This is a genomic window from Streptomyces sp. NBC_01454 (assembly GCF_036227565.1).
In the GTDB taxonomy this organism is placed as follows: Bacteria; Actinomycetota; Actinomycetes; order Streptomycetales; family Streptomycetaceae; genus Streptomyces.
The window spans coordinates 7,819,683-8,281,055 of record NZ_CP109460.1 but is presented as its reverse complement, the minus strand read 5'-3'; the positions used below and the strand labels follow the sequence as shown (position 1 = coordinate 8,281,055).

Genomic DNA, 461,373 nt, shown 5'->3' with positions numbered 1-461,373 from the left:
GGCCGAACCGCACGGTGGGGCTGCACCTGTTCCCCCAGGGGCCGATGGACCGGGCGAGGGCCGTGGAGGTCGTGGGTACGCCCCTGACGGACGGGTCCGTACTCACGGACGTCCAAGCGCTGATCCGCGACCTCGGGCAGGTCCCGGTGCCGGTGCCCGATCGCACGGGCTTCGTCGGCGGGGCCCTGACGATGGCCTATCTCAACGACGCCGCGACGATGTACGCACAGCGCTACGCCTCACGCGACGGCATCGACACCGCCATGAGGCTGGGCTGCGGGCTTCCGCGGGGGCCGCTGGCCCACCTGGACGCGATCGGCCTGGATGTCGCGCGTGACACGCTGGACGCCCTGTACGAGCGCACCGGTGACCGCCGGTTCCTGCCCGCCCCCGTCCTGACGCACATGGTCGCCGCCGGCCTGCTCGGGCTGAAGTCCGGGCGTGGCTTCTACGACTACGGCGCCCCGGACGACGACGGCGGCGCGGACACGGGCGACGGGCTGCCGACGGCCCTCCCCGTACGGCGTATCGGTGTAGTGGGTTCGGGGACGATGGCCACCGGCATCGCGGAGGCCTGCGCACGGGCGGGGTACCCGACGACTCTCGTGGCGCGCAGCGAGGTCCGCGCCAAAGAGGCACTCGCCGCCGTGGAGAACTCGCTGAACCGGGCGCTGCAGCGGGGCAGGCTGACACCGGAGCGGCTCACCTCGTCGATGGAGTCGCTGACCGGTGTGTCCGGCCTGGAGGCGGTCGCCGACTGCGATCTCGTGGTCGAGGCGGTCGTGGAGGACATCGACGTCAAGCGGACGGTGTTCCGGGAACTCGACGCCGGGTGCGGGGCGCAGACCGTGCTGGCGACGTCCACATCGAGTCTGCCGGTCATCGAATGTGCCATGGCGACCGGTCGGCCCGAGGCCGTGGTCGGGATGCACTTCTTCAATCCGGCACCGGTGATGAAACTCGTGGAAGTGGTGCGGACCGCGCTGACCTCGCGCGAGACACTCGGCGTGGCGCACGCGACCGCCACCACGCTCGGCAAGCGTCCCGTGGAGTGTCTGGACCGGAGCGGGTTCATCGTGAACGCGCTGCTGTTCCCCTATCTGAACAGTGCGGTGGCGCTGCTCGACGAGGGGATCGTCACCGCCGAGGACATCGACACGGTGATGACCCTGGGGCAGGGCTATCCCATGGGCCCGCTCCAGCTGCTGGACGTGATCGGTCTGGATGTGTCCGTGGCCATCCTGCGCACGCTGCACACCACGTTCCGGGAGCAACGCCTCCTGCCCTCGCGCCCTCTTGAGCAGCTCGTGGAGGCCGGCCACCTGGGCCGCAAGCGGGGCAAGGGACTGCGGAAGCACGAGCTCTGAGCCGGTTCGCACTTCGCGTCCGTGAGCGACACCAGTGAAACACCGTACTTTTGGAGGAACCTCATGCGGGAGATCGTCAGCGCTGCCTTGTCGGAAGATGCGGTGGGTGCGGATTTCGCCGCATTGCCGGTTCCGCAGTCCTACCGCGGTGCCGTCGTCCTGCGGGACGAGTCGGAGATGTTCCAGGGTATGGCGACCGCCGACAAGGAACCCACGAAGTCGCTCCGCGTGCGCGAGGTGCCGACTCCCGAGCCCGCTCCGGGCGAGGCTCTCATCGCGGTGATGGCCAGCTCCATCAACTACAACACCGTGTGGACCTCCATCTTCGAGCCGATGCCGACCTTCGGCTTCCTGCAGCGGTACGCGCGGTCCCACGAGCCCGGCGCGGACCGACACGATCAGCCGTACCACGTGGTGGGTTCCGACCTGGCGGGCATCGTGCTGCGTACCGGACCCGGCGTGCACCGCTGGAAGCCGGGCGACCGGGTCGTGGCGCACTGCCTGTCCGTCGACCTGCAGTCCCCGGACGGGCACGACGACACCATGCTCGACCCGGAGCAGCGCATCTGGGGGTTCGAGACCAACTTCGGCGGGCTCGCCGAGCTGTCCCTTGTCAAGTCCAACCAGCTCATGCCGATGCCGAAGCACCTCACGTGGGAGGAGGCCGCTGCCTCCGGACTGGTCAACTCCACCGCCTACCGGCAACTCGTCTCGCGCAACGGTGCGCAAATGAAGCAGGGCGACGTGGTTCTCGTCTGGGGCGCGGCGGGCGGCCTCGGCTCGTACGCCACGCAGCTCGCTCTCAACGGCGGCGCGACTCCGGTGTGCGTCGTGTCCGGAGAGCAGAAGGCCGAACGCGTCCGGTCCCTGGGCGCCGAGCTCGTGATCGACCGGGCGAAGGAGGGGTACCGGTTCTGGAAGGACGAATCCACGCCCGACCCCAAGGAGTGGAAGCGCCTGGGCTCCCACATCCGGGAGCTGACAGGGGGTGAGGACTCGGACATCGTCTTCGAGCACCCGGGCCGGGAGACCTTCGGCGCCAGCGTGTACGTGGCGCGGCGCGGCGGCACCGTGGTCACCTGCGCCTCGACGTCCGGGTTTCGGCACGAGTACGACAACCGCTATCTGTGGATGTCGCTCAAGCGCATCGTCGGCAGCCACTTCGCCAACTACCGGGAGGCATGGGCGGCCAACCGTCTCATCGGCAGGGGGATGATCCATCCGACCCTGTCCACGGTGTACCCGTTGTCCGACGTCGGCATCGCCACGCAGGCGGTGCACCGCAATCAGCACGCCGGCAAGGTCGGGGTGCTGTGCCTGGCGCCCGCGGAGGGGCTCGGCGTCCAGGACGAGGCGCTGCGAATGCGCCACCTGGCGGGTATCAACCGCTTCCGCCGGCACAGCCACAGCAGTTGAGGCTCGGCGCCGGTCGGCCGCCACGCATGACGAGAAGGAGACAGAGATGGCGTTTGCGCGTGTGCACCTCGACGAGTCGAAGTGCGTCACCTCGGGGCAGTGTGTCCTGACCGCCCCCGAGGTGTTCGATCAGCGGGAGAAGGACGGTGTCGCCATTGTGCTGACCGACTCCCCCGCCCCGGAACTGCGCGGCAAGGTGCGGGAGGCCGCGGCCGGCTGTCCCGCGGCGGCGATCCGGCTGGTGCACCGGCAGACGCCCCCCGGCGCGGGTGATCGGTCACCGATTGAGGGGGCATAGGGGGGTTGTCCGACAGTGCGGCGGACCGGCACGTTTGTCAACGTGACCGCACCGTACCGCTGCCGGGGCGGCGGAGGACGGCAGCGAGCGGATTCCTGACCCCCCGCGTCGTAGCCCAAGGTCCCGTTTCCGAAAAGCCGCCGCTTCACCTTGCCGACAGCGGCCCAGCGGCAGCCACGTTTCCCTTGGGACCGGCCGGCTGCCCGACGCCGACAGACATACTCACTCACCGAGTACGGAGCATAAAGAAATTGGCAGCCAACAGTTCTCTCCCAGCCGAGCCGCTCACCGACGACATCCCGCTCTCCCTGTGGGGACGGAACGATCTACGGGTGCTGCCATGGGAACGCGATCCGATCGACCTGGGCTTCCACTCCTATACGTATCTGGTCGGATCCGACTCGGACATGTATGTCGCCAAATGCGTGCCCGCCGCCCACGGGCCGAAATTCACGAGCGGCCTCAAGGTGGCCTTGGTGGTCGAGGACCACGGCATACCTGCCGGCGGGCCACTGCCGACCGTCAAGGGCGAGGTCACCGCCTACCACGGTGAATGGTGCTGGGCATTGCTGCGTCACCTCGACGGCGGGCGGGCCGACGAGAATGATCCTGTGCATATGCGCCGGGCCGGCGAGACGCTGGGAGCCGTCCATACCGCACTGGTCAACACCCCTCCTCCGCCGGACATCCTGAGGTGGGACGAGCTGGACGGAATGATGTTCGCTCAGGCTCCGTTCCTCGAGGACAAGCCATGGATCCAGCAGGCCATGCGCGAGGCGCACGAGGCGGTGTTCGGCAAGCTCACGGCGGGTCTCCTCCATGCCGACGCCAGCATGAACACGTTCCGCGTGAAGCCCGATTCGATGGGGCTCTTCGACTGGGGCGAAGTCATGTACGGCCCCTTCCTCTTCGATGTCGCCACTGCCCTCAGCTATCTGGACAAGTCCGTGGACGTCGGCCCGCTGCTGCGGGGATACATGGCGAAGTCTCCGGTGCCCCCATCGGAACTCCCTCTCATGGGAGCGCTCCTGAAGTTCCGGGCGGCCGCGGAGGCCTGGATCTACGCCAGACGCGAGTGGGTGGGCAACAACATCGGGAACCTCGGAGATCTCAGCAATGCGAACCTCCTCGACCGGGCACGGAAGAACCTCGCGTCGGCCGAGCAGGACGGCGAGCGCTTCCTGAGCCAGTACGCATGAGCACCCCTGTATCCGGACCGACAACGCCTCATTTCCTACGCTAGGAGACTGAACACACATGTCGCAGCTCTCGTCCGAACTCCCCTCTTTCCCCATGCCCAAGGCGAAGGGCTGCCCCTTGGACCCGCCCCCCGAATACGCCCGTTTGCGGTCGGACCGGCCGGTCGCGAAAGCGCGGCTGTGGGACGGCAAGGAAGTGTGGCTGATCACCGGGTATGACGAGATCCGCTCGATCTTCACCGACCCCCGCATCAGTGTCGACAACACGCAGCCCGGTTATCCCTGGCTGAGTGAGCAAGCGCGGACCGTCGTGCTGACCGGCGGCGTGAAGCCGGTGGGCCGGATGGACCCGCCCGAGCACACCGCCATGCGGCGCATGCTGGGCCAGGGATTCCTCGTCAAGAAGATTCAGAACATGCGTGGCGACGTGGAGGCCCTCGTCAACGAGCTCATCGACGACATCCTCGCGGGTCCCCGGCCGGCGGACCTGGTGCCGGCATTGGCGATGCCGGTTCCATCCACCGCGTTGGGATGGGTGCTGGGTGTTCCCCCGGCCGACCAGCGCCTCATCAGCCTGGTTCCCCGGCTTTTCGACGAGGACTCCGGGCTGGAAGGCGCCATGGAGGCGCGCAACGAACTGTTCGCGTACATAGATGAGTTGATCACGCACCGGGAGAGCGAACCGGGCGACGACATCATCAGCCACCTGGTCGGTTACTACCAGAAGAGCGAGCTGTCGCGAGTCTCCGTGCTCACCCAGTCGGTCACGCTGATCGCGGCGGCACTCGACACCACCAGGAGCATGATCACCAACGGGATTCTGGCGCTGCTGCAGCATCCCGAGCAGGCGAAGGCACTGATCGACGAGCCGGACCTCGTACCGGCGGCGGTGGAGGAACTCCTGCGGTACACGGTCGTCACGGAGTTCTCGTCCAAGCGCGTGGCGGCCGAGGACATCGAGATTGCGGGCGAGACCATCAAGGCCGGTGACGGCATCATCTGCCTGATCAGTGCGGGGAACCGGGACGAGAAGATCTTCACCGATCCCGACACCCTGGACATCCGGCGAGACGCCAAACAGCACTTGGGCTTCGGGGCCGGCATCCACACGTGCATCGGGAAGCAACTGGCGCGCATGGAGCTGGAAGTGGTGTACGGAACCTTGTTCCGCCGTATACCCGATCTGCGGCTGGCGGTCCCCTTCGACGAGTTGGTCTTCCGCAACACGTTCGACGTCCAGGGCGTCCGAGCGCTTCCGGTCACCTGGTGAGGTAGTTGCAGGCAGCACGGGGTGCGGGGGTATGCCCCGGAGAGACCACCGGACATCCCGCAAGAAGGCGTCCCGGCACGGCTCTTCACGGGTGGTGAACCACGTCCCCGACGAGCAGTGGGACGGATTCGTGGACACGCCGGCCGATCTCAAGCGGGAACCGGGTGGGTTCTGAGGCCATGTCCCCGGTAGCCGTGGTCACCGGCTGTTCCAGCGGTATCGGCCTGCGCACCGTGCCCGCCCCGGTGCGCAAGGGTTTCCACGTCGTCGCCACCCCCATGGGCGACGCCGCGAACCGGCCGCCGCCGGAACTGGCCGCGCCCGAGGTCACCGTGCTGCCGCTGGACATCCGCTGCGACGACTCGGTGCGCGCGTGCGTGAGTGCGTGAGTGCGTGAGTGCGTGAGTGCGTCGAGAAGGCCGGCCGGTCGACGTCCTGGTCAACAACGGCGGCCTCGCGCAGTTCGGCGCCGAGGGCTGCGCCGAGACGCTGCGGCGGGAGCTGCGCGGGTCGTGGCGCGGGTGGCGGCCCGCCGGCCGGGCCGGTTGCGCCACCCGGTGGGCGTCGACGCGTGGACGCGGATCGCGTGGCGCGCGGCCCTGCCCTGGCGGCTCCGCGAGCGCGTGGCCAGGGCGCTGGTCGGGCTGCGGCCCTGATGAATCGACCGAGGAAAGCCGTCATGATTGAAGAGATCACCCCTGTCAGATCCATGCCCCGGGCCTGGATCGGCCGCTACTCCCTGGCCTGGCTCGGGCTGTGGATGGCCTATCTGGTGCCGCAGCAGTTCGCGCTGCCCGACCAGCTGGCCCGGATCGACCCGGCCGGCCGGATAGCCGACTTCGGCGTCATCAACGCCGTGTGCGGCGTCGTCGCCCTGGTCACGCTGCCGCTGTTCGGCACGCTGTGCGACCGGACGCGATCCCGGTTCGGCCGCCGGCGGCTCTGGGTCGCCGGCGGCGCGACGCTGTTCGCCTGTGGCCTGGTCGCCACCGGCCTGCAATCCGACTGGACCGGGATCGGCCTGTCCTGGCTGGCGTGTTCGATCGGCTTCTGCATGGCGACCGTCGGTTTCACCGCGCTGGTCGCCGACCAGGTCCCCGAGGCCCAGCGCGGCACCGTCTCCAGCGCGATGTTCGGACCGCAGACGATCGGCGTGGTGCTCGGCCTGTTCTGCCTGACCGCGATCCCCAGCGACCTGCCGCGCTACCTGCTGCTCGCGGCGGGCGTGCTCGTGCTGGCCGCGCCGTTCGTCCTCAAGCACCGCGACACCGCCACGACCCGGTCCGACGGTGGTGGCGGCCTCCGCGAGTTGGTGGCCAGCGTGCGGAACAACCCCGCGTTCGCCTGGACCTTCGGCACCCGGGTGCTGATGAATCTGGCCAACGCGCTGGCCACCAGCTACCAGCTGTACTTCATCACCGACGAGCTGCGGGTGGCCGACCCCGAGCAGGAGCTTCTGCTGCTGACCCTGGTCTACCTGGGGTGGACGCTGGTCTCGGTCTACGCCTGCGGGATGCTGTCCGACCGGCTCGGCCGGCGCCGGGCGTTCGTGGCCTGGGGCGCGACCGGCCAGGCGCTGGGCTGCGCGGTCATCGCGATCGCGCCGGGTGTGGGCACCGCGCTGGCGGCGACGTCGCTGTTCGGCCTAGGCGTCGGCGCCTACCTGGCCGTCGACCAGGCGATCATCACCGCGGTGCTGCCGGCGGCCGAGAACCGCGCCCGGGACCTGGGCATCATGAACATCGGCTTGTTCGGACCGCAGACGCTGGGGCCGCTGCTGGCCAGTCTGGTCATCGGCGCGACGGGCGGGTACCAGGTCCTGTTCGCACTGGCCGGGGTCATCAGCCTCGCCAGCGGCCTGCTGATCTACCGCGTGTCCTCGGTGCGCTGAGCGCGCCGGCCCCGACCGTCCTGACTGGAGTCCACCGATGTTCCGTCCGCTGCGGGTGTTCGCCGACGTGCCGTCGCTGCGCGCCCTGCTCCCGCTGTGCCTGATCGCCCGCGTCCATCTGAGCGCGCTGCTGGTGGCCCTGTCCTTCCTCGTCGCCGACTGGACCGGCTCGTACACGATCGTCGGCGCGGTCAGCGGGGACATGGCCATCGCCCAGGCGGTGGCCGGCACGCTCCGCCGGCCCGAGCCGGCCGAGGCGTACCAGGTGTCCCCGGTGTCCGAGGTGGACACCGGGGCGCAGGGGTGATCGCGATGCGGGTTGTCGTTCTCGGGGTGACCACCGGTCTCGGCGGACGGCTCGCGTCCTACCTGCTGGCCGGCGGGGACACGCCGGTCGGACTGGTCCTGCGGGACAGCGACGTCGAGCGCATGCGGGCCGCCCACATCGAACCGTTCCTGCTCGACACCGACGGATCCGACCTCGACGTGCAACTGAAACGGGCCTTCCGCGGCGCGGACGCCGTCGTGCTGGCGGCGGGCACCGGCACCGGTCCGGGCTCGCTCGGTGCGGCGGTGTCCTCGCCGGCGGCTCAGTTGTGCGCCGCGGCCCAGAACTGCGGCGTCCGCCGGTTCGTCATGGTGAGCGCGCACCTGCCCGGCGCCAGGGACCGCGCCGCCCTCGGCGACCAGCTGGACGCCTACCTGGCCGAGAAGCGGGCCGCCGAACAGGTGGTGCGCGAGCAGGACTTGGACTGGTGCGTGCTGCGCCCGGGCATGCTGACCGACGATCCCCCGCTGGGGACCGTGCGGGCCCGCCCCGACGGCGTGCCGGCGGTCGGCGACGAGCTCTCCCGTGGCGACTGCGCCGATGTGGTCCGTACCGTGTTGACGCAGGAAATCAAGGGTGTGTGGCACGCCACGACCGGATCGACGCCCATCGAGCACGCATTTCGCGTGTGATTTCCCTTTCAGTCTCCCCGGGGCTTGCGAGATGGTGTCATCTTGCCGCCCCGGGGAGTTGCTTTCCCTGGCCGAGCGCGTGTTCCGGGACAACGGACATTGCGACCGATCTGCTGCGCTCGACCGTGGACTACTGCCAGGACCGTGTCGCGGCGGACTCGATCTACGCGATCCTGCACCGGGAATGCTTCGCCCTGTTCCTGGACGAGATGTTCGCCGGCCTGTTCACCGGCCTGTTCACCGATATCGGCCGCCGCTCGGGGTGCCGCCACTGATCGTGGCGTGGTGCTGGTGCTACAACGCCTGGAGGGCCTGTACGACCGGGAAGCGGTCGACCGGTTTCTTGTCCACGATTCCTCCTGACGCACACACCTGACTCACACAGGGAACGGCTGCTGATCATGCTCCAGCCGGATTCTCGCTGCCGTTGCCAGAAAGAGATCATTGGATTCCCGAGCGCCAACGGTGACCCGTACTCCTTCCTCGGCAAGTACCCGCACCGCGATGCCGGCACGTGCACAGACGCCGGCGAAGTCGGCACTGCGCTCGCGGAGCGGGAGCCAGATGAAGTTTGCCTGGGAGCGTGAGATCGGCCAGCCCTGCTCGATCAGGGCGTCCTCCATCCGGTGCCGCTCGGCAACGACCACGTCAACCCGCTTCATGACGTCATCTATTGCGGCCAAGGAAGCGATGGCCGCCTCCTGCCCGATCTGGCTGACCCCGTAGGGCGCCATCATGCGCAGCGCCGCCGCGACGGGTTCCGGGGCGATGGCGAACCCGATTCTCAATCCGGCCAGGCCGAATGCCTTGGAGAAGGTCCGCAGCACGGCGACATTGGGGTACTCGCGGCATACGGTGGTACCGTCCGCCGCGTCCTTGTCACTCACGAACTCGGCGTAGGCCTCATCCAATACAACGAGCACGTCCTCGGGGACGCGGTCGAGGAACTCCGCCAATTCATCCCGGCTCACTGCCGTGCCGGTGGGGTTGTTGGGGGTGCAGATGAAAATCAGCCGTGTCCGTTCAGTGACACGCTCTGCCATGGCGTTGAGGTCGTGATACCCCTCGTTGGTCAACGGAACCCCGACCCCGGTCGCGCCGCAGATGGCCTTGGTGATGACGGGGTAGGCTTCGAACGACCGCCAGCCGTACATCACCTCGTCCCCTGGGGCGGCCATCGCTTGGATGAGCGACTGGATAACGCTCACCGACCCCGCGCCGGCTGCGAATCGAGTGGGCGGCAGGTCAAACCTGCTCGCCAGCGCGTCAATCAGCCGTTCGCAGCCGAGATCAGGGTAACGGTTGAACCGCCCGGCGGCGGCGATCGCCGCATCCAGGACACCGGGCAGCGGATCGTACGGGTTCTCGTTCGCTGCCAGCGGGTGCATGACCTCCGGAGTGGGCACACCGCCCGATCGGCTCGCCGCGTGAACGGCAATGGAGTGCAGTTCTGGACGCGGCCGTGGTCCTCGCATATCAGAACACACCTTCCCTAAGATCGACATAACGTGGAAGATACAAAATGGAACTCTTGGGCAAGGGGGATGGACGCTTGCGCAGGTCGCAAGTCCTTACTATTCCAGTCGAGTTACCGCCACAGTGCTCCACGCTTACGGCCCCGACCCGGCCGAGATTGCCGGATGGCGGGAACTCCCTGCTAGACGGCAGCGATCTGTCCCACGGAAACCGGACGTTGGCATACCGGAGACGCGGACGGTTCAGGATTCCGCTCGCTTCCGCACGGTGGAATGGGCACGCGGCCGACGACGTCCGGTCCTGACGGGCCGGTCGCTTTCACCCCCCGCCGTCTGAGCAGCGATACCGTCAGATCTTGTCAACAGCCTGCCGGTCGGCCTCATTGCCGGGCAACCCCTATGAACCCCTCAACCGGTTGGCCGACCGTCGGCATGGGGGGCTAATCATCCAGCGGCCGGATCGCCGAGCGGTGCTGGCGTACTGCCACGAGGTAATACGGGACTTCGCACTTGACGGGGTGCGGTGGTGACGGTCGTGCACTGTGGTGGGCGCCCGGTGAGTATCCGGTAGCACACAGCACGCCGGCACTGCACCGAACCGGTATGCCCGCACGGCTCGTTCACCGAGGCTGGGCTCCGGCGTTCCGGGCCAGGTCCCCGCCGGGCTCGAAGCGCGCAACGCCTTCGACTTCCGGAACCGAGCGAACCCACGCCTGCGCTCACGCCGTGCTACCACCCGGCGGAGCCGGCGGCAGGCGGTGGCAGGCGCACCCCCCCCACTACATTCGAAGACCCGTCATACCGGGAGCCTCCGGTCGGCCTCGCCGGCGGGCAACCCCTATGCCCCCCTCAAGCCACGTACTGCCGACTGCGCTTTCCCGTCTCTGTGGGAATTCGCTCCGCGGTCACGACCGATTTCCTTGCAGCGCATTACCGACCCAGGAGTCGCCGAACTGTAGCCCTGGGCACCGCATTCGGGGGTGATAGGGGTGTCGCGGCCAGGACCCTCTTGCTTGAGTTGTGCGGTATGACAGCAGGAATTCAGCGCGTCGTCGTCGTGGGTGTGGCCCGCCAGGAGGAATTCGGTGTCGCTCCGGCGTCGTCGGCGCTCTGGGCCGCGATCGAGGACGCCCAAGTGGTCCCGTCCACCCGCAGCCGCGTGGTGGTTCTGCTCGCACGGACGGACGAGGAGGACCTGTCGGACCGGGACGAAATCCCTGGTGTGAGCGTGCGTTCTCCGCAGGACTCCGGCCAGCTCTTCGCGGCGGCCGAGACGTGTCTGCGCGCAGATCGCCCCGCACTGGTCGTCGTCCGCGACGAGACCAGCAACGTAGCGGTGGCGCTGGCTCTGGAGACGGCCGGTGCCGAGCACTACGGCCCGCTCTCCGACGATGCCGAGGAGCGCGTGGCGCAGCTGCGCGCGCTCAGGCCCCGGGACCGCACGAGCACCCCGGATGCCACGAGTGCCGGCACCGTCCCGCTCCTGCTGTCCGGGCGTACCGACGCCGGTCTGCGCGCCCATGCCGGCCGTCTGGCGGGTCACCTCCAGGAGCGTGCGGACATCTCCCTGGCCGACGCCGCCTTCACCCAGGCCACGGCCCGCACGCTCTGGCCGCACCGGGCGATGGTCACCGCGGCCGACCGGGATGGTGTCATCGCGGCCCTTCGCGCGGTGGCCGAGGGCCGCGCGAGCGACGCGGCGGTACGGGCCGGGAGCGGTGGACCCCAGTCCGCGGTGTTCGTCTTCCCGGGCCAGGGCGCCCAGTGGGTGGGGATGGCTCGCGAACTCGCCGCTACGGCCCCGGTCTTTAGGGACAAACTGGCCGAGTGCGCGCGGGAGTTGCGTCCGTTCGTGGACTTCGAGCTCGACGACGTGCTCTCCGGGGCCCTCCCGCTGGAGCGGGTCGAGGTGATCCAGCCGGCCCTGTTCGCCGTCATGGTGTCGCTCGCGGAGCTGTGGCGGTCGAACGGCGTCACGCCCGCCGCGGTCGTGGGCCACAGTTTCGGCGAGATCGCGGCGGTGACCGCCGCCGGAGCGCTCACCCTGGCGGACGGCGCGAGGCTGGTCGCCGCCGTCAGCAAGGCACTGGCGCGGCTCCAGGGCAACGGAGAGATGGTCGCCGTGGCGCTCCCCGCCGAACAGGTCACCGAACTGGTCGCCGAGTGGGATCTGGACCTGGACATCGCGGTCGTCAACGGCCCTCGCTCGACGGTCGTCGCGGGTACCACCGAGTCCGCGGCAGCCTTGATGGAGCGGCTGCGCGCCCGGGACGTGCGGGCCACACTGCTGCCCATCGGGATCGCCGGGCACTCGCCGCGCATGGAGCCCGCCCACGAGTACCTGGTCCAGGAGGCCGCGGCGGTACGGCCGCGCGCCACCGAGATACCCGTGTACACGTCCACTACGACCGATCCGCTCGACACCGGCGACCTGGACGCCGAGCACTGGTTCCTCAGCCTTCGCGAGCCCGCCCGGTTCCAGCAGGTCATCGAGGCACTGCTCGGCCAGGGCCACCGGGTGTTCGTGGAGCTCAGCCCGCACCCGGTGCTCGCCCTGTCGATCGAGGAAACCGCCGCGCACATCGGCCGGGACGTCGTCGTCCTCGAAACGATGCGTCGTGACGACGCGGGCCACGACCGCTACCTACGCGCCCTGGCCGAGGCACACCTGCACGGCGTCGCCCCCGACTGGAGCACCGTCCTCCCCGACGCACGCCGCGTCACGCTGCCTCCGTACCGGCTCGACCTGGACACTGAGGACGCCGCCGGCAGCGGCGGCACCGACCCCGGCACCGGACTGCGCGAGCGGCTGCTGGAGTGCGCCCCGGCACAACGCATCGACGAGACCATCCGCCTCGTGGCGGACGCCGTGGCCGCGCACATCGAGCCGTCGGCGACGGCCATCGGCGCGGACGAGGCGTTCCGGTCGCTGGGGGTGGACTCCGCGGGCGCCCTCCGGGTCCGCAACCGGCTGGTCGAGATGACAGGGCTGCGGCTGCCCGTGTCGGTCTTGTTCGACCACCCCACTCCGCGCGCGCTGGCGGAGGAGCTGGTGCGCGCGGTGCTCGGCGGCGACGAACCGGCCCCGGCCGCGACAGCGCCGGCCGACCCCGACGAGCCGATCGCCATCGTCGGCATGGCCTGCCGGTTCCCCGGCGGGGTCGGCTCCCCGGACGAGTTGTGGCAGCTGGTGCACGAAGGGCGCGACGCGGTCGCGGCCTTCCCCGCCGACCGCGGCTGGGACCTCACCGCGCTGTACGATTCCGACGCCTCGCAGCCGGGCACCTCGTACCAACGCGAAGCCGCCCTGCTCGACGGCGTGGCAGAGTTCGACGCCGCCTTCTTCGGCATCTCCTCGCGTGAGGCGCTGGCGATGGACCCGCAGCAGCGGCTGCTCCTGGAGACGTCGTGGGAAGCGCTGGAACGCGGCGGAATCGACAGCACGACCCTGCGGGGCAGCCGGACCGGCGTGTTCACCGGCGTCATGAGCCTGCCGTACGGCAGGCCGCTGCACCAGGCACGGCCCGACCTCGAGGGCTATGTGATGACCGGCACCACCTCCAGCGTGGTCTCCGGCCGGCTGTCCTACGTCCTGGGCCTGGAAGGTCCCGCCCTCACCCTCGACACGGCCTGCTCCTCCTCATTGGTGGCGCTGCATCTGGCGGGTCAGTCGCTGCGCCGCGGCGAGACCGACCTGGCCCTGGTCGGCGGGGCGACGGTGATGGCCGAACCCGGCCTGTTCATCGAGTTCAGCAGGCTCCGCGCGCTCGCGCCCGACGGCCGTTCCAAACCGTTCTCCGCCGATGCCGACGGCTTCGGCATGGCCGAGGGCGTGGCTGTCCTGGTGGTGGAGCGGCTGTCCGACGCGCGGCGACTGGGCCATGACGTGCTGGCGGTGGTCAGGGGGAGCGCCGTCAACCAGGACGGCGCCTCCAACGGCCTCACCGCGCCCAACGGCCCCGCCCAGCAGCGGGTGATCCGGGCCGCGCTGGACAGCGCCGGCCTCCGCGCGGCGGACATCGACGTGGTGGAGGCGCACGGCACCGGGACGCGGCTGGGCGACCCCATCGAGGCAGAGGCGCTGATCGCGACGTACGGGAGCGACCGCCCCGCCGAACGGCCGTTGTACGTCGGGTCCTTGAAGTCGAACATCGGGCACGCGCAGGCGGCGGCCGGGGTGGCCGGGGTGGTGAAGATGGTGCAGGCGCTGCGGCACGGTGTGATGCCGCGCAGCCTGTACGCGGACAATCCGACCAAGGAAGTGGAGTGGTCGTCGGACACGGTCGAGCTGCTGGCCGAGGCGCGCGAGTGGGAACGCGCCGACGGCCGCCCGCGCCGGGCCGGTGTCTCCGCCTTCGGGATCAGCGGGACGAACGCGCACATCATCCTGGAGGAGTTCGCGCCGGAGACTCCCGAGACCTCCGAGGGCACGGAGTCCGCCGTCCCCTGGGCGGACGTGGCGGTGCCGCTGGTGCTCTCCGGCAAGACCCCGGACGCCGTACGCGGGCAGGCGCTGGCGCTGCGGAAGCACCTCGCCTCGCACCCGGAGCTGCCGCTGCCGCACGTCGCCCGGGAGCTGACTACCTGCCGTACGACGTTCGAGCACCGTGCCGTGGTCACGGGCGACCGGGAGGGGGTACGGGCCGGTCTCGGCGACGTCTCTCCGGTGCTCGCCGGGTCCGGACAGGTGGCGGCCGTGTTCTCCGGCCAGGGTGCGCAGCGCGCGGGGATGGGCCGGCAACTGGCCGAGCACTTCCCGGTGTTCGACGCGGCCTTGGAGGAGGTGTGCGGCCACCTCGACGCGGAGCTCGGACGTGGACTGCGGGAGGTGATGTGGTCCGGAGATCCGGAACAACTGGGCCGGACGGAATTCGCACAGCCCGCGCTGTTCGCGTTCGAGGTGGCGCTGGCCCGGCTGTGGCAGTCCTGGGGCGTGTCGTTCACGGCCGTCGTCGGCCACTCGGTGGGCGAGATCGCCGCCGCCGCCGTCGCCGGGGTGCTGACGGTGCCGGGCGCGGCGCGGCTGGTGGTGGCCCGGGGGCGGCTGATGCAGTCCCTGCCCGGCGGGGGCGCCATGCTCGCCATCGCGGCGGGCGAGGAGGAGGTGACGGCCACGCTGGGTAATTCCGCGCTCGTCGGCATCGCCGCGGTCAACGGGCCCGGGGCGGTCGTCGTCTCCGGTGCCCGCAAGGAAGTGGCACGCGTGGGCGAGATCTGGCGTGAACGCGGCCGGCGTGTCGCCGAGCTCCGGGTGAGCCACGCCTTCCACTCACCGCTCATGGAGCCGATCCTCGACGAGTTCCGCTCGGTGGTGGAGGAACTGAGCTTCCAGCCGCCGACCGTCCCGATCAGTGCCACCGCCGACTCCGCCCACCCCATCGACACCCCTGCCTACTGGGTCGACCACGCGCGCAACGCCGTACGGTTCGGCGACGCGATAGAGCGGCTTCCTGAAGCCGACATCCTGATCGAGGTCGGCCCGGACGCCGCCCTGGCCCCGCTGATCGAGACCGGTCACACCGTCCTGCCCAGCACCCGGCGCGGCCGGTCCGAGACGCACTCCGTCCTCACCGCGCTGGGCCAGGCCCACGCCCATGGCACCGACGTCGACTGGGCCGCCCTCCTGCCGCCCGCTCCCCGCACCGACCTGCCCACGTACGCCTTCCAGCGGCAGCGCTACTGGGACTCCGCGTCGGACACCCTCGCCCGGGTCTCCGCGGGAGCGGATCCGCAGCCGCACCCGATGCTCACCTCGCGCACGGATCTGCCGGGTGCGGGCGGCCTGCTGCTGTCCGGCAGGCTGGCACCCGGCAGCGATCCGTGGCTGTCGCACCACGTCGTCATGGGCACGATGCTGCTGCCCGGCACGGGCTTCGTCGAGCTCGCGCTCGAAGCGGCCCGCGCGGCCGGCGCCGGGTCGGTCGACGAACTCGTCCTGCGCGCGCCGATGGTGTTCGCCGAGGGCAAGCCCCGCGACCTCCAGGTGTGGGTGGGGCCGGGCCAGGACGGCGAGCGTGAACTGCAGATCCGAACCAGGGAGACCGGCGGCGACTGGACGCTGCACGCCACCGGTCTCCTCGCGGCGCGGACCGCCGACACCGCAGGTTTCAGCGACGGTGACTGGACCGGCGGGGTCTGGCCCCCGGCCGGTGCGCGGCAGCTCGTCGGCCGCTCCTTCTACGAGGAGCTCGCGGCCCGTGGCTACGAGTACGGCCCGGCTTTCCGGGGCACCAAGGCCCTCTGGGAGCGTGCCGGCGACCTCTTCGCGGAGGTCATGCTCCCCGAGAGGCAGCCGCGCGGGTTCGGTATCCACCCCGCACTGCTGGACGCCGCCCTGCATGCCCTGCCGATCACCGGCAGCCTCTACGAGGCCGGCGAGGTCCGGCTGCCGTTCTCCTTCAACAGCGTGTCCCTGTTCTCCTCGGATGCCCGGCGGCTGCGGGTGCGGATCCGGGCGGACGCCGACTCCGCCGCCGTGTGGATCGCGGACGACGCCGGGTCCCCCGTCCTCGCCATGGAGGGCCTCATCTTGCGCTCCATCGAGCGCGCACAGCTGGAGACGGCGGGGGCGACCGGCCGCACCGGGTGGTTTTCCGTGATGTGGCGGCAGTTGGGGCGGGTCGCCACCACCGACCGGGTGCCCGGGAACTGGCTCCTGCTCGGCGAGGTGCCCTCGGCGCTCGGCTCCCTCTTCGAAGACCCGCTCACCGCCGCTTCCTGGGACCGCTCGACCGCGCCGGACGGGGTGCTGGTCGGCGCCGGACGCGCGGAGGATCTGCGCGCCGCCCTGCACGAGGTCGCCGGGCGGCAGACCGGCCCGGTCTGGTGCGTCACGAGCGGTGCCGTCGCAGTGGGGACGGCCGACCCCGCCGCCGACGTGCGGGCGGCGGGTGTCTGGGGGCTCGGCCGGGTCGCCGCACTGGAACTGCCCGACCGCTGGGGCGGACTGGTGGATCTGCCCGAGCGCATCGACGACGCGACCCGACGGGCCCTCGCCGGGATCCTCACCGGCGACGGCGACGGTGATGGCGATGGCGCCGACGACGCCGCCGAGGACCAACTCGCCCTGCGCGACGGACGTCTGTGGGCTCGCAGGCTCGTGACCGCGCCCGCGCCACAGACCGGTACCTGGACGCCCAAGGGCACTGTGCTGATCACCGGCGGGACCGGCGGTCTCGGGGGGCATGTCGCCCGCCGGATCGCCGAACAGGGCAGCGCCGATCGCATCCTCCTCCTCTCCCGTCAGGGTTCGGCGGCCCCCGGCGCCACCGAACTGCTGGAGGAAATCTCCGCGTTCGGCGCCAGGGCGGATGCCGTCGCCGTCGATGTGACGGACCGTGCCGCGATGGGCGGTTTGATTGCCACCCTGGCAGCAGAGGGGACCCCCGTGCGCACCGTGGTGCATGCCGCGGGCGTGGTCCGGGACGTACGGATCGTGAAGACCGGGGCCGAGGAACTGGCGGCCCAGATGGCGGCCAAGGTCGAAGGTGCCCTGCTGCTGGACGAACTGCTGCCGGACCTCGACGACTTCGTCCTGTTCTCCTCCATCTCCGGGGTCTGGGGCGCCGCGGGCCAGGCCGGGTACGCCGCGGGCAACGCCTGCCTCGACGCGCTCGCCCGGCGCCGGCGCGAGCAGGGCAAGCCCGCGGTCTCCGTCGCCTGGGGGCCGTGGGCGGGCGGCGGCATGCTGACGGAGCACGATGAACGGGAACTGCGCAAGCGTGGTCTGACACCTCTCCTGGTGCCTGCCGCTCTCCAGGCCATGGAGCAGAGCATCATGGCCGACAGCACGTGGGACCCGGTGGTGGCCGACCTCACCTGGTCGCGCTTCCTGCCTGCGTTCACCGCGTCCCGGCCCAGTCCTCTGCTCAGCTCGTTCGAGGAAAAGGCCGCCCCTGAGTCCCTGGCACCATCGGACGGCCGGCGTACCGAGGGCGCGACGCAGAACCTCACGCAGCGGCTCGCCGCACTGCCGGACGCCGAACGGCTCCCCGCCCTGACCGAGGTCGTGCGGACCCATGTGGCGGCACTCATCGGAGAGTCCGGACCCGAGCGGGTCAGTCCCGACCGTGCGCTCAAGGAGATCGGGTTCGACTCCCTGATGTCCGTTGAACTGCGCAACAGGTTCGCCGGTCTCATCGGCGTCAAGCTGCCCGCCACGCTGGTCTTCGACCATCCGACGCCGAACGCGCTGGCCCTGCATCTTCTGGGGCACCTCGACCTTGGCGATGCCGGCGCCGCGCCGGCCGAAAAGCCGCTGCTGGAGGTGGTCGAGCACATCGAGAGCAGGGTCCTTTCCCCGCTCACCGACACCTCCACCCGCAAGGCCCTGGCCGGCCGGCTCACCGAGCTGCTGGACCGGCTGGCCGCACTCGACGCCAGGCCGGTCGCCGAGACGGACGGGCTCGCCTCGGCCAGCGCCACCGAGCTGATGCAGTTCATCGACACCGAGTTGGGGGACATCTGACCCCGGGCGGCTCCGTCGGCCTCGCCGGCCCCGGGCGGAGCCGCCACCGATCCCTGTGCCACCACTCCTGTTCCCGTCGCGCCCTGTTCCGGGCAGACAGCCGCGAAGCCGATAGGTGCAAGCCATGACAACAGACGAAAGCCAGCTCGTCGCATACCTGCGCAAGGTCACCACCGATCTGCAGAAGACCCGATCGCGGCTGCGGGACGCCGAGACGAAGAACCACGAGCCGATCGCGATCGTGGGCATCGGCTGCCGGTACCCGGACGGGGTGCACGGCGCCGATGACCTGTGGCGGCTCGTCGTGGAGGGGCGCGACGCCATCAGCGGCTTCCCGCAGGACCGCGGCTGGGATGTGGCCGGCCTCTACGACCCCGACCCGGACGCCGTCGGGAAGTCGTACACCCGCGAAGGCGGCTTCCTCACCGACATCGACCTCTTCGACGCCGACTTCTTCGGACTCAGCCCGCGAGAAGCGCTGGCCATGGACCCGCAGCAGCGGCTGCTGCTGGAGACGTCCTGGGAGGCGCTGGAGAGCGCAGGCATCCGCCCCGCCACCCTGCGCGGCAGCCGCACGGGCGTGTTCACAGGTGTCATGCACCACGACTACGGCAGCCGTTTCACCCAAGCCCCCGACGGGTTCGAGGGCTACGTCCACATGGGCAGCGCGGGCAGCATGGCCGTCGGCAGGGTCGCCTACCACTTCGGCCTGGAGGGTCCCGCCGTCACCGTCGACACCGCGTGCTCCTCCTCGCTCGTCTCCCTGCACCTGGCATGTCAGTCGCTCCGCACGGGCGAGTGCGATCTGGCGCTGGCCGGCGGCGTTGCGATCATGGCCGGCCCCACCTTCTTCGTCGAGTACAGCCGTCAGCGGGTGCTGTCCACCGACGGCCGTTGTCACTCCTTCGCCGACGACGGAGACGGAACCGGCTGGTCCGAGGGGGTGGGCGTGCTGGCCGTGGAGCGGTTGTCGGACGCGCGGCGGCTGGGGCACGAGGTCCTGGCGGTGGTGCGGGGCAGCGCGGTCAACCAGGACGGTGCCTCGAACGGGATGACGGCGCCGAGTGGTGCCGCTCAGCAGCGCGTCATCGACTCGGCTCTGCGCAATGCGCGTCTGAGCGCGGACGAGATCGACGTGGTGGAGGCGCACGGGACGGGAACGCGGCTGGGCGACCCCATCGAGGCACAGGCCCTGATGGCGACGTACGGCCGGGGGCGTTCGGCACAACGGCCGCTGTGGCTCGGTTCGTTGAAGTCGAACCTCGGGCACACCCAGGCGGCCGCGGGCGTCGGTGGCGTGATCAAGATGGTGCAGGCGTTGCGGCACGGCGTACTGCCACGGAGCCTTTATGCGGACCGTCCGTCGACGGAGGTCGACTGGTCCGCGGGGACGGTCGCGCTGCTGGCGCGGGAGCAGGCGTGGGAGCGCGTCGAGGACCGCCCGCGTCGGGCCGGTGTGTCCTCCTTCGGAATGAGCGGCACGAACGCGCATGTGATCGTGGAGGAGTTCGTCCCCGAGCCCGCGGGAGAGAACGAGGCGGAGCCCTCGGCCCCGTGGGCGGAGACCTCGGTACCGCTGGTGCTGTCGGGCAGGACGCCGGGGGCCGTGCGTGCACAGGCGGCGGCACTGCGGGAGCACCTGGCGGCCCGGCCGGAGCTGTCCCTCGCGCGGGCGGCGCGGGAGTCGGCTGTGCACCGGACGGCGTTCGAGCATCGTGCGACGGTCACGGGTGACCGCGACGCCGTGCTGGCCGGGCTCGGGAACGTCACTCCCGTGGCTGCCGGCGGCGGCCGAGTGGCGGCTGTGTTCTCCGGCCAAGGCGCTCAGCACGTGGGGATGGGCCGTCGACTGGCCGAGGACTTCCCGGTGTTCGCCGCCGTGCTGGACGAGGTGTGCGCGGTGGTGGATCCGTTGTTGGGGCGGCCGTTGCGGGAGGTGATGTGGTCAGGGCCCGCGGAGCAGTTGGAGCGGACGGAGTTCGCGCAGCCGGCGCTGTTCGCGTTCGAGGTGGCGTTGGCGCGGTTGTGGCAGTCGTGGGGCGTGGAATTCTCCGTGCTCGCGGGGCACTCCGTGGGGGAGATCGCCGCCGCGGTGGTGGCCGGGGCGTTGTCCCTGGGCGACGGGGCCCGGTTGGCCGTGGCGCGCGGCCGGCTGATGCAGCAGTTGCCGGCGGGCGGAGCGATGCTGGCGGTCGCCGCCGGCGAGGAGGATGTCGCCGCGACCCTGGGGGATCCGGCGCTCGTGGGCATCGCCGCGGTCAACGGCCCTGAGGCGGTGGTGGTCTCCGGTGCCCGTGAGGAGGTCGAGCGGGTCGCCGAGATATGGCGCGAGCGTGGTCGGCGCACGAGCCGGCTACGGGTCAGCCACGCGTTCCACTCGCCGTTGATGGAACCGGTTCTGGACGAGCTCCGTGCGGTGGCGGACCAGCTGGACCGGAGGGAGCCGACGCTGCCGGTGAGGGCGTCGGCCGAGACCACGCATCCGTTCGCCACCGCTGCCTACTGGGTCGACCACGCCCGCCGGGCGGTGCGGTTCCATGACGCCGCCGCGCGGCTTGCGGAGGCGGACGTCGTCGTCGAGATCGGCCCCGACACGGCCCTGGCACCGCTGATCGACACCGGTCATACGGTTTTGCCGAGTTGCCGCCGTGAGCAGAACGAGACCCTGACTCTGCTGACCGCGCTCGGCGAGGCCCATGCGCACGGCGTCGAGGTCGACTGGACGGCGCTCTTCCCGGCCGCTCCCCGTGCCGACCTGCCCGCCTACCCCTTCCAGCACCGGCGTTACTGGCTCGCGCCCCCCGCCCTCACGAGTGCCGGTGCCGACGCGCTGGACCACCCCCTGCTGTCCGGCATCGTGGAACTGCCGGGCCAGGGCGGCGTGGTGCTCACCGGCAGGATCTCGCCCGACCGGGATCCCTGGCTCGCCGACCACGCGGTCTCCGGTGCCGTGATCTTCCCCGGTACCGGCTTCCTGGAACTCGCCCTGCGGGCCGCCCGGCAGGTCGGGTGGCGGCAGGTCGCCGACCTCGTCGTGCAGACCCCGCTCGTCCTGCCCGCCGCCGGCACCGACATCCAGGTCTGGGTCGAACCGCCGGGCGAGCCGGAGCGCGCGCTGGTGATCCGAGGCCGGAGCGGCGACGCCGACGGCGACTGGGTGGAGTACGCCACGGGAAGGCTCGTGGCAGAGCCCCCCGAGCCCTCCCCTCAGGGGAACCCTCCCACCGACGCCGAGTGGGCCATGGGACAGTGGCCGCCGCAGGGCGCCGAGGAGATGCCGGTCGAGGAGCTCTACGACAGCCTCGCCGCCCGTGGCTACGGCTACGGCCCGGTCTTCCGCGGTCTGCGGGCGCTATGGCGGTCCGGCGACGAGCTGTACGCCGAGGTCGTCCTCCCCGAGCGGGCCCACGACGGCCGGTACGGCTGCCACCCCGCGCTGCTGGACGCCGCCCTGCACCCGCTGGCAGCCGCCGCCGACTCCGGTGAGCAGGTCCGGCTGCCCTTCGCCTTCGGCCGGGCCACCGTGCACTCCCCGGGCGCCTCCGAACTGCGTGTACGTCTGAGCACCGGCGCCGAGACCATGCGCCTGGACGCGGTCACCAGCACCGGGGACCCCGTCCTCACCATCGGGGAACTGGTGCTGCGGGCGGCTGACACCGCCCGGCTGACGGCACGGGCGGACGGGCACCTCCATCGCCTCGGCTACGAGGTCACCTGGCAGCTCCTGCCCGACCCGCCGCGTGCCGACCGGCTCCCCGGCACGTGGATCGTCCTTGCGCCACCGGCGACGGACGTCTCCTGGACCCGGGACCTGGCCGAGCACACGCTCGCCGTCGATCTCGACACCACCCCGGACCGCCCCGGTCTCGTGGCACGGCTGGCCGACGTCACACACGTCCCCACCGCCACGGCCCCGGACGGTGTGCTGCTGTTCGCCGCCCACCCGGACATCCTCGTCACCGCGCTGCAGGCGCTCACCGACGCCGGTGTGGACGCCCCGGTGTGGTGCCTGACCCATGAGTCCGACGACGAGCTCGACACGGCCGCGGTGTGGGGCGCAGGCCGGGCGGCGGCCCTGGAACTCCCGGACCGCTGGGGCGGCCTGGTCGATCTGCCCCCGGCCGGCGCACGGCCCGACCTCGACTGCCTGGCCGGCCTGCTCTCCGCGGGCACGGGCGAGGACCACATTCGCCTCAGGTCCGACGGGGTGTCCGTACGCCGCCTGATCAAGCCGGACCGGCCGACGCAACCGCCCGCCGACTGGACGCCGTCCGGCACAGTGCTGATCACCGGGGGCACCGGGGCGCTGGGCGGTCATGTCGCCCGCTGGGTCGCGGGGCTCGGCGGCTGCTCCCTGCTGCTCGTCTCCCGCCGGGGTCCGGAGGCGCCCGGCGCGCAGGAACTGCTGGCCGAGCTGACCGCCACCGGCACCCCGGTGCGGATCGTCGCCGCTGATGTCGCCGACCGGTCCGCCATGGCCGAGCTGGTGCTCGATGCGGCGGACGCGGGCACCCCCGTCCGCGCGGTGTTCCACGCGGCGGGAGTCGCCGACGAGACACCGTTGCTGGAGACCACCCTCGACCGGTTCCACGCCGTGCTGGAGGGCAAGGCGGGCGGTGCCCGGGTCCTCGACGAGGTGCTCGGCGAAGCCGACTTGGACGCCTTCGTCGTCTTCTCCTCCGTCTCCGGTGTCTGGGGAGGCGCAGGGCAGAGCGCGTACGGGGCGGGCAACGCCGTGCTCGAGGCGCTGGCCGACCGGCGCCGGGCACGCGGTCTGGCCGGCACGGCGCTCGCATGGGGTCCATGGTCGGGCGGCGGTATGGTCGACGCCGACCTGGAGCGACGGCTGCGACGCCAGGGCCTCATCCCGCTGCCGGTCAACGACGCCATGGCGGCGCTGTCGACGGCGGTGTCCCTCGGTGGGAACCGGGTTCTGGCCGACGTGGCGTGGCCGCGTTTCCTGCCGGTGTTCGCCGCCACCCGTCCGGCCCCGCTCTTCACGGCTCTCCCTCCCACGCCGCGCCACCCGACGGCGTCCGCCGCGACGGCCGCGCCCGGATCGACGGCCGAGAGGCTGGCCACCCTCCCGGCCGCGGACCGCGGCAAGGCATTGGCCGACCTCGTACGGGCCGAGATCGCCTCGGCCGTGGGGCACCACAACCTGAGCGCGGTCGACGCGGAGCGCCCGCTGGGCGAGTTCGGTTTCGACTCCCTCATGTCCGTGCAACTGCGCAACCGGCTTTCGGCCGCGACCGGTGTCCGGCTGCCTGCGACGCTGGTCTTCGACCATCCGACCGCCGGCGCGCTCGCCCGGCACCTGGAGAGCGAGCTTGCCACCGAGCCGTCGCCACGCCCCCGGCAGCCCGCCACGCCCAAAACGGCCGTCGCCGACGAACCCCTCGCCATCGTCGGGATGTCCTGCCGCTACCCGGGCGGCGTCGCGTCTCCCGAGGATTTGTGGCGACTCGTCGCGCAGGGCCGGGACGCCGTCACCGCGTTCCCCACCGACCGGGGATGGGACCTGGCGGGCCTCTACCACCCGGACCGCTCCCGGGCCGGTACCACGTACACCACTGAGGGCGGATTCCTCGACGATCCCGCCGGATTCGACGCGGACTTCTTCGGTATCTCGCCCCGTGAGGCGCTGGCCATGGACCCGCAGCAGCGGCTGCTGCTGGAGGCGTCCTGGGCAGCCGTGGAGCATGCGGGGATCGCTCCCCACACACTGCGCGACAGCCGGACCGGTGTGTTCGTCGGCACCATGTACAACGACTACTTGTCGCGTCTGAGCAGCACGCCGGAGAGCCTTGAGGGGATCATCGGCATAGCCAACAGCAACAGCGTCATGTCGGGGCGTATCTCCTACCTTCTCGGGCTTCAGGGCCCGGCGGTCACGCTCGACACCGCCTGCTCGTCCTCGCTGGTCGCCCTGCACCTCGCCGGCCAGGCGCTGCGCCGGGGCGAGTGTGATCTCGCGCTGGCGGGCGGAGCCACCGTGATGGCGTCACCGCACATCTTCGTCGAGTTCAGCCGCCAGGGCGGCCTGGCCGTGGACGGCCGGTGCAAGTCGTTCTCCGCCGACGCGGACGGCACCGGCTGGTCGGAGGGCGTCGGCCTGCTCGTCGTGGAACGGCTGTCCGACGCGCGTCGGCTGGGACACGAGGTCCTCGCCGTGGTCCAGGGCTCCGCCGTCAACCAGGACGGTGCGTCCAACGGCCTGACCGCCCCGAGCGGTCCCGCGCAGCAACGCGTCGTAGAAGCCGCGCTCGCGCAGGCGGGCATCGCCGCCACCGAGGTCGACGCGGTCGAGGCGCACGGCACCGGCACCCGGCTGGGCGACCCGATCGAGGCCCAGGCCCTGATCGCGACCTACGGCCGGGAGCGCGAGGCGGAGCGGCCGCTGTACCTCGGGTCACTCAAGTCGAACATCGGCCACGCACAGGCGGCGGCCGGAGTCGGCGGTGTGATCAAGATGGTGCAGGCGCTGCGGCACGAACTGCTGCCCCGCACGCTGCACGCCGACACGCCGTCACCCGAGGTGGACTGGTCGTCGGAGGCCGTGCGACTCCTCACCGAGGAACGCCCCTGGCCCCGAGGCGACCGGCCGCGCTTGGCCGGGGTGTCCTCGTTCGGAATCAGCGGCACGAACGCCCACATCGTGCTGGAGGAGGGCGATCCCCTCGACGGCGAGTCCACCGGGGGAACTCCTGTGCACGGCAAGTCCGCCGAGAGCGGCACTCCCCTGGACACGTCGGACGCCGCCGCGGCCCGGACTCCGCTGCCGTATGTGCTCACCGCCCGCAGCGCGGCCGGACTCCCGGCACAGGCCCGTGCCCTGCACTCCCACCTGCTCGGCCGCCCGGGGCTCGAACCGGCCGATGTGGCCCGGTCGTTGGTCACGACCCGGTCCCTTCACGACCATCGGGCGGTCCTGGTGGCCGAGGACCGGCAGGAGCTGCTCGACGCCCTCGCCGCACTCGCGGACCCGGCCGCGACGACGCCGCGCCGGGCGGTGTCCACCGGAACGGCCGGACGCGGGCGGGTGGCGGGCCTGTTCTCCGGTCAGGGTGCGCAGCGGTCGGGTATGGGGCGTGAGCTGGCGGGGCGTTTCCCGGTGTTCGCCGCCGTGCTGGACGAGGTGTGCGCGGTGGTGGATCCGTTGTTGGGGCGGTCGTTGCGGGAGGTGATGTGGTCGGGACCCGCGGAGGCGTTGGAGCGGACGGAGTTCGCGCAGCCGGCGCTGTTCGCGTTCGAGGTGGCGATGGCGCGGTTGTGGCAGTCGTGGGGCGTGGAGTTCTCCGTGCTGCTGGGGCATTCGGTGGGAGAGATCACCGCCGCGTGTGTGTCGGGTGTCCTGTCGTTGCCGGACGCGGCGCGGATGGTGGTGGCGCGGGGCCGGTTGATGCAGGCACTGCCGGAGGGCGGGGCCATGGTCGCGATCGCCGCAGGCGAGGAGGAGGTGGCCGCGAGCCTCGCGGACGTACCCGACGTGGCGATCGCCGCCGTCAACGGCCCCGAGGCCGTCGTCGTCTCCGGGACGGAGGCCGACGTGCTGCGGATCGCCGACCACTGGCGCGGGCTCGGCCGCAGGACGACCCGGCTGAGGGTGAGCCACGCCTTCCACTCACCGCTCATGGAGCCGATGCTCGGCGACTTCGCCGAGGTGGTCGAGAGCCTCACCTTCCGTGCTCCGACCATCCCGGTCGTCCCCGCCGCCGCCACCGACCTCTCCTTCGCCACGCCCGCGTACTGGGTGGCAAGCGCCCGACACGCCGTACGCTTCGCCGACGCCCTCAGCGGCCTGGACGGCGCCGACGTGCTCGTCGAACTCGGCCCGGACGCCGCGCTGGCGCCGCTGGCAGGGACGGAGAAGCCGGTCCTCGCCTCCACGCGACGCGATCACCCCGAGGTACGCACCCTGGTCACGGCGCTCGGCGCCGGGCACGCCCACGGCGTGTCCGTCGACTGGACGGCGGCGCTCGGGGAGGGCAGGCAGGTCCGGCTCCCCACGTACTCCTTCCAGCACGAGCGCTACTGGCTGGACGAGGACGCGGCGGCGGGCCGGGGCACCGGCTCCGTGGACGACGCGACGACGGCACGGTTCTGGCAGGCTGTCGAAAACCAGGACCTCGACGGCCTGACCCGCACCCTCGGTCTCGACGCGGAGACGTCCCTGCGGGCCGCGCTGCCGGTTCTGCAGGACTGGCACCGCACCAGCACCACGCTCGCTCAGGCCGCAGGCTGGCGCTACCGCGTCGCCTGGGACCGGCTGCCCACGGACGACACGGCCGTGGCGCTCGACGGCACATGGTGGATCGTCGTACCCAGGGAGGCCGCCGACACCACGACGGCCGACGCCGTGCGGCGGGCGCTCGCCGCCGCAGGTGCGAACCCCCGGGTCATCACCATCGATCCGCACCGCACGGACCGCGCGACGTTGGCGAAGGAACTTGCCGCGGCCGCCGACGGCACGGTGGCGGGGACGGTGTCCCTGCTGGCGGAGTCCGGCGGCGAGGACACCAGGCACCGCGGCGTCGCGGCCGGGGCCCTGGCCACCGTGGTGCTCCTGCAGGCCCTGCACGACGCGGACGTATCGACCCGTCTGTGGACGCTGACGCGGGGCGCCGTACGCACCGGGCCGGCGGACACCGCACCAAACCCCTGGCACGCCCAGGTCTGGGGCCTCGGTCGCGTCGCCGCCCTCGAACACCCGGCACTGTGGGGCGGTTTGATCGATCTCCCCGCCGAAGGGGAGCCGGCCGGCTTGGCCGCCGTCCTTTCCGGGACCGCCGGGGAGGACCAGGTGGCACTACGCGGGGACGGCGTGCGTGCACGTCGCCTCACCCCTGCCGACACGCACAACGCCCCGGGCGCCGACGCCCGCGCACCTGGTGCGGACCGGTGGACGGACGGGGCGGTGCTGATCACCGGCGGTACCGGAGCGCTCGGTGCGCACACCGCCCGCATGCTTGCCTCGCGGGGTGCCTCCCGGCTGGTCCTCGTCAGCCGTCGCGGTCCCGCCGCTCCCGGCGCCGAGGAACTACGCGCCGAACTGGAGACGCTCGGCGCGACGGTCGACCTGACGGCCTGCGACGTGACCGACCGCGACGCCGTCGGCCGGCTGGCCGAGGGCCTCGCCGCTGAGGGCACCCCCGTCCGCGCGGTGGTGCACGCGGCGGGTGTCGCCGCCGAACAGCCGTTGACGGAACTCGTCGGGGACGGCTTCTCGGCGGTGACCGACGCGAAGGTCACCGCCGCGGAAATCCTCGACGACGTGCTGGGGGACGACCTGGCGGCGTTCGTCGTCTACTCCTCCATCGCCGGCACCTGGGGCAGCGCGGGCAACGGCCCGTACGCCGCCGCCAACGCTCACCTGGACGCACTGGTCGAGCGGCGTCGGGCACGCGGCGCCGTCGGCACGGCTGTCGCCTGGGGACCCTGGAGCGGGGGCGGCATGGCGGACGACCGCTTCCAGGAGGAGATGCGGCGCCGCGGTGTCAGCGCCCTGTCACCCCAAGGTGCCACCGCCGCCCTCACTCAGGCCCTGGAGCACGACGACACGACGGTCACGGTCGTCGACGTCGACTGGGACCGCTTCGCCCGCGTCTTCGCCAGCAACCGCCCCAGCCCTCTGCTCCGGCACCTGACGGAGCCCGCCGCTGCGGCCGGCGAGGCCCCCGCCCGGACGGAACAGGCCGAGCGCCTCGCGGCCCTGGATGCCGTGACGCGGCGCGGCGCGGCGCTGGATCTGGTGCGCGCGGAGGTCGCGGGGGTGCTGGGCCATGCCACGTCGCAGGCCGTCGCCGTGGACCGCGCCTTCACCGACATGGGGTTCGACTCCCTCATGGCCGTCGAACTGCGCGCCCGGCTCGGCGTGGTCAGCGGCCTCGCGCTGCCGACCACCCTCGTCTTCGACCATCCGAGTCCCGCGGAGGTGGCCGACTTCCTCTGCGACCAGTTCGAACCCGACCGGGACGCCCTCACCAACGAGATCCTGGAGAAGCTCGACTGGCTGGAGAACACCCTGCTGGACGGCGCGCACAGCCAGGGCGCCCGCGCGCGGTTCGGCTCCCGGCTCGACGCCCTGCTCGCCCGGCTCGACCGTACGACGGCCCCACCCGAGAGCCGGCTGTCGGACCCGGCCACGGACGCCATCGAATCGGCGACCGCCGAAGAACTGCTCGCATTCGTCGAGAAGCATTTCGACTAGTTCCCGGTCCCGCATATGAGCGGTCCGCCCCGCAGCATTAGGGGCCCCTAGGGGATAGCGAATCGGTCCGATACCGGAGAGCATTCATCAAGAGGATTTGCGAAATATCTAGGAGTGAACATATCCCATGCATCTTCTCGTCAAGGGAGTTCAGCACCGGATTTCCAGCGAAATCCTCGTACCGAACTCTAAATATCATGCACACCGTGCGCTGATCCTCGCCTCGCTCGCGGACGGAGAGAGCCGGATCCACGGCCTGTCCGATGCCCGGCACGTCGAGTACACCGTTCGGCTGCTGCGCGACCTCGGCGTACAGATCGTCCGCGAGGGCGACACCTTTGTGGTGCGGGGGCTCGGCGGCCACTACCGGCCGGTCCAGGGCACCGTCTCGGCCGGAAGCTCCGGCACCACCCTCTATTTCATGATCGGGCTCGCTTCCCTGTCGCACCGCGCGGTCACGATCACCGGGCAGAAATACTTTCGGAACCGCCCCGTGGGCCCGCTGCTGCGCGCACTGGAACAGATGGGCGTACGCCTGGAATCGGCAAATGACTGCCCGCCCATTCATGTCCGGAGCAATCGGCCCACGGGCGGCGAGGTGACCATTCCGGGCACCTTGTCCCAGTGGATATCCGGACTGCTGCTGCTCGCGCCGTTCGCCACCGGCCCCACCACCATCACCGTGACGGGCGCGCTCAATGAACGCACCTATCTGGAGCTGACCGTCGCGATGATGCGGCAGTTCGGCCTGGAAGTGACCGTGGCCCCCGACTGGCGGCGCTTCGACGTGGCGCCGCACCAGAGCGTGCGGCCCACCGAGCTGACGTTGCCCCCCGACATCGGTTCCGCGGCCTTCGGTATCGCCACCGCCGCGCTGCACCCCTGCGACGTACTCCTGCGCGGTATACCGAGCCTGACCGGTGGCCCCGCCGACCACCCCGAGTTCCACTTCATCGACATAGCACGCTCGATGGGCGTCCCCATGGAACTGGACCCGGCGGCCGGCGGTGTCCGGATCCAGCAGGACGCCCCCCTGCTGAAGGCCGTCGACGTCGACTGCCGTGACGTACCGGACATGCTTCCGATCCTTTCCGCCCTCGCCACCTTCGCCCACGGCGAGTCGGTGTTCCACAACGTCGCGCACACCCGGCTGAAGGAGTCCGACCGGGCCGGCGTGATGCTCCAGCTCAACTCCATGGGCGGCGAACTGGAGTTGGCCGACGACACCCTGAGGGTGACCGGGGTGGAGGGTCTGGTCGGCGCGGAGCTGTCGTCGTACAACGACCACCGGGTGCTGATGTCGCTGGCCGTCGCCTCCTCGCGCGCCCGGGGCCACTCCACGCTGTCGTACCCTCACGCCTACCGCATCTCGTATCCGGGCTTCCTCGACATGATGAACGCCGTCGGCGTACCGACGTCGGTGGAGAAGGGCCCCGGACGCTCCGTCAGGAGCCGTGCCCGCAAACCCGTCCAGCCCGTCGCGGACCCGGACTACGCCTGCACGGTCACCCTGCCGGAGTGGCTGGCCCGGCACGCCGCGTCCCGCCCCGGTGACACCGCCCTCGTGGACGTACGCCCGGACGGCGACTCTGTCGTCACCTGGAGCGAGCTGGCCGGCCAGGTGGACAAGGCCGCCGCGCTGCTGCTCGAACTCGGCGTGCGGCCGGGCGAGAACGTGGCGTACCAGCTGCCCAACCGCCTGGAGTTCGTGGTGCTGTCGCTGGCGGCCCTGCGGGTCGGCGCCGTCTGCTGCCCGATCATCCCGTTCTTCCGGGAACGCGAACTCGGCTTCGTCCTGAGCCGCTCCGGGGCCCGCGTCCTCGTCGTCATGGACGAGTACCGGTCCCGGCGCCCCGCGGAGGAGGCCCTCGCCCTCGCCGGCGCCGGTGGCGAGGGCACGGCAGACCTGGAGCATGTCGTGGTGCTGGCCCGGTCGGGCGGCAGCAGCCGACTGCCACAGCCGCCCCCCGACGGCGTCCGCCTGCACGACTGGGGGACCGCCCTGAAGACGACGACGGTCGACCGGGCGGCCCTCGACGCGATCCACCCGATGGCCGCGGCGACGGCACAGCTGCTGTTCACCTCGGGCACCACCGGCGAGCCCAAGGGGGTGATGCAGTCGTCCTCGAACCTGGTCCGGGCTGTCTCGATGGAGATCCGGCATCTCGGCCTCGGTCCCGAGGACGCCGTCTGGGTGCCTTCTCCGCTCGCCCACCAGACCGGGTTCCTGTACGGGATGACGCTGGCGACCGTGCTGGGCGTGCCCCAGATCCTGCAGTCCGAGTGGGACGCGCGGCGCGCCGTCATCTCGCTGAACACGCACCGGGCGACGTTCGTCCAGGCCGCCACGCCGTTCCTGGCCGACCTGGTGAAAGCGGTCGAGGAGATCGGCGAGGCGCCCCGGCATCTGCGGATCTTCGTGGCCACCGGCGCCACCGTGCCCCGCTCGCTGGCCGAGCACGCGAGCGGGGTGTTGGGCACGAAGGTGTGCGGCGCCTTCGGCACCACCGAAACCTGCCTCGGCGCGCTGTCCACGCCGACCGACGCACCGGAGCTGCGCTGGGGCACCGACGGGCGCGTCCTCGACGGCGTACGGCTGCGGGTCACCGACGACCAGGGCGAGGTGCTGACACCGGGCGCCGAGGGCAACTTCGAGATTCTCTCGCAGACGACGTTCGAGGGCTATCTCGACCGTCCCGACCTGACCGCGGCGGCCTTCACCCCGGATGGCTGGTTCCGCACCGGCGACCTCGCGGTGATCGACGAGTCGGGCTACGTCCGTATCACCGGCCGGGTCAAGGACGTGATCAACCGCGGCGGCGAGAAGATCCCCGTCGCCGAGATGGAGCAGCTGCTGTTCGGTCACCCCGCCGTCGACGACGTGGCCATCGTGGCCATGCCCGACGAGCGTCTCGGTGAGCGTGCCTGTGCGTTCGTCGTTCTCAAGGACGGCGCGCTGCTCGGCTTCGAGGAGATGTGCCGCTACCTGGACGGGCACCAGGCAGCCAAGCAGTACTGGCCGGAACGGCTCCAGCTCGTCCCGGATCTCCCACGTAACCCGATCGGCAAGGTCCAGAAGTTCGAACTGCGGGACAGGGCGCGCCACCTGCGCCCCCATACCGCGCAATGACAGGAGAAGACGGAGTGCGACAGATGATGGACGAGCAGCAGTTCAAAGAAGTCCGTGCCGCGGTCGAGCAGTGGGTGGCAGGCCCGGGCGAGCGCTGGGCCGAACACCTCGAGGAGACCGGGGAGGTACCCGAGGCGGTGTGGACCGAGCTCAACGAGCTCGGGTTCCTGCGGCTCGCCGCCCCGGTGGAGTACGGCGGCCAGGGCCTCGGGTTCACCCAGTGGATGGAGCTGATGGAGATCTTCTCCCGCTCCCACGGTTCCCTGCGCATGATCGTGCACGTCGTCAACGGCATCTGGCGGTCGATGGACGGGCACGCCTCCGATGAACAGCGCAAGCGGTTCGTCGTGCCGGCTGTCCTGGGCGAGATCAAGATCGCCTTCGCCCTGACCGAGCCGGGCAACGGCACCGGAGCGGACATCACGACCTCGGTGGTCCGCGAGGGCGGCACCTACTACCTGTCGGGCCGCAAGCACTTGATCACGTTCGGGATGCGCTGCGACCACTACCTCCTGGCGGCCCGTGTCGCGGGCACCACGGGCCACGAGGGCACAGTCGCCCTGCTGGTGCCACGGAACGCGCCCGGAGTACGGGCCGAAGACTCCTCCCACACGATGGGCGTCACCGGTACCGACCACGCCTCGATCGTCTTCGACCGCACCCCCGTGCCCGTGGACCACCGGCTCGGCGAGGAGGGCCAGGGGCTGGAGGTGTTTCTCGGCGGATTCCTCACCCCGTCGCGGATATCCGTCGCGATGAGCTGCGTCGGCCTCGCCCAACGCGCCCAGCAGCTCGCCGTCGACTACGCCCGCTCCCGGGTGACCTTCGGCAAAGCGCTGACACAGCGTCAGGCCATTCAGTTCATGCTCGCCGAGAACGCGGCGGACATCGAGGCGGCCCGACAGCTCGTGCTGCACGCCGCGCGCCGCTTCGAGGAGGGCGCCGACGACGCGTCCATGCAGTCCTCGATGGCCAAGATGCACGCGGTGACGATGCTGACCACCGTCACCGACAAGGCGCTGCAGATCCACGGCGGGCTCGGCTACTGGAAGTCCCAGAAGATCGAGCGTGTCTACCGTGACGCCCGCGCGCAGCGCTTCGAGGAGGGCTCCAACGAGGTGCAAAAAGCCGTCGTCTTCCGCGAACTGCTGCGGCAGGCCGCGACCGTCACCACAGGAGCCGCGCGATGAACGACATCCGACAGGACAACGCGACCGGCGGCGCCAAGATCTCCCTCATCACGGGCGCTTCGCGCGGCATCGGACGCGCCCTCGCGCTCACCCTGGCCCGCCAGGGCGGCACCGTGGTCGTCAACTACAAGAAGAACGCCGAACTGGCCGAGAAGACCGTCGCCGACGTTGAGGAGGCCGGCGGCCGGGGCTGTGCCGTCCAGGCCGACGTCGAGACGGCGGAAGGCGTCACGGCACTGTTCGACGAGGTCGCTCGTCGCTACGGACGCCTGGACCACTTCGTCTCCAACGCCGCCGCCAGCGTCTTCAAGAACATCCTCGACCTCGGCCAGCACCACCTGGACCGCTCCTACGCCATGAACCTGCGCCCCTTCGTGCTCGGCGCCCAGCAGGCGGTCAGGCTCATGGACGACGGCGGCCGGATCGTCGCGCTGTCGTCCTACGGATCGGTCCGCGCCTACCCGACATACGCCGCACTCGGCGGGATGAAGGCGGCGATCGAGGCCTGGGTGCGTTACATGGCGGTCGAGTTCGCGCCGTACGGCATCAACGTCAATGCGGTGAACGGCGGCCTGATCGATTCCGACTCGCTCGCCTACTTCTACGGCATCGAGGGCATGCCCGACATGCGCGGCGTCCTGGATCGCATCCCTGCCGGGCGACCCGGCACCGTCCAGGAGATGGCCGACACCGTCGCCTTCCTGCTGGGTGAGGGCGCCGGATATGTCACCGGCCAGACGCTGGTCGTCGACGGGGGCCTGAGCGTGGTCGCACCGCCGTTCTTCGCGGACGCCGGCGAAGCGCTGCGGCTGCCGCCCCGCCCGACACGGGAATCCTGAGAGGGAAGAGGGGCGTGCGAGATGTACGACCATGTCTTCCGGGCCGGCGCCATCGGCACCATGATGCTGCCGCATCGCATCGTCATGGGCGCCATGCACCTCAACCTGGAGACCAGAGACGATGACGGCGCGGCCCTGGCCGCGTTCTACGCCGAGCGCGCGGCCGCGGGCGCGGCGCTCATCGTCACCGGAGGCGTGGCAGTGAACGCCGTGGGCGCGGGCGGCCCGGGGTACGGGGTGATCGGCGACTCCCGGGACAGGGCGGCCCTCTCGGCGGCGGTGCGTGCGGTGCACGACCGCGGTGGACGGATCGCTCTCCAGCTCTTTCACGCCGGGCGGTACGCCCAGCCCGGCGCCCGCGAGGGGGTCGGCCGCCCCGTCGCCCCGTCGCCGGTGTACAGCGGCTTCTCCCGCTGCACCCCCCGGGAGATGACCTCCAGGGACATCACCACCACGATCGACGACTTCGCCGAGGGTGCGTGCACCGCACGCGCCCTCGGGTTCGACGCCGTGGAGGTGATGGGGTCCGAGGGCTATCTGATCAACCAGTTCACGGCCCCGCTGACCAACCTGCGCGACGACGCGTGGGGCGGTGACGCCGAACGACGGCGCAGGTTTCCGCTGGAGGTGCTGCGCGGGGTCCGCGCCGCCGTAGGCCGGGACTTCCCGGTGCTCTTCCGCATCTCCGGGAACGATCTGGTGACAGGTGGCACTCCGCCCGGCGAGGTCACCGCGCTCGCGGTGGCGCTTGCCGAGGCCGGGGCCGATGCGCTCTCCGTCGGCGTGGGGTGGCACGAGTCATCGGTGCCCACCGTGCAGTCCCAGGTCCCCGCCGGTACCTGGGCGGCCGGCGGCAAGGCACTGAAACGCGCACTGCTGGCCGTCGGCCACAAGGATGTCGCGGTGATCGCCTCCAACCGCTTCCACCACCTCGCGCAGGCCGACGAAGCCCTGTCCGGGGGCGAGTTGGACTTCGTGGCCATGGCGCGGCCGTTCCTGGCCGACCCGGAGATCGTCGCCAAGTCGGCCGCCGGCCGCCCCGACCAGGTCAATCCGTGCATCGCCTGCAACGAGGCGTGCATCGACCGCTCCTTCGGCACCGAAAGGGTGTCCTGCCTTGTCAACCCCAGAGCCGGACACGAAGAGGAGTTTCCCCCACCACGGTCGACCCGCCACCACAGTGGGCCGTTCGGCCGCTATGCCGTGATCGGTGCGGGCATCGCCGGACTGGAGGCCGCCCGCACGCTGGTCGGCCTCGGCCACCAGGTCGAGGTGTACGAAGCGGCGGCCCACGTCGGCGGTCAATTCCGGCTGGCCTCCCAGGTGCCGGGAAAGGCGGAATTCGCCGAGACCATCCGCCACCACGTGCGGGAACTACGCGAAGCCGGCGTGCCGTTGCACCTGGGCCGTCGCATCGGCCGCAGGGATGTCCCGGAGCTGCGGTCGTTCGACGGTGTGGTGCTGGCCACCGGTGTGCTCCCCGCCAGGTTGTCCCTGTCCGGCGCGGAGCTGCCCCATGTACGGGACTACGCACAGGCGTTCGCCGATCCCGAAGCGCTCCACGGACGGACCGTCATCATCGGCGGGGGCGGTATCGCAGTCGATCTGGCGCACACCCTGACCACCGAACCGGATGCCAAGGTGACGCCGGAGGAGTTCCTGGCCCGGCATGGCGTGGCCGAGAACACTCCGCGGCCCGAGACGGAACCCGCCGTCCGCAGCGCGCTGCGCGAGGTGACGCTGGTGCGGCGTGGCCGGCGGATCGGAGCGGGCATCGGCCCCAGCACCCGCTGGGTCGTCATGCGGAACCTGAGGTCCGCCGGTGTGCGGATGCTCACCGGCGTGACCTACCGGGAGATCACACCCGCCGGCGTCATCGTCGCCGACGCGGACGGCAAAGACCGCTCCCTCGACGCCGACCACGTCGTGCTTGCCGTCGGTCAGGTCCCGGTACGGGACCTGGTCCCGCCGTTGCGCGAGGCCGGTGTCCCGGTCGTCACCGCGGGCGGCGCCGCGGGAACGGACGGGCTCAACGCCGTACGCGCCACAGCGGAAGGCCTGCGAGCGGCGCACCGGATCACCCGCGTCACCGTGGGGTGAGGACGTGCGGGAGTGGGGGGAGACAAGAAGGGAGCGGACTCGACTCCCCCACACTCCGGGACGGGTCGGTCTCAGCCGCTCTGTTCGAGGGCCATGAACACGGTGGAGAACTTGTCCAGCAGGTCCTCGCGATGCTGTACCTGGAGTTTTCGGTAGATGCGCGTCAGGTGCTGCTCCACCGTGCTGGCGGTGATGAACAGCTTCCCGGAAATCTCCCGGTTCGTGTGTCCCAAGATCGCCAGGACCGCCACGCGCCGTTCGGCGGAGCTGAGTTCGGCGAGTTCCGGGTGGTGGCGGACCTGGTGTTTTTCCCGACCGGCCCCGTGGGCGTCCGCGGTGACGAGATCGAGCAGCCGGCCTGCCTCGCACTGCTCGGCCATGCGCCGGGCCCGCTTCGACGTGGTCCGGGCGAGGTTCAGTCGCGCGGTCTCCCGGTAGGCGGCGGCGAGCTCGGTCAGCGTGTACGCGAGCTGCAACCTGCTTCCATGGCGTTCCAGTGTGTCCGCGGAGCTCTTCAGCAGGGAGAGCCGCTGGGCGTCGTCCTTGGTGGTCCTGGCCAGGAGGCGCAGCGTGGTCCCGTGGACGGACGACTCCTCCTTGGGTGGCTGTTTCAGCTGTTGCTGGAGAGCTTCCCGGGCGCCCGCCACGTCCCCGAGGGCCAGATATGCCTCCGCCATCCCGCAGCGCCAGGGCACCATCAAGTGGGTCTTGTCGGCGAGCACAGGCATCTCGATCCACAGGGAGGCACTCATGTCCCTGCATGACTCGAAGTCGGCCAACGCCGCGTGCAGCCGACCGGTCGCCAGGTGGTACCTGCCACGTGCGTGTACGTACTTCAGACCGCCACATCCCTGGTACGCCGCCGGGGGAATGGGACGGTCGAGCACCTCTGCGGCCTCCTGCGGCCTGCCCATCTCAGTCAGAGTCTGGACCAGCAGCGCCGCGATACCGGCGATCGGCGCACCCCATTCATGCCAGGGCTTGCGCGCGAGCGCCTTCTGGATCAGCCGGTACGCGGAGCCGAGGTCACCGAGCTCCAACGAGATCTTCGCCTGGAAAACAGACACAAGCGCCTCCCACAGCGGCGACGGATGCGCTTCGAGCGCCTCCGACAGGTGGGTGAACCACGGCCGCGCGGCGGGCAGTGAGCCCATACTTTCCAGCACGGTGGAGGCGAACAGCAGGCTTTCCACCGCGGAGGACTGGACTCGGATGCCCTGGAGCACCTGCTCGGCCCAGAAAATCGCCTGGTCCCGGCCGCGCTCATTCATCGGGTCATGGATTTTGCGCAGACCGGTGAGCAGCGAATGCACGTCGGCACCCGGCCCATAACGCTCGTCGGCCTCACTCGAAGAGGACAGTTCCAACGTCGCCCAGTTCATCGGCGCGCCGCTCCACAGGCTGTAGAGCGCTTCCGCGAGACCGACCTCGGCCGGATAGGGGGGCTGCGGAGCTTTCTCACGCATCAGGGGCATCAACTCTGCGGCGAGCTCTGTCAAGCCGTGCCACAGCGCCGCGCGCACCAGGAACGCCAGGTCCGTCGCGTTCAGGACACCGCGGAAGGCAGCGCGGCCCAGCGTCGGCAACAGGGAGGCCACCAGCCCGGGGTCGGTCAGCCAGGTGGTGCGCAGCAGCATCATCTCCACGGCGGAGCGCTCTTCGGGGCCGACGGCGGAGATCTTGGCCAGCTTGAGCAGCCCACTGGCCACGTCCGTACTGCCGCTCTTCAGGGCCTGGTTGACGAGGCTCAGGACAAGTGGCAGATCCCACGGCGCGCCGATCCTCCCCACCGCGGTGAGGTGCTCCACGACCTGTGCCAGGGGCGCGCTGTCCTCGAAAAGGACATGTGCTGCCCGCAGATGCAGCTCTCCACGCGCGGTGAAACTCTCGTCCTGGAGTAACGCTCGGCGCATTTCGGGCCGCAGGCAGTCGCCGGCCAGCATGCCGAGGTCGTTGAGCGCGCCGAAGACCCTGCTGGCCCTGGTGATGTCGATCCCGAGCAGTCGGGCCAGCCGTGGCAGGGAGGCGAAGTCGCCGAGGACGGCCACCGCGTGGGCGCCGCTGAGCATGCCGGGCATGTCCGTGTCGCTGATCATGCCCCGTACACAGTCGTGGAAGGCAGTGTCGACGGTCAGCTCCTTCCGCTTCGGATCGGCCGTCGTGAGCCACGTCCGCATCAGAACGTCGACGAGGAGCAGGTTGCCGCCGGTCAGGTCATGGATGTCATCGGCCATGCGGTTCGCTGCCGAGCACGGGAAGGAAGCGCGGAATTGCGGGACGTGCTCGGTGAGAGACCGGGCGATCTGCTTGCGTCCCAGGAGCCGCAGCCGGACCAGGCTGGTGTACGGCAGTCGCAGGATGTCCGTGCGCAGGTCGTCGCAGAACGAAAGGGCGCATCCTGTTCGCTCGGCCATGGCCAGCCGGATGCGCGTCCCCTTCAGTCGCCGCGCCACGAAGCGCAGGAACAATTGTGACGGGCCGTCCACATAGTTGATGTCGTCGACGACTATGAGCAGGGGACGTTTCGCCGCGACCTTCAACAGCCGGGCGTACACCCACTCATAGGTCACGCCGGACGGGTGCCCTCGACGATCCGCGAGGGACGACGAGGGGCCGGATCTGTTCGGTTGGTCTCCGCACTCGTCCGCCGCGTCCAACTGGTCCAGGATCTGCTGCAGGACTCCGAAGGGGGAACCGTACTCGTTCAGCCAGCCCGTCGCCCACAGGCTCAGCACTCCGGACTCTGCTTCCGATGCGCAGATCCGGTTGAGCGTGGTGGTCTTCCCTGCGCATTTCGGTCCACGAAGGAAGAGGAGTCCCCCATTTTTCTGCCAGTTCTTGAACTCCGGGGTTGCATGTTTCGACAGGACTACTTCAAGGATGTCGCTCACGGGGGTCCTCTCGCAAGACACAACTGCAAGTCAGCAGCGCACTATTGGCTTGGATGCGCGATGTGATGCGCATCGAGGAATGAACATCCGACATTGACGACGGACCGTATCAACCGGCCTGTCGCCCCTGGAATGCCTCAATGGCTGGATACTGAGGGTGAGTTCGGAAATATCGACCCCTCCCCGAGCCGTCGACCGGTGGTCCGTACGCTGCCGATCGCCGCCCTCCACGCGGTCGGACACCACACGGTGATCGCTCCTGTGGTCCCTGCCCACCCGCGGCAGCACACGGCTCACGGACGGAGCGTCACGGGCATCGGGCGCGTCCGGCCGACATGGCGCCTACTGTGCGACGAGGGTCGGCACCCTGGCCCGCTCGGGCGCCCTTCGGCGCTCCCGCACGGACCCAGCCGCCGGCACCTCCAGGTCGGGGGCGTGTTCGAGGATGGCGCGTTCCAGACGACGCAGCTCCCGGCACGGCTCCGGTCCGAACCGCTCCACGAGTTCGCTCCTGATGTGCCGGAACACCGACAGCGCGCCGGTCTGCCGACCGCACCGGTAGAGCGCCGGCATCAGCTGGCCGCTCAGCCGCTCACGAAGCGGGTCCTCGGCAACGCCGGCTGCGGCGCGCCCAGAAGCTCATGGTGGTGGCCGAGCGCCGGTCCGGCGTCGAAGTGCTCCCCCAGGGCGCCCAGCCGCTCGCTCTCCAGAGCGACCGGTCCGGGCCGGTGCGGATCGCCGTCCGCCAGTCGGCGAGTGCCGCACCCCGCCACAGGTCGAGCAGCCGGCGTTCGATCAGACCGGCGAGCGGCAACATCGCGCCGTCCACGCCTGCCTGAAGAGAGCCCAGTATCCGGAAGTGCACTTCAACCTCATTTCCCTCTGCCCCCGCCTTTTATCGTTCCTGACGGCCGGTCGACCGCGGAGACATCACCACGCAGGCCGTGGCGAGAAATCACCGCGGGTGAGGCGGCGACGGAAACGGAACCACGGTAAGTCCGAGGTCGGCACGCCCACTCTCCCTCACCCTCTGGTCATCGCTGCGGATTCTGCTGGCGTTCTGGAGATCTGCGCCGCCGCGAAGGGACTCGGAAAGAAAGGGTGTGCGGATACGTGGCAGCATCCGAACTCCTGTGGATGACGCTGACTTCCTCGGATTCGGAAGGGACCGGACGGACAGGTATGGCGGATCTCGCTCTGTCACATTGCATGGACGCCCGGTCCGGAGTCCAGCTTCCCAGAAGATCTTTGCCCTTTTGGACATGCCGGCGCTTCCTCCCAGGAGGCACAGCAGGCGGCAGTGGGCGACCGTGGTGAACGACCCGGGGCACCGTGGATGATTGCACAGAGGCCACGCTCGAGCGCCTCGTACCGGCCACGGGCGTCTGCGGTTCAGCGATAGTCCGTCGCGCCTCGGGCTTGAGCAGCGAGCGACCACCCAGGGCCCGGGTGCGTCCGGGAAAATCCTACGTCGCAACAAGAAAGACCTCACCGAAGACCAACCCACCCTCCTCAATACCGAGTTGGACAACATAGGGGCCTACGGACGGCAGATCCAGGCGGGCCTCCAGGCCAAAGAACACCTGCGCGACATGCTCCACCGCGCCGCCACCCACCCCCACGCCTCTCCGGATCGCTCCGGGATCGCCCACACTGCCGCCGAAGGCAACAACCGCCTCATCAAGCACGAAGCGCGTAACGCCTCCGACTTCCGGAGCCAAGAGAACCAACGCCTGCACTCACACCATGAAACCACTCGGCGGAGCCAGCGGCGGGCACACCCCCACTGAATTCGAAGGCCCGGTTTGCTCACCCCTAACATTTACGATTCCCCCCTAGTCTCCGCACCACCCCCCCTGTTTTCGCTTGCGCGCGATGTGCGCCTTTCGTGGGCTGTTTATAGTCAAGTCATCCTGCGACGGTGTCCCCCATCAGGCATTCCGGGAGCAGGGCCGATTCATGGCACTTCGGGATGTGTCCTGAAGGTGAGTGTTGGCTGGTTAATCGTCCAGGCCGCTTCGCCTGTTTCTCTGCATTCCGTACGTTCCCTTCCCGACACTCTGGAGGCTGTGGTGGGTAGCTCCGTCACACAGACACGCAATCCCGCCAGGCAGCAGCCCGTGTGGGCGGACCCCTTCCAGGCTGAGCGGGTACGGACGATCCTGGCCGACCGGCCCTCTCTGGTGAGGGCGGAGGACGTCCGCAGGCTCGGTGACCAGTTGGCGGGGGTGGCTCGAGGAGAGGCCCACGTCCTCCAGGCCGGTGACTGCGCGGAGAACCCCGACGAATGCACGGCGGAACATGTCTCACGCAAGTCCGCCCTGCTTCACCTGCTCGGCGATACCCTGCAGGCCGAAACCGGTAAACCGGTTGTCCGCGTGGGTCGCATCGCCGGCCAGTTCGCCAAGCCCCGCTCCCACCAGGTCGAATCGGTCGATGGTGTGGACCTGCCCGTCTATCGCGGTCACATGGTCAACACCCCCACGCGCGACCTCGCCGGCCGCCGCCACGATCCCCTGCGGATGCTCATCGCCTATCGGGCGGCCAACGACGTCATGGAGCACCTCGGCTGGCGCGGCACCGCCGGCGACACGCACCGGCCCAGGACCGGCACCTCGATCTGGACCAGCCACGAAGCGCTTGTCCTGGACTACGAATTGCCCATGGTCCGTGACCTGGGCGACGGACAACGTCTCCTCGGCTCCACCCACTGGCCCTGGGTCGGCAAGCGCACCCATCAGCTCGACGGTGCCCATATCGATCTGATCTCCGACGTGATCAACCCCGTTGCGGTGAAGGTCGGTCCCGCGACCACCCGGGCCGAGATCACGGCTTTGTGTGCTCGCCTCGACCCACAGCGTCGACCTGGCCGCCTCACGCTCATCGCCCGTATGGGCGCCGATGCGGCAGGCTCATGCCTCGCCCCCCTCGTCCAGGCCGTTCGCCGTGCCGGTCACCCGGTGATCTGGCTGTGCGACCCCATGCACGGCAACACCGTCACCACCCCCGACGGTCACAAGACCCGCCTGCTGCCCACCATGGCGGATGAAGTCCAGTCCTTCTGCCGGGCCGTCACCCTCTCCGGTGGCATCGCCGGCGGACTCCACCTGGAGGTCACCCCCGACAACGTCAGCGAATGCGCCCCCGACTTGCGCGTCCTCGACGGCCCCGCCATCCGGCGTACCACACTGTGCGATCCCCGCCTCAACCCTGAACAGGCCGTCTCACTCGTCTCCCTGTGGCGCCAAGGCTCATGAACGCGTGCGGCGGGCAGGCTGTCACCCGCCGAGCCCCAGACGCCGGGTTCGCCGGGACCCCGTGCAACTCGACTTCACCGCTGACGGGCCCAACCGACTCCTGTGGGCATGGGGCGGGGTGCTCTGAGTGATGCCGAGTGGGAACGGCTTCGGCCGTTCCTGCCGGTCAGCAACGGGCGTTGTGGCAGGTGGCGGGCTCACCGGCAGGTGATCGATGGGATTCTGCGCAGGGTGCGGACCGGGGTGCAGTGGCGTGATCTGCCCGAACGGTTCGGGCCGTGGAAGACCGTCTATGAACGCCCTCGCCTGTGGTCGGCCGACGGCACCCGGGAACGTCTGCTCCAACAGGTCCAGGCCGCGGCCGACGCCGCAGGCGAGACCGACTGGGACATCTCGGTGGACTCCACCAACCATTGTCCGCGCGCATCAGCATGCGGCCGGCGCCCGCACCGATCCGCCTCCGGCCGTGGGATCAAAGGGGGCCGCAGGGGTGGAACACCAGGACGAGATGCCGCGGCAGAGCCTCGTCGCCCGCTTGGTGGAAATAGTGCTGGAAGTGAGGGCCTGGGCCGCTCGCGGGGCGGGTTCACCAGCAAGCTCCACCTGAGCGCGGACGGGCACTGCCGCCCGCTGTCCCTGGTCGTCACTCCAGGTCAGCGGGCGGACTGCACCCAGTTCAAGTGGGTGCTGGAGAAGATCCGGGTGCCCAGACCTGGCCTGGGACGGCCACGCAAGAAGCCGGACGCGACTACGTCTCCTCGGCACCGCCACCGCGGCGTCCGTCGCCATCTGGCTCCGAACATGACCTCCTACGCAATCCGGCAGTAGACGCTCTGGTTCTGGCGCCGGGTGCTGCTGATGAGAACCGTCAGATCACTCACGATCGCGTCGGCGATCTCCGTGACGTGTTCGGCTGATCCCCGCAGGACCGGTGTCACAGGCGCACGGGCATGGCTCAGGCCGAGACAGGCGTACGGGACAGGGCGGTGCGCAGCGCGAAGACGCCGAGCAAGCCGCCTGACGCGAACCGCTGAGCGGTCATCACGCGGGGCCGGGCGGCCAGAAACCCCGACACCCGTGCTGCGCCCAGCATGATCAGAGCGTTCACGGAGATCCCCACGATGATCTGCACACCACCGAGCTGGAGCAGTTGCGCCCAGTCCGGGCCCGCCTGCGGATCCATGAACTGGGGCAGAAGAGCGGCGTAGAGGAGAGCGATCTTGGGGTTGAGCAGGTTGGTCAGGAGCCCCATCAAGAACAGGCGGGCGTCAGAGACCGGAGGCAGGTCCTGGGCCGGGGCGAAGGGCGAGCGGCCACCGGGCTTGAGCATGGCCCAGGCCAGGTAGGCCAGGTAGGCGGCCCCGGCGAGCTTGACCACCGTGAACGCCAGCGGCACGGCGGCGAACAACGCGGACAGGCCCGCGGCCGCGGCCAGCAGGTAGCACAGGAATCCCACCGCGGTCCCGCTCAGGCTGACCAGGCCCGCCCTGCGGCCTTGGGTGATCGCGCGAGAGGCGAGGTGGATCATGTTCGGTCCCGGCGTCAGGGCCATGCCCAGTTCGACCAGGGCCACTCCCCCCACTACGGCCAGGCTGATCACCGGTCAACTCCTGATCGTTTGCCGGGTGCCAGGTACCCGGAGTGGGGCGGCGCCCGGCTGCGACGGGCGGCTGCGACGCATCGGCGGTGCCTGCATCGCCTGCCTCAGGATACGGCCCTGCCGTTCGGTGTCTCCGTGCACCCTGACTCCAGCCGGCCGACGGCATCAACGACTGCAGCCGGATCGCCCACGATCGCGTCGGCGATCTCCGCGTGATCGGCCGGACAGCCCCTAGCGGTGTGCACGGAACCGGACCCGCCCGCCTTGGGCGGGAACGATGGTCACCGAGACGAGCCGGTTCCAGAGGGCCGGCCGGCTCGGGGACAGCCGCCGCGAGGATCTCCCTCAGGACGGTCTCGGTTTCCAACTGGGCCAGCGACACCCCGATACAGCGCCGCAGGCCGCCGCCGAACGGCGTCAGCGAGTAGGGCACCGGGTCCGTGCCGAGGTGGCGCTCGGGCCGGAACGCGTCCGGCTCGGGCCACAGCTCGGGGTCGAGGTGAGTGAGCGAGAACAGTGCCGCGACGAACGCGTGCCGCGGCACCGGCCGGCCGCCGAGTTCGGTGTCGTGCGCTGCGGTGCGCATGGCGTTGTAGACCGCGGGGCGCAGTCGGCCGGACTCCTTGACGGTCGCCTTGAGCACGCGGTCCGAGCCCTCGTCGAGGTCGGCGATCAGGGCATCGCGGGCGGCGGGATGGTGGGCGAGCAGATGGAGCGTCCAGGCGATCGTGGTCGCCGTGGTCTCGTAACCGGCCAGCACGAGGCCGGCAAGCTCGTCCAAGAGCTGCGCGTCGTCCAGCCCGGCCCCGTGCTCGTCGCGTGCGTCGAGCAGCATGGAGAGCACGTCGTCGCGGTGGACGTGGTCGGGCGCGGCCCGGCGTGCGGCGATCTCCTCGCGGGCCAGGTTCCGTACGGTCTCGCGGAGCCGGTGGAAGCGGCCGCCCGGGGAGAGCGGTCCGAGATCGCGCTGCAGCGGCTTGGGCAGGAACAGGACGGCCAGGTTGCCCATGGCGACGAACGAACTCAGCGCGTGCCGGAAGGTCGCGATGCGGGCAGGGTCCGTCAGGCCGAAGACCACCCTCAGAATGACGTCGAGCGTCAGCCGCTGCGCCCAGGGCCGCAGGGGCACGCCCTCGCCGGACAGGAGAGCGGGAAGCTCGGTGTGCACAAGCTCCCGCACCCGCTCCGTCCAATGGATGATGCGGGCCCCGTGGAACGGGGGCAGCAGGAGTTTGCGGTGGCCCAGATGCACGGGCGGTGGCGTGCAGATCAGCGAACCGCCGCCGACGGCGGGCGCCAGCAGGGCAGCGGCGTCACCGCCGGTGAACCGGGCGTGGTCGGTCAGCACGGCCCGGTTGGACGCGGCATCGGCCGCGCACACCAGGGCACCGCGGTAGGGGAAGGTGCGGAGCGAGAAGACCGGGCCGAACCGCCGGCGCAGGGAGCGCGCGTAGCCCTGGGGTTCCAGGAGCATCCGTGCCGTCTGCACGGCCCGCGGCGCACGGGCGGCCGGTGGGAAGAGCCGCGGCTCCCACGACGGCTCCCGGGTGAAGGCATCGTTCATGGCCGGTGGTACTCCTCGGAACGGTGGACGGGAACGGCGAGCCCGTACGACCGGCTCAGCCGAGCGGAGCCGGCTGCCACGGCCCCTCCGGGTCGTCGTAGGCGGCTTCGTAGCCGTCCGTGGCGAGGGGAGCCTGGAGGATTGCGTCCGGAATGGCGAAGGCTGCTACGAGGGCGAGTGCCTCGGGGGCCAGTGCGGCACTGACGCGGTCGACGGCGGGGGCCAGGTCCCGGACCGCTTCGGCGGTCAGATGCCCGTCCGCCAGCAGCAACCCCGCGTGGGGCGCGAGGCGTTGCAGTGCGAACAACTGGAAGAGCTGCTCGAGCGGGCGCCGCGTGGCGACATCGCTGACGCGATCGGTGGCGGCCAGGAATGCCTGGGCGGCCCGCCGGGCGGCGTACGCGTCGACGAGGTCCAACGCCGGGTTCACCGCATGATTCCAGCGTTCCATCGGGCCGGCGCTGGGGCAGCTGAGCCGGCTGCGGGCGTACTGGTGGCAGTACAGCTCATGGCGCACCAGCAGGTCGAGCAGGAGAGCACAGTCGGTCAGCGGCCCTGTGCGCGGGGCAGGCGTCGGGGGTGGGCTGTAGCCGCGCCCGATCAACATGTCGGCGCCGGCCTTCGTCCAGATGACCAGGTTGTCGCCTTCGGCGGTGATGGTGCTCTCGATCGGCGTGAGCAGGTCGACGATGCGGTTGGCCGACAGCAGCCCCTGGGCACCGCAGCGTTCCCGGCTCTCGACCACGATGTCCCTGGCCTGCCACGTGATCCAGCCCTTCGCCGCCGCGACGAGAACCTCCGCCTCGGCTGTCTCGGTGTGGTCCGGATCCGTACAGCGGCGGGTGGTCTCGCGCAGCAGGAACGTCGCCGCGTAGGCGCGGGCCGTGACCCCGAGCAGTCTGGTCTGGTGGCAGCGGTAGTCGAAGACCGGTACGCCGGTCCTGCTTGCCGGGGCGAAGGTGTGCCGGCGATGGGCATATCGCACGGAGATGGTGAGGCAGGCGCGGGCTCCGGCCAACGCCGCCGCGCTCAGGCAGAGCTTGCCTGTGGTGACGCGCTGGATGGACCGCAGGAACCGGCGGCGACGGCTGCCGAGCGTGCTGTGGAAGGCGCCGTCGGTGGTCAGGTCCGCGTGGTCGCCGGCCAGCAGCGCCGTACGCGGCAGTCCCACCTGGTCGAACGAGGTGATGGCGTGGTCGACGGCCGACCCGGGAATCTCCGAGAGGGGGCGCACCCGGATACCGGGCAGCGGCCCCTGTCCGTCGCGCAGCGGAACGAGGAACAGGAACACTCCGCAGTCCTGGTCGCGGACGATCAGCCGGGCCGCGACCAGACCGCTCTTGGGCCCGCCGGCGGGGCCGGTGTTGGGCATGAACTTCTGGGCGCCGAGCGAGGGGGTGTGCAGGACGAAGGTGTCGGTTTCCGTCCGGTAGGTCGCCGTGGTCTCCAATGCGGCGGCGTTGTTTCCGTAGCCGAGTTCGGTGATCAGGGCCGTGCCGTATTGCCGCAGCCGGGTGAACGGCAGGAGGTCAATCGTGCGTCGGGGGTCGAGGCGGAGGAGGCTGCCCAGGAACAGGTTGTAGTGGATGGTCGCCAGGGTGGTCAGCGAGCCGTCGACCACGCCCAACCACTCGTGGAGTGATACCAGCTGGTCAGTCGCTGTCACCATGCCCGCGACAGACTCGATTTCTTCGTTGACGACCCGTAAACGCTCATAGGCGAGTTCGGAACGCTCTGCGGGTGACAATCCATCGCGGTAGCGGAAAACGTCCCGACGGAAGACTTCCGTCCAGGGTCTGTGTAGGTCGTCGAAACGCCCGTCATAGAGCACTTCGGTCAGTAGCGGTACCTGCAATCGGTCCGCCGGGGCGGCGGTGCTGTGGGCCGTAGCGCAAGAGGCCCTTCCCACCGCCGCGATCGCGTCCAATGTGGGCTTACCTCAGAGTGCGCCGAAGAGCAGATGGCTTGGGGTGCCAGCCGGTTCCTCATTGCGGTAGAACTGCGCGGCGGAGGTCATGAGTTGGTCCTTCGTCAGCTGCCCGTCCTGCTCCGTCAGGCCATCGAAGGTCGCCCCGGCCTCGGTCGCGGGGACACCGATGGCGGCGAGGACAGTGACGAAGTCCTCCTTGCCGACCAGGCCGTCGTCATCCCGGTCTGCGAGGTGGAAGCCGGCCTGGTAGAGCGGGCCGACCAGGGTGTCGAAATTGACGCTCACCTGGCGCAGGGCCTGACGGAATTCGTCCCTGTCGATCCGGCCATCGCCGTCGGCATCGGCGGTCTCCCGCAGAGCCCGCCAGTAGTTCATCATCGCGTCGGCATACTTCTCGCCCTTCGCCGTGCGCTCCTCACTGGAGGCGGTCAGCACTCGGGCGGCCATCAGCTCGAAGTCCTCTTCGGCGATCACACCGTCGCCATTGACATCCAGCAAGGAGAAAAGCTTTTCGTACTTTTGATCCAGCAGTGCGCCCACGTGGCCCTCCAGTGCCGACAGTTCCCCCGAAGCGGTTCGAGAGTACGGCGTGCGATCGGGTGAATCGACCCATCACGGGAGCCTCGTTCGCGTGAAAAACGCTCGTCACGATTGACGCTTTCCTCGGTTCCGACGCACTTGCACAGAGTCCTGCCCCGGAACCGACAGGCGCCTGTCAGCCTCCCCGAGAAATGCGTCCCCAGCAATCCGTTGTCAGCAACCCGTTGTCAGCAACCCGTTGTCAGCAACCCGTTCTCAGCAACCTGTTGTGAGTGCCGTAGTCATCAAGTCTGTCCAGTGGCCGGGTCTGCTGCGCGCGAAGGGGTCTCAGCGCAGCCGGCGCACACGCAGCACCAGGTCGTCGGTATGGTGCGCGCCGGCGCCACCGTCGGGTGTCACGCGCGGTCGCTGCTCGTCCACCTCTACCTCCCAGTCGTCGTCGAGCAGATCGGCGACCATCGAGGGCCAGACGTAGTCAGCCGGGTCGAAGCCGCTTTCTTCCGCCTGCCGTTTGTCCATCCCCGCGTGGTGGACGAACAGCAGAACGCCGCCGGGCGCGACGGCCGCGAGGAGCGCTCGTTCGGCCACGGCGTCCGGCGTGCGCAGCAAGGCCGGGTACTGCGCGGAGACCAGGTCGAAGGAGGCCGGCGGAAGTGCGGCCTCGGTGAGTGCGGCGTGGACCCAGCGCACGGCGACAGCAGTGTCCCGCGCGTGCCCGGCCGCCCGTTCCAGCGCCACGCCCGAGACGTCGAGCGCGGTCACCTCCCAGCCGCCGCGCGCGAGCCAGACGGCGTCCGCGCCCTCACCACAGCCGACGTCGAGCACCCGCCCGGGTGTGAGCCCGGCGGCCTCGGCCACGAGCGCACCATTGGGCTGGCCGCTCCACACCTGTTGTCGGTCGGCGTACAGGTGGTCCCACTCCGCCCGTACCGCGGGGTCTCCCACGTATCCGTCGAGAGGCAAGGGGGCGTCGGACGCGGGCGATCCCGCTGCGATGTTGTCGGTCACGGGCACACCGTCGCCCACCGCATCCCCGTCACGCCACTCCTGTTGCCGGTCCGGCAAAACGGCGTCCAAAGGGCGCCGCACTGGCCGCGGACAACAGTTCCTTCACCGTCTTGCGCATCGTCTTCCGCGGTTGGACGATCCCACGGCGCTCCAGAGCCGCCAGCACCGTCAGGTCCTCGAGGACATCGTGTTCAAGTTCCGCACCGGCCTGCCCTGGAGAGACCTGCCCGCACGGTCCGGCCCCTGGCAGACCGTCCACGGACGCTTCGCCCGCTGGGCCGCCGACCTCACCTTCGACCGCCTCCTTGCCGCCGCGGGCGGCAGTCCCGGACGATCGTGGACTGGCTGGTCACCGGCGACTCCACGATCGTGCGGGCCCACCAGCACACCGCCGCCAAAGAGGGCTCGAAAGACAGGGTCTCGGACGCACCGACCAACTCGCGGGAAGCGCACGCCGCCATGAACGTCCCTGCAGGTTCGACAAAGCCGCTATCGGCGCCGCACCGTCGTCGAAGCTGCTTCCACCGCCTCACACAATGGCGCGGCACAGCCACCCGTTACGAACAACACCCCGACCGCTACTTCGCCGCGATCACCCTCGCCAGCACCTCATCTCGCTCGACCAGTGATCGACAAGACGCTCCCTACGGCCTGTCCGGCGGATCTTGTGACTACTAGGCTGCGACGATGGAACGCTTAACCGATGTACCCGAGCGCCTCGCCCGGTCTGCAGATCTGGCCCGGGTGAATGACTACGACAGTTTCGCCGAGGCGTACTCGGCGGAGAACGAGTGCAACCTCGTGAATGCGTACTACGCGCGGCCCGCGATGCTGAACCTCGCCGGAGACGTGGCCGGCCACCGGATCCTGGACGCCGGCTGCGGCTCCGGCCCCCTGTCCGCAGCACTGCGCGACCGCGGCGCCGTCGTCACCGGCATCGACACCAGCGCCGGGATGCTGGAACTGGCCAGGCGACGCCTCGGTGACGACGCGGACGTGCACCAGGTCGACCTTCGCGACCGCTTGCCGTTCGACGATGGCGCGTTCGACGACGTGGTCTCTTCGCTGGTCCTGCACTACCTGGAGGACTGGGGGCCGACGCTGGCCGAGTTACGGCGCGTGCTCAGGCCCGGCGGCCGGCTGATCGCGTCGGTGGACCACCCGTTCGTGGCCTACACGATCCAGGAACCTCGGCCCGACTACTTCGCGACCACCAGCTATACCTTCGACTGGACGTTCAACGGGCGGACCGTCCCAATGAAGTTCTGGCGCAAGCCGTTGCACGCGATGACCGATGCCTTCACCAGCGCCGGCTTCTGCCTTTCCACCATCAGCGAGCCGCAGCCCGACCCGGCCGCCGGTGAACTCTTCCCCGACGGCTTCCACGACCTTTCGGCCAAACCCTGCTTCCTGTTCTTCGTCGCCGAGGTGCCGCCTTCGGCCACCGGCTCGGATGACTAGCGAGTCGCGGATCACGAGCGGAGCCAGAGTCGGATCGAGGCGACGATGACGGTGCCGTGGAAGACGTAGGCGCTTTTATCGAAAGTTCTTCAGGGCATTGATGGTCCGCTCCACTTCGTTCCTGCGCTTGTAGAGCGTCTTGTCGAAGCCAGTGGGTCGGCCGCCCTTGCTGCTGCGGGCTTGCCGGCTGGCCCGCTGGTTCTTCGGCTCGGGGAGGGTGTGCTTGATCTGACGTCTGCGCAGGTAGCAGCGATTGTGACGGGAGCTGCATGCCTTGTCGCCGCCGAGGCGGTCCGGTCGCATCCGGGAACGCCCGCTGCCAGGCGCTTAACCTGGATGCGTTCCAGCACCGGGATGAGCTGGGGGCTGTCGCCCCACTGACCGGGAGTGATCAGCAGGGCCAGTGGCCGGCAGCCGCCCTCCCCAGCGAGGTGGATCTTGCAGGTGAGGCCGCCGCGGGAACGGCCGAGTCCCTCATCGGGCCGGTGCTGACGAGGAATCGACCGCCTCTTCGGGATCCGTGGCGCCTCGCGCGGTGCCTGCCCCGGACGCATGCTGGTGAACCGGGCACGAGGTGGAATCCACGCTCACCATGCTCCCGTCGATCCGTCCTTCGGCGTCAGCATCGGCCAGGACGGCCTGGAGAATCCGATCCCAGGTCCCGTCCGCGGACCAGCGGCAATGGCGCTCATATCTAGGGCGTGTATCAAAAGTGGATCTTGAGTGATGAATGATCTCTATTCATGGGGCGGGGAGACCTCACAGACGCACAATGGGGGGTGGTGCTGGAGCCGTTGTTGCCGAAGGGCACCAGGGTTGGGCGGCCGCATGTCTGGCCTCGGCGGCAGTTGATCGACGGCATACGGTTCCGGGTCCGGACGGGTATTCCGTGGCGCGACATACCGGCCAAGTACGGGCCGTGGGGTCGGGTCTACGACCTGTTCCGCCGATGGCAGCGAGACGGCACCTGGCACCGAGTCCGCACCCGGCCCCAGTCCCTGGCCGACGCGAAGGGGGCGATCGTGTGGGACCTGAGCGTCGACTCCACGGTGTGCCGCGCCCACCAGCATGCGGCCGGGGCCCGGAGGCAGGGTGATCTGCAGAAGGAAGCGCCGGGTGGCGTCTTCACCGAGCCCGGCGATCACGCGCTAGGACGGTCGCGCGGCGGCTTCACCACCAAGCTTCACCTGGCCGTCGAACAGGGTCAAAAGCCCATGTCGATCGTGGTCACGGCCGGGCAACGCGGCGACTCGCCCCCGTTCGAACCCGTGCTGGAGAAGGTCCGTGTTCCCCGCACCGGGCCAGGCCGGCCACGCGTCCGCCCCAACCGCGTACGGGCCGACAAGGCTTACGCCTCCCGCAAGAACCGTGCCTACCTGCGTCGTCGCGGGATCCGTTGCACCATCCCAAATAGGGCCGACCAGACACGGAACCGCAAGGAGCGTGGCTCCTACGGAGGCCGACCACCGAAGTTCGACTCCTCCGACTACCGCGAGCGGAACGCGGTCGAGTGCGGCATCAACCGCCTCAAAAGGCACCGTGCGTGGCCACGCGGTACGACAAGCTCGCGGTCCGCTACGAGGCGACCATCCTCGTAGCGGCCATCAACGAGTGGCTGCAATGAAGCTCAATCGCATCCCGCTACCGTTCTTCCGCAGTCGAATTACGAAAAGTGATCATTTGGCCAGGCTCGATCCGAGCCCACGGCAGATCCCGCATCCAGCCCGCCCACGCCTCGCGCCCGTACACCGAGATCAAGAACGCCTCCATCCCCGGCTCCTCCGCCGGAATCACTTCCTGCGCCGTGCCGTGCACTGTGATCTGGAGCCGCTCGCCATCGATGACCGAAGCCGAAACAGCGGGACGGGCACGCAAGTGCCGAAAGCGCAGGGAATCAGCGCCCGAGCCGAAGTGAAGACGGCCCCGGTAGAACAGCCCGTCAACAGGCCCAACCCGCGGCTCTCCTCTGGCAGTCGTGGTGGCAAGGGCCATCACACGCATTGAGCCCATCTCGGCGACCACACCTGCGGCGTCGAGCCGCCGTTCAGCGGTGACGATCGAGCGAAGGTGCGCGCCAGCCGAAGCATAAGAATGATCGATCAGGTGCTGAAGCCGTTCCAAGTCCTCAGGAGTCTCGTCCATCTCATTGAGCCTGTCAGATGGCTGCACTCCGAGCGAATGACTATCGAGGGTACTTCCGACACGCGCCCTAAGGCCTGTCCGGTAGTCCGCTACAGGCGCGGGGCGCGCGCCTCGATCCGGTGGTCGAAAGCGGCACCGCCGACGCCGACCGTGGTCACCCCGCCGTCGACGGTGAGGACGGCCCCGTTGACGTAGGACGCGGCGGGCGACAGCAGCCAGTCGATCGCCTCGGCGACCTCCTCCGGATCACCCGGCCGCCCGGCGGGAGTCAGCCGGTTCGCCTCCTCGTACGCCGCCTCGGCACCGCCCGCCAGCCCCGCCTCCGCCGCGAACCGCGCCATCCGCTGGTCGGCCATCTCCGTACGCACCCAGCCCGGGCACACCGCGTTGGCCCGCAGCCCCTGCGGCCCGTAGTCGACGGCGAGGGAGCGGCAGAGGTGGAGCAAACCCGCCTTGGACGTCGCGTAGGCGGCGTTGCCGACGCTGTTGCGGAGCGCGGCGACCGAGGCGACCGCGACCACCGCGCCGCGGGCCGCCAGCAGATGCGGCAGCGCGGCACGCAGCAGCAGGAACGGGCCGGTGAGGTTGGTCCGTATCACCTCTTCCCAGTCCTCGACCGCGGTGTCGCCGACCGCGCCGCCCCGCCCGATTCCGGCGTTGAGCACCACACCGTCGAGTCTCCCGTAGGCCGTCACCGTCGTCTCGACGAGCTCCTGCACGGCCTCGGGGTCGGCGGCGTCGGAAGGGTGGGCCAGCGCTCCGGTCTCCTCGGCCACCCGGCGCAGTGGCTCGGGCCGCCGCCCGGAGATCACGACCTGGTGCCCGGCGGTGCGCAGCAGCCGGGCGGTAGCGGCCCCGATTCCCGTTCCCCCGCCCGTCACCAGGACAACGCGCTGTTCCGACATGGTCGTTCGCCTCCGAAGTTGGTCGACTTCCGGTTCCCCGCACCTCGAGCATACGAAGCGCCGGCACCGCCGGGCCGACCAGGTGCCGCTGCCGTCGGCACCACGGCTGGGTGCTGGGCGAGGAACGACCGCGGCAATGGCAGCGACGAGCCAACGACGGTTAGTACTCCAGCTGTAGATCGTGATCAGGCTCATGAGAGGCCTGTGCGCGGTGCTGCTCTACGCTGCCCTTCATGATCGCCAAGCTGCAGTGTGTGGTTTTGGACTGTGCCGATGTCGTTGAGCTGTCCCGGTTCTACCAGTCGCTCCTCGGCGGCGTAGTGAACCAGCCGGATCCGCGGTGGTCGCTAGCCGACGACTGGGCAACGCTCCACGCCGACAGTGGGTTCGTGCTGGCCTTCCAACGCGTGGAAGACCATCAGCCGCCACGGTGGCCGGACCCCGCTCACCCCCAGCAGTTCCACCTCGACCTGGGGGTCAAGGACCTGGACCAAGCCCAGGAAGACGTCCTCAATCTGGGCGCCACACTGCTCGATGAGGGTGGCGGAAAGCGGAGTTGGCGCATCTTGGCTGATCCCGCAGGACACCCGTTCTGTCTCGTCCGGGACTGACAGGAGACACCGAAGGGCGCGGCCACCGTTGATCATCGTGAGTTGTGTGGACAAACAATGAGACGGTGGCCGCAGGTCACAGCATAGATCCCGCGCGCTGGCGGGAGGCGTTCGAGGGCCTGATGGAGCGGCTGGCGGGCCGGTTCGCCCGGGTTGAACCCCGGCGCCGGGCTGGGAGGTTGGTCCTCGGGTTGCTGGCAGACCTGCCGCGCAAGAACTGCTGGACGATCGCCGAGTGGGCCGGGGAGGCCACCCCGTACGGGATGCAGCACCTGCTGTGCCGGGCCGCTGGGACGCCGATACCGTCCGTGACGATGTCCGCGACTACGTGGTCGAGCACCTCCGCGACGATCAGGCGGTGTTGGTGGTCGATGAGACCGGCGACGTGAAGCAGGGCACCCACACGATCGGGGCCCAGCGCCAATACACCGGCACCGCCGGCAGAATCGAAAACTCCCAGGTCGCTGTCTACCTCGTCTATGCGGGGATGCGCGGGCACGCCGCTGTGGACCGGGAGCTTTATATCCCGCGCTCGTGGACGGCTGACCTGGATCGCTGCCGACGGGCGGGGCTGGGCGGGCAAACCGCCTTCGCCACCAAACCGGAGCTGGCCGCCATGATGATCGAACGGTTCCTCGACGCCGGGCACCGTGCCGACTGGGTGGCCGGCGACGAGGTCTACGGCGGCAATCCCCGTCTGCGCTCCGCCCTGCAACAGCGCGGTATGGGCTATGTCCTCGCGGTGGCCTGCTCAGCCGAAGTACCCACCCACGCAGCCAAGTTCCGTGCCGACGCCCTGGCCGCGAGACTGCCGAAGCGGGCCTGGCAGAAGCTGTCCGCCGGAGCGGGCGCCAAGGGCCACCGCCTCTACGACTGGGCCGTCATCGATCTCACCGCCCCGGCCCCGGGCAGCTGTCAGCTGCTCATCCGGCGCAACCGCACCACCGGCGAACTCGCCTACTACCGCTGCTTCTCGTCCCAGCCGGTGCCGTTGACCACGCTGGTCAAGGTCGCCGGGAGCCGGTGGCGGGTGGAGGAGACCTTCCAGTCCGAAAAGGGACTGGCCGGACTCGATGAACACCAGGTCCGCCGTTACCCCTCCTGGGCCCGCTGGGTCACCCTCGCGATGCTCGCCCACGCTTTCCTCGCCGTCGTCCGCGCCGACGAACACACCCGCCACCCCGCTCCGGACGACCTGATCCCACTGTCCTGCAACGAGATCCAGCGCCTGTTCATCACACTCATCGTCCAGCCCGTCCACGACACGGCCCACCAACTAGCCTGGTCTGACTGGCGGCGCCGCCACCAGGCACGATCACGTACCAGCCACTACCGGCGGCAAGCCGCAATCCAGACATGAAGATCACGATCTACAGCTGGAGTATTAGTCGGGGGAACGGTGAGGATTCCGCCATGCACCGAAGCCGTTCAACGCCCCGGCAGGACATATGTCATCCCCAGGATGCGATGCATGGTCCGGCAAGGCCGGCTGCCGACCCTCGTAGGCTCCACATCATGTTCACATCCCGCAAAGTCGGACGAGACGGATCCTGAGAAGTCATCGTCCTCAATAAGTCCCGGGGCATGCTCGATGGCTCGCACATGTATCACTTCGTCGAGGTCCGCCTTGCCGACCGACGGCGAATCCGTGATGGTCCGGATCAGCCGCCGGCTCTGGAAGTCGATCGTGCTCAATGAGCCTCTGGGTGGCCGGCCATGGCTTACCCGCACCGGCACCCTGCCGGGTCGGATACCGGCCGAGCGGAGAGGTGAGCTGGAAATCGGCGACAAAGAGCCGCGTGACCGCCAACGCGCTTGATTTATGCTGTAGTTGAGGCTTGATTTGGCAGCGATGCGCGGTGCGCACGGGACCGTCGCGGCGGACAGGCCATCTGGGCTGTGGAGGGCAGTGACAGCCTTCACGACGAGGGCGAAACTAGCGAGGGGGCCGCGGTAGCGGGTGGCGAATATCTTCCAGTCCTTCAGGTGGGCGATGGCTTGCATTCGACTACGGCCCGGAGCGTGTTGACGGAGCTCCCGCAGCCGGATTTCCGCCGCTGAATGGGACTTCTTCGTCCCGGTCGGCGACGACGTCATCGACCGGGACGTGGAATTCTCGACAACATCGGTACCGGCCTCGCCGCGAACCACACTCCAGGAGCAGGGAACGCTGCCGCATCACCTCCCCCACGCTGGGCGGATCCGATGCATGGCCAGATACTGCACTACGTGACAGATTGGCCGGTTTTAAAGCCATGAGGTTGTCGGGGAGTTACCACGGAGACATGATCACTGCTCGTATCCACCTGATCACTCATCCAGGAGCCGAGACGTGATACGCCGAACCGCTTTACGCGCCCTCACTACCGTCGCCGTGACCGTGGCCCTCGCCCTGCCGCTCACCCAGGGAGCCCAGGCGGCCGCCCCGGACACGGCCACCCAGGTGACCGCCGCCACCGCCGCGCCCGCCACCGCCGCCAAGATCAACGCGGCCGACGACAACCCCTTCCGCTGGATGCAACTGGACGGCCTGCGGGCCGACTTCCAGTTCATGTGTCCCGCAGGCCACTGTGCGGGCTTCTGGTCACTGGTCCTGACGGACACCGTCGCGCAGCAGAAGTTCGAGGGCCGCAAGTTCTTCGTCTACGCCCCGGCCACGGGTGAGTTCAGCTTCTTCCTCGACACGGACATCGCCGTGCGCACGGTCGACCACCCCGGCCAGGTCCGCCTGGTCGACACCGACTTCATGCGCTCCCACCCGCGCGTCGAGGTCCGCTACGGCGACCCCGGCCACCCGGACCGGGCCCGCGTCGTCGCCTCGGCGGCGACCCTGATGTAGCGAGCCACTGGCCACGCCCGACGCGGGCGGCCGGCCCCGCTAGCGGGCGACCTGGTCGCGCCCAGCCGGCCTGGCGGCTTCCACGGTGATGACCGGCGACGACCGGACCGCCACCGCCGTCTCTCGCATGTACTACATCTTCTTCCGCCTCGCGGCAGCGGCCTTCCTGCCGCCGGCGCAGCGACGCAGGGCAACGCGACCAAGGCCCTGCGCGGCAGCTGGCCGCAAAGCCCTCCATTGCATCGTTCTCTCGCAGGCCCTCGTGCCGTGAGATTTCACCATAAGGGAGTTATTGATTTTCATGTATGAACGCCGGAGATTCCTCGCGTTGGCCACTGTGGGTGCGGTCATATGCGCCGCTGGGCTCACGCCGTCGGTCAGCCAGGCTGCCAGCATCGGCGGCGGGGAAAAGGAGGGGTCCTACGCCGAAACGCACGGCCTGACGGCGGATGACGTCAAGAACATCAACGCACTGAACGAAAGAGCTCTGACTCTGGGTCAACCCGGCAAGTCTCCGACGGAATTACCGCCGAGCGCCGGCGCTTTCTTCAGGGCCGCCGACGACAGGGAGACCCCTCCCGCCGAGCCGCTCAACAGGATACCTGACGCGTACCAGGCCTACGGAGGTAGGGCCACTACGGTCGTCAACAACTACATACGTAAGTGGCAGCAGGTCTACAGTCACCGCGACGGCAAGCAACAGCAAATGACCGAAGCGCAGCGAGCAGAGCTGTCCTACGGTTGCGTTGGCGTCACCTGGGTCAATTCGGGCCCCTACCCGACGAACAACTTGGCGTTCACGTTCTTCGACGAGAACAAGTACAAGAACGACCTGAAAAACACCAGACCCCGACCCAATGAAACGCAGGCGGAGTTTGAGGGGCGCATCGCCAAGGACAGTTTCGACGAGGGGAAGGGTTTCAAGCGGGCCCGCGATGTAGCGTCCATCATGAACAACGCCCTGGAGAATGCCCACGATGAGGGGACTTACATCGACAACCTCAAGACAGAGCTCACGAACAAGAATGATGCCCTGCTCCACGAGGACAGCCGCTCGAATTTTTACTCGGCGCTGAGGAATACACCGTCCTTCAAGGAAAGGGATGGAGGCAACTACGACCCATCCAAGATGAAGGCGGTGATCTACTCGAAGCACTTCTGGAGTGGGCAGGACCAGCGGGGCTCCTCAGACAAGAGGAAGTACGGCGACCCGGATGCCTTCCGCCCCGACCAGGGTACAGGCCTGGTCGACATGTCGAAGGACAGAAACATTCCGCGCAGTCCCGCCAATCCTGGCGAAGGTTGGGTCAATTTCGACTACGGTTGGTTTGGGGCTCAAACAGAGGTGGATGCCGAGAAGACCATATGGACCCACGCCAACCACTATCACGCGCCCAATAGCGACCTGGGCCCCATGCACGTATACGAGAGCAAGTTCCGGAACTGGTCTGCCGGGTACGCAGACTTCGACCGCGGAACCTACGTAGTCACGTTCATACCCAAGAGCTGGAACACCGCACCCGCCAAGGTGGAGCAAGGCTGGCCGTAACAGAATCGGGTAGCTGAACAGGGCCGCCCGGCCCTGTTCAGTCCTCCCGGCCCGCCACACATCGGCGGCCATCCCGGATGTACTACGGCCTCTGCTGACTTGTGCCCGGTCAGCCCAAGTCTCTCGACGCGGGCCATCGGCGCGTAGACAACCCCAGCACAACCGACACCCGTACCCACGGCGAACATGCCCAGGGTCAGGACGAACAGGCTCATGCTGCAGCGATATGCATACCTTCGTCCGAGCTGTTGTCGGATTCCTCCATGGGCGTCGGGGGCGGCTGCGACGTCAGGATCAGCAGCCCGGCCACGTACCGACAGACGAGATCAGATGTCCCTTTATTCAGCACTTTTGTCGGACCGTGGCAGACTCGCTGCAATGGACATTTCGGCAGCACGCCTGCGGGCACTGCGCGCGGCGCTCTTCACGGCGCTGTGCGTGACGCTGTCCGCCACGGGTCATGTGCTGCTGTCCCGGATGCCGTTGCCGCCGCCCCTGGTCGCCGCGCTCTCGGTCGGTGTGTTCGCGGTGGCGTACGTGCTTGCCGGCCGGGAGCGCGGCTTCTGGTGCATCGCCGCGTTGCTCGTCCCGCTGGAGCTGGCCGCTGACGCGGCCTTCGATGCGGGCCAGCGGGCTTGTTACGGGTCGGCCGGCGGGCCGGTCACCGGACCGCTGCGGTCCCTGGGCATGGATGTGCTGTGCCACACCGGCAACCTGGGCACTCCCCTGGAGCCCGTGTCCGGGGAGGGCCCGTCGCCCGCCGGGACCTGGCTGCTGCTCCTCGTGCACGTCGTCGTGGGGCTGCTCGCGGCGCTGTGGCTGCGGCGGGGCGAGGCGGCGGTGGCCCAGTTGCTGGGCGCCGTGGGGGCGTTCGCGTTTCGGCCGTTGCTGAAGGCGGTGGCCGTCGTCCGGGCGCTGCGCCTGCCGCATCGCCCGGCGGCCCGGCCCGCGCGGACCGAGCCGGTCGCCCTGGCCGCTCCCCTGCTCGTGCACTGTGTCGTGCGGCGTGGACCGCCCTGTTCCGTCGCTGCGTAGGCCCCGGCCCGCGGCTTTCGGACAGGCAGCATCCACACTTGCCCTGAGAGCAGGACAGTCATGAGCACTCGCAACAGCCGGCCCAACAAGCAGACAGCCCGTGAGCGGCTGCGCGCCGAGCGCGAGCAGCAGACGAAGACGGAGAAGGTGCCCTACAGTGCCGAAGGCATGACAGCACTTGCATCCTTCACTTTCGTACGCCACATCGACGGGCTCCGCTACACCTTCGCACGCGACGGCGAACGCAACGGCCGCCCCGCCTACCGCCGAACGGACGGGAACGTGTGGTGTGTCCGGTCGCCGACCGACGGCTGGCACTGCGAGATCGCTGACGGCCTCGTCACTGCCCATCCCCTCAACAGCCACGCTGACGAACCCGAACCTCCGACCACCGTCTGGCGCAGCTTCAAGAACGACCGTTCCTACCTCTACGACCTACAGCCGCTCGCCCCCGAAGCATGATCCGCCGGACAGTGCCTACCTGCTCAAGGTCGCCGACACGGTGCCCGCCCTGAAGGGCAACGCCACGTTCCGGGACGCCGTGAAGGCCGGTACGTATCACCGCTGGGCGCTGGAGATGTCGGAGAGCTTCAACACCTGCAAAGTGGTCACGCCTACGGTCAAGCTGGACGACACGGTGCTGGGCACCGACACCCCAAACGGCAAGGCCGCCCCGGCCTCCCCGGGCGCCTTCAACGCCGAGGTCGACAAGGCCATGAAGTCAAAGTCCTGACCGAAGCGGCGCACACCGCCCCTACGAAAAGACCCCCTCGGACGAGTATCTCGCAGCACGCTCTACGGGGCGGTGAAAGACCGAGCCCCTGCTGGCTGGCGCGAAGGGGGGCGCCTTCGACCATCTGACCTGACATCCGCATTTCGTGACGTAAGACGGCAGTGGACGAACGGCGGCGGCCGACCCCAGCGTGAGTGGGGTCGGCCGTCTTCGCAGACGGACCCTCGCAAGAATGCTGGTGAAACCTGCTCCCCTCCCCACCCCTCCTGCCCTCCTGGTCCGGACGCGAACAGACCGGCCCAGGTGCTGCCGGCGGTCCGGACCGGCAGCACGAGTGAGCGCTGATTACCGATGAGGCCCTTGCGTTCGGCAGGATGAGCACCATGACCGAGATCCGCACCCCCCGCCTCCTCCTCCGCCGCTGGCATGACGACGACCTCGCGCCTATGGCGGACATCAACGCCGACCCGCGGGTCATGCACTGGATCGACGACGGCTCGGTGCACGACCTGGACCACACGGCGGAGGCCATCGAGAGGTGGGAGGAAGAGTGGGACGAAGAGGGATTCGGCCTCTTCGCCGTCGAGCTGCTGGCCTCGGGTGAACTGGCCGGCTTCACGGGTCTGTCCGTGCCCGAGTTCCTGCCGGAGGTGCTGCCCGCCGTGGCGATCAGCTGGCGGCTCGGCTCACAGTTCTGGGGCCAGGGATACGCGTCCGAAGCCGCCCAAGCCACCCTGGAGTTCGCGCTCCAGGACCGTGGCCTCGACCAGGTCATCAGCATCAACCGGGTGGGTGACGACGCCTCCGAGAACGTCATCCGCAAGCTCGGCATGGTGCCGGAACGCGAGACGGCACACCCGGTGTACGGCTATCCGCTGCGCGTTCACACCATCGATCTCACCGAGTTCCAGGCCTGAACCGAGGCCGAGCCATCGGAATACCAGGAGACCGCCGACCGCTATCATACTTCCCCGTCCGCGTTGACCGCCACGAGGGTTTTGTCGAGTGGCGCGACGTTGTCGAGCTCGAGGTGCCCCGTGATGGCGACGAACATCTGGTCTCCGTCGGGGTGTGGTTCGTGCTGCTGGCCAGGGCTACCGCTCGTTACGGGCCGGCCGACGGCCGGCTTGGCCCCGTATGCGAAGCCAGGTCGACGAAACCCACCCTCCGCTGTGCCCCCTCAAGGATGACTGCCTCGCCTGAACCGCTCACGCCCGCCGGCTTCCCGATGGTCCGGCGGCGATCGAGGTCAGGCAGGCCGGCACTCCAACACCGTTGCTGTACGGGAGCGTCGTGGCTTCAGCCGATCTCACTGCGAGGTCCACGTGCCGGCGGCTCTGCCGCCTCGCAGAACAGCGGTGCCTGGCGAGCATGGACTGCTGCCTGCCGACCCTGGCCGAGGAGTTCTCGGAGCACTGGAATCTGCAACGGGACGGCCCTTCCGCGCATGGGGCTGTGGCACTCGTACTGATACCGGAGCGACGTCGCTTCTCGTGAACATCTGCGGGCCCGCGGCCTTTCCACCGCCGGGCGAACCGGATCGACAGACACTGCCGCGTGCAGTAAAGAGCAAGCCAGGCGTGGCTTGATCTCGCCCCTGGCGCATCGACGGTATGGGCGTCATGATCAAGTTTGCGCCAGGAATCGTGGGCGCCCGTCAACCGCTCGCACACCAGAGGATGATCCACAGTGTCGGCACGCGAACTGCAAGAGCAGCTGAACACCCTTCGGGAACAGCTGGAGCAGAACCCGCCTCTTTCTCTGGAGGAGCGCAACCACCTCAAGGATCTGATCCAGCAGATCGACGCAGAGATCGAACTCGAAACGGCGACGAGGGACACCAACCTTGCGCACGGCGTGCACCTGACCGTCGAACGGTTCGAGATCGACCATCCCGGTCTCGCCGCAACCTTGCGGAACATCGCGCTGGCCCTCGCGAACATGGGCATCTGAGCCGGAAGCCAGACGCTCAGAGCCGGGTCCCGACCATGCGGGTGGCGGGGCCCGGTCCTGCTTGTATGGACACTCAGACTTCGCGGCCACATCGCGGCGCGCGCTGACGACCGCGGCGCCGCCGCCCAGGACCGGTCAGGTTCCCGGCGGTGACCACGAGGGCGTGTCGAGCATCGTCACTCCAGTTCGTCCAGTTCGTCCAGCATGAAGGATCCGTACTCGGGCTTCCCTGCCCGTTCGTAGACGCAGTACTGCACGCCCACGCCGGTGGCGCGGGATTCCGTGAGCGTCCAGGCGGAAGGCGTGGCGCCCTCGGCGAAGAGCCGCTTGCCGGTGCCGAGGATCACAGGGTTGACGAGCAGCCGGTACTCGTCGACGAGGTCGTGCTGCTGCAGGGTGCGGATGAGGTCGCTGCTGCCCTGCGTCATGATCACGCCGTCGAGCCGCTCCTTGAGCTGTGCGACGGCCTCTGCGGCCTCGCCCTTCAGCAGATGGGAGTTGTGCCACTCCAGGCTGTTGCGGGTGCGCGAGGCGACGTATTTGGGCATGGCGTTGAGCTTCACGGCGATCGGGTCGTTCTCGTCGGTGATGCGGGGCCAGTGCGCGGCGAAGATGTCGTAGGTCTTCCGGCCGAGCAGGAGATGATCAGCGGTCCGCTCGAAGACACCCCGCATGAGACGCATGAAGTCGTCGTCGACGTATGGGACCTGCCAGCCACCGTGCTCGAAGCCCTCGTCGACATCCTCGCCCCGGCCGCCGGGGGCCTGCATGACGCCGTCCAGGGTGACGAACGCGGTGACGATCAGTTTGCTCATGGTGCTGCCTTTCGGGTGCGGAGTGTGCCTGTACGTGGAATGACTCCTGGACCGGCGAGAACTCATCGGCCGGCCGCGCGACCGGCCGGGTCCTGTGCTCTTTCCGTGATCGGCGGACCGCCACACGCTACCTTGGGTCGGGAGGGGCGCCGGCTCCTTCGAACCGCTCACGGGCTGCCCCGGCCCGGTCCGAGGAGCGGGCAGAGACCTCGCCGCCGCTCGACCGCGCGGGCCCGGCGGCCGGTCCGCGCGAGCGTCCACCCACCGGGCACCGGCCACGCTCGGTGTCCGCGCAGCAGACAAACAGGGGGCACAGACGCGGCACACACCGGCGACAACCCAGGACCGCCGCGACGCCCCCGGACCGGAGCAACACGCAGACCGCAGCGGCCGGAGAATTCCACCCCCACTTCGCATCAGTTAGCGCCACCACCGGACCGACGACGCGATCGTGGGAGCGGACGGATGAAGCCTGCACCGGCGACCTGGTGGTGCTGGAGGCCGAAGCGGCAGGAGAAGCCCCCCGCCATGCGGTCCCTCACCCACAGCTGACCGATCTTGAAACGGCCCGTGGTGAATTCACTTGGTGGTGGTGTCGGGGAAGGACCTGTCGCCGAAGAGGACTCGGCTTGCCGCCGCCTGGCCGAACGGTGTGCGCAGCAGGGCGAACGCCGCTGCTGCCACGGTCGGCGTCCGTACCTGGGCCAACCCCCGGCGCAGCATGAGTCGTCCGCGGAAGTGGGTGCGGAGTGCGGCTCCGTCGTAGTGGGTCATGGAGTCTGGCTTACCGGTGCGCAGCGCGTCGCTGAGGACCTCGGCTGCCAGTTCCGACTGCCGTAGGCACGGGTCCAGGCCCCCGGCGGTGAGTGGGGAGACCGCGCCTGCCGCGTCCCCCACGAGAAGACCCTCGGCACAGCTGATCCGGCGCAGCAGGCCACCGACGGGGATGGGGCCTGCGCGCCGCTCCACCGTTTTGGGACGTTCGATGCCGGCCAGTCCGGGCGCTGAGGCGCTGAACCGCTCAACCGCCCGCCGAAGACCGTCCGGATAGCGGTCGGCATAGCCCGCGACGCCGACATGGGCGTGCTGCCCGTCGTTGACCACCCAGGCCAGGTAGCCGGGGGCGAGTGAGGGGTCGAGCACACAGTGGAATGTCGGTGGCTCGTCGCTTCCGGATACTTCGAAGACCTCTTCGGCGCCGACGATCAGGTGGTGGTTGCGGTCGAGAGCGAGGTCGCGGGCAACTCTTGAGCGGGCTCCGTCGGCGCCGACGACGAACCGGGCCCGGACCACGGTCGGCCCGTCGCGACCGGCCAGGTGGAAGGCATTGCCCTGTCGGCCGGCGTAGCGCGTGCCCAGTGCTATGCGTACGCCTGCGTCAGCCGCGGCGGCGGCCGACGCTTCGTAGAGGGGTGCCATGTCGCCCACGCGGTACTCATCGCGGGGGCTGGTGAGGTTGACCGGGCGGCGCAGGTTGGGGGGATAGAGGACCACGTGTCGGATCGGTGGCCCGAGGCAGTCGGAGGGCAGGGGGAAGTCATCGAGTGTCTTCCGTACGAAGATTCCTGTGGTGCGGATCGCGCGGGAGAGACTGGTTCGGCGTTCGACGAGGAGCACGTCATGGCCTTGCCGGGCGAGGAGGGTGGCGGTGTTCAGGCCGGCCAGTCCCGCCCCGACCACCATCACGTCAGTGCTGTCCGTGCCCCCGAGGCCGTGGGAGAGGTTTGCTGTCGTCATGCTTCGCTCTGTTCCTTGGGGGTCCGTCATCGGTGCTCGGCAGGCGCCGACAGTGCGCGGCGTTTCGACGCTGCGAGTGCAGAACTCGGGCCGTCGCTTCGTTCGGGGGCCGGTCAGCGACGGGCAGCGGCGGGCAGGACGGCGGGGTTCCGGGCCACCGCAGTGAAGGGTGGGGAGGACGCCGGCGGCCTCGTACCCGGTGATCACGTGCAGAAGCCGGCTACCGGAACCGTGGTCACCATGGCGAAGGTCCAGCTGGGACGGATGCTCCGGATTCGTGCGCGGCGCTGCCCCCGTCCCCGGGGGTCTCCGGCTCCCAGCGCAGCAGGTCTCCGGGCTGGCACTCGAGCACCTCGCACAGCGCGGCGAGTGTCGTGAAACGCACCGCCTTGGCACGACCATTCTTGAGCACCGCCAGGTTGGCGGGTGTGATCCCCACCCGGTTCGCCAGTTCGCCCACGGACATCTTCCGCTTGGCCAGCATCACGTCGATGTCGACGGAGATCGGCATCAGATCACCTGGGCCAGCTCGGCCCCCAGCCGCGACGCCTCCACCTCGCGTGCCACGGCCTGTGCGAGCAACATCCGCAGTACGAGCACGATGAGCGCGACCCCGAAGACCGCCAGGGAAACCGCGCCCAGCAGGGCCACAACGCCCGGGGCCACGGTCTTGTCCGGCGCCAGGACCACCCCGAGCGCGAACACCAGGAGCGCGGCCGCCACGAACGCGCCGATCACCAGGTGGACATAGCGAAATGCGGCGTGGGAGAACACCGTTCCGCGTCGCACCATCGTCACCAGCCGCCACACGCAGACCAGGGTGACCTGGACCGTCACGAGAACCAGGAGCGTGATCACGAGGGCCGGAGTGCGCCACTCCGCCGCCAGGACGCTCTCCTCCACGGCGCCCGCCAGAATCGCCACCATCACCACTTGCGTGAACACCGATCCGGCGAGCAGCACCACCATCACGGCACGCAGCGCAAGCACTGTCAGCTTTCCCAACGTCACTCCTCTGATCGAAACGCGATGGAAATCTATCGAATATCGATGGGTCTGGCAAGATGGGCCTGAATCATCGCCACGGCGCGGCCGGCGGGAAACCGCCCACCGAGTTCGAACGGATCAGCCAGGAAGCGCGAGCTCGAACCGATCAGGAAGGCTGGCCGGGCCGGGCCGCATAACCAACGGCTCCACAAAACCAGGGGATTGACATTTGCCCCCTCTCCCCTCCCTTCAGGTGCGATGGTGGTGCGGATGGGAAGAGGAGGGGTCCGGTGAGCTTGGCTGCGGCGGGCGTCGGCGGCGGCCTCGTTCCGGCGCGGCCGGCGACGTCGCGCGCGATCTCGAGGGGGGTGGTGTTGGCGCCGGCATCAACCGCGATGCGCAGGCAGCCACAAACCAAGGCCGGACAGCGCGAAGCCGCGGCCACCCGCAAACCGTCACGCGTTCCCTCTTGCGCCGAGTTGTGTGGAAAGTGTGCAGTACGGCCAACCTGGACAAGGTGCCGTGGTAACCCCTGCGAGCTGCGATTGTGAGGGAATCGGAGCTAATAGTTTGACCAATGTTTACCTGGTGCACACCATAGTTGGGCCTACTGAGGCCAACTTGTTCGGACCCGTTGTCGGACAGGTGCTCACCCCCCACGTGCATCCCCTGTGTGGCCCCGCATGAATCCCCTCAACCCTCTGTGCGTACCCCTGGAGAGTCCGTGACCGTGTCCCTGCCGAGGACTGCCGTCCTCACCGGCGCCCTCGTCGTCGCCGCCGCACTCGCCCTCAGCGCCTGTGGCGCCCCCGACGCGTCAACCGGCGGGAAGAACGCGGCCACCGCGACCACGGCCGAGGCCTTCGGCGGCATCAACGCCCTGGCCAAGGCGGCCAAGCAGGAGGGCACGCTGCATGCGATCGCGCTCCCCCGCGACTGGGCCAATTACGGCGCCCTGATCGACGGCTTCAAGAAGAAGTACGGCATCAAGGTCGAGGTCGAGAACCCGAGTGGCTCCAGCCAGGACGAAATCAACGCGGTCACCTCGCGCAAGGGCCAGGACAGCGCGCCCGACGTCCTCGACCTCGGCAGCTCCTTCGCGCAGAGCGCCGCTCAGGACGGGCTGCTCGCGCCGTACATGGTCGCCGGTTTCGCTGACGTACCCGATGCCCAGAGGGACTCGATCGGCCGCTGGTCGAACGACTACGGCGGCTACATCTCCTTCGGCTGCGACGCCAAGCGTGTGCACACCTGCCCGACCAGCTTCAAGGAACTGCTCGAGCCGCAGTACAAGGGGCAGGTCGCGCTCAACGGCAGTCCCACCAAGTCGGGTTCGGCCTTCGGCGCCGTGTACGCGGCCGCTCTCGCCAACGGCGGCTCCTTCGACGACATCCAGCCCGGCATAGACTTCTTCGCCAAGCTGAAGAGAAGCGGCAATTTCACGTCCCTCGACTCCACCCCGGCCACCGTCGCGAAGGGCAAGACGCCGATCAGCATCGACTGGGACTACCTCAACGCCGGGTACACCGACGAGTTCAAGTCCAAGGGCCGCGACTGGACGGTCGTGGTCCCCTCGGACGGCAAGTTCTCCCAGTACTACTCGCAGGCCATCAACAAGGATGCGCCGCACCCCGCTACCGCGCGCCTGTGGTTGGAGTACCTCTACAGCGCCGAGGGCCAGAACACCAGACTCAAGGGGTACGCCCGCCCGGCTCTGATGGCCGCCATGAAGAAGGCCGGCACGCTCGACAAGGCCGCGGCCGCCAAGCTGCCGAAGGTCTCCGGCACGCCGACCTTCCCGACCGAGACCCAGCAGAGCAATGCCAAGGGCGTCATCGCCCAGAGCTGGGGCCAGCCCTCTTCGGGATGACCGAGACGCACACCAGGGCCGACGGGGTGCCCGCCACATACTCTCGGCGGCGGCACCCGAGCCCCTCTCCGGCTGAGGGGCGCGGCCGGCCGTGTACCTCCTGCGACCGTGCCCGGTAGGAGGCCCGGCGATTATGGCCCGACGTGTACCTCTGGACATCCGCATGCCCGAGCTGTCGGATGCGCGGTCTGGGCTCGGCACACCACACGACCGCTCCCGCGCCGCTGCCTTCTCGCAGTGGCACGATGAACGCCCATGAAGGATCAAGAAGCCGCACTTTCGCAGGCCGGTCGTCTCGTGGGCGAACTGTTCCCGCAGGCGCTCGGGGCCGTTCTCGGAGGGTCAGCCGCCCTCGGCAATTCGACTCCGACGAGTGACCTCGACATCGGAGTCCTTCTTCCGGACTCCGCAGGAAGCGGGCGAGAGGTGATCCGTTACGAAGGTCGCCTCGTCGAGTTGTTCCTCAACTCAGTAGGCGACGTGCCCGAGTTCTTCGAGTGGGATCGGGCGCGCCGCAGAGCGACCGTGGTGTTCGTCTACGCCCAAGGGATGACGTTGACGGATCCTCATGGGCAGGTGACCCGGACTCGCCAACTGGCAGAAGAGGTCGTCGCCATGGGGCCACCGCCGCTGACAGCTGAACAGTGGCGCCATGGACGCTATGTACTGACTTGCTATCTGGACGACCTGGCCGACACCGTCACCTCATCGGTGCACCGCTATGAGCAGCTCGTCGTCGCTGACCACGTGCTGCGGGAAGCGGCCGAGCTCGTCACTGCTCACCACGGTGCCTGGACAGGGATAGGAAAGTGGATGCCCCGTCGGCTCATTGCCGCAGATCCAGTGCTGGGGAACGCCCTTCTGGCCGGGCACCGAGCCGTGGCAGAACGAGCCGACCCCACCCCACTGGCAGCTGCGGCGGAAAACCTGCTGGACTTGATTGGCGGGCCGCTGCGCGAGGGGTATTCCCACCGCTGGCAGGCACGGCCGACCGGTGTTCAGCAGTAGGGGCTCCAGCCGCCGAAGCGGGCCATCAGCTTCCGAGCCGCCTCCTCGGTCAGCCCAAGGGCGGCGGCGGCCTGCTCGGCTGTCGTGTCCTGCCGGGCCTCGTGGGCCGGCCCATACCCGACCTGCCCCGCAGCGACTTCCAGCCGTCGGGCTGCCCGTACGGCCGCCAGCGGCGAGGTCTTCGCCAGCTTCTCGATCTCCTCCTGCAACTGTGCCAGCAAAGCGGTGACCGTCTCCGGCAAGGGAATGGCCGACTGTTCCACTTCCACGGTGTGCGCGTCCCAGTCCTGCGCGCAGGTGTCCGCCGTGCCGCCCGCCGCCTCGATCAGCTTCCGCTCGCCGATCATGTCCCAGTCCAGCTCGTGCTCCGGGCCATTCCAGCCGCAGGAGCACACCGCGCGCAACGCGGCCGCCCGCGGTCCGTACGCGAAGCGGCCGTCATAGACGCTCCACTCCGACACCGACCGCCCACCCCCACCAGAGTTCATCCCGAAGAAGACGGACGCCGGGACGCTACCGTCGGCCAGGAGCACACCGACCGCGCCCGCGTGCGAAGAGCCGAACTCCTCCGTCGTCCACGTCTCGCGCTCACCCATGGCACTCCTCCAGCCACTCCACCCGCACCCGACGCGTCCTCGACCGGGGCGCCGGAAACGACAATGCCGCAGCACCGGCGAGCCCCACTACCGGAATCACCAAATGGGCTATTTGCTGCCGGCCCCGGCATGTCCATGAGCGAGCGACGGACCCGCCGTTTCTGTTCAGTCCAGTGGCCGGGCGTACGTCACGAACTCCCGTTCCGTCGCGAAGCCCATCCGTTCGTAGAGCCCCAGGGCCCCTGTCGGGTTGGCGGCGTCGACGACCAGTTCCGCCTTGTCGTACTCCTGCTTCCTGGCCTCGGCCAAGGTGTGCGCCAGCAGGGCGCGCGCCGCACCGCGTCCCCGGTGGGATTGCACGGTGCCCAGGTGGCCGATCGTGCACCCGCGGTCGCCCGTGGCCGCGTGGTCGGCGACGTACTCGTCGGCGAGCAGGTACGCCGCGACGCTGCCCTCGGCGTCAAGCAGCAGGGAGGAGAGACCGGCGCGGAACGAACGGGCCCCGGTGAACCAGGTGTCCCAGTCGGTTCGGTCCGTCTCGGTGTGATTCCAGTGATCGCGGAACGCGTCGTTGTGCGCGATCCGGGTCGCTTCGTCGAGGACTGGATCGAAGGGCGTCAGGCGCAGGCCGTCCGGCATCCCCAGGGCGGGCAGCCGGTCCGCGCGCAGGCCGTGCGTCATGCTGAACCAGTACCGACGGGGCGCGAAACCGGCGTGCCGGGCCAGAGCCGCCAGCCCCGCGCTGCCGGCCGTCCCGTCCATCAGCAGTTCCGCCGGTTCGCCGGGGTGACGCTCCGCCCGGATCGCCTCCGCGCGGCTGCGCATCCAGTCGACCAGCCGCGTACCGATCCCCTGCCGACGCCAGTCCGGATGGACGGCTGCGGCGGTTTCGAAGCGGGCGATGTCCCGTACCCGCTCCGGCTCGTACACCATGGCGTACGCCACCAGCCGAGATCCCTGCCAGAAGCCGACGGTGTGACGCGCCAAGTCCACCTTGGGGTCGGTGAGTTCATGGCGGACGTCCACCTCGTCCTCGTGCAGGCCCGTCCTGTCGACGTGTTCGACCTCTTCGCGCAGGGTCGCGAGGTCCCGGGCTTCGGCCGTAGCGAGCGGCTTGAGGCTGATAGTCATCTAACAAACAGTACAAAGGGATTAAAGGGCGCGTCGAAGGGTTTTTCGGCAGGTTCTGCCAGATGGCATGCTCACGATTCGCTCGGATCAGTGGCTGCTGCCCGTTCGCGACGCACTTCGTCGGCCGTCCTGGATGCCGTACACCTCCAGCCGGCACACGGTCAGGGTGCGTCCGGACTGCAAGACCGTTCCGACGGCCTCGATGTGGTCGCCGGGTTCGTCAGCCGGCCAGGCGTTCCACCAGAAGGAACCCGCCGATGACGATCATCATGGCACCGGAGGCGCGGGTGACCGCCCGGGCGGCGGCGGGCCGGGTCTTCAGGACGGTGCGTGCCAGGACGCCGACGGAGAGGTAGACGACGGCGCAGGCGGCCATGTGGAGCGTGCCCAGCAGGCCGGTCTGCGCGGCGACCGGCCAGCCCGTCGCCGGGTTGATGAACTGCGGGAACAGCGAGAAGTACAGCAACAGCGCCTTGGGGTTCAGGCCGCTGATCCCGATCCCCTTGAGCATGATCTGCGCGCGGGAGGACTCCATCGGCGACTCGGAGGCCGTCAAGGTGGCCGGCTGCCGAAGCACGCCGAAGCCGAGCCACACCAGGTAGACGGCGCCGGCGACGGTCAGCGCGGTGAGCAGGGTCGGGGAGCTCGCCACGATCACCACCAGGCCCGCGACGGCGAGCAGGGTGTATCCCGCGTATCCGGCTATCAGCCCGGCGACCGCGGGGACGACCGAGCGGCCCCGCAGGCCCGCGGAGATCGCATAGGCCCAGTCCGCGCCCGGGGTGAACACCAGCAGGAGGTCCACTGCCAGAAATGCCGCCAGCGTGGTCGTGTTCATGGATCGTTCCCTCTCGCATTCCGCTTTTCGAGAGGAAGGCTAGGCCGGATCTGCCCGAAGGTGTTCCTTCATTTACTCCATGATCGCGCCATCTGAGGGAGAATCTTTCCCATGGACGCCATGGACCGGAAAATTCTTGCCGAGCTACAGCTGGACGGCCGTCTCACCGTCACCGAGCTGGCCGCCCGCGTGCAGCTCAGCGTCTCGCCCTGCCACCGCCGCCTGCGCGACCTCGAGCGCGAGGGAGCGATCCGCGGCTACCGCGCCGTCGTGGACCCGGTCGCCTTGGGCCTCACCTTCGAAGCGCTCGTCTTCGCCACCCTGCGCTGGGAAGACCCCGACACCGTCACCTCCTTCGAAGAGGCCGTGGCCGCCGTCCCCCACGTGCTCCAGGCCCAGCGCCTCTTCGGCGAACCCGACTACCTTCTGCGCGTCGCCACCACCGACCTCGGCGCCTTCCAGCAGCTCTACGACCAGCAGCTGGCCAGGCTGCCGGGCGTTCAACGCCTGACCTCCACCCTCGTCATGAAGCACGTCGTCGACGACCGGCCCCTGCCCGAGTAGTCCGCGCGGGTGGTCTGCGCGGGTGGTCCGCGGCGGTGGTTGTTCGTCAGTGCTCCGGTCACAGGCGCGGGGCCGCGCCCTGAGTGGCACGGCCCCGTGCGGGTGGTCTCAGACTCGGTCCGCGACGATCAGCAGGTACTGGAAGCTGCCGTTGCGGTAGGCGGTCAGGAAGGTGTCCTCGATGCCGGTGACCAGGTGGTCGGCCTGCTTACGCAGTTCCCAGTACGGGAGGGCTGCCTGGGTCAGGTCCTGGACATGCGTCGGGACGAGCCGGTTGCGGGCCATGGCGCGGAAGTACGCCGAGCGGGGGTGGATGTCGCAGATGTAATGAGCGTTGATGAGGGACACCTCGCGGGAGGCGCGCCCGTAGGTGTCGTTGTAGCAGCCGGTGATGGTCACATACCGGCCGCCGCGGCGCAGCAGCCGGGCGTGTTCGGCGAAGAGCAAATCAAGCTCGACGTACATGGTCGACTCGTTGTTCCACGAGGCCGCGTACGCGCCGGAGGCGAAGCCGGTGTCGAGCATGTTGCGGTGGTGGTAGCGCACCTTGTCGTCGATGCCGCGTTTGTGGGCCTGCTGGTTGGCGAAATCGGCCTGCTTGGCGGAGATCGTGACCCCGTCGGCGTGGCAGCCGTAGCGCAGGTTCGCCACGACGCTGCCGCCGCCGCGTCCGCATCCGGCGTCGAAGACCCGGTCGCTGGGCGAGAGCTGGCCGAGGTGCGAGGCGAGGAGTTGGGCCTGGGCCTCTTCCAGCCGGTGCAGTTCGCCGGTGAGGCGTTCACGGCGCCGGCCGGGATCCGACTCGTCCAGCACCGACCGGTCGGCGTCCCCGATGCCGTAGTGGTGATGGTAGAGGTCGTCGATCTTTCCGAGTTCGAGGTTGACCGGGTTTTCCTCGGCGTTCCAGTAGTCCGCGACGCGGTTCTGGTACGTGGACTGGGTCGGCACCGGGATGCGTGCGGTGTCGGCGTGAACGGTGGTCAACGTGGCTCCTTGCTGGTGTGGTGCGTGGGCTCGATTTACCAGTAGTCGGGCAGCTGGTAGCGCTCGGTGTTGGTGGCGTGCCACTCGTGGTTGCCGGACACCCAGTCGGTCAGACCCCGCACATACCTCTCGACGAGGGGCGAGGCGGCGGACAGCGGGGCGGACTCCGTCTCGAACGCTTCCATGATCTGGTTGTGGATCTCGACGCTCTTGAGGTAAGCGGCCTTCAGACCGTTCTTGTCGTTGGCGGCGACCACTTGGGGCAGGTTGAGGTGGGTCGGGTCGCTGGCCAGTTCCCTGGTGAAGGAGTACAGGTCATTGACGATGGTCGTGGCGTTGCAGGCCAGGCTGGTGATCCGCTGGATTTCGGGGCGGGCGTAGAGCGCTTCGGGCAGTTCATAGCCGTCCACCGTGTCCACGATGGACAGGCAGGGGCGGAAGTTGTTGAACTGCCGCATCACCAAGTACTCCCAGACTTCCGGCACATGCCGGGTCTCCGCCCAGGAGGCCTCCGCGAGGTAGCCGAGGTGCAGCCGTGCGATGTCGTGCACGAACCGGTCGGCCTGGCTGGGGGTGGCAACGGCCGCGTAGTCCTTGAGGGCCCAGTGGTACGAGCGCAGGGGTCCGTCGCTCTGCACGCCGCGACGCCACTGCTCTTCCGTTTCAGCGGTGCCGTGGAAGGGGTCGAGGGCTGACTGGGCCATGATCAGCCGACCGCCCAGACCGCGGTGCGCACCGCCTTTGCCTTCGTCTTCCTCGCAGTAGCAGTTGTCGACGATGTTCTCGGCCAGCAGCAACTTGCCCGCGACGGTGAGGCGTTCGAGGTCGGCAGCGCCGGGGTGCTGCAGGGCGACGGCCCGGCCGAACTTGAACTGGGTGAAGTCCCCGCTCCACTGTGCGGGGAAGAGGTCCAGTTGTCGGGCCCAGCTCTCCAGCCGGCGGTCGATCTCCTCGACCTTGGCGGGGTCGACGGGGGCGGCGGGCCGGAACCTCAGACCAGGCACGGTGGTACTGCGCCGGTTCCGCAGGCTACGGACGAGGTTCGGCGGGCCGGGCAGCGCATACGCGGCGGTGTCGTTCGGGGAGGTGCTCATGTACGTACTCCACTGTCAGTCGGCGCTGCGGCCGATCTGGACGTTCTCCAGGACTCCGACCGCGTCGGGCACGAGGATGGCCGCCGAGTAGTAGGCGGTGACGAGGTACTTGATGACGGCGGCCTGGTCGATGCCCATGAACCGGACGTTGAGGCCGGGCTGGTACTCCTCGGGAATGCCGGTCTGGTGCAGGCCGACGACTCCCTGGTCCGCTTCCCCGGTACGCAGCGCAAGGATGCTGGTGGTGTGGGCCTGGCTGATCGGGATCTTGCCGCACGGGAAGATCGGGACACCGCGCCACGCGGGAACGTCGTGCCCGTCGACGCTCGCCGTGCCCGGCACCAGACCGCGCTTGTTGCACTGGCGGAAGAAGGCGGCGATCGCCTTCGGGTGCGCCAGGAACAGCCGCGTCTTGCGGCGCATGGACAGCAGTTCGTCCATGTCGTCGGGGGTGGGCGCGCCGGTGTAGGTGCTGATGCGCTGGCCGTAGTCGGCGTTGTGCAGCAGCCCGAACTCCCGGTTGTTGACCAGTTCCCACTCCTGGCGTTCGCGGATCTCCTCCACGGTCAGCCGGAGTTGCTGCTGGGTCTGGTCCATGGGCTCGTTGTAGAGGTCGGCGACCCGGCTGTGGACCCGCAACACGGTCTGGGTCAGGGAGAGTTCGTACTCGCGGGGCGCCAGGTCGTAGTCGACGAAGCCGCCGGACAGCGTCGGCTCGCCGACGTGCCCCGCCGCTACCGGCACCTCCGCCTCTCCCTTGCGGTTCATGGGGCGCTGCTGCCGTTCCGCGTACGCGGCGAGGTGCGCGGCCAGGGACGGCGCCCGGTCGGTGACCTCCTGGACCACGTCCCACGGCAGCACCATCACCACGCCGGCGGATTCGGCGCGGACCGAGCTCAGCCACAGGGGGCCGGGCCGGCCGATCGCCTCGTCCCCCATCTGGTCGCCGTCCGTGACGACGCCGATGGCCTCTTCGTCGCCGTACTTGCCGACGGCGTAGCGGGCGAAGCGACCGTGGACGACGAGATAGGCCTCGGTGACCGGCTGCCCTTCCTCGAAGAGCGTCTGGCCGGCCCGGACCTCCCGGACACGGAAGCGGCCGGCGAGCTCCTTGAGGACCTCGGTGTCGTCATAGCCGCGCAGGGCGGGCAGTTCGGTGAGCGTCTGCGGGATCACCTTGATGTCGTCGGCGCCGTTGTGCTCGAACTGGACACGGCCTCGGCCGACGCGGAGTTGCAGACGCCGGTTGACCCGGTAGGTCCCGCCCTTGACGTCCACCCAGGGCAGCATCTTCAGCAGCCACCGCGAGGTGATGGCCTGCATCTGGGGCTCGGACTTGGTGGTGGTCGCCAGGTGGCGCGCGGCCTGTGTGCTGAGGCTGGTGGGCGCGCTGTGCGGGGGTGGTGCGAGACCGGGCTCTTCGGTGGCGGAACCGGTGACACTGTCCGGTACGGACACATTCCCTCCCGGGAGGTGAACAGAGGTGAAGGAAACGGCCGGTGGTGAGCAAGGTGGCCGTGCGCAAGGACAGCCAAACAGCCAGGAAGGGCACGCCGGTACGGCGTGAAAGGGGGCGGCCTCGCGACCAGAAGGCACAAACCCCGGATCGAAGCAGACGGCGCATAGTGGTGCCTCCGTGCGCCCCGGCTGTGGCACATCCCGCCGCGGCGTGCGGGAGTATGCGGAGGTCAGTGGGGTCCGGGGGCGCGGCACAACAAGCCGAACCAATCCGGCCATTGTCATGCACCTCACCGGCGGCCGGTGACCGCCAAGCCGCCCTGGGGCCATCGCCGGATGGATCCTCCGGCACCTCGAACGAGTCCTTCGGCGGCTGGACGCAGACATTCACAGATCCCCGGCATTGCGGGGCTACCGTCGACGCCTCCCTTTCGTGGAACGGTCACGGTGACCGTTCCACGAACGGCTGTCACTGAGCGGTTGAGGCACCTGAGCAGGAGTGACCGTCACCGTGGTGGTCTCAGTGGGCGGCTCATGAGGTCTACTCGTCCCGGGCGAAGAAGTTGATGACGTCCTCGAGTGTGGGATTGTCAGGGTCTTCCGCTGTCGCGAGCTGCTCGGCACTGCGAGGGAACATTGCCTGCTCGTACGCGGAGAGCGCGGTCTCGATGTCACCAGCGTGCGTCACGAGGGCCTCACCGAGTCACCGGTGCGATGTCGCTGTCGGTGAACAGGGCAGTGAGTTCCGGCGCCCAGCCGTCACACGCCTGCGTGATGCGTGCGGCGGCCGCGGCGGGATCGGCGGGATCGGCGGGATCGGCGAAGTCGATACCGCCGAACCACTCCAGCGGCGGACAGCATCGCGTAGACGTGAAGGGTCCCGCCCTTCTCACGTTGAGCCCCGATCTGCCTCTTGCCCTGATCGCCGGCCAACATCGACCCGCCACCGACCGCCTTCACGGCAGCAGGGTGCCGCGTGTCGGACGCCCGCACTCAGCGGTGGCCGCTCAGCCCCCCGCAGCTACGACGTTGGTGGCCGCCACAACGGGGCGCAGGGCGCGGGCGAGTTCGACGGCGTCGCCGACGGCCCAGAAGTGGGTGAAGAACAGGCGGGGCTCGTCCTTCAGGCCGTGGTTGTGCAGCTCGACGAGTTCGGCCCCGGCGCGGCGCAGGCCCACCAGGACGTGCTGCACCTCATTGGCGATCATGGCGCAGTCCCCGCTGATCGCGGCCCGGCCGCCGCCCAGCGGCTGGAAGTTGAACGCACTGGTCGATCCCAGCCCCGGGGGCAGTACGAGGCCACCGTCAGTGATGGTCTCGCGCCGGACGAAGATGCACTTGTAGATGCCGTCGTCGGTGGAACCCTTGACGCCCAGGGCGGCGTCGATGCCGGCGGTGTCCAGGTCGACGGCCCGCATCGGACCGGCCGGCCGCGGGAGCGGGGTGCCGGTGCAATCGAATGCGGCGCGCAGGCCGCGGGCGATGACCACCGGGTCGTGGCCGTGCGCATGGACGTGGATCCACCAGATGTCGGGAGTCTGGGCGAGCAGGTGCTTGTGGATCGCGGTCTGCTCGATCCCGTGCCGGTGCAGGGTATCGGTGAACTTCTGCAGTTCGCCCTCGGTGACCACCACGTCGCCCATCAGCAGCGTGCTGCCGTCGGCGTAGCGGACGAAGGACACGTGCGAGCCCAGGGCCAGGGACGGTTGGACGGTGATCCTTCGGGAGACCACCCGGAGGTCCCGGCGTGGAAGACCGGTGTGGTACATCAGATTTCGCTTCATGTCGCCCGGGCCACCCAGCGTGCGAGCCACACCCGCCCAGTCCGACAGGGTCGTGGGCACCGGCTTGACCAGCTCCCGGCGGCTCACCTCGGCCACCCCTGTGGGCACGGCGCGAGCGGGGCTCGGCGCACTGGCCAGTACCGGCGCCAGGGCGGCCGCGGCCAGCACGCGCCGCCTCGACGCACCCGCTCGCGGGTCGGTGTCCTGCTGTGGTGTGCGGTCTCCAGCGATCACGTGAGCACCTCCATCACGCGATGGAAACATGGCGAACCTGATACACCGTCATCGCCGCCCTCACCGGGGGCCAGGTGGGCTAAGTAGTCGTCGCGACGGGTGAAGCGGCCCGGGGTGGGGGCGGGGCGGTCCGTGGTTGTCGCTCACGCCCTGCGGTGCTGCGTGACGTGAGCGGAACGCGCTCCCCCGCCGGCACTCATGTGACGTCCGGCAGCGGCGCCGCGGTGACGTGGTGACGTGGTGACGTGGTGACGTGGTGACGTGGTGACGTGGTGAAGGAGGATCAGGAGTTCCGGTACCGCACCCGGTCCAGAGTGTGCTCGATACTGCTGGGCCCACCGGCCCCGCTGGGCCGAGCGTCCGCCCGTGGAGAGCGCCGTCGGAACCAGGGGGCGTTGAAGGGGCACCGGGCGGGGCCGGAGTCCGATAGGCGGCGTGAGCGTCGGTGTGCCGCCAGCAGCAGCTTGGTTCCCGTGTGCCGCTGTCACCTGACCACGTTGTCCCCCATCGCCCGTCGCGGTAGGGCAGACTCGCGGCGAGCAGCGCAGGGACGTCGAAGTCGAAGGCGTACTGCCGGGCGGTGCGGTTGATGGCTTTCGCGTTCTGCACGGCCCAGTCGAACGCTGCCCGGTCGGCCTTCAGGGACTGCCGTGACGGCAGCTGAAGCGCTCGGTGGGGCCGGGCCGCCCTCTTCTGCCACTTGGCGTACGGCGTCTTCAGGTAGTGCTCGAGGTACGTTCGCGTGGCCACGGTGGGCGCAGCCCTCGGTGGAGCTCGTCGAAGCGGTCCTTCAGCTTCGGATGGGTACGGGAGGGATGGATGGATGGAGCCGGTGCATGGGCAGCCAGTTGAGCCCGGGATTCCCCAGGCCCACCGGCTGAACTGTCGCACAGTGTCGGTCGTGACTCCCCCTGTTAGGGGAGGTTCGTTGCCGTGCGGTGGTCGATCACCGAGTCGGGTCCCGGCGTCATGATCGTCTCGTGACCGTTCTCGGCGCGAACGCGGTAGGGCGGCGTACCGTCCGGGCCCAGCACCTCGACGATCTCCACGACACGGTCCTGCTTCCCGACCACCCGGCCGTGGACCACGAGACGGTCCCCTTTGCTGGCATGCACTGTCGCGACTCCTCTCAGCACCACATGGGACCGGCTGTCGGGCCCACGGAGCCGACTCAAGCACACAGCGATGCGGAGATCACGCAGAATCACCACGCTTGCGCAGAGGCGCTGTTTCCGCGACGGGGAGAGGGAGCCGCAGGCGGGTGCGGTGACCCATCAGGCGCGCGCTGCAGTGAGCCGCGGGCAGGGGTCGCCGGCCATCGCGAGGATCTAGCCCACGCTCGTCAGGCGCGCGACGTTGGCTCGGTAGGCGGTGATTTCGTCTTCGGTGAGTGCCAGGCGGCCGGGGCCCGCCTGATGCGCGGGCAGCTCGGTTGCCTGCACCATGGCGCGGTACAGCCGGCCGGGAAGGTTCAGCAGCAGCTGGCCCTGTTCGGCAGTTTCGATCACCATCCATGAGTCCATGCCGTTCCGGTCTTCGGCATCGGTGGGCTCGATGGTGCTGGCAGCTGTCACGGTCAATATCGGAGGGACTTCACTCATGTCCCCTCCCTATCAACCAACTCGCGCTGTGCCCAATCGACCACCCTCCCCGGGGTTCCGGTGCAGGTGAACATCCCGTGCTGTTCAGGAGCTTGAGTGGTAGGTGGACGAGGGAGGGCACGGCGACCACGGCTGTGAGGCGGTCGGTGTGGCGCCGTGCACATGCCGTTTGCCGGTCGGCGGGCGGGGCATATTCGTTCGATATCGGCCCTTGACGGGCCGAGTGGATCAGGCGCCTCAACGGGCGTCCACAGAGGGGGATCGATGAAGTCGGAGCTTGCGCGCGTGGTCTATTTAGTGGGCCGGCTGCTGCGCGGGAGGTGGCCGTCTCGGCTCGATCCTGCCGAGTCGCATCACCGGCACGCCAACCGCGATGCCGAACTGATTCATCACTACGTGCCGACACGACGCATCTAGCTGTATTGGCGTGTGCACGGGGGCCCCGCCTCTCACGAGGCAGGGCCCCTTTGCCTTACCCGGTCGGCTGCTCCAGGACGCCGTGGTCCCGCCCCGGGCGTAGATCTCACATAGGGTCATCGCCGAACCTCTTGGGGATCCGGCTCCCAGGTCTGCTGCTTGAGCGCCATCCGGGCCGCTGGGGCCCGACCAGGGATCGTCGCCCAGTACGGGTGTGTGGCGATCCGCACGGAGAGTCGCTGCAGTGTGCAGCGCAGCACGGTGGTGCGGGCAGGGTTTTCCTCTTGGGAGAGCTGTCGGTAGGCGGTGTACCAGGCACGCTGTGCCTGGACGAGGTCATCCGGGAAAGCGTAGGGAGTCACGACTCCGATTGCATCATATGTTCGAATTGCGGGGCAGCACACGGACGAGTGAATGTCGTGCTGGTTGTGACTGAGTTCTTCAGATGGCCCGTGAGCGGTTGAGTTGGCCCGGCTGAGCGTCGTAGTCGGCCTGTGCGTGTTCAATCGTGGGTAAGTGCGTGTTTCTGAACCATCGCACCAGTTATGCGACATCCCGCGGGTTCGTCCTGGCTTTCATCTCCCGTTGCCGCAGGTCAGCCCGGCAGGCGGGAGCGATGGGTCCGCATAGATCATGATGGACCTTCGGGATTCCTGAAGAACCATCATGATCCCTCCATAGACGCACAGGCCGAGGGCGACGGGGTGCCTGGTAAGGCCCCATGCCGAGGAACCGAGGGGCACGGCGAACTCGCGGGATGTTGCACACGCCGTGCGCATGGCCGGGCATCAGGCGAAGCGGACTTCGCGCGAGGCGGCGGAGGCCGTGGCGAACGCGAGCAGCCGGCCGCCCTCCTCGGTGAGCGCGGCGCGGTCCCCGGCACGCAGGGTACCGAAGGGCTCCAGGACGAGGACGGCGGCACCGCGCGTCTGCTCGACGCGCCACACGCCCGCCACGAACCCGTCCACCAGGAACGTCGACCTGATCAGCCCGTTCCGCGTGAAGACGAGCTTGCGCTGCTCCTCGGTGAGGATGCGGGCTCGGTCGGCGTGGGAGAGCAGGATGTTGTCGAACTCCGGCAGGAAGCGCACCGGGGCGGGGGTGTCCGCGTCGGGGCGGGGGGCCTCCGGCAGGTCGAGCAGTTCGCGGCCGTTCTCGTCGCGGAAGACCGCCAGCCGCGGCCGGAGCCGGTTCACCGCGTCGGCGAGCCGGGTCATGCCGGACCAGACCTGGATGTCCTTGACCGTGGCCGGCCCGAAGGCCGCCAGGTAGCGCTCGACCATCAGGTCCGGTGCCGCCAGCCCGGCGACGGGCCGGCCGAGCCACGCCTCGGCGCTGGTGTGCACGGCCTGCCCGCTCTCGCCCCACAGCCCGCGCGGCGGCACCTGCACGAGCGGTACCAGGTTGCGCACGGCGTTGGCGAGGGCGAAGGGGTCCCGGTCCGGCCACCGCTCGGCGAGCAGGGTGCCCAGGCCGCCCAGCGTGAGCGGCTCCCGCTCGACCAGCTCGCGGCCCAGCTCGGCCACCTTCTCGACGTCGAGCCCTTCGAGCTTGCGCCCGAAGGCGCCCTTCAGCCCCTGCCGCAGGGCGCCCTGCAGGACGGGGCGCAGTGCGACGCAGTCGTCCGCCGTGACCAGGTGGATCGTGCCGCGCATCAGACCCACCCGGACCACCTCGCGGTTCCTGACGAGGGAGGCCAGGTCCTCGATGCGGAAGCCGGCGAGCCGCGTCCACAGGCCAATGTAGGGCGGGTTCGGCGCCTGTGCCTGCATGCCCACCAGGTGCGCGACCGCCCGCCCCGCTGGCATCGCGGACCGCTCCAGCAGCAACTGCCGGGCCAGTAGGCTCCGGTTGAGCGCCCGATGGTCCAGCACCTTCACGTCTCCTGTCACCACGACGGGATTCCCTTCCTCGTGTCCACTCACGAAAACACGGTGGCTGCCTCGGACCGCGCCCGGGACGCCACCGCCGTACTGCGATGCCGCTCAGCTCATGCGCACCAGCATCGTGCTGCTGTACGTGCGGTCGAGCAGGGCGGCGCACGCCGCCGGGAGCTGACCGGTGCCGCCCTCGACGACCGTGTGCAGGAACACGTTGCGTCCCTCCCGCAGCCACGGGCCGAACCGCGCGTTCCACTCCTCGATCTGGTCCGGGGTGTGCAGCGTGGCGAAGCCGCGCAGCATCAGGTCCTTGGTGATAGCCGACATCAGCGGCATCCGCGGGCTGCCGTCATCGCCCCCGCCGTGTGCAACATCCCGCGAGTTCGCCGTGCCCCTCGGTTCCTCGGCATGGGGCCTTACCAGGCACCTCGTCGCCCTCGGCCTGTGCGTCTATGGAGGGATCATGATGGTTCTTCAGGAATCCCGAAGGTCCATCATGATCTATGCGGATCCATCGCTCCCGCCTGCCGGGCTGACCTGCGGCAACGGGAGATGAAAGCCAGGACGAACCCGCGGGATGTCGCATAACTGGTGCGATGGATCAGAAACACGCACTTACCCACGATTGAACACGCACAGGCCGACTACGACGCTCAGCCGGGCCAACTCAACCGCTCACGGGCCATCTGAAGAACTCAGTCACACTGGTGCGAGGCAGCCGCCGGGCCACGAGCTGTCGCCCCTTCATGCCGTGCGGCTCGCTGCGTCCGTGTGGCCTGACCGAGCACCCTCGTCGTGAACGCGCTGTGGGGATCGGGGTGGTAGTCGGCGAACGGCACGCAGTGGAATCCGAACTCCTTGCGCGAGGAAGGCTGCGCTCTCCGGACCGGAGAGGTCGGCTGCCCTGATCTTCAACTTGCTTGCTCTTCCCCGGGGTTCGCGGTGCTGCGCTGCGCGCCACTCGCGTCGGCCGTCCCACCTGCCGGCGGTGCTTCATACCGAGGACTCCGGGGCCATGTCGAGCTCGACGAGCAAGGCCAGAAGGTTTGGATCGCCCGGCGGTTGCCGGCGGTCGACGCCGGAACATGGCGATGCGCCGCAGGGCAAGAACCCTGCGGCGCACCGTGGCGGGGGTGGCCGGTGAGCGGCATCAGCTCACCGGCCGGTCAAGGACCCTCAGTGGCCGTGACCGTGGCCACCGTGGCCGTGGCCGTGGCCACCATGGCCGTGGCCACCATGGCCGTGGCCACCGTGGCGGGACCAGCTTTCGACGTCGACGACCCGGCGGTGGTCGTTGCGCAGGGTGGCGGTGTCGGTGTTGTCCCAGATGTAGTTCCGGCGGTCCTGGTACAGGTCCCCGCGGGTGTCACGGCCGATGCCGGTGTGGACGCGGACCTGGCTGTGCCCGTTCAGCCAGACGTTGCCGAAGCGGTAGGTGTTGCCGGAGCGGTCCGACAGGGTCCAGCCGCGGAGGTTGACCGCCATGCGGCCGGTGTTCTTCACCGTCACGTACTCGGCATTCAGGCTCCGGTTGGAACGGTCGTCCCGCCCGGGGCTGTCGTACTGGATCGCGCCGAGAGCCACCGCGGAGTGGAAGCGGTGCGGGGCCGGAACGTGGTGACCATGGCCGGCCGCGGCGGCCGGGAGAGCAGCGGCGGCGGCAAGAGCGACCGAGCCGAGAACCGCTGCGGCGATGCGTGAAGCGTTACGGAGCACAGAAACCCCCTGGATACGGCGCCCATGACGGGCTGCCGGAAACCGGATACCCGGCCGGTTTGACCGGGCCCCCACACAGTGACCCCTCGTCACCCCTTGGCAGAAGAAATCCGGTTTGGTGTTACAAAACATGGACATATGCACAACCACACCGCGCCAGGCGCGCACTCCCCCGCGCCTACCAGCACCAACGCAACGCCCCTTACACCCATCCAGATGCCCCAAGGGGTTACCGCCGGTCTCGCCAAGGGGGCGAAGTCGTGATGCGGTGCCATCGCTTCGAACAGCGCGCAGAACAGGCAGGCGTACGGTGCGGCTCGTTGCTTCGCGGCCACGCCGCGGCGCACGGCATGGGAGAGGCTTCGGCGGCTGATGACCGGAGTCCTGGGTGCCGATGAGCTGAGCGCCGGTGACCTGAGCGCTGGTGACCTGAGTGCTGAGTGAGGGTGGTGCTGCGCGCCTCGGCGGGCGTGCCGTCCTGCGAGGGTGCGGCGCGGACCTGTTACGGGTCAGCCGTCTCACCTCAGTGACAGAGCTTCGCCTCGTGCTCCGCATGGCCGGCGGGCTCCAGCTGGAAGGTGCAGTGCTTGACATCGAAGCGCCGGCCCAGGCAGCCCTGCAGTTCGTGCAACACCTTCTCGTGCCCCGCCTCGTCCAGGGTGTCCTGGGTCACGACCACATGGGCGGAGAGCACCGGCATCCCCGAGGTGATCGTCCAGGCATGCAGATCGTGCACGTCCGCCACGCCGGGGAGCGCCATCATCCGGGCCCGGACCTCGGCCATGTCGACGCCCTTAGGGGCCGCCTCCAGCAGCACATTCAGCGTCTCGCGCAGCAGCTTCCAGGTACGCGGGACGACCATCAGGCCGATGACCAGGGACGCGATCGGGTCCGCGAGCTGCCAGCCGGTCGTGAGGATGACCGTGGCGGACACCAGCACCGCCACCGAACCGAGCGCGTCCGCGAGTACCTCCAGATAGGCCCCGCGCAGGTTGAGGCTCTCCTTCTGTCCGCGCATCAACAGTGACAGCGACACCAAGTTGGCGGCCAGACCGACCACGGCGAAGACGATCGTGAGACCGCCCTGGGTCTCGGCCGGGTCGAGGAACCGGCCGATGGCCTCGACGAGCAGATAGCCGCCCACGACGAGGAGGAGCAGACAGTTGGCGAGTGCCGCGAGGATCTCGGTACGGGCGTACCCGAACGTGCGGTTCGCCGTCGCCGGCCGGCCCGCGACAAGGATGGCCAGCAGCGCCATGGCGAGTCCGACCGCGTCCGTGGCCATGTGCGCCGCGTCCGCGATGAGCGCGAGCGAGTCGGTCACCACACCGCCGACGATCTCCAATGCCATCACACCGAGCGTGATGGCGAGCGCGATACGGAGCCGACCCTTGTGAGCCGCGGCCGCGGTACCGGTCGAGGGCTGCCCGTCGTGCGTGCGCCCGTGGTCGTGTCCAGCCCCCATGAAACTGCCTCCCAGTGGTCGGCGTGGCCTTGCGACACCTGCAGTGAACTACGGGTGGGGGGTATAGGGCAACACGGGACTGAACACCGTTGTCATGCGCGCTGACCTGCGGCTCTTCATCCGCCAGAGCGCATGGATCCCAGCGGGACGGAGTGAGGTGATGCGGGGCCGACACGATGGACAGCCGGCACGATCGACGGCTGATGCTGACGGCGGCTGCCCGGAAGAACTGCCTCGGTACCTGGCACCCGGTACCCGCTACGCCACACCGGCCTCGTCGACCGTCCTCCTCACCGGTCTCACTTTTCACTGCGGTCGTGCAGGGTAAGCGAGCTTGCGGAAGTCGGCGGATGAGGCGCCTCACGACGGGACCGAGCACATGTGGCAGACGATCACGAGCGACGAGCACCAGCCTTACCTGACCCAGCACGTCTGTCGGCCACAGCAGGCGGCGGACGCCCGCGATGTCACGACCGGCTTTCTCGCCGGCCTGCATCCTGCTCCGCCGCCGCCCACGGTGCAGGACCTGCTCCTGCTGGTCTCCGAGCTCGTCACCAATGCCCTGCGGCATGCGGGCGATGTCTCCGCTCTGCTGTTGACGGCGGACCGGCACAGCATTCAGGTCACCGTGGACGATCCCAGTCGCGCTCATCCGCAGGACCGCAGCCCCGATCTGACGGGGTGTTCAGGAGGTTTCGGCTGGCCCATGGTGCGTCGCCTGGCCCGCTCGGTCAGCATCGAGCCGCGTCCCGGCGGCGGGAAGGCCATCCGGGTGACCCTCCCGCGTTGAACGCAGCACCGAGGCCCCAGGGCCGGCGAGCTGTTCCGCACCGCTCCTCCTTGTCCCGGGGCCCACGATGACTCCCCGGCACCACCGCGCCGCGGGCGCACGGCAGGCATGGGTGTACCGCGCGTATTGCCGGGAAGAAGCCTCTTCGATCGGGGGCTCAGCGGTACGAAAAGGAGTCAGACATGGGCGTCGGCAGCACGATGGCGGACACCGCGCAGGACGCCGAAATCGCCGCCGAGAAGTGCGCAGTACCTGCTCAGCAGGAAGAACTCCCCTTTATCGAGTCTCCTGAGAACCTCGCTCCCGGCGATGCCCGCGAGATGTCCCGCTTGTTCTTCGAGCGGCTGGCAACGTTGGAAGAGGGCACTCACGAGTACCAGTACGCCCGTAACACCCTCATCGAGATGAACATTTCGCTGGTGCGCTACGCCGCCCGGCGATTCCGCAATCGCGGCGATGACTTCGAGGACATCATGCAGGTCGGCATGATCGGCCTGATCAAGGCCATCGACCGCTACGACCTGTCCCGTGAGGTGGAGTTCACCACCCTGGCGGTGCCGTACATCACGGGCGAGATGAAGCGCTTCTTCCGTGACACCACGTGGGATGTGCGCGTCCCGCGGCGGCTGCAGGAACTGCGCGTCGACCTCGCCCGCGCCAACGAGCACCTCAGCAGCGAACTCGGGCGGGACCCGAAGGTCTCCGAGCTCGCGGCGCACTTGAACATCACCGAGCAAGAGGTCGTCGAGGGCCAGGTGGCCGCCAATGGCTACAGCGCCTCCTCCATCGACGTCGCCATCAGTGAGGACGGCAACGATGCCCCGCTCGCGGACCTGATCGGCGCATGCGACGAGGACATGGATCTCTTCGAGGATCTCCACACCCTCAAGCCACTCCTCGACGGGCTTGCGGATCGTGACCGGCAGATCCTGGAAATGCGTTTCGGGCAGGAGATGACGCAGGCCCAGATCGGCGAAGCGCTCGGCATCTCCCAGATGCATGTCTCCCGGCTGCTCAGCCGCTGCTTGACTCATCTGCGTACCGAGATGCTCGGTACGGACTGATCTCTTCATGAACTGCACTCGCACGTGAAGCACGTGACAGCACGTGAACGACGGCGTGTCGGCCCCGATGTCCCCGCATCGGGGCCGACGCATTGGCGGAGATCTGCGCCAGTGATCTGGCGATGCGAGCCCTCCTGTCGTACGCGAGGCGCGTTTGGTCGTCCGCGTTCAGTCGTCCGCGGATCGACGGTCCCGGGGCTCGGTGTCGGGCAGGGTGAAGCAGGCCGTGACGGTTTTGCCGTGCCGGGTGGAGTGTGCCGTCCAGTCGTCGGAGACCGCGTCGATCAGGGCGAGTCCCCGCCCGCCGGTGCTGGTGGTATCGGGCGTACGCGGCACGGGCGACCCCGATCCGGAATCGTGCACGCTGACATGGAGGCATCGGCTGTCCCAGGTCAGGACCAGTTGGGCGGAGCTGTGGGCATGGCGGTGCGCGTTCGTGATCAGCTCCGAGACGGTCAGCAGGACGGCATCGACCGTCTCGGGCGCCTCGCGCGTCCAGCCGAGTGAGTCCAGATGCCGGCGTGCCCACTGCCGGCCCTCCCGCACCCCACCCGATATCGGGAAGGTCTGCGCCCATCCCACCGCTCGCAAGGAAGCATCCGACACACCGCACACCCCTTCCGCTTCGTGACGCCGTAGTCCACCGTCTACCCCGAAAGGGACAGATGACCGGGGCCCTGCTGCCTTTCGGTACGTGGTGGTCATCATCGCGGCTCGCCTTTGGTGATCCCTGACATGCATGTGGTGTGCGGGGCCGAGGAAGTCCGGCCCCGCACACCACAGATGTCACGGACGTCAGTCCTTGAAAGCGTCCTTGGCCTTTTCCTTGGCGCTGCGCAGGTCACCCTTGGATTCCTTGGCCGAGCCTTCGGCCTCCATGCGTTCATTTCCCACGGCCCGCCCCACGTTCTTCTCTGCCTTTCCGGTGGCCTGCTCGGTCTTGGCCTTGGCCTTTTCTTCGGCGCTCATGGTGAATCCCTTCATCAGCAGTTCTGTACGGTTCGGTCGGGAAGCCCGACGTTCATTCGAGTGCAGCGGTGCGTCCATTGCCACCAGCTGTCACCAGCGATACCAGCGGCCTCGCTTGCCGCCGGCGCCTGCCGAGCGCATCACGAAGCCCAGCAACCACACGGCGAGCACGATCACGGCCACGATCCACAGGGCCTTGAGTGCGAATCCGGCACCGAAAAGAAGCAGTGCCAGAAGAAGAACGAGAAGCAGCGGAACCATAGTTATCAACCTCCGGACAAGCGTGTGCCCCGGCTCTCCCCCGCCACACATTTCTCTTTATGGGTTTCTTATCGGAGGGGCGGGGCATCCGAAGCAGATTCTTCCTCGGCGGCGTGCGCGCACCGCTCTGCGGCGGACGCCCCAGCCGGATGTCGAGCGCCGGGCTCTGGGCTCCGGGCTCCGCACACCGCCCCCTCCGAGCACCACCCACCAGGCCTGACCGACCACCCCCATGTTGTGGCGCTTCGGCCGGTGATCCAGGGGGCAGGGTGTGGTGGACGCTGCGTGATGCCGTGCTGTGCCATCCGGTCGGGAGGCTTGCGAACATGCAGATATGGCAGGACACCACGGAATCGGGGCGGTGGCCCGGAAGTGCCTCTCCGCTGGGGGCCACCTATGACGGGAGCGGAACGAACTTCGCGGTGTTCTCCGAAGTCGCCGACAAGGTCGAGTTGTGTCTGTTCGACGAACGGGACCGTGAGGAACGCATCGAGCTGAGGGAAGTCGACGCATTCGTCCATCACGTCCACCTCCCCGACATCGGACCGGGGCAGCGCTACGGCTTCCGGGTGCACGGCCCCTTCCAGCCGGCCCGCGGTATGCGCTGCAATTCCCATAAGCTGTTGCTCGATCCGTATGCCAAGGCGATAGCGGGCCGGATCGAGTGGGATGAGTCCCTCTTCCCTTACCGCTTCGACGCCCCGCACCGCCGGAACAATGCGGACTCCGCATCCGCCACCATGAAATCGGTCGTGACCAACCCCTACTTCGACTGGGGCAACGACCACCCTCCGCAGGTGCCGTACCACGAGACAGTGATCTACGAGGCGCATGTGAAGGGCATGACCCGCACGCACCCGGCCATTCCCGAGGACATCCGCGGCACCTACGCCGCGCTGGCGCATCCGGTGATGCTGGACTACTTCACCGCCCTGGGTGTCACCGCCGTCGAATTGATGCCCGTGCACCAGTTCATTCACGATCACAGCCTCACGCAACGCGGACTGGCGAACTACTGGGGCTACAACACCATCGGATTCTTCGCGCCCCACAACGCCTACTGCTCCTCGGGGCAGCGGGGTGAGCAGGTGCAGGAATTCCGTTACCTGGTCAAGTGCCTTCATCAGGCGGGCATCGAGGTCATTCTCGACGTGGTGTACAACCACACCGCGGAAGGAAATCACCTCGGCCCCACCCTGGCGTTCCGGGGTCTGGACAATGCCGCCTATTACCGGCTGTCCGACGACGATCCCCGGTACTACTGGGACACCACCGGCACCGGCAACAGCTTGCGCATGAACCATCCGCACACCCTGCAGCTCATCATGGACTCGCTGCGGTACTGGGTGACGGAGATGCATGTGGACGGCTTCCGTTTCGACCTGGCCGCCACGCTGGCCCGTCAGTTCCACGGTGTCGACCGGCTGTCGTCGTTCTTCGACCTGGTCCAGCAGGACCCGGTCATCTCGCAGGTCAAGCTGATCGCCGAGCCCTGGGACGTCGGTGACGGCGGCTACCAGGTGGGCAACTTCCCGCCGTTGTGGACGGAGTGGAACGGAAAGTACCGCGACTGTGTGCGCGACTTCTGGCGCGGCGAGGGCGGCACGCTGGGGGAATTCGCCTCCCGGCTGACCGGCTCGTCGGACCTGTATCAGAGCGACGGGCGCCGGCCGCACGCCTCGGTCAACTTCGTCACCGCGCACGACGGATTCACCCTGCGCGATCTGGTCTCCTACCACGACAAACACAACACGGCCAACGGTGAGGACAACCGCGACGGGGAGAACCACAACCGGTCGTGGAACTGTGGCGCGGAGGGGCCGTCCGAGGACCGGGACGTACTGGCGCTGCGCGCCCGGCAGCAGCGCAATTTCCTGGCGACGCTGCTGCTCTCCCAAGGCGTTCCGATGCTCTCGCACGGGGACGAACTGGGCCGGACGCAGCGCGGCAACAACAATGCGTACTGCCAGGACAACGAGGTCTCCTGGGTGGACTGGCCCGCGGTCGCCGAAGGCAGCGACATGCTGGAATTCACCCGGGAGTTGATCGCGCTGCGCAGGGAGCATCCGGTGTTCCGGCGGCGGCGTTTCTTCCAGGGGGTGGCGGTGCGCGGCAGCCGGGACGGGCTGTCGGACATCGCCTGGTTCACGCCGGCGGGCCGGGAGATGACCGACGAGGACTGGGAGGCCGGGTTCGCCAAGTCGCTGGCGGTCTTCCTCAACGGTCAGGCGATATCCGAGCCGGATCCACGCGGCCGGCGCATGCACGACGACTCGTTCCTGCTGCTGTTCAACGCCCATCACGAGCCACTCGAATTCACCGTGCCGGGCGGTGTGGGCGAGTGGTGGAGCGTGGTCGTGGACACGGCCATCCCGTATGTGGAGTACCGGTCGCTCATCAAGGCCGGCACGGCGGTGGAGGTGGAGGCCCGGGCTCTTCTGGTGCTGCGCGAGTCCCGCCAGGAGTGACGGCCCCCTCCGGCCGGAGCCGACGACGGCGGCGGGCCGTGCGGAGCGGCGGGAGGAGAGGCCCGCACCGCCGGCGCCGACGGTGCGGGTCCGCCGCCGCAGGCCGTTTGCGTGTCCCCGCGCGGAGCAGGAGACCGGTCGGCGTGCAGGGGCTAAGGAAGGCAGTCAGGCGATGGCGGGCGAGCGCGGTGCGGCAGAGCGGGTGGGCGAGGGGCGAGCGGGGCCGGACGGGGCGTCGTACGCGCGCTATCTGCCCATCGCCGAGCACGGGCTGATCGGAGACCTGCGGACGGCCGCGCTGGTGGGGACGGACGGCCGGATCAACTGGTTCTGTGCGCCGCGCTTCGACTCACCGAGTGTCTTCGGGGCGCTGCTGGACGCGGACAACGGCGGTTGCTGGCAGCTGAGTCCCGTGGGCGACGTGGCCAAGCACCAGCAGTACTACTTCCCCGACACCAACATCCTGATCACGCGGATGCTGACGGACAGCGGCATCGTCGAGATCCAGGACTTCATGCCGGTGCTGGCGGAGGGCGACCGGCAGCACCGGCAGCGCCTGGTGCGACGGGTGGTCAGCGTACGGGGCAGTGCCCGCATCCGGACCGTCATCGCTCCGCGGATGAACTACGGCCGCGACGCACACCGTGCCCACCGGCAGCCGCACGGGGTGCGTTTCACCGGTGCCGCGCTGACCCTCTCCCTGCAGGCCAGCGCGACGCTGCGGGTCGAGGGCCGGGACGCGGTTGGTGAGTTCGACCTGGCGGAAGGGCAGTCGGTGCTCTTCGTGCTGGAATCCGCGGAGACGGCCGGGGGCGATCCCTCGGTCGACCTGGTGGATGCGCAGGCGACGGAGGAACTGTTCCGGTCCACCGTCCGGTTCTGGCGTCAGTGGCTGTCCCAGTGCACCTACACGGGGCGCTGGCGCGAGCGGGTCCACCGGTCGGCGCTGACCCTGAAGCTGCTCACCCACGAGCCCACGGGCGCGATCGTGGCGGCGCCCACGCTCGGCCTGCCCGAACAGCTCGGCGGCGAACGCAACTGGGACTACCGCTACGTATGGATCCGCGACGCGGCCTTCTCGCTGCACGCGCTGCTGCGCCTCGGCTTCACCCGCGAGGCACAGGCCTTCATCGGGTGGCTGACGGACTGTCCGCGCGGCGCCCAGGACGGTGACCGCGGCCCCTTGCGAGTCCTGTACTCGATAGACGGCCACGCCGACCTGCCCGAGCACGTCCTCGACCACTGGGGGGGCTACCGGGGGTCCGCCCCGGTGCGGGTGGGAAACGGCGCGGCCGGCCAGCTCCAGCTGGACATCTACGGTGAACTCTTCGACTCGGTCTATCTGTTCGACAAGCACGGTGCGGGCATTTCCCATGAGAGCTGGACGGACCTGTGCGCGATCCTGGACTGGCTCCTGGAGCACTGGGACACCCCGGACGCGGGAATATGGGAGACCCGTGCCGGGCAGCAGCGCCACACCTACTCGCGGCTGATGTGCTGGGTGGCCGTCGAGCGCATGATCAGAATCGCTCAGCGGCGTGGTCTGCCCGGTGATCTCGGGCGCTGGATGTCCGCACGCGATGCGATGTACCACCAGATCATGGACCGGGGCTGGAGCGAGCAGGAGCAGACGTTCGTGCAGCGCCTCAGTGACGAGGCGGGGCAGCCACCGGAGAGCATCCTGGACGCCTCGCTCCTCGTGATGCCGATGGTCAAGTTCCTGTCTCCGGACGATCCGCGGTTCCGGTCCACGGTGCGTGCGATCGGCGCGAATCTCGTCACGGACAGTCTGGTGTTCCGCTATGACCCGAAGCAGTCGCCCGACGGACTGGACGGCACGGAGGGGACCTTCTCCATCTGCTCGTTCTGGTGGGTGGAGGCGCTGGCCCGCACCGGTCAGATCGAGGAGGCGCGGCTGGCGCTGGAGAAGATGTTCACCTACGCCAACCACCTCGGCCTGTACGCGGAGCAGATCGGGACGACGGGTGAGCACCTGGGCAATTTCCCGCAGGCGCTCACCCATCTCGCACTGATCAGCGCGGCCACGAGCCTGGACGGCTTCATGGGCTGAGGCGCCCCGCGCCCGCGGGGGTGGGTGGACGGTGGGCGGCCGGGAGACCGCTACCTAGACGCCGTCCGCCTGCCGGCGCCGTTCCACCACGTCGTCCAGCCGGCGGCGGGCCCGTACGGCGCGTGCCCGGTCGGCGGTGGACGCGTCCGTGACATCGAGGAACAGCTGGTCGAGCTGCGGCCAGCGCGCGCGGAGTTCCGTCTTCGTCCGCACCAACGCCGCTTCGACCAGTTCGCTGTCGAGACCGGCCACCAGGTCGATGCGCGCCGCCAGCATCACCGATTCCGGCCCGAGTTGCATCGTCATGGCCGCGGTGACGGTGTCGATTTCCGGCTGGTCGTGCAGGAACGTGAGCACCTGCTGCTGGAGTTCGGGGGCGGCCGCCTCGCCGATCAATTGGGTCCGGGCGCTCTTGCCGAGCATGAAGGCGACGTAGACCAGCAGGGCGCCGATCAGCAGGGAGGCCCAGGCCTCGTAGGCGCCGTTGCCGGTGGTCATGTGGAGTGCCATGCCGAGGAGGGCGAGCAGGACTCCGAGGCATGCGGTGCTGTCCTCCGCCAGGACGGTGCGCAGGGCGGGGTCCTCGGTGTTTTTGATCTCGCCCAGCATGCTGCGGCGGTGGGTCCTGGCCTGCGTCCGCACCTGGGACAGGGCCCGGATCAGCGACGTTCCCTCGGCGAGCATCGCGACGGCCAGCACGACGAGGCCGATGAGGTATCCCGTGCGGGATTCCGTCTCTTGGGTGTGGAAGGCCACGATGCCCTGGAAGAAGGAGAAACAGCCGCCCGTCACGAAGATGCCGACGGCCGCGAGCAGGGACCAGAAGAACCGTTCCTTGCCGTATCCGAAGGGGTGCCGGTGATCCGCGGGGCGTTCGCTGCGCTTCACCGCGGCCAGCAGGAAGATCTCATTGAGGCTGTCCGCCACCGAGTGCGCCGCTTCGGAGAGCAGAGCGGGCGAGCCGGCCACCACTCCCCCGACGGTCTTGGCAACGGCGATCCCGAGGTTGGCCGCGAGGGCGACCCACACGGTCTTCCTGGTCTCCCCGTCGCGCCCGCCGTGCGTCGGTTCTGACGGGTCCCGTGCCGCGTCCTCGCTCATCTCCGGCCGTTCTCCTCCCCGGCCGGAACTCCGGCCCCCAGCACGGATGCCCCTCGTTGCCTGCCCCATTCCTCACGAAGGGCGCAGGTACCCGCTGTCCGTGAGCCTGGGTGACGCCCGTCGGCCGTCACCCGGCGTCCGGTGCCGCCCCTGCGTCCGGCGGGGTGGTGCGCCGGGGCACGACAGCGCGCCTGTTCCGGCCACCGGACGGCGGCCGGGGACAGTGCTTCGTGCAACCCGGTCGAATCGAAACGGAAGAGAGCCATGGCTGAATTCCTCACCGACGTCGAAACCCTCAGGGAACGGGCCCGCCGCGAGATCGAGAAGGGGCCGGTCACCGACGCCTACGGGGCCGACCTGGAGCGTGTCCTGCAGGTGCTGAACGAGGCACTGGCCACCGAGATCGTGTGCACGCTGCGATACCGGCGGCACTACTACACGGCGTCCGGGCTCTATTCGGAGCCGGTCGCGGCCGAGTTCCTGGAGCACGCCGCGGAGGAGCAGCAGCACGCCGACAAGGTGGCGCAGCGCATCGTCCAGCTCGGCGGGGAGCCCGACTTCAACCCGGACACCCTGACGCGGCGGGCGCACGCGGGATACGACGCCAGCGCCGACCTGATCGAGATGATCAAGGAGGATCTGATCGCCGAACGGGTGGCGATCGCTTCCTACACGGAGATCGCCAAGTGGCTCGGTGACGGCGATCCGACGACCCGGCGGGTGTTCGAGGACCTCCTCGCCAAGGAGGAGGAGCACGCCGATGACCTGCGGGGGCTGCTGGAGCGGATGCCCCGGCACAAGAAGGGCTGAGGGGGCGGCGCGGGGTACGCCGTCGCGCGGCTGCGGGGCGACGGCGCACCCCGCGCCGGAGCGGCTCGTACGGCCGTGGCGTCGCGCTGCCCGCGCGGGTGGGGTCGCTGCCGGTCAGCGGTTCCAGCTGAGCACGAGGACGGCCAGGTCGTCGGTGTGCCGGCCGGCGTCGAGGGAGCGGGCGGTACCGGTGAGATGGTCGATCAGGTCCGGCGGCGGCAGATGCCGGCCGGCCTCGATGATCCGGAGCAGGCCGTCCGTGCCCAGGCGATGGCGGCCGCTGCCGACGGTGTGGCCCTCGACCAGCCCGTCGGTGTGCATGAGGAGAGTGGCGCGCGGCGGCAGGGTGCAGTGGGTGGGGTGCCAGGAGCCGTGCCCCGGGAGCATGCCCAGGGCGATGCCGTGCCGGGCCTCGACGGGATGGGCGGCTCCGGAGGGCGGGATCAGAAGGGGTTCGTCGTGGCCGGCGAGGGTCACCGTGGCCCGGTGGTGCGTGGGGTCGAGGGTGAGGATCGCGCAGGTCGCGAACATTTCCGGGGTGCTGCGCTCGGCGACCAGCACCTGCTCCATGAGCCCCAGCAGCCCGGTGTCACGGTGCCCGCCGAGGATGAGGGAGCGCCAGGTGATGCGCAGACAGACACCGAGCGCGGCGGCGTCCGGGCCGTGCCCGCTGACGTCGCCTATGACGGCGTGCAGCAGGCCGTCCGGGGTCTGGACGATGTCCAGGAAGTCGCCGCCGAGCAGGGCGTTCTTGCGGCCGGGCAGATAGCAGGTGCTGGTGAGCACGTCCGTGGAGCGCAGCAGCGGGGCGGGCAGCAGGCCCCGTTCCAGGCGGGCGTTCTCCTGGGCGCGCAGTTCGTTCTCCCGCAGCCGGGCGGTGGTGCGTTCGGTGTTCTTGCGGTGCAGGGCGTAGCGGATGGCGCGTTCGAGGAGTTCGGGGGTGACGCGGCCCTTGGGCAGGTAGTCCTGGGCGCCCGCGGCGACGGCCTCGATGCCCGCGCGGGTCTCGTCGAGGCCGGTGAGGACGATGACGGCCGCCTCGGGGCACAGGCTCTGCATGCTCTGGACCGCGCCGGTACCCGAGGCGTCCGGGAGGTGGAGGTCGAGCAGCACGCAGTCGGGGGTCCGGCCGGCCAGGTAGCCGCGTGCCTCGCCGAAGGTCTGCACCCAGGTGAGGCTGACGGTCAGTGCGGTGTCCTGGAGGTACTCCTCGACGAGCAGGGCGTCACCGGCGTCGTCCTCGACCAGCAGGACGACGCCGGCGCCGTCCGCGGTCTGCGTCGGGATGGCGGGGAGCGGCGCGGCGGCAGGGGTGGTCATGACGCGGTCACTTCTCCGTGGAGGGTGGGCTCGGTGGTCTCTGGCGCCGGGATCACGGGGGCGTGCTCGGCCAGGGTGAAGGTCATGCGGGTACCGGGAGCGTGGTCGTGGTCGACGGCGATGGTGCCGCCGTGGTACTCGACGACCTTCTTGCACAGGGCCAGGCCGATGCCGGTGCCCGGGTAGCTCTCCCGGGTGTGGAGCCGCTGGAAGATGACGAAGATCTTGTCGCTGTAGGCGGGTTCGATGCCGATGCCGTTGTCGTCGACCGAGAAGTGCCAGTAGCCGTCCGCCCGGCGGGCCGAGAGATGGACGGCCGGGGGCCGGTCGGGTGAGCGGAACTTGAGGGCGTTGCTCAGGAGGTTCTGCAGCAGCATCCCCAGCTGCGTGGTGTCACCGGGGACCGTGGGCAGCGGATCGTGGGTGACGGTGGCGGCCGACTCCTCGATGGCGATGCTGAGGGAGTCCCGCACCTGGCCGAAGAGCTGCTCCAGGTCGACGTCCGTGTGCTCGGCGTGTACCCGTCCGACCCGGGAGAAGGCGAGCAGGGCGTTGATGAGTGCCTGCATGCGGTTGGCGCCGTCCACCGCGAAGCCGATGTACTGCTGTGCCCGGTCGTCGAGTTGTGCGGCGTTGCGGCGCTGGAGCAGCTGGCAGAAGCTGGCCACCTTGCGCAGGGGTTCCTGCAGGTCGTGCGAGGCGACGTAGGCGAACTGCTCGAGTTCGCTGTTGGAACGCTGCAGCTCGGTGGCCTGCGCGTCCAGCTGCGCCCGGGCCTCGTCGCTGAACGCCAGCTCGTCGACGAGGCGTTGCCGCATACCGTCGATGTCGGAGGCGAGGGCGCGCAGGTCGGCCGGTCCGGTCCCCTTCACCGGCCGGCGGAAGTCGCCGCGGGCCGCGGCGCGGACATCGGCGGACAGTTTGCCGAGCGGCTCGGTCACGCCGCGCCTCAGGCCGATCACGGCGAGCACGATCACCACGAACACCACGGCGGCGAGCCCCGTGAAGATCCAGTTCTGGAGCACCGCCACATCGTGGAGTTCGGCCCGCGCCTGGGCGCGTTCGTGCTCCAGATGACGCTGCTGGGCGCCGAGTGCGGCACGGACGGCGTCGAAGCTGCGCAGCCCGGCCCCCGCGTCCCGGGCGGCGAGGCGGACGGGGGCGCCGCTCGGTGCGGCGGCGACGGGCCGGGCGAACTCCCGCTGCCACACCTCGGTCCGGTCCAGGACGCGTGCCAGGTCCCGCGCGGCCGGCCCGTCGTGCCCGAGGAGTGTGCGCAGGCGAGCGGCGGCGGTCTGCTGCTGGGTGAGCCCGTCGTGGTAGGGGTCCAGGAACTGCCGCCGGCCGGTGAGCCCGTAGCCGCGGATGCCGGTCTCCTGGTTGACCACCGCGTTCTCCAGGCCGGCCGCGGCGATCAGCGCCGGGCTGGAGCGGTCGACGAGTCTGGCGGTGGCGTCCGCGGCGCGCGCGTGCACCCACGCGCCACCGCCGCCGAGGAGCACCAGCGCCACCATCACCACCGCGACACTGACGCTCAGCGCCCGGCGGGTGGTCCACCGCGACCCCGCTCCGGCCGGCCCCCGCGGCGGGTCGTCAGCGGCCGCACCGCCGGACTCATCGGCCTGTCCGGAGCCTTCACCGTGCGGGAGTTGCTGACTCATCACACCTGCTCTCTGCGCTCCCGCCCCGAATGAGGCGAAGATGTGTGGGCACAAGCAGCCATAGAGTACAGAGCGGCGACAACAATGGTTGTCGAGACGGCAAGAGCCACCGTAGGGTCGCGGCATGGACCGCGAGCCGCTCCCCGTCCCCCTTGAACACGAATGGATGACAGAGCTCGCCGAACGTGCGGTGCATCAGCTCGCGGACGAACTCGCCCGGCACGGCCTTCACCCCGCTCCCGCGGCGGAGCACGACGACGGGACGGCGGAGCCAGGACCGCCCGCGGACGGCAATCCCGCCCTGGCCCGGCTGCACGCCCTCGCCTGCCTGGACCGTGCCGTCGGCCGCTGCGCCCGGCAACTCGCGCAGGAAGCCGCCGAGAACGGCGCCAACTACCCGCAGCTCGGGCAGGCGTGGGGCATCAGCCGCCAGGGCGCCCGGCGTCGTTGGCCCGGTCTGGTCTTCACCTCCCGCCCCGCATCACGTCCTCTTCCCACCCCCGATCACGGGAGCTCCACCATGAACGCGTTGACGTCCGACCGCCCCTACAGCGTCCTGCTCGTGGAGGATGACCCCGCCGACGCCATGCTCATCGAGGACGCGCTGGTCGAACGTGGCATGGCCCGTACCCTCAACCAGGCCGTGGACGGGGTGGCCGCGCTGGAGTACCTGCGTGATCCGGCCAATGAACGTCCCGACCTGATCGTCCTCGACCTCAACATGCCGCGCATGAACGGCCGGGAACTCCTCGCCGTGCTCAAGGACGACGCCGACCTGTGCAGCATCCCCGTCGTCGTGCTGACCACCTCGGCGGCCCCCGATGACATCAACGATGCCTACCGTCAGCACGCCAACGCCTATGTGACCAAGCCCGTCAATCTCGACGACTTCGTCCGCACCGTGCACAGCATCGACGCCTTCTTCCTCGACACCGCCGCGAAGATCACCCGGCCCTGACGTCCGGGAGGGCCCGTGGCACCCCGCCGGCGGGCCCGCGCCGCGCCGGCGCTTCGTGCGGGCCGTTCCTCCGCGGGGCCGAGGTGAACCGCTTGCCCGCCGGGGATCAGGCCCGGCGGACCCGAGCGGCGAGAAAGTGCCCGATGAGGACGTAGACCACGGCCGGCAGACCGAAGTTCAGTACGGTCCGCAGCCAGGCCGTGTCCATGGTGAACAGGTCGTGGGACCATCCGGCCAGCCAGAGGGACGCGTCGTGCACCACACTGACCAGGTCGTTGGCGCGGTTGGCGCCGAGCAGGGCGAAGAGGATCCACAGCCCCAGAATCACCGCGGTGCAGTCCGCGATGACAACGATCGCCTTGGCGGCTCCGTTGCTTCCGTCATGTATGCGTCTGGACATGCCCCACAGGTTGCCGCTTTCGGCCGGTCGAAACCCTTCCCCTCCCCCGGAGCCGCCCGTACGGGGTCCACCCAGGGGCTCGTCCGGATACCTCTCAGGTCGCATACCGGGTCGGCCTGCGGGCGCGCGGCCCGGGCCGTACTCCGGCCCTGAGAGTGACTCGGCACCGCGAGGGGGCGCCCTAGCGTGAGGTATCCGCACGATTCCGAACCGAGGAACCCATGATCGAAGTAACCGGGCTGTCCAAGCGCTACGGCGACAAAAAGGCCGTCGACAACCTCACGTTCACCGTCCACCCCGGTATGGTCACCGGCTTTCTCGGTCCCAACGGCGCCGGCAAGTCCACCACCCTGCGCATGATCGTCGGTCTCGACCGGCCGACCTCGGGCTCCGCGACCGTGTGCGGCCGGCCGTACCACGAACTGCCCACGCCGCTGCACACCGTCGGTGCCCTGCTGGAGGCCAAGGCCGTCCACACCGGCCGCACCGCCCGTGACCACCTCCGCGGGCTCGCCGCCTCGCACCACATCCCGCGGCAGCGCGTCGACGAGGTGCTCGCGATGGTCGGTCTGACGGAGGCCGCCCGCCGGCGCGTCGGCGGATTCTCGCTCGGTATGGGCCAGCGTCTCGGCATCGCGGCCGCGCTGCTGGGCGACCCCGACATCCTCATCCTCGACGAGCCGGTCAACGGCCTGGACCCCGAAGGCATCCAGTGGGTGCGGGAGTTCATGCGCTCCATGGCCGACGACGGGCGCACCGTCCTGGTCTCCTCGCACCTCATGAGCGAGATGCAGGACACCGCGGACCACCTCATCGTGATCGGCCGCGGGCAGCTGGCGGCCGACAGTTCCATGGCGGACTTCCTGGCCCGCAGTTCACACAACGGCACGGTGGTCCGCACCCCGCACGCGCCGCAGCTCGTTCCGCTGCTGCGGCGCGAGGGAGGCACCGTCGACGACCTGCCCGGCGGCGAGCCCGCGGACGGCGCGCTGCTCGTACGGGGAATGGAGGCACGGCGGATCGGTGAGCTGGCCGGGCAGAACGGGCTGTGGCTCCACGAGCTGGCACCGCAGCGGGTCTCGCTGCAGGACGCCTTCATGGAACTGACCGCGGACGCCGTCGAATACCGCGTCACGCACGGCGGAAAGGCCGCATGATCATGGCGACAACAACGACTCCTCCGGCCTCCGCCGCTCCCCGGAGCCACGCCACGACCGACCGGCGCCACCGCTTCGTCCATGCGGTCGCGTTCGAGTGGATCAAGGTCCGGACGATCCGCTCCACCTGGTGGACGCTGTTCGCCGCCGCCTTCATCACCGTCGGGGTGGCGGTGCTCGCGGGCGGGCACGCCCACAGGGGCGAGAGTGCGGCGGGGGTGCTGGGCGAGATCTACGTGGGGCTCCCGCTGGGCCAGTTGGCCATCTGCCTCTTCGGTGTGCTGGCGGCCACCTCCGAGTACGGCACCGGCTCGATCCGCAGCACCTTCACCGCCGTCCCGCACCGCCCCCGGCTGCTGGCGGCCAAGGCCCTGGTGGTCTTCGCCGTGTCGCTGGTGACCGGGCTGCTGATCTCCTTCGCCACCTACGGCGCCGGCTCGCTGTCCTTGGGGACGGGTGTCGCGCACCCCGCCCTGTCCGACGGGGCGGTACTGCGCGCGGTGATCGGTGCCGGCTGCTACCTGGGCGTGCTCGGGGTCCTCGCGCTCGCCCTGGGACTGGTGCTGCGGGCCTCCGCGGGCGGGATCACGGCTGCCGTGAGCGTCACGTTCATCCTGCCCATCGTGTTCCGCATGATCGGCGACATCGGCCGGCCGCTGCTCAAGTGGTGGCCCACCGAGGCCGGGCAGCAGATCCTCCGTGTGCTCCCCTCCCCGGACCGTCTCGGCCCGCTGCCGGGCCTCGGCTACTTCGCGGCCCTCACCCTGGTCGCGCTCGTCGGCGCCACGGTCATGGTCAACCGGCGTGACGCCTGAGTGACCCGGGCCGGTCGCGCGCCGCGCAGGCGGCCCGCGCCGGACCATGCACAGGGGCCGGTGGCCGTCACGGACGTAACGGCCACCGGCCCTCCGGCAGGCCGGCCGCAACCGGGCCGGCACCGCACATAACTGAAGAGGTGAAGGAAACGACGTGAAGGAAACAAGGGCACAATCAGCGGCCCGGTCGGCGCCCCCGCGGCCGGGCGAGCGGGGTCAGGGCGTCGTCGATGCGGCATCACCTCCCGGTGCGGTCCGTGGCGTCACGACAGTGCCTGTCGCAGGGCGGTCCAGCAGAGCAGTGCGCATTTGATCCGCGCCGGGTGCTGGGACACGTCGCGGAACGCCGCGGCGTCCCCCAGACGGGACGGCCAGGCTCCGGACTCCGGTGTCCGTGCGCGCAACAGCGCGGCGATCTCCGTGTGCAGCTCCTCGGCTTCCTCGGCAGTACGGCCGAGGACCAGGTCGGTCATCACCGAAACGGACGCTTGACTGATCGAGCAGCCCTGGACCTGGTACGAGACGTCCGCGAGGGTCGCCCGCTCCCCTTCTCCTTCCCGGCGGACGCGCAGGGTCAGTTCGTCGCCGCACGTGGGGTTGAACCGGTGGATCTCGGCGTCGTACGGGTCCCGGAGGCCGCTGTGGTGCGGGGAGCGGTAGTGGGCAAGGATGATCTCCTGGTGTTCTGCCGTCAGGCGCACGCCGCACTCCCCCCGTCCCGCTCCGGCCCGGGCGCCGTGGCACCGAACATCGCCTGTGCCTCCACGATCCCCGCGGCCAGCGGCTCGATGTCCGCGAGCGTGTTGTAGAGGTAGAAGCTGGCGCGCACGCTGGCCGGCACGCCCAGCCGGCGGTGGAGGGGCCAGGCGCAGTGGTGCCCGACCCGGACCGCCACGCCCTGGGCGTCCAGGACCTGGCTGACATCGTGCGGATGCACTCCGTCGACGACGAAGGACACCGCACTGCCGCGGTCGGCACTCGTGGTGGGGCCGAGGATCCGTACCCCGTCGATCGCGGACAGGGTGCCGAGCGCCGCCTCGGTCAGCAGACGTTCGTGAGCGGTGATGCGCCGCATGCCGACGGCAGTCAGATAGCGCACGGCCGCGGCCAGTCCGACCGCCTGGGACACCATGGGCACTCCGGCCTCGAACCGCTGGGGCGGCGGGGCGAAGGTCGACTCCGTCATCCTGACGACCTCGATCATCGAACCGCCGGTGAGAAACGGCGGCATGACCTCCAGGAGTTCGCGCCGTCCGTAGAGGACGCCCACTCCGGAGGGGCCGAGCATCTTGTGGCCGCTGAAGACCGCGAAGTCCACTCCGCAGGCGTGGAAGTCGACCGCGGCGTGCGGCACCGACTGGCAGGCGTCCAGCAGCGTGAGTGCGCCGACCTCGGCCGCTCTGTCCACGATCTGCCGGACCGGGTTGACGGTGCCGAGCACATTGGACTGATGGGCGAAGGCCACCAGCCGGGTACGCGACGTGATCACCTCGTCCAGCCGCGAGAGGTCGAGCCGCCCTTCGTCGGTCACCCCGAGCCAGCGCAGGGTGGCGCCGGTGCGCCGGCACAACTCCTGCCAGGGCACGAGGTTGGCGTGGTGTTCCATCTCGGTGACCACGATCTCGTCGCCGGGGCCGAGTCGGAAGCGCGCGGCCGCTTCGCCGGAGGTGGCGGCGTTGCTCAGGGCGTAGGCGACGAGGTTGATGCCTTCGGTGGCGTTCTTGGTGAAGACCACTTCTCCCGGGTGTACGCCGATGAAGGCCGCGATCTGCTCACGGGCCTGTTCGTAGGCCTCGGTCGCCTCTTCGGCGAGCTGGTGCGCGCCCCGGTGCACCGCGGCGTTCGACGTCTCGGCGAAGGCTCGTTCGGCGTCGAGGACCTGCACGGGTTTCTGGGACGTCGCACCGGAGTCCAGATAGACGAGCCGCTGGCCGCCGCCGACGGTGCGACGCAGGATCGGGAAGTCGGCGCGGATCTGCAGGGGGTCGAGGGCGTGGGCCATGGCGGTCACCGGGAGGCGCCGGGGGTGGGGTCGGAGGCGGGACCGGTGGTGGAGCCGGGCGCGAGGTCGCTGAGCACCTTGTGGGTGGTCTGCAGACACAGGCCGCGGGCGCAGACGGTCACGGAGTCGCTGTCCGCCTCGTCCGCGCGGTCGAGGAACTTGGGGTTGAAGCTCTCTATCCGCTTGGTGCGGACGCCCTCGGCATAGTCCTCGGGTGAGGTCCAGCAGAGGTCCTTGTACGACGCGGTGTGTTCCGGGATGACCGTGGGATCGTCGAGTTCGAGTATCGCTCCGAACATCAACAGCGGTTCGAAGAGCGGCTCGGGGCTCTCGGGGTCGTCGGTGGGCCGGTCGGCGACATAGCTGAAGCCGGCCCCCACCATGGAGAACCGGCATGTGCCCAGGGGCTTCTCGCGGGAGGCCGCCTCCATGGCGCCCTCGCAGCCGAGCTTGCGGGCGAGCAGGTCTCCCACCAGGAACGGGAGTGCCGAGGACGGGTCGGGGATCACGCCGCGCGCGGCGGTCTCGGGTAACCGGACCACGGTCCGCAGGTCATCGGCCCGCAGCTCCGTCAGATGGACGGGCACCATGTCGCCGGCCGACGCGGCGATGCCCTCGACGTAACATCGCGCGAATTCCAGGGGCAGCATGCTGGTGGGCGTGCTGATGACATTGGGATGGGTCGGGTTACTGTCGGAACGACGTGTACCTGTCAATACGCTTCGGCCATTCTTCGTGTTCGCCATAACCGTCATCTGAAACACCGGCTGCCACAGGGTTCCCGGCGCCAGACATTCCGTCAGGGTCGCGGGGCCACGGGAACGAAAACCGGTCAACTTTCCGTCGAGTTCGGACTCCGCATAGAACTTCGCCATGGGCTTTCCTCTTGTTGACGGGATGTTGCGTGCAGAAGGAATCTAGGACCGGGCCGGAGCACCGGTCAACGATCGCTTTAAGACAGCCACGGCAGGTCAGAAGCGCATCGCACGCACACGGCCGACCGCCCCACTGGCCTGATCCAATAGGCCCCGATATCACCGGTGTTAAGGTCCGCAGAAGTCCCCGGGCACAACGGCGGCAATGATGAGAGAACGGACATACGGCATGGAAAACAACCTTCGCGAAGTATTCGACTTCATTTCTTTCACCGCCCGGCTACGCGAAGTTGAGCGGCATAACAACGCCACGCCCGGCCGAAAGGAGAGCGTGGCCGAACACTCCTGGCATCTGGCCCTCATCAGCTGGATCCTGCACCGCGAGTTCGAGCGGGAGAGCGGCCGCTCGCTCGACCTCGAGAAGATGCTCAAGATGTGTCTGATGCACGACCTCGTGGAAATCGAGGCGGGCGACCCCTCGGCCTGGAGCGCGCGGAACGGCGACGAGAAGGCCCGGATCGAGGAGGAGGTCGCTCAGCGCCGCTTCGCCTCCCTGCCGGACGGGCTCGGCGCCGAGTTCCTGAGCCTCTGGCACGAGCACGAGGAAGGGGCCACGCCCGAAGCCCGCCTCGTCCGTGGCGTGGACCGGCTCAACCCGGCGCTCATGCGCCTGCTGACCGGCCAGGGGTGGCAGGACGTGGGTGCGGACGCGGCGGCCCTGGACCGGCTCCAACTGCCGCGTGTCCAGGTGAGCGACACCCTCACCGCCCTCTACGAGGAGGTCAGGGACGCGGCGGTGGCCCGAGAGCTGCTTGCCCCCGCGCCCTGATACCGGCGCCCCGCCCGGCAGCGGGCGGGGCAACTCCAGGGGAATTGCGCAGTCGATGACGCTCGTTATCCACGGTCCAGTGCCGGCGAACCGGACCGGCGAGGGTTTCCGGTGTTGCCTGGTCGGCGGTCGGGCGACAGGCCGGAATCACGGTTCGACCATGGCGGAACGACGGTTCGGCGCAGTGCACGAGTGGACGGATCGACATCACCGTGCGCACAACCGGTCCCCTGCCGACCGGCTCTCCTCGTCCACGGCGCGGTAGATCACCAACCGCTGGTCCGGGTCTTGCAGTGGCAGCAGCACTTCGAAATCCACTGTGATCACACCGACGTCGGGAGGCCGCATCACCGTGCGCCCGCGGCCGTTGACCTCGATGTCTCGCTCGGCCCACCCTCGCGCGAATTCCTCGTCACGTGTGGTGAATTCGGCGATGAGGTCGGTCAGCGCCTGATCCTCCGGATGCGCGGCCCGCGCGGCGCGCAGGTGGGCGATCCCCTCCCGCACGACGCGTTCGCGGTCGACAGAGAACTCACGAATCTCCGGATGCATCAGGCACAGCCACATCGAATTGCGCTGCGACGGCGGCAGGGTGTCGAAATCCCGTAGCCGCCTCGCCATTTCGCCGTTCCGGGCCAGGATGTCGTAGCGGTGGTTCTTCAGCATGGCCGGCAGCGGCGACAGGTCGGCGACCAGTCCGGCCAGCGGCGGCGCAACCCCGGGGTCCGGCGGGCCTGCCGACGCGACGGCAGGCCGAAATCGCGCGGGTCCAGGCGTTCGCGCCGGGTCCGCAGGAACGCGGACAACTCCTGTGTCGCGTCCACGGTGCGGGTCGTCATGCTCGATCCAACAGGCAGGCAGGACTGCTGTTCCCAGGAACTCCTTCCCCTCATCCCCGGCTCGCGGCGGTCACCGACTCGATTTCGGCAACGGACCACAAGCACGGGAGGACACGATGTCTCTCACCCTCGACACCTACCGGCTGTTGGGCCGCTCCGGGCTGCGGGTCTCACCGCCGGCATGGGGCGCGGCGACCTTCGGCACCGATGGGGGCTGGGGCGCCGAACGGGACGAGGCGCGCAAACTGTTCACCCTCTACGTCGAGCGCGGCCGCAACTTCATCGACACCACCAGCACCTATACCCATGGCAGCTCCGAGCGCCGACCTGCTCGCCGGCGACTTCGGCCGCACGCTGACCCGCGGCGCCCTCAAGGTCGACACCCGCCGCTGATACCCGATCGAGCGCGTGGGCAGCGCACCGCCGCCCTCGCGCTCGCGCGATGTCGCAAATCTTCCGGGTGGGGGTCGATGGGTGGCCGCACCCGCCAGATCACAGCGCACTTCGGGGGTGAGTCACGCGAACCGGCTCTCGATAACACGATGATGGGAGAATCGGATATATGACGCAAAGGTTAAAAGTCTTCGCGAGGAGGGTACTTCGCACTGTGTAGATCGCCGGTCCGGTCTCGGCCGGTCGCCTGCCCGCTGCCGGCCCATGCGGTGGAGCAGACACCTCCGCACGCGGGACAAGAGCGTCCCGCCTACCTCAGGGAGTGTCATGTTCACCCTCGCACCGCGTTCGCCTCTGTCGGCTCAGACACGCCGCTCCGGTTTGAGAGCCGCGTTCGTGCCAGGAGCTGTCATTCCGGTGGGCGACACGCCCGAGGGAATCACCCTCACGCCCGACGGTGCCCGTGCTTATGTGGCCAACCGTGGCTCGAACACGGTGAGTGTGATCGACACCGCCACCAACACCGTCACCGACACCATCCCTACGAACGCCGGGCCGACTTTCGTGGCGTTCACTCCGGACGGAACGCGCGCTTACGTGACCTTCGGCGGTGCCGCTCTCGTCAGCGTCATCGACACCACGACCAACTCCGTCAGCACAGACATCGTGGTGAGCGATCCCACGACTGTCGTGGCGATCACCCCTGACGGCACCCGCGCCTATGTGACCGTTGGCGCCTCCACCGTGAATGTGATCGACACCGCCACCAACACCGTCACCGACACCATCACCGTGGGTGGTGCACCGACCGGCGTGGTCATCACCCCGGACGGAGCCCGCGCCTACGTGGCCAACCAGATCCCGGGTACCGTCAGTGTGATCGACACCGCCACCAACACCGTCACCGACACCATCAGCGTCGGCAACTTCCCCATCCTGCTGGACGTCACCCCGGACGGAACCCGTGTCTACGTCACGGTCGTAGGCGACTCCGCTCTCCGTGTGATCGACACCGCCACCGATACCGTCACGGCCACGATCGGTGTCAGCGCCCAGCCGCGTGTGCCGGCGGTCAGCCCGGACGGCTCCCACGTGTACGTGGCGAACGCCGACCCGGACACAGTGAGCGTGATCGACACGGTGACCAACTCCGTCGTGGAGAACATCGCCGTGGGAGACGGCCCCACCGACCTCGTGTTCTTTCCCGACGGGACGCACGCGTATGTGACCAACACGCTCGCCGGAACCGTCGAGGTGCTGGCAACGACCGTGATCCCCGACCACGGATCCACCGGGGGCGGAGCCCCCGTGACACTCACCGGCCACCACCTGGCCAACGCCACCGCCGTGCACTTCGGCACCGCCCAGGCCGTCATCACCGCCAACACCGCGACCTCGATGACTGTCACCGCCCCCGCCGGATCCGGCGCCGTTCCCGTGACGGTCACCACCGCCGGTGGCACCGGAACCCTGGGCACCTTCTATTACACGCCACCGCCCGCCCTCACCGGCATCAGCCCCGCCACGGGGCCTGTTGCCGGCAGTGACCAGGCGATCGTCATCACTGGCCGCAACCTCGCCGGAGCCCTTGATGTGTTCTTCGGCTCCAGCCGTGCCGTCATCCAGTCCGGCACCGACACCCAGATCACCGTCAGAGCCACCGCTGCTCCGGCACCGGGCGGCGCCGCCGTCACCGTGATCACCCCCGGCGGGACCACCGACGGACTCTCCTACACCTACCTCGACGCGTCCACCGTCACCGGCGTCAGCCCCAACACCGGGCCCACTACCGGTGGCACCCAAGTGACCATCACCGGCACCGGCCTGGCCGGCACCGACCAGGTCACCTTCAACGGAACCCTCGCCGCCTTCGCGGTCATCTCCGACACCACCGTGACCGCCACCACCCCGCCCAGCGGCACCGACGGCACCGTCGACGTCACCGTCACAGGCCCCGGCGGCACCCCTGCCGGATCGTTCACCTACGTCACCGGGCCTGGAGTATGAGGGTGTTCACGTAGACCAGGGCCGATCGCAGAATCCGCAGGCACAGCACGAACATCTCCTGCTCGTCGCGCCGGTTGGATGCGATCTCCGCTCCTTGCCGGAGGCGATCACGGAGTTCGCGCCGTTGGAGGACGACCTCACGTTCATGGGTGTGCTGCTCGCGGCGCTGCTGCTCCTGATGGTTCCCTTGGGCCAGTTGGTCTGCACATCGAAGCTCAAGCGATCAGGAGTCCGTACACGATGCGAGAGCAGTCATGATGCCAAGTCCCGTTTCCGGGTTCGAGCCCGAGGCCGGTCCGGAGATACCCGGTCAGTCCGCCGGCGGCCTCATCATCTTCCTGAACGGCACGTCGAGTTCCGGCAAGTCCAGCATCGCGAAGGAACTACTCGCCCTCCTCGGTGAGCCGTACTTTCACATGCCCGTCGATGCCTTTCACGCCATGCGCTCCGGCCCCGAGCTGCCCCCGGACGAACTGGCCGCCATGCTCAGACGCACGTGGCGGGGGTATCACCGTGCGGTGGCCGGCATGGCCGCGGCAGGCAACAACGTCATCGTGGACCACCTCTTCAGTGAGCCGTGGCGCCTTCACGACTGCCTCGGCCTGTTCCGCCCCCAGGACGTCGTCCTGGTAGGAGTGCGCTGCCCGTTGCCGGAGCTGGAACGACGGGAGCAGGACCGCGGCGATCGTCCGCCCGGGCTCGCCGCCCGTCAGATCGACCGTGTCCACGCGCACGGCGTCTACGACATCGAGTGCGACACCGGCAGTGCCAGTGCGCTCGACTGCGCTCGGCAGATCAAGGAGTTTCTCGGCCGACGGCACTCCCCCACCGCGTTTGAACAGATGAGAGCGAGGCCCCCTCAGCTGCCTGCGGAAGGGTGAGGGGAGGGGTGGCGTGTGCAGCGCCCGCCGACGTCTCCCAGCAGGTACTGCCCACACCGTTCCCCACCGCTACAGCCGTGCTCCGATGACCACAGCCGTCGCCCCGACAGCTACAGCAGACCCGCGATGCTGGGCGGGGCGAAGACGTGCCGGGCGCGGTGTTCCAGCACAAGGACGACGGGCATCTCCCGCGTCATGTCGGTCTTGCACCTGTCGCAACCCTGGTCCATCGCGGGGACTTCCGCGGTGTGCTGGGTGGCGATGTGGCGGGCGAGGTGAATCTGCGAGGAAACAATGGTGTCGAAGGGGTCACAGTCCACCCCCGGTTCGCTCTCCGCCCGGGCGGCGTCCACCACTTCGGGAGCCTGTTTCATCGCCTTGTAGAGATCGGTGCACTCCTGGCAACTCCACATCCAAGGCGGAGGTAGTGGCCACTTCTCAGCGTGGTCCGCGGGGTCCGAGTCCCTGGCATCCATGCGAAGCAGCGTAGCGACACCCGGGCAGCGCCGACAGCGGACCGGTCGAATCCCTCGCGGCATCGGCGTTCTTGTGACTGTCATTCCCGGCGCGGGTTCGTGGGAGGGCGTGCGGGCCGCTTGAATGTGTGCGCGGCAAGGCCAGTTGGCCCGGCGGTATCTTCCGCCGGGCCACCACCCGTGTGCGTCCGCGGAGCGGGGCCCGGGCGTCGCCCTACAATCCCTGTGAGGCGAGTTTGCCGCGTCTCCGGGACACAGCCCGGTTCCGCACCGGTTCGCCCCCACCCCACCCTCGAAGGAACACACCCCACTGTGAAGAAGAGTGCGATAGCCGGCGGTTCCCTCCTCGGCGTCCTCGTGATCGTCGGCGCCTATCAAGGATTCGCCGTCGCCAGTGACCCCCTGACGCTCGCCGAATACCGGAAGCTCAGGGCCGGCAGCAGCGAGAAACTCCTCCGCACCTACGCCAGTACCTGCCAGCAGGACGGCGAAACCGAACCCGGCGGCCGCTACCCCGTGACCTGGACGTGCTACGGCGCCGACGGGAGCAGCAACGCGGTGTTCTTCTACTCCGAGGGAGTTCTGTTCAGCAAGGCGGAGACCGGGCTCACCTAAGGCCCGTCTTCCAACGGATCTTGTCCGGAGCAGGAATGACGCGAGGCTGACCGCTGCTTCGGTTGGTCCGTCTTCTCCGGGGTGGTGTGTGCGAGGCCGCGTTTACGCAGGTAGGAGCGGAAGCCGCGGGAGCTGTATGGGCACGAGGCCGTGTCCGGGGCGGCGTGAACACTCACCCCCGAGCTGACAGTTGCCGACCTTGCTCAGCGTGCCGGACTCCGCCATCCGGCCCCGACAGGCAGCAATTTCCCCAGCGCTCATACAACCAGCGAACTATCAGACACCCACCGTGACCCGTGTAGCAAAGCCCTACTAGCAACCTGGCACGTGGTGTGCGAGATTTGGGACGAGAGGGCATCCGTTTGACGGGATGTGTGTGATGGCACACAGTAGCCACAGCCGATCGCCGGTCTTTGAAAGCAGTTATGGCACACCGCACCGCGGGGGGCCAGGTTCGATTCGGGAAACTCCAGTGATGGCGACCCTGCGCCGACTGGTTGATGAACTGCGCGCCAGCACTGCGATCCTCTATGTGCCGTCGCCCGACGGCAGTGCGCTGATTGCCGCACTGGTCGTAGGTGGTCCCGTTTCCGTATTCACGGTGGCGGAGCACGTAGCCGTCCAAAGTACGAATTACACGGCGGCGAAGGCTTATCGAGCCGGGCGACAGTTTTCCGAAAGCTCACCGATCAAGCGGTCACCTCAAGTGACCATGCCGTTCCCGTACACAGTTATATCGACACCGCTTTGCGACGACGAGGAAGAGAATACCCTCTGGGTCATGACCGGGATATGGCAGCCTCCTCTCGAGAATGCTGCCGACCTTTCCGTCGCTCAACGACGCTGCAGGAAGCTGGGTGATGCCCTGAGCAGACTCCTCAAAGCGTCTCATGGTGGCGATTTCGCGGAACTCTCATTGAATCCGCTCTTTCTTATGCCTGCACTTGAAGAGTCGCTTTCTGTTGATATCACATTCATCTACCATATTCACAAGCTTGCGTCCGCGCTGGTGGAAGCGAAGCGCATTAAAGACGTCGTCGAGGTAGCTACCGCGCGTATCATGAAACCGCTTCAAGCGCAGGCGATGGCTGTCTGCGTGGAGGAGCAGGGCTGGTTGCGCCTCGTGGGCTGCTCTGGATATTCGGGAGACGTCATCGATGGGCTGGGCCGGACACTGGCTGCAGACGGCTCGGCGGAGGCTCGGATTTTCCGCTACGACCGGCCGGTCTTCCTGGAGTCCGATGAGCAACTCGCCAAGAACCCCCTCGGAAGCTTTTCCGACGGTCGGGAGGCGTGCATACTGCTGCCGCTCACGGGGATGGCGCACCAACAGGGAGTTCTCCTGCTGACCTTCGTCCGTCCGCGCCACTTCCGAGCTGAGGAACGGGCGGCCCTGGTGACCATGGCCGGACTGTTCAGCCAAGCTCTGGAACGTGCCCGCCTGTCCGACGGAGAGCATGCGATGGCTCGGGAACTGCAGCAGGTGCTACTGCCGCATGCGCTGCCCCACCTCGATCAGCTGGAGTGCGCGGCGCGCTACCTCTCCGCGTCCGAGAACGGTGATGTCGGCGGGGACTGGTATGACGTGCTCACGCTGTCCGACGGCAACGTCGGACTGGTTATCGGAGACGTGGAGGGCCACAGCTCCTCCGCGGCGGCAGTCATGGGCCAGATCTGCAGCGGCTTGCGGGCGTACTCCGCGGAGGGGCACCGTCCCGCGGATCTGCTGCGCCGGATGAACCAGCTCCTGACCGATCTGAAGCCCGGGCGGTTGGCCACGTGCTGCTGCGTCTGGATTGACCTCGCGACCGGAACCGCTGAGATATCCAGTGCCGGTCATCCCATGCCGGTTCTGAGACAGTCAGACGGCGCTATCGCGGTCCCGACGCTCGATGTCGGCCTCCCTCTGGGGGTGGATCCGGAGACGAATTACAACTCCGTTGAAGTCACCCTTGCTCCTGAGACGGTTCTGGCGCTCTACACGGATGGGCTGGTGTGCTCGCACACCCTCGACGTCGGCACCGGAACACGGAAACTGCTGGGCACCATGGCCGAAGCGAGCGGTCATTGTCTGGAAGACCTGGCGGATCGCCTCCTCCGGATCACCACCGGCACGGCCATCCGGGATGACGACACTGCCCTGCTTTTGGCGCGGTACGAGGGACACCTGCAGGGAGTGCCTTCTCGCGTCAGTCGTCTGGACATCCAGCGTCATGATTTGCAAGGTGTCCGGGAGGTTCGCCAGTTCATTCAAAATATCCTGTTGCAATGGGGACTCGACGCCATTTCCTACGAGACCGAGCTGCTCGCAACGGAACTGGTCACCAACGGACTTGTCCACGCCGATAGCGATGTGGATGTACGGCTCCGCAAATACCCTGACCGCATCCGGGTGGAGGTCCGCGATTCCTCCACCCGGCCGCCGGTGCCTGCTCCCATCACGGTCGATCTGGAAATCGACAGCTTCTCGGAAAACGGTCGTGGCTTGGTGATCGTGGAAGAGCTGGCTGCCGCATGGGGCACTGCCCCGTACGGGCGCGGGAAGTCGGTCTGGTTCGAGGTGGCCGGCTTGGTGGAGGCGCCGCCACGTTACTGACTTCGGCTCGTCAGGGTGGCGTTGGGCTGTCGAGGGCGAGGCCGGTGCCGGCTATGAAGCCGTCGAGGATGTGAGGGCGGTACTGGAGGCGTTTGAGTCGGTTGCGGACGAGGGTTTCGAGCCGGTCGAGGGCCATGACGGCGAGGTTGGCGAGGCTGCGTTTGACGTGTGCCCACACCCATTCGACGGGGTTGAGGTCCGGCGAGTAGGCGGGGAGCAGGAACACCGTCAGCCATGCTCGCTCGGCGACGAGGTCGCGCATCCTGTGGGAGACATGGGTGTTCAACCGGTCCCACACCAGTACGATCGGCGCTCTGACCAGCTGATGAACTCCGTCGACGAGCGCGATGAAGTCCCGCTCGCCCATGCTGCGGCGCGTGCCACCGCCGGCGGGGTGGGTCCGCAGGCGGTGGCACAGTCGGGTCCGGGAGCCGGGCCGCATCGCGATCAGCCCGGCCACGGAGAGCCGTCCGGAGCGGCGTCCGCTGACCGTCACGACCGGGGTGTGGCCGCGGCGGCCCCAAGTCCGTCCGCGGGGCGGCCGTCGGGTGAAGCCGGCTTCGTCCTCGAAGCAGATGTAACCCCCGCAGGCCGCCCGTGCCCTTTTACCTCCCGCCAGGTCGCCTCCTTCCAGGTCGTCACGGCCTGCTCGTCGCGCTCGGCGACCCGTCGTGCGGGGACCTGCGGGGAAAAGCCGAGGCGGTGCATCAGCCTCGTGGCCCCGGACACGCTGTAGGAGACGTGGAACTTCCTGCCGATCAGTGTGGCCACCCTCGCCGCGGTCCACACCTGGTCTTCCACCCAGCCGTGCGCGGCAGGTCCCTCATCGAGGCACGCGGCCAGCTTTTCCAGGCAGCGTGGCGACAACCGACACCGTGATCCACTCGGTCCACGTGAGGCCAGAGCCTTGGCCCCGCCGTCCCGCCACAGCCGGTGCCATTCATAAGCCGACTTCCGACTCACCCGCAGCCGCCGGGCGACATCCGGCGGCTTGATCTTCTGCTCGAACAGCTCGACCGCCCGCATCCGAACCGACTCCCGGCGCCGACGCCCCCCAGGACTCAGCCCACCCCCATCTGCATACCTCATACACCACGGGATACAGACGACAGTCCAGCCCCATCAGAGACTTCACGAAAAATCACCCTGACGAGCTGAAGTCAGTAAGGGGTGTGTGAGCATCCAAGTGTCGGGGTTGGTCACCGTAGCTCCGATCCGAGGTCCCCGATCAAGCGCCTGGCCGTCGAACTCGGTGTGCGTCCCGAGGCCCTGGGTGGCTGGATCCACCAGGCCGAGGCCGGGTCCCGCGGACGGCCTCGGCTCTTTTCCCGGCCCGGCGCGACCCGACCCGGCCCGGACCGCGCACGTCCCCCTCACGCAGCATCGAGTCGATCAGGGCCGGGACCGTCTTGGCCGGGCGCTCGAGAACTAGCCGGTGCCGGGCTCCCCCAGGGCCGGCAGTGCCGTCATTGCGCCATCGCCGGGCGGGGCGCTTGTGCGCACGTTTCGGCGGACCTGAGCCATCCGGCGAGGTCCGCTCGGGCGCGGGACACCCGGGAGCGCACGGTGCCGATCGGGCAGCCGACGACGGCCGCGGCGTCCGCGTAGGGCAGGCCGACCAGCTGGGTGAGGACGAAGGCCTCCCGGCGTTCGCGGTCGAGGGTGTCGAGGAGTTCGCCGAGGGCCAGGCCGTCGTCGAATCCGGGGAGTCCGCTCGGCTGGCGGTGTTCCGCCACCGCCTGCCAGTCGTTGATGTCGGCGATGCGCGGCCGGGCCGCGGCGGAGCGGTAGCGGTCGATCACCACCCGGCGGGCGATGGACAACAGCCAGGTACGCGCACAGGAGCGGCCGGCGAACTTCGGCAGACCGGTGAGGGCACGCAGAAAGGTCTCCTGCGCCAGATCGTCGGCCGCGTGCGTGTCCCCGCTCAAGTGGGCCACGAACCGCCATATGTCCCGGTGGGTGGCGTGGACGAAGCGTTCGACGGCGTCGGGGTTGCCGTCCCTGGCGGCCAGGGCCAGGCCGGTCACCTGCTCGTCGTCCACGGCGGTCCGCTTGTAGGGGGACGGCCCGGTCAGGGCAGCGATCATGCGAGACATCCTTCGGAGGCAGCGGGACCGCACCAGGGCATGGCGGAGCAGAGCCCTGGGGTCCCTGTCGGTGTGCGGCGCACTCCGGTGGCCCGCGCCGAGGTCGAGGGCGACGGCTGACGTGCGGGGGTCGACGCGGTGGGGTCGCGTCGTCCGGGGCACGCCGTGGGCGGGTCGGAGGGCCGGCGGGCAGGGGCCGGCATGTCGCGGGCGGGGCAGGCCGGGGAGGGCGGCCGTGCGGGGATGCCGGCGCTTCGCGCGTCACCAGGTCAACGCAGCTGTGGAATCAGGGGTGTTGGGGGTTGCGGACAGCGGCGCAGGGGGTGGGTGGCGTGCGGTCAGCAGCAGACCGGGAGCGGGGGTGGGCCTCTGCGGGAGACGACGTGGTGCAGGAGGGTGCCGCTCGGGCCCAGGGCGGGCTCGTCGGCGGTGACCCGGCGAGCGGGCGGCTTCAGGCCGGTCCGGTCCGGTGTCCACAGGACCAGCAGCAAGGGGGCGAACAGCGCCGCGGCGAAGCTGCGGGCGAGCTGGAACGCGGCTGCTTCGCCGCGCCAGAGCCACAGGCCGCAGAGCACCGCGGCCAGCGTATGGGCCAGCAGCATGCCGAGGGAGCCGTGGACGGACGGCGTCATGTCCAGGTGGCCCGGGTGGGTCAGGGCCCCGGCTGTGGCGTCGAGGTGTCCCGCGCCCGACGTGGTGACCGTGCCGGGCAGGGTGACCGTGCCGGACATCGTGGCCGTCCCGGCCATCTCCGCCATCGCGGTCATCCCGCGCATGGCGTCGACGCCGTTGGTGCCCACGCCGGTGTGCGAGAGGCCGGTTTGCGAGAGGTCGAAGAGTGCGTGCAGGCCGAGTTGGGCGAGGACCGTGGTTCCGGTGATGACGGAGCCGCCCCGCTCCCGTCCGGTCAGCCACCATCCCACCGGGCCCGTCGCGCCGAACGCGGCGAGCACGGCCCACCACGGCAGCGGTTCCGCGGCCATCAGGGCGTGCCCGAGGGCCGTTGTCGTCACGCAGACGGCCGCGAAAGCCGCGGCGCGTACGGCACGTGAGAACGGCCCGGTTGTCATGGCGGCCATGCTGCCATTCCGGCCTGATATCCGGGCAGGGTTGCTCATGTGCGTACAACATCTGTCGCAGACGGTCGACAGACTGGTTCTCCGTCCTGACCTGCGCCGGGACGTCCTGGGCGGACTGAACGTCTGATATCGGCCGGATCTGTTCGCTTCCGGCCGGAGCATCTTGATTGGGGCTGGTGTGGTGCGTGGGAGCCCCGGGGTGAGTCAGGGAGTCGGCGAGCCGGTGAGAGCCGGTGAGAGACCAGGAGGATGCCGGGGCCGGGGCCCGGTGGCAGCCGCGTCGTCGGGGAACTGACCACCCGGCCCGTACGACTGACTGGGCCGGGTCCCGTAGCGGGGCCGGAGGGTCAGGAGGCGTGCGGTGCAGGTGCAGCGGGACAGGGAATCGGAGGGCGTCGGGCCAGGAGGCGGCACAGCCGAGCCGCGGGGCGCGGGCCCGGGGGTGACGGTGTTGCTGACGTCCGCGATGGCCTTCTCGATGATGCAGCTCTTCCTGATCGGCGCGCTCGGCCCGCGGCTGGTCGGCGAGTTGGGCATCTCCCGTACGGTGCTGGGCCTGACCACGACGGCGGGGTTCGGTACGGCGGCGCTGCTGTCGCCCGTGGCGGGCCGCCTGGTGGACCGGGTCGGGCCGCGGCGGTGTCTGGTCGCGCTGTTGCTGCTCGCCGGGGTGTCGCTGGCGCTGATCGGGGCCGCTCGAGGGGCAGTGGTGCTGCTGGCGGCGGTCGCGCTGGGCGGTCTGGCGCAGGCGCTGGCCAATCCGGCGACCAACAAGGTGATTCTTGCGGGCTTTCCGGCCGAACGGCGCGGGGCGGTCACCGGGCTCAAGCAGTCGGGTGTCCAGGCCGGTGCCTTCGTGGCGGGGCTGCCGCTGTCGTTGCTGGCCGCGGGGGTGGGCTGGCGCGCTGCGGTGTGGACGGCGGCCGGTGCGGCGGCGCTGGCCGCGGGGTGGGCGGCGCTCGTCCTTCCGCCGGATCCGGCGCGGGCCGGCACCGGTACGCGCTCCGCGTCGCTCGCCCGCGGTGCGATCGGGCGGCTGGCGGGGTTCTCGATGCTGCTCGGGTGCGGCATCGCCTCCGTCAACACCTATCTGGCGCTGTTCGGTTCGCAGCGGCTGGACCTGGCGCCGACCGCGGCCGCCGCGCTGGTGGCCGTCCTGGGGGTGGCGGGCATCGTGGGCCGGGTGGGGTGGTCGAGGACCGCGGGGCGGCCGGGGCGGGCGGGGGCGCTGCCCGGTCTGCTGGCCGCCGGGGCGGTGGGCGCGGCGCTGCTGCTGGCGCTCGCGCTCGTGCTGCCGTCGCTGGTGTGGCCGGGTGCGGTCGCGGTCGGGGCGTTCGCGGTGTCGGCCAACGCGGTCTCGATGGTGCTGGTGTTGCAGAGCGCCGCGCCGGGGCGTGCGGGGCAGGATTCGGCGCTGGTGTCGGCGGGTTTCTTCGCCGGGTTCGCGGCCGGTCCGCCGCTGTTCGGTGCGCTGGTGTCGGCGTGCGGGTACGGGCCGGGCTGGCTGCTGGTGGCGGTGGAGTTCGCGGCGGCCGCGGTGGTGGCCGTACCGCTGAGGCCCCGGGACCACGGGGAGGCGTGATGAGGAAGGCTGAGGGCGTGGTGGGGGCGGCGGGCGGCGCGAGTGGCGAGGCCGACTGGGCCGGGCGGGCGTGGGCGGCCGTTCTGGAGCGGGTGGCCGGGACGGCGGACGAGGTCGGTGCGCGCTTCCCGCTGTACGCGGATCCGCGGACCGGTGCGTGGAAGACCACCGCGCGGGGTTCGTGGACGGGCGGCTGCTGGGCCGGGCTGCTGTGGTTGCGCGCGCTGTCCGCGGGCGCTCCGGAGGACCGGGCGGCGGCGGCGCGCTGCACCGAGCGGCTCGGGTACTGGGCCGAACAAGACACGTCCACCCGCGGGTTGGTGCTCTGGTACGGCACGGCACTGGCCGCCGGGCCGGGCGGCGACGAGGCGGCGGCCGCGCTGCGGGACCGGGCGGCACGGGCCTGTCTGGCCGCGTACGAACCGGAATGGGGCGTGGTGCCGTGGGGTGGCGCGTTCGGTGGTCCGCGGCTGCTGGCGCGCGCGGACGGCGTGCCGGGGCTGGTACCGCTGCTGGCCGGTGCGCCGGGTGGCGGACGGGCCGCCGCCCACGGGCATCTGACCCGGCATCTGGCACTGTGCCTGGCCGAGGATCCGCCCCGGCCGGCCTGGCAGGCCCGGCCGGACGGCACCTGGGCGGCGTGCGCCGAGCCGGCACCGGGCTGGAGCCGTACGGCGGGATGGCTGCTGCTGGGGATCGCGGACGGCCTCTCGCACCTTCCGGAGAGCGGGCTGTGGGAGGCGGCCGGGCGGCTGGTGGCGCTGCGGACGGCGCCCGGTGCGGCCCTCGTCCCGCCGGCCCAGGACGGCCCGGCGGGCGCGGGGCACGCACCGGGCCCGCCGGACACCTCCGCCGCCGCGATCGAGGCGGTGGCGGCGCTGAAGCTGGCCGCCCTCGCGCGGGCGGCCGGCCGCGGGGCCGAGGGCGACCGGCTGTCGCACTGGGGACGGCGGATTCTGCACCGGCTGAGCGTGGCGCATCTGTCCCCCTCGGGCGCGCTGCGCGACGGCTGCTACGACGCCGCCCGCGGCCTGGCCACCCGCCATGAGCTGGTCTGGGGAGACTTCTTCTTCGCGTGGGGGCTGGCGCTGCTCACCGGGCTGGTGGAGCCGGACACGATGTGACGCCGGGGGCCGCCGGGTGGTCGCGCAGCACCCGGCGGGCCACCGAGGCGATGTGCAGCTCATCGGGGCCGTCGAGCAGCCGGGCCGCGCGGCCGGTGCGGAAGAGTGCGGGCAGTGCGGTGTCCGGCCCGAGGCCGGCCGCGCCGTGCACCTGGATCGCGGCATCGGTGACCTGTTGCAGCATCCGGGCCGCGGCGACCTTGGCGAGTCCCGTCTCCAGCCGGGCCGAGCCGCCCGCCGCGAGCTCGGCCACCGCCTCGTGGACCAGTGGCCGGGTGGTGCGGAGGGCCAGCAGGGAGTCGAACACCAGCTGCTGTACGAGCTGACGGTCGGCCAGCGGGCCGGACCGCTGGGTGCGGGTGCGGGCCCGGGCGCACATCAGGCCGAAGGCCCGCTCGGCCTGTCCGAGCCAGCGCAGACAGCGCAGGGTGCGGCCCAGGCCCAGTCGTTCCCCGGCGATCCGCAGGGCCTGGCCGCGCGCGCCGATCAGATGGTCCCGGGGCACGGTGACGCCGTCGAGGGCGATCTCCCACTGGCCGCCCGCGCCGAGGACCGGCAGTTCGCGCAGCACCCGGAAGCCGGGCGTGGTGGTGGGCACCAGCAGCAGGGACAGCTCCTCGTCGCCGTCCGTCCCGCCGGTGCGGGCCAGCACGGTGACCAGGTCGGCCTCGCCGGCGCCGGAGATGAACCACTTCCGGCCGTGCAGGGTCCAGCTTCCGTCGGGGCCGGCCTCGGCGCGGGTCGCGGTCTGCGCGGGGTCGGTGCCGGGGGTTTCGGGCTCGGTCATCGCGTAACAAGTACGCAGCTCGCCGGCCACGATGCGCCGCACAAGTCGCTCCCGGAGCGGGGCACTTGCGTGCCGGCCGAGCATCAGCACGTCGAGCAGCGGCGCCGAGCCGAGGGCGGCGGGGCCGTGGTCGCTGGCTCCCTCGGCCTCGGCGAGATGCGCGTACTGGGCCAACGGCAGTCCCTGGCCACCGAATTCGGCGGGCTGTGGCAGCGCCCACAGTCCGGCTGCCTTCGCCTCCTGCTGGAGGGTGCGCAGCGCGGTCCGGGCGTCCGGGCCGCCGCCGTCGAGGAACGGCTCGCAGGGCATCACCCGCTCCCCTACGAACCGTTCGACCCGGTCGCGCAGCGGGATCAGCTCGGGCGGGCAGTGCGGCCGCCCGGACGCGGGGCGCGCTGGCCGGTCCGCCTGCGCGGGGGCCTCGGTGCGTGTCGTGCCCTGCTCGGGATTCATGGGGTTCACGGCTTTCCTCCGCATTCACCGGGAACTCGGTGAACCGACAGTCCGACTTACTGGCCGTGGAGTTGGTCGGCCCGAGGAGTCGTCCGGTTCCCGCCCGTCCACATCCGTCCGTCCCGTCCGTTCAGGTCCGTGCGAGACGTGCGGCGCGCTGCCGCCGCCGGAGAGGAATGCCGTGGGACACCCCACTGTCATCGGTGCGATGCGACCGCTGGAGGAGGTGGACCTCCGCGTCTCGGGACCGGCCGCACTGACCGCACCGTCGCTGCGCACGCTGCGGGCGCTCGGTGCCGGCGTCGAGGCGCTGCCGGCCGCCGGGGCCGCGGACGCGCCGTCCGGCCCCGCGCGCTTCGCGGCCACCGGCCGCCGGCTGGGCCGGGTCACCGCGCACGCCGTCTGGGCCGATGTGCTGCCGGCGGCGGACGCCGCCGACGAGGCGACCGTGCAGGCCGCCACCGGAATGATGCATGTGCACGGCAGACGCGACGGGGCTCCGCGAGGGCTCGCCGTGGACTACGCCGCCACCTGTGCGTCGGTGCTCTCGGTGCAGGGCCTGCTGGCCGGGCTGCTGGGCCGGGCCCGCGGTGTCAGCGGCGCCGTGGAGCTGTGCACCGGGGCCGACCGGGCCGCGCTGCTGACGCTGTCCCAGTACCTCGCCGCGGCGAACGCCCCGGAGGCGGAGGCCGTGCCGTCGGCCCCCGGCGGCCCGCCGTTCACCGCCTCCTGTGGCACGCCGTTCGAACTGGAGGCGCTGGAGCCCGGCCCCTGGGCACGGTTCTGGCGGGCGCTGGGCGCACCCGAGGACGCGATACGCGCCGGCTGGCGCCCCTTCCAGTTCCGTTACGCCACCGCCTGCGCGCCCCTGCCGGAAGCACTGCAGGAGACCGCGCGTGCCGCATCCTGGGCGCGGGTGCGGCAGGCCGCCGATGCCTCGGGCGCCGAGGTATGCGCCCTGCATTCGCCGGCGGGACACCCGGATTCGCATTCCGGCGGGCCGTGGACCGTCACGCCGCGGGACGTGCCGGGCGGCGCGCCGGCCGGCCGCACCCCTCCCCCGGCGGCGCTCCCCCTCGCCGGTCTGACGGTGCTGGAGGCGGGCCGCCGGGTCCAGGCGCCGCTCGCCGCCCATCTGCTCGGCTTGCTCGGCGCGGACGTCCTGCGCATCGAACCGCCGGGCGGGGACCCGCTGCGCGGTATGCCGCCCTGCTGTACGGAGGTCTCGGCTCGCTGGCTCGCCCTCAACCGGGGCAAGCGGGCCGTCGAGATCGACATCAAGTCCCGTGCCGGACAGGAGGAGTTGCGGGAGCTGGCCGCCGGTGCGTCGGTGTTCCTGCACAACTGGGCGCCGGGCAAGGCGGAGCAGTTCGGGCTGGACGCCGAGCGGCTCGCGTCGGTCAACCCGGGCCTGGTGTACGCGTACACCAGTGGCTGGGCGGACCGTCCGCCGCCCGGTGCCCCGATGGGCACCGACTTCATGGTGCAGGCCCGTACCGGCGTCGGAGAGGTGGCCCGCCCCGACGGTGAGCCGCCCGCGCCCTCGCTGATGACCCTGCTCGATGTGCTCGGCGGGCTGCTCGGCGCGGGAGCGGTGCTGGCCGGTCTGCTGCTGCGCGAGCGCGCCGGGTGCGGGGTGCGGGTGGAGTCGTCGCTGCTGGGCGCCGCGGAGCTACTCACCGCGCCGGCTCTGGACCGCGCCGCGGCCGGCGGGGCGTTGCGCCGCCCGGCCGGTTTCCGCCGTCCGCTGCGGGCCGCCGACGGCTGGCTCGCTCCGTCCGATGACGCCGCCCACGCGGCTGCCGCCGCCTTCCCCGATCTGCGGAACGTCCCCGCGGCGCAGGCGGTTGCCGCCCTGCGCACGCGGGGTCTGTCCACCACCACCGTCACCACTGATCTGGCCGCGCTGCCGTCCGACCCGCGGGTGTCCGCAGCCCTGACCCGCGACACCCACGGCTCCCTGGCCGTCCCTTCGCCCTGGAGGTTCCTGTGACACCCCGGTTCCACGACCTCGTCCCCGCTCCGCTGCGCCGCACCTGGGCCGCCGAAGGACACTGCCCCGACCTGGATCTGTACAGCCTGTTCCGGGCCCGGCGGATCGCCCGCCCCCATGACACCGCCGTGATCGACGCCAAGGGCGAGATCAGTTACGCGGACCTGGACCGCCGGGCACGAGGTCTGGCCGCGGGACTCGCCCGCACCTGCATCGGGCCGGGCGACACGGTGGGTGTCCAACTCCCCAACAGCAGAGAGGCGGTGGCGGCCGACCTGGCCCTTGCCGCGCTGGGCGCCGTCGTCCTGCCGTTCCCCGTCGGGCGCGGCGGGCGGGAGGCGGCGTCCCTGCTCGGCCGTTCCGGTGCGCGGGCCGTGATCGCGGCCACCGCGCACCGTGGCATCACGCACGCACGGGAGCCGGCCGCACTCGGCCGCCGGGCCGGGGCCGGCGGCGAACTCCCCGCGCTGCACACGGTGATCGCGGCCGGCCCCGGTCCGGCCCCTGAGGGCTGTCTGTCGCTGGAGGAACTGCTCGACACCGAGGCGGACGGCTTCCGGCCCGCGCGTCCCGACCCGGATGCGGCCGCCCGCATCCTGGTGTCCTCCGGCTCCGAGGCCGAGCCCAAGATGGTGGCGTACTCCCACAACGCGCTCGCGGGCGGCCGCGGCAACTCGCTGGCGTCACTGCTGCGGGCGGGCACTCCACCGCGCTGTCTGTTCCTGGTGCCGCTGGCCTCGGCCTTCGGCAGCAGCGGCACGGCGGTGACCCTCGCCCGGCACGGCGGCTGCCTGGTCCTGCTCGACCGGTTCACCCCGGACGCGGCGCTGGAGGCGATCCGCGCCCACCGGCCCACCCATGTGATGGCCGTGCCCACCATGGTGCGCATGATGCTCGACCGGCCGGCGGCGGAGCACGAACGGCCCGCCGCCCCCACCGCGTTGGTGCTCGGCGGTTCCGCACTCGACGCGGCCACCCGCGAAGAGGCCCGCCGGGCCTTCGGCTGCGCCGTCGTCAATCTCTACGGTTCCGCCGACGGCGTCCACTGCCACGGCGGTCTGGCCGGGCCGGCCGGGCCGGAGACCGGTCCGGGGATCGTGGTGGGCCGGCCCGACCCCGGTGTCTGCGAGATCCGGATCGCTCCCCTCCAGGGCGGCGACGCGGGTGACGCGGGTGAGATCCTCGCCCGCGGCCCGATGACCCCGTTGTGCTACGTCGGCGCGCCCGAGCTGAACATGCGCTACCGCACGGCCGACGGCTGGGTCCGCACCGGGGATCTCGGCCGGTTCACCGACGACGGCAGCCTGCGCGTGGTCGGCCGCCTCAAGGACATCGTGATCCGCGGCGGCGCGAACGTCAGCCCCGCCGAGGTCGAGGGCGCGCTCTCCTCCCATCCGGACGTACGGGACGTGCTGTGCGTCGGCGTCCCGGATCCGCTGATGGGGGAACGCCTCGCGGCCTGCGTCGTTCCCCGTCCCGGCCGGACGCCGGCGCTGGAGAGCCTGTGCGCGCATCTGGACGGGCGCGGGCTGGAACGCCGGAAGCACCCGGAGCATCTGCTGCTGCTCACCGGAGACCTGCCGCTCACCCCGGCCGGCAAGCCCGACCGTGCGGCACTGCGGGCCCGGGCCGCCGACGCGTTCCCCGCCGACCGGACCCGGGCCGGCTGACACCGCACGGGGATGACTGAGGGGGGAAGGCCCGCATCGGACGGTCCGGGTGGGCCCTGATCGACCGTTCTTGCCGTCCCCGACCTGCGAGACCTCCGTAGGCGGCCGGTCGGCTAAGCATCCCCGGCGCGCGATCGTGGACGCCCTCCGCCAGGGCGTGGACACCGGCTGCAAGTGGCGTGCTTTACCAGTGGACTTCCCTCCCTGGCGGACGGTCTGAGGCCGCCGAGACCGTCGGCAAGGACTCCCGCGGCTGCGACGCAAGCAAGAAAGACAACGGGCGCAAGCGGCACCTGATGGTCGACCCCCGCGGCCTTCCCCTACTGATCATGGTCGTCACTCCCGCCTCGCTCAGCGCTCGCGGCGCGGCCAACGAAGCAAAGCCCCGTGGGGGACGTGACCCTCTTCGAGGCGTCACTGCTGGCCCGCCTGGACCGCGACGGCCCCGACCACCCAGGGACGCTCTCCGCCTCGGAGGGAGTGCGCCCGCAAGCCATGGCGACCACCCTTGCCGCGCTCGAAGAGCGCGGCCTGGTGAGTCGCCGGCGGGACGCCGCCGACGGCGCCGCTCGGTGGTGACACTCACCGACGCGGGCCGCCGGTGGTGACCGACCGGAACTCCGCATCCATGCGGCCACTGGTCGCCGCCCTCGAAGCCGAGTTCACTCCCGCCGAGCGGCGCGAGCTGCTCGCGGTGCTTCCGCTGCTCGACCGGCTCACGGAACGGCTGTAAGGCCGAAATGCCGGACCGGACCGAACAAACCGACCCACTCATCGAGAAGCTCTTCCCGCTGCGGGCGGATGTCGTCACTGTCGACGAGTGGATCAGGTCCATCGGGAAGTAACAGCGGCTGTGGTACCGCGCCGCTTCCCCGGTCGCCCCCGGCACCTTCGAACACCCCCGAACAGCAAGGAGAACACCGAGATGAAGATGCAGGGCATCGCCTGGAACGCGATCGTCACCGAGGAGTTCGACAAAACAGTGGCGTTCTTCAAGGACGTCTTCGGCCTCCCCGCAACGGTCGAGCACCCCGGTTTCGTGCAGTTCCCCCAGGCCGGCGGCGGCGTCCTGGAGGTGTTCGCGGACGGCAACACCCCGCCGTTCGGCTTCAATGGCGGCGTCGCATTCGGCTTCCGCGTCGAGGACATCGAGGCCGCCTCCGCTGAACTGGCCTCTGCCGGCGCCGAACTCCTCGGGGGGATCACCCGGCTCGACAACGGCAAGGCCTGCCGCTTCTTCCGCGGCCCGGACGGTCACGTCTACGGCCTCGACGAAGCACCCTGACGTCCACGCGATGAGGTGAGCCACCAGCAGCCCCGGAAGCCTCCGACCGGAACCGGCCGGGGACTTCTGCCGCAGGGCCCTCACGCGGGGGGCAGAAACAGGTAATCAGCCGCGCGAGAACGCCTTCTCCATCTGTGCGGCGGCCTTGCGGTACACGCCCAGCAAGTCGAGGTCCCGGCCCGGGTAGTTGGCGATGTTCAGCTGCTCGGCTCCTGAGCCGGGCAGGACGGTGCCGGTCGACATGTTCTCGTTCTCCAGCACGAATGCGGGCTTCTTGGCCGTCAGGGAGGACAGCTGGTCGGGGGTGACCGCCTCGGGTCCGTACGTGCCGACCACCCGCGCGCCGGCCAGATCGGCCGCCCAGGTGGTGAACTTCTGCGCCGCCACCACGGGCGGCTTGCCGGCGGGCCGGCTCGCCTTCACCTGCCGGCTCAGGGAGTTCCACCGTGCGGTGAAGGTGGCGTTCCATGTGGCGGCGGCCTTTTCGGTGCCGAACGTCTTGCCCAGCTTGGTGACCTCGCCCTTCGTCGTCCTGGGCGCGTTGTCCAGCGTGAGCTCGATCAGCTTCGCCTTGGAGCCCGCGGCCTCCTTGATGCGTCCCGCGAACGGTTCGAAGGAGGCGTACAGGACGTAGTCGGCGTCGGCGACCGCCGCCAGATCGGACGGCTTGAGGTCGTAGTCGGGCGCGTGCCGGACCGACGGGGGGACGAGGGACCTGACGTTCTTGGCCCCGGCCGCCTTGGCCAGTGCCGCCTCCCAACTGGAGGTGGCGACGACGACGGGCCCGGACGCCCCCTTCGCGGACGACCCGTCCTTGTCGGAGCCGGTTCCGCAGCCGGTCAGGCCGGTGAGCAGGAGCAGCCCCGCACTCAGTGCGGTGACGGGGCGGACGACGTGGCGGACAGGCGCCATGAGCGAGTTCTCCGTTCGGGGAGGAGGTGGGCGACGAGGGCGACGGCCCCCGCGGCGAGGACGAGTACCGGGCCGGGCGGCAGGTCCCAGGCCAGTGACAGCAGAAATCCGAGGACGTTCACGACGACGCCGATCCCGACCGCCCACACCGTGATCGACACCAGTGAGCGGCCGAGGCGGCGGGCGGCGAGCGCCGGGAGCAGGGTCAGGGCGTCCACCAGCAGCGCGCCGGTCAGGCGGATGGCACCGGCCACCGCGACCGCCACCAGGACCAGCAGCAGCACGGTCAGCCGCTGCACCGCCACCCCGGAGCACTGCGCCAGCTCCCGGTCGTGCAGCAGCAGGGCCAGGTCGCGGCGGCGCCAGACGAAGAGCGCCGGGACCGCCACCGCCAGCGCCCCCAGCACGGCCAGATCGGCCGGACGGACCGCCAGGATCGAGCCCCACAGCAGCGCGAAGGCACCGTTGGCGTTGACCCCGGAGAGCGCCAGCAGCAACAGCGCGGCGGCGATGGCCAGGCTCATCAGCAGCCCCATCGCCCCCGACAGACCCTCCGCGGTCCGCGCCAGCGGTGCCACCCCCGCGCCCGCCAGCGCGCACGCCACCAGCGCGCACAGCACCGGGTCGAGACCCAGCAGTTGCCCCACGGCGATGCCCAGCAGCGCGACATGCATCATGGCGAAGCGCACCGGCATGATGTCGAGACCGACGATCACCACCCCGACGATCGGCAGCCCGAAGGCCGCGAGCAGCAGTCCGCCGCCGGCCCGCTGCACCGGCACCAGTTGCCACAGCTCACCGATCTGCGCGAGCCCGCTCATGACACCTCCCGCAGACGCCCGGCGGCCATCTCCCACGTACGGTCGCAGCACGCGGCCATCGCCCGGTCGTGGGTGACCACCAGCAGCGTCACCGGCAGCGTGGTGAGAACCTCGGCGGCCTCCTCCTGCCCCGCGAAGTCCAGCGCCGCGGTCGGCTCGTCGGCGAGCAGCACGCCGGCCCCGGCGGCGACACAGCCCACCGCGCGCGCCAGGTGCATCCGCTGCAACTGGCCGCCGGACAGACTGCTCAGCGGCCGGTCCGCCATCATTCCGACGCCCAGCCGCCCGGCCGCCTCCGCGGCCTCGGCCGGGGCACCGCTGCTCGCCAGCAGCTCACCGGCGAGCAGCGGGAACCGCCCGGCCGCCGGGCGCTGCGGAATCCATGCGCAGGCCCGCCGGCGCCATGCCCACTCGGCGGCGGTGCGGCTGCCCCGCCCGCCGACCAGGATCTCCCCGTCGACCCGCCGGTGCAGACCGAGCACCGCGCGCAACAAGGTGGTCTTCCCCGAGCCGTTGGTGCCGGTCAGTGCGATCCGTTCACCGGCCGCCACATCGAGATCGACGCCATGGACCGCTTCCAGGCGGCCGTGCCGGCACACCACTCCGCGCAGCCGCACCTCCAGACCGGTCTGCTCACTTGCGTGCCGCGCCACAGCGGGCCCGGGCCTCTTCTCGCTCCATTCCACAGCCCACTAGTCGGACCGCGGGGCCGCCGGGTTCCCGCCGTCGGGGAACGTCCCGGGGGTGAGCCACCTCTGACCCGGATGGCCACACCGTGTTCACCTACGGGTTCCGCCCGGATTTGCTCCGGGCCGGGGGCACTGTGCAACAGTGGGCCGTCCCGGTCGGCCGGGCGCGCGCGTGCGCAGCCGCTGCCGGGATCCCCACACTTCAGAACAGATGGTTCCGGCCGCGTCCTGCGCGCGTCCGGGCCGAGCCCCTTCCCTACGGCCTTCCCCAGAGAGCGATGCAGGCAACGACTCTTGATCCCCGGACCGCGGACCTGTTCAACCAGGGCCTGGAGCTCAGGACCGGTGCTGCCCTGCTGCGTTTCGGCGCCGCGCGGCAGCACCCGGCCGACCGGATCAGCTGGACCGGCCATGGTGCCGTCGCCTGGCTCGACGGTGGCCGTGGACACATGTGGAGCGTCGGCGAACCGGATGCCGCCGCCGGACTCGTCCTGCGCGCCGCGCTGGGCCGCCCCGACCAGGTGCGGGAGTTCACCGGCCCGCGCGGCACCGAGGCCCTGGCCGGCCGGCTGCTGCCGGTGACCGATGTCGTCGAGTGGGTCTTCCGCTGGACGCTGGAGGAACCACCGGTCCAGCGGGCGGAGGAGCGGGTGATCGTCCTCGACGAGTCGCACCACGACGAGCTGCTGGCCTTCCTCAACGTCCACAGCCCGGCCCACTCCACCGGCCCCGGTTCATCCGACGTCAGCGTGTGGGCGGGGATCCGTGACCCCGACGGACGGCTGGTGGCCTGCGGGGCCATGAGCAGTCTGCGGGACAGCGGTGCTCCGCTGATGGCGTCCGTCGCGACCGACGCCTCCCAGCGCGGCCAGGGCCTCGGCGCCGCGCTGACCTCCTGGCTGACCCGCTACGCGGTGCGCCGGTACGGGTACTGCACGCTGTGGCAGCTCGCCGACAACGTCCCCGCCGAGCGGCTCTACACCCGCCTCGGCTACCGCAACGAGGACCCCTGCGTGTCCGCACGGCTGGCCGCGCCCCGACCGTCCGGTCCCGTCCGCTGACCACCGACTCCCGCCTGCGCCATATCCCCTGTGCGCGGCGGGAGTTGACGGTCCTTCCTTGATCGCCAACTGCGCAGCGACGGTACGATGCCGTGGACGAGGGCGCCGTCGCCCCACGGTCACCGCCCCCACCCGGCACAGCCGATCGCGACCGGCCCCGCAGGCGACGAAGGGGAGGACACAGTGGTGGTTCCGGAGGAGTTCGACTACATCGTGGTCGGTGCGGGATCGGCGGGCTGCGTGCTGGCCGCGCGGCTGTCCGAGGACGCGGACAGCACGGTCCTGCTGCTGGAGACCGGGCCGGCGGAGACCCGGGCGGACCTGGCCACACCGCCGGCGTGGCCCGCGTTGCTCGGCAGCGAGGTCGACCACGCCTACACCACGGTGCCCCAGGACGGCACCGGCGGGCTGGCACACGCCTACCCGCGGGGCCGAACGCTGGGCGGGTGCAGTGCGACCAACGCGATGGTGTTCCTGCGCGGGCACCGCAACGACTTCGACCGCTGGGCCGCCGCCGGGTGCGCGGGATGGGAATTCGACGCGCTCCTGCCCTACTTCCGTCGGATGGAGACAGTCGCCGGAAAAGACCCCGAGTTCCGTGGCGACAGCGGCCCGATGCGCCCCGCCCCGGCACGGCCGGCGGAGGCGAACCCGCTCTCCCAGGTCTTCGTCGACGCCGCCGTCGCGGCGGGCCACCCGGCAACCGACGACTTCAACGGCCGCCACCAGGAGGGCGCGGGCCGGCACGATCTGAGCATCGCCGACGGCAGGCGGCAGAGCACCGCGGACGCCTATCTGCACCCGGTCCGCGCCCAACGGCCGAACCTGACCGTCTCGACCGGCTCCCGCGCACACCGTCTGCTGCTCGACGGCGACCGGTGCACGGGAGTGGAGTTCCGCCGGGGAGCCGAGACGGTCACCGCGTATGCGCGTGCCGAGGTGATCGTCAGCGCCGGCGCCATCGACACCCCACGGCTGCTCCTGCTGTCGGGCATCGGCCCCGCCGACGAACTGCGACGCACCGGTGTCGAGGTCCGCCACGACCTGCCCGGCGTGGGACGCAATCTGCACGACCACCCGCTGTGCCCGCTCGTCCACGAGGCGAGCCGTCCGATTCCCGCGGGGCGCACCAACCTCTCGGAGACGTCGCTGCTGTGGCGCAGCGATGCCTCGCTGTCCGGGCCCGACATGCAGCTGATGTTCATTCACATCCCCTACCACCCGCCGACGATGCAGGCCCCGGCGAACAGCTTCACCCTCGGTCTGGCGACCGTGCCGCAGAGCCGGGGCTCGGTGCGCCTGGCCACCGCCGACCCGGACACCCCGCCGCTGATCGACCCGAACTACCTCGGTACGGAGTCGGACGTCCGGCGCATGCTGCACGGCATCGAGGTGGCACGGGACATCGCGGCGGCGCATCCCTTCCGGGAATGGCGCTCGCGTGAGGTCCTTCCCGGCGACGGCGTCACCGAGGAAGCGGAGTTGCGTGCGTACCTGGCGCATGCCACCGGCACGTACTTCCACCCCGTGGGCAGCTGCGCGATGGGCACCGGCGCGGACGCGGTGGTCGCTCCGGATCTGACCGTGCACGGGCTGACGGGCCTGCGGGTGGCGGACGCGTCGGTGATGCCCACGATCGTCTCGGTCAACACGAGCCCCGCGACGATCATGGTCGCGGAGAAGGCCGCCGACCTCATCCGCCGCGCGGCATAGCCCGGCTGTAGGCACAGACCAGCAAGAGGGCGGACCAGCTGTACGGCCGTCCGCCCTCCTCGCGCCATGTCGCCGGACACGTGCCGCGGGGAGGGCGAACGGCCTGGCACGGCAGGCCCGTGCGGTCCTCGCGCGCCGGTCAGCCGTCCGCGATCTCGGACAGCCGGAAGGGCCCCGCGGCGCCGGGGCCGAACATCACGGGCAAGTTGCGCCCCAACGGCACCACGACGACGGGCTCCTCACGGTACTCCCGGAGAAAGTTCTCCAGGGGCTCCCAGATCAGGCTGCGGTATCCGGACTCGGACCTTTGGCGTTCGAAGGAGAGGGTCAGCGCGGACTCCATGACGGAGACGCTCACGGCATCCACTTCCAGCCACTCTCCGCCGATCCAGGCTTCGAGTCTCACATGCGACATGATGCAAGGGTGCCTTGTCCGACAGGCCGGTGGCAATCAGCGACGGCCGGCCCCGTTGTCCCGTGCCTCAGATGCCGGGCGACGACAGCCGGGTGTAGGTCTGCGGGACGCTGGTGCCGCCGGGGCCCACCACGGTGACGTCCACCGGTCCGGCAGCTCCCGCCGGGACATCGGCCACGAGGTGGGTGTCGGAGACGAGGGTGAAGCCCACGGGCTGGGTGCCGAGGAACACCGCGGTCGCCTGGGAGAAGTTGCTACCGGTGAGGGTGACGGTGCTGCCACCGGAGATGGTCCCCTGGGTCGGGGCCAGCGTGGTGATGACCGGAGGCGTGAGGTAGGTGTAGGTCACCGGGTTGCTGGTGCCGCCGACGGTGCTGACGGTCACCTGAACGGGCCCGGCGACTCCCGCGGGAACCACGGCGGTGATCTGGGAATCCGAGACCACCGTGAACGACGTGGCGGCAGTGCCCCCGAAGCGGACCGCCGTGGCCTCCACGAGTGAGCTGCCGAAGAGGGTGACGGTGTTGCCGCCCGCCAGGGGGCCCGAGAGCGGTGTCACAGCGGTGAGAACCGGGGCATTGACGAAGAAGTAGGCATGGGGGAGGGTGCTGGCCCCTCCCGGCGCCGTCACGGTGATGCCCACCACCCCCGCCACCGCCGCCGGGGCCACGGCCGTGATCTGGGTCGGGGAGACGACGGTGAAGGACGCCGCCGGGGTGGTACCGAAGGCGACCGCGGTGGTTCCGGTGAGGTTGATGCCGGTGAGGGTGACGGTGTTCCCGCCCGAGGTGGGCCCCTGGTTGGGGCTGACGGCGGTCAGAGTGGGGGTCACCGCGTAGGTGTAGGAGACGCCGTTGCTGGTGCCGCCCGGAGTGGTCACGGTCACCTGCACCGTCCCGGTCCCGGCAGGGGCCACCGCAGTGATGAGCGTGTCGGAGACGACACTCAAAGAACTCGCCGCCGTGCCACCAAAACGCACCGCGCTGGCATTGGCCAAGCCCGTGCCGGTGAGGGTGACCGTGGTGCCACCCGCCGTTGAACCCGAGGTCGGGCTCACCGATGACAACACCGGAACGGACACCGAGGTGTAGGTGAACGCCACGCCGTTGCTGGTGCCGCCGGGGGTCGTCACCGTCACCTGGGCGGTGCCCGAGCCCGCCGGCGCGATGGCGGTGATCTGCGTCGACGACACCGCCGTGAACGACGCCGACACCGCACCGAACCGCACCGCCGTCGCACCCGCGAGCCCCGTCCCAGACAGCGTCACCACCGTTCCACCGGCCGCCGGACCCGTATTCGGACTCACCGACGACAGCACCGGAGTGGACGCCGGGGTGTAGGTGTACGGCACGGCGTTGCTGGTGCCCCCAGGAGCCGTCACCGTCACCTGCGCGGTGCCCGAACCCGCCGGCGCCGTCGCGGCGATCTGCGTCGACGACACCACCGTGAACGACGCCGACACCGCACCGAACCGCACCGCCGTCGCACCGGTGAACCCCGCCCCCGACAGCGTCACCACGGTCCCGCCGGCCGCCGGACCCGCGTTCGGACTCAGCGCGGTGAGCACGGGCCCGGAGGTGGTGGTGTAGCCGAAGGTGACGAACTGGTTGCTGGTGCCGGCCGGGGTCGTGACGGTGACCTGCACCGTCCCGGTGCCCGGCGGGGAGACGACGGAGATCTGGGTGTCGGAGACGACGGTGACCGCGGCCCCCTGCGTGGCGCCGAAGCGCACGGCGGTGGCGCCGGTGAAGCCGGTGCCGCTCACCGTCACGCCGGTACCGCCCCCGGCGGAACCCGAGGTGGGTGACACGGAGAGGACCGCGGGCGGGGCGGCGGCCGGCGACCGCGGGGCGGAGTCGGACGGCAGGCTTTCTGAGGGTTTCACAGCCATGATCCTTCGAGGGCGGGCGCCCGGGCCGGGCACCGGAGGAGCAGTACCGCGACAGGGCGCGTCAAGGGAGATGAGCTGGGCCCGGACAGGGCGCAACGCACCCTGTCCGGGCAACTGTCCGCACGCCTGCGAACGAAATCCAGGCGGTCGGCGGACCGGACGGAGGATCAGATACCGGGTCCGGCGAGGTAGGTGAAGCCGGCGGCGAGGGTCGCGGCACCCCCGGTGGTGGTCACGGTGACGTCGGCGGGGCCGGGCGCACCGTCCGGAGTGGGCGGGGTGACGACCGAAAGACTGGTGTCACTGATCACCGAGAACGCCGCGGGCACGGCGCCGAAGGTGACGGACTGGGTGGTGCTGAAGTTGGCACCGGTAATGGTCACCACCGTTCCGCCGCTCGCCGGACCGGAGTTGGGGTCGAGGGTGGTGATGGTGGGCGCGCCGACGTAGGTGTAGGTCAGACCGTTGTTGGTGCCGCCGGCGGTGGTGACGCTGACGCTCACCGGCCCGGGGCCGGTGCCCGCCGGTACGGCGACGGTCAGCTGCCCGTCGTTGACCACGGTCGGCGTCGCGGTGGCGCTCCCGAAGTGCACCGCACTGGCGGTGCTCAGCCCGGTGCCGTTGATGGTGACGATGTTGCCACCCGCCGTGACGCCCGTACTGGGGCTGAGGTTCGACTTGAACGGCGCTCCGATGTAGAAGAACGACAGCGGGTTGCTGGTACCGGCAGAGGTGGTCACGGTGACCGGAACCGTGCCGGTGCCGGACGGGGAGGTGACGGTGACCGAGGTCGCGGTGTTGGCTGTGATGGTGGCTGTCTTGGAGCCGAAGTGCACCGACAGGGCGTTGGCGAGGTTGGTACCGGTGATGGTGACCGTGGTCCCACCCGCGGTCGAACCCTGGTTGGGGCTGATGGGCATGGCATTGCCTCCTTGATTGCGGTGTGTGGAGCGGTGTGTGGAGCGGTGTGTGGAGGGGGTGACGAACCGCGGCCGGAAGGCCGCGTGTGCGGCAGGCGGTGATGTCGAACGCCGGGTGGAGCTCGGGCCGAGGACTCGGCCGGCCCTCAGACGCAGCCGCCGACGCTTCCCGGCGGAGCGCAGTTGTCCGGGGTGTTGTCCCGCACGTTGGTGAGGTAGTCCGTCAACAGCACGCTGCCGGAATTGAGGTAGATCCCGCCGCCGGTGGTCGGGGCCGAGTTGTGGTGCACGTGGGTGTTGGAAAGGACCATGACACCGTTGTCGTTGTAGAGGCCGCCCCCGGCGACGGCGGTGTTGCCACTGACGTCACTGAAGCTCAAGGAGACCGTGCCGCCCAGGTTCGAGATGCCGCCTCCCGGATAGGGGGACACGGCACTGCCGCCACGGACGGTGATCCCTTGCGCGGTCAACTGCCCATTCGTACCCGGCACGTTGGCGGATCCCTCGACCTGAAGGACACGGAACTGCGCAGCGCCCGGGTCGCGCTCGATGATGTTGCCGATGCCGATCAGCTTGAGGGGAGTGGTGATGGCCGGCAGCCCCACCGGCCCCCTGGCACTGAGGTGGTGAGCGCTCGTGATCCGGTAGGTGCAGAACGGAAACAGCGCCAAGGTGTCCCCGCCGATGGCGTTCGCCGTCGTGATCGCGTTCACCAATGCGGACTCGCTGCACAGCACGGAGGTCGAGGTCTGTGCGTGTGCCGGGGCCGGTGCCACGGCCAGTCCCACGGCAAGGACACCGACGCCGAGGAGGGATCGCAGAGTACGGACAGTTGGCATGACGCCCCCGGAATGAGATGGCGTGAACCGCCGGGCCCCTGATGCCACGAACCGCACGGGTCGAGGAATGCACCTCCTCCAGCGGAAGCGCGCACGTGACGGTGTCAGGGCCGCACCGTTGCCTGCACTCTCAAGTGATGATTGAGGGCAGGCCAGTTGCCGCTCCCCGGAGAGGAACGGGCGGGCCCACCGGATTGGATGAGGCCAGTAATCCATCGGGGTGAGCGCGCCAGCAAGAGACTTGACGCCACGTCACCCGATCGGCAGAGCGTGCATCGGCCCCCTTCCCGCACACCGCGGCGCTCCCGGGACCCTTCTGACATCTCGTGCGCGGCACCATCCGACATCGGACCCGGCGCTCGCACCGTCCCCCGTCACTGCGGGAGGTGTTCCGGCAGGAGCGTCCACTTCACCACCGGCGGGTCGCACCAGGGCACCTCATCACGGCGGCCCCCGGAGCAGCTGGGCCGTACGGGTGAAATCGGCTCGGCCCCCTATTGCCCGGGTGTCCGGCAATGGGTCAATCGTGCCAGCCGCGCGACGGGCCGCCCCTTCCTTTGCACGGGCAAGGATCAGTCATGCCGTCCGATCCCCGACGGGCCCCGCCCCCATGCGCCTCCCTCCCTTTACGTGGTGGTCATGGGCTAGGGCATGCTCTCGCAGGAGGCTCCCATGCGCCATCTCTCCAGGCTGTCATCCCGGTCCGCCACCAGGGCCGGCAGCGTCCCGGCCGGCCGTACGGAAGCGGGGACGCCGGCGGGAGACGGCAGGAGATCCGGCGGTGCGCGGCTGCCCTCGCTGACCGGCCTGCGTTTCACCGCCGCGGCCGGAGTCGTCTTCACGCACAGTGCCCTGCTGGTCAGCCCCCACCTCGCCAGGACGCTGGGGCCCGAGGTCTGGGTGGGCGCGAGTGCGGTCTCGCTGTTCTTCATCCTCAGCGGGTACGTCCTGACCCACTCCGCCCGTCCGACGGACACCGCACGGTCCTTCTGGCGCCGGCGGGCCGCCAAGATCCTGCCCAATCACGTACTGACCTGGTGTGTGGTCGTGGGCGCCCTCGCGTTCGCCGGGACGGCGGCCGCCACCAGCGGTTCGGGCATGGTGGCCCATCTCGCCAGTCTCCTCCTGGTGAACACCTGGGTACCCAGTCAGCGTTTCCTCTCCGCGGGTAATCCCGTTTCCTGGTCGCTGGCCGCCGAGATGTTCTTCTACCTTCTCTTCCCGGTGCTGCTGCCCTGGATCAGGCGGCTGTCACGGCGGGGGCTGCTGATCGGTGCCGTGTCGGCCATCGCCCTCGTCTGGGCCTGGCCGGTGTTCTGTGCCCTGGTCCTCAACCCCGAGGGGCGGTTCTTTCCCGGCTACTGGTTCTTGTACATGCTCCCGGTCACGCGACTGCCGGAGTTCGTGCTCGGGATGATCGCGGCCCGAATCTCCGCAGAGGGAATCCGGCTTCCGCGCATCGGTGTGCTGCCGGCCGCGCTGGGGGTCATCAGCGCCATCATCGTGAACAGTTCGTTCCTGCCGCACGACTTCATGTACGCGGCCTCGACCGTGGCCCCGCTCGCCGTGCTGGTCCATGCCACCGCGGAGCTGGATCTGCGCGGCGGAGCGTCACTGCTGCGCACCGCTCCCCTGGTGTTCCTCGGTGAGATTTCCTACGCCATGTATCTGGTGCACCTCTTGGTGCTGGGACTGATGTACGTGGGTCTGACACATCTGGGCTGGAGCGCTCTCGCGGCGATCCTGACCGCCCTTCCCATGATCTTCCTGCTCTCCTGGCTGGTGTACGCGGGGGTGGAACGCCCGTGTATGCGGCGCTTCTCCACGCCTCGCGCCCGCCGCCGTGACCGTCTCCGGCCGGCGGCAGCCCCGTAACGGATGCCGGTCCCGTCGTCCGGCTCGGACAGGCCCGATCCGGACGGAGGGCAAGACCGCCCACGAACAGCCGCCCTCGCGTGTCGCCCGCGCCTCCCCACCCGCAGCACTCTTCCCCCGCAGGACGACAGCCGAAAGAGGCTCCCGATGAAGACGCGAAGCGAGCAAGTCGCCGCCCACCGGCCGCATTACCAGGACGAGCTGGCGCACGGGCTGGCACGGTTCTTCGAGCCGGCGCGCCGTACGTGCCCGTGGTGTGCCTCCCCCCGTCTGCGCGAGCGCCTGCGCACCACCAATCACCCCCAGCGCAAGCCGGGCAGCTTCGTGCTCGACACGTGCCACAACTGCGGCCACGTCTTCCAGAACCCCCGCCTGAGTTCGGAGGGCCTGGACTTCTACTACCGCGATTGTTACGACGGCCTGGGGGAGGCCACGATGGCGCGGATGGCGTCCTCACCCCTGGCGGTCAAGCTCTACCGGACCCGCGCCCGCGCGATGCTCCCCTTCGGCCGCCCCGGGCGCTGGCTGGATGTCGGCACCGGCCACGGCCACTTCTGCGCCGAGGCCCAACGCCTGCACCCGGGCACCGAATTCCACGGCCTGGACTGGGGCGAAGGCGTGGAGATCGCCGCCCGCAAAGGCCGGATCGCGCGGGCCTACCGCGGTTCGTTCCCGGGCCTGGCCGGCCAGCTCGCCGGCCAGTACGACGTGGTGAGCATGTACCACTACCTGGAACACACCCTGGCGCCACGGCACGAACTGACCGCCGCCCGGACGGTACTGCGGACCGGCGGCCACCTCCTGGTCGAGGTGCCCGACCCGCAGTCCGCCGCCGCCCGGTTGCTCGGCCGGTGGTGGGGCCCGTGGCTGCAGCCCCAGCACCTGCACCTCATTCCGCTGGACAACCTCCGCGACGAACTGACCGAGCAGGGCTTCACCATCGTGGCCGTCGACCGGAAGGAGCCGCACATCCCCACCGATCTGACGTCCGCGGCGGTGAATGTGCTCAACTCCGTTCTGCCGGGCGAAGATCTGCCGTGGCTGCCGAGGAAGCCCGGCCCCCTGGGCCGGGGCATCCGTGCGCTGGCCCTGCTGGCCGCCACGCCCGCACTCCTCGTCCTGCTCGGGGTGGACCTGCTGCTGGCGCCCCTCACCCGGCGCACCCGGCTGTCCAACGCCTACCGGGTGATCGCCCGACGGGACTGACCACACCCATGCGCGGAAGGCACGTAAGGCAGTTGAAGGCGCGGAAGGCACAGAGTGCGGAGTGCGAGTGCGGAGTGCGGAGTGCGGAGTGCGGAGTGCGGAGGGCGGAGGAAACGCACATTAGTCCGGCCGGGTGACGCAGTGCGCACTCGCCCTCCCCGCCTCCCGGGAAACGGGACACTTCCGACCATGCACATCCTGATCGCCACCGCAGGTTCACACGGGGACGTGGCTCCCTACACCGGCCTCGGGAGCCGGCTGCAGGAAGCCGGCCACACGGTGGTGATGGCCACGCACAGCCGCTCGGCCGTCCATGTCCGCCGCAGCGGGCTGGGTTTCCATCCCCTTCCGCTGGACCGGTACGCCACCGTGGGCGCCGGACCCGAGAAGGGCGACGGGCAGGACGGCAACGGTCACGGGTCGATGCCCTCCAAGGTCGAACAGATCAGACTGGCACGGGAGTTGGCCCCCAAGATGGCCGACGCACTGGTCGAGGCCTGTACGTCCGGCGCCGACGTCGTGCTGTTCTCCAGCAGCCTGGCCCCCTTGGGAGTGGTGGCGGCGGAGGGTCTGCGCCTGCCCAGCGCCGGGGTCTTCCTGCAGCCCCTGGCCCCCACCCGGGAGTTCCCGCCGGTCATCTTCGACCTGCCGTCGCTGGGACCGTTCGGCAACCGGGCCGCGGGACGCTGCGCCCTGTCCCTGCTGGACCGGGCGTTCGCTCCCGGCATCAAGCACCTCCAGCGGCAGTTGAGTGTGACGCCCGGCGCGCTCGCCCGGCGACGGGCGACCTGGCCGGTGCACCACGGTTTCAGCCCGGTGGTGGTCCCCCGGCCCGTGGACTGGCGGCCGGGGATGGAGGTGGCGGGCTACTGGTGGCCGTGGGAGGCGCCGGACTGGACCCCGGATTCCCGGCTGGCGGACTTCCTCGAGGCCGGTCCGCCGCCGGTCTATGTGGGCTTCGGCAGCATGGCTCTCGGCGACCCGGAGCGCTACGGACGCCTCGTGGGCCGGGCCCTGCGGCTCGCCGGTGTGCGCGGAGTGGTCCAGACGGCGTGGGCGGGGCTGTCGGTCGACGGCGATGACGTACTGACCGTGGGCGAGGTCCCGCACGCGCGGCTGTTTCCGCGGATGGCGGCCGTGGTCCACCACGCGGGCGCGGGCACCACGGCGGCCGGCATGCGCGCGGGGGTGCCGACGGTCCCGGTGCCGATGATGCTGGACCAGTCGTTCTGGGCATCGCGCCTGACCGCGCTCGGGGTGAGCCCGGGACGGATCCCGTTCCGGCAGCTGTCCGCGGAGAAGCTTGCCGCGGCCCTCCGCAAGGCCGTGGAGGAGCCCCGCTACCGTCATCGCGCACGGCAGCTCGCGGCACTGCTCGACGCCGAGGACGGTGCCGGCCGGGTCCTGACCGCGGTGGAACGGCTGGCGGGGCGGGGCAGCGGGGAAAGCTGAGGCGCCGCTCGGCTACCTCTGCGCCACGGGCGGCCCGAGCCGGCCGGATTCCCGCAGCTCGCGCCATTGCGGGGCCAGAACCGACCAGACCTCCGTGTCGTGGCGTACGCCCCGGTAGAGATAGCTTTCCCGCAGCACGCCGTCCCGGACCATGCCGAGCCGCCTGGCGACGTTGATGCTCGCGGTGTTGGCGGAGGCCGCGATCCACTCCACGCGGTGGATCCCGCGCTCGTCCACCGCCCAGTCGATGAGCAGCCGCATCGCGCGGGTGACCAGCCCGCGTCCGGCGGCCGCCTCCTCCAGCCAGCAGCCGGCCTCGCAGGTGCCCGACGCGGCGTCGAAGGTCCGGAACAGCACGCCGCCGACGAGCTCCCGGTCCTGCCAGATGCCGTACAGACGGCCGCTGTCGGCTGCCGTCTTGTCCGCGTAGGACTGCAGGAACGCCGTGGCGGACGTGAGATCGGTGGCGAAGTCGGGCATCGCGATGTACCGGCCGATGTAGGCACGGCTCCGGTCGAGGTGCGCGAGGTACGCCTCGGCGTGCCGGGGCTCCAGCGGCCGCAGCTCGGCACCGTCGTCACCCAGCGATATCGCCCACACCTGATGTCTCCCGCGTCGTGCCCGTAGGCCGTTGTACCTGTGGTCCTGTCGCACGGATCGTTCCTGCTCTCCGCCGTGCGTACCGGCCGGAATCGTCCCACAGGCCCGGACAGGTACGTCCCGCAGCCTCCGCCCCGAGGCGCCGGGCCGGGAATGCAAGTGGGGCGGTGGTCGTGCCGATGGTGTCGACGCTGACCGCGGTGGGCATCTGACCGGCTGCGAGCAGGGGCCGGTCAGCTGCCCACCGCGGTCAGCCGCCTTCGGGCAGGACGGGCCGGTGGGCGCGCAGCACGCCGTAGACCGACCAGACCACCGAGACCAGGGGGACGGCGACCACCGCTCCGGCCACCCCCGCCGCGACGCTGCCGCAGATGACGGAGAGCGCGACCACCATCGGATGCAGCCGCACGGCCCGGCTCATCACCAGCGGGTGCAGCACATGGCCTTCGAGCTGCCCGATGACCACGATCAGCAGCACCACGACGGTGGCCACCAGCGGACCCCGCGTGGCCAGCGCCACCACGGCGGCCACGGCCAGCGCGACGGGCGAGCCCACCAGCGGGACGAAGGCCGCGAAGAACTCCAGGACGGCGAGCGGCACGGCGAGGGGAACCCGCAGCGCGAACAGCGCCACTCCCACGAGCACCGCGTTGGTCGCGGCCACCACCACGATGCCGCGGGTGTACCCGGTGAAGGTGACCCATGCGGCGCGCCCCGCCAGACGCACGGGGCGGCGGCTGCGCACCGGCAGCTGGCCGCCGAACCACGTCCACATCCGGTCGCCCGAGTACAGGAAGAAGATCGAGCAGAACAGCGACAGCACCCCGACCGTCAGCACCGCCACCAGCCGGCCGACCCCGCTGAGTGCCGTGTTGATCAGCGTGGCCCGGTGGCTCGACACGAACCGCGACACCTGCGCCTGCACATCCGCGAGCGTCCCCGGGCGCAGGTGGAAGGGCGGGCCTTCGAGCCACCGGCCGATCCGGTCCACGCCGCCGTCGAACTCCCGGCGCAGCCCCTCCCACTCACCGGCGACGTTCGCCCCGATCAGGCTCAGGACGGCGAAGAGGAGCAGGGTGGCCAGCAGCAGGCCGACCACGACGGCCACCGACCGCGGCATCCCACGGTGCAGCACGCTGACCAGCGGCTCCAGCAGAGCCGTCACCACCAGGGCCAGGAACACCGCCAGTGTCACCAGGTGGAACCGGCCCAGCGCGGCGAAAATCAGGTAGACCGCGACTCCGACGACGATCAGGCGCCAGCCGTAGGCGGCCGCCAGTCGCAGCGTCGGCGAGATCTCTGCCGCTTCCCGCGAGCCGCCGTCCGATGCGACGGCGGGCGGCCGGCGGCCGCCTGCCGCCCCCGCGCCGCGGGCCGTACGGGGTGCGCCGGTCCCGCGCCGCCCCGCCCTGGCTCGGCGGGCGGCGGAGGAGCGCGCAGGCTCGCTGCCGGATCGGTTCCGCACCTGGTCGCCACCACCTCCCACCCCGCTGCCCGGGGACCGGACGGGGGACGACTGCCCGCGGGAGGCAGGCGCCCGCTCTCCGCGCGTACCCAGACGGGTATCACCTCGCGGCCGTTTTCGAACGTGTGCGGGCGCGCATTCCCCCGAAGGCAGGCGGCAGGGGACGGCCGGGCGGGGCGGGTGCGCGGGGCGACGCAGGGACGGCGGAATTTCTTTCCGGCCGGTCGCGTCCTCGTGTCGATCCGGGGCGGAGCCGTTCGTATAGAGGGTGAGAGGCCGGCGAGGCGCCGGCGGAGCGATCGGCCAAGGAGGCAACACCATGACCCATTACCTGCTCAGCATCTACCAGCCCGACGGACCGCCGCCGTCCCCGGAGTTCCTGGAGCCGATCATGCGGGAGGTGGAGGCCGTGAACGCCGAGCTCAGGGCGGCCGGCGCCTGGGTGTTCGCCGGGGGGCTGCACCCGCCGAGCACGGCCACCGTGGTGCGGCAGAAGGACGAGGAGGTGCTGATGACGGACGGCCCGTTCGTCGAGGGCAAGGAGCACATCGGCGGGTTCACCGTCATCGAGGCGCCCGACCTCGACGCCGCGCTCGAATGGGGGCGCAAGCTCGCCCGTGCCACCACCCTCCCCATCGAGGTCAGGCCGTTGCAGCACGGGTCCTGCGGGTGACATCCGGCGGGGCGGAGGTGACCGCGGCGGACGTGGGGCGGGTGTTCCGTGAGGAGTACGGCCGTGCGGTCGCCGTCCTGGTCCGCGTCTTCGGCGATATCGACGTCGCCGAGGAGGCGGTCCAGGACGCCTTCGCCACGGCGCTCGAACGGTGGCCGTCCGCCGGGCTCCCGCCGAGCCCGGCGGGGTGGCTCCTCACCACGGCCCGCAATCGGGCCATCGACCGGCTGCGCCGGGAGCGGTCCCGCGAGGACCGGCAGGTGCAGGCCGCTGTGCTGCACGCCACCGGGGATGCGGCCGAGGAGGGACCCGTGCGCGACGACCGGCTCCGCCTGATCTTCACCTGCTGCCATCCGTCGCTCGCTCCCGCCGCCCAGGTCGCCCTGACGCTGCGGCTTCTGGGCGGGCTGACCACGGCGGAGATCGCCCGTGCCTTCCTGGTGGCCGAGCCCACCATGGCGCAGCGGCTGGTCCGGGCCAAGGGCAAGATCCGCGATGCGCGGATCCCCTATCGGATTCCGACCGACGCCGATCTGCCGGACCGTCTGCGGGCCGTCCTGGCCGTGGTCTACCTCATCTTCAACGAGGGGTACGCGGCCAGCTCGGGTGCGGCGCTGGTGCGCGCGGACCTCTGCCGGGAGGCGATCCGCCTCGGACGGCTCCTGGCCGGGCTGATGCCCGACGAGCCCGAGGTGCTGGGCCTGCTCGCGCTCATGCTGCTGACCGAGTCGCGGCGGGCCACCCGCACCGGGCCGCAGGGCGAGCTCGTGCTGCTGGCCGACCAGGACCGCGGCCGCTGGGACCGGGCTCTCCTCGAGGAGGGCCAGGCACTGGTCCGCCGGTGCCTGCGGCGCAACCGGCCGGGGCCCTATCAGCTCCAGGCGGCGATCCACGCCGTCCACAGTGACGCGCCGACCGCGGCGGCCACCGACTGGGGACAGATCCTCCGGCTCTACGACCAGTTGCTGGCACTCGCCCCCGGCCCGGTCGTCGCCCTGCATCGCGCGGTCGCGGTCGCGGAGGTCGACGGGCCGGCGGCGGCGCTCGCGTGCGTCGACGGCCTCGACCTCGACCGCTATCACCTCTTCCATGCCGTCCGCGCCGATCTGCTGCGGCGTCTGGGCCGCACCGCCGAGGCGGCCGAGGCCTACGAGCGGGCGCTCGACCGCACCGAGAACGCGGCCGAGCGCCAGTTCCTGCAGCGCCGTCGTGACAATCTCCCTCCGGTACGCGGGGATTGACCCGCGTTGCGTGGGGCTCTCCGCTCAGCTCAGTTCGCGTCCGCGGGTCTCCGGCAGTGCCAGCACGCACAGCAGCGAGAGCACCGCCATCGCGCTGACGTACCAGCCGACCGACGCGGAACCGAACGCCGACTGGAGCCGGGTGGCGACCAGCGGAGCGAGGGCGCCGCCCAGGACTCCGCCCAGGTTGTAGGCGAGCGAGGCACCCGAGTAGCGCACGCTCGTCCGGAACAGCTCCGGCAGAAACGCCCCCATCGGGCCGTAGACGACGCCCATGCAGAACAGCGCGCCCCCGAGGCCGAGGGCGATCAGCACCGGCTGTGCGGTATCCAGCAGAGGGAAGAGCACCAGCCCCCACACCGCCGCGAGGGCGCTGCCGACGAGGATCAGTCTGCGGCGGCCGGCCCCGTCGGAACGGGTGGCGGCGAGCCAGGTCCCGGCCGCCAGGAAGAGGCAGGCCACGAGGGAGAGGCCCAGCATGGTGTTGCGGGCGATGCCCAGGGTGCCGGTGGCGTAGGCGAGGCAGTAGGTCGTCGCGGTGTAGAAGAGCCCGTAGGCAATGATCATGCCGCCCGCGCCCAGCAACAGTGCGCGCGGGTGGCTGCGCAGCACCTCCACGGCGGGCACCCGGGCGGCTTCCTGCGCGTCGCGCACCGCGGTGAACACCGGTGTCTCACTGATCTTCAGACGGACGAACAGTCCGACGCCGACCAGCAGGAACGACAACAGGAACGGCACCCGCCAGCCCCACGAGCGGAACGCCTGGTCGTCGAGTTGCGACGACAGCAGCCAGAACACCCCGGTGGCCGCGAAGAACCCCACGGACGGGCCGAGTTGCGGGAAGGCGGCGTACAGCCCGCGGCGGGAGGGCGGGGCATGCTCGACCGCCAGCAGCGCGGCGCCGCCCCATTCGCCGCCCAGCCCGATGCCCTGCAGAAAGCGCAGCACGATCAGCAGCAGCGGCGCCCAGATCCCCCAGCTGTCGTAGCCCGGGAGCAGTCCGACGCAGGCGGTCGACAGTCCCATCAGCAGGAGGGACACCACCAGGACGGATTTGCGGCCCACCCGGTCGCCGAAGTGGCCGAAGAGCACCGAGCCGAGCGGCCGGGCGGCGAAGGCCACGGCGTAGGTCGAGAACGCGGCGAGCGTGGCGTTGACCGGGTCCAGCGTCGGGAAGAACGCCTGCTGGAGAACGAGGGCGGCGGCCGTGCCGTAACAGTAGAAGTCGTAGAACTCGATGGCCGTTCCGATGAACGAGGCCACGGCCACGCGCCGCAGACTCTCCCCGCCCGCCGGGGCCGATGTCTCCGCCGATGCCTGTGCTGATGCTTGTGCTGATGTCTCTGCTGATGCTTGGGCTGATGTTGCGTCACTCGTCATCAGCGCACTGTCACGCTGGGTGCAGGGGTGGGTCAAGAGCGGGTGGGGCTCGTCCCGGCTGCTGAGATCACGTCAGGTTCGGCCGGGTTCAGCGGACGGGCCGCCAGCCGGGGGCGCACGACCGGGCCGTGGCGCTCTTGCAGGGCGGGGAGGTTATGGCCAGTGTGGACGGGCGTGGCCGTCGGCCGTCGGCACGTATCGCCACACGTCTGGAGTGAGCGTGACTTCTTTCGTCCTGCCTCATGCCCTGCACGGCACGGGGGCGCACAAGGTCATCGCCGTGCACGGCTGGCTCAGCGACCGGTCGGCCTTCGACCCGGTCCTGCCGGATCTCGACCGGGACGCGTTCCGGTACGCCCTGGTCGATCTGCGGGGCTATGGCGAGGCGAAGGGCGCGGACGGCGCGTACACCACCGGCGAGGGGGCGGGCGATGTGCTGGCGCTCGCCGACCGGCTGGGCTGGCGGCGGTTCTCGGTGATCGGGCACTCCATGGGCGCCAGCGTCGCCCAACGGGTGCTGGCCGCGGCCCCGCACCGGTTGCGGCGGCTGGTCGGTATCTCGCCCGTCCCCGCCTCCGGGCTGCCCCTGCCGCCGGAGCAATGGGACCTGTTCTCCGCCGCCGTCCATGTCCCGCAGAACCGCCGAGCCATCATCGACCTCACCTCCGGCGGGCGTCGCCCGGACGCCTGGCTGGACCGGATGGTGCGGCATTCGGTGGCGTGCAGCGCTCCCGCGGCGTTCCGCGCCTGGCTGGATTCGTGGTCCGGGGAGGAGTTCGCCGCCGAGGTCGACGGTTCGGCGGTACCGGCGCTGGCGGTGACCGGGTCCCTGGACCCCGCGCTGACCGCCGAACTGACGCGCCGGACCTGGATGCGGTGGTACACCAACAGTGAGCTGATCGAACTGGCCTCGGCCGGGCACTATGCGATGGATGAGACACCCCTGGAGCTGATCCGGGCCGTGGAGGACTTCCTGCGAGCCGACGGCGACGGGCCGGAGGCGGGATGACCACGCCCGTCGCCGATGCCGCGGAGCCTCGGGTGCCGGACGTGTTCGACCCGCGGGGTTACGCGGACGGTCTGCCGCACGCGGCGTACCGGTTCCTGCGCGACCGGCATCCGGTGGCCTGGCAGGAGGAGCACGAGGTGCTCGGCTGGCCCGCCGGGCCCGGCTTCTGGGCGGTCACCCGCCACGAGGACGTCGTACGGGTGCTGAAGGATGCCCGCATCTTCTCCTCCTGCCTGGGCGCCACCCAGATCCGGGATCCGGACCCGGCGGATCTGCCCTTCATCCGCCGCATGATGCTCAATCAGGATCCCCCGGACCACGGCCGGCTGCGGCGCGCGGTCAGCCGTGCGTTCACCCGCGGCCGGGTCGAGCGGTTCGGGGCGGTGGTGCGCGGTCGGGCCCGTGCGCTGCTGACCGCGGCGGTCGACACGGCGCGCGACGGCAACGGGGTGTGCGACCTCGTCGGTGCCGTCACCGACGACTTCGCGCTGCTCAACCTCACCGATCTGCTGGGGGTGCCGGCCACTGAGCGCGGGCTGCTGCTGGACTGGACCCGGCGCGTCATCGGCTACCAGGACCCGGACGAGGCGGCCCCGGCCCAGGCCGGTCCGGACGGGCGGCCCGCCGACCCCCGCTCCCCCGCGATGCTGCAGGACATGTTCACTTTCGCGCGGGAGCTGGCCGCCCACAAGCGGCGGCATCCGGGCGACGACGTGATGACCACGCTCGCCTCGGACGAGGAACTGGCCGTGCCCGAGCTGGAGATGTTCTTCTTCCTGCTGACCATCGCGGGCAACGACACCGTCCGCAGCGCGGCTCCCGGCGGACTGCTGGCCCTGGCCCGGCGCCCGGATGCCTACCGCGGGCTGCGCAGCGGGGCACTGGGCATGCCGGCGGCGGTGGAGGAGCTGCTGCGCTGGCATCCACCGGTGCTCAGCTTCCGCCGGACCGCGGCGTACGACACCGAGCTGGCCGGGTGTGCCGTCCGCGCCGGGGACAAGGTGGTGGTCTTTCACGGTGCGGCGAACTTCGACGAGCGGGTCTTCGCCGCCCCGCACCGGCTGGACCTGACCCGCTCCCCCAATCCTCATGTCTCCTTCGGCGACGGCCCGCACGTCTGCCTGGGCGCCCACCTCGCCCGGCTGCAGTTGCGGGTGCTGTACGAGGAGACCTGCCGCCTGGTCCCCGCCCTGGCGGTGGCCGGGCCGCCGCGGCGGCTGGTGTCGAACTTCATTCACGGGCTGAAGTCGCTGCCGTTGCGGCTGGTGGACGTGGCGCCTGCGTAGCGGGAAGTGCCGGGGGTCGGTGCGCTACCGGTGCGGGTCGGTGTTTTCCAAGGGTGGCTGCGGGACGGGCGTCGCGGTCTGCAACAGCCCGGCGGTGAGGGCGTGTCGGGGCGCGGTGCGCAGCCGGGCGGCCGGGCCCTGCTCGACGAGCCGGCCGGCGTCGAGGACGGCGAGGGCGGTGGCGAGGGCCGCGGTGTCGCGGTCATGGGTGATGAGGACCAGGCACAGGTCCGGGTCGGCCCGCAGCAGGCCCTCCAGGAGGGTGAGCAGGCTCCGCCGGGTGAGGGAGTCCAGGCCGGAGGTGATTTCGTCGCAGATCAGCACCCGGGGGCGGGCCAGCAGGGCGCGGGCCAGGGCGGCGCGCTGCAGTTCGCCGCCGGACAGCTCCGCCGGGGTGCGGCGTACGAGGTCGCTGGTGAGGCCGAGGGAGCGCAGGGTGCGGACGGCGTCGGCCGTGGCTTCGGCCCGGGGACAGTGGCGCAGCCGGACGGCACTGCGGGCCACCTGGTCGAGGACGGTGCGGTGTGCGTCGAACGAGGCCCGGGCGTCCTGGAAAACGTACTGGACCGCGGCGAGTTGGGCGCGGGTACGGTCGCGGAGGCTGCGGGGCAGGGCGGCACCGTCGAGCAGGACCTGTCCGTCGTGGGTCCGGTGGAGTCCGGCCAGGCAGCGGCCGAGGGTGGTCTTGCCGCTGCCCGAGCGGCCCACGACGGCCAGGCAGCCGGGTGCGAGCCGGAGTTCGGGGACCTGCAGGACGCGGGAGGTGCCGTGGTGGGCGGTCAGGCCGCGCACGTGGAGGACGGTGTCCGGGGCGGGGAGCGCGGTGTCCGGGGCGGGGAGGGCGGCGGTCGCGGCGGCTCCGGTGGGGTCGGCCGGGGTGAGGAGGGCAAGGGTCCAGGGGTGCTGCGGGGCGTGCCAGAGCCGCTCCGGCGGGCCGGATTCCACGAGGCGTCCGGCGTGCAGGACATGGACCTCGTCGGCGAGGGAGCGTACGACGTCCAGGTCGTGGCTGAGCAGCAGGACCGCGATGCCCTGCCGGGCCACGGCGGCCAGTTGGCCGGCGATCTCCCGCTTCGTCAGGGCGTCCTGGCCGGTGGTCGGTTCGTCCGCGACGATCGTCGTGGCGCCGGTCAGCAGGGCCTGGGCGAGGACCACCCGCTGCTGTTGGCCGCCGGAGAGCTGGTGGGGGTAGCGGTGCAGCAGGGCCTCGCCGTCGGGTAGTTGGGCCCGGTCGAGCGCGCCCAGCACCCGGTGGCGGAGGGCGGGGCGGCGGGCGCGGCGCGGCAGATGGCGTACCTGGGTGCGGGCGATGTCCTGGAGGAGCGCGGCCACCGGCCGGGCGGGGTTGAGGGCGGTGGCGGGGTGCTGGGGGACGTAGCCGACGGGGGTGTCGGGGACGTCCACCTCGCCGGTGACCGTGGCGCCGGGCGGGTACTCGCGGAGGAGGGCGCGTCCCGTGGTGGTCTTGCCGCTGCCGGAGGCACCGATCAGTGCGGTGATCCGGCCGGGTACCAGCCGCAGGCTCACCCCGTCGACGAGGACGCGGCCGCCGACCTCGACCCGCAGATCCTGGATCCGGGCGGTCTCGTGCGCGGTGTTCACTGTCACGGCTTGTCCTTCTCGATTCGCTTCGGACCGGGGGACGTTCGGTCGGCGGGCGGGTGGGCGGGGGCGGGCGGTTGCTCCCGGCCCGGTCCGGCGCCGGGGGCGCGTGCGGTGAGGGCGGCGTCGAAGAGCAGGTTGGTGCCCATGGTCAGTGCCACGATCAGCAGGGCGGGCAGGGCGACGGCCCAGGGCTGGACGAACATGCCCGTGCGGTTGCGGTCGACCATCACCGCCCAGTCGGCGGCGTCCGGTGCGGCGCCGACGCCTAGGAAGGCGGCCGTGGCGACCAGGTAGAGCACACCGGTCAGCCGCACCCCGGCGTCGGCCGCCAGGGTGCGCAGCGCCGCACGGCCCACACAGCCCAGGGCCGTGCGTGCCCAGGACTCGCCCTGCATACGCAGCGCCTCGACCACGGGACGCGAGGCCGCCTCGGCGGCGGCGGCCCGGACGGCCCGGGCGGCATCGGGGATGTTGACCAGGGCCACCAGCAGCGCGAGGCCCGTGGCGCCGGGCCGGATGACCGCCGCCACCAGCAGGATGAGCAGCAGTGACGGCACCGCGAGCAGCACGTCCAGCGGCCGTGTCAGCAGCTCGTCCAGCCACCGGCGGTGGGTCAGCGCGGCGCACAGGCCCAGCGGCAGCGCCACCGCGTAGGCCAGCGCCGTCGCCGCGAGTGCGGCCAGGACCACCGGGCGTCCGCCGAGCAGCACCTGACGCCAGACGTCCCGGCCGACGAAGTCGGTGCCGACGCCGTGTCCGCCGCCGGCGGTGAAGGAGGCGGCGCGCGGTCCGGGCTCCCCCGCGAACAGCGGGCCGAGCAGGGCCAGCAGCAGGGGTACGGCGAGGATGAGGAGGGCACAGGCCCAGCGCCGCCGCCTCATGCCGCCACCCCGGCCCGTGGCGTACAGCGGTACATGACGGTGTCCGCGGCGAGGTTGAGGAGGACGGCGGTGACGGCGAACACGACCGCGAGACCTTGCAGGACGGGGACATCGCGTTCCGCCACGGCGTTCATCAGGACCGTGCCCAGTCCGGGGATCACGAAGAGGGCCTCCACGACGATGACTCCGCACAGCAGCCAGTCGACGGTGCGGGCGAGCTGCTGGGCGGCGGGTGCCAGGGCGTTGGGCAGGGCATGGGCGTAGCGGATGCGGGCGCCGGGGATGCCGTAGCAGCGGGCGTGTGCGATGTGGGGTGCGGCCAGTGCGTCGATCATGCCGGCCCGCACCAGCCGGGCCAGCGAGCACACCGGCCGGGACAGCAGCACCAGCACGGGCAGCACCAGCACCGCGGGGTGGGCCGTCAGGTCGTCGCCGTGGCCGACGGCGGTCGGCGGCAGCCACCCCAGGCGGAGGGCGACGACCGTGACCAGCAGCACCCCGAGGGCGAACTCCGGTACCGCGTAGACGCCCAGGGTCACGGCGCTGATGAGACGGTCCACGAGCCGGCCTTCGTACCGGGCGGCCAGGACGCCGAGGCCGCCGGCGAGGGGGACGAGCAGCAGCAGGGTGAGGGTGGCGAGCAGCAGGGTCGGGCCGAACCCGTCGGCGAGGTAGGAGCTGACCGGCCGGCCGGAGACCGGTGAGGTGCCGAGATCGCCGTGCAGCAGCCCGGCCGCCCAGTCCCCGAGGCGTTCGGCGGCGGGCCGGTCCAGGTGCATCGTCTCGCGCAGGGCCGCGATCCGTGCGGGGTCGGGCTGGTCGCCGGCGAGCGCCACCGCGGCGTCGCCGGGCAGCGCCTCGGTGAGGGCGAAGACGAGCAGCACGACGGCGACGGTCTGCCCGGCGCCGAGCAGCAGCCGCCGGGCCATCCAGGGCCGCAGGCCGGTCATGTGAGCCACACCCGGTCGAAGCGGGCCCAGTCGAGCGTGTTGGCGGGGGCCTTGCGGTCCACGCCGCGCACGGTGCGGGCGGTGCCCAGGATCCAGTCGGCGAAGCCCCAGACCAAAAAGCCGCCCTCGGCGTACAGCCGGCGCTGCATCCGCGCGTAGACGGCGGCCCGGTCCGTGGTGTTCCGGGTGGACTGGGCCTGCTGGTAGAGCGCGTCGAAGTCCTTGTGCCGCCATTGGGTGGCGTTGGTGGTGGAGGCGCTCAGCAGCCGCTGGGAGAAGTGCGAGGAGAGGGGCATCGCGCCGGAGCGGTAGGAGCACAGGGTCCCGGAGTCGAGGGTGTCCTGCCAGTAGCTGTCCTTGCTGCCCATCGCCACCTTCACCCGCACTCCGGCCTGTGCGGCCTGGTCGCGGAAGATGGCGGCGGCCTCGGTGAATCCGGCGGCGACGGGCGAGGTGTCCAGGGTGACGTGGAGGCCGTCGGCGCCGGCCTGTTTGAGCAGGTGCCGGGCCCGGTCGAGGTCGGGTCGGCGCTGCGGCAGGCCGTCCGCGTAGAACTCGTAGCCCTTCCCGAACAGGTCGTTGCCGATCTCGCCGGCGCCGGAGAGCGCGCCCGCGACCAACTCCTCGCGGTCGGCGAGGAGGAAGAAGGCCTCGCGTACCCGGCGGTCGTCGAACGGCGGCCGGTCGGTCTTCATGGCGAACGACTGCATCGCGCTGTTGCGCAGCCGTACGATCTCGATCTGTCCCTTGCCCTCGTGGGCGCGGGCGGTCGTCGGGGTGAGCTCATGGGCGTATTCGACCTGGCCGCCGAGGAGGGCGTTGAGCCGCGCGGACTCCTCGTTGGCGACCAGGAACTCCAGTTGCTCCAGGTGGGGCGGGCCGTCCCAGTAGTCCTCGTGGCGCCGGAAGACGGCGGACCGTCCGGGGGTGAAGGACACGAAGCGGAACGGGCCGCTGCCGACCGGTGCGGTGAAGTCCTTGGTGCCGTCGGGGACGACATAGGCGCCGAACGCGGCCAGCAGGTGGGGGAATTCGGCGGTGGGGCGCTTCAGGACGAATTCGACGGTCCGCTCGTCGACGGCCCGGCTGGCGGTGAGGTCGAGGGGCTCCAGCGAGGCCTTGGCGCGGAAGCCCTGCCGGGGGTCGGCGATGCGCCGGTAGCTGTAGAGCACGTCCCGGGCGGTGACCGGCTTGCCGTGGTGGAAGGACGCCTTGCGCAGGCGCACCGTCCAGCGGTCGAGGCCGGCGTTCGGCTCCCAGGACGCGGCGAGCCGGGGCCGGGCGGAGAGGTCGGCGCCGAAGTCGGCGAGCTTGTCGAACAGCGCCTTGGCACGGGCGACATCGGCGAACAGGTTGGCCCGGTGCGGGTCGAGGGTCTCGTCGGCGCCGCCGCCGGCGAAGGCGGCGCGCAGCGTGCCGCCGCGCCGGGGCCGGCCGCCGCCCGCGGCGTCACCGGAGGCAGCGGAGCCGGTGCATCCGGCGAGGGCGAGTGCGCCGAGGCCGGCGGCGCCCCCGGCGGCGAGGAAGCCGCGGCGGCGCAGGCCGGGGAAGCGGGGGTCGGGAACGGGGCCGTCGTACATGGCGGATTCCTTGGTGTGGGCGGAGGGAGGGGAGGGCGCGATGGCGGGGTGTCAGTCGCTCCGGGTCAGCCGGGCGACGAGGTGGAGCCGGTCACCGTCGGCGGAGGTTCCCGGAGCGGTGCCGTCCTGCCAGGCGGGTTCCGTGCGCGGTCCCGGTCCGTCGTGCAGTTCGAGGACCTGGAAGCCGTTTGCGGCGAGGACTTGGCGCAGTTCCTGCGGGAAGAGCAACCGCCAGGCGGAGTCCTGCGCGTGGGGCGGGGAGCCGTCGTCGGCGGTCCAGCGTCGGGTGCGGCGCAGGAGCTGGGCCGTGCGGTCGACGGACAGGGTGGTGGTGGAGGTGTAGGCGGTGCCCTGCCAGGTGAAGCCGTGGACGGCCGGGGCGTCGAGCAGTTCCGTCCGGCCGAGGAAGAAGGCGCCGTTGCGCATTTCGGCGACGAGCAGCCCGCCGGGCACCAGGCCGCGTCGGCAGGAGGCGAGGAAGCCGTCGAGTTCGGCGTTGGTGTGGCAGTAGAGCAGGGCGCTGTCCAGGCAGACGACGGCGTCGAAGGGTGCCGCGGGCAGGTCGAAGGTGCGCAGGTCGGCCCGTAGGTACTCCGGGCCCGGGTGGTGGGTGCGGGCGTATGTCAGCATCGCGGTGGAGAGGTCGGCGCCGACCACCCGGCGGCCGGCCCGGTGCAGGTGCGCGGCGTCGCGGCCGGTGCCGCAGCCGAGGTCCAGGACGCGCCGGCCCGCACGGTGGCGGCGCAGGCAGTCCTCGGCCCAGCGGCCGGCGAGTCGTTCGGCGTCGGGGAAGCGTGCCTCGTACAGCTCCGGGTTGTCGGTGAGCAGGTTGGCGCCGTTGGTGGGGGCTGTGGTGCGGTCCGTCGCCGTCGCCTCGTCCGGCGCGGGCGGCTCCGCCTCCCCGGTGGTCCGCCCCGGCAGGGCCCGCAGCCGGTGGAGCCAGGCGACGCCGGCCGCGGAGAGCAGTCCGAAGGCCAGACAGCACGCCCATGGCAGCCATGGCGTCCGCATCCGTGACCCGGCGTCCATGGCCCAGCCGACGACGGCGTTTCCCACTGCCGCGGCGACACCGGAGACGACGTAGAACAACCCGAAGTAGGTGCCGGTGAGTCCGGCGCGGCCGAAGGCGGGGATCAGCTCCATCACGAACGGCTGGGCGATCATGACGCCCAGGTAGAGCAGCAGCGCGCCGGCCAGTACCGGAAGGACTCGCAGCACGGCGGCACCCGGACCGCCGGGCGGCGCCTCCAGTCCGGCGACGGCCATCGGCGGGACGAAGGCCAGGCCCATCAGCCCCAGCCCTGCGGCGATCCACCGTGTCCGCTCGCCGCGTTCCTTGAGCGCCCGGGTGAGGCGCATCTGGAGCGCGAGGTTGGCGAGGGTGCCGACGAGGAAGACCAGGCCGGCCGCGCCGTCCCAGCCGGTGGCCCGCCGCGCGCCGTCGGGCAGCAGCAGGTACAGCTGGTTCTGCAGCGTGAACATGCCGACCATGGCCATCGCGAAGGCGACGAACACGCGGTTACCGAGGACCTCGCGCCAGTCGGCGAGGACACTGCCCGCCGCCGGGGGCACCTCGCAGGCCGGCAGCACCAGCGCCTGGGCGACGGTGAGCAGGGCGAAGAGCGCGGCGGCGGTGAGTGCGGCGACGCGGAAGTCGACGAGCAGCAGGGCGCTGCCGAGCAGCGGCCCGACCAGGGCGCCGGTGGTGGCGAAGACGTTGAAGAGGGCGAAGGCCTCGGCCTGCCGGCTGCCCGCCCGCTGCGCGAGGTAGGCGCGCACGGCGGGGTTGAACAGGGCGCCGGCCAGCCCGCTGAGGACGGACGCGGCGAGCAGGACGGCCAGGCCGTCGCCGAGCGCGAACAGCCCGAAGCCGACGGTCCGCAGCGCGCAGCCGGCGATGATGACGCCGCGGGCGCCCAGCCGGTCGGACGCCGAGCCGCCGATGAGGAAGAGTCCCTGCTGGCTGAGGTTGCGGACGCCGAGCACGATGCCGACGACCGCGGCGGACATTCCCAGGTCCTCCCCCAGGTGCACCGCGAGGTAGGGAATGAGCAGATAGAAGCCGGTGTTGACGCCGAACTGGTTGATCAGCAGCAGGCGGATGGCGAGCGGGAAGCGGCGCAGCTCGTGCCAGGTCTTCACCGCGGTGCCTCCGCTTCGTGGTGTACGGGTGCCCGGTGCGGCCGGGGGCGGCGGACGGGGCGGATGCCGAGGCCCGGCAGCCGGCCGGCGCGTACGGTGCCGTCCGTGCCGCCGATGCCGGTCCAGGGGTCGTGGGCGAGCAGCAGATGGCCGTCGAGGTCGGTCCAGCGGGCCCGGTCGGCGAGGTGGACGGCGGGCGCGAGGCCGAGGGTGCTGGCGGTCAGGCAGCCGAGCATCAGCGCGGTGCCGCTCCCGGCGAGCAACTCGGCGATACGCAGCGCCGCGGTGACGCCGCCGCACTTGGCGAGCTTGACGTTGATGCCGTGCACCCGTCCGGCCAGCCGCCGGGCGTCCTCCTCGCCGACCGCGTCCTCGTCGGCGATGACGGGCAGCGGTGAGCGTGCGGCGAGCAAGGCCAGCGCCTCGGGGTCGCCCGGGGCGAGCGGCTGCTCGACAGCCTCGACCCCGAGGCCCGCGTAGCGGGGCAGCAGCGCATCGGCCAGGGCGGGGGTCCAGGCGCCGTTGGGGTCGAGCAGCAGCCGGGCGTGCGGGGCGGCGTTGCGGATCGCGAGGACCCGGTCCAGGTCGTCCTCGGGGTCGGGGAGGCCGACCTTGACCTTGAGGACGGTAAAGCCCTGCCGGGCCAGCCGGGCGGCCTGTTCGGCCCCCGCGCGGGGCGTGGTGATGCCGAGGGTGCGGGCGGTGGTGGCGCTCGGCGCGGCGAGGGTGCCGAGCAGCTGGTGCATGGGGCGGCCGGCGCGCTTGCCGACGAGGTCGAGCAGGGCGGATTCCACCGCCGCGGTCACCGCCGGCGGCGTGCCGGGCGCGGGCAGTGCACCGGCCCGCAGGGCGTCGAGTGCGCTCTCGGGGGTGCGGCAGCGGGTGAGGGCGTCGGCGGTGTCGCTCAGCAGGCGGCGGATGCTGCCGGCGTCCAGTCCGTAGTAGGTACTGCTGACGGCCTCTCCGTAGCCGCGGTGTCCTTGGTGCTCGACGGCGAGCCAGACGGCGTCGCGGGCGGCCATCGTGGCGCGGGAGATCCGCAGGGGCTCGGCCAGTTGGAGTCGTACGGTGCGGTGGCGGACCTTCACGGTGTGTCTTTCCGGGGGGTTCGGCGGGCGGGGTGGGGCGGGGCGGTGGCGGTGGGCTCGGACGCCGGGCGCCGGCCGGTGGGGGCGGGCGGGTCGCCGCGCGGGGCGAGCGGGTCGGTGACGGTCCGGCAGCGGGTCCAGCCGGTCGCCTCGGCGGCCCGCGGGTGCGGGATCTCGACGGGGCGGGTGGCGGCACGGGCCAGGTCCAGGCCGTGCGCGGCGGTGAAGTCGTCGTCGTAGACGCTGTGGAGGTAGCGCTGCGGCCCGTCGGGGAAGACCGTGGCGACCACGGCTCCGGGGTGGACGCGGGCGGCCCAGGCGGCGACGAGGGCGGCCGCGCCGGTGCTCCAGCCGCCGCTGACGAAGTTGCCGGCGGCCAGCCGGCGGCAGGCGTCGGCGGATTCGGCGGGGCCGACCCAGTGCACCTCGTCGAACGCGTCATAGGCGACGTTGCGCGGGTGGATGCTGCTGCCGAGGCCGCGCATGAGCCGGGTCCTGGCGGGCTGGCCGAAGATGGTCGAGCCGGTGGCGTCCACGCCGATCAGCCGCAGGCGCGGCCAGTGCCGGCGCAGCGGGCCGATGACGCCCGCGCTGTGGCCGCCGGTGCCGACGCTGCACACCAGGATGTCGAGGTGGTCCAGAGCGCCGGCCAGTTCGGCGGCGAGGGAGGCGTAACCGGCCACGTTGTCGGGGTTGTTGTACTGGTCGGGCCAGTAGGCACCGGGCAGCTCGGTCAGCAGCCGGCGCAGCCGCGCCAGCCGCGCCGCCTGCCAGCCGCCCTCGGCCGCCGGCCGGTCGACCAGTTCGAGGCGGACGCCGTAGGTCCGCAGCAGGCGCCGCATCGACGGCTCCAGTTCGGTGTCGCCGACCAGCACGACCGGGTGTCCCAGCGCCTGGCCCGCGAAGGCCAGTCCGATGCCGAGGGTGCCGGAGGTGGACTCCACCACGGGGGCGCCGGGCGGCAGTTCACCGCGTTCCCTGGCGCCGAGGAGCATGGCCACCGCGGCGCGTGCCTTCATGCCGCCCGCGCCGAGCCCTTCGAGCTTGGCCCAGAAGCCGGGGTGGGGGCAGGGCAGGTCGGTGGTGACGTGGGCGAGCGGGGTGCGGCCGAGCAGGCCGAGCAGCGCCCGGTTGCCGGTGGGGAGGACGGCCGTGGTCACCGGGCGGCTCCGGGTGCCCGGTCGCGGTAGCGGTGGATGCTGCCGGGCCCTCCGTCGAGCCAGAAGAACGGGTAGGGCTCGGCACACACGGCGCTCACGCCGGAGCCGAGGAAGCGCGGCAGCACCGCGCTCCCGGTCTGCGCGAACATCACCAGCGGCGTTCCGTGCCGCAGTGCCGCTTCCCGCAGCGGCTCGAAGCTGCCGTTGCCCAGGGTCATTCCGGAGGCGAGCACCGCGTCGCAGCGCGTCAGCTCAGCGAGCGCATCGGTGCGGATGGCCTCGCCCCACTCCGTCGTGCCGCCCTTGAGGTCGCAGGGCACGTACGACAGGCCGCGGGTGCGCAGGGCTTCCAGCAGCGAGTTGACCACGCCGACCACCAGCACCCGTGCGCCGGGCGGGGCGTCGAGCAGTCCGGTGACGGCCCGTGCCCGGGCCCGCGACTTCCGCAGGGACGACCCGGCCGGCAGGGACCAGGGCCGCGCACCGTTCGCGGGCGTGTGCGGCAGCACCTGCGTCAGATAGGCGTCCAGCGCGGCCACCCGTACGGGGTGCAGCGGGTGTGCCAGGAGGCGGGCGATGTCGGCGCCCACGCAGTCCTCGACCGCGGCGTCCGGCAACGCGCCGGGCTCCACGGCGCAGGAGCCGACCGCCGCGCCCAGCCGCAGGCTCAGCACTTCGTTGCGGTAGCCGCCGCCGCGGCCCTCGTGGCGTACGGCCTGCCGGGTGCTGAAGGCCACGGCGATCCGCCGGGTGCGCGGGTCGGGGCCGAACTCCCCGTCGAGGACGCGGGCCACCAGGTCGTCGTACGAGGCGGCCGGTGCCGGGGTGGGGAGGGCGGGGGTGCGGGTGAGGGCCGGGGTCATCGGGTCACCACCCGCGGGCGCAGCCCGGACAGCAGGGCCTCGACCCGCCGTCGGGCGCCCGGGCCGTCGGCGTCGCCGGCCATCACGTGGCCCAGGTACGCGTTGTTGCTGCCGGCCTCCTTGACGGTATGGCCGGGCTCGGCGAGGTGGAGTTCGAGCACATCCGGCGCCCGTCGTACGAGGTCGTCGCCGTCGATTGCTTCCAGCACACCCGCGGTCCGCGGCACGAGGAAGCCGATCGCGGCACTGCGCAGCCCGGTGTCCCGGGTCCGCAGATCGGGCCGCCGCCCCAGGGCCAGGTCCACCGCGGCGGCGGCGAGGTCGATGCCGCCGACGTGACGGACGAGTTCGGTGATGCGGTTGCCGGCGGGCCGTGGGTTGACCTCGACCAGGCGCGGCCCGTCGGGCGTCAGCTTGATCTCGGTGTGGGCCACGACGCCGTCGAGCCCGAGCGCCGCGAGTGCCCGGCAGGCGGTCTCCCCGGCCGCTGCCGCGTCGTCCTCGGGGAGCGCGGCAGGGAACATATGGCCGGTCTCGATGAAGGCGGGCGCCCCGCCGACGCTCTTGTCGGTCACCCCGACGACCTGGGTGCGGCCGCCGAACGTCACGGTCTCGACGCTCACTTCGGGTCCGTGCAGCAGCTCTTCGAGGAGGAACACGGGTGTCCGGCGCTGGCCGCGCGCGTTGACGGGGAAGTCGTCCAGCGCGCGGCAGGCACGGACCAGCTCCGCCTTGTCGTCGATGCGCCGGACGAACATTCCGGCGCACAGGTCGACGGGCTTGAACACCAGCGGGTATCCGATCGCGGCCGCCGCGGTGGCGGCCTCGGAGCGGTCCGCGCAGAGGGCGAAGCGCGGGCCGGGCAGCCCGGCGGCGGCGAGCAGTTGCCGGGTGACGTCCTTGCGGCAGGCGTTCTCGACCGCGGTGGGCGCGGGTCCCGGCAGGTGGAGGCGGCTCGCTATCCGCGCGGCCGTCGCGAGGTAGTAGTCGCAGGACGTGAGCACCCCGTCGAAGCCGAGGGCCGGGTGCAGCCGCTCCAGGTACGGCAGCAGGGTGTCGGGGTCGTTGGTGTCGGCGGTCAGCACATGGCGGGCGCCGAGCAGCGGGTGGGCGGTGCCTTCGGGCGCGGTGCGCAGGTAGTGGTGCAGGTCGCGGGTGAGGAAGGTGAACTCGTGTCCGGCTTCCCGGATCGCGCGCGGGAGCAGTCTGCTCATCGCTCCGACCCAGCTTTCGACCATCAGCAGATGAGCCACGGTGTCCCTTCGTCGCGGGCGGTGTGCGGGCGTGTGGTGGTGGTTGCCCAGGGGCGGCGGAGCCCGGGTGGGGACCGGCGGGCTTGACCGAGCCACACTGTAAACGATAATCATTTTCAACAGCAACTCTCATGGCAGTCGCCCTCCCCTCCGCCCTTCGCCCTCCGCCCTCCGCCCTCCGCCCTCCGCCCTCCGATTGCGAGATCCGTGATGTCCTCCCCGCGCCGCACCGGCCTGCTCTGCGCCCTCGCGGTCACCGCCGCCGTCCTCCCGGCCGCCCCGGTCCAGGCCGCTCCCCCGGCCCCTGCCCTCCACTTCGGCGCCTGCCCGGACTCCGTCCCGGCCCCGCCCGCCCCCGACCGCGTCGAATGCGCCCACCTGTACGTCCCGTTGGACCGCGACCATCCGGACGGCAAGCAGCTCCGGCTCGCGATATCCCGCGTCCGCGCCTCCGGACCGGCGTCCGAACGGCGCGGCGTCCTGCTGGTCAACCCGGGCGGGCCCGGCGGCCCGGGCCTGGCCTACGCCGTGACCAAGCGCGCCAAACTGCCCGAGCGGGTGCGCCGTTCGTACGACGTGATCGGCTTCGATCCCCGCGGTACGGGCCGCAGCGCACCCGCGGACTGCGGGCCGATGGGCGGCCTCTTCGACGGTCCGGGGCCGGATCCCGTGCCGGTGGGGCGCACGGCCGAGCGGGCCGCGCTCGACGGGCTGCGGCGGACCGCGGACGACTGCGCCCGGGGCGTCAAGGACGCCCTGCCGTTCCTGTCGACCACGGAGACCGCCCGCGACATGGACGCGATACGGGCGGCGCTCGGCGAGCGCCGCATCGGCTTCCTCGGTGTCTCGTACGGCAGTTACCTCGGGGCCGCCTACGCCGCCCGGTTCCCCCACCGGGTCGGCCGGATGGTGCTGGACAGCGTCGTCGGCCCCTGGGAGTGGTACGACTTCGATCTCCGCCAGGCCCGGGCGCTGGTGCGCCAGCGGGCGGTGTTCTTCGCGTGGGCGGCCCGCGCCGCGGACCGCTTCGGGCTCGGCACCGACGGGGCGGCGGTCCGGGCCGCGTATCTGCGGGTGCGTGCCGGTCTCGCGCGCCGGCCCGTGCACGGCTTCGGCCCGGCGGAGTTCGACCGCGCCGTGTACCGGGCGCTGGGCCGTACCGAGCGCTGGGCGGGTCTCGCCGAGGGCCTGCGCGCCTGGCTGCGCGACGGCAGCGTGGGGCCGCTGCGCCCGGCGGAACCCTTCGACGGCGCCGCCTCACGTACGTACGAAGCCGCCAACCGCACCGTCAAGTGCGCTGACGGACCACCGCCCACGCCGTCCCGCGTGCCGGCCGATCTACGTCGGATGCGGCGGCTCGCCCCGCAGCCGGTGCTCACCGGGGTGGAGGCCGCGGTGTGCGCGTACTGGCACCACCGGCCCGCCCACCGCACACCGCTCGGCAGTCCCCAGGCCCCGCCGGTCCTGCTGATCGCCTCCGCGCACGACCCCGTCACGCCCCTCGACGGCGCCCGGGCACTCCAGCGGCGGCTCCCCGGCTCCCGCCTGGTCACCCTGCACGACGACTACTCCCACGGGGTGTTCGCCAGCCGGGGCAACCGCTGTGTGGACGAGGCGGCGGCGGCCTACCTCGTCGACGGCAGCGTGCCGCGCGCCGATGTGCACTGCGCGGGTCCCGGACTCCCCACCCCCTGACCCCGCCGCACGCCCCCGGCACGCCCCCGGCTCACCGGCCGGGGGCCGCCGCCGCCACGTCGTCGACGCTGCCGGACATGACCGCCGGGAGGCGCGCGGTCAGGTGCTCAAGTGGCCGGTCCCACCAGGCCAGTGCCGGCAGCCGGGCGATATCCGCCCCGTCGAAGCGGGCCCTGAGGACCGGTCACTTTCGCCAGAACAGGTGGTGCGTCACGCCGCTCGGGCTGGGCACGACCTCGAGGTGGAACCGGTCGAGCAGCTCATCGGGTGACTCCCAGAGCCGTAGTCCGGACCCGAGCTTCATCGGCGAGACCGCCACATGCAGGGTGTCGACGAGGTCGGCGTCCAGGAACTCCCTGATGGTGGTGACGCCGCCGCCGAGCCGGACGTCCTTGCCCTGCGCCGCTTCCCGCGCCTGCTCGAGGACCGTGGCCGGGTCGCCGTCGACGAAGTGGAACGTGGTGTCGGAGAGCGCGACCGAAGGACGCTTGTGGTGGGTCATGACGAACACCGGGGTGTGGAACGGGGGCTCGTCACCCCACCAGCCCTGCCACTCATGGTCCTTCCAGGGCCCGCGCTGGGGCCCGAACTTGTTGCGGCCCATGATCTCGGCGCCGATGTTGCGCGCATAGTCCCGCGTGAAGTAGTCGTCCAGGCCCCGACTCCCCCCGGGGTCAGTGCGCATGGGCCAACTTGCCGTGGCGCCGGCCCAGGCGAACAGCCTCTCGGGCTCGACATGCCCGAACGGTCTCTCGAGGGTCTGGTCCTCACCGGCACCGATTCCGTCACTCGAGACGCTGAAGTTCTGGACTCTCAGTAGCTGAGCCACGTGTTCCTCCTGTCATGGCGATAACGGTGGCAAGACTCCCCGGGCCGGACAAACTCATCGCTGCGTCCGTGGGCGACTTGAAGAACTTGAAGAAACTGTCACAGATGTCGGGCGGCCCGTGCAGTGACGTCGTTTCCTGTGAGCATGCAGACCACTGCCCCGGCATCGGATGCAGCACCGTCGGATCAGTCACACCCCGCCGCGCCCGATGAGCAGATGCCGCGGGCCACGCAGCACCGGGCTGCGCCGGTACTCGGGCGGGTCCTCGATCAGGCGGGGTGTGTCGAGATGCCGGAGGAGTTCGTGCAGCGCGATCTGCGTCTCCAGACGGGCCAGCGGCGCACCGAAGCAGCTGTGCACCCCACTGCCGAATCCGAGGTGCTGATTGTCCTCGCGCGCGGGGTCGAAGCGGTCGGGGTCCACGAACCGCTGGGGGTCACGGTTGCCGGCGGCCAGCATCAAGATGAGGGGAGAACCCTTGGGAATCGTGCGGCCCGCGACCTCGATATCGGCCAGCGGGGTGCGCTGCGGAAGCATCTGGACGGGTGGCTCGTAGCGCAGCAGCTCCTCCACCGCCAGGGGCATCAACTCGGGTTCCCTGCACAGGCGCTCCAGCGCGTCGGGGTGGCGCAGCAGGGTGAGCATGCCGTTGGTGATCAGGTTGACGGTCGTCTCATGGCCGGCGATGAGCAGCAGGACGGCGGTGGCCATGGTCTCCAGCGGGGTGAGCTGTCCCTCGGGGCCCGCGTCGTTGACGAAGGCGGAGAGCATGTCGCCGGAGGGGTGGCCACGGCGCCCCTCGGCGAGCTCGCCCAGGTACAGCGCCATCTGCTTCCGGGCGTCGGTGCCCGCGCGCTGCCGCTCCTCGGGGTCGTCCCCGGGGGTGGGGTCGAACCCGGCGACGATCGCGTCCGACCACAGGCGGAAGCGCGGCTCGTCCTCGGTCGGTACGCCCAGCAGCCGGCAGATCACGGTGACGGGCAGCGGATAGGCGAAGTCGTCGACGACATCGATCCGTTCCTTGCCCTCGAAGCCGGCGATGAGGTCCCGCACGATGCGGGTGATGTCCTCGTGCATGCCGTCGATCCGGTCGGGGGTGTGGGGCGGGCCGAAGGAGCGCATCGCCAGGCCGCGCAGCCGGTGGTGTTCGGGGTCGTCGAGTCCGATGAAGGACGGCGGCACCCCCTCGTCCGTACCCGCGGCCCCGTCCGGCACGGTGCGGTGGCGCCGGTCCGAGGAGATCCGTGGATCGTGGAGCAGCGCCGCGATGTCGTGGTAGGTCCCGACCAGATAGCTGCCGTCGTCCTGGCGCGCCACCCCGTTCTCGCGGAGTTCGGCGTAGAGCGGATAGGGGTCGGCGCGGTGCGCGTAGTCGGTGATCCGGTGGAACAGGGTGTCCGCAGCCATGCTCCAGACCTCCTCGTCGCTAGGGAGTGGCGGTGGTCTCAGCGGGCCGGCTGCACCACGGTCAGGCGCCGGTCCGGCAGATGACCGGTCAGGGCGACCGTCGGACCGTGCGAGAGCAGCTTCGGGTCCGGTACGTCGGAAGGGACGGGTACCGGGGACTCCCTCTGGTCGGCGGCTCCCGGCGCGGGCGGGAACGGCGCCGCCGTCTCGATCAGGTGCCGGTAGTACTCCAGCGACCTGGCCTGGTTCACGCTCACCGCCGCGGTGACCCGCCCCCGGTAGCCGTAGACGGCGACGAGCCGGGCGTCCTTGAGCGACCCCTGGGCGATGACCACCTGATCGGAGAACGTGGGCACCCCGACGGACTTGATGTTGAGGCCGAACTGGCTGGACCAGAATGCCGGCACGGTCAGGTGCGGGCGTCTGCGCGGCCCGGTGCTGATCATGTTGTGGGCCGCCACCTCCGCTTGCGCCACGGCGTTGCCCCAGTGCTCCAGGGACAGCAGCTGATACTCGAAGAGCGGGTGCGGGAACCGGGCCACATCGCCGGCGGCGAAGATGTCGTCGGTGACGATGCCGTACATGTCGAAGGCGCGGCACCCCGCGTCGCAGGTCACGCCCCGGGGGCCCGCGGCGAGCCCCGACTCGGCGAGCCACTCGGTGTTGCGGACCGCACCGAGGGCGATGACGGCGATGTCGGCGTCGATCCTCGTCCCGTCGGAGAACTGTGCGCCGGTGAGCCGGCCGTCGCCCTCCAGAGCGGTGACCGTCACTCCGCAGCGCAGGTCGACCCCGTGCGCCCGCTGCAACTTCGCCGCCAGCTCGCCCAACGTCCCGCCGAGCGCGCCGACCAGGGGCGCCGGCCCCCGCTCCGCGACCGTCACGTCGAGTCCGCGCTCCCGGCAGGCGGATGCGATCTCCGAGCCGGTGAACCCGGCACCGACGACCAGCACCCGGCGCGGTCCGGCGGCCAGGCGTGCCGCGAGTGCGGCCGCGTCGCCGCTGGTGCGCAGGGTGAACACCCCGTCCATGGCGGCCTCGTCCGGGTGGGGCCAGGGCCGGGCACGGGTTCCGGTGGCGATCAGCAGCCGGTCGAAGGGCACGTCCGCACCGTCGTCGAGAAGCACCCGCTTCCCGACCGGGTCCAACCCGCCGGCACGCACCCCGAGTTTCCAGTCCGCGTCGAGCCGACGGCGCTGCGGCAGCCCGGTCCGGTCCGCGGGCACCTTCCCGAGCAAGACCTGTTTGGACAACGGCGGCCTGTCGTACGGGGGATGTGTTTCCTCCCCGATCAGGGTCAGCGAGCCGGTGAACCCCTCGGCGCGCAGCGTCTCGGCCGCCCGCAGCCCGGCGAGCGAGGCGCCGACGACGACGATCCGGCCGTCGCGTGGTTCACCGAGCACCGGCGCCCGCCTCCTCGCCCACGAGGATCGCCTGGACCGGACAGGCGGCCACCGCACGCCGCACGCGTGCGCGCTGGTCCTCCGGAGCGACCGGGGTGTACAGCAGGCTCTCCTCGCCGTGCATCGTGAACACGCCGGGGGCGAGGAACGCGCACTGCGCATAGCCCTGACACCGATTGAGATCGACGACGATATGCATCCCGAGCCGCTCCTCCCGCTGCCGGTGCCTCGTCATACCCGTCGCCCCTGTCTACCGCCGCTCCCGGTGCGACGCAGTCGGCGCTGGGCCATTCGGGGGGTTGCGCAGGGTGGTGACCTGCGGAAGCGGCCCGGGGGCCGGAACCCGCGGCAGCCTCTCCCCGCACCGACACCCACGCCGACACCGGACCCACGCCAACGCAGGCACGGGCGCAGGCACGGGTCCGGAACATGGCCGCCGACGCACACACGAATATCGACGCCCTCACCGACGCGGCCCTCGCCGACGCCAAGGGCCACCACCAACACTGAACAACACCATGGCCAGCCGCTGAGCAAAAGCCTCAAAGGAGTGAAAAACGGATGGAGTTCGGATCCGCGCCGCAACGGTCACGAGGCCCCGGCCACCTCTCGGATGGCTCATTACTGACTCTTTTCTTACCTGCTCAGACAGGCCGAAGAAGAGCCCAACTCCCCGTGGATGAAGGCATGTTCTGCGGCCACAATACCCTCATGCGGCACACTTCCCAGGACAAGGACAAGAGACGTTGGGTTAATTGTGGAGAGAGATGAGTAACATCCAGCCAACCGCAGATCGATCAGGCGAGAGAGAGCAGGCTGTTGTCATGTCAGACTCGGAGTTCACTGCGCAGGTGGCTGCCAAGCTGGAACGCGTCACACAACAGATCGGCGAGCTGCAGAAGCTCAAGTCGAAGCTGGAGGACATCCAGCTGCACCTCGACACGCAGGCACCGGAGGAACCCGCCGCACCGCAGCTCGCGGAGGCCGACAAGGCCGTGGCACCTCCGGTGACCGTCCCCGCGGCGCGACGGCCGGCCCCCGCAGCACCGAAGGCCAAGCCCGCGAAAAAGGCGGGGGAAAAGGCGGTGAAGAAGCCTGCGAAGAAGGCCCCGGCCAAGGCGGCGCGGAGCGCGAAGAAGCCCCCGGCCAAGGTGGCGGGAGGATCGAAGAAGACGCGTAAGGCCACGACGGCCCGGGTCAAGGCACGGCAGAAGAACTCCACTCGCGCCGACCGCGTGCTCGCCCTGCTCGACGAGCAGCCGCGCACGGTGGCGGAGATGACCAAGCTGCTGACGCAGGAGCACCCGGAGCACACGGCACCGGAGACCGCCGTGCGCAACACCCTGGAGACCTCGCTCGTCTCCAAGGGGCTGGCCCACCGCAGCAAGCAGGGCCGGAGCGTGTTCTACTCACGTCCCGTCCCCGGGGCCGGTACCGCGGCCAAGGCGAACGACACCGTGAAGGCCACCGAGGAAGCCGCGCCCGCCTCGGTCTGACCGCCCTCGCTCCCGTCTGCGGCACAGCCGCCCGCGGCAGGCGGACGGGAAGCGGCAGCCGACCGTCCGAGTCACCGGCGCAGGGCTCGGACCGGCCGACCGATGTCCGGGGCGTGCGGGCCCCGGCAGTCGCGTGGACGAGCGGGGTGTGCCGGGGTGGCACACTGCGGGGTGCGGCTCGACGACGCCGGGGCCGGTCCCGGAAGGCCGCGTGCCGACCGCGTCGAGCTCGCGTCCCCCCACGGGGTGCGGCGTGGTCCGGGACGTGGTCCGGGGCGTGGTGTGACGACGGCGATCAGACCGCCGCGGCCGGGCTGCCGACCCCGTCGGCAGGGGTACTTCCCGAGGGCTCTCCGGCAGTATCTTGACGAACCGGCCTCGACCGATCTTGACTGCCAGGGTCCTCCTCCCTACCGGGCCCCACCACGGGTATTGCCCCCCTCACCGAAGGTCACGAACATGACGGTTGACGCCATCGCCACTCCGGCTGCCACCGCCGCCACCGCCGAAGTCGCGCAGTTCCTGCTCGGCGATTCCTTTGCCTGTCTCGCCGGCCGTTCGGCCTGGCGGCAGGGGGGCATCACGCACCGCCATTACACCTGGTTCGGGGATGACACGGCGGCCGAGCAGATGGCGGCCGATCTGGAAGCGTATGTCGCGGCGGTGGACTGGGCCGCCAAGCCCTTCACCAGCTTCGTGGCCACCTTCTCGGGCCCGTTGCAGCTGACGGAGACCGAGTTCGAGCAGGTGCTGTGGCAGCACCTCCAGGCGGTGCACGACCATGACAGCCGTCTGCACACCTGGGCCGAGGGCTACGACCCCGACCCGTCGTCGGGCGCCTTCGCCTACAGCGTCGCCGGGCACCCGTTCTTCGTGATCGGGCTGCACGAGACCCACCGCCGCATCGGCCGCCGCCCGCCCTTCCCGATGCTGGCCTTCAACTCGCACGCCCAGTTCAACCGCATCAAGGCCGCCGGCCTCTGGGACCGGCTGCAGGAGAAGATACGCAAGCAGGACATCGAGCTGCAGGGCGACATCAACCCCAATCTGCTGGAGTACGAGAAGCTCTCCGAGGCCCGTCGCTACTCGGGCCGTCCCAAGCCGGCCGACTGGGCGTGCCCGTTCTCCGCCCGGGTCTGAACGCGACGGTTCCTCCTGATGTGCGGCCGGGCCGAGCGGCCCGGCCCACCAGGTCCCGACTCGCCCGGCCCCGGCGGCCGGTGACCGCGTCGTCCGTCAGGCGGTCGCCGCCCGCACCACGCCGTGCTGCCGGGCGAGCTGACGGTCGTGGAGACGGCTGAGCAGCAGGAGCGAGACGATCGCCCCGAGGAGGGCGCAGGCCATGTCCCACTGGGTGTCCCAGCGGTCCCCCTGCGTGGCGAGGAAGGCATCGGCCGCGGCCCCGCGCACCAGCGCCGCCCACCACTCGATCAGCTCGAAGAACGCGCTGAACGCCAGGCAGGCGCAGACGGTCAGTGGCGCCAGCCAGGCGCTGTCGCGCAAGGGAGAGGTGCGGACCAGGATCTCGCGGACCAGGATCGCCGGTACGAAGCCCTGGGCCAGGTGCCCGATGCGGTCGTACGGGTTGCGGGAGAGGCCGAGCGCCTCCTGCAGCCAGTGGCCCAGCGGGACCTCGGAGTAGGTGTAGTAGCCGCCGACGATCAGGATCAGCGCGTGCCCGGCCAGCAGACAGCACAGCAGCGGGCTGAGCGGAAAGCGCCGCCGGAACACGACCAGCAGCGGCAGGCCGACGATCACCCAGCAGGTCTCCATCAGCCAGGTGGGACGGTCGTGCGGGCTGAGGCCCGACAGCGCCAGGGCGAGGAGCACGGCCGCGGCCAGCACCGGCGGCAGCATGCGGGGAACAGCCATGGCCTTCATGGCCTTCTTGGCCTTCTTGGCCTTCTTGGCCTTCATGGGTCAGCCTCGAAACGTGGGGGGGGGACGGTTCGGCGCGACTCCGCCCAGGGGGGTGAGCGGGCAGGCCGGTCCCCCCGTACGGCACACACGAAGGCAGGCAGCCGTCGCAGCGCCCCGTACGGGACCGCACCCTCTCCGCCGCGCACTCATCCGTTTCAGCGTCCGGCGCGCCGCGGACAGTGTCATGAGTACCGCTACTCAGATCGGTGCTGGGGCGCGTGAAGGTACGGTGCGGGGCGGGACGGTGACCGTGACCGTGACCGCGGCCCACGCGCCGGCCGGTGTCCGTGGCTCAGGTGAGGGAGCGTCGGTCACCCGCGCACAGCGCCCAGATGATGACGATGTCGATGGCCAGGAGGGTCAGGGCCCAGAGCGGATAGTGCGGAATCCAGAGGAAATTCGCGACCGCGCCGAGGCCCGCCAGGATCACACCGACGATGCGGGCCCAGGTCGCCCCCTTGAAGAGCGAGAGGCCGGCCAGCAGGATGACGATTCCCAGGATCAGATGGGCCCATCCCCAGCCGATGACATCAAAGGTGAACACATAGTCCCGGGTGGTGAAGAAGATCCGGTCGTTGGCGATGGCGGAAATGCCCGCGAGAATCGTCATGGCGCCACCGAATACCAGAAGCACCGCGGCAAACATCGTCCACCCGGTGACGGCTTTCCTTTTGGTCATGGCCCGCCTCGTCGAGGATGAGTAGCTGTGGACCGGCCACCTGCCGGATGCGCTGAGAGCCCTTCCAAGGTTCCACGGGTATGTGCGCCGCGCATTTCATCGAGCGGGTCCGGCCAGGTGCCCGCCCCACGGCGGGCACGGGGCGGGCAAGGGCTCCCCTGCGCAGAGGGGCCGACCGGCCCCGGGGGAAAAGCGATATGCGCCATCCGGCCGTCCGGGGGACCCGCCACCGCGACGGGAGACCGCATTCTCCCCACGCCGGAGCTGCCCCCGGAAGGCATTTCCCACCTTCACCCTCCACCAAAGTGCGGCCGACTGCGCGGGGCGGTGCAATGGAGACCGTGGGCCGCGCCTGCCGGCCCGATGCGCCCGCGCCGCACGCCAGGACACATAGTGCGCGCCGACGAGCGAGCAAGGCCGGAGAGTGAGCGAGGTATTCCCGTGAGTGACCAGGACTACGAGCAGGAGAGGCAGGACGGCGGATCCGATGCCGGGCCGTCCGCCACGGACCCCGCCGACGATATGAGCGCCAAGATCGCGCAGCTCAAGAAGCTGACCGAGCTCAAGACTCAGGGAGTGCTCACCGACGCCGAATTCGAGGCGGAGAAGCGCAAGCTCCTGGAGTCCTGACCGCCTGAGCCCGGCGCCCTGCGGATCCTCCGCCGGCGCCCCCCGGCCCGCCGTCTCCGCGCTCCCCTCGCCCCGTCAGCCCGACCCGTCACATCGGCCGGAAACACTGGCTTGACTGCGCCAGTCCGCTCAGTGACGTGCACATGGCGCATATACGATCGGATGTCCCCCTACGGGAAGGCCATCCCCCATGAAGAAGACCACCGGTCGCAGAACCAGCTGGCTCCTGCTGCTCGCCCTGGGCAGCCTGGCGGCGTTAAGCGTGCCGACCGCGAGTGCGGCCACGCGCATACCGCGCACCACCGTGGACACCGGACGCGCACGAGGATGCGTCATGGTGTACTTCGACCTCGGCGAGACGCTGGTGCACACGGCACAGGACAACAGCGTGCGCTACATGCCGGGAGCCGCGGAGCATCTGCGTGCGCTGCGTGCCCGTCACATTCCGGTCGGCCTGATCACCAACGTTCCGCCCTCCTGGGGCGCGACGGACGCGGCGCGTGCGGCGAAGCTGAAGGAAGTGATCGACAAGGACTGGGCCGACAAGCGCCCGTTCGCCTGGTCCGACTTCGGGGACCGGATCTTCACCCCGCGGACCGAGGCCGAACGCAAGCCCGCACCCGCACTGTGGGAACGCGCCAAAAAGGCCGCGGGCCACTGCCGGGTGGTCTACCAGGCCGAGACCACGGACGAGGTGCAGGCCGCCAGAGCACTCGGGTACGTCACCTACCTGGCGACCCGGCCCCACTGGCCCGCGTACCTGCCGGTGCCGCTGATCGCCGCGCTGGCCCGGCTCCCCTACCCGAACGCGACTGCCGCCCAGGCGAGTTGAGCACCGCGGCCCACCGCACGTACGGGTGCGGTGGGCCGCGAGCCGGCAAGCGGGCGCCCGGCGGTCACGTCGTAGCGGTGCGGCCGTAACGTTCCAGCCGGTCGGCGAGATCGGCCGGCCGGGACAGCATCGGGAAGTGCCCACCCGGCATCTCGTCGGGCACCACCCCCAGCCGCTCCGCCACCATCGCGCGCACGAACGGCGCCGGGAGGAGACGGTCCTGACGGCACAACAGGAAGTGCGTCGGCACCGGCGGCCAGGCCGTCATCGGCCACGGCCGCGTGGCGGGCGTGTCCGACTGCGGGCGCCAGCGGACCGCGGCCTCCGCCGCCAGCGCCGGCGGCAGATCCTGGAAGAAGGGATCCGCCGCGGAACCCGGCACCGCCGACTCCGGTACCTCGCCCCGCACCGGCCCGGCCCCCGCCCGCTGCGCGGCCCGCCCGGCCCGTCGGACCCCGGCGTCCGGGTGCCGCGTCGCCGTCCACCACTCGGCCGGTGTCTCCCCGGGCAGCGGCACCATCGCGGCCAGCAACACCAGCGCGTCCACCGGCACCCGGGCACAGACCAGGGGCGCGGTGAAGCCGGCGAACGAGTGCGCCACGAGCGTCAGCCGGCGCCGCCCCGCGACGGCGTCGACCACCGCATCCGCGTACTCCGCCGGCCCGGCCGTGTCGTCCTCGCACGGCAGATCCACGCTCACCACCTCGTGGCCGCGGGCCCGCAGTTCCGCGGCCGGCAGACGCCAGTGCCATGAGCTGCAGGCAGCGCCCGGGATCAGCACAAAGGTCGTCACCACGCGCATCCTGCCACCCCGCGGACCGCCGCCGGTCTCATTCCTGCTGGGTCGCTCCCCGGCAGATCAGACACACGATGCGGCGGGCCATCTCCGGCATGGTGGTCTTACCGACACCGTGCACCTGCACCACGGTCTGCGGTGCGGAGAAGGCATGCTCCTGGCACAGGGCGGCGCCGCAGTTGCGGCAGATCGCCACCGCGGCGGTGCCTCTGTCCGGCACACAGTCGTAGCAGTTCATGGCACATTCCGATCTCGTGGGGAGGGCCGGCGCGGGCCTCAGCGGCAATGTACGTCGCGGTGCATGACGGGAACGGGAAGCACGGTGCCGGGTCGGGGCGGACTCACCTGGCCGCGCCACGACGACGATCCGCGGAGGGGCACACCACAGCGCGGCTGCCCCCGAGCGGGAACGCTCAGGGGCAGCCGGAGACGGAAGCGGAAGCAGGCCGGGCAGACGGTGCGCCGTCAGTCGACCGGCTCATGCGGGATGGGCTGGTCGGGGTGGACACCCGCGGCCTTGGCTCCGCCGACCCGCCCGGTGCCGGCCTGATCGGTGTCGGGGATCGTCTCGTCGGGGCCGTCGGTCTCGTGCTCCGACAGTTCGGGGTCCCACGGGTCGGGGACCGAGCTGTCGGCGTCGGCCTGCTGACTCGGCAGGTCGTGGGGCAGCGGGGCGTTGTCGTCGCCGGTCGTGTCGTTACGGGCCATCAGTGGGCGTGCCTCCTCGCGGGGTGGATCGGGTGTCCTGGCCCGGTACCCGGCTTCCGCCACGTCATGCCCGGCTGCCGGCACGGTTCGGGAGGCGGCCCGTCACCGGCCTGAACGCCGTGCGCACCGCAGGGATCCCGCAGCTGCTGACGCGGCCACAGGAGTTGTAGCGGAGATCGTCTTCTGCGCGGGCGAGAACGCCGGGAGCCGATACCTTCTGGTGGCAACCGGAGCCGGGCGGCTGGTCAGCGCCCGGCTCTCCGCATCACCTGAGAAGGAAAGCTCTTGGCTCCTCACCGCCTCCGCCGCCTGATACCGGCGTCCGTCGCCCTGACGACCGTGTGCGCGGCCTTACCGACCTCGTCGGCATACGCGGCGGACACTCCGCCCACCCCTCATCTGGACTCCATCGAGCGCTCGCTGCGCGAGACCTCGCCCGGTCTCGAGGGTTCGGTGTGGCAGCGCACCAACGGCAACCGGCTGGACGCCCCGGGGGACGACCCTGCCGGCTGGCTTCTGCAGACCCCCGGCTGCTGGGGCGACCCCGCCTGCAAGGACCGCACGGGGACCCGGCGGCTGCTCGACAAGATGACCCGCAACATCGCCGACGCGAAGCGCACGGTGGACATTTCCTCGCTGGCGCCCTTTCCCAACGGCGGGTTCGAGGACGCGATCGTCGCCGGCCTCAAGGCGTCCGTCGCGGCGGGACACTCGCCCCGGGTGCGCATCCTCGTCGGTGCCGCACCGCTCTATCACCTCAATGTGATCCCCTCCCGCTACCGTGACGAACTGCTCGGCAAGCTCGGCACGGCGGCCGGGAAGGTCACGCTGAACGTCGCGTCGATGACCACGTCCAAGACGGCCTTCTCCTGGAACCACTCCAAGCTCCTGGTGGTCGACGGGACGACGGCCGTCACGGGCGGGATCAACGGCTGGAAGGACGACTACCTCGACACCACCCACCCCGTGTCGGATGTGGACATGGCGCTGACCGGGCCGGCCGCCCGCTCCGCGGGGAAGTACCTCGACACCCTGTGGGGCTGGACCTGCCAGAACTCGTCCAACCCGGCCAAGGTCTGGCTCGCCACCTCGAACGGCGCCTCCTGCATGCCGTCGATGGAGAAGAACGAAGAAGTCGCTTCCGCCACTCCCGCCGCACCGGCCGGCGAGGTACCGGTCCTCGCGGTGGGTGGGCTCGGCGTGGGCATCAAGGAATCCGACCCCTCCTCGGGGTACCACCCGGACCTGCCCACGGCCCCGGACACCAAGTGCACCGTGGGACTGCACGACAACACCAACGCCGACCGCGACTACGACACGGTCAACCCGGAGGAGACCGCGCTGCGTTCGCTCATCGCGAGTGCGCGCAGCCATGTCGAGATCTCGCAGCAGGACATGAACGCGACCTGCCCGCCGTTGCCGCGCTACGACATCCGGACGTACGACACGCTCGCGGCCAAGCTGGCCGCGGGGGTGAAGGTCCGCATCGTCGTCAGCGACCCCGCCAACCGCGGAGCCGTCGGCAGCGGCGGCTACTCGCAGATCAAGTCCCTGGACGAGATCAGCGACACCCTCCGCAAGCGTCTCGTGGTCCGTACCGGCGACAACGAGAAGGCATCGCGGGCGATGTGCGGCAATCTGCAGCTCGCCTCGTTCCGCAGCTCCGACAGTCCCACCTGGGCCGACGGCAAGCCCTACGCGCTGCACCACAAGCTGGTGTCGGTGGACGACTCGGCGTTCTACATCGGTTCCAAGAACCTCTACCCGGCGTGGCTGCAGGACTTCGGCTACATCGTGGAGAGCCCGGCCGCGGCGAAGCAGCTCAAGACCGAGCTGCTCGACCCGGAGTGGAAGTTCTCCCAGGGCGCGGCGAAGACCCCGGCCGGGTGCTCCGGCAATGGGGCGGGCTGACCTCACAGGTCCGGGGCAGGAGCGGCCGCACCCGCTCCTGCCCGTGCCAGACGCGCGATGGCCGGCGGTCGGTGACCGGTGGCCGGTGAGATCGCGAGGCGTATGCGAGCAGCATGGCATCCACCGAGAGAAACACACACAGAAGCAACAGCGGCGGCGAATTACGGGCAGTTCCGACATCGCGCCACCCCCACAAGCACCGCCGATACCGACCTGATTTCACACTCCCGTGACATCCGTCATAGCGCGTGCACACTCTTACTAAGCCGAGTAGTAGGGCATGCCCCGGCGACATAAGAGATTTGTCCGTCTTGGCCCATGCATATCCCGCACCCGGTAGAGCGGCATTCGACCCGTCCGCCATTTTCGCCCGTGTATCGCACGCATAACGAATTCTGACGGGACAACAGGAACAGCCGGTGGCACCGGCGGCCGGATCAGCACGCTCACCCACCTATGGCAAGAGCCGCGCGACGCTACGAAGCGCGATAGTAGTCAGCCTTTGTTGCCTTGCGTACACGGCTTCCCAAGAATGCGAACCGCACGGCGTCCTTGCAGTTCAGACGCGGGATTGCAGGGAGCTCGCCCGCGTCACGGAGGGCGCTCCGCAATTACCGAGTGAGGTCACGCATGACGAAACATCGCAGAACGCGGCGCTACCGGAAGGCAGCCGTCGCCGCATTCGCCATCGGCGCCGTGGCTGTGCCCTCCGCGGCCATGGCCTGTATGAACGAGCCCGGGCAGGCGAGCGGCGGGCACCAAGGTCATTGGCAGAATGCGGCTTACCGCCACCACCACTGGTCGGGCAAGAGCGACTGGAGCGAAAAGCCGACCGCGGGAGCCTCGAAGGCGGCCGCCGCCTCCCCGAGCACCGCGAAAGCCGCCGCCCCGGCCTCCGGAGACACCGCCCAGGTCGTGAAACTCGTCAATGACGAGCGCAGCAAGGCCGGATGCGCGCCGCTGACCGTGAACGCCAAGCTGACCAAGGCCGCTCAGGACCACAGCAAGGACATGGCCGACCACAAGAACATGTCCCACACGGGCTCCGACGGTTCGTCCCCGGGCGACCGGATCACCCGCGCCGGCTACAGCTGGAGCGCCTACGGCGAGAACGTCGCCTATGGCTACAGCTCCCCCGAGAGCGTGATGAAGGGCTGGATGACCAGCCCCGGCCACAAGCGCAACATCCTCGACTGCTCCTTCAAGGAGATCGGCGTCGGCCACGCACAGCCCGGCGACTACTGGACGCAGGACTTCGGCACGGCCCGATAACGGGCACCGGGATCCGGCCGGCACTCCCCCGGCCGGGTTCCCCGCCGAGCGGCCGAACCGGGCGACGGTGAGAGTGTTCCGGCGAAGCAACTGACTGCCCGGCCGGGGAGGGAGTCGATGGCGGGCGGAAAACCTCGTCAGTGCCAGGGCAGGCAGTAGTACAGGCCGTGTTGGTTGTCGACCAGACACGAGCGGTCGTAGTAGCCGGGGCCGTCGTAGATGGGGAGCGACCATGCCGTGTCGTTCACGACGTATCTGAGCTCCGGCGTCCAGGTTGCGCCGCCGTTGCGAGACTGGTCCATGTAGACGGCCCAATTGTTGGAGTTTTTGCCCATGCCTTCGGCTTCGGCGTTCTCGTGGGCGTTGCGGTCGAGGATGGTGCCCATCTTCACCCAGCCAATAGTGGTGTTGACGAGATCGCAGTAGTAGAAGCCGCTGTCGCCACAGTTATTGGCCAGGTCCGGTTGCACGACGGTGGGAGCGTTGAGGCCGCTCGGCTGCACGCCGGCCGTGGACTTCGCCCTGCCCTTGTCACGCGCCAACTGGCTCTTGGCCTGGTCCAGGGCCTTCCGCTGTGCTTCGGTCAGCAGCGGCGAACCGCCCTTGAGGATGATCGGGTTGTCGAAGCTCCCCCGGGGCGCGTTCGGGTTGTAGGCATGCCGTCCTGCCGCCGCAGGCGTCATAGCGGCGGTAGCAGCAGGAGCGGTCGCCAGACCGACCGCCGCTATCGCACAGGCCGTCAGTGTTCCGGCTAGGACTGTCTTCACGTGCGTGGTACCCATACCGTCTCGCACTCCTTGCCCGCGATGCCTCAACAGGCACCACAGCGTCGATGTTCCGGCATCACCGAGCGAAAGAACGTGCCCCACGGCGTTCACCGCGTCTCCACGGTGCGATTCTTTAGCGGACAGCAGACGAGCACAACGACGCTCCCGGCCATAGTGGCGTGATCCCGCCAACGAAAAGCGCCTCAGACAAGAGCGAAATGGCGTATTGCCAGGGGGGTGAATCAGAGAGCCTTTTCCCACCTCAGCTCGAGCAGGTCAGCCGGAGGGTGCGGACCGCCTGAATGAGGCTGGTGATGCGGATGGTGCTGCACCGGAGCTTGGGAATCACGGGGTGACTCGTGGCGGGTCGGCGGCATTGCCGGTGGCAGTAGCCCCCCCGGCTGCCCGCCCCGGCCCTCCACCACGCCGGAACCGGCAGCGCGTCACGGACCACCGCCCACTCCGCGTCCGTCGTGTCCGACGGATACCGCCGCAACCTGTCCGGGTGGTCGGCCGCGTTCCCGAACCGGTGCGCGAGGCAATCGCACGGCGGCACGCGGGAGTTGGACGGAGCGAGACAGGTAGGTAGGCAGGCAGGCAGAGCACCAACCGGCTCGGAGAAGGCTTGGCGCACGATCTGACACGGATGTCCCTCGGTCCGCGGCTTGCCTCCACACGGCGCTCGAGGCCTCCGACCGGATTCCGGCCGGAGGTCTTCGCCGTGCGTACTCGGGTCCGGCCGGGCCTAGAGCAGATCCGTGGCCGAGTCCGCGAGGCGGCGGCGGGCGGCTCGGGCGGCGGGCAGGACCGAGGCCGTCGCGGCGATGAGCACGGCGACGGCGATGACCAGCAGCAGTACGGCGACGGCCGGGCGCTGGGCGATGCCGGTCCCCCAGCCGCTGGCGCTTCCCTGGAGGTTGATGAGCCACTGGGAGACGAGGACGCCCAGTCCCGTACCGGCCAGCGCGGCGGCCAGGGTGACGAAGGCCGTGGCCGAAACGATGACGGCGGTGATCTGGCGGGGCGTCAGGCCGACGGCCCGGAGGGCGAGCAGATCACGGCTGCGGTCACGGACGCCGGCGCCGACCGTGGTCGCCAGTTCCGCCAGGCCGATCAGGGTCAGTACGGCGATCAGGCCGACGGCGACGGCGCGGACCACCGACAGCTGATCGGCGGGGTTGGGGGTCTGCCGTACCTCGAGCCGGCCGGCGGAGGCCTTGGTCAGGGCGTTCTGCACGGTGGCGGGGTCGGCGCCGTGGTGCAGGACCAGGTTGTAGAAGTCCGGGCGGGACGGGAGCGCCCTGGGGGTGCCGTCGCCGGTCGCGCCGTCGCGCAGGGTGTCCAGGGAGGTGGAGACGACGCGGCCGCCGTCCGCCGTTTCGATGTTGCGGCCGACGATGTGCAGCACGTACGGGCGGCCGGCGACGGTCATCCGGACCCAGTCGCCGACATGGGCGTCCAGGAGTTCCAGCAGTCCCTGCCCGGCGACCGCTTCGTCGGGGCCGCGGGCCGCGCGCCCTTCAACGACATCGAAGGGGTAGGGCCGGGTGTCCGTCCCCACTCCCCGCAGGGTGATGGTCCCGGTCTGTCCCGGTACGAGGGCCTGCACCTCGGCACCGGGGTAAGGGGTCAACTCCGGCCGCGAGACGAGGAGTTGGTGCAGCTCCCGGTCGCCGAGGGCGTCGGAGCGCGCGGTGAGGGCCGCGGGCAGACCGACGTTCTCGGGGTGCGAGGAGAAGCGGTCCAGGGTGGTCCAGGCGCCCAGCGCCACGGTGATGAGCAGCAGCGGGACGGCCAGCCGTGCCACCGCTGCCGAGGAGCGCAGCGGATGGTGGAAGGCGCTCCGCCAGCCGAGCACCAGGGCCGGCGGGACGCGCAGGCCGAGCGCGCGCCGGGTGAGGCCGGGGCTGCGGCCGCCGGTGGCCGCGGCGGCACGGGCGACGGGCACCGGCGGCACCCGTCCGGCCCGCCAGGCGGCCAGGCAGGTCGCCGAGCCGATGAAGACGATCACACCGCCGGAGATCACAAAGGACAGCCAGGCGTGCCCGGGCAGCTGCTGCCACACGGCCATGGCCTCCCCGATCCGGCCGGGCGCCAGGCCGCCGAGGAGCTGGGTGACCAGCGCCCCGAGGGCGACGCCCAGCAGGGCGAAGAGGAGGTGCAGGGCGAGGAACATCCGGACCACCTGGCCGGGGGTGAACCCGATGGCCTTCAGGATCGAGATGTCCCGGAGGTGCCCGCGGATCCGGGTGCTGATGGCGCCGCCCACCGCCAGCGCGGCGGCGAGCAGCGCGCCCAGTCCGAATCCGCCGAGCAGCCGGCCGAGGAGCTGGTTGTCGCCCTCGGCTTCGGCCCTGGCCTGCCGCCAGGTGGAGACATCGGTGATCTGGTCGGCGCCGAGCCGGGTGACGGCCCGCTGGACCACGTAATCGGTGTCCGCGGGGTCGGCCAGCCGGAGGCCGATGGTGCGCCCGCGCTGGTCCTGGCCCGCCGTCGAGGCCGCGAGGGTCCCGGGGAGCACCCAGGCCACGCCCGGGGACTCGCCGGCCCGGAAGCTGACCTCGGCGGTGTCGGCGACGCCCACCACACGCAGATGTGCCGGGAACCCGCTCAGCACGAGGGAGTCCCCGGGCTTGGCCCACATCGCGCGGGCCACCGAGCTGTCCAGGACGATGCCCTTGGCGGTGCCCGCGTCGGCCGCCGGATCGAGCCAGCGGCCGGCCACGATCCGGGGCGCCGCGGTGGCGGGCCGCCGGTCGGTGCCGCGCAGCTCCAGCGTCGCCTTGGCGCCGCCGGGCTGAAGGCTCGCGGTGGTGCGGACCGTGCGGAAGGGGCCGGAGGTGGCGCGTACCTCGTCCAGGTCGGCGAGCGAGCCGGCCGGGGCGCCGGCCTGGGTGTGGATCCAGACGTGGGCGCCGGAGGACTGGGTGAAGACCCGCTGCCAGGGGTCGGTGGCGTACGCGAACAGGGCGGTGGCCAGCAGCAGCGAAATGGTGATCCCGGCGGTGGCCAGCACGATGAGCACCGCCGCGGGGCGGTGTGCGCGCAGATGCGCCTGGGTCCAGCGGGCCGCTGCTCGCACGCCGGTCAGCCCTTGAGCTTGAGGACGTCGGCGACCCCGGCCTCGGGGCGGTGCCGGCCGCCGCCGAGGTGCGCATCGTCGACCACCTGGCCGTCGAAGAAGCTGATCACGCGGTCCGCGGCGCTGGCCATCCGGGCGTCATGGGTGACCAGCACGATGGTCTGTCCGCGCTGGTGGAAGCGGGCGAGCAGCCGCAGCACCTCCCTGGTGCCCTTGCTGTCGAGGCTGCCGGCGGGTTCGTCGGCGAGCAGCAGGCTGGGGGTGTTGACCAGGGCGCGGGCCAGGGCGACGCGCTGCTGTTCGCCGCCGGACAGCTCGCCCGGTGTGCTGTTCTCCTTACCGGTCAGGCCCAGCTCGTCGAGCAGCTCGCCGCGGGCGGCACGGGCCTGCCGGGGGGACCGGCCGGCCAGCAGGGCGGGGAGTTCGACGTTGTCGGCGACGGAGAGGTTGGAGACCAGGTTGAAGAACTGGAAGACGATCCCGATGTGGTTGCGGCGCAGTTCGGCCCAGCGCGCCTCGCGGTAGCCGTCGACCTGCCGTCCGTCGAGCCGGAGGGAGCCGCTGTCGGGGCGGTCCAGGCCGCCGAGGAGGTGGAGGAGAGTGGATTTGCCGGCTCCCGAGGGGCCGGTGACGGCGACGAATTCGCCGCGTTCGACGGTCAGGTCGACGCCCCGTACGGCGTGGACGGGCGCGGCGCCCTCCGGCCGGTAGGTCTTGACCAGGCCGGCTGCCCGGACTATCGGGCCGGACGGCTCGTCCGGGTTCATTCCAACTCCTCTTGACAGCGCTCCAGCCAGTCGAGATCCGCCTGGAGATGCAGCATCGCGCCCTCTATCAGCAGCTGCGCGACCCGGTTGTCCCGGTCCTCGCCCGCGGCGAGCTTCGAGAGGTCACGCATGGTGTTGAGGTAGTGACGGCGCTGCTTGTTGATCAGGGCGATCTGGTTGGCGGTCCCGGTGTGGGGGGCCAGGGCGAGCTTCATGAAGAACTCGTCCCGTACCCGTGGTTCGGCGGTGGACTCCTCGAACCAGGCGTCGACCGTCTCGTGTCCCGCCGCGGTGATCCGGTAGATGCGCTTGTTCGGACGGTCCGACTGCTCGACGTCCTCTCCCTCGATCAGGCCCGCCTTCTCCAGCCTGCCCAGAGTGACGTAAATCTGGCCGACATTTGGCTGAGGGTATGCCGCGCCCAGGAGGTTCTCAAGGGCTTGCTTGAGTTCATAGCCGTGTGCGGGTCCGCCGACCAGCAGAGCCAGGAGTGGCAGCCGCACGCTCTCCCTCTCCCTCCCCGCCCTACTTGCCTGTCATCTGAAGCTCTTCCGACTGTGAGCCGGGTCGCTTTCGCATCTTCCTGCAGCATCTAGTATCCCGCATGGCTAACAGGTATACATGGGGCGGGCTGTCGGCCCGTGTCCCGTCGACGCCTGGTGGAGGAGGAGCCCATGCGGTGGAAACATGCCGCGGGACGGGCCCTGCTGGTCTGCTGCCTGTTGTTCGCGGGCAGTGCCGGCGCCCGGGCCGGGGAGCCGGCCGACGGCTCGGACGGTCGCGGCCCCCTCACCCTGGTGACGGGCGGCGACCTCACGGGCTATCTGCGGGGCGTCCTCGACGGCTGGAACGACCGGCACCCCCGCGAGAAGGTGACCCTGGTCGAACTGCCCGACGCGGCCGACGAGGTGCGGGCCCAGATGGTCACCGAGCTGCGCTCCCACAGCGACCGCTTCGACGTGCTCAACATCGATGTGGCCTGGACGTCGGAGTTCGCGGCCGCGGGCTGGATCAAGCCGGTGGACGGCACGCAGTTCCCGCTGAAGCATTTCCTTCCTCCGGTGGTGGACACCGCCACCTTCCGCGGCCGGCTCTACGCGGTCCCGTACGTGACCAATGCGGGGCTGCTCTACTACCGCAAGGACGTGCTCGACCGTGAGGGGGCACGGCCACCGCGCACCTGGGCCGAGTTGGAGCAGCTGGCGAAGACGGTCGCGCCCAAGTACGGGCTGGACGGCTATGCGGGCCAGTTCCTGCCGTACGAGGGGCTGACCGCCAATGTCGTCGAGGCCGTGCAGTCGGCGGGCGGCACGGTGCTCGCGGGCGAGGGCGCGCGGGTGACGGTGGACTCCCCCGCGGCCCGCCGGGGTCTGTCGTTCCTGCTGGACGGGGTGCGTGAGGGCTGGATTCCGCAGCGGGCGCTGTCCTTCAAGGAAGAGGAGTCCCGCAAGGCCTTCCAGGACGGCGGGCTGTTGTTCCTGCGGAACTGGCCGTACGCCTACGCGCTGGGCAACGCCCCGTCCTCCAAGGTGGCGGGGAAGTTCGGCGCGGTGCCGCTGCCGGGTCCCGACGGGCCGGGCTCCAGCGCGCTGGGCGGCTCCAATCTGGCGGTCAACGCGCACTCCCGGCATCAGAAGACGGCCGCCGATCTGATCTCCTATCTGACGTCCGAGCCCGTCCAGCGCCGGGTGCTCACCAAGGGCGCGCTGCCGCCGGTGTGGGCCGATCTGTATACGGACCCGGAGCTGGTGCGGCGCTTCCCGTATCTGCCGACGCTCCAGCGCGCGGTGCTGGCGGCCAAGCCGCGCCTGAAGAGCCCGCAGTACGACCAGGTGAGTCTGGCCGTGCAGGCGGTCATGCACGATGCGCTGCTGCACCGGCGGAGCACCTCGGCCACCGTCGCGCGGCTGACGCGCGAGCTGGGCGCCATCGTCCACCGCGGCTGACCTCTCCGCGTCATCTCCGGTCACGGCCACCTCGCTCGTACTTACCTGTTAGGTACAGCCTGCCGTCTCATTCTTACATAAATCCGGGCATCTCGCAGCGAGTTTCGACCATTTCGTTGACATCGAAAAGTCATCCCTACTTAACATGCATGCATAACAGCGATCGCAGCCGCACGGCATGCCCAGGTAAGAACGGGATCACGGCACATGCTCATAGCCACGGCAGGGAACGGCTCCTCGGCCGACTCCGCGCCCTCCCCCTCGCTCCCCGGTCCGGCTTCCGCCGCACCCTCGGCCGTCCCCGCGACCGGGTCCGGGGACGCCGCCCAGCACTGGTGGCGCGATGCGGTGATCTACCAGGTCTACGTCCGCAGCTTCCTCGACACCACCGGCGACGGAATCGGCGATCTGGCCGGTGTCCGCACCGGGCTGCCGTACCTCAAGAAGCTGGGGGTGGACGGCATCTGGCTCAGCCCCTTCTACCCCTCGCCGCAGCACGACCACGGCTATGACGTCGCCGACTACCGCGATGTCGACCCCGTCTACGGCGACCTCGCCGAGTTCGACCGCCTGGTGGCCGACGCCCACCGGCTGGGTCTGAAGGTGCTCCTGGACATCGTCCCCAACCACTGCTCCAGCGAGCACCCGTGGTTCCGCGCCGCCCTCGAGGACGGTCCGGGAAGCGCGGCACGGTCGCTGTTCCACTTCGCCGACGGGCGCGGACCGGACGGGGAGCTGCCGCCCAACAACTGGCGGGCGATGTTCGGCGGCCCCGCCTGGTCCCGCGTCGAGGACACCGGGTCCGCGGCCGGGGCGGCGGGCCAGTGGTACCTCCACATGTTCACGCCCGAGCAGCCCGATCTGAACTGGCGCAACCCGGCCGTGGCCGCCGACTTCGAGGACGTGCTGCGCTTCTGGCTGGACCGTGGGGTCGACGGCTTCCGGATCGATGTGGCCGCGGGGCTGTTCAAGCACCCCGAGCTCCCCGACTCCCCCGACCCGGCGGCCGATGAGCGCACCCGCGACTCGGTCAACCCGCTGGCCTGGAACCAGCCCGAGGTGCACCAGGTGTGGCGCGAGTGGCGCGCGCTGTGCGAGGAATACACGGCCCGCGACGGCCGCGACCGGCTGCTGGTCGGCGAGGTCTCCGTACGGACCCCGAGCGAACAGGCCGCGTACGTCCGGCCCGACGAACTCCACCAGGCGTTCTTCTTCCATCTGCTGACCGCGCGCTGGGACGTCACCACCTTCCGCCGGGTGATCAGCGAGGCGCTGACCGATATCGCGGGCACCGGCTCCACGGTCACCTGGGTGCTCAACAACCACGACCAGGTCCGGACCGTCACCCGCTATGCGGCCGATCCCGGCAACACCGGGGAGACCACCGAGGGCGCGGGGAGCGGGCTGGGTCCGGCCCGCGCCCGGGCCGCCGCGCTGCTGATGCTGGCGCTGCCCGGCGCGGCGTATGTCTACCAGGGCGAGGAGCTGGGCCTGCCGGAGGTCGTCGACCTGCCGGACGAGGCCCTCACCGACCCGATCTACCACCGTACGGGCAGCCGGGAGCACATCCGCGACGGCTGCCGGGTGCCGCTGCCGTGGTCGGGCCTCGCCTCGCCGTTCGGCTTCACCAGCGGTACGGACGCGGCCCGGCCCTGGCTGCCGCAGCCCGCCTGGTTCGCCGAACACGCCACCGACCGGGCGCTGGCCGACACCCGCTCGTTCTGGCATCTCTACCGCGAGGGGCTGCAGCTGCGCCGCAGCCTCCCCCAGCTCGGCGAGGGCACCCTGCGCTGGCTGGATTCCCCGCCCCAGGTGCTGGCGTTCGTCCGCGGCGACGGCCTGGTCTGCGCCGTCAACTTCGGTACCGAGCCGGTAGCCGCCCCCGCACCGGGGTTCCCCCTGCTCGCGAGCGGCGACTGCCCGTCGGGCACGCTCCCCGGTTCCACCGCCGCCTGGTGGATGCGCGCCCCCGACGCCCCATAGCCCCACTCCGCCCCCCGACCTCCGCAGTCCTCCCGAAGGGAACACCCACCATGAGACGACCCGCAGTACGACACACCCGTGCCGCCCTCTCCGGCGCGGCCGTGCTCGGCCTGGCCCTCTCCGCGACCGCATGCGGCGGCGGAGCGTCCGCCGGGGGCGGCAAGCAGGAACTCAGCGGCCAGAACGTGACCGTGGCCGGCGTCTGGACCGGCGTGGAACAGCAGAACTTCAAGAAGGTCTTGGACGCGTTCTCCCAGAAGACCGGCGCGAAGGTGAGCTTCTCCTCCACCGGCGACAACGTCTCCACGGTCATCGGCAGCCAGGTCGAGGGCGGCAACGCCCCGGACGTGGTGATGGTCCCGCAGGTCGGCGTGCTCCAGCAGTTCGCCAAGAAGGGCTGGCTGACTCCCCTGTCGCCGGCGGTCGCCGCCACGGCCGAGAAGAACTACGCGCAGGTGTGGAAGGACTACGGCACGGTCGGCAAGACCTACTACGGCCTGTACTTCAAGGCCTCGCACAAGTCGACGGTCTGGTACAGCCCGGAGGCCTACTCCCAGGCCGGGGTCAAGCCCGCGAAGACCTACGACGAGATGCTGAAGTCGGGCCGTACCCTGTCCGACTCGGGGGTGCCGGCGTTCGCCGTCGCGGGCGAGGCCGGCTGGCCGCTGACCGACTGGTTCGAGAACATCTATCTGTCCCAGGCCGGTCAGGACAAGTACGACAAGCTCGCCGCCCACAAGATCCCGTGGACGGACCCCAGCGTGGTCAAGGCGCTCACCGCGCTCGGCAAGCTGTTCGGCGACAAGAACCTGGTGGCCGGCGGCGGAGCGGGCGCGCTGCGCACCGACTTCCCCGAGTCCGTCCAGCAGGTTTTCGGCCCGGACCCGAAGGCGGCCTCGGTCTACGAGGGTGACTTCGTCAGCGCCCTGGTCACCGACGAGCTCCACAAGCAGGTCGGCAAGGACGCCAAGTTCTACCCCTTCCCCGCGGTCGACGGCGGCAAGGCGCCGGTGGTCAGCGGTGGCGACGCCGCCGTGGTGCTCAAGGCCGGCAAGAACAAGAAGGCCGCAATGGAACTGGTGAAGTACCTGGCCGGCCCCGAGGCGGCCGGCGTCTGGGCCAAGGCCGGCGGCTACATCTCGCCCAACAAGAAGGTCCCGGCAAGCGCCTACCACGACGAGGTCACCCGCAAGGCCGCCCAGTCACTGACCGACGCCGGGAACTCCGTGCGCTTCGACATGTCGGACCAGGCCCCCGCGGCCTTCGGCGGCACCCAGGGAGCCGGCGAGTGGAAGCTGCTGCAGGACTTCCTGCGCGACCCCTCCGACCCCGCGGCCACCGCCCGCAAGCTTGAGGCCGCCGCGGCCAAGGCATACGGAAAGTAAGGACCGAGGGCCCGATCGATGCCTGTCACCACTCCCGCGGTGCCGCCCGCCCCGGCGCGCGGCACCGCGTCCCTCCCCCCGCGCGGCACCCCCGGCAGCCCCGGTGCCGCCGTGCGGCACGCCGCCCGGCGCCGCCGGCGGATCGCCGCGCTCTTCCTGCTCCCAGCGCTCGTGCTGCTGGGTGCCCTCGTCGCGTACCCCATCGTGTTCTCGGTCGTCCGCAGCATGTACGACGCCTCCGGTGACACGTTCGTCGGGGCCGACAACTACACCGCGATGTTCCAGGACCCGGCCACGCTCCGGGCCATCCGCAACAGCGCGATCTGGGTCGTGTTCGCCCCCGCGCTGCTGACCGGGCTCGGCCTGGTGCTCGCCGTGCTGACCGAGAAGATCCGCTGGAAGACGGCGTTCAAGCTGCTGATGTTCATGCCGATGGCGATCTCCTTCCTCGCCGCGGGCATCATCTTCCGGCTCACCTACGAGCAGGATCCGCAGCGCGGCGTGCTCAACGCCGTCACCGTCGGCATCCACGACCAGTTCCAGGGGGAGTCCGCCTCCTTCCCGAGCGCCAAGGCACGCCTCGGCGACAAGCAGCTCACCAAGGGGCACGACGGCTCCTACCGCACGACGCACCGCACCAGCCCGGGACACACCGTCGACCTCGGCCTGGTCGGCGTCGCGCCCAAGGACATGCCGCCGCAGGCCCGCCCCGCCGCACCGGCCGCCAAGTCCCCCGCCGGAAGCAGCGAATTGCGCGGGGTGGTCTACCTCGACTTCACCCCCGGCGGGCGCGGCACCCCCGGCGCCGTGGACCGCGGTGAACGCGGGCTGCCGAAGCTCTCCGTCGAGGCGGTCGACGCCCACGGCAAAGTGGCGGCCACAGCCACCACCGGCCCGGACGGCTCCTACCGTCTGCCGCATCTGGCTTCCGGGTCCTACGCCGTGCAGCTCCCCGCCAAGGACTTCGCCGCACCCTACGGGGGCATCTCCTGGCTCGGCCCGGCCCTCATCACACCCGCCATCATCGGCGCCTACATGTGGATCTGGACCGGCTTCGCGCTCGTCCTGATCGGCGCGGGGCTCGCCGCGATGCCCCGCGACGTGCTCGAGGCCGCCCGGATGGACGGCGCGGGCGAGTGGCAGGTCTTCCGCAGGATCACCGTTCCGCTGCTCGGACCCGTCCTGGGCGTGGTGTTCGTGACGATGGTGATCAACGTGATGAAGGTCTTCGACCTCGTCTACATCATCGCCCCCGGACCCGTACAGCAGGACGCCAACGTCCTGGCCCTGCAGATGTGGCTGGTCTCCTTCGGCGGCGGCAACAACCAGGGCCTCGGCAGCGCCCTCGGTGTGCTGCTGCTCCTGCTGGTGCTCCCGGCCATGGCCCTCAACATCCGACGTTTCCGCAGGAGCCAGTCATGACCACCGCTCAGGGAACCGCCGCGCCCCGCAAGCGGGCGGCCGCACGGCCGGCGAAGTGGCTCAGCCGCGGCGTGATCCAGCTGTTCCTGCTGGTCATCGGCCTGGTCTGGCTCACCCCCGCCGCCGGGCTCTTCCTCTCGTCCCTCCGGACGGAGGAGGCCAACGCCGACAGCGGCTGGTGGACCGCGCTCACCTCACCCGGGCAGCTCTCGCTGGACAACTACACGGCGCTGCTGAAGGACTCGGGCATCGTCCAGGCGTTCTGGAACACCGTGCTGATCTCGGTGCCCACCACCGTCGCCGTCGTGGTGATCGCCGCGCTGGCCGGCTACGCCTTCGCCTGGATGGACTTCCCCGGCCGCGACTGGATCTTCCTGGTGGTGGTCGCCATGCTGGTGGTGCCGGTGCAGATCGGTCTGCTGCCGGTGGCCAAGCTGTTCGGCGCGCTCGGACTGTTCGGCTCCATCCCCGGCGTCGTGCTGTTCCACACCGCCTACGGGCTGCCGTTCGCCATCTTCCTGCTGCGCAACTACTTCGCGGAGATCCCCAAGGAGATGCTGGAGGCGGCCCGGATGGACGGCGGCGGGGAGTGGCGGATCTTCTCCCAGCTGGTCCTGCCGCTGGGCCGCCCGGCCATCGCCAGCCTGGCCATCTTCCAGTTCCTGTGGGTGTGGAACGACATGCTGGTCGCCCTGCTCTTCGCCGACAACGGATCACAGCCGCTGACGGTGGCCCTGCAGTCGCAGATGCGGCAGTTCGGCAGCAACATCGGTGTGCTGGCGCCCGGCGCCTTCCTGTCCCTGATCGTGCCGCTGATCGTGTTCTTCGTCTTCCAGCGGCACTTCGTGCAGGGCATCATGGCCGGTTCGGTCAAGTAGCGGGCACGGCCGCCGTTCCGTACGGGGCAGCCTCGACGCCCTGCCCGGACGGCGTCGAGGAACGCCCGTCCGGGGCCATATATCCGCTCGCCCCGCGGCCGCGAGCCGGTTACGTTGGCGCGATGTCTGAACTGCGAACCGAACGGCTGATACTCCGGGAATGGCGGGCGTCCGACCTCGGGCCCTGGGCGGCGATGAACGCCGATCCCGAGGTCCGGGCACACTTCCCCGAAGTGCTCACCCGCGAGCGGAGCGAGGCGTCCGTGGCCGCCTTCCAGGCCGATCTGGAACGGCGCGGCTGGGGATGGTGGGCGGTCGAGGTGCGCGCGACCGGGGAGTTCATCGGCTTCACCGGACTGGATCCGGTGGACGAGGGCATGCCGTTCACGGGGGTGGAAGCCGGCTGGCGGCTGACCCGTTCGGCCTGGGGACAGGGTTATGCCACCGAGGCCGGCCGCGCCGCGCTGGCCTTCGGCTTCGACACCCTCCGGCTGCCGCAGATCCTCGCCGTGACCACGGCCACCAACCTCCGCTCCCAGGCGGTGATGCGCCGCCTCGGGATGACCCGCGATCCGGCCGATGACTTCGACGATCCCGAGGTGGCCGAGGGCCCGTTGCGCCCGTGCGTGGTGTACCGGATCTCCGCCGCGGACCACCGGAGCAACACACGCAAGCGGGACGGGAATTGAGGAGGAGCTGAGGGGAGCTGAGGGGCGCCGCATGCCGTGGTACGGCGCCCCTCGGCCGGCGGTCACCGGCCGGTCGCCCCGGCCTCCGGCGCCGTCAGCGCGGACACCTCTGAAAGATCCGCCGGATCCGCCGGCGCCGACAGCCCCGTCGGCTCCGCCAGCTCCGACAGTGCCGCGGGCAACGGCTCCGTGTGGAGCACGCCCAGCCGTTGGGTCGCCCGGGTGAGCGCGACATACAGGTCGCTGGCCCCGAACTCCGCCGGTTCCACCACGAGCACGGTGTCGAACTCCAGGCCCTTGGCCTGTCGCGGGTCGATCACCACCACCGGGCTGGTCAGATCCGGGGAGGACCCGGCGGAGGCGTCCGGGAGGGCCGCGGACAGCGTCGCGCAGCGGGAGTGGGGGGCGATCACCGCGAGCCGCCCCTCCCCGGACGCCTCCCGCGCGACGGCCTCGGCCACCGCACCGGCCAGGTCGTCCGTGCGCCGCGCCCACGGACGTTCGCCGGTGGACCGGATCGAGCGGGGCGGCGCGAAGGAGGGGTCGGTGGACCGGGGCACCCGCGCCGCGATCTCCATGATCTCGCTCGGCGTGCGGTAGTTGACGCCGAGTCTGACATGGTGCCAGCGATCGTCGGCGTAGGGCGCGAGGATCGACTCCCAGGCGCCGCAGCCGCCCGGTTCGGCGGTCTGCGCCGGGTCGCCGACCAGGGTCATCGAGCGCATCGGGCAGCGGCGCATCAACAGCCGCCAGGCCATCTCGGACAGTTCCTGTGCCTCGTCGACGATGATGTGGCCGAAGGCCCAGGTGCGGTCGGCCGCGGCGCGTTCGGCGGCGGTGCGGTGGTCGGTCTCCTCGTGCCGGTCGGCGAGCCGTTCGGCGTCCACCAGGTCGTGCGCGGCCAGCACCTCCGATTCCTCGTCGTCGCGGTCCTCGAACTCCTGGGTGCGGGAGCCGTAGGAGAGGTCGAGCACGCCCTGGGCGTAGGCGATCTGCTGCTGGCGTCGCGCCTCGGCGGCGGCGCGGGCGGCCGCGTCGTCCTCGCCGAGGAGCTCGGCGGCCTCGTCCAGCAGGGGAATGTCCGCGGGGGTCCAGCCGCCGCAGGTGCGCCGGATCGTGTCCGCCTCGGCGTCGGGGAGGTGGACGGGCTCGGCGAGGAAGTCGGCGACCAGTTGCTGCGGGGTGAGGGCGGGCCACAACTCCTCGATGGCGCCGTGCACTTCGGAGCTGAGGGCGATGGCCTTGCCGAGCTGGGCGATGTCGTCGGGGCCGAGGAGGTTCGGCCCGCCGTAGGGGTCCGCGCCGATCCGTTCGGTGAGCTGCGCGGTGAGCGCGTCGATGACGTGGAAGGCGAAGTGCGGGCGGGCGAGGTTGTGCGGCAGTCCGGAGGCGCGGGCATGACGGCGTGCCTCGCGCGCGAGGTCCGCGTCCAGCCGGAGTTCGCCGTCCTCGTGGTCGATCACGATCACCGGGTCGGGCAGGGTCTGGCGGTCCCGTACGAAGTGCGCCAGGGCGTCCGCCATCGCCGCACGGCCCTTGATCTCGGCGGCCTCGGCGGTCTCGGTGCCGGTCGCGGTCACGCCCGGGAAGAGCTCAGCGGGTGTGGCGAGCAGCACCCCCGTCTCGCCCAGCGAGGGCAGCACCTCCCCGATGTAGCTGAGGAAGGCCGGATTCGGCCCGACGATCAGCACGGCCCGGCGGGCCAGTTGCTCCCGGTGCGCGTAGAGCAGATACGCCGCGCGGTGCAGCGCGACGACGGTCTTGCCGGTGCCGGGCCCGCCCTCCACGACGAGGATGCCGTCGTGCGGGGCGCGGATGATGGCGTCCTGTTCCGCCTGGATGGTCTGCACGATGTCGTGCATCCGTCCGGTGCGCGCCGCGTCGAGCGCGGCCAGCAGCACGGCGTCCGCGTCGCTGCCTTCGTGTCCGGTGCGCACGGCGTCGGCGAGGTCGAGGATCTCGTCGTGCAGGGCGGTGACCTTCCTGCCCTCAGTGGTGAGGTGACGCCTGCGGCGCAGCCCCATGGGGGTGTGCCCGGTGGCGAGGTAGAACGGCCGGGCGACCTCGGCCCGCCAGTCGATGACCAGCGGAGTGTGCTCCGCGTCGTCGCGCCGGATTCCGAGGCGGCCGATGTGGTGGTCCCGGCCGTCGCGGAAGAGCAGCCGGCCGAAGCAGAGGCCGTGTTCACCGGCGTCGAACGCGGCCAGCAGTCCGGACTGTTCGGCCACCAGCACATCGCGCTCCAGACGCGCCTGGGCGTTGTTCCCTTCCCGCGGCAGGGCTTCGGTCACCGACGCCGCCGCCCCGGTCCGCATTTCCGCGAGGCGTGCATAGAGCAGATCGATGAATTCCTGCTCGTGCCGCAATTCCTCGTTTGACAATTCAGCTCCGCTCGGATACAGTTCGGAAAGAAGTTGGGCTCAGGTCTTGAATTCAGGCAGACACAGAAGCCCTCAATATACGCAGAGAAATACCCCGGCTGTCAATTCAGTCCGGGGTATTTCTCTTTGTGCGCCCGAGCGGCGCGCCACGGTGACCGGGCAGGTCACCAGGTGTGTGCGACGTCCACGATCAGCTCATGGCCGGACTGGAGCACCCGGAAGGGAAGCTTGGCGCGGACGCCCAGGCCGACCTGGGTCTGCCCTTCGAAGCTCGCCCCGAACTTGGTGTCCGTGAACGTCTTGTATCCACTGATGTCCACTCCCGGCAGCGGCTTGCCGGCGGACCCGCCGTAGGTCTGCCTACCGGTCGCCGGGTCATAGCTGGGTGCGGACACATAGATCTGCAAAATGGCGCCCCCCTTGACCGGTATCCGTGCGCCCGAGCCGTCCTGGTGGAACGCGTCGACATAGCCGACGTGGTAGCCGAGCGTGCCGGAGGCGGTGCCGACGTCGAACACCATGCGGTCGTAGCACGCGTGCCGGCCGGTTCTGATGTTGGTGAGCGGTGCGGCGTCCGCGCCCGTGACGGACTTGTCGCCGCTGCCCCAGACGGCCGAACAGGCCGCGGCCGGCGCCGCGTTGCCCACCGGACCGGTCGCGGCGTCGGCCACGCCGGCCGTGCCCGCCACCCCGGCGCCCGCCAGCACGAGTGCCGCCGCCACTGTCCCTAACCGTCGCATGTCGTACCTCCAGAGAAGATCTGAGCAGAGCATCGTGCGGTAGGACGGGCCCGGCGGTGACGGCGTTGTACGCCGGCCGGCATTTGGCCGAAGAAGGGCCAAGGTGTCGCGAAAGGGGAGGTGTGGGCGGGAGGCGCCCGGATCTTATGGGCCGGCCGGGGACGAGGGTCAGACGTCGACCACGTCGACCACGTCGACGGGCGCGCCCCTGCGCCGCAGTTCGGCCAGCTCCCCGGCCGGAGTGCCGCGGTCCGTGACGACGCGGTCGTAGTGGCCGATGTCGCCGTAGGCATGCGTGGCGGCCTTGCCGAACTTGGTGTGGTCCACCAGCAGCAGCGACCGCTGCGCACACTCCAGCATGGCTTCCTTGATCTCGGCGTAGTCGCGGATCGGGTGGAAGAGCCGGCCGCCGAGCACCGACACCGCCGACATCACGGTGAGATCGGCATGGATGCGGCCGAGGGCGCGCAGCACCTCGGGGCCGACGCAGGAGCCGAATTCCCCGCGGTAGCGGCCGCCGAGGAGAGTGACATCGGCGCCGGGCGTGTCGTCGAACAGTCGTGCCACGCCGAGGGAGTTGGTGATCACCGTGACCGCCTCGGTCCGGGCGATGTGGGCCGCGAGCGGGAAAACCGTGGTCGAGTCGTCCAGCACCAGGGTGCTGCCGGGCCGCACCTCGTCGGCGACGGCGGCGCACAGCGCCTCCTTCACCGGGAGGTTCACCCCGAGACGGAAGCGGGTGGCGGTCTCCATGGTGAGGGTCGGGAAGGGCGCGGCCCGCCCGCGTTCCTTGCGCAGCAGCCGGCGTTCGGCGAGCTGGTCCAGATCGCGGTGCATCGTCGCGAGGCTGACCCCGAAGCGTCTGGCGAGTTCGTCGATGCGCACTTCTCCGTGCTCGACGACATGGGCCAGTACGTCCTGCCGTCGCCGGTCGACCTCGGCCAGCGACGACCGTGTGGAAGCCATCGGGGCTGCCCCTTCCCGGTCGGACAGCGGCAGCGCGCCTACCGCTGGGGGTGAATCACGGCCTTCACGGCTGTCGCGTCGCGGGTGGCGACGGTCAGTGCGCTCTCGGCCTCGGCAAGACCGTAACCGTGGGAGACCAGGGAGTCGAGCCGGACCGCTCCCGACTGCACCAGGGCCATCGCGGTGGGCCAGGTGTGGGCGTAGCGGAAGGTGCCGGTCACTTCCAGTTCGTGCTGCTGCACGCGGCTGACCGGCAGCGGCACCTCGTCACCGCCCATGCCGATGAGCACCACCCGGCCGGCCCGGCCGACGGTGCGGATCGCCTCACCGCTGACGGCGGGGACGCCGGAGCACTCCAGCAGGACGGTGGGGGTGAACTCCGCCTGACGCAGCGGGGTGCGGGAGACGTCGAGGGCGGTGGCGCCGGTGGCCCGGGCGAGGTCGAGTCGGTGCGGGAGGACGTCAGTGACCAGCACCTCCCGTGCGCCGAAGGCCCGTGCCGTCTGGGCGGCGACCAGGCCGATCGGTCCCGCGCCGCTGATCAGTACGCGGTCGCCGGGAGCCACGCGGGCCTTGCGGCAGGCCCAGACGGCCACGGACAGCGGTTCCAGCAGGGCGGCCTCCTCGAGGGTGAGGGAGTCGGGGACCTCATGGGCGAAGTCCTGGTGCACTGCCAGGTATTCGCAGAAGGCACCGTCGATCGGCGGTGTGGCGAGGAAGCGCATGCCGGGGCACAGGTTGTAGCGGCCCGGACGGCATTGGGCGCAGCTGCCGCAGGGCGTACCGGGCTCGATGGAGACACGTCGGCCGATCCGTCCCGCCTCGGCTCCCGGACCGGCGGCGACCACCGTGCCGGCCGCTTCGTGCCCGAGGACGAGCGGCGCGCGGACGACGAAGTCGCCGATGCGTCCGTGCCGGTAGTAGTGCACGTCCGAGCCGCAGGTCCCGACCGCCTCGACGCGTACCAGGACCTCCCCGGGGCCGGGGGTGGGGACGGGGCGTTCCTCGATGCTCAGCCGCTCGGGCCCGTGCAGGACGGCGGCTCGCATGGTGGCGGGAATCGCGGAGGTGACGGTCATGACGGGCTCACGGCTCCCTGGGGGTGTGGAGAGGAAAGGGGGTGTCGCGGGGTCCGGTGCCGGGCCGGCAGGCTGGCGCGGCACTCCCGGTTTCCGCACGCTACCTCTTCTTTTTCTATCAGTGAAGCCTTGACTTCGCACAAAATACGAGAAGACTTGCGCGGGCTTCCCGAACGCCGACACCGAGGGCGCGCGCCGTCCCCCCACCCGCGCCCGCCCCGCCCTTTTGGAGGGCCCATGAGCAGCTCCGCCCACCTCCCGCCCGTGCGGACACCGGCCGCCGGCTCCCCACCGCCGGGCCGTATCCGCTCGCTGCCCGCACGCCTGGGCATACCGCCGGCCCTGACCTGGGGTTTCGTGGGGGTGCTGCTGTTCATGACCGGCGACGGCGTGGAGACAGGCTTCTTCTCGAAGTACCTGGCCGACCAGGGCATGGGCAAGACCGACGCGGCGGTGGTCATCGCCGTCTACGGCATCACCGTCGCCATCGGCGCCTGGCTCTCGGGGGCCCTGTCGGACCTGTGGGGGCCACGGCGGGTGATGACCGCCGGCTTCGCCATCTGGCTCGTCTTCCAGGTGCTCCTGCTGACGGTGGCACTGCCGGCCATGAACTATCCGCTGCTGCTGCTCATCTACGGGCTGCGCGGTTTCGGCTACCCCTTGTTCGCCTACGGGTTCCTGGTGTGGGTCACCGCGGCGACCGAGCCCCGGCGGATGGGAACCGCGGTCGGCTGGTACTGGTTCGCCTTCACCGGCGGTCTGCCGACCCTGGGCTCCCTCGTGGCCAGCGCCACGATCCCGGCGATCGGCTCGTACCACACCCTGTGGTGCGCCCTCGGACTGGTGACGCTCGGCGGGCTGCTCGCCCTGCTGCTGGTGCGCGAGCCCACCGGGCGCTCCCCGCTCGCTCCGCACGGCGAGCGCCCGCTGGCGACCCTGGCGGGCAGCGTCTCGATCATGCGGCGCCGGCCGCGGGTGGCCGTCGGCGCCGCCGTGCGCGTCGTCAGCACCGGCTCCCAGTTCGGCTTCCTGGTCTGTATGCCGTTCTTCTTCACCGAGACCGTCGGGTTCAGCACCTCGGGCTGGCTGCGGCTGCTCAGCGTGATGTTCGCCGCGAACATCTTCGCCAACCTGTTCTTCGGAGCCGTCGGCGACCGGCTCGGATGGCAGCGCACCATGACCTGGTTCGGCGCCGTGGCCTGTGCGGTGACCTGTCTCGGGCTGTACTACGTCCCCGTCGTGGCCGGTCCGCACTTCCTTCCCGCCGCGGTGGCCGCCGCCCTGTACGGCATCGCCCTCGCCGGCTACGTCCCGATCTCGGCGCTGGTGCCCGCGCTGGCCCCGCGCCACAAGGGGCAGGCCATGTCGGCCCTCAACCTGGGCGCCGGGGCCAGCACCTTCGCCGGACCGGCCGTCGTCGCCCTGGCCCTGGGGCCGGTCGGTGTCGCGGGCATCGTGTGGATCTTCGCCCTCCTCCATCTCGCCACCGCGGTCGCCATCCGGCTCCTCGTTCCCGACCCGGAGTTCACCGCACCGTCCGCTGAACTGCCCGACGTGCCGTCCGACTCGCTGTCCGACTCGCTGTCCGCCGCACCGCAGACCGGCGTCGCGAGCCTTCCGGCGGGCCGGCGCTGACCTCCCGCGGCCGCCCGGGAGCGGGCCCCGGCGGCCGCGGGAGACCGAACGTCCCCGAACGTCCCCGAGCGTCCCCGGGCGTCCGCTCAGGCGCGGCCCGACGCCTGCGCCGCGGCACGCTCCCGGGCGGCCGCGGCCCGCGCCGGGTCGCCGAGCTGCTCCTCCAGACGGGCCTTGGCGGACCAGTTGTACGGGCAGACCGGGCGCAGCCGGCTCCGTTCACTGAGCAGGGTCCGGGCCAGCTCGGTGCGGCCCGCGCGCAGGGCGGCCTCGACGAGGGTCCGCTGGATCGCGTCCCGCTGGGCGTGGCTGCCGCCGAATTCGTGCAGCCGGTGGCGGACGGGCAGCAGCAGATCGACGGCCCGGGCGTGGTCCTGCTGTCCGTAGGCGATGAGGGCGCGGCACACGGGCAGGCCGATCGCGGCCGTCATGGCACGGTTGTCGACGGCTGGCTCCCCCGCCAGCCAGTCCTCCCGCTCCTGAACCAGACGCTGCGCCCGGGCGATCCGGCCCGCCCCCACATAGGCCATGACCGCATGGGCGTCGTTGAAGGCGTAGTGGGGACCGTCGTCACGGCTCTCCCAGGCGTCCGCGAGGCGGGCCCACCGTGCGCTCTGCTCCTCCTCGGCCAGATACAGGCGCCACAACAGGGCCGCGGCGTCGAGCAGTTCCATCGCCACCCCTGCCGAACGCTCGTGGTGGAGGGCCGCGTCGTAGATCTCCAGCACCCGGGCGGTGTCGCCGGACTCCAGGGCGTAGAGGGCGTAGTGCCACCAGTTGTGGACGGTGAGCAGGCTGCCGCTCGCCCAGTCCTGCCTGCGGGCGTCGAGAAAGCGGATGCCGTCCGTGAAACGTCCCCGCATCTCGTAGGTGTGCACCACGCCGTGGATCCCCCACACATCGTCCGGATGCCGGTCGAGGGCCGCCAGGCCGACCTCCTCGGCGTGTGCGTAGTGGCCGGACTCCTCCAGGCCGAACGCGTACATGCCCAGCAGCGGCCCGAGGTGCGGATCGTCCTGCGGCCAGGCGTCCAGTGCGCCGCCGATGCGGTCGCGCAGGCGCTGGGCGTCCCCGGTGAGGAAGTCGTGCTGATGTCCGGCGAAGAGCGCCAGCGCATCGCGCGGGAAGGCGATGCCGATCTCGCCGAGGATGCGGCCGGCGCCGTGCAGATCGCCGTCCAGCCATGCCGTCGCGGCGGCCAGATGCATCCGCTCCCGGGGCATGAGCCCCTCGGTGTCCAGACCGGAGCGGAAGCGGCGGAAGCCGTCCCGGGCCACGGCCGCGTCCTTCTCCTCGGTCCCCAACACGCCCAGATACGCGGCCAGTACCTGCCCCATCACCGACCGCGGCGAGGCGTCCAGCACCGACCGTGCCGTCTCCGCGACCCGCGGCCGGAAGAACAACAGGTCGTCCAGGGCCTGTTCGTAAGGGGCCACGGCCTCGGCGCCGGTGTGGCTCATCGGGTGTCCGTGTCGGTCCGCTGTCATCCTGACTCCTGCGGGGTTGAGTACGGGTGTTCCATCCGGGGTGCCGGCCGGTGCACCCCGTTGCCATGTGCCGCTGGATCCCTATCGTTCCCCACTCCGAGGCGGGAGAGTCGGAGCCACCACACCGCTGTCGCCTCCGGGGGCGCCTCGCTCCGCGCACCGGCGGAAACTTCCGCTTCATCTGCGATGACCTCACGGGAAACACGCCCTGCCTACTGTCCCGGCCATGAACTCAGGACCGGATGCGGTGACAGTCCCCGACAGCAGCCGACGGCCCCCGCAGGCCGCGGCACCCGCCGACAGAGCCGTCAACGAAACCCTGGAGGATTACACCCTCCGGTTCGCGCCGCGCAGTTACCGCCGCTGGACCCCGATGGTGGTGGCGACCACCGCGCTGGGCGGCATCGCGTACATGGCCGACTTCTCGATCGGGGCCGGCATCGGGCTGACCCATGGCACCGCGAACGCACTGACCGCGATCCTGGTCGCCGCCGTGGTCATCTTCGTCACCGGCTTCCCGCTCGCCTACTACGCGGCGCGGTACAACATCGATCTGGACCTGATCACCCGCGGCTCGGGCTTCGGCTATTACGGATCGGTCCTGACCAGCGTCATTTTCGCCAGCTTCACCTTCATCTTCTTCGCCCTCGAAGGCTCGATCATGGCGCAGGGCCTGAAGCTGGGCCTCGGCCTGCCGTTGTGGCTGGGGTATCTGGTCTCGACCTGCATGGTGATACCGCTGGTCATCCACGGCATGAAGGCCCTGAGCAAGCTTCAGGTCTGGACGACGCCCCTCTGGCTGCTGCTGATGGTCGGGCCGCTGCTGTATCTGGTCACCACCGACCCCGGCACGGTGCACACCTTCCTGTCGTATACGGGCTCCCACGGCGGCAGCGGCATCGATGCCGCCTCGGTGCTGCTGGGTGCGGGCGTGTGTCTCTCCCTGATCGCGCAGATCGGCGAACAGGTCGACTATCTGCGCTTCATGCCGCCCAGGACGGAGCAGAACCGGCGTGCCTGGTGGACGGCGGTGGTGCTGGCGGGCCCGGGATGGGTGGTGCTCGGCGCACTCAAGCAAGCCATCGGTGTCTTCCTCGCCGTCTACCTCCTCGCCGCCGCGGGCCCGGCCGCGGCCACCGAGCCGATCCACCAGTTCACCGGCGCCTTCGCGGCCATGATGCCCTCCTGGCTGGTCATCCCGCTGGCAGTGGTCCTGGTGGTGATCAGCCAGATCAAAATCAACGTGACCAACGCCTATTCGGGTTCTCTGGCCTGGACGAACTCGTTCACCCGGGTCACCAAGCGCTATCCGGGCCGGATGGTGTTCGTCCTCGCCAACCTGGCCTGTGCGCTGGTGCTGATGGAGGCGGACATGTTCCGCTTCCTCAACACCGTCCTCGGGTTCTACTCCAACTGCGCCATCGCCTGGATCGTGACCGTCGCCACCGACATCATGGTCAACAAGCATCTGCTGAAACTCTCCCCGCAGGTCCCCGAGTTCCGCCGCGGCATGCTCCATGCGATCAACCCCGTCGGCGTGGTGTCCTTCACCGCCGCTTCGGGCCTGTCGATCGCCCTGTACTTCCATGCGCTGGGGGACGCGCTCCAGCCGTACTCACCGGTCGCGGCCGCACTGATCGCCTTCGTGCTGACCCCGCTCATGGCCGTCCTGACCAAGGGCCGGTTCTACCTGCGGCGCACCACGGACGGGATCGACTCCCCGCTGCTGGATGAGGACGGCAATCCCAGCGCGGTCACATACGCGTGCCATGTGTGCCGGCACGAGTTCGAGCGACCGGACCTCGCCGCCTGCCACAGCCATGACGGGGTGGTCTGCTCCCTGTGCCTGAGCACCGACCGGACCGGCGCCCATGTGCTGCCGGCGGCACCGGCCTGACGCCGGGACGGCACCCGGCCACACCGGGACACCGGCGGCGGGACGGGACAACCCCACTCCATCCGCCGCCCCGCCGTTGCCCGCCCGTTGCATGCCCGACCGTCAACACGGTCGGCCATATCACCTAAAAGTCTGCTCTTCGGGCGTGGCGTCCGTGGAGCAGGGGCCGGCGGGGAACGACAGCCTTGTCAGGGCGGCTCACAGCCGTGGCGCCGGCGCCTTCAGGGGCCCGGCGCCAGGGGCCGCCTCTCCTCCACCAGTTGGGAGACGGATCGATGGCTCACCGGATCAAGAGCGTCCTCGTCACTGCGGGCACCTGCGCCCTCGTCCTCGGCGGTGCCGGTCTGGCCACCGCCGACAGCGGCGCCTCGGGAGCGGCGTTCGACTCACCGGGCATCGTGTCCGGCAACTCCCTCCAGATCCCCGTCCATATCCCGGTCAACCTCTGCAACAACACCATCAGCGTCATCGGGGCCCTCAACCCCGCTTTCGGTACGCCCTGCTTCGGCGGCTGACGCCCGGCGGACAGGTGTCGGCCGAGGCATCCCGGCCTCGGCACCGTGCCGTCCGAAGGTGCCGTGGCCCCCGGTGATCTCACCGGGGGCCACGTCATGGTCGGCGGCGGCCGGGCCGGTCCGGATCTATGCTGAGGGCGATGTTCGCACCCCAGGGCCCCACACTCCGTGAACTCGCCGTGCAGGCGCTGTCCTCCGTCGAGCGGGGATACGACCTGCTCGCCCCGAAGTTCGACCGCACTCCGTTCCGGACCCCGGACGCGGTGCTGACCCCCGTTTCCCGGGCGCTGCGCGCGCTCGGACCGTTCGACAGCGGTCTCGACCTGTGCTGCGGTACCGGCGCCGGGATGGACGTACTGCGCCAGGTCTGCCGCGAGAGGGTCACCGGCGTCGACCTCAGTGCCGGCATGCTCGCTGCCGGCCGGGCCCGTGCGGGGACAGCCGCCACCGCGCCGCGGGTCGAGTGGGTGCGCGCCGATGCCCGGGCCCTCCCCTTCGGGCCGGCCTTCGACCTCGCGGTGAGCTTCGGCGCGTTCGGGCACTTCCTGCCCCGCGAGCGGCCGGAGCTGTTCGCACAGGTCCACTCCGTACTGCGCCCCGGCGGCCGGTTCGTCTTTCCTATTGCGGCGCCGGCCCGCCCGGGGTCACGGGGCTACTGGACGCTGCTGGCCTTCGACGCCGCGATGCGGGTCCGCAACGCCCTGTGGCACCCGAGCTTCGTCATGTACTACCGGACGTTCCGGCTCACCGAGGTACGTGCGGAGCTGGCCCGGGCCGGATTCGCTGTGGAGCTGCACGCGCTGCCGGAGCTCGGCCGGCGCCCCGACGGCAGCCCGCGGTGCCGGCTGGTGGTGGCCACCCGCGCCCGGTGACCGCCTCCTGCCCGCCGGCCCCGGCCGGGCCGTACCTCACCAGCGCACCGCGGTGAAGTCGACGGGCTGCGGCCGCAGCTCCGCGGTGCGGGCCGCCAGCCGGGCGAGACGGCGGGCCATGTCCGCCGCGGGGAGCCGCTTGCGGTCGCCGTGGCCGGGCAGCACCCACTCGAAGCGCAGCCGAGGGGCGGTCCGGGCCAGGGAGGCGGCCAGTTCCACGATCGAGTACCAGGTGACGGAGGCGGCCACCTCGAGGTCGCCGGTGCTGCGCGACCAGTAGAAGCTGTCCCCGCTGAAGCAGTACCGCTCATCGGCGACGTAGAGCACGCTGCCGCGCGTATGGCCGGGAAGCGGGTACGCCATGACGCCCGGGCCGATCTCGACCGGGTCGGTGCCCCGGATGACACGGTCCGCGTCCGGTGCGGCGTCGAGATCGCCCTCGTGGATCCACAGCCGGGCGCCGAACCGGTCGGCGTAGCGGCGGCCGTGTGCGGCATGGTCCTGGTGGGTGAGCAGGACGTCGGTGACCGGGCCCAACGCCTCGTACCGGGAGGCCAGTTGCTCGCTCCAGCGGGGAGTGTCGATCATCATCGTGGTGCCGGCGCCGCGGCGCAGCAGGAAGGCGTTGGCGCCTGCCGTCTGGCGTGAATTGTGGCCGCACAGGTGGACGGTGTCGTCCAGGGCGAGGGGAAAGGGGTCGAGGTCGGGGGTGAGGGGCCGCGCCGCATGCCGGATCGACCGGGTGTGGCAGGCGAAGGCGGCCGCCTGCAGCTGCCGGGCCTCCGCGTCGTTCTGCGGCTGCCGGGTCACCTCCGCGCGCCCGTTCTTCTCGATGATCACGTCGGGGGCGAGTTGCCGGGCGACATCGCAGTTGGTGCAGCGCGCGTCGACGTACCAGCCCTCGCCGGCGTCCTCGTCCGGTGCGCTGTCGGGTAACAAGCCGTTCGTCATGACGGGTCCTCCTGGTCGGGTGGCAGGTGGGGGCGCGGCCGAGGCGCGCCGTCTTCAGAAGTACCCCGCCGTGGACCGAAAGCGGAAGAGACGGCGGATCTTGTGCTTTGGGTACGGAACGTCTCTCTTGGCCGGGCGATCGGGCCGGGGGTGTGCGGTGCTTTGTGGGGCCTGGCAGGTCCGGACGCCCCGCCGTCCTCGCACGGCGGGGCGGGGCCCCGGACGGTTCAGGCCGTCGCCCGGAGCGCGGCGGAGAGCCGGTGGAGGGTCCTGCGCATGGCGGCGCGATTGCGGGTGGCGCGCCGGGCGGCCGGCGTTCCGGTGAAGACCAGCCCGAGCAGCTCGGCGGCCCGGCCGCGCCATCCGCGGCGGCGGTGATCGACCCAGTACTCGGTGACCAGGGTCCCCTCTTCCGCCGGGGTCAGACGGTAGCCCCAGCGTGCCACGGGCAGGCCGAAGGTGGTGACATCGAAGGCGAACTCCCGGCCGGGGTCCGCGATGACGATCCGGCACGTGGTGAACCAGATCCAGCAGGCCTTGCGGTTGAAGCCGACGAAGCACTCCCCGCGCGGCCACACCCCGATCACCTCCGGGCTCCACTCCGTCATCCGCCGGACGTCCGCCAGGGCCGCGTAGACGGTCCGCGGCGGGAGGGGGATCTCCAGGGACTGCTGCACGTGCCACTCCCGGGCGGTCACCGTCGGCCTCCCGGGACCGGCGCACCGGGTGTCCGGGCCGTCACGACCGCCGCGGCATCGCGGACCAGCCCGGCGAGGGCTGTCGTATCGGCGAGGCCGGTGAGGTGTCCGCACCGGGGCAGCAGGAGCAGCCGGCCGTCGCGGCAGGCCGTGAGGAAGTCCCGTTCGTCGCGGCGGAAATGGTCGCGCTCACCGTTGACCAGCCAGACCGGGCCCGGGTACGCGGAGAGCGAGGCGAGGGTGTCCGTCTCGCACACGGCCGTGAGGACGCCCGACGCGTTCCCGGAGCTGAGGCCCCCGGCGACCATGGCGTCTCCCGCCGTGCCGTGGCGACAATCCCGCCCAGGGACAGCCCCACCAGCAGCGCCCGGCCGCCCAGTTCGTCGATCGTGTCGGTGACCGCCGCCACGGCGCCGGCGATGCTGAAGGGTTCACCGCGCCGGCTGCCGTGACCCGGCAGGTCCGGTGCGGCGGTGGGGTGGTCTTTCCCGATGGCTTGGATCACGGGTCGCCACATCGTGCCGCTCACACGCAGACCGTGCACGAAGACGATGGGCAGCCCGGCTTCAGAGGACTCCATGTCCGGCAGGCTACATGAAATGCAACGCAACGTTGCGTTGTTTTCGATGCTAGCCTCTGCCCCATGAGCGAGGAGCGACACGGAAGTACGCGGCGGAGCAGCGTCCCACGCAAGGCACAGGAGATCTTCGACGCCACCCTGGATCTGCTCGCGGAGAAGGGCTACGAGGGCCTGACCATCGAGGGCGTCGCCCAGCGTTCCGGCGTCAACAAGACGACGATCTACCGCTGGTGGCCGTCCAAGGGGGCACTGCTGGGCGCCGCACTCATCGGCGCCCGCCGGCTCGACCTCGCACCGCCCGACACCGGAAGCCTCCAACGGGACCTGGAGTCCCTGCTGCACACGATCACCACGCTCCTCACCACACCGCCGGCCTCGGGCATCGCCGTCTCCGTACTGGGCGCCGCCACCCACAGCGCCGAACTCGCCGCCCACGTGAAGGACTTCTTCGCCGATCGGATGGCTCGCGAACAGCCCGTCTTCACCCGGGCCGTGGCCCGCGGCGAACTCGCTGCGGACTCCGACCCGATGCTCCTGGTGGATCTGCTGGCCGGGGCCGCCTGGGTCCGGGTCGTACTCCGCCAACTCCCGCTGGAGAAGGACTTCGTGACACGCACCGTGCGCATCGTCCTGGAGGGCGCGCGCGGCGCCGGCTGAGCAGGCGTTTCGCCACCTGCGCCGCGCGCGGAAGGAGCACCGCCAGGTCTCGGCGCCGAAGCCCTCAGACCGCGCGATGCCGGCCGCGCCTGCCCCTTTCCGCACCGGCTCACGGTGCGGCATGGGCGAAGTCGTACACGGCCCAGTCGGCGATCGGGCGGTATCCGATGCGCTGGTAGAGGGCGTTGCTGGTGGGGTTGGCCGGGTCCGCGTACAGCACGACGTCCGTGGCGCCCGCGGCCAGCGCGGCCCGGCTCACCTCGACCGTCACGGCACCCGCGTAGCCGCGGCCCCGGAGGTGAGCCGGGGTGTGGACGGGGTCCACCCGGACCATGCCGCCGACCATCGAAGTCGAGCCCGCCATGGAGACGGGCGTGCCGTCCGGGGTCTCCCAGAAGGTGAAGTGCTTGTCGGCGAAGCGCGTGCCGGCCCAGGAGTCGGCGTCTATCGTGACGGCTTCCCCGACGTCCGCGGTGAACTCGCGCAGCCGGCGCATGAGGTGCTCACGGTCCCGTTCGTCCACGAGTCGACCCCGGCCCTCCGGGAAGGGCATGGGTGGGGTGAGCGTGCCGAGGCGGTACAGGCGGAGCCGGTTGCGCAGTGTGGAGGTGGCGCCGGTGCGCCGCTGCCAGGCCTCGGCGAAAGCGGTGGCGGTGCCGCGGTCCGCGCTGACATGGGGAAGGGAGTACCCGAGGGCGGCCAGCTGGGCGGCGAGGGCGTCGGCGCGCTCGGGGGTGAGCTGGGTGAGGCCCAGACCGCGGATGAGGCAGAAGGTGGCGTGCACCGTGCCCGCCCGCTCCAGCCGGCCGAAGACGGGGGCTCGGCCGCCGTATGCGTCCGCTCCGTGGGTGCACAGCCTCTCGATCACTGTCAGCGGTGTGGTGTGCAGGGCGGGGCGCGAGCGCAGGAAGTCGCCGGCTCGGGCGCGGAAGTCGTCGACGTCTTCGGTGAGGTGCCAGTCATCCGGGCGCATGCTGCATGATCCCTGACGGACTCGCCTCCGGGGAAGTCACCTCCCGGACCGGAAGGGCGCAAAAAGACCTGCTGAAGGCGCGAGCCGGCCGCCCGCCCATCCCGTCCACCTCACCTGAGGTTACCTCCGGTACGCCCTTATAGGGTATCTGTTCGATCATCAACTACAACTTTACCAATTATTGGTGTAGTTGACGCAGATTTCACTTCAGTCTCAAAGACAACAGCGGCGAACTCCCCCTACATACGGACTCGTCGCTTCCACAAGGCTGGGTGAGAGGCAACAGCAAGATGACGTACAACAGAGTGACCCGTCGCGGGAGCCGGCTGATGGCGTTGACCGCGGCGTCACTGGGGCTGGTTGCGGCGATGGCCGGGCCGGCCGTCGCGGACGACGGGCCCGCCCGGGAGCAGCTCATAGCGGACTGTGCTTCCGGTGACGGCAAGTGCAGCTTCAACGAGCCACTGCTCGGCAAGGCGTTTCTCGGAGACTTCCGTCAGGTCTCCAACTCGCTCTACAACTGCAGCACGTCGGATGCCACGCAGTCGATGGGCTGGTCGGACACCGTGGGCTCCACGGACTCCGCCGGTGTGTCCGTCACGGCCGGCGGAAAGATCGCCGGTCTGATCGATCTGAGCGTCACCGCGACCTACAGCCACACCTGGTCGAGCTCGCACACCGAGAACAGCTCCCTGAACATGACGGTCAAGCCGGGTGAGGTGGGCTGGATCTCCCGCGCACAGGTGATGCAGACCGTCTCCGGCACCTGGCAGACGCACTACGACAGCCCGAAGTGGGGTCACTACTTCTGGTTCGTGCCGGACAAGGTCACCGGCCCCGCGGCCAACGGGACGGACGGCCGCAGCAACGCCGTGACCGTCAAGACCCGCAAGATGACCACCGCGGAGAAGAAGTCCTGCTCCTCGGGTGTGAGGAAGGGGCATGCGTTCGTGGTGAAGCACTGACCACGAGGGAGGGAAGCGGCTGAACGGACGCGCGGCGTCGCGCGTCCGGCAGGGGCGGCGTGTTCGCTCCACCGGCCGCACTGCCTCCCGGCTCCCCGTGGGCCGGGAGGCACCCTCCGACCGGACGAGCCACCGCCGGCCACTCCCACCACCTCTGGTCAGTGGCGCCCGCTCGGGTCCTCGTGGTCCGGTGCGGTGCGCAGGTCGGCGTCGGAGAGCGGCTCCAGTTCGCCGTGGATGTCCAGCCAGTACAGCAGGGCCACGGCCGGGCAGATGAGCAGCACGGCCACGAGGGTGACCAGGCCGACCCAGCGCAGACTGCTGGCGGCCGCGGCGGCGTCGGCCACGGTCAGGGAGGTGGGGATGAGGTAGGGGCGCTGGGCGGCGCCCCAGGCGAGGACGGCCGCCGCGACGACGCCGACGGCGGTGATCCGGGGCCAGGCACCGGACCGTCGCAGCAGGAGCAGTCCGGTGGCGAGCGAGCAGACCCCGGCCAGGATGACGAGGCCGAGGCCGACGCCGTGGGTGAGTCCGTGCCAGACGTGCGGGGCGTCGGTCCGGGTGACGGTCAGCATGATGGCCGCCAGGACGGCGAGCGCGACCAGACTGCCCAGGGCCCGCCGCCGGAAGTAGCCGACCAGGTCGGGGGCCTCGAAGCGGACGGCGTCGCGCGCCAGGAAGACCGCACCGAGGAAGGCGGTCGACACGATGGCGATCAGCCCGAAGAGGACGGACGTCGGGTTGGACCAGGCGTGGGCCGAGGCCTCCGTTCCGGGGACCGCCCGGCCCGAGGCGATCCCGCCGACCGCCGCGCCGAAGAAGAACGGGGTGAGCAGCGAGGAGAGGGCGAAGACGGCGCCGTAGAGGCGCCGCCCGGCGAGCCGGCGGAGAGGCTTGCGCAGGGCGAAGCCGGCACCGCGGAGCACCAGACCGATGGCGGCCAGGGCCAGCGGCAGCCACATCGCGGAGAACACCGTCTGGAAGAAGACCGGGAAGCCGGTCCACATGAGGACGAAGACGAAGACGAGCCAGACGTTGTTGACCTCCCATACGGGGGCCATGGCGTGGTCGATCAGCCAGCGGGGGCGCCGGCCGCGCTCGGCGCCGCCGGCGGTCAGGTCCCAGAAGCCGGCGCCGTAATCGGTGCCGCCGGCGCACGCGTAGGCGGCCACGGCGAGCAGCAGCACCACGGCGATGACCGCGGGCATCACCGTCGCCCGTCCCCGGCCGGTCCTGACCCGGTGTCACCGGGCTGCGCGGGACCGTCGGGAGGCGGAGCGTCATCGGTGGGTGGAGGGCCGGCCGGTACGCGGGAGCGGGGTCCGTAGGGGGTGTCGGTCTCCGGTTCCCGGCCCCGCTCCGCCGCCACCCGGTGCGCGTCGTCGAGCCGCCAGCCCGCGCGCATCTTGAGCAGCACGGCGAGCAGCGATCCGAAGATGAACAGATACACCACGACCACCAGGCCCAGCATGATCCACAGGCTGGTGGACCGGGTCGCCGTCACCGCCTCACCGATCCGCATGTGCTGGTAGACGATCCACGGCTGGCGCCCCACTTCGGTGGTGATCCATCCGCATTCGACGGCGACGACGGAGGCGGCGCCCGCGCAGGCCGCGCCGCGGAAGAACCACGGGGAGGCGGGCAGCCGGTGCCGCCGAAGCCAACACCAGCCGTACCAGAGTGCGAGCAGGATCAGCAGGGAGCCGATGAGGACCATGAGGTCGAAGGCCCAGTGGACGAGGGTCGCCTGGGTGGCCGTCGGCCGGTCGCTCGCCGGCACGGAGGTCAGTCCGGTCACCTTGGTGTCGGTGGTGAACCCCGCCAGGATGGAGTCGAATTGGGGGATCTTGAGGCCGCCGGAGATGCTGCCGTCCGGGTGCAGCCGGCCGAAGATGTACTCCGGTACGCGGGTGTCGGTCCGCCAGACGATCTCCGTCGCGGCGAACTTCACCGGCTGCTTGTGGAAGACCGACCGGGCGAGGGAGTCCCCCAGCAGGAACTGCACCGGCGTGAACACCGCGGCGAGGGTGAAGGGGACGGTGAAGCCGAGCCGGTGGTAGCGGTCGCGGCGGCCGCGCAGCCAGCCGACCGCATAGACCCCGGCGACGGTGTATCCGGCGGTGATCAGCATCGCCACGACGAAGTGCCAGAACTGCGGCCCGAACATCGGGGTGAAGATCGCCGCCCAGACCTGGACGTTCACGGGCTTGCCGTGGGCGTCAAGGGTGAAGCCCTGGGGGGTGTTCATCCACGAGTTGGCCGCCAGGATGCCGAACGCGCCGAGCAGGGCGGCGGCCGGCAGGGGCAGCCCGAGCAGGAAGTGGGTGCGGGGTTTCAGCCGCCGCCAGCCGTAGAGATAGATGGCGATCAGTACCGCTTCGAGGAAGAAGGCCCATGCCTCGACCCCGAATCCGATGCCGAAGACGCCGCCCCACTTGCCCATCAGGCCCGGCCAGAGCAGCCCGAACTCGAAGGACAGCACGGTGCCGGTGACCACACCGACGGCGAACTGCACGGCCATGACCGCCGACCAGCGCCGGGCGAGGAGCAGCGCGACGGGGTCGCTCCGGCGCAGACCGCGGCGGTGCATCACCAGGGTGATCAGCGGCAGCGCCACTCCGAACGGCACCAGAATGATGTGGCAGGCCAGGGTGAAGGCCATGAGCTCCCTGGCCGGGAGCAGTTGAGCCGGGGCGTCCGCCAGCAGTGGGACCATGGTGTGTGCATGCCTCCATGCCGTTGCTGCCCGGGACGCCGGGGAAGCGGGCCCCGTCGTGGCCGGCGGGCCGCCCGTGCCGCCCGGCCGATCGTCCCGGAGGAGGCCGGCACCACGGGCCACGCACCTCGGGGCCATTGCCTTGCGACGGCGACTTTGGCGACTCGGCCGGTCGCGCCCGGCTCGTCACAGCATCACCGGCGGGCACGGGAGCGCACGTACCGATGGCTCACGTTGCGCCGTTGGGCCGAGCATCTTCCCCCGGCCGGCGGAGCCGCGCTGCCGGAGGGCAGGCGGCCCGGCAGATGTTCAGTGATCGGCCCGGTGGGTGGTCAGCGGTCGGCCGGGGCTCACCTCAGAGGGTGACGGCCGCATAGTTCTCGGTGTAACTGTCGCCCTCGGCTCCGTAGTAGGTGCAGGTGCGGGCGTCGAGATCGACGTCGTACCAGAGCACACCGGCCTGCCGGCGCCCCTGGACGAACTCGGGGAAATCGGTCTCGCCGGCCTGGTCGGCGCGCAGCGCGGTGATCAGCGCGGCACGGTCGAACGGCGCGGCCTCGACCGGTCCGGTGCACAGCGGCTCCTCCTGGACCACGACGGGTCCGGCGGCGGTGAGGTAGAGCATGGCGTTCGACGGGACGGCCATCCGGCAGCGGCCGCGCGGGAAACGGCGGGGGCGGCAATCCCTGACTGCCGCCCCCGGACCGGTGGAGCGGTTGCCCCTGGCGTGTCTCAGCCCTTCGCGGCGCTACGCCGTCTCGTGCCCGGTGGTTCCGTTGATCTTCTCGATCGCCTGCCGGGCCTGTTCCTGGGGGGAGCGGGTGGGCAGGGGGGACACCGTCGTGGCCGCCATGGCGGGCTGGGCCCGCTCCTGGGTGACCGTCTTGGCATGGGTGGGCTGGGCGGCCGGCGGACGTATCCGCAGCCGCTGGCTGGCGGCCTCGTCCAGGGTCACCGGGCGCTTCCACCGGGCCGCGAGCCGGGCGGCGTCCTGGCCGAGCGCGGCGACGTCCTCCCACTGCACGCGAACCACCAAGGAGAGCTCGGCGTCTCCGTCCGGCAGGGCCTGGATCGGCGGGATACCGGGGTGAGTCATGGTGTCCTCCTCGCATCGTGGATCAGCGCCTCTGGGGCACGGACACCGAAAGATACGGAGGCACACCCGAGACCGTTCAATACCTGTCACGAGTAGGCAAAAAGCGGGAGGGGACTCCTCTGCGTCAAGTACGCGCACTCCGGTGCCCGTTCAGTGGCGTGACCGGCCCTCGTCAGCCGGCGGCCGGACCCCCTTGAGCCGACCGCCGGGCCCCTTGAGCCGGCTACCGGGCCCTGATGAGCCGGCCGCTCACTGCCCCCTCGGCATCGACGCCCCCGACGACCCCGACGGCACATAGTGGTTGATCAGATTCGCGTCGCGCCGGGGCTGCGCGCGGTGCGACTCGGGGTGATCGAGCCGCGACCGTCCACCCCACAACGACCTTTTCAACAGGTACGCCATCCGCGCCACTTGCTGCTTCACAGGAGCCTCCTTCTGGATCATCTCGGTCCACCGGCATGCAACAGCCCGCGGACCGCAGCCGAGTCTCTTCGGGTTCCCGCAGATGACCTTGGACAAACGGGAGTGCACGGGACTCGTCACCGCGGTGGATCGGGGGCCGGCAAAGCCCCGCGCGGCCGCCGCCACAGAGCCCTGCGCGGACCCCGGCCGCGCCCCCGCACGTCTCCCCCGCAGAGGCCGCGTGCCCCGGTGCGGAATCCGTGGTGCACGATGGGGGCGGAACGGTGAGCGGGTGATGCCCAGTGATGAGTCTGCAGCGGCTTCTCAGCTCCGTCGGGCCGGCCGTGCTGTCGGGAGTGTGCGCTCCCGGAGGCACCGCGGTACCGGTGGGCGATGTGGTGATCGCGGAACCGGACGGCGGATTCGATCTGCACCCCGGCGATGTCGTCCTCGGGGTGAACCTCACCGATCGGGCCCAGGCCCGGCGGCTGGTGGCGTGGTGCGCCGCACGGTCGGCCGGCGCGCTGCTGCTGAAGGCCCCGGCCGCGGACGACGAAACGGTGCTCACCGCCGCGAACGCCGCGGGGCTGCCGTTGGTGCAGGTGGAGCCGCAGGCGGGCTGGGCACAGGTGGTGTCGCTGCTGCGCGCGGTGCTGGACAGCGAGGGGTACGCGGACTCCGGCGCGGGCGCGGCGTGCGGTGAGGCGGGGGATCTCTTCGGGCTGGCCGACGCCATCGCCGCCGTGATCGATGCCCCGGTCACCATCGAGGACCGCAGTTCACGGGTGCTCGCCTACTCCGCCCGGCAGGAGCGGGGCGACGAGGCACGGGTCGCCACCATCATGGGCCGCGGCGTGCCCGACGAGGTGAATGCGCACTTCCGGCGGCACGGCGTCTTCCGCAAGATCGCCCAGGACACCGCTCCCCTGTACGTCCCCGCGGTGGCCGAGGGAACCAAGCCGCGGCTGGTGGTGCCGGTACACGCCGGCGGGGATGTGCTCGGCTCGATCTGGGCGATCGTGCCGGGGCCGGTCCCCGCCGAGCGGGCCGAGGCGTTCGCGGAGACCGCCGCCATGGCGGCGCTGCACCTGCTGCGCCGACGGGCCGGGGCGGATGTGGAGCGCCTGGTGCTGACCGACATGGTCGCCACGGTGCTGCACGGCCAGGACGGAGCGGCGGACGCGGCGCGGCGCCTGGAACTGACGGCCGGCCCCTGGCGGGTGATCGCCGTAGGGGTGCGCGGCACGGACGAGGCCGAGGCGGAGCGGCAGCGACTGACCGTCTGGGAGCGGATGTCCCGATTCCGCAGCTCGCGACTACGTTCACCTGCGGCGATCGTCGGTGGTGTGGTCTACGGGATCGTTCCGGCGGAGCGGATCGACCCGGCAGCGGACGGGGAATCGGGGTGGCTGGAGACCCTCTGCGGTCCCGCCGGCCGGCCCGCTCCCCTCGTCGCCGCCGGTGGACTCGCGACGTCGGTCGCCGGGCTGGCCCGCTCCCGTGAGCAGGCCGATGACACCCTCGATCTGCTCCGTACGGGCCTGATCGCCCGCGAGCAGGCGCTCCACGACGAGGTGTGGGCCACGGTCGTTCTCCGCCATCTCGCCCGCTCCGCCGGAGCGGCCCGGGTCGCGGGCGTCGGACCGTTGCCGCAGTTGGTGGAGCACGACCGGGCATACGGCACCAGTGGTGTGGCGACGCTGCACGCCTGGCTGCAGGAGCGGGGCGATCCGCGAGCCGCCGCGGCCCGGCTGCACATCCACCCCAACACCCTGCGCCACCGGATGCGCCGGCTCCAGGACGTGGTGGCTCTGCCGCTGGACGACCCGGAAGTCCGTACCGCACTGCTGCTCCAGCTCACGGCCCGCCAATACGGCGCGGAGGGCGCGGAGGGCACGGAGGCAGGCCCGGACAACGCTGCGGAGATGTCCGGGTGACGGGCCCCGGGCTTCCTCGGTTGCCCCTTCCCGGGCGTCGCTGAGCGGGGCTCCCCCGGCATCGCCGACCGCCGACCGCCGCTCGCCGCCCGTTGCCCGTCGCCCATTGCCCATTGCCCATTGCCCGTCGCCCATTGCCCATTGCCCGTTGCCCGTTGCCCGCCATTTGCCGTCCGGGCCCCGCTCCGTCCCCGGCCCCGCCCGTTGTTCCGCGCCCACTCCCCGGTGCTCCGAAACAGTGCCGAGCGAACGATGACGGGCCGTGCCCCCGCCGAAACCATGGCTCCACCTGCGGCGCGTCACGCCGTAACGGATTCCATGGAAGGACGGTGGCATGACTTTCGGCATTCCCCGCGGGGCCGAGATCGTCGGAGCTGGACATCGACCGGTGGTGACCGCCGTCGCGGAACGGCGGCTTCCCGGGGCCTCCAACGAGGAGGCCGGAGGGACCGACCCGTCCGCCGGGCCGCCGGCCCGGGCGCACATCGATCTGGCGGCGATCCGCGCCAACGTCGGCCGGCTGCGTGCGGCGGCGGGCTCCGCCGAGGTGATGGCCGTGGTCAAGGCCGACGGCTACGGGCACGGCATGGTCGCCACCGCCCGCGCGGCACTGGCGGGCGGCGCCACCTGGATCGGCGTCGCCGGCCTACGGGAGGCGCTGACGCTGCGCGCGGCCGGGGTCCCCGGGCGGCTGCTGGCCTGGCTGCTGACGCCGGGGGACGACTGGAGTGCCGCGGTGGCCGCCGGAGTCGAGGTGTCGGCCGGTGCCGACTGGGCGGTGCGGGCAGCGGTCCGGGCGGCCCGTGCCGTGGACCGTCCGGCTCTGCTGCACCTCGAAGCGGAGACCGGGCTCGGCCGCGGCGGCGCCGGCGAGGCCGACTGGCGGGCGCTGCTGGACACCGCCGCGCGCGCCGAAGCCGCAGGGTACGTCCGGGTCGTCGGGGTGTGGTCGCACCTGGCCCGCGCCGACGAGCCCGGACACCCCGGCGGTGAGCAGCAGTTGGCCCGCTTCCGCGGTGCGGTGGAGCTCGCCCGGAAGGCGGGGCTCACCCCCGAGGTCCTGCATCTGTCCAACTCGGCCGCCACCCTGACCCTTCCGGAGGCACACTTCGACCTGGTGCGTCCCGGGCTCGCCGTCTACGGGCTGAGCCCGGTGCCGTACCGGGCCGGCCCTGCGGAGCTGGGGCTGCGGCCGGCGATGACTCTCACCGCACGGCTCGCCTCCGTCAAACGGGTGCCCGCCGGGCAGGGTGTCTCCTACGGCCACCGCTACCGCACCGCTCGCGAGACGACCCTCGGCCTGGTCCCCCTCGGCTACGCCGACGGTGTCCCCCGGCACGCCTCGCAGACCGGCCCGGTCCTCGCCGCCGGCCGGCGCCGCACGGTGGCGGGCACCGTGTGCATGGACCAGTTCGTCCTCGACCTCGGTGACGCGCCGGCGGCTCCCGGGGACGAGGTCGTGCTCTTCGGGCCCGGTGACCACGGGGAGCCCGGCGCGGAGGACTGGGCCCGTGCCGCCCACACCATCTCCCACGAAATCGTCGCCCGTATCGGCTCCCGCGTTCCGCGCACCTACACGGGCGCGTCCTGCGGCGGGTACTGAGAGCGCCCACTCACCCTTGGATCACTCCGCCCCCGACGAGAGAGCCTCCCCGTGACGCACCTGCCTCCCGCCTCCTCACCGCACCCCACGGGGCACCACCCCCCTGGCCCCGGCTCCCCCGCCCCTGACACCTCCGACCCCGAACACCTCCACCGGGGGCTGCAGCCCCGCCACATCCAGATGATCGCCATCGGCGGAACGATCGGCGTCGGGCTGTTCCTCGGCTCCGCCAAGGCGCTCCACGAGGCCGGACCGGGTCTGCTGATCACCTACGCGGTCGCCGGTGTGGTCGTCTTCTTCGTGATGCGTGCCCTGGGTGAGCTGCTGGTGTACCGGCCGGTGTCCGGTTCGTTCGCCACCTACGCCGAGGAGTTCATCGGCGACTGGGCCGGGTTCGCCACCGGCTGGAGCTACTGGCTGATGTGGGTGGTCACCGGTACCGCGGAGCTGACCGCGGCCGGGATCTACGTCCGCTTCTGGTGGCCCGAAGTACCCCAGTGGCTGCCCGGACTGCTGGCCCTTGCGGTGCTCGGCCTGGCCAATCTGCTGGCGGTCCGGCTGTTCGGGGAGTTCGAGTTCTGGTTCGCGCTCATCAAGGTGCTGACCATCGTCGTGCTGCTGCTCATGGCGGCGGCCGTCCTCCTCCTCGGTTTCGGCCCGCTGGGGAAGACCGCCGCGCTGAGCAACATCTGGACGCACGGTGGCTTCTTCCCGCACGGCATGGCCGGCCCGCTGCTCGCGATGCAGGTGGTCGTGTTCGCCTTCGTCGGGGTCGAGCTGCTCGGGGTGACCGCCGGGGAGAGCAAGGACCCGGAGAAGACCCTGCCCAGCGCCGTGCGCCGGGTGATCTGGCGGATCGCCCTGTTCTATCTCGGTGCCCTCACCGCGGTCATGGCGCTGGTCCCGTGGAACCAACTCGATCCGGACGTCAGCCCGTTCGTGCTGGTCTTCGCGAAGGTCGGGATTCCCGCGGCGGCCGGAGTGGTGAACATGGTGGTGCTCACCGCGGCACTGTCCTCCTGCAACAGCGGGGTGTTCTCCACCGGCCGGATGCTGCTCACCCTGTCCCGGGACCGGCACGCGCCGGCCGTCTTCGGGAAGGTCAGCCGCCAGGGCGTACCCGCCGCGGGCATCCTCGCGTCCATGACCGTCATGCTGCTGGGGGTGGCCGCGAACTACTTCGTGCCCGAAGAAGCCTTCGCGTACGTCACCAGTGTCGCGACCATCGCCGCGGTCTTCACCTGGGGCATCATCGCCTGGGCACATCTGCGCTACCGGGCGGCGGTTCGCGCCGGACGGCTGCGGCAGGTCGCCTTCCGGATGCCGCTGGCCCCCGTGTCGAACTACTTCGTCCTCGCCTTCCTCGGCCTCGTTCTGGTGCTGCTCGGCTTCGACGCCGACAGCAGAATCGCGCTGTACGTGGCTCCGGTCTGGGCGGCGGTCCTGCTGGTCGGCTTCCACTTCTCCCGCCGCACCCGCGCCGCCGTCCCGCAGACCGCACCGCCCGGCGAGGAGATCTCGCCCCCCTCGCGACTCCCCTGACCACAAGGCGGGGCACAACGGGCCTCGTCGTACCTCGCGGTGCCGGTCGCGGATGCCGTCGGTCAACCGAGGTACTGACGGAGACCGCCACGCCGGACGCGACGGCACGAGGCCGCCAGGGCGCACCCGACAGCGAACTACCCACCTCCACCCGGCCACTTGGGCACCATCCGTTGCTCCACGCCCCCGGAGCGCCTACGTTGAGCGCGCCTGAATTCGGCTTCGACCCGCCGCTCGTGCGGCGGGATCCGGGAGGAACCCCCCATGCGCACTCACACCTCCAGACGCAATCCCATACGCAGCGCGGTGTCCGTCGGCATCCTCGCGGTGGCGGTGGCCACCGCGACGGCCACCGGGGCCGCCGGGGCCACCGCCCAGGGCGCCACCCCGACAGCGCCCCCGCACGCGCAACAGACCCAGCAAGTCGAGTTCTTCACAGGGGCCTCCGGACACCCTCGGCATACCGGTGTCCCCGTCTCCAAGCCCCTCTCCCCGTCCGAGCGGGCCACGATCGCCGGCGACGGCGACGTGACCCCGATCGTGCAGAACGGGCCGGTCGGCAGCAAGCTCGACGTCGTCTTCATCGGTGACGGCTACACCGCCGCCCAGCAGGAGGACTTCCACGCGGACGTCCGCACCAAGTGGGCCAAGATGAGCGCCGTCGAGCCGTACGCCTCCTACACCGGCCTGTTCAACGTCTGGGCCGTCGACGCCGTTTCCCACGACTCGGGTGTCTCCGGGGACCCGACGCAGGACGTGGTGCGGGACACCGCCCTGAACTCCGCCTTCTTCTGCGACGGCACCGAGCGGCTGCTGTGCGTGGACACCAACAAGGTCGAGTCGTACGCGGCCAAGGCCCCGGCCGCCGACCTCGTCGTGGTGCTCTCGAACTCCACCAAGTACGGCGGCGCGGGCTACAACGACATCTCCTCGCAGGTCGGTTACGACGGGATCGCCACCGCCTCCTCCGACAACGACCGGTCCGACCAGATCGCGGTGCACGAGACCGGTCACTCGCTCGGCAAGCTCGCCGACGAGTACGAATACGGCGAGTCCGGGACCTACTCGGGCCCCGAGCCCACCCAGGCCAATCTCAGCACCCTCTCCGCCGACCAGATGACCGCCCAGCAGCAGAAGTGGTACCGCTGGATCGGCCAGGAGTCACCGGACGGCGGCACGGTCGGCGCGTTCGAGGGCGGCGGCTACTACCCGCACGGGCTCAACCGCCCCACCGAAAACTCGATCATGCGGTCGCTCGGCCGGCAGTTCAACCTGCCCGGCCGTGAGGCGATGATCGCGGGCTTCTACCGCTGTGCGAGCGTGCTGAGCAGTCCGGTGACCACCGACCGGGCGGTCCCCCGCGGGGCACGTATCCGCGTGGCCGTGCCCGCCTCCGCGCGGGTGCGGTGGTACGTCGACGGCCGCGAGCGCCGGGCCGCGCGTGGCCGGCACACGGTCGTCCCGCGGGCCCTCGGGGTACCGGCCGACGGCCGCACCCATCGGGTCACCGTCCGGGCCACCGACCGTACCGACGCGGTCCGCGACCCCGCGGTGCGCAAGCTGATGTCCCGCTCGCTGACCTGGCGGGTCGCCGCTTACTAGGAGCTGACGGGCGATCATGCGACTGGCTTGCCCGTGACTCGTTGGTCCGGGCACGGGGCGGGATCAGCGTGGTGATCCGTCGGATGCCGCGCGGGAACGGCTGTGGCCGTTCCTGCCGGTGAGCAACGGCAGGTACACGCTGGTGGGAGGTCGCGGTCGACCCCACCAGCGTGCATCCGGGCCAGCGTTCCCGCATCGCCTCTCCTCCCGCTACGGTCTCCGGATGACCGAACCCGACACCGTGCAGGCCACCCGCGAGGCCTACGACGCCCTCGCCCCCACCTACGCGCAGCTGTTCCACGACACCCTGCGCGACCGTCCTTTGGAGCGCGCCTTCCTGAGTGCCTTCGCGGAGCTGGTGCGGACGAACGGCGACGGCAAGGTGGCGGACCTCGGCTGCGGACCGGGCCACCTCACAGCTCACCTCCACGGGCTGGGCCTGCATGCCTTCGGCATCGACGCCTCCCCTGTGATGGTCGAGCTCGCTCGCGAAGCCCACCCCGGGCTGCGGTTCGAGGTCGGCTCGATGGCCGCGCTGGACATCGAGGAGGGCGCGCTCGGCGGGGTGCTCTCGCGGTGGTCCGTCATCCACACCCCGCCGCAGGACCTGCCCGCCCTCTTGGCCGAGTTCGCCCGGGTCCTGGCTCCCGGCGGGCATCTTGTGATCGACTTCCCTGCCACTGACGGCCCCCACCACGAGACGCAGGCCTACAACCACACGGTGGTGACGGCCTACCGCTGGTCCCCCGATCGCCTTGCCGAGCTCCTGCGCGATCACGGATTGGCGGAGTCCGCCCGCCTGGTGATCGAGCCGAGGCCCACTGACCGGCGGCAGTTCCAGGAAGTCCAGCTCCTCGCATACAAGGCGTAGACCGAGGAGCCACTCAACCGGTCACCTGACGGCATCGGCTCGGATCCTCGGTCCGGGCATCGGGCGGGATCAGCCAAACGGGACGAAGCCGCCCTGACGAGACACATGATCGCCCGGACCGCGCCCAGGACAGGCGCGGGGCGGTGCGGTCGGGTCCGGATCCACTACGGGGCTGGCCCCGACCGGTCCCTGACGGCGGGTGGTCGGTGTCTCGTCCTGGCGGGCGAGGCCTCGGCGGCGGGCGGGACGGATCCTGGTTGAGAGCCCGCGGTTCGCGCGGGGCCTATCGCAGACTGCGGATCATCTCGGGCGTCATGGTGGGAGCCGTCGCGGTCATCCTCGCGGTCCCCGGCGCCTACCCGCTGTGGCTGAAGTGGGAGCAGGGCGTCTGCGGGCTCCGTCGGGCAACTCTTCCGCCCGGGCAGCGCGGCCGGGCCCCGGTTCATGCCCCCGGCCGTTGTCAGTGGTGCCTGGCAGACTCGGCTCCCTCACGACCAGGAGGGCAGATCATGACCGGCCAGGACGCTCCCCGCCACTTCGCACCAGGCTGGAAGGGCGACAGCCGCGGCCCCGTGCCCGCCGTGGGCGGCGAGCGCGAGACGCTGGGCGCGGTCCTGGACTGGCACCGGGACACCTTCGCGCTCAAGTGCGCCGGTCTGCCGCCGGCCCTCCTCTCCCGGCGGGCGATACCACCTTCCGCCCTGTCCCTGCACGGGCTGGTGCGGCATCTCGCGGGCGTGGAGCGATGGTGGTTCCGCATCCAGTTCGCCGGCGAGGACCTTCCCTTGCTCCACTACTCCGACGAGGATCCCGACCAGGACTTCGGTGTCCTCGACGGAGATGCGGACGCGGCCTTCGCCGTCTGGCGGGCGGAGTGCGCGCATTCCCGGCGGATCACGGCGCAGGCCCGGTCACTGGAGGAGACAGGAATCCGCAAACGGACCGGTGAGCCCCTCTCGTTGCGCCGCATCCTGATCGACATGATCGCTGAGTACGCCCGGCACAACGGCCACGCGGATCTGCTGCGTGAGCGGCTCGACGGGGCAACGGGGGTGTGATCCGGGCCGGTTCGGAGGCGGTCCGGGCGCGGGCCGGCGGTCAGAGCGGTGCGGCGAGGTCCTGTGTCCACCACGGCCCGCCCGTGCCCTCGACGACGCCGACACCCACGGCCGTGAATTTGCAGTCGAGCAGGTTGTCGCGGTGCATACGGTCGCCCATCCAGTCGTTCACCACCGCGGCGGCGGTGCGCGGGCCGCGGTCGAGGTTCTCGCCCCAGCTGCTCCAGCGGAATCCGGCGGCGGTGATCCGGTCGTCCGGGCCGGTTCCGTCCGGGGTGTCGTGCTCGTAGTACTGGCGTGCCGCCATGTCGGCGGAGTGCCGCTGCGCCGCGGTGTGGAGTCTGCGGTCGATGCGCAGCGGCCGGCAGCCGGCCTGGGCCCGCCGGGCGTTGACCAGCGCGGTCACCTGCTCCTCCAGGTCGGGCGGGGTGGCCGACGGGGTGGGCGTGCGCGGGGCGGACGGGGTGGGGGACGGAGTCGCCGAGTGTGACGGTGTGGGGGTGGGGGTGGGCGTGGGCGTGGGGCTCGGGGACGGGCGGTGGGTGGCCACGGTCCGTACCGCCTTCGGCTTGTCCTTCCGTGCGTCCTGGGGCGTGCCGCCCGACCACCACACGGCGGCGAGGACGGCCGCGGCGAGGGTGGCGGTGCCCGTGACGGCCGTCCCCTTGGTCACCCGGCGCGGGCTCGTCGGCCGGGTGGGCAGCGGGTGCGCGCCGGCTCCGCCGGACCCGTGGGGCGGGGCGGCCGCAGCCTGCGCCGTCGCGGCAGTGGGGGCCGACAGGACCGAGGGTGGGGTGAGATGGGCGGGCAGCGGCAGCATGGCGAGGCCGGCCAGCAGGCCCTCGGCGGGCAGCAGGTCGTTCCAGTGACCGGAACAGGCGCCGCACTGGCGGGCGTGGCGGGCTATTCGCTTGCGCCACAGGGCACAGGGCTCGCGGTCCCACGTGGCCGTCAGCTCGGTCAGGTCGGGGCAGGGGGGATCCGCCGAGAGGGCGCGGACCACGACGCGTCCGGCCTCCAGCTGCTGTTTCATGCGCTGGACACGGACGGCCGCATGGCGTGAGTCGATCCCGACGGCGGCGACCAGCTCCGGCCTGCTGATCTCGCCGGCGGCCTCCAGCCACCACAGGGAGAGCAGCGAACGGTCGCCCTCGTCCAGCCACCGGGTGGCCGCGGCCACCTCACGACGCTGGCCGGAGAGCCCCAGGCGCAAAATCGTCAGGTCCACGAAGTCGGCGGAGCGGTCGGCCCGTTCCTGCGCCTGGTCGAGGCCGACGGCGGGTGCCTTCTGGGCGGTGTGCCACCGCCGGCGGACCTGGTTCATGGCGATCGCCACCAGCCAGGAGCGGAACGACGCCGGCTCCCGCAGATCCGTCAGCGACTCCAGGACGCGCAGCATGGTCTCCTGCACCACGTCGTCCACGTCCGCGTGGCCGTCCAGCGCCCGGCCCACGACGTTGTAGATCAGCGGCAGGTATGCGGCGACCAGCTGCTCGCGGGCCTGTTCGTCGCCGGCCTGGGCGGCCTCGACGGCCGCCGTCCCGTTTTCCTGCTTCACGCCTTTTCGTTCCTGTTCATCCGTGCGTACCCATGGCCCCCGCACTCAGGTGACCCGGTGGGCGCACCCCGACAACAGAAAAACCTACGTGGATCCGGAAATCCGTGCGCACCCGCCCACCCCCGCGGTGCGGTCCCCGCGAATGGGGCCCGGCCGCGCCCCTCCCGCCCGGCCACGGGGGCACCCCGCGCAGGCTCCCGCAAAAAACTTTTCGCGGTTTCCGTTATCGGGGCCGGCGCCCCCGCTCTCCCCTGTGTCGGACCACAGGGACGACGGATCCCATCGGCCCTCCGGCCCATGGATCCGGCCCGACCGGAGGCCCGGCCGAACCCGACCCCCACAGGAAACGGAACCATGAACAAAGACCACCGTCAGACGGAGTTGCACGACCTCACCCCGACCGGGGACGGCCGCCGGGTGAAGGAGCCCACCGCGCACCGGCGTTCCGGCGCCTCGGGTGCCGGCCGTCCGGGCGGGCGGCACGGGCGCCGCAGCGGTCTGCACCGCGGCGGCGCTCACCCCCGGCGGAACACCACCCTGGTGGCCGTGGCGGCCGTGCTCGTCGTGGGCGGATCCTGTGTGCTGCTGATACGGCCCGGTTCCGGAGCCGACCAGGCGCTCGCCGCGAACCAGTCCGTGCCGCAGGCACCCACGCCGACCGCCTCCCCGTCCACGGCGCCGAGCGCCTCGCACTCCCCCAAGGACCGCAAGCCCTCCGCCACCCCGTCCAAGGCCGTACGGCACACCAAGCGGCCCGCCGCGCCCCGGCCGCACCCCACCCGCACCAGCCACGGCGGGAGCACGTCGTCGCACACGCCCCGTGTCGAGTCCGGACCGGGGACCGGCACGCCCGGCGGCGCGCAGACCGCGACCGGGACCGCCGCACGCTTCGCGCAGAAGATCGTGGAGCTGGTCAACACCCAGCGGGCGCAGCACGGTTGCGGTCCGCTGAAGGTCGACTCCCATCTGACGACCGCCGCGCAGAAGCACTCCGACGACATGGCCGCCCGCAACTACTACGAGCACAACACGCCCGAGGGCGTCGACCCCGGCACCCGGATGACCAACGCCGGCTTCCCATGGAGCAGTTGGGCGGAGAACATCTTCAAGAGCCCCAAGGACCCGGCCACCGCGATGGACGGCTGGATGAAGAGCCCGGGCCACCGCGACAACATCCTCAACTGCTCCTACAAGTCCACCGGCGTGGGCGTCAACCTCAGCGCCAACGGCCCCTGGTGGACGCAGGACTTCGCCACCCACTCCTGACCCGCCACCGCGGTCCCACCGGCGGTCCGGATCGGATCCGGGCCGCCGGGGTCCGCGGCGTCGTACGGGTCAGCCGCCCGCCGGGGCGAAGGTGCGGCCGAGGAAGCCGTCCAGGCTGCGGCGGGCGGTGTCGCCGTGCGGGCCGGCGAAGATCTCGGCGGCGTGCAGGGTGCCGGGCAGGACCGTGACCTCGGCCGCGGGGAAGCCGTGGGCGACCTCGCGCAGCCGCCCTTCGTCGGAGAGCGGATCGTCGGCGGTCCCCAGCAGCAGCATTTCACCGTCGTAGGACGAGCCGTTCCCCGCGGTGTAGCCGCCCAGTGAGGCGAGCGGGCTGATGCCCGCGACGCCGGAGGGGCGCTCGGTGCGGTCCCTCAGCATGCCGAGCATCACGGTGCCTCCCATGCAACCACCCACCCAGGCCACGTCGGTGGCGCCGCGCGAGCGCAGCAGGCGGGTCGCATCGAAGATGGTCCGGCGGCGGTCCGGTCCCCAGTCGAAGGTGACGACGTGGTAGCCGTCGGCGGCGAGCCGCTTGGCCTCGCCCGCCCATTCGCAGGCGTCGCCCCAGGAGATGGGGGCGAAGACCACGCCGCGCGGGCCGGCGCCCAAGGTGACCAGCCGGCCCTTGCCCGGGGAGCCGGGCAGTCGGTAGGCGCCGGCCTGCCGGCTGCCGTCGAAGCACGACGGCAGCCGGTCGGGTGCGGCGGTGAACTCTGGCATTCCGGCGGTTCCTTCCTCGGTGGAGCGGCGGTTTTCCGCCATCGCGCTCCCCTGTGCGGCCGTGTCCGGGGCGCGGCCGGTACAGGCAGAGGCACAGGTCAGGGCCAGGGTCAGGATTGCCGCCATGGCCAGGGCACGCCTCGACTCACGTAGGGACATGAGAGAAGCATAGAGAGAAAGCATTGTGAAAAGCTATATTAAAAGGTAGCTGGAAAGCTTTTCACGGTGTCCACATCGGGTACTCACACAGTCCCCCCAGGTCAGAACCTGCCTGTGCGGACAGTGAGATATCTTTGTACTGAGCTATCGGGCAGAGGGAAGGCGGCTCACCATGGAGCCTGACCACGTAGACGAGATCATCTCCGCCTGGGGACACGAGCTGCCCGAAATCGCCGGTCTCCCGCTGGAACTGGCCAAACGGACCGCCCTCCTGGTCTCGGCTTTCGACATCGCCGCCGGCGCCGAGCTGGAGAAGCTGGGCCTCACCCAGGCCGAGTACGGCGTGCTCGCCACCCTCCGGCGCATCGGCGCCCCGTACCGCCTCAAGCCGACCGACCTGACGCATGCCCTGCTGCTGTCCTCCGGTGGCACCAGCAATGTCATCAAGCGCCTGGTGGCGGCCGGCTATGTCACCCGCGCGGCGGCCGAGGACGATGCGCGCAGCAGCTGGGTGCAGCTGACGCCGAGCGGGGTGGAGACCGCCGAGGCGGCGGTGCGCGCCACCACCGCCGTGCACGCCCGGCTCGTCGACCGGATTCCGGAGCACACCGCGAAGGCGCTCAGCGAACAACTGCGCATCGCGCTCGCCGCCATCGAGGAGGGCGTGCTGATCCGCCGCTGACGCGGGCCGTCAGCGGCGGATACGTCAGCGGACGGCCAGCCGGTCGCGCAGGTCGTCCGCCTGTGCCAGCAGCCGGGGCAGCCCGGGGTGGCTCAGCACTCCCGCGCGCTTGACGGTCCGCCCGGCGACCAGCACCGTGTCGACATCGGCACGGTCCATCGACGACACGACGGCCGCGATCGCGTCGTGCACCGGCGCCACACCGGGGCGGTCGGTCCGCAGCACCAGCAGATCGGCCTGCTTGCCCGGGGTGAGGGAGCCGATCCGGTCGGCCATGCCGAGCGCCTCGGCGCCGCCGAGGGTGGCGAACTCCAGGACGTCGCGCGCCGTGAGCAACGGCGCCTCGGGGCCCGCATGGCCGTGCAGCGCGGCGAAGCGGCCGATCTGGAAGGCCGCCCGCATCTGCGTGAACATATCGCTCGGCGCGGCGACTTCGACATCCACGCTGAGGCTGGGCCGCAGACCGGCGGCCGCCGCCGCGGCGAACGGCGGCAGCCCGTGCCCCATCGTCATCTCGATGGCGGGCGCGACCGACAGCGCGCCACCGCTGTCGTGGATGAGGCGCAGTTCGCCCGGCTCCATGCCGGTGCCGTGGATGAACACCGTGCCGGGGCGCAGCACCCCGAGGCGGCGCAGCCGGGAGACCGGGCGGCCGCCGCGGATGTGCAGGGCGGTGGGCAGGTCGAGTTCCCTGGCCAGCGCCCCGCCGCGCCGGGTGCTCTCGTCGCTGCCGGCCTCGGCGTTGAGCGCCATGGTCACCAGGCCGTCCTTGCGGTGCAGCCGCTCACGCACCCGTCGGGCGTCGTGCGCCGTGCCGTGTCCGTAGGCGAAGACGCCGCGCAGTCCGGACGAGGTCAGCGCGTCGAGCAGGGCGTCGGTGTGCTCCTCGGTGGGCTTGTCGACGTTGGAGATGTCCTGGACGGTGGTCACCCCCGCGTCCAGGGCGCCCAAGGCGCTCAGCAGATTGCCGAGGTGGAGCTCGTCGGCGGTGAGCTGCGGCCCCAGGGTGTGCAGCACGGTCGCGAAATACTGGTCGAGGGTCTGGTCGGCGCCGCTGCCGCGCAACGCCGCCTGCCACATGTGCCGGTGGGTGTCGACGAAGCCGGGGAGCACCAGGCAGCCGCGCGCGTCGATCCGTTCGCTCACCTCCGCCACGTCGAGGCCCGGGCGGACGGCGGTGATCCGGCCGTCCTCGACCAGGATGTCGGCGCAGGGCAGTTCACCGGTGGCCGGGTCCATGGTGAGGACCCGGCCACCGGTGATCAGCGTACGAGCTGTGGTCACGCGGCTCCCCACCCCTGAGGCGGGTCGAGGCGGCCCATCTGCAGGTTCCAGTACTCGGTGTTGCGCCGGCACCGGCCGTCCGGGGCGAAGAGCAGGACGTTGCTCTCCAGGAACGTCACCCAGTGATCACCGTCGGGGTTGATGGCGGGGGCCCGCAGGGTGACCCAGAGTTCGACGGCCGCCCGGTTCCCGGTGACGACCGGGGTGCCGTGACGTCCCGTCATGTCGCTCTGGCCGGCGGTGATGTCGCGCCAGTAGCGCGCGATGGCATCGCGGCCGCGGAAGGTCTGCGCGGCCACGCCCGGCACCGCCTCGTACACGGCGTCGGGGGTGAACAGCCGGACCGCGGCGGCGTCGTTCTTGGTCCGCCAGGCCTCCAGGTAGGCGTCGGTCCAGCAGGACACATCGGCGGTGGTCAGCCGGCCGGACGGCTCGGCGGCCTGTGCGGCCGAGGTCACCGCCGCCAGGGGCAGTGCGGCCATGCCGGCCCGGAGCAGGGTGCGGCGGTGGGTGCGGGGGTTCACAGGTGTTCGGTGCCCTTTCCGTGTGGACGACGGTGGAGCTGAGGCCGGCGGGTGCGCGCGCACCGGCCCGGGAGCAGTGTCCCGTTTACTACAGGCGGAGGGAGAGTTCGACACCGTCTCCGAGCGGAAGCTGCTGGGAGAGATAGCCGTTGCCCGCGGTGCGGACGTGGTCGGTGAACTCGGCCGGCAGCATCGGCAGATTGTCGGAGACGATCAGGGTGCCGGCCCGCAGGGCGGGTTCGAGCACCTTGAGGACGGGGAGGTAGAGCTCCTTCCATCCGTCGAGCAGCAGCAGATCGATGCTTCCGGGGAGGTCGGCGAGCTGTTCGCGGGCGTCGCCGATCCTGATCTCGGTCCAGGCGTCGAGCCCCGCGCGCTTCAGATGGTCGTGTGCGCGGCCCGCCTTGCCGGGGTGCAGCTCGGAGCCGATGATGCGGCCGTCCCCGTTGTCGCGGAGTGCCGCCGCCGCATAGATCGTCGAGGCGCCGAAGGAGGTACCGAACTCCACCACGAGGGACGGGCGCATGCCCCGTACGAGCTGGTAGAGGAAGGTGCCGACCTGCGGGTGCACCGGCAGCGCGGCCTGGGCGCACAGCTCGGCGGCCTCCTGCGCGGTCGGCGGCTGCGGCCAGTCGGCCGTGGTGGCGTAGGCGCGTTCCATCACGGCCCGGTCGCTCTTCTCGGCCGTCCGGGCGATCTCGTTCAGGACGGCTGTCACGCGGGGGTCGTCGAGCCCGGCGGGTGCGGCGGTCATGCCTGTGCCCTTCCGTCCCGGGCGGCGGTCAGCAGCGCCGGTTCGAGGTAGCTCTGGGCGTTGTAGATGGTCCGGTCGGTGTCGAGGATCTCGCGCCGGCCGTGCATCACCCGGGTGTTGTCGATCAGCGCCACATCGCCGTCCTGCCAGTCGAGTTCCTCGGTCAGCTTGGCGGTCAGGCGGCGGAATTCGGCGAGCAGTTCCTCGGGGATCTCCGTGCCGTCGGCGAAGGTGATCCGCGGGGCTTCGTAGTTGTATGAGGGGCCGAAGACGCTGTTGGCCCAGGCGAGCCGGCTGCCGAAGAGGGTGCGGTGGGCGGCGCCGGTGCGGTAGGCGTAGTGGATCGAGCCGTCGTCGTTGAGCTGGAGGGTGGTGGACACATTGCCGCCCACCAGCGCCTTCATGTCGTCGAAGGTGACGCGGTCGGGGTCCTTACGGCCTTCGGACTGGTGGCAGACGAACGCCTTCCACTTGGGCTCCTCCACCCGGCGGCTGTACATGATGTCCTTGACGCCGAAGACCGCGTGGGCGTTGTCGCTGGCCGCGTCCCAGACGCGGTAGCCGTCGCAGACGGTGGTCTGCGAGCCGCCGGCCGCGGCCTTCTCGCACAGGAACCAGGTGAGGTCGGGGCCGAAGGGGCTGTTGCCGTTCTCCAGATGGAGGCCGATGGCTCCGGTGCCCGCGTCCACCTTCTGGGCGACCTCGCCGCCATGGAAGGTGCGCGCCGGATCGAGGGTGATCCGGCTGGAGTGCGCCTTCACGAACGAGGTGAACGCCTCCAGGTCGGTGTCGAAGCCCCGGAAGAGCAGAAAACCGGCGTCGGCGAGCAGCCCGGTGACCCAGGAGGGGTCCAGTGCACCGAGCGACCGGTCCCCGGTGGGCAGGACGAGCCGCCCGGTGGCACCGCCGTAGGGCCGGACGTCAGCGTTCGTGGTCATGCGTCTGCTCCTTGGTGGTCGAACAGCGTGCCGTTGGACAGGGCGGTGCGGAGGGCGGCCCGCATGGGCCGCCCGGTGACGGTGAAGAACCTGCGGTAGAGACGCTCGTCGGCGACGGTGAGGTGCGGTACGGCGACCTGCTCCACCTCCGACAGCTGCGCCGCGCCGAACTCCCGGACGGCCGCCTCGGCCGTGGCGAGGTCGGTGGACTCCTCCACGAGGAAGAGCCCGTGGAGCGCGTCGAGTCCGTCACCGAACACCGCGACCGCGCGGACGAAGGGCAGTTGGGCGTATTGCGCCTCGACCCACTCGGGTGCCACATTGCGGCCGGCCGCGGTGATGATGACGTTCTTCTTGCGTCCGGTGATGCTGATGAATCCGTCCTCGTCGATCCGGGCCAGGTCGCCCGTCCGTAGCCAGCCGTCGGCGTCGAAGAGCAGGCTGGAGGGATCGTCGCGGGTGTAGCCGGCGAACAACGAGGTGCTCCGGATGAGGAGTTCACCGTCGTCGGCGATCCGCACCCGGACGTGGGGCAGCGGCCGGCCGACGGTTCCGGGGCGGCGCGCCGCCGGGGTGTTCCAGCTGACCACGGAGCTGTTCTCGGACAGTCCGTACCCCTCGTGGACGGGGAGGCCGTGGTCCTCGAGACGGCGCAGCAGCTCGGGGTGGACGGGCGCCCCGCCGCAACAGAGCAGCGGCGCTTCGTCGCGGCCGAACAGGGCCTCGGCCACCGCCTGTCCGCTCTTCGCGGCCTCGTCCGCGGCGGTGGCGACGGCGTCGACCAGGGCGGGCGTGGCGACCAGCGCGGTCGGTCGGGCCGCGGCCACATACGGCAGCATGTCGGCGGCGGCCGCCGCTGCGGTGCCGACCAGGGCCCTGCCGGGCGGGGTCAGGACGAGCGTCCCGCCGTCGAGCAGGACCATGTACAGGCCGGTGACCTGCTCGATGAGCAGGCTGAACGGAACGACGGAGAGATAGCGGGCGAAGGCCCCGCGGGGCATCACCGACCGCAGTGAGCCCAGCAGTTCGTTCAGGGCCCCCGCCCGGATCCGTACCCCCTTGGGGCGGGAGGTCGTCCCGGAGGTGTGAATGACCTTGCATTCCCAGTCCGCGCCGCCGGCCCCGGCCCCGGCCGCGCGCAGCACCAGCGGCGCGGACGGCACGGGCCCGTCGGTGGACAGCGGCAGCACCGTGCAGTGCGGGGGCAGGACCCGGTCCCTCCCCCACTGGGTGAGGCGCTCCTGCCCGGCGGCGTCCACCACGCACAGATCGGTCTCCGCCAGCAGACCGGCGGCCTGCTCGGCGGAGAAGGCGAGCGGGACCGGGACCTCGATGGCGTGCGCGGCGAGCAGGGCGAGGTCGGCGACCACGAAGGCGGGGGTGTTGCCGCAGACCACGCCGACTCGTGGCGGCCGGCCGTTCCCGGGGCCGATCCGTTCGGCGAGGTCCGCGGCCCGGCGCGTCACTTCCCGGTAGGTGAGCGTGCGCGCCGGCGCACCGTCGTCCCCCAGCACCTCGATCAGCGGCCGCTCCGATTCGCCGAAGCCGACCAGGCTCTGTTCAATGCCCAGCATGGCCGGCCACCTCCATGGCGCTGATGCTCAGTTGGAGATCGGTGACGGAGTAGCGCCCGGTGGCGTCGGAGAAGAGCCGGTCCAGGGCGTTCAGGGCGATGACGCCGACCTGGGGTTCGTGGTCGTAGTACGAGCCCCAGCACGCCGCCTCCTCGGGAGACAGCCGGCGGGGGTCGGCGGGGCCGAACGGCTCGAAGCAGATGCCGGTCCGGCCCAGCGTCGTGATCAGGCTCCGGGTCACGGTGCACAGGATGTACTCCATGCCCAGGCACCAGGCGATGATCGGGGTGGCTCTGATCAGTTCGCGGCCGACCGAGGAGCGGCGGGTGGCCAGCGCCCCCACTTCCACCACCCGCCTGCGGTCCACCGTGACCCCGAGACGGGCCAGTGCGGCTTCCTCGACACCGGTGTCGAGGTAGCGCTCGGAGAACAGTTCCTGGTCGCTGCCGAAGGTGAGCCCCGCGCAGGCCAGTGGCGCCGCGGGTTCCTCCGTCCCGCCGCAGGCCGGGCGGGCGACGATGAATGAGTCGGGCCGGGGCGCCACATCGGCGCCGTATGCCTGGGCGTACACCTCACGAGCGAGGTCCGCGGCGTCCAGCCATGAGCTGGTGGACCGGTGTGCCAGATCGATCTGCACGGTGCTCCCCCTTCCCCGGCTGCCGGCTCTACTTGGTACCGACGACCAGGGAGACGGAAGAGGGCAGCGCGATCCGCTCGACGCCCGACAGACCTGCGTCGTTCAGCCAGCCGGAGATCTCCGGCAGGCTGTAGGTGCGGTCACCGGAGCAGGCGTACATCGCCAGGGAGAAGGCGGCGTTGTGCTCGTCGAGCTGCTCCCCGCGGACGTCTTCGAGGACCACGATCCGGCCGCCGGGCCGCAGCGCCTTGGCGGCCCGTGCGATCAGGTCCCGGTTCTCCTCGTCGGTGTGGTTGTGCACGATCTCGAAGAGGAAGACGACGTCGTAGCCGGTGCCGAGGTCGCCGCTCAGGAAGCTGCCGCTCTGCAGGGTGATCCGGTCGGCCAGGCCCGCCTTCTCGATCGCGGTTCCGGTGTCGGCGAGCGCCTCGGGCAGGTCGAGGATGGTCGCGGACAGCTCGGGGTGCCGCTCGCACATGGCCATGGAGTGCAGCCCGTGCGAACCTCCCAGGTCCAGCAGGCGCCGGGCCCCTTCGGGCACCGGTACGGCGTCGACGATGGACTGTACGGTCAGCCGGGACTTGATCCGCATGTAGGCGGAGAAGTCCCGCCCGGCCTCTGGCTTGTCGGCCCAGCGCTCCCAGAGGGACTGGGCGGGCTTGCCGTCGCGTACGGCCTGCGGCAGATCCCACATGACGTTGGTGAGTTCGTACGCCCACAGCAGCGCCGGGGTGAAGTCGTACTCGGCGTCCTTGCCCAGCCAGCGTTCGGCGAGCGGGCCGTTGCGGTACCGCCCGTCCTCCAGGGCGAGCCAGCCCAGGACGGCGGCGACATCGGCCACCGCGCGGGTGCCGTCCGTGCTCGCGCCGATCGACGTGGCGAGTTCGTCGAGGGTCTTGGGGCTCTTCTCCAGGGCCGTGAAGATGCCGAGCTTGGCGGCGGAGGTGAGCGCCGCGTAGCGGATGGTGGACCCGATCACCTCGTCGATCGGATTGCCGGCCAGCTCGGCGTCGGTGGTGGTCTTGAACATGGCTGATCTCCTCGGGATGGCAGGGGAGAGCCGCGCAGACGGTACGCGGCAGGGCATGTGGTGCTCGCGGTGGGCCCGCGGGCACGGGAAGTGGTGGGACCGCCGTTCGGGGACGCGCATCAGCCGGCCGGGGCCGGAGGAACGACTGCGCCCCGGGGCGGGCCGGCTCCGGCCGCGCCGGGAAGACGCAGCGGAGGGTGTTCCGCGCCGTGGTGCCTGGTGCCGTGGTGCCGTGATGCTTCACCCGGCGGGGCGGGCCCGTCGGGTGGTGTTCAGCTGCTGGTGTGTGCGCCGGTTCCGGGCGCCGGTGCCGCGTTCCGTGAGGCCACGGAGAAACCGGCCACCCGGGCGTCGCGGCACATGAGCCTCACGCCTCCGGTGCGGCCGGCAAGGCGGCAGGCAAGGAAGGGCCGGGGGAGGCCGGGTGGCAAGGACATGAGGGGGCCGCTGCGGCGGCAGTGTGGTGGCGGTGACGGTGCCCCGCACGCGGGGAGCGGCGGGCGCGGACCGGGGGCACCCGGGTCCGGCCGGACGGGCGTACGCGAGCCCGCGCCCGCTCCCGCGGCGCGTGGCCGATCGGCCGCCGCACGGACGTGCCGTCAGCAGCCTTGTCCCGCACGGCGGTTGCCGTGCCGTGCACCCCGTTGACCGGCCCGCCACCGCGGACCTCCATGGTGGAGATGTCCGCAGGGCGCACCGGCCTCTGACGGCTGTTCATCGGGCCCCCCTCCCGTCGCAGCTGCCTCCACAAGAACCGCGGATCGTCAGCCGGACACCTCGTCGAACTCGACGGCCGCGCGGCCGGCCCGGTGGATGTGGGCCGTCTCGGCGATCCGGCGGCCGAGCGCCTCGGCGGTGCGCAGGTCGCTGGCGCAGGGGATGACATCGGCCCCCTCGTCGTTGTTCGACTGGGACATGGCACCCAGCCAGCTGCCGAGCCGGTTGAGGTCCTCGGGGCTTCCGGTGGAGGTGTTCCAGCCGCCGTACTCCGCGAGGCCGACCCAGACCATGCCGTGCTGGGCGGCGAACAGCGCAATGTCGATCAGCGCGTTGAGCTTGTCACCGGCCATGTTGCCGCTGTTGGTGAAACCGCCGGCGATCTTGTTCTTCCAGCGCATGTTGTCGCCCCAGACCGCACTGGTGGCTTCGACGAAGGCACGGAAGACGGCGCTGCTGCCGCCCATGTAGGTCGGCGTGCCGAAGATCAGCGCATCGGACTCCTGCAGCACCTCCCACAGTTCGTCGTTCAGCTCGGCAAGGGAGACCAGGCGTACCTGGGTGTCGGGAACCTTCTCGGCGCCGGCCGCGACGGCCGCCGCCTGCTTTGCGGTGTGGCCGTATCCGCTGTGGTACGCCACCGCAACCTTGATCTGCATACTTCTCCCCCACCCGGGACGATCCAGTGTTTTAGCTTTCACTAAAGCTGTCCAGAAAGCTTTAGGTGCTGGTTACGCTATCCACCCACACACTTCCAAGGCAAGCGTCTCCGGCGAACACCCCGAAAAGAACCGGCAAACCGGCAAGTCGGGGCAGTTCGCACAGCCATCCCCGACTCCCAGGCGCCCGCCCGTCCGCCCACCAGGCCTCACGACCGCCGCGGCCGGCACCACGACACCTCGACGCGGGGAACGCGCCGGGCACCGCGGCGCCACTTCCCGGCAACCACCCTCCCCAGGACACCGGCCGACCGGAACCGCAAAAGCGACGTGGTGACGCTTCGTCAAATGCCTTTTCAGTCAATGGACTTTGCGAAGGAGCGGGAGGGTCGAGCCACCGGACGCGCCGCATCGGCGGCCCCGACGGGGCCGGACGAGCCGCCGTTCGAGGTCCAACCCCCCGTGTGACCCACCTCACATCACGAGGTGTCATACACCGAAGGGTCCGTATCCGTGTGCAGGGTGACGGGCCCGCAAGGGGCCCGGAACGACGGGGAAGGAAATCACATGCGAAACAGGCGCATTCTCACCACCGCACTCGCTGCCGCCACACTCACTGTCCTCGGACTGGGGGGCGCCGCTCAGGCCCATGCGGCCCCCGCCACCGCGGCCGCCGCGCCGGTGGCTCGGGCTCAGCACCACGTCACGCCGATGGACGGCCCGCCTGGAACCGTGTGGACCGGCAAGAAGTTCTGGACCCTCAGCGGATGCCAGGCCGCCGGCACCGACCTGGTCAGCAGCGGCAAGTGGGCCGATCCGTTCTGCGACGGCGGGGGTCTCCAGTGGGACCTCTGGGCCCGGCCGCTGTAAACCGCCGGCACCTCCCGGCAGCGCACACCTCCCGCCAGCACACCGGTGGTCACCGGGTGCGGCGCCCGGGAGGCGGGCCGCCCCCGTACGTCCCCGAACGTACGGGGGCGGCCGCTCTCGGCCCGGACGTCAGCCGTCCGGGCCCCGGAGGGCTCCCGCCGTCCGGCCGGTGAGCCGGCGCAGCAGGACGCGGAGGGTGTTGGCGTGCTCGTATCCGACCGTGCGGGCGACGGCCTCCAGCGTCAGATCGGTGGTCCGCAGCAGATGCGCCGCCTGCTCCACCCGGACGTCCTGCACGAAGCGCACCGGGGAGATGCCCAGGGTGCGCCGCACCGTGCGTTGCAGGGTCCGTTCGCTGACGCCCAGCTCGCGGGCGGCCGTACTGATGCTGATCGGCCCGGACAGCCGCCCGCGGACCCAGCCCTCGAAGGCCGACACCAGCGGGTCGCTCCGGGCGAGGGCGCCGGGGATGGTGTACGCCGACTGCGAGGGCCGTTCGTCGACCACCAGATAGCGGGCCACCAGGTCCGCCAGCGCGGGGCTGGTCATCCGGACGACGGCGAGTGCGAGGTCGACATGGCCGAAGGCGGCGCCGGCCGTCGTCACACCGTCCGAGGTGATCACCATGCGGGTCTGCTCGACCTCGACCGCGGGATAGCGGGTGCGGAAGACCGGGGCCAGCCACCAGCTCGTGGTGGCCCGCCGTCCGTCCAGGACCCCGGACTCCGCCAGCAGGAAGGTGCCGGTGCACGCCGAGGCGACGGGGGTGCCGCGCTCGCGTGCGGTCGCCACCAGACGCCGCAGCGGGGCGGACGCCGCACCCGAGACATGGGCGAGGAGGGACTCGGGGCGCCGCTCGGCGAGGGCGGGAACGACCAGCAGGTCCGCCGCTGCGGCCGCACTCACCGGGGCGGTCTGCACGAGGTGTCCGGCCGCGGTGCGCACCCGGCGGCGGAAGCCGTGCGTGGTGACCCGCCAGGCGGGCGGCGGCTGGGCCAGTTCCCCGCGCATCGCGTTGGCGCCGTCGAGTACGTCGAGGATCGCCGCGAGCCCGGAGTCGAAGACTCCGTCGTAGGCCAGCACCGCCACATCCATGTCGGAAACGCTATCAGAGGAGTCGTTTACGACACTGTCATGCGGCTGGTGCGCAGCCGTACGTTCGGTGGGTGTCCCGCTTGGGGCACCCACCGGTCCCAGGAGTCGGGGACACCGGGCGGCGCCCGGCCCACGGCCTGTGCCGCGGCCCGCCGGCGGTCCCGCTCCGCCGCACCCGCCGGGTGTGCGGCGGCACGAACGGAAGAGAACGAGAGATGACACGGTCCACGGACACCGGCGGGACGCGCTCGCGCACCCACCACTGGGCTTCCCCCACCTCCTTCGCGGACGTGGGCGGCCGTTCCGGTCTGGAACTGCTCCGGCTCAGCCTCGACGGCACGCTGCCCCCGGCCCCGATCTGCGGGACGCTCGGGTTCCGGCTGGTGGCCGCCGAGGAGGGCCGGGCCGTGTTCGAGGGGGAGCCCGGCGAGCATCTCCTCAATCCGATGGGCAGTGTGCACGGCGGCTTTCTCGCCACCCTGCTCGACTCCGCCCTCGGCAGTGCGGTCCTGACGACACTGCCGCCGGGACGCGCGTACACCACGGTCCAGCTCGGGGTGCATCTGGTGCGCCCCGTCTTCGCCCACGGCCCCCTGCTGCGCTGCGAGGGCAACGTCGTGCACGCGGGCCGTACGACCGCGACCGCCGAGGCCCGGGTGGTCGGGGCGGCCGACGGCAAGGTCTACGCCCATGCGACCACGACGTGCGCAGTGTTCGCACTGCCGGACGCGGCGAACGGCGCGAGGATGACGGTATGAAGCGCACGACGGTCGTCAACCTCAAGGGCCACCGCGACGATCCGGAGTACGCCGACGTGGTCTACGTCGGGCGGGCGATGCACCGGGGCGGCTGGCACCTCAACGCCTCACCGCTGGCCAGTCCCTTTCGTCCGGGCCCGGACGGAACGCGCGCGGAGGTCCTGGCGAAGTACCGCGACCATCTGCTGGCGCGCCCCGATCTGCTCGCTCTCCTGCCCGAGCTGCGCGGCCGCCGGCTGGGCTGCTGGTGCCTTCCTGAGCCCTGCCATGCCCAGGTGATCGCGGAGATCGCCGACTCGTTGGAGTGAGCCCGGCGGACGGCCGGCGGGCCGTGCCGTGGTGCTCCCCACGGCGCGGCTCCGGCTGTCTGTCTGTCTGTCTGTAGTAGCGGGCCATCAGTTCGCTCGCCCATTGCGGCTGCCGAAGCTCGCCGCGGGGGCCGAACTCGTGGAGGTAGGGCTTGATGTCGAGGACCGGGGTTGCGTCCACCGCGTCCAGGCCGAGGACGTGGAGGTCCACGCCGTCGGCCTTCACCAGCGTGCAGCGCGAGACGCCCAGCCGGTTGGGACGGTCCTTGCCGCGCTGCGCGAAGATGCCGACCAGCGGCCAGTCGGGGTTGCCACGCGGGTGCTCACCACCCGGCCGATGGGCCGCAGGGTGATCTCATCGAGCTGAGGGTGTGCGGTCCGGTCCATTCAGGCCTCCAAAGGGTCTGTGCGACAGATGCCCGGTCTGCCCCGGCGACGCCGGACGGATCAGGTGAATCCCACCGCTGGTGTGGCCTGTTGGGGGCCAGCGGCAACGGCGGGGATGTGCGCGAGGGCGGCGCTCGACACGCGGTACCGGCCGTTCGGGACCTCGGCGGTGGTGACGTGGACCGTCAGCGGGCCCGCCCATTCGTAGTCGCGCTCGATGGCGTGCCGGGCCAGCACATCGGTCAGCTGCTGCCCCACCTCTCCGCCGCCTGCGACGAGTTCGTCATGTACTTCCTGCGCGAGTTCAACGGTGTAGTCGTTGGGTACCAGAACTCGATGCCGGCTGCACACGACGGCGTGCTCATCGCACTCCTGCCGCAGGTCATCGAGCAACTGGACCGGGTCGGTGTGGAAGATCTTGGCCAGCAGCGCGCTCTCGCAGTCCTCCACCGCACGTTCCAAACGCCTCAGCATTCCCATGACGGTCGCCTGCCCGACGGACGCCATGGACATGCAAGGATGCCGGTCCGCGATCACGTCGGGCCCGGGGGCGGGGGCGGGGGCGGGAACGGTCGGCGGTCACAGCCGGCGGGACCGGAAACGCCTTGGTCTCCGTGAGGCGGGCAGCCACAATGGACGTGTGCCGATCATGACATTCCCGGAAGCCGCTGTCCCGCCCGCCCTGCACCAACAGGTGTCGGCGCTCAGGGACGAGGCCTGGCCCCCGGATTCCGCGTCGGCGCCCGGCACGTTCGCCCACGACCCGGCACTGCGGCCGGTGTCGATGCTGCTCGTCGAGGGATCCTCGGTGCTCGCCGCGCTCGACATCCTCCGCAAGGAACTCGTCCACGACGGACAGCGGTTCCGGGCCGCGGGGCTGAGCACGGTGGTGACCCGACGGGCCGCCCGCGGCCAGGGTCATGGCCACCGCCTGGTGACGGCCGCCCGCACGGAGATGGCCGCCATGGATCTGGACGTCGGCCTGTTCACCTGCGACCGACCGCTGCTGTCCTTCTACGAGCGCGCGGGCTGGCAGCGGCTCCCCGGTGCGGTGCTGATCGGCGGTACGCCGCCGGACCCGTTCCCCAGCGACCGGCCCGGCTTCGACAAGGTCACCCTGGGCGGCTTCTTCTCGCCCCTCGCCCGGCGGCACCGCTCCTCTTTCCCGCACTCCCGTATCGAGGTGTATCCGGGCGAGATCGACAGACTCTGGTGAGGACGGTCCGCCCGGCGGCGGAACATAGCGTTCAAACGGCCGGAAATCTGGCTGAGTAACGCATGAGCGGACTCTCATGGGGCACGGCCGCCCCCACGACGTTGCTGCGGAGGATTCATGGTCTGTCCCGGGGAGTTCCGCGAGGCGGCCGGCGACCTGCCCGGCACCCGCCCGCAGCATCCGCGGACTCCCCGGCCCGCCCGGCGGCCCGGCTGCCCCTTCTGTCTGATCGTGGGCGGCCAGGCACCGGCCACGCTGTTGCGCGAGTGGCCGGAGACCATCGCCATCCGACCGCACCACGGAGGGGTCACCGCCGGACATGCGCTGGTCATCCCCCGGGTGCATGTCGCCGATGTCGCGGAGGACCCGGTGGTCTCCGCGACCACCATGCTGCGCGCCGCCGAACTCGCGGCGGAGGCCGGCGACTGCAACGTGATCACCTCGCGCGGCACCTCGGCCACCCAGACCGTCCGCCATCTCCATCTCCACCTCGTCCCGCGCACCGACGGCGACGGCCTGCTGCTGCCGTGGACCGCCGCTCCTGCCCGGAGATGACCGCGGCACGAGCCCGTACCGGACAGGCCCGCCCGGTACGGGCCTGAGCGCGGCGGTCAGGCGAGGAAGACGACCGTCATGGTGTCGATGGCGACCAGGACTCCGTAGGAGAGCAGCATCGTCCTGGACAGTGCGACCTCGCGCCAGGACACGGGGCCGCCGTACTGCTCGGCGTCCATGGTGAAGGGCGGCACCTGCGCACTCCGGTCGGCGACCTTCTCGTAGAGGGTGCGGAACCGCCGTTCCTGGCGGAGGTAGTAGCTGTCGAGCAGCCAGAAGCCCGCCGCCAGCCCCACGGCGACCGCGGCCGTCCGCCAGCTCGGTCCGCGGGTCGCGACCGCGACGAAGGCACCGCTGACGGTCATCGCCCAGCTCTTGACCAGGAAGGAGGTGTTGGCGTGCCGGGCGATCACCGCCTGCAGGAATTCCAGGTGCTTCACTTCATCGGGCCGGAAGGCCGGCTGCGCGGTCATGGCGCCGTGACCTCTTCCTCGGGCGGCCGGCCGTCCACCGCGTCGCTGCCGCGCGGTGCGTCGCCACGTGTCTGCGTCTCACCGTGCCCCTGCTCCCCGCCGGCCCGCCCCGTCGCGTCCCGGAACTGGGTGCCGATGTCGTCGGCAATGGCGGTGAGGCGGTCTTCGAGCGCCTCGGGGGCGTAGCGGATGAGCAACGCGACGGCCTGGTCGAGGAGTTCGAGGCGGGCCCGGGGCGGGGTGGGGTGCGCAGGCCCACGCTCCCCGCCGGACGGGCGGTCGCCGGATCCGTTGCGCACGGACCGCGGGTAGGGCCAGGCGGGTGTGGTCAGCGGCAGGTCGAAGCTGCCGGCCACGCCGGTGCGGGCACGTTCCTCGACGATGCGGATGCATGCCTCGTCGAGCGTACGGCGGGCATCGGTGGCCGCGGCCTCGACGGCGGACCGCAGCCGCCACCAGGTCTCGGTGTGCCCCACCAGGCTGCGCCGCGCCTCCGCCACCAGCGCCCGGCCGCGCTTCTCCGCGGAGGCGACGGACCGCTGGGCCTCCCGGTCGCTGTCGGCACAGGGGTTGTGGGCGAGGACCTTGACCACGATCGCGGCGGTGCTGAGCACCAGGGTGAGGATGAGGACGGCGTTCTGGTCCGGCGCCAGGTCCACGTGCTCGCGTACCGCGTCGGCCGCGCGCATCCGCGCCCAGATCCCGACCATCGACAGGATCGCCGCGGTGAAGAGCACCGGCCCGGCCGCGTTCGGCCAGGGCAGTTCGCCGGGCGTGCGCCGCTCCGTACGCGGGCTCGTGGGCCATATCGTCTCGCGCAGCGCCGCGACCGGCCCCCGGCGCGTCCGCTCCGGCGTCCGGGCGGTCCGGGTCCGCCGTCGGAAGAGGGACTCGGCGAGCAGGCTGCCGGCGGCCAGCAGACACACGGCGATCCCGAATCCCGGCAAGTACGCCAGGTAGTAGGAGACCTGTCCGGATGCCAGCCCGAAGAACCGCTGCATCAGGGTCCCGATGAACATCGTGTCGAACGCCACCCCGGCGATCAGCGTGGGCCACAGCAGCCGCCGCCAGAGCACCGGTGGACAGCGGAGGCTTTCGGGCCCGTCGTCGGCGTGGCGGGCGTGCAGTTCCCCGATGCGTTCCTGGGCCCGCCGGGACGAGCCGGCGGTGGCGAACCGCCCGGCCGCTTCGATGGTGGTCCGGGTCTCCTGGAAGGTGCGGGCGAGGGCCGTTGCCGCGTGGCCGAGGCCCGGTTGTGCGGCGGTCAGTGCGCTGTTGGCGTCGGTGAAGGCGCGCATCAGGGCGGCCTGTTCCCGGTTGTCGGTCTGGTCCGCCGCTCTGGAGGCCGGCCGCTGCGTGATGTCCGGTCCGACGAAGGCGGGTTCACTGCCGGGGCAGTCCACAGCCGACTGGTAGCGGGCGGCAGGCCCGGTGCGGTGCTTTCCATTGGTGGTGTTCATCGCGGGGCGCCGCCCTCACTTTCTGATGATGTCGATGTCGACGCGCCGGTCGCACTGGAGCCGTTCCTCGGCGGACATCCCGCTCCCCGCAGCACGCTGCGGTGTGGCGCACCCCTTCGGCAGGCCCCGGCCGTGGGCCGTCACCCGCGTCAGCCCGAGTCCGGTCAGCACCCTCTTCACCGCGTCAGCCCGGTCCTGTGACAGCTGATGGTTGTTGCCCGGGCGGCCGCGCGGGTCGACGTAGCCGTAGACGGCGACCCGGCTGCCGGCGGTGGTGCGGGCGCTCACCGCGACGTCGCCGAGCAGCGGCAGGGCCGATCGCCGTACGGTCGAGGAGTTGGTGTCGAAGAGCGCCGCGCCCGGCAGTTGGTAGGTCTCGGGGCGGTCGTCGGCGTAGCGGATCACCGGGTCCTGGGGCGGCTTCTTCCGCGGCCGCGGATGGTCCGCGGTGCCGATGACCGTCGGTGTGACGGTGCAGGACGTGCCGGAGGCCGCCTTGCCGGCGCCGCAGAGCTTGCGCCACAGGCTGCTCAGCCAGGTGCGCTGGGCCGGCGTCGGAGCGGGCTGGTCGGTGGCCGGCTGGCCCACGCCGGCCAGGGTGAGGTGCACGCCCTTGAGGGCCGGTATCTCGTCCCGGGCGGCGCAGACGCGGGCGATGGCGTCGATCTCCCTCTTGTCCCGGAAGGCGGCCGCCCGCAGATCGGCGCAGCCCGCGGTGGAGAGACCGTCGGTCAGTACCAGCAGACTGTGCCGGCCGGCCGCGGAGTCCAGTGCGGCGGCTCCCGCCGTGAGGGCCGCGAGCACATTGCTGCCGCTGCCGTGCGGCGCGGCGCCCTGGGCCTTCGCGACGAAGCCACTGAGGCATTCGGCCGCCTGCTGCTTCCGCGTCTTCTGGTTGATGGCGTTGTCGTTGTCGGTGACCCAGTCGGCGGAGCGGTCCTTGACGGTCCAGGCGATCTGCGCGGAGTCGCCGCTGAAGGTGCCCACCGAGACGGTGTCCTTGCGCTGGACCACCGCCGCCAGCAGCCGACCGACGCTGCCGGCGTAGTCGCGCCCGGCGGCGGTGCCGCGTACGGAGGCGGAGCCGTCGACGAGGATCACCGTATGGCCGGCGTCGGCGCCCAGGGGTTCCGTCATCCAGCCGCAGGCGTCCGCAGGTGCCGCGGCGCCGCCGCAGGCGCTGGTCAGACCGGCCGTCAGCACGACCGCCAGGGCGCCGGCCAGCAGGGGCGCTCCCCCGCGGCGCCCGAGTGGCCGGCGGTGCCCGGAGGTGCGGACCGCCGCGGTGCCGGTGGTGTTCACGGTGCCGGCTCCTCGACCTCGGTCACGGTGTCCACCCAGGAGAAGGGGCTGAGTCCCATCTGTCGGCAGAACTCGCTGAGCGCCTTGTCGTACGCATTGGCGTACTCGAAGAGGCCCACCTGCTCGTGGTGCTTGGCCGCGGCGGTGAGGACCTCGGCGAGCGCCTCGGCCCCGTTGCGGCGGGTGTTCTTGAGCGCCTGCATGACCTGGCGGAAGTCGTCGTCGGCGAGCGCCGCCGCGAAGGGCACCAGCAGCCGCCGCTCGGCCGGTCCCAGAGGGCCGAGGAGTTCGAGCTCGCTCATCACCAGCAGCCAGCGTTCGGTGAGCGTCTGCACCTGGTCCGCCTTGAGTTCGCCGAGGCGGTGCTCCTCCTTCAGCCGTATCTCGGCGAGGTGGAAGGGCAGGACGTGTTCGCGCAGGGCCGGGTCGATCCGCATCCGCACCGACGGCCGGCAACGGATCAGGCCCTTCTCGTCCCGGTAGCACCAGCCGCTGCGCAGCTCCTTGTTGACGGCCTTCTCCGCGGCCACCGGGTCGGCGGGGTCGCAGGTCCGGGCGAGGGACCAGGCACGTCGCAGCAGTTTGCCGCGGGCCGCCTCCTCGTGGACCGCCGCGCGCTCGCGCAGCACGTCCAGCGTCATCTCCCGGCTGCTCCAGCGGAAGTGCGGGACGACCTCGAAGGTGAACACATCGCCGCGGGCGGCCACCCACAGTGCCTCTTCGGCCGGCGACAGCTCCACCCCCACCTCGGCCTGGGCCGCCTGGCCGCCCGTCGTGGTGGTGCCGGTGTCCTCCGGGTCGGCGGCGGCCTGCGGACCGTGGTCGATGCGGGCACCGTCCCTTCCGGTGACCCGGCGCCACCAGTCGCGCAGTCTGGTGCGCAGTCGCTTGCGTTCCGTCATGGTCCATCTCCTCTTCGTACGGGCGTCGTCAGGACGCGGTTGAGGTGGCGAGGGCGCCCTTGGCCAGCCGGTGCCGGAGGCGGCGGACGGTGCGGGAGTCGGGGTGCCGGCCGGCCCACATACCGAGGTAGAAACCGGCGCGCAAGGACAGCGGCCGGGCGCAGATACGGGGTACGAGGGCTTCCAGGAAGGCGGCCAGTTCCTTGTCCGCGTCCCCTGTCAGCAGCCAGCGCCGCAGCAGGTCCCAGGCGCGGGTCGAGCTGTGCTGCCCCATCAGGGCATGGCGCCAGAGGCGGACCAGGGCGTCCGCCCGGTCCGGGTCGGTCATGGCGGCGTCGGCCAGCACGGGCCGGTCGCGGTGGTCCGGGCCGGCGCTGTAGCGGCTGAGGATCAGCAGGGTGCGGATGGCGTGCCGGGTCGGATGGTCGTTGTCCGAGGCGATCCAGTGGTCCAGGGCGTCGGACGTCGGGCCCGGGGCGACGGTGAGGAAGAGCCAGGCCATCGAGAAGGCCACCGAGCTGCTGAACGCCAGCTCCGGCCGGGTACCCAGTTCGCGCAGCGCCCAGAGGGTGTCGGGGACGTCCTGCGCGCCGACCAGGGTCCCGTACGCCCGCGCCGCGCTGTCCTGGAACTGCCACCGGGAGCTGCTCAGCCAGCTTCTGATCTGCCCGCGCACCCGCGGTACCAGCCGGGGGTCGTGGGCCGCCATCTCCAGGGCCAGGGCGGCGCACTGGCGGTAGGGCGCGGACTTCACCCCGGCCCAGGTGCGGATCAGGTCCCGGTAGACGCTGTCGAAGTCATGGCTGAGCAGGATCCCGGCGATCTGGGCGGCCCGTACCCGGATGCGTTCCAGGGGCCCGGCGACCAGCGCCGTCAGCCACTCCAGCAGGGGGTGGCGCAGGCTGTCGTAGTCGTGCCAGACGACCTCGATGACGGCGTGCATCAGCTCTTCGTCCACGAGCCGGGCGCACCGGGGGTTGTCGTCGGCGCGACTCCCGGACACGGGGTCCACCGCCTCCGCGGCGGCGAGCATCTCCGGCGGGATCAGCTGGTCCAGCTCGCGCTCGAAGACGTGGTTGGCGGGCGCCAGTTCACGGGTCTCGTAGCGCGGCAGCACGGACGCGCTGAGCAGCTGGCCCGCCTCGAAGACATCGGCGAGCGGCAGGCCGTGGAAGAAGGCGTAGGCGATGCGGAACGCCTGGCGGTGCGGGTCCAGGACCGAGCCCGGCGCGGTCTCGGTGGGGACGCGCAGCAGGTGCTTGGCCAGCCGGCGCAGCCGGTCGCGCCACTGCCCGATGACCTCGGCGAGGCTGGTGTCCTCGCAGTGCACGCTCTGGGCCAGCACCTCCGCGAACTCCACGACGCTGCGGACGGACACCGCCCCGTCGAGGGTGCGCTGCACCTGCGGTGACTCCAGCATCCGGGCGGTGAACGCGGTGGTGTGCCCGGTGCTGCACTCCGGGTCGGTGCAGGCGCCGGGATGCCCGGCGAGCAGCCGGCGCAGATGTACCGCGAGGACCTCGCCGAGAGGCGGGCGCCGGTGCGCGAAGGCATGGGGCCGCAGCCGGTCCGGGTCCACCCGCGCCAGGTCGCCGAGGACGACGACGAAGGCACGCCGGGTGCGGGCGAGATGGCCGAGCGTCTCCAGCGTCGACAGCTTCACCTCCCGGTCGTCGAGGTCGATCACGAAGCCGTCAGGGGTGAGCAGTTCGTCGGCCCGCCGGCAGACCTCCTGCAGGAAGCCCGGGGCCTCGCTGTGCAGAATGTTGAGGCGGTCGTCGGGGCAGCAGCCGGCGAGCAGCGTCAGTGCCGTGGACAGCCGGCCGCTGCCCGGCTTCCCGGCGAGCAGCAGCACATGCTGTGCCGCGAGCCGGGTGGCCATCTGTGTCTGCTGGTCGACGTCCAGATGGCAGTCCAGCTGCTGCGCGACCGTCAGCGAGGGGACGCCCAGCGTCTGGACGTCGACCCGGGTCTCCCCGCCGAGGGTCAACTGCTCGGCGTAGAAGGCGGGGCCGCCGCCCTGGGCGACCGCGCTGCGGCTGAGCCGGCTCAGGGAGATCTGCTGCCGGGCCTCCTGGTAGCGGGAGAAGGAGCCGCCCTCATCGGTCTCCCGGCGTGGGGCCGCCCGTTCCGTCTCCGGGGGCGGGACCCGGCCGGCACCGCTCGTGACCGGCGCGTCCTCGGCCCGGGCGGCAGCGGGAGCCTCCGGGCTGTCGGCGGCCGCGGCCGGTCCCGGCTCCGCCGGTGCGGCCGCGCCCGGTGCCGGTTCGTCCGCGATCTCGGACGAGGGTTCCCCACCCGGCACGTCCTCCGGCGCGGCAGCCTCCGCGCCGAGCTGTTCGGTGCCGCTCATGACGTTCCTCCGTTCTTTTCGCCGCCGTTTTCGCCGCCGTTTTCGTTGTAGGTGGCGTTGCCGCCGTGGCTGATGGCGTTTCCCGTGTAGGTGGTGGCTCCGCCGCTCCCGAGGTTGACGGCGGCCCCGTCGCCGAAGGTGAACCCGCTCAACTGGGGGCCGGCGCCGGGGGGTACCGGCGGCGCAGGAGTCGGTTCCGGAGTCGGTTCCGAAGTCGCTTCCGGGCTCACCGGTACGTGCCTGCGCAGTACGTCGGTGATGACGGGGAGGTCGAGGTGGGCGTACGGCACCCGCAGAGGCATGAACTGCCGCTCCGTCAGTTCGGCGAGGTCATCGGGGAGTTCCTCCTTGGTGGGGAGGGTGGCACCGTCGATCAGCACGGGCAGGACGGTCCGGCGCCACTTGAGCGCGGCTGCGATCTCGTCGTGGACGTAGTCGCCCGGTACATCGATCCGGCGGCGGCCGGTGTCGTCGCACTGCGACAGCCAGTTCCGGCCGATGAGCACCAGCAGGACCGAGCAGCTCTCCAGGGCGCACCACAGGTGGGGCGGGAAGTGCTCGCCCGGTGCGGTGCGACGGCGGTCCCGGAACACATTCTCCGGTCCGAATACGCCTTTCAATTGCTCGTCGAGCAGGACGGCCGCGGTGGCGCCGTCGCCGGTCCGGTAGTTGATGAAAACGCCGGCCATGATGTGCTGCCTTTCCTCACGGGTACGGAGTGGATTGCGGCAGCCGCACAGGGCAAGGCCCGGCAATGCTGTCGCGCCACAGGGGGATGAAGCCGAGATTCACAGGCGTTTCACGCGCGGTCAACGCGTTGCCCTCGGCCTTTTGGGCGGGCAACGGAACACCACGGGTACGCGGGAGTACGGCTCTTCGGCGGCCTTGCGTGGAGCCGGGCTCGCCGGTGAAAAGGTCAGCCCGGAGTTCCGGGCCCGATCCGGTGGGTGCGCAGACCGATCGCGAGCTGTGGAAGGGTCTGCCGAACGGTCGAATTCTTTGGCCAACGATTGAGGACGCGACTCAGCCGCAGAAGATCGGCGCGGATGGTCGCCGAGTCGATGAGGGCCACATGAGCGGCGACCAATTCGGCGATCGCGCAGGCCTGTTCGATTTCCCCGACGTTCGCCAGGGCAAGCGCCAGCCGGGCACCATAGCGGGCTCTGGCCCGACGGGATTCTGCGGGAATGGCGTCCAGTCCGTCCCCGAGCAGGGTGACGGCCTCCGCCGGAGAGCCGAGGTCGTGCAGGCACCAGCCGGCGACGAAGGCGGTCAGGTCCGGCAGATGGATGCTGCCGAGGACCGGGTCCGTATCGTCCGGCGGGGCCGCGCCGGACGTGAGCTCCGCGCCGCGGTCGAGAGCCCGGCGGCAGGCCTCGCGGTCCCCGACAAGGGCTTGCCCCTGTGCCTCGCGCTGGGCGGCCAGGCCGCGGATACGTGCGCTGCGGGCCTGCTGACCGGCCAGCCGTGCCAGCTGGACGGTGGCCGTCGAATCGCCGGTGTACAAGGCGAGTTCGGCCCGGCGGACCAGTGCGTAGGCGGCGAGCTCGTCGTCACCGCCGTCCGCGGCCAGCTGCACCGCCTGCTCGGTCCACCACAGCGAGGCCGCGTCGCTGCCCGCCTCCTGCGCCATCCACCCGGTGTACTCGGCGAACCGGGAGGCGAGCCGGAGCACCACGCCACGGTGCGCGGGCCGCGCCTGGTGCGCCATGCCCCGCAGCGCGCTGGTGGCCGCGATGCAGAGCTGCGCGACCACCGCCGGCCCGAAGAGCTGGCCCAACCGGCGGAACTCGTCGAAGACATTGCGGAAGTAGGGCAATGCCGCATTCGTCTCCGCGCTTTCGAGAAGCGGAGGTGCGAGGGACCAGCTCACAATGGTGGCGGGACCGGCCCCGCCGAGCGCCGTGGGATCGAATGCCACGAAGTCGCTCTCGCCGCCGGCCTGCATACGCAAGCTCCAGGGCGTACCGACATCAGCTTCAGGGAAGGGCGCCTTGTCGGCACTGCGCTCGGGTGCGGAAATCAGGCCGCTGAGTTGCCCACCGGCATTGAGGGCACTGTCGCATAACTGGGCAAGATCGTGACTGGGCGTCTTGACGCCGCGCTCGATCTTGCTCAAGTGCCCTTTGGAAAAGCAAATCAGAGTCGCCAGTTTCCCCAGAGACAGCCCCGCTTCGGTCCTTCGCCGGCGTAACTCCGCCCCGAAACCCACCGGAATACTCTGCACCCCGCTCGCCCCCCTCGTCGCTCGCGACCGGTGAAGGGAGTGTGCCACGCGTCAGTCCAACTTTCACATACCCTTCACGAATTGTGTTGCTATCGGTTTCATCACGCTCCGCTTCCTGCCGGGGAAACAATCTTCCCCTCCGGACCCGCAGGAAGGCCCCCGTGCGCGACGGGCCGCTTCGACGCCGCAGGCGGTTCCGCAACGGTGCCCGGCCGCCGGCCCCCGGCGGGCGGCCGGCATCCGAGACACCCCCTCCAACTGCCGCTCACCGCCTACGTGTTCACGGTTTTCCTGCGCCTGAAGGGCTCCGGCGCCGACGACGGCTGGATACCGCCGCCCACCGGCGCCACGTTTATCGCTCGTTGATCAGCGGAGCGTTTGCTGAGTGGAGCGGTACTCGGCCGAGGGTGCGGTGTTCCCGTCCCTCGGCCGACGACGACCGGCGCGACCACGCAGTGCTCGGGCAGACGTGCACGGGCCGCAGGGAGCTCGTGCGCCACCGCTGCCCACTGACCGGACACAGAGGAATCCGCAAGGGGGAGAACGCAGATGAGGCATCGCAACAGAAAACTGAGGTCGCTGATCGCAGGGGCGAGTGCCGGACTCACCCTCGGCCTGTTGGGGACCGTCCCCGCACAGGCCGCATCGGAGCAGCACGTCCCCGGCCACTCGCACTCCTGCAAGGACGCCCCGGTGTCCTGGCACGCAGACAACGGCAACGACGGCACCCCGGTGTCCGAAGGACAGTAAGCCCGACCGGCTGCGGTGCGGAGCCCTGTGGGAAGAGCAGGGTGACCGGTGACCCGGATCCGGCGCACATCCGGGAGGGGTGGGCTGCCGGGGGCAAGGCGCCGAACGACCAAGCACCGAACGACAAGGTGCGGAACGGCAACGCGCCGAACGACAAGGTGCGGATCGGCAACGCGCCGAACGACCAGGTGTTGAACGGTCAGCTGATGAGGTCCTGCGGGCGGAGGTAGCCCGCGGGACGCTCGTGTTCGCCGAACCACCGCCCGGCGGGACAGAGCTCCGGACTCATCAGCCGGTGGCCCGAGTTGTCCGCCCCCTGGCGGCACCGGAACAGACCGGCGGCGTCGAGCATGTCCCACGGGAGGACCATCAGGGGCAGGGGACCGTCCAGTGATCATGTACGGAGTGTTCAGAGCCGCGTCATCCGTTTCGGCGACGGGCTGGAGTCCCGCAGGCCGGCCCGCACGGAGTCCCGCCGTCCGGCGGAGGGGGCGGAGACCCTCGACCACGCGGGTGGCCCGAACGGCCCGTCCACGCGGTGAGCGGCCGACTCCCACCCCGAACTGAGGGAAACCCTCCAAAACCACCCCCGCATTACTGTGCCCGCCGAGCCGATCATGAGCCGACGCGGGGTCGCAGACTTGCCGGGTGCGGTACACCTGCTCCTGGCGGCCGCCGCTTCCCCACGACGACCCGAAGGACGTGCGTCATGAGCGAACGCGTCATCACCCCACGCAGCCGCGGCTTCCTCTTCCTCGACTCCCACCCGGCCGGCTGCGCACGCCTGGTGGAGGAGATGTGGCAGGCCGTCCCCTCCCCCGAGCACGTCCCGGACACCGCTCCGGTGGCTCTCGTCGTGGGCTCCTCGGCGGGCTACGGGCTGGCCGCGACGATCGCCGGCCTCGCCCGGGCGGGGATCCGCGGCATCGCCGTCTGCCTCGAGAAGGCCCCCACCGAGCGGCGCACCGCCACCGCCGGCTGGTACCGCACCGCCGCCACCGCGGAACTCGCCCTTCGGCACGGTCACGAGATGGTGTTCCTCAACGGCGACGCCTTCTCCGACGAGATCAAGGACCAGGTCGCGGACCTGCTCCGGGAGCGCTTCGGCCGCCTGGACCATCTGGTCTATTCGGTGGCCGCTCCGCGGCGCACCGACCCGGACACCGGTGCCGCCCACACCTCCGTCCTCAAGCCCATCGGCGAGGCGTACCGCACCAAGACCCTCGTCTTCGACGGGGCGGGGACGCCGGAGGTCAAGATGGTGGAGACCCCGCCGGCCGAGGGCGACGACATCGAGCAGACGGTCGCGGTGATGGGCGGCGCGGACTGGGAGCGGTGGGTCGGCCACCTCGCCGACCGCGGTCTGCTCGCCGACGGTTTCACCACCGCTGCCCTCTCCTACATCGGATCCCCGCTGACGGACGGTATCTACCGGCAGGGCACCATCGGCGCCGCCAAGTCCCACCTGGAGGCGACCGCCCGTAGGCTCAACGAGCGCCTGGACAAGCTGGTCCGTGGTCGCGCGGTGACCTCCGTCAACGGGGCCGCGGTCACCCAGTCCTCCACCGCCATCCCGGGCATCGCGCTCTATGTGGGCCTGCTGCGCGGCGCCCTCGGCGAGGGCATGGTCCCGCCGATCGCCCAGCTGGCCGATCTGTGGGACCAGCTCACGGGCGTCCGGCCGCTCGATGTCGACGAGGACGGCCGGGTACGGCTCGACGCCTGGGAGCTCAACAGTGCGGTCCAGGCCGCCGTCACCGAGCGGTGGGAGACGGCCACCACCGAGACCATCACCCGTCTCGCCGACCTCGACTGGTTCCACGCCGAGGTCCAGCGGCTCTACGGCTTCGCGGTGCCCGGCGTCGACTACAGCGCCCCCACGGCCACGCAGATCCCCTGGCCGGACACCACTTCCTGAACTCCTGAGAGCTCAGTTCCCGGTGATGGCACGCTCAGGGAATGCGCGGGAAAGGCATTCGCCGGCTTGTCGGGTGAGGAATTACCTGCTCTGGGTAACTGGGCGACCCTGCCGGGTGGTTGACCGTCCCCGGTTTCGCTCGGCTACGACACCGTTCGGTCCGCGGCAGATTTCACCGTCAGGGAATTCGGACGACCGGACGCCGCCGCCCCTCAAGCGGGTTTCGCGCACTCGTGACACCTCGGTCGACGGTGATCTCCCGAACGACGGGAGAGAGGAGAGAGGAGAGAGGAGAGAGGAGAGGGGAGAGGGGAGAGAAGAGACGGGAGACGGGGGACCGGGACGGGAGAATATCCCGACTGCCCATCAGGTGGCCGGCTTCCGCATGCGGGGCTGACGACAAGCCGGGCGCTGTCGAATGGGCCGCCTCATCGCCCGTCCGGCCGGCTGATCAGCCGGCGAATGGGGCGGTCAGCCCCGGCGACCGCCGCGCCGGACGGCGGTGCTGGCGGGCCGCGGCGCGGCGTCCGCCGACTGGCCGGAACCCGTCCGCCCCACCTCACGGGGGATGGTCGCGGTCACGGTCTTCCCGCTCGGCCCCCTGCTGACCTCGACGGTTGTCGCGATACGACAGACCATCGACCAGCCGAACCCGCCGCCTTCTCCCGTGACGTCGGGAGTGCGGGGGCGGGGCAGCACAGGGCTGGTATCGCCCACGGACACCATGATTGTTTCCGGGTCCGCCAGCAGCCGCAGCGTGCAGCTCTTGCCGCCCGCGTGCCGCACGGCATTGGTGACCAGTTCGGAGACGACCAGAATCACCGCCTCCCGCGTTTCCCTCTCCACGGAGGGCTCCAGGCGCGCCATGTACGCGCCCACGAGGTGCCGCGCGGGACCGACGGCTTCGGAATGGCAGTCCAGTTGAAGCTCCAGCACCGGCGACGCGGTGACCGTACGCGGAGCCTCAGCGGTGCTCATGATAAAGCTCACCTCGTATCGCGTCGTGTTTCCTTCAGACCGGAAAGCGTGCCCTCTTCCCGGGGTATCAACCACATATCTTTGATGTCGGACGAAATGGTGCGCTCGTCGCGAGGGTTCGGAAAGATCAGCTCGAACCCGCTCTCGTCCGGGCGGACAACGACGGCCACGGCGCCACGGAACACCCCGAGGGGGCGGAAGCCATACGGCACATCAGCTCACCGAAGGGAGCCACTGTCATCATCCTCCGGACATTCGCGTGCCCGATTCCACCCTCAGCAATCGGGAAATCCCCTGGTTTGCTTCACGGGGCGTCGGGTAAGGGCGGTGAAATTCCGGCCGTTCCACGACCGCGGGAAAGTCTTCCGCACAGGGCTCCACCCCTCCCGGAGGCGCACCGTACCCGCACGGACGGCATCCGCAGAGACGGGATACGCACGGCGACGGCAACAACCTCGGGCCGCGCCCACGCGAGACCACCGTCCCGCCGGACACCGAATATGGACAAATCCTGCATAGCGGCTACAACTCACCATTCTGGATAGCCCGCGTTCCAGCAGGCCCCATTACCCCCGCCCCCTCCCCCGGGCCGACACCACCCGCACCCCCACGAAGATCATCGCGGTGGCCGCCAGGTATCCGAGGACCAGGACCGCGGAGTGGTCCGCTCCGACCTCCGCCGACCAGCCCGTGCCACGCGCCGCGCCCTCGAACACGACGCGATTGACGCTCAGGAAGACCACGTGGGTGCCGATCGCCGCCCACAGCGGTGCGGGGCCCGGTGCCGTCCGTGCGGCCACCAGGGTCAGCCCGAAGACGAAGAGCAGGACCGCGTAGGCAACGGGGTCCTGGCCCGCGGGAGCCAGGCCCACCGGCGGAGCGGCCACGCCCACGGCACGGGACACCCCGGCCTGCACCACCGTGGAGGCCGCCGGCACCAGCAGGAACACCGCCGTCGTCCCCAGAGCCGAAAGCACCCCGCCGAACCGGTCGCGCAACGAGACCCAGGCAAGGCCCCGCAGCGTCACCTCCTCCGGCAGCGCCTCCAGCAGCACGGCCACCACGGCGTTGCCGGCCAGGAACGACGTAAGGGCCGCCGGGTCCGGCTCGGACCAGCGCACCCACCCGAGCGCGGTACCGGCACCGAGGACGGCGACGGCACAGGACACGGTGACGGCCAGGCCGCGGAGGAACCCACGGGGCGCCGAGGACGGGGGGCCGAGCCCCAGTGGACGCCGCCCTGCCGGCCGGCCGGCCCGCAACAGCAGCACGACGGGGACGGCCAGCGCGCTCACCAGTACGGCGGGCAGCAGCTGCCGCAGATACCCCTCCGCACCGACCGTGCGGACGAGCGCCCCGCCCAGGGCGTTCCCCGCTCCCAGCGCCCCCGCCATCACCGCACCACCGAGCAGCGCCCTCCCCCAGGCCCGCACGGCGGATCCCCGGGCCGCTTCCGTCACCGAATCCGAGCTTGCCGCCATCCCCGCTCCCCCCAGGCCGCCGAGGCCTTCGTGTGCCTCCGGCTTCGGCCATGAAAGCCGCACTCCGGCACGCGGGGAACGGACGGCACGTCAAACCGTCCCGCAGCACGATCTACCGCGACCACGGACTACATCCTTCGATCCACCGGCCGTCCGTCGCTGGTCAGAGCGGGCCCGGCCGTACGCGCAGACAGCACAAGCCGCAGCGGCAGATAGACCGCGACGGAGACCAGGAAGGCAACGTAGTAGGCGATATCGGCACCGTGCAGCGCGGCCGCGACCGGACCGACGAACAGGGTGGTGTCCATGAACGGCACCGCCGCGGCGAAGGCGACCACGAAGGCGACACAGGCGGGCCACCACGGCTGAGGGCGGGCGAACTCGGCCTCGACGTCGATCGGCGCACCCTGCCGGGCCCTGGCCCGCAGTCGCGCGTCGACCAGCACGATGCCCACGAATCCGGGGATCCAGTAGCCCACGAACAGCAGCAGGTTCTGGAAGCGCACCGTGGTGTCCGCGTCGTGCAGCCACAGCACCAGCAGAAAGCCGAGTGCGGCCGCGGCGGCCGCGGCGAGTGGCCGCGGCACCCGGATGCCGGCCGTCTGGAGCGCCAGCGAGCCGCTGTAGTCGTTCATGGCGTTGCTGCACACCGCGGCGGCCGCGATGGCCAGCAGACCGAAGGCGCCGAGCGCGCCGCCGCCCAGCAGTTTGTGCACCCCGGCGGCGGTCTGGTCGGTGAACAGCGCCGCGCCCCACAGGCCGAGCGCCTGCACCCAGGCGAAGGACAGCACCATGCCGAGCAGGGAGTACCAGAACATCCGGGGCCCGGACGTCGTACGGGGCAGATAGCGGCTGAAGTCCGAGGCGTAGGGGGCCCACGAGACGGCCAGACTCAGCGCGATGGTGCTGGTCAGGACGAAGGCGCCGAGGCGGTCGGCGCCGTGCGCGGACCCGTGCAGGGGAAGCGGCACACCGGACAGCAGCTTGGCGCCGAGGACCAGGAAGGCGGCGCCCAGCACGAAGGTCATCACCGTTTGGAGCCGGTGGAGCGCTTCGTAGCCGAAGACGCCGACCGCACCCTGGAGCAGCAGGATCACCAGCGCACCGAGCCAGAACGGCCAGCCGAGCAGCTGGGCCAGCGCCTCACCGCCGAAGAGGCCGATGAGCGCGTCCCAGGCGACGGAGGAGAGCCACTGCATGATGCCGGGCAGCGCCACGCCACGCCCGAAGGCCAGCCGCGACAGCGGCAGCTGTCCCGTCCCGGTCCGGCTGCCCCAGGTGCCGAGGTAGGCGGCCGGCACCGCACCGACGAGCGTGCCGAGCACCATGGCGGTGAACGCCGTCCAGAAGTCCAGCCCCAGGGTCACGCCGACCGTGCCGGAGAACACACCGGTCATGGTCAGGTTGGGCGCGAACCATACGGTGAAAAGGCGGGCAGGCTTTCCGTAGCGGTTGTTTTCGGGCACCGGCTCGATTCCGTGCCGCTCGACCGCCAGGTCGCCGGCCCGGGCGGGCATCCGCCCCGCGAAGGCGGATTCTTCGAAGGTCATGGCTCTCCAGGCATCAACAGATGCGCCCTACGGTAGGCGGGCCGCCCGGTGCGCCCGGCAGGGCCCCCTGCCACGGCACCGCCCGCCCCCGGACTCCTCAGGGGGAGGAGACCACCGTCGACGGCACCGTCGAGGTGCCCGAGGTGGCGGCGCCGATGCCGTTGATCACGTGCTCGTACTGGCCCTTGCCCCCGAGGGACACCACCAGCAGGCCGTGGAACCTCACCCCCGGCCTGGCCGGTGCCTCGAAGCCGTGGTCCTGGCGGATCGTGGGATCCACGACGTAATAGCAGTAGCTGCCCAGCCCCCAGCCTTCGTGCGTGGTCACCTCGTCGGCGATCTTGTACGCGGCGTACCCCTTGGTGCTGCCGTTCTGCACCGCGGCCTGGTCGGGCGCGTCATACGCCTTCTCGTTCTGGAAGAAGACCGTCCGCCCCCGTTCGCCGCGCCACTCGACGTCGTACTTGTTGAAGTGCTCGACGAAGAGACCGGTGGCCAGTACGTCGTCGCCGTTGACGCGGACCCCGTAGTCGGCCCGGTTGGTCTCCCAGCCCACGCCGTCCCCGTGGTCGGCCCGCCAGACCCAGGTGTGATCGACGATGGTGTGGTTGCTGTTGATCACCATGCCGGTCGTCGCCTTGCCGGGGCCCGCCCCGCCGATCCGGAGGAACACGTCCTGAACCGTCGTCGGATTCGCGGCGTGATCAGCCGATGCCCCTTCGGGGCCGACCTCCAGCAGCGTGGCCGAGTTGGCCGGGCCGGCGTCGAGGAGGAATCCGGCGAGCCGCACTCCGTCGACGTCGGCGACCTTCAGGGCCGTCACCCCGTTGTCCGGCACCAGGGTCGCGTAACCCAGGCCCAGGACCACGGTGTTCGCGCGCGTCACGGCGAGGGGTTGGTCGACGTGGTAAATCCCGGGTGTGAGCAGCAGGTTGAGGCCCTGGGCCAGTGCGGCGTTGAGGGTCGCGGCGTCGACCCCCGGCTTGGCCACGTAGAACCGGTCGAGGGGAATCGACTCGCCTCTCGGTGTGCCGTTGCCCCAGGTGGTGCCGCGGGCCTGGACACGCTTCTCGGGCAGGAAGACCTTGAGGTCGGCCCCGTCGAGATGCAGGAAGGGCTTTTCGCGGGAGACCGGTGTGGTGTCGAGGGTGGTGTACGGCGGGTCGGGGAAGCTCTGTGCGGGTGCTCCCTCGACTCCCGAGAACACCATGTTCCAGACGGCACCGGACCAGCCGCCCACCGAGCTGTCGCGGGTGTACCACTGCTGCTGCGAGTAGGGGCTCACGGTGCCGTCGATCCGGCTGTCGGCGATATAGCCGCCGCTGGCCCAGCCGTAGCCGTCGGGCGCCAGATTCAGTCCGCCCTTGACGTGCATCCGCCGGAAGGGCGCCGCCTGCGCCACGGCCCACCGGTTGGTGCCGTTGGCCGGACGGAGCGCGAGGTTCTCCGCCGAACGCCAGAAGTTCTGCGTGGCATTGCCGTCGAACCACCCGGCGTCGACGGTCACATCGCCGAGGAACGTCGTGTCGTCGGGCGAGAGTCCGAGCCCCGCGATCGACGTGTAGAAGCCGAGCTGGGCGTTCAGGCCGCTGTACGTGCCCGGCTTGAAGAGCAGTGCGTACCGCCCGTCGCCGAACTGGGCCGACTCCTGCCGCTTGAAGATCTCGTCGAGCTTGCCCTGGATGCCGGGCGTACCGGGATCGAAGACCAGCACCTGGGGGCCGAGGTCGCCCCCGCCCGGCAGCGCGCCGGCGGCAGGCGCCGCCGAGGCACGCGCGGACGGGGCGGGCAGGCCCGCGGCGGGGAGCGCGGCTGCCATCGCGGCCAGCACACGACGGCGTGAAGGACTCGGCGTGCCGGAAGCGGTGGCGTCCGCGGGGGGTGTGGGCATGGCGGCTCTCCTGATTCAGGAAGTGAACGATCGACGTTCATGGGAGCGCTCTCTTGCCCGATGCATGTTCATCCTGTGTGACGGGTGCGTCAAGAGTTCCGGCAGCGAATCAGCGAGGAAACCTGACTTCACATCAATTGGCGGCAGATAAAGCACAGTTGGGATGAAGCACAGTTGGGGCGACGCCGCCGGGCCGGGGAGGGCGGAACGCCTCCGTCAGCCCAGGGCGCGATCGAGGTTGAACGCGGCGCTGATGAGAGCCAAGTGGGTGAAAGCCTGGGGGAAGTTGCCGATCTGCTCTCCGGTGTGGCCGATTTCCTCGGCGTACAGCCCGAGGTGGTTGCCGTAGGTGAGCATCTTCTCGAAGGCGAGGCGGGCCTCGTCGACCCGGCCGGCGCGGGAGAGCGCTTCGACGTACCAGAACGAGCAGATGGAGAAGGTGCCTTCCTCACCCCGCAGGCCGTCCGGACTGTTGCTCGGGTCGTAGCGGTAGACCAGGGAGTCGGAGACCAGTTCCTCGCCCAAGGCGTCCAGCGTGGAGAGCCATTTGGGGTCCGTGGGCGAGATGAACTTGGCCAGCGGCATCATCAGCACCGAGGCGTCGAGGACATCGTCGCCCTCGTGCTGCACAAACGCCTTCCGCTCGGGCGACCAGCCACGCTCCATGATGCGCCGGTAGATCGCGTCACGGGCCTGTGACCAGCGGAGCATATCTGCGGGCAGACCCCGGTGCGTGGCCAGGCGCATCGCCCGTTCGATGGCGACCCAGCACATCAGCTGCGAGTAGAGGAAGTTCTGGATCTTCCCGCGGGTCTCCCAGATGCCTTCGTCCGGCTGATCCCAGTTGTCACAGACCCAGTTGACGAGCGTGCCGACGGTGCCCCAGTGGTCGCTGGACAGCGGCTCCCCCCATTTGTCGTAGAGGTAGAGGGAGTCGATGAGGGCACCGTAGATGTCCAGTTGGAGCTGGTTGACGGCGCTGTTGCCGATCCGCACGGGGGACGAGCCCAAATGGCCCTCCAGATGGCGGAGTTCGACCTCGGGAAGATCGCTGCGGCCGTCGATGCCGTACATGATCTGCAAGGGGGCCTCGGGTCCGTCCCGGGGACAGATGTTCTCGGACAGGAAGTGCACAAAGGACTTGGCCTCGTCCGTGAAGCCCAGTCTGAGGAGTGCGTAGATGCAGAACGCGGAGTCCCGCACCCACGCATAGCGGTAGTCCCAGTTGCGCTCGCCGCCGACCTGTTCGGGCAGGCTGGTCGTGGGGGCGGCCACGATGGCGCCGGTCGGCGCGTAGGTGAGGAGCTTGAGGATGAGCGCGGAGCGGTGCACCATCTCCCGCCAGCGCCCCCGGTAGCGGGACTTCGACAGCCAGCCACGCCAGTAGTGCACCGTCGCGTTGAACAGTTCCTCCGCCTCCATGACCGGGCAGGCCCGCGGCTCCACGCCGTCACCGATCCGGTCGAGCGCGAACACCGCGGCGTCCCCCTCGCTCAGTGTGAACGAGGAACAGGCGTCGGGGCCGTCGATCTCGACCGGAACGCTGGACGTCAGCGCGAGGGAGAGCCCCGGGGAGTCGAACACGGTATGGCCCTGCCGGCCATGCACCGTGTGCGTACTGCGCCCGTAGTCGAAGCGGGGCGCGACCCGGGCGCTGAACGGCAGCGAGCCGCGGACACACAGCACCCGCCGGATCAGCCGGTGCCGGTCCGCCTCACGGGAGTCGTCGACGATCGGCATGAAATCCTGGACCTCGCCCACACCGTTGTCCGCGAAGAAGCGCGTGATCAGGATGTTGGTGTCCGGGAAGTAGAACTGCTTCGTCCGGGCGGGCACATCCGGGGCCAGTTCGAAGGCCCCACCGCGGTCGGCATCCAGGATCGCGGCGAAGACGCTGGGGGCGTCGAAGCGAGTGCAGCAGTACCAGTCGATGGTGCCGTTGGTGCCGACGAGCGCAGCGGTCCGCATATCGCCGATCAGGCCGTGTTCGGCGATGGGCGTGTAGCGCAGCGCATCGGCCTTGCTGGGGCGAAGACTCACACCGGCGGTCATCTGACCTCCCCGGCACTGAGGAGCGGAAACAGTGGATTCAGGTTACCTCCCGGTGGTTGCGGACGGCGAGCGAGCGGCTGCCGGGCGGATGCGGACGCCACCGGTGGCGCCGCAGCCACGGCAGCCGGGTCTGACCACGGATGGGGCTGGCCACGGATGGGGCTGGCCACGGATGGGTCGGGGCACGGATGGGGCGGGGACGGATACGACGAGCCGCAGATACGGTGAGTTACGAGTTGTCGCGCAGGGCACTCGAGTCACGCCGCCCGGCCGCTCTCAGCCGTGCTGCCGCACCAGCAGGGCCCCCAGGGCGGTGCGCCGGTGCAGTGCGGCTCGCCCCGCGCGAGCCGTGGTGATCAGGCCCGCCCCGCCCCGCGAGGCGCGGCGGCGTGGGCGCGGCGAGCGCCTGGTCCGCGCCGGTCGCCCCGTCCGCCGGGAGCGGCAGCCCCGGGCCGGCCGGACAGGTCACCGTCAGGGGACGGTCGGGCAGGTCGGAGAGGAGGGGATGGCCGGTCCAGTGGAAGGTGGGCATCAGCAGGACGCCGCGCCCGCCCAGCTTGATGTCTTGTGCGACGGGCACCGCCAACTCTCATACAAAGTCGCGTAGTTGAGTGCCGGGAACGAGTGCGGTGAGTGTGCGGCACCGCCACCGTGCTCGGCCACGGCCACGGCCACGGCCAGCGCATGGCGGGTGAACTCCGCCTGGTGCAGGTCCTGCACCAGGGCCACACCCCATCGGCGTCACCTCGCTGCATCTGGTCGACCGCTCCCGCCGCGATCCATGGGAGCCCCTCGCCGTGCACCGTGCCCGACCCCCGGATCGCGGACACCCGCTTCGTGCTGGACCAGCTCGCGGTGCCGGCAGCGGGCCGGAACCCGGACGCGCCGGGGCGCCCGTTGCCCAAAGCCCTTGGCCAAGCCCTCGATCTGCGGCAGGTCGGCATCTACGGCCACTCGGTCGGCGGCACCACCGCGGCGCAGGCGATGTACGAGGACCGGCGCATCGGCGTGGCTGATGGTGGCCGGGCGGAACTCCCTGGTCGGCGCGATCGATCCAGCGGTATCGGTACCCCTGGTGCGTAGCGAGGTGTACTCGTTCTTCGCCCGGTATCTGCCGACGCACTGACGGCGGGCCCTCGCCGGCCGTGCCGGATGACGGGCCGTCACCGCCTGCGCCCGGCCGCTCAGCACCTGGCACCGCACGGCCTCGCACCGCACCGCACCGCACCGCACCGCATCGCATCGCATCGGTATGAATTCCGGCCCCGCCTCTCGCCAGGCGCCTCCTCACCGTAGGACCATGGCACGCCGCCTCGCGCGCACGCCTCCCGTTCCGTATGCCGTGCCCTCTGGAGGACCCGGACCATGAACAGACCGCTTGCTGTACGTGGCCGCTTCGCCCCGCTGCTCACCACTGTGCTGCTCGGATTGTGGCTCGCCCTCCCGCCCGGAACGCCGGCGCACGCGGCGAGTCCGTCGAGCGACCCCACGCCCACGGCTGCCGCCGCCGACACCTACTGGACGCCCCAGCGGATGCGGGCGGCGCAGCCGGCGGTCGTCACCCGGACCGCAGGGGCCGCGCGCCCGGCGGCGGACCCGCCCCCACCGAGCCACCCGTTCGACGGCCTCCCGCAGGTGGGGACCTTCTTCTGGACGGACGGGAGCAACACCGGCCGGTTCTGCGGCGGAACGGTCGTCCGCAGCCCGCACGGTGACCTCGTGGTCAGTGCCGCACACTGTCTGCGCTCGCCCGACCCCAAGCGCCAGCTGTCGTTCGTGCCGCAGTATCACGACGGGCAAAAGCCCCACGGGATCTACCCCGTCGACCGCATCTACCTCGACCAGCGGTACTACGACCTCGGCACGAGCGGCGGGGCGCGCTGGGACTATGCCGTCGTGCGGCTCGCCGCACGCGAGGACGGGGCCGATGTGGAGGACGTCACCGGCGGCTTCACCCTCCTCCCGTATCCGGGGTACGACCACCGGAACGTGCGCCTCATCGGCTATCCCGGTAACAGCGACACCACGCACCCCAAACCACTGGACTGCAACTCCTCCACCCACCGGTACACCAGTACAGACCCGGCCGCCCCCGGCGACTTCCTGGAAATTGCCTGCGCCGGCTACATCGGCGGCACATCCGGCGGCCCTTTCCTGGTAAGGGACTTCAGCGGATACGCCCTGATCGGCGTCATCGGCGGTTACCACACCGGCGGTGACTTCCCGGATGTCTCCTACAGTTCATACTTCACCGTCGACACCCTGGCGCTCTATGTGCACGCCGTCCGCGGCGATCCGCCTGCCACGCCCCACCAAGGCGATCAACCGAAGTAATCGCATGCTGAAGACGCCCCAACCGAGCATGCTCGAAATGCCGGACAGGCGGGAGGCGATCGGGGATATCGGGTAGCGGCGCGCGGAGAGACGGGGCACCGGGGTGAACTGACCCACACGGGGCCGGGCGCGACAGATCCAGGTATGGCGACGGCTCCTGTTAATGTCAGCGATGGCGGAAAGCCGGTTTCCACCAGGCCGCAGTGGAAGGTGACGCCCGTTGGTGCCATCGTTTCTCTTGTCCGTACTGAATCGCCTCTTCGGTAATGAGGCGTGGCGCCGGCTTCATGCACAGGCGGCGCTCTGGGTGACGCTGGTCATGACCGCGGTGCTGCTCGGGGGTGCCGCTCTGGTCGTGGTCGCCGAATCCGGTGCGCCGCACGCCAATATCACGTCCTTTCCCAAGGGATTGTGGTGGGCGATCGAGACGGCCACGACCGTGGGCTATGGGGATTTCTATCCGGTCACGCTGTGGGGCCGCATCATCGCTTCCCTTCTGATGCTCAGCGCCATTACGGCCTTCGGGGTCATCACGGCTGCCCTGGCGACCTGGTTCGTCGGCCGGGCCGAGCAGGACCTGGTCCGTCTGGGCAAGACCGTGGGAAGCCATGCGCGTGACGACGCGGAGGCACTCCGTTCGGAGCTGCACACCCTGCATGCGCGCTTCGACCACGTCGAGAACCTCATCCGGGACAAAGGCCCGCACCCCACCACCTGAACGAACCGGCACCACCCGCCAGCCGGCGGGCCGTCCCCAACTCTTTCCGCCGCTCCGGAATCCCGGCAGCAATTCCCCGGCCCCTCCCCTGCTTCGTCGAACTGACCGCGAGGGATGCAGGGTTACACTCACCTGCGGTGTTCCAGCGCATGCCGGAGCCCGGAGAATCCGAGGACGGACCCCGGAACATCCATGGACGGATCCCGGGACATCTTCCGAGTCGACGACGGTGGGTGCGAGGGTGGAGACGGTGGAGCGGTTCAGGGGCCCGTGGTTCGGGCGAATATCCTCTGACCGGACGTTGTCGGATCGTGGCACCGCGCTCGGAAAACACCTCCCCGGCCCACGGGCATTGGGCTGGACCGTGACCGCGGTGTTTTTTGCTGTGTACACCCTGGTCTCGCTGCTCCGGAACGATCGCATGCTCAACGCCGGTTACGACCTGGGGATATTCGAGCAGGCCATCCGCGCCTATGCGCACGGTCAAGCACCGGTCGTGGAACTCAAGGGCCCGGGCTTCAATCTTCTCGGGGATCATTTCCACCCCATCCTGGTGCTCGTCGCCCCGCTGTACCGGCTCTTCCCCAGCTCGGTCACGCTGCTCGTGGTGCAGGCCGCGCTGATGGCGCTGGCCTGCTATCCCCTCACCCGCTGGGCGCACCGGGCCGTCGGGCCGGTCACCGGTCTGGTCGTGGGCTGCGGGCTGGGGGCCTCCTGGGGCCTCGTCACGGGAGTCACCAAGGACTTTCATGAGATCTGCTTCGCGGTGCCCCTGCTCGCCTTCAGCGTGACCGCGCTCGGACACCGGCGCTGGCGGGCGGCGGCGGCCTGGGCACTGCCGCTGCTGCTGGTGAAGGAGGACCTGGGTCTCACGCTCGCTGCCATCGGTGCCTATATCGCCTGGCAGGGGCTGCGCGAGCGCCGTCGGCAGGAAGCGGCGCGGCGGAACTCCCCGCTTCTGCTCGGCCTTGTCGTCGTATGCCTCGGCGCGGCGGGGACGGCGCTGGAGGTTCTGGTCCTGCTGCCCGCCATGAACCCCCGGGGCGGTTTCGACTACTGGCAGCAGATGCCGGGGGAGGCCTCGTCGGCCTCCAGCGCCGTAGGGATCGCTTCGCTCGGGCTCCATCTCTTCTGGCCGCCCATGAAGTGGCTGCTGCTGTTCATGCTCGCCGCACCGACCGCCTTCCTCGGCCTGCGCTCGCCCCTGACGCTGCTGTGTGTGCCCACGCTCGCCTGGCGTCTGCTGGCCGGCAACGAGCACTACTGGCAGCCGAATTTCCATTACAACGCGATCCTGATGCCCCTCGTGTTCGCCGGTTTCGTCGATGTGCTGCACCGGCGGACGGACCTGGTGCCGCCTCCCCGACGCCGCCGGCTCCTCACCTTCTCCGCCGCCTTCACCGCGGTCACCGCGGCGGTGTATCCGCTCCACGACCTGGTGCTCCCCTCGGCATGGCGCACCCCGGCCCATGTCCGCACGGCGGAGCGGCTGCTGGCGCGCATACCCGACGGGGACACCGTCGCCTCGTCGAACCGGCTGGCACCGATGCTGACCGGACGTGCCACCGTCAGCCTTGTCTGCTTCGGTACCGGCCCCGACCCCGCGTCGCCGACCGCCCTGCCGGCCGATCCCCCGCGCTGGGTGGTCTCGGACCGTCGTGATCCGACCGTCAAAACCCCCTGCCCGGAGGCGCGGACCCAGCGGATGCTGCGGCTCTATCGCGCGCACGGCTACGTCCGGGTGGCCGAGGAGGACGGGATCACCCTGCTGCGCAGGGGGTAGCGGCGCGGGGCATTCCGCCCGGCGTCCGCACCACCGGTGCTCTCCCGCTGCGCACTCCCGATGAGCGGTCCGACCGGCGAACGGCCGCCCCGGACGACGACGCCACCTTTAAGCTGGTGAGCATGATCAATTCCGCCGATGTCCGTCGTATCGCCCTCTCCCTGCCCGAGACGGTGGAGAAAGAGGCATGGGAAATGCCCACGTTCCGGGTCGCCGGGAAGATGTTCCTCACCGTCCCCGACGACGAGACATCCGTCGCCGTGCGGTGCCCCATTCATGAGCGGAAGGAATTGATCGCGGCGGAACCGGAAAAGTTCTGGGTACCGCCCCACGAGGCCGGCTCCCATTGGGTGCGGGTGCGGCTGTCCGCGCTGGAGGACATGGACGAACTGCGGGACATCCTCGTGGACTCATGGAAGCAAGCAGCTCCGACGCGGCTCTTGGATGCCTTCCCCGGAAATGGCTAGGAAGCAGTCGGCCAGGATTGGCGAGAGATGCGTCACTCGCGGCGTCGGAGATCGCTCCAGTCCAGTGCCTGGGACGCCGTGCGCTGCGAATGCTCCGCGGCCGCACGGGCTTCGGCGAGGATATCGCCGTGCTCCTCGACGAGCTCTTCGTAGATGGGGGTGTGGCCGGCGGTGTGCGTGGAGGTCGTCATCTCAATCCCATTCCCTTGTGATTCGGGTGCGGCTCAGTAGGTTCTTGCCGCCCTGGGAACTAGGGAGCACCACGGTGAATACCTGGTGCGCAAAGGGAGGATTTCCCCACGTGCGCCGCTCCCCCGTGCGGCGCTGGACATCGTGTCATGACCGCGGCGAGCACGCAAAGATCAGCTCAGCCGCTGAGACCGTTGCCGATTGCACGGATTGCGCGGGTAATGCCTGCATAGCGCCGGTGTGAAGGCGGCAGATCCGGGTGCGGCCGCTGACACAAGTGAAACAGATAACAGGGCCCGGCCGGCACCCTCGGGAGAAACCGGATGAACCCTCTCCCCCGCGCGGGGCGGTCGACCGTGCGGCCGGTTTCTCCCTCGTCCGCATCCACATGTCCGACCGCCCCCAGGGCCGTCCGAATTGGCGAGAACCATCCCCCGCCAGGGCTTCTTCGGTGAAGATGAGCCCATGCCGAGGACAGGCCCCCACAAGGCCCGGCCTCGTCCTGCCGCTTGTCGATATATCAACTGGAGGCCACCCCGTGGACGAGGCGCCGTACGTAAGGTTTCAGGCGACCCGGCGCAGTCCCCGCGGCCACTTCCCCGGCATCTTCGCCCTCGCCAACGGCCTCGCGCGGGACGGCAGGCTGAGCGAGGAGCAGTACCGCTTCTGGCGCGCCGGGAACGACTGGTACGACGCCCACTACCCCAACCCCTCCGATACGGATCCCACCGTCTACGACCGCGAGCTGAACCCCGGAGCGGTGGCCTGGTTCAAGACCTCCGCCGTACGCCTCATCGAGCGGGTGGACGGCTACTTGGAGCTTCTGGCCGCGCATGACGTGGGCTGCGAGCGCGTGGAGTCCGCCAACCCCGGAAAGATCATTTACGAGGACGCCGAGCAAGTCGTCGTCGTGCCCTGGGAGAACGAGCGCTACCGGTCCCGGGACGCGGCCAGGCAACCGGACGCCTCCTGAGCCGCTCCCCTTCGGGCCTTCAGTGCGCGATGCCGTCGATCAGCTCGCGGGCGCCCTGGCGCAGCAGCGCGACGGCCACGGACGTGCCGAGCGTCTCCGGGGTGAGCGGGCCGGCCCATTCGTGTGCGTGGAGGACCGTCTTGCCGTCCGGGGTGAAGACACAGGCACGCAGGGACAGTTCGCCGCGGCGGTCGGTCCTGGCGTAGCCGGCGATCGGGCTGTTGCAGTGGCCCTGCAGGACGTGCAGCAGCATGCGTTCGGCGGTGGTCTCCTGGAACGTCCGGGGGTGGCCCAGCCCGCTGACGGCCTCGATGGTCTCGGTGTCGTCCTCGCGGCACTGGAGGGCCAGAACGCCCGCTCCGATGGGCGGGCACATCTCGTCCACCGACAGGATCTGGCTGATCACGTCCCGGCGGCCGATGCGTTCGAGGCCGGAGACGGCCAGCAGCAGTGCGTCGGCCTCCCCGGCCGCGAGCTTGTCCATGCGGCGGTTGGCGTTACCACGCATCGGCACACACTGCAGGTGCGGATGGGAGGCCGCGAGCTGCGCGATCCGGCGGACCGAGGAGGTGCCGATCCGGGTGCCGTCGGGCAGCTCGTCAAGGGTGAGTCCGCCGGGGTGGATCAGCGCGTCACGGACATCATCGCGCTCCAGGAAGGCGGCGAACGTCGTACCGGCCGGCAGCGGGCGGTCGCCCGGGATGTCCTTGACGCAGTGCACCGCGAGATCCGCCTCGCCGGCCAGCAGGGCGGCGTCGACCTCCTTGGTGAACGCACCCTTCCCCTCGACCTGGGAAAGCGCGCCCATCCATCGGTCGCCGGTCGTCTTGACCGGGACGACCTCCGTGGCGATGCCGGGGTGCAGCGTGCCGAGTTCGACACGGACGCGCTCCACCTGGGCCAGGGCCATGGGCGAGTCGCGCGAGACGATACGGATCAGTTCAGGGGCGGACATGCGCCCACGATAGACCGTCAGAACCGCGCCACGGCCACCAGCAGGCCCGGCTCCATCCCTTCTCGAGGGATCCACCGTCGAGGCGCGAGGTGCCCTTGCCCCGGCTGGCCCCTACCCGCGGATCTGTCCCGCGGCTGCGGGTACTTCCCCGGTCGCCCCTCACCTCCCGGAAGCATGACGGAGCCCAGGCCGACGACGAGGTCGGCCTGGGCTTGTCGCGCAGTGCCCAGGTGGTCTCCGGAGTGCGAGGGGAGCCCGCTCAGGTACGTCTGTACGAGGAGAGGTGCGCGAACACCACGATGTTGTCGACGTAGTCCCTGACCTTCCGGTCGTAGGCGCCACCACAGGTGATCACGCGCAGCTGCGCGTTGGGCGCGTCGGCGTAGACCCGGTCGTTGGGGAAGTTCGACTTGCTGAAGGTCTCCACGGAGTCGACCTTGAAGGTCGCGAGGAGACCGTCCTCGCGAGTGATGTTGATCGAGGCGCCCTGCTTGAGGGATTCAAGTTGCAGGAACACCGCCGGTCCGGTCTTGGTGTCCACGTGACCGGCGATGATCGCGGAGCCGCGCTCACCCGGTGACGCGCCGTCCTTGTACCAGCCGACGAGATTCCGGTCCCCCCCGGGCGGCGCGTTGAGCTGGCCGGTCGGGCCGAGGGTCAGCTGGGTGAAGGGCGCGTCGACGGCGATGTCCGGGATCGACACCCGCTTCGGCGCGGAACGGGGCAGGGCCAGATCGGGGACCGCCGGGGAGGCGGCCGTACGCCCGCCCGGGGTGGCGGAGGAGGCCACGGCGGGGCGGGTCAGCGGCTTGGGGTCTGCCGAGGTGTCCACGGAGTTGTAGACGAGGAGGGAGCCCAGCAGGAATGCTCCCGCAGACCACAGCAGGCCGCGGCCCACAGGGCGGGACGCGGAGGCGGTCCGGGGTGGACGGGAATTCGGCTGGGGCGACTGCGGGGCGGTCATGTGACGGTGCCTTTCATGAACGGGGCGGCGGCGAGGTGACGCAGCGGCGGTAACGAAAGCGCCGCGGCCACCGTCCACGAGGAACGGTGGCCGCGACATCAGAGCGGCCTCCGTAACGGAGCGGCCGGATCAGGCCGCAGAGGCGCCCGAGGCGGTGCGGCGACGCAGCATGTACGCGCCGGCGCCGAGACCGCCCAGCATCAGCACGGAGCCGGCAGCCAGACCGCTACCGGTCGCCATGCCGCCACCGCCGGTGTGGATGCCACCGTGCGGCCTCTGGCGGTCACCGTAGCCGCCGTCGCGGTCGCCGTAGCCACCACGACCGTGGTCGCGGTCACGGTCGCCGTAGCCACCACGGCCGTGGTCACGGTCGCCGCCGCGGCCGTGGTCGCGGTCGCGGCCGCCGTCGCGCCCACCGTCGCGGTCACGGTCGCCGCGGCCGCCACGGCCGTGGTCGTCGCCGTAGCCGCTGCCCTGGTCCCAGTCGTTGACGATGACCTTGGCCAGGGCGCCACCACCGGTGTGCACGCCGCCGCTGGGCATCCGCCCGTCACGGCAGTCGTCCCAGTGGCCACGGCCGTAGCCGCCGCGGCCGTCACGGTCGCCGCCACGGTCACGGTCGCCGCGTCCATCACGGTCGCCGCCACGGTCACGGTCGCCGCGTCCACCGCGGCCATCACGGTCGCCGCCACGGTCGCGGTCGCCGCGGCCATCACGGTCGCCGCCGCGGTCACGGTCGCCGCGTCCACCGCGGCCATCACGGTCGCCGCCACGGTCGCGGTCGCCGCGGCCGTCACGGTCGCCGCCACGGCCGTTGTCACGGCAGTGGTCGCGGTTCCGGTCGCGGTCGCCCCGGCCGTGGTCACGGTCGCGGCCGCCGTCCCGGTCGTGGTCGTTGTTGGCGGAGGAAGTACCACTGTTCGCGGCAATGTCCTCCGTGATCATGGCGTTCGCAGCAGGGGCAGAGATTGCGAGCACCGCCGTAATGGCGGCCGAAGCGAACAAGGTGCGAGCAGTGCGCATGGGGACATGTTCCTTTCGGCGCGACTGCGAAGGCTGACTCTTTGTCGGCTCATCGGATCGCAGTGGCGACGTGATCACCGTCAGCCGGATCGCGGCCCCGCACCACCGGAGAACGTCGCATTCGAGGTACGCCCTGGGCTCTTCGGGTGGCGCAAGGCAGCGGATTCACCCATTGGACGGCGCGCGTCGTCGGCGTGTCGCGTAACGAGTGGGCTAAAGGGCCTGGACGGCCCGTCAGAGCGGGGATTTTCCGCGCCGAACGAGCGGGGGGGCGAGCAGGTGCGAGCGGGGCCTCCGGTGAGACGTCGGCGGCCTCCGGCAGGGTTCGACGCCTCGGGGCTGCGGCCGGGGACACACCGGGCATCACCCCGGCACCCCCGACGTGCCGCCGGGTGCACAGCCGCGAAGGAACCCGGACCCGAGTCCGGCACACCCACGCATGCACCCGCGCCCATGGCCACGTCCATGACCACGTCCATGGCCACGTCCACCGGCAGGACTGCAGCCAAGTCGCGCAAGTCGAGCCGGATTGACCCGGGCCATGCCCTCAGCCGCTGACAAATGCACTGCGCCGAAGGGGAATTCCGTGGATTGCTCGGCGTAACAGCCCTCCAGGGCTGGCCCGCTCGTCGAGCGAGGAGGAACCAGAGCCTCTGCGTTCACCGCGCGCCCCGTCCTCGCCCGCCCCGTGACGCGAGGACGGCTACACCGCCCTGCTCCCCGGGCGCACGAGGCAATGCCGCCAGCGCGTGCCGCCGCACTCGCCTCCCCAGGGCGCTCGGACACACTCGGACACAAAGGGCGGAGGATTCTCACTCGGATTGAGGAATTCATACGCCCGAGGGGGTCCTCCGACCGGCGGTCTTGTGTTCCACGTGAAACACCCACCACCCGCCGCGCCGCCGGCTCAGGTGGTGCTGTCACGGAGGGCCTTTTCGACGATCGCTTCCAGCCGGGAGTGGTGGGCCCCTCGCCAGTAGACGCGACCGCATGCGGTGCACTGGGCGAAGACGTCATACGTCCGCTGGGTGCCGTGTTCAAGGTGCTCACGGACCGAGTCCTTGTCGGCGTCCGTCAGCCGGCCATTGCATGCGGTGCACCGCGTCCAGGGCGCGAGCACGGGCGCGAATCGGCCCAGTACGTCCTGGAGTTGCTCATCGGGCCGGTCGCTGTAGATGAACGCGCCCGCCCAGATCTCCCGTCGTCGCAGCAGCCCCCGGTCCCGGGAGAGCAGTACGCGTCGCTCCTGTGCCGAGAGCGTCGCCAGCGCGGCGTCGCCGGGGTCCTCATTCGTGTACGCCGCGTCGACGCCGAGCAGCCGCAGCCTGCGCGCCAGGGTGCCGAGGTGTACGTCGAGCAGAAACCGCAGCGGCGCACCCGGGATCCGCTGGGGCCGCTCGACGGCGTGCACCTCGACGCTCTCGCCCGCCCGCGGAACGTGGGATACGGGAACCTCGGCACCGTTCACCACGAGCCGTCCGACCTCGGTGAGCGGGACGCCCAGCGACTCGACGACATGACCGAGCGTCGAGGAACCGTCGGTCACCACGGCCGTACCGGCGACGGTGTGCGCCGACGAAAGGAAAAGGTGCAGCTCAGGGGCGAAGACGAAGGGGATCTCAGGACCGTTCACGCCGCACAGCATGTCATCGGCCGGGCCACGCCAGCCAGCGCGTTATCGGTGGTCGGAGCCGCCGTCGCCGAGGCTGGTGGCGGCCGGCGAGCTGCCCACGGCGGTCGGCGCCGACGGCGAGCGACGCCGCGTGGCGCACCCGCGGTCCCGTGCGCCACGCGAGGGACGTAAATCCCTTGCCGTGATCGTCCAGCGGCCGTGAGGATGACGCCATGCCTGCCTTTTCCGCCCCCGACGGGACCGAGCTCGCCTTTCATGTCGTAGGCGCGGGCAAGCCGCTGCTCTGCCTCCCCGGCGGACCCATGCGTGCCTCCTCCTACCTCGGTGACCTCGGTGGACTGTCGCGGCGACGGCAGCTGATCCTGCTCGATCTGCGGGGCACGGGCGACTCCGGCGTCCCCGCGGACCCGGCCGGCTACCGCTGTGACCGGCAGGTCGCCGATGTCGAGGCCCTGCGCCGGCACCTCGGCCTGGACCGCGTCGATGTCCTCGCCCATTCGGCGGCCGGCGATCTCGCTCTCCTCCACGCGGCCCGATACCCCGAGCGCATACGGACCTTGACCCTGGTCACTGCCCGGGCCCGCGCCCTCGGCATCGACTACACCCATGAGCACCGCATGGAGGCGGCCGCCCTGCGTACGGCCGAGCCGTGGTTCGACCCCGCCCACAAGGCCTACACGGCCATCTGGGCCGGCACCGCGACCGATGCCGAGTGGGAAGCCGCCGCCCCCTTCTTCTACGGCCGCTGGGACGCGACCGCGCAGGCGCACGCCGCCTCCGAAGTGGAGCAGACCAACGACGAGGCGGCCGAGATCTATGCGGCATCCGGCGCGTTCGACCCTGCCGCGACCCGCTCCGCGCTCGCCGCCCTGAACGCGCCGGTGCTGGTTCTGGCCGGCGAACTGGACAGCGGTCCGCGTCCCCGTGTCGCCGCTGCCACGGCGCGGCTGCTCCCCGGGGCCGAACTGTCCGTCCAGGCAGGCGGCGGCCACTACCCGTGGCTCGACGATCCCGTTCACTTCACCCGGACCGTCGGCTCGTTCCTCGACCGTTCCGTTCAGCCCACGGCTACCGCCGCTCCGTCCGAGCGAGTCGATGATGCTGCGGATGGTCTCGCCGAAGCGTGATCGCATAGGGGTGTGTCTCCTTCGCGCGGTGCACTTTTGGGTGAATGCCTCGCGGTGCGAGTGGCGGGACGGCGCGCTGCCGAGCCCAAGGGGTGAGACATGGCGCGGGGAGCCGCGGTGCAACCGGCGTGCCGTATGGGGCTACGGAGCGGCGGTACGGAAAGGTCGCAGCACGGCCACCACAGGGGACCAACGCCTGTGCAGGGGGCAGCAGTTGAAATGCCACCCCGATACCTCGCTCCTCCAGCGGCCCCGACCCCACCCACCTCGGCCGGCCCCCGCAGGCGCCCCGCCCCCGTCCCACGGCAGTCCGGCCCGGGCTCCGCTCCGTGCCATAGTGCCCGCATGAAGACGATCGGGCTGCTTGGAGGCATGAGCTGGGAGTCGACGGCGGAGTACTACCGGCTGCTCAACGAATTGACGCGTGAGCGTCTGGGCGGCCTGCACTCCTCGCGCTGCGTGCTCTACTCCATGGACTTCGCGGAGATCGAACGGCTCCAGGCCGACGGGCACTGGGAGCAGGCCGCCGAGGCGCTCGCCGAAGCCGCCAGAGCACTGGAGGCAGCCGGCGCCGACATACTGCTGATCTGCACCAACACCATGCACAAGGTCGCCGGCCCGGTGGCCGCTGCCGTCACCGTCCCGCTGCTGCATCTGGCCGACACCACGGCGGATGCCGTCCGTGACGGCGGTCTGCGCCGCATCGGGCTGCTGGGCACCGCCTTCACGATGGAGCAGGACTTCTATCGCGGCCGGCTGGAGAGCCATGGGCTGGAGGTGCTGGTCCCGGACGACGCCGGACGAAGCATCGTCCATCGCACGATCTACGAGGAGCTGTGCCAGGGCATCGTCCGTGAGGAGTCCCGGCAGTCATTCATGACCGTCATCAGGGACCTCGTCGCCGCCGGGGCCGAGGGCATCGTGCTGGGCTGCACCGAGATCGAGCTGCTCATCAAGGCGGAGCACAGCTCGGTACCGGTATTTCCCACCACCCGGCTGCATGCCGAAGCCGCCGTCACCCGCGCGCTCGCCGGCACCCCGTGATACGACGGTCCGGTAAGCCCGATAGATCCGGCATTCCGCAACCTGGCCGAGTTGAGGACCGCGCGACCGCCAACTACTCCCCACTTGTGGATTCTTGGGCCGGGAGCAGGTTTGAAGGCGCGCCAGGTACGCTGACGTGGTGTCGAATACCGAGTTAGAACGACTGGCCAGGATCCGGATGCAGATCACCGGTGAGACGCTGGAACGCGCCATGGCCGTACTCGAAGGACACGCCTCATCGTCCGCCCCCAGCCCCGACCCCGAGCCCGACACCAGGGCCGGCGCCACCGGAGACCGCGAAGCCAACGAGGCCGGCCCGCGCACCGATGCCAGCGACGGCAGCGACGGCAGCGACGGCAGCGACGCCATGGAGAACGTGCCACGGCGGGACGAGAAGCGAAAGCCCCAGCGGCGAGGTCATCTCCGCGGCCTCTGAGCGCGACCCAGCGCGACGACAGGCCACTGAGCGGCGCCACACGAAAAGCCACCACCCCGCCACCGAGGGTCATGGGCGTCGCCGAAAGTCACCTCAGTCCGCGTGAAGCACGGGCCGGGCACACCGCGCTACACCGCACTCCGAACAGGCTGCTGTCGACCATCCACGCAGCGTGAACGGTCGACGGATGGCGTCCAGCCGCCGGAGGAGGCCCAGGGGTCAGCGGCTCACGGAGTGAGTGGCCGCGCCAGCATGGGCGTCTTGAGTATTTGGTGTCCGCCGCTGGCCAGCATGCGCACCTCGCCGCGGTCACTGATCTCTGCGCGTACGATCCCCGATTCATCCTCGTAGACCGGATACCCGCCGGCTCCCGCCCGGTCGGTACGTCGGACGATCACCACGTCGTCCTCCACAGCGGGCGCTTGAAATACCAGCTCATAGCTTTCCGGGTAATCCATCGTGGCCTCCCGAATACGTTCGGCAGGTGCTCTGGGCGGCGCTCCCCACGCCGCTGTACGCGCGCCGCTGCACCTCGGCCATTCCATCGTCACTCACTCCCGCCCACCGCGCCTCAGGAGGAGAGCCGCACCTTCGGCGGTGGCCCGGAAGTGTGCCCCGCCCCCGCGCGCTGTCACGGGAGCGGGGCGGGTCCGAGAAGCGCCAGCAGCTCGGATAGTTACGGGAGCCACGGTACGGGGCACCACTGACAACGGCGGACCGGCAGACGGGCAGACCACCCGTCGGCACCGTGTCGAGTGAACGGAGTGGTCGTGGCCGGGAAACCTCGGTCTTCGCTTGCGACGGTGGTCCTGGACTGCCCGGATGCGCATGCGCTCGCGGACTTCTACCGGCGGCTGCTCGGCTGGGAGGTCACCGCTGACGAGCCGGACTGGGTACTCGTCCGGCACCCGGACGGAGGTACCGGGCTCTCGTTCCAGTCCGAGCCCGGATATCAGCCCCCGGTGTGGCCGGAACAGCCCGGGGAACAGCAGAAGGTGCTGCATCTCGACCTCCGGGTCGATGACCTTGACGAGGCCGAGGCGTATGCGGTCGCAGCGGGGGCGACACGCGCCGAGTGCCAGCCCCAGGACGACGTCCGGATCTTGCTGGACCCGGCGGGACACCCGCTGTGCCTCTTTCTCCATTGAGGGTCGGGGTGTTGCGGGGGTAGAGCCTCGACAGGCGGGACGTTGCGGTACGGGAACTGCCGCCACTAGGGCCCGCTCCGCGCCCCGGCCCCGGCCCCGGCCCCGGCCCCTGATGATCGCGGAGCGTGTGGGAATGGACACATGCAGGCAGCGAAAGTGGATCAAGGGGCCGACGGTCCCTGCTGGTCAGGAAGTTGAGGGAGCGTAAGAACAACGGCGGGGACGGTGAATGCGGACGGAGGGCGGGTGCGCACGGGACCGCGTTGTCAGTGTCTGCCCCTAGCATGGCTCATATGTCCCCAACTCCTTCTGCCCACACTGACGTCCCCGTTCCCGCCGCCGAGGCGAACGAATCGATTCGTCGATTCGTCCGCGCCCGGCGCGGATTGGCGTGGTCGGCGCAGGACATGGCGGAGTATGCGGTGCTGCTGGAGATCTGGACGTTGGCCGTGCGCGCGGAGATTTCACAGGTCGTCGAGGCTGCGTAGCCCTCACGGCTTACGCGGCGCCCCCGTCCGGAGGCAGCCCCTGACGCCTGGCCGACATCCGCGACAAGGTCAATGACGAGATCAGCGGCGGGATCGCTGGTGCTGAGACCGGAAGGTTCGCCCAAGTTGGTGGCCACGGTGGTCCGATGGGTAGTGGCTTCCCTTCCGGAGGGGCGGCGGAAGCGTTGCTGACTCAGGCGGCGGGCGCGCCGCGGCAGTGGGCTCCGCGTCGCGCATCGCCCAGCCCGTCCGTCCCAGGTGCCGAGCCGCCAGGGCCAAGGGCCGTTCTGTTCACCGGGAGCGTACGACGGCCTCCACTACCTCGTGGACGGTCTTCGCAGGGTGGCCGACGGCGGCTTCCCATGTGGGGTCGGTGACGTTGAACTCGCCATTGCGCGAGGCGGCGAACATCGTCAAGGAGAACTCCGCGGCTTGCCGCGGCATCCCGCCGGCGACTGCTGCGGAAGTCCACTCGTCGTCGTCCATGACGACTCGGGTGATGGTCCGGCCGGTGATGCGGCTGAGGATTTCGGCGACGTCGGCGAAGTCCAGTGCGTGAGGGGCTGTCAGCGGCGGCGTGATCCCTTCGAGTGCTCCCTCTTCGGTCAGCGCGAGAGCAGCGGCTTCCGCCAGGTCCTCGTGGGCCGTCCAGGACACCGGGCCGTCCTGCGGCACGGCGAGCGTGCCGGTCCTGAGCGCTGCGCCGATGTAGGAGCCCAAGGTGGAGGCATAGAACCCGTTGCGAAGGGCGGTGTAGGGGACTCCTTGCCGCATGAGGTGCTCCTCAGTGGCCGCGTGGACCTTCTGCGGCGGGAAGAGCGACGTGGGAGAGGCAGCCTGGTGGCTGGTGTACAGGATGCGTTGGGCACCCGCTTCCCGCGCCGCGTCGATGGCGGCGCTGTTGGCGGTGAACGCGCCGCCGCCTCGTATGGCCGCGGAGATGACCAGGACGCGCTCGGCGCCTTCGAACGCGTGCTTCAGAGTGCCAGGTTCGGTGAAGTCTCCCGCCCGGACTCGGACGCCGCGCTCGGCGAGGTCGGCGCCCTTGCCCACGTCGCGCACGCTGACGCCGATCCTTTCGGCCGGCACCCGCTCCAGCAGGCGGTTGACGATCAGCTCCCCGAGACGTCCGGTGGCTCCCGTGACGATCAGCATCGGTGGCTCCCCTCTGACGTTGTTTCCAACGGAACGAAAACTACGTTAACACTGATACTACCGTTGGAAGCAGAACATGCGCTCATCCGCACGTCGGCCTGATACGCCCACAGCTCCGAGCCGGTCACACGGCGGAGGATTGGCGATATCAGCGATAACATCGCCTGTCACGCATCGGCGATACCATCGTCTCCATGGCATCGAACACGCAGCGGCGAGACATCACCCGGGACCGCATCGTGAAGGCCGCGGCCGGCCTGCTGCGCGAGCAAGGGCCGGCCGCGGTGACCACGCGCCGCGTGGCCCACGAGGCCGGTCTGCAGCCTCCTGCTCTTTACCGCTTCTTCCAGGACAAGGACGACCTACTGGATGCCGCCGCGGACCATGTCTTCGCCGAACATGTGGCGAGCAAGCAGACCGCCGCGCCCTCGGACGACCCCGTGGAAGACCTCCGCGCCGGATGGCACACACAGATCAGCTTCGGTCTGGCCAACCCGTACGTCTACGGCCTGTTGCTCGACCCGGCCCGCGCACGCGAGGCCCCCGCACAAGCCACGGGGGTGCAGGTCCTGGCCGAGCGGGTGCACAGAATCGCCGCCGCCGGGCGGCTGCGGGTGAGCGAGGAACGCGCCGTCAACCTCATCCGCGCGGCGGGGGTCGGAACCGTCCACACCCTCCTGACCCTGCCACCAGAGCATGACGACCCGCACCTGGCCGACGCCGCGTTCGACGCGATCGCGCGCGCCATCCTCACAGATGAGCCCACTGTCTCCGGCCAGGATCAGGCAGCCGTCATTGCCGCCTTCCGCACCCTCGTTCCCGAACTGCCCAGTCTCAGCAAAGCCGAGGCCGCGCTTCTCGACCAGTGGCTGCAACGCTGATCCAAGATGCCGCGGCCGTGCACTTTCCGCAGGTAGGCGGCTCCTGTCCCACCGCGATGACCACCATCCCGGCGAACCTTGCCGGTCACCGCACCAGGGGCGCCGGTGACGGGACCCGTAACCGGATCGGTGACTGGCGCCGTCACCTCAGCGACCTCCCTTCGAGCGCATGGCACATGTGGCAACCGCGTTAGCCGAGCGTTAGTGGATCGGCAGCCACCGGCGCCAAGCTGATGCGTGTTCCGCTCACCGAAGCGGAGCGAACGCCGACGACCATCGGCGCAGCCAACGCCGAAGCCAACACAGCGACGACGCCACGATCCACGGGGATGCGGAGCCGCAGCGTGCGCACAAGGGGGATTCTCATGTCCTGGAACAAGGACCCCGAGACCGACGTCGACCTCACCGGCACCGCCACGCCTACCGGAGCCGGACTCGGTACCGGCAACGGCTCTGGCACCTCCTCAGCCCCCGCCTTCCGCCGTGGACGCACGATCGTTGCCGCTTCGCTGATCGCCGTTGCCGCGTTCTCGTTGACCGCCTGCGGTACCGACCAGAACGCCCCCAAGCCAAGCAGCAAGGTCTCGACAAGCCCCGACGCCTTGGGCCCGTCCAGGGAGGCGGCGTCCCTCGGCGATGCCGCAGCCAAGGACGACGCGGCAATGGGCCGGAAGACGCGGGAGGCCGGGAAGAGTGACGGGGAGAGCGGCGGGGGCAGTACCAAGGCAAGCGCCGGCAAGGGCGATGACGGCAGCTCCGCGTCCGGTGCCGGTAAGGAGACCGGTTCCGACACGGGCTCTGACGCGGGTTCCAGTGCTGCGACCGGTTCCGGATCGGCACCCCGGGGCAAGGGCACGAACGGCACCTGGACCGGCGTCCTCGCGTACCTGGCGCCCGGCAAGCTGACCGTGACACCGGAGTCCGGGACCGAGCAGGCGTTCTTCGTCGGCTCGGGGACCACGACCCTTGGCGCGGCCACGATCTGCGCGTCGAACGGCAACGTCACCATGGACAGCAGCGGTTACGGCACCTCCCCCTGCACCGCGGCGCAGCTGGAGAAGGCGGCCAAGATGCAATCCGTCGAGGTCCGGGTCACCGTCGAAGGCGGCGTCGCGACTCGGATCGCCGAGCACTACCACCCCTGAGCGCCGGGCGTGTAAGACGTTCCGTATCCGGCCGACCCCCGGCCCCCGGCCCCCGGCCCCCGGATACCTGAACCCCCGGACACCTGCCCCCCGAACCATGACGTCCGATATCCGCCAGCCGGGGAGCGGCCGCACCCGCAGACTCGAAGCGTGAGAACAACGCACGCACACGACCGAGGCCCCTGCAGCCCCACAAGTGCACTGACGCCGGTCTGCCGATGACCTCTCCCCTCCTCTCTCCGGCGGAGGCGGCCGCATACGGCCCACTCCCCTCCCCCGCCCCGCACACCGACGCCGAACTCGCCGCCCTGCTGGACCTCACGACCTCCTCCCGTGCCCGCATCTCCACCGTGGTGGTCGGGCACAGCCGGGACACTGCGTCGCGTACGGCCGCCGCGGCCTTCGTCGACGGGTGGCGGGCGCGAGGCCGGCTGCCGGTCCTGGCCGTGGTCGACTGGCCGGAGTCCGCCGCCTCCTGGCTCCGGGCGGCGAGCCGCTTCACCACCGGGGCCCCCGACGCCTGGGTGGTGGCGGCCGGCCCGCTCGGCTGGGCACAGATGAGCCGCCGGTTGCGCCACAGCACCGACTGGGACCCGGCGCGTACCTACGGCTTCGCGGCGCTCGGCGACTCCCGCCTGCCCGCCCTGGCGGGCCCCGGAACGCTCCAGGGCCTGCGCGGCGCCGACGCGGAAGGCGGCATCTGGACGATCGACCGCGGCTGGGTCGTCCATCGGCCACCGGACCCTCGGGCGACGACGCAACGTCGTGGCACGCTGTAAGCAGTCAGCGATGAGGCAGAAACACATGAGCACCCCACTTCCCGGCTTCGAAAGCGTCGAGGACACCGAGGGCGGCAGAGGCCGCGGAACCCCCGAGCCAACCCGTGGCCCCCAGGGACCCCGTCAACCTGCCGCCGACCCGAGCGGCGCCGCCGGCGCACTCCGCCGGGAAGTCGCGCCCGGCGCCGTCCACGTCCCCGGCTGGCTGCCCCTGGCCCAGCAGCGCGAGCTCGTCGCCGCCTGCCGCGACTGGGCACGCGGGCCGGCTCCGATCCGTCACACCAAGCTCCCGCGCGGCGGCGTGATGTCCGTCCAGACCGTGTGCATCGGCTGGCACTGGCAGCCGTACGCGTACACCCGCACCGCCGACGATGTGAACGGCGCGCGGGTGGCCGCGTTCCCCGACTGGATGGTCGAGTTGGGCCGTCGCGCCCTGGCCGAGGCCTACCAGGACGCCACCGCCGGCGACGGCTACACCCCGGACACCGCGCTGATCAACTTCTATGACGGCCAGGCGAAACTCGGCATGCACCAGGACAAGGAAGAACGCTCCCCCGCCCCGGTCGTCTCGCTCAGCATCGGCGACACCTGCGTCTTCCGGTTCGGCAACACCGAAACACGTACCAAGCCGTACACCGACACGGAACTGGCCTCCGGCGATCTCTTCGTCTTCGGCGGCCCGTCCCGCTTCGCCTACCACGGGGTGACCAAGGTCCGGCCGGGCACCGGCGACCCGGCGTGCGGCCTGACCAGCGGGCGCCTCAACATCACGATGCGCGTGACCGGACTCGACGGATAGCAGCGTCAGCCCTCGTCAGCCCCGTCCGCCCGCGCACGGCAGACCGGAGCCTCCGGACGCCGCCCGGCTCACGCGGCACACTGGACTCATGTGCCGAAGCATCAAGACGCTCCGTCCGCCCGCCACCCCCGAGGTCACCGACGAGGACATCCGGGCCGCGGCCTTGCAGTACGTCCGCAAGGTCTCCGGCTTCCGCGCCCCCGCCGCCCACAACCGCGAGGTGTTCGACGAGGCCGTGGACGCCGTGACGGCCGCGACCCGCGAGCTCCTCGACGGCCTCCAGATCCGCGGCTCCGCCACCGCCCGCCGCGGTCCGCATGCGGACACCCTTTAGAGCGGACACCCTTTACAGCCGGGCCGGCATCGTCACCATTCGAGCAGCGCCTGAACCGGCAGGTGATCGCTCGGATACTGACCGTGCGCGGAATACGTATTGATCGTGGCGCGCCGGCAGCGCACGCCCGGCGACGTGAGGATCCAGTCGACCCGGTCCCCGTCCGGGACCAGCGGTCGGTAGCCGTGAAAGGTGGCGTACTGCGGACTGCGCTCCTCGGCCGCGTCCCAGCTGTCGACGAGTGATCCGCCACCGAGCATCGCGTCGTACACGGAATTCTTGTGCGCGGCGACATTGAAATCGCCCGTGACGATCCGGGGCAGCGTGGGGGCCAGGCCACCGAGTCGTTCGGTGATCAGACCGGCGGACCGCTCTCGCGCGTACTGATGCGCATGATCGAGATGCGTATTGAGCGCATAGCACTCGCTCTCCGTCCGCAGATCCCGGAATCGCACCCAGGTCGCCATCCGAATGACGGTATTTCCCCAGGTCGCCGACCCGATCAAAGAGGGCGTGTCGGACAGCCAGAAATGGTCGTACTCCACCGGCTCAAGCCGTCGCACGTCATAGAAGACGGCCGCGAATTCTTCCTTGCTCCCGCCACCCCGTCCCGTCCCCACCCAGGCATATCGGGGCCCGAGGTCCTCCGCGACATCCCGCAGCTGCCCGTACAGCCCCTCCTGCGTCCCGAGCAGGTGCGGCGCCTCCCGTCGCAGCAGAGCCCGCATCACGGGGCGGCGCTCCGCCCAGGAGTGCGGCCGGGCGTCCGAGGCGTACCGCAGGTTGAAGCTCATGACCCGCAGCACCCGCCCGCCGCCGGCCGCGTGTGCAGACGACGGCTCGTACACAGCTGCCGCCGTCACCCCGCCCACCGCACCGGCAGCCACCGCCCGAACAGCACTGCGCCGGCTGACGTGCGACGCCCCACCCCCGAAGCCGGGACCTGAACCTGAACCGGAACCTGATCCAGAGCTGGCTCCGGCTCCGGCTTGGGCTTGGGCTTGGGCTTGGGCTTGGGATGAATCAGACGAAGCGTGGAACGCGGGAGGAAGAGCAGTCATCTACGACTCCAGTCATCCATTGCGCGGGCGGACACCGTACGAACACACCCCGGCACCACTGACACCATTGCAACGACGACCACGCCGGCCAAGTCTCGATCCGCGCCACATTCCACGATCGACGACGGAGCCGACGGACCAACCGCCCCCGCTCTCTGCTCTCTGCTCTCTGCTGCCGTCCGCTACCGGTCGCCCGCCGGCCCCCGCCAGTCCGCATGCCGAATACGGGAGATCTCGCGCACTCCGCCGACCGTGGCCCACTCGTCCTTCCCCAGCCGCGACAGAGGCTTCAGCCGGGAGATCTCGGGGTGCCCGTCGACCAGCATGTCCTGAGACACCGCCGCATGCACCACGCGTCCGAACACCACGGTGCCGTCGCCGATCCGCAGCGTGCTGTGCACCTCACACTCCAGCGCCACCGGCGAGGCAGCCACCCGCGGCGGCTTGACCCGCAGACTCGGCTCGGCAGCGATCCCGGCCGCCTCGAACTCGCTCACCCCATGCGGAAAGTCGGTCCCCGTGTCATTGATCTGCTCGAAGAGCCCCTCCGGCGCCAGGTTCACCACGAACTGTCCGGTCGCCTCGACGTTGCGCAGGGTGTCCTTGCGTCCGACGGAGCTGAACTGCACCACGGGCGGCGCGACACTGGCGATCGTGAAGAAGGAGTGCGGGGCCAGGTTCGCCGAAGCACCATCAGGGCTGATCGTTGAGACCCAGGCGATGGGCCGCGGCACGACGACCGCGGTCAGCAGCTTGTAGAACTCGTTGCGGGACAGGGCAGCGGGATCAAAGTCGGTACGCATGGTGATCAGTATCCAGGTGTGTGTCCGCGGACCGTACAGGGGATCCACGGCACCACCAGACCCCTGAGTTCGGCGGAGAGTGCCCGGTATCGGAGCCACCGAGCACCAGGAGCCGACACCATGCCCACAGCACCCCTCACAGTCTGGGAGGACTTCGAGGTCCCCGCCCATGCCCGCGGCGGACAGGTCACCCTCAACCTCCACGACCACCTGACGGCCTACTCCCCCAAGCGCCCAGGTGCCCACCTGCGCATCTCCTCCGACCGCCTCGGTCTCGAAGCCGGCGTGAACCGCCAACTCGAAGACGCCCAAGACACCCGGGTCCGACTGCGATGGAGCCCCTTCACCAAATGTGGGGACAGAGAATGTGGGGACAGAGTCTGCTGGCGGACCCGCCGCCCTACCGCGTCAACCCGTCCTGCGTGGCCCCCGCCATCGTCCCCTGGCGCGTCACCAGCGTGCCCAGGAGGGCACTGGCCAGAGTGCGTCGCGCACTGGATCGCCGCAATCTGGACGCCTGACCTATCGACGCACGACGAAAGGTGACCCATGAAGTTCGCAGTCATCGGCGGTACCGGTCTGATCGGGTCGCAGGTCGTGAAGAAGCTGAACGCCGCCGGGCACGAGGCCGTGCCGCACTCGCCGACCACAGGTGTCGATGTGCTCACCGGCCAAGGTGTGGAGGAGGCGGTGGCCGGAGCCGAGGGCGTCGTCCATCTGACGAATTCGCCGACCTTCGACGATTCCTCTCCCGCCTTCTTCCAGACCTCGATGGACAACCTCCTGGCCGCCAGCCACAAGGGCGGGGTGGGGCACTTCGTCATCCTCTCGATCGTCGGCGCGGACCGGGTGCCCGACCTCGCCTATTACCGCGCCAAGGTCTTGCAGGAAAACATCCTCAAGGCCGGGCCGATCCCCCATTCGATCGTCCGCGCCACCCAGTTCATGGAGTTCATCGAAGCCTTCATGTCCTGGTCCACCGAGGGCAACGCCGTCCGCCTGCCCAGCACCCCACTCCAGCCGATCGCCGCCCAGGACGTCTCCGACACCGTCGCCGACGTCGCTGCCGATACGCCGCTGAACGCAACCTTCAACGTGGGCGGACCCGAGATCCATCCCCTCGACGAACTCGGCCGGATCACCCTGAACGCCCGACCTGACGGCCGCACGGTCGTGACCGACGACACCGCCGGCATGTTCGCCGCCGTCGACGGCGATGTGCTCACCACCAAGGGCGACGCACGCATCGCCCCCACTCACTACACCGACTGGCTCACCTGACCCGGCCGACCCGCCACTGGAGACCTCGCCATGCCGAACAACGAACAGGCAGCAGGCAGAGACGGGAGCCAGCCGCGCTCGGAAGCATGGAAGACGGCGCTCACCGTGCTGCAGTCGGCGAAACCGCCGTTCGTTCCGGAGGGGGCAGAGGCGATGACGGTTCTCATCGAATTCCCTCCCGGCGATCCCGGAACCCCTCCGCACCGGCACTCGGGACCTGCCTTCATGCTGGAGGGGGAAATGCTCTTCGAGCTGGAAGGTGAACCGGAGCGGGTGATCAAGACCGGGGAGACTTTCTGGGAACCGGGCGGCGATGTCATCCACTACCAGGACGGAAACAACCGGACGGACTCCAGAAGCCGCTTTCTCATCACCATGATCTGCGCACCGGGTCAGCCCATGCTCACTCTGGTGGACGACGAAGAGCTGGCCCAGCGTCGGCATCTACGAGCTCCCCGCCCAGGCACCTGACCCACCACCGACAGCCGGGACTGACCGCGATGAGCCCTGCGGCGTCGCCCAGTGCCCCGGAACGGACATATGGGCTCCCGCGCCCGTGAGTGAAATGGCAACACATGGGCGTTCTTCCACGTGCGTGGCGCGGTCTGCGGCAAAGGGCCGTAGAACGCGTCTCGCTCCAGTACGTGACCCCCGGTGATGGACGAGCCGCGGCTTTGAAGCATTCACCCCTTGAATCACACGCGATCCCCGCCAGTGGCGGTCGGTCGGCATATCCGCTCGTCGGTGAGCCTGTCTCCGAGGAAGCCATGTCGTCACCGAGCCGAGCACCCAGCGGACGGATTGGGCGGTTCCTTGGAATGCGTCTGCGGAGGACGGGCAATTACAATGGACAGATATACCCATCAGGGGCTTGAACAAGGGCGGAGGCTTTGCCGACCGCCCCGCAGCCCGGGCCGAGCGCGGCGCTCTTCAGCGCCCCGCGCTCTCCATCACGCACTTCGCAGATTTCCCAGGGAGCATTCCCATGGCTGGTCAAACCGCCTCCGTCATCCTTGAGTCCGAGGCACAGGAACTCGCCGACGCAACCTCGCAGCATCCGTTCCTGTACGAGCTGGATCCGACCGCAGCGCGCAAGGTACTTGACGACCTCCAGGCCGCGCCGGTCGACAAGCTGCCGGTCGATGAGGAGTGGGTTTCGGTTCCGGCAGCGGTGGGCGATGTACGGGTACGCATCGTCAAGCCGCAGGGTGCCACCGGAACGCTGCCCGTCGTGTTGTACATGCACGGCGGTGGCTGGGTGCTGGGCAATGCCGGTACCCACGACCGCCTGGTGCGCGAGTTGGCGGTCGGCGCCCGTGCGGCAGTGGCCTTCGTGGAGTACACGCCGTCACCTGAGGCGCACTATCCGGTGGCCATCGAGCAGGGCTACGCCACCGCACAGTGGATCCTCCGGGAGGGGGCTTCCAAGGGGCTGGATGCAGAGCGCACGGCAGTGGCCGGGGAATCGGTCGGCGGAAACATGACCGCCGCACTCGCCCTCATGGCCAAGGAACGCGGTGACGTCACATTCGTACAGCAGTCGATGTACTACCCGGTCACGGATGCGGCCATGAACACCGGTTCCTACGACCAATTCGCCACCGGCTACTACCTGAGCCGCAAGCTGATGGAATGGTTCTGGGACGCCTACACGACCGACCCGAACCAACGCGCGGAGATCACCGCGTCTCCCAACCACGCCACCATCGAACAGCTCTCCGGCCTGCCGCCCGCCCTGCTGATCGTCGACGAAGCCGACGTGCTGCGCGATGAGGGCGAGGCGTACGCCGCCAAACTCCGAGCAGCCGGCGTCCCGGTGACCACGGTGCGCTACGACGGCACGGTCCACGACTTCATGATGCTCAACTCGCTAAGTGACTCAAAAGCCGCTCGCGGAGCCATCCACCAGGCAACAGCATTCCTGCGCAACGCCCTTGGAACGACCCAGTCCTGAAAGAGCGTTTTAGACGTCGTTTCTTATGGCGAGGTTTAGGTGCCTACCCTGGGGCCGCCCGTTCGGGACGGATGATGACCTCGCTTCCCAGCGGTCTGTATCCAGCCGCGAGGAAAGCCCGAAGGGATCGGGCGTTACCTGGGGCAACAGCGGCGAACACCGGCTCGCCAGCGGGGAGCAAGGTGAGCGCGTCATGCAACAGGGAACGACCGAGCCCAGCACTGCTGCTACCAGGCCGGTCGAGTTCGACGCTTATCTCACGCCGTCCGGCCAGGCCGTTGGCCAGTGTGACAAGGCCGCGCTCATCTCCGAAGACGCGGACATCGTTGCGCAAAGCCTGGGCATGACGAACACGCGGGTGGTCATCGACATCAAGACGTTCAGGCAGGCACGGAGGAGCCGACGCGCCACGCGCAACGAGCACGGCGTCGACACCATCGATCCAGCCCTTGCAGCCTGCCAGGTACCGGAGAAAGTCAGGAGCCAACGAGGCCCCGTAGCCGTCGGGTCCCTGGGCCTGGACCTCGGAGGCGGGCAGGGCAGTGGCGATGACGGCGTGTCCAGTGAAGGCGACCGAGCACTCCAACCGGCCCGGCAGAGGGGGGAGAACTGTCACCTGGCCCTCTGCGGGCGGGAAGTGTCCGTCGGCAGCGTTGAGGAATATCCCCAGCAAGGGGTGAGACTCCAGCATGACGATCCACCCTACGAGTTGCTGTCGCGCGGCTGCTCTCCGTTCTCTCCGCGTACTTCTCGCTCTGGCTTAGGAAACGGCGGACGGGCGGCTGACGTCCGTGTTCGTCAAAGGCAGAGTGGTCGGCGTACAACTCGAAGAGGCGGCGCTGGTCAGGCGCCCCCTCGACCTCGCTGCAGGCCGTACGCCAGGGTGCCCGGCTCATGCTCATGGGCCGCCGCAGCGGTCTCTCGGACCAGTTCGTCGCACGCTGCACCCGCACCGGTCGCGCAGCGCGAAACGGACACAAAGCACCATCTGGCTCATTCCTGCCTCCTTCTTGCCGCTCCCAGTCTCTCCACGCATCCCGATGCCCGCGCGCGGGCCTCGACCGGCCCATCACGCGTTTAGGGCAGCCGGAGAATGTGGGCTCCGATTGCGGGAGTGGGGGGCGCGGCCCAGCATGGGCTTGGCGGACAGGGACCTGCGCTGATGCTCGTGCAGGCATGGTGCGCTGTAGCGATCAGCTGCTTCGGCGCGCGAGGCGAGTCCTCCGACGCGTCACTGCACGTCACTGAAAAGCGCCCGTCAGGAGCGGAATGGGAGCCATGTCTGAGGCATCCGGGAACGGCGACTCCGAAGTCCGGAAGGACGCCGGATTGCCCCGGCGCCACGTGCTGCGCACGGCCGGTGCGGGTGCACTGGGGCTGGGTCTGGGAGGCGTCGCGCTGACCGCTGCCACAATGCCACGCGGTGGGGCCCGCAGCCCCCGACCACATCTGAACCCTCGCCGGAGGGCCTCGGCTCCGTCGGGCAGGCACCGCACCTGCCGGCTGGGTTCGCCAAGACGTTCACCAGTCGTTTCGTACACGCAAATGGACTGCGCCAGCACGCGGTCGTCGGAGGCGAGGGGCCGCCGCTGCTCCTGATACATGGCTGGCCCGAGACCTGGTACGCCTGGCGCCTGGTCATGCCGGCACTGGCGGAACACTTCACGGTCATCGCCGTCGACCAACGCGGCATCGGGCTGACCGACAAACCCAAGAGCGGGTACGACACCCGTACCCTGGCGCGCGACATGGTCGCTCTGATGGACACGCTCGGCTACCAGCGGTTCGCTGTGGTTGGTCATGACACCGGAATGCCCATCGCCTACGCGCTGGCCGCGGATCACCCGGAGCGCGTCGACCGCGTGGCCGTGGCCGAGGCGTTCCTCCCAGCCGTGACCCCGTCGCCGCCCATGATCGGCTCCGCCCAGGTCAACGACCGGCTGTGGCACATCCCCTTCAACCGGCTCACCGAAGTGAACGAACAGCTCGTCCGGGGACGCGAAGGCATCTACTTCGGCTGGCAGTTCGCCACCAAGGCCGTACGCAAACTCCCCGATTACGTCGTCGACTACTACGCTCGGATCCTCGCCTCGCAGCACGACGCTCTGCGGGGCAGCTTCGGGTGGTACCGGGCGCTCGACACCACCAGTGCGCAGGACCAGCAACGCAAAACACACCCACTGACCCTGCCTGTCCTCGCGATCGGCGGTGCGGGGAGCCTCGGTGAGAATGTCGCCGGCACGATGAAACTCGTCGCACACGACGTACGAAGCAAAGTCATTCCCGGCACCGGCCACTGGGTGGCCGAGGAGGCCCCCCAGGAAGTGCTCGCGGCGCTGACCACGTTCCTGGCCCCGTACCGCGACCGAGGCCGGAACACACACCCCCAGCCGGCCGCGACGCTCGGCAAGTAGCTTCCCCCGCGCACTGTTCAAACGGTTGCGCCAGGGCATGCTGGTCTGCTCGTCGGCGAGCACCTCGACCCGGTCGTTCGCCAAGGGCGTCCATGGCCTGCTCCGCCACATCCGCCGCACTGATCTTCGGGACGTCCGTGAACGAGCACTTCCATTCCGACAGAAGCGCCGACCTGCACCTCACGGCCGGGAAGATCCGCCGCTTGGGTGTCTCTGACCTGGCGCTACCGAACCAGTTGGTGGAGATCGGCGCGCTCGTGCGTCTCGACGTGAAGCCAAAGGCCGGAGTCGGCCTGACTCCCTCATTCATCTGTCGGGCTGCCGTACCGCGCGTGCCGCTTGTGTCCGCAGCAGCGGCCAAAAGCGTGGGTCCAATCCGTCTCAATAGCCCACGCGGTCGAACTTCGGCGGTCGACCCGCCGCGTGAATCAAGCTTCTTGCGGTGGGGGAGCATCCCGCTGTCCAGGACCTCCTCTTCCTCGAAGCCCGTACCGCGGACACATTCAGCGACGATCCCGTCATGGACGAGCAGATGCGGGCCATCCATGAGCCGGTCAGTACGGCCGAACCGCCACCGACTACCGGTCCCACTAGGAGCTTGCGGAAGCTCGCGCCGTTCCCGCCCGACGCGGAGGACACGCACTTCGCCGAGCGCCCGCCGCTGTGAAACCTACCCGGACCAGTCAGTCCACCAGTCCGTCAAAGGGCTGGCCTGGGACCACCTACTCACGAATCAGGAAGTCGCCATGTCCTACCCAGAGCCCCGCTACCTCGGCGAAAGGGGCCAGGTCAGCGCACTGTTCCGGCCTGCACCCCCACAGCCCGACACCGGCTCGGGCGGCACCACCATCAGCTACGTGGCCAAGCAGGAGAACACCAACAGCGAGTTCGGCCTGTACAAGATCGACATGGCGCCGAAGGCCATGGGCGCCGCGGAACACTTCCACCGTACGATCTCCGAGTCCTTCTATGTCCTGTCCGGCGAGGTCCGGCTCTACAACGGCGAACGCTGGGTCACTGGAGGCGAGGGAGACTTCCTCTACGTACCACCCGGCGGGCTCCACGCCTTCCAGAACGACAGCGACGACCCGGTGTCGTTTCTGCTGCTCTTCACACCGGGAGCTTCCAGGGAGGAGTACTTCGAGAAGTTGGCGGAGTACTCACAGCGCAGCCGCGAAGAGTTGAAAGCCTTCCGGATCAGGCACGACCAGTACAACACCACCGACATGCTCGACGACTAGGCTGCACTGAGTGCTGCGGTCGCTGCGTCTCACGCCCGGGCTGCCCGAAAGCGGCCCGGCCGGTGCGGCCCGTCAGTCCCCGTCATCAGGGTCTTCAGGTGCGTCCGGGTCCCGGAAGGGGCGCAGGCCCTGGCCGAGGCCGCCGGCCTTGATGGTGAACAGGTAGCGGCCCAGATATTTGATGTGCCGGTCCTTGAGCAGGGAGAGCCGTGCGACGTCCTCGTCCTTGATGTCGTGGCCGTCGGCGCGGAGCTGGGCGACGGCGGCGTCCAGGTAGCGCGTGGTCCCACAGCACCACGGCGTTGAGGACCAAGCCGAGGGCGGCGAGCTGGTCTCCCGGCCCTCGCGGTACGCCTGGCGGAACTGGCCCCGGCTCCCATGGCAGATCGCGCGCGCCAGGCGGTGGCGAGACTCCTCCACGGTCAGCTGCCGGTTCACCAGACGGCGGTAGATGTCGTCGACCGGGTCGACGAGGGCGAGCAGGTGCATGGTCTTGTCGATCCGTCCGTACTCGGCAAACGCGGCGCCGAGCGGGGTGGCCCTCGCGGCCGAACATGCGCAGCAGGTCCGTTGTCGGTCGCGACCATCTCAGACTTCACGCCGCCGTCGAGGTTCAGCTTCGTCGAGGAAGGCGCGTGCCCTGCGCTCGGTAAGAACAGGTACGAAATCTCGAACGGGCCGGTCGCCAAATGCGGCATGGGCTTGGGCGACGGCCGTCTCCACATCTTCTGGAGCACGTGTGGCGCTGTACACGTGCTTGAGGCGTTCCGTGACCGTCCGAATGGCTTCTTCCTCACGTACACCGGTCATCACATCACCTACCCCAAACGTTCTTCAGCCTCCGCCAAGAAACTCGGGCGAAAGCGCCTTGCCCTGGTGGTAACGATCGTTGCACCTCGGCCAGCGCGCCGCGTCCGGAACCGGCCACGCGCCATGGGCCCACAGAGCAAGGCTCACCAAGGTGATGAGCAGCTGGATGTCCGAGCCGGTGTCCAGGCGTACGGTCATCCACTGTGAGCCGGGTACCAGCCTCACCGCAGTCGACCTCTTGAGGTGGCTCTCGAACCGCCGGATGAACCGGGCCGTGAGATGCAGGTCAGCTTGCCACTCCGAGTGAAAGTGAACGATCTCACCGCGGGGTGAGCACAGTGCACGTCCCCTCCCACAGCTCGGCACCGCCTCTGTGAGGTCCGTCCATGCCGCCAACTGGGTCAGTGCGCACTGGGCCAACGACATTCCTGCATCATGACCCTCTCGCTTCCTGGCCACCGGGAGTTGAGGAAGCCGTTACGAACCGCTGATCGTCGAATGTCCGGTTCCGTATCCGAACGCTCCGAGGGCTCTATGCGCTACCGATGAGTGATGGGCGACGGAGTAGCCGGAACGGAAACCGAGGTCTGCGACGATGAGAGCGGAGGGCAGCTGCAGGCGCCCTCGCGATACGGTCCGATCTTTTGTGCGTATTTCTTCGGACGGTTCGTCCCCGGGGTCATGGTGACGCACTTTCCCGGGTGGACTCTCGATCGGGAACCAAAGGCGCGACAGCAAGACCGAAGCCAAATAGCCGACACGAGTGTCAATGGCCTTCTGTGGCGCCCCGCTGGCGGCCTTGAGACATCCCCGCAGGTGGACGGCATGATCGCCCCGCCTGCGGCCAGATAATCTCCCCGCCTTTGGGTCGGTGTGGATCAGCTGAAGGGCTTCACTCCCTTCCCGGTGGTGGCCTCGGTAAGCCGGAACGAATCACCCTGCGTGACCACGACATGAGCGTGGTGCAGAAGACGATCGACAGTCGCTGTGGCCAAGGTCTTGGGCATGATCTCGTCGAAGCCAGACGGATGAAGGTTGCTTGACACCGCGATCGAGCGTCGCTCATATGCGGCATCGACCAGTCGGTAGAAGCCCTCGGCGGCGTCCTCGGAGACGGGCAGGAGCCCGATGTCGTCCACGATGATCAAATCCGAACGGATGATCCGTGCCAGGGCCCTTGCTATCGAGTCGTCCGCGCGGTGACGGCGGACCAGCGAGCCGAGGTCCTCGATCGTGAACCATGAGACGGCCAGGCCGGCCTCGACCGCGGTCTGCCCAAGAGCCTCGGTGAAGTGGCTCTTGCCCGTGCCGCTTGGTCCACAAATACAAAACGACTCCCGGCGGCCGACCCATTCGAGGGTCTTGAGCGCGTCCTGGGTCGCCCTGGGGATCGAGGACTTGCCCTCGTCCCAGTCGCCGAAGGTCTTGCCGGTGGGGAAGCCGGCCCGCTTGCGGCGGGTGTGCAGGTTGGCGCGGTCTCGTCCGGCGGCCTCCTCGGCGAGAAGGACGCGGACGACCTCGGCCGGGTCCCACCTCTGGGCCTTCGCGGTGGGGATGATGTCGGTCAACGACCGGCGGATGTGCGGGAGTTTGAGCCGCCTGGTGAGCTCGATGGCCTCGGCGAGGGGGTCGCCGTTGGTGCCGGGAACGGTGCGAAGAGGGGTGGCCATCAGGCGAGATCGCTTTCGTCGTACTCGGGAAGATCAGAAGTGGCGGACAGGCCGAACGTGGACCAGGCGCCGGTGCCGGGCTGCAGGGAGTGGTCCTCGCTGCGGCGGTGCGGCTCGGTGGGGCCGTGGACGGCCTGGTAGTCGAGGATGGACAGCAGGTCCTTGTCGGCGAACCGTCCGGTGACCGCGGCAGTGCCGAGCGCGCGGTCGACTTCCGCCGCGGAGTGGAGTTTCGCCAGGGCGACGGCCTCGGCCATCTTCGCCTTGATCCGGCGGACGCCGGTCGCGGCTGCTTCGATCAGCCAGGACGCCGCCCCGGGGCCGAGGGCGAGGAACGCGGCCTCCTCCGCGCTCGTGGCCCGCGGGGTGCGGTCGGATTCCTTGTTTTCGCGGGGCGGGTAGTGGGCGTCGTCCAAGACAGGGCTGCCGGGCTCGCCCCGCTGGTGGCGGGCGACCTCACGGGCCGAGCCGGTCTCGTCGGCGGCGGTGACGATCAGCTCGTCGCCGTGGAAGCGGGCCCAGACCCGGGTGTCGATCAGTTCGTGCGGGACCGAGTAGCGGACCGCCTCGACCGAGATCGTCGCGTCCCAGCAGACCCGGCGGGTGGTGCCGAATGCCGCGGTGAACGGACTCTTCGGCAGCGGGTGCAGCCGGTGGGCTTCCTCCGCGAGCCGCTCGACGGACTTGCGTCGAGTCGCCTTGTGAATACGGGAGTTGACCTCCTCGCAGAACTGCCGGCAAGCCGCCTCCAGGTCACCGAAGCTCTTGTACTGCTCGCGCAGATTCACGTCCTTCGGCACGAGATCGGCCTTCGCGATCTTCACCGTGGACTCCGAGCCGCCCTTGGTCTCCGGATCCGCGGGCAGGCAAGTACGTATCGTCGTGCCGTAGTGCCTCGCGACCTCGACGATCTCCGGGTTACGGACCGCGATCCCGGCGACGTGATCGGTGGTGACGGTCTTCTCGTTGTCGGTGAGCACGTAGGCCGGGATGCCGCCGATCCGGCGGAACGTCGTGTCCAGACACGCGGTGATCGTCGGCAGCGTCTTGTCCCAGATCGGAATCACGACGCGGAACCTCGACCACGCGAGCCAGGCGCAGAACAGCGTCGTCTTGCGTCCGTTGATCACCGGGCCGTCGCCGAAATCGTATTGGAGCCAGAGCCCCGGCTCGGTCACCCACGGCCGATAGACCCGCCGCCTACCGGCCCTGAACTGGGCTTTCGCCTCGGCGACGGTGCGGCGGGTGGTGCGTTCCCCGCCGGTGAAGCCCATCGCGGTGATCCTCTTGTGGACCACGTCCGCGCGGATCTTGCCCTGCGAGCGAACCACCAGTTCCTCGATCTTCGGCAGATAGTCGTCGATCTGCCGGGCCCGGTGCCGGCGCTTGTCCGGCTGCTGCCCAGCCGCCCGCATCTTCACATATCGGGCCACCGTGTGGTGGTCGCACCCGGCCAGCTCGGCCGCGGCGCGGTAACTCCCCGTGAGGTCGTAAGCCTCCAGGATCTCCATGATTTCCTCGCTGTTCTTCACCCGCTCCAGCGTCGTCGAGCGGGATTACTCAAAGCGAGCGGGGAGAAATCTGGCCGTACCCGGGGACCCCATGCCGTACGTGGGGAAAACCGTGGCCATAGATTGCGCCGTAGATGGCCGCCAGCGTGGAGCTTACGAAGACCGCCGTCACACGAGAGAGTCAGCCACACAGTCGATGCGAGGCTCCGGAGGAGAAGCTGACAAGGCGAGACCCGGGCCATGATGATAGGAAAGCCGGCTTGGAGGTGGCGATGAGGGTCGCATTCGTGCATGGGGCGTGCGTGCGGGATGGGTCGTGGTGGTGGCACCGCACCGCCGAGCTGCTGCAGGAGCGGGGGGTGCCGAGCGTGGCCCCGGCGCTACCGAGTTGCGGCGAGGCGGGCCTGCCAGGCGGCGTCGGCGGTCCGGGGCTGCCCGATGATGTTGACGCGGTGCGGCAGGTGCTGCAGGCCGGCGACGAGCCGACCATCGTGGTCGCCCACAGCTACGGCGGAATCGTCACTGCGGAGGCTGCTGCGGGAATCGGGTCGGTGCGCCACCTGCTGCTGGTCTCCAGCTACCTGCCCGAGGTCGGGCAGAGCCTGTCGGAGTTCGGGGACGGCAGCCCCGCCCCGTTCCTCGACGTCGACCCCGACGCCGGCACCTTCGGGGTTCGCCCCGAGCTGCTCGTGGACACATTCCTGCAGGACTGCGACCCAGAGGTCCAGGCGCAGGCGGCGCACCACCTCGCCCGGCAGAGCGTGCAGGTGACCGGGCAGCCGGTCGGGGCGGCCGCATGGCAGCAAGTGCCCTCGACGTACCTCATCTGCGCCCAGGACCGGGGCACCCCGCCGCGCCTACAACGCGAGTTCGCCCGCCGAGCCGACAGCGTCGTCGAACTCGACGCCGGCCACCACCCCTTCCTGTCCCGACCCGCAGCGGTCCGGGACCTGCTGCTGAGCCTGTGACGACACCCGCAGACGAGCCGAGCCATCGCTCCGCCGGAGCCGCATCGGCAGCCCGGTGAACGTCTTCACCCACAACGCCTCAACTTCAACACCCCGCCCATTGAAGGAAAATGCCTGCCTCACAGCTTTCTGCAGCACGCTTCAGGCCCAGCTGGGCAGTTTCGTTTGGATCAGTCCGGTCGTTGGTCCGGGTGTGCCGTCAACGGATGTGCAGTGGGCGCGGATCGAGCCGTTACGGAAACCGGCGAGGCGTCTACAACCGGTTACACCGGCCACAGCGCGGCGAGCGTGGGGACCGTGGACACGACGGTGATGTCCTGTTCGGCCAGCCACGGGCCGAGACCGGCTCCGTCACGGACCCGGGAACGTGTCACGGGGACCAGACAGGCGCCGTGCCGCCAGGCGAGCCACATTTCCTCGCACGAGGCGTCGAAGGCGACCGAGAGACCGGCCAGCACCCGGTCACCCGGGCCGATCGGTTCGTCCTGGAGGAAGAGCGCGGCCTCGGCGTCCATCGGTACATACGCCGCCCCCGCGGCGAGCACGGCCAGAATGCAGACGTAGAGATCATTGGTGCCGGAGGGCACCCGCACCCCGACGCGGTCGCCCACGCCGATCCACGAGCGTGCGCGCAGCGGGAGCCGTACGTCCGCCGAACACCGCGGGGAGGCGGCCGGCGCCCTCGTCGACGGGATCCTGCTCCCGCACCATGCGCCCCGACACCAGTTCCACCATGCGTTCCTCGTCCCTGTTCCCCCCTTCCACCGCCGAGCGGGCCCCTCGTCCATGGAAGCGAGAGCGCACTCGGCCCTCGCAGGGGGACCGTTGGCGGGGTTGCTCGCGGACCTCGCCACCACCGCGCCCGCGCTGGGACGGGCCACGGCGGCGCACGTCATCAGCCTCCCCGTGCGCCCGGCCGCGGTCGCACTGCGTACGTCCCCCGAGGGCCTCACCACAGCCTTGGCTCAACTCAGCGAGGCCGGTCTGCTCACGTGCTCCTACGACGGAGACCCCGACGCCGTGCATGCCACGATCACCCTGCTGGCCGGCGGCACAGCCCGGTGACCGTGAGGCAACGCCGAACGGGTCCGGAGATCGGCCGAAGCTGCGCGAACTGGCAACGGGGGCGGTTGAGCCGGCTGCCTCGTCCTCCGGCATCCTCGGTGCGTCAGTGCGGGAGGAGCTGCTGCCCGCCGTCGATGTCGTATGTGCCACCGGTGAGGGCGTCGTTGCACATGAGGTGGACGGCCAGCGCGGCGACGTCGGCCGGCCCGACCACCCGTCGGATGGGAAGCGTGTCGCGCAGCTCCGCGCGCCGGGCCTCCAGCTGATCGCCCAGCAGCGAGGCGGACAGGGGCGTGTCGACGAAGCCCGCAGCGATGACATTCACCCGGGTCGGCGCCAGTTCGAGCGCCAGATTGGCAGTAAGGGCGGACAGCGCGGCCGTCAGAGCCGACACGATGGTCATGCCGACACCGGGACGTCGGCCGCCCGTGCCGCTCATGAACAGTAGTGTGCCTCCCGGGCGAACCTTGTCGCGGCTGTGGAGGGCGACGCCGAGTGTCAGGGTGAGCCGCTGCCCGAACTCCCGACGGGCGGCGTCGAGATCCATGTCTGACAAGGGCCGGTAGGAAGGGCTGCCGGCCGTCACCATCACATGGTCGACGGGCCCGGGAAGGTCCTGGAAGAACTGCTGGAGGCGGTCGGCGTCGGTCGCATCGAACGCCGCCGTACTGACCGGATGAAGTTCGCGCGCAGCCCGTTCCAGCCGTTCCGGACTGCGGCCGACCAGGATCAGCCTGCCGCCACCTGCCCGCACTTGGCGGGCGGTTTCCAAGCCGATACCCGCGCTGGCGCCGATCACCACGACGGTCTGACCGGCGAGATCGAGGCGCGGCGGGTTGCCGCGATCGCTGGGCGCTGCAGTCATGACGAAACACCGCCGTTCCGAGCCGTAAGGCGGTCAGGGTACGTTCCCTCCCCGTGATCCGTGCCTCCGGACATCGCTCGCTGCTCCCATCCTCGCACTTCAGGCCACTGATCACCTGTCGGCCGCTTCAACGGTCGAGTCCGAGGAGACGAGGCGCAGGCTCAGGGACGCGCGGGAGCTGGCGGAGGCGTCTGCTGCCCAGGTCCTGTAAGCATGGCGTTATCTTCGGCTGACTGGCCCGGGTCGGCCCGCATGGCCCGCGCCCTCAATGCCGAGGCACGATCACCTGCGACTCGAACGCGACCGACGGCGAAGCGGCTACCGGCCCTTCATGCGCACCACCCTCACCAAGACTGAGTGAGCCCAAGGAGCCGGCGCGCCCGGGCACCTTCGTGAACCATCAGGCTGGGTGCCGCGTCATCCTGATGCGCGGCCCGTGCCGGGTGGGCGCTGTGCGAGGGAGAGCAGGGGACGGATGACGGGTGAGACGATCGGTATCGGGCTATGCGTGTTGGCCGGCCTGTTGGGTCTGTGGGCCGGTGTGCGGGAGGCACGGTTGCAGGTGCGGCTGAGCCGGTACGGGGTGCACGCCGAGGGGGTGGTGGTGGACCAGGAGCAGTCGTCATCGGACGAACCGTTGACGCCCGTCATCGAGTTCACCGACCGGCAGGGCCGACCCGTCAGGTTCCGGCCCACCGCGATAGGGACGGGGCTGGGGCTGAACCTCGGAACCCATGTGCCGGTCGTCTACCTGCCCGAACAGCCGAAGAGCGCAAGGGTGTTCACCCTGAAGCACCGCACATCTCCGGTCGTCGGCCCGTTCGCCGGAGGCGTGCTCTTCCTCGGCGTCGCGGTGTGCGTCGTGATCACCCGCTGAGTCCGGGCCCCGCCGGGAGGCGTTCACTCAAGCGTCATGCCTCCGGCGCGAGTTCTACGCCTGTCTGACCGCCCGCCGCGATGTACTGTTCGAGCTGACCGGCGCGGTGCTGTGCGCGGCCGGCTGTCGGTGGCGGACTGGGAAGATCGGGTCGACCACATCGTCGACACCATCGAGGAACTGGACGTACCCGCAGTACCCCTGCACCCGGACGGTCACGTGGCATGGGCGGGCGATAACCAGCAGGACCTGCTGACCCACCTGCCCGCATGGTTCGGCACCGCCGTCAGCTGAGCCCGCAGCCGCGGCATCATCAGCGCCGCCACCGCCACCTTCCACACGGGCCGCCCCCCTTCCGCAGTGGTCGTCGCGCGCCTCCTTGCTCCGCACTACGGCAACCGCCTCGTCGAACGCCCGCTCCATGTCCTTCTCAGAAAGCAGTTCGCCACAGTAAGTGACCCACGTTTCTCACCACGTGGTGCACGGATAGCGCGGCCCGCCCGCCGTGCAGGATGGTCTCCATGAGTGCTCTCTTCGATCTGCCCGAGCCCCGTGGGGTTTTGCTCGGCGAGTACCCGTTGTGGGACAGGGCTCTTGCCCTTGTCAACCGGGACCTTGCGCTGACCTTGCCAGACCAAGGATCCCTGCAATTGCTGGGACTTCCCTCGTACGACGAGGACGTGGCCGAGTACGTCTGCGTAGCCCTGGCCAACGGCGAGTGGCACGGCAACGTGGTGGATCCGGACTCGGCGGACAACCCTGTCCTTGCTCTGGCGGCCATCACCGACGCCGCACAGGAAACCGTCGCCGAGTGTCTGTGGCAGGCATGGCCTGTGTGCGACCAGCACGACCGCGGTATGCATCCGCGTGAGTCGGACGGGCAGCTCTCCTGGTGGTGTGCGGGCCGGAACAGCCCGTGCGAACCTGCTCACATACGGGCGGCCGTGGGCGGCCTCGACAGCCCGGAGCAACCTCACCGCAATCGCCGACGTGAAGGCTGATTACCACGCGACGGCCCGCCTTCCCGAAGGGGCCGTGCCCGTACCCCCGGCCGGCTCGATCAGCGCGGCACGACCGCGGACGCCGGTGTCATGTCCTGCGTACCGATGACGGAGAGCAGCTCCAGCTGCGCCGCCGCAACACGCCCACAAAGCGGTCCATTTCGGCGTCGCGGCCGCGCCGGGCGGCAACGGCCCGTAGATCGGCGACGAACACCCGGGAATGGTGGGGGTGTTCGTCGGATGGGTAGATCGCGCGCGAGCCGGGATCGGTGAACCAGCGGTGGATGAAGCCCGCCGCAGGCCCGCGCCCCGTCGGCTGCCGGCCCACGAGCGCGACGGCCGCCTTGTTCTGCACGAGGGTCTCGTGCAGGTCGGTGATGATCTGCGCGGGAGTCGTCGCAAGCCGGTCCAGGAGTGCGAGCAGGCCCGGCTGGATGTAGCGCGGCCCGGCCGCCGGCGGCCAGGGCACAGGGCGCTCGGCGAGGTGGAACAGGTGGTCGCGCTCGTCACCGCCCAGGCGCAGCGCCCGGGCGAGGGCTGCCAGGACCTGCGCCGACGGCTGGGCGCCGCGCCCACGTTCCAGCTCGGTGTAGTAGTCCGCCGACGGTCCCGCGAGCTGAGCGACCTCCTCCCGCCGCAGACCGGGGACCCGGCGTCGGGGCCCAGTGGGCAGACCGACGTCGGCCGGCCGGATCCGGGCGCGCCGGGACTTGAGGTACGCGGCGAGTTCAGGAAGGTCCATACCCGCATCGTGTCGGGTACGACGTGCGCTGATCCAGGGGCCGGCAACCCCAGGGTGGGCACAGCCCTGGCAACCGACCGCGGACCGGTCGAGGGTGAGGGAACGGCGACCACGCATCGCAGCGGTCGACTCACCCAAGCCTGAGCAGGAGGGAACCCCCATGCCATACGCGAACTTCAAGATCCCTGCGGGCACCCTCACCCAGAAGCAGAAGGCGCAGATCATCACTCGCACCACCGACCTGTACGTCGAGATCTACGGCGAACGCGCCCGCGCCACCACCCTGGTACTCGTCGAGGAAGTACCCGAGGGCGGCTGGGGCATCGGCGGCCATGTCCTGACCGTCGCCGAGATCCAGCAGTTGTCCGACAACTGACCACACACCCCACCGGCGGTCCGACCCGGTGCACCTGCCGCCGGACCGCCGGCACCTCGATCACCACCAACTCGCAGAATCGAAAAGACCGATGGGAGGCACCGCCGCGACGTTCTGATCCGCGGAACAGCTCTGCTCGCCGCGCTGGCCGCACCCTCGACACGGTTTCGGCCAATGACATCAGCACCAGCCGCTGGGAGAGCCTGCCAAGGCTGCCGAATCCCGCGACCACGACGAGGGCGCCCTGATCGCAGGGTCCCTCTACGTGTTCGGCGGCCGCGACCGAGGACAGGCCCACGTACGGGGCGAGGTCTACGCCCTCGACCTGCGCACCCGTCGGCGGAGCCGGCGTGCCCATCGGCACCCACGACGCCTACCGTGCGCGCGGACGCTGACCAAGAGTCAGACTGACTGAGGTCGCACGTTCAGGTGTCGCCGCCTGTCGCCCGCGCGGTATTCCAGCGGCCAGGTCACATCTGGTCGCTTTGCGTAGTCACCCTGATTCGGACGCGGCGCTGCCTGGCCAGTCAGGAGGGCATGCCGTGCGAGCGGCTGCGGGCTCAGCTGGCCCGCTGCGCCGGCAGGTTCGTGGCCTCTCGCCCGGACGCTTCCCGCCCGGGCTGATCAGTCGAGGATCGCGGTGGCCTCGATCTCGACCAGATGCTCGGGGACGTCCAGTGCCGCTACGCCCACCAGCGTGGCCGGTGGCACCGGGGCGGCTCCGAGCCTCGCGGCCGCCCGGGAGGTCCCGTTCTGGAGCAGGGGCATCTTGTCGGGCGTCCAGTCGACGACGTAGACGGTCAGTTTCGCCACGTCGTCGAAGGAGCCACCGGCCCCGGCCAGGGCGGTGCCGACGTTGAGGTAGCACTGCTCGACCTGCGCGGCGAGATCTCCCTCGCCGATCGTGACTCCGTCGGCGTCCCAGGCGACCTGCCCGGCGACGAAGACCATCTTCGAACCGGATGCGACCGCCACCTGCCGGTAGACGTCGATCTTGGGCAGTCCATCGGGGTTAACCAGGGTGATAGCCATGCTGCGTGTCTCCTTGCGCTCTCTTGTGGTTACTCGGAAACCGTAGGAGAGTGGCCGCTGACGTGGAAGAACGCACTTTTCGGTGACTGGGGAACTCCATGGTGACCAAGCAGCTCAAAGGCTCGGCCAACGACGAGGCGGATGTGACGCGGGCGGACTCCTTGGCGCGGGAGATCTTCTCGGACATCGCCAACAAGTGGGCGCTGCTGATCATCGAAGCGGTGGGCGACCGCACGCTGCGCTTCACCGAACTGCGCAACGAGATCGAGGGCATCAGCCACAAGATGCTCACCCAGAACCTGCGTCTGCTGGAACGCAACGGCTTGGTCGAACGGACCGTCCACCCGACCGTGCCGCCGCGCGTCGAGTACGCCCTCACGGAACCGGGCCGGGCCTTGCGCGCGACCGTCGACGGCATGTGCGACTGGACCCACCGCTACCTCGGCGCCATCGAGACGGCCCGCGAACGCTTCGACTCCGCCTGACGGCGGCGCGCCCAGTAGGGTTTGTCCCCTGCGAGAGCTGCAAACACCGCCCCCTTGACGGTGGTTCGCCGCCGAAGCCACCCAAGTGGCTTTGCGCCGCACGGGGTCGGAAGCGGCGGTGTCGAACGGTCTGACGGGTCAGTTGGCCTGCGCCGCGGCTACGGTACTGTTCTTCGCCTGCGCGTGGCGGGAGGCAGTGGCATCCGGCGGCTACGGCGGCACGGCAGGCACACGCTGGGCGTGGTGGTCGACAACTGGCGGGGGGCGACGCCGACGGACATGGCTGGGTACGGTCATCGTCGTCCTCGACCACCAGGGACACCCGCGTGGAGTTCACCCCCGGACCCGCGGAACCGGGCAAGTCCTGGCGACCGGCGGCGAGGTCCCCGTGGTGTACCTGGCCCAATGCCCCCAGATGGCACCGGTGAACTGCTGGCGCCACATCACCGGCCGCTTGGTTCTCCTCCCGTCCGGCGGGGCGACGTTGCTGAGCGCCCGTCTCCTGATCGCACCGCCGCACTGACCTTCGACCTGACGCTCTCCCCATGCGTATCCGGGCCTCCCCGCCGCGGCCCTCGCGGCATCAGCCATCATGACCGCCCCCGTCCTGCTGCTCCGAGACACGTGGGGCACCGCGAAGGCACGCCCACGCTGTGCACAGGCCACACCATCATCCACTTGAGCGCATTCGGCAGGAGCGGAGTGCCTGCCGCACGGGGCTCAGGCGCTCAGGGCTGAGGGCGTCCCATCTCGCTGTTCATCCTGGCTCGGCTCGTCGAGATGAGCTCCTGGGTCTGCCGCTCGATCTCTTCCGGGTCCAGGCCCAGGGCGCGCCCCAAGTTCGTCGACCAGACCTCCGAACGCACGCTGGCTTCGAAGTTGAGATCGGCGCGAATCGTGTCGCGCGCGGCCTGACGGTTCTGACTGACCATGACGAATGTCGACAGGAAGATCGCCTCAAGGCTGACGATCATGGTGAGCAGCCCGAAGGGAAAAGGGTCGAAGACAGCAGCCTGGCCGAAGAACCCTTCGTTGATCACGATCCAGCCGGCGAACCACACCATGTGCACATACACAAAGACCATCGATCCCGCGAAAGCGGTGATCGCGTCCGCAAGGTGGTCCTGCACACCGCGCCCACGGGCGAAGAGTTCCTGCTCATGTGGGAGGCGGATGACGGGGCGAGGCCAAGGACCGCCCGCCGGGCTGCCACGATGGGGCGTCATGCCCTTATCCTGCACGCGCCGCGGGCGGCAGCGGGGAAGTGCGGTCCCCTCGGCGCGTTAACAGGCGCCGGTAAGCTGATCGGCGGTATGCCGGACCAGTGACCGACCCCAACGGCATCGTCATCCAGCTCGTCGAATGGGTCGCCCTCACCACCCCTGACAGCCCCACCGATCAGGTGCCCCGCCGTGCACGTGATCACCGCCTCGCCCGAGAGTGTCACCGTCTAACCCAACGAAAAGCACCGCGCTCTCCACTGGGCCGAGTGGTGCCCGGCTCGGCACGCCGCCCCCGCACCCTGCTGCCCGACCACCTCGCCGCCACCTTCGTGGCTCCGCGCCGGGCCATGGACCACATCCCGGTGGGCGCCACCGACTGCGGCACCGCGGTCCGGCATGTCGACCGGGTCCGGGCCTCCGTGGCAGCGATCGGGCAGCGGGGGGCCAGAGTGCACACTGTCGTGGCCGTCGACGAGGCGGACGACATGATCCGCCGCTGCATCATCTGGCGGAACAAGCACACCACGACCAACGGCTACGGAAGTGAGCAACAGGGCGACCGTTGCCTGATGCGGCACCAGCCGTGCTCTACGCTCTCCAGCGGCCGTGACCGGATGCGCCGGGTCCCGTACCGGTGGTGGGTGACCCTGCCCCCTTCCAGTCTGCCGTGAGACTCCGGCGGCCACGCGTGGTCTCCATGCCAAGAAGGACAAGCCGAAGCACCTCAAGCGGAATAGGCGCGTTGACCGGTCCGGCTGACCGAAGCGCTCAACGGGTGCCTCAAGCACCTCCGCAGCTCCGCCCTGGGCTTCCGGAACCTCACCAACTACATCGCCCGGAGCTTGCTTGAAACCGGTGGATTCAGACCCCAACTACACCCTCAAAGGCGATGAGCCGGAAATGCGCGTCGCGAGTGGGGCGTCAGGAGGCGAGCAGGTCGGCGAGCTCTGTTCGTGAGCTGATGCCGAGCTTGGGGAACGCGCGGTAGAGGTGGTGCCCGACGGTGCGGGGGCTCAGGAACAGCTGCGTGGCGATTTCGCGGTTGGTGGCCCCGGTGGCCGCGAGTCGAACGACTTCGCGTTCCTGCGAGCTCAAGCGGCCGATGGGTGAGTGGGCGGCCTCGGTCGCGTCAGGGGTCTCGCCGGCTGCCTGCAGTTCTGTGCACGCCCGGCGGGCCCATGGCTGTGCGTCCAGCTTGGTGAAGAGCTTCATTGCGGTGCGTAGGTGGTCACGGGCGTCGAGCTTGCGGCGCGAGCGGCGTAGCCATTCGCCATAGAGCAGTTCGGTGCGGGCCCGGTCGAAGTCACCACCACTGGCATGAAGGGTCAGGGCGGCAACGTAGTGCTTCTCGGCCTGCGCGTCAGGGCTGGTCAGTGCCGCACAGCGGTGGGCTTGTGCGGCGAAGTGGGACTGCTGGAGGTCGGCCGCCCATGTCGTGAGCTGTTCTGCGGGTTCCTTCGCCCGCTCCGGGTGGCCAGCGCGAACGGCGGCCTCGATCACATCGGGCAGCAGGTGTCGCGCCAGGAGGGGGTGGCCCGCTGCCTGCCGGGCCGCTTCCAGGTGTTCCAGTGCGGCCTGAGCGCGGCCGAGGCCGAGGTCGAGCAGTCCCAGCGCCCACCGCGCGTCCGCCGTGCCCCGTCCGACATTGCGGGGGCGCGTGTAGGCCAGTGCCGAGGAGGCCAGTTCCCGGGCCGGTTCCTCCTCTCCCCGGACGGCGGCGAGCACCGCCGACAGGGCGCGCAGGTGGGCGGCCCGGTGGTCCAGTTCGTAGTAGTCGGCCAGCCGGAGTGCTTCGGCGGCGTGTGCTTGTGCGTCGCTATGTCGACCGAGTGCCAGTTCGGCCTGGGCGCGCAGGTGCAGTGCGGTGGGCAGCCATCCGCCGATGCCCTGCTCGCGGCAGTGGGTGACCGCGGCGGTGGCCAGCTCGTGCGCGGCTTCGTGATGGGCGATCAGTTGGCAGTAGATGCCGGTCATCAGCTGGTTCATGAGCCCGTTGCCGGTGAGTCGGCCGGCCGGCATGAGAGCGTCCAGCGTCTGGCGTGCCCTGGGGATGTCGTTGGCGAGCAGCTGGGCGGGCACGGCCAGGATGGGCAGGTGGGGAGTGCGGGCGCCGATCTCGGTCATGAGGGCTGCGTCGCCCGCGCAGAAGGCCGCATGGATGGCGTCGGTCAGCAGTGGGGCGAGCTTGTCGGGGCGGTCGGCGGAGACCGAGTCCGCGCATTCGGTCAGGATGCGGGCGGCCTGGCCGGGACTGCCGTAGCCCAGTTCGACCACGGAGCGTACGCGGGCGAAGTCCGCCGCCATGCCCGGGTCCCGCAGCGGCACCGGGACCTGATCGGTGAGCCCGCGGCATCGTTCGTCCTGACCGGCCTCGCTCGCCTTCTGAGCGGCGTTGATCAGCCGACGGGCGCGTCTGTGTGCGTCGGCGGTGAGGTGGGCGGCTCGCTCGTACGCGGCGGACGCGGATGCCATCGCCTGCCTGCTGCCTGCCCATTCGGCGACTCGCTCCAGCTCCGCGGCGATCTGCTCGTCCGGTCCGGTCGCTGCGGCTGCCAGGTGCCAGGCGCGACGGTGTGCGTGCCGGGAACCGTCCAGGACCGTCACCAGCGCCTGGTGCACCGCGAGTCGCCAGGCGAGCGGGGCCTGTTGGTAGGCGGCGAAGCGGATGAGGGGGTGCCGGAAACGCAGCCTCTGCGCGGAGACGAAGAGGAGCCCGGCGCGCTCGGCGGGCTCCAGATCCTTGGTCTCCCCGCCGAGCAGGGCTGCGGCCCCCAGCACCGTGGAGAGGTCCCCGGTGTCGTCGGCGGCGGCCATCGTGAGCATGCGCTGGGTGGCCTCGGGGAGGCGGCGTACCTGCTCGGCGAACGCGTCCTGCAGCCGGCTGGGCAGCGCCGACTGGGTATCGGGCAGTGCCAGTGGCCCCAGCTGTCCGGCCCGCTGCGCCGGGGTCAGTGCGGCGGCCAGCTCCTGCAGCGCCAGCGGGTTGCCTTGCGCCTGGGCGATGATCCGCTCCGCGACCGGGGGCGCAAGTCCGGGCAGCAGCATGGCGGCCGATTGCCGGTCGATGCCGGTGATGTGCAGGCGAGGAAGTGCCTTGGCTCCGCCGGCCGGGGAGGTGTCACGGGTGGCGAAGAGCATGGCGATGCCTTCGGTCTGCAGCCGGCGGGCGGCGAAGGACAGTGCTTCCACGGACGGTTGGTCGAGCCATTGCAGATCGTCGACCAGGCACAGCAAGGGCCTTTCCGCGGCCGCCTCGGAGAGCAGCGACAGCGTGGCGAGCCCGAGCGTGAGACGGTCCCGGACGGCTTCGTCGCTCAGACCGAAGACCGCCCGCAGGGCCCCGGCCTGGGGGCCTGGTAGGCGGTCGAGCAGATCCAGCACCGGCAGGAAGAGCTGATGGAGCCCGCCGAAGGCGAGCTCCATCTCCGACTCGATGCCCTCGACCCGCAGCACGCGCATGCCCTCTGCGTGGGCGGCCGCGTGTTCAAGGAGGGTGGTCTTGCCGATGCCGGCTTCGCCGTGCAGTAGCTGGGCGCTGCCTTCTCCGCGGTGGGCGTCGGCGAGTATCCGTTCAATGTGCCGCCGTTCTTCTCCGCGCCCCTGCATCGCCCGTTCCCCCGATCACCGCCCCCGGCAACAGCCGAGCATCATGATCACCACTGTATGTGCGGGGCGAGACCGAGGCCATGGCGGTCGTGGCAAAAAATGCGAGCACTGCGGAGCCGCCCGCACCAGCCATCTGTGCGGCGTTTCATCGGCCTTCGGCTACGCACACCACCGCTCGGTCCTCGGCCTCGGTGTGCGCCTTCGAGTCATCCCTTCCGTTCCCGTATTCCGGTGGTGCGGCTCAGGCGGTTTCGAGCAGCGGCCAGATTTCGACGGTTTCGGGGGTGCCGAGCCCCTTGGCCAGTTCTACGGCTTCCTCGCGGTCGGCCACATCGACCACGAACCAGCCGCCGAGGGTCTCTTCACCGGCATGCACGGGTCCCTCGGTCACCATGGGCGCTCCATCGGCGGTCTTGCGTACGGTGACCGGGGTGAAGTGCTCGGTTTCGAGCGCATCGCCGCTGATCAGTTTGCCCGCCGCTGCGATCTGGCCGATCCAGGCTTCGTATGCTCCTCGGTGGGCGTCCCGATCGGCCCGGATCCGATGGCGCGACTCATCCGTCTCGAATATCACGAGTGCGTATTTCATGCGTGTCTCATTTCATGTGCCGTGGGTTCTGTACTTGCCGTTACGCGGGGCGCGCCGAGAGGTCGCGGCGGGCCGCCGGAGTCCGGGGTGAGCTGATGCGGGCGAGTGCGCCGATCTCCAGCGCCGTCCACAGGGCGCCGTCCGGGCCCAGGGTGATGCCGTGTGGCTCGGAACCGGCGGTCGGCAGGTCGAGCACGGTGATCATGCCATCGGGAGTGATGGAGCCGACGCGGTTGCCGGCCCACTCGGTGAACCACTGATTGCCATCGCTGCCAGGGGTGATGGCATGCGGGCGGGACGTGCGGGCGGGCAGCGGGAACTCGGTGATCAGGCCGTCGAGGGTGATCCGCCCGATCTGCCCGGCGCCGATCTCGGTGAACCAGAGCGCCCCGTCGTGTCCCGCTGCGATGCCTACCGGGGCGGCGGACTCGGTCGGCAAGGCGTGGAGGGTGACGGCTCCGTCCATGCCGATCCGCCCGATCGCGTTGGCTTGGTTCAGGGTGAACCACATCCCGTCATCGGCGCCGGCGGTGATCGCGGAGGGGAAGGCCCCGGTGGCCGGCAGCGGGAACTCGGCCACACGGCCGTCGGGGGTGATCCGGCCGATGCGGTCGGCGGCGGTCTCGGTGAACCACAGTGCTCCATCCGGCCCGGTGGCGATCCCGAACGGCCCGCACTTGGCGGTGGGCAACGCGAACTCCGTGATGGTGCCGTCGAGCGTGATCCGGCCGATGCGGTGCGTCCGGTGCTCGGTGAACCACAAGGCGCCGTCCGGCCCGACAGTGATGGCCGTCGGCCCACATTCCGGATCGAGTTGATGGCTCGTAGGCTCCTCTCCGGGCACAAGCCGCCCGATGCTTCCGCTGTGGACCAGGGTGACCCACAGCGCCCCGTCCGGTCCCGTGACGAGCGCGTACGGACCGCTGCTGCGCTCGGTCACAGCAAACTCCTCGACCAACACTGGCATCAAACTTCTCTCTGCTTCTCACGGAGCACACGCTCCGAACACTCATGGGCCGTGGGTCTTGCCCCGGGAGGACCTTGCTTCGACCGGGCGCTCATCAACTGCGCTGCTGGCTGTGCCGGTTGGCGATGCTTTCGATCTGGGCCGGGGTCCCGGCCATGATCGTGCGGGCGTGTTCGGTGACCAGGCCGGCGGGCCAGTCCCACCATGCGGCGCGCAGGAGCCGCTGAATGTCGACATCGGCGAAGCGCTGCCGGATGGGCCGGGCCGGATTGCCGCCCACAATCGTGTAGGGGGCAACGTCGGTGGTGACCACCGACCCGGCCGCGACGATGGCGCCATCTCCGATCCGCACGCCGGGCATCACGGTCACCTGGTGGCCGAACCAGACGTCATTGCCGACGACGGTGTCACCGCGGCTCGGCATGGCGGTGACGATGTCCAGGGTCTGTTCCGCCCACCGGCCGCCGAACATGGTGAACGGGAACGTGGACGCGCCCATCGTCGGATGCTCGGCGCCGGCCATCAGAAACTTCGTGCCTGCGGCGATGGCGCAGTACTTGCCGAAGACCAAACGCTCCGGCCCGTAGGCGTAGAGCACGTTGCGGTGCTCAAAGCCTGTCGCACCGTCGGGGTCGTCATAATAGGTGTACTCGCCTACGACGATCTTCGGTGAGGTGACCAACGGTCTGAGGAACACCACGCGGTCGTGCGCGGACAGAGGGTGCACGGTGGTCGGATCAGGAGACAACGTCACGTCCTTTATCGGTGGGGTCGGTCTGTCTGGAAGAGGCGCACGCCCAAGGGGCCTCGCACCGTGGCATGAGGAACTTTCCGGCGGCCTGCGGGGCGCTCTTCGGCCGCAAGGCGGGTGACGGTCAAGGCGAGATCAGGCCCGCGGCGTCTGCGGGCGGGCGCGCCGGTCCGGAGTGGGTGTGCCCCTCGGTCCTCACACCTCACACCACCGGCGCCGAATAGATCATCCGTATCTCCTTCGTCCGGTAGCCGGCTCGGGTGAAGGCCGCAGCCATGGGCGTGTTGCCGGTGTCCGTGGTGGCGGTGATCAGCTCGGCGCCCGTGTGCGCATGGCTGCGGGTGATCTCGGAGAGAAGGTCGTCCACGTACCCGTGGCCGCGGAACTCGGGTACGACGCCGAGGTAGCCGACATTGCGGGCGTACGGTGTCGCGGAGGGAACAGTGAGCCCCACGACCTGCCCGTCTGGGCTGTATGCCGCGCGCCACCATTCGCGCCGGCCCGGACAGCCGAGGTAGAAGTCCATCTCGTCCCGGGCGGTGGCTTCGGCGCCCTTGGCCGCGATGTTCCTGCGGGTCTCGTCGTCCAGGCTGCCGACGGCTATCCGTCGCATCAGCTGAAGGAACTCCTCGTCCGACGCCGGAGCGAAGGACAACCGGCCCCCGGACGTGGGAAGGCCGACGTCGGGTGTCCACTCCAGGCGCAGCCGTTCCACTTCGTGGGTGAGCCCGGCTGCCATCGCGGCCTGACGCCGCCAGCCCACGGCTGCCGCCGCGGCTGGATTGTCACGCCAGTTGACGGACAGCGTCAGGTTGTACAGCGGAGGCTTGGGCGCGCCCTGAGCGGCGAACGCCTGCAGCCCGGCAGCCAGTAGCCCGGCCGCCACTTCCGCACGGTCGCCAAGTGCGGGGTCGACGTGAAGGCAGTCCAGGGCGACGGGGTGAGCGCTGTCCGACTGCCCCCACCACAGGGCACGGGCTCGTACCCGCCTGCTGTCTTCGGCGATCCAGGTCCACTCCGGGCGGTACATTCCCTGCCGTTTCTCGGCCAGGTAGCGGTCGGCGCCTATCCAGCCGACGGGCTCATCGACGATCACGTCGACGACGCGCCGGGTATCGGCCTCGGTCGTGGGTCGGAACAGCACAGGTTCTCCTACTGCTTGGTGTACGTGGTGAGGGTCGCGCCGGTGGTGAAGACCCGGGAACCGGTCAGGGTGAAGCCGGCAGGGTCGAATGCGGTGCGGAACAGAGGAATGCCGTCTCCGAACACCACTGGGTAGCGGATGACGGTCAACTCATCCACTTCCCCCAGCAGTTGCCCTGCCAGCACGGCGCCGCCGCTCAGCCAGATGGATATGCCCGGCTGCTGCTTCAGCCCGCGGACGAACTCCACCGGGTCGTCGGCCACGACATTGACCTCAGGACGGGGCCGCGTCAGGGACGAGGAGAACACGTACTGCCGGAGATGGGGATAGGGACTGGTGGCTTCGCCCTGCAGCCCGGCCTCGTAGGCGCCGCGCCCCATGAGGACCGTGTCGAATTTCCTGTTCGCCGTGCCGGCGATGCCCAGCAATTTACGGAGGTGGGCCGGGATGGTTTCCGGGAACTCGGCGAGAATCGCGGCCTTGAGGTCGCCGTCGAAGCAGGAGGAGTCGTACTGACCTTCTGGACCGGCGATGAAGCCGTCGATGCTGTAGCCGATGAAATACGTGAGCCGACGCATCGGGCCCCGCCTTCGATTCGTTACTGCCAGGAACGACACGACACTAGGCAGCACGCTTCGGAAGGGCATCGGTCACCGCGACGTAATGTGACCTGCCGTGAAGGCGACCGGCGCGGAGCGGCATCAGTAGCTACATCAGCAGACTGACAGGCGGTGGCGGGACGCCGACGCCTTCCCTCTATATGAAGGGCCCCGGCAACTCTCCCTGGCGAAAGGCCGATTCCGCCGGCAGGGGCTTCGTTGGGGTCGGGGGGCTGAGACCCGGCAATCGCCTTCGACTTCTCCTGAATGCTCATGCCGTCAGTGTGCTCGCGGCCATCGGCAACGCCCGCGGCGGCCAGTAACGCCCATCTGGACCTGCCCCGGGCGGGCGGCGACCACCGGCGGGTGCTGGCTGTGCTGATGTTCCCGGAAGGAAACGCCTGACCCGGGGCGCTCGCTGAAGGCCCGGCCGACGCCGGGGCGGCGAAGAGTTTGGTGTGCGGGGCCGACGGAACCGGGTAATGTCTTTGTCATGTTCTTCCAGACGCCGATTGACGAGTGAGAGCGTGACGGGCCCCTGCTGACGTCCTTCGACGATGCCGCGCCTGTCCCCCACCGATGAATCCGTAGATCACTTCACATCGTCCTGGGAGAACCCGTGAGCAAGAACATCAACAACCCCGTGGGCATGGGCGGCGGCCGGCGCAAGAGGCTGTCCCGCGCCGAACGGCAGAACAACGGTCCGCACCGCAACCTCGACCGCCAGGGTGCCGCCGACCAGAAGGCGGAGCTGGTGCGCAAGATGCGCGAGAAGGCAGGCGCAGCCGAGGGCGCTGGGCAGACAGGCGACGACACCGCACAGAGCTGACGCACCGCCGCCGCAGGGCGGCACCGCACGGGGCAGGGCCTCGCCTGACGCGTCCCGCCACGCGACGCCGGCCAGCCACCGCGGCATAGCGACGCCCCCCAGCGCTGCCGCGGCCTCCGTGCCGTTCCACCCCTGGCCATCGATCCGCGCCAAAGGCCGGCGCTCCAACCGCACCCAGGTCCCGCGGTCCGTACGCGCGCCGACCGAGCGACGCTTACGCACCACACTCCCCCGCTCCAAACGAACGTCCAAAGACCGCTCGACCCGGTCGAGCACCTCGTCGACCGGTTCGGCACGCAGATCGACAGCAGAAGCACCCAGCCGCCCAACTCCCAGGCCACTTCCAGGTCGAGGACAAGCACCGAAAGGAGCTGCTGCGCTGCTTCAACGACACGGCGTTGACTCTGGAGGTCCGTGTCGCGGCTGCTCTCGTCCGCCTCTACGCCCTCCCCCTGACCCGCATCGTCGTTGACCTGGTCGGATCTGAAGCTTCCCTGCACCCTCACGCGATACGGCAACGGTTCCTGGTCGAGACGGCGTACTTGATCGCCGTTCCATGGGGTCGGACGCTGATCCGGCACAACCTGACCCCGAGCGATACCGGCAGATACGCGACGAACACAGCGCGCGTGAGCACGGCTTGGGGCAGTTCAGTGCCAAGCGGGTCCCGGTCAGGCTGCCGGGGCGGTCAGGGTGGCCTTGGCCGCCAGCCGGAGATTCCAGATCATCGGATTCGGGTCGCCCTTGCGGCTGACCAGGACGACCTGACTCGGGGGAGCGCCCTCGACCGGGACGGTGACGAGGTGGGGACGCAGTGAGCTACGCCGATCGCCGACCGGTAGCACGGCGATTGCCCTGCCGCTCGCGACGAGTTCGAGCTTGTCCTCGTAGCTCTCGATCGGCGGCACGCCGGCCCCGAGGATCCGGTAGGAAGTCCAGTCCGCGGTCTCGAACGCGCACGGCGCCGCCTCCTCGCCGGCCAGTTCTTCCGCGGTCACCGACGTGCGGTCGGCCAAGGGATGGCCGCGCGGGACCACGAGCATCCGGGGCTCCTCGTACAGCGGCGTGGTGAACACGTCGTCGGCGGCGAGCGGCAGCGGGGCCCGCGCGATCAGGGCGTCGACGCGCTTGTCGGACAGCGCCCCGACGTCGCGGCAGCTCAGGTACCGGGTGGCGATCTCGGCGTCCGGGTAACGGCGGCGCAGTTCCCGTACGGCGGCAGTGATCACCAGGTCTTCAACATAGCCGATGGCGATTCGTTCGGTATCGGCTTGTTCACGCACGGCCAGCTCGGCCTGGCGGGCAGCCTGCAGCAGGGCTTGGGCACGGGGGAGGAACTTCTGGCCGGCCGGAGTGAGCCGGGTGCCCTTGGGTTCGCGGTCCAGCAGTCGTGCGCCGAGATACTTCTCGAGCCGTTGGATCTGGCGGCTCAGCGCCGGCTGGGCCACGTGCAAGTCGGTGGCGGCCCGGCCGAAGTGCTGGTGCGCCGCCACCACGGTGAAGTAGCGCACCAGCCGCAGTTCGAGGTCCTGTCCGAGATCGTTCATCCTTCCAGCGTAGGCGTCATGCCGTTTCGGAATGATTGGGTTGCCGAACCGGTCTTGGACGGCCATGCCGTCCTGGGCCTTGACTGAAGGGGCAACGTTTCCCCAAGAAAGCGACAGGCGCAATGAAGGCGATCCAGTTCCACGAAGCGGGCGGGCCGGAAGTTTTGCAGTATGACGAGGTGCCGGTTCCCGAGATCGGCCCGGGCGAGGTGCTCGTCCGGGTGCACGCGGCGGGCATCAACCCGCCGGACTGGTACCTGCGTGAGGGGATGAAGGTCATGCCGGCCGAGGTGAGGCCGGCGCTGGAGTTCCCCCTGATCCCCGGAACGGACATGTCGGGCGTGGTCCAGGCGGTCGCTCCGGACGTGCTGGGGTTCGCCGTCGGTGACGAGGTCTTCGGCATGCTGCGGTTCCCCGGATTCGACGGCCGGACATACGCCGAGTACGTGGCCGCGCCGGCTTCGGACCTGGCTCACAAGCCGGCCGGTATCGACCACGTGCAGGCGGCTGGGGCGCCGATGGCCGTGCTTACGGCCTGGCAGTACCTGGTTGATCTCGGCCACGACGTGCCGTCTCCTTTCACCGGCCAGGTGCACCAGCCGGTGCCGATCACGCCAGGGATGACCGTGCTGGTCAACGGGGCCGCCGGTGGAGTGGGCCACTTCGCGGTGCAGCTGGCGAAATGGAAGGGGGCACACGTCATCGCGGTGGCCTCGGGCCGGCACGAGCAGTTCCTGCGCAAGCTCGGCGCCGATGAGTTCATCGACTACACCAGGACGCAGGCCGCGGACGTGGTCAGCGGTGTCGACCTGGTGATCGACGCCGTCGGTGGCCCGGACAGCTCACGCTTCCTGTCCGTGCTCAAGCGCGGCGGCACCATGTTTCCGGTGTTCTTCGCCCAGTACGACCCGGAAGAGACGGCGCGTCTGGGCATCACAGTCTCGAACATTCAGGTGCGTTCCAACGGCCCCCAGCTCGCCGAGATCGGGCGCCTGTTCGACGAGGGCAAGCTCCAGGTCGGAGTGGACAGCACCTACCCGCTGTCCGAGGCGGGCAGCGCACACACGCGAGCCGCGCAGGGCCACCTCCAAGGCAAGATCGTGCTGACGGTGGTCTCGTGATCGCCGAACTCCAGCAGGCGGTGGCGCACTACGCCCACGCCCTGGACGAGCTGAATGTGCCCGAGCTGGAAGCGGTCCTGACCGAAGACACCACCTGGACCTTCACGATGCCCGGACAAGGAGTGCTCGGCCCGGTCGCCGGATGCGCGGCGGTGCTCGACTTTATCCGTGACGGGCACACGGCCCAGACCGGAAGGGTGCGGCACCACCTGGGCAATGTCGTGGTCACGACGACGGACGCCGCCACCGCTGAGGTGCGGGCCTATCTGGTGCAGACGAGGGACACCGGCGAGAGCATCCAGATGATCTCGACCGGGGTCTACACGTTCGGCCTGTGCCGGTCCGACGGCGGGTGGCGGATCGCCGAGCTCACCCTGACGCTGGACAACGCCATTTAGGGCGGGGCTAGGTGTATTGACCCGCAGCGGCGCGGTCGCTCGGCACGTCGCCGAACGCGGCGGCGATCTGCTTCAACGTCAGCAGCCAGGAGACCGTCAAGACGTTCGTGTCCTGCATTCTCGGCAAACTCGGGCTTCGCGACCGCGTTCAGGTTGGTCGTGTACGCCTACCGCCGGGGGCTGGTGATCTGATGCGGGTCCGCACAGCGGCCGGCCGTGCGGCATCAAGGTGGGCGCGTGGACGTATGGGTGAAGCGGCCGGACGGCGCCGACTACGACGACGCTCCGCCGATGGCCAACGCGGTTCGCGCCAGCCCGCGCAGCCAGGCGTGGGCGTGGTCGGTGTCGTAGCGCTGATGCCACGACAGGTATATCGGCGCCGACGGCAGTTCGAGCGGGAGGGGGAGCACGGCCAGGCCGAGGTCGGCGACCGCTGACCGCGTGGTGGCTTCGGGGACGCAGATCAGGAGGTCGGAGCCGCGCGCGAACTCCAGCGCGGCTGCTTCCGTGGGCGCGGTCGCCACCACGCGGCGGGTGAGGCCGAGCTGCGCGAGGGCGTCGTCGAGGGCATTGCTGAGGTTTCCACGTCGCGAGACGGTGACGTGCTCAGCGGCGGCGTACTGCTTTGCGGTGACGGCCTTGACGCGGGTGAGGGGGTGCCCCTGCCTCACGACGATAACGAGGCGGGTCTTTCCCACGTTCTCGGCACGGATGTCCGGTGCGCTCGGGCGGTTGGCGTTCGCTTCCAGGTCGACCTCGCCGCGCCGCAACTCGGGGGTGTCGATGCTCGATTCCGCGACGAAGCGCAGTCGCACGCCCGGCGCCTGTCCGCGCACGGCCGCGAGCAGTGCGGGGCCGCTCAAGGCGACCAGGGAATCGTGCCAGCGGAGTGTGAACGTGCGCTCCAACGTTGCCAGATCGAATTCACGGCTCGGTGCCAGCACCCCCTGGACCTGATGCAGCAGCTCGTGCACCTGTTGCCGGACGGCGATCGCATACGGCGTCGGGGTCATCGTGCGGCCGGTACGCACCAGGATCTGATCCCCGGTCGTGCGCCGGATTCGGCCCAGACTCCGGCTCATCGCGGGGGCGGTGACGTGCAGGCGCGCGGCCGCCCCGGCCACACTGCCCTCCTCCAGCAGCGCGTCGAGCGCGGCGAGCAGGTTCAAATCCAATTGCATGGGAGTAATCCTAGCCGTGCTTGACATGCATTTGAAGTTAATGAAGGGGCTCTATACCTTCGAGACGAGCGCAGGACGGAACGCGCAGCTCGGCCCCCGACCGGCCCCATCACCCCCTTCTCAGACGGGAGTACCACCATGTCCGAAACGCTTCAGACCACCGATGTCGCCACCTCCGACGCCGACCTGCTCGGCCGGACCGTGATCGCCGTGCGCGCGGCCGGTTCGGCGCTGCGTGAGCGCTTCGGCGAGGTGGTCCACTACCAGACCCGCGAAGAGCTGATGAACGCGCTCGCCGCCAACGACGAAACGGCCCTCGACATCCTGCGCCCCCACCTCACGCGCCTGCGCCCGGACGCCGGCTGGGTGGAGGACGAGCTGGACGGCGGGGCGCTGCCGCCCGGCGAATGGTGGGTCGTGGATCCGGCCGAAGGCAACGTCAACCACCTGCACGCCCTGCCGGAGTGGGCGGTGACCGCCACCCTCGTGCGTGAGAACCAGCCGGTGCTCACCGCGGTCCACCTGCCGTTGACGGGGGAGACCTACACCGCGCTCACCGGCGCGGGCGCCTACCTCGACGGCCGGCCGCTGCACGTCTCCCAGACCGCGGACCTCGGCCTGAGCATCGTGGCCACCAGCCAGGCCCGGCCGGACGAGGACGAGAAGGTCGTGCGGCGCGTCGGCTCCTCGATCACCGCGATGCTCTTCGACGCGCTCGTCGTCCGCACCGCCGTGCCCGCAACCCTGCACCTGCTGAACGTGGCCGCCGGCCGGATCGACGCCTTCTGGCAGTTCGCCGGCGCCCGCGCGGACCTGCTGCCCGGGGCACTGCTCGTCACCGAGGCCGGCGGACAGATCTCCGACGCCGAGGGCCGCCCCTGGACCCCGCAGAGCGAGAGCTTCCTGGCCGCCGCGCCCGGCGTCCACGCCGAGGCCGTCGCCACGCTCTCACGCTGACCGCGCACCGCAACCTGCACGCACGGAAGGACCAGATCATCGTGACTACGATCGCAGTTCTCGGAAACGGCCGCGTCGGCGGCAACCTGGCCACAGCCCTCACCCGGGCAGGGCATGAGGTGAGGGTGGCGGACCGCGCGCCGGGCGCTGCCGTCGAGGCTGCCCGGACAGCCCAGATCGTCATCAACGCCACCCCGGGAGCCGGCTCGCTGGACCGGCTCGTCGCCCTGCGCGAGGAACTGCGCGACAAGATCCTCGTCGACGTCTCCAACGCCACCGTCGACGGACCGGACGGACTGCCGGCCCACCTGATTTACCCCGGCTCAAGCCTCGCCGAGCAACTTCAGGAAGCGCTCCCCGAAACGCGCGTCGTCAAGACACTCAACACCATGCTCTTCCCGGTGATGACCGCGCCGGCCACGCTCACCCAGGCGCCCGACGCCTTCCTCTCCGGCGACGACCCGCAGGCCAAGCAGACCGTCCGTGAATTGCTCATCAACCTCGGCTGGCGCATGGAGTGGATCACTGATCTCGGCGGGATCCAGACCGCGCGCGCCACGGAAGCCGCGATACTGTTTGTACCGCACGTGATTCGGTCCAGCGGATTCGCGCCCTTCGCGATCTCGGTCGCCCGCTGATCCGCACACAGCGCACCGCCGGGGCACGGTATGGCGCAGACGAAGTTCGACAAGCAGGTGGAAGAGACCGCCGAATCCCTCGCGTTCAGTATCGGCCGGTTCCTGGCCGGTCCCTGACGCTCTCGTCAAATGCATGCACGCAGCGGATTAGGTGGCCGTAGGCTGCGCGGCGTTCTTGGCGAACCCAAGGTCTGTGTTCGTTCTCTGCGCCGCCGACCACTTGATGTCGCGCGGCCCTCCAACTGGCCCATCCGCCGACCGCAGCTCCGATGATGCCTGCGGCGAATCCGATGATGGCGGCGTATAAGGCGGCGCGGGCTTCGTCCACGTCTCCCCCTGGTGTGGTGCGTGGCGGGAGGCTATCGGCCGCGGGCCACTGGTGCGTAACTGCCCTGTTCAGGTGCCGTTGGTCAGATCATGAGAGCCGAAGGCGAGGGCGAGATCGAATCGCTAACCGGAGAGCTGACCATCTGCCAGATGAGGGGAAATTCGGGTACGTACATCCAGCTCGGACGGTCGCACACGTTTTGGAAGGCACGCGTCCAAAGCTCGGGACGTGAGGCCGTACATAAACTGGCTCAAGTCGACGTTCCCGTAGGTGTCGAACAATTATACCCCCAAGGACTCCAGCAGGAGCCAACTCCTCGAAGCCAAGGGCAACCTGCAGCGCATGCTCGCGTCCATCCCGCTGACCGAAGATGAACGAGCGGCGGTCGACGATGGGTAAACCGCCGTCGATGAGCTGCTCGCCCGGCTCACCGACATCCCCACCCCCGCAGGCCCCACACCGCGCGATCTCGACCTCCCCGCCACCGTCACCATGCTGCCCATCGTGGAGGTCCGCCAAGGCAAAAGGCCATAAATCAACGCCGCCGACGGGGCGCCTTTTAAGGCGTGTTCGGCGGAACACTCCGCTGCGATCCGCTCGTATGCCATTGCCCGCACGGCACCTAGATCAGGACAATGCGCGACCGGTGTCGTGCAGGCCGCACGACTGCCTTGTCCCCGATTCGCCAGTCAACGAGCGGCCTGTCCCGGCATAGCAGGAGGCGGGGCCGGCACGGGGACGTCGTTTTCCGGCCGCAGTCGCCTCAACTGCGTCGTGGGCGAAGGACTCTTTGGCTACTGTGATGCGCTGTTCAGCCGACAAAGAGGCACGGGGGCGCGGCGATGGCCGTCAGCGGTGACAGGGATCAGCCTGGGGGCGGTCGGCGATTCCGATGCTCGGACGGGCGTGCGGTTGTTTGCCGCGCAGTGGGTAGGGCGGCATTGGTGCGCCTCTCACACCGGCCATGCAGATGTCGATCTCTGCGGAGTAGGTCCGGTGTTCGACCGGAAGGGACGGCCGCGATATTTGTAGGCGGCCGCGCACTCGACGAGATATAGCAACGAACTGTTGCAAGGTGGCCGAGTTGGACCTTCCAGGGCCCGTTGTGCTGGGGATGGCCATCTTTTGGTGCCTGATTCGAAACCCATCCATCCGAATCCTCGCTGTGGCGTTATGGCGGGCGCGGGACGAATGACAAGGTGATGTCGGGTGCATCTGAGCCCCCATGAGCAAGAAAAGATGCTCATTTACGTGGCGGCCGACGTGGCGGCGAAACGCTGGGCGGACGACGTGAAGCTCAACTACCCCGAGGTGGTCGCGCTGATTAGCGTGCACATCATGGAGGGGGCGCGCCGTGGGAAGTCGGTGACGAACCTGGCCCATTCCGGAGCCAGGCTGTTCACTCCCTCTGAGCTGATGTACGGCGTCTTCGATATGGTCCGCGACCTGCAAGTGGAGGCGACCTTCCCCGACGGGAGCAAGCTGTGCACCGTCCGCGAGTTGGTGGACCGCAACCTCTCGGAGATCCTTCCCATTGTTCCTGATCCCGGCCCTGGTGACTGCGGGGAAGCGGACATGGTTCCTGGGAAGATCAAGTTCGGTAACGGCGAGATCGTCATCAACGAGGGCAAGCCGGTAACGGTGCTGGAGGTGCGGAACGACGGTGACCGGCCTATTCAAGTCGGCTCCCACTACCACTTCGCGGAGGTCAATCCCGCGCTGAAGTTCCAGCGAAAAGGGGAGGACCCATCGCGCGATGCGGCGCGTGGGCTGCGGCTGCACATCGCGGCGGGCGCCTCGGAACGTTTCGAGCCCAACTGCGCCGGCGACTTCGCCTTCGTACCGCTCGCGGGCAACAAGGTGGTGCCGGGGCTGCGCGGCGAAACAGCGGGACCGGTGGACGACGAAGAGAACGTGGGGCAGGACGATGAGTGAGCACTCCAAGCACCGGCTGGCGATCTCCCGCGACGAGTACGCGCAGCTGTACGGCCCGACGACCAGCGACCGCATCCGGCTCGCCGACACCAACTTGTGGATCGAGATCGAAGAGGACCGCTCGGGCGGGCCGGGTCTGGCGGGAGAGGAGGTGGTCTTCGGCGGCGGAAAGGTGATCCGTGAGTCCATGGGGCAGTCCCTGCGCAGCCGCAAGGAGGGGGCGCCCGACGCCGTCATCACCGGTGTGGTGATCGTCGATCACTGGGGCATCATCAAGGCGGACGTCGGCCTGCGCGACGGGAAGATCGTCGCCCTGGGCAAGGCCGGCAACCCCGACATCATGGACGGTGTCCATCCCGACCTCGTCATCGGACCCGAGACCGAGATCATTGCGGGCAACGGCAAGATCCTTACGGCGGGCGCAGTGGACACGCATGTGCACTTCGTCGACCCGCAGGTCATTCCCGAGGCGCTGGGGTCCGGTGTCACCACCCTCATCGGCGGCGGGGCCGGGCCCGGCGAGGGAAGCAAGGCCACTACCGTCACCCCCGGGGCCTGGTACCTGGCCCGGATGTTCGAGGCCCTGGACGCCTACCCCGTCAACATCGGCCTGACCGGCAAGGGCAGCACGGTCAATAAGGGGTCGATGCGCGACCAGCTGCGCGCCGGAGCCCTCGGATTCAAGATCCACGAGGACTGGGGAGCCACCCCGGCCGCCATCCGCGCCGCGCTGGAGGTGTGCTGCGAGGACGGTGTCGGCGCCCAACTGGCCCTGCACGCCGACACGTTGAACGAAGCCGGCTACCTGGAGAGCACTCTGGACGCGATCGCCGGCCGGGGCATTCACGTGTACCACGCGGAGGGCGCGGGGGGCGGGCACGCCCCGGACATCATCAAGGTTGCCTCGCACGGCAATGTGTTGCCGTCCTCGACCAACCCGAGCATCCCGTACACCTACAACGCGGCAGAAGAGCACCTCGACATGGTCATGGTCGCCCACCATCTCAAACCAGGCGTCCCGAACGACGAGGCATTTGCACAGTCCCGGATCCGGCCGACCACCATGCTCGCCGAAGACATCCTGCACGACCTGGGCGCGATGTCGATGACGTCCTCGGACGCGCAGGCGATGGGGCGCGCGGGCGAGACGGTCCTGCGCACCTGGCAGCTCGCGCACACGATGAAGGAACGCCGCGGCAGTGCACCCGGTGACAACAGGGCCGACAACCACAGGGTCCGCCGCTATGTCGCCAAATACACCATCAACCCGGCGATCACCCACGGCGTCGGCAACAGGATCGGGTCGGTGGAAGCGGGCAAGCTCGCCGACCTGGTGCTGTGGGAGCCGAAGTTCTTCGGGGTCAGGCCGCACTTGGTCATCAAGGGCGGGCAGATCGCGTACGCACAGCTGGGCGATGCCAACGCCTCCATCCCCACGCCCCAGCCCGTCCTGCCACGCCCCGTCTACGGCGCGGTCGGCCGGGCCCCCGCCTCGCTCTCCTTCAACTTCGTGACACGGATGGCTCTGGACGACGGACTGACGGAGCGGCTCGGCGTGGCCAAACCGTTCCACGCAATCGAGAGCACCCGGTCCCTGACCAAGGCGGACATGAAGGAGAACGACGCGACACCCGAGATCGTGGTCGACGCCGACTCGTTCACGGTCACCATCGACGGCATTGACGTCGAGCAGATGGCCGAGGAAGACGAACCCAAGGTTCTCCCCCTGGCCCAGCGGTACTTCCTCGTCTGATGGCTGCTCCGATGGATGTATCGAGCCCGTCGAGCCGCCACCGTAGGCAGGCAGGATGAGCCGGGCCGCGCTGCTGGTGCTGGCCGACGGCCGGTTTCCCGCCGGAGGCCATGCGCACTCCGGCGGGGCCGAGCCGGCCGTGAAGGCCGGACGCATCAAGGACGCCAAGACGCTGGAGGAGTTCTGCCGCGGGCGGCTGCACACCGCCGGGCCGACCGCAGCGGCCGTGGCCGCCGCAGCCGCGGCCGGCTGCGACCCGCTGGCCTTGGACGAGGCCGCGGACGCACGGACCCCCGTCCCGGCGCTGCGCCTTACGGCGCGGCGGCTGGGACGGCAGATGATGCGGGCCGCCCGCGCCACCTGGCCCTCGGCCGAGCTCGACGAACTGGCCACGGCCCGGCCACGCGGCGCACACCAGCCCATCGTCCTGGGACTGGCGGCCCGGTCGGCGGGGCTGACGGCTCTGGACGCGGCGTATGCGGTCGCCTACGAGAACGTCAGCGGTCCGGCCACCGCCACCGTCCGCCTGCTCAGCCTCGACCCCTTCGACGCCACCGCCGTCCTCGCACGCCTCGCCGCCGAGATCGACCACGTCGCCGCGCGGGCCGCCGAGGCCGCCGAACGCGTCCCCCTGGAAGGAACCGACGCTCTGCCCGCCGCCTCGGCACCGCTACTGGACATCAGCGCCCAGCAGCACGCCGCCTGGCCGGTACGACTCTTCGCCTCCTGACCTGCCCCGGCACCCCACACCCGCACCACTGGAGCCTGTGATGCATCTCGACCACGCAGAGACCTTCCCCGAGCGCCACACCTACAGCGCGCCCGCCCCCGTACGCGCGGACGGCACTCGCCGCGCCCTGCGGATCGGCCTGGGCGGCCCCGTCGGCTCCGGCAAGACCGCCACCGTCGCCGCCCTGTGCCGTGCGCTGCGCGACGAGCTGTCCATCGCCGTGGTCACCAACGACATCTACACCCGCGAGGACGCCGCATTCCTGCTCCGTGAGGCGGTACTGCCCGCCGAGCGGATCACCGCCGTCGAGACCGGCGCCTGCCCGCACACCGCCATCCGCGACGACATCTCCGCCAACCTCGAAGCCGTCGAGGACCTGGAGGACGCGGTCGGCCCGCTCGACCTCGTCCTGGTCGAATCCGGCGGCGACAACCTCACCGCCACCTTCTCCAAGGGCCTGGTCGACGCCCAGATCTTCGTCATCGACGTCGCCGGCGGCGACGACATCCCCCGCAAGGGCGGCCCCGGCGTCACCACCGCCGACCTGCTCGTCATCAACAAGACCGACCTCGCCCCCTACGTCGGCTCCGACCTGGAGGCCATGGCGCGCGACGCCAAGGCGCAGCGCGGCGAACTCCCCGTCGCCTTCACCGCATTGAAGAACGAGAACGGCGTCGCGCCGGTGGTGGAGTGGCTCCAGCGGCAGCTCGCCGCCTGGACGGCCGGGGCGGCATGACAACCATCGACGCCGCCGCCCCGCCCCCTGCCTCCGTTGCCCCAGCCCCGGGGGTCCACTCCACCGCGCACATCGTGGCAGTCCCCGACCCACGCGGCGGCACCGCCCTGCCCGTACTGCACGGACGACGCGCTCTCATCCCCCGCCGCCTACGTACCGCAGGACCGTTCGCCAGGGTCGTCCTCACCGGCTCCGTCAACGCACCCCACGGCGGCGACCAACTGCGGCTCCAAGCCGAAGTACGAACCGGCGCACAGCTCAGCCTCGGCACGGTCAGCGCCACCCTCTCCCTGCCAGGCCCACGTGGCGGCACCGCCACCAGCGACATACTCCTCCGCGTGGACGACGACGCGGAACTGCACTACCTTCCGGAACCGCTGATCTCCGCCGCGCACAGCGATCTGGAGACGACCACCTGCGTCGAACTCGCCCCCAGGGCACGGCTGATGCTCAGGGAAGAGCAGATCCTGGGCCGCGCCAACGAACCCTCCGGACGGCTCCGCACCCGCCTGACCGTACGTCTGGCCGGGAGCCCCTTGCTGGATCAGGAACTCGCCGTCGGCCCCGGCGTTCCTTCCTGGTCAGGCCCTGCCGTCCTCGCGGACTACCGCATGACCGGACAACTCCTCATCGTCAACCCGGAATTCACCCATCAGCAACCCTCACCCCAACTCCTGCCGACCGACCCCGGCGAGGAGGGCGAGGCCGCCCTCACCCCCCTCGCCGGCCCCGCGGTCCTGATCACGGCGGCGGCAGCCAACCACTCCACCCTCCGACGGCTACTGGACCGGGGCCACGAGGCGATCGCCCGATAGGCCCGACTCGGCTTGAGCGCGCCGCGGTGAGCGCACTACCAAGAGCGCATCAACCTCCGCCCCTGAGTACCGAGCCCCCCAACTAACGCCCTGCGACGTGACATTCCTGATTCCACATAATCGGTGGACTCCACGATCGTGCGCGCGCATCAGCACGCGGCCGGGCTCGGAAAAGAGGGGCCCCGGCCGGCGAGCCGCACGACCAGAGCGCGACCGCCCCGGGAAGCCCAGGACCACAAGACCCAGGGGCCGTGAGCAGTCAAGCATTCTCGCCTCGTCGAAACGGCGCAGCGCGTCGGAAAGCCGAAGTCGCTACTCCCGCCAATCACGGCACAACCCACCACACGCAGAGCCCCCATCGGCATCAGCCGACGGGGGCTCCTCACCTCTCACCTGCTATCACACGCGTCTCACCAACAGCGTCGACGCACTTGGACCACAAAGACCTGACCTGCAAAAACGCTCCTGACCTACACCGATTCCACTTTCCTCGGAACTTCGCAGGGGCCAGGTTCGCCGAAGCACCATCAGGGCTGATCGTTGAGACCCAGGCGCGATGGGCCGCGGCACGACGACCGCGGTCAGCAGCTGTAGAACTCGTTGCGGGACAGGGCAGCGGGATCGAAGTCGGTGCGCATGGTGGTCCGTTTCCAGGAGGCGGCCGCGGGCCCTTTAGCGGATCCACGGCATCGCCAAACCCCTGAGTTCGGCAGAGGGTGCCCGGTATCGGAGCCACCCTGCACATCCTGATCCGCGGGGCGCCGTACTGAGGGATCAGTACGGCGCCCCGCCGGTCCGGCCGCCGGCGGCTCAGGCAGGGGTCGCGCTCAGCTGCTCGACCACGAGGTCGGCCAGCACCTGCGGTGTCGGGCACTCGTAGAGGAGGTCCGCGGGCCACTCCAAACCGGTCAACCCGGTCAGGTGGTCGCGCAGTTCGAGCGCGGTGACCGAGGTCAGGCCCATGTCGAAGAACTCTCCCTCGGCGTCGATCTCGGACGCGGACTCGTACCCGAGCACGGCGGCCGCGAGGCCCCGCACACCGCCGAGCACGGCCTCCGCCCACTCCGCGCGGGGGAGTCCCGCGAGGGTGGCCCGTAGTCCGGAGTCCTGGGGCCGCGGACCGTCGGGCCGGGGCTCGGACTCGTGCTTCGGCTCGGGCCCGGGCTCCGGCGTGCGGTCCGTCGCCTCTTCCGTAGTCTCCTCGGGCTCCGCGGCCGGCGCGGTCCGCGTCACGTGCGCGGTGTCCAGGAGGCGTACGGCCGTCTCCCCGGTGGACAGGGCCCGCCACAGCCCGCTCACCGCAGCCCTCGGGTCGAGGTCGGGGTGGACCGCCACGGCGAGCGAGGCGCCCGCTTCCCGCACGGTCTCCCCCACGGACACGACGGCCACCAGCGGCGACGCCACGTCCTCGAAGCCGCTGCCGGCCCGGACGATCGCCGCCGCGAGCCGTACGGTCCCCTCCGCGTCCCCGAACTCCAGGGCGCCGGCCGGGCGGTCGGCACCGCCGGCCACCAGGCAGCGCGCCCCGGACGCGAGCACGGCGTCGACGGTCGCCGCAGTGAGCGCGTCCGCCGGGCCGGCCACCAGGACGTCCCCCTCGGGACGCCACACGCCGGTGCGGCCCAACGGTTCGTAGGTGCGCACGAACAGCCCGTCCGGCTCGATCCGCGTCTCCCGGTACCCCTCGGCCACGGCCGCGCACAGGCGGCTGCGCGCGGGCGCGTCGAGCTCCTTCGGGAGGGTCACGGCGTGGTCGCAGGCGGGCACCACGCCGCCGCCTTCGACGACGGCCCACCGGGGAACCCCCGCCTCGGCGGCCGGTTCGGTCCCGGGCAGGGCCAGCACGAGGTCCGGGCGCTCGGCACCGCCCGAGCGGACCCGGGCTCCGTGCCGGACCAGGGCGCCCGCGACCCCGTCGGCCAGTTCCTCGTCGCCCGTGGAGGGGGCGAGCAGCAGGACGTCGTGGGCGAGCTCGGGGGCGGGGCCGTCCGGCACCCGTGTCCACCGCGCCCCCTCGAGGACCGGCGCCGCCGCTCCGGAGCGCAGCCGGCAGAGGGCGTCGAGGACCTGGGCCGGTGTCTCGTCGCCCCGCAGGTTCAGCAGGTCGAGGGCGGCGCCGAGGTCGGCGCTCTCGACGGCCGACCAGAACGGATCGAGCGCGGGCGCCCCCTCCCCCGCCTCAGCTGCGGGTACGGGTACGGGTACGGGCGCGGCCTGCGCCACATCGGCCGGCTCGGGCCAGTAACGGCGGTCCTGGAAGACGTACTTCGGAAGCCGCACCCGGGTGGCCGGCCGCCCGGCGTGGACGGCCGACCAGTCGGCCTCCACTCCGTGGGTGTGCAGGAGCCCCAGAGCCTCGACGGCGGTGCGGACGTCGTCGCGGTCGCGGCGCAGCAGCGAGACGGGCCGCACCGGGAGGCCGGGCAGGCACGACTCGACGGCCGGTGCCAGGACGGTGTCGGGTCCCAGTTCCAGGAAGGCCGTGGCTCCGTTGCCGTGGGCCTCGCGGACGGCGTCGAAGAAGCGCACGGAGCCGCGCAGTTGGTCCACCCAGTAGTCGGGGGTGTCCATCGCGTGGGCGGTGCGGACGGTGGAGACCACCGGGATTCCGGGCCGTCCGAAGCGGACCTCGGCGGCGGCGGCCCGGAACTCCGCGAGCGCCGGGTCCACGCAGGGCGAGTGGAAGGCGACGTCCACGCGCAGCCGGCGCGTACGGTGCCCGCGCTCCGAAAGTTCCCGGGCCGCGGCCAGGACCTCCTCCTCGTCCCCGGACAGGACGACCGACCGGGGGCCGTTGACGGCGGCGATGCCCACGCGGTCGGCGCGGCCCTCCAGGACGGCGAGGACTTCCTCCTCCGTCGCCCGTACGGCCACCATGGCTCCCCCGGCCGGCAGTTGGCCGAGGACCCGGCCGCGGGCGGCGACGAGGGCGGCGGCGTCGGCGAGGGGCACCAGGCCCGAGACGCAGGCCGCCGAGAGCTCGCCGATGGAGTGCCCGATCAGGGAGTCGGGGGTGACGCCCCAGCTCGACAGCAGCCGGAACTGGGCCACTTGGAGGGCGAAGAGGGCCGGCTGGGTGTACTCGGTGCGGTCCAGCAGGTCCTCCCGTTCGAAGACCGCTTCACGCAGCGGGGTGTCGAGCCGGAAGTGCGCGGACACCTCGTCGAAGGCCTGCGCGTACACAGGGAAGGTCTCGTACAGGCCCCTTCCCATCGCGGGGAGCTGGCTGCCCTGCCCGGTGAAGAGCAGGGCGAGCCGCTGCCCGGCGGCGCGCGCCCGGCGCAGGCCGTCGGCCGTGCCGTCGGACGCCAGAGCCGTGAGGGCGGCGCGCCTCTGCTGTGCGTCGGCGCCGCTCACCATGGCCCGGTGGCGGTGGGCGGCCCGGGTGGTGGACAGGGCCCGCGCCACGGCGGGGAGGTCGGAGGTGTCCGACTCCAGCAGTCGGCGGGCCTGGCCGCGCAGGGCCTGCTCGGAGCGTGCCGACAGCAGCCAGGGGACTCCGTCCAGGGCGGGCAGCGGCTCCGGGGGCTCTTCGGGGCTCGATGCCTGCTCGATCAGGACGTGCACGTTGGTGCCGCTGATGCCGAAGGAGGAGACTCCCATGCGCCGCGGCCCGGTCCCCTCGGGCCACGGCTGCGCCCGGCCAAGCAGAGCGATGTCGCCGGCGGTCCAGTCCACGTGCGGGGAGGGCTCGTCGATGTGCAGGCTCCGGGGCAGCAGGCCATTGCGGATGGACAGGACCGCCTTGATCACTCCCGCGATGCCGGCGGCTGCCTGGACGTGTCCCACGTTGGACTTGAGCGAGCCGAGCAGCAGCGGGGCCGGCCGGTCCTGGCCGTAGACCGCGAGCAGCGCCTGCGCCTCGATGGGGTCGCCGAGGGCCGTGCCGGTGCCGTGCGCCTCGACGGCGGCGACGTCGGCGGGGTGCAGGCCGGCGGCGGCGAGCGCCGCGCGCATCACCTTCTCCTGGGCCGCGCCGTTGGGGGCGGTGAGGCCGTTGCTGGCGCCGTCGGAGTTGAGGGCGCTGCCGCGCAGTACGGCCAGCACCTCGTGGCCCAGGGCGCGGGCCCGGGAGAGGCGCTCGACGAGCACCACTCCGGCGCCCTCGCCGAGTGCGGTGCCGTCGGCCGCAGCGGCGAAGGGCTTGCAGCGTCCGTCGGCGGCCAGTCCGCGCTGGCGGCTGAACTCGACGAAGGGCACCGGTGTGGAGAGCACGGTGACTCCGCCGGCGAGCGCAAGGTCGCACTCCCCCGCCCGTACCGCCTGCGCGGCGAGGTGCAGGGCGGTCAGCGAGGAGGAGCAGGCCGTGTCGACCGTGACGGTCGGGCCTTCCAGGCCGTAGGTGTAGGCGACCCGTCCGGAGAGGACTCCACCGCCGACGCCCGGGGCGAGGAAGCCCTCGGCGGCGGCGTTCTCCAGGAGGCGGCCGTAGTCCTGGTACATGGCGCCCACGAACACGCCGGTGCGGCTGCCGCGCAGCGAGGCCGGGTCGATGCCGGCGTCCTCGCAGGCCTCCCAGACGGTTTCCAGCAGGATCCGCTGCTGCGGGTCCATGGCGACGGCCTCGCGGGGCGCGACCCCGAAGAAGGCGGCGTCGAACGCGGTCGCGTCGGCCATGAAGCCGCCGTGCCGGGTGTAGGTGGTGCCGGGGGCGGCCGGGTCGGGGTCGTAGAGGCGCTCCAGGGGCCAGCCCCGGTCGTCGGGGAACGGGCCGATGCCGTCGCGTTCGTGGACCAGCATCTCCCAGAGGTCGTCGGGTGTGCGGACGCCGCCGGGGAGCCGGCAGCCGAGGCCGACGAGGACGACGGGGTCGTCCGCGGCGGCGGCCGCGGCGCGGACCACGGGAGCGGCCGCCGGGGTCGTGCCCGCGAGGAGTTCGTCCAGGTGGCGGGCGACCGCCGCCGGATTGGGGTGGCTGAACACGAGGGTGGCCGGGAGGCGCAGGCCCGTGCTTCCGGCGAGGCGGTTGCGCAGTTCGACGGCGGCGAGCGAGCCGAAGCCGGCGTCCTTGAAGGCCCGGCCGGGGTCGACCGCCTCCGGCGAGGCATGTCCGAGGACGGCGGCGGTGTGTCCGACGACCAGGTCGAGCAGGGTGCGCAGGCGCTCGGGGCCGGTCTTCCCGGCGAGGCGGGCGGCCAGTTCGGAGACGGCGGCGCCGCCCCCGGGGGCGGCGCCGCGGCGTGCGGGTTTCCCGGACAGGTCGCGCAGCGGCGCGGGGACGTTCTCTTCCTGGGCCCGCAGGGCGCCGGGGTCGAGCCGGATCGGGGCGAGCACCGGCTCGTCCGAGGCCAGGGCGGCGTCCAGGGCAGCGAGGGCGTCCGCGGTCGGCAGCGGCTGGAAGCCGGAGCGGCCCAGGCGGTCCCGGTCGACGCCGTCGGTCATGCCGCTGGTGGCGTCCCACAGGCCCCAGGCCAGGGAGATCCCAGGCAGGCCCGCAGCGTGGCGGCGTCGGGCCAGGGCGTCGAGGCCGGCGTTGGCGGCGGCGTAGTTGGCCTGGCCGAGGCCGCCGAGGATGCCCACGGCCGAGGAGAACAGCACCAGGCGTGCCTGGGGCAGCAGTTCGTGGAGGTGGAGCGCGGCGTCGAGCTTCGCTCCGAGCACGCGGTCGAGGCGCTCGGGGGTCAGGCCGGTCACCAAGCCGTCGTCGAGGACGCCCGCGGCGTGGACGACGGTCGTGAAGGAGGCTCCGCCGGCCAGGACCGCGAGATCGGCACGGTCGGTGACGTCGCAGGCGACGGCACGGACCTGGGCCCCGGCCCCGGCCAGCTCCTCCGTGAGGGCGGCCATGCCGGGGGCGTCGGAGCCACGTCGGCCGGCCAGCACCAGGTCGCGTACGCCGTGTGCGTGGACGAGGTGCCGGGCAACGAGCTGCCCCAGGGTGCCGGAGGCGCCGGTCACCAGGGTCCTGCCGAGCTCGCCGGTCCCCGCCGGAGCGGGGAGGGCGCGTACCAGCCGGGTCACGGTCGCGGTCCCGGACACCAGCGTGAGCTGGGGCTCGTCCGCGGCGAGGGCGGCGGGGATGGCGGCGAGGGTGGTCGCGTCGAGATCGGCCAGGTCCAGCACCCGGAAGCTGCCGGGGTGTTCGAGCTGGGCGGACCGTACGAGACCCGCGACGGCGGCTTCCGCCACGTCGTGGTGGACCCGGCGGGTGACGAGGACGAGCGTGGAATCCGTACGGCTCTCGTCCGCCAGCCAGTCCTGGACGAGGGTGAGCGCGCCGCGCACGGCCTCGCCGGGCTCGCCTGCCGGAGTCGGCACCAGGACGTGGGGCGCGGGGTCCTGGGTGGGCTGCTTCCCCAGCTGCCGGGCGAGTTCCGGGTCCTGTACGGCGTAGTCCTCGTGCGCGCCGCCGGGCAGGGCCCGGGTCACCCGGTCGGGGCGCAGCAGGTCGCCCCGGTCGGGGCGGCCGAGAGCGCCCGCCGGAAGCTCGCGGAGCACGAGGGTGTCGACCGAGGCGACGGGTGCCCCGGTGGTGTCGGTGAGGGTGAGGCGGACGGCGTCGGGGCCCGCGGCGGACAGGGTCACGCGCACGGTGTCGGCGCCTGCGGCGTGGAGGCGCAGGCCCTGCCATTCGAAGGGCAGTGCCGGGCGGCGGCCCCCTCCTGTGGTGAGGAACCCGCCGAGGGCGACGGGGTGCAGGCACGCGTCGAGCAGGGCTGGGTGGAGAGTGAACGCGCCGGCCTGGTCGGCGTCGGGCAGTGCGACCTCGGCGTGGAGGTCCCCGTCGCGTCCCCGCCACAGTGCCCGCAGGCCGCGGAAGGCCGGGCCGTAGCTCAGGCCGGCGCCCTCCAGGGTCGCGTAGAGGGCTTCGACGTCCTGGGGTTCGGCGCCGGCCGGCGGCCACGCGGTGGTGGCGGCCACCGGTTCGGCGGCGTCGGGCAGGAGGACGCCGGTGGCGTGCGTGGTCCAGTGCCCCGCCCCGATGAGGGTGTGCAGGATCAGTCCGCGCGAGCCGTCCTCGGCCGGGGCCGTGATGTCCACGCGCAGCCGGATGTCGCCCTCGTCGGGGAGGACGACCGGGGTGAGCAGGGTGAGCTGGTCGACGGCGGCGCAGCCGGCCTCGTCCGCCGCCCGGGAGGCGAGCTCCGCGAGGGCTGCGCCCGGCAGGACCACCTGTCCTTCGACGGTGTGGTCGGCGAGCCAGGGCTGGGCGGCCAGGCCGAGCCGGCCGGTGAGCACCAGGCCCTCGGCGGCGGGCAGGGAGGCGCGCAGGACGGGGTGGTCGACCTCGTCGAGGCCCAGGGCGCCCGCGCCGCCGGTGCCGGGGCCGGGGTTCAGCCAGTACGGCTCCGTGAGGAAGGTGGTGGTGGGCAGGTCGATCCGGCGGGCTTCGGGCCAGAGCGCGGACCAGTCGGGGCGTACGCCCTTCACGTACAACTGGGCGAGGGCGTGCAGCAGTTGCCCGGGGCCGCCTTCGTTGCGGCGCAGGGTGTGGACGACGGCGGTGTCGGTGCCCAGCGCGTCGACGGTCTCCTGTGCGGCGGTCGTGACCACCGGGTGGGGGCTGACCTCCAGCAGGGTGGTGCAGTCGCGCCGGACGAGGGCGGTGACGGCCTCGTCGAAGCGGACGGTCTCGCGCAGGTTCCGGTACCAGTAGTCGGCGTCGAAGGCGTCGGCGGCCTCGATCCAGCGGCCTTCCACGGAGGAGAAGAAGGGGATTTCGGGGGCGAGCGGGCTGACGGGGGCGAGGGCCTCCAGGACCTGCGCGCGGACGTCTTCCACGTGCGCGCTGTGCGAGGCGTAGTCCACGTCGACGCGCCGGGTCCGTACGCCGTCCTCCTCGCAGGCGGCGAGGAGTTCGTCGAGGGCGTCGGTGTCGCCGGAGACGACCACGGAGGCCGCGCCGTTGACGGCGGCCAGCGACAGCCTGCCGTCCCAGCGGCGGAGCCGGTCGCGTGCCTCGTCGGCGGGCAGCGCGAGGGACATCATGCCGCCGCGGCCCGAGAGGGTGGTCAGGGCACGGCTGCGCAGGGCGACGACACGGGCGGCGTCCTGGAGGGTGAGGGCGCCGGCCACGCAGGCGGCGGCGATCTCGCCCTGGCTGTGTCCGCCGACAGCGGCCGGGTGGACGCCGAGGGAGCGCCACACCTCGGCGAGGGCGACCATCACGGCGAACAGGGCGGGCTGGACGACGTCGACCCGGTCCAGGTCCTGTTCGCCGCGCAGAACGGCGGTCAGCTCGAAGTCCACGTAGGGGGCCAGGGCGCTCTCGCACTGGGCTATCCGTTCCCGGAACACCGCGTTGGTGTCCAGCAGGCGCACGGCCATGTCCCGCCACTGCGAACCCTGGCCGGGGAAGAGGAAGGCCACGCCGCCGCTCGGCCCGGTGGTCCCTTCGACGACGGCGGGCGAGGGCCGGCCGGCGGCCAGGTCGTCCAGTGCGGCGAGGAGTTCGGCCCGGTCGCCGCCGAGGACGACCGCGCGGTGCTCATGGGAGGCGCGGGTGGTGGCCAGGGAGAGGGCCACGTCCTCGGGGCGCGGTTCCTGCGGGTGCCTGGTCAGGAAGGCGGTGAGGGTGGCGGCTTGGGCGCGCAGTGCGGCGTCGGAGCGGGCGGACAGGGTCCAGGCCAGGGGGCCGGGCCCGGCGGGCGGCGTCACCGGGGTCTCGGCACTTTCGGCGCTCTCGGCGCTCTCGGCGCTCTCGGCGCTCTCGGCGCTCTCGGCGCTCTCGGCGCTCTCGGCGCTCTCGGCGCTCGCCACGTATGCCGGCCGCTCGGCGTCGGGCCGTTCGGCGGTCCGGTCGTCCACCGGCAGCGGGGGTTCCTCCAGGATCACGTGGGCGTTGGTGCCGCTGACCCCGAAGGAGGACACGGCAGCCCGGCGGGGTTCCGTACCGGCGGGCCAGGGTGCGTCCTCGGTGAGGAGTTCCACGCCGCCCGCCGACCAGTCCACGTACGGGGTCGGGGCGTCGAGGTGCAGGGTCCGGGGCAGTACCCCGTGCCGCATGGCCATGACCATCTTGACGATCCCGGCGATGCCCGCGGCGGCCTGAGTGTGCCCGATATTGGACTTGACCGATCCCAGGCGCAGCGCCTGGGTGCGCTCCCTGCCGTAGGCGGCGAGCACGGCCTGGGCCTCCACCGGGTCGCCCAGGGGGGTGCCGGTGCCGTGTGCCTCCACCGCGTCGACCTGCTGGGGGGTCAGTCCGGCGTCGACGAGGGCCTCGCGGATGACGCGCTGTTGGGCGGGGCCGTTGGGTGCGGTGAGGCCGTTGCTGGCACCGTCGGAGTTGACGGCGGTGCCCCGGACCACGGCGAGTACGCGGCGGCCGGCGGCCAGGGCGGTCGCGAGGCGTTCGACGACGATGACGCCGGCGCCCTCGGACCAGGCGGTGCCGTCCGCCCCGGCGGCGAACGGCTTGCAGCGGCCGTCGGGGGCCAGGCCGCGCTGGCGGCTGAACTCCACGAAGGCGGCGGGGGTGGCCATCACCGTGGCCCCTCCCACGAGGGCCATGTCGCACTCGCCCCGGCGCAGGGACCGGACGGCCAGGTGGAGGGCGACGAGCGACGAGGAGCAGGCGGTGTCCACCATGATGGCGGGGCCGCGCAGGCCCAGCTGGTAGGCGACGCGGCCGGCGACGACGCTGCCGGCGCCCTGGGCGCCCGGGTAGTCGTGGTGCATGACGCCGGTGAACACGCCGGTGCGGCTGTCGCGCAGCGAGCTCGGGTCCAGGCCGGCGCGCTCGACGGCCTCCCAGGACGTCTGGAGGATCAGCCGCTGCTGCGGGTCGGTGTGGAGCGCCTCCTTGGGCGAGATCCCGAAGAATCCCGCGTCGAACCGGGCGGCGCCGTGCAGGAATCCGCCCTCGCGGACGGTGGTCGTGCCCGGGTGATCGGGGTCCGGGTGGTGGAGCGTGTCCAGGTCCCAGCCGCGATCGCCGGGGAACGGTGTGATCCCGTCCCGCCCCTCGGCGACGAGCGACCACAGGTCGTCGGGGGACTCGACGCCGCCCGGGTAGTGACAGGCCATGCCGACGATGGCGACCGGCCCGGCGGATCGCTCCTCCACATCGCGCAGCCGCTGCCGCGTCGACTGCAGTTCCGCGGTCACCCGGCGCAGGTAGTCGCGGAGCTTGTCCTCGTTGGTCATCGGGAGCGTTCCTCCAGTCCCGGCAGCGGGCTGCCGAGCTCGGCGTCGATCAGGGCGAAGACCTCGTCGTCGGTCGCCGAGGCGAAGGCGGTGACGGGTGCTGTCGCGGTGTGAGGTGTCAGGTGGTCGAGCAGGCCGCGGACGCGTTCCGCAGTGCGGTCGCGGGACACGTCGTCCGTGGCCGCCGCCGTGAGGGCGGCGGCCAGGCGATCGAAGGCCGCGAACAGGGTCGGCAGGTCGGTCGCCTCGGACTCGCCGGTGAACCGCTCGTCGAGGTGGGTGACCAGATCGGCCGGGGTGGGGTGGTCGAAGACGAGCGTGGCCTCCAGCGACAGGCCGACGGCCGTGCCCAGCCGGTTGCGGAACTCGATGGAGCTCAGCGAGTCGAAGCCGAGTTCCTGGAAGGACCGGTCGGATTCGATCAGGCCGGCGTCCGCGTAGCCGAGGACGGCTGCGGCTTGTCCCCGGACCAGCGCCGACAGCCTGGCGCGCCGCTCGTCGGGACCGAGGCGGGCCAGGCCCGGGTCGGCGGCCGGGGCTGCCGCCGTGGTGCGCACCAGGCTGCGCAGCACGTGCGGTACGACGGCGACCGGACCGCGCCCGAGCCGCAGGACGGTGACCGCCGGGTGCGGTCCGGCGAGGGCCGCGTCGAGCAGTGCGAGGGCCGCCCCGGTGGGAAGCGGTTCGATGCCGCCGCGGGCCAGGCGGTCCCGGTCGGCGGCCATGCCCTCGTCGAGCGCCCACGGCCCCCAGGCCACGGACACGGCCCGGCGGCCGGCTGCGGCGCGCTGCCGGGCGAGGGCATCGAGGAAGGCGTTGGCGGCGGCGTAGTTGCCCTGCCCCGGGCCGCCCAGTACGCCCGCCACGGAGGAGAACAGCACCAGTTCGGCCTCGGGCAGCAGGTCGGCGAGGTGGGCGGCGCCTTCGGTCTTGGGCCGCAGCACCCGCTCCAGGCGGTCCGCGTCGAGGGCGGTGACCACTCCGTCGTCCAGTACTCCCGCAGCGTGCACGGCCATGGTCACCCGGCGGCCGGCCAGCAGGGTCTGCAGGGCGACGCGATCGGCCACGTCACAGGCGGCCGCCTCGACCCGGGCGTCCAGCCCGGCCAACCCGGCCGGGACCCGGCCGCTGCGGCTGACCAGCAGCAGGTCGCGTACGCCGTGCCGCTCGACGAGGTGGCGGACCACCGGTCCGGCGAGGGCGCCGCTCGCACCGGTCACCAGGACGGTGCCGGCCGGGCGCGGTGCGGGCGCCGGCACAGCGGCCGGTACGCGGACCAGCCGGGCTCCGAGCACCCGGCCGTCGAGCAGGCGCAGGTGCGGTTCGTCGGAACCGAGCGCGCGCTGCAGCGGCGCGAGGTCCTCGGCGTCCACGAGGCCGAAGCGGCCCGGGTGTTCGGACTGGGCGGAGCGCACCAGTCCCCAGGCCGCGGCCGTGGCCAGGCCCGGGGCGGTGGTGACGAGGACCAGCCGCGCGGACGCGAACCGGCGGCCGGCGAGCCACTGCTGGAGCCGGCCGAGCACCTCGGTGGTGAGGGCGCGGGCGGCCGGGGCCCCCTCGGCGGCGCCGGACGGGGCGGCCGGGACGGGCAGGACCACCACCGGCGGCACGTCCGTCAGGGCGTCCAGATCCGCGGCCCGCACCAGCCGCGCCCCGGAGGCCGCCAGGGCGGCGCCGATCCCCTCCGGGTCCGGGCCGACGACCGCGTAGCGGGCCCCCGGTGACGGCTCGGGGGTCTCTACGGGCAGCCACTCCACTTGGTGGAGCGGCTCGGCCGGAGCGTCCGCCCGGCGCAGCACCACCGAGTCGACGGAGGCCACGGGCGCGCCCGCGTGGTCCGTGAGGAGGAGCTCGACCGCGTCGGCCCGGTGGTGGACCAGTCGTACCCGGGCGGCGGTCGCTCCCGGGGCGTGGACGCGTACGCCGGACCAGGCGAACGGCAGGTAGGGGCTGTCCCCGTCGAGGGCCGAGGTGAGGGCCACGGTGTGCAGGGCGGCGTCGAGCAGTACGGGGTGCAGCGCGTGCGCCCCGGGACCCCTGTCGGCGACACCGTCGGGTAGGGCGACGTCCGCGAAGGCGGCGTCGGCGGTGCGCCAGGCGCGGCGCAGGCCACGGAAGGCGGGCCCGTACCCCGTGAGCGTCTCGTAGAGGCGGGTGACGTCGAGTTCCTCGGCGTCAGCGGGCAGGGCCGGGGACGCCGGTGGCTCCTCGGGTGCGGGGGCGAGGACGCCGGTGACGTGGCTCGTCCAGCCGCCGTCCCCGGTGCGGGCGTGGATCCGGAAGGCCCGCGTACCGTCGGGCTCGGCGAGGTCCACGACGAGGCGCAGGTCGGCCTCGCCCGATGCCAGCGGTGTGTGGGTGACGAGTTCGGCGATCCGCGGGCAGTGCAGCCGGGCTCCCGCCCGCAGGGCCAGGTCGATGAAGTACGTCCCGGGTACCAGGACGACGCCGTCCACGGTGTGGTCGGCCAGCCAGGGCTGCTCCGCCGTGGAGATCCGCTCACTGAACACGTGTCCGTCCGGCAGTTCGACCTCTTCGGCCGCGCCCGGCGAACTCCCGGACGGGGTCCGGGTGGTGGTGACCCAGTGGCGCTCGCGGGCGAAGGGGTAGCCGGGCAGCGAGAGCCGTCGCGGCCGGTCGGGCGCGGGCAGGCTGATCGCGGCGCCCTCGACCCAGCCCCGGGCCAGCTCGCGCAGGTCGTCGCCGTGCACTGGTGCGGCGGAGCGGCGCCTTCGTCCGCGGTACCGGCCCGTGCCGGTGCGGAGCGCGTCGGCGAACTCGGCCGTCGTCGTGGCGACGACGGCGAGCCGCTCGTCGAGGTGGTCGCGTCCGGACCAGAGCGTGAAGGCGAGCGCCGCCGGGTCCACGCCGCCGCCGGTACCGGTGAGGCGGCGCGTCAGCTCGGCCGGGGTCGTCCCCCCGTCGACGTGGAGCCGGACGCCGAACTCCTCCTGGATGCGGCGGGCGAGGCGGGTCAGGCGCGGGTAGTCGAGGCCGAGTTCCGAGAAGGGTTCACCGGGATCGACGGGAAAGCCCACGACCTCGGTGAGGATCCGCTCCAGGGCTTCGGGGCCCGCGCCCCGGCCGGCCCGGTCGAGGTGGGCGAGCATCCGCGCCACGGTCTCGTCGAGCCGGGTGACGTCCTTCGCCGAGAGCACGAAGAGCTGGGGACGGTCCTCTTCCGGGGCCTGCGGGCCACGCGCGAGCGGGTGTTCGGCCAGCACCACGTGGGCGTTGGCGCCGCCCGCGCCGAAGGAACTGATCGCCGCGGTGAGCGGAGCGTCCGCGGGCGGGTTCCAGGGTTCCAGGGTGCGCTGCACGCGGAACCGCGAACCCGCCCAGTCCACCGCCGGGTTGAGCGGCTCGGCGTGCAGCGAGGGCGCCAGTGCGCGGTGACGCATCTGGAGGACGACCTTGGTGAGGGCGGCGATGCCCGCCGCCGACTCCAGGTGGCCGATGTTCGACTTCACGGAGCCGATGGGCCAGGGCCCCCGGCCCGCGCCGACGGCGTCGAAGGCCCGCTCCAGGGCGGTGATCTCGATCGGGTCGCCCAGGCTGGTGCCGGTGCCGTGGGCCTCCAGGTAGCCGAGGTCGGCGGGGTCCACTCCCGCCGCCGTGAGCGAGTCGCGGACGAGGGCGGCCTGCGAGGCCGGGTCGGGCACGGAGAACCCACCGGTGTGACCACCGTGATTGAGGGCCGTACCGCGGATAACGGCGTGTACGTGGTCTCCGTCGCGCAGCGCGTCGCGCAGCGGCCGCAGCAGCACCACGCCGACGCCCTCGCCGGGCACATAGCCGTCGCCGCCCTCGCCGAAGGCCCGGCAGCGACCGTCGGTGGAGAGGAAGGACGACTGGCTGAGCAGCAGGTACTTGTTGGGGTGGACGTGCAGGTTGACGCCTCCCGCGAGGGCGGCCTCGCACTCGCCCCGCCGGATCGCCTCGACGGCCAGGTGCAGCGCCGTCAGCGAGGAGGAGCACATGGTGTCGAGCGCGATGCTCGGCCCCTTGAGGTCGAGGAAGTAGGAGACGCGGTTGGCGATCGAGGCGCTGAACGACGAGGGCACGAGACCCGGTTCCGCACGGACGCCGTGCAGTTGGTACTGGTTGTACATCACGCCGGCGAACACGCCGACGGAGCGGCCCCGCCAGGCGGAGGGGGCGTGTCCCGCCTCCTCGAAGGCGTGCCAGGCCTCCTGGAGGAACAGCCGCTCCTGCGGGTCGAGGACGGCGGCCTCGTTGGGCGAGATGTGGAAGAAGACGGCGTCGAACTCGTCGATGCCGTCGACGAATCCGCCCCAGCGGCCGTACGAGCGTCCTGGCACACCCTTGGCGTCGCTGTGGATCGCGCGGTGGTCCCAGCGGTCGGCGGGCACCTCGGTGATGCCGTCCCGGCCGGCCTTGAGGTTCTCCCAGAACTCGTCGAGCGTGCGGGCGCCCGGGTAGCGGCCGCTGATGCCCACGACGGCGATCGCGTCGTCCTCGTCACCGGTGCCGTCGCAGGCCGCCGGCAGGGGGGGCGCGGGGGCGGTGACGGCGGAGACGGCCGCCTCCGGAACGGCGGGGGCCGCGGCCGTGGGGGCCGCGACGGCAGGGGTGAACCGTTCGGTGATCTCGGCCGCCGAGCCCACGAGCGCCACCAGGTGCGGCCGGCCGCTGCCGGCGGCCCGCAGCATGATGTCCACCGCGGTCGGGGTGTCCATGGCCCTCAGGCCCATCCGGCGCAGCGCGCGGTCGTCGAGCGGCATGCCTCCGTCCGACCAGCCGGGCCACCCGATCGACACGACCCCCGGCTTGCCCTCGGCGAACCGGTCGAGGAAGGCGTTGGCGCAGGCGTAGTCGGCCTGGCCCTGGTTCCCCCAGGCGGCGGCCGTGGACGAGCAGAGCACGAGGAAGTCCAGCCCCAGGTCCCGGGTGGCCTCGTACAGCAGGCGGGTGCCGGTGACCTTGGGCGCCAGCACGGCACGGACGTCCGCGGGGCTCTTGCCCGCGATCAGCCCGTCGCGCAGCACACCGGCGGCGTGCACCACCCCGTCCAGCGCGCCGAACCGGGAGAGCGCCAGGTCGACCACGCTGCGCACGTCCTCGGCGCGGGAGACGTCCGCGCCGACCACCTGCACCTCGGCCCCGAGGGCGCTCAGCTCGGCGGTCCGCGCGCTGTCGCCCGCCGTCCGTCCGCAGAGCACGAGCCGGGCCCGCACGGTCCGCGCCAGGTGCCGGGCGAGGGACAGGCCCACTCCGCCGAGGCCGCCCGTGATCAGGTACACGCCTCGTTCGCGCAGCCGGGCCGGCCGGTCCGGGGCCGGGGCGGGCAGGATCTCGCGCACCAGGCGCCTGCCCGCCTCGTAGCGCACCTCCATATCCGGTACGCCCGCGGTGAGTTCGGCCAGGGCATCGGCGCGCTCCGGCGAGCACACCACCGCGGCGCGTACGCCGGGCTGCTCCCGGTGGAGCGTGCGCAGCAGACCCGAGACCGCCGAGGCCGCCGCGCCCAGGGGCAGGTGGCAGACGATCCGTACGGGGCTGCGCCGGTTGCGCAGCAGGGCGGCCGCGAAGCCGGTCAGGGCGACGGCCTCGCCCTCGACGTCCTGCGGATCGGCGGGGGTCCAGAGCACGTCGCAGGCGTCGTGCCCGGTGAGCAGGGCCGCCCAGTCGCACCCGGTCCGCGCGTCGACGGTCAGGACGGAGGCCGGAGCCGGTGCCGGTGCCGGTGCCGGCGGCAGCGGCGCGTCACGCCAGCGGGGCTCGAACCAGACCACCTCGGCGGGCACGTCCTCGCGTACGTCCTGCTCCTGCGGCGCCCCGACGGCCTTGCGGGCCCCGCCCTCGGGCAGTTCGTACGCGCCCAGGTACTCGACGAGGGTCTCGAAGGAGCTGTGCTCGAACAGCAGGGTGGGCGAGAAGTCGGTGCCGTACGCGCGCTCCAGGTCGGCGGCAATGCCCAGCAGCGCCGTCGAGTCCAGGCCCAGCTCGTAGAAGCCCGCCTCCTCGTCGAACTCGGCGCGGCCGAGCCGTTCGGCGAGCAGGCCGCGCACCAGGCTCGCCGTGGTCTCCCCGTCGGGTACCGCGCCGGCCGGCGTGGTACCCGACGGCTTCGCCGCGCGCGCGGAGCCGTCCAGCCGGGTGATGGCGTCCTCCTCCCGGACGCGCTTCGAGGTGAGGCCTCGCAGCCACAGCAGGACGCCGCCGTCGGCGTCGAAGAAGCGCAGGTCACAGGTGGTCAGGTCGCCGGCCGGGCCGGTGGCGCGGGGCGGGGTGGCGTGCACCAGGGTGCGGTCCCCGACCGGCCCTCGGGCCCGGAAGGAGTCGATGAGCATCGGGATGTAGGGCCGGGCCGCCTCGCCGGCCCCGGCCGTGGCGAACTGCGTCGGCAGCAGGGTCGACGAGTCCAGCGCGGCCGGGTGCAGGTGGAAGTACTCCGCGTACGCGGCGGCCTCCGGGCCCAGCGACAGGTCCGCGAGCAGCTCGTGCGCGCCGACGTGCAGGGTGCCCCGGGCACGCATGAACTCCCCGTGCTCGATGCCGGTCCGGCGGACGAGCGCGTACAGGTCGGCCATGTCGGCCTTGAGGGGCATGCCCGCGCGCAGGGCGGACAGGTCGACGGCCTCGGCCGGGAAGGGCACGTCCAGGTGGAGCCGGCAGTCGAGGACCGGTTCGGTCTCGCCCGTGGGGCGGCGGGTTCCGGTGACGAAGACCCGGTAGCCGTCCGCGTCCGCTGTGAACTCCACCCGCAGTTCGGTCTCGAAGTCCGGGCCCGCGGCCACGGGGTTGCGGAAGAGCACGCGGCGCAGCTCCACGCGGGAGGTGTCGACGCCACGGGCCCGCAGGATCCGGTAGATCATGTCGAGGAACGACACTCCGGGCAGGATGCGCGTGCCGTGCACGCGGTGGTCACGCAGCACCGGGTCGGTACCGCGCACCACCACGGAGCAGGTCAGGCCGTCCAACAGGTTCATTTCTTTCCTTCCGGCACGGCGGAGAACTCGAGCTCGAAGAACGGCGCGGGGGCCGGTGCGGGCGTTCGCGCGGGCGGTTGTACGGACTGTGCGGGCCGTGCGGGGGCGTCCGCGGGCGCGTCGAACCAGAAGCGCCGCCGCCGGTAGCGGGGCGGGTCCAGCGGTCCGCGCGCGGGGACGTGGGCTTCGGGTGCCTGGCGCACCACCATGTGGGCGTTGGTGCCACCGAACCCGAAGGAGCTGACGGCGGCCCGGCGCGTACCGTCGCGGCCCGTGAAACCGCGCGGCTCCCGTACGGGGAACAGCGGCGACTCCTCGAAGCGGAAACGGCGGTTGAGGGTCGCGCAGTGCAGCGTCGGCGGCAGCTGCGCGTGGTGGACCGACAGCAGGACCTTGATCAGTCCGGCCATGCCGGCCGCACTGAGGGTGTGTCCGATGTTGGTCTTGACGCTGCCGACGCCGCAGAAGCCGACCTCGTCGGTGCGGGCGCGGAAGGCCTCTGTGAGCGCCTTCAGTTCCATCGGGTCACCGATCATGGTGCCGGTGCCGTGGGCCTCCACGTAGCCCAGCCGGTCCGGGGAGACACCGGCGTCGGCCAGGGCCGCCTCGATCACCTCGCGCTGTGCGCGCGGGTTCGGTGTCGTGATCCCCATGGTGCGGCCGTCGTTGTTGACGGCGCTGCCCTCGATCACCGCGTAGATCCGGTCGCCGTCGCGCACGGCGTCGGACAGCCGCTTGAGCAGCAGCGTGCCGGCGCCCTCGCCGAGGACGATGCCGTCGGCCCGCTCGTCGAACGTGTGGCAGCGCCCCGTGGGCGACAGGGCGCCCGCCCCGCTCATCCCGACGAAGGGCACCTCGTCGAGGAGGATGTCGACCCCGGTCGCGAAGGCCAGGTCGCACTCCCCGGTCCGCAGGCCGGCAGCAGCCATGTGCACGGCGACGAGCGCGCTGGAGCAGGCCGTGTCAACGACGACGGACGGTCCTCGCAGGTCGAGGTGGTGGGACAGCTGCGCGGCGATGAAGTTCTGCGCCATTCCGCTGATCGAGTGCGGACCGGCGGCGGCGACGTGTGCGCCGTAGTTCGCCGCACGGGCGCCCGCGAAGACGCCCACGCGCCGGCCCGCGACCTCCTCCGGGGTGAGCCCGGCGTCGGCCAGGCACTCCACGCCGGTCTCCAGGACCTGCCGGACCAGGGGGTCGACGTGTGCGGCCCCGGCCGGGTCGATCCGGAAGTGCTCCGGGTCGAAGTCCTCGATGGCGTCGAGGAAGCCGCCCCACTTGCTGACGGTGGTGCCGGGCTGCGGGTCGGGCCGCCAGAAGCGGTCCTTGTCCCAGCGGGAGGGCGGCACCTCCGTGACGGAATCCGTCGCGGACATCAGGTTCCGCCAGAACGTCCCCTGGTCGGGGGCGCCGGGGAAGTGGGCGGCGATACCGATGACGGCGATGTCCTCACGCCGCGCGGCCGCTCCCGCGACGGGAGCGCCGGACACGACGGCGTCGGGCGAAACCGGAGCCGGGGCCGGAGCGGTGGCCTCGGCAGGGATGGGCGGGACGGCGGGTGCGACGTCCGGGGCGGCGTCCTGCGAAGGGGTCGCGAGGTCCGGCACCAGGTCGCGCAGGGCCTCGGCGAGGAGGGCCACGGTCGGGTTCTCCAGGATGGTCGAGGGCTCCGCGACGACGCCGAGCTCCCGCTCCAGCGCGGCGAGGATCTGGGCGATCATGATCGAGTCCACACCCAGGTCGGCGAAGTCCTCGTCCCCTCCGATCGCAGCGGGTTCCAGCCGGAGCGTCGAGGCGAGCACCCCGGTCACACGGCGGACGAGTCCGTCCGCGGCCGGTACCCCACGCGGGGCGGCCGACGGAGCCGGCGCGGGCGCCGTCCCGTCCGGCCGGCCCGCCCGGCCCGGCGCGGGCACCTCCAACAGCCGGGCGGCGTCGAAGCGTCCGGCGTCCACGACGCAGGGCAGCACGACCGGGTCGGGGCCGCTCATCGCACGGTCCAGCAGGTCCAGTCCCGCTTCCGGGGCCAGGGTGCGCAGACCGAGGTCCCGGTAGGCCGGGGTGTCGACCTCGGGCATGCCGGCCGCACGCCAGCTCGGCCACTGCAGCGACCGGACGACGGGGGCGCAGTCACCGCCGGTGGCGGTGCGGTACTCGGCGACGCGGTCCAGCACGGAGTTGGCCAGCGCGTAGTCGCTGAGGCCCACGGCCAGCGCGGGCACGCCGCCCGCGACGGACGAGTACAGCACGACGAAGCGCAACGGGTCGCCGGCGCAGCCGTCCAGGACGGCCTGGAGTCCCGCGGTCTTCGGTTCCAGGACCCGCTGCACGTCCTCGGTTCGCTTGCCGATGAAGGCCGGATCGCGCATGACGCCGAGTCCGGCGCAGTGCACGATGCCGACGATCGGGCCCATCTCGCGCCGGGCACGGTCGAGCACCTCGGCGACCCCGTCCAGCGGGCCGGTCTCGAACGCGACCCGGACCCCGGGGCGTTCCAGGGCCGCGAGGTCGCGCAGCCTGGCCGCAAGGGCCGGGTCGGTGCCGGGGTCCGCGAGGAGCGCGGGCCACTCGGTCCGGGCGGGCAGCGCGGTACGGCCGAGGAGCACGAGCCGGTCGGCGCCCCGTTCGACGAGCCGGGCCGCGAGCAGCCGGCCCAGCGCGCCCGTCCCTCCGGTGATCACGACGGTCCCGCCGGCCAGGTCCGCGGACCAGTCGGCGGAGGCGGGCGCCGCGTCGGCGGGGCGCAGCACCGGCCGGTGCCGTACGCCCGCCCGTACGCAGGCCTCGGTTACCGGGTCGGTCGCCGCGAGTTCGGCGGCGGCCGCCGCACGCAGCGCGGCCGGCTCCAGGGTGTCGAGGTCGAGGGTGCGGGCGGACAGGCCGCGGTACTCGGCCGTGAGCATCCGGACGAGGCCCGCGTAGGCCGCGCCGCGCAGCGTGGGCCGCTCGGTCCGGAAGGTGACGAGCCCCCGGGTCAGGTGGAGGTAGGTGAAGCCGCGGGTGCGGTTCCCGGTGACCAGCTCGCGCAGGAGCGCGATCCGCGCCCAGTCGGGCTCCGGCGCGGTGAGCGGCGTGTCCGACAGGTCGGCCAGGTCGATCACGGCCGTCGCGAGGCGGGCCGCTTCCGCGATCCGCCGGGCGGCGTCCTCGTCGCCGTCGTCCATGCGGATCACCGTGGCGGCGGGTCCGAAGGCCTTCGTGGCGAGATGCTCGTTCTCGGCGCGGGCCAGCACCAGGATCCCCGCGGGCAGTTCGGCGGGGGGCAGCGGGGCGGCCTCCCATCGCTTGACCAGGAGCAGTGCGGAGTCCTGCGGGGCGGACGCGCCCGCGGTAGCGGCCGGCGCCGTGAGCCAGTGCCGTTCGCGGGCGAAGGGGTAGGTCGGCATGGACGCCGGCTGCGGCCGGTCGGTACGCAGCGCGGCCCAGTCGATGTCGGCGCCGTCCTGCCAGAGCCGTGCGAGCCGGTCGAGCCGTCCCTCCCGGACCAGCCGGGCGAGGTACTCGGCGCCCTCGGGTTCGGACAGCCAGGCGTGGTCGGCGTCCGTACCGCCGGGGGCGTGCTCGGTCGCGAGGTGGCCGGCCAGCTGCTCGCGCAGGTCGCGGGTGGAGCGGGCGACCACCGCGAGCCGGGCGGCCATGGGGACGCGGGCGACCTGGGAGGTGTACGCGAGCGAGGCGAGCGACGCCGCGGGTACATCCGTACCGCCGGCGCCGATGCCGGCGCTGCCATGGTCCGCGTCCGCATCCGTGTCCGCGTCAAGGAACTCCACCATCGCGGCGGCGTACCGGCGCAGGGCGGCTTCGTCCCTGCCCGACAGCAGGAACACCTCCTTGGCGTCGTCCCGCAGCGGGGCCGGGGGCGCGCCGGCGGGCGCCTCCTCCAGGACCACGTGCGCGTTGACTCCGCCGAAGCCGAAGGAGCTGACGCCCGCGCGCAGCGGCAGGGGCGCGCCGTCGGCGTCCGTGGGCGCCCACGGGGTCGTCTCCCGTACGGGCCGGAACGGCGTACCGGTGAGGTCGATCAGCGGGTTGAGCGTCTGGAGGTGCAGTGTCTTCGGCAGCGTGCGGTGCCGCATCGCCAGCACCACCTTGATGACTCCGGCGACGCCCGCGGCGGGCTCCAGGTGTCCGATGTTGGTCTTCACGGTGCCGATGCCGCAGGGCGTGGCGGGGCCGTCGGCCAGGGTCCGGTGGGCCCGGACGAGGCCGTCGATCTCCACCGGGTCGCCGAGGGCGGTGCCGGTGCCGTGGAGTTCGCTGTAGGACACCGTCCCGACCGGTACCCCCGCGTCCTGGTAGGCCTCGACCAGCAGGGCGGCCTGGGCCAGCGGGTTGGGGGCGGTCAGCGACGAGGCGTGCCCGCCGTGGCCGACCGCGCTGCCGCGGATCACCGCATGCACCCGGTCGCCGTCGGCGAGGGCGCGGGAGAGCGGCTTGAGGACGAGTACGCCCACGCCCTCCCCCTTGACGTACCCGTCGGCCGTGGCGTCCAGGGCCTTGCAGCGGCCGTCCGGGGAGAGCACCCCGAGCTGGTTCCCGGCCACCACGGTCTGCGGCGAGAGCACCAGGCTCACGCCGCCGGCGACGGCGAGCTCGCTCTCCCCCGCGCGCAGGGCCTGGACGGCGCGGTGCAGCGCCACCAGGGAGCTGGAGCAGGCGGTGTCGATGCTCTCGCTCTGGCCCTTGAGGTCCAGCAGGTACGAGATGCGGTTGGCGAGCATGGTCCGCGCGAGCCCGGTGCCCGCGCAGGGGTTGACCTGCTCGCCGCGCAGGACCATCGACTCGTAGTCGTTGAACTGGACGCCGGCGAAGACGGAGACGCGGCGGCCTGCGAGCCGGTCGGCCCGGCAGCCCGCGTCCTCCAGGGCGGCCCAGGTGTGTTCGAGGAACAGCCGGTGCTGCGGGTCCATGACCTCCGCCTCGGCGGGCGAGATCTTGAAGAACCGTGCGTCGAACCGGTCGACGTCGCTCAGGAATCCGCCCCAGCGGGCGGTGCCGCCGAAGCGCCGGGACACCTCCTGCCAGTCCCAGCGGTCGGCGGGTGTCTCGGTGATGAGGTCCGCACCGTCCCTGAGGTGCCGCCAGAACTCCTCCAGGTCCGCCGAGCCCGGGAACCGTCCGGACATGCCGACGATGGCGACGGCGTCCTCCCGGGCGGGCGCGGCGGAAGGAGCGGTGGAGAGGGAGGGAGTGGGGGCGGTGGTGACGGTGGTGGTGGCGGGCCCGGCGGCCGGTTCCGCGCCCACGGTGGCGGGCGTCCGGGACGGTTGCGCCAGGGAGGGGTGTTCCGCGAGCAGGTGCCGGGCGAGCCTCTCGACCGTGTTCTCACCGAACAGGGTCGTCGTGGGCACCGAGACGCCGTAGCGCTCCTCCAATGCCACGGAGAGGGACTGGAGCCCGAAGGAGTCCAGTCCGTACTCCCCGAAGCCGGCCTCCGGGTCGAGCGCCTTCGGCGCCAGGCCCAGCAGTTCGGCGACGAGCTCCCGCAGCCGCTCGGTCAGCTCGCCCGCGTGCACGGGAGCGGCGGGAGCGGAGGGGGCGGGCGCCGGGGCGGCCGGGCGGGCGCGGTGCCCGTGCTCCCGGATCCGCATCGCGGCGACCTGCTCGCGCATCCGCTCGGGCGCTCCGGGCAGTACGGCGACCTGGGGGCGTCCCAGCCGCAGGACGAGGTCGAGCAGCCGTTCCCCCTCCTCGGCCTCCAGGTAGCGGAAGCCCGTCTCGGCGAGGTAGCGGCGCTCGTCCTCGGCCTCCACGTGCATGCCTCCGGCACGCCACATGGGCCAGTCGACCGAGACCGTGTGCCCGCTGCGGCGGCCCGCGGTACGCAGGGCCGCGCGCTCCTCGGCGAAACCGTCGAGGTAGCGGGCGCCGACGGCGTAGTCGACCAGGCCGTAGTCGCCGAGCTGCCCGGCCAGCGAGGAGTACAGGACGAACAGGTCCAGCGGTTCGTCACGGGTCACCTCGTCGAGGACACGGGTGCCCTCGAAGCGGGCCCGCAGGTGGGAGCGGAACTCCGCGAGGTCCTTTCCGGGCAGCGGAGTGCGCGAGGCGGTCGCCGCCAGGTGGAAGACCCCGTGCAGCGCGCCCCACTTCTGCTTGACGTCCGCCACGACGCGGGTCATGGCGGCCTCGTCCTCCACGGCCGCCTGGAAGTAGGCGACCTCACCGAGAGCGCGCAGGCCGGCGAGTTCCCCGGCCCGGTCCGCGGCGGAGGAGCGGCCGGTGAGCGCCACCCGGGCGCCGCGCGCCAGCAGGGTACGGGCGAGCAGCAGTCCGAGGCCGCCCGTGCCGCCGGTCACCAGGTGGACGGCCCCCGGACGCAGCGGGGACTCCGTGACGGGGCTCGGGTCGGCCTCCGTGAGCACGCGTACGGTGCGGCCGGCCGCGGAGAGGCGGACGGCTGCCGAGGAGAGCCGCTCGGCGGCCACCTCGGCGAGCAGGGCGGACGGTTCGGCCCGGCCGGCGACGCGTACGACACCGAAGGCGGTGCCGGGCAGGGCGGCGCGCAGCGAGGCGTCGAACCCTCCCCAGGCCTCCGCCATGGCGCCCTCCGGCACCAGGACCTGGATCCGCGCGGCGGCCCGGGAGGCTGTCATGGCGCGTACGAGCAGGAAGGCCGACTCGATGCCCAGGTCCGGGCGTTCGGGGTGGAGCAGCGGCCACTGGTGCACGATCCGGTCCGCTCCGGCGGCGAGCAGCCGGGCGTAGTCCTCGGCCTCGCCGGGGCGGATCGTGACGGTGGAGCCCTCGTCGGCGTACGCGGATCCGGCCCGTACGGTCACGGAGCCGGGGACCGGCAGGTCGCCGAAGACCAGCACCCGGCCCGGGTGCGGGGCGGCGGGCGGCACGGGCACGGCCGCCCATGCGGCCGTGAAGAGGCTGACGGGTGCCCGGCCGGCGGGGCCGTCGGCCGCCCCGGAGCCGGAATCGGCAGCGAGCCCGGGTGCGGATGCGGCATCGGTCCGTGCGGCGAACCCGGTGTCGGCCTTCGGCCCGGTCGCCGGGACGGCCGCGGGGGCCGTCGCAGGGAGGGTGGCCGGCGCCGCCGGAGCTCCGTCGGTGAACCAGTACCGGTCGGCGGCGAAGGGGTACGACGGCAGCGAACGCAGCTTCGGCGCCCGCTCCCACCGGGTGGACCAGTCGACCGTCGCGCCGCGCACCCACGCGGCAGCGGTCTCTTCGTCGCCGCGCCCGTCGAACGGCGCACGGTCGGCGTGCCGTTCCACGCGCCCCTGGTGGATGCCGGCGAGGTCCCCGGCGAGGTAGCGGCGCAGGGTATCCACCGCGTGCTCGCCCGAGTCCGCGACGAATGCCAGGCGTTCGGCGTGTTCGGTGCGGCCGGACTGGAGGGTACGGGCGGTGCCGGCGAGGTCGTGCCGCCAGCCGTCCCGGGTCTCGACGAGGGAGTGGGCGGCGGCCCGCAGCCGCTCCGGGTCGCGGGCGGAGAGGACGAACACGGCCGGGCGGCCGGAGGGCGCCGGTTCGTCGGCCGGGTACTCCTCCAGCACGACGTGGGCGTTGACCCCGCCGTAGCCGAAGGAGCTGACCCCGGCGCGGCGCGGGACACCGGGCGCCACGGGCTTCCAGTCACGTGCCTCGACCGCGATCTCGCAGGCCGTGCCCTCCAGCGCCAGGTGGGGGTTGAGTTCCGGGCCGTGCGGGTCCCCGGTGATCCGTCCGTGCCGCATGGACAGCAGGACGCGCAGCACGGCGGCGATACCCGCCGCCGGCTCCAGGTGGCCGATGGTGTTCTTCAGGGCCCCCAGGGCGCAGTGCGGGGCGGCCGGGGCGGAGTGGCCCCAGTCGCGGTAGAGCTCGGCGAAGGCCTGGCGCAGGCCGTTGGTCTCAGCGGGGTCGCCGATGACCGTGCCGGTGCCGTGGGTCTCGATGTACCCGATGGTCGCCGGGTCCACGCCCGCCTCGCGGTGAGCCTTCACGATCACCTCGGCCTGAGCGCGCGGGTTGGGCGCGGTCAGCGAGTTGGAGCGGCCGCCGTGGTTGACGGCGGTGCCGCGCAGGACGGCGAGCACCGGGTTGCCGTCGGCGCGGGCGCGGCTGAGCCGCTTGAGCACCACGGCTCCGACACCCTCGCCGCGCACGTATCCCGCGGCTTCCTTGTCGAAGGCCCGGCCCACACCGTCGGGGCTGAGCATGCCGGCCCGTTCGAGGGAGGCGAAGGTGACCGGGGAGAGCATGAGGCTGACGCCGCCCGCGATGACCGTGTCGCAGTGTCCGAGCCGCAGGGCCTCCGCCGCGCGGTGCAGGGCCACGAGCGAGCTGGAGCAGGCGGTGTCCACGGGTTCGCTGGGGCCGCGCAGGTCGAGGTGGTACGAGATGCGGTTGGCCAGCATGGAGGGGGCCAGGCCGGTCGAGGAGTAGGCGTCGGTGGCCGTGTCCGAGCGCTGCACGAGCTCGGCGTACTCGGACGAGCCGACGCCGACGAACAGGCCGGTGTCGGTGCCGGCGAGGCGGGTCGGGTCGATGCCCGCGTCCTCGAGCGCCGACCACACCGTGCGCAGCAGCAGCCGCTGGCGGGGGTCCATCCAGCGGGCCTCGCGGGGCGAGACGCCAAAGAACAGCGGGTCGAAGCGGTCGATGTCCGGCATGAAGCCGCCCCGGGTGATCCGGGTCCGGTCGGGGTGCAGGGCCGGGTCCCCGTAGTGGGCGCTGCTGTCCCAGCGGTCGGCGGGCACTTCGGAGAAGAGGTCACCGCCCGTCTGGAGGGCCGCCCAGAACTCGTCGAGGTTCCGTGCGCCGGGCAGGGTGCCCGCCATACCGACGATCACGACGGGGTCGTCCTCGGCCGGCAGGTCCCGCGACGCGGGGCCGGCCGGCAGGGGCGCGGCGGCGCCCGGGTGCTCCTCCTCCAGCCACGCGGCGAGCGCGGCGGGGGTGGGGGTGGCGAGCAGCTGGTCGGGGCCGACGGGCACGCCGAAGGCGTTGGAGACCTCGTCGGCGAGCCGGATGAGGCCGAGGGAGTCCAGGCCGTGCTCGTGGAAGGAGTCCGCCGGCTCGAGGTCGGCGGGGGCGTATCCGGTGACCGTGCCCAGCAGGGCCATTACGGCGTCCCGGAACCGGGCGCCCCGGGTGGGGGCGTCCGCGGTCCCTGATGCCGTCGGGGCCGTGGGGGCCGCCGGGGCGGCGAGGGCGGCGAGGGCGGCCGGGGTGACGGCGTCGATCCAGCAGCGGGTGCGCGCGAAAGGGTATCCGGGCAGGGACAGGGCCGGTACCGGACCGGGCCGGCCGGCCTCCCAGTCGAAGACCTCTCCCGCGGCCCAGCGGCGGGCCGTGTCGTGCGGATCCGCCGCGGAGGGCACGACCGCGGCCCCGGGCTCGGCCGTCACGACGCCGGTGTGGCCGCCGGGCCGCCCGGCGAGGAACGCGTCGAGCGCCTCGGCGAGTTCGCCCGCCGACCGTGCGACGACGGCGAACCGGTGGGCCATGGCCTCACGGCCGGTCTGCAGGGTGCGGGCGAGCCGGATGAGGTCGACGCCGGCGCCGCCCGCGGCGCGGCCTGCGAGTTCGCGCAGGGTCGTGCCGCCGTGCACGGAGCCCGCCCCGACCGCGTCGCCGAGGCCGATCAGCCGCACCATCACGGCCGGGTCCAGGCCCAGTTCGTCGAGGGGTTCGTCCACCGCCGTGACGGGTACGCCGGCCGCGGCCGCGATGTCCCGGGGATCGGCGCCGGTGCCCGTCGAACCCAGCCAGGTCCGCATGCCCGCGACGACGCGGCGCAGGCCCTCCGCGTCCCGCGCGGAGAACGGGAAGACGTCCGGTCCCGCCGCGGCGTCGGGCCGCGGGTCCGGTGTCCGGTGCTCCTCGACCACGAGGTGGGCGTTGGAGCCGCCCGCGCCGAAGGCGCTGACGCCCGCGCGCAGGGGCTCGGAGCCCTTCCAGGGGGCGAGTTCGCGCTGCACCCGGAAGGGCACGCTGTTCCAGTCGACGGCCGGGTTGAGGGCGTCCGCGTGCAGGGAGGGCGCCAGTTCGCGGGCCTTCATCTGGAGCAGGACCTTCGTGAGAGCCGCGATGCCCGCCGCCGACTCCAGGTGGCCGACGGAGGACTTGACCGAGCCGAGTGCGACCGAGCCGGCCGGCAGGTCGCCGAAGGCCCGTACGAGTCCGGCGACTTCGGCCGGATCGCCCAGCTGGGTCCCGGTGCCGTGCGCCTCGACGTACGAGATCCCGTCGGCCGGCACTTCGGCCGTGCGCAGGGCCTGGGCGATGACCTCGCCCTGGGCGCCGGGGCTGGGCACGGCGAACCCGCCCGTCTTCCCACCGTGGTTGACGGAGCTGCCGAGGATCACGCCGAGGATGCGGTCCCCGTCGCGCTCGGCCGCCGCCAGTGGCTTGAGCAGGACGGCGCCGACGCCCTCGCCGGGCACCATGCCGTCGCCGTCCGCCGCGAAGCTGCGGCACCGCCCGCTCTCGCCGGTGAACCCGCCGGCCGCCAGCTGGCGGTACTTGCGCGGGTGCGGGGCGAGGTTGACGCCGCCGGCGAGCGCGTAGTCCGCCTGACCGGCCGCCAGGGCCTCGCAGGCGAGGTGGATCGCGGTGAGGGAGGAGGAGCACATGGTGTCGACGGCCAGGCTCGGCCCGTGGAAGTCGAAGAAGTACGAGACGCGGTTGGCGATGGACGCGTAGCCCATGCCGCCGGCGAGGCCCTGCTCGTCCTCGAACAGCTGGTAGTGCCCGTACATCACGCCCACGTACACGCCGACGCGGCTGCCCCGGAGACGGGCCCGGGTGTAGCCGGCGTCCTCCATGGCGTGCCAGGAGGTCTGGAGGAACAGCCGTTCCTGGGGGTCGGTCAGCTCGGCTTCCCGCAGGGACATCTGGAAGAAGCGCGGGTCGAACTCGTCGATCCCTTCCAGGAATCCGCCCCAGCGGCTCACCGGCCGGCCGTCCGCGTCGGCGGGAGCCTGGTGGTCCCAGCGGTCGGCGGGCACCTGACTCACACAGTCCCGGCCGGACCGCAGGTTCTCCCAGAAGACGTCGAGGTCCTCGGCCTGGGGGTAGCGGCCGGCGACGCCGACGATCGCGACGCGGTGGTCGGTGGCCTGCACGGACTGCGCCGGACGGGCGGCCGGACGTACGCCGGCGGCGGGCTCATGGAGGGCCGGGACGGCGGCCGGCGCCGGGGCGGGCTCGGCCACGGGCTCGGCGGCGGGCTCGGGAAGGAGCGCACGCACCCGCTCGGCGTGCCGCTCGACGAGGTAGTCGGCGACCTCGCGGACGGTCGGGTACTCGAACAGCAGGGACACCGGCAGCTCGCCCATGCCCTCGGCGAGGACGTCCACGATGAGGGGGACCGTCAGCGAGTCGACGCCGAAGTTCTCGTACGTCTCGTCCAGCCAGAGCCGTTCGCGCGGTACCTGGAGGATCTGCGCGAAGGCGTCCTTCACGTACTCCCGCGCGGCTTCCAGCAGCGCGTCGCCCTCCGTGCCGGACGGCCCGGCCGAGGGGAGCGGGGGTTCCGCGGCGCGTGCCGGCGCGGCGGGCGCCGCGGCGGCGGGAGCCGTGCGGCCCGGTGCCGTCTCCGCGACCACCACGTGCTGGCTCAGCCCCTCGTCGGCCGGCACGGCCCGGCTGCGCGTGAAGCCGGCGAGGGCGAGGGCCCTGCGCCATCCGGGGGCGGAGAGCAACGGGGAGCCGGGCAGGCGCAGTTCGGCGTCCTCGTGCAGCCACCAGCCGTCGAGCAGGCCGAAGGTGAGGGTGGCGGTGAGGACGTTGCTGCTGGCCTCGTTGAGGACCAGCCGTCCACCGGGCTTGAGCAGCCGGGTCACGGCGCGCAGGGTGGCAAGCAGGTCGGCGGTCGCGTGCAGCACGTTGGCCGCGACGACCAGGTCGGCGCTGCCCGGGGTGAAGCCCTGGGTCTCGGGGTCCGCGGAGATGTCGAGCCGCTGGAAGCGGACGTACGGGTGCTCCTCGGCGAACCGCTGCTCCCCGTGCCGCAGGAAGGCGCGGGAGATGTCCGTGTAGACGTACGTCACCTCCGTGCCCGAGGCGGCGAGGGCGGGCAGGACGCTCGCGGTGGTGCCGCCGGTGCCCGCGCCGATCTCGATGACGGTGAGCGGGCCCTCGTGGCGGGACAGCAGGTCCTGGACGGCGCCGACGACGAGTTCGTTGGCGCGGTCGACGACCGGACTGCCCCGGTAGGCGCCCTCGACGAGCGCGCTGGAGCCGCCCGGGAACATCACGTCGGTGGCGCGGACGGTGCCGCGCAGCACGCCGAAGAGGTTCTGCATGCAGGGGCGCAGCAGCCGGTCGAATCGGTTGAGCGCGGGCTTGCGCTCGCACAGCTCGACCAGGTCTCCCTCGGGGTTCTTGACGGCCTCGCGTCCGGCGGGGACGAGTGCTCCGCCCCGGTCGTCGAGGAAGCCGCCCTCGGTCAGCTGGCGCAGGAGCTCGGCGAAGAGCCTGCGCTGCGCGGGGACGACGGCCAGCCGTTCGGCGAGGGCGGCGGGCTGCCAGCTCTCGGCGTCGCCGAGGAAGACCCCTTCGCGACGGAAGAGCGTCCACAGCCAGTCGCACATGACCTCGGTCAGGCGGGCGTCGTCGGCCTCGGTGAGCAGCCGGGCGACCGGGGGGAGCTGGGCCAGCGACGGCACCAGGGCCACGTCGTCGGTGGGCGTCCCCGTGTCGGACGGCGTTCCCGTGCCGGACGGCGTTCCCGTGCCGGACGTGGTGGTGTCCGGGCCGGCCGGTTGCCCGGCGGCCCTGCGCGGCTGGGCGCCGACCGCGGCGAGTGCGGCCGCGTCGGCCTTGACCACGACGACCTGGCGGTCCTCGCGTCCGAGCACGGCGTGCACGGCGGCCATCCCCTCCTCCGGGGTGATCGAGTGGATTCCGGTGGCGGCGAGCCGCTCGCGGTAGCGCTCGTCGGCGACGATGCCGACGGTCCCCCAGTAGCCCCAGTTGATGACGGCCACCCGGGCGGCGAGCATCCGGTCGAGGTGGTGGGCGAAGGAGTCCTCGAAGGTGGATCCGGCCGCGTAGTTGCCCTGGCCGGCGCTGCCGGACAGGGCGACCGCCGAGGAGAAGAACAGGACGAAGTCCAGGCCGCCCACGCCGCGCAGGGCGGCGTGCAGGGCGACCGAGGTGTGCGCCTTGGCGTCGAGGACGGAGCGGAAGGTCTCCTCGGTCATCGTGGCGACGGTCTGGTCGCGCAGGACGATCGTGGCGTGGAAGACGCCGTGCAGGGCGCCGTGGGCGCTCCGGGTCCACTCGACGGCCTCCCGCAGCGCGGCGGGGTCGGTCGCGTCGGCCCTGCGGTAGGAGACGAGGGTGCCATCCGGGTCGATGGCGCGCAGCCGTGCGCGGCGCTCGGCGTCGAGTTCGCTGCGGCCGAGGAGGACGACCTTCGCCCGGTAGCCGCGCACCAGCCATTCGGTGAGTTCCAGGCCGATGCCCCCGGCCCCGCCGAGGATCAGGTAGGTGCCGTCCCGGCGGATCCGCTCCTGCGGGGGCGTGACGGCGACCGGGACGAGCCGGCGGTGGAGGAGCACGCCGCTGCGCAGTGCGTAGGGGCCGCCGGCGGGGGCGTCGAGCACGTCTGCGGAAGGCGCGTCGGCGGAGGAGCGGTCAACGACGGCGACCTGCCAGCGGGGGTGTTCCTGGGCCAGCGACAGGGCCAGGCCGTGCAGGCCGGCCGCGTACGGGTTGGCCACGGGTTCGCCCGCCGCGGTGAGGGCGTCCTCGGTGACCACGGTGAGGCGGACGGCCGAGCGGGTCCGCTGGAGGACCTTGGCGAGCCGGAACAGGGCGAGGACACCGCGTTCCTGGGCCGCTTCGAGCGCGGCGGTGTCGTCGGTCCCGCCCGCGGCACGGGGGGCAAGCAGGATCACGTGGTCGGGCCGGCCGGTGGCGGTGGTGACGCGGTCGTGGTCGAGTGCGACGACGGCGCCGCCGAGGCGGGCGCGCAGGGCGGCCGCCAGCGGCGCCGAGTCAGGCCCGTGCACGAGCCAGGTGGTGGCCCCGTCGGGGAGCGGCTGCGGGGACCGGCCGGGCAGTTCGGTCCAGCGCGGTGCGAACATCAAATCGTCCGCGACGGCAGCCGCCCCGGCGGAGACGGCCGCCGCGGCGGGGGCTCCGGTCGGCCGGGCCGGGGCGACACCGGGCGCGGGGCGCAGCGACAGGTCGCGCAGTCGCACGTGGACGTTCCCCTCGGAGTCGGTCAGGGTGAGGTCGTAGCGGTCGGTGCCAACGGTGCGAACGTAGGCGTACCCGAGGTCCGTCACCGGGGCGTGGATCTCTGCGGCGGTGAGGGCGTACGGCACCATCGCGGGGCCGTTGTCCCGGTCCCGGAGGACGGCGAAGGCGTGCAGGGCGCCGTCGACCACCGAGGGGTGGAGGGCGGAGCCGGCGAAGCGGGCGGCTTCGGCCGGGATCCGCAGGCGTACGAGCGCCTCGCCGTCGCCTGCGGCGATCGATTCGACGGCCCGCAGGGCGGGGCCGTAGAACAGCCCCGCCGCCGTGAGGTCGGCGTAGAGGGCGCCGCCCTCGTGGTGGCTGCCGAGGCGGGCCCGTACGGCGTCGATGTCCAGGCTCTCCCCGGCGGGCGCGGACAGGGGCTCCACCCGGCCCTCGGCGAGGAGTTCGCCGGTCTCGTCGCGCAGGTCGAAGCGCGTGCCGGTGTCGCCGCGGCGCAGCCGGGTCCTTGCCGTGCGCTCGGCGCCGGCCACGACGAAGGGCCGCAGCCAGCGGACGTTGGACAGCCGCAGCCGCTCCCCCGCCCCGGCCGCCTCGGCGGCGGCACGTGCCATCTCCAGGACGGCGGCGGCGGGCAGCAGGCGGGTCTCGCCGAGCCGGTGGCCGCCGATGTACGGGTGTTCGGGGTCGAAGGCGGTCCGGTAGGTCAGGCCGTCCAGGCTCTCGGCCGGGTCGATCGCGTCGAGCAGCGGGTGCACCGGACCCGCTGCGGTCCGCCCCGCGGCCGGCGCGGCCGGTACGGGCGGCGACCAGATGGCGTCGGTGAGCCAGCAGCGGAGTTCCTCGAAGGGGTAGCCCGGCAGCGGCACGCGGCTGCCGTTGCCCGCCGGCCACGTGACCGGGGCTCCGGCGGCCCAGGCGGCGCCGATCGACGCCGGGTCGCTGCCGGTGGGGGCGGCGGCGCGGGAGGCGGCGCGGCCGCGGGCGTGGCCGGCCCAGACTCCCGCCGGGTCCTCCCCGCGCAGCCGGGCCACCAGCTCGGTGACGCTGGAGGCCAGGACGACCATGCGGTCCGCCCATTCCTCGCGCCCGTGCTGGAGGGTGAACGCCACGTCCACGAGACGGGGTGACGATCCGTCTGCGAGGCCGCGCTCCAGGGCGTCCGCCAGTTCGGCGGCAAGCACGGGGAGCCGTTCGGGCACCCGGGTGGAGAGCGGGAACAGGTACGGACCGGGCTCCTGCCCGGCGGCCGGCGGGGCGATGTACTCCTCCACGACGACGTGGGCGTTGGCCCCGCCCGCGCCGAAGGAGCTGAGGCCCGCGCGCCGGGGTGCGCCGTCGGGCCGGGGCCACGGGGCGAGGTCGCGCTGCACGTGCAGCGGGGTCGAGTCGAAGTCGATGTTCGGGTTGAGCGGGTCCGCGTGCAGCGAGGGCACGAGCCGGCCGTGCCGCATCTGGAGCAGCACCTTGCACAGCCCGGCCATGCCGGAGGCCGATTCGAGGTGGCCGACGTTGGACTTGACCGAGCCGATCGGAAGGCTGCCCGGGGGCAGCCCGGCCTCGGCCAGCGCGCGGGCGAGTCCGCGGATCTCGACGGGGTCGCCGAGGGCGGTGCCGGTGCCGTGCGCCTCCAGGTAGCCGAGGGTGGCCGGGTCCACGCCCGCCTCGCCGAGCGCCTGTGCGACGAGGTTGCCCTGGGCGACGGGGTTGGGCACGGTGAAGCCGTTGGTGCGGCCGCCGTGGTTGACGCTGGTCCCGAGGATGACGCCGTGGATGTGGTCGCCGTCCCGGACTGCGTCCGCGAGCGGCCGGAGCAGCACCGCGCCGACGCCCTCGCCGGGGACGTAGCCGTCGCCGTCCGCGCCGAAGCTGCGGCAGCGGCCGTCGCTGGAGGTGAAGCTGCCCTGGCCGAGGAAGCGGTACTTGTACGGGTGGACGTGCAGGTTGACCCCGCCCGCGACGGCCATGTCGGTGTCCCCGGCGCGCAGGTCGCGCACGGCCAGGTGGATGGCCGTCAGCGAGGAGGAGCACATGGTGTCCACGCCCAGGCTGGGGCCGGTGAGGCCGAGGGTGTAGGAGACGCGGTTGGCGATGGAGGCGTGCGAGGAGGCGCCGATCCGGCCGTCCTCGGCCTCGTGCAGCTGGTAGAGCCCGTACATCGCGCCGACGTACACGCCGACGCGGTGGGAGCGCAGGTCCGCGCGGGTGCGTCCGGCGTTCTCCATGGCGTGCCAGGCGGTTTGGAGGAAGAGCCGTTCCTGGGGGTCGACGATCTCCGCCTCGCGGGGCGAGACGCCGAAGAAAAGCGGGTCGAACATGTCGACGCCGCGCAGGAAGCTGCCCCAGCGGCTGTAGCGGGCCGCCCGGTCGGCGGGGGTGGCCTGGTCGTAGTCCCGCCAGTCCCAACGGTCCGCCGGGATCTCGGTGATCAGGTCCCGGCCCGCCTGGAGGTGGTCCCAGAACTGGTCGAGGGTGTCCGATTCGGCGAAGCGGGCGGCGACCCCGACGATGGCGATCGGCATGGGGCCCGAGGGGGCGGGGGCGGGAGCCGCGGCGGCGGCCGCAAGCACGGCCGGGGCGGCGGCCACCAGCTCCGCGGGCCCTGCCGCCCGGGGTACCGGCTCGGGCTCGGTCACCGGCTCGGTCGCGGTCACCGGCTCGGTCGCGGGCGCCAGTTCCGCGAGGCGGGAGCCGTGGTGCTCGGTGAACCAGCCGGCGAGCGAGCGCAGGTCCTGGTACTCGAAGAACAGGGTCTTCGGCAGGGATCCGAAGTGGTCCTCCAGGCGGCGGGTCAAGTCCATGATCAGCAGCGAGTCGATGCCGAACCGCTCGAACGGCGCGTCGGCCGCCATCTCCTCGGCCGGGTACTCGAAGACCTCGGCGAGCACGCCGCGCAGGAACTCCTCGGCTGCGTCCGGGGCCGGCGCCGCCGGCTCCGCGGAAGGGATCGACGGGGCGGAGGGGGCGGACGGAACGGCTCGCGGGGCGGGGACGGAGGGGGCCGACGGGGCCGAGGGCGCCGGCGCGTCCAGCACCTCGCGCAGGCGCGCCAGGTTGCCGTGCGCCACCAGGACGTGGTCGCCCTCGTGGCCCAGGGCCCGGTCGAAAGCCTCCAGTCCGGCGTCGGTGGGCATGGCCACCAGCCCGACCTGGCGGGCCATCCGGGCCGCCGCGGCCTCGTCGGCGTCGACGCGTATGCCCCCGTCGGCCCACAGCGACCACAGCACGGAGAGGCTGCGGCCCGGCCGGCCGCTGCCCCGGCGCCAGGCCGTGAACGCGTCCAGGAAGCGGTTCGCGTAGGCGTAGTCGGTCTGGCCGGGGCTTCCCGCGGCCCCCGACATGGAGGAGAAGGCGATGAAGAAGTCCAGCGGGTCGCCGGCGGTGGCCCGGTCGAGCTCGATGGTGCCGCGGACCTTGGGGCCGAGCACGGCCGCGCTCTGCTGGTCGGTCTTGCCGATCAGCAGAGCGTCCCGGGTGGTACCGGCGAGGTGCAGGACGCCGTGGAGCGGCCCGAAGGAGCCGTGGATCCGCTCGACGAGGTCCCCGGCGGCGCCGGGGGCGCCCAGGTCGGCGGGTATGTAGTGGACGTCGAGGCCGGCGGAGCGCAGCTCCGTGAGGTCGGCCTGCGCCGAACGGCCCGTCAGGACGTAGCGGGCGTCGCCTCCCAGGTGGGCGACGAGCCGGCGGCCGAGGGCGCCCGCGCCGCCGGTGACCAGCACGGTGCCGCGCGGGGCGAGCGGTGCCGGGTCGGGGCTGACGGGCTCCCAGCGCGGCACCTGCCGGCCGGCGGCCGTGTACCGGACGCGGAAGGCGTGGGCGGCGCGCGCCTCGGACTCGACGGTGGCGGCGAGGCCGGCCGTGCCCGCGTCGACCACGGAGACCAGGAACTGCGGGTCCTCGTTGGCGAGGGCCCGGGCGAACCCGTCCAGGGCCTCGGCCCGCGCGTCCCCGACCCCGCCGGACGTGCGGAACACGTGCAGGACGCGCACCGGGTGGCGCGTCGGCTGGGCCGCCCAGGACCGGTACAGCCCGGTGAGGGCGGGCAGCGGGTCGCCGTCCGCGGTGTGGACGAGGAGGAGTTCCTCGTCGCGGGGGAAGACGGAGTCCCCGGTGGCGCGTTCGGCTCCGGTGAAGCTCTCCTCGCCGAGCACTAGGGTGCGTACGGTCCGGCCGGCGGCCGGCGCGGGGGCGTCCTGCCAGCGCTGTACGAGCAGGTGGGCGCCGATGGTGCCGTCCAGGCGGGCGGCGCCGTCGACGGGCCGGGTGACGACGGCGCGCAGCCGCAGGCGGACCCGGCCCTCGTCGTCGGCGAGGGCGATGTCGTGGCCGGCCGGGGTCCGCACGGCGTGCACGTGGCCCTGTTCGGGCAGCGGCCCGAAGATCTCGACCGCGTCCAGGGAGAAGGGCAGTTCCCGGGCGCGCGGGGCCGAGGGGTCCTCATCGGTCCACAGGCAGGCCTGGAGCATCGCGTCCAGGAGGGAGGGGTGGAGGGCGAAGTCGGAGAAGGGGAGGTCCGCCGCCGCGGGCACGGCAACGTACGCGAGGACCTCGCCCGGCGCGGACCGCACCGAGCGCAGCCCCTGGAGGCTGGGCCCGTAGCCGCCGCCGAGCGCGCCGAAGACCTCGTAGCACTCCTCGGCGGTGGCCGTACGGGGCAGCCGGGCGCGGATCGCGTCCAGGACGAGGCGCGGTGCCTCGGGACCGGCGCCGAAGCGGAGGGTGCCGGCGGAGCAGAGCGCGCCCTCGGCGCTGCCGTCGGTGAGCCGGACCTCGTAGGAGACCCCGTCGGCGGTGGGCGCGAGGTGCAGGCGCACGCGGGCCGGCTCGTCCTCGACGAGCACGGGGCGGGCCCACAGCACGTTGACGATGCCGGTGGCGCGGCCGTGGCCCGCCTGTTCGGCCGCGGCCACCGCGAACTCCAGGGCCGCCACGGCGGGCAGGATCCGGATCCGCCCCAGGGCGTGGTCGCGCAGGTAGAACTCCTCCCCGGTCAGCAGCCGTTCGCCGGGGCCGTCGGCCAGGCCGGCGGGCGGCTTGATCCAGTAGCGGCGGGTCTGCAGGGGCGGCAGGGGCAGGGAGAGCCGGGCCGGGCGGTCGCCGGAGGGCTCGGGCAGGACGACGTCCTGGCCGGTGACCCACAGGCGGGCGGCCTCGGCCGGATCGTCGGTGGCCACGGGCCCGGCGCCGCCGCCGGAGGCCGCGGCGGCGCCGGCCGTCGCGGTGCCGGTCACGAGGCGTTCGCCGTCGCGCAGGCGCGCGGCCAGTTCGGCGACGCTCCCGACGACCAGGGCGACGCGCTCGCGCAGGGGCTCCCGGCCGACGCGCAGGGTGTGCGCGACGGCGTCCAGGGAGGCCGACGGGTGCTCGTCCAGCCAGGTGCACAGCTCGGCCCGGTAGCGGGCGAGCTGTTCGGGGCCGTCGGCGGACAGCAGGACGAGTCGGGCGGTCCTGTCCTCGGTGGTGCCGCTCATCAACGCTGTCCCGCCTCTTCGACTACCACGTGCACGTTGCTGCCTCCCATACCGAACGAGCTGACGCCGACCCGGGCCGGTGTCCCCTCGCGTGTTTCCCATGTCTGTGCTGCGGCCTGGATCCGGAACGGACTGCCGTCGAGGTCGAGCATCGGATTCGGCGTCCGCAGGTCCACCAGGCCGGGGAGCATGCGGTGACGCATCGCCAGCAGGACCTTCACGACGCCGGCGACGCCCGCCGCGGCCTCCAGGTGGCCGATGTTCGTCTTGACCGACCCGAGGCCGGTGCGTCCCGGAACCACCGGGATCCCCCAGTCGGCGTACAGGCGGCCGAACGCCTCCTTGAGGGCGTCGATCTCGATCGGGTCGCCGAGTGGGGTCCCCGTGCCGTGCGCCTCGATGTAGTCGATCGTGTCGGGCGCGACCCCGGCCGACCGGTGTGCGGCGAGCACGACGTCGCGCTGCGCCTGCGGGTTGGGGACGGTGAGCGAGTGGGTGTGCCCACCGTGGTTCTCCGCCGAGCCGATCAGCACGCCGTGCACCGGGTCTCCGTCGGCCAGGGCCCGGTCGAGCAGTTTGAGGGCGAGGAGTACCACGCCCTCGCCCCTGCCATAGCCGTCGGCACGTTCGTCGAAGGTCTTGCAGCGGCCGTCGGGGCTGAGCATCCCGGCCCGCCGCAGGCCGGTGAACCCGTGCGGGGACAGCAGGAGGTTGGCCCCGCCGGCCAGGACCATGTCGCAGTCCCCCTGCTGGAGCGCGCGGGCCGCGCGGTGCACGGCGACGAGCGAGCTGGAGCAGGCCGTGTCGAAGACGGCGCTGGGGCCGTGCAGATCGAACACGTAGGAGATGCGGTTGGCTGCGATCGAGGGGACGTTGCCGATCAGGAAGTGGTCGCCCATCTCCGGCGAGCCCGGTCCGAGCAGGCTCAGGTAGTCCGTGCCGCTCAGTCCGACGAACACCCCCGTGCGGCTGCCGGCGAGCGCGCCCGGGACCTGGCCTGAGTCGAGCACGGCCTCGTGCGCGGCGTGCAGCAGCAGGCGCTGCTGGGGGTCCATCTGCGCCGCTTCCCGGGGGGAGATGCGGAAGAGCGCCGCGTCGAAGGCGTCCACGTCCTCGACGAAGGAGCCGCGCAGGCCCTGCGGGAACACCCGTGCGGAGAAGCCCCGTTCCATGGGGTACGGCCGGGTGAGGTCGCGTCCGGCGGCGAGGTGCTGCCAGAACTCCTCCAGGCCGGAGGCGGAGGGCAGCCGTCCGCCGATGCCCACGATGGCCACCGGCGCGAATCCGTGCGGCGCGGCGGGCGCCGCGACCATCGGCTCGGACACGGTCCGAGTGGTGGGCCGGCGGTCCGTCGCGGCGAACACCTCGGGGTGGGCCGCGCTCAGGTGGGCAGCCAGCGAGGTGAGGTCCGGGCGGGCGTAGAAGACGGTCGGGCGCACCGTGACGCCGAACCGCTCGCGCAGCGCCACCGCGAGGCGGGTGAAGCCGATCGAGTCGAAGCCCACCTCGCCCAGCGGCCGGTCGAGGGGGATCTCCTCGGCAGGCAGCCCGGCGACGGCCGCCGCGCTCCGGCGCAGCCGTTCCGCGAGGTCTGCGGGGCCGGCCGGCTCTGGCCGGAGGCCGACTTCCCCTTGCGGTGGGGCGGAGCGGTCCTCGTGTCCGAAGCGGCGTACGAGTTCCTCGATGGGCAGGCGCGTCAGCGGGCCGGTGTCCACCTTGGCGTTGGGGGTCAGGGGGAAGCGCGCCAGCGCGACCGTGCGGGAGGGGACCATGTATTCGGGCAGCCAGGCCCGGATCCGCCCGACCGCGGCCTCTGCGGCCTCCGGGCCGGCCTGGACGAAGGCCACCAGACGCGGCTGCCCGGGCTGGTCCTCGCGTACGGCCACCCGGACGTCGCCGACGCCGTCGGCGGTGCCCGCCGCTCCGGCGCGCCGGACGGCGGCCTCGATCTCGCCGAGTTCGATGCGGTGGCCGCGCAGCTTGACCTGACGGTCGGCGCGCCCGAGCAGCACCATGTCCCCGTCCGCCGACCAGCGGGCGAGGTCGCCCGTGCGGTAGAGCCGTTCGCCGGTCGCCGGATCGCGCACGAAGCGCTCGGCGGTCAGCTCCGGCTTGCCCCGGTAGCCGCGGGCGACGCCGTCGCCGCCGATGAGCAGTTCACCGACCGCGCCGAAGGGCACAGGGGCGCCGTCGGGACCGGCGGTGCGGAAGGTGGTGTTGGCGAGCGGGGTGCCCACGGTGACCGGTCCGCCCCGCCGGATCCGCTGGGCGGAGGACCAGATGGTCGTCTCGGTCGGCCCGTACATGTTCCACAGCTCGTCGCACCGGTCCAGCAACCGGTCCGCGAGTTCGGCGGTGAGGGCCTCGCCGCCGCACAGCAGCCTGCGCACGCGTCCGATCCAGCCGGCGTGCAGCAGCATCTCCCAGGTGGCCGGGGTGGCCTGGACGACCGTCGCGCCGGCGTCGCCGATGAGATCGGCCAGCGCGAACCCGTCCCGCACCACGTCCTCGGGCGCGATGTGAACGGTGGCGCCCCGGGTCAGCGGGAGCAGCAGCTCCAGACCCGAGATGTCGAACCCGGCGGTGGTCACCGCCAGCAGGGTGTCGTCCTCGGAGCAGCCGGGCCGCTCGGCGGTCGCGGCCAGCAGGTTGACGAGGTTGCCGTGGCAGACCTCGACGCCCTTGGGCTCGCCCGTGGATCCGGAGGTGTAGAGGACGTACGCGAGGTCGTCGTCGCGGCGGGCGACCGGGGCGACGGTCTGCGCCTCGGACTCCAGGCCGGTCAGGGGGACGCGCACGCCCGGTGCGTCCGCGGGCAGCCGGTCGGCCAGGTGCGGATCGACGATCACGGCGGTGGGTGCCGCGTCGGCGGTGATGTGGGCGAGCCGGGCCGCCGGGAAGTCCGGGTCGAGGGGGACGTAGGCGGCTCCCGCGCTCTGGACGGCGAGGAGGGCCACGATCAGCGCGGCCCGGCGAGCGACGAGGACGCCCACGACGTCGCCGGGGCGTACCCCGTGCTCGGTGAGGATCCGGGTAAGGGCGTGCACCTGCCCGGCGAGTTCCCCGTAGGTCAGCGAGCCCGTCGCGTCGACGACGGCGGTGCGCCCGGGGTCGCGCCGGGCGCGGGCGAGCACCAGGTCGGCGGCGGTGACGTCGCGCGGCCGTTCGGCGCGGGTGGTGTTGGACCGCTCGACCGTGCGGCGTTCGGCGGGGGTGGCGGGATCGAGGTCCCCGAGGCGTACGGAGGGATCGGCCGTCACCGTGTCCAGCAGCAGCCGGTAGTGCTCGGCCAGCCGTTCGACGGTGGAGCGGTCGAAGCGCTCCGGGTCGTACTTGAGGTAGAGGAGCACGCCGGTGTCGCGCACGACCACCTCGACGACGAGGTCGTTCTCGCCCTCCTGGGTCAGGTCGAGCGCGTCGCGGAAGACGGTCTGCCCGGCCGCCATGTCCTGGTCGCCGCCGACTCCCTGCTGCAGGTAGAAGCCGATGTCGAAGCCGGCCGCGGTGCCGGTCGTGCGGCGCAGGTGGTCGACGACGGAGGCGAAGGGGTACGCGCTGTGCTCCTCGGCCTCCGCCATCCGGGCTCCGACGGCGGCCGTGAGCTCGCCGAAGCTGTGGTCGGGGTCGCAGTCCACGCGCAGGACCACCGGGTTGATCAGGTAGCCGACGGTGCGGTCGAAGCGCTGCGCGGGACGGCCGTCGGTCGGCACCATCACGCTGAGGTCGCGGTGTCCCGAGTGGCGGTGCAGCAGTGCGAGGAAGGCACCGAGCACGACGCTGAAGGGCGTCAGCCCGCCTGCACGGGCGGTGTCCTGGACCGCCGCCCAGGTGGCGTGCGGGAGCCGCAATTGCACCATCTCGCCGCGGGTGTGCGAGCCGGATCCGGTGCGCCGGCGGTCGGCGAGCGCGTCCAGGACCGGCGCCGTGGAGGCACCGGTCAGCCGATCGAGCCACCAGCGCCGGTGTTCCTCCGTCTCCGGGGCGGCGAGCATGGTCCGCTGCCACTCCACGAACTCGGCGTAGGACGCGGCGGGTTCGACCGGCGGCAGCTCACGGCCCTGGGCGAGCGCGTCGTGGCAGGCGACGATGTCGCGCAGCAGCAGATGGCTGGAGACCCCGTCGGTGATCAGGTGGTGGAAGACCAGGAGCAGCAGGGTGGCGCCGCCGGGGGCGGCGACGAGCCACATCCGGTACAGCGGGTCCTGCTCCAGGTCGAACGGGCGGCGAACCAGGTTGCGCACGCGGGCGGCGAACTCCCCGTCGGTCACGTGGCCGAGGTCCAGGCGGGTCACCTCCGGGGCGCGGCCGGTGACCTCCTGGACGGGCCCCGAGGCGTCCAAGCGTACGGAGATCCCCAGTTCCGGGTGCCTGCGCACCATCGCGGCCAGCGCCTCGACGAGCCGGTCCTCCTGTACGTCCTGCCCGAGCCACAGGCCCAGCGGCAGGTTGTAGGAGACGGTCTGCGGATCGTCGGCGTGCAGGGCCCACAGTGCGGCCTGCCCGCGGCTGAGTGGGTAGGGCCCGGTGGGCGCCTCCGGGGCGGCGGCCGCGGGCGCGGCCGGGGCGGGTGCGGCGGCCGGAGCAGTCGCGTCGACCAGGCCCCGTACCAGCAGCTCGGCCACTTCGCCGGACAGCTTGCCGGAGGCGATCGCCGCCAGCAGTTCACGCAGGTCGGTGCTCATCGGCCCGCCCCTCCCTCGAGTACGGCCAGCGCGTCGTCCACGCGGACGGTTCCGTCGCGCAGCCCGGCCAGCAGAGCGGCCACCTGGTCCACCGGTGCGACGGCGGGAGCCGGATCGGGCTCCTGGTCCTGGTCCTGCTTCTGCTTCTGCTCCTGCTCCTGGGGCGCGGGCAGTGGCCCGTACGCCTCGAACACGGCCCGGGCCAGCGCCCGTACCGTCTGGGCCACCCCGAACATCCGGGTCGGCACCTCCACCCGGTAGTCCGCGCCGAGGCGGCGGCTCAGTCGGCGCAGGCCCAGCGAGTCCACTCCCGCGTCCGACAACGCCCGGTCCAGGGGCAGGCGTTCGGGCCGCATGCCCAGGTGGGCCGCGAGGAGCCCGCGCACGTGCGTACGGACGGCGCCCTCGGCGTCGTCTCCGGCCGGCGCCCCGGCCTCGGACGGCTGCGCGGCGGCGGGCGTCTCCACGGGGACGGCAGGCTCCACGGCGGCGGGTGTCCGCGGCCCGGCCGTGGCCGGGGTGTCCGCATCCGCCTCGGCCCCGGTGTCGGCGACCAGTCCCGCCTCGGCCGCCTGGAGGGCGTCGAAGCGGGCTCCGGGCGTGAGCCAGTAGCTCTCCCGGGCGAAGGGATAGGTCGGTGCGGGCACCCGCCGGGGCGCCGTTCCCGGCCACAGCTCCGCCCAGTCGATCGGGGCGCCCCCGACCCACAGCCGGGAGACCTTGTCCAGTCGGCCCGCGTCCACCACGGCCCGCAGGTACCGGCCGCCCTCGGGGCCGTCCAGCAGCAGGGCGGTGGTGGCGTCCTTGCCGTCCCCCGCGAAGACGCCCGGAACCGGTCCGCCGGCCTGCCACGCCTCCAGGGCGGCCGCCAGCGCACGCGGCGAGTCGGCGACGACCGCGAGCCGCTCGGAGAAGGCTTCCCGGCCGGTGCTCAGGGTGTGGGCCAGGGCGGCCGGGTCCACGTCCTCGTGGTCCGCGGCCCAACGGGCCAGGTGCGCCGCGTAGTCGCGCAGCCGCTCCGGGGTCTTCGCCGACAGGACGAACAGCCGCTCCCCCGCCGTCGGGAGGACCGGCGTCTCCCGGTACTCCTCCACCACCAGGTGCGCGTTGACCCCGCCGAGGCCGAAGGAGCTCACTCCCGCTCGCAGCGGCGCCTCGGCCCCGTCGGCCGTGCGGACCCGGTTCCAGGGCTCGTTCCCGGACGGCAGGCGCAGCGGGCCGCCCTCGAGACGCAGGTGCGGGTTGAGCTTCTCCAGGTGGACGTTGCCGGGGATCGACCCGTGGCGCATCGCCAGCAGCGTCTTGATCAGGCCCGTGACGCCGGCGGCCGCCTCCAGGTGGCCGGTGTTGGTCTTCACCGCGCCCAGCACCACGTGGGGCTGCCCGGGGGCCGCGCCGTGGTCGGCGTACAGCTCCGCGAAAGCCGACTTGAGGCCCTCGACCTCGACGGGGTCGCCGAGTTCGGTGCCGGTGCCGTGGGTCTCGACGTAGCCGACGGTCCGCGGGTCCACACCGGCGCGCCGGTGCGCCTTGACGATGCAGGCGGCCTGCGCGTCCGGGTTCGGGGCGGTCAGCGAGTTGGTGCGGCCGCCGTGGTTGACGGCGCTGCCCCGCAGGACGGCGTGGATGACGTCGCCGTCGGCGATCGCCGCGTCGAGCCGCTTGAGCACCACCACGCCCACACCCTCGGCACGGACGATGCCGTTGGCGCGCGCGTCGAAGGTACGGCAGCGGCCGTCCGGGCTCAGCATGTCGGCCTGGCTCATGTCCACGAACAGCGTCGGCGAGGCGATGACGTTCACTCCGCCCGCCAGCGCGACCTCGCAGTCGCCGCCGCGGATCGCCTCGGCCGCCCGGTGGACGGCGACGAGCGAGGAGGAGCAGGCGGTGTCGATGGTCTCGCTGGGGCCGTGCAGGTCCAGCAGGTACGAGACCCGGTTGGACATGATCGCGTGGGCCCTGCCCACCGTGCTGTAGCCGTCGAGCGGGACGCCGAGGGCGTGCTGGAGCTCGAAGTAGTCGTAGGTGCTGCTGCCGATGAAGACGCCCGTGTCGGTGCCGGCGAGCGCGGAGGGCCGGATGCCGGCGTTCTCGATCGCGCTCCAGGACGCCTCCAGTACGAGCCGGTGCTGCGGATCCATCGCGACGGCCTCGTGGGGGGAGATGCCGAAGAACTGCGGGTCGAACAGGTCGACCCGGGGCAGGAACCCGCCCCACTTCGCCGTCGTGCGGAACTCGCCGGGCGTGGGCTCCCCGAAGAGGCGGCGCCAGTCCCAGCGGTCGGCCGGGATCTCGTCGACGAGGTCGTCGCCCGCCGTCAGGTGCTCCCAGAACGCGTCCAGGTCGTCCGATCCGGGGAGCATGCCGGCCATGCCGACGATGGCGACGCCGACGGGCTCGCCGGTGCCGGGCGCCGGCGCGGCGGCCCGGACGGAGGCGGCCGGGGAGGCCTCGGCGGCGACGGACCGCGCGCGGGCCGGTTCGGCTGCCGGGTGCTCGTCGTATGCCGTGGCCTGGCCGGGTGCCGAGGCCGGGCCGGATGCCGAGGCCACGGGCAGGGCTTCCCCCCTCAAGTGCGCCTCGAGAGCCGCTCCGTGGTGCCGGAGGATCTTGTCGATCAGGTCGTCGGCGGTGGCCACTCCGAAGAACGTGGCCGGGGTCAGGTCGAGGTCCCAGCGGGCGTTCATCCGGGAGCTCAGCCGCGTGTACGTGATCGAGTCGAAGCCGAACCGGCTGAGCAGGTCGTCCGGCGCGAGTTCCTCGGGCCGGATGCCGGCCACCTCGCGCAGGACGGCGAGTATCTCGTCGGCCGCCGAGGCATGCCAGGAGGACCCGGCTCCGGACGTGGCCCCGGCCGCGGGCTGCTGCCGTACGTCCGCGCCGGCCGCCGCGACACCGATCCGGCCGAGGAACTCGTCCGTGCCCGAGACCACTGCCACCTGAACCTCCTGTCGGCCGAGCACCCGGCTCAGCGCTTCGAATCCCGCCTCCGGCGAGAGCGGGTGGACACCTGCCGCGGCCAGCCGGCCCAGGTGGCGCTCGGTGAGGGCGGAACCCGACCAGGCCCCCCAGTTCACGACGTGGACGGGGTAGGGGAGCCGCGCGGCGAGCGCGCGGCCGATGGCGTCCTGGGCGGTGCACCCGGCCGCGTAGGCCGCCTGGCCGGGGTTGCCGAGGAAGGACTGCACCGAGGAGAACAGCGCCAGGAAGTCCGGCCGCCGGTCGCCCAACGCCTCGGCGAGGGCCTCGGTGGTGCGGCTCTTGGCCGCCATGCCCCGCAGGAACCACTCCTCGTCCATGGCCGCCAGCGAACGGTCGCTCGGCACGGTCACCGAATGCAGGACCCCGTGGACGACGCCCACCCGGTCGAGCACGGCGCGTATCTCGCCCGGTTGCGAGGCGTCCGCCCGGTGGACCTCCACGCGGGTGCCCGAGGGGTCAAGGGCCTTGATCCGGGCCGCCCGGACCTCGTCCGGCGCGGAGCGCCCGACGAGGACGACGCGGGCGCCGTGACGCCGGACGAGCTGCTCGGCGATGTCCAGACCGACGTCGCCGGTCCCGCCGACGATCACGTACGTACCGCCCTCGCGCAGGACGGACGCGGCCCCGGCCGTGACGTCGACGGGCTCGAGGACCTCCCGGTACCAGCGTCCGGCGTGCAGCGCGTAGTCGCCGGGGGCGGCCACGGGGACCGCCGTCGGGTCCTCGGGGCCGATGTCGACGGTGGCCACCCGCCAGCGCTCGCACTCGCTCCGCACCGACCGGGCGATGCCCAGTGCGGCGGCCGACCCCGGGTCGGTCGCGGCGCAGGTCACGACCGTCAGGGCGAGTTCGCCGCCCGCTCCGGGGCGCGCCTGGAGGTGCTGGACGACCCGGAAGAGGTCGAGGACCCCGCGCTCGCCCTCGATCACGGCGTGGACCGCGACGGGGGTCGGCAGGGACTCCAGCGGCGCCGTGCCGATCCGGTGGACCCCGTCCCCCGGCAGCTCGGCGGGGCCGAGCACCCAGACCGGGCCGGTGACCGGTCCGCGCAGGGCCACGTCGGCGATCGGCCGCCGGCGCGGGGCGTAGAAACCCGCCCGGGCCGGGTCCGTGCTCCTCGGCTCCGTGCTCGCCGGGGCCGTGCTCGCCGGGGCCGGGGCCGGGGCCTCTGCCCACGGGGCCACTGCCGACGGGGCCACTGCTGCCGGGGCGACCCAGCACCGGCGGCGTTCGAACGGGTAGGTGGGCAGCGGGATCGAGACCCCGCTCGCCGGCCAGTCGACGGCGTCCCCGGCCACCCAGCGGTCGGCGTCCGTCCCGCCGGCGGGCCGGGCCAGCGCCGGGTGGTCGGTGCCGTCGGCGGCGGCCTTCAGGGCGGCGACGAGCGTGGACCGGTCGGCGGCGGTGACCGCGAGCCGCTCGGCCATGGCGTCGCGGCCGTGCTGGAGGGTGTGGGCCACGTCGGCCAGTTCCGCTGTCCGGTCCGCCCGTTCGACGGCCTCGCGCAGTGCGGCCGCGTACCGGCGCAGGGCCTGCGGGGTGCGGGCGGACAGCGGGAACACCCAGGGGCCGTGCGGCCGCCGCACCTCGGGCGCGGCTCCCGCCTCCTCCAGGACGACGTGGGCGTTGACGCCTCCGTAGCCGAAGGAGCTGACGCCCGCGCGACGCGGCCCGGCGGCCGGCAGCGGCCAGTCCCGCGCCGAACGGAGCAGCTGGAAGGGGCTGCCGTCGAACCGCAGGTGCGGGTTCTGTTCCCGCAGTCCGGCCAGCGGCGGCTGCACGCCGTGCTCCATCGCGAGGAGCACCTTGATCACTCCGGCGGCGCCGGCAGCGGATTCCAGGTGGCCGATGTTGGCCTTGACCGCTCCGATGCCGCAGTACGGCTCGGCCGGCGGGGGCGTGCCCCGGCGGTTCAGCAGTTCGTCGAAGGCCAGCCGCAGGCCATTGATCTCCACCGGGTCGCCGAGCTCCGTGCCGGTGCCGTGCGTCTCCAGGTAGCCCAGGGTGGCCAGGTCGGTTCCGGCGCGCTCGTGGGCCCGTACGATCATCGCTGCCTGGGCGGCCGGGTTGGGCGCGGTCAGGGACCGGGCCCGGCCCCCGTGGTTGACGGCGCTGCCGCGCAGCCAGGCGCGGACCTGGCGGCCCCGGGCCCGCTCGGCGCGGGCGAGCACCACGAAGCCGTAGCCCTCGCCGCGTACGAAGCCGTCCGCGCGGGCGTCGAAGGTCCGGCACCGTCCGGTCGGGCTCAGCATGCCCGTGCTGCTGAGGAGGACGTGGTTGTGCGGGGACAGCACCAGGTTGATCCCGCCGGCCACGGCGATGTCGCACTCGCCCGAGCGGAGGGACTCGGCGGCCCGGTGGATGGCGACCAGGGAGCTGGAGCAGCCGGTGTTGACCGGTTCGCTCGGGCCGTGCAGGTCGAGGTGGTAGGAGACCCGGTTGACGAGGATGGAGTGCGCGGTGGCGGTGGCGGCGTGCGCGTCGACGGGCAGGCCGGAGGCCCTGCGGATCTCGTCGTAGTCGCTCGATCCCGCGCCGACGAACAGTCCGACGTCGCCTCCCGCGAGGCTGCCCGGCGCCAGGCCGGCGTCCTCGAGTGCCGTCCAGACTCCTTCCAGCACCAGCCGCTGCTGGGGGTCCATGCCCTCGGCCTCGTGCGGGGAGATGCCGAAAAAGAGGGGGTCGAAGCGGTCGACGTCGTGGATGAAGCCGCCGCGGCTCGCGTGCACGCCCTCCGGGAGGGCGTGGCGGTCCCAGCGGTCGGCGGGGACGTCAGTGACCAGGTCGTCCCCTTCCACCAGGTGCTCCCAGAACGCGTCGAGGTCGGCACTGGCGGGCATCCGTCCGCTCATTCCGATGACGGCAACCGCCTTGGGGTCGACGGGGCGCGCGGCCCAGGTCGTGGCGGGCCGGTCCTCCGGGGCCGGCGCGACGGGCAGCGTCGCGGTGGGCGGCGTCGCGGTGGGCGGCGTCGCGGTGGGCAGTGACTTGCGGTGGTCGCGCGCGAGACGGTCGGCGAGGGCCCGCAGGGTGGGGGTCTCGTAGAAGAGCGCGGGCGTCACGTCCAGGTCGAAGGCCTCGTTGAGCCGGCTGGCGAGGAGGTTGTAACTGACCGAGTCGAAGCCGTAGTCACCGATCTGCCGGTCGAGGTCGAGTTCGCCGACGGGGATGCCGGAGGCGTCCGAGGTCAGGTCGAGCAGCGTGTCCGTGAAGGCGGCCGTGGCGGCCCCGGTGGCCTGTGTGGTTGCCGTGGCCTGCGTAGTCCCCCTCGCCCGCGGGGCGGCGGGTGCGGTGTCGCCGGCCGCCGCCCTCGCCACCAGGACGTGCTGGAAGTTGCGGGTGGTCCGGGCGGAGTCCGGCGAGGCCGTCACCGCCTCGTACCCGGCCCCGCCGAGCACTCCGGTCCAGCCGGGAACGTCCAGCAGCGGCGAGCCGGGCAGGCGCAGGCTGGTGTCACCGTGGGCCCACCAGCCGTCGAACAGCCCGTAGGTGAGCGTGCCGGACAGGGTGACCGTCGTCAGCTCGTTGAGGAGCAGTTCGCCGCCGGTACGCAGGACCCTTCGCAGGTGGCGCAGGGCACGGCCGACGTCCGAGGTGGCGTGCAGGACGTTCGCGCCGACCACGAGGTCGAAGCCGCCCTCGTCGAAGCCCTGGCCGACGGGGTCGGTGTCCAGGTCGAGGCGCTTGAACCGCAGGAAGGGGTACCGGGCGCCGAACTCCTGCCGGCCGTGGGCGAGGAAGGTCACCGACAGGTCGGTGTACCAGTACTCGAGCCGGCCGCCGTACGGTGCGAGGGCGCGCAGGAGTCCTGCGGAGGTACCGCCGGTGCCGGAACCCACCTCCAGGATACGGACGGTGGCGTCGGCGGGCAGGTCTGCGAGGCGTTCCTCCACGTGGGCGACGAGGCGGCGGGTGAGCAGGTCGTTGTAGAGGTCGCTGATGGGGTTGCCGCGGTACACGCGTTCCATGAGCGAGGTGCCGGAGGACGGGAACAGCAGGTCGGTGGCGAGGAGTTCGCCCCGCAGCAGCTCCGGGTAACGCTCCAGGCACAGGGCCAGCAGCCGTACGAAGACGGCGGACTCGGGGTGCGCGTCGGCGAGGGCGGCGAGCTGTCCGAGGTGCCCGCCGACGCGGGCGGCGGCCAGTGCGTCGGGGGCCGGGCGCAGGCGTCCGGCGTATGACGTGAGCAGGCCGTCGCCCACGAGCGCGTCGAGCACGGTGCGCAGCAGGCGTTCGTACCGGGGGGTGACGCCCACCCGGCGCATGACCTCGTCCGCGTCGGGGTCGGGTCCGTTCCAGGTGCCCAGGTCGTCGAGCAGGGCGAGCAGGGCCCCGCCCGCGATGCGGGTCATCTGTCGGTCGAGCGCGTGGAAGTCCTCCACCACGCGCAGGTCGGCGGCGTTCGCACGCCCGCTGGTGGGCGTCACGTCGGTGCTCTCCGTTTTCCTGTTCGCTGCCATGCGCGCGCGCAGGGCCTCGGTGCCGGGCACGACGACGCTCTGGGGCGCCGGCCCCCGGAGCGTCTCGACGAGCGCGGCGAAGCCCGCCCGGGGGGTGATGGACCGGAAGCCGGCCGCGGTCAGGCGGTCCCGGTGGGTGTCGTCGGCCACTGCCCCGACGGTGCCCCAGAAGCCCCAGTCGACCGCGCGCACCGGGTAGGGCAGGCGGGCGTCGAGCGCGTGGGCGTAGGCGTCGAGGAAGGTGGAGCCGGCGGCGTAGTTGGCCAGGCCGGGGTCGCCGAGGAAGGACTGGGCGGAGGAGAAGAACACCAGGAAGTCCGGGTTCCGTCCGCGCATGGCGTCGACGAGGGCCGCGGCGACGCCGGACTTGGCCGCCAGGCTCTGTGCGAGGTCCGTGTCCGTGAGGTCGCGTACCAGCCGGTCGCGCCGTACCAGTGCCGCGTGGACGACGCCGTGCACCGGGCCGGCCCCGTCGAGGACGGCCGCCAGCCGGCCGGGGTCGGTGGCATCGGCGCGGGCGTAGCGGATCCGGTCCCCGAGGTCGGCGTCGGCGAGCTCGCTGCGGCCGACGAGCACCACGTGGGCGTCCCAGTCCTCGACGAGGCGGCGGGCGATGGCCAGGCCGATGCCCCGGGCGCCTCCGACGATCACGTAGGTGCCGCCGCGGCGCAGTGGGACGGGCCCGTCGGCGGCCGGGGCGGGCCGCAGGACCTGGGCGTGGCGGACGGTTCCGGTGTACGCGACGCGCGTTCCGCGGGGTGCGGGCGCCAGGAGGGCGGCGGACGGGTGGGCGGGGTCGAGGTCGGCGCAGGCGACGGACCAGCCACGGTGCTCGTTCTCCATGACCCGGGCGAAGCCGGTGATCCCGGCGGCGTAGGGGTCGGTGACGGAGCGGCCGGGCGGGGCGGCGGCGCCGGCGGTGACGATCACCCAGTCGAGGGTGTGCGCACGGGACCAGGCCCGGGCGTACGGGGCGAGGGCCTTGACGCCCGCGTCCTCGGCGCGCCCGACCCGCTCGGCCTCGTCCAGGGTGGTGTCGGCGGTGTCGGTGGGCCCGGTCAGGACGTAGACCAGTCGGGGTGTCACCCGGATCGGTGTGCCCAGTTCGGCGAGGACGGCGTCCTCGTGACGGGCGGCCAGCTCGCGGGCCAGGCCCGCACGGGCGGGGGCGTGGAGCACCACGACCGGACCGTCCGGCGCCGGCGGCGCGGTGGGCGTCGGGACGGCCTCCCAGGCGGGTACGTCCAGCGGGAGCGGCTCGACGCGGGGCTCGGCAGCGGCCCCGGCCCTCGCGGGGGCGGCCTGCTGCGCGGCCGGTACGTCGACCCAGCACCGCACGCGGGCGAACGGGTACTGCGGCAGCTCCACCTTGCGCGGCTGCCGGTCGCGGTGCAAGGCCCGCCAGTCGGGTGCGGCGCCCTCCGCCCAACTGCACGCCCACGCGGACGGGTCGGCCGGGAGCGGGTCCGCCCCCAGCGGGCCGTGAGCGGGGCGCTGCCCGGTGACGGTGCCCCGGTGGAGGCCCGGCGCCGGCGAGCCGGCCAGGAAGGCGCGGAGGGCGGTGCGGAGCCCGGCCGTGTCGGAGGCGACCACGGCGAGCCGCTCCTCCAGGGCTTCCCGGCCGATCTGCGTCGTGTACGCGATGTCGGCCAGCGCGGCCTCCGGTCCGGCGCCCGCCGAGACGGCCTCGGCGAGAGCGGCGAGGGTGGAACGGGCGTCGACGTGCGGGGCCCGTCCCGGGAACCGGTCGGCGAGGACCCGCGCGAGCCGGCGCAGGTCGGCGACGTCCAGGCCGAGTTCGTCGAGCTCGGCCTCCGGGTCGGCGCCGGCGAGGCCGGCCGCTTCGGCCACTGCGGCCACCGCGTCGAGCGGGTCGCCCGCCGTCGGCTCCACGTACCGCTCGGCGAGCTCGCGCAGCGCCTGCGGGGTGCGTGCGGAGAGCAGCACCACCTGCGGTCCGGCGGTGGAGGGGCCCTCGGCGGACGGCGTCTGCTGCGGGAACTCCTCGACGATGACATGGGCGTTGGACCCGCCCGCGCCGAACGCACTGATGCCGGCGCGGCGCGGGCCGCCCGCAGCTCCGGCGGGCCACGGCTCGCTCTCGCGCTGGACGCGCAGGCCCGTGGAGTCCCAGTCGATGCTCGTGTTGGCCGGGTCGGCGTGCAGGGAGGGGACCAGGGTGCGGTGGCGCAGCTGGAGGAGGACCTTGGTCAGTCCGGCGATGCCCGCGGCCGACTCCAGGTGTCCAATGCCGGACTTCACCGATCCGAGCCGGCTCCGCGCGTCGCCGTAGGCCTGGGAGAGGGCCGTGATCTCGATGGGGTCGCCGAGGGAGGTGCCCGTGCCGTGCGCCTCGATATAGCCGACGGAGGCGGGGTCCACGCCCGCCCTGGCCAGAGCCCGGCGCACCACGTCGGCCTGCGCCGCGGGGTTCGGGACGAAGAACCCCCCGGCGCGCCCGCCGTGGTTGACGGCGCTGCCCTTGATCACCGCGAGGACCCGGTCGCCGTCCTCCAGGGCGCGGGCGAGCGGCTTGAGCACGACGACCCCGACGCCCTCGCCGGGTACGTAGCCGTCGCCGTCGGCGCCGAAGGCGCGGCACCGGCCGTCGGAGGAGACGAAGCCGACCTGGCTCAGGTGCAGGTACTTGTACGGGTGGACGATCAGGTTCACCCCGCCCGCCAGCGCCAGCTCGCTGTCCCCGGACCGCAGGCTCTCGCAGGCGAGGTGCAGCGCCGTCAGGGACGAGGAGCACATGGTGTCCAGGGCCAGGCTGGGGCCGCGAAGGTCGAGGAAGGCAGAGACGCGGTTGGCCACGGCGGAGGAGAAGGACGTCGGCAGTACGGGCAGCCGGTCCTCGGCGCCCAGCCCGAGCATCTGGTACTGGTTGAACATCACTCCGGCGAAGACGCCGACCATGCGGCCGGCCACGTCGGCGCGGGTGAGCCCGGCGGACTCCAGGGCGTGCCAGGAGGTCTGGAGGAACAGGCGCTCCTGCGGGTCCATCCCCGCGGCCTCGCGCGGGGTGATCCGGAAGAAGCCGGGGTCGAACTCGTCGATGCCCTCCAGGAATCCGCCCCACTTGCTGTACGAGTGGCCGACCGCGCGGTCGGGCCGGTAGAACTTGTCCGAGGTCCAGCGGTCCGCCGGGATCTCGGTGACGCAGTCTCGGCCGGCGCTGAGGTTGCTCCAGAACCGGTCGAGGTCCTTGGCCATGGGGTAGCGGCCGGCGACGCCGATCACCGCGATGTGCCGGTCTTCGGTCTCCGGCGTGCCATGGGTCTCCGCGGGCCGGGGGGCGGCGGCGGTGCCGGTAGAGACAGCCCCGGCTGGGGCGGCGTCGGCGGGGGTGAGGCCCAGGGCTTCGCGGGCCCGCTCCGGGTCGCCGTGGAGCACGACCAGCTCGGTGCCCGACAGGGCGAGGGCCCGCTCGAACACGTCCAGGCCGGCCGCGGTCGGCAGCGGGGTCTGGCCCTGCCGGGCGAACAGGGCTTCGGCGGCGGCGTCCGTGCGCATACCGCCCTCGGCCCACAGCGGCCAGGCGAAGGAGAGCAGTCCGCGGTCGCGGGCGTAGGCGTCGAGGAAGGCGTTGGCGGCCGCGTAGTCGCTCTGCCCCGCATTGCCGGCGACGCCGGTCACCGAGGAGAACAGCGCGAAGAAGTCGAGGTCCAGGTGGCGGGTGGCCTCGTCCAGCAGTACGGCTCCGCGCACCTTGGGCGCGAGGACCGCCGCGAGGTCCGTGGCGGACTTCGTGGTGAACAGCCCGTCGCGCAGGACGCCGGCCGCGTGCACGACGCCGTCCAGCCGGCCGTGCCGTTCGAGAATGCCGCTGATCAGGGCGTCGACCTCGGCGGACACCGTGATGTCGGCGCGGACGTAGGGGCCTTCGGACGCCGGGCGCGGCGTCCGTCCCACGAGGACGGGCGTGGCTCCGCGCGCGGTCATCCGGGCGGCGAGTTCCCGGCCGATGCCGCCCGCACCGCCGGTGATCAGGTAGACGCCGCCGGGCCGGAGGGGGACCGCAGGGCCGGGGTCGGCGTCGCGGTAGCGGCGGACGTGGCGGCCGCCGGGGGCGTGCCGTACCCAGGACTCCCCGTGGTCGGTGAACTCCGCGAGCAGGGCGTCCGCGTCGGCGGGGCCGTCGGACTCGACGGCGGTGATCGCGAGGCGCGGCTGCTCCAAGCGCACCGTGCGGGCCAGTCCGGCCACGGCGGCGGCGACGGGGCCCGGGCCCACGTGCACGACGGGGACCGGGCGGTCGGCGAGGACCTGGGCCAGGGCGAGCACCTCGGCACAGGCGGACCGTACGGCCTCGGGGAGGCCGGCGGCGTCCTGGTCCGCGGCGTGCAGGACCGCTTCCGGGGCCGTGCCCTGTCCGGCGAGGTCGGCGAGGAGCAGCCTCAGATCCCCGGCCTCGGCGGGGCGCAGCTCGTAGGAGTGGGGGGCGGTCCGGCGGAAGGCGGGACCGCGCCGGACGGTGATCTGGTCGGCCCGTACCCGCTGGTCGCCGATGACCAGCAGGGGTCCGGCGGCCGGTGCGAGGGAGTGCGGCGCCGCCTGCCACAGGCCGGTCAGGCAGTGGGTCCTGGCGGGCGTGTCCGCCGCAGGGGCGGAGGTGGCTGGGCGGGCGGGCCGCTCGGCGGGCAGCAGTCCGGCGAGGTGAGCGGCGACCGCGTCGACGGTCGGGTACTCGAACAGCAGGGTCGGGTAGAGCGCGATGTCCCAGTGCTCCTCGAACAGCCGCACCAGGGTGAGGAGGTGGGAGGAGTCCAGACCGAGGTCGTAGAAGCCCCGGTCGCCCTCGACCACCAGTGCGGGGTCGGCGACCGCCCGGCGGACCAGCTCGACCACCTCGGCCCGGAGGTCCACCGGTCCGGCGTCGGCGCGGACGGGCTCCGCAGGGCTTTCCGGTCGGGCGGGGACGGACGAGTGCGCGGGGACGGCCGGCTGCGCGGGGACGGCTCCGGCCACGGCCTGCGGGGCCGGCTCCGGCCGCTCACCGGCGAGCCGGGTGATCGCCGCGGCGGAGCGGACGCGCTTGAAGGTCAGGTTCGTGAACCGGGCGGCCAACGCGCCCGATCCGTCGCGCAGTTCGATGTCGGCCTTCACCACGTCGTCCCCGGCCCCGGCTCCGGCCGGGTGCATGCGCAGGTCGACGGTGCAGGCGTCCCCGAGGGTGCGGGCGGCGCGGAAGGAACCGATGTGCAGGGGGATGAGGGGGCGCCCGTCCGCGTCCGCGCCGTCGAAGGCGAGCGCGTACGACTGCATGGTCGAGCCGTCGAGCAGGGCGGGGTGCAGCAGGAAGTCCCCCACCGTGCTCCGCGCCTCGTCACCGAGCGCGATCTCGGCACGCACCCGGTCCGCCGTGGCGCGCAGGGTTCCCGCGCAGCGCATGAACGCCCGGTGCTCGATGCCGGCCGACCGGCCGGTGGCATAGACCTCGTCGACGTCACGCGGCATGCCGGACGGCTGGAGTGCGGCGGCTCCGGTGAGCGGGGGCAGGTCGGTGCGCAGGGTGGCCCGCAGGTGGGTGGTCACGCTGTCGTCGACGGGCTGTCCGTCGCGGATCCGGCGGCTGGTCGCCGTCACCCGGAAGACGGCGCCATCGGGTGTGATGTCGACGGTCAGCTCACGGTCGAACGAGTCCGTGGTGACCACCGGCTCGACGAACAGCACGTCGCTCAATTCGGCGCGGTCCAGGGGGATGTCGCGGGCGGCGAGCAGCCGGTAGACGATGTCGAGGAAGGTGACACCCGGCAGGGTGCGCACCCCGTGCACCCGGTGGTCGTCGACGATCGGGTTGTCCCGCTTCAGGTGCAGGGCACAGCGAACGGACCTTCGGTCCACGTGTTCTCTCCTGGTGGTCGGCGATGCGGGGGCGTGATCGGCCCGGCCGCGCCGGGTTACGGGAAGGTCAGGTCGAGCCGGGCCGAGCGGACCGGCGCGGGGGCCGGTCCGGGCGCGGCGGGCAGGCGCCAGAATGTGCTGCGCCGGTAGGCGGGCTTGGGCAGCGCCGGCCGTCCTGGTTCCCCGGGGGTGCCGGGGCCCAGCAGGACGTGGGCGTTGGTGCCTCCGAAGCCGAAGGCGCTGACGCCCACACGGCTCCCGGCCGGCAGGTCCGTCACCCGGGTGACCGGATAGAAGGGCGAGTCGGCGAAGGCGAAGCGCGGGTTCGGCCGGTCGCAGTGCAGCGTGGGCACGAGCCGGCCGTGCCGCAGGATCTGGACGGCCTTGATGAATCCGGCGACGCCCGCGGCGCTGAGCAGGTGCCCCATCGAGCTCTTGACGCTGCCGATGCCGCAGTAGCCGCGGTCCTCGGTGTACGTCCGGTGCACGGCGGTCAGGGCCTGGAGCTCGATCGGGTCGCCGATCATCGTGCCGGTGCCGTGGGCCTCGACGTAGCCGACGGTGCGGGCGTCGGCTCCGGCGCGCGTCAGCACGTCGGAGATCAGCGCGCGTTGGGCGCGGCCGCTCGGCGTGGTGTGCCCCATGGTCCGGCCGTCGTTGTTGACGCCCGAGGACTCGATGACGGCCAGCACCCGGTCCCCGTCGCGCAGGGCGTCGTCGAGGCGCTTGAGGAGCACCATCCCGGCGCCCTCGCCCGGGACGAGGCCGTCGGCGGACTCGTCGAAGGTACGGCAGCGGCCGGTGGGCGACAGCGCCTTGCCGGCGCTGAGCATGAGGTAGGGCTCCTCGTCGAACAGCAGGTCCACGCCTCCGGCCAGGGCCATCGACGACTCCCCCGACGCCAGGCTCCGGGCGGCCAGGTGGATGGTCACCAGCGACGAGGAACACGCGCTGTCGACCACGAGATTCGGCCCCGTCAGGTCCAGGAAGTGCGAGATGTGGGCGGCGACGAAGTTCTGGTTGACGCCGGCGATGTAGGGCCGCTCCGGGGGCTGCAGGTGCGCGCGGTGGTTGCCCGTGCGCGTGCCGACGAAGACGCCGACCGGCCCTCCCCGTACCTCGTCCTCGCGGTACCCGGCGTCCCGCAGGGCTTCCACGGACACCTCCAGCGCCTTGCGCGCCAGCGGGTCGAGGTGGCGGGCCGCCTCGGCGTCGAATCCGAAGAACTCCGGGTCGAACAGGGCGGCGTCGTCGAGGAATCCGCCCCACTTGCTCTGGCTGCGTCCCGGTCCGCCGTCCGGGCTGTAGAGGGAGGCCACGTCCCAGCGGTCGGCCGGCACCTCGGTGACGAGGTCGCGGCCGGCCAGCAGGGCCGCCCAGAACTGCGCCGGGTCGGACGCGCCCGGCAGGCGGCAGCCCATCCCGATCACGGCGATGGGCGTCGGCCGCCCGTCCGGGGACGGGGTCAGGACCTGTGCCTGGGCCTGTACGTCGGCCCGGGACGGCTGCGTCGGCGCCGCGGGGGCGGGCGGGCCGGCCCGCTCGGGTACGAGGTCGGCCGGGGGTGCGCCGAGCGCGGCGGCGAGGCCGCCGAGCGTCGGGTGCTCCTGGAGGAGGCTCGGATCGACCGGGTGGCGGAGGATCTCCTCCAGGGCGCGCACGAGTTCGGCCATCAGCAGCGAGTCCACGCCGATGTCACCGAGCAGGGTGTCGGCCGCCAGCAGGCCGGGGTCGACCTTGGTGGTGCGGGCCACGACGGCGTACAGCCAGTCCGGCGACGCCGCCGTGGCGGACTCACCGTACGGTGCGGTCGCGTACGGTACGGCAGCTGCCTCGGCTGAGGGCTGTGCGGGCCGCGGCTCCGCAGCGCGCCGCGGTGCCAGGAACAACTCGTCGGCGGCCACGGCGGTGCGCTCCACCCGGCACGGCAGGACCACGGGGTCGCCGGGCACCCGCAGGGCGAGGTCGAGCAGTTCCAGCGCGTCGTCGGCGGCGAGGTCGGGGATGCCGAGCCCGCCGCTGGCACTCGTACGCTCCAGCCCCATGCCCACGCCCCGCCACAAGGGCCAGCGCAGGGCGCGCACCACGCACCCGGAGGCGCCGGTGTCGTGGGCGGCGGCGAAGTCGTCGAGCACGCCGTTCGCCGCCGCGTAGTCCAGGTGGCCCGCGGCGAGGGACGGCACCGCTCCCGCCACGGAGGAGAACAGCACCATGAGCCGGGGCGGCGTGGCTTCGAAGGCCGCCCACAGCACCCGCAGCCCGTCGGTCTTGGGCCGCAGCACCCGGGAGATCTCCTCGGGCGTACGGGACAGGAAGGACGTGGGCGGGTCCATGACCCCCGCGCAGTGGAAGACGGCGTCGATACCGCCGGCCTGCTTCCTGACCCGGCCGATCAGCCGGCGCAGGGAGGCGACGTCGTCCAAGGCGTCGGTCCGTACGGTCAGCGTCACCCCCCGCTCGACGAGGGCGAGCAGCGCGGTGAGGCGGGCGCGCAGCGCCGGGTCGGTGGCGGGTGCGGCGACGAGGGCGGCCCACTGGTTGCGGACCGGCGCCCGGGAACGCCCGACGAGCACGATGTGGCGGGCTCCCCGGTCGGCGAGGTGGGCGGCGAGGCGTAGGCCGATGCCGCCGAGGCCGCCGGTGATGAGCACCGCGCCGCGGTCGACGCCCGCGAGCAGGTCCTCGGCGGCCCGCGCCGGCGCGAAGGCGGCCACGAGCCGGCGGCGGCGCGTGCCCTCGTACCGGATCTCCGTCTCCCGGTCGACGGCGGCGGTCTCGGCCCGGACCGCGGCGGCGAGTTCAGCGGTGCCGCCGTCGACACGGACGGTGCGGCCGTGGAGGGCCTGGAACTCGCCGGACAGGGAGCGGTAGAAGCCCGCGAGCGCGGAGCGTTCGGCGCCGCTGACGTGGACGCAGCGCAGCCCGACGCGGGGGTTCGAGGTGAGCGTCCGCTGCAGCAGGCTGATGCGCTCGGTGACGTGGGTGCCGGGGGCGGACCAGTCGACGAGGTCGACGATCCCGCCGAGGCCGGCCAGTTCGGGTACGGGATCCCCGGGGACGTGCGCCACGGCGCGGCCGCCGAGCACCGTGCGGGCCAGTTCCGGGTCGGTGGTGACCACCAGCAACCGGCCGGTGTCGCCGGTGTCCGGCGCCGGTACGTCCGTCCACTCGGTGGTGAGGAGTTCGGCGCCCGCGACGGGCGCGACCCAGTGCTGGTCGCGGCCGAAGGGGTAGGTCGGCAGCGACACGGGCGGTGCGTCCGGGGCCGTCCGGGCCGGCCCCGCCCCTTCGGACTGTCCGTTCACGGGCGCGTTCGGCGGGGTGTCGAGCACCGAGGTGAGCCGCGCGGCGAGTTCGCCGAGGTCCGACGCCTCGACGGCGACGCGGTACGGCAGTGCCGCACGCCCCGTGCTCAGGGTCCGCGCGATCGACGCGAGCGGCGGGGCGTCCGCGGAGCGGACCACCTCCAGCAGACGGGCCACGGCCTCCCGCAGGGCCTGCGGGGTCCGGGCGGAGACGGACACGGCCACCGGAGCGGCCGTGGCGGGGGCCGCCGCCGGGCGGGGGCCCTCCTCCAGGACCACATGCGCATTGGTGCCGCCCATCCCGAAGGAGCTGACCCCGGCCCGCAGGGGGCCGCCGCCCACGGGTGACTCCCATGCGCTGCGGTCGCGTTGGAGGCGCAGCGGCGTACCGTCGATCTTGATCATCCGGTTCGGGCGGATCAGGTTGCGCGCGGCCGGCAGCGTACGGTGCCTCATCGCCAGGATCACCTTGACCATGCCGGCGATTCCGGCGGCGGCCTCCAGGTGGCCGATGCTCGTCTTGACCGAGCCGACCGCACAGTGCGGCTCGGTGGGACGTGCGTGGCCCCACTGCGCGTAGAGCCGCTCGAACGCGGCGACCATGCCGGAGACTTCGATCGGGTCCCCCAGGCGCGTACCGGTGCCGTGCGCCTCGATGTAGCCGACCGTGCGCGGGTCGACGCCCGCCTCGTTGTAGGCGGTGACGAGCAGGTCGGCCTGCGCGTCCGGGTTGGGGGCGGTGAAGGACTGGGCCTGCCCTCCGTGGTTGACGGCCACGCCGCGGATCACCGCGTGCACGCGGTCGCCGTCGGCCAGCGCCCGGTCCAGCGGCTTGAGGAGCAGGGCGGCGACGCCCTCGCCGCGGACGTATCCGTCCGCGTCGTCGTCGAAGGTGTGGCAGCGGCCTCGCGGACTCAGCACGCCGGTGCGCTGGTAGGCGTGTTGCCGGGCGGGGTCGCACAGGACGTTGACACCGCCCGCGAACGCCTGGTCGCATTCGCCGGCGCGCAGCGCGGCGACGGCCTGTGCGACGGCGACCAGGGACGAGGAGCAGAGGGTGTCCACGGCGACGCTGGGTCCGCGCAGGCCCAGGGTGTACGAGACGCGGTTGGCCACGAGGGAGGGTGAGACCGCGACGCTCAGGTGCGGCTCGTCCCGCCCGGCGTGCCGGGCGATCAGCGCGGCGTAGTCGGAGTGGCACACGCCCGCGTAGACGCCGGTGCGGCTGCCGGTGAGCGAGGCCGGATCGCGTCCGGCGTCCTCGGCCGTCGCCCACACGGTCTCCAGCAGCAGCCGCTGCTGGGGGTCCATCAGGGCGGCTTCACGCGGGCTGATGGCGAAGAACTCGTGGTCGAAGCCGCGTATGTCGTCGAGCAGGGCCGCCTTGCCGATCAGACCGGGGTGGTCGGCCGCGTTCCAGCGGTCCGCGGGAACGTCGCGGACCGCGTCCTCGTCGCGGCCCAGGAGGTCCCACAGTTCGGGCACGCTGGGCGCGCCGGGGAACCGGCCGGCCATACCGATCACGGCGATCGGCATGGCGGCGGGTCTCTCGGCCGGCGGTAAGGCCGCCGGCGCGGCCGCGGCCGGATCCGGGCGGTCGCCGCGCACGACGCGGGCCATGGCGGTGACCGTGAACGCCTGGAACAGGGTGCTGGGATCGATCTCGCAGCCGACCTCGTCCTCGGCCCGTACGGCGGCCTCGGACAGGGCCAGGCTGTCCAGTCCGCGCGGGCGCAGGTCGTCGTCCGCGGTCAGCGAGCCCGCGGGCTCCCCGAGCACGGTCTCCATCAGGGCCAGGAGCCGGCTTTCGAGGTCTTCGGGCAGGGAGCCGCGCGGCGGTTCGGAAACGGCAGCGGCGGAAGGGGAGGCGGACTCGATCGCGACGACCGGGGCGGCGCCGTCGCCCGGGAGGGCAGCGAAGGCCTCGGGCCGGACGAGCCGCTTGACGGTCTCCAGGCGGGCGAGCGGCCGGCCATCGCGTTCCCGCAGGAGGGAGGAGGTGAGGACCACCCGGTCCTCCGACTCCCGCCGGAACCCGTCCAGGCGGTAGCGCACAGCGTCGGACAGGCCGCAGTTGCCGAGGTAGACGATGTCCCGGCTGAGGGTGACGGCGTCGACGGCCCACTCGCCGCCGGGCACCACGGACCGTACGTAATTGCGCTCGCCGCGGTCGTTGATGTGCGGGTACGAGGCGAAGTAGAGCAGGCCCGCCGCGTTCACGTCCGCGAAGGGGTTCAGCTCGTACGTGTCGGTGTAGAGGCTGGTGGCGCCGTCGCCCTCCAGCCGGGTGAGGGCCCGGAACTCGCTCTGGAAGTCGCGGTGTTCCCTGCTCGCGCCCGCCACGGGGCCGCGGCCTTCGTGGCGCGGGGTGCCGGGGACGAGCCAGTTGCCGGGGCCCCTGCGGACGAAGGAGGTCAGGAGCCGGACGTCGACCGACGTCGTGGGCGTGGCGAAGCGGATGTCGCTGACGAAGGCGTGCTCGTCGAGCCGGGCGAGCGTGCCGGTCAGTTCTCCCTCGTCGTGCTCGGTGAAGAAGCGGAGGGAGCCGGCCGCCGTCAGGCTGGCGCGGGTGAAGGCGGGCAGCAGCCGTTCGCCGTCGGCGTCGGCGAGTTCTGCGACCGGGAGGCCGAAGTGCTCGCCGATCAGGGACCAATGGAGGTCGCCGGACTCGCGTAACAGCCAGTTCTCGGAGAGGCCGCCGACGGAGAGTGCGGGAAGGCCGAGGACGATCCGGCGGGTCAGCATATGGACACCCGCCCGGCTGCGGTACGCCCGGCGGACGCTGCGGGCCGGAGCGCGCCCCGGCGCGCATGCGGCCACGACTGATCACAGCGCTGAATCATCTACATCCCCCGATGCATTCCCTGAAGGCCCATCAAGCACACCGGACGTCAAAGTAGTTGACCATCGAAACTACTTACGCCGGGGCCTGTATGGCGCAGTGACCACTGATGTGGTCGATCATTGAAGCCACCCTTGGCTCGGCCCCCTCCCCCGTCACTGCAATTCGAGGGCCGACGAGAATGAATCGTGGACGACAATGCCTGGTTACGCAAGTGGAATGGGTCGCCAATGTCAGGAATTCCGGAGCCGGTTCTCGGCATCCACCATCCGGAACGGAAGCCCGGTCCGACCTGGCCGGACGGCGTGAACCCCGGTCCCCGCACGGGGCTGGGGCCGGGGCCGCGCCCCGACGCCGGGGGGCCCGGCCTACTCGTCGGTACGCTGCCGGACGTCGTGATCGTGGAGCTGTTCGCCGACCCGCCGGACATCCACCTCTACCCGGAGGAAGCGGACAGGGTGAGGCGCGCGGTCGACAGGCGCCGACGAGAATTCGCCACCGTCCGGCTGTGCGCCCGCACGGCCCTGGCCCGGCTCGGGGTGCCGCCCGGGCCGATCCTCCCCGGTCCCGCCGGGGCGCCGGCCTGGCCCGAGGGCGTCGCGGGCAGCATGACCCACTGCCCCGGCTACCGGGCCGCGGCGGTCGCCAGGACCGCGACGGTCGCCGCGGTCGGGATCGACGCCGAACCGAACTCCGCGCTGCCCAGGGGCGTCGAGAGGATGGTGGCCTCACCCGAGGAACGGCGCACGCTGGACCGTCTCACCCTGTCCCATCCCGCCGTGGCCTGGGACAAGCTGCTGTTCAGCGCGAAGGAGAGCACGTACAAGACCTGCTTCCCGCTGATGGGCCGGCTGATGGATTTCAGCGACTGCACCATCACCCCCGATCCGGAGCGGGGCACCTTCAGCAGTTCCCTGCACGTGCCCGGCCCGGTGGTCGGCGGGCGACGGATGAACACCTTCACCGGTCACTGGCGGACCGTCGTCCGGGAGGGCGTCGAGTACGTGGCGACGGGGATCGTCGTACCGGCCGCCCCCGCACCCGCGGTGGGTGACCGGTGACGGCAGGCCGCATTCCGACCACGGCCGACGCCTGGCCGAAATGCATGGGAGACAAGTGCATTCCCCCTGGGGGTTGCGTGGGAATTCAGCCAAATAACTCGCCGAGCCCCGCGTGACCGTCCCGCAGGGGGCCCCGCCGGGTCAATGGCCGGAACTCGATCACAACCTTGGAGGCCCTCGTGCGTCAGCAGGGTGATCGACATGCTGCAAGAAGGAAAAGAAACGCACTATTGACGGCCCTTCGCGAGGGCGGTTCGCTTCCCGGTCCAGGAGGTGCAATAGCTCTTCCACGCCGGCACAGGCCCCCACTCGGCCATGGACTTACTGCCCGGCTCGGTCGGCTACGACGGCATCGCCTGGCGGGCGCCAGCTGAGGAGGCCGCCCGCCTCTACCGGCTGGACGCCCTGACGGCGAGTGTGGATTGCACCTGGTCCCACCCCAACCCCCTCATCCGGCATCGCCAGTTGTGGGCGATCGACCACGACGCGGCGCTGATCTTCCAGCGCTCGTGGCCGGCGGTGGACGGCTGAGCCAACCGCGACCACGAACTGCGGGCCCGGCACCTCGACGCCCTCAACCGCTTCCGGGTCCCGGGGCCGGCCTCCGCCCGCCCCTGCCGCTCGGTCACGGGCTGCCACCACGCCTTCGGGCACTGGTGTCAGCCCCTTCGCATGCGCGCCCGCAGCACGGCCGCCGCCTTCCCTTAATTCATTTCAGATACAACTTCGTATTGGAATACAGTCTTGTATCTGGAAGCGCGTCAAGGAGGCGATCACCATCACCAAGCGACTTACCCGGCAGCAGAGCCGGCAGGTCACCCGCGACCAGATCCTTCAGTCGGCGGCCGCACTCTTCGCCGGCCAGGGGGTCAGCGGAACCTCGGTGGAGCAGATCGTCGAGGCCGCCGGCTACACCCGGGGCGCCTTCTACGGCAACTTCGAGGGCAAGCACGAGCTCGTCCTCGCCCTGCTCGAACAGCGGACCCAACACGAGTTGGAAGAGATCCAGGCGCTGAGCCGCGAGGCGGCCACCTTCGAGGAGATGCTCGCCCACCTCCGCTCCTGGCACCGCCGGCGCGACGAGAACCTCGCCAGCTGGCTCGCCCTGCGCACCGAACTCTGGCTCTACGGACTGCGCGACCCGGAGCTGCTGCCCGTACTGGCGAACCGCGAGCGCCGCTCCCGGGACGCGATCGCCCAGTCGCTGGAGCAGGGCTTCGCCGCGCGCGGCGTGACCACGCCGGCGCCCGTGGAGCTCCTGGCGCTGATCGTGCACGCGCTGGACGACGGGCTGTCCATCCAGCGCGTGCTCTTCCCCTCCGACAGCGGCACGGACTCCGTCGTGGACGTGGTGGAACTCCTCATGAAGTCCTGGACCGCACTCGCCCGCAGCACCGCAACCGCTGCCGGACCCACCGCGGCACCTGCCGCCGAACCCCCGACAGAGAACCTGGAGAAGAACCCATGAACAAGGCAGGACAGGCAGAAAAGCCGGAGCACGCCGGCCCACCTGCCACCCCCGACGCGCCCGAGCCCGACCCGAAGCGGTGGCTCGCGCTTACCGTCCTGCTGGTCGCCACCTTCATGGACCTGCTCGACGCCAACATCATCACCGTGGCGATCCCGAGCATCCAACGCGACCTCGGCGCCTCGACCGTCGCCATCCAGGCGATGACGGCCGGCTACACCCTGAGCTTCGCGGTCCTGCTGATCACCGGCGGCCGGCTCGGTGACATCTTCGGCCGCAAGCGGATGTTCCTCCTCGGCGTCAGCGGCTTCGTCCTCGCGTCCGCGATGTGCGCCGCCGCGCCCAGCACCGAATTACTCGTCGTCGCCCGTGCGCTCCAGGGTCTCACGGCCGCGATCATGGTGCCCCAGGTGCTCGCGCTCATCCACGTCTCCTTCGCCCCCCAGGAGATCGGCCGCGTCGTCAGCCTCTACGCGAGCATGGTCGGCGTGGCCATCGTCTCCGGTCCCCTCATCGGCGGCGCCCTGATCAGCTGGAGCCCGCTGGACCTCGGCTGGCGCAGCATCTTCGTGGTGAACCTGCCGGTCGGCGTGGTGGCCCTGATCGGCGCCGCGAAGTGGATGCGGGAATCGAGCTCCCCCCACGCGAAGCGCCTGGACATCATCGGCATGCTGCTGATCATCCTCGGACTGCTGCTGCTCATGGTGCCGCTGACCCTCGGCCGCGAGCTCGACTGGCCGCTGTGGAGCATCGTCTCGCTCGTCGCCACCACCCCCGTTCTTGTGCTGTTCGTGGTCTACGAACGCCACAAGACCCGCAAGGACGGCTCGCCCCTGGTGACGCTGTCCCTGTTCAAGGTCCGCGCGTTCGGCGCCGGCATCGGCGTGCAGCTCCTCTTCAGTGCCATCCCCGCGGGCTTCTTCCTGAGCTGGACCCTCTACCTCCAGGCCGGCCTCGGCTGGTCGGCCCTGCACACAGGTCTGACCGCGATCCCGTTCTCCCTGTGCGTGCCGATCGTCGGCGGACTCGCCGTCCGCAGGTTCTCCCCGCTCTACGGCCGTTACTGCCTGCTCGCGGGGGCCGCCCTGATGCTCGCGGGCATCCTCTCCTACGCCTGGGCGGCCGGCCACTTCGGGACGGACATCACCTCCTGGCACGCGATCCCGTCCATGCTCCTGATCGGCTCCGGCATGGGTCTGCTCATGCCCCCGCTGACGGCGCTGGTGCTCAGGGAGGTCCAGCCGCAGGAAGCCGGCGCCGCCTCCGGCATCATCAACGCCACCGGCCAGCTCGGTGCCGCGCTCGGCGTGGCAGTCATCGGCAGCCTCTTCTTCGCGGCCCTCGCGGGCAACGCCGGGCCGCAGGCCGAACGGGTCGTCCCCACCGTGCAGTCGGTGTCGCCCCTGCAGGCCTCGGGCCTCAAGGACTGCGCGACCGAGGCACTCGGCCAGGACGACCTGGCCAAGGTTCCGGACACCTGCTCCACCCTGGTGCAGGGCGCCGACGGCGGCACCCGGGATACGATCAATGGCGCGCTCGACGAGATCCGCGCGAAGACGTTCGTGTCCACCTACAGCGAGACGCTGTACTGGGTGGCCGGTGGCCTCGTCCCGGTCACCACCCTCGTGCTGCTCCTGCCGCACCACCGGGTCCGGCGGGAGGAAATGGCCTAGTGCGCCCCGCCCCTGACGACCGGTCGAACCGGCGAACCACGTCTGGAGACCGGCCATCATGAGCAGCAGTACGACCTACCGGGTCCTCACCCGGGGCAAGTTCGCGCCCCTCGACGAGGAGCAGCGCGTGGCGCTGCTCGCCCAGGTCGGCGACCACGGCGTGCTCAGCGCCCGGTTCACCGAGGAGGGCACGGTGAACTACGAGCGCGGGCTGCACGGGTTCACCTCCGCGTGCTGATCCCCGCACCCCGGGCGAGGAGTACGACGAGCGCACGGTGACGGAGCGTCTGGAGCCGTGGTGCGAGAGCGGTGTCCTCGACGCGTTGTCACTGCGTCGGGCCCTCGTCGACGTCGGGGTGCTGCGCCGGGAGTCGGGTCTGTACGGCCTCACCGCTGCTCCGGTCGGCGCCGCCTGACACCGAGGGGCCCCCGTCCGGCCGGATGGGGGCCCCTCGGCCTTCGCTCGTTCTTCTAGGCGGGGACGGCCCGGCCCGCCGCCACGGGTGCCGGCCGGGGCCGGCGCACCGCCTCCAGTACGGCAGCCTGGTACGGGGTGAGGGCGCCGGCCCGCTCCTGCGGGAACAGCGCGGCCCAGTTCGGCTCCCGCCCGCAGGCGTACAGGGTCCCGAGCGAGGCGAGCATGGAGCGGGCCTCGGCCCGCCGCCTGCCGGAGGGCAGCAGCCATCCCTGCCGCTCCCCGTGTTCGAGGGTCTGGCGCACCGGGCTGAGCAGTACCGGATGGGCGCTGACCTCGAGGAACACCTCGTGTCCCGCGGCGCCCAGATGCTCCACCGCGGCCGCGAACCGCACCGGTTCCCGCAAGTTGCGCATCCAGTACGCGGCCCCGAGCCCGGCGCCCTGCACCGGCTCGGCCGTCACGGTCGAGTACATCGGCAGGCAGGTAGGAGCCGGCTCCAGGGTACGCAGGGCGGCGTGCAGGTCCTCGCGCAGCTCCTCCACGTAGTGGCTGTGCGAGGCGACCGTACCCTTGATCACCCGGCAGTAGACGTCCCTCGCCTCCAGCTCGGCGACGAGCACCGCGAGCGAGTGCGAGTCCCCCGCCAGGACGGTGGAGCGGGGGCTGTTCTCCCCCGCCACGCTGATCCCGCCGCCGCTCGCCTCGGCCACCGCCTGCGCCTCGGCCGGGGAGAGTTCCGTCGTGGCCAGCGCCCCCTTGCCGGAGATCCGGCGCAGCAGCGCGCTGCGCCGACAGGCGACCATCAGGGCCTCGCGCAGGGTCAGGCCGCCGGCCGTGTGGGCGGCGGCGATCTCCCCCATGCTGTGCCCGACGACCGCGTCGGGCGTGATCCCCCAGCTGCGCCAGAGCGCGGTCAGGGCGATCTGCAGGGAGACCATCGTCGGCTGGAGGACGTCCAGTTCGTCCAGCCGGGCCTCCCCGGCCGGCAGCCTCAGCTGCTCGACGACGGAGAAGCCGGCGAACTCGCGTACCAGCAGGTCGCACTGGAGCAGCACCGCACGGAACACCGGTTGCTGTACAAGGAATTCGCGGCCCATCCCGTACCACTGGGCGCCCTGTCCGGCGAAGACGAACACCAGCCCGGGGCGCCGGGCCGTGACCTGTGCCGGGACCCGCTCCACCTCGCCCGCACAGGCCTCTTCGAGCTGCGTGCGCAGGTCGTCGTACGAGTCGACGGCGAAGGCGATCCGGTGGGCTCCGGTCGTGCCCGTCGCCGCCTCGTGGCAGTACCGGGCGAGTGAGGGCAGTTCGCGTCCGGCACGGATCCTGTCGAGGTGGGCGTACAGCAGCACCTGGAGCAGGTCCTCGGTGCCGGCGGCGACGGCGAACAGGCGTGGGCTCATGCTTCCCCCTTTTGGTTTCGGCCCGGGCGGCGGTCATCGGCGGACGGCGATCCGGTGGCGGTAGCTCTCCATCGGCAGGCCGTTCATCCACGGCACGATGCCCAGCTTGCTGAGCGCCTTGATGGCGGGCGGCGGCTGGTAGCCCGCGAACATGCCGCCGAACATGAGGATCTGGCTGTGCGCGGCGATCTGGCGCACCAGCGGGTTCATGCGCTGCTTGCCGAGGGTGGTGCGGAAGTGGCTGCCGGGTGCCATCCGGCGGCGGACGGCCGCACGGACCCGGTCCGAGATGTCGTGGTCGGCCGTCCACTCCAGGCCCTTGGTCTCCTCCGCCGTGCGCCGCATGGTCTCCGTGCGCTGCCGGGTGTAGACGTCGATGTGGCTGAGGAAGCCACCGGGGCGCAGCACGCGTGCGGCCTCGGCGAGGAACTTGGCGAGGTCGGGGTAGGTGTGCGAGCTCTCGATGTTGACGAGCACGTCGACGGAGCCGTCCTCGAAGGGCAGGTCCTCCGCGTCGCCGTGCACGAAGGTGAGCGCGTCCCCGCGGGACAGGGTGGCGGTGGCCCGTGCGACGGCCTTCGGTGACAGGTCCAGGCCGGTCATGCCGGCGCCGGGGGCGACGCGGGAGAGGAAGTTGAGGCCCTCCCCCATGCCGCAGCCGACCTCCAGGACGTGGCGGCCGGCGTAGTCGTCCAGGTCGATGGGGAGTTCGCGCAGGGCGAGGAAGTAGAGCTGCTCGCTGAAGCCGTCGGTCCAGGGCTCGCCGAAGCCGGGCACGCGGGCGCGGATCTCCTCGACGAGCGCGGGGTCGTGCATACCCCAGTTCCACAGGGCCCCGTGGCCGGAGAGCGTGGCGGCCATGTCGTAGATGGTGGCGCTGGCGGACTTCATGCCGGTGGCGTTCGCGCCGCGGCGGGCGGTGCCGGACTCGTCGAGGTTGATGTCCGCGAGACCGCTGGTGAAGGCGGTCATGACATCAGGGCTGGCACTCATGTGGGTCTCCGGTGAGCAGGTGGGTGGTCAGGCACTGACGGTGTCGCCGCGCACCAGGCCGAATCCGTCGGGTACGTCGGCGGGGTCGGTGCGGGTCGTGACGGGTCGGTTGTCGCCGTCGACGAACACCACGCTCGGCTGGTACGAGCGGGCGTGCTCCTCGCTCATGGAGGCGTAGGAGATGATGATGACGAGGTCGCCGGGGTTGATGAGGTGGGCCGCGGCGCCGTTGATGCCGATGACCCCGCTGTCGGCCTCGCCCTCGATGACGTAGGTGCTGAGGCGGGCCCCGTTGTCGACGTCGACGATGTCGACCTTTTCGCCGGGCAGCAGGTTCGCGGCGGCCATCAGCGTGGAGTCGATGGTGACGGAGCCCACGTAGTGCAGGTCCGCCTGGGTCACCGTGGCACGGTGGATCTTGGACTTGAACATCTCTCGGTACAGCACGTTCGCTCCGTTCACCAGGTCACCGGTAGTTCTTGGACGCCGTAGATGATCATGTCCGGGCGGGTGCGGACCTCGGCGGCGGGAATGCCGAGGCGTAGCCTCGGGAAGCGCCCGAACAGGGCCTCGAGGGCGACCCGCAGTTCCAGCCGGGCGAGTTGCTGGCCCACGCACTGGTGGATGCCGTGCCCGAAGGCGAGGTGCGGTACGGGCTCGCGGGTCACGTCCAGCTCGTCCGGCAGGGCGCAAAGCACCGGATCGCGGTTGGCGGCCGCGAAAGAGAACGAGACCGCGTCCCCGGCCGCCATCCGGTGTCCCTCGAACTCCAGGTCCTCGCCCACGGCGCGGATGCCACCCGCGTGGACGATCGTGAGGTAGCGCAGCAGTTCCTCGACCGTCCTCTCGGCCAGGGAGGTGTCGGCGGCCAGCGCGGCCGACTGCTCGGGGTGCTCCAGCAGGGCGAAGGTGCCCAGGGCGATCATGTTCGCGCTGGTGTCGTATCCGGCGGTCAGCAGTACGGCGCCGACCGTGACGAGTTCCTCGTCCGTGAGCCGGCCCTCGGTGACGAGGGTGGCGAGCAGGTCGTCCGCCGGTTCGGCGCGCTTCGCCTCGACCAGCCCGCGCAGCAGGCCGGTGAGGGCGTGCCAGCCGGCGATGGCCTCCTCGGCGCTGGAGTGCACGGCGAAGAGTGCCTTGATGGCCCGGGCGAAGGCCGGGCGTTCCGACAGGGGAACGCCCAGCAGCTCGCAGATGGCCGACGCAGCCATGGGCTCCGCGAACCCCGTCACCAGGTCGACCGGGCCCTCACCCTTGCCGGCGCCCATGGCGTCCAGGTGGCTGGCGGCGAGCTCCTTCAGCCGGGGTTCGAGGGTGCGGGTGCGGCGCGCCGAGAACCAGGCGGCCACCGCCCGCCGGTAGCGGGTGTGCTCCGGCGGGTCCATCGCCGTGAACATGCCCGGGGCCGGCTCGGTGCGGTCCGTCGCCATGGGCAGCGGGATGGGCGAGCGCAGCGCGTCCCCCCGGGAGCTCATCCGGGGGTCGGACAGCAGTTTGCGGACCTGGGTGTAGCCGGTGACCAGCCAGCCCACGTGCCCGTCGGGGAACTCCATGCGGGCGACCGGGTGGTCCGCGCGGAGCACGCCCAGTTCGGGTGCGGGGTCGAAGGGGCACCGGCCCCGGGTCATCGGCAGACCCGGGACTGTGGGAAGGCCGTCGGTCATCACACCTCGTTCTCCGGGGACAGGCGGACGGGAAGACGCTGCATCGGCATCAGGTAGCGCGGCTCGATCTCCTGCGGGTCAACGGCCAGCGACAGGTCCGGGAACCGCTTGAACAGTGCGGTCAGGGCGACCTCCCCCTCGATCAGGGCGAGGCTGGCGCCCAGGCAGTAGTGCGCGCCCCGGCCGAAGCCCAGGTGCGGGTTCTGCTCACGGGTGACGTCGAGGCGTCCGGGCTCCTCGAAGACCTCGGGGTCCCGGTTCGCGGCGGCCAGCGCTACCTGGATGGCCTCTCCGGGCTGCACCTTCACCCCGCCGATCTCGACGGGCTCGGTGGCGAAGCGGCGGAAGGCGTGCTTCACCGGCGCGGTGTGGCGCACGAGTTCGGCGACGGCCCGGCTGCCGAGAGAGGGGTCGTTCTTCAGCAGTTCCAGCTGATCGGGGTGCTGGAGCAGGGTGAAGACCCCGAGGGCGACGAGGTTGCGGACGGTCTCGTGGCCGGCCTGTACGAGGACCATCGCCAGGGCGGTCAGCTCGTCGTCGGTCAGCCGGTCGCTGTCCTCCTCGTGAACCTGCACCAGCTCGGAGATCAGGTCGTCGCGCGGGTCGGCCTGGCGGGCGGCGATCAGTTCCCGGGTCACCCGGGCCATGCCCCGTACGGCCGGGGCGAACTGCTCGGGGTTCGGGCGCAGGGCCTGGGCAAGGGTCTCGCTCCACGCGCGCCACTGCTCGCGGTACTCCTCGTCGACGCCGAGGAGTTCACAGATGACACTGATGGCCAGCGGGTGCGCGTAGTCCGCGATCAGGTCGGGCTCGGCCTTGCCGGCGAGGCCGTCGAGCAGGCGCTCCGCCACGCGTTCGACGGCGGGGGTCAGGGCCAGCATCCGCCGGGCGGACAGGGCCCGGGTGACGAGGCGGCGGACCCTCATGTGGTCCTCGCCGTCCATGGTCAGCAGGGTGGAGTCGAACATCTCGACGATGTCCTCGGGGATGCCCCGGCTGAGCATGCTCTCGCGGTGGGAGTCGCCCGGCGGGCGGCTGCGCAGGGTCGGCTCGCCGAGCACCGTCTTGACGTCGTGGTGTCCGGTGACCACCCAGACGTCGCTGCCGTCGGCGAACTTCCCGCGGCAGACGGGCCGGGGGCCGCCGAGCCAGCGCTCCCCCGCCTTCGGGTCGGTGATGAACTTCGGGTCGGACAGGTCGAACTCGCTCGCCAAGTCGTCGGATCCGGTGCTGAGTTCCGTGGTGGGGGTTTCGGTCATGCGGTCTGCCTCGCTCGTTACGGAGAATGTCGATCGTGCGGGTGGTGCTGTGTACGTGGTTCCGCCGCCCCTTCGGGATCAGGAGCTGCGGCTTCGGAGCCCGCTGCCCACGACTTCGGCGGCCTCGGCCATCAGGCGCTCGGCGAGCACGTCGGCGTGCCGGTCCCGCCAGGCGTGCAGCGGTGTGCGGGCCAGCCAGCGGTTGCAGGCGCCGAGGGCCGGTCCGCAGGGGATCTGGTAGTCGGCGACGCGGCCCGGTGTGCCCTCGATCGCCCAGGTGGCCGCCTGGGCGCAGTACCAGCGGAAGACGAGCGCCATGCGCCGCTTGGGGTCGGGGGCGGACTCGGCGGAGTCGCCGAGGCGGGTGAGGACCTCCTCGAAGGAGGCGCCCAGGTAGTCGCGCTCCACCTTCGCGCGCACGGCGGCGGGTACCGCTTCCCACGCGTCGTGGTTGCGCCACAGGTCGTGGAGCTTTCCCGCGCGGGCATGGAACAGCACACCCTTGCGCAACACCCTTGCGCGGCCGCCCAGTTCGAAGAGGTCTCCGTAGGGCGCGAAGGCGGTGTCGTGGACGTCGGCCTCCTGCAGGAGGTCCTTGGCCGCCGCGCTGGTCCCGCTCTCGGCGGTGCACGCGTTGATGGAGCCGGTGAGGACGAAGTCGGCGCCCAGGACGAAGGCAGCCGCCGCCGACTCGGGGGCTCCGATGCCGCCCCCTGCCCCGACGCGCACGGCCCCGGCCACGCCGCCGAGCTCCGCGCGCAGTCCGCGCAGCGCGGGCAGCAGCGCCCACAGGGTCGCCATGTCGGAGTGGTCCCCGGCGTCCCCCACCGCGCAGACGTCGTCGGCCAGCGCGACGCGTGCTCCCGCCTCGGCCTCCTCGGCGGTGAGCAGGCCCTCCGCCACCAGCCGGCTCACCAACGCGGCGGGCGGCGGTTCCAGGAACAGGCAGGCGGCGTCCGGCCGGGTCACCTTCGCCAGTATCTTGCGGGGCACGTGCACGGTGCCGTCCGGAAGCACCCGGGCGCCCGTCAGCCGGTGCCGTACGAGGGCCGGCGTCGCCTCGACGTGGGTGGAGGCCTCCACGAACCGGACGTCGTCCCGAATCAGTACGTCGACCAGCTCGGACTCGGCCCGCGGGTCGAAGGGGTCGTGCGTGACATTGACCCCGAACGACGCCCCGGCCGGGACGCGTGCGCGGATCGCGGCGACCGCCGAGGCCACGTCCCGGGCCGGGAGCCCCGAGGCGCCGTAGTACGAGAGCAGTCCGGCCCCGGCCATCCGGGCGACCAGGTCGACGGAGCCGATCCCCTGCCGCATCCCGCCGGCGGCGTAGGCGAGGCGGACGCCGTAGTCCCGCCGGAAGTCCTCCGACCCGAGCGTCCCGGCGGTGGCCGTAGCGGGGCGTACGGGCGCGGCCGGCCCGGGCTCGGTACGAACCGGCTCGGTACGAACCGGCTCGGACCGCCTGGGAGCGGCGGGCTCGGCAGCGGGGAGGGGGGACGCCTCGTTGCGGATCCGGTCGATGAGCTTGGTCAGCACCTGCCCCGGACCGAGCTCACGCACCGTGAAGTCGCCCTGGCCCATGAGGAGCCGGACGCTGTCGGTCCAGCGCACGGGTGAGGCGATCTGCCGCCGCAGGGTGGCGGCCACCTCTCCCGTCCCGTAGGGGCGTGCGTCCACGTTGGCGATGACCGGGATCTTCGGCGGCGCGAAGACGGTGGCGTCCAGCAGCCGGCCGAACTCCTCGGCGGCGTCGGCCATGTACCGGCTGTGGAAGGGCGCGCTGACGTTCAGCGGCGCGCACCGCGCACCGGCCGCCTTCAGCGCGGGCAGCGCCCGGTTGACCGAGTCCGCGGGACCGGCGATCACGGTCTGCGTGGGCGCGTTGTAGTTCGCGATGTCGACGTCGGAGAAGCCCTCGTCGCGCAGCACCCGTTCCACGAGGGCGGCGTCGACGGACGAGACGGCTGCCATCGTGCCGCCCGTGACCTGCCCCATGAGCCGGCCGCGCTCGGCGACCAGGCGCAGGCCCGACTCAAAGTCGTACACCCCGGCGGCGAACAGGGCGGAGAACTCGCCCAGGCTGTGCCCGAGGACGTAGTCGGGCAGGCGCCCGCCCTCGCCCACGGCCGCCAGCCAGGTGAGGGAGTTGACCACGTACAGCGCGGGCTGGGTGTAATGGGTGTTCCGCAGGTTGCGGCCCGGATCCTCCAGGCACAGCTCCCGGAGGGAGTAGCCGAGGACGGCGTCGGCGCGGGCGACGAGGTCGGGGAAGCGGTCGAACACCTCCCGGCCCATGCCCTTGGCCTGCGCGCCCTGCCCGGGGAAGACGTGGACGTCGAGCGTCGGTGCGGCGGCGGACCGGTGCGCGGCGGTCGCTGCGGGAGCGCTCACGGGGTTCACCTCGATTCTTGCGGGGGTGGCGGCGAGGCGGGGGCGCGCGTCGAGGACGGCCCGGTACAGCACCTCGTCACGGGCGTACGGGGACAGCAGCGGCAGCACGCGGGAACGGCTGCCCTCCGGCAGGGCGGCCCGCACCAGGTTGGCCATGGACCCGGAGGGCCCGAGGTCGAGGAAGAGCAGGTCGTCCCGTTCCAGCAGGGGTCCCAGCGCCCCGGTCAGGTCGAAGGGGTCGCGGAGCACCCGCCACAGGTGCGCGGAGTCGGGTATCCGCACGGTGGCGCCGGTGGTGCCGGAGATCAGCGGGATCGCGGCCGGCTTCATGGTCAAGTCGCCGATCAGGTCCTTGAACACGCCCTCGACCGGGTCGATCAGGGGCGAGTGGAAGGGGAACAGGACGGGCAGCCGCTGGCAGAGCGTGCCGGTGGCGTGGAGGTGCCGTTCGATCCGGTCCAGGACCTCGGCGGTGCCGGCCAGGACGAAGTTCTCCAGGGAGTTCACGGCGGCGACGTAGGCCCCCGCGAGAGCCGGGTCACGGTCGGCGAGTCCCGGGTCGGCCAGGACCGCGAGCATTCCGCCCCGCGGGCACTCAGCCTCGAAGACGTCCACCTGGCGCAGCAGGGAGCGCAGGCACTCGTGCGGGTCGACGGCGCCCGCGACGGCCGCCGCCGCGATCTCCCCGAGGCTGGCGCCGAGCACCGCGCCGGGTTCGAACCCGTGGGCCCGGAGCATGCGCGCCAGCGCGTACTCGACCATGAAGATGGCCGGTTGGGTGAGGGAGAACTGCGTCATCGGGTGCTCGGGGCCGCGGCCGGGGCCGTGGATCGCCTCGATCACCGAGTCGCCGCGCACCTCGCGGACCGTCGCGTCCAGGGAGTCGAGGGCTTCACGGAACGCGGCGTCGGCCCCGTAGAGCCATTTGCCCATGCCGTGGTACTGGGAACCCTGCCCCGCGAACAGGAAGACCGGCGTCAGCATCAGGAGACACGCAGGGAGGACTCGAACACCTTGTGCTGGGTGGGCAGTTGCCCGACCGACTCCACGACGAAGCCGGCCTCCTCGAGGGCGCGCCGCATGGCGGGCTCGTCCAGTCCGGTGGTGCCCTCGTCGCAGGCCACGGCCTGGAACATCGCCCGCCAGCCGTCGATGTCGTTCTCCACCAGCGGCTCCACGACGAGCAGCCGGGCGTCGGCGGGGCTGTCAGCCATGGCGGTGGCGACGGTGCGCAGGATCCGGACGCAGTTCTCGTACGTCCAGTCGTGCAGCACGTTCTTCAGCAGGTAGCGGTCGGCTCCGGCGGGGAGCTCGACGAAGAAGTCGCTCGGGGTGAACTCGATGCGGGCGAGCACGTCCTCCTTCGCGACCCGCTCCAGGGCCGTGCGGCCCCTGGCGCAGACGCTGGCCCGGTCGGCGACGGTGCCGCGCAGGTCCGAGTGGGCGGCCAGCAGGCCGGGGAGCAGGCCGCCGCTCCCGCCGCCCACGTCGACGACCGTCTTGACGGCACTGAAGTCGTGCAGACCGAGCAGGCCCTGAGCCACCGGCGTCGCCAGGTCGACCATGCCCTTGTCGAACAGGTCCGCCGTCTCGGGGTGGGTCTCCAGGTAGCCGTAGAGGGATTCCCCGAAGATCTCCTGGAAGCCGGACTTGCCCGTCTTCACCGTGTGCATCAGGCCGGCGAAGGCGTCGTCGTACAACTCGGCGGCGAGGATGGCGAAGTGGCGCTGGGTGAAGGGGTGGTCCGCGCGCAGCGGCGCGTAGGCCTCGGTCAGCCGGAACTTCTCCCCGTCGCGCTCCAGGACTCCCGGCACGGTGAGCATCTGAAGGAGGCGGTGGAGGATGTCGGGGTCGGTCTCGGTGCGCTCGGCGAGTTCGGCCGAGGTCATCGATCCGCCGTCGAGGATGTCGGCTATCTCCAGGCGGGCGGCGACCGCGAGGGCCCGGGCGAACCAGCCGCCGACGGCGAGCTTGAGGATTTCCATGAGGGCGTCTCTTTCGGTTCCGTCAGGCGAGCCGGCGCAGCCGGTCGGCCAGGGCGGCGGGGGTGGGCGTCTCGAACACGTCGGTCAGTGCGAGCCGGACACCGGTGATGTCCTTGATGCGCTGGGCGAGGGCGACGGCCAGCAGCGAGTGCCCGCCGTTGGCGAAGAAGTGCGCGCCGGCGTCGAGGTCGCTGCGGTCGAGCAGTTCGGCGAACAGGCCGACGACGGTGGCCGTCAGGTCGTCCTGCGCCCCGGCGGCGGAGTCTGCGCCGTGGCCGCCGACGGCCGGGCCGGAGTGCCGGGCCGCCTGTTCGGCGAGGGCCAGGTGGTCGACCTTGTCGCTGCCCGTACGGGGGAAGGCGTCCACGGCGATGAACCGGTGTGGGACGACCGAGCGCGGGAGCTGCCCGTGCGCGTGGTCCCACAGTTCGTCCACGGCCTCGGGACGGCACGGGACCCGGACGAACGCGGCCAGATAGCCGTCCGCCCCGGGATCGCCGACGACCACGACGGCCGCCGCCTCGACGTCGGGGTGGGCGAGCAGGACCGCCTCGATCTCGGCGGGTTCGATCCGGTTGCCGCGCAGTTTGACCTGCCGGTCCATCCGGCCGAACAGGTCGATCCTGCCGTCGGTGCGCCAACGGGCCACGTCGCCCGAGCGGTGGAAGCGCCCGTACTCGGCGTTCTCGCCGAAGCGTTCCGCGGTCAGGTCGGGCCGCTCGTGGTAGCCGGAGGCGACGCCGACGCCCGCGACGCACAGCTCTCCGCGGAGGCCGACCGGGAGCGGCCTGCCGTGCGGGTCGGCGATGAAGATCCGGGTGTTGGCGACGGGAGAGCCGACATCGACCCTTCCGCCGTGGCCGGCCGGTACGCGGCCGGCGGTCGCCCAGATCGTGCTCTCGGTGGGGCCGTAGACGTTCCACAGTTCGGCGCCGGCGTCGAGCAGCCGGGTGGCCAGTTCGGCGGGCAGGGGTTCGCCACCGGTCAGCAGGACGCGTCCGGCCGTCACGTCCGCGATCTGGTGGGCGACGAGCCGCCACGTCGTGGGGGTCGCCTGCAGCAGGCCGATGTCGTGGCCGGTGACGGCGGCCGCCAGCAGGGTGCCGTCCGTGCGCGCCTCGTCCGGGAGCACCACCGTGTGGCCGCCGTGGAGCAGCGGCATCATCAGTTCGAGCGAGGAGGTGTCGAAGCTGTAGGTGCTGAGCCAGCCGGTGGGGCGCGTGGAGCCGGCCACGCCGAAGCGTTCGGCGTAGTCGACGATGTGGTTGACGAGGCTGCCGTGCCGGATCGGGATGCCCTTGGGCTTGCCGGTCGAGCCGGAGGTGTGGATCACGTACGCGAGGGCGTCGGGGTCGGCGTTCACCGCCGCCTCGTCCACCGGCACCTGGGGCACCTGCTCCCAGTCGGTGGCGGGGACGGCGGCGTGGCCCTCCGGGGCGGTGATGCCGGCGCCGACGATGACGACGCGGGCGCGCGTGTCGTCGAGCTGGTAGGTCAGCCGCTCCACGGGGTGGTTCGGGTCGAGCGGCAGGTAGGCCGCGCCCGCGAGCCAGGTGCCGAACACCGAGGCGGCCAGGGCTGCGCCACGCGGCAGGAGGAGCGCGACGACGTCGCCGGGGCGTACGCCGGCCTCGGCCAGCCGGGCGGCCGTGTCGACGGCGGCGGACCACAGGCCGCCGTACGTGGCCGTGCGGTCGCCCTCCCGTACGGCCACGGCCGAGGGGTCGGCGGCGGCGCGGCGGGCGAAGCCGGTGAGCACCGACGGCAGGCCGATCGCGCGGTCCGTGGCGTTGGCGGCGTCGATGACCTCGTGGTCGCGGGCCGACCAGGACGGCAGGGAGGCGATCGGGGTGTCCGCCCCGGTACCCAGCGCGACCAGCAGGGCGTCGTAGCGCTGGACCATCAGTTCGACGTCCGACCGGTCCAGCACCCCGGTGTAGAACGCGGCGCGGACGGTGGCGGTCTCCTGGTTGGCCGAGACGAAGAACTCGAGGTCGAACTGGCTGAAGCCGTTCTCGACGACGAGGAGTTCGGCCTCGGCGCCGGCGAGGGTGAAGGTGCGCTGATCCTCGGCGAAGGGGACGTAGTTGAAGACGTGCTTGAACAGCGCGTTGCGCCAGCCGGAGCCGTCGCGTTCGACCATGTCGAGCACGTCGTCGGTCGGTACGTCCTTGTGCGCCATCGCCTCCATGAACGTCCGCCGGGTCCGGGCCGTGAGGTCCCGGAAGGTGGCGTCACGGTCCAGCAGCAGGCGCAGGACGACGAGGTTACTGTGGTAGCCGACCGCGTCCACCGCCTTGCGGGGGCGGGTGTTGACCGGCGAGCCGATGGTGAGGTCGGGCCCGGCGCCGTGCGCGGCGAGGAGGACCGCGTAGGCGGTGAGGAGGACGACGGACTCCGGCGCCCGCAGCTCGCGCTGGAGGCGGCGTACGACCGCGTGGGCCTCGGCCGACAGTACGTGGGTGACCTCGTCGCCCTGGAGGGTGGTGACGGGCTGGTCGCGCTGCTCGCAGAGGAGTTCCAGGCCCGAGGAGCGGAAGCCGGCCATGCGCTGCTGCCAGTAGCCGAGGCTCTCGGGGGACGGTGCGGGCTCGTGCAGGGCGGGCACCTCGGCGGGGGCGGGGTGGCCGCCCTCCAGGACCGCCTCGTAGAGGGCGACGAACTCGGCGCGCAGGATGGCCGTCGACTGTACGTCCGACACGGCGTGGTGGAGGGCCAGGCACAGCACGTCGGCGTCCGGCCCGTGCAGCAGCAGGGCGCGTACGAGGGGGCTGCCGTCCGGGGTGAACGGGCGGGCCACGAAGGCCGTCAGGACGGCCGGTTCGTCCTCCGCGCCGCCGCGGTGCTCCGCCTCCTCCAGCCCGACGGCCAGGGACGGCACGACGGCCCTGGTCAGCTCGGCGCCGTCACGCTGGTAGACCGTGCGCAGCACCTCGAAGCGCTCCGTCAGGAGCCGCAGGGCGTGCACGGTGGCGGCGGCGTCGAGGCGGCCCCGCACGCGCAGGGCCAGCGACAGGTTGTTGGCGCCGCTGCCGGGGACCAGCTCGTCGAGGAGCCAGAGGGTGGTCTCCTTGCGGCTCGCCGGTACGCGACCGGCCGCGCGGCCGGAGCCGTCCTGCGCCTCGCCGGCCGTTGGGCCGGCCGTGGCTTCGGCGCTCACGTGCGCTCCCCGGGGCGGCTTGCCAGGACTCCGCCCACGGCTTCGGCGATGGCGGGGGTGCGCAGCAGGTCCCGGTGCTCGACCTCGAAGCGCCGCTCGTCCGCGACCTCGATGGGGGCGACGCCGGGTGTGGTGCGCATCCGGTTCAGTCCGCTGGTCGCACTGGCGGAGGTGACGACCGTGGCCCCCTTCCAGCCGGGGCGCGGGTCGAGACCGGCGGCGGTGGCGAGGTAGGACATGAACGAGCCGACCAGCTGGACCAGTTCGCCGGCGTAGTCCTCGTCGAGTCCGGCCCGCCGCAGCGCCGAGGTGCCGATCGGGCGGAAGGCCGCGTACAGGCCGGCGGCGAAGGCGGCCGGGGTGATGTCGGGCTGCGCGGCGAGCCGCTCGGCGGCGCCGGACAGCTCGGCTATCTCCTCCGAGGCCAGAACGGTGGTCATGTTGCCGATGACCCGGCCGAACTGGAGGTGGACGGTGGGCACATCGACCAGTTCGGGGTCGAACAGCACCACACGGGGGGCGGTCGGCTGCCTTGCGCCGATCTTCTCAGCGAGCACGCCGGCGAAGACGGAGCCCGCACAGTAGCCGAGCACGGCGCGGACCGTGCGACCGGATGCGGCCACCTCGGAGAGCCAGGGCTCCAGGTAGCTGTCGTCCAGGGCCTCGGTCTCGGGGTCGCGGACCGGGGCGACGGTCTGCCACAGATCGCAGTCCAGCTTCAGACCGGGCGCCAGATCGGCGAATCCACCCTCGTTCCTCCCCGTCACCGGGAAATCGGCCGCGAGCACGATATCGGTGTCGGCGTCGGATCCTGCGTCCGAAACGATATTCCACACGGTGGGGCTGGGCATATCAATATCCCCCGAAAGTCAAAGTCTCATCGATTTATTTTCTCGACCATCTCCGGCCAGACCAGGCCAGATCCTAGGGTCGCCAATCGACACTGTCCACAAGAAATCGATCATGGACCGCCCGCCGTTCGACCGGGAAAACTCCGGACCGCAAGGGAATCACGCCAATGGATTTCGGACACGAGGGAAGTAGTTTCCGCCAACCCGCATCACCCCCTGGCCCCACATCCAGGAAGTTTCATGGGCACACACCCCCTCGAGTAGGCGGGGACCCGCCTTGGAGGCCGGCCGGACCCCCCGGGGAGAACTTCCCGAATATCCCGATTTGCCGCGTGACAGTCACCACACGAGACAGTTTCCTGACGGCAATCGTCGACTCCGGATCCTCTGACGCGACAGAGGCACCGGCCGGGGCCCGCAGAGTGGCGGAAACGGGGGCCACAGCGGGCGGTGGATCCCGCCCCCGGTCGTGAGCCTGTCGTTTCGCCGGAATCAGGTGCCGAGCTCCCCGATCCACCCGCGGCCCGCAGCGGGTCGGCCGGGACCTCCGCCGGCGCCGCCATGCGGTCCTGTTCGCGCTAGACGACGGCCGGCCAGAAGGAATTCAGCCGCTTCGCATCCATTGCAAGCGCCACCCACAGAGTGTTTTCGTCAAGGTATTCGTGGACACACCAACCGCATGGACGACCAGTGGCGACCGGGGCACCCGACCGATCGACGCACGGCAAGCAGCACAGCACCGTCTTCCGGGACCACGTCTCGCCCGACTTCGAGTACCAGGCCGTGAATCCGAAATATCCGCTCCGGACCTGGGTCGCGAGTGGACCGACCGCGTCAGCCAGGGCTTCCGTCTCAAGAACCGCCGGAAATGGGATCTCCGCCCTCCATGCCGAAATCCGAGGCCGTGATCCAAGGCTGCCGACGCCCGGCCGCGCACACGACTGCCCGCGGCGGTCCACCGTGGCGCGCTCGACGCCCCCACCACCGGCCTGCCGTTCGGCGGGAACTGCAACGCCCTGACCCAGGCGGCCGGACGCAACCGCTCCGGCATGCCGATCCGTTCAACGACATCCGCGCTTCGATCGTCCAGCTCGCGACCCGGACCTCGGCCAACGCCAACAGGCAGGGCAGAACATTGCCCGCTCGCTGACGCCGCTCATCCAGATGACGGCGGAAGCAGCCCGCTTCAAGGACCTCGAAGGGGTCTTCCGCGCCGCGGTCGGCGACTGGGGCGTCCTGTCCGACCTTCTACTGGCCATCGGACGGCGACGGCAGCGGACCGCTCTGGGACTTCTCCTCGCAGCCCGCGGCCGGAGCGTCCCGGTCGACCGCTTGGTCCTGTGGCCCGGCCCATACGGACCGGGGTCATTCCCTGTGCACCGGGCGTGCCGTCCGGGTCCCTCAGCCCCTTTATCGCGTAGCTGAACCGCGCTGACCGCGCCACAATTCGTCAGTGCATGCAGGACGGCCGGACGCTGAGCAGCTCGGTCCGCAGCACGGGCGTGCCGTCGACAGGCGCCGGGTCCTGCGCAGTTGGTTCGATACCGCCAGCGGCGATCTTGTCGAGAGACTTCAGGCCGGCGGCACCGACCGTGCCGAACACCGTGTAGTTCGGTCGCAGCGCGGAGTCTCCGTAGACGACGAAGAATTGCGAACCGTTCGTGTTCGGACCGGCGTTGGCCATCGCCAGCAAGCCGCGCCCGTAAAGGCGACGGACGCCGGTCGGATCGCTCGGTGCCGGCGGCAGGTCCACCGGCAGCTCGTCCTTGTACTTGTACCCCGGCCCACCCTCGCCAGTACTGGTCGGGTCGCCACACTGCAGGACCTTCAGCGTCGGATACGCCGTCAGCCGATGGCACACCGTACGGTCGTAGAACCGGTGCCGCGCCAGGTGTACGAAGCTCTGGACCGTGCACGGCGCCTTCGCCCGGTCCAGACGCAGCGGGAGCGGGCCTTGGCTGGTCCGGACAGCCATACCGACCGTGCCGTGACTGGGGGTGTGCCGCGGATCGGGCGGCAGGGGAACCCGCCGCGCCGCCGGCTCGTCCGGGGTCTGGGCATACTGGCAAGGACCGTGCGTGGTTCGCGGCGGGACACCGGAAGCGGAGGCGGTGGTGCCGCCCCCGGACACGACCAACGCTGCTGCCGCCAATGCGGTCATGAGAGTTCGGCTCATCCTGCACACCCTCCAAAAGATCGCCAGATTTCGGAGCGGTCGCAGTCTAAAGCGCGGCCCGGCGGGCGAGAACCCGCCCGCCGGCCACATCCGCCTCCCAGCCATCGGGCTGCGGCCGCAGGCCACTTCGGATGCGACACAACGCCGACTGGCATAAGGTCCGCCACGTGTGATCGCGCTGGGCAAGGGCCCAGAATGGTGACGACGGGTAGCTGGCGCCTCCGTCGAAGCACGGCTCGCAGTTGTCCTCGCACAGGTGCTGATAGACACCCAGCTGGATTTCCTGGAAGTCCGCGGGGATGCTGATCGGCTTGCCAGTCAGCGCCTCCCCCTCGTTGATCGCCTCGATCACCACGTAGCGCGGTGCTCGTGGTGCAACGCGGAGCGCGCTTCAACGACTGCGTCGGACGCGAACCCAGTCCCGCTCTCACGCCAACACCTGCAGGCCGTCCTTGTGCACAAGGGCGCCCGGCGCCGTTGAACCGTCCCCACCTGCCGGACAACGACGCCCCCTGTCCCGGCCCACGGTGGCCACTTCGAGGAACCAGTCGTCGAGCATTGCCGAGGCACGTTGACCTGCGTTAACGTCCCAACCCCTGATACCGCTTTCCTCAGAACTTCGCAGGGGCCAGGTTCGCCGAAGCACCATCGGGGCTGATCGTTGAGACCCAGGCGATGGGCCGCGGCATGACGACCGCGGTCAGCAGCTTGTAGAACTCGTTGCGGGACAGGGCAGCGGGATCGAAGTCAGGGCGCATGGTGATCAGTATTGAAGGGGCCCCATCGCAGTCGGACCCGTCAGCGACGGTACGGAATTCGAGCCTGTAATGGAGCGGATGCGGGTGGCTCCTTCAAGCCGAGTCCGTCCGCGGACCCGGCCGGTGCGGGTGGTGGCGGACGAGGAGTCTTCCACCCGCGGTATCCGGGCCTACCTGCGACGTCGCTGTCCCGGCTCGACTCGGTGAGCGCAACGGGCTCCCGGTACAGGGCCGGCGCACCGGACTGCAGTCTGCTCATGGACGGCATCGGGCACTCCCCAGCGGTGGCGCTCGCCCTGTCCAGCCGAAGTCGCCGCCACGGTCAGCGCCACTCCCTCGGGCAGCAGGGCTCTGACCAGCGCAGCGAAGGTGGCGAACGTGGGCGCGGTAAAACTGCCGCGCAGGGGCACCAGCACCGCAAGCAGCGAAGCCGTCGGATCCGGAGGCATCGGCGGGTGGAGCTGATCAGCGAAGCTCCGCACTGCCACATTCGCTCTGGCGGGGCCGGCGGAAGAGGAGCAATGTCGGGAGCGGTTGTGCTGCCGGTGCCGATGCCGGCGCGCCCGTGCTGTCGGACTGCTGTTTTGACGATGAACGATGAGGACCTCATGGCTTCTCCAGCGACGGGTAAGGGGCCGGGCTTCGAGGCGTCGGCGCGCTGGCGGATGTGGCCGCTGTACGCGGCTGGGTTCACCACCGCCTTCGGCGCGCATGGCATTGCCGCCAACCTCGGCCGGTACACCGAGGGCCGGCACGCCTCCCTGCTGGTACTCGGTGGGCTGCTCGCTCTTTACGACGGTGCGGAGGTCCTGCTCAAGCCGGTGTTCGGCACGCTGGCGGACCGGATCGGGGCGCGTCCGGTGCTGCTGGGTGGTCTGGTGGGCTTCGCCGTCGCGTCGGCCGCGTTCGTGCTCGCCGGTGACAGTGGCCAACTGTGGGCGGCGCGGCTGGGACAGGGTGCCGCCGCCTCCGCGTTCTCGCCGGCCGCCGGCGCACTGGTCGCACGGCTGAACCCGAAGGACCGGCACGGCCGCGCGTTCGGCTCGTACGGCTTCTGCAAGGGGCTGGGCTACACCGCGGGCCCGCTGCTCGGCGGAGCTGTGGTCGCGCTGGGTGACCTGTCGCTGCTGTTCGCCGTCATGGCTGTACTCGGCGCGGCGGTGGCGGTGTGGGCCGTGTTCGTGGTGCCCGTTGTTCCGCCGCTACCGAGGGCCCGGCAGACCGTGCTGGATCTGGCCCGGCGGCTGAGCGAGCCGGGTTTCCTGCGGCCGACCACTGCGCTGGCGGCCGCCACCGCGGCACTGTCCGTCGGGGTGGGGTTCCTGCCCGTCTCCGGCGCGGCCGCCGGGCTGGGGCCGTTGGCCACCGGCGCCGTGGTCTCCGTGCTGGCGGGCTGCGCCGCGCTCGTCCAGCCACGGGCGGGTCGTGCGCTGGACACCGGGCGTATCAGCGCGCACCGGGGCATCGGTGCGGGGCTGCTGCTCACTGCGGTCGGACTGGCCGCCGCGATGCTGCCCGGTCTGGCCGGGGTGTTGTTGGCCGCGGTCGGGATCGGCGTGGGTACGGGGCTGGTCACCCCGCTGGCGTTCGCCGCGCTTGCCGACGCTACGCCGCCGGAGCGGCTCGGGCAGACCATGGGCGCCGCCGAACTCGGCCGTGAACTCGGCGATGCCGGTGGGCCATTGCTCGTCGCCGGGGTTGCCGCCGCGGCCACACTCGCCGTCGGTTACGCCGCCCTGGCCGTCCTGCTGGCCGCCGTGCCACTGAGGTGGCGCTCGGCGCGTGCCGGGCCGGCCGACCACGAGGGATCGCCGGGCTCGTGAGGCGGGTGCGGTCGGAGCGGACCGGCCGCGTCCCATGGGCAACCCGTGCCCGGACGGACCCGGCCGACTCCATAGCGCGTGACACTCAGCGGGGCGACAGGTAGACGCGGTAGCCGTGGTGGCGGCGCAGGCCGGGCAGCGGGTGGGGCGTCCAGGTGCGGGCGTATGCGGGCGGCCGGTGGTGAGGGCGGACGAGGACGGCGACGGGTGCGCTCCGGGCGGTCGTGAGGATCGCGGCGCGGGTGGTGTTGCGGTTGTGGCCGGAGGTCTGACCGGAGGCGCAGCGGGCCTCGTAGCCAACCGGGGTCGCAATGCGCCCGGTGATCAGACAAGGCGGGCGCACCCCGAGGGCGCGGAGATCGGCGGCGATGCGTGCGTAGTCGCCGTTGCCTGCGGAGGAGACGCGGGCGGCGTGGGTGAGGATGACGTGCTGGCTCACCGTTTGGCCCGCGATCAGCGCGACCACGAGGGCGGTGGCGGCGGGCCGTAGTGCGGGGCGAACCGAAGTCCTCAGGGAGCGGGCGCCGTCGGCGACGGGGACGGCCGCCAGAGCGTAGGCGGGGAGCAGGAAGCGGGGCGCCGCGTAGTCGATGAGGAACAGATAGGGCGCCGCAACGGAGAGGGCGCACAGGGCGGGCAGGAGGGCAGTGGCGAGCCGGCTGGCGCGGGCGGCGGCGAACACACCGCCGGCAACGGCGAGCGGCAGCGCGAACCACCACACCGACGCGGCCGGGTGCCGCCAGGTCCGGGTGCACGGCCGGCACAGCATCGTGCCGCCGTCCATCGTGCGCAGGACGTCGCCGACCGCGATATGCCAGGTGATGCCGCCCTCTATGGCGCTGGAGCGGTGCAACCGGGCCGCGATGCCCCCGTACGACGTGTATGCCTCGATGGCCCAGGGTGCGCCGCCGAGGGCGAGGCCCAGGACGATGACCGTGAGCAGGGCGGGCCGCCGCCAGTGGGGGACGAGGACGGCCGCGGCGGCCATCGGCAGGGTGAGCCAGACGGCGTCCGAGGGACGGAAGAGTGCGATGGCCGCCAGGGCGCAGCCCAGTCCGGGGAGCGCCATGCGGTCGGCGCGGTCCCGGGTCGCCCGCAGGAAGCAGCCGACCGCCGTGAGCCCGCCGAGGGCGACCCACAGGTTGGGCATCGCCTGCGGGCCGTAGAGCTGCGTGACCCACAGCCCGGCGAAGAACACACCGGCCAGCGCGAGCACCGGCACCGGACGCACCCGCCGCCACACCCACAGGGCGAGGAAGAGCGCGCCACCCGAGAGCACCGCCAGGTAGATGCGGAGCGCCAGGGTGGACGTCGTCAGCAGGGCAAGTGGCGCGACCAGCGCCGATATGCCCCGGGCGCGGGGCGCGCTGAAGAAGGCGGACGGGAGGTGCGGCGAGACCTGACTGACGTAGACCGTCTCGTCCCAGCCCAGGTGGAACCCGGGTGCGACGAAGACGAGTTGGGCCACGGTGAACGCCACGGCCACGGCCGCCGGCCACAAGGGGCTGTCGGCCGTGGTTCCCGCTCGGGTGCGGCACGCGCCCGGTGTCCTCCCCGGTTCGGCAGCGCCCATGACCGTGACTAACTGCCCGTGCCGGCCGCAGCGTTCAGCAGGTAGTCGCCGACGAGGTCACCGACCAGGGTGCCGGCGGTGAGGTCGCTGGGCACGTGGCCGGCCATGTAGGTGCGGGAGTAGACGATCTGGGCGGCCATCGCCTGGTAGTCCTCGGCCCGGTGCGGAGCCCAGTCGCTGAGGAGCGTGACCGCGGCGCCGGCCCTGGCGGCGTGACGCGAGGGGTAGGAGTAGGGGCCCTTCTGCCCGGCGGTGAGGTGCTTGTCGGGGCGCAGCGACGGGTCGAGGACGTAGGGCGCCGGCTGCTTGTCGCGGGCCGCCACCTGGTCGGTGATCGTCTTGGCGAGTTTGAGGGCGGCCTTCAACCGGGCCTTCTCCACGTCCCCTTGGCTCCGGGAAATGAGCTCGCGCTGGTCGTGCAGGTAGAGCTTCCAGATGTCCTTCTTGCCGTAGAGCTCCAGCCAGGTCGCGGCCTTCTTCCCTGCCGCGGTGCGGGTCTTGGCGAGCTGTTGCACCTGGTGGAGTTCGGCGGTGCGGGCCGCCTTGGCGGGCGGGGCGGGCACCTGCTTCTCGGCCCAGGCCGCGAAGGCGCGGTCGTTGCGCTCGGAGCCGTGGGCCTTCTTCCACTGGGCGAACAGGGCGTCCGCGGTGCTCTTCTGTGCCTGGCGCTGCCTGGCCAGGGCGGCTACGTCGGCGTCGGAGAAGAGCGCGGGCGGGGGGTTCTTCTTGATCAGTGCGGTGGCGCCGGGCTTCTTCTTCGCCGCGGCGGGCGCGGCCGAGGCGTGCATGAGGCCGAAGCCTGCGGCGCCTGCGGCGACGACGGCGATCACGGGGTACTGCCACTTCAGGCGGCGGGAGCCCTTGATGCTCGTGCTGTTCATGCGGGGGTGTTCCTTCCGGTGCGGTCGGCGGCGCGGAGCACGGCGCTGCGCGGGTGCGTGTGGAATCGGGTACGGGCCAGGCGGCGGACGTCGTTGTCGGGCAGTCCCGGTACGAGCAGCGACAGCCCGATGACGTACTTGCTCAGGGACACCGGCCGGGCGCCCAGGGCGAGCAAGTGCCGGTCGGCGGCGGCCGGACGGGGGCCGCCCTTGGTCTCGATCAGGACGTAGCCGGGGTCGAGCGCGGCCGTCCGGTCGTCGCGGTGGCAGGCGAGCAGGGCGTCCAGGGTGACCCGGGTGCCCGCTTCGAGGTCGGCGAGGGCAGCCCGTACGTAGCGGACCTCCCCGGCCGGGGCGAGGTCGGCGGCGGTCACGGCGGTCCGGTTGTCGCCCAGCATCCGGTCGACGAAGACCGCTGCCCTGCTGCCCACGTCCAGCCGGCCGTATGCTTCCGCGTCCACGGCCAGCGCGTGCTTGACGGTGGCGCCGCGGCCGTCCTTGGTCTTGACCTCGATGCGGCACAGCCGGTCCTCGGCGTACAGCCGGGTGCGCACCTTCCACCGGCGGCGGCGCCCCTGGACGTGCGCGCGCCACGCGGCCAGGTCGGCCGTGTCGAAGTAGGTGCTGCGGTAGTCGGTGGTGCGTCGGCCGCCTATCTCCAGGACCCGGTGGGTGTCCGCGAGCACGGCCACCAGGCGGGCCGCCGAGTCGGCCGGGACGAGGTACTTGCGGTCGACCCGGTGCTGGAGTGCGGCCGCGGCGTCGATCTCGGCGAGCGAGGCATCCCGCAGGGCGTCCAGCCCGAGCCGCTCGGTGAGACGTGCGCGGGCACCGGACGCCTCGGCCAGGTCCGCGACCGGGGCCGCCCCGGCGTGCACGGCAGTCCCGGCGCTCACAGCGACTTCCCGTCGGCCGCCTCGACGGAGACCGGGGAGAGCGGATGCGCGTCCCGCGGCCCGGGGAGGAAGACCTGCGCGGTCTCCTCCACGGGATACCGGGCGGAAACCCGGGTCGTCTCGCGCACGTAGTCGATCTCGTCGACCTCGACAGCGAGCGGTGCGGCGCCGAGCCGGGCCGCCAGATCGTCGCGGATCTCGTCCGCGTCGCGGTAGACACGGTCCAGGGTGATCTTCGTCGTGCGGGTGGGCTGGTGGGCGGCCGGGTCGTCGACCAGCAGGACCGCGGCGAGCAGCACCACGTCCACGCCGATGACCAGCCATGTCTCACGCTGCGGCAGCCCGTCTCCCAGGGCGATCACCAGCGCGACGAAGGCGTACGCGACGTCCCTGACCGTGAACGCGGCGCTGCGAAGCCGGACCAGCGACAGGATGCCGAAGAGTCCGAAGCCCACGCCGGCCGGGAACTTCCCGGCGCTGATCGCGGTCATCGCGGCGAACAGTCCGAGGTTGAGCGCGGTCAGCGCCAGCGGCATCTCCGGCCCCGTGCGGCGACGCCGGTACAGCCAGCCGACCAGCACCAACAGGGCGAGCACGTCCAGTCCGGCACGCGCCGTCAGGTCTCCCACTGTCAGCGCCTCGGCGAGACTCTTGCCGGCGAGCGTGATTGTCGGGGCGGGCATGGGTGTGTGGTCTCCGTTCCCGGCAGCGTCCGAGACCCGTGGCGGTCCGGGCCGCTTACTGCCGTAAGGCGACGCACGCTAGAGATCACGCATTAACGGACCATGAAGGTTTGCCGTCCGCTGCCCGTGCACCATGGCCCGTGTCATCGGCCGTACCCGCCGGGTTACTCTTCCGCCGTGCATTTCCTGGTCGTCGAAGACGAGGTCAAGCTCGCCGACCTGATCGTCCGCTACCTGCGCGAGTCCGGACACACCGCCGAGAGCCGCTACGACGGTCCCGGCGGCCTCGATGCTGCCCGCGACCCTCGGGTGGACGCCGTCGTCATGGACGTGATGCTGCCCGGCATGGACGGCGTAGCGGTCTGCCGCACCCTGCGCCGGGAGGGCAGCGACGTGCCCGTGGTGCTGCTGACCGCCCGCAGCGCGATCAGCGAGCGCGTCGCCGGCCTGGACGCCGGCGCCGACGACTACCTGGTCAAGCCCTTCGCCATGGAGGAACTGCACGCCCGGCTGCGCGCCGTCTCCCGCCGTCGGCCCGCCCTCACCGGACGGCTGGAGGTCGGCGACCTGACTCTGGACCCCGAGCAGCAGCGCGCCTGGCGAGCGGACACTGAGCTGGAACTGTCGCGCCGGGAGTTCGCCGTGCTCTCGGTGCTCATGGACAACGCCGGACGCGTGGTCAGCCGGGCCCGATTGCTGGACGAGGTGTGGGACGGCGAGGTGGACCTGCACAGCAACGCCATCGACGTGCACATCTCCAAGCTCCGCGCGAAGATCGACAAGCCCTTCGGCCGGGCCAGCATCACCACCCTGCGCGGCACGGGCTATCGCCTGGAGACCCGGCCATGACACCCCCGGACGGCGCGACCGAGCCGGGCCGCCGCCCCCGGATCCTGAGCCTGCCGCGCCGGCTGCCCATCGTGCTCCGCCTGGTCCTCGCCGTCGCCGCCGCCATGTCCCTCGTCCTCGGCGGAGCCACCGCCCTGGTGTACTGGCGGGTCCAAAGCGCCCTGGACCAGCAGCTCAACGCGGACGTGGCCACCTACCACCACACCCTGATGACCACCCTGCGCGCCGGCCGGCCGCCGCAAGGCCCCGACGGCAGCGCTTACCAGCTCCTGGACCCCCACGGCCACATCGTCAAGGCCAGCAACCTCGTCCGCAAAGAACAGCTCCTCGCCCCGGCCCAGGTCGCCGCCGCCGTCGACGGCGCCACCATCCACCGCGACATCGGCGGGCTGCTGCCGCTCGACCCGCACACCCTGCGGCTGGAGGCCCAGCGGGTCCGCCTGCCCGACCACCACACCGTGATCGCCGTCGCGGCCCTGCGCCGCGGCCACCGCGACGAGGCTCTGCGCGAACTGCTCGCCCAGCTCGGCATCGCCGCCGGACTCACCCTGCTCGCCGCCTCCTACGTCGGCTACCGCACCGCCCGCGCCGCCCTGGGCCCCGTCGAGCGCTACCGGCGCCGTGCAGCGACCCTGGCCGACGGCGCGTCCGGCGTACGGCTGCCCGTCCCCGAGGACCGCGACGACGAACTCACCCGGCTCGGACACACCCTCAACCGGATGCTCGACCGCCTCGAAGCCGCCGCCGCACACGAACGCCGCTTCCTCGCCGACGCCAGCCACGAGCTGCGCACCCCGCTCTCCCTGCTGCGCGCCGAACTCGACGTCGCCCTGCACCGGCCGCGCACCGCGGCCGAACTCACCGACACCCTCCGCTCGGTCGACGCCGAGGTCCAGCGGCTGATCGACCTGTCCAACGCCCTCCTGGACCTCGAAGAACTCAGCGGCACCGCACACCTCACCCGCACCGCCGCCGATCTCCCCGAACTGGTCACCGCAGCCCTCGCCCCCTACCGCCCGACCGCCGCACGTGACCACCGCACCCTCACCGTCGACGCCCCGCCCGCCACCGTGGACGTGGACACCCGATGGATCCGCCCCGCCGTGTCCAACCTCGTCAACAACGCCCTGCGCTACAGCACCGGCGCCATCCACATCACCGCCACCGCCCACGACCACACGCTCCACCTCACGGTCGCCGACGAAGGCCCCGGCTTCCCCGCCGACTTCCTCCCCACCGCGTTCGACCGCTTCACCCGCGCCGAAGCCAGCCGCACCAGCCCCGGATCCGGCCTCGGCCTCGCCTTCGTCGCCGCCGTCGCCGCCTCCCACGGCGGCACCGCCCACGCCGAGAACACCGAACACGGCGCCGCCGTCACCCTCCGCATCCCCTGCTGAGCCGACTGTCGCCGGCCGGCAACCGGGCGTTGCTCGCCCGTGGCTACGCCACGGGACAGACGTGCTGCAGCAGTTGGCGGGCCGGTTCTTGTCCACGGACCGCTCCCGCCGAGCAATCCGGCGTTGGGCAGAGGCACGTTCTACTGCTGCCGCCCTCGCCCGTCGTGGCGACCGTGTGCCGAACTGGACGCCGGGCATTGCGTTCTACGCGATCACCAGCACTGACACCGGAGGCGCCATGTCGGACGGGACGACCACGCACCATGACACCCAGGAGACCCGCGTCGGCGATATCCCGCACTCCGGACGCCGCTACCCGGAAGCGGCCTCGAACGAAAGGGTCACCGCCGACCAAGTCTCTGCCGCTCCCCCCTCCGTCGCCGCTGGAGTTCAGCGCGTCGTCGACGAGTACGGGAACGGCGACTCCCTTGAGGTCTCGTGGCCCACGACGCCGACAAGCTGGAATGCCTGATCCAGGCCGCCGAATACCGCGAGCAGTGATGCAGCATCGTTCAGAACTGGATCGACGCCGGCCTGGCCGGCCTCAAGTCCGCCTCGGCGCAGGCCCTCGCGGAAGCCGCGCTGAACATGTCGTCGATCGAGTGGCAGCAGACCTGCCTTCGGTGACAGGTCCGCGCTCTGTCTCGGCCCGCGCCCCCATACGGGTGGGTGCGGCACGGGCGGGGCGGAGGCGGACGGCGGCGTCGAGGCCGCCGCGGGGTGCTGCGTGCAGGGAGACCTTGCCACCGCAGGCCCGGGTGAGTTGCCGGACCATGGGAAGACCCAGGCCGGTGCCATCGTGGTGGGCATCAGCTGCGCGCCAGAACCGGTCGAAGGCGCGCTGCCGTTCGGTTCCGGTCATGCCGGGGCCCTCGTCAACGACGTGCAGCTCGACCATCGGCGGCATGCGGCCGCCGTCGCCGGGGGCAGCGACGGTGGTCAAGGTGATGGCTGTTCCCGGCGGGGATGCGCGCAGCGCGTTGGAGAGCAGGTTGTCGATGATCCCGTCGAGCGCGCCCGGGACCGCCCAGACATGACCGGCTTTCGCCCCGGTCACGGTGATGTCGACGCCTTGTTCGCCGGCGAAGGCTGTCCAGATGGCGGCGCGGTCGGCGACCACGCTGTCGAGGTCCGTGGCCTCGGGTGTGATGGCGGAGTTCTCCAGTCGGGCCAGGGCGAGCAGCCCTTGGACCATACGGCTGAGCCGTTCCACTTCCGCGAGTGCTTCGTCGAGGCTGCCTTGTGCGCTGGGGGCGAGGTGGGGCTCAAAGTTCTCCAGGCGCAGGCGCAGGGCGGTCAGCGGGGTTTTGAGCTGGTGTGATGCCTCGGAGGCGAATGCCTGCTGGGCGCGGAGCAGGTGCTGGAGTCGCGTCGCGGTCCGGGTGAACGAGGCAGATAATCGACGCAGTTCAGGCGGTCCGTGATCGGTGGCCGGGGGATCGGTGAGGCGGCCGTCTGCGAGTTGTGCGGTGGCGCGTTCCAGGGCCCGGATGGGACGGGTGATCGAGCGGGCGAGCGCGAACCCGATCACGGCGACGGCGGCCAGTACCCCCAGTCCGACGGCGGCGAGTACCGCCCAGGTGGTGTGGACCTTCTCGGTGAGCGAGTCGAGGGGGTGGAGGGCCCGTACGACGCAGGTGACGGCGTTGTCGGCGCCGGAGGTTTTGGGGACCGTGGCGAACAGGGCCTCGCCGTCCGAGGCCGGGGCGTCGCGGGTCTCGATGACGGGCTGATTGTGCAGTGCGGTGGCGATGTCAGGCTCGGCGGACAGGTCTTTGCCGACGGTGGTGGCGGCGGGGGCGTGGTCGGTGTCCGTGCGGACGATGCCGTTCCGGTCGGCGACGATCACACGGCTGCCGGTACGCCGGCTGTAGTTGCGGGCGAGCTCTGGCAGCTCGGCTGCCAGTCCCCGTTCGAGCTTCTCCTCACAGACGTCGGCGAGCGTCATCGCGCCCTGTTCCGCCGAGCTGGAGAAGCGGGACAGCTCACCGCGGCCGTAGACGAAGCCGAACGGCACTTCGAGGGCGAGGAGGACGAGCAGCATGAGGCTGAGGTAGCTGCATACGAGGCGACGGGTCACCGGGTGCCTCCGTCGAGTCCAGGCGGTGGGTTAGAGGTTCCGTCGCGATCGGCCGGCGGAACCAGGCGGAAACCGATGCCGCGGATGTTCTCGATCCAGGAGGAGTCGCCTAGTTTGCGGCGCAGCGCGGCGATGTGGACGTCCAGGGTCTTGGTGGGGCCGAAGTAGTTGGGTTCCCAGGCCGTATCGAGGATTTGCTGGCGGGAGCAGACGGCTCCGGGGTCTTCGGCGAGGCAGACGAGCAGGTCGAACTCCTTGGGGGCCAGGGCGATCGACGATTGGTGCAGACGGACTTGCCGGGTGCGGTGGTCGATGGTCAGCGGGCCGATCCGCTGGGCGCCGAGTGCCCCCGCCTCGGCCGTGCCGCGAGACGCCCCGGGATCCGTACCGCCCGAAGCCGGGTCCGGCGCCAGGGTGCGGCGGGTGACGGCGCGGATCCGGGCCACCAGTTCCCGCACGCCGAACGGCTTGGAAACGTAGTCGTCCGCGCCCAGCTCCAGACCGAGCACCCGGTCCACCTCGTCGTCCCTGGCAGTGATCATGATGATCGGTACGGAAGACCGGGCGCGCAGCGCACGGCAGACGTCGATGCCGTCCATATCGGGCAGCCCCAGGTCCAACAACACCATCGCCGGTTCCGGTGCGGACAGGCCGTCGGTGCCGTTGCGGGCGTGTTCCACGGTGAACCCGAAGCGGTCCAGGCCCTCCATCAACGGTCCGGCCACCCGGTCGTCGTCTTCGATCAGCAGCACATGCATGCCTTCAGGTTCGCAAACGTCAGGCCGCAACCGCCGGAACCTTCCCCCGAGTCACGATCTTTCCCAAGTCCGTACGGTGCTGTGCTACCGGCACACGCCTCGGTGGTGGCCTGGGCATCCACCGAATGGCGCAGCCGCCGGACGGGGGTTACCGGAACATCCAGCACTCCGACAGCATTCAGTAAGGGAGAGTTAAGAATCCGAAGGTGCAATGAGTCGGACGGTTGGCCGGCCCGGGGCCGACTGAGGAGCAAGCACGGCCAGGATTCAGCGAATTCCGGCCACGGATTCAACGAATTGACGCATTCGATCGCCTGCAACCACTTCCGGATTCGGCGCAACTCGATCCAGTACCTCTGTCATGAACAGCACGGACTACGCATCGAGGCCGCCTGGAATCAGAAAGGAATCGGCGTCACCTGATCATTCGCGAGGTTCTCGCTGTATTTCTGCTGGCCATTCCCTTAAACGCCGTCCCGTAGTGTCGAGGCACAGACCGGGCCACAAGAGCTCCGAGCGGAACAAGTCCCCCCACATCTCCCTGGAATAGTCATGCCGAACCCCTGCACATGTGCCGATCTCCCCATCCCCTTCGGACCTGGACGGTGACGATGCGCCAGACGACGAATGACGAACTGCGCACGATCGACGAACTGCGCCGTGTGCGCCCGGACCTGGTGGAACCGTTCACGACTGCACTGCCGGGAGCGCGCGCAGCCGTGCTCGGCCGGCTGTGGGGGGCCTTCGCGCGAGAACCCCTGCCCGGGGTGAGCGGCCGTCGCCGGGAGACGGACACCTTAGTGGTCTCTCTGCAGCACGGCGGCCCGCTCTCCGCGGCCGACTCCTGCTCACGACGGTTTGCCCAGGTGCAGGAGGGCTTCACCGTGACCGGGCCCGACGGGCCGGTCAGCGAACCGACGGAGCTGCTGGCAGCGCTGGGGCTGCGGACTCCCGCCGCGCAGCGGCTGGCGGCCGAGCTCGACAACAGCGTGGTCAACCTGGCTCTGGCCCGCGCTGCGAACGCCAGGGGAATCGGGGCGCTCGCCGATTCGGCCGACGCCGAACAGGCGGTCGTCGATGGCCACCCGCAGCACCCGTGCTGCCGTACCCGTACCGGCATGTCGGTCGCCGAGGTGCTCGCTTACGCGCCCGAGCACCACCCCGTCGTGCAGTTGGCCCTGCTCGCCGTTCCGGTCGAACGCTGGCAGAGTTCCGGCCAGTGGCCTGAGGAGCTGCGTGACGGCGACACGGTCCTGGTGCCGGTACACCCGTGGCAGCGGGACCACGTACTCGTACACCACCCCGAGCTGGCCATGGCGCAACCCACCATCCCGGCCCGTCCACTGCTGTCGCTGCGCACCCTCGCTCCACTGGACGTTCTGCCGGGCTGCCACATCAAGACGGCGCTCGACGTGCAGGTCACCAACTACCGGCGCACCATCTCTCCCGCCGAGGTCGCCGATGGCCCGCCCCTGTCGGACCTGGTCACGGATGTCCTCGACAAGGCGGGGTACGGCGACAGCCTGCGGGTGCTGCGCGAGCTGGGCGGGGGCGCGGTGCGCGTGGGCGGGCAGGCGTCCGCGAGCCTGGCGGCGATGATCAGGGAGTCCTCCGAGCGCCACCTCGACGACGGGGAGATCGCCGTCCCGCTCACAGCGGTACACGCCACGGGAGCGGCCGTGGTGGCGGGTGATCCGGTGCGTTGGCTGGCAGACTTCGCCGGGCTTGTCCTGCCGCCCGCGCTGACGCTGCTGTCCATGGGGGTGGCTCTGGAGGCGCACGGCCAGAACACGCTCGTCGTGCTGCGGAACGGGCGGCCGGTGCGAGTGCTGTACCGGGATCTGGACGGCGTACGGATCAGCCCGCGCAGGCTGGCCCGGTGCGGATTCACGCTGCCGCCGCTGTCCGGCACCCGCGCCGGCGACGATGTGGAGGCGCTGCGCACCAAGCTGTTCGGCGGCCTGCTCAGCGGGGTCCTCAGCGAGCTGGTCGATGTCCTCGCCCGCACCCGGGCGGCGGATCCCACGGTGCTGTGGGCCGCGGTGGCCGACGTCGGCCGACGGGTGTACGCCGACCTTCCGGATGACGGGGACGCGGCCGCGTTCTTCGGCGACACGCTTCCGTTGAAGGCGACCATCGCCATGCGCCTGGCCGACAACCCGGGCAAGGCGCTGTGGACTCCCGTCCCCAACCCCCTGGCGCGCGCACGTTCCCACGCCCTCACCACTCACACACTCACCCGCTGACGCACCGAGTTCGTACGCATGGGAGCTACGGCATGACCACCTCCACGACACACGACGTCACCGCCACCCCTACGACACTGCCCGACGACCGGGCCGAGCAGACCGCCGACACCGTCACCGTCCACACGCTGCTCAACTGCCTGATCCGCGAGGTATCCGCCCCCGAGCATCAAGTAACCGTCGACCAGGACCACTTACTGCTCCGCCTGCCCCGCCGTCACCTCCTGCTGCGCGCCCGGCTGCGCCGGATCTCGCTGATCGGCACCCACCGCTTCCACGGCCCGGTGCAGCGGTTCGAGGACGATGCCTGGGTGACGGTCAGCTGGCGGGAGCTGGCCGGCTACGTTCAGAACGAACTGGAGCTGCGCACCGGCATCGCCAACGAGGAATTCCTGGCACAGGTCGCCGACAGCCGCGAGACCATCCGTACCGCCCTGGAACAGCGTTCCCACCGGCCCCGGCAGACGGACCCCTATCTCTCTTCGGAACAGTCCCTGGTGTTCGGCCATCGCTTCCACCCCACGCCCAAGGCCCGCACCGGAGACCCGGAGGACTGGCTGACGTACGGACCGGAGACCGGCGCCCGCTTCCGCCTGCGGCACCTGGCCGTGCGCCGCCATCTCGTGCGCGAGGAGGGCGACCTGGACAGGCTGGACGCGCTCTGTCCGTCGGCCGACCCGGGCTACCTGACACTGCCGGTACACCCCTGGCAGTACCGGTTGTTGCAGGCCAACGACCGGCTGCGGGAGGCGCTGGCCGCAGGCGATGTGGTCGACACCGGCGTGCGCGGGCCGGAACTGGTACCGACCGCGTCGGTACGCACGCTGTACCAGCCGGATGCCGACACCTTCCTGAAGTTCAGCCTGAACGTCCGGCTCACCAACTGCGTGCGCAAGCACGCCAGTTACGAACTGCGCGGAACCGTTGCCCTCAACCAGCTGCTCCAGCCCGTATTCACCGCTCTCGCCGACCGATTCCCCCGTTGTGCGCTGCTGGCCGAACCGGGCTACCGCACGCTGGACACCGACGGCAACACCGCACTGCTGGAGGGCCTCGCGGTGGTCGTGCGCTCCGGACTGCGCCCTCACCTGCGCCCCGGGGTGACGCCCCTGCTCGCCGCCGCGATCGCGGACGAGTACCCCACCAGCACCGCCCACGTCTCGCACCTGCTCGACCGCGGCGACGGCGATGTCCTGGCATGGTGGGACGCCTACCTGCGGCTGCTGCTCCCGCCGGTGCTGGCCGCCTACTTCGAACACGGCATCGTTCTCGAACCCCACCTCCAGAACGTCGTCGTCGGGGTGCATGCCGACGGAACCCCGGCGCAGATGCTCTTCCGCGACCTGGAGGGCACCAAGGTGCTGCCCGGCCACCACCGGCACGCCCTCGCCGACCTGCCCGAGGACGTCCGCGGGCCGCTCACCTACGATGCCGAGCGCGGCTGGAACCGGGTCGCCTACTGCCTTCTCGTCAATCACATCGCCGAACTGCTCGGAGCCCTGGCCGACCTCGAGCCCGCGCGGGAGCCCGCCCTGTGGGGCCTGGTCCGCGACCATCTCGCCGCCTACGCCCGCACCGCCGGCGAGCCGCCACGGCTGCGCGCCCTGCTGTCCGGCGTACCGCTGCCCGCCAAGGCCAACCTCCTGCTGCGCTGGGCCCGCCAGGCCGACCGACACGCCACCTACGTCCCTCTGCCCAGCCCGCTCGGCGAGGACTTCCCCCGGGAGGTGGCACGATGAGGCCCGCGGTACTGCACCACGTACGCCAGATGTCCGACGACGACCTGCCCGCCTATGTCTACGACCTGCCGGGCCTGCGCGAGCACGTCCGCGCGATCCGGGCGGCACTTCCGGATCGTGTCGAGCTGCTGTACGCCGCCAAGGCGAACTCCGACCCCAGGTTGTTGCACGCACTGGCCGACCACGTCGACGGCTTCGAAGTGGCCTCCGGCGGTGAACTGCGCCACGTCCGCGGGCTCTTCCCCGATTCCCCGATCGCCTTCGGCGGCCCCGGCAAAACACCTGCCGAGCTGGCCCACGCTCTGCACGCGGGCGTACAACGCCTGCACATCGAAAGCGAACACGAGCTGCACCTCCTGACGTCCGTGCTGGGCGATCGCACCGCCGACGTCCTCCTGCGCGTCAACCTGCCGGTCGCGCTCGGTCCGGTCGCACTCGCCATGGGCGGGCAGCCCAGCCCCTTCGGCCTGGATCCCACACATCTGGACCGGTGTCTGTCGATCATTGCCTCCGACCGGCGCATCAGGCTGCGCGGCCTGCACGTCCACCTGGCCAGTGGGCTCGACGCTCCCGCCCAACTGGCCCTGGCCGACGAGGTCCTGGCCTGGGCAGGCGGCTGGGCCGGCACACGGAGTCTCGACCTGGCCGAGGTCAACATCGGCGGCGGGATGGGCGTCGACTACGCCCGCCCGCGGCAGGTCTTCGACTGGCCGGCCTTCGGCGCCGGCCTGCGCACGGCCCTGGCCCGCCGTCCCGGACTGACGCTGCGCATCGAGCCCGGCCGATCGGTCACCGTCTACTGCGGCTGGTACGTCACCCAGGTCCTGGACGTCAAACGCAGCCACGGCCAGGCGTTCGCCGTCCTGCGCGGCGGCACCCACCACCTGCGCACACCTGCCGCCAAGCAGCACGACCAGCCCTTCGAGGTGATTCCGGACGATTCCTGGTCTCGCCCCTGGCCCCGTCCCCAGGCCCGTGACGAACCGGTGACGCTGGTCGGCCAACTCTGCACGCCCAAGGACGTCCTGGCCCGCGGGGTCACGGTGGAACGGCTGTGCGTCGGAGACCGGGTCGCCTTCGCCATGGCCGGCGCCTACGCGTGGAACATCTCCCACCACCAGTTCCTCATGCACCCCCACCCGACCTTCCACCACGTCGACGAGGTGGAGACAGCCGACGAAACGGCGGCGTCCGTCGCCGGCATGTCCGTGCACCAAGCGTCATGAGCCCGTGCCGCCCCGGCCGCACGCGTCGGAGGAAGAGAGCTGCGAGCACGGCACTCGCCACGCTCACCGTCCGGAACTTCCGCCGCTACCTGATCGGACAGCTGACCTCCAACATCGGCACCTGGATGCAGCGTGCCGCCCAGGACCTGCTGGTCCTCCACCTCACCGACAACAGTGGCAGTGCCGTCGGCATCGTGACCGCACTGCAGTTCCTGCCCCAGACCTTGTTCGGGCTGACCGGCGGCGTCCTCGCCGATCGCTTCCCCAAGCGCCGACTGCTGCTGATCACGCAGACAGCCATGGCGGTGCAGTCCCTGCTGCTCGGCGTCCTGACCCTCACCGGGGCGGTGAACCTGCCCTCCGTGTACGCCTTGGCCTTCGCCCTCGGTACCGCCACCGCCATGGACACTCCCGCCCGCAACGCCTTCATCTCCGAACTGGTCATCCGCGAGCGCGTGCCCGCTGCGGTCAGCCTGAACTCCGCCCAGTTCAACATCGCCCGCACCCTCGGCCCGGCCATCGCGGGCCTGACCGTCGCCGCCGCCGGCACCGGCCCGGTATTCTTCCTCAACGCCGCCTCGTACCTGGCCGTCCTGTACGGGCTGATCACCATCCGTACCGCCGAACTGAGCAGCCCAGGCCCGCCCCGGCACCGTGGGACGCGGCTTCCCGACGTCTTCCGCCACCTCACCTCCACCCGGGAACTGCTCCTGCCGATCACGGTCATCGGCTTCGTCGGCACCTTCGGACTCAACTTCCAGATCACCACCTCCCTCATGGCGATCACGGTCTTCCACTCCGGTGCCGCCGCCTTCGGCTGCCTCTCGGCCGCCTACGCCGCAGGCAGCCTCATCGGCGCGCTCCGCGGCGCCGGCCGCGGACAGCCCCCCACCGCACAGCGCCTGATCACCGCCACGGTTGTGTTCGGGACACTCGAAGCCGCGACGGGCCTGATGCCCGGCTACGGCACGTTCCTGGCCCTCCTGATCCCGACCGGCTTCGCTTCGGTGACCGTGACCACGACCGCCAACTCCCTGACCCAGTTGCACGCCGACCCGCACCTGCGCGGCCGCGTCATGTCCGTCTACTTCCTCGTGCTCCTCGGCGGAACGCCCATCGGCGCCCCCCTCGTCGGCCTGGTGTCCGACGCCCTCGGCGCCCGGTCCACCCTGGTCCTCGCCGGCCTCGTCTCGGCGGCCTCCGCGCTCGCCCTCCCAGCGCTGGTCACCGCGCGAACCCGACGGCTGGACCGGACCAAGAAGCCGACCGCCCAAGCCCATGCGCCCCTCACCGACACCCCAGGGCCGGCGCTCTCCGGCAAGGCTCCGACCCACCGGTCCACTACCTGAGCAGCAACGGCACGGACGCGTCGACTCGGGAATCGACTCGGGAATCGACTCGGGAATCGACTCGGGACGGGACATGCGCCGCCCGGCAGGCGCGGGCAGCAGGGGGAGTGATTCAGGCTCCTGCAGCGGTGACGATGGCGTCGGTGGCGAAGCCGAGGAGCAGGCCGCCGAGGATGCCCCAGGTGGTCAGTTCCTTCAGCGCCGCCTTGCGGGCGACGGCCAGCAGTTCGATGACGACATAGAGGATGGAGCCGGCGGCGAGCCCGAGGAAGGCGATCGACAGGGTGTCGTTGACCAGGTGCTGTCCGACGAGAGTGCCGGCGAAGGTGGGACCGCCGCCGATCAGGCCGAGCAGACCGAGCGTGGTCCAGGAGGGACGTTCGCCCTCGGCGGCCAACGGGGCGACGATGCCGAAGCCCTCGGTGGCGTTGTGCAGGCCGAAGCCGACGATCAGCAGAACGGCGAGGGAGATCTCGCCCTTCGCGGCGGAGTTGCCGATCGCCAGTCCCTCGGCGAAGTTGTGCAGTCCGATACCGATGGCGATCATCAGGGCCAGTTCACCGGCGTGCGAGCGGGCCTTGGGCGCCAGCTCGGTGGTGCTGGCAGCCCCGGGACCGGCGGGCCTTCCGGCTGTGTTGGCGCGGCGGGCGGCCGCCCAGCGGTCGTAGTAGACCAGGCCCGCGAGACCTGCGGTGAGGCCGGCGGCAAGAACGAGGCCATCGCCAAGGGCGGGCCCCCAGTCGTGGTCGCTCAGCGCGCCGTCGACCGGCTCCCAGGCGTGGGCCAGGACATCCCAGACCAGGAAGATCAGGATGCCGATGGCCACGGCGTTGAGCGTGGCCTTGAGCCGCGGGGCCGGCTTGCGCAGGCGGCCCAGGGGCAAGCCGAGGTAGATGGTGAAGCCTGCGATCGCGCCGAGCAGGGCGATCTGAGAACTGGACACGGGGTCTCCCGGAGGACGCGGCGGGGGGGGCGGCGCACGACGGGCAGACAGTAAAGCAGGCAAGCCTCACCTAACAACCTTCGCGGCGTCAGATCTCGACCACGTTTCCGCAAGGAGACGGCTTTGCTCTTGCGTGGGCCCGCGCAAGAGCGGTCGGCCGCCAGTTCAGCGAAGAGGAGTGGGGTCTCGTTTTAACCGTGCGCTCACCGTGCGCAGTGCGGGCGCTGGCCGTCGGGTTCCTAGCGTCGTGGACAGAGGCGAAAACAGGGGTGGCGCATCTGCCGCCCGCGTCGCTGGAGGTGCCGATCATGCGTCGTCCGTTCGCTGCCGCCGCGGCCGGTCTGGTGCTCGTCGCCGGAGCCGGAGCCGGCGCCGCGGCCTGTTCCTCATCGTCCTCACCCCCGCATACCTCGCACGGTGCCGCGGCGCAGGCCCCTGCGGCGCCGGCTCCCGCCGATACGAATCCACCCGGTGACATCCCGGACACGCAGGTGTTCGTTCCCTGGTCGCCTCCCGGCGGCAGCTTCACGGTGAAGGTGCCGGAGGGCTGGTCGCGTACGACCCAGGGCCCGGCGACGGTGTTCACCGACAAGTTCAACACCGTGCGCGTCGAAGGCGTCCATGCCACGACGGCCCCGACGGTGAACTCCGTACGGGCCCATGACATCCCCGCGATCCGCGTCGCGAGCCAGCACTTCAGCCTGGTCAAGGTGACCACGGTGCAGCGCAGCGGCGGCAGGGCGGTGCTGGCCGAGTACCACGCGGACTCCCAGCCGAACCAGGTGACCGGCAAGCGCGTCTCGCTGGACGTGCAGCGGTACGCCTTCTACAAGGCGGGCAAGGGCGAAACCGTGCTGACGCTGTCCGGTGCGGTGGGCGCGGACAACGTCGATCCCTGGCGGACCGTCACCAACTCCTTCCAGTGGGCGTGATGGCCGCGCCCGTGCTCAGCGCCCGCTCCCTCTACCGGTTCTTCCGGGCCGGGGAGGAGGAGACCTTCGCGCTCCAGGGCGTCGGCCTGGAGGTGGAGCGCGGCGAGACCGTGGCGGTGACCGGGCCGTCCGGTTCGGGCAAGACCACGCTGCTGAACTGTCTCGCGGGCCTTGACGAGCCGGACGGCGGCACGGTGCACGTCGCGGGAGAGCGGATCAGCCACCGGTCCGAGCGGGAGCGAGGTGGTATCCGCGCACGGCACATCGGGGTGCTGTTCCAGACCGCAAACCTGCTGGACCACCTCAGCGTGCGGGACAACATCGCCCTCGTGCAGCGGCTGGCTACCGCGCCTGCCGCTACCCGTACACCGCCGCTGGAGCTGCTGGAGCGGGTGGGCCTCGCGCAGCGCGCCGGTGCTTTGCCGCGTCAGCTGTCGGGAGGGGAGGCCGCCCGCGCAGGTCTGGCCGTCGCCCTGGCGAATACGCCCGATGTTCTGCTCGCCGACGAGCCGACCGGTGAGGTGGACGGGGAGACCGAGCGACGGCTGCTGGTACTGCTGCGCGAGCGTGCCGCTGCCGGGACCGCGGTCGTCGTGGTCACCCACAGTCGCGCCGTGGCGGGGGCCGCCGACCGGGTGCTGCGACTGCGGGACGGAAGGTGGACATGATGCCGGGCCCGGTAGCTGCGGACTGTTCGGGGGCCGGCAAGAACGGCGGACCGCTGGTCCGCTGCGAGGACGCGGCGCGTACGTACGGCAGCGGGCCGGGCGCGGTCGTCGCGGTGCACGGTCTGACCTGTGCGGTGCCGTCCGGCGCCCGGATCTGCGTGGTCGGACCCTCCGGTTCGGGCAAGTCCACCCTGCTGCACCTGATGGCCGGGCTGGACCGTCCCACAGCGGGCCGGGTGAGCCATCCGGGCCTCGACGGCGAGGGCACCGGGGGGCTCGCCCGGCAGATCGGTGTCGTCTTCCAGGGCCCGAGCCTGCTGCCGCCGCTGACGGCCGCCGAGAACGTCGCGCTTCCGCTGCGGATCGACGGCCTGGCGGAAGAGGAGGCCGCTCCCCGGGCATGGGCGGCGCTGGAGAGCCTTGGGCTGGAGACGCTGGCGGGCCGGCTGCCGGACGAGCTGTCGGCCGGGCAGGCTCAGCGGGTCGCCGTGGCAAGGGTGTTGGCGCGCCGGCCCCGCCTGGTGCTGGCCGATGAACCGACCGGGCAACTGGACCGCGTGACCGGCCGTCAGGTGCTGCGGGTGTTGCTGGCCGCGGCCGAGGAACTGGGGGCGTCGGTGCTGGTGACGACCCATGATCCGCGGGTTGCTCGCGAACTGGATACGCGTTGGTACATGGCCGATGGACGGCTGATCCAGCCAGAGGCAGAGCCGGATGCGGACTCCGGGTCCGGGTCGGAGGCACCGACCGCGCAGAGTCCGCAATGAACGGGGCCGGGAACGTGGCAGGGCGGCGCGCTCGCCCGGGGCGGACAGCCCGCAGTGACCGGTGGCCGGCGCCCAGGCGGGGCCGAGGAGGAGAACGGCGATGATCAGGATCTGGCTGGCCGGTCTGTTGCGGCGGCGTGGCGGACGGTTGTTCGCGGTGGCGGCCGGAGTGGCCACGGCGGTGGCGCTGCTGGCTGCGCTCGGTGGTTTCCTCGGCGCGACGCAGGCGACGATGACCGCGCAGTCGGTGCGCGGGGTGAGTGTGGACTGGCAGGTGCAGGTGGCGAGCGGTGCCGACGCCCGGTCGGTGCTGACCGCCGTGGAGCACACGCCGGGCACGCGGGGAGCGCTGCCGGTCGGATACGCCGACACCAGCGGGCTGTCCGCCACGACCAAGGGCACGTCCCAGACCACCGGTCCCGGTGCCGTGCTGGGCGTTCCGGCCGGCTACCGCTCGACGTTCCCGGGAGAGATCCGGGTGCTGTCCGGGCGCGGGGACGGGGTGCTGCTGGCTCAGCAGACCGCCGCAAACCTGCACGCGGCCCCCGGCGACACCGTGGCCGTCGGACGGGCGGGCCTGCCGCCGCTGCGGGTACGGGTGGACGGCATCGTGGACCTCCCGCAGGCCGACTCGCTGTTCCAGAAGGTCGGCGCACCGCCGCAGTCACAGCCGACGGCCCCGCCGGACAACGTCGTCCTGCTGCCCCAGGCCCGCTGGCACGCGGCCTTCGCCCCGCTGGCCAAGGCACGCCCCGACCTTGTGCACAACCAGATCCACGTATGGCGCAGCCACGCTCTGCCGCACGACCCGGCCTCCGCCTACACGGCGGCGACCGGCAGCGCGCACAACACGGAGGCGCGGTTGGCCGGCGCCGGCCAGGTGGGTGACAACCTGGGCGCGGTGCTGGACGCGGCTCGCTCTGACGCCCTCTACGCCCAGATGCTCTTCCTCTTCCTCGGGGTGCCGGGGGCGCTGCTGGCCGGGGCGCTCACCGCCGCGGTCGCCGGAGCGGGGGCTGCGAGGCGGCGCAGGGAGCAGTCCCTGCTGCGGACCCGGGGCGCCACAGCGAGTCGGCTGCTGGGGCTGGCGGCCGTGGAGGCCGCGGTCGTGGCGGTCGCCGGCGGGGCGGCCGGGCTGGGCATCGCGGCACTGCTGGGACACACCGCCTTCGGCACGGCCGGCACGTTCTCCACCGGCTGGGCGCTGGCCGCCCTGGTCGTGGGCACGGTCATCGCCGGCGCGACGGTGCTGCTGCCCGCCCGGCGCGACCTCCAGGCATCCACCGTCGTGGCCGGAAGGGCGACGGTGGAACACCGCCGGGTGCCGCGGGCCGCTTGGTGGACCCTGGCCGTTGGGCTGCTGGCGGTGTCGCTGGTGGTGTTCCGGATCACCAGTCGCACGAACTACGCTCTCGTCCTCGCGCCCGAGGGCACGCCGACCCTGTCGGTGGACTACTGGGCGTTCGCCGGCCCCGCCCTGCTGTGGGCGGGCGGGGGCCTGCTGGCCTGGCTCCTGATGGATCTGGTGCTGCGGCGCGGCCGGCCGGTGCTGGCCCGGATGCTGCGCCCGGCCGCGGGCCCCTTGTCCGGTACGGTCGCGGCGAGCCTGTCGCGGCAACGGGGCACGGTCCTGCGGGCCGTGGTGCTGCTCGCGCTGGCGACCGCCTTCGCCGCCTCGACCGCCGTCTTCAACTCGACCTACCTCCAGCAGGCCCAGGTCGACGCGGTGCTCACCAACGGCGCCGACGTCACCGTCACCGAATCCGCCGGAGTCACCACCGGCGCGGCCGACGCCGCACGGGTGGCGGCACTTCCCGGCGTACGGCGCGTCGAGCCGCTCCAGCACCGCTTCGCCTACGTCGGCTCCGACCTCCAGGACCTGTACGGGGTACGGCCCGCCACCATCGTGGGCGCGGGACGGCTGCAGAACGCCTACTTCTCCGGCGGCACCGCCCGGCAGCTGATGGACCGCCTCAACCACCGGCCCGACGGCCTGCTGGTCAGCGCCGAGACCGCCAACGACTTCCAGCTCCACCCCGGCGACCAGATCCGGCTGCGGCTGCAGAACGGCCGTACCCATCAACTGCGCCCCGTCACCTTCCACTTCGCGGGCGTCGTCAAGGAGTTCCCGACCGCCCCCAAGGACAGCTTCCTGGTGGCCAACGCCTCCTATGTGGCCCGCGCGACCGGCAGCGGCGCAGTCGGCACGCTACTCGTCGACACTGGGGGCTCCGGCCAGCAAGCCGTGGCCCGGCACGTGCGGGCAGCCCTCGGCCCCGCCGCGCACGTCACGGACCTGTCCGGGGCCCGGACCGTGACCGGCTCCAGTCTCACGGCCGTGGACCTGGGCGGGCTCACCCGGGTCGAACTCGGCTTCGCCCTGGTCATCGGAGCGGCGGCGGGCGGCCTGGTGCTCGCCCTGGGCCTGACCGAGCGGCGGCGCACCCTGGCGCTGGCGTCCGTGCTGGGTGCCCGGGGACGGCAACTCTCGGGGTTCGTGTGGAGCGAGGCCGGGCTGGTCGCCGTGGCGGGCGCGGCCGGCGGCATGGTGCTGAGCTGGGCCCTGTCCGAGATGCTGGTCAAGGTCCTCTCCGGCGTCTTCGACCCGCCCCCGGCGGCCCTCGCCGTACCGTGGGGCTACCTCGGCGCACTGGCCGCGGCCGTCGCGGCCGCTCTGGCCCTGGCGGCGTGGACCGCGGTACGCCACGCGCGACGTCCGCCGCTCACCGAACTGAGAGAGCTGTGACCGGAAACCCGCCGTGACGCCCGACGCGCCACGGCAGGCAGTTCGCTCTGCTCACACCGTGGCGTGTCAACGCCCCGGCTCGCCCTGCCCGCCGGCGACGAGCCAGGTGAAGCGCGGATGCGGAGCTCGTCGGGAGAGCATCAGACGCCCGCCCTCGGCCTCGACCAGCGAACGGGCCAGTGCGAGCCCGATCCCGTGGCCCGTTCCGTCACCGCGCGGCCGGGCGAACACATCCTGGTCCTCGGTCAGGCCGGGGCCCTCGTCCTCGATATCCACGGCCAGTACACCGGCCGCGTCCCGCACGGTGACGGTCACCGCTCCGCGGCCATGGACGACGGCGTTGGCCAGCAGGACATCCAGCACCTGCCGCCCCGCCCGCGGCGAGCCCACCGCCCCTGGCAGCCCCTCCTCCACCACGACGCGCAAGGGCCGCCCGGCGGCCGCCAGCTCGCCGTGCCAGCGCCGTTCGGCATCGGCGAGCAGCGCGCCCACGTCGAGCGGCGCCCGCTCCGGCACCTCCCGGGCCAGAGCCAGCAGGTCGCCCAGCGTGGTCTCCATGTGGGTCAGTGACGCCAATGCGGTGCGCATCGCGTCATGCGGGTGTGTCGGCGCGGTCGCGGACAGCGCGCTCTCCAGCTCCAGCCGCACTCTGGTCAGCGCGGTACGCAGCTGGTGCGAGGCGTCCGTACTGAAGGCCCGCTCGCGTCGCAGCAGCTGCTCGATGCGTTCGGCGGCGCGGTTCAGCGCAGCGGCGACCTCGTCGGCCTCCGGCAGCCCGGAAGGGGCGGCGCGGGCAGTGAGGTCACCGGTCTCCAGCTGAACCGCCGTCGCCGCGAGCGCCTCCAGAGGGCGGGCGAGACGCCTGCTGGACCGCACCGACACCACGACGCCCACCCCGACGGCGGCCGCGGCCAGCCCCAGCAAGGCCGCCCAGGTGACAGCCGCCCGGCGCACCGGCTCATCGGCCGGGGAAGTGGCCCGCACCGCCGCCCGTACCCGCTCGCCGGAACCCACGGGTGCCGCCGCCACCAACCAGTCGCCCACTCGGCGCGACGCGGCCCCGCCCGCCAGGGCGTCGTGCACGGGGCTGTCCCCACGCGCCGGCCCGCCCCCAATGACAAGGCGGCCCTCGTTGTCGTACACCCCGATCCGGGTACCGGGCTCGACGGGCGGCAGTTCCACCGGATCCCGCCTGTCGTGTACATCCGCGGGGACGCTCACGGCCACTCGATCGGCCAGCTGCTGCAGCTCGCGTACCTCGTCCTGCCGGTACAGCCGCAGCACCGCCACGGCCAGCGGGACGGAGAACAGCACCACCGCACACACCACCGCCACCACCGTGGCCCGCAGGAGGCGGCGGCGCACGGTCACCGCCTCCCAGGCTGTTCGAGCCGGTACCCGAAGTGCCGCAAGGTCGTGATCCGCACCCGGTCACCGAGCTTGCGGCGCAGCGCCGCCACGTGGACGTCGAGCGTCTTGGTGGGGCCGAACCAGTTCTCGTCCCATACGTCGCTCATCAGGTCCTCCCGGCTCACCGCCTGCCCCGCGGAGGCGGCCAGCCGCGCCAGCAGGTCGAACTCCTTGGGCCGCAGCTCCACCTCCTGCGTCGGCGTGAAGCAGCGGCGGGCCGCGCGGTCGATCAGCAGCGTGCCGTGACGGATCCGCGCCGCCCCGCCGTTACCGTCCGGCGCTGCGCGTCGCAGGTGGGCCGCGATCCGGGCCTGCAACTCGGCCAGCCGGAACGGTTTGGTCAGATAGTCGTCCGCGCCCGACTCCAGGGCCTGGATCACGTCCATCTCCCCGGTACGGGCGGTCAGGACCACCAGGACGGCCTCGGGCAGACGCTCCCGCAGTTTCCGGCACAGCTCGAAACCGTCGGCGTCCGGCAGCCCGAGATCGAGCAGCACCAGCTCGGCGGGTCCCCGGGCGGCCCGCCCCAGCGCTGCCGCACCGTCGGGGCACCACTCACAGTCGTGGCCCAGCGCCCGCAGCATCGCGGCGAGCCTGCCTCCGATGGTCTCGTCGTCCTCGACGATCATGATGCCTGCCACAGCCTCACGCTAACCGGGTGACCGGTCGCGTACGACCCGGCCGGCGGCCACGTTCGAGTCGCTGCCGGCAGGAGGGGACGCGGAGGGGGGAGAAGGCTGCCCAGGGCGCCGCCGGCATCGACGCAGGTCAGCACCAGGGAGCCCCAAAGGGCTGCGGGCAGGGCAGCAGGATGGAGCTGAGCGCGAAGCCGTTGCCCCTCATGGTCCGGCGTGCCCGCCGAGCTTCGTGGGTGCGACCACACGGTGGTCAGGATGCATTCAGGTTGCCCATGGCACGGTCAGGCACCATGACACCAGAGACCTCCGAAACCACACAGGCCCCGGAAGGGCACGCTCCCTCCCACCGGGCCGACGGCCGTCGTTTCCGATGGAACAAGGTCCCCGAGATCACCGTGTACTTCTGGGTGATCAAGGTGCTGCGCACCACGGTCAGCGAGCGCGCTGCTGGTGGCGGTCCTCGTCGCCCAGTTCCGTACCCGGGCCTACCGTCCGGGCGTCTACTGGCTCGCGGTGGCCCTGATCAGCGTCGTCGGCACGCTGATCAGCGACAACCTCACCGACAACCTGGGCGTGCCCCTGGAGACCAGCACCATCGTGTTCGCCATCGGCCTCGCGGTGGTCTTCGCCGCCTGGTACCGCACGGAGCGGACCCTGTCCATCCACCACGTCGACACCAGGCGCCGCGAGACCTTCTACTGGCTGGCCGTCCTGTTCACCTTCGCCCTGGGCACCGCCGCCGGTGACCTGGTCGCAGAGCGCATGGACCTCGGCTACTGGATCTCCGCCGGCCTGTTCGCCCTCGCGATCGCCGCGGTCGCGGTGGCGCACTTCGCCCTCGGTCTCAACGCGGTGTGGACCTTCTGGATCGCGTACATCCTGACCCGGCCGCTGGGCGCGTCGATGGGCGACTACCTCTCCCAGCCGACCGCCGACGGCGGGCTCGGTCTGGGCACCGTCGTCACCAGCGTGCTGTTCCTTGCGGTCATCCTCGGTCTGGTCATCTTCCTGGCGGTGACCCGACGGGATGTCATCGAGCAGGACCGGATCACCCCGCAGGTAGCACGCTGACCAGGCCCCCCGCCGCGGCGTGTGCTCGCGTCGCCACTCACCTTGTCCCCGGCGGAGCGGGCCAGGCGCCGCGCGAGCGGCAGGCCGAGGCCCGCTCCGCCATGTCCGTCACCCGGGTCGGCGCGCCTGCCCGGTTGGAAGAGCTGCGCGGTGAAGGAGTCCGGGACACCTGGGCCATCGTCGACGACCTCCACGCCCATGCCGTCGGGCCACTGGGCGGCAACGATCTCGACGCGCGAGCGCGCGTGGCGCAGCGCGTTGTCGAGCAGGGGGCTGATGATGCGTTCCAACACGGCGGCGGGCACTCCGGCTACCAGGCCGTCCGCGCAGGTGACCGTGACGGTGACGTCCCCGTGGTCGCCCAGCCGGTCGGTGAGCCGACGCAGGACGGGCATGACATCCGTCGTGCCGGGGGCGGTGTGTGCGCTGCCTTGAGCGTCGTCGAGGAGGGTGTCGCAGATCGTCCGCATGGACTGGGCCGCGTCGGTGATGGTGGCGTGGACGGCGCGGGTGTCGGCGGCGGAGCGTGAGCGAGCCTGCCACCAGTCGAGTTCGGCGACAATCCTCGCGAGGGGCGTGCGCAGTTCGTGCGAGAGCTCGCGGGTCAGCTGTTGCTCATGGCGCAGCACCGCGCGGATCCGGTCCAGAAGTGCGTCCAACGAAGTGCCGAGACCAGCGAGTTCCGTGGGCTGGTCTGCGGTGCCGAAGCGCTCGCCGGCGGCTATGGCGCTCCACTGGGTGGCCTGTTCGGTCATGGCGCGCACCGGGCGCAGCGCCCGCCCGACCGCGAGCCTGGTCAGGGCATAGGTGCACAGGAGAACGGCCGCGTCCAGGGCGAGGGACGCGTTCAGCAGCGTGTCGGCGGAGGAGCGGTAGGGCTGCAGGCTCAGGGCGGTGACCACGGCGGCGCGCGGTGGGGCACTTGTGTGGCCGTCACCCGCGGGCTGGGAGCACAACCGCACGGGGTCGCCGCCCTCAACGGTGGTGCAGCGGCGGCCGCCCAGTGCGGCCAGGCGCGCGGCAGTCCGCGTGACGCTGCTTCCGGCCGGAGCGGAGGCGGGGTGTTCGAGCAGCCGCGTGCCCGCGTAGATCCATACGTTCGTGTCCAGGAGTGCGTCGTCGGGCGTCTCCAGGACACGTACCGGATCGTGCCGGGTGTCGACGGTCGCGGCGACGGCGCCGGCGCGGGTGCGCAGTTCGTCGTCGGCCTGCTGCCAAAGATGCCGGCGGACCACCGAGTTGAACACCACGGTGAGGATCACCATGAGCAGCGTCGCGGTGGTGAGCGCCACCAGGGAGAGGCGGCCGCGCAGCGTGCGGGGCCGCCCGAGGCGGGAGAACACGGTCATGACAGGCGGTGCCCCACCCCGCGTGGCCACCAGGCCGTCCAGCCACGCAGGGGAGCCATCGGCGAGCATCACGATGCCCCGGCAGGCGGAGCCGTCGGCCACAGACCCGTCGGAGGCCGGCCTCACCACCGACCCGTCGGAGGCCGGCGTCACCTGCGCGCTCCGTCCTCCTGCGCTACCGCACTCCTGCTCCTGCGGGAACGGTAAAGCTCGACGGCGAGCGGGATCAGAGACACAACGACGATCACAGCGATGACGGGCAGCAGATAGTGATCGACGTTCGGGACGGACGATCCCAGCGCGTAGCCGGCCACCGTCAGACCCACGGTCCACAGGAGACCGCCGACCACCTGCCACGCCGTGAAGGTACGAACGGGTACGTGCAAGGCGCCCGCCATGGGGTTCAGTACCGTGCGCACCACCGGAACGAACCTGGCCAGCACGATCGCCTTCGCGTACCCGTACCGCTCCAGCAGCGCCTCGGCTCGCTCCGCGCCCTCATGGAGCCGGGCCGAGCGGCTGCGGGCGAGCAGAGCGCCGCCGGCCTTCCGGCCGATCAGGTAGCCGCACTGCGAACCGGCGAGCGCGCCCACGGCCGCGGCGACCAGGAGCGGGGGCAGAGACAGCCTCAGGCCGGTGTTCGAGGTGCCCGCGCACAGGAGGCCCGCAGTGAACAGCAAGGAGTCACCGGGCAGGAAGAATCCGACCAGCAGACCCGTTTCCGCGAACATCACCACACCGACACCCAGCACACCGAAGGCGACAAGGAGCGACTGAGCGTCGAGAACATTGACGGCGAACTGCGGCATCGCGGCGAACAAGGGTGCAGACATCGTCGCAAGCCCTTTCACAATGGACGAGCGGGCGCAGCCGGACACGGCACCCCGAGTGACTACAAGCGAGTAGACGGTCTACTGCACTGTAGACGATGGCGGAGTGAAGAACGTCCCCATGGCAATCGCGAAGGATGAGCGTCGGCCGGCGGGCGAACTCGAAGCAGGTGCCCCGGCCGCCCTGTGGGCCGCCGATGCCCCCTGACCCCGGCCGAGGTGCGGAGGCACACCGAGCTCAACCGGGACGCCGACCGCGAGACGGTCCTGGCCCGATGCGTCCTCCGGCTCAGCCCCGACGACGGGCGACCTCTGCGTGATCCGCTGGAATCGGGTGACCAGTGATCGCCCTGCTGCTCCCCTTCGCCGTGCCGGTGTTGGCAGGGCGCTGCTCGCAGCGCCTCACCCACCCCATTCGCCGCGCTGTGGCTGCTGACTCTCACCACGGTCGTGCCGGCAGGCGACTCCTTGGTGGCGCTGGGCTCCCTGGTGCTGACCGGCCCGCTGAAGCTGCCCGTCTTCGCGGCGTTCAGCGAACTGATTCACCCCCTGCGCACCCCGTCGGACCTCCTCGGCCTGCCTGCCGTTGCCGCATCTACCGGCGTGCTCACCATCGGCGCCTGGACGCTGTCACGCACAGCCCTGCGCCAGATCCTTGCGCTGCGTACCGCGCACGCACGAGCCGACAGCAGCCGCACCGCGGGCGACCTGTGCGTCATCGACTCGCCACATCCGGACGCCTATGCCCTGCCGGGCCGGCTCAGCCGCATCGTCGTCACCACCGAGATGCTCCGCAGCCTCGATCCGGCCGAGCGCGAGGCACTCTTCGCTCACGAGCGCGCCCACATCGCAGGCCGCCACCACTACTTTCTCGCCCCGCCGAACTCGCCGCGCACTGCCACCCCGGCCTGCGCCCGGCCCGCGTCGCTATCCGCCTCGCCGCGGACCGCGCCGCCGACAAAGCCGCCGCCGCTGCGGTCGGCGACCGGCGCTTCGCGGCGCGTCGCGACGCGTGCCATCGCCCGCGCCGCGCTGGCGTAGTGGAACTGGGAGCCATACATCGTGCGTCTTCGTCGTGCTGTCGCAGCAACCACCGCGGTCGCGGCGGTTCTTGGTCTGAGCTGTGCGGGACCGGCTGCCGCGGCCGTGAGCCCGCGCACCGCGAGCTGCGGCTACATCAACATTGGCCAGCCCGGCAATTACACGTACCACGGGGAGTACGCCGGGCAGGTGGAGCAGGTCTACAACACCTGCAACGGCTACGTCTGGGCGCACTGGCAGTGGGCGGGGGACTTCCAGCGCAGGCACCCCGGGACGGACGTGAAGGTGTCAGTAGGGATCTTCAGCCCGGACGCGTCCGGGCCGACCCAGTGGACCAACGACGTCCCCACCAGCGTCAAGGACGTCAACTCCCCGGGCGTGCCGATCCACAGTGCGAACCCTGACGACTGGGAGGCCGTCGCGACGGTGAACAACTGCGCGCCCTTCGCGTTCGGGACGCTGCACTGGTACGGAGGAGCCGACTGGCGCGGGCCCGAGAACGGCTACTGCTGACTCGAGGCGCATCGTGTGGTGTTCCCCGGCGAAGCCGGGGAACACCGGCGGGAGCACGAAGGTACCGGGCGCCGGCTGCCGAGCTCACCTCGGCCTCCGCCTCGGGGTGATCAGGGCGGTCGCGGGAGCGGACAGCGAACTCGATGGCCACGGCCGGCAGTTCACGGGCGGCGGGCCGGCGGCGGCTGTCCCAGTGGTCCAGCAGATCTACGAGGGATGCCTCGGCGTCGAGTGCGGGCAGGATGTGGCGCGGCTGGGTGCGTACGGCGTCCTGGACACGACGTGGTCGGTCCAGGGGCCGCGGCCGGTTCGGCCGTGGCGAACAGCCGGCCGGTTCGAGCGCCACGGCTTGCGGGCGCGCCCGCAGCGCACGGCGCGATGGAATCCCCGCAGGGCTGGGACTACTGCCCGGCCGCCTATGTCGGTCAGTTCGCCGCCTAGGTGTGTCGTCCGGCGGTTGGTGACGGACCCGCCGGATGCGCCCGAGCGGGACTTGGCCATGGTCGACGCGTCGGCAATCCTGGTGGGGCGCCGACGCGCCGACGTCCGGATCAGCTCTGCTGCTCGCTGATGTTCCTCAGTGCTGGGGGTGGGGTCGGGAGCGGAACACGGGCCGCCGCTTGGGGGCAGTCTTCGGGGTGAGGCGGCCGACTTCGGCGCGCATCTTGATGGCGTGGAAGACCTCGACCGCGCCCAGGACGATGGCCATGATGCCCACCACCAAGGTCAGCGCGGCGATCGAGCTGAACGGCGACACGATCAGCACGATGCCCGCCAGAGTGGTGATGATCCCCAGGAACAGCTGCCAGCCGCGTGCCGGGCTGCCCTCGGCGGAGACCGCCGTGGCCGTCACCATGATGCCGCGCAGCAGCCAGCCGAAGCCGATCCACAGCCCGAGCAGCAGAATCGATTCCAGGGTGCCCCGGAAGCAGATCAGGCCCAGCAGGACGAAGAGCGCGCCCGTGACGAAATGCAACACCCGCAGATGCCGAGGGACGTGCGTGCCAAAGGCAGCGGCCAGCTGAAAGACACCGGTGGCCAGGAGGTAGATGCCGAAGAGCACGCCGACGACCCGGAGGGTCTGGCCCGGCCAGACCAGGACAAGGACGCCCAGGGCGATCGCAGCCAGGCCCGCGGTGAGCAGGAACTGCCAGCCCATGTTCGCCAGAGCGACCAGGCCCTCGGCCGGGGAGCCGCCGCGTGGCTCGCTGCCGCGCGGGGGGCCGGTGCCCGAGGTATCGGAGGGGTATGTCATGCCGTCTGCCTCCTCCACGGAAGAACACGGTGAGATCGTTCCAGTCCCATCGTCACCCGCCTGGCCCCGTCCCGCCTGCCAGGCGGTGTCAGGTCCCGTCGATGACCGCAGTTGCCCTACGTACCCCGAGCTGGGCTCAGGAATGGCGCCGCCCGCCTGGCCCCACCGTGCATCTGTATGGGCCTCCACCACGTCACCACTTGGCGGCGCGTCGTGAAGGGTCGACCGAGGGCCCTGGAAGGTGGATCCGACCACCGCAGTGGGCCAGCGGCAGGCTTCGCGCGGATGAGTTGCTGACGCCGGCGCTCGTTGAGTTCCGATGTGCGCTCGCATCGTCATCACCGCGCTCCGAATCACCGCCTGCCAACTCCGCACTCCCATGTGACCCAGCGGCGCGACGACGCCATGAGGCCATGAGGCCCGGTGCGAGGGCCGAACGGCTCGGGGCCCGGGCCGAACGGCACTCGGCACTACTCCGGTTCCGGTTGAAGACTGGGGAGGTGGAAGCCCGGTGGGAGGTGACGACGGTGATGTATTGGGACGGCGGCGGAGGCTGGGGCTGGCTGGTCTTCATGCCCCTGGTGTGGATCGTTTTGATCGGCCTCGTGGTGTGGGCGGTGGTCCGCCTCACGCGCCACCCCAGCGACCGTACCGGCAGCCGTACCGGCAGCCGTGACGGCAATGAGCCGCCACGAGAGACGCCGGAGGAGATCCTCGACCGTCGCTTCGCTTCCGGCGAGATCGACGCGGATACCTATACCCAGGCGCGCGAACGGCTCGCCGTCCACAGGCCGAGGCCGCAATGACCCGACCACGGCGCGGCTAGCTGTCGCTGACCGTCCTGATCGGGGTCCTTGCCGCGCTGTTTGCCTCGCACGTCGGGGTGACCAGCAGCGAACCAGCCGCCCCGGCCATAGCTGAACGGCTGCCGGCTGACGGCTGCCGGCTGACGGCTGACGGCTGACGGCTGGTAAGACGACCGGCACGAGGCGAACACAACCGGTGTGGCCGGTGATCACGACCGCCTCCAGGCCGAGCCATCGCAGCGCAGCGAGGGCAGTCGTGCTGCCGGCCGGCAGCCACTCACGGCTTGATCGTCAGCACCTGATCCACCGGCCTACGCGGTGTGTGCGGCCCCCGCGGGCCGTAGCCCAAGCGCAGGATCATGTGCACATGCCCGGTCCCGGAGACCGGGTCGCGCAGGATCCAGCGCAGGTCCGGCCATTCGACGGCCTGAGTCGCGAAGGAACTCACCAGCCCATGGAGCGTGGCCAGGAGCAGAACGCGTTCCAATGCCTGGCCCGCGCGCAGCCAGTCGGCCGGTCCGTCGCCGGTGGTGCTGAGTGACGCCAGCTGGGGGCAGCGTTCGAAGTCCGCGTACGCGCGGCCGGCCACGGTGCTCCGTCCGGCGAAATCCCGGAGAGGAGCCGATCCACTGCGTTTCACGGGACCGAAGGCATAGTCGGGGATGCCGGCGGTGGGGTCGTCGGAAGTCGTGCCATGGGTCCAGCGGCGCTGTTCGTCCTCGCGGTCGGCGTCCATGCGGTTGTAGCCCTCGGCATGCATGATCAGGTCGAGAACGGTCTCGCGGTGCGGGGTGGTGAGAAAGGTCAGCTGTGCTCCTTCTCGGGCGGCGGCCGCGCTCAGGGCCGCGCGGACGTTCTCCGGGATCTGGCGCTCCGAGAACGGGAAACGGCTGGTGTGCCGGTCGTGGATTGCGGGATGGAGACCGGGGAGGGACTCGTCCGTGGGCTCGTGGGCATCATCCAGCCGCATGACGGCCAGGAGCGCCGGAGCATGGGGGTCGGGCAGGAGCGTCGTCCTCGTCCGATGGCCGGCATGCGCAGCGGCGACGCGCAGGTTCAGGAGGGCGGCTCCACAGCCCACGTGCATGCCCCGCGTCGTGGGGTCGGCGTGCGGCATGGCACGTTCGAGGTCTACGGAAAGCGTGAAGGTGCGGCTGTGCCGGGCGTAGCTGAAGTTCCAAGGCTGGGCATTGTGCATGGAGGGCGCGGTGACGGCGTCGGCGACCAGGTTCTTGACCAACGTGTCATCGAGGGTCTGGATGAACACCGGGAGCCTCCCGGGCGGGGCAGAAGCGTATCGATGGACGCCTTCAGCGTGGTGGGGGTGCTTCTTCCCGGGTCAGGGCCAGAGGTCCCTGATGCGCGGGCCAACCGGTTCCTCTTCGGGCCTGCCGGCCGTCCGATGGGGCCGTGTGGCTCATGCCGGGACAGCCGCCGCTTCGATCACGCTTGAGGTGCGGGGCAAGGCGCCGGGCGCCCTGGCGAAAGGAGCCGGAGATGGAGCACCGCACGATAAGCGAACTCATGACCAAGAAGGTCGCGAGCGTACAACTCGATACCTCGTTCAAGGACATCGCGCAGAAGCTCGCCGACAGCGCGGTGAGCGCTGTGCCCGTACTCGACAGCCTCGGCAGACCGGCCGGGATCGTCTCGGAGGCCGATCTGCTGCGGAAAGCAGCAGACCGGTCTGATCTCTCCGGAAGGACACCGTTGCCGCACCTCGAGGCGTGGGAACGGGCACGGGCGGAGGGGCGCACCGCCTCCGAACTCATGTCGGCTCCTGCGGTGTGCGCACATCCGGAGTGGACCGTTGTCGAGGCGGCTCGCCTGATGGAGGTGCAACACCTGAAGCGTCTCCCGGTGGTCGATGAGACGGACACCCTGTTGGGCATCGTCAGCCGGAGCGACCTGCTGCGCGTCTTCCTGCGCAAGGACAAGGCGATTCAGGAGGAGATCACGCGGGAGGTCATCGGGCGCACGGCGCGTCTGGGGGCCGCTGGTGTGACCGCTGAGGTCGTGCAGGGGCAGGTGGCACTGCACGGTTCGGTGGAGAGCACCGCCCTCATCCCGGTACTGGTACGCATGTGCGCCGGTGTCGACGGTGTCGTCGCGGTCACCGAGGACCTGAAGCCGGCCATGGCTGCCAGCCCTGCCGGCTCCGTCGAAGGGGGCCGAGCCCGGTCTTGAACCACGTCCTCAGCGTCGGTCCGGACGGCACGCTGCGGTCGCTCTCCGCGGCCGTGTGGGCGGCGCGGGAGGCAGAGCTTCGTCACTACAGCTCGTGCACGCCTGGGTCCTGCTCACTCTGGAACCGTCCGGTGCCCCGTCGGAGGAAGCGGAGCAGAACTGCTGGCCGCGACGGATCACCGAGGAGGCCCGTGCAGCAGTCCGGTCGTCCCACCCGGACGTTCGTGTGGACGAGGAAGTGGTGATGGAGAGTCCGGCATCCGCCCTCTTGCACAGCAGCGCGAACACGGAACTCCTGGTTGCCGGCCGTCGGCACACTGGGCACATACTGCCCGCGCGTATCGGGCACGTCGTGCAAGCAGCCGTCCACCATGCCCCGCGTCCGGTAGCCATCGTCCCGCACGCCTGAAACCGGGTGAACCACACTCGGCGTCGTCAGCCATCACCTCTGCGGTGTCCGGGCAGATGAGGGCCGGTGCACCTTGGGTAAGGGCCGACCGGCCCATGTGCCGATCCCCCGCGCGGACCGAGGCTGGGGTAACAAGTCACCTCGTCCGTTTCGTGCACGGCGACAGGCGCCTTTTGACGCACTCGTCCGCCACGGGCCCGGGCCCGACCGCTGGGCACTGAGTCCCCGACCCCGGGCATCCGGGACGACAGAGGGATGTGTACACGATGACGAACCCCGAGACAGGCTCCGGCTCAGAGGTCTCCCGGACGCGCAGTGACCTGGGCCGGCGGGCCACGCTGCGCAGGCAGCAGATGGGTCTGACTCGCGAGGAGGTCGCAGTCCGGGCCGCTGCGTCACCGGGGTACCTGCAGTACGTGGAAGAAGGTGCTGCCGACCCGGGCATCGGTTTCATGCTGCGCCTCGCCGGTGCACTGGAAACCACGGTGGCCGAGCTGGTGGGAGGAACGATGGAACTGCCCGCCGGTTTCGGCAAGGCCGCGGCGCATCCCGAAGTGCTGGTGCTCAGCCAGGCGGAGTGCCGCGCACTGCTCTCCACGCACGGCGTCGGCAGAATTGCGCTGACCATCGATGACGCACCCGCCGTCTTCCCCGTGAACTACACCGTCACGGACGAGTTGATCGCCTACCGCACCGCACCGGAAGCCGGCCCGGCGGCAGCGGCCGGCCAGGATGTCGCTCTGGAGGTCGATCACATCGACGACGCCTTCAGCCAGGGCTGGAGCGTCCTGGTGGCGGGGCACGCCCTGGTGGTCACCCACCCCTACGAGATCCGTCGGCTGGAGGAACACGCGCACACCGACCCCTGGGTAGGAGACGGACGCCACCAGTGGATCGCGATCCATCCGAAGCGGATCACCGGCCGCCGGATTCGTGTCATGGGCGCCCAGGCGCACTCGAAGGCGACGTCGTGAGGATGAGCATCCAGGGCGTCCCGGTAACGGGACCGAGCCCTCACGCCCGCTGAGACACGACCGCCACCGGACACGCGGCGTGATGCAAAGCGGCATGAGCCACCCGCCCCAACTGGAGGCCGAACTTGCTCTGTCGGCGTGGTGCTCCGATCACCAGCAGATCCGCGGCGGCGGAGCGGTGCGCCAGTACCCTGTGGGCCGGCGCCTCGACCGTGGCACGGCGTACCCGCACCGCCGGATGCTCCCCGGCCTCCTCCGCGAGCCCCTCGTCCAGTAGCGCCGCTGCCCGGTCCTCGTGGTGTCGCTCCGGCTCTCCGGCGAGCAGCGGATGGTCGGTGGACTCGTGTGCAGGCGAGCGCCAGGCGCGCACGGCTTCGAGGGTGCATCCGCGCACCTCGGCCTCCCGGAAGGCGAACCGGAGGGCTTCCGAGCCTTTGGGTGAATCACCGACACCAACAAGGATGCGCTCGTGTGTCCCTTCCAGTCCCGCCTTGTCTCCGCGCACGACGATCACCGGACACTGGGCCCTGGCTGCGACGGCCAGCCCCACAGACCCCAGCAACAGGCCGGTGAATGCGCCGCGTCCACGCGAGCCCACGACCACCGCGGACGCCTCGTGCCCCTCCCGCAGCAGCACGGTCTCCGGGTCGTCACCCAGAACCTGCGTGGAGACGTCGAGGTCCGCATGACGCAAGGTGGCACGTTCGGCGGCGGCGCCGACGATGTCGTCGGCCAGAACCCGTTCGGCAGGGCGGCCGAGGCTCAGCACGAGTGCCGTGCCCTCGTATCGTTCCCACCGGGAGGCGTGGACCAGGCGCAGTGGCAGTGCGTGGCGCGTGGCCTCGTCCGCCGCCCAGTCGAGCGCGCGGAAACTGTCGTCCGAGCCGTCCACACCCACTACCAGGGGGCCCGCCATCGTCCCCACCGCCTCTCCCCTCAGCGAAGAAGTGCCCTTTCCGTCACCGTCGCACGGTCGGCCGCCAGGCAGCAGGGCCGGACGGAGAGGAAGGTGGGGCCGCTCGGCTCCGATGAGACGGCGGGCGTACCCCTCGCCGTCGCAGGTAGGCGCCGCTTCACGGCGGGGCCGGCATGGTGCTCACCCCGGGGCCACAGAGGTCGAGCAGACGATGCCGCGTGGCCTGAAGGCGGCGGGCGACGACGTCGAGAACGCGACGGGTCACAGCCAGGCTGAGGGCCGGATCCGCTTCGCACAAAGCGCGTACCGCCGTCGCGTCGAATTCATATGCCCGCACGGGGGTGAACGCCTCCGCACCCATCCGCCAGGCGTACGGCGGCAGGAGCCACGACCAGCCCAGCAGGTCGCCATGCCCCAGCGAGTCGATGACCGCCGGCCGTCGGCCTGTCACCTGGATATCGAGATTGACCGAACCTGTGCGGACGATCCAGAACCGGTCGGCGGGCTTGCCTTCTTCGAAGATCCGCGTCCCTGCCGGGAAGGTCACTTCGTGAGCGAATTGCATCAGGCGTGCGCGGCCCTCCGGTGGCAGCACATTGAGCAATGGTGCGGTGGTCATGACGCTCTCCCGGATCGAGGCCGACGATGTGTCGGCATCGGCCTTGCTGTGCCGGTCACCCACAGAGTGCGCACGCGGCCGAGATTCGCCGCAAGGGCTGTTCGGCGCGGTGCGGTGGGCCGATGGTCCCCAAGGCCGGGGCGTGATCAAGGAGCCGGCGGCAGCGGCATCCGGGCTTCACCCGCCGATATCAGTGGCCCCGTATGACGACGACCGGGCAGGTGGCGTGATGCGTACAGTGCTGGCTGACCGATCCCAGGAGCGCCCCGCTGAAGCCGCCCAGGCCACGGCTTCCCACCACCAGAAGTGAGGCGCCCCGTGCCGCCTCCAGCAGCACCGCTTTCCTGCGGTTGGCTGCTCATGGCTACCTCCGCGAGGCGACATCCGGCCGGCGCTCCGGGCACCGCCGTGCCCACTCGTGCACTCCCACCAGCTTCCGATCCGCAGGGGCACTCCGCATGGGTACGCAGGGCCACCGCACCTGCCCTCCCGGCCCGAGGCCGAACGGGCCGTGGTGGGGCCATTGAGCCCCTGTGACGCCTTTCCTCCCGGCCGCACGATGGCAGCTGACAAGCAGGTGCCACGGGTGCCCTTCCTCGTCAGGCGGTGAACCGCATGGAGCCTCCTCTGGTCGTCGGCATCGACGGCTCTGCTGACGCCCTGCGCGCGGTGGACTGGGCCGCCGATGAGGCCACCCTCCGTGGATGCCCGCTGCGTCTCCTGTATGCATCGATATGGGCGCCCTACGAGGGGCCTGCGTTCCCTGTCCACGGCCTTCGGCAGCGCAGTCCCGTCAGCACCGACCGGACCATTGCCGCCACCGCTGAGGAGCGGGCGCGGTTGCGGGCCCCGGACGTGGTCGTGACCGCCGAGGTGAGCGACGAGGACCCCGTCTACGCGCTGGTCGATGCGAGCGAGCGTGCCGCGGCGATCGTTGTCGGCAGCCGGGGGCACGGTCTGTCCGGCAATCTCCTCGGGTCGGTGAGCCTGACCGTGGCGGCTCGTGCCCACTGCCCGGTCATCGTGCAACGTGAAGGTGCTCGGGCCGTCGGGGACGACCGGTGGGTCGTGCTCGGGCTCGGAGAGCCGGGGAGCATGCCCGCTGCGGCCGTCGAGTTCGCCTTCACAGAAGCCGCTCTGCGCGGCTGCGGAGTCGAAGTGGTGCATGCCTGGACGCGGCCTCACAGGGAACGCGTTACCGCGCGCGGCGGCCGGGGCGGCGAGAGCAGGCTTTCCCACGAAGAGCGGGAGAAACAGTGGCTGGACGAGGCTCTCTCACGTCCCACGGCCGCGCATCCTGATCTGCCGGTGCGTCGCAGCGTGGTCGAAAGTCGTGCGCGCCCGGCGCTCTTGCAGGCCACGTCCCAGGCCGATCTGCTGGTGGTGGGGGCTCAACGGCGAAGAAACGTGCTGGGGCGGCAGCTCGGACTCGTCAACCACGCGATGCTGCACTACGCCCCGTGTACGGTCGCGGTCGTTCCCCCCGAGGGGAGCGATGGCTGACCGCCATCGACCGGCACGAAGGACACAGAGGCGAGGAGGACCACCCACTTCTCGCGGGCCCTGATGGCGCGGTGCACGGTTTCGCTCCGCTGCTCCGCGTCTCCCTGTCCTCCTCGTCACCTTCAGCAAGGCGCACACGAGCGTCTCGGCGGAGAGCCGTTCGGATCGGCCAAGGGCCGACCGGCCCTGATGTCAGCGCAGGCCATCAGGCCTCCCCTTCGCGGACTCTTCGTCTCCTACTCGCGTGCCCCACGCCGTGGCACGGTCGAAGCACGGCACACGCATGTGCAAGGGAGTGAGAGCCGTGCAGGCACACATCGGGGATCAGCTCGTGGTCGAGAGCCCGACCACCGGCGGCATTCGGCGTGACGGGGAAATCATCGGACTGCACCATGAGGACGGGACTCCGCCCTACGACGTGCTCTGGTCGGACACCGACGAGGTGTCGGTCATCTTTCCCGGCCCCGATGCGCACATCCGGCATCCTGAGCGCCGTTCCAAGGACTCCCCCGGCCGGTAGCGCCGGGACGAGCACGGCCGGGTCCGCGGCACCTCAGCGCGCCGCATGTCCCCCGCGAGGTCCCGTTCGGCCCATGGGTCTGCGTCAGCGCCGCCCCGATGCTGGAAACGAGGAAAGGTTGCACCCGCAGCCCGGACTGCGGCGGAGGTACGTCATGGGTGATTCCGTTGTCGTAGGACTGGATGGAACGGGGAACAGTGGGCCCGCAGTGCGCTGGGGCGCCGAGGAGGCAGCAGCCCGGGGCCTCCCGCTTCACCTCTTGCATTCCTGGGTCTCCCAGCCCCTGAACATCCCCATTGCCCAGGAGGCCGCGAACAAGCGGCGTTACGGAGCCGAGGTGCTCGGCTCAGCCGAAGCCATGGCGCTGGAGCTGCATCCGGGGATCTCGGTGGCGACCGAAGAGGTCTCTGAAGAGGCGGTGGACGCCTTGGTGGACCGAAGTGGGCGGGCCGCGGTGATGGTGCTCGGATCACGTGGGCACGGCGCCATCGCCGGTTTCCTGCTCGGCTCCGTCAGCCTGCACGTTCTGGGACGCGCGATATGCCCCGTCGTCATCGTGCGTGAGGAGGAGGGCGGCGCCGACCAGAAGCCCGAGATGGTGGTCGGCGTCCAAGAGGCCGGGACACGGGGGGAGGCAGTGCTGGATTTTGCGTTCGCCGCTGCCGAGGCCCACCACATCGGCGTGCGCGCCGTGCGGGCGTGGGAAGCCCCCGCACTCGTCGATTTTGCATCCGCCACCCCCACCCCGTCACCGGAGGAAGAGGAGCTCGCAGCCGGCGAGGAGAAGAAGCTTGCCGACATCCTGGCACCGTGGAGGGCGCAGTTCCCCGCTGTTCACGTCATCGAACACGTGCAGCGGGGCAGAGTCGCAGCGGTGCTGCTGGGGGCCTGCTCGCAGGCGAGTCTGCTGGTCGTCGGGCGTCGCATGCAGCGCACACCGATGCTTCTCGGCCCCGTCGTCTTCGCGGTTCTGCACCATTCGCCGTGCCCCGTCGCGGTCGTACCGCGGATCTGAGTTCCGTGACGTCACGACGCCCAGAAGTGTGTGGAGCAGGAGATGCACGGATCGTGGTTGCGGATCACTCGTTCGCACAGGGCGGTCAGCCCGTCATGCCACGAGGGGCCTCCGTCGCGCCGTGTCCGGTGCCTGGCCGTGCGGGTACCTCGACGTACGGGCTGGACGGGGGTTCGTAAGCGTCGATCAGACGCAGGGCCTCGCCGACCGCGTACAACACCTCGAACTCGCGGCCGGCCGGGCGATGAGCGATCTGGCGGCACAACGGAAAAGGACCGCGTACGACGATCTGGAGGCGGGGCGGGCGTCGTCACGCACACCCCGGATACAGCCCACCGAACCAACCCGCTGAGCGAGGGGCTGCCGTGCTGCCACGGGACTGCCAGGCGCCGCACTCAGTCGTGGGGGACCACGGCCACGGGGCAGGTCACGTGGTGGATTGCGGCGTGCGCGACCGGGCCGACGCGCGGCGCGAGAAACGGTCGGTGCCGCCGACGGCCGACGGCCAGGAGCTCGGCCCCCGGGGCCGTCTGGACCATGGCCCTGGTCGCGCTCTCCATCAGGACAGTCAGTTCCAACGGAACGTCGGGGAAGCGGGCACGCCACGGACCGATGACGTCCCGCAGCTCACCGTCCGCGTCCTTGGCGACTTCCGCCGCGGTATCCGGGTCCACGCCCCAGGGCGCGTAGGCCTGCACAGGAAGCGGACGTCCGTGAACGACCTGTAGCGGAAGTCCACGACTCACCGCGGCATCGAAAGCAAATGCCAGGAGCGGTTCGCAGGGTCCGTTCAGGCTCACGCCGACGACGATCCGTGATGCGGGGCCGTTGGCGGTAGCCGCGGACTCGGCACCGTCCGGTTGCGCACGGCCGCTCCCCCGTACGAGGACGACCGGCCCGTCGGATCGGCCCACAACGCCCAGGCTGACATCGCCGAACACATAGCTCCCCCACGTGCCCAGAGCCCGCGAACCCAGCACCACCATCCGCGACTCGTCCGCAGCGCGAAGCAATGCGGGCTGGGCCTCGGAGCCCACCAGATCCTCGATGATCTGCAGATGCGGATGGCGTTCGCGCACCGCTTCCAGGGCCTGGCGCACGATCCGCCGTGCACCGGCGTTCTGATCACGATCGGGCGGGGTGTCCGGCGCTTCGGCGGCGAGCAGTATCCAAGCATGCAGAAGTCGCAGCACGCAGTCCCGCCGGTCGGCTTCGGCGGCTGCCCACTGTGCAGCTGCCAGACTTTCCGGTGAGCCGTCGAGTCCCACAGTAATCATTTCCGGCTCCATGGCCGCCCTTCCTTCGGGGACGGAGAAAGGAAACCGTCCTGACCGGGGCACCGACCGACTGACGTACGTCGTTCGCCGGCGGCGAGCGGTGTGTAAGTGCCGTGTTATCGAGATTGCTCCACGGTCCGCCTTCCAGCCAATGAGCCGATGGGGGCTACGAGGGGACCGAACGGCCCACCGTTCAGGGTGCTCATCCGTGCGTGGTCACTACCGTGGAGAGTGTGACCGCACCCGCCCTGGGCGGCCATACCGGAGAGCCTGGGCGGTGAGATGACGCTCGAGTCACCGGCCGAGGGCGGTACGAGACCGGTATGGCGAGTGCCGTTGCGCCTTCCTTCGGGGTGACGCTCGCCGTACCGCACTCCTCAGCTCTGGTGCGTCCCGGCGGCTGCCTCATCAGGTGGCGCGGCGGCCTGGGTGGCGAGAACTGCCGCCTGGATGCGCCGCTCCACACCGAGCTTCGCCAACAGGCGGGAGATGTGATTCTTGACGGTCTTCTCTGACAGATAGAGCCGCTTGCCGATCTGGCGATTCGTCATCCCTTCCCCGATCAGGCCGAGGATCTCTCGCTCCCGCGGGGACAGCCCGGACAACACATCTTCCTCGGACCCCGCATCGGATTTCTCGCCGCGCAGACTGCTCATCAGCCGCGCCGTGGTTGCCGGATCGAGCATCGAGCGCCCGGAGGCGACCGTGCGCACCGCGGTGACGAGATCGGCCCCCTTGATCTCCTTCAGCACATAACCTGCCGCACCAGCCATGATCGCGTCGAGCAACGCATCGTCGTCGTCGAACGAGGTGAGCATCAGACAGCCCAGACCCGGCATGCGTGAGCGCAGTTCCCGGCATACGGACACGCCGTCCCCGTCCGGCAGCCGCACGTCCAGCACCGCTACATCCGGGCGCAGCGCCGGGCCACGGGCAAGCGCATGGTCGGCCGTACCCGCATCACCCACCACTTCGATGTCGGGTTCGGCATCCAGCAGATCCTGCACCCCCCGTCGGACGACCTCGTGGTCGTCGAGCAGGAACACCCGGATCGGCCGCTCCGGTGAAAATGCCTCCGCCTTGTCCATGGAGCCCTCCGGCTGGGTACGGCGTCCACCGCTTTCTCCATCCTGACCCCTGATGCGGCGGCGTGCCAGGGCTGGACGGTCCCCGCACCTGCCGGAACGGGGGTACTCATTGCCGTGCCGGCACCGACTGCAGGCGTGGTGGCCGCGAGCGCAGTGGACGCCGCATCACAGCAGCAGACCCACCAGTGGCACAGTGTCTCCGCCGTGGTGACCGTGAACTGCCGCGAGGCTGCCGCATCGCTCGGCAGAGGCGACGCACCGCCGCGGGCGGCGAGGCGGACGGTGGACTACACCGGCTCTTGGTAGGGAGCCTCGCGCCGGTAGGTGAGGCGACTGACGACCGCGGTGACGCCGTCGACCTGTCGCATCATCCGTATCGCGACGGCTACTTGGCCGCTGCTCTCCAAGCTCCCCTCAACGGTCACCAGACCGTCATGGACCGACACTTCCATACTCTGCGGGCTGAGCCACAACGCCCGCACCACGATCTCATCCATGACTTCGTCGCGGATTGCGGAGTCCGGACGGGCGAAGATCTGCAGCACATCACGCCGGGTGATCATGCCGACGAGCCGTGCCTCCTCATCCACCACGGGGAGCCGCTCGACACCGCTCGCGCTCATGAGGCGGGCCGCACGGACCACGGAGTCATCGGCGCGAACCGTGCGAGCCGGAACCGACATCAACTCGCCGGCGTTGGGGGCCGCACCACTTCCGGCCCTGTGCCGCACGGGCTCCAGGTCCGTCGCGGACACCACGCCGATCACCTTGTCATCGCCGTCCACCACAGGCAGGCCGCAGATGTCGTGCTCCGCCAGCCACCGCACCATTTCTTCGGCGGATGTCCCGCTGTGCGCGCGGACGACATCCCCGGTCATGACACTTCCCACCTGTCGGCGCTTCATCTCCTGCCCTCTCTCGGCTCATGCCCGGCCTCAGGGAAGCCAACGCAGGTAGGCGTCACGCGCGTGGCGCGGCATCAGGCGGACTCGGGCGTCGACGACGGTATTGCCGTCCGGCCTGGCGACAACCGGATGGCATGCCGCCTCGGGAAGATCGTCCGCCATGCGGGAGAGGCGTGCCGGCAGGTCCTCCAGACCTGCGACGTCGGCCAGGCTGCTGCCCCGGTAACCGCACAGCAGTCCGTCGCCGTGCGCCTTCGGCCCGAGGGCCGTCCGGTGCCGTTCGCAGGGACCGACCGGCCCTCTGACCGACTCCGTGTGCCGGCCGCGCATCGTGCAGCCCCTCCCGCACGGTGGCCCGGCCCCTTACCGATGCTCGAAATTGCGGCTCACCGCCGTGGACCCGGTCCGTTCGAGTTCCGGTCCTTTGAGGTCGAACGTCACCTCTACGACGCCCTCGATCGCCCGCACCAGCCGTGCTGCCACGGGGAGGAGCGCCGTGTTCCGGGTCCGGCCGCTGAGGGTGACCACCCCATCGGTGACACTGACCGACAGCTCCTCCGCGGAACCGGCGAACAGCCGGCCCACGACCTCCGCACGTACCTCCGCCGCCAGGTCCTCGTCGGACCGGAGAAAGACCTTCAGCAGGTCCGAGCGGCTGACGATGCCCTGCAGCATCCCCTCGCCGTCGACCACGGGAAGCCGCTTCACGGACTTGAACGCCATGGTCCGCGCCGCCTGAGCGAGGGTGTCTCCGGCATGCGCCGTCAGGGCCGGCGTGGTCATCAGCTCCCCCGCCGTCAGGGCGCCGGCCTTGCGCACGTCATCCGACCGCCGCAGCTGTTCCCTACGGTCCGGGTTCGCTTCCCGGAATTCCTCCTTGGGCAGCAGGTCGGCCTCGGAGACCACACCGATCACCCGCCCTTCCCCCACAAGTACCGGCAGAGCACTGACTTTCCACTGCTCCATCGTCTCGACGATCTCCTTGAACCGCGCCTCCTGACCGATGGCCACCACCGTCCGAGTCATCACATCGCCGACCGTGCACGGGGTGTGCTCCATGACGCCTCCTCGGGACGAACTGCCGTCGCGCGGCCGCTGCGACACCTTCAGCTTGCGCGAGTCCGTCCGCGCCGGGCAGGGGCCGTCCGGCCCCTTCGTCTGCTGATCGTCAGCGTCGCGTTCGACGCAGTACGCCCTCCCACGCGCACTCCGTCCGCGCCACCCGTAGGGCCGGTCGGCCCGGGACGAGGACCTGCGGCCCATCCCCTCAGCCATGCACTCCGCGCAGCGTGGAGAAGGAAGGATGCCCCCGCGAGATACGACATGGCGCGCCCCGTACCGTCGCCCGACTGGAGGCGGGGCGCGCTCGTGACCTGCAACGTTGGCACAGAGCGGAGAAGCAGGAGCGTGGTGGAAACCGAGTTCGACGTAAAATGATTCTGGAGGGTCGAAGTTGGGTGCGCCGTGGTGTGCGCCGAGCGTCGGTTCGGTTTGAGCTGCACGTCGCACAGGTCCTGAGAGAAGGGCGACATGCTTGAGAGGCTCAAGGACGTGCCTGCCGCAGTCGACGCGGTGAAGGCGGTCGGGACCGTATCGAAGAGCGACTACGAGAGGGTGATCGAGCCGCTCGTCAATGATGCGCGCAACGAAGGTCGCCGCATCCGTTTCCTGTATGAGTTCGGCCCGGAGTTTCAGTCGTTCACCCCAGGGGCCGGGTGGGAGGACCTCAAGATCGGGTTTTCCTCCCTGCGGCTGTTCGAGGGCTGCGCGGTCGTCAGCGACATCGGCTGGATCCGTGAGTCGACCCGGCTCATGAGCTTTCTGATGCCCTGCCCGGTGCGCGTGTTCGGCAACCAGGAGCGTGACGCGGCCCTCCGCTGGTTGAGTTCGCTGCCTGAAGGTCCCGGAATTTCCCACCGGCTCCTGCCCGAGAGCCAGGTTCTGGTGGCGGAGATCGAACAGCCCTTGCGCGCACAGGACTTCGATGCCCTCGCGCTGGCCGTCGACGGCTGGCTCGAAGTGCATGAGGAGTTGGCCGGCGTCGTGGTCCATGCGCGAGAGTTTCCCGGCTGGGAGAACGCCGGGAGTCTGCTCCGGCATGTGCGTTTCGTCCGCGACCACCACCGGAAGGTCGGAAAGGTGGCGCTGGCAGCCGACAGCAAGCTCGCCGGTTTGGTACCTCATCTTGCGAACCACTTCGTCCATGCCGAAGTGCGACGGTTCGGGTACAACGAACTCGAAAACGCCGTCGCATGGGCGGCGGCTCCTCCCGATCAGCCCCCGACCGGGGCGGGGTGACGACGCGGCCGTGAAGGCAGAACGGCGTCGCGGTGGTGTCGGCAGGTCTTCCGCCAAAGAGGGAGCGAACGGCTCCCCGACACGCTCGGCGAGGCGTGCAAGGTCTCGGCCTTTGCAGCCTGGAACGAGAGCTGCGGTGCGTCCCTCGTCCGCCGCTCCGATGGGCTTGGAATCGGTCTCCGACGTGCGGACCGGGCATGAAATGGGTCGAACGGTCCAGCTTCGGTCCGGCGACTGCGGTGTGCGCTTGGCGCTCGTGAGGCCACCGTCGCCGTGCGGTCTCCTCTGGTGACACGCCCTGAGCCTCCGCAGGACGTCGTCCAGACCTGTGCTGTCGCATTTCGTGGTGCGGGAGGCGGGAAGAGCGTTGACCGTGGAAGGGAGACGCCCGAGGCGGCCGGCACCGGCCGCAGCGCGAAACAGGCGCGTCGTGGGAGGCCTGCGTCGAGGGAGCCATCCAATGATCACAGCAGTGCGCCTGCCGGGCCGGCATCCGACGCGATCGGCCAAACCGGGGCCGCCAGGAGAGCCGCCCAAACCGCCGGCCTCGCCACCGACCCCCGGGTGGCGGCGGTGGCTGCTGCCCATCGTTCTGGTGATCGTGTTCCTCGTCCTCCTGATGCGCTCCCAGCCCTCGCCCGGGACATCCGTCACGTACAGCCAGTTCCTCGGCAAGGTGAACACGGGCCAGGTCAAAACGGTCGACATCAACGACAAGGGAGCTGTTGACGGAACCCTCAAAGACGGACGGAAATTCACCACCCAGATCCCCACCGCACTGGATAACAGTGGCCTGGAGCAACAACTGCGTTCCGAGAAGGTGGACATCACCGCCTCCAACACCGGCGGCGGCAGCGGCCTGGGGACGCTGCTGGCATTCATCCTGCCGCTGGTCCTCCTCGGTGCGCTGTTCCTGTGGACCGGGCGGAAGGCGGCCCGCACGCTGTCCGGGGGGCTGAGCGGTATCGGACGGTCCCGGGCCAAAATCATCGAGGCCGAGCGGCCGACCACCCGCTTCGTCGACGTCGCCGGGTACGAGGGCGTCAAGCAGGAGATCAGCGAGGTCGTCGACTTCCTGCGCCACCCGGAGCGGTACGCGGTGGCCGGAGCCAAGGGACCACGCGGAGTGCTCATGGTCGGGCCACCGGGCACCGGCAAGACGCTGCTCGCACGCGCCGTCGCCGGCGAGGCCGAGGTGCCCTTCCTGTCAGTGACCGGATCGGCATTCGTGGAGATGTTCGTCGGGGTCGGTGCCTCCCGGGTCCGTGACCTCTTCGCCGACGCACGCAAACGTGCTCCCTCGATCATCTTCATCGACGAGATCGACGCCGTCGGCAGCCGCCGCGGCGGGGTGCGCCTGGGCGGTAACGACGAGCGCGAGCAGACCCTCAACCAGCTCCTGGCCGAGATGGACGGCTTCGACCAGAGCAGCGGGATCGTGGTGCTCGCCGCGACCAACCGGCCCGAAGCCCTCGACACCGCGCTTCTGAGGCCCGGACGTTTCGACCGGCATGTGACCGTCCCGCTGCCGAACCAGGCCGAGCGAGCGGCGATCCTGAGGGTCCACGCCCACGGCAAGACCCTGGCACCCGACGTCGACTGGGACGTCATCGCGCGAGCCACCCCCGGCTTCTCCGGAGCCGACCTCGCGAACCTGGTCAACGAGGCAGCCATCAACGCGGTCCGCGCGGGCGGCAGCGTCATTTCCGCCCAGGACCTGGACTCCGCCCGCGACCGGGTTCTGCTCGGGCGGCGGGAGACCTCCAACGCCCTGCTCCCCGAAGAGCGCCATGCGGTCGCCGTTCACGAGTCCGGGCATGCCCTCGTCGCGGCCCTGTGCGAGCACGCCGACCCGGTCGCCAAGGTGACCATCCTGCCGTCCGGACCGGCCCTCGGCGCCACCGAGCAGCTCCCCGAAGCCGAACGCCACCTCTACAGTGAGGGCTATCTGAACGACCTGCTGACCGTCCGCCTCGGCGGCCGGGCCGCCGAACTCGTCGCCTTCGGCGAGGGCTCGACCGGCGCCGCCGACGACCTGGCCGGCGCCACCCAGATCGCCGGCCGCATGGTCCGCGATTTCGGCCTGTCCCCCGCCCTCGGCCCGGTCGGCTACGCCTCGGGCACCCCTCAACGCCTCGGCGGAGAACCCCCCGAAGCAGCCCTGCAGCGGCCGTACTCCGAGCAGACCCAACGCATCGTCGACGAGGAAACCACCCGCCTGGTCCGGCAGGCCGAGAATCGCGCAGTGTCCCTGCTGCGCGAACACCGCACGGCACTGGACGCCCTCGCGGAGCGGCTCATCACCCACGAGACCATCGCCGGTTCCGTCGTCCTGGACGTACTACGACAGCACCGGCCGAACCACTGATGACGAGGTCACCGCGGGGGGGTGAGGGGGGTGCCACCAGGACGCCGTGGTGACAGTGCAGGCTCCGCGGCAGGTCGCGGGGGTGAGGGATGAGCTGTCCTCTCTCACCGTCCTTCTCCCGGCCGGTCCGCCGCCATGGGCCCCGTGCGTGCGGCATCCGGGCCGGTCACATCGAATTCCACGTCCACCACCCCCTCGACCGCACGCACCAGGCGCGCAGCCACCGGGATGAGGGAAGTGTCCCGAACTCGTCCGCGCAGCGTGACGACGCCGTTGGTGACGGTGACCTGCAGATCCCGGGTCGGGGCCGCGAACAGCGCGCCGAGAATGTCCCGGCGGACTTCCTGCGCCAGGTCGTCGTCCGTTCGCAGAAAGACCTTCAACAGGTCGGCACGGCTGACGATGCCCTGGAGCACCCCGTGCGCATCCACCACCGGAAGCCGTTTCACCGACTCGAGCGCCATGGTGCGAGCGGCCTGGGAGAGCGTGGCATTGGCACGCACGGTATGGGCAGGGCTGCTCATCAGCTCCCCCGCCGTCACCGCTTCCGCTTTGCGGACGTCATCGACCCGTCGCAGCTGCTCCAGACGGTCGGGGTCCGACTCCCGGAACTCCTCCTTGGGCAGTAGATCCGCTTCGGAGACCACGCCGACCACCCGGTCCTCCCCCGCCAGCACCGGCAGAGCACTGACCTTCCACCGTTCCATGGTCTCGACGATCTCTTTGAACCGCGCCTGACGGTCGACCGCGGCCACCGTCTTGGTCATCACGTCGCTGACAATGTGCGGGGTGTTCAGCATGACGTCATGCCTCCTCAATGCCGGCGGCTGTCCAACGGCCGGTGTGACACCTCCAGGATCAAGGGCGACGACGGAGCCGGACAGGGGCCGTCCGGTCCCTTCCGCCGCCGTCCGGTCGCCCCTCACCGCCCGGACCCCTCGGATACCGGCGTCGCCTACGCGGCGCGAACGGCTGCCGTGCGACGGAGGCACGCGATCACACTCACGCACCCACCCTGCCGTGATCTTCTGCGGAAGCCGCGAGGATGACTGCCACCTCTGCGGCAAGGCGGTCCAGGATGCCGACCCCCTGTGAGGAGTCCAGTTGCGCGGGTGGGGGGTCGTTCCGCTGCAGAGGGGACAGCCGCAGCGCCGAGGCCCGTCGTCGGCTCAGATATCCGTGGCAGCCGCGATGAACCGGCCGGGCGTGGTGACTGACGAAGGAAAGCCCCCTGGGCAGAGCCGGTGTGGGAGACGCCGAGCCGCCGGCGCCAGCCCGCAGATGGACCCTCCCGATCGGCCCGGACGCAGCGGCCGAAGATCGGCAGTCCTTGTCCCGCCCGGCCCGCCCGGCCCGCCCGGCCCGCCCGGCGCTCAGACGTTACGCCGTGTTACACGAGCGTCACCGTGCAGAGCCTGTTTCGACGCCTGGACCACCCGCCACTGGGAAGACCACCCCACGCGCGACCCACTATCCGGGCGAGCCCCTAATATCATCGGGCGTCCTCCGACGGACGCTGACGCCCGCTGGGTCGTGCCCACCGCCCAACGCCCGGCACGACGACTCCACTGCATGGCAATGGAGTCGAGCATCGAGGAGAGGAACGTTCATGCGCGCCCGGAGCATCGCCGCGGCCACCGCCACAGCATTGGCGCTGGTGGCCACTCGTGACCTTGTCCAGAAGAAGCACGCACTGCTCCGGAACTTCCCCGTGCTCGGGCACGCCCGGTACCTGTTGGAGACGATCGGGCCGGAACTGCGGCAGTACATAGTGACCTCCAACGACGAGGAGCGCCCCTTCAGTCGTGACCAGCGCACCTGGATCTACGCGTCGGCGAAGGGGGAGAACAACTACTTCGGGTTCGGAACCGACAACGACGTCGAGCACACGCAGGGGCACGCCTACCTGAAGCAGCGCACATTCGCCGGCACGCTGCCCGACGCGCACGACCCGCAGGCCCCACTGCCGTCGGCCAAGGTGCTGGGCGGGCCACGCGGGCGCGCCAAGGCGTTCCGGCCGGCGAGCGTGGTGAACATCTCGGCGATGAGCTTCGGATCGCTCTCCGGCGCGGCGATCACGGCGCTCAACAAGGGGGCGGCGCTGGCGGGCACCCTGCAGAACACGGGCGAGGGCGGTCTCTCGCCGTACCACCGCAACGGTGGCGACCTCATCCTTCAAATCGGTACGTCCTACTTCGGCTGCCGCAACGAGGACGGCAGCTTCAGCATCGACAAGCTCAAGGATGTGGTCGCCGGTGCCCCGGTCAAGGCGATAGAGATCAAGCTTTCCCAGGGTGCCAAGCCGGGGCTGGGCGGGATGCTGCCGGGCGCGAAGGTGACCCCGGAAATCGCCGAGATCCGCGGCATCCCGCTCGGCGAGGACTGCGCTTCCCCGTCGCGACACACCGCGTTCGACGACGTCGACTCGATGCTCGACTTCGTCGAACTGCTCGCCACCGAGACCGGCCTGCCGGTGGGGATCAAGAGCGCGGTGGGAGAGATGGAGTTCTGGCAGGAGCTGGCCACCCTGATGGCGCGTGGTGACCGTGGTGTCGACTTCGTGACCATCGACGGCGGCGAGGGCGGCACCGGGGCGGCACCGCTCACCTTCGCCGACTCGGTGTCGCTGCCCTTCCGGATGGGCTTCTCCCGGGTCTACGGCACCTTCGCCGAGCGGGGGCTGACCGACGACCTGACTTTCATCGCCTCCGGCAAGCTCGGCCTGCCCGAGAACGCCGCGGTCGCCTTCGCTCTGGGTGCCGACATGATCAACGTGGCCCGTGAGGCGATGCTGTCGATCGGCTGCATCCAGGCGCAGAAGTGCCACACCGACAAGTGCCCCACCGGCATCGCCACCCAGAGCCCGTGGCTGGCCCGCGGCCTCGACCCGACCTCGAAGGCCACCCGGGCCGCTGTCTACCTGCGCACCCTCCGCAAGGAGCTGCTGAAGGTCTCGGCGGCCGTCGGCGTCGCCCACCCGGCGCTCATCACGGCCACGGACATCGAGATCATGAACGGCGACTACGAGGCCCGCACCCTGGCCGGCGTCTACGGCTACAAAGACGGCTGGGGCGAGCTCGGCCCGCACCTCGCCGAGGAGATCACCGCACTGCTCACCACCGAGCGGTCCTCCGACCGGAAGCCGACCGCCTGACGCGCCGATCACGGCCGGCACCGCGCTCGCTGCTCCCCTGCCCGGAGCATGCGCGTGGGGCCGGCCGGTGGCACCCTTGTCTTCCCTGCTCCACGAACAGCCCCTGCCTAGGTGATCAGAACATGAGCGAAAAAGTGAGATTCCCGAGCGTCGTCGGCCCCGAACTGGCCGGAGCGATCGACCTGCCGGACGGCGAGATCCGCGGCTGGGGGATCTTCGTGCACGGATTCACCCTCGGCAAGGGCTCGCCGGCCGCGTCGCGTGTCAGCAAGCAGCTGGCACGCGAGGGGATCGGCATGCTGCGCTTCGACAACCTCGGGATCGGGGACTCCGACGGCGACTGGGGGGACGGTTCCTTCACCGTCAAGGTCCAGGACACGATCCGTGCCGCAGCCATGATGGCGGAGCGGGGGACTCCGGCAGACCTGCTGGTGGGGCACTCATGGGGAGGCGCCGCCGTCCTCGCCGCGGCAGCCGAGGCAACCGGCGTCCGCGCGGTCGCCACGATCGGAGCGCCTGTCGATCCCAGCCACGTCGAGCGACAGTACGACGCGGTCGTGGATCGCGTGCTCAGTGACGGGTCGCACGAGTGGTTCGTCGGCGGGCGGACCCTGGTCCTCAAGCGTGCCTTCGTCGAAGACGTCCGCCGTGCTCACCTGCGGGATCGGATCGGCGAGTTGGACCTGCCGCTCCTCGTCCTGCATTCGCCGACCGACAACACCGTCGACATCGACAACGCCGGAGAGATCTTCCGCGAGGCACGACACCCTCGAAGCTTCGTCTCACTCGAAGGAGCGGACCATTTCCTGACCGCCCGAGGACAAGCGCAGCGAGCCGCCCGCATCATCAGCGCCTGGGCCGACCAGTACATCCACGGGTCACGGCCCGCAGGAAAGACAGCTCAGGGTGGTTAGGCGCTCGCTCGGACAGGTACGGGGTCAGGGCCGCGGGTGAGGCGGTCTTCCCAGCGGTGGGTGGTCCAGGCGCATGGAAACAGGCTGCGCACGGTGATGACGGCATCCGCGAGGCCGAAGAAGGCGTTGATGACGCTGGTGCGGTGTTCGTAAGCAGCATGCGTGCCCGCAGCACCGACGACGGTGCTGCGGGCCCAGACTCGTTCCCCGGCCAACCGAGACCGTCGGCGGGGTTCAGGCGGCCGGGAGTGTGCCGGCCCAGACGGGGGGCGTGCGCTGCACCCAGGGAGCGGCCCTCTCCAGTTGCCCGGCAAGGCGGAACAGAACGTCCTCTCGCCCGTACCTGGCGGCGAACTGGAGGCCGATGGGCATGCCGGTGGCCGGATCGGCCGCCAGGGGCACCGACATGGCGGGGGTGCCGGCGACGTTGAAGGCCGCGGTGAACGGCGACCTGTGGAACAGGTGCTCCAGCCAGCCCCGGCCGTCTGCCCCCTCCGCTCCATGGTGGTAAGTGCCTATGGCGACGGGAAGTTCGGGAAGGGTGGGTGTCAGCAGTACGTCGTGACGGTCGAAGTGCGCGCCGATCGACCGGGCGACCCGGTTGCGCACATCGAGGGCCTGCACGAACTCCGCACCGCTGACCCGACGTCCCCAGGCGTAGCTCGCCAGCATCTCGGGCTCGACGGTCGTCTCGTTCACGGGGCGGCCGAACGCCTCGGCGAAGCCGTCGATCCATGTCACCAGGTTCGCCGTCCACAGTCGGGCGTTGGCGAGGACGAATTCCTCCCAGCTCACCCCGAGGTGCACGCCGGTGGGTTCGACCCGGTGGCCGAGCGAATCCAGCAGGCGGGCGCCGGCCAGCGTGGCTTCGTGTACGGCAGGCTCCACGGCGCGTCCGTTCCAGGGGGTGGTGAGCAGTCCGATGTGCAGTCGCCCGGGATTGCGGGTGCTCTCCTCGGCGTACGGGCGTCGGGGAGGTGCCGCGACGTAGGGATCGCCGCTTTCGGGGCCCTGGATCAGGTCGAGGAGCGTCGCGCTGTCGCGCACGGTCCGGCTGAGGGCACCGTGCACGGCCAAGCCGTTGAAGACCTCGTCGGCGTCCGGACCCATGGAGACGCGGCCGCGGGTGGGCTTGAGTCCGAACAGCCCCGTACTGGCGGCGGGGACGCGGATCGAGCCGGCCGCGTCGGTGGCGTGCGCGATGGGGGTGATGCCGGCGGCGACGGCTGCGGCCGACCCGCCGCTGGAACCCCCCGGCGTCCTGGTGAGGTCCCAGGGGTTGCGTGTCGCTCCGTGGAGGACCGGCTCCGTGGTGGTGCTGTAGGCGAATTCGGGGGACGCCGTACGGCCCAGCGTCACCAGGCCGGCCCGCCTGAACCGTCGCATGAGGAAGGAGTCCGCCGCTGCCACGTTGCCGGCAGCGAGGCGGCTGCCCAGTTCGACGTGCTTGCCCTTCATGGCCACGGCCAGATCCTTGATGAGGAACGGGACACCGGTGAGCGGTGTACTGCCCGGCCTCGGAGCGTCCTCGGCCGGCCAGTTCTCCACGACGGCGTTGATGTGGGGATTGACGGCAGTCATCGCGTCCTGGGCCGCGGAGGTGAGTTCCGCGGCGGTGACGTCTCCCCGTGCGACGAGCTGGGCCAGCCCCACGGCGTCGTACCGGGTGTATTCGTGCAGCTTCACGACGCTCAACCTCGCAGTGATCCGATCGGTCCCGCATGATACCGAGCGGTATCGTTCGGGGTTGGTCGGTAACGTAGCATGGGCGGGGAGAGGCCGGCGACGGCGACCGAAGTGAGGCGGAGATGGCGAGCAGCCCCCCAAGGCCCGGCCGGGACACGAGAGTGGCCCGCCTGCCCCCGCGTGAGCGCATCCTCGACGCCGCCGAGGAGCTCTTCCTGCGCGAGGGCATCAGGGCCGTCGGTGTCCAGGCCATCGCCGAGCAGGCGAAGACCACGAAGATGGCCCTGTACCGGCACTTTGTCACCAAGGACGCCCTGATCGAGGAGTGGCTGAGAATCGTCGCAGCGGGGTACTCGACCGCCTTCGACCGCACGGAGGCCGAACACCCCGGCGACGGCCGGGCCCAGGTCCTCGCCGTGACGCGATTCATCGCCGAGGGGTTGCCGGACATCGCGCAGCGGGGCTGTCCCTTCGTCAACTCCATCGCCGGCCTGCCCGATCGGGGACACCCGGCCCGCCGGCTGATCGAGGACCACAAGGCCACCCAACGGCGCCGGCTCACGGGCATGTGCGAGAGGGCCGGCGTGCGGGCTCCCGACGAGGCCGCCGCAGAGATCACCTTCCTCATGGAGGGTGCGCAGGTCAGCGCCCAGAATGGGAGTGTCGACCGGGTGGGGGCGCGGCTTCTCGCTGCGGTCGAGGCCGTCCTGGACCGAGGCGGGACGGTCGGCGAACGCTGAGCCGACGCCGGGCACCGGGGGGCCAACCTGATCGGCGCACCCGTCACCCGCTCGCTGATCGCCTACGACCAGGGCCTCCTGGACCCCGCAACGGCCGCTGACGGACGTCCGCAACAGCTTCCGCGAACTGGCTTCGCCTGAAACGGCGAGGGCTCGCGGGCCTCCGCCGACCAGCCGGCGCCAGTCGGAGGGGATCAACGGGCCCCTGCCTCGGCCTGGGCAGGGGTGGCGGCGCGGCCGGCTGCGCGGAGTTGGCGACGCGTCTTGTCCACGATCCTCTGACCGGACGGGAGGGCGTACGCGGAGCCCGGTGTGTACACCGAAGAAGAGGGTCCCTGAGTCGAGCCGCCCCGTGTGGAACCCGAACTCCGAGCCCTTACCGAGGTGTTATCTGCATCCGAAGTTCGCGCGGTCTCAGTGTCGGTAGAGCTGGTGCGACTCCCGGCAGTCACCTGCGCCTCATCAGTTGCTCGCTTCCGCAACCACTTCGATGCCCCGGTGTCCAACTCCATGACGGACGGCTGCCGATCACCCAGGAGGGCACCCGCGGACCGCCTTCGGCGACCCGGACGCCTATGCCGTGCAGGCCGCCGCGCGGCTGGTGCCGGCGGACCGGGCGGCGCGCGCGAGGCGGCACGACGCCGTGGTGGACGCACTCGGCTCCGTACTGAAGAGGGCCGGGGACGTCGTCGGTCTGTGACCGGTTGAAGCGACTTCCGCCACGGCCCGGCGCACGGGTTCTGACACAGCTTCTCTTCGTCGGGGCTGCTGGGCAGTTGAGCGCGGGCGGTGCTGCCGGGTCGGTGGTGGTGGCTGGCCATGGGGCAGGTGACACTGTTCGGGGCCGCTTGCGGGCGCCAAGATCCAGGTGCGGAACTCCAGGCTGCCCGCGGCTCGGACTCACCCGTTCGCGCGGTTTGTTTGCGGGACGTGAGTGAGGCGTTTCCGGAACGTCAGTGGCCCCGGGAAAAGTGGTGTCCACACCGCGGGAACGGCCGAAGAAAACTCCCGCACGAAACACAGGGGGAACCCGATCATGCGTACTTCCCGGATTCGTACCGCCACCCTCACCGCCGTCACCGCCGCGCTGGCGCTGGGCCTGACCGCCTGCGGCGGCGCCGACGGCGGTTCGAAGGCGGCGGGCGGCGGCAACGCCGCCGGTACCGCGCAGAGCAGGTCCGCGTCCAACGGGGACGGCAAGGGCGGCGCGGAGCAGGCCAGCGGCGGTGAGACCAAAGAGGGCGCACGCTCGACGACCGCCTCGGGCGGGACGGGCAAGGCCGCGAGCAAGGGCACCACGGCCGGCGCCCAGCAGTGCCGCGGCAACGAGATGCTGCTCACCGCGGTGCACCGGTTCGCCGGGCAGCAGGGCGACCACCTGCTGGTCACCGCGTCGAACAAGGGCACCAAGCCCTGCTGGGTCACCTCCTACCCGGCCGTGAAGCTCGGCAGCGAAGGCGCCGCACTGCCGCACTCGAAGAAGGACAACCCGGGCGGCGACAAGCACCTCACGCTCCAGCCCGGCGGCATGGCATACAGCGCGGTGAACCTCTTCGACTACGGCTCGAAGAACCACAAGGCGCAGTCGTTCGCCCTCGCGATGCGCGGCGCGGACGGTCACGACGGCCCCTTCTATTCCGTCTACATCAAGGGCGAGAAGCCGCAGTTCAGCTGGAACCAGGCCGATGTGCTGAACTGGAGCGCCAAGAAGCCGTACGACTTCTGACGGCGGCGCGTCCGGGACGACGCGAGAACCAAGGGCGCTGTCCGTGACAAGTAGCTGCTGATTGGATGCCAACTGCCATGCCGCCTACCAGGAAAACAGCAGTTCAGCGCCGATCTTGGTGACACGCATCCTGCTTCGGCTCAGCGCCCTTCAACGCCATCATCCGTAACCCATCCGGGATCGCTCAGCGCCCGGCCTCTTCCGGAGAGCGTGCCGACCGAGCGACCGGGGATCTTGCTCAGCCCAAGGACCGAACTACGAGTCGGCGAGGCGTGATGCGGGGGAACAGGCAGCATCTGGGTTCCTGCCCGTTTGTTCCGCGTCTCTGCCCTTGCGTCTCTGGGGCGCGTCCGTTGAGCGTGTCAGGGTGGTGAAGGACGATTCACCCTTTGACTCCGGAGGAAGGCAGATGGGCCTGAACCGCGACGAGAAACCCACGTCGGACAGGGTGCGCGGGCCTGAGCGGTCGAGAGCGACCGCCTCTTCCACCGGCACGGCTGTTCAGCGGATGCTCGCTTCGCAGAGCGCTGTCGGAAATGCGGCGGTGGTTCAGATGCTCCGTCAGGCTGGGCATCTGTGGACGCAGGACGAGCTCCAGCACGACCCTGGAGGCGGGCACCAGCCGCCGGGAGCCCAGATGCGAAGTTCCGTGGACGGCGGCACCGTCGCGCGTGCCTTGGAGGAGGTACAGCAGCACGTCCACGGCACAGACTGCGGCCACGACGGCGCACAGGACAACGGTCCGGAGCGGCAGAGAGCCTTGCTGGCCGCCGCCATGCGGTCGCCGAGCCAGCCGCTGCCCTCGTCGGTGCTTGCCAAGGCTGCGCCGTTCTACCAAAACGACAAACTCTCCTCCACCCGCGTCCACCGCGGCACGGTTGCTCAGCGCGCCACCGCGGCGATGGGGGCCCAGGCCATGACGGTCGGAAACCATGTCTTCCTGTCCGCCGGGGCCGAGGGCAACGAGGAGGTCATCGGCCACGAGCTCAGCCACGTCGACAAGAACGTGAAGGGTGTGTCCGAAAGGGGCAACGACAACGGGGCCGGAGTTCATGTCACCGACCCTGAGCAGGGCTCCGAACGGGCTGCCGCGCAGGACGGCGCCGCCTACGCCGCGGGCGCTACGACGGCCCCCTCCCTCAGCGCCCAGCGCCAGGCGACGACCGCTTCGCACCGGACCGTCCAGCGGGTGGCGGATACGACTGGCGAGCGCGTGGGGGAAGGCGAAGGGCTGCTCCAGGGCGGCCGGACGGTACAGAGGGCCGGAGGGCGCGGCTCGTCCTCAAGGGACGGAGGCCACTCCGGCCGATCGTCCGCCCGCCCGCCACGCATCCCTGTCTCGTCACTGCCGCATGTGCATTACCTTCAGTTACCCGCGTACGGCCCGACATTCGGGCGCGGCGGGGGTACGAGAGGACACGTGATCCTGGGCCCACGCGGATTCTTGGATCAGCGAAGCGATGCCAATTCCCAACTGCCTCCGGCCATCGTCGACGCCCGCGCGAAGTATACGAACGAGACCTTCATCGCCGGACATCTGGTCAACGCATCCTTCGGCGGGGACGGTCGACGGTCGGCGAATCTCACTATTCTGACTTCCAGCGCCAACGGCCGGATGAAGAGTTTTGACAACTCGATCAAAAATGCCCTGGACCGTGCGAACAGTATCTACGGACACCTTTCTCGCCTGTCTGTGGACATCACTCCTCTTCGGCTCGGCGTTGAAGTAGATGTCAGACCGGCAGGCGAAGGGTATACGTGGGACACGCACGGCCCCGGAAAGTACATTTCGCAATTCATTCACTGCGCTGCGACAGTCCGTGGTGCCGGCTTGCTTGAGGACTGGATAGCTGCGGAATTGGCCAAGGACCCCAGAAATCCAGACTGGCTGTACGTTCGCGATCAGCTGAGCGTAATGGACGCCTATGTCGACCACGCGAACGCCATGGGCATGATCGACAACGAGCCGAGGCATCCCATCGTCCCCGCCCAGAGCGGTTCACGCAGGCGTTGATGGTGTGACGGGAACTTCGGTGATACGTGGTTGCCCGATATCACCGCGACCCCGACCTCCCCGGGCAGCTGCGCTCAGTGGGCGAAGCCCCAGTCGAGCATCTTGGTTGCGTCGTCGAAGCGGCCCTGGTCGTCCTTGAGAATCGCGCCGACCAGGGTGCGATTGTCCCGCTTGGCGGCGAACACGAGGCAGTAGCCGTCCTCCGGGCCGCTGCCCGTCTTGATGCCCAGCGCACCGTCGTAGCTGCTCAGCAGCTTGTTGGTGTTGTCCCAGGTGTAGTACCGGATGTGGCCGTTGGCCGCCGGGGCCTCGGTCTTGAACTGCTTGTTCTTCACGATGTCGGCGAACACCGGCTGCAGCAGTGCGCGCTGGCCGAGCCTGGCCAGGTCGCGGGCGGTGCTGTGGTTGTTGCCGTGCGAGATGCCGTCGAAGGTGTCGAAGTGCGTGCCGGTCATGCCCAGTTGTTGCGCCTCGGCGTTCATCTGGTGCACGAAGTCGGCGATCCGCGCGTCCTCGGTGTCCCCGGAGCCGAAGTTGTCGGCCAGAGCCATCGCGGCGTCGTCGCCGGACGGGAGCAGCATGGCGTGCAGCAGCTGCGCGACGGTCAGCCTGTCGCCGGTCTGGAGGTCGGCGGTGCTGCCGCCGACCTTCTGGACGTAGTCCCGGTACTCCTGCTTCACCGTGATCTGCCGGTTCAGCCACTCCGGACGCTTGAGCACCACCAGGGCAGTCATGATCTTGGTGGTACTGGCCATCGGCACGCTCTCGTCCGCCTTGGCCCCGCCCCACAGCTCCCGCCGCCGGCTGCCGTCGCGGGCGTCCAGAAGGAAGGCGTGGTCAGTGTTGATCTGAGGAGCGGCCTGGTCCTTCACGCCCTGGCTCCGGGCGGCCGTCGTGGTGGCCTCGCTCCCCTGCCGGCCGTTCTCGTCCGCGGAGTGCGTGGCACCGGGGGTGGCCGCCTCGGCGAGACCGCCGGCGGTGATCGGCAGGGCGGCACCGACAAGTGCGACCATCGCGACCCGGACACCGGTGCGGTGTATTCGGTTGGGACGGGCGTGGGAACCCATGGGGCGTCCCTTCTCCCGGCGAAGGGACGCCGGTGACGTAGGAGAACTCGGTTCAAGGCGAATCTACTTGCACGAGAAAAGCGGCTCTCAAGCGGGCTGGGTCATAGCCGGGTAACGGGGCGCGTCGCTGTGGACGTGTCGCGTCAGGTGACTGGTGGGTGCCATGAGCTGCTCGCGCTCAGCGCCCGGTCGACTCCCCGAAGAGCGGCCCCGACGACCGCACATTCCCTCCGCCGGTTGCGGACCTCTGTTCCCCTGAGCGCACGGACAGAGAAATCCTTCCGGACGGGTTCGAGGCAGCATGGCTCCGAGCACATCCCGTCGGCGGCGAGCTATACCACTAAAACGTGCGCGTGCGCCCCGAAGGTGGAGTAGTCCAGCTGCCGAAGGCCCTCCCTCGGGATTCGCCGGATCCCGGCCCGATCGGCGGTCTACCGTACGGACATGCCGCACAGCCCGCTGCGGTCATATGAGGAGGAGTCCTGTGTCATCGCCCTGTGACCCCAAGTACGCGCGCGCCGGCGACGTGGGCGCAGCACTCATGATGATCGACTCTCGGCTCAAGGCCCTCTACGACAAGAAAACCGAGACCGACCCCGAACACCAGGAAATGATCGACCAGTTCGCCGCGTCTTTGGGCCCTACAGGAGTCGATGCGCTGCTGGACGGCACATGCACACTCATCTACATGCTGATGAAGTGGCTGCGGTCAGCCTGCGAGGAGCACGACAAAGACGTCATCGAGTACACGGTGCCCAGCCTCGTGGCCACGATGCGCATGATGCCCAAGACCTTCCGCCCCGAGATCATCCCCACCATGGCCGGCCTACTCGTCGCCGCAGCCACCGACCTGAGCCCCAACCTCTGGCGGGCCCAGTACGGAGGCTGGATCGAGGCCGAGATGAACCCCCTGGAAGCTACGGCCGTCCTGCTCGCTGAGCACACCAACCGGATCGCCGACGACCACGACTTCGCCACCCGCTTGATCACCGACGCCCTGACCAGGTCGGACCAAGGCTGAGGTGCAGCGCCTTCGCGCGACGGTGGGGCCACGACCGAGGTGCCTGAAGTTGCGGGCGCCGTGACCGTCACACTCGGGGTGGGTGAACCTTGCGATTCCCACCCCGGTGGTCGCTGGGCCACGATCTCGTTCACGAGCCACTCGCCGATGTCACGGGTCATGCGCGTGCCTTCGTTGTGGCTGGCGCACTTGAAGGCGTCGAGTGCGCGGTGAGCCGGTGTGATCGCCTTACCTGACCCGCGCCGCCTGACCCGCGCCGTCAGGCATTCCCGTGCTGGAAGGCGCGGCGATACGCCGTCGAGGTCACCGCGGAGCTGGTCCAGGATCTGCTGCGGGACCAGCACCGCGACCTGGCAGATCGTCCTTTGCGGCTCGGTGCGCGTGGCTGGGACAACCAGCTGTGGCGGCTCGGCGACGACCTCGCCGTCCGGCTGCCCTGGGCGACGCAGTCCGCGGACGCGCTGCTGCGCAAGGAGCACGCCTGGCTGCCCTCTCTCGCCCCGCGCCTTCCCCTGCCGGTTTCCCGTCCCGCAGCGCCTCGGCGAGCCCTCCGAGCGGTTTGCGCGCCCCTGGATCGTCACCACCTGGCTGCCGGGCGAGCCCGCCGACCGCGCACCCGCCACGCGCGCCGCGGAGGCGGCCGCCGCCTTGGCCGCCTTCCTCACAGCTCTTCACCAACCCGCCCCCGACGAGGCGCCCGCCGGCCGTGGCCGCGGGCGGCCGCTGTCCGGCTGCACCGAACGGTTCGCCCAGCTGCTCGCCTCGGCCACCGAGCTGGGGCTGCTCCCCGAAGCAGACGCTGTCCGCGCGGTATGGGACGACGCCGTCGCCGCGCCCACCTGGCCGGGCCCGGCACTGTGGCTCCACGGCGACCTGCATCCGGCCAACGTCCTCACCGCGGACGGCACCTTTTGCGGCGTGATCGACTTCGGTGACCTCTGCGCGGGCGATCCGGCCTGCGACCTCGCCGCCTCTTGGGTACTCCTGCCGGACGGCGCCGCCGACCGCTTCCACTGCGCTTACCAGCCGGCCGCGGACGCCGCGACCTTGGGCCGCGCCCGCGGCTGGGCGGTGCTGAAAGCGCTCGGCGGCATCCTCATCGGAGAAGCCGGCGTCCGCGGCCGCCCCGGTGGCAGGCCCAGCTGGGGCCCACCCGCACACGCTGCACTGAGGCGCCTTGTCGCCAAGGCCCCCAGCTGATCACGCCTCAAGGTTCGGTGGCACCGGTCAAGCCGAGAGAGGCGTGGGAGCCGTGCGAGGCGTGGGAGGCGTGCGCTCGTAGCACCGGCCGCCGCACGACAGGGCCCGGAGAGCGCTGACAGGGCGGCGGGAGGACAGCCCGGGACATGGCACTGTCCCCCGTCACGCTGCCGCCAGAGCGCTATGTCCTCTTTACGTGGATACCCTGTGAAGTGTGATCGACTCTGGACGGCCGCGGATCCCTCGTCGCCACGGCCGGTGGCTTGTGCGACTGTCGCCGGTGATCCTGACCGTCGTCATCGCCACCCTGGCATACGTCACTCCCCCGGACGTGGCCTTCAGTCGCCTTCTGCCCGCGGCGCCGGCCCTCGCCGCCGCCATGTGGCCGGTGCTCCCCACCGTCCTGCTGGGGACGGTCTGCCTCCTTCTGATGATCGGCCTCAGCGTGGTGTTCCCCGGTCTGGGGACATGGTGGACGGCTGGGGGGATCATCGCGGTCACCGTGGCCGCCGCGTACGGAAGTCATGTCCGGCTCCAGCGGGAGCGCACCCTCTTTCAGGTGCGGCTCGTCGCTGACGCGGCGCAGCAAGTGGTGCTGAGTCCGATGCCGCGCCGCTTCGCGAGCGTCGAGATCGAGTCGCTGTATCTCGCGGCCGCCGCGGAGGCCCGTATCGGCGGGGACTTCTACGAGGTGGTCGACACGCGATACGGGGTCAGGCTGCTCATCGGTGATGTGCGGGGCAAGGGTCTGCCGGCAGTGGGAGCGGCCGCGGCGATCGTCAACTCCTTCCGGGAGGCGGCCTACGACGAGGCCGACATGGTCAGCGTGGCGCGCCGGCTGGACGCCAGCAGCACCCGATACAACGCCGCGTTTCCCCCCGAGGGGGCCATGGAGCGCTTCGCCACCGCGCTTCTCGTGCAGATCCCGCACGGGGAGAGGCATATCGAGATCCTCAACTGCGGACATCCCCCGCCGCTGCTCCTGAACCGCGGGGAACTCCGTGCCCTGGAGCCCACCGCCCCCTCACCGCTGCTCAATCTCGCGGAGCTGATCGGCGATCACTACACCATCGACACCTTCGACTTCACCCCCGGTGACCTGCTGCTTCTCTATACCGACGGGGTCGCCGAGGCCCGCGCCCGCGACGGCGGGTTCTTCCCGCTGGCGGCCTGGATGCGCCAACAGCCCCCGACGCCGCCCCACGAGCTGCTCATGGCTCTGCACCGCGATCTCCTCCGCTACAGCAGAGGACGCCTGGACGACGACATCGCCGCCCTCGCCGTGCGCCTGTGTGAACCCCCCGAGTAAGCCCGGACCGGATCGCGGCCAAGCGCATCTCCGCACAGGCGAAGACCGGCCGTCAACAACTCAGCAGAAAGGGGCAGTTGCTACGGGGAAGCGATGCGCGGACGAACATGCCCGCTCCGCGATCGCCCCGCCCCGCCCCCGTCAATGTCGGGAGTTCGGCCCCCCGGTTCGCCCCTTGCCTCACGACCACGAGGAGGGGCCGGCGGGCAGCAGGGTGATGGTGGCGTGTGCCGCGTCGGGGGCGCCGTCGTAGGAGTACGTGAGCAAACCGGCCTCGCTGAGCTGGGCCAAGGCCGTGGTGAGGACCTCCGGGGACGTGCCCAGGGCTCGTGCGGCTGAGTGCACGGGGAGGCTGATGATGTGCGCCGCGGCCCGTCCCAGTGCGGGGGCGGTGGTGGCAAGGTCCGCGAGAAAGCCCGCCAGCGATCCGCCCTCAAGGGCTGAGTGCGCCTTCGCCACCCACGGGGCCAGCCAGTCTTCGGCCAACGACGTCACCGGGACCACTCCTTCCACCAGGGTTCCAGAGCAGCATCGGCCGGGGACTGACGCGGGGCACCGCGCACCGGGCCGAATGGGTGACCTGCCGGCCGCCCTTCGAGAGAGGCAAGGCGCCGGCCACCGGTGAAAGAACAACCCTATTGCCACTACCGCTCGCCGCGTCTCGACGGTCGTCGCATATTCGCATGGATGGACGAGTGGATCCTGTGGGCCACGCGTGCGGTCGGTGCCTCCGGGAACGGCGTCGCGCGGCGTGGTGGCACGCCCGCGGCCACCCGTCCCGCTCGGCGGTGGAAGGGGGGAACAGGGACGAGGAACGCATGGTGGAACTGGTGTCGGGGCGCATGGTGCGGGAGCAGGATCCCGTCGACGAGGGCGCCGGCCGCCTCCCCGCGGTGTTCGGCGGACGTACGGCTCCCGCTGCGCGCACGCTCGTGGATGTGCTGGACGCCACCGTCCTGATCCATCCGCACGAGCCGGCCCTGGACGACGGACGGACCACACTGAGCTACCGGGAACTCGCCGGTGAGGTCGAGGGGCTACGGCGCCGGCTGGCGTCGGCCGGGATCGGCGTGGGCGACCGCGTCGGGGTGCGGGTGCCCTCCGGCACCAATGATCTCTACGTCTGCATTCTGGCCGTGCTCGCCGCGGGGGCAGCGTATGTACCGGTGGACGCCGAGGACCCGGACGAGCGAGCGGATCTGATGTTCGGCGAAGCGGCGGTGAGCGCCGTCCTGGGGGCCGGGCGGCGTCTCACCATGACAGGTCCGCGAGCCATGGGCGGTCCACGCCGCCCGGGTCCCGGGGATGACGCCTGGATCATCTTCACCTCCGGTTCCACCGGCAGACCCAAAGGCGTTGCCGTCACCCACCGCAGCGCGGCGGCCTTCGTCGACGCCGAGGCCGCGCTCTTCCTCCAGGACGAACCGATCGGCCCGGGTGACCGGGTGCTGGCCGGTCTCTCGGTCGCCTTCGACGCCTCGTGCGAGGAAATGTGGCTCGCCTGGCGGCACGGCGCCTGTCTGGTCCCCGTGACACGTTCCCGGGTCCGTGACGGAGCCGGTCTCGGCCCGTGGCTGGCCGAACAGGACATCACCGTCGTGTCCACGGTCCCCACGCTCGCCGCGCTGTGGCCGGCCGAGACACTCAACGAGGTGCGGCTGCTGGTCTTCGGAGGCGAGCCGTGTCCCCCCGAACTGGTCGAGCGGCTGGTCACGGAGGGACGGGAGGTCTGGAACACCTACGGTCCCACGGAGGCCACCGTGGTCGCCTGCGCCGCACTGCTGACCCGTGAACGGCCGGTCGCGATCGGTCTGCCGTTGGACGGCTGGGAGCTGGCCGTGGTGGACGGGTCCGGGGCGCCCGTCGCCATGGGCGGGAGTGGCCAACTGGTCATCGGCGGGGTCGGGCTGGCGCGGTACCTGGACGGCGACAAGGACACGGAGAAGTACGGTCCGCTGGAGTCGCTCGGCTGGCAGCGGGCCTACCGCACAGGTGATCTCGTACGGGCCGAGCCCGACGGCCTGGTCTTCCTGGGCCGGAACGACGAACAGGTCAAGCTCGGTGGCCGGCGGATCGAGCTCGGTGAGGTGGACGCGGCGCTGCAGGCGCTCCCCGGCGTGAGCGGTGCCGCTGCCGCCGTCCGGACAGCACGCGGCGGCAATGCCCTGCTGGTCGGCTATGTGGTGACCCGGGAAGGCTGGGACCGCGCGAAGGCCGTCGAACGGCTGCGTGCCCAGTTGCCCGCTGCCCTGGTGCCGTTGCTCGCTCCCGTCGACGTCCTGCCCACCCGCACCTCCGGCAAGGTGGACCGGGCCGGGCTGCCCTGGCCGCTGCCGCGGACGGCAGGGCCGGATCGCGCTGCCGCGGGTTCGGCCGGGCTGCTCAACGCCACCGAGGCGTGGCTGGCCGAGCAGTGGCGCGAGATC

General features: G+C 71.1%; 356 protein-coding genes and 27 pseudogenes (2 of these 383 running past the window's edge). 185 read left to right on the top strand and 198 right to left on the bottom strand.

Annotation, left to right across the window (positions count from 1 at the left end):
- From OIU81_RS36335 to OIU81_RS36290, 10 genes are all read left to right on the top strand, one after another.
- Nucleotides 1-1,367: the 3' portion of a 3-hydroxyacyl-CoA dehydrogenase family protein gene (locus OIU81_RS36335; RefSeq protein WP_329154689.1), read on the top strand. It extends 349 nt beyond the left edge of the window; only the last 1,367 of its 1,716 coding nucleotides appear in the window; its start codon lies off the left edge, out of view; its stop codon occupies nt 1,365-1,367.
- Nucleotides 1,368-1,430: 63 nt separating this feature from the next.
- The gene (ccrA, locus tag OIU81_RS36330) at nt 1,431-2,783 is read left to right on the top strand and encodes a crotonyl-CoA carboxylase/reductase (RefSeq protein ID WP_329154687.1); all 1,353 of its coding nucleotides are present in this window, start codon (nt 1,431-1,433) and stop codon (nt 2,781-2,783) included.
- Nucleotides 2,784-2,829: 46 nt separating this feature from the next.
- Nucleotides 2,830-3,081, top strand: coding sequence for a ferredoxin (locus OIU81_RS36325; RefSeq protein ID WP_329154685.1), 252 nt, complete (start codon nt 2,830-2,832; stop codon nt 3,079-3,081).
- A 251-nt stretch (nt 3,082-3,332) separates the two neighbouring features.
- On the top strand, nt 3,333-4,280 hold the full coding sequence (locus tag OIU81_RS36320; protein ID WP_329154683.1) for a phosphotransferase enzyme family protein: 948 nt from the start codon (nt 3,333-3,335) through the stop codon (nt 4,278-4,280).
- Between the two features lie 58 nt (nt 4,281-4,338).
- On the top strand, nt 4,339-5,550 hold the full coding sequence (locus OIU81_RS36315; RefSeq protein WP_329154681.1) for a cytochrome P450: 1,212 nt from the start codon (nt 4,339-4,341) through the stop codon (nt 5,548-5,550).
- Between the two features lie 179 nt (nt 5,551-5,729).
- On the top strand, nt 5,730-5,939 hold the full coding sequence (locus OIU81_RS36310; protein WP_329154679.1) for an SDR family NAD(P)-dependent oxidoreductase: 210 nt from the start codon (nt 5,730-5,732) through the stop codon (nt 5,937-5,939).
- A 290-nt stretch (nt 5,940-6,229) separates the two neighbouring features.
- The gene (locus OIU81_RS36305; RefSeq protein WP_329154677.1) at nt 6,230-7,441 is read left to right on the top strand and encodes an MFS transporter; all 1,212 of its coding nucleotides are present in this window, start codon (nt 6,230-6,232) and stop codon (nt 7,439-7,441) included.
- Between the two features lie 37 nt (nt 7,442-7,478).
- Nucleotides 7,479-7,748: a hypothetical protein gene (locus tag OIU81_RS36300; protein ID WP_329154675.1), complete on the top strand. Its 270-nt coding sequence runs from the start codon at nt 7,479-7,481 to the stop codon at nt 7,746-7,748.
- A 5-nt stretch (nt 7,749-7,753) separates the two neighbouring features.
- Nucleotides 7,754-8,401: an NAD(P)-binding oxidoreductase gene (locus OIU81_RS36295; RefSeq protein ID WP_329154673.1), complete on the top strand. Its 648-nt coding sequence runs from the start codon at nt 7,754-7,756 to the stop codon at nt 8,399-8,401.
- Nucleotides 8,402-8,526: 125 nt separating this feature from the next.
- Nucleotides 8,527-8,676, top strand: a complete 150-nt coding sequence (locus tag OIU81_RS36290) for a hypothetical protein (protein ID WP_329154671.1) — start codon at nt 8,527-8,529, stop codon at nt 8,674-8,676.
- A gap of 102 nt (nt 8,677-8,778) precedes the next feature.
- Here the strand turns inward: OIU81_RS36290 and OIU81_RS36285 are convergent, their stop codons facing one another.
- Nucleotides 8,779-9,876: a histidinol-phosphate transaminase gene (locus OIU81_RS36285; RefSeq protein ID WP_329155603.1), complete on the bottom strand. Its 1,098-nt coding sequence runs from the start codon at nt 9,874-9,876 to the stop codon at nt 8,779-8,781.
- A 1,027-nt stretch (nt 9,877-10,903) separates the two neighbouring features.
- On the opposite strand from OIU81_RS36285, the gene OIU81_RS36280 reads away from it, so the two are divergent.
- From OIU81_RS36280 to OIU81_RS36255, 6 genes are all read left to right on the top strand, one after another.
- Nucleotides 10,904-18,343 (top strand): SDR family NAD(P)-dependent oxidoreductase, encoded by a 7,440-nt coding sequence (locus tag OIU81_RS36280; RefSeq protein ID WP_329154669.1) that lies wholly within the window; start codon nt 10,904-10,906, stop codon nt 18,341-18,343.
- 124 nt (nt 18,344-18,467) lie between these two features.
- Nucleotides 18,468-28,553, top strand: a complete 10,086-nt coding sequence (locus OIU81_RS36275) for a type I polyketide synthase (RefSeq protein WP_329154668.1) — start codon at nt 18,468-18,470, stop codon at nt 28,551-28,553.
- A gap of 127 nt (nt 28,554-28,680) precedes the next feature.
- Entirely contained in the window at nt 28,681-31,683 is a 3,003-nt protein-coding gene (gene aroA, locus OIU81_RS36270) for a 3-phosphoshikimate 1-carboxyvinyltransferase (RefSeq protein ID WP_329154666.1), read from the top strand.
- 23 nt (nt 31,684-31,706) lie between these two features.
- Nucleotides 31,707-32,873 carry an acyl-CoA dehydrogenase family protein gene (locus OIU81_RS36265; protein WP_329155601.1) on the top strand — a complete coding sequence of 389 codons (1,167 nt, stop codon included), beginning with the start codon at nt 31,707-31,709 and terminating at the stop codon, nt 32,871-32,873.
- On the top strand, nt 32,870-33,712 hold the full coding sequence (locus tag OIU81_RS36260) for an SDR family oxidoreductase (protein ID WP_329154663.1): 843 nt from the start codon (nt 32,870-32,872) through the stop codon (nt 33,710-33,712). Before OIU81_RS36265 ends, OIU81_RS36260 begins: the two co-directional genes overlap by 4 nt.
- A 21-nt stretch (nt 33,713-33,733) precedes the next feature.
- Nucleotides 33,734-35,812: an oxidoreductase gene (locus OIU81_RS36255; protein ID WP_329154662.1), complete on the top strand. Its 2,079-nt coding sequence runs from the start codon at nt 33,734-33,736 to the stop codon at nt 35,810-35,812.
- Nucleotides 35,813-35,883: 71 nt separating this feature from the next.
- On the opposite strand, the gene OIU81_RS36250 is transcribed toward OIU81_RS36255, so the two are convergent.
- The 4 genes from OIU81_RS36250 to OIU81_RS36235 form a co-directional block, all read right to left on the bottom strand.
- Entirely contained in the window at nt 35,884-38,703 is a 2,820-nt protein-coding gene (locus tag OIU81_RS36250) for a LuxR C-terminal-related transcriptional regulator (protein WP_329154660.1), read from the bottom strand.
- A 342-nt stretch (nt 38,704-39,045) separates the two neighbouring features.
- Nucleotides 39,046-39,276 (bottom strand): BTAD domain-containing putative transcriptional regulator, encoded by a 231-nt coding sequence (locus tag OIU81_RS36245; protein WP_329154658.1) that lies wholly within the window; start codon nt 39,274-39,276, stop codon nt 39,046-39,048.
- A 19-nt stretch (nt 39,277-39,295) separates the two neighbouring features.
- Nucleotides 39,296-39,568: a hypothetical protein gene (locus OIU81_RS36240; protein ID WP_329154656.1), complete on the bottom strand. Its 273-nt coding sequence runs from the start codon at nt 39,566-39,568 to the stop codon at nt 39,296-39,298.
- Between the two features lie 601 nt (nt 39,569-40,169).
- Nucleotides 40,170-40,442, bottom strand: a complete 273-nt coding sequence (locus OIU81_RS36235) for a hypothetical protein (protein WP_329154655.1) — start codon at nt 40,440-40,442, stop codon at nt 40,170-40,172.
- Between the two features lie 333 nt (nt 40,443-40,775).
- Between OIU81_RS36235 and OIU81_RS36230 the strand changes: the two genes are divergently transcribed.
- Both OIU81_RS36230 and OIU81_RS42480 read left to right on the top strand, forming a co-directional pair.
- On the top strand, nt 40,776-41,960 hold the full coding sequence (locus OIU81_RS36230; protein WP_329154654.1) for a 3-deoxy-7-phosphoheptulonate synthase: 1,185 nt from the start codon (nt 40,776-40,778) through the stop codon (nt 41,958-41,960).
- 108 nt (nt 41,961-42,068) lie between these two features.
- Nucleotides 42,069-42,788, top strand: coding sequence for an IS5 family transposase (locus tag OIU81_RS42480; RefSeq protein ID WP_443074101.1), 720 nt, complete (start codon nt 42,069-42,071; stop codon nt 42,786-42,788).
- 127 nt (nt 42,789-42,915) lie between these two features.
- Here the strand turns inward: OIU81_RS42480 and OIU81_RS36225 are convergent, their stop codons facing one another.
- From OIU81_RS36225 to OIU81_RS36205, 5 genes and pseudogenes are all read right to left on the bottom strand, one after another.
- Nucleotides 42,916-43,560: a LysE family translocator gene (locus tag OIU81_RS36225; protein WP_329154653.1), complete on the bottom strand. Its 645-nt coding sequence runs from the start codon at nt 43,558-43,560 to the stop codon at nt 42,916-42,918.
- A gap of 394 nt (nt 43,561-43,954) precedes the next feature.
- Nucleotides 43,955-45,034 (bottom strand): annotated as a pseudogene (locus OIU81_RS36220) (cytochrome P450); the annotation flags it as partial.
- Between the two features lie 145 nt (nt 45,035-45,179).
- The gene (locus tag OIU81_RS36215; RefSeq protein WP_329154651.1) at nt 45,180-46,793 is read right to left on the bottom strand and encodes an acyl-CoA dehydrogenase family protein; all 1,614 of its coding nucleotides are present in this window, start codon (nt 46,791-46,793) and stop codon (nt 45,180-45,182) included.
- A 270-nt stretch (nt 46,794-47,063) separates the two neighbouring features.
- Nucleotides 47,064-47,552, bottom strand: a complete 489-nt coding sequence (locus OIU81_RS36210) for an EF-hand domain-containing protein (protein ID WP_329154649.1) — start codon at nt 47,550-47,552, stop codon at nt 47,064-47,066.
- Nucleotides 47,553-47,921: 369 nt separating this feature from the next.
- On the bottom strand, nt 47,922-48,602 hold the full coding sequence (locus tag OIU81_RS36205; RefSeq protein ID WP_329154647.1) for a class I SAM-dependent methyltransferase: 681 nt from the start codon (nt 48,600-48,602) through the stop codon (nt 47,922-47,924).
- Between the two features lie 163 nt (nt 48,603-48,765).
- Between OIU81_RS36205 and OIU81_RS42475 the strand changes: the two are divergent.
- The 3 genes and pseudogenes from OIU81_RS42475 to OIU81_RS36195 form a co-directional block, all read left to right on the top strand.
- Nucleotides 48,766-48,901, top strand: a pseudogene (locus tag OIU81_RS42475) (transposase); the annotation flags it as partial.
- A 37-nt stretch (nt 48,902-48,938) separates the two neighbouring features.
- Nucleotides 48,939-49,280 carry a hypothetical protein gene (locus tag OIU81_RS36200; RefSeq protein ID WP_329154646.1) on the top strand — a complete coding sequence of 114 codons (342 nt, stop codon included), beginning with the start codon at nt 48,939-48,941 and terminating at the stop codon, nt 49,278-49,280.
- Nucleotides 49,281-49,289: 9 nt separating this feature from the next.
- Complete coding sequence (locus tag OIU81_RS36195; protein ID WP_329154644.1) at nt 49,290-50,063, top strand: class I SAM-dependent methyltransferase; 774 nt, start codon at nt 49,290-49,292, stop codon at nt 50,061-50,063.
- A gap of 11 nt (nt 50,064-50,074) precedes the next feature.
- Here the strand turns inward: OIU81_RS36195 and OIU81_RS36190 are convergent.
- A pseudogene (locus OIU81_RS36190) lies at nt 50,075-50,756 on the bottom strand (IS5 family transposase); the annotation flags it as partial.
- 50 nt (nt 50,757-50,806) lie between these two features.
- On the opposite strand from OIU81_RS36190, the gene OIU81_RS36185 reads away from it, so the two are divergent.
- Nucleotides 50,807-51,687 (top strand): IS5 family transposase gene (locus tag OIU81_RS36185; protein WP_443074100.1). Its coding sequence is split into 2 segments (ribosomal slippage): nt 50,807-51,605 and nt 51,605-51,687, totalling 882 coding nucleotides; the frame shifts between segments, so codons are not numbered across the junction.
- Between the two features lie 17 nt (nt 51,688-51,704).
- Here OIU81_RS36185 and OIU81_RS36180 read toward each other — a convergent pair.
- Nucleotides 51,705-52,205 (bottom strand): pyridoxamine 5'-phosphate oxidase family protein, encoded by a 501-nt coding sequence (locus OIU81_RS36180; RefSeq protein WP_329154641.1) that lies wholly within the window; start codon nt 52,203-52,205, stop codon nt 51,705-51,707.
- Nucleotides 52,206-52,294: 89 nt separating this feature from the next.
- Nucleotides 52,295-53,110, bottom strand: a complete 816-nt coding sequence (locus OIU81_RS36175; protein WP_329154640.1) for an SDR family NAD(P)-dependent oxidoreductase — start codon at nt 53,108-53,110, stop codon at nt 52,295-52,297.
- Between the two features lie 233 nt (nt 53,111-53,343).
- On the opposite strand from OIU81_RS36175, the gene OIU81_RS36170 reads away from it, so the two are divergent.
- The 10 genes and pseudogenes from OIU81_RS36170 to OIU81_RS36130 all read left to right on the top strand — a co-directional run bounded on the left by OIU81_RS36170 (nt 53,344) and on the right by OIU81_RS36130 (nt 61,830).
- Entirely contained in the window at nt 53,344-53,721 is a 378-nt protein-coding gene (locus OIU81_RS36170) for a VOC family protein (protein ID WP_329154638.1), read from the top strand.
- Between the two features lie 122 nt (nt 53,722-53,843).
- Nucleotides 53,844-55,081, top strand: a pseudogene (locus OIU81_RS36165) (IS701 family transposase).
- Between the two features lie 224 nt (nt 55,082-55,305).
- Nucleotides 55,306-55,419 (top strand): hypothetical protein, encoded by a 114-nt coding sequence (locus OIU81_RS42470; RefSeq protein ID WP_443074099.1) that lies wholly within the window; start codon nt 55,306-55,308, stop codon nt 55,417-55,419.
- A gap of 634 nt (nt 55,420-56,053) precedes the next feature.
- Nucleotides 56,054-56,560 (top strand): hypothetical protein, encoded by a 507-nt coding sequence (locus tag OIU81_RS36160; protein WP_329331646.1) that lies wholly within the window; start codon nt 56,054-56,056, stop codon nt 56,558-56,560.
- Nucleotides 56,561-56,861: 301 nt separating this feature from the next.
- Nucleotides 56,862-58,109, top strand: coding sequence for a protein-glutamine gamma-glutamyltransferase (locus OIU81_RS36155; protein ID WP_329154635.1), 1,248 nt, complete (start codon nt 56,862-56,864; stop codon nt 58,107-58,109).
- A gap of 378 nt (nt 58,110-58,487) precedes the next feature.
- Nucleotides 58,488-59,144, top strand: a complete 657-nt coding sequence (locus OIU81_RS36150; RefSeq protein WP_329154633.1) for a hypothetical protein — start codon at nt 58,488-58,490, stop codon at nt 59,142-59,144.
- A gap of 60 nt (nt 59,145-59,204) precedes the next feature.
- Nucleotides 59,205-59,606 carry a hypothetical protein gene (locus OIU81_RS36145; protein WP_329154631.1) on the top strand — a complete coding sequence of 134 codons (402 nt, stop codon included), beginning with the start codon at nt 59,205-59,207 and terminating at the stop codon, nt 59,604-59,606.
- Between the two features lie 40 nt (nt 59,607-59,646).
- Nucleotides 59,647-59,877 carry a hypothetical protein gene (locus OIU81_RS36140; RefSeq protein WP_329154629.1) on the top strand — a complete coding sequence of 77 codons (231 nt, stop codon included), beginning with the start codon at nt 59,647-59,649 and terminating at the stop codon, nt 59,875-59,877.
- A 383-nt stretch (nt 59,878-60,260) separates the two neighbouring features.
- Nucleotides 60,261-60,794, top strand: coding sequence for a GNAT family N-acetyltransferase (locus tag OIU81_RS36135; RefSeq protein WP_329154628.1), 534 nt, complete (start codon nt 60,261-60,263; stop codon nt 60,792-60,794).
- A gap of 772 nt (nt 60,795-61,566) precedes the next feature.
- Nucleotides 61,567-61,830, top strand: a complete 264-nt coding sequence (locus OIU81_RS36130) for a DUF4404 family protein (protein WP_329154627.1) — start codon at nt 61,567-61,569, stop codon at nt 61,828-61,830.
- 176 nt (nt 61,831-62,006) lie between these two features.
- Here OIU81_RS36130 and OIU81_RS36125 read toward each other — a convergent pair whose 3' ends face one another.
- The 4 genes from OIU81_RS36125 to OIU81_RS36110 all read right to left on the bottom strand — a co-directional run bounded on the left by OIU81_RS36125 (nt 62,007) and on the right by OIU81_RS36110 (nt 65,387).
- Nucleotides 62,007-62,645 carry a dihydrofolate reductase family protein gene (locus OIU81_RS36125; RefSeq protein ID WP_329154625.1) on the bottom strand — a complete coding sequence of 213 codons (639 nt, stop codon included), beginning with the start codon at nt 62,643-62,645 and terminating at the stop codon, nt 62,007-62,009.
- A gap of 579 nt (nt 62,646-63,224) precedes the next feature.
- Nucleotides 63,225-64,382, bottom strand: coding sequence for an NAD(P)/FAD-dependent oxidoreductase (locus OIU81_RS36120; protein WP_329154623.1), 1,158 nt, complete (start codon nt 64,380-64,382; stop codon nt 63,225-63,227).
- A 235-nt stretch (nt 64,383-64,617) separates the two neighbouring features.
- Nucleotides 64,618-64,893 carry a helix-turn-helix domain-containing protein gene (locus OIU81_RS36115; protein WP_329154621.1) on the bottom strand — a complete coding sequence of 92 codons (276 nt, stop codon included), beginning with the start codon at nt 64,891-64,893 and terminating at the stop codon, nt 64,618-64,620.
- Nucleotides 64,893-65,387, bottom strand: a complete 495-nt coding sequence (locus OIU81_RS36110; protein ID WP_329154620.1) for a DUF2975 domain-containing protein — start codon at nt 65,385-65,387, stop codon at nt 64,893-64,895. Before OIU81_RS36110 ends, OIU81_RS36115 begins: the two co-directional genes overlap by 1 nt.
- A 706-nt stretch (nt 65,388-66,093) precedes the next feature.
- Here OIU81_RS36110 and OIU81_RS36105 point away from each other — a divergent pair.
- Together OIU81_RS36105 and OIU81_RS36100 are read left to right on the top strand one after the other, a co-directional pair.
- Complete coding sequence (locus OIU81_RS36105) at nt 66,094-67,239, top strand: ABC transporter substrate-binding protein (protein ID WP_329154618.1); 1,146 nt, start codon at nt 66,094-66,096, stop codon at nt 67,237-67,239.
- Between the two features lie 255 nt (nt 67,240-67,494).
- Nucleotides 67,495-68,247: a nucleotidyltransferase domain-containing protein gene (locus OIU81_RS36100; protein ID WP_329154616.1), complete on the top strand. Its 753-nt coding sequence runs from the start codon at nt 67,495-67,497 to the stop codon at nt 68,245-68,247.
- Here OIU81_RS36100 and OIU81_RS36095 read toward each other — a convergent pair.
- The 4 genes and pseudogenes from OIU81_RS36095 to OIU81_RS36080 form a co-directional block, all read right to left on the bottom strand.
- A complete protein-coding gene (locus OIU81_RS36095; protein WP_329154614.1) occupies nt 68,238-68,843 on the bottom strand; it encodes a hypothetical protein in 606 nt (201 codons plus the stop codon). The genes OIU81_RS36100 and OIU81_RS36095 overlap by 10 nt on opposite strands.
- Before the next feature lie 165 nt (nt 68,844-69,008).
- Entirely contained in the window at nt 69,009-69,974 is a 966-nt protein-coding gene (locus tag OIU81_RS36090) for a GNAT family N-acetyltransferase (protein ID WP_329154612.1), read from the bottom strand.
- A gap of 70 nt (nt 69,975-70,044) precedes the next feature.
- Nucleotides 70,045-70,187: pseudogene (locus OIU81_RS36085) on the bottom strand (DUF4442 domain-containing protein); the annotation flags it as partial.
- Between the two features lie 7 nt (nt 70,188-70,194).
- The gene (locus tag OIU81_RS36080; protein ID WP_329154610.1) at nt 70,195-70,812 is read right to left on the bottom strand and encodes a LysE family translocator; all 618 of its coding nucleotides are present in this window, start codon (nt 70,810-70,812) and stop codon (nt 70,195-70,197) included.
- A gap of 111 nt (nt 70,813-70,923) precedes the next feature.
- Here OIU81_RS36080 and OIU81_RS36075 point away from each other — a divergent pair, with 111 nt between their 5' ends.
- Nucleotides 70,924-71,376 carry an Lrp/AsnC family transcriptional regulator gene (locus tag OIU81_RS36075; RefSeq protein ID WP_329154608.1) on the top strand — a complete coding sequence of 151 codons (453 nt, stop codon included), beginning with the start codon at nt 70,924-70,926 and terminating at the stop codon, nt 71,374-71,376.
- A 108-nt stretch (nt 71,377-71,484) separates the two neighbouring features.
- Here OIU81_RS36075 and OIU81_RS36070 read toward each other — a convergent pair whose 3' ends face one another.
- From OIU81_RS36070 to OIU81_RS36060, 3 genes are read right to left on the bottom strand one after another with little or no spacing between them, the layout of a single operon-like run.
- Nucleotides 71,485-72,360, bottom strand: a complete 876-nt coding sequence (locus tag OIU81_RS36070; protein ID WP_329154607.1) for a geranyl diphosphate 2-C-methyltransferase — start codon at nt 72,358-72,360, stop codon at nt 71,485-71,487.
- A 35-nt stretch (nt 72,361-72,395) separates the two neighbouring features.
- Entirely contained in the window at nt 72,396-73,454 is a 1,059-nt protein-coding gene (locus OIU81_RS36065; protein WP_329154606.1) for a family 2 encapsulin nanocompartment cargo protein terpene cyclase, read from the bottom strand.
- A 15-nt stretch (nt 73,455-73,469) separates the two neighbouring features.
- The gene (locus OIU81_RS36060) at nt 73,470-74,912 is read right to left on the bottom strand and encodes a family 2B encapsulin nanocompartment shell protein (RefSeq protein WP_329154605.1); all 1,443 of its coding nucleotides are present in this window, start codon (nt 74,910-74,912) and stop codon (nt 73,470-73,472) included.
- A gap of 353 nt (nt 74,913-75,265) precedes the next feature.
- Here OIU81_RS36060 and OIU81_RS42465 point away from each other — a divergent pair.
- Nucleotides 75,266-75,355: pseudogene (locus OIU81_RS42465) on the top strand (IS21-like element helper ATPase IstB); the annotation flags it as partial.
- A 98-nt stretch (nt 75,356-75,453) separates the two neighbouring features.
- Here OIU81_RS42465 and OIU81_RS36055 read toward each other — a convergent pair.
- The 9 genes and pseudogenes from OIU81_RS36055 to OIU81_RS36015 all read right to left on the bottom strand — a co-directional run.
- Nucleotides 75,454-75,896: pseudogene (locus OIU81_RS36055) on the bottom strand (FAD-dependent monooxygenase); the annotation flags it as partial.
- A gap of 23 nt (nt 75,897-75,919) precedes the next feature.
- Nucleotides 75,920-76,930, bottom strand: coding sequence for a DUF1259 domain-containing protein (locus OIU81_RS36050; protein WP_329154603.1), 1,011 nt, complete (start codon nt 76,928-76,930; stop codon nt 75,920-75,922).
- Nucleotides 76,931-77,844: 914 nt separating this feature from the next.
- A complete protein-coding gene (locus tag OIU81_RS36045) occupies nt 77,845-78,045 on the bottom strand; it encodes a DUF1918 domain-containing protein (RefSeq protein ID WP_329154602.1) in 201 nt (66 codons plus the stop codon).
- A 213-nt stretch (nt 78,046-78,258) separates the two neighbouring features.
- Entirely contained in the window at nt 78,259-78,504 is a 246-nt protein-coding gene (locus tag OIU81_RS36040; protein WP_329154601.1) for a hypothetical protein, read from the bottom strand.
- A gap of 560 nt (nt 78,505-79,064) precedes the next feature.
- The gene (locus OIU81_RS36035) at nt 79,065-79,310 is read right to left on the bottom strand and encodes a hypothetical protein (protein WP_329154599.1); all 246 of its coding nucleotides are present in this window, start codon (nt 79,308-79,310) and stop codon (nt 79,065-79,067) included.
- Between the two features lie 426 nt (nt 79,311-79,736).
- On the bottom strand, nt 79,737-80,873 hold the full coding sequence (locus OIU81_RS36030) for a winged helix DNA-binding domain-containing protein (protein WP_246296132.1): 1,137 nt from the start codon (nt 80,871-80,873) through the stop codon (nt 79,737-79,739).
- A gap of 60 nt (nt 80,874-80,933) precedes the next feature.
- Nucleotides 80,934-81,155: a hypothetical protein gene (locus OIU81_RS36025; protein ID WP_290356877.1), complete on the bottom strand. Its 222-nt coding sequence runs from the start codon at nt 81,153-81,155 to the stop codon at nt 80,934-80,936.
- 849 nt (nt 81,156-82,004) lie between these two features.
- Nucleotides 82,005-82,544, bottom strand: a complete 540-nt coding sequence (locus OIU81_RS36020; RefSeq protein ID WP_329154597.1) for a lamin tail domain-containing protein — start codon at nt 82,542-82,544, stop codon at nt 82,005-82,007.
- A gap of 523 nt (nt 82,545-83,067) precedes the next feature.
- Nucleotides 83,068-84,009: a cation diffusion facilitator family transporter gene (locus tag OIU81_RS36015; protein WP_329154595.1), complete on the bottom strand. Its 942-nt coding sequence runs from the start codon at nt 84,007-84,009 to the stop codon at nt 83,068-83,070.
- 379 nt (nt 84,010-84,388) lie between these two features.
- Between OIU81_RS36015 and OIU81_RS36010 the strand changes: the two genes are divergently transcribed.
- Nucleotides 84,389-84,799 (top strand): ATP-binding protein, encoded by a 411-nt coding sequence (locus OIU81_RS36010; protein WP_329154593.1) that lies wholly within the window; start codon nt 84,389-84,391, stop codon nt 84,797-84,799.
- Between the two features lie 200 nt (nt 84,800-84,999).
- Nucleotides 85,000-85,863, top strand: a complete 864-nt coding sequence (locus tag OIU81_RS36005) for a SigB/SigF/SigG family RNA polymerase sigma factor (RefSeq protein ID WP_443074184.1) — start codon at nt 85,000-85,002, stop codon at nt 85,861-85,863.
- Between the two features lie 168 nt (nt 85,864-86,031).
- On the opposite strand, the gene OIU81_RS36000 is transcribed toward OIU81_RS36005, so the two are convergent.
- From OIU81_RS36000 to OIU81_RS35990, 3 genes are all read right to left on the bottom strand, one after another.
- The gene (locus OIU81_RS36000) at nt 86,032-86,469 is read right to left on the bottom strand and encodes an ATP-binding protein (RefSeq protein ID WP_329154589.1); all 438 of its coding nucleotides are present in this window, start codon (nt 86,467-86,469) and stop codon (nt 86,032-86,034) included.
- Between the two features lie 189 nt (nt 86,470-86,658).
- Nucleotides 86,659-86,832 (bottom strand): CsbD family protein, encoded by a 174-nt coding sequence (locus OIU81_RS35995; RefSeq protein WP_329154587.1) that lies wholly within the window; start codon nt 86,830-86,832, stop codon nt 86,659-86,661.
- Between the two features lie 90 nt (nt 86,833-86,922).
- Entirely contained in the window at nt 86,923-87,093 is a 171-nt protein-coding gene (locus OIU81_RS35990) for a hydrophobic protein (RefSeq protein WP_189099500.1), read from the bottom strand.
- Nucleotides 87,094-87,419: 326 nt separating this feature from the next.
- On the opposite strand from OIU81_RS35990, the gene glgX reads away from it, so the two are divergent.
- On the top strand, nt 87,420-89,561 hold the full coding sequence (gene glgX, locus OIU81_RS35985) for a glycogen debranching protein GlgX (RefSeq protein WP_329154584.1): 2,142 nt from the start codon (nt 87,420-87,422) through the stop codon (nt 89,559-89,561).
- Nucleotides 89,562-89,733: 172 nt separating this feature from the next.
- Nucleotides 89,734-91,632, top strand: coding sequence for a glycoside hydrolase family 15 protein (locus tag OIU81_RS35980; protein ID WP_329154583.1), 1,899 nt, complete (start codon nt 89,734-89,736; stop codon nt 91,630-91,632).
- A 54-nt stretch (nt 91,633-91,686) separates the two neighbouring features.
- On the opposite strand, the gene OIU81_RS35975 is transcribed toward OIU81_RS35980, so the two are convergent.
- Nucleotides 91,687-92,733 (bottom strand): cation diffusion facilitator family transporter, encoded by a 1,047-nt coding sequence (locus OIU81_RS35975; protein ID WP_329154581.1) that lies wholly within the window; start codon nt 92,731-92,733, stop codon nt 91,687-91,689.
- A 264-nt stretch (nt 92,734-92,997) separates the two neighbouring features.
- Here OIU81_RS35975 and OIU81_RS35970 point away from each other — a divergent pair, with 264 nt between their 5' ends.
- On the top strand, nt 92,998-93,543 hold the full coding sequence (locus OIU81_RS35970) for a ferritin-like domain-containing protein (protein WP_329154579.1): 546 nt from the start codon (nt 92,998-93,000) through the stop codon (nt 93,541-93,543).
- Between the two features lie 114 nt (nt 93,544-93,657).
- Here OIU81_RS35970 and OIU81_RS35965 read toward each other — a convergent pair whose 3' ends face one another.
- Together OIU81_RS35965 and OIU81_RS35960 are read right to left on the bottom strand one after the other, a co-directional pair.
- Nucleotides 93,658-94,863, bottom strand: a complete 1,206-nt coding sequence (locus OIU81_RS35965; protein ID WP_329154577.1) for a PP2C family protein-serine/threonine phosphatase — start codon at nt 94,861-94,863, stop codon at nt 93,658-93,660.
- Nucleotides 94,860-96,524 (bottom strand): sensor histidine kinase, encoded by a 1,665-nt coding sequence (locus tag OIU81_RS35960; protein WP_443074098.1) that lies wholly within the window; start codon nt 96,522-96,524, stop codon nt 94,860-94,862. The genes OIU81_RS35965 and OIU81_RS35960 overlap by 4 nt, the downstream gene beginning before the upstream one ends.
- A gap of 124 nt (nt 96,525-96,648) precedes the next feature.
- Between OIU81_RS35960 and OIU81_RS35955 the strand changes: the two genes are divergently transcribed.
- Entirely contained in the window at nt 96,649-97,482 is an 834-nt protein-coding gene (locus OIU81_RS35955; RefSeq protein WP_329154575.1) for a response regulator, read from the top strand.
- Between the two features lie 106 nt (nt 97,483-97,588).
- Here OIU81_RS35955 and OIU81_RS35950 read toward each other — a convergent pair whose 3' ends face one another.
- Nucleotides 97,589-97,882 (bottom strand): hypothetical protein, encoded by a 294-nt coding sequence (locus OIU81_RS35950; protein WP_329154574.1) that lies wholly within the window; start codon nt 97,880-97,882, stop codon nt 97,589-97,591.
- 221 nt (nt 97,883-98,103) lie between these two features.
- On the opposite strand from OIU81_RS35950, the gene OIU81_RS35945 reads away from it, so the two are divergent.
- Both OIU81_RS35945 and OIU81_RS35940 read left to right on the top strand, forming a co-directional pair.
- Entirely contained in the window at nt 98,104-99,039 is a 936-nt protein-coding gene (locus OIU81_RS35945; RefSeq protein WP_329154572.1) for an ABC transporter ATP-binding protein, read from the top strand.
- Nucleotides 99,040-99,041: 2 nt separating this feature from the next.
- Entirely contained in the window at nt 99,042-99,854 is an 813-nt protein-coding gene (locus OIU81_RS35940) for an ABC transporter permease (RefSeq protein WP_329154570.1), read from the top strand.
- Nucleotides 99,855-100,117: 263 nt separating this feature from the next.
- Here the strand turns inward: OIU81_RS35940 and sufU are convergent, their stop codons facing one another.
- From sufU to OIU81_RS35925, 3 genes are read right to left on the bottom strand one after another with little or no spacing between them, the layout of a single operon-like run.
- Nucleotides 100,118-100,555 (bottom strand): Fe-S cluster assembly sulfur transfer protein SufU, encoded by a 438-nt coding sequence (gene sufU, locus OIU81_RS35935; protein WP_329154569.1) that lies wholly within the window; start codon nt 100,553-100,555, stop codon nt 100,118-100,120.
- Nucleotides 100,546-101,856 (bottom strand): cysteine desulfurase, encoded by a 1,311-nt coding sequence (locus OIU81_RS35930; protein ID WP_329154567.1) that lies wholly within the window; start codon nt 101,854-101,856, stop codon nt 100,546-100,548. The genes sufU and OIU81_RS35930 overlap by 10 nt, the downstream gene beginning before the upstream one ends.
- Nucleotides 101,857-101,861: 5 nt before the next feature.
- On the bottom strand, nt 101,862-102,506 hold the full coding sequence (locus OIU81_RS35925; RefSeq protein WP_329154565.1) for a hypothetical protein: 645 nt from the start codon (nt 102,504-102,506) through the stop codon (nt 101,862-101,864).
- A 430-nt stretch (nt 102,507-102,936) separates the two neighbouring features.
- On the opposite strand from OIU81_RS35925, the gene OIU81_RS35920 reads away from it, so the two are divergent.
- The gene (locus OIU81_RS35920; protein ID WP_329154563.1) at nt 102,937-103,560 is read left to right on the top strand and encodes an HD domain-containing protein; all 624 of its coding nucleotides are present in this window, start codon (nt 102,937-102,939) and stop codon (nt 103,558-103,560) included.
- A gap of 207 nt (nt 103,561-103,767) precedes the next feature.
- Here OIU81_RS35920 and OIU81_RS35915 read toward each other — a convergent pair whose 3' ends face one another.
- The gene (locus OIU81_RS35915) at nt 103,768-104,226 is read right to left on the bottom strand and encodes an MmyB family transcriptional regulator (protein ID WP_329154560.1); all 459 of its coding nucleotides are present in this window, start codon (nt 104,224-104,226) and stop codon (nt 103,768-103,770) included.
- Nucleotides 104,220-104,399, bottom strand: coding sequence for a hypothetical protein (locus OIU81_RS35910; RefSeq protein ID WP_329154559.1), 180 nt, complete (start codon nt 104,397-104,399; stop codon nt 104,220-104,222). Before OIU81_RS35910 ends, OIU81_RS35915 begins: the two co-directional genes overlap by 7 nt.
- A 116-nt stretch (nt 104,400-104,515) precedes the next feature.
- Here OIU81_RS35910 and OIU81_RS35905 point away from each other — a divergent pair.
- From OIU81_RS35905 to OIU81_RS35895, 3 genes and pseudogenes are all read left to right on the top strand, one after another.
- A pseudogene (locus OIU81_RS35905) lies at nt 104,516-104,722 on the top strand (aldo/keto reductase); the annotation flags it as partial.
- Nucleotides 104,723-105,209: 487 nt separating this feature from the next.
- Complete coding sequence (locus tag OIU81_RS35900) at nt 105,210-106,799, top strand: IPT/TIG domain-containing protein (RefSeq protein WP_329154557.1); 1,590 nt, start codon at nt 105,210-105,212, stop codon at nt 106,797-106,799.
- A 257-nt stretch (nt 106,800-107,056) separates the two neighbouring features.
- On the top strand, nt 107,057-107,680 hold the full coding sequence (locus tag OIU81_RS35895; RefSeq protein ID WP_329155597.1) for a chloramphenicol phosphotransferase CPT family protein: 624 nt from the start codon (nt 107,057-107,059) through the stop codon (nt 107,678-107,680).
- A gap of 110 nt (nt 107,681-107,790) precedes the next feature.
- Here the strand turns inward: OIU81_RS35895 and OIU81_RS35890 are convergent, their stop codons facing one another.
- Nucleotides 107,791-108,156: a hypothetical protein gene (locus tag OIU81_RS35890; protein ID WP_329154555.1), complete on the bottom strand. Its 366-nt coding sequence runs from the start codon at nt 108,154-108,156 to the stop codon at nt 107,791-107,793.
- 312 nt (nt 108,157-108,468) lie between these two features.
- On the opposite strand from OIU81_RS35890, the gene OIU81_RS35885 reads away from it, so the two are divergent.
- Nucleotides 108,469-108,771: a hypothetical protein gene (locus OIU81_RS35885; protein WP_329154553.1), complete on the top strand. Its 303-nt coding sequence runs from the start codon at nt 108,469-108,471 to the stop codon at nt 108,769-108,771.
- A 475-nt stretch (nt 108,772-109,246) separates the two neighbouring features.
- The gene (locus OIU81_RS35880; protein ID WP_329154552.1) at nt 109,247-111,367 is read left to right on the top strand and encodes an ATP-binding SpoIIE family protein phosphatase; all 2,121 of its coding nucleotides are present in this window, start codon (nt 109,247-109,249) and stop codon (nt 111,365-111,367) included.
- 10 nt (nt 111,368-111,377) lie between these two features.
- Here OIU81_RS35880 and OIU81_RS42460 read toward each other — a convergent pair.
- The 3 genes from OIU81_RS42460 to OIU81_RS35860 all read right to left on the bottom strand — a co-directional run bounded on the left by OIU81_RS42460 (nt 111,378) and on the right by OIU81_RS35860 (nt 114,527).
- A protein-coding gene (locus tag OIU81_RS42460) for an IS630 family transposase (protein ID WP_443073910.1) occupies nt 111,378-112,456 on the bottom strand; the annotation gives its coding sequence in 2 pieces (ribosomal slippage) (nt 111,378-111,955 and nt 111,955-112,456; 1,080 coding nt in all).
- A 377-nt stretch (nt 112,457-112,833) separates the two neighbouring features.
- A complete protein-coding gene (locus OIU81_RS35865) occupies nt 112,834-113,457 on the bottom strand; it encodes a sigma-70 family RNA polymerase sigma factor (protein ID WP_329154551.1) in 624 nt (207 codons plus the stop codon).
- Between the two features lie 338 nt (nt 113,458-113,795).
- Nucleotides 113,796-114,527, bottom strand: coding sequence for a hypothetical protein (locus OIU81_RS35860; RefSeq protein WP_329154549.1), 732 nt, complete (start codon nt 114,525-114,527; stop codon nt 113,796-113,798).
- 475 nt (nt 114,528-115,002) lie between these two features.
- Here OIU81_RS35860 and OIU81_RS35855 point away from each other — a divergent pair, with 475 nt between their 5' ends.
- Nucleotides 115,003-116,118, top strand: a complete 1,116-nt coding sequence (locus OIU81_RS35855; protein ID WP_443074183.1) for an MFS transporter — start codon at nt 115,003-115,005, stop codon at nt 116,116-116,118.
- Nucleotides 116,118-117,242: a sugar ABC transporter permease gene (locus OIU81_RS35850; protein WP_329154545.1), complete on the top strand. Its 1,125-nt coding sequence runs from the start codon at nt 116,118-116,120 to the stop codon at nt 117,240-117,242. Before OIU81_RS35855 ends, OIU81_RS35850 begins: the two co-directional genes overlap by 1 nt.
- On the opposite strand, the gene OIU81_RS35845 is transcribed toward OIU81_RS35850, so the two are convergent.
- The gene (locus OIU81_RS35845; protein ID WP_329154544.1) at nt 117,211-118,491 is read right to left on the bottom strand and encodes an acyl-CoA dehydrogenase family protein; all 1,281 of its coding nucleotides are present in this window, start codon (nt 118,489-118,491) and stop codon (nt 117,211-117,213) included. The genes OIU81_RS35850 and OIU81_RS35845 overlap by 32 nt on opposite strands.
- Before the next feature lie 199 nt (nt 118,492-118,690).
- Between OIU81_RS35845 and OIU81_RS35840 the strand changes: the two genes are divergently transcribed.
- The 5 genes and pseudogenes from OIU81_RS35840 to OIU81_RS35820 all read left to right on the top strand — a co-directional run bounded on the left by OIU81_RS35840 (nt 118,691) and on the right by OIU81_RS35820 (nt 123,430).
- Nucleotides 118,691-120,475 carry a CoA transferase gene (locus OIU81_RS35840; protein ID WP_329155595.1) on the top strand — a complete coding sequence of 595 codons (1,785 nt, stop codon included), beginning with the start codon at nt 118,691-118,693 and terminating at the stop codon, nt 120,473-120,475.
- Nucleotides 120,472-122,145: a class I adenylate-forming enzyme family protein gene (locus OIU81_RS35835; protein WP_329154543.1), complete on the top strand. Its 1,674-nt coding sequence runs from the start codon at nt 120,472-120,474 to the stop codon at nt 122,143-122,145. The genes OIU81_RS35840 and OIU81_RS35835 overlap by 4 nt, the downstream gene beginning before the upstream one ends.
- Nucleotides 122,146-122,161: 16 nt before the next feature.
- Nucleotides 122,162-122,522: pseudogene (locus tag OIU81_RS35830) on the top strand (transposase); the annotation flags it as partial.
- A 10-nt stretch (nt 122,523-122,532) separates the two neighbouring features.
- The gene (locus tag OIU81_RS35825; protein WP_329154541.1) at nt 122,533-122,724 is read left to right on the top strand and encodes a MarR family transcriptional regulator; all 192 of its coding nucleotides are present in this window, start codon (nt 122,533-122,535) and stop codon (nt 122,722-122,724) included.
- Between the two features lie 346 nt (nt 122,725-123,070).
- Entirely contained in the window at nt 123,071-123,430 is a 360-nt protein-coding gene (locus tag OIU81_RS35820) for a VOC family protein (RefSeq protein ID WP_329154540.1), read from the top strand.
- Between the two features lie 105 nt (nt 123,431-123,535).
- Here OIU81_RS35820 and OIU81_RS35815 read toward each other — a convergent pair whose 3' ends face one another.
- Genes OIU81_RS35815 through OIU81_RS35805 form a run of 3 tightly spaced genes read right to left on the bottom strand, consistent with a single transcriptional unit; the run spans nt 123,536 to nt 125,816 of the window.
- Nucleotides 123,536-124,342, bottom strand: coding sequence for a metal ABC transporter solute-binding protein, Zn/Mn family (locus OIU81_RS35815; protein WP_329154539.1), 807 nt, complete (start codon nt 124,340-124,342; stop codon nt 123,536-123,538).
- On the bottom strand, nt 124,300-125,163 hold the full coding sequence (locus OIU81_RS35810; RefSeq protein WP_329154537.1) for a metal ABC transporter permease: 864 nt from the start codon (nt 125,161-125,163) through the stop codon (nt 124,300-124,302). The genes OIU81_RS35815 and OIU81_RS35810 overlap by 43 nt, the downstream gene beginning before the upstream one ends.
- Nucleotides 125,160-125,816, bottom strand: coding sequence for an ABC transporter ATP-binding protein (locus OIU81_RS35805; RefSeq protein ID WP_329154535.1), 657 nt, complete (start codon nt 125,814-125,816; stop codon nt 125,160-125,162). Before OIU81_RS35805 ends, OIU81_RS35810 begins: the two co-directional genes overlap by 4 nt.
- A 314-nt stretch (nt 125,817-126,130) precedes the next feature.
- On the opposite strand from OIU81_RS35805, the gene OIU81_RS35800 reads away from it, so the two are divergent.
- Together OIU81_RS35800 and OIU81_RS35795 are read left to right on the top strand one after the other, a co-directional pair.
- The gene (locus tag OIU81_RS35800; RefSeq protein WP_329154533.1) at nt 126,131-126,913 is read left to right on the top strand and encodes a GNAT family N-acetyltransferase; all 783 of its coding nucleotides are present in this window, start codon (nt 126,131-126,133) and stop codon (nt 126,911-126,913) included.
- Between the two features lie 186 nt (nt 126,914-127,099).
- The gene (locus OIU81_RS35795) at nt 127,100-128,626 is read left to right on the top strand and encodes a GMC family oxidoreductase (RefSeq protein ID WP_443074182.1); all 1,527 of its coding nucleotides are present in this window, start codon (nt 127,100-127,102) and stop codon (nt 128,624-128,626) included.
- A gap of 139 nt (nt 128,627-128,765) precedes the next feature.
- On the opposite strand, the gene OIU81_RS35790 is transcribed toward OIU81_RS35795, so the two are convergent.
- The 4 genes from OIU81_RS35790 to OIU81_RS35775 form a co-directional block, all read right to left on the bottom strand.
- Nucleotides 128,766-129,041: a hypothetical protein gene (locus tag OIU81_RS35790; RefSeq protein WP_329154529.1), complete on the bottom strand. Its 276-nt coding sequence runs from the start codon at nt 129,039-129,041 to the stop codon at nt 128,766-128,768.
- 67 nt (nt 129,042-129,108) lie between these two features.
- Nucleotides 129,109-130,932, bottom strand: a complete 1,824-nt coding sequence (locus OIU81_RS35785) for a beta strand repeat-containing protein (protein WP_329154527.1) — start codon at nt 130,930-130,932, stop codon at nt 129,109-129,111.
- A 167-nt stretch (nt 130,933-131,099) separates the two neighbouring features.
- Nucleotides 131,100-131,852: an IPT/TIG domain-containing protein gene (locus OIU81_RS35780; protein ID WP_329154526.1), complete on the bottom strand. Its 753-nt coding sequence runs from the start codon at nt 131,850-131,852 to the stop codon at nt 131,100-131,102.
- Between the two features lie 146 nt (nt 131,853-131,998).
- A complete protein-coding gene (locus tag OIU81_RS35775) occupies nt 131,999-132,691 on the bottom strand; it encodes a hypothetical protein (RefSeq protein ID WP_329331616.1) in 693 nt (230 codons plus the stop codon).
- Between the two features lie 672 nt (nt 132,692-133,363).
- On the opposite strand from OIU81_RS35775, the gene OIU81_RS35770 reads away from it, so the two are divergent.
- From OIU81_RS35770 to OIU81_RS35760, 3 genes are all read left to right on the top strand, one after another.
- Nucleotides 133,364-134,566 (top strand): acyltransferase family protein, encoded by a 1,203-nt coding sequence (locus OIU81_RS35770; protein ID WP_329154522.1) that lies wholly within the window; start codon nt 133,364-133,366, stop codon nt 134,564-134,566.
- 147 nt (nt 134,567-134,713) lie between these two features.
- Complete coding sequence (locus OIU81_RS35765; RefSeq protein ID WP_329154520.1) at nt 134,714-135,772, top strand: class I SAM-dependent methyltransferase; 1,059 nt, start codon at nt 134,714-134,716, stop codon at nt 135,770-135,772.
- 189 nt (nt 135,773-135,961) lie between these two features.
- Nucleotides 135,962-137,224, top strand: coding sequence for a glycosyltransferase (locus OIU81_RS35760; RefSeq protein WP_329154519.1), 1,263 nt, complete (start codon nt 135,962-135,964; stop codon nt 137,222-137,224).
- A 12-nt stretch (nt 137,225-137,236) separates the two neighbouring features.
- Here the strand turns inward: OIU81_RS35760 and OIU81_RS35755 are convergent, their stop codons facing one another.
- Entirely contained in the window at nt 137,237-137,824 is a 588-nt protein-coding gene (locus tag OIU81_RS35755; protein WP_329154517.1) for a GNAT family N-acetyltransferase, read from the bottom strand.
- 250 nt (nt 137,825-138,074) lie between these two features.
- Nucleotides 138,075-139,289, bottom strand: a complete 1,215-nt coding sequence (locus tag OIU81_RS35750; protein ID WP_443074097.1) for an AI-2E family transporter — start codon at nt 139,287-139,289, stop codon at nt 138,075-138,077.
- A gap of 319 nt (nt 139,290-139,608) precedes the next feature.
- Between OIU81_RS35750 and OIU81_RS35745 the strand changes: the two genes are divergently transcribed.
- Nucleotides 139,609-139,962 (top strand): YciI family protein, encoded by a 354-nt coding sequence (locus tag OIU81_RS35745; protein ID WP_329154515.1) that lies wholly within the window; start codon nt 139,609-139,611, stop codon nt 139,960-139,962.
- Between the two features lie 17 nt (nt 139,963-139,979).
- Nucleotides 139,980-141,203: an RNA polymerase sigma factor gene (locus OIU81_RS35740; protein WP_329154513.1), complete on the top strand. Its 1,224-nt coding sequence runs from the start codon at nt 139,980-139,982 to the stop codon at nt 141,201-141,203.
- 24 nt (nt 141,204-141,227) lie between these two features.
- Here OIU81_RS35740 and OIU81_RS35735 read toward each other — a convergent pair whose 3' ends face one another.
- Nucleotides 141,228-142,583, bottom strand: a complete 1,356-nt coding sequence (locus OIU81_RS35735) for an MFS transporter (RefSeq protein WP_443074096.1) — start codon at nt 142,581-142,583, stop codon at nt 141,228-141,230.
- Between the two features lie 220 nt (nt 142,584-142,803).
- Here OIU81_RS35735 and OIU81_RS35730 point away from each other — a divergent pair, with 220 nt between their 5' ends.
- Both OIU81_RS35730 and OIU81_RS35725 read left to right on the top strand, forming a co-directional pair.
- Nucleotides 142,804-143,592 carry an alpha/beta fold hydrolase gene (locus tag OIU81_RS35730; protein ID WP_329154510.1) on the top strand — a complete coding sequence of 263 codons (789 nt, stop codon included), beginning with the start codon at nt 142,804-142,806 and terminating at the stop codon, nt 143,590-143,592.
- On the top strand, nt 143,589-144,878 hold the full coding sequence (locus OIU81_RS35725; protein WP_329154508.1) for a cytochrome P450: 1,290 nt from the start codon (nt 143,589-143,591) through the stop codon (nt 144,876-144,878). Before OIU81_RS35730 ends, OIU81_RS35725 begins: the two co-directional genes overlap by 4 nt.
- A gap of 24 nt (nt 144,879-144,902) precedes the next feature.
- Here OIU81_RS35725 and OIU81_RS35720 read toward each other — a convergent pair whose 3' ends face one another.
- The 10 genes and pseudogenes from OIU81_RS35720 to OIU81_RS35675 all read right to left on the bottom strand — a co-directional run bounded on the left by OIU81_RS35720 (nt 144,903) and on the right by OIU81_RS35675 (nt 156,400).
- Entirely contained in the window at nt 144,903-146,486 is a 1,584-nt protein-coding gene (locus OIU81_RS35720; protein ID WP_329154506.1) for an ABC transporter ATP-binding protein, read from the bottom strand.
- Nucleotides 146,483-147,364, bottom strand: a complete 882-nt coding sequence (locus OIU81_RS35715; protein WP_329154505.1) for an ABC transporter permease subunit — start codon at nt 147,362-147,364, stop codon at nt 146,483-146,485. The genes OIU81_RS35720 and OIU81_RS35715 overlap by 4 nt, the downstream gene beginning before the upstream one ends.
- Nucleotides 147,361-148,314: an ABC transporter permease gene (locus OIU81_RS35710; RefSeq protein ID WP_329154504.1), complete on the bottom strand. Its 954-nt coding sequence runs from the start codon at nt 148,312-148,314 to the stop codon at nt 147,361-147,363. The genes OIU81_RS35715 and OIU81_RS35710 overlap by 4 nt, the downstream gene beginning before the upstream one ends.
- Entirely contained in the window at nt 148,311-149,894 is a 1,584-nt protein-coding gene (locus OIU81_RS35705; RefSeq protein ID WP_329154503.1) for an ABC transporter substrate-binding protein, read from the bottom strand. The genes OIU81_RS35710 and OIU81_RS35705 overlap by 4 nt, the downstream gene beginning before the upstream one ends.
- 51 nt (nt 149,895-149,945) lie before the next feature.
- Nucleotides 149,946-150,722, bottom strand: coding sequence for a class I SAM-dependent DNA methyltransferase (locus tag OIU81_RS35700; protein ID WP_329155590.1), 777 nt, complete (start codon nt 150,720-150,722; stop codon nt 149,946-149,948).
- A 51-nt stretch (nt 150,723-150,773) separates the two neighbouring features.
- Nucleotides 150,774-152,036 (bottom strand): annotated as a pseudogene (locus OIU81_RS35695) (MFS transporter); the annotation flags it as partial.
- Nucleotides 152,033-153,124, bottom strand: coding sequence for a dipeptide epimerase (locus tag OIU81_RS35690; protein ID WP_329154501.1), 1,092 nt, complete (start codon nt 153,122-153,124; stop codon nt 152,033-152,035). The gene OIU81_RS35690 and the pseudogene OIU81_RS35695, both read right to left, overlap by 4 nt.
- Nucleotides 153,121-154,284 (bottom strand): PLP-dependent cysteine synthase family protein, encoded by a 1,164-nt coding sequence (locus OIU81_RS35685; RefSeq protein ID WP_329154499.1) that lies wholly within the window; start codon nt 154,282-154,284, stop codon nt 153,121-153,123. The genes OIU81_RS35690 and OIU81_RS35685 overlap by 4 nt, the downstream gene beginning before the upstream one ends.
- A complete protein-coding gene (locus tag OIU81_RS35680; protein WP_329154498.1) occupies nt 154,281-155,147 on the bottom strand; it encodes a Rossmann-like domain-containing protein in 867 nt (288 codons plus the stop codon). The genes OIU81_RS35685 and OIU81_RS35680 overlap by 4 nt, the downstream gene beginning before the upstream one ends.
- The gene (locus tag OIU81_RS35675; protein ID WP_329154496.1) at nt 155,144-156,400 is read right to left on the bottom strand and encodes an ATP-grasp domain-containing protein; all 1,257 of its coding nucleotides are present in this window, start codon (nt 156,398-156,400) and stop codon (nt 155,144-155,146) included. Before OIU81_RS35675 ends, OIU81_RS35680 begins: the two co-directional genes overlap by 4 nt.
- A gap of 210 nt (nt 156,401-156,610) precedes the next feature.
- On the opposite strand from OIU81_RS35675, the gene OIU81_RS35670 reads away from it, so the two are divergent.
- Nucleotides 156,611-158,095, top strand: a complete 1,485-nt coding sequence (locus OIU81_RS35670) for an alpha/beta hydrolase (protein ID WP_329154495.1) — start codon at nt 156,611-156,613, stop codon at nt 158,093-158,095.
- Between the two features lie 184 nt (nt 158,096-158,279).
- Here the strand turns inward: OIU81_RS35670 and OIU81_RS35665 are convergent, their stop codons facing one another.
- The 4 genes from OIU81_RS35665 to OIU81_RS35650 form a co-directional block, all read right to left on the bottom strand.
- Complete coding sequence (locus tag OIU81_RS35665) at nt 158,280-158,924, bottom strand: dihydrofolate reductase family protein (protein WP_329154493.1); 645 nt, start codon at nt 158,922-158,924, stop codon at nt 158,280-158,282.
- Between the two features lie 189 nt (nt 158,925-159,113).
- Nucleotides 159,114-160,331, bottom strand: coding sequence for a cytochrome P450 (locus OIU81_RS35660; protein WP_329154491.1), 1,218 nt, complete (start codon nt 160,329-160,331; stop codon nt 159,114-159,116).
- Nucleotides 160,332-160,369: 38 nt separating this feature from the next.
- Nucleotides 160,370-161,734 (bottom strand): NAD(P)/FAD-dependent oxidoreductase, encoded by a 1,365-nt coding sequence (locus OIU81_RS35655; RefSeq protein ID WP_329154489.1) that lies wholly within the window; start codon nt 161,732-161,734, stop codon nt 160,370-160,372.
- Entirely contained in the window at nt 161,724-161,933 is a 210-nt protein-coding gene (locus OIU81_RS35650) for a ferredoxin (protein WP_329154487.1), read from the bottom strand. The genes OIU81_RS35655 and OIU81_RS35650 overlap by 11 nt, the downstream gene beginning before the upstream one ends.
- A gap of 625 nt (nt 161,934-162,558) precedes the next feature.
- Here OIU81_RS35650 and OIU81_RS35645 point away from each other — a divergent pair.
- Both OIU81_RS35645 and gntA read left to right on the top strand, forming a co-directional pair.
- The gene (locus tag OIU81_RS35645; protein WP_329154485.1) at nt 162,559-163,230 is read left to right on the top strand and encodes a hypothetical protein; all 672 of its coding nucleotides are present in this window, start codon (nt 162,559-162,561) and stop codon (nt 163,228-163,230) included.
- Between the two features lie 459 nt (nt 163,231-163,689).
- Complete coding sequence (gntA, locus tag OIU81_RS35640; RefSeq protein WP_329154484.1) at nt 163,690-164,370, top strand: guanitoxin biosynthesis heme-dependent pre-guanitoxin N-hydroxylase GntA; 681 nt, start codon at nt 163,690-163,692, stop codon at nt 164,368-164,370.
- Nucleotides 164,371-164,466: 96 nt separating this feature from the next.
- On the opposite strand, the gene OIU81_RS35635 is transcribed toward gntA, so the two are convergent.
- Together OIU81_RS35635 and OIU81_RS35630 are read right to left on the bottom strand one after the other, a co-directional pair.
- On the bottom strand, nt 164,467-165,147 hold the full coding sequence (locus tag OIU81_RS35635; protein WP_329154482.1) for a DUF2238 domain-containing protein: 681 nt from the start codon (nt 165,145-165,147) through the stop codon (nt 164,467-164,469).
- A gap of 295 nt (nt 165,148-165,442) precedes the next feature.
- Nucleotides 165,443-165,829, bottom strand: coding sequence for a DUF7144 family membrane protein (locus OIU81_RS35630; RefSeq protein WP_329154481.1), 387 nt, complete (start codon nt 165,827-165,829; stop codon nt 165,443-165,445).
- 441 nt (nt 165,830-166,270) lie between these two features.
- On the opposite strand from OIU81_RS35630, the gene OIU81_RS35625 reads away from it, so the two are divergent.
- Nucleotides 166,271-166,459, top strand: coding sequence for an SHOCT domain-containing protein (locus OIU81_RS35625; RefSeq protein ID WP_329154480.1), 189 nt, complete (start codon nt 166,271-166,273; stop codon nt 166,457-166,459).
- Nucleotides 166,460-166,649: 190 nt separating this feature from the next.
- On the top strand, nt 166,650-167,291 hold the full coding sequence (locus OIU81_RS35620; RefSeq protein ID WP_329154479.1) for a hypothetical protein: 642 nt from the start codon (nt 166,650-166,652) through the stop codon (nt 167,289-167,291).
- 64 nt (nt 167,292-167,355) lie between these two features.
- On the opposite strand, the gene OIU81_RS35615 is transcribed toward OIU81_RS35620, so the two are convergent.
- From OIU81_RS35615 to OIU81_RS35605, 3 genes are all read right to left on the bottom strand, one after another.
- Nucleotides 167,356-168,084 carry an alpha/beta fold hydrolase gene (locus tag OIU81_RS35615; RefSeq protein ID WP_329154478.1) on the bottom strand — a complete coding sequence of 243 codons (729 nt, stop codon included), beginning with the start codon at nt 168,082-168,084 and terminating at the stop codon, nt 167,356-167,358.
- Nucleotides 168,085-168,121: 37 nt separating this feature from the next.
- Nucleotides 168,122-168,325 (bottom strand): DUF2180 family protein, encoded by a 204-nt coding sequence (locus tag OIU81_RS35610; protein ID WP_329154475.1) that lies wholly within the window; start codon nt 168,323-168,325, stop codon nt 168,122-168,124.
- 227 nt (nt 168,326-168,552) lie between these two features.
- A complete protein-coding gene (locus OIU81_RS35605; protein WP_329154474.1) occupies nt 168,553-168,795 on the bottom strand; it encodes a hypothetical protein in 243 nt (80 codons plus the stop codon).
- 285 nt (nt 168,796-169,080) lie between these two features.
- Here OIU81_RS35605 and OIU81_RS35600 point away from each other — a divergent pair, with 285 nt between their 5' ends.
- Entirely contained in the window at nt 169,081-170,706 is a 1,626-nt protein-coding gene (locus OIU81_RS35600) for a phospholipase D-like domain-containing protein (protein WP_329154472.1), read from the top strand.
- A 630-nt stretch (nt 170,707-171,336) separates the two neighbouring features.
- The gene (locus OIU81_RS35595; RefSeq protein WP_329154471.1) at nt 171,337-171,978 is read left to right on the top strand and encodes a CAP domain-containing protein; all 642 of its coding nucleotides are present in this window, start codon (nt 171,337-171,339) and stop codon (nt 171,976-171,978) included.
- Between the two features lie 137 nt (nt 171,979-172,115).
- On the opposite strand, the gene OIU81_RS35590 is transcribed toward OIU81_RS35595, so the two are convergent.
- From OIU81_RS35590 to OIU81_RS35575, 4 genes are all read right to left on the bottom strand, one after another.
- Nucleotides 172,116-172,745, bottom strand: a complete 630-nt coding sequence (locus tag OIU81_RS35590) for a hypothetical protein (protein ID WP_329154469.1) — start codon at nt 172,743-172,745, stop codon at nt 172,116-172,118.
- Between the two features lie 745 nt (nt 172,746-173,490).
- Complete coding sequence (locus OIU81_RS35585; RefSeq protein WP_329154467.1) at nt 173,491-175,827, bottom strand: FtsX-like permease family protein; 2,337 nt, start codon at nt 175,825-175,827, stop codon at nt 173,491-173,493.
- 5 nt (nt 175,828-175,832) lie between these two features.
- On the bottom strand, nt 175,833-176,594 hold the full coding sequence (locus tag OIU81_RS35580) for an ABC transporter ATP-binding protein (RefSeq protein WP_329154465.1): 762 nt from the start codon (nt 176,592-176,594) through the stop codon (nt 175,833-175,835).
- Nucleotides 176,591-177,097: a PadR family transcriptional regulator gene (locus tag OIU81_RS35575; RefSeq protein WP_329154463.1), complete on the bottom strand. Its 507-nt coding sequence runs from the start codon at nt 177,095-177,097 to the stop codon at nt 176,591-176,593. The genes OIU81_RS35580 and OIU81_RS35575 overlap by 4 nt, the downstream gene beginning before the upstream one ends.
- A gap of 171 nt (nt 177,098-177,268) precedes the next feature.
- Between OIU81_RS35575 and OIU81_RS35570 the strand changes: the two genes are divergently transcribed.
- From OIU81_RS35570 to OIU81_RS35545, 6 genes are all read left to right on the top strand, one after another.
- Entirely contained in the window at nt 177,269-178,540 is a 1,272-nt protein-coding gene (locus tag OIU81_RS35570; RefSeq protein WP_329154461.1) for an ABC transporter substrate-binding protein, read from the top strand.
- A 207-nt stretch (nt 178,541-178,747) separates the two neighbouring features.
- Nucleotides 178,748-180,523, top strand: coding sequence for a glycoside hydrolase family 13 protein (locus OIU81_RS35565; protein ID WP_329154459.1), 1,776 nt, complete (start codon nt 178,748-178,750; stop codon nt 180,521-180,523).
- A 50-nt stretch (nt 180,524-180,573) separates the two neighbouring features.
- Nucleotides 180,574-181,908 (top strand): ABC transporter substrate-binding protein, encoded by a 1,335-nt coding sequence (locus tag OIU81_RS35560; RefSeq protein ID WP_329154458.1) that lies wholly within the window; start codon nt 180,574-180,576, stop codon nt 181,906-181,908.
- An 18-nt stretch (nt 181,909-181,926) separates the two neighbouring features.
- Complete coding sequence (locus OIU81_RS35555) at nt 181,927-183,330, top strand: ABC transporter permease (RefSeq protein WP_329154456.1); 1,404 nt, start codon at nt 181,927-181,929, stop codon at nt 183,328-183,330.
- Nucleotides 183,327-184,208, top strand: a complete 882-nt coding sequence (locus tag OIU81_RS35550; RefSeq protein ID WP_329154454.1) for a carbohydrate ABC transporter permease — start codon at nt 183,327-183,329, stop codon at nt 184,206-184,208. The genes OIU81_RS35555 and OIU81_RS35550 overlap by 4 nt, the downstream gene beginning before the upstream one ends.
- 122 nt (nt 184,209-184,330) lie before the next feature.
- The gene (locus OIU81_RS35545) at nt 184,331-184,897 is read left to right on the top strand and encodes a GNAT family N-acetyltransferase (RefSeq protein WP_329154452.1); all 567 of its coding nucleotides are present in this window, start codon (nt 184,331-184,333) and stop codon (nt 184,895-184,897) included.
- A gap of 62 nt (nt 184,898-184,959) precedes the next feature.
- Here the strand turns inward: OIU81_RS35545 and OIU81_RS35540 are convergent, their stop codons facing one another.
- From OIU81_RS35540 to OIU81_RS35525, 4 genes are all read right to left on the bottom strand, one after another.
- Nucleotides 184,960-187,263 carry a HelD family protein gene (locus tag OIU81_RS35540; RefSeq protein WP_329155588.1) on the bottom strand — a complete coding sequence of 768 codons (2,304 nt, stop codon included), beginning with the start codon at nt 187,261-187,263 and terminating at the stop codon, nt 184,960-184,962.
- Between the two features lie 179 nt (nt 187,264-187,442).
- Nucleotides 187,443-188,018 (bottom strand): AMIN-like domain-containing (lipo)protein, encoded by a 576-nt coding sequence (locus tag OIU81_RS35535; RefSeq protein ID WP_329154450.1) that lies wholly within the window; start codon nt 188,016-188,018, stop codon nt 187,443-187,445.
- A gap of 168 nt (nt 188,019-188,186) precedes the next feature.
- Nucleotides 188,187-188,984, bottom strand: a complete 798-nt coding sequence (locus OIU81_RS35530) for a DeoR/GlpR family DNA-binding transcription regulator (protein WP_329154448.1) — start codon at nt 188,982-188,984, stop codon at nt 188,187-188,189.
- 38 nt (nt 188,985-189,022) lie between these two features.
- The gene (locus tag OIU81_RS35525) at nt 189,023-190,063 is read right to left on the bottom strand and encodes an NAD(P)-dependent alcohol dehydrogenase (RefSeq protein ID WP_329154447.1); all 1,041 of its coding nucleotides are present in this window, start codon (nt 190,061-190,063) and stop codon (nt 189,023-189,025) included.
- Between the two features lie 237 nt (nt 190,064-190,300).
- On the opposite strand from OIU81_RS35525, the gene OIU81_RS35520 reads away from it, so the two are divergent.
- Complete coding sequence (locus OIU81_RS35520) at nt 190,301-191,698, top strand: MFS transporter (protein ID WP_329154446.1); 1,398 nt, start codon at nt 190,301-190,303, stop codon at nt 191,696-191,698.
- Nucleotides 191,699-191,784: 86 nt separating this feature from the next.
- Here OIU81_RS35520 and OIU81_RS35515 read toward each other — a convergent pair whose 3' ends face one another.
- Nucleotides 191,785-193,185 (bottom strand): tetratricopeptide repeat protein, encoded by a 1,401-nt coding sequence (locus tag OIU81_RS35515; RefSeq protein WP_329154445.1) that lies wholly within the window; start codon nt 193,183-193,185, stop codon nt 191,785-191,787.
- A gap of 226 nt (nt 193,186-193,411) precedes the next feature.
- Here OIU81_RS35515 and OIU81_RS35510 point away from each other — a divergent pair, with 226 nt between their 5' ends.
- The 3 genes from OIU81_RS35510 to OIU81_RS35500 all read left to right on the top strand — a co-directional run bounded on the left by OIU81_RS35510 (nt 193,412) and on the right by OIU81_RS35500 (nt 196,469).
- Complete coding sequence (locus OIU81_RS35510) at nt 193,412-195,082, top strand: purine-cytosine permease family protein (RefSeq protein WP_329154444.1); 1,671 nt, start codon at nt 193,412-193,414, stop codon at nt 195,080-195,082.
- 275 nt (nt 195,083-195,357) lie between these two features.
- Entirely contained in the window at nt 195,358-195,597 is a 240-nt protein-coding gene (locus tag OIU81_RS35505) for a chaplin (protein ID WP_329154443.1), read from the top strand.
- Between the two features lie 140 nt (nt 195,598-195,737).
- Entirely contained in the window at nt 195,738-196,469 is a 732-nt protein-coding gene (locus OIU81_RS35500; protein WP_329154441.1) for a class I SAM-dependent methyltransferase, read from the top strand.
- Between the two features lie 36 nt (nt 196,470-196,505).
- Here OIU81_RS35500 and OIU81_RS35495 read toward each other — a convergent pair whose 3' ends face one another.
- From OIU81_RS35495 to OIU81_RS42455, 3 genes are all read right to left on the bottom strand, one after another.
- A complete protein-coding gene (locus OIU81_RS35495) occupies nt 196,506-197,420 on the bottom strand; it encodes an MBL fold metallo-hydrolase (protein WP_329154439.1) in 915 nt (304 codons plus the stop codon).
- 227 nt (nt 197,421-197,647) lie between these two features.
- On the bottom strand, nt 197,648-198,118 hold the full coding sequence (locus OIU81_RS35490; protein WP_329154438.1) for an SRPBCC family protein: 471 nt from the start codon (nt 198,116-198,118) through the stop codon (nt 197,648-197,650).
- A 40-nt stretch (nt 198,119-198,158) separates the two neighbouring features.
- Nucleotides 198,159-198,635: an alpha/beta fold hydrolase gene (locus tag OIU81_RS42455; protein ID WP_443074181.1), complete on the bottom strand. Its 477-nt coding sequence runs from the start codon at nt 198,633-198,635 to the stop codon at nt 198,159-198,161.
- Nucleotides 198,636-198,761: 126 nt separating this feature from the next.
- Between OIU81_RS42455 and OIU81_RS35475 the strand changes: the two genes are divergently transcribed.
- Nucleotides 198,762-199,355 carry a TetR/AcrR family transcriptional regulator gene (locus OIU81_RS35475; protein WP_329154436.1) on the top strand — a complete coding sequence of 198 codons (594 nt, stop codon included), beginning with the start codon at nt 198,762-198,764 and terminating at the stop codon, nt 199,353-199,355.
- A 109-nt stretch (nt 199,356-199,464) separates the two neighbouring features.
- Here OIU81_RS35475 and OIU81_RS35470 read toward each other — a convergent pair whose 3' ends face one another.
- A complete protein-coding gene (locus tag OIU81_RS35470) occupies nt 199,465-200,328 on the bottom strand; it encodes a GNAT family N-acetyltransferase (RefSeq protein WP_329154435.1) in 864 nt (287 codons plus the stop codon).
- Between the two features lie 329 nt (nt 200,329-200,657).
- On the opposite strand from OIU81_RS35470, the gene OIU81_RS35465 reads away from it, so the two are divergent.
- On the top strand, nt 200,658-201,293 hold the full coding sequence (locus OIU81_RS35465) for a hypothetical protein (protein WP_329154433.1): 636 nt from the start codon (nt 200,658-200,660) through the stop codon (nt 201,291-201,293).
- Between the two features lie 158 nt (nt 201,294-201,451).
- On the opposite strand, the gene OIU81_RS35460 is transcribed toward OIU81_RS35465, so the two are convergent.
- From OIU81_RS35460 to OIU81_RS35440, 5 genes are all read right to left on the bottom strand, one after another.
- Nucleotides 201,452-202,501, bottom strand: a complete 1,050-nt coding sequence (locus OIU81_RS35460; protein ID WP_329154432.1) for a cytochrome d ubiquinol oxidase subunit II — start codon at nt 202,499-202,501, stop codon at nt 201,452-201,454.
- Nucleotides 202,501-204,009 (bottom strand): cytochrome ubiquinol oxidase subunit I, encoded by a 1,509-nt coding sequence (locus tag OIU81_RS35455; RefSeq protein WP_329154431.1) that lies wholly within the window; start codon nt 204,007-204,009, stop codon nt 202,501-202,503. Before OIU81_RS35455 ends, OIU81_RS35460 begins: the two co-directional genes overlap by 1 nt.
- A 355-nt stretch (nt 204,010-204,364) precedes the next feature.
- Nucleotides 204,365-204,655 (bottom strand): DUF1398 family protein, encoded by a 291-nt coding sequence (locus tag OIU81_RS35450; RefSeq protein ID WP_329154429.1) that lies wholly within the window; start codon nt 204,653-204,655, stop codon nt 204,365-204,367.
- Nucleotides 204,656-204,757: 102 nt separating this feature from the next.
- Nucleotides 204,758-205,105 carry a hypothetical protein gene (locus OIU81_RS35445; RefSeq protein WP_329154427.1) on the bottom strand — a complete coding sequence of 116 codons (348 nt, stop codon included), beginning with the start codon at nt 205,103-205,105 and terminating at the stop codon, nt 204,758-204,760.
- Nucleotides 205,106-205,354: 249 nt separating this feature from the next.
- Nucleotides 205,355-205,528 carry a hypothetical protein gene (locus tag OIU81_RS35440; RefSeq protein WP_329154426.1) on the bottom strand — a complete coding sequence of 58 codons (174 nt, stop codon included), beginning with the start codon at nt 205,526-205,528 and terminating at the stop codon, nt 205,355-205,357.
- A 284-nt stretch (nt 205,529-205,812) separates the two neighbouring features.
- Between OIU81_RS35440 and OIU81_RS35435 the strand changes: the two genes are divergently transcribed.
- From OIU81_RS35435 to OIU81_RS35410, 6 genes are all read left to right on the top strand, one after another.
- The gene (locus OIU81_RS35435) at nt 205,813-207,444 is read left to right on the top strand and encodes a PucR family transcriptional regulator (RefSeq protein ID WP_329154425.1); all 1,632 of its coding nucleotides are present in this window, start codon (nt 205,813-205,815) and stop codon (nt 207,442-207,444) included.
- 334 nt (nt 207,445-207,778) lie between these two features.
- Nucleotides 207,779-209,047 carry an alanine racemase gene (gene alr, locus OIU81_RS35430; RefSeq protein WP_329154424.1) on the top strand — a complete coding sequence of 423 codons (1,269 nt, stop codon included), beginning with the start codon at nt 207,779-207,781 and terminating at the stop codon, nt 209,045-209,047.
- A gap of 51 nt (nt 209,048-209,098) precedes the next feature.
- The gene (locus tag OIU81_RS35425; RefSeq protein WP_329154422.1) at nt 209,099-210,589 is read left to right on the top strand and encodes an amino acid permease; all 1,491 of its coding nucleotides are present in this window, start codon (nt 209,099-209,101) and stop codon (nt 210,587-210,589) included.
- A gap of 264 nt (nt 210,590-210,853) precedes the next feature.
- A complete protein-coding gene (locus OIU81_RS35420; protein WP_329154420.1) occupies nt 210,854-212,191 on the top strand; it encodes a M64 family metallopeptidase in 1,338 nt (445 codons plus the stop codon).
- A gap of 223 nt (nt 212,192-212,414) precedes the next feature.
- Nucleotides 212,415-213,062 (top strand): class I SAM-dependent DNA methyltransferase, encoded by a 648-nt coding sequence (locus tag OIU81_RS35415; RefSeq protein ID WP_329154418.1) that lies wholly within the window; start codon nt 212,415-212,417, stop codon nt 213,060-213,062.
- A 509-nt stretch (nt 213,063-213,571) separates the two neighbouring features.
- Complete coding sequence (locus OIU81_RS35410; protein WP_329154416.1) at nt 213,572-214,120, top strand: DinB family protein; 549 nt, start codon at nt 213,572-213,574, stop codon at nt 214,118-214,120.
- Between the two features lie 40 nt (nt 214,121-214,160).
- Here OIU81_RS35410 and OIU81_RS35405 read toward each other — a convergent pair whose 3' ends face one another.
- Complete coding sequence (locus OIU81_RS35405) at nt 214,161-215,678, bottom strand: sigma-70 family RNA polymerase sigma factor (protein ID WP_329154414.1); 1,518 nt, start codon at nt 215,676-215,678, stop codon at nt 214,161-214,163.
- Nucleotides 215,679-216,032: 354 nt separating this feature from the next.
- On the opposite strand from OIU81_RS35405, the gene OIU81_RS35400 reads away from it, so the two are divergent.
- Nucleotides 216,033-216,944 (top strand): CAP domain-containing protein, encoded by a 912-nt coding sequence (locus tag OIU81_RS35400; protein WP_329154412.1) that lies wholly within the window; start codon nt 216,033-216,035, stop codon nt 216,942-216,944.
- Between the two features lie 69 nt (nt 216,945-217,013).
- Here the strand turns inward: OIU81_RS35400 and OIU81_RS35395 are convergent, their stop codons facing one another.
- The gene (locus OIU81_RS35395) at nt 217,014-217,823 is read right to left on the bottom strand and encodes an alpha/beta hydrolase (RefSeq protein ID WP_329154411.1); all 810 of its coding nucleotides are present in this window, start codon (nt 217,821-217,823) and stop codon (nt 217,014-217,016) included.
- 172 nt (nt 217,824-217,995) lie between these two features.
- On the opposite strand from OIU81_RS35395, the gene OIU81_RS35390 reads away from it, so the two are divergent.
- Entirely contained in the window at nt 217,996-218,505 is a 510-nt protein-coding gene (locus OIU81_RS35390; RefSeq protein ID WP_329154410.1) for a MarR family winged helix-turn-helix transcriptional regulator, read from the top strand.
- 24 nt (nt 218,506-218,529) lie between these two features.
- Here OIU81_RS35390 and OIU81_RS35385 read toward each other — a convergent pair whose 3' ends face one another.
- The 8 genes from OIU81_RS35385 to OIU81_RS35350 all read right to left on the bottom strand — a co-directional run bounded on the left by OIU81_RS35385 (nt 218,530) and on the right by OIU81_RS35350 (nt 226,622).
- Complete coding sequence (locus tag OIU81_RS35385; protein WP_329154409.1) at nt 218,530-219,789, bottom strand: amidohydrolase family protein; 1,260 nt, start codon at nt 219,787-219,789, stop codon at nt 218,530-218,532.
- Nucleotides 219,786-220,313, bottom strand: a complete 528-nt coding sequence (locus OIU81_RS35380) for a nuclear transport factor 2 family protein (RefSeq protein ID WP_329154407.1) — start codon at nt 220,311-220,313, stop codon at nt 219,786-219,788. The genes OIU81_RS35385 and OIU81_RS35380 overlap by 4 nt, the downstream gene beginning before the upstream one ends.
- 88 nt (nt 220,314-220,401) lie before the next feature.
- Nucleotides 220,402-221,067: an O-methyltransferase gene (locus OIU81_RS35375; RefSeq protein WP_329154405.1), complete on the bottom strand. Its 666-nt coding sequence runs from the start codon at nt 221,065-221,067 to the stop codon at nt 220,402-220,404.
- Nucleotides 221,064-222,005, bottom strand: a complete 942-nt coding sequence (locus OIU81_RS35370) for a TauD/TfdA family dioxygenase (RefSeq protein ID WP_329154403.1) — start codon at nt 222,003-222,005, stop codon at nt 221,064-221,066. Before OIU81_RS35370 ends, OIU81_RS35375 begins: the two co-directional genes overlap by 4 nt.
- Complete coding sequence (locus OIU81_RS35365) at nt 222,002-223,579, bottom strand: AMP-binding protein (RefSeq protein WP_329154401.1); 1,578 nt, start codon at nt 223,577-223,579, stop codon at nt 222,002-222,004. The genes OIU81_RS35370 and OIU81_RS35365 overlap by 4 nt, the downstream gene beginning before the upstream one ends.
- On the bottom strand, nt 223,566-224,216 hold the full coding sequence (locus OIU81_RS35360) for a thermostable hemolysin (RefSeq protein WP_329154399.1): 651 nt from the start codon (nt 224,214-224,216) through the stop codon (nt 223,566-223,568). Before OIU81_RS35360 ends, OIU81_RS35365 begins: the two co-directional genes overlap by 14 nt.
- Nucleotides 224,217-224,244: 28 nt before the next feature.
- Complete coding sequence (locus OIU81_RS35355) at nt 224,245-225,246, bottom strand: methyltransferase (protein ID WP_329154398.1); 1,002 nt, start codon at nt 225,244-225,246, stop codon at nt 224,245-224,247.
- 764 nt (nt 225,247-226,010) lie between these two features.
- Entirely contained in the window at nt 226,011-226,622 is a 612-nt protein-coding gene (locus tag OIU81_RS35350) for a flavodoxin family protein (RefSeq protein WP_329154396.1), read from the bottom strand.
- Between the two features lie 567 nt (nt 226,623-227,189).
- Here OIU81_RS35350 and OIU81_RS35345 point away from each other — a divergent pair.
- Nucleotides 227,190-227,492, top strand: coding sequence for a hypothetical protein (locus tag OIU81_RS35345; protein ID WP_329154395.1), 303 nt, complete (start codon nt 227,190-227,192; stop codon nt 227,490-227,492).
- Between the two features lie 129 nt (nt 227,493-227,621).
- On the opposite strand, the gene OIU81_RS35340 is transcribed toward OIU81_RS35345, so the two are convergent.
- Nucleotides 227,622-228,587, bottom strand: a complete 966-nt coding sequence (locus OIU81_RS35340) for a GlxA family transcriptional regulator (protein WP_329154393.1) — start codon at nt 228,585-228,587, stop codon at nt 227,622-227,624.
- Between the two features lie 215 nt (nt 228,588-228,802).
- Between OIU81_RS35340 and OIU81_RS35335 the strand changes: the two genes are divergently transcribed.
- Nucleotides 228,803-229,345 carry a PaaI family thioesterase gene (locus OIU81_RS35335; RefSeq protein ID WP_329154392.1) on the top strand — a complete coding sequence of 181 codons (543 nt, stop codon included), beginning with the start codon at nt 228,803-228,805 and terminating at the stop codon, nt 229,343-229,345.
- A complete protein-coding gene (locus OIU81_RS35330) occupies nt 229,342-229,653 on the top strand; it encodes a DUF4326 domain-containing protein (protein WP_329154391.1) in 312 nt (103 codons plus the stop codon). Before OIU81_RS35335 ends, OIU81_RS35330 begins: the two co-directional genes overlap by 4 nt.
- A 73-nt stretch (nt 229,654-229,726) precedes the next feature.
- Here the strand turns inward: OIU81_RS35330 and OIU81_RS35325 are convergent.
- Nucleotides 229,727-229,984 (bottom strand): annotated as a pseudogene (locus OIU81_RS35325) (TrmO family methyltransferase domain-containing protein); the annotation flags it as partial.
- Nucleotides 229,985-230,100: 116 nt separating this feature from the next.
- Entirely contained in the window at nt 230,101-230,520 is a 420-nt protein-coding gene (locus OIU81_RS35320; protein ID WP_329155586.1) for a DUF3662 domain-containing protein, read from the bottom strand.
- A 169-nt stretch (nt 230,521-230,689) separates the two neighbouring features.
- Between OIU81_RS35320 and OIU81_RS35315 the strand changes: the two genes are divergently transcribed.
- Both OIU81_RS35315 and OIU81_RS35310 read left to right on the top strand, forming a co-directional pair.
- Entirely contained in the window at nt 230,690-231,256 is a 567-nt protein-coding gene (locus OIU81_RS35315; RefSeq protein ID WP_329155584.1) for a GNAT family N-acetyltransferase, read from the top strand.
- A 117-nt stretch (nt 231,257-231,373) separates the two neighbouring features.
- Nucleotides 231,374-231,811: an HIT family protein gene (locus OIU81_RS35310; protein ID WP_329154390.1), complete on the top strand. Its 438-nt coding sequence runs from the start codon at nt 231,374-231,376 to the stop codon at nt 231,809-231,811.
- Nucleotides 231,812-231,867: 56 nt separating this feature from the next.
- Here the strand turns inward: OIU81_RS35310 and OIU81_RS35305 are convergent, their stop codons facing one another.
- The 7 genes from OIU81_RS35305 to OIU81_RS35275 form a co-directional block, all read right to left on the bottom strand.
- Complete coding sequence (locus OIU81_RS35305) at nt 231,868-232,284, bottom strand: hypothetical protein (protein ID WP_329154388.1); 417 nt, start codon at nt 232,282-232,284, stop codon at nt 231,868-231,870.
- Nucleotides 232,281-233,744: a hypothetical protein gene (locus OIU81_RS35300; RefSeq protein WP_329154387.1), complete on the bottom strand. Its 1,464-nt coding sequence runs from the start codon at nt 233,742-233,744 to the stop codon at nt 232,281-232,283. Before OIU81_RS35300 ends, OIU81_RS35305 begins: the two co-directional genes overlap by 4 nt.
- A gap of 15 nt (nt 233,745-233,759) precedes the next feature.
- On the bottom strand, nt 233,760-235,046 hold the full coding sequence (locus OIU81_RS35295) for an OmpA family protein (RefSeq protein WP_329154384.1): 1,287 nt from the start codon (nt 235,044-235,046) through the stop codon (nt 233,760-233,762).
- Nucleotides 235,043-235,948 (bottom strand): hypothetical protein, encoded by a 906-nt coding sequence (locus OIU81_RS35290; RefSeq protein ID WP_329154383.1) that lies wholly within the window; start codon nt 235,946-235,948, stop codon nt 235,043-235,045. Before OIU81_RS35290 ends, OIU81_RS35295 begins: the two co-directional genes overlap by 4 nt.
- 28 nt (nt 235,949-235,976) lie before the next feature.
- Entirely contained in the window at nt 235,977-238,301 is a 2,325-nt protein-coding gene (locus OIU81_RS35285; protein ID WP_329154381.1) for a hypothetical protein, read from the bottom strand.
- Entirely contained in the window at nt 238,298-238,990 is a 693-nt protein-coding gene (locus OIU81_RS35280; protein ID WP_329154380.1) for a toll/interleukin-1 receptor domain-containing protein, read from the bottom strand. The genes OIU81_RS35285 and OIU81_RS35280 overlap by 4 nt, the downstream gene beginning before the upstream one ends.
- A 227-nt stretch (nt 238,991-239,217) precedes the next feature.
- Nucleotides 239,218-240,528 (bottom strand): helix-turn-helix domain-containing protein, encoded by a 1,311-nt coding sequence (locus OIU81_RS35275; protein WP_329154379.1) that lies wholly within the window; start codon nt 240,526-240,528, stop codon nt 239,218-239,220.
- A 549-nt stretch (nt 240,529-241,077) separates the two neighbouring features.
- Here OIU81_RS35275 and OIU81_RS35270 point away from each other — a divergent pair.
- On the top strand, nt 241,078-241,278 hold the full coding sequence (locus OIU81_RS35270; protein WP_329154378.1) for a hypothetical protein: 201 nt from the start codon (nt 241,078-241,080) through the stop codon (nt 241,276-241,278).
- Nucleotides 241,279-241,477: 199 nt separating this feature from the next.
- Here the strand turns inward: OIU81_RS35270 and OIU81_RS35265 are convergent, their stop codons facing one another.
- Nucleotides 241,478-241,648 carry a hypothetical protein gene (locus OIU81_RS35265; protein ID WP_329154376.1) on the bottom strand — a complete coding sequence of 57 codons (171 nt, stop codon included), beginning with the start codon at nt 241,646-241,648 and terminating at the stop codon, nt 241,478-241,480.
- A gap of 339 nt (nt 241,649-241,987) precedes the next feature.
- Between OIU81_RS35265 and fabV the strand changes: the two genes are divergently transcribed.
- Nucleotides 241,988-243,196: an enoyl-[acyl-carrier-protein] reductase FabV gene (gene fabV, locus OIU81_RS35260; RefSeq protein ID WP_329154374.1), complete on the top strand. Its 1,209-nt coding sequence runs from the start codon at nt 241,988-241,990 to the stop codon at nt 243,194-243,196.
- Nucleotides 243,197-243,667: 471 nt separating this feature from the next.
- Here the strand turns inward: fabV and OIU81_RS35255 are convergent, their stop codons facing one another.
- The 7 genes from OIU81_RS35255 to OIU81_RS35225 all read right to left on the bottom strand — a co-directional run bounded on the left by OIU81_RS35255 (nt 243,668) and on the right by OIU81_RS35225 (nt 251,728).
- Nucleotides 243,668-244,174, bottom strand: a complete 507-nt coding sequence (locus OIU81_RS35255) for an ATP-binding protein (RefSeq protein ID WP_329154373.1) — start codon at nt 244,172-244,174, stop codon at nt 243,668-243,670.
- 8 nt (nt 244,175-244,182) lie between these two features.
- The gene (locus OIU81_RS35250) at nt 244,183-244,344 is read right to left on the bottom strand and encodes a hypothetical protein (protein WP_329154371.1); all 162 of its coding nucleotides are present in this window, start codon (nt 244,342-244,344) and stop codon (nt 244,183-244,185) included.
- Nucleotides 244,345-244,740: 396 nt separating this feature from the next.
- Complete coding sequence (locus tag OIU81_RS35245) at nt 244,741-245,655, bottom strand: CPBP family glutamic-type intramembrane protease (protein WP_329154370.1); 915 nt, start codon at nt 245,653-245,655, stop codon at nt 244,741-244,743.
- A gap of 128 nt (nt 245,656-245,783) precedes the next feature.
- Nucleotides 245,784-247,205, bottom strand: coding sequence for a purine-cytosine permease family protein (locus OIU81_RS35240; protein WP_329154369.1), 1,422 nt, complete (start codon nt 247,203-247,205; stop codon nt 245,784-245,786).
- A gap of 97 nt (nt 247,206-247,302) precedes the next feature.
- Nucleotides 247,303-249,096 carry a coagulation factor 5/8 type domain-containing protein gene (locus tag OIU81_RS35235; protein ID WP_329154367.1) on the bottom strand — a complete coding sequence of 598 codons (1,794 nt, stop codon included), beginning with the start codon at nt 249,094-249,096 and terminating at the stop codon, nt 247,303-247,305.
- 216 nt (nt 249,097-249,312) lie between these two features.
- On the bottom strand, nt 249,313-251,148 hold the full coding sequence (locus OIU81_RS35230; RefSeq protein ID WP_329154365.1) for a glycoside hydrolase family 15 protein: 1,836 nt from the start codon (nt 251,146-251,148) through the stop codon (nt 249,313-249,315).
- Nucleotides 251,149-251,377: 229 nt separating this feature from the next.
- Complete coding sequence (locus OIU81_RS35225; protein WP_329154362.1) at nt 251,378-251,728, bottom strand: hypothetical protein; 351 nt, start codon at nt 251,726-251,728, stop codon at nt 251,378-251,380.
- A 53-nt stretch (nt 251,729-251,781) separates the two neighbouring features.
- Between OIU81_RS35225 and OIU81_RS35220 the strand changes: the two genes are divergently transcribed.
- From OIU81_RS35220 to OIU81_RS35200, 5 genes are all read left to right on the top strand, one after another.
- Nucleotides 251,782-252,231 carry a hypothetical protein gene (locus OIU81_RS35220; RefSeq protein WP_329154361.1) on the top strand — a complete coding sequence of 150 codons (450 nt, stop codon included), beginning with the start codon at nt 251,782-251,784 and terminating at the stop codon, nt 252,229-252,231.
- Nucleotides 252,232-252,513: 282 nt separating this feature from the next.
- Nucleotides 252,514-253,482: a trypsin-like serine peptidase gene (locus OIU81_RS35215; RefSeq protein ID WP_329154360.1), complete on the top strand. Its 969-nt coding sequence runs from the start codon at nt 252,514-252,516 to the stop codon at nt 253,480-253,482.
- A 223-nt stretch (nt 253,483-253,705) separates the two neighbouring features.
- Nucleotides 253,706-254,200, top strand: a complete 495-nt coding sequence (locus tag OIU81_RS35210; RefSeq protein ID WP_329155582.1) for a potassium channel family protein — start codon at nt 253,706-253,708, stop codon at nt 254,198-254,200.
- A 373-nt stretch (nt 254,201-254,573) separates the two neighbouring features.
- Nucleotides 254,574-255,983 (top strand): DUF2079 domain-containing protein, encoded by a 1,410-nt coding sequence (locus tag OIU81_RS35205; protein WP_329154358.1) that lies wholly within the window; start codon nt 254,574-254,576, stop codon nt 255,981-255,983.
- Nucleotides 255,984-256,105: 122 nt separating this feature from the next.
- Entirely contained in the window at nt 256,106-256,450 is a 345-nt protein-coding gene (locus tag OIU81_RS35200) for an MmcQ/YjbR family DNA-binding protein (RefSeq protein ID WP_329154357.1), read from the top strand.
- A gap of 32 nt (nt 256,451-256,482) precedes the next feature.
- Here the strand turns inward: OIU81_RS35200 and OIU81_RS35195 are convergent, their stop codons facing one another.
- A complete protein-coding gene (locus tag OIU81_RS35195) occupies nt 256,483-256,641 on the bottom strand; it encodes a hypothetical protein (RefSeq protein WP_329154356.1) in 159 nt (52 codons plus the stop codon).
- A 536-nt stretch (nt 256,642-257,177) separates the two neighbouring features.
- On the opposite strand from OIU81_RS35195, the gene OIU81_RS35190 reads away from it, so the two are divergent.
- Entirely contained in the window at nt 257,178-257,612 is a 435-nt protein-coding gene (locus OIU81_RS35190; RefSeq protein WP_329154354.1) for a hypothetical protein, read from the top strand.
- Between the two features lie 19 nt (nt 257,613-257,631).
- Here the strand turns inward: OIU81_RS35190 and hemC are convergent, their stop codons facing one another.
- The 4 genes from hemC to OIU81_RS35170 form a co-directional block, all read right to left on the bottom strand.
- Entirely contained in the window at nt 257,632-258,567 is a 936-nt protein-coding gene (gene hemC / locus OIU81_RS35185) for a hydroxymethylbilane synthase (RefSeq protein ID WP_329154352.1), read from the bottom strand.
- Between the two features lie 259 nt (nt 258,568-258,826).
- Nucleotides 258,827-259,531, bottom strand: coding sequence for a class F sortase (locus OIU81_RS35180; protein ID WP_329154350.1), 705 nt, complete (start codon nt 259,529-259,531; stop codon nt 258,827-258,829).
- Between the two features lie 129 nt (nt 259,532-259,660).
- Complete coding sequence (locus tag OIU81_RS35175; RefSeq protein WP_329154348.1) at nt 259,661-260,554, bottom strand: hypothetical protein; 894 nt, start codon at nt 260,552-260,554, stop codon at nt 259,661-259,663.
- A gap of 907 nt (nt 260,555-261,461) precedes the next feature.
- A complete protein-coding gene (locus OIU81_RS35170; RefSeq protein ID WP_329154347.1) occupies nt 261,462-262,187 on the bottom strand; it encodes a Mut7-C RNAse domain-containing protein in 726 nt (241 codons plus the stop codon).
- A gap of 212 nt (nt 262,188-262,399) precedes the next feature.
- Between OIU81_RS35170 and OIU81_RS35165 the strand changes: the two genes are divergently transcribed.
- The 3 genes from OIU81_RS35165 to OIU81_RS35155 all read left to right on the top strand — a co-directional run bounded on the left by OIU81_RS35165 (nt 262,400) and on the right by OIU81_RS35155 (nt 264,794).
- A complete protein-coding gene (locus tag OIU81_RS35165; protein WP_329154346.1) occupies nt 262,400-263,314 on the top strand; it encodes an alpha/beta fold hydrolase in 915 nt (304 codons plus the stop codon).
- A 345-nt stretch (nt 263,315-263,659) separates the two neighbouring features.
- Nucleotides 263,660-264,358: an aspartate/glutamate racemase family protein gene (locus tag OIU81_RS35160; RefSeq protein ID WP_329154345.1), complete on the top strand. Its 699-nt coding sequence runs from the start codon at nt 263,660-263,662 to the stop codon at nt 264,356-264,358.
- A 178-nt stretch (nt 264,359-264,536) separates the two neighbouring features.
- Nucleotides 264,537-264,794 (top strand): hypothetical protein, encoded by a 258-nt coding sequence (locus tag OIU81_RS35155; protein WP_329331577.1) that lies wholly within the window; start codon nt 264,537-264,539, stop codon nt 264,792-264,794.
- 227 nt (nt 264,795-265,021) lie between these two features.
- Here the strand turns inward: OIU81_RS35155 and OIU81_RS35150 are convergent, their stop codons facing one another.
- The gene (locus OIU81_RS35150) at nt 265,022-265,252 is read right to left on the bottom strand and encodes a DUF6296 family protein (RefSeq protein WP_329154343.1); all 231 of its coding nucleotides are present in this window, start codon (nt 265,250-265,252) and stop codon (nt 265,022-265,024) included.
- A gap of 312 nt (nt 265,253-265,564) precedes the next feature.
- Between OIU81_RS35150 and OIU81_RS35145 the strand changes: the two genes are divergently transcribed.
- Nucleotides 265,565-265,942, top strand: coding sequence for a VOC family protein (locus OIU81_RS35145; protein WP_329154341.1), 378 nt, complete (start codon nt 265,565-265,567; stop codon nt 265,940-265,942).
- Nucleotides 265,943-266,235: 293 nt separating this feature from the next.
- On the top strand, nt 266,236-266,430 hold the full coding sequence (locus OIU81_RS35140; protein WP_329154339.1) for a hypothetical protein: 195 nt from the start codon (nt 266,236-266,238) through the stop codon (nt 266,428-266,430).
- Between the two features lie 291 nt (nt 266,431-266,721).
- Here OIU81_RS35140 and OIU81_RS35135 read toward each other — a convergent pair whose 3' ends face one another.
- Nucleotides 266,722-267,585 carry an NmrA family NAD(P)-binding protein gene (locus OIU81_RS35135; RefSeq protein WP_329154337.1) on the bottom strand — a complete coding sequence of 288 codons (864 nt, stop codon included), beginning with the start codon at nt 267,583-267,585 and terminating at the stop codon, nt 266,722-266,724.
- A 194-nt stretch (nt 267,586-267,779) separates the two neighbouring features.
- Here OIU81_RS35135 and OIU81_RS35130 point away from each other — a divergent pair, with 194 nt between their 5' ends.
- From OIU81_RS35130 to OIU81_RS35110, 5 genes are all read left to right on the top strand, one after another.
- On the top strand, nt 267,780-268,466 hold the full coding sequence (locus OIU81_RS35130) for a TetR/AcrR family transcriptional regulator (RefSeq protein ID WP_329154335.1): 687 nt from the start codon (nt 267,780-267,782) through the stop codon (nt 268,464-268,466).
- A 365-nt stretch (nt 268,467-268,831) separates the two neighbouring features.
- A complete protein-coding gene (locus OIU81_RS35125) occupies nt 268,832-269,611 on the top strand; it encodes a hypothetical protein (RefSeq protein ID WP_329154333.1) in 780 nt (259 codons plus the stop codon).
- 218 nt (nt 269,612-269,829) lie between these two features.
- Nucleotides 269,830-270,390 carry a hypothetical protein gene (locus tag OIU81_RS35120; protein WP_329154331.1) on the top strand — a complete coding sequence of 187 codons (561 nt, stop codon included), beginning with the start codon at nt 269,830-269,832 and terminating at the stop codon, nt 270,388-270,390.
- Between the two features lie 25 nt (nt 270,391-270,415).
- Complete coding sequence (locus OIU81_RS35115) at nt 270,416-271,189, top strand: alpha-ketoglutarate-dependent dioxygenase AlkB family protein (RefSeq protein WP_329154329.1); 774 nt, start codon at nt 270,416-270,418, stop codon at nt 271,187-271,189.
- A gap of 88 nt (nt 271,190-271,277) precedes the next feature.
- Nucleotides 271,278-271,523, top strand: coding sequence for a DUF2277 domain-containing protein (locus OIU81_RS35110; protein ID WP_329154328.1), 246 nt, complete (start codon nt 271,278-271,280; stop codon nt 271,521-271,523).
- A gap of 32 nt (nt 271,524-271,555) precedes the next feature.
- On the opposite strand, the gene OIU81_RS35105 is transcribed toward OIU81_RS35110, so the two are convergent.
- Both OIU81_RS35105 and OIU81_RS35100 read right to left on the bottom strand, forming a co-directional pair.
- Nucleotides 271,556-272,386: an endonuclease/exonuclease/phosphatase family protein gene (locus OIU81_RS35105; protein WP_329154327.1), complete on the bottom strand. Its 831-nt coding sequence runs from the start codon at nt 272,384-272,386 to the stop codon at nt 271,556-271,558.
- A 380-nt stretch (nt 272,387-272,766) separates the two neighbouring features.
- On the bottom strand, nt 272,767-273,387 hold the full coding sequence (locus OIU81_RS35100; RefSeq protein WP_329154326.1) for a flavin reductase family protein: 621 nt from the start codon (nt 273,385-273,387) through the stop codon (nt 272,767-272,769).
- A gap of 365 nt (nt 273,388-273,752) precedes the next feature.
- Between OIU81_RS35100 and OIU81_RS35095 the strand changes: the two genes are divergently transcribed.
- The 4 genes from OIU81_RS35095 to OIU81_RS35080 all read left to right on the top strand — a co-directional run bounded on the left by OIU81_RS35095 (nt 273,753) and on the right by OIU81_RS35080 (nt 276,622).
- Nucleotides 273,753-273,908 carry a hypothetical protein gene (locus OIU81_RS35095; protein WP_329154325.1) on the top strand — a complete coding sequence of 52 codons (156 nt, stop codon included), beginning with the start codon at nt 273,753-273,755 and terminating at the stop codon, nt 273,906-273,908.
- Between the two features lie 28 nt (nt 273,909-273,936).
- On the top strand, nt 273,937-274,668 hold the full coding sequence (locus OIU81_RS35090; protein ID WP_329154324.1) for an SDR family oxidoreductase: 732 nt from the start codon (nt 273,937-273,939) through the stop codon (nt 274,666-274,668).
- Nucleotides 274,669-274,698: 30 nt separating this feature from the next.
- A complete protein-coding gene (locus OIU81_RS35085; RefSeq protein ID WP_329154322.1) occupies nt 274,699-275,139 on the top strand; it encodes a cupin domain-containing protein in 441 nt (146 codons plus the stop codon).
- 514 nt (nt 275,140-275,653) lie between these two features.
- Nucleotides 275,654-276,622: an alpha/beta hydrolase gene (locus tag OIU81_RS35080; RefSeq protein WP_329155580.1), complete on the top strand. Its 969-nt coding sequence runs from the start codon at nt 275,654-275,656 to the stop codon at nt 276,620-276,622.
- A gap of 43 nt (nt 276,623-276,665) precedes the next feature.
- Here OIU81_RS35080 and OIU81_RS35075 read toward each other — a convergent pair whose 3' ends face one another.
- Entirely contained in the window at nt 276,666-277,313 is a 648-nt protein-coding gene (locus tag OIU81_RS35075; RefSeq protein WP_329154320.1) for a hypothetical protein, read from the bottom strand.
- A 949-nt stretch (nt 277,314-278,262) separates the two neighbouring features.
- Here OIU81_RS35075 and OIU81_RS35070 point away from each other — a divergent pair.
- From OIU81_RS35070 to OIU81_RS35060, 3 genes are all read left to right on the top strand, one after another.
- The gene (locus OIU81_RS35070; RefSeq protein ID WP_443074095.1) at nt 278,263-279,036 is read left to right on the top strand and encodes an alpha/beta fold hydrolase; all 774 of its coding nucleotides are present in this window, start codon (nt 278,263-278,265) and stop codon (nt 279,034-279,036) included.
- Nucleotides 279,037-279,478: 442 nt separating this feature from the next.
- Entirely contained in the window at nt 279,479-279,703 is a 225-nt protein-coding gene (locus tag OIU81_RS35065; RefSeq protein WP_329154319.1) for a hypothetical protein, read from the top strand.
- A 79-nt stretch (nt 279,704-279,782) separates the two neighbouring features.
- Nucleotides 279,783-280,277 (top strand): cupin domain-containing protein, encoded by a 495-nt coding sequence (locus OIU81_RS35060; protein WP_329154318.1) that lies wholly within the window; start codon nt 279,783-279,785, stop codon nt 280,275-280,277.
- A gap of 72 nt (nt 280,278-280,349) precedes the next feature.
- Here the strand turns inward: OIU81_RS35060 and OIU81_RS35055 are convergent, their stop codons facing one another.
- From OIU81_RS35055 to istA, 5 genes are all read right to left on the bottom strand, one after another.
- Nucleotides 280,350-280,778, bottom strand: a complete 429-nt coding sequence (locus tag OIU81_RS35055) for a Tn3 family transposase (protein WP_329155576.1) — start codon at nt 280,776-280,778, stop codon at nt 280,350-280,352.
- A gap of 87 nt (nt 280,779-280,865) precedes the next feature.
- Nucleotides 280,866-281,087: a three-helix bundle dimerization domain-containing protein gene (locus OIU81_RS35050; protein WP_329154316.1), complete on the bottom strand. Its 222-nt coding sequence runs from the start codon at nt 281,085-281,087 to the stop codon at nt 280,866-280,868.
- 24 nt (nt 281,088-281,111) lie between these two features.
- Entirely contained in the window at nt 281,112-281,513 is a 402-nt protein-coding gene (locus tag OIU81_RS35045; protein WP_329154315.1) for a luciferase domain-containing protein, read from the bottom strand.
- A gap of 452 nt (nt 281,514-281,965) precedes the next feature.
- A complete protein-coding gene (gene istB, locus OIU81_RS35040; RefSeq protein ID WP_329142532.1) occupies nt 281,966-282,757 on the bottom strand; it encodes an IS21-like element helper ATPase IstB in 792 nt (263 codons plus the stop codon).
- Nucleotides 282,757-284,289 (bottom strand): IS21 family transposase, encoded by a 1,533-nt coding sequence (gene istA, locus OIU81_RS35035; RefSeq protein WP_329142531.1) that lies wholly within the window; start codon nt 284,287-284,289, stop codon nt 282,757-282,759. Before istA ends, istB begins: the two co-directional genes overlap by 1 nt.
- 251 nt (nt 284,290-284,540) lie before the next feature.
- Here istA and OIU81_RS35030 point away from each other — a divergent pair, with 251 nt between their 5' ends.
- On the top strand, nt 284,541-285,236 hold the full coding sequence (locus tag OIU81_RS35030) for an alpha/beta hydrolase (RefSeq protein ID WP_329154314.1): 696 nt from the start codon (nt 284,541-284,543) through the stop codon (nt 285,234-285,236).
- A gap of 272 nt (nt 285,237-285,508) precedes the next feature.
- Here the strand turns inward: OIU81_RS35030 and OIU81_RS35025 are convergent.
- Nucleotides 285,509-285,865: pseudogene (locus tag OIU81_RS35025) on the bottom strand (hypothetical protein); the annotation flags it as partial.
- 196 nt (nt 285,866-286,061) lie between these two features.
- Between OIU81_RS35025 and OIU81_RS35020 the strand changes: the two are divergent.
- Nucleotides 286,062-286,301 (top strand): hypothetical protein, encoded by a 240-nt coding sequence (locus OIU81_RS35020; RefSeq protein WP_329154312.1) that lies wholly within the window; start codon nt 286,062-286,064, stop codon nt 286,299-286,301.
- Between the two features lie 103 nt (nt 286,302-286,404).
- Here the strand turns inward: OIU81_RS35020 and OIU81_RS35015 are convergent, their stop codons facing one another.
- Nucleotides 286,405-287,166: an SDR family oxidoreductase gene (locus tag OIU81_RS35015; protein WP_329154310.1), complete on the bottom strand. Its 762-nt coding sequence runs from the start codon at nt 287,164-287,166 to the stop codon at nt 286,405-286,407.
- A gap of 475 nt (nt 287,167-287,641) precedes the next feature.
- Between OIU81_RS35015 and OIU81_RS35010 the strand changes: the two genes are divergently transcribed.
- The 3 genes and pseudogenes from OIU81_RS35010 (at nt 287,642) to OIU81_RS35000 (ending at nt 289,044) form a co-directional block, all read left to right on the top strand.
- On the top strand, nt 287,642-288,043 hold the full coding sequence (locus OIU81_RS35010; RefSeq protein WP_329154308.1) for a DUF3592 domain-containing protein: 402 nt from the start codon (nt 287,642-287,644) through the stop codon (nt 288,041-288,043).
- 117 nt (nt 288,044-288,160) lie between these two features.
- Nucleotides 288,161-288,337, top strand: a pseudogene (locus tag OIU81_RS35005) (aromatic-ring hydroxylase C-terminal domain-containing protein); the annotation flags it as partial.
- A 227-nt stretch (nt 288,338-288,564) separates the two neighbouring features.
- A complete protein-coding gene (locus OIU81_RS35000; protein ID WP_329331575.1) occupies nt 288,565-289,044 on the top strand; it encodes a hypothetical protein in 480 nt (159 codons plus the stop codon).
- Between the two features lie 94 nt (nt 289,045-289,138).
- Here the strand turns inward: OIU81_RS35000 and OIU81_RS34995 are convergent.
- A pseudogene (locus OIU81_RS34995) lies at nt 289,139-289,786 on the bottom strand (helix-turn-helix transcriptional regulator); the annotation flags it as partial.
- 160 nt (nt 289,787-289,946) lie between these two features.
- Here OIU81_RS34995 and OIU81_RS34990 point away from each other — a divergent pair.
- A complete protein-coding gene (locus OIU81_RS34990; RefSeq protein ID WP_329154304.1) occupies nt 289,947-290,162 on the top strand; it encodes a 4-oxalocrotonate tautomerase family protein in 216 nt (71 codons plus the stop codon).
- A 624-nt stretch (nt 290,163-290,786) separates the two neighbouring features.
- Here OIU81_RS34990 and OIU81_RS34985 read toward each other — a convergent pair.
- Nucleotides 290,787-291,194, bottom strand: a complete 408-nt coding sequence (locus OIU81_RS34985) for a RidA family protein (RefSeq protein WP_329154302.1) — start codon at nt 291,192-291,194, stop codon at nt 290,787-290,789.
- A gap of 98 nt (nt 291,195-291,292) precedes the next feature.
- Here OIU81_RS34985 and OIU81_RS34980 point away from each other — a divergent pair, with 98 nt between their 5' ends.
- Nucleotides 291,293-291,679, top strand: coding sequence for a winged helix-turn-helix transcriptional regulator (locus OIU81_RS34980; protein WP_329154300.1), 387 nt, complete (start codon nt 291,293-291,295; stop codon nt 291,677-291,679).
- Nucleotides 291,680-292,407: 728 nt separating this feature from the next.
- Here OIU81_RS34980 and OIU81_RS34975 read toward each other — a convergent pair.
- Nucleotides 292,408-292,905, bottom strand: a complete 498-nt coding sequence (locus OIU81_RS34975) for a DUF1003 domain-containing protein (RefSeq protein WP_329154299.1) — start codon at nt 292,903-292,905, stop codon at nt 292,408-292,410.
- Nucleotides 292,906-293,003: 98 nt separating this feature from the next.
- Between OIU81_RS34975 and OIU81_RS34970 the strand changes: the two genes are divergently transcribed.
- Both OIU81_RS34970 and OIU81_RS34965 read left to right on the top strand, forming a co-directional pair.
- Nucleotides 293,004-293,573, top strand: a complete 570-nt coding sequence (locus OIU81_RS34970) for a hypothetical protein (RefSeq protein WP_329154298.1) — start codon at nt 293,004-293,006, stop codon at nt 293,571-293,573.
- Between the two features lie 87 nt (nt 293,574-293,660).
- Nucleotides 293,661-293,795 (top strand): annotated as a pseudogene (locus OIU81_RS34965) (ISL3 family transposase); the annotation flags it as partial.
- Between the two features lie 28 nt (nt 293,796-293,823).
- Here OIU81_RS34965 and OIU81_RS34960 read toward each other — a convergent pair.
- The 6 genes from OIU81_RS34960 to OIU81_RS34935 form a co-directional block, all read right to left on the bottom strand.
- The gene (locus OIU81_RS34960; RefSeq protein WP_329154296.1) at nt 293,824-296,508 is read right to left on the bottom strand and encodes an ATP-binding protein; all 2,685 of its coding nucleotides are present in this window, start codon (nt 296,506-296,508) and stop codon (nt 293,824-293,826) included.
- A 241-nt stretch (nt 296,509-296,749) separates the two neighbouring features.
- Nucleotides 296,750-297,097, bottom strand: a complete 348-nt coding sequence (locus OIU81_RS34955) for a YciI family protein (RefSeq protein WP_329154294.1) — start codon at nt 297,095-297,097, stop codon at nt 296,750-296,752.
- 40 nt (nt 297,098-297,137) lie between these two features.
- Nucleotides 297,138-298,064 carry a Vgb family protein gene (locus OIU81_RS34950; protein ID WP_329154292.1) on the bottom strand — a complete coding sequence of 309 codons (927 nt, stop codon included), beginning with the start codon at nt 298,062-298,064 and terminating at the stop codon, nt 297,138-297,140.
- A 94-nt stretch (nt 298,065-298,158) separates the two neighbouring features.
- Nucleotides 298,159-298,812 (bottom strand): CatB-related O-acetyltransferase, encoded by a 654-nt coding sequence (locus OIU81_RS34945; protein ID WP_329154290.1) that lies wholly within the window; start codon nt 298,810-298,812, stop codon nt 298,159-298,161.
- A gap of 205 nt (nt 298,813-299,017) precedes the next feature.
- The gene (locus OIU81_RS34940) at nt 299,018-299,959 is read right to left on the bottom strand and encodes a GNAT family N-acetyltransferase (protein ID WP_329154288.1); all 942 of its coding nucleotides are present in this window, start codon (nt 299,957-299,959) and stop codon (nt 299,018-299,020) included.
- 8 nt (nt 299,960-299,967) lie between these two features.
- Nucleotides 299,968-300,537 (bottom strand): dihydrofolate reductase family protein, encoded by a 570-nt coding sequence (locus OIU81_RS34935; RefSeq protein ID WP_329154287.1) that lies wholly within the window; start codon nt 300,535-300,537, stop codon nt 299,968-299,970.
- A 640-nt stretch (nt 300,538-301,177) separates the two neighbouring features.
- On the opposite strand from OIU81_RS34935, the gene OIU81_RS34930 reads away from it, so the two are divergent.
- A complete protein-coding gene (locus tag OIU81_RS34930; protein WP_329154285.1) occupies nt 301,178-301,387 on the top strand; it encodes a DUF6243 family protein in 210 nt (69 codons plus the stop codon).
- A gap of 24 nt (nt 301,388-301,411) precedes the next feature.
- On the opposite strand, the pseudogene OIU81_RS34925 reads toward OIU81_RS34930, so the two are convergent.
- Nucleotides 301,412-301,723, bottom strand: a pseudogene (locus OIU81_RS34925) (hypothetical protein); the annotation flags it as partial.
- Nucleotides 301,724-302,058: 335 nt separating this feature from the next.
- Nucleotides 302,059-302,934, bottom strand: a complete 876-nt coding sequence (locus tag OIU81_RS34920; protein ID WP_329154283.1) for a LysR family transcriptional regulator — start codon at nt 302,932-302,934, stop codon at nt 302,059-302,061.
- 122 nt (nt 302,935-303,056) lie between these two features.
- Here OIU81_RS34920 and OIU81_RS34915 point away from each other — a divergent pair, with 122 nt between their 5' ends.
- From OIU81_RS34915 to OIU81_RS42450, 3 genes and pseudogenes are all read left to right on the top strand, one after another.
- On the top strand, nt 303,057-304,055 hold the full coding sequence (locus OIU81_RS34915) for an NADP-dependent oxidoreductase (protein ID WP_329154282.1): 999 nt from the start codon (nt 303,057-303,059) through the stop codon (nt 304,053-304,055).
- Nucleotides 304,052-304,453, top strand: a complete 402-nt coding sequence (locus OIU81_RS34910) for a nuclear transport factor 2 family protein (protein ID WP_329154281.1) — start codon at nt 304,052-304,054, stop codon at nt 304,451-304,453. Before OIU81_RS34915 ends, OIU81_RS34910 begins: the two co-directional genes overlap by 4 nt.
- Nucleotides 304,454-304,530: 77 nt before the next feature.
- Nucleotides 304,531-304,645, top strand: a pseudogene (locus OIU81_RS42450) (DNA-binding response regulator); the annotation flags it as partial.
- A gap of 80 nt (nt 304,646-304,725) precedes the next feature.
- Here OIU81_RS42450 and OIU81_RS34905 read toward each other — a convergent pair.
- Nucleotides 304,726-305,634, bottom strand: coding sequence for a LysR family transcriptional regulator (locus OIU81_RS34905; RefSeq protein WP_329154280.1), 909 nt, complete (start codon nt 305,632-305,634; stop codon nt 304,726-304,728).
- Between the two features lie 138 nt (nt 305,635-305,772).
- On the opposite strand from OIU81_RS34905, the gene OIU81_RS34900 reads away from it, so the two are divergent.
- The 8 genes from OIU81_RS34900 (at nt 305,773) to OIU81_RS34865 (ending at nt 313,526) form a co-directional block, all read left to right on the top strand.
- A complete protein-coding gene (locus OIU81_RS34900) occupies nt 305,773-306,591 on the top strand; it encodes an inositol monophosphatase family protein (RefSeq protein ID WP_329154279.1) in 819 nt (272 codons plus the stop codon).
- Between the two features lie 41 nt (nt 306,592-306,632).
- The gene (locus OIU81_RS34895) at nt 306,633-307,229 is read left to right on the top strand and encodes an NADPH-dependent F420 reductase (protein WP_329154277.1); all 597 of its coding nucleotides are present in this window, start codon (nt 306,633-306,635) and stop codon (nt 307,227-307,229) included.
- A 598-nt stretch (nt 307,230-307,827) separates the two neighbouring features.
- Nucleotides 307,828-307,956 carry a hypothetical protein gene (locus OIU81_RS34890; protein WP_329154275.1) on the top strand — a complete coding sequence of 43 codons (129 nt, stop codon included), beginning with the start codon at nt 307,828-307,830 and terminating at the stop codon, nt 307,954-307,956.
- Between the two features lie 810 nt (nt 307,957-308,766).
- Nucleotides 308,767-309,492 (top strand): urease subunit gamma, encoded by a 726-nt coding sequence (ureA, locus tag OIU81_RS34885; RefSeq protein WP_329154274.1) that lies wholly within the window; start codon nt 308,767-308,769, stop codon nt 309,490-309,492.
- A complete protein-coding gene (locus OIU81_RS34880; protein WP_329154273.1) occupies nt 309,485-311,245 on the top strand; it encodes an urease subunit alpha in 1,761 nt (586 codons plus the stop codon). Before ureA ends, OIU81_RS34880 begins: the two co-directional genes overlap by 8 nt.
- A 55-nt stretch (nt 311,246-311,300) precedes the next feature.
- Nucleotides 311,301-311,975 (top strand): urease accessory protein UreF, encoded by a 675-nt coding sequence (locus OIU81_RS34875; protein ID WP_329154272.1) that lies wholly within the window; start codon nt 311,301-311,303, stop codon nt 311,973-311,975.
- Between the two features lie 40 nt (nt 311,976-312,015).
- Complete coding sequence (gene ureG, locus OIU81_RS34870; RefSeq protein WP_329154271.1) at nt 312,016-312,711, top strand: urease accessory protein UreG; 696 nt, start codon at nt 312,016-312,018, stop codon at nt 312,709-312,711.
- Nucleotides 312,708-313,526, top strand: coding sequence for an urease accessory protein UreD (locus OIU81_RS34865; RefSeq protein ID WP_329154270.1), 819 nt, complete (start codon nt 312,708-312,710; stop codon nt 313,524-313,526). The genes ureG and OIU81_RS34865 overlap by 4 nt, the downstream gene beginning before the upstream one ends.
- An 810-nt stretch (nt 313,527-314,336) precedes the next feature.
- Here the strand turns inward: OIU81_RS34865 and OIU81_RS34860 are convergent.
- The 6 genes from OIU81_RS34860 to OIU81_RS34835 are packed head-to-tail and all read right to left on the bottom strand — an operon-like array spanning nt 314,337 to nt 374,208.
- On the bottom strand, nt 314,337-323,615 hold the full coding sequence (locus OIU81_RS34860) for an SDR family NAD(P)-dependent oxidoreductase (RefSeq protein ID WP_329154269.1): 9,279 nt from the start codon (nt 323,613-323,615) through the stop codon (nt 314,337-314,339).
- Nucleotides 323,612-330,568, bottom strand: a complete 6,957-nt coding sequence (locus tag OIU81_RS34855) for an SDR family NAD(P)-dependent oxidoreductase (protein ID WP_329154267.1) — start codon at nt 330,566-330,568, stop codon at nt 323,612-323,614. Before OIU81_RS34855 ends, OIU81_RS34860 begins: the two co-directional genes overlap by 4 nt.
- Nucleotides 330,565-350,187: an L-histidine N(alpha)-methyltransferase gene (locus OIU81_RS34850; RefSeq protein WP_329154266.1), complete on the bottom strand. Its 19,623-nt coding sequence runs from the start codon at nt 350,185-350,187 to the stop codon at nt 330,565-330,567. The genes OIU81_RS34855 and OIU81_RS34850 overlap by 4 nt, the downstream gene beginning before the upstream one ends.
- Nucleotides 350,187-354,869: a non-ribosomal peptide synthetase gene (locus tag OIU81_RS34845; protein WP_329154264.1), complete on the bottom strand. Its 4,683-nt coding sequence runs from the start codon at nt 354,867-354,869 to the stop codon at nt 350,187-350,189. The genes OIU81_RS34850 and OIU81_RS34845 overlap by 1 nt, the downstream gene beginning before the upstream one ends.
- A complete protein-coding gene (locus tag OIU81_RS34840; RefSeq protein ID WP_329154263.1) occupies nt 354,866-368,158 on the bottom strand; it encodes an SDR family NAD(P)-dependent oxidoreductase in 13,293 nt (4,430 codons plus the stop codon). The genes OIU81_RS34845 and OIU81_RS34840 overlap by 4 nt, the downstream gene beginning before the upstream one ends.
- Nucleotides 368,159-368,214: 56 nt before the next feature.
- Nucleotides 368,215-374,208: an SDR family NAD(P)-dependent oxidoreductase gene (locus OIU81_RS34835; protein WP_329154262.1), complete on the bottom strand. Its 5,994-nt coding sequence runs from the start codon at nt 374,206-374,208 to the stop codon at nt 368,215-368,217.
- Between the two features lie 327 nt (nt 374,209-374,535).
- Between OIU81_RS34835 and OIU81_RS34830 the strand changes: the two genes are divergently transcribed.
- The 6 genes and pseudogenes from OIU81_RS34830 to OIU81_RS34805 all read left to right on the top strand — a co-directional run.
- A complete protein-coding gene (locus tag OIU81_RS34830; protein ID WP_329154261.1) occupies nt 374,536-375,366 on the top strand; it encodes a 4'-phosphopantetheinyl transferase family protein in 831 nt (276 codons plus the stop codon).
- Between the two features lie 315 nt (nt 375,367-375,681).
- A complete protein-coding gene (locus OIU81_RS34825) occupies nt 375,682-375,897 on the top strand; it encodes a hypothetical protein (protein ID WP_329154260.1) in 216 nt (71 codons plus the stop codon).
- A 187-nt stretch (nt 375,898-376,084) separates the two neighbouring features.
- Entirely contained in the window at nt 376,085-376,834 is a 750-nt protein-coding gene (locus OIU81_RS34820; RefSeq protein WP_329155574.1) for a TetR/AcrR family transcriptional regulator, read from the top strand.
- Nucleotides 376,831-378,507 carry an MFS transporter gene (locus OIU81_RS34815; RefSeq protein WP_329154259.1) on the top strand — a complete coding sequence of 559 codons (1,677 nt, stop codon included), beginning with the start codon at nt 376,831-376,833 and terminating at the stop codon, nt 378,505-378,507. The genes OIU81_RS34820 and OIU81_RS34815 overlap by 4 nt, the downstream gene beginning before the upstream one ends.
- Before the next feature lie 58 nt (nt 378,508-378,565).
- Entirely contained in the window at nt 378,566-378,745 is a 180-nt protein-coding gene (locus tag OIU81_RS34810) for a DUF6204 family protein (RefSeq protein ID WP_329154258.1), read from the top strand.
- A gap of 22 nt (nt 378,746-378,767) precedes the next feature.
- A pseudogene (locus tag OIU81_RS34805) lies at nt 378,768-378,923 on the top strand (DUF2087 domain-containing protein); the annotation flags it as partial.
- Between the two features lie 55 nt (nt 378,924-378,978).
- Here the strand turns inward: OIU81_RS34805 and OIU81_RS34800 are convergent.
- The 9 genes from OIU81_RS34800 to OIU81_RS34760 form a co-directional block, all read right to left on the bottom strand.
- Nucleotides 378,979-380,328, bottom strand: coding sequence for an acyltransferase domain-containing protein (locus OIU81_RS34800; protein ID WP_329154257.1), 1,350 nt, complete (start codon nt 380,326-380,328; stop codon nt 378,979-378,981).
- 33 nt (nt 380,329-380,361) lie between these two features.
- Complete coding sequence (locus tag OIU81_RS34795) at nt 380,362-381,321, bottom strand: class I SAM-dependent methyltransferase (protein ID WP_329154256.1); 960 nt, start codon at nt 381,319-381,321, stop codon at nt 380,362-380,364.
- A 27-nt stretch (nt 381,322-381,348) separates the two neighbouring features.
- A complete protein-coding gene (gene panD / locus OIU81_RS34790) occupies nt 381,349-381,765 on the bottom strand; it encodes an aspartate 1-decarboxylase (RefSeq protein WP_329155572.1) in 417 nt (138 codons plus the stop codon).
- Nucleotides 381,766-381,779: 14 nt separating this feature from the next.
- Nucleotides 381,780-382,985 (bottom strand): cytochrome P450, encoded by a 1,206-nt coding sequence (locus OIU81_RS34785; RefSeq protein WP_329154255.1) that lies wholly within the window; start codon nt 382,983-382,985, stop codon nt 381,780-381,782.
- Complete coding sequence (locus tag OIU81_RS34780; RefSeq protein ID WP_329154254.1) at nt 382,985-384,244, bottom strand: cytochrome P450 family protein; 1,260 nt, start codon at nt 384,242-384,244, stop codon at nt 382,985-382,987. The genes OIU81_RS34785 and OIU81_RS34780 overlap by 1 nt, the downstream gene beginning before the upstream one ends.
- Before the next feature lie 78 nt (nt 384,245-384,322).
- The gene (gene fabD, locus OIU81_RS34775; protein WP_329154251.1) at nt 384,323-387,622 is read right to left on the bottom strand and encodes an ACP S-malonyltransferase; all 3,300 of its coding nucleotides are present in this window, start codon (nt 387,620-387,622) and stop codon (nt 384,323-384,325) included.
- Nucleotides 387,622-388,623, bottom strand: a complete 1,002-nt coding sequence (locus OIU81_RS34770; RefSeq protein ID WP_329154249.1) for a methyltransferase — start codon at nt 388,621-388,623, stop codon at nt 387,622-387,624. The genes fabD and OIU81_RS34770 overlap by 1 nt, the downstream gene beginning before the upstream one ends.
- A 22-nt stretch (nt 388,624-388,645) precedes the next feature.
- On the bottom strand, nt 388,646-391,783 hold the full coding sequence (locus tag OIU81_RS34765; RefSeq protein ID WP_329154246.1) for a non-ribosomal peptide synthetase: 3,138 nt from the start codon (nt 391,781-391,783) through the stop codon (nt 388,646-388,648).
- A complete protein-coding gene (locus OIU81_RS34760; protein ID WP_329154244.1) occupies nt 391,780-392,634 on the bottom strand; it encodes a hypothetical protein in 855 nt (284 codons plus the stop codon). Before OIU81_RS34760 ends, OIU81_RS34765 begins: the two co-directional genes overlap by 4 nt.
- A gap of 1,125 nt (nt 392,635-393,759) precedes the next feature.
- Here OIU81_RS34760 and OIU81_RS42445 point away from each other — a divergent pair.
- Nucleotides 393,760-394,059: pseudogene (locus OIU81_RS42445) on the top strand (hypothetical protein); the annotation flags it as partial.
- A gap of 25 nt (nt 394,060-394,084) precedes the next feature.
- On the opposite strand, the gene OIU81_RS34755 reads toward OIU81_RS42445, so the two are convergent.
- The 3 genes and pseudogenes from OIU81_RS34755 to OIU81_RS34745 all read right to left on the bottom strand — a co-directional run.
- Nucleotides 394,085-394,795, bottom strand: a complete 711-nt coding sequence (locus OIU81_RS34755) for a peptidylprolyl isomerase (RefSeq protein ID WP_329154242.1) — start codon at nt 394,793-394,795, stop codon at nt 394,085-394,087.
- A 61-nt stretch (nt 394,796-394,856) separates the two neighbouring features.
- On the bottom strand, nt 394,857-395,165 hold the full coding sequence (locus OIU81_RS34750) for a hypothetical protein (protein WP_329154240.1): 309 nt from the start codon (nt 395,163-395,165) through the stop codon (nt 394,857-394,859).
- Between the two features lie 259 nt (nt 395,166-395,424).
- Nucleotides 395,425-395,568, bottom strand: a pseudogene (locus OIU81_RS34745) (flavin reductase family protein); the annotation flags it as partial.
- Nucleotides 395,569-396,233: 665 nt separating this feature from the next.
- On the opposite strand from OIU81_RS34745, the gene OIU81_RS34740 reads away from it, so the two are divergent.
- Nucleotides 396,234-397,391: an MFS transporter gene (locus OIU81_RS34740; protein ID WP_329155570.1), complete on the top strand. Its 1,158-nt coding sequence runs from the start codon at nt 396,234-396,236 to the stop codon at nt 397,389-397,391.
- 85 nt (nt 397,392-397,476) lie between these two features.
- Here the strand turns inward: OIU81_RS34740 and OIU81_RS34735 are convergent, their stop codons facing one another.
- The 4 genes from OIU81_RS34735 to OIU81_RS34720 are packed head-to-tail and all read right to left on the bottom strand — an operon-like array spanning nt 397,477 to nt 401,424.
- Nucleotides 397,477-398,964 (bottom strand): hypothetical protein, encoded by a 1,488-nt coding sequence (locus OIU81_RS34735; protein WP_329331563.1) that lies wholly within the window; start codon nt 398,962-398,964, stop codon nt 397,477-397,479.
- A gap of 8 nt (nt 398,965-398,972) precedes the next feature.
- Nucleotides 398,973-399,845, bottom strand: coding sequence for a phosphatase PAP2 family protein (locus tag OIU81_RS34730; RefSeq protein WP_329154236.1), 873 nt, complete (start codon nt 399,843-399,845; stop codon nt 398,973-398,975).
- Nucleotides 399,842-400,741 carry a polyphosphate polymerase domain-containing protein gene (locus tag OIU81_RS34725; protein ID WP_329154235.1) on the bottom strand — a complete coding sequence of 300 codons (900 nt, stop codon included), beginning with the start codon at nt 400,739-400,741 and terminating at the stop codon, nt 399,842-399,844. Before OIU81_RS34725 ends, OIU81_RS34730 begins: the two co-directional genes overlap by 4 nt.
- Entirely contained in the window at nt 400,738-401,424 is a 687-nt protein-coding gene (locus tag OIU81_RS34720; protein WP_329154234.1) for a DUF4956 domain-containing protein, read from the bottom strand. Before OIU81_RS34720 ends, OIU81_RS34725 begins: the two co-directional genes overlap by 4 nt.
- Nucleotides 401,425-401,601: 177 nt before the next feature.
- Here OIU81_RS34720 and OIU81_RS34715 point away from each other — a divergent pair, with 177 nt between their 5' ends.
- The 3 genes from OIU81_RS34715 (at nt 401,602) to OIU81_RS34705 (ending at nt 404,142) form a co-directional block, all read left to right on the top strand.
- Nucleotides 401,602-402,273 (top strand): response regulator transcription factor, encoded by a 672-nt coding sequence (locus tag OIU81_RS34715; RefSeq protein WP_329154232.1) that lies wholly within the window; start codon nt 401,602-401,604, stop codon nt 402,271-402,273.
- Nucleotides 402,270-403,670 carry a sensor histidine kinase gene (locus OIU81_RS34710; RefSeq protein ID WP_329154230.1) on the top strand — a complete coding sequence of 467 codons (1,401 nt, stop codon included), beginning with the start codon at nt 402,270-402,272 and terminating at the stop codon, nt 403,668-403,670. Before OIU81_RS34715 ends, OIU81_RS34710 begins: the two co-directional genes overlap by 4 nt.
- A 238-nt stretch (nt 403,671-403,908) precedes the next feature.
- Nucleotides 403,909-404,142, top strand: a complete 234-nt coding sequence (locus tag OIU81_RS34705) for a hypothetical protein (RefSeq protein ID WP_329154228.1) — start codon at nt 403,909-403,911, stop codon at nt 404,140-404,142.
- 72 nt (nt 404,143-404,214) lie between these two features.
- Here the strand turns inward: OIU81_RS34705 and OIU81_RS34700 are convergent, their stop codons facing one another.
- Nucleotides 404,215-405,750 (bottom strand): sensor histidine kinase, encoded by a 1,536-nt coding sequence (locus OIU81_RS34700; protein WP_329154226.1) that lies wholly within the window; start codon nt 405,748-405,750, stop codon nt 404,215-404,217.
- A complete protein-coding gene (locus OIU81_RS34695; RefSeq protein WP_329154225.1) occupies nt 405,747-406,508 on the bottom strand; it encodes a response regulator transcription factor in 762 nt (253 codons plus the stop codon). The genes OIU81_RS34700 and OIU81_RS34695 overlap by 4 nt, the downstream gene beginning before the upstream one ends.
- A gap of 611 nt (nt 406,509-407,119) precedes the next feature.
- Between OIU81_RS34695 and OIU81_RS34690 the strand changes: the two genes are divergently transcribed.
- From OIU81_RS34690 to OIU81_RS34675, 4 genes are read left to right on the top strand one after another with little or no spacing between them, the layout of a single operon-like run.
- On the top strand, nt 407,120-408,754 hold the full coding sequence (locus OIU81_RS34690; protein WP_329154222.1) for an IucA/IucC family protein: 1,635 nt from the start codon (nt 407,120-407,122) through the stop codon (nt 408,752-408,754).
- Between the two features lie 32 nt (nt 408,755-408,786).
- Nucleotides 408,787-410,493: an IucA/IucC family protein gene (locus OIU81_RS34685; RefSeq protein ID WP_329154220.1), complete on the top strand. Its 1,707-nt coding sequence runs from the start codon at nt 408,787-408,789 to the stop codon at nt 410,491-410,493.
- Nucleotides 410,490-411,719 carry a type III PLP-dependent enzyme gene (locus tag OIU81_RS34680; protein WP_329154219.1) on the top strand — a complete coding sequence of 410 codons (1,230 nt, stop codon included), beginning with the start codon at nt 410,490-410,492 and terminating at the stop codon, nt 411,717-411,719. The genes OIU81_RS34685 and OIU81_RS34680 overlap by 4 nt, the downstream gene beginning before the upstream one ends.
- Nucleotides 411,716-413,068: an MFS transporter gene (locus tag OIU81_RS34675; RefSeq protein ID WP_329154217.1), complete on the top strand. Its 1,353-nt coding sequence runs from the start codon at nt 411,716-411,718 to the stop codon at nt 413,066-413,068. Before OIU81_RS34680 ends, OIU81_RS34675 begins: the two co-directional genes overlap by 4 nt.
- 112 nt (nt 413,069-413,180) lie before the next feature.
- On the opposite strand, the gene OIU81_RS34670 is transcribed toward OIU81_RS34675, so the two are convergent.
- The gene (locus tag OIU81_RS34670; protein ID WP_329154215.1) at nt 413,181-414,011 is read right to left on the bottom strand and encodes a ZIP family metal transporter; all 831 of its coding nucleotides are present in this window, start codon (nt 414,009-414,011) and stop codon (nt 413,181-413,183) included.
- 308 nt (nt 414,012-414,319) lie between these two features.
- Between OIU81_RS34670 and OIU81_RS34665 the strand changes: the two genes are divergently transcribed.
- From OIU81_RS34665 to OIU81_RS34650, 4 genes are all read left to right on the top strand, one after another.
- Nucleotides 414,320-414,943 carry a hypothetical protein gene (locus tag OIU81_RS34665; RefSeq protein ID WP_329154213.1) on the top strand — a complete coding sequence of 208 codons (624 nt, stop codon included), beginning with the start codon at nt 414,320-414,322 and terminating at the stop codon, nt 414,941-414,943.
- On the top strand, nt 414,943-415,611 hold the full coding sequence (locus tag OIU81_RS34660) for an ABC transporter ATP-binding protein (RefSeq protein ID WP_329154211.1): 669 nt from the start codon (nt 414,943-414,945) through the stop codon (nt 415,609-415,611). Before OIU81_RS34665 ends, OIU81_RS34660 begins: the two co-directional genes overlap by 1 nt.
- Entirely contained in the window at nt 415,608-416,378 is a 771-nt protein-coding gene (locus OIU81_RS34655) for an ABC transporter ATP-binding protein (protein WP_329155568.1), read from the top strand. Before OIU81_RS34660 ends, OIU81_RS34655 begins: the two co-directional genes overlap by 4 nt.
- 100 nt (nt 416,379-416,478) lie before the next feature.
- Nucleotides 416,479-419,124 (top strand): FtsX-like permease family protein, encoded by a 2,646-nt coding sequence (locus OIU81_RS34650; protein ID WP_329154209.1) that lies wholly within the window; start codon nt 416,479-416,481, stop codon nt 419,122-419,124.
- 66 nt (nt 419,125-419,190) lie between these two features.
- Here the strand turns inward: OIU81_RS34650 and OIU81_RS34645 are convergent, their stop codons facing one another.
- On the bottom strand, nt 419,191-420,489 hold the full coding sequence (locus OIU81_RS34645) for a sensor histidine kinase (protein ID WP_329154207.1): 1,299 nt from the start codon (nt 420,487-420,489) through the stop codon (nt 419,191-419,193).
- 2 nt (nt 420,490-420,491) lie between these two features.
- On the bottom strand, nt 420,492-421,175 hold the full coding sequence (locus OIU81_RS34640; protein ID WP_329154205.1) for a response regulator transcription factor: 684 nt from the start codon (nt 421,173-421,175) through the stop codon (nt 420,492-420,494).
- Between the two features lie 287 nt (nt 421,176-421,462).
- Here OIU81_RS34640 and OIU81_RS34635 point away from each other — a divergent pair.
- Nucleotides 421,463-422,243: pseudogene (locus OIU81_RS34635) on the top strand (COG4705 family protein).
- Between the two features lie 92 nt (nt 422,244-422,335).
- Here the strand turns inward: OIU81_RS34635 and OIU81_RS42440 are convergent.
- Nucleotides 422,336-422,998: pseudogene (locus OIU81_RS42440) on the bottom strand (sensor histidine kinase); the annotation flags it as partial.
- A gap of 743 nt (nt 422,999-423,741) precedes the next feature.
- Nucleotides 423,742-424,425: a DedA family protein gene (locus tag OIU81_RS34625; protein ID WP_329154201.1), complete on the bottom strand. Its 684-nt coding sequence runs from the start codon at nt 424,423-424,425 to the stop codon at nt 423,742-423,744.
- A 118-nt stretch (nt 424,426-424,543) separates the two neighbouring features.
- On the opposite strand from OIU81_RS34625, the pseudogene OIU81_RS34620 reads away from it, so the two are divergent.
- From OIU81_RS34620 to OIU81_RS34610, 3 genes and pseudogenes are all read left to right on the top strand, one after another.
- Nucleotides 424,544-424,767 (top strand): annotated as a pseudogene (locus OIU81_RS34620) (hypothetical protein).
- A pseudogene (locus tag OIU81_RS34615) lies at nt 424,764-425,460 on the top strand (M48 family metalloprotease); the annotation flags it as partial. The pseudogenes OIU81_RS34620 and OIU81_RS34615, both read left to right, overlap by 4 nt.
- Before the next feature lie 108 nt (nt 425,461-425,568).
- Nucleotides 425,569-425,976 (top strand): hypothetical protein, encoded by a 408-nt coding sequence (locus OIU81_RS34610; RefSeq protein WP_329154199.1) that lies wholly within the window; start codon nt 425,569-425,571, stop codon nt 425,974-425,976.
- 577 nt (nt 425,977-426,553) lie between these two features.
- Here the strand turns inward: OIU81_RS34610 and OIU81_RS34605 are convergent.
- Nucleotides 426,554-427,231, bottom strand: coding sequence for an HdeD family acid-resistance protein (locus tag OIU81_RS34605; RefSeq protein ID WP_329154196.1), 678 nt, complete (start codon nt 427,229-427,231; stop codon nt 426,554-426,556).
- A 500-nt stretch (nt 427,232-427,731) separates the two neighbouring features.
- On the opposite strand from OIU81_RS34605, the gene OIU81_RS34600 reads away from it, so the two are divergent.
- Nucleotides 427,732-428,037 carry an SHOCT domain-containing protein gene (locus OIU81_RS34600; RefSeq protein ID WP_329154194.1) on the top strand — a complete coding sequence of 102 codons (306 nt, stop codon included), beginning with the start codon at nt 427,732-427,734 and terminating at the stop codon, nt 428,035-428,037.
- A gap of 277 nt (nt 428,038-428,314) precedes the next feature.
- On the opposite strand, the gene OIU81_RS34595 is transcribed toward OIU81_RS34600, so the two are convergent.
- On the bottom strand, nt 428,315-429,304 hold the full coding sequence (locus OIU81_RS34595) for an Acg family FMN-binding oxidoreductase (protein ID WP_443074094.1): 990 nt from the start codon (nt 429,302-429,304) through the stop codon (nt 428,315-428,317).
- A 230-nt stretch (nt 429,305-429,534) separates the two neighbouring features.
- On the opposite strand from OIU81_RS34595, the gene OIU81_RS34590 reads away from it, so the two are divergent.
- From OIU81_RS34590 to OIU81_RS34580, 3 genes are all read left to right on the top strand, one after another.
- Nucleotides 429,535-430,224 (top strand): CBS domain-containing protein, encoded by a 690-nt coding sequence (locus OIU81_RS34590; RefSeq protein ID WP_329154193.1) that lies wholly within the window; start codon nt 429,535-429,537, stop codon nt 430,222-430,224.
- Between the two features lie 55 nt (nt 430,225-430,279).
- On the top strand, nt 430,280-430,633 hold the full coding sequence (locus tag OIU81_RS34585) for a universal stress protein (protein ID WP_329154191.1): 354 nt from the start codon (nt 430,280-430,282) through the stop codon (nt 430,631-430,633).
- Between the two features lie 266 nt (nt 430,634-430,899).
- Nucleotides 430,900-431,607: a helix-turn-helix domain-containing protein gene (locus OIU81_RS34580; RefSeq protein ID WP_329154189.1), complete on the top strand. Its 708-nt coding sequence runs from the start codon at nt 430,900-430,902 to the stop codon at nt 431,605-431,607.
- A 40-nt stretch (nt 431,608-431,647) separates the two neighbouring features.
- Here the strand turns inward: OIU81_RS34580 and OIU81_RS34575 are convergent, their stop codons facing one another.
- From OIU81_RS34575 to OIU81_RS34565, 3 genes and pseudogenes are all read right to left on the bottom strand, one after another.
- Nucleotides 431,648-432,523 (bottom strand): universal stress protein, encoded by an 876-nt coding sequence (locus OIU81_RS34575; RefSeq protein ID WP_329154187.1) that lies wholly within the window; start codon nt 432,521-432,523, stop codon nt 431,648-431,650.
- A 157-nt stretch (nt 432,524-432,680) separates the two neighbouring features.
- Nucleotides 432,681-433,142: a Crp/Fnr family transcriptional regulator gene (locus OIU81_RS34570; RefSeq protein WP_329154186.1), complete on the bottom strand. Its 462-nt coding sequence runs from the start codon at nt 433,140-433,142 to the stop codon at nt 432,681-432,683.
- A 190-nt stretch (nt 433,143-433,332) separates the two neighbouring features.
- Nucleotides 433,333-433,479: pseudogene (locus tag OIU81_RS34565) on the bottom strand (universal stress protein); the annotation flags it as partial.
- Nucleotides 433,480-433,757: 278 nt separating this feature from the next.
- On the opposite strand from OIU81_RS34565, the gene OIU81_RS34560 reads away from it, so the two are divergent.
- From OIU81_RS34560 to OIU81_RS34550, 3 genes are all read left to right on the top strand, one after another.
- Entirely contained in the window at nt 433,758-434,645 is an 888-nt protein-coding gene (locus tag OIU81_RS34560; protein WP_329154184.1) for a universal stress protein, read from the top strand.
- Between the two features lie 304 nt (nt 434,646-434,949).
- Nucleotides 434,950-435,165, top strand: a complete 216-nt coding sequence (locus OIU81_RS34555) for a DUF1918 domain-containing protein (RefSeq protein WP_443074093.1) — start codon at nt 434,950-434,952, stop codon at nt 435,163-435,165.
- Nucleotides 435,166-435,319: 154 nt separating this feature from the next.
- A complete protein-coding gene (locus tag OIU81_RS34550; RefSeq protein WP_329331555.1) occupies nt 435,320-436,180 on the top strand; it encodes a universal stress protein in 861 nt (286 codons plus the stop codon).
- A gap of 11 nt (nt 436,181-436,191) precedes the next feature.
- Here the strand turns inward: OIU81_RS34550 and OIU81_RS34545 are convergent.
- The 6 genes and pseudogenes from OIU81_RS34545 to OIU81_RS34520 all read right to left on the bottom strand — a co-directional run.
- Nucleotides 436,192-436,454, bottom strand: a pseudogene (locus OIU81_RS34545) (Ni/Fe hydrogenase subunit alpha); the annotation flags it as partial.
- A 121-nt stretch (nt 436,455-436,575) separates the two neighbouring features.
- Entirely contained in the window at nt 436,576-437,469 is an 894-nt protein-coding gene (locus OIU81_RS34540; protein ID WP_329154181.1) for a universal stress protein, read from the bottom strand.
- Between the two features lie 365 nt (nt 437,470-437,834).
- The gene (locus tag OIU81_RS34535; RefSeq protein ID WP_329154179.1) at nt 437,835-438,545 is read right to left on the bottom strand and encodes a response regulator transcription factor; all 711 of its coding nucleotides are present in this window, start codon (nt 438,543-438,545) and stop codon (nt 437,835-437,837) included.
- Between the two features lie 287 nt (nt 438,546-438,832).
- A complete protein-coding gene (locus tag OIU81_RS34530; protein ID WP_329154177.1) occupies nt 438,833-439,423 on the bottom strand; it encodes a CBS domain-containing protein in 591 nt (196 codons plus the stop codon).
- 57 nt (nt 439,424-439,480) lie between these two features.
- Nucleotides 439,481-439,780: an acetate--CoA ligase family protein gene (locus OIU81_RS34525; RefSeq protein WP_329154175.1), complete on the bottom strand. Its 300-nt coding sequence runs from the start codon at nt 439,778-439,780 to the stop codon at nt 439,481-439,483.
- A 33-nt stretch (nt 439,781-439,813) separates the two neighbouring features.
- Nucleotides 439,814-440,509, bottom strand: coding sequence for a CBS domain-containing protein (locus OIU81_RS34520; protein WP_329154173.1), 696 nt, complete (start codon nt 440,507-440,509; stop codon nt 439,814-439,816).
- Nucleotides 440,510-440,980: 471 nt separating this feature from the next.
- On the opposite strand from OIU81_RS34520, the gene OIU81_RS34515 reads away from it, so the two are divergent.
- Together OIU81_RS34515 and ftsH are read left to right on the top strand one after the other, a co-directional pair.
- Nucleotides 440,981-441,748 carry an STAS/SEC14 domain-containing protein gene (locus tag OIU81_RS34515; protein WP_329154171.1) on the top strand — a complete coding sequence of 256 codons (768 nt, stop codon included), beginning with the start codon at nt 440,981-440,983 and terminating at the stop codon, nt 441,746-441,748.
- Nucleotides 441,749-442,208: 460 nt separating this feature from the next.
- Entirely contained in the window at nt 442,209-444,116 is a 1,908-nt protein-coding gene (ftsH, locus tag OIU81_RS34510; RefSeq protein ID WP_329154169.1) for an ATP-dependent zinc metalloprotease FtsH, read from the top strand.
- A 104-nt stretch (nt 444,117-444,220) separates the two neighbouring features.
- On the opposite strand, the gene OIU81_RS34505 is transcribed toward ftsH, so the two are convergent.
- Complete coding sequence (locus tag OIU81_RS34505; RefSeq protein ID WP_329154168.1) at nt 444,221-444,916, bottom strand: CBS domain-containing protein; 696 nt, start codon at nt 444,914-444,916, stop codon at nt 444,221-444,223.
- A gap of 809 nt (nt 444,917-445,725) precedes the next feature.
- On the opposite strand from OIU81_RS34505, the gene OIU81_RS34500 reads away from it, so the two are divergent.
- The gene (locus OIU81_RS34500) at nt 445,726-447,270 is read left to right on the top strand and encodes an FMN-binding glutamate synthase family protein (RefSeq protein ID WP_329154167.1); all 1,545 of its coding nucleotides are present in this window, start codon (nt 445,726-445,728) and stop codon (nt 447,268-447,270) included.
- A 122-nt stretch (nt 447,271-447,392) separates the two neighbouring features.
- Nucleotides 447,393-448,184, top strand: a complete 792-nt coding sequence (locus OIU81_RS34495) for an alpha/beta hydrolase family protein (protein WP_329154166.1) — start codon at nt 447,393-447,395, stop codon at nt 448,182-448,184.
- 234 nt (nt 448,185-448,418) lie between these two features.
- On the opposite strand, the gene OIU81_RS34490 is transcribed toward OIU81_RS34495, so the two are convergent.
- The gene (locus tag OIU81_RS34490) at nt 448,419-449,870 is read right to left on the bottom strand and encodes an amidase (RefSeq protein WP_329154164.1); all 1,452 of its coding nucleotides are present in this window, start codon (nt 449,868-449,870) and stop codon (nt 448,419-448,421) included.
- Nucleotides 449,871-449,992: 122 nt separating this feature from the next.
- On the opposite strand from OIU81_RS34490, the gene OIU81_RS34485 reads away from it, so the two are divergent.
- The 3 genes from OIU81_RS34485 (at nt 449,993) to OIU81_RS34475 (ending at nt 454,350) form a co-directional block, all read left to right on the top strand.
- A complete protein-coding gene (locus tag OIU81_RS34485) occupies nt 449,993-450,610 on the top strand; it encodes a TetR/AcrR family transcriptional regulator (protein WP_329154162.1) in 618 nt (205 codons plus the stop codon).
- 1,036 nt (nt 450,611-451,646) lie between these two features.
- Nucleotides 451,647-452,336 (top strand): DUF4232 domain-containing protein, encoded by a 690-nt coding sequence (locus OIU81_RS34480; protein WP_329154161.1) that lies wholly within the window; start codon nt 451,647-451,649, stop codon nt 452,334-452,336.
- A gap of 367 nt (nt 452,337-452,703) precedes the next feature.
- A complete protein-coding gene (locus OIU81_RS34475) occupies nt 452,704-454,350 on the top strand; it encodes an eCIS core domain-containing protein (protein ID WP_329154160.1) in 1,647 nt (548 codons plus the stop codon).
- Nucleotides 454,351-454,424: 74 nt separating this feature from the next.
- On the opposite strand, the gene OIU81_RS34470 is transcribed toward OIU81_RS34475, so the two are convergent.
- Nucleotides 454,425-455,417, bottom strand: coding sequence for a D-alanyl-D-alanine carboxypeptidase family protein (locus tag OIU81_RS34470; protein ID WP_329154159.1), 993 nt, complete (start codon nt 455,415-455,417; stop codon nt 454,425-454,427).
- 484 nt (nt 455,418-455,901) lie between these two features.
- On the opposite strand from OIU81_RS34470, the gene OIU81_RS34465 reads away from it, so the two are divergent.
- The 3 genes and pseudogenes from OIU81_RS34465 to OIU81_RS34455 all read left to right on the top strand — a co-directional run bounded on the left by OIU81_RS34465 (nt 455,902) and on the right by OIU81_RS34455 (nt 458,947).
- Nucleotides 455,902-456,438: a hypothetical protein gene (locus OIU81_RS34465; RefSeq protein WP_329154157.1), complete on the top strand. Its 537-nt coding sequence runs from the start codon at nt 455,902-455,904 to the stop codon at nt 456,436-456,438.
- A 314-nt stretch (nt 456,439-456,752) separates the two neighbouring features.
- Nucleotides 456,753-457,638 (top strand): annotated as a pseudogene (locus OIU81_RS34460) (aminoglycoside phosphotransferase family protein).
- Between the two features lie 214 nt (nt 457,639-457,852).
- Entirely contained in the window at nt 457,853-458,947 is a 1,095-nt protein-coding gene (locus OIU81_RS34455; RefSeq protein ID WP_329154155.1) for a PP2C family protein-serine/threonine phosphatase, read from the top strand.
- A gap of 180 nt (nt 458,948-459,127) precedes the next feature.
- Here OIU81_RS34455 and OIU81_RS34450 read toward each other — a convergent pair whose 3' ends face one another.
- A complete protein-coding gene (locus tag OIU81_RS34450) occupies nt 459,128-459,442 on the bottom strand; it encodes a helix-turn-helix domain-containing protein (RefSeq protein ID WP_329154154.1) in 315 nt (104 codons plus the stop codon).
- Between the two features lie 347 nt (nt 459,443-459,789).
- Here OIU81_RS34450 and OIU81_RS34445 point away from each other — a divergent pair, with 347 nt between their 5' ends.
- On the top strand, nt 459,790-461,373 hold the start of the coding sequence (locus OIU81_RS34445) for a Pls/PosA family non-ribosomal peptide synthetase (protein WP_443074180.1). 2,301 nt of this gene lie beyond the right edge of the window; only the first 1,584 of its 3,885 coding nucleotides appear in the window; its start codon is at nt 459,790-459,792; its stop codon lies off the right edge, out of view.

Excerpts from the sequence above, each read along its gene's own strand:
- OIU81_RS34660 (WP_329154211.1), top strand. The coding sequence starts at position 414,943 with ATGGCCGCGCCCGTGCTCAGCGCCCGCTCCCTCTACCGGTTCTTCCGG.
- OIU81_RS35515 (WP_329154445.1), bottom strand. The coding sequence starts at position 193,185 with ATGACAGCGGACCGACACGGACACCCGATGAGCCACACCGGCGCCGAG.
- OIU81_RS35450 (WP_329154429.1), bottom strand. The coding sequence starts at position 204,655 with ATGGCCGTCCCGTCGAACGCCATGCTCTACCTCACCGCCGCCGGACCC.
- OIU81_RS34860 (WP_329154269.1), bottom strand. The coding sequence starts at position 323,615 with ATGACCAACGAGGACAAGCTCCGCGACTACCTGCGCCGGGTGACCGCG.
- OIU81_RS35045 (WP_329154315.1), bottom strand. The coding sequence starts at position 281,513 with ATGTCGTTGGCCCAGTGCGCACTGACCCAGTTGGCGGCATGGACGGAC.
- OIU81_RS35300 (WP_329154387.1), bottom strand. The coding sequence starts at position 233,744 with ATGAACACCACCAATGGAAAGCACCGCACCGGGCCTGCCGCCCGCTAC.
- istB (WP_329142532.1), bottom strand. The coding sequence starts at position 282,757 with ATGGCCACCCCTCTTCGCACCGTTCCCGGCACCAACGGCGACCCCCTC.
- OIU81_RS35990 (WP_189099500.1), bottom strand. The coding sequence starts at position 87,093 with ATGGTTCCGCTGCTTCTCGTTCTTCTTCTGGCACTGCTTCTTTTCGGT.
- OIU81_RS34650 (WP_329154209.1), top strand. The coding sequence starts at position 416,479 with ATGATCAGGATCTGGCTGGCCGGTCTGTTGCGGCGGCGTGGCGGACGG.
- OIU81_RS35745 (WP_329154515.1), top strand. The coding sequence starts at position 139,609 with ATGACCCATTACCTGCTCAGCATCTACCAGCCCGACGGACCGCCGCCG.
- OIU81_RS35465 (WP_329154433.1), top strand. The coding sequence starts at position 200,658 with ATGGCGTTGACCGCGGCGTCACTGGGGCTGGTTGCGGCGATGGCCGGG.
- OIU81_RS35090 (WP_329154324.1), top strand. The coding sequence starts at position 273,937 with ATGAAGTTCGCAGTCATCGGCGGTACCGGTCTGATCGGGTCGCAGGTC.
- OIU81_RS35630 (WP_329154481.1), bottom strand. The coding sequence starts at position 165,829 with ATGACCAAAAGGAAAGCCGTCACCGGGTGGACGATGTTTGCCGCGGTG.
- OIU81_RS42455 (WP_443074181.1), bottom strand. The coding sequence starts at position 198,635 with ATGTGGCGACCCGTGATCCAAGCCATCGGGAAAGACCACCCCACCGCC.
- OIU81_RS34705 (WP_329154228.1), top strand. The coding sequence starts at position 403,909 with ATGTCGGACGGGACGACCACGCACCATGACACCCAGGAGACCCGCGTC.
- OIU81_RS35960 (WP_443074098.1), bottom strand. The coding sequence starts at position 96,524 with ATGAGTCAGCAACTCCCGCACGGTGAAGGCTCCGGACAGGCCGATGAG.
- OIU81_RS35605 (WP_329154474.1), bottom strand. The coding sequence starts at position 168,795 with ATGGCCCGTAACGACACGACCGGCGACGACAACGCCCCGCTGCCCCAC.
- OIU81_RS36325 (WP_329154685.1), top strand. The coding sequence starts at position 2,830 with ATGGCGTTTGCGCGTGTGCACCTCGACGAGTCGAAGTGCGTCACCTCG.
- OIU81_RS34990 (WP_329154304.1), top strand. The coding sequence starts at position 289,947 with ATGCCATACGCGAACTTCAAGATCCCTGCGGGCACCCTCACCCAGAAG.
- fabD (WP_329154251.1), bottom strand. The coding sequence starts at position 387,622 with ATGCTGACGCCGGTCTTCCTGTTCGCGGGGCAGGGTTCCCAGTACCAC.
- ccrA (WP_329154687.1), top strand. The coding sequence starts at position 1,431 with ATGCGGGAGATCGTCAGCGCTGCCTTGTCGGAAGATGCGGTGGGTGCG.
- OIU81_RS34680 (WP_329154219.1), top strand. The coding sequence starts at position 410,490 with ATGAGGCCCGCGGTACTGCACCACGTACGCCAGATGTCCGACGACGAC.
- OIU81_RS36080 (WP_329154610.1), bottom strand. The coding sequence starts at position 70,812 with ATGAACACGACCACGCTGGCGGCATTTCTGGCAGTGGACCTCCTGCTG.
- OIU81_RS35370 (WP_329154403.1), bottom strand. The coding sequence starts at position 222,005 with ATGACCACGAACGCTGACGTCCGGCCCTACGGCGGTGCCACCGGGCGG.
- OIU81_RS34760 (WP_329154244.1), bottom strand. The coding sequence starts at position 392,634 with ATGCCCAGCCCCACCGTGTGGAATATCGTTTCGGACGCAGGATCCGAC.
- OIU81_RS34810 (WP_329154258.1), top strand. The coding sequence starts at position 378,566 with ATGAGCAGCAGTACGACCTACCGGGTCCTCACCCGGGGCAAGTTCGCG.
- OIU81_RS35120 (WP_329154331.1), top strand. The coding sequence starts at position 269,830 with ATGACCTCTCCCCTCCTCTCTCCGGCGGAGGCGGCCGCATACGGCCCA.
- OIU81_RS35140 (WP_329154339.1), top strand. The coding sequence starts at position 266,236 with ATGTCCCCAACTCCTTCTGCCCACACTGACGTCCCCGTTCCCGCCGCC.
- OIU81_RS35705 (WP_329154503.1), bottom strand. The coding sequence starts at position 149,894 with ATGTACGACGGCCCCGTTCCCGACCCCCGCTTCCCCGGCCTGCGCCGC.
- OIU81_RS35510 (WP_329154444.1), top strand. The coding sequence starts at position 193,412 with ATGAACTCAGGACCGGATGCGGTGACAGTCCCCGACAGCAGCCGACGG.
- OIU81_RS35765 (WP_329154520.1), top strand. The coding sequence starts at position 134,714 with ATGAAGACGCGAAGCGAGCAAGTCGCCGCCCACCGGCCGCATTACCAG.
- OIU81_RS34500 (WP_329154167.1), top strand. The coding sequence starts at position 445,726 with ATGCGCGCCCGGAGCATCGCCGCGGCCACCGCCACAGCATTGGCGCTG.
- OIU81_RS35725 (WP_329154508.1), top strand. The coding sequence starts at position 143,589 with ATGACCACGCCCGTCGCCGATGCCGCGGAGCCTCGGGTGCCGGACGTG.
- OIU81_RS35930 (WP_329154567.1), bottom strand. The coding sequence starts at position 101,856 with ATGGCCCACGCCCTCGACCCCCTGCAGATCCGCGCCGACTTCCCGATC.
- OIU81_RS35345 (WP_329154395.1), top strand. The coding sequence starts at position 227,190 with ATGCGAAACAGGCGCATTCTCACCACCGCACTCGCTGCCGCCACACTC.
- OIU81_RS34780 (WP_329154254.1), bottom strand. The coding sequence starts at position 384,244 with ATGACCGAAACCCCCACCACGGAACTCAGCACCGGATCCGACGACTTG.
- OIU81_RS35660 (WP_329154491.1), bottom strand. The coding sequence starts at position 160,331 with ATGGCTGCGGACACCCTGTTCCACCGGATCACCGACTACGCGCACCGC.
- OIU81_RS36180 (WP_329154641.1), bottom strand. The coding sequence starts at position 52,205 with ATGGACGAGACTCCTGAGGACTTGGAACGGCTTCAGCACCTGATCGAT.
- OIU81_RS35580 (WP_329154465.1), bottom strand. The coding sequence starts at position 176,594 with ATGAACCCGGACGAGCCGTCCGGCCCGATAGTCCGGGCAGCCGGCCTG.
- OIU81_RS35350 (WP_329154396.1), bottom strand. The coding sequence starts at position 226,622 with ATGCAGATCAAGGTTGCGGTGGCGTACCACAGCGGATACGGCCACACC.
- OIU81_RS34625 (WP_329154201.1), bottom strand. The coding sequence starts at position 424,425 with ATGTCTGCACCCTTGTTCGCCGCGATGCCGCAGTTCGCCGTCAATGTT.
- OIU81_RS35715 (WP_329154505.1), bottom strand. The coding sequence starts at position 147,364 with ATGAGGCGGCGGCGCTGGGCCTGTGCCCTCCTCATCCTCGCCGTACCC.
- OIU81_RS35975 (WP_329154581.1), bottom strand. The coding sequence starts at position 92,733 with ATGAGCGAGGACGCGGCACGGGACCCGTCAGAACCGACGCACGGCGGG.
- OIU81_RS35080 (WP_329155580.1), top strand. The coding sequence starts at position 275,654 with ATGGCTGGTCAAACCGCCTCCGTCATCCTTGAGTCCGAGGCACAGGAA.
- OIU81_RS34530 (WP_329154177.1), bottom strand. The coding sequence starts at position 439,423 with ATGACCGGGGATGTCGTCCGCGCGCACAGCGGGACATCCGCCGAAGAA.
- OIU81_RS35175 (WP_329154348.1), bottom strand. The coding sequence starts at position 260,554 with ATGCGCACTGCTCGCACCTTGTTCGCTTCGGCCGCCATTACGGCGGTG.
- OIU81_RS42480 (WP_443074101.1), top strand. The coding sequence starts at position 42,069 with ATGGGGCGGGGTGCTCTGAGTGATGCCGAGTGGGAACGGCTTCGGCCG.
- OIU81_RS35785 (WP_329154527.1), bottom strand. The coding sequence starts at position 130,932 with ATGGCTGTGAAACCCTCAGAAAGCCTGCCGTCCGACTCCGCCCCGCGG.
- OIU81_RS35215 (WP_329154360.1), top strand. The coding sequence starts at position 252,514 with ATGAACAGACCGCTTGCTGTACGTGGCCGCTTCGCCCCGCTGCTCACC.
- OIU81_RS35115 (WP_329154329.1), top strand. The coding sequence starts at position 270,416 with ATGAGCACCCCACTTCCCGGCTTCGAAAGCGTCGAGGACACCGAGGGC.
- OIU81_RS35520 (WP_329154446.1), top strand. The coding sequence starts at position 190,301 with ATGAGCAGCTCCGCCCACCTCCCGCCCGTGCGGACACCGGCCGCCGGC.
- OIU81_RS34770 (WP_329154249.1), bottom strand. The coding sequence starts at position 388,623 with ATGGAAATCCTCAAGCTCGCCGTCGGCGGCTGGTTCGCCCGGGCCCTC.
- OIU81_RS34740 (WP_329155570.1), top strand. The coding sequence starts at position 396,234 with ATGTGGCCGCTGTACGCGGCTGGGTTCACCACCGCCTTCGGCGCGCAT.
- OIU81_RS36090 (WP_329154612.1), bottom strand. The coding sequence starts at position 69,974 with ATGACTATCAGCCTCAAGCCGCTCGCTACGGCCGAAGCCCGGGACCTC.
- OIU81_RS35445 (WP_329154427.1), bottom strand. The coding sequence starts at position 205,105 with ATGACTCACCCCGGTATCCCGCCGATCCAGGCCCTGCCGGACGGAGAC.
- OIU81_RS35160 (WP_329154345.1), top strand. The coding sequence starts at position 263,660 with ATGAAGACGATCGGGCTGCTTGGAGGCATGAGCTGGGAGTCGACGGCG.
- OIU81_RS35995 (WP_329154587.1), bottom strand. The coding sequence starts at position 86,832 with ATGAGCGCCGAAGAAAAGGCCAAGGCCAAGACCGAGCAGGCCACCGGA.
- OIU81_RS35735 (WP_443074096.1), bottom strand. The coding sequence starts at position 142,583 with ATGACGAGTGACGCAACATCAGCCCAAGCATCAGCAGAGACATCAGCA.
- OIU81_RS35435 (WP_329154425.1), top strand. The coding sequence starts at position 205,813 with ATGAGTCTGCAGCGGCTTCTCAGCTCCGTCGGGCCGGCCGTGCTGTCG.
- OIU81_RS34730 (WP_329154236.1), bottom strand. The coding sequence starts at position 399,845 with ATGAACAGCACGAGCATCAAGGGCTCCCGCCGCCTGAAGTGGCAGTAC.
- OIU81_RS36095 (WP_329154614.1), bottom strand. The coding sequence starts at position 68,843 with ATGGGTGAGCGCGAGACGTGGACGACGGAGGAGTTCGGCTCTTCGCAC.
- OIU81_RS35265 (WP_329154376.1), bottom strand. The coding sequence starts at position 241,648 with ATGGTCCTCCCGTGGGACATGCTCGACGCCGCCGGTCTGTTCCGGTGC.
- OIU81_RS34560 (WP_329154184.1), top strand. The coding sequence starts at position 433,758 with ATGGAGCCTCCTCTGGTCGTCGGCATCGACGGCTCTGCTGACGCCCTG.
- fabV (WP_329154374.1), top strand. The coding sequence starts at position 241,988 with ATGAGCGAACGCGTCATCACCCCACGCAGCCGCGGCTTCCTCTTCCTC.
- OIU81_RS34495 (WP_329154166.1), top strand. The coding sequence starts at position 447,393 with ATGAGCGAAAAAGTGAGATTCCCGAGCGTCGTCGGCCCCGAACTGGCC.
- OIU81_RS34470 (WP_329154159.1), bottom strand. The coding sequence starts at position 455,417 with ATGGGTTCCCACGCCCGTCCCAACCGAATACACCGCACCGGTGTCCGG.
- gntA (WP_329154484.1), top strand. The coding sequence starts at position 163,690 with ATGACGGTTGACGCCATCGCCACTCCGGCTGCCACCGCCGCCACCGCC.
- OIU81_RS35060 (WP_329154318.1), top strand. The coding sequence starts at position 279,783 with ATGTCCTACCCAGAGCCCCGCTACCTCGGCGAAAGGGGCCAGGTCAGC.
- OIU81_RS34850 (WP_329154266.1), bottom strand. The coding sequence starts at position 350,187 with ATGAGCGGCACCACCGAGGACAGGACCGCCCGACTCGTCCTGCTGTCC.
- OIU81_RS35980 (WP_329154583.1), top strand. The coding sequence starts at position 89,734 with ATGGCGGGCGAGCGCGGTGCGGCAGAGCGGGTGGGCGAGGGGCGAGCG.
- OIU81_RS35390 (WP_329154410.1), top strand. The coding sequence starts at position 217,996 with ATGGAGCCTGACCACGTAGACGAGATCATCTCCGCCTGGGGACACGAG.
- OIU81_RS34875 (WP_329154272.1), top strand. The coding sequence starts at position 311,301 with ATGAGCCGGGCCGCGCTGCTGGTGCTGGCCGACGGCCGGTTTCCCGCC.
- OIU81_RS35950 (WP_329154574.1), bottom strand. The coding sequence starts at position 97,882 with ATGTCCAGACGCATACATGACGGAAGCAACGGAGCCGCCAAGGCGATC.
- OIU81_RS35470 (WP_329154435.1), bottom strand. The coding sequence starts at position 200,328 with ATGCGCCCGGATGACTGGCACCTCACCGAAGACGTCGACGACTTCCGC.
- OIU81_RS35365 (WP_329154401.1), bottom strand. The coding sequence starts at position 223,579 with ATGCTGGGCATTGAACAGAGCCTGGTCGGCTTCGGCGAATCGGAGCGG.
- OIU81_RS35570 (WP_329154461.1), top strand. The coding sequence starts at position 177,269 with ATGCGGTGGAAACATGCCGCGGGACGGGCCCTGCTGGTCTGCTGCCTG.
- OIU81_RS36145 (WP_329154631.1), top strand. The coding sequence starts at position 59,205 with ATGAGCACTCGCAACAGCCGGCCCAACAAGCAGACAGCCCGTGAGCGG.
- OIU81_RS35280 (WP_329154380.1), bottom strand. The coding sequence starts at position 238,990 with ATGGCCGGCGTTTTCATCAACTACCGGACCGGCGACGGCGCCACCGCG.
- OIU81_RS36260 (WP_329154663.1), top strand. The coding sequence starts at position 32,870 with ATGAACGACATCCGACAGGACAACGCGACCGGCGGCGCCAAGATCTCC.
- OIU81_RS35240 (WP_329154369.1), bottom strand. The coding sequence starts at position 247,205 with ATGACCTTCGAAGAATCCGCCTTCGCGGGGCGGATGCCCGCCCGGGCC.
- OIU81_RS35195 (WP_329154356.1), bottom strand. The coding sequence starts at position 256,641 with ATGACGACCTCCACGCACACCGCCGGCCACACCCCCATCTACGAAGAG.
- OIU81_RS36115 (WP_329154621.1), bottom strand. The coding sequence starts at position 64,893 with ATGCCGATCTCCGTCGACATCGACGTGATGCTGGCCAAGCGGAAGATG.
- OIU81_RS35305 (WP_329154388.1), bottom strand. The coding sequence starts at position 232,284 with ATGACCGCGCAGCCGGCCTTCCGGCCCGATGAAGTGAAGCACCTGGAA.
- OIU81_RS35555 (WP_329154456.1), top strand. The coding sequence starts at position 181,927 with ATGCCTGTCACCACTCCCGCGGTGCCGCCCGCCCCGGCGCGCGGCACC.
- OIU81_RS35270 (WP_329154378.1), top strand. The coding sequence starts at position 241,078 with ATGAGGCATCGCAACAGAAAACTGAGGTCGCTGATCGCAGGGGCGAGT.
- OIU81_RS35865 (WP_329154551.1), bottom strand. The coding sequence starts at position 113,457 with ATGATCGCTGCCCTGACCGGGCCGTCCCCCTACAAGCGGACCGCCGTG.
- OIU81_RS35125 (WP_329154333.1), top strand. The coding sequence starts at position 268,832 with ATGTCCTGGAACAAGGACCCCGAGACCGACGTCGACCTCACCGGCACC.
- OIU81_RS34485 (WP_329154162.1), top strand. The coding sequence starts at position 449,993 with ATGGCGAGCAGCCCCCCAAGGCCCGGCCGGGACACGAGAGTGGCCCGC.
- OIU81_RS35335 (WP_329154392.1), top strand. The coding sequence starts at position 228,803 with ATGACACGGTCCACGGACACCGGCGGGACGCGCTCGCGCACCCACCAC.
- OIU81_RS35820 (WP_329154540.1), top strand. The coding sequence starts at position 123,071 with ATGAAGATGCAGGGCATCGCCTGGAACGCGATCGTCACCGAGGAGTTC.
- OIU81_RS35355 (WP_329154398.1), bottom strand. The coding sequence starts at position 225,246 with ATGTTCAAGACCACCACCGACGCCGAGCTGGCCGGCAATCCGATCGAC.
- OIU81_RS36025 (WP_290356877.1), bottom strand. The coding sequence starts at position 81,155 with ATGTCGGCTATCACCAAGGACCTGATGCTGCGCGGCTTCGCCACGCTG.
- OIU81_RS35455 (WP_329154431.1), bottom strand. The coding sequence starts at position 204,009 with ATGGTCCCACTGCTGGCGGACGCCCCGGCTCAACTGCTCCCGGCCAGG.
- OIU81_RS35945 (WP_329154572.1), top strand. The coding sequence starts at position 98,104 with ATGATCGAAGTAACCGGGCTGTCCAAGCGCTACGGCGACAAAAAGGCC.
- OIU81_RS35505 (WP_329154443.1), top strand. The coding sequence starts at position 195,358 with ATGGCTCACCGGATCAAGAGCGTCCTCGTCACTGCGGGCACCTGCGCC.
- OIU81_RS36125 (WP_329154625.1), bottom strand. The coding sequence starts at position 62,645 with ATGAGCAAACTGATCGTCACCGCGTTCGTCACCCTGGACGGCGTCATG.
- OIU81_RS34985 (WP_329154302.1), bottom strand. The coding sequence starts at position 291,194 with ATGGCTATCACCCTGGTTAACCCCGATGGACTGCCCAAGATCGACGTC.
- OIU81_RS34690 (WP_329154222.1), top strand. The coding sequence starts at position 407,120 with ATGCGCCAGACGACGAATGACGAACTGCGCACGATCGACGAACTGCGC.
- OIU81_RS35925 (WP_329154565.1), bottom strand. The coding sequence starts at position 102,506 with ATGCTGCCCCTGGAATTCGCGCGATGTTACGTCGAGGGCATCGCCGCG.
- OIU81_RS35910 (WP_329154559.1), bottom strand. The coding sequence starts at position 104,399 with ATGACGACCCGCACCGTGGACGCGACACAGGAGTTGTCCGCGTTCCTG.
- OIU81_RS35100 (WP_329154326.1), bottom strand. The coding sequence starts at position 273,387 with ATGCGTACCGACTTTGATCCCGCTGCCCTGTCCCGCAACGAGTTCTAC.
- OIU81_RS36195 (WP_329154644.1), top strand. The coding sequence starts at position 49,290 with ATGGAACGCTTAACCGATGTACCCGAGCGCCTCGCCCGGTCTGCAGAT.
- OIU81_RS36175 (WP_329154640.1), bottom strand. The coding sequence starts at position 53,110 with ATGTCGGAACAGCGCGTTGTCCTGGTGACGGGCGGGGGAACGGGAATC.
- OIU81_RS35135 (WP_329154337.1), bottom strand. The coding sequence starts at position 267,585 with ATGCTGATCGTCACGGGAGCCACCGGACGTCTCGGGGAGCTGATCGTC.
- OIU81_RS35500 (WP_329154441.1), top strand. The coding sequence starts at position 195,738 with ATGTTCGCACCCCAGGGCCCCACACTCCGTGAACTCGCCGTGCAGGCG.
- OIU81_RS34570 (WP_329154186.1), bottom strand. The coding sequence starts at position 433,142 with ATGACCACCGCACCATTGCTCAATGTGCTGCCACCGGAGGGCCGCGCA.
- OIU81_RS35890 (WP_329154555.1), bottom strand. The coding sequence starts at position 108,156 with ATGGATGCCAGGGACTCGGACCCCGCGGACCACGCTGAGAAGTGGCCA.
- OIU81_RS35780 (WP_329154526.1), bottom strand. The coding sequence starts at position 131,852 with ATGCCCATCAGCCCCAACCAGGGTTCGACCGCGGGTGGGACCACGGTC.
- OIU81_RS35790 (WP_329154529.1), bottom strand. The coding sequence starts at position 129,041 with ATGTCGCATGTGAGACTCGAAGCCTGGATCGGCGGAGAGTGGCTGGAA.
- OIU81_RS35840 (WP_329155595.1), top strand. The coding sequence starts at position 118,691 with ATGCGACCGCTGGAGGAGGTGGACCTCCGCGTCTCGGGACCGGCCGCA.
- OIU81_RS36310 (WP_329154679.1), top strand. The coding sequence starts at position 5,730 with ATGTCCCCGGTAGCCGTGGTCACCGGCTGTTCCAGCGGTATCGGCCTG.
- OIU81_RS35290 (WP_329154383.1), bottom strand. The coding sequence starts at position 235,948 with ATGACGGAACGCAAGCGACTGCGCACCAGACTGCGCGACTGGTGGCGC.
- OIU81_RS35085 (WP_329154322.1), top strand. The coding sequence starts at position 274,699 with ATGCCGAACAACGAACAGGCAGCAGGCAGAGACGGGAGCCAGCCGCGC.
- OIU81_RS35775 (WP_329331616.1), bottom strand. The coding sequence starts at position 132,691 with ATGCCAACTGTCCGTACTCTGCGATCCCTCCTCGGCGTCGGTGTCCTT.
- OIU81_RS35155 (WP_329331577.1), top strand. The coding sequence starts at position 264,537 with ATGCAGATCACCGGTGAGACGCTGGAACGCGCCATGGCCGTACTCGAA.
- OIU81_RS34720 (WP_329154234.1), bottom strand. The coding sequence starts at position 401,424 with ATGCCCGCCCCGACAATCACGCTCGCCGGCAAGAGTCTCGCCGAGGCG.
- OIU81_RS34575 (WP_329154187.1), bottom strand. The coding sequence starts at position 432,523 with ATGGCGGGCCCCCTGGTAGTGGGTGTGGACGGCTCGGACGACAGTTTC.
- OIU81_RS35200 (WP_329154357.1), top strand. The coding sequence starts at position 256,106 with ATGATCAATTCCGCCGATGTCCGTCGTATCGCCCTCTCCCTGCCCGAG.
- OIU81_RS35230 (WP_329154365.1), bottom strand. The coding sequence starts at position 251,148 with ATGACCGCCGGTGTGAGTCTTCGCCCCAGCAAGGCCGATGCGCTGCGC.
- ureG (WP_329154271.1), top strand. The coding sequence starts at position 312,016 with ATGCATCTCGACCACGCAGAGACCTTCCCCGAGCGCCACACCTACAGC.
- OIU81_RS36005 (WP_443074184.1), top strand. The coding sequence starts at position 85,000 with ATGGCGGACACCGCGCAGGACGCCGAAATCGCCGCCGAGAAGTGCGCA.
- OIU81_RS35550 (WP_329154454.1), top strand. The coding sequence starts at position 183,327 with ATGACCACCGCTCAGGGAACCGCCGCGCCCCGCAAGCGGGCGGCCGCA.
- OIU81_RS34520 (WP_329154173.1), bottom strand. The coding sequence starts at position 440,509 with ATGGAGCACACCCCGTGCACGGTCGGCGATGTGATGACTCGGACGGTG.
- OIU81_RS35330 (WP_329154391.1), top strand. The coding sequence starts at position 229,342 with ATGAAGCGCACGACGGTCGTCAACCTCAAGGGCCACCGCGACGATCCG.
- OIU81_RS35010 (WP_329154308.1), top strand. The coding sequence starts at position 287,642 with ATGACGGGTGAGACGATCGGTATCGGGCTATGCGTGTTGGCCGGCCTG.
- OIU81_RS34590 (WP_329154193.1), top strand. The coding sequence starts at position 429,535 with ATGGAGCACCGCACGATAAGCGAACTCATGACCAAGAAGGTCGCGAGC.
- OIU81_RS34845 (WP_329154264.1), bottom strand. The coding sequence starts at position 354,869 with ATGAGCACCGACCTGCGTGAACTGCTGGCGGCGATCGCCTCCGGCAAG.
- OIU81_RS36315 (WP_329154681.1), top strand. The coding sequence starts at position 4,339 with ATGTCGCAGCTCTCGTCCGAACTCCCCTCTTTCCCCATGCCCAAGGCG.
- OIU81_RS35315 (WP_329155584.1), top strand. The coding sequence starts at position 230,690 with ATGACATTCCCGGAAGCCGCTGTCCCGCCCGCCCTGCACCAACAGGTG.
- OIU81_RS35850 (WP_329154545.1), top strand. The coding sequence starts at position 116,118 with ATGAGGAAGGCTGAGGGCGTGGTGGGGGCGGCGGGCGGCGCGAGTGGC.
- OIU81_RS35565 (WP_329154459.1), top strand. The coding sequence starts at position 178,748 with ATGCTCATAGCCACGGCAGGGAACGGCTCCTCGGCCGACTCCGCGCCC.
- OIU81_RS35970 (WP_329154579.1), top strand. The coding sequence starts at position 92,998 with ATGGCTGAATTCCTCACCGACGTCGAAACCCTCAGGGAACGGGCCCGC.
- OIU81_RS34855 (WP_329154267.1), bottom strand. The coding sequence starts at position 330,568 with ATGAACCTGTTGGACGGCCTGACCTGCTCCGTGGTGGTGCGCGGTACC.
- OIU81_RS35095 (WP_329154325.1), top strand. The coding sequence starts at position 273,753 with ATGTGGGGACAGAGTCTGCTGGCGGACCCGCCGCCCTACCGCGTCAAC.
- OIU81_RS34915 (WP_329154282.1), top strand. The coding sequence starts at position 303,057 with ATGAAGGCGATCCAGTTCCACGAAGCGGGCGGGCCGGAAGTTTTGCAG.
- OIU81_RS34975 (WP_329154299.1), bottom strand. The coding sequence starts at position 292,905 with ATGACGCCCCATCGTGGCAGCCCGGCGGGCGGTCCTTGGCCTCGCCCC.
- OIU81_RS36150 (WP_329154633.1), top strand. The coding sequence starts at position 58,488 with ATGGACATTTCGGCAGCACGCCTGCGGGCACTGCGCGCGGCGCTCTTC.
- OIU81_RS35940 (WP_329154570.1), top strand. The coding sequence starts at position 99,042 with ATGGCGACAACAACGACTCCTCCGGCCTCCGCCGCTCCCCGGAGCCAC.
- OIU81_RS35620 (WP_329154479.1), top strand. The coding sequence starts at position 166,650 with ATGAAGAAGACCACCGGTCGCAGAACCAGCTGGCTCCTGCTGCTCGCC.
- OIU81_RS35860 (WP_329154549.1), bottom strand. The coding sequence starts at position 114,527 with ATGACAACCGGGCCGTTCTCACGTGCCGTACGCGCCGCGGCTTTCGCG.
- OIU81_RS34515 (WP_329154171.1), top strand. The coding sequence starts at position 440,981 with ATGCTTGAGAGGCTCAAGGACGTGCCTGCCGCAGTCGACGCGGTGAAG.
- OIU81_RS34905 (WP_329154280.1), bottom strand. The coding sequence starts at position 305,634 with ATGCAATTGGATTTGAACCTGCTCGCCGCGCTCGACGCGCTGCTGGAG.
- OIU81_RS34795 (WP_329154256.1), bottom strand. The coding sequence starts at position 381,321 with ATGAGTGCCAGCCCTGATGTCATGACCGCCTTCACCAGCGGTCTCGCG.
- OIU81_RS34695 (WP_329154225.1), bottom strand. The coding sequence starts at position 406,508 with ATGCATGTGCTGCTGATCGAAGACGACGACCGGGTGGCCGGACCGTTG.
- OIU81_RS35545 (WP_329154452.1), top strand. The coding sequence starts at position 184,331 with ATGTCTGAACTGCGAACCGAACGGCTGATACTCCGGGAATGGCGGGCG.
- OIU81_RS35420 (WP_329154420.1), top strand. The coding sequence starts at position 210,854 with ATGCGCACTCACACCTCCAGACGCAATCCCATACGCAGCGCGGTGTCC.
- OIU81_RS35150 (WP_329154343.1), bottom strand. The coding sequence starts at position 265,252 with ATGGATTACCCGGAAAGCTATGAGCTGGTATTTCAAGCGCCCGCTGTG.
- OIU81_RS34960 (WP_329154296.1), bottom strand. The coding sequence starts at position 296,508 with ATGCAGGGGCGCGGAGAAGAACGGCGGCACATTGAACGGATACTCGCC.
- OIU81_RS34920 (WP_329154283.1), bottom strand. The coding sequence starts at position 302,934 with ATGAACGATCTCGGACAGGACCTCGAACTGCGGCTGGTGCGCTACTTC.
- OIU81_RS36285 (WP_329155603.1), bottom strand. The coding sequence starts at position 9,876 with ATGCGAGGACCACGGCCGCGTCCAGAACTGCACTCCATTGCCGTTCAC.
- OIU81_RS35800 (WP_329154533.1), top strand. The coding sequence starts at position 126,131 with ATGCAGGCAACGACTCTTGATCCCCGGACCGCGGACCTGTTCAACCAG.
- OIU81_RS35650 (WP_329154487.1), bottom strand. The coding sequence starts at position 161,933 with ATGCATATCGTCGTCGATCTCAATCGGTGTCAGGGCTATGCGCAGTGC.
- OIU81_RS35410 (WP_329154416.1), top strand. The coding sequence starts at position 213,572 with ATGACCGGCCAGGACGCTCCCCGCCACTTCGCACCAGGCTGGAAGGGC.
- OIU81_RS36120 (WP_329154623.1), bottom strand. The coding sequence starts at position 64,382 with ATGACGACAGCAAACCTCTCCCACGGCCTCGGGGGCACGGACAGCACT.
- OIU81_RS34710 (WP_329154230.1), top strand. The coding sequence starts at position 402,270 with ATGACACCCCCGGACGGCGCGACCGAGCCGGGCCGCCGCCCCCGGATC.
- OIU81_RS35310 (WP_329154390.1), top strand. The coding sequence starts at position 231,374 with ATGGTCTGTCCCGGGGAGTTCCGCGAGGCGGCCGGCGACCTGCCCGGC.
- OIU81_RS34935 (WP_329154287.1), bottom strand. The coding sequence starts at position 300,537 with ATGCGTCGGCTCACGTATTTCATCGGCTACAGCATCGACGGCTTCATC.
- OIU81_RS35770 (WP_329154522.1), top strand. The coding sequence starts at position 133,364 with ATGCGCCATCTCTCCAGGCTGTCATCCCGGTCCGCCACCAGGGCCGGC.
- OIU81_RS35610 (WP_329154475.1), bottom strand. The coding sequence starts at position 168,325 with ATGAACTGCTACGACTGTGTGCCGGACAGAGGCACCGCCGCGGTGGCG.
- OIU81_RS34655 (WP_329155568.1), top strand. The coding sequence starts at position 415,608 with ATGATGCCGGGCCCGGTAGCTGCGGACTGTTCGGGGGCCGGCAAGAAC.
- OIU81_RS35815 (WP_329154539.1), bottom strand. The coding sequence starts at position 124,342 with ATGGCGCCTGTCCGCCACGTCGTCCGCCCCGTCACCGCACTGAGTGCG.
- OIU81_RS35400 (WP_329154412.1), top strand. The coding sequence starts at position 216,033 with ATGAACAAAGACCACCGTCAGACGGAGTTGCACGACCTCACCCCGACC.
- OIU81_RS35560 (WP_329154458.1), top strand. The coding sequence starts at position 180,574 with ATGAGACGACCCGCAGTACGACACACCCGTGCCGCCCTCTCCGGCGCG.
- OIU81_RS36265 (WP_329155601.1), top strand. The coding sequence starts at position 31,707 with ATGATGGACGAGCAGCAGTTCAAAGAAGTCCGTGCCGCGGTCGAGCAG.
- OIU81_RS34755 (WP_329154242.1), bottom strand. The coding sequence starts at position 394,795 with ATGACCGCATTGGCGGCAGCAGCGTTGGTCGTGTCCGGGGGCGGCACC.
- OIU81_RS34900 (WP_329154279.1), top strand. The coding sequence starts at position 305,773 with ATGTCCGAAACGCTTCAGACCACCGATGTCGCCACCTCCGACGCCGAC.
- OIU81_RS36275 (WP_329154668.1), top strand. The coding sequence starts at position 18,468 with ATGACAACAGACGAAAGCCAGCTCGTCGCATACCTGCGCAAGGTCACC.
- OIU81_RS36010 (WP_329154593.1), top strand. The coding sequence starts at position 84,389 with ATGTGGCAGACGATCACGAGCGACGAGCACCAGCCTTACCTGACCCAG.
- OIU81_RS35895 (WP_329155597.1), top strand. The coding sequence starts at position 107,057 with ATGCCAAGTCCCGTTTCCGGGTTCGAGCCCGAGGCCGGTCCGGAGATA.
- aroA (WP_329154666.1), top strand. The coding sequence starts at position 28,681 with ATGCATCTTCTCGTCAAGGGAGTTCAGCACCGGATTTCCAGCGAAATC.
- OIU81_RS36255 (WP_329154662.1), top strand. The coding sequence starts at position 33,734 with ATGTACGACCATGTCTTCCGGGCCGGCGCCATCGGCACCATGATGCTG.
- OIU81_RS35920 (WP_329154563.1), top strand. The coding sequence starts at position 102,937 with ATGATGAGAGAACGGACATACGGCATGGAAAACAACCTTCGCGAAGTA.
- OIU81_RS34480 (WP_329154161.1), top strand. The coding sequence starts at position 451,647 with ATGCGTACTTCCCGGATTCGTACCGCCACCCTCACCGCCGTCACCGCC.
- OIU81_RS35285 (WP_329154381.1), bottom strand. The coding sequence starts at position 238,301 with ATGAGCGGCACCGAACAGCTCGGCGCGGAGGCTGCCGCGCCGGAGGAC.
- OIU81_RS35475 (WP_329154436.1), top strand. The coding sequence starts at position 198,762 with ATGAGCGAGGAGCGACACGGAAGTACGCGGCGGAGCAGCGTCCCACGC.
- OIU81_RS35075 (WP_329154320.1), bottom strand. The coding sequence starts at position 277,313 with ATGCTGGAGTCTCACCCCTTGCTGGGGATATTCCTCAACGCTGCCGAC.
- OIU81_RS36280 (WP_329154669.1), top strand. The coding sequence starts at position 10,904 with ATGACAGCAGGAATTCAGCGCGTCGTCGTCGTGGGTGTGGCCCGCCAG.
- OIU81_RS35110 (WP_329154328.1), top strand. The coding sequence starts at position 271,278 with ATGTGCCGAAGCATCAAGACGCTCCGTCCGCCCGCCACCCCCGAGGTC.
- OIU81_RS35535 (WP_329154450.1), bottom strand. The coding sequence starts at position 188,018 with ATGCGACGGTTAGGGACAGTGGCGGCGGCACTCGTGCTGGCGGGCGCC.
- OIU81_RS35070 (WP_443074095.1), top strand. The coding sequence starts at position 278,263 with ATGCCGGCACTGGCGGAACACTTCACGGTCATCGCCGTCGACCAACGC.
- OIU81_RS35670 (WP_329154495.1), top strand. The coding sequence starts at position 156,611 with ATGTCCTCCCCGCGCCGCACCGGCCTGCTCTGCGCCCTCGCGGTCACC.
- OIU81_RS35955 (WP_329154575.1), top strand. The coding sequence starts at position 96,649 with ATGGACCGCGAGCCGCTCCCCGTCCCCCTTGAACACGAATGGATGACA.
- OIU81_RS36300 (WP_329154675.1), top strand. The coding sequence starts at position 7,479 with ATGTTCCGTCCGCTGCGGGTGTTCGCCGACGTGCCGTCGCTGCGCGCC.
- OIU81_RS34800 (WP_329154257.1), bottom strand. The coding sequence starts at position 380,328 with ATGAGCCCACGCCTGTTCGCCGTCGCCGCCGGCACCGAGGACCTGCTC.
- OIU81_RS35245 (WP_329154370.1), bottom strand. The coding sequence starts at position 245,655 with ATGGCGGCAAGCTCGGATTCGGTGACGGAAGCGGCCCGGGGATCCGCC.
- OIU81_RS35525 (WP_329154447.1), bottom strand. The coding sequence starts at position 190,063 with ATGACCGTCACCTCCGCGATTCCCGCCACCATGCGAGCCGCCGTCCTG.
- OIU81_RS35000 (WP_329331575.1), top strand. The coding sequence starts at position 288,565 with ATGAGTGCTCTCTTCGATCTGCCCGAGCCCCGTGGGGTTTTGCTCGGC.
- OIU81_RS35395 (WP_329154411.1), bottom strand. The coding sequence starts at position 217,823 with ATGTCCCTACGTGAGTCGAGGCGTGCCCTGGCCATGGCGGCAATCCTG.
- OIU81_RS35130 (WP_329154335.1), top strand. The coding sequence starts at position 267,780 with ATGGCATCGAACACGCAGCGGCGAGACATCACCCGGGACCGCATCGTG.
- OIU81_RS36305 (WP_329154677.1), top strand. The coding sequence starts at position 6,230 with ATGATTGAAGAGATCACCCCTGTCAGATCCATGCCCCGGGCCTGGATC.
- OIU81_RS35855 (WP_443074183.1), top strand. The coding sequence starts at position 115,003 with ATGGCCTTCTCGATGATGCAGCTCTTCCTGATCGGCGCGCTCGGCCCG.
- OIU81_RS35635 (WP_329154482.1), bottom strand. The coding sequence starts at position 165,147 with ATGAAGGCCAAGAAGGCCAAGAAGGCCAAGAAGGCCATGAAGGCCATG.
- OIU81_RS35375 (WP_329154405.1), bottom strand. The coding sequence starts at position 221,067 with ATGACCGCCGCACCCGCCGGGCTCGACGACCCCCGCGTGACAGCCGTC.
- OIU81_RS35015 (WP_329154310.1), bottom strand. The coding sequence starts at position 287,166 with ATGACTGCAGCGCCCAGCGATCGCGGCAACCCGCCGCGCCTCGATCTC.
- OIU81_RS35030 (WP_329154314.1), top strand. The coding sequence starts at position 284,541 with ATGAGGGTCGCATTCGTGCATGGGGCGTGCGTGCGGGATGGGTCGTGG.
- OIU81_RS35165 (WP_329154346.1), top strand. The coding sequence starts at position 262,400 with ATGCCTGCCTTTTCCGCCCCCGACGGGACCGAGCTCGCCTTTCATGTC.
- hemC (WP_329154352.1), bottom strand. The coding sequence starts at position 258,567 with ATGTCCGCCCCTGAACTGATCCGTATCGTCTCGCGCGACTCGCCCATG.
- OIU81_RS36170 (WP_329154638.1), top strand. The coding sequence starts at position 53,344 with ATGATCGCCAAGCTGCAGTGTGTGGTTTTGGACTGTGCCGATGTCGTT.
- OIU81_RS34980 (WP_329154300.1), top strand. The coding sequence starts at position 291,293 with ATGGTGACCAAGCAGCTCAAAGGCTCGGCCAACGACGAGGCGGATGTG.
- OIU81_RS42470 (WP_443074099.1), top strand. The coding sequence starts at position 55,306 with ATGCTCGATGGCTCGCACATGTATCACTTCGTCGAGGTCCGCCTTGCC.
- OIU81_RS34815 (WP_329154259.1), top strand. The coding sequence starts at position 376,831 with ATGAACAAGGCAGGACAGGCAGAAAAGCCGGAGCACGCCGGCCCACCT.
- OIU81_RS34785 (WP_329154255.1), bottom strand. The coding sequence starts at position 382,985 with ATGACCGACGGCCTTCCCACAGTCCCGGGTCTGCCGATGACCCGGGGC.
- OIU81_RS35530 (WP_329154448.1), bottom strand. The coding sequence starts at position 188,984 with ATGGCTTCCACACGGTCGTCGCTGGCCGAGGTCGACCGGCGACGGCAG.
- OIU81_RS35495 (WP_329154439.1), bottom strand. The coding sequence starts at position 197,420 with ATGACGAACGGCTTGTTACCCGACAGCGCACCGGACGAGGACGCCGGC.
- glgX (WP_329154584.1), top strand. The coding sequence starts at position 87,420 with ATGCAGATATGGCAGGACACCACGGAATCGGGGCGGTGGCCCGGAAGT.
- OIU81_RS35255 (WP_329154373.1), bottom strand. The coding sequence starts at position 244,174 with ATGAGCACCGCTGAGGCTCCGCGTACGGTCACCGCGTCGCCGGTGCTG.
- OIU81_RS36100 (WP_329154616.1), top strand. The coding sequence starts at position 67,495 with ATGAAGGATCAAGAAGCCGCACTTTCGCAGGCCGGTCGTCTCGTGGGC.
- OIU81_RS36295 (WP_329154673.1), top strand. The coding sequence starts at position 7,754 with ATGCGGGTTGTCGTTCTCGGGGTGACCACCGGTCTCGGCGGACGGCTC.
- OIU81_RS34955 (WP_329154294.1), bottom strand. The coding sequence starts at position 297,097 with ATGAAATACGCACTCGTGATATTCGAGACGGATGAGTCGCGCCATCGG.
- OIU81_RS35760 (WP_329154519.1), top strand. The coding sequence starts at position 135,962 with ATGCACATCCTGATCGCCACCGCAGGTTCACACGGGGACGTGGCTCCC.
- OIU81_RS34950 (WP_329154292.1), bottom strand. The coding sequence starts at position 298,064 with ATGCCAGTGTTGGTCGAGGAGTTTGCTGTGACCGAGCGCAGCAGCGGT.
- OIU81_RS35340 (WP_329154393.1), bottom strand. The coding sequence starts at position 228,587 with ATGGATGTGGCGGTGCTGGCCTACGACGGAGTCTTCGACTCCGGGCTC.
- ftsH (WP_329154169.1), top strand. The coding sequence starts at position 442,209 with ATGATCACAGCAGTGCGCCTGCCGGGCCGGCATCCGACGCGATCGGCC.
- OIU81_RS34880 (WP_329154273.1), top strand. The coding sequence starts at position 309,485 with ATGAGTGAGCACTCCAAGCACCGGCTGGCGATCTCCCGCGACGAGTAC.
- OIU81_RS35710 (WP_329154504.1), bottom strand. The coding sequence starts at position 148,314 with ATGACCGGCCTGCGGCCCTGGATGGCCCGGCGGCTGCTGCTCGGCGCC.
- OIU81_RS34835 (WP_329154262.1), bottom strand. The coding sequence starts at position 374,208 with ATGCTGACCCGCCGGATCGTCCTCGGCCTTCCCGCACTCTCCGTCGGC.
- OIU81_RS34540 (WP_329154181.1), bottom strand. The coding sequence starts at position 437,469 with ATGGAGCCGGAAATGATTACTGTGGGACTCGACGGCTCACCGGAAAGT.
- OIU81_RS35810 (WP_329154537.1), bottom strand. The coding sequence starts at position 125,163 with ATGAGCGGGCTCGCGCAGATCGGTGAGCTGTGGCAACTGGTGCCGGTG.
- OIU81_RS34605 (WP_329154196.1), bottom strand. The coding sequence starts at position 427,231 with ATGACATACCCCTCCGATACCTCGGGCACCGGCCCCCCGCGCGGCAGC.
- OIU81_RS35180 (WP_329154350.1), bottom strand. The coding sequence starts at position 259,531 with ATGACCGCCCCGCAGTCGCCCCAGCCGAATTCCCGTCCACCCCGGACC.
- OIU81_RS35320 (WP_329155586.1), bottom strand. The coding sequence starts at position 230,520 with ATGGGAATGCTGAGGCGTTTGGAACGTGCGGTGGAGGACTGCGAGAGC.
- OIU81_RS34580 (WP_329154189.1), top strand. The coding sequence starts at position 430,900 with ATGACGAACCCCGAGACAGGCTCCGGCTCAGAGGTCTCCCGGACGCGC.
- OIU81_RS35235 (WP_329154367.1), bottom strand. The coding sequence starts at position 249,096 with ATGCCCACACCCCCCGCGGACGCCACCGCTTCCGGCACGCCGAGTCCT.
- OIU81_RS36245 (WP_329154658.1), bottom strand. The coding sequence starts at position 39,276 with ATGCCGGCGCTCTACCGGTGCGGTCGGCAGACCGGCGCGCTGTCGGTG.
- OIU81_RS35050 (WP_329154316.1), bottom strand. The coding sequence starts at position 281,087 with ATGACCGGTGTACGTGAGGAAGAAGCCATTCGGACGGTCACGGAACGC.
- OIU81_RS34675 (WP_329154217.1), top strand. The coding sequence starts at position 411,716 with ATGAGCCCGTGCCGCCCCGGCCGCACGCGTCGGAGGAAGAGAGCTGCG.
- OIU81_RS34525 (WP_329154175.1), bottom strand. The coding sequence starts at position 439,780 with ATGCGCGGCCGGCACACGGAGTCGGTCAGAGGGCCGGTCGGTCCCTGC.
- OIU81_RS35965 (WP_329154577.1), bottom strand. The coding sequence starts at position 94,863 with ATGACCACCCCTGCCGCCGCGCCGCTCCCCGCCATCCCGACGCAGACC.
- OIU81_RS35645 (WP_329154485.1), top strand. The coding sequence starts at position 162,559 with ATGTCAGACTCGGAGTTCACTGCGCAGGTGGCTGCCAAGCTGGAACGC.
- OIU81_RS34865 (WP_329154270.1), top strand. The coding sequence starts at position 312,708 with ATGACAACCATCGACGCCGCCGCCCCGCCCCCTGCCTCCGTTGCCCCA.
- OIU81_RS35460 (WP_329154432.1), bottom strand. The coding sequence starts at position 202,501 with ATGCCCGCGGTCATCGCCGTGGTGCTGCTGCTCGCCGTGGCCGCCTAC.
- OIU81_RS34550 (WP_329331555.1), top strand. The coding sequence starts at position 435,320 with ATGGGTGATTCCGTTGTCGTAGGACTGGATGGAACGGGGAACAGTGGG.
- OIU81_RS34535 (WP_329154179.1), bottom strand. The coding sequence starts at position 438,545 with ATGGACAAGGCGGAGGCATTTTCACCGGAGCGGCCGATCCGGGTGTTC.
- OIU81_RS35415 (WP_329154418.1), top strand. The coding sequence starts at position 212,415 with ATGACCGAACCCGACACCGTGCAGGCCACCCGCGAGGCCTACGACGCC.
- OIU81_RS34665 (WP_329154213.1), top strand. The coding sequence starts at position 414,320 with ATGCGTCGTCCGTTCGCTGCCGCCGCGGCCGGTCTGGTGCTCGTCGCC.
- OIU81_RS35915 (WP_329154560.1), bottom strand. The coding sequence starts at position 104,226 with ATGCTGAAGAACCACCGCTACGACATCCTGGCCCGGAACGGCGAAATG.
- OIU81_RS36015 (WP_329154595.1), bottom strand. The coding sequence starts at position 84,009 with ATGGGGGCTGGACACGACCACGGGCGCACGCACGACGGGCAGCCCTCG.
- OIU81_RS36135 (WP_329154628.1), top strand. The coding sequence starts at position 60,261 with ATGACCGAGATCCGCACCCCCCGCCTCCTCCTCCGCCGCTGGCATGAC.
- OIU81_RS34505 (WP_329154168.1), bottom strand. The coding sequence starts at position 444,916 with ATGCTGAACACCCCGCACATTGTCAGCGACGTGATGACCAAGACGGTG.
- OIU81_RS34825 (WP_329154260.1), top strand. The coding sequence starts at position 375,682 with ATGGACTTACTGCCCGGCTCGGTCGGCTACGACGGCATCGCCTGGCGG.
- OIU81_RS35595 (WP_329154471.1), top strand. The coding sequence starts at position 171,337 with ATGACGAAACATCGCAGAACGCGGCGCTACCGGAAGGCAGCCGTCGCC.
- OIU81_RS36065 (WP_329154606.1), bottom strand. The coding sequence starts at position 73,454 with ATGAGCACCTCCCCGAACGACACCGCCGCGTATGCGCTGCCCGGCCCG.
- OIU81_RS35680 (WP_329154498.1), bottom strand. The coding sequence starts at position 155,147 with ATGACCCCGGCCCTCACCCGCACCCCCGCCCTCCCCACCCCGGCACCG.
- alr (WP_329154424.1), top strand. The coding sequence starts at position 207,779 with ATGACTTTCGGCATTCCCCGCGGGGCCGAGATCGTCGGAGCTGGACAT.
- OIU81_RS36215 (WP_329154651.1), bottom strand. The coding sequence starts at position 46,793 with ATGGTGACAGCGACTGACCAGCTGGTATCACTCCACGAGTGGTTGGGC.
- OIU81_RS34830 (WP_329154261.1), top strand. The coding sequence starts at position 374,536 with ATGTCAGGAATTCCGGAGCCGGTTCTCGGCATCCACCATCCGGAACGG.
- OIU81_RS35880 (WP_329154552.1), top strand. The coding sequence starts at position 109,247 with ATGGCGACCCTGCGCCGACTGGTTGATGAACTGCGCGCCAGCACTGCG.
- OIU81_RS36075 (WP_329154608.1), top strand. The coding sequence starts at position 70,924 with ATGGACGCCATGGACCGGAAAATTCTTGCCGAGCTACAGCTGGACGGC.
- OIU81_RS34735 (WP_329331563.1), bottom strand. The coding sequence starts at position 398,964 with ATGGGCGCTGCCGAACCGGGGAGGACACCGGGCGCGTGCCGCACCCGA.
- OIU81_RS36155 (WP_329154635.1), top strand. The coding sequence starts at position 56,862 with ATGTATGAACGCCGGAGATTCCTCGCGTTGGCCACTGTGGGTGCGGTC.
- OIU81_RS34685 (WP_329154220.1), top strand. The coding sequence starts at position 408,787 with ATGACCACCTCCACGACACACGACGTCACCGCCACCCCTACGACACTG.